This is a genomic window from Streptomyces sp. NBC_00872 (genome assembly GCF_045161915.1).
In the GTDB taxonomy this organism is placed as follows: Bacteria; Actinomycetota; Actinomycetes; order Streptomycetales; family Streptomycetaceae; genus Streptomyces.
The window spans coordinates 5805904-6267276 of the sequence record NZ_CP108806.1 but is presented as its reverse complement, the minus strand read 5'-3'; the positions used below and the strand labels follow the sequence as shown (position 1 = coordinate 6267276).

The window sequence follows — 461373 nt, the reverse complement described above, 5'->3', positions numbered from 1 at the left end:
AACGGACGTGGCACGAGTTCGCCCGTTCGTGCATCGCGCGTACGCACACCGCGGGACCGGGGCGAGGCGGGCCTGCTCCGTACCGGCGGGGCGGACCGACTCCGTACCGGCAGGGCAGGCCGGTTCCGTACCCGCGGACGGCTCGGCTCCCACGCCCTACGGCTCGGCTCCGCCTCACCACCCGTTCAACCACCGGCCATGCGCGGCCCCTAGGCTGCTGCGACGTGCGACCCCGTGGCACCGTCCGGCGCCCCGGGACGGTCACCACACCCCCATGGAGCGACCAGTGGAACGTCGCAGTTTCCTGCGCGGAGCGGTCATCGGCACCTCCGCCGCCGCACTCGGCGGCACGTTGTGGCGCGGAGCGGCCATCGCCGCCCCCGCCCAGCCGGGCGCGGGCCCCTATGGAGCACTCGGCGCGGCGGACGCCAACAACATCCGCCTCCCCGCCGGCTTCACCAGCCGGGTGATCGCCCGTTCCGGGCAGCCGGTCTCCGGCACCTCGTACACCTGGCACAGCGCGCCCGACGGCGGCGCCTGCTACGCCGACGGCACCGGCTGGATCTATGTCTCCAACTCGGAGATCGACCCGTCGGGCGGCGCGAGCGCGGTCCGCTTCTCGGCCGCCGGCGCGATCACCGGCGCGTACCGGATCCTCTCCGGCACCCGGCAGAACTGCGCGGGCGGCAAGACGCCGTGGAACACCTGGCTCTCCTGCGAGGAGGTGGACCGCGGCTATGTCTACGAGACCGACCCGTGGGGCACGAAGGCGGCGGTACGGCGGGACGCGATGGGCCGCTTCAAGCACGAGGCCGCCGCGGCCGACCCGGTCCGCAAGGTGATCTATCTCACCGAGGACACCACCGACGGCTGCTTCTACCGCTTCACCCCGACCATCTGGGGCGATCTGTCGTCGGGCCGGCTTGAGGTGCTCGTCGCGGGCACGGCCACCAGCGGTCCTGTGACCTGGAAGACCGTGCCCGACCCCACCGGCGCCACGGCCACCCGTAACCAGGTCTCGGGCGCCAAGCGCTTCAACGGCGGCGAGGGCTGCTACTACGCGGACGACACCTGCTGGTTCACCACCAAGGGCGACAACCGCGTCTGGCAGTACAACGTGGTCGCGGGGACCATCGAACTGGCCTACGACGACTCCCTGGTGTCCGGTACGGCGCCACTGACCGGGGTCGACAATGTGACCGGTTCCTCGTCCGGCGATCTCTATGTCTCCGAGGACGGCGGGAACATGGAGATCTGCGTCATCACGCCGAACGATGTCGTGGCGCCGTTCCTGCGCATCGGCGGCCAGTCCGGCTCCGAGATCACCGGACCGGCCTTCTCCCCCGACGGCAAGCGGCTCTACTTCTCCAGCCAGCGGGGGACCAGCGGCAGTTCGTCGGCCGGCATCACCTACGAGGTGACGGGGCCGTTCCGCGCGTAGAACCGTCGCTGTTCCGCGCGTAGAACCCGCCGTCAGTTCCGCGCGTAGAGACCGTCCGCGGTGGCGCCGCCCCTCAGCAGGGCGGCGCCCAGTGGGGTGAGGGTGTGCAGTACGGCATTGCCGTGGCGCAGGGTGACCACGAGCCCCGCCTCCCGCAGTACGCACGCGTGCTGGCTCGCGGAGGCGAGTGACACCCCTGTCCTGCGGGCCAGTTCACTGGTCGTGGAGCCGTGTTCGATGGCCCGCAGGACCGCCGAGCGGGTGTGCCCGACGAGCCGCCCGAGCGAGGGCCCCGGGCGCTCCGTGACGGCGGGCGCGTCGGAGTGCGTCACGGGGTAGACGAGGACGGGCGGCAGCGTCGGGTCCCGGTGGACGACGGGTGTGCCACGGCAGAAGAAGGACGGCTGGAGGAGCAGCCCCCGTCCGTCCAGGCGCAGTTCGCGCTCGACCGGATAGTCGGCCTCCAGCACCGGGGAGCGCCAGCGCAGCATCGGGGGCAGGGTGCCGAGCAGTTCGTCGGCGCCGCCGTCGAGCAGGGCCCGGCCGCGCAGCGCGCGGTCCGCCTCGGTCCTGGCCCGGATATGGGGCCAGTACGGCTCTATCGCGGCCCGGTGGTACGTACGCAGCGCCTCGACGAGCGCGCCGAGCCGGTCGGCCACGGCCCCATCGCCCCGGGCCACGGCCCCGCCTCCCTCGGCCCCGACCCCGCCGCCCCCGCCGCCTGTCCCGTCGCCTCCGACCCCGACCCCGACCCCGGCCCCGGCCCCGGTCCCGTCCCGGTCTCCGTCGTCGCCGAGTGCGGCCGGCAGTTCCACGGCGCGCTTTCTCGACGGGCTCCTCGACGGGCTCCTTCTCGACGCACGGCGCTCGGCCCTGGCACGCTCGACGGCGAGCAGGGCGAGCTCGGCGCGGACCCGCTCGGGCGGGGTGGCGCGCAGCGCCGCGAGGCCCGCCTCGAACCCGGCCCGCCCCTCGGCGGGCGTCAGGAAATCCGGGAAATAGCCGCGCCGTGGAACCAGCGCGGAGAGCAGTACCGTTTCACCTTTCAACCTGGCCCGCGTTTCCTTGCGCCATTCCCCGAAGACAAGAGGGCCCCGCCGATCCCTTATTCGATGAAAACTGAGAATGGTTTCCCAGAGCGGATCGGGACCGGCGGCCATCCGGACCCCGCCGAGGTCCTTCCCGGTGAAATGAATACGCAGCATCGAGTCCCCACCTGTTTGCATCCACAATCTCCCCCGGCACTGAGTATGCATGCCATCACAGCCGGTTACCACGGTGTTTCAGCCACAGTTGAAACGCATCGCGGACACCCCGTCCCAGCCGAAAAGCTGTACCGCGTCGGGCATGAAACCCGGACGGCCGAATAGGCGCGGCGAAGGCCGTGGGGGGCTTTGCGCGCCCGGCGGCGGTCGGTCGGGGTTGCGGCTCCATGTCCGGCTCTCGGAAAGGGAGCGCGGCCGGTGGGTGGGGATCCACCGGCCGCGCTCCGGCGCGCCGGAGGAGCCGCCCTCGGCACGTTATTCAATGTGCTTGGAGAAAGACGCGCCCGGGGCTGGGGAAAGAGGCGGAGAATCGACGAAGGGGCGGGCGCCTCCGCACGGGCACCCGCCCCTTCCTCGTGTTCCGGAGCCGCCCGCCGGGTCGGCGAGGGTCGGGATGAACCGGCGGACCGGCTCCGGGGTCTTCGGGGCCGTCGTACGGCAGCGGCGGCGGACGGACACGGCGGCTGCGGAACCACCGGGCGCCCCGCCCGGCACCGGGCACCCCGCCCTGCACCGAGCGCCCCGCCCGCCACCGAGCGCCCCCGCCAACGGCTGGCGCGGGCCGGCTGCTACCGCGCGCCGACGGCTACCGCGGGCCGGCGCCTACCGCGAGTCGCTGCCCGCCGACGCCGCCGCCGCGCGGCCCGCCTCCAGCCGCGCGACCGGGATACGGAACGGCGAGCAGGAGACATAGTCCAGGCCCACCTCGTGGAAGAAGTGCACCGACTCGGGGTCGCCGCCGTGCTCACCGCAGACGCCCAGCTTCAGCCCCGGCCGCGTGGCACGGCCCGCCTCCACCGCGCTCCGTACGAGCGCGCCCACCCCGTCCCGGTCGATCGTCTCGAACGGCGAGACCCCGAAGATGCCCTTCTCCAGATACGCCGTGAAGAAGCTCGCCTCCACGTCGTCGCGGGAGAAGCCCCAGACGGTCTGGGTGAGATCGTTCGTACCGAAGGAGAAGAACTCCGCGGCCTCCGCGATCTGACCAGCCGTCAGGGCCGCGCGCGGCAGCTCGATCATCGTGCCGAGCGCCAGCCTGAGTTCGACCCCGGTGGCGGCCTCCACCTCGGTGATGACCAGCTGGGCCTCGTCCCTGACGATCTCCAGCTCCTGGACCGTGCCGACGAGCGGGATCATGATCTCGGCCCGTGGGTCGCCCTTGGCGTTCTTGCGCTCGGCCGCGGCCTCCGCGATGGCCCGGACCTGCATGGCGAAGAGCCCCGGGATGACCAGACCGAGCCGTACCCCGCGCAGACCGAGCATCGGGTTCTGCTCATGGAGCTTGTGCACGGCCTGGAGGAGCCGCAGATCGTTCTCGTTGTGGTCCTTGCGGGCCTCGGCGAGCGCGACCCGTACCGACAGTTCGGTGATGTCGGGGAGGAACTCGTGCAGCGGCGGGTCGAGCAGCCGTACGGTCACGGGCAGTCCGTCCATCGCCTCGAAGAGCTCGATGAAGTCCTTCTTCTGGAGCGGCAGCAGGGCGCCCAGCGCCGTCTCACGCTCGTCGTCCGTGTCGGCGAGGATCAGCTTCTCGACCATCTCGCGGCGCTCGCCGAGGAACATGTGCTCCGTACGGCACAGTCCGATGCCCTGGGCGCCGAAGCGCCGGGCGCGCAGGGCGTCCTCGACGTTGTCGGCGTTGGCGCGCACCCGCAGTCTGCGGCGGCGGTCCGCGTACGCCATCATCCGGTGGACGGCCTCGACCAGTTCGTCGGCGTCGTCGGCGCCGGCGTGCATCCGGCCCTCGAAGTACTCGACGACGGGCGACGGGACGACGGGGACCTCGCCCCGGTAGACCTTGCCGGTGGAGCCGTCGATGGAGACGACGTCGCCCTCCTCGACGATGGTCCCGTTCACCGTCATCCGGCGGGCCTTGGTGTCGACCTCCAGCTCCTCGGCGCCGCAGACACAGGTCTTGCCCATGCCACGGGCGACGACGGCGGCGTGCGAGGTCTTGCCGCCGCGCGAGGTCAGGATGCCCTCGGCGGCGATCATGCCGTCCAGGTCGTCGGGGTTGGTCTCGCGGCGGATCAGGATGACCTTCTCACCGGACCTGGACCACTTGATGGCGGTGTACGAGTCGAAGACCGCCTTGCCGACGGCCGCGCCCGGCGAGGCGGCGATCCCGCGTCCGAGCAGCTCACGCTTGGCGTCCTCGTCGAAGCGCGGGAACATGAGCTGGGCGAGCTGGGCGCCGTTGACGCGCTGGAGCGCCTCGGCCTCACCGATCAGCCCCTGGTCGACGAGCTGGGTGGCAATGCGGAAGGCGGCGCCGGCGGTGCGCTTGCCGACCCGGGTCTGGAGCATCCACAACTGGCCGCGCTCGATGGTGAACTCGATGTCGCACAGATCGCGGTAGTGCGTCTCCAGCGTCTCCATGATGCTCATGAGCTGGTCGTACGACTTCTTGTCGATGGCCTCCAGTTCGGCGAGCGCCACGGTGTTGCGGATGCCCGCGACGACATCCTCGCCCTGGGCGTTCTGGAGGTAGTCGCCGTACACGCCCTGCTGGCCGCTGGCGGGGTCACGGGTGAAGGCGACGCCCGTACCGGAATCCGGGCCGAGGTTGCCGAAGACCATGGAGCAGATGGTGACGGCCGTGCCGAGGTCGCCGGGAATGCGTTCCTGGCGGCGGTAGAGCTTGGCACGGTCGGTGTTCCAGGACTCGAAGACCGAGCGGACCGCGAGATCCATCTGCTCGCGCGGGTCCTGCGGGAAGTCACGGCCCGCCTCCCGGGAGACGATCTTCTTGAACCGCTTGACCAGCTTCTTGAGGTCCTCGGCCGCCAGATCCACGTCCGTCGCCGCGCCCTTGGCGTGCTTGGCCTCCTCCAGCGCCTCCTCGAAGAGCGCGCCGTCGACACCGAGCACGGTCCTGCCGAACATCTGGATGAGCCTGCGGTACGAGTCCCAGGCGAAGCGTTCGTCACCGGCCTGCGCGGCGAGCCCGGCCACGGAGGCGTCGGAGAGACCGACGTTGAGGACGGTCTCCATCATGCCGGGCATGGAGAACTTGGCCCCGGAGCGTACGGAGACGAGCAGCGGATCGTCGTGCTGTCCGAGCTTCTTGGCCATCTTCCGTTCGAGGGCGTCGAGATGGGCACTCACCTCGTCACGCAGGGAAGCCGGTTCCGTACCGCTGTCGAGATAGATGTTGCACGCCTCGGTGGTGATGGTGAAGCCGGGAGGGACCGGCAGCCCGAGATTGGTCATCTCGGCGAGATTGGCACCCTTGCCACCGAGCAGGTCCTTCAGATCCTTGTTGCCCTCGGTGAAGTCATAGACGAATTTCTCGGCTGAGGCTGAGTGGGGATCATTGTTTTCCGACACGGGTCTCGACTCCTCGAGGACGCGGTGGCTGCCCTGACGGCGAGGAACATACCCAGATCGAAGGTGCCTGGGTACGTCCACTTGCCTGTCATACGGCCTTAACCACCCGTCCGCCACCAGATCGAAAGTGACCCGGCGCCAACCAGCCTCTCCCCGCGCCTTCACCCCTCGAAGCGGACATGACCTGCTCATGACGTGAACTGCTCATATGAGCATGGACATCGACGTCTGAGTTCAGAAGGTGAACGCGAAAGGGGTGGCACCCCGTGCCACCCCTTCCAGAGATGCAGCCACCCACATCGGGCTCATATGAGCCAGGCGCCGATCAAACGTGGCGAGAATCACCCTTGGAACAGTTCCGCGATTCCAGGATCCGGACGGTCTCCCGACCTGTTGACGGAGCCGTCACGGCAACCGCGCAGCACCCCGAGGTCGACCTCCTCCAGACTGCCGGCGAAGTACCGTCCGGCCGCCGGTTCCACCGGCAGCAGCGAGGGCACCACCAGCACCGCGCAGCCGGCCGCCTGGGCGGACGCGCTGCCGTCCGGCGAGTCCTCCACCGCGACACACTCCCCGGGCCCGAGGCCGAGCCGTTCGGCCGCCTCCCGGTAGGGATCGGGGTGCGGTTTGGTCCGTACGGTGTCGTCGGCCGAGAGCGTGAAGGCGAAGCCGAAACCGGCCAGCGAACCCGCGACCACCGAGTCCACCACGGCCCTCGGGGACGCGCTCACCAGGGCGAACGGCACCTCGGCGCGCTCCAGTTCGGCCAGCAGCCGGCGGGCGCCCGGCCGCAGCGGCACCCCCGCCTCCACCCGGCGGAAGAAGGAACCGGCCAGTTCGGCGGCGACCGTGTCCGCGCAGCCGCCGCCGCTGACCCGGACGAGATGGGCGGCGGTGTCGGCGACCGCCCTGCCGACGACCTCCGGCGCGTCCGCGTCGGTGAGCCGGTGGCCGAGACCGGCCGCGATCTCGTCGGCCGTCTCCCACCACAGCACCTCGGTGTCCACGAGCGTGCCGTCCATGTCGAAGAGCACCGCCTCGGGCTTACCCACCTCGGGCGTACCCACCTCGGGTGCGCTCACCTCAGGCGTACTCACCTCAGGCGTACTCACCTCGGGCGCGCTCACCTCAGGCGTACTCACGCGCCCTTGCCCGCGGCCGGTACCACGAGCACCGGGCGCCGCGCCGGCGCGACCGTCGCGCGTACGCCCGGCGTCAGCGCGCCGGCGTCCCGCGACGGTATGTCGGACTTGACCGAGCCGCCGCCGGGCAGATCGAGCAGCACCCGGGTGACCGAGCCGAAGAAGGACGCGGAGACGACCGTGGCCGTACCTGCGGGATCGGCGGTGGCGAGGATGTTCTCGGGCCGTATCAGCACCTCCACCTCGCGCTCCGCCGGGATCTCGCCGTCCACGGGCAGTTCGGCGCCCGCGACCTCGACCAGTCCGCCGTCGGTGAGCCGGCCGGGCAGCCGGTTCATCGCGCCGACGAACTCGGCGACGAACGGCGTGGCGGGCCGCTCGTACAGCTCGGCGGGCGGCGCGCACTGCTCCAGCCGGCCCGCGTTGAGCACCGCCACCCGGTCGGCCATGGAGAGCGCCTCCTCCTGGTCGTGGGTGACGAAGATGGTGGTGATGCCCAACGAGAGCTGGAGCCGCCGGATCTCCTCGCGCAGAGTGAGCCGTACCTTCGCGTCGAGCGCCGAGAGCGGCTCGTCGAGCAGCAGGACGCGCGGGCGCAGCGCCAGCGCGCGGGCCAGCGCGACACGCTGCTGCTGACCGCCGGACATCTGGTGCGGGAAGCGGTCGCCGTGCTGGGGCAGACCGACCAGATCGAGGAGTTCGGCGGCGCGCTCGCGCCGTTCGGCGGTGGACACCTTCCGTACCCGCAGCCCGAAGGCCACGTTGTCGCGGGCGTTGAGGTGCGGGAAGAGGCTGTACGACTGGAAGACCATGCCGGCGTCGCGCCGGTTGGCCGGCACCCGGGTGATGTCCTCGCCGTCCACCAGCACCTCGCCCGCGTCCGGCTGCTCGAAGCCGGCGAGAACCCGCAGCGCCGTGGTCTTGCCGCAGCCCGAGGGGCCGAGCAGGGCGAGCAGTTCTCCCGGTCTGGCCGTCAGGTCCAGTCCGTCGAGGGCGACGGTGGCGCCGAAGGCCCGGCGCAGACCGCGGAATTCGACCAGGGCGCCGGCGGCGGTGGCCTTCTCCGGCCGCTCCGCGGTCGCTGTGGAGGTGGATGACATGGGGGTCTACTCCTTGCCGGAGACGGAAGAGGCGGCGGTGGGTGCCGGGGCCGTGGCCCCGGAGGAGGCCGTGGAGGGGGCGGTGGCGGTGGGCGGAGCGGGAGTGGCGGCCGAGGAGGCACGCGTCCCCGCCCGCGAGAGGACCAGCAGCAGCGCCCAGGTGATCAGCAGGCTGAGCAGGGACACGGCCACCGACATCCGGGCCTCCGCGCCCGAGACGGTGACGATCCACACCGCGAAGGGCCGGAAGCCGAGCAGCGACGCGATGGTGAACTCGCCCAGGACCAGCGCCAGGGTGAGGAAGGAGGCACCGGCCAGGGACGAGCGCAGATTGGGCAGGATGACCCGCAGGATCACATACGGCCTGCTCGCCCCGCAGTTGCGCGCGGCCTCCACCAGGGTGGGTACGTCGATGGCGCGCAGCCCGGCGTCCAGCGAGCGGTAGACGAACGGCAGGGCGAGCACCGTGTAGGCGAGCACCAGCACCACGGGGAACGACTCGTTCTGCACCGCGAGGAACGTCTGGTAGAGCGGGGTACGGGAGAGATGGTCGGGTCCCCAGCGCAGCACCGTGGTCACCCCGGTGACCAGCGCGATCGGCGGTACCACCAGTGGCAGCATGCAGACGATCTCGACGAGCGGGGCGAGCTTCGGCGCACCGAGCCGTACGGCCACCAGGGCCGGCACGGTGAGCAGCAGCGCGAGGACGATGGTGGCCGCCGCGAGCCCGAGCGAGAGCAGCAGGCTCTGGGTGAAGCCCTCGGCGGAGAGGATCCCGGTGTACGCGTCGAAGGTGAGGCCCTGTCCGGGGATACGCACCGTGAAGACGAACGAGGACAGCAGCGGTACGAGGAAGTAGAGCCCGGCCAGGAAGAGCACGGCACCGCGCCAGACCCGGGGACGGCGCCGGGTGCGCGCGGCCCCGGCGTCCCGTGCCTTGCGGGGAGCGGCGGGCGCGGGGGCGGCCGGGGTGGCGGTGGGGGTCAGTGCAGCCATCGGGTGCTCCGTCGCTGGAGGGGCAGATAGACCGCCATGACCAGGCCGGCGATCACGATCATGTCGAGGCTCAGCGCGAGCGCCACATTCTCCTGACCGACCAGTACGTTGCCGGAGAGCGCGTCCGCGATCTTCAGGGTGACCAGCGGGACCGAGCCGCCGACCAGCGCGGCGGCGGTGGCGTGCGCGGCGAAGGCGCTGCCGAAGAGCAGCACGAACCCGCCGAGCAGCGAGGGCGCGAGGACCGGCAGTCCGACATGGCGCCAGAACTGCCAGGAGGTGGCCCCGGCGTTCTGCGCGGCCTCCCGCCACTGCGGGCGCAGACCGTCCAGCGCGGGAACGCTGACCAGCACCATCAGCGGCACCAGGAAGTAGAGATAGATGATGGTCAGTCCGGTGAAGGAGTACAGATTCCAGCCGAGGCCGTCGAGATGGCCGAGCTGGGTGACCACACCGGAGATACCGAGCGTGGCGACGAACGCGAACGCGAGCGGGATACCGCCGAAGTTGGCGAGCACTCCGGAGGCGGTGAGCACACCGTTGCGCAGCGCGGTACCGCGTGAGGTGACGACGGCCTGGGCGATCAGCATTCCGAGCACGGTGCCGATCACGGCGGTCAGCGCGGAGAGTTCGACGCTGCCGATCAGCGAGGTCAGATAGGGGCCCTGGAGCGAGCGCTGGAGGTGCTCGCCGGTCAGGGCGGTGGCGCCGGTGGCCGGATCGTCCCGGGTGACGGCCCCGTAGAGCAGGGCGCCGACCGGCAGACCGAAGCAGACTCCGGCGAAGACGAGCAGCGGGAGGGCGCCGAGCCAGACGCGTGGCGCCCGCCGCCGCCGACGGCTGCTGCCGTCGGCGGCGCCCGCCACGGGCGGGGTGGAGACGGTCGGGGTGGGGGCGGTCATCAGGAGACGGCCTTGTCCCAGTTCTCGGCGAGGGTGGCGTTGGCCTTGTCCAGTTCGGCGGACTCGGGGAAGGTCGGGGTGCCCTCGACCTCGGGCAGCTTGGCGACGAAGCTCTTGTCGGCCGTGCCGTCCGTGGTCATGGCGGGCAGCAGCACGGGACGCGCGTACCCCTTCAGCCAGAGGTTCTGGCCCTCGGCGCTGTAGAGGAACTCCATCCACAGGCGGGCGGCGGCCGGGTGCGGCGCGTCCTTGTTGATGGCCTGCGAGTAGTACTGCGCGTAGACGCCGTCGCTCGGGATGGCGACCTTCCAGTCCACGCCCTTGCCCTTGAACTGGTCGGCGTAACTGGCGTTGAGGTAGTCCCAGTCGATGGAGATGGGCGTCTCGCCCTTCTCGACCGTGGCCGGGGTGGACTCGACGGGGATGAAGTTGCCGTTCTTCTTCAGCTCACCGAAGAAGTCGATACCGGGCTGGATGTCGCCGAAGGAGCCCTTGTTGGCGAGGGACGCCGCGTAGACGCCGCCGAAGGCCGAACCGGACTTGGTGGGGTTGCCGTTGAGCGCCACCTTGCCCTTGTACTCGGGCTTGAGGAGATCGGCGAAGGTCTCGGGGCAGGTCTTGATACGGGAGGCGTCGCAGCCGATGGAGATATAGCCGCCGTAGTCGTTGAACCAGCGGCCGTCCTTCTCCTTCTGGGCGTCGGGGATCTTGTCCCAGGCCTCGACCTTGTACGGCGCGAAGAGGTTCTCGGCCGCGCCGCTGCGGGCGAAGGCGATACCGAGGTCGAGGACGTCGGGGGCGCGGTCCTGGCCCTTGCGGGACTTGACGGCGGCGATCTCGTCGGAGCTGGAACCGTCCGGGTTCTCGCTGTTGACCTTGATCTTGTACTTGGCCTCGAACGCCTTGATGACCTCGCCGTAGTTCGCCCAGTCCGGCGGAAGGGCGATCGCGTTGAGCTCGCCCTCCTTCTCGGCGGCGGCGACCAGGTCCTTCAGTCCGCCGAAGTCGGCGGCGGAGGTGGCGGCGGCGGAGTCGGCCGCCTTGGCGGATTCCTCGGGTGCCGCACCACAGGCGGTGAGCGCGGTGAGCGCGGCGGTGCTGAGCGCCAGGGCGGCTGCCAGCCGGCCGTTGGCGCGGACGCGGATTCGGGTCACGCGATGTCTCCCGGAGCGAAGAGAGGGTGTCACTTGTTCATACAAGCTGGCATCAGTTCGCCCGGTCCAGATGACCTCGAAGTGAACGGCCCATGGCCATGACAGCACGACCCGAGGAAGACCACCCCGAGCAACTAGCTGGTCAGCACAGCTTTTCAGGGAGGATTGATGATCAACGGGGCATCCTGGGGGCCGCACCCCCGGCGGGACATACGGTTAGAGTGAAGGCCAGGTCCGCGGTGGGTAGGCGCACCTGTGCACAGTTCCGTAATTCGATGGGGGGCAGGCGTGGGCAGTTCGCGGTATCTGGAGATCGCGGAGGCGCTGCGGCAGTCGATCCTGGGCGGTGAGTATCCGGTCGGCGCCCGGCTGCCCTCGGAGAGCGATCTCGCGGCCCGCTGGTCGGTCTCGCGCGGCACGGTGCGGCAGGCGGTGGGGCTGCTGGCGTCGGACGGTCTGATCGGCTCCCGGCAGGGGGCGCGGCGCGTCGTACTGCGCCAGGAGCGCCGTCACAGCTTCCAGCAGCTCAACAGCTTCGCGCAGTGGGCGCAGGCGATGGGGTGCGAGGTCTCCAGCCGCATCCTCAGCCGCAGGACACGGGCCGCCACGGCCGAGGAGGCCTCACGGCTCGGGGTCGCCCCGGGCAGCGAGGTGCTCTACGTCATACGGCTGCGACGGCTCGACGGGGAGCCGGTGATGGTCGAGCGGACCGCGTACACGGACTGGGTGGCACCGGTCGTGCGCGCGCTGCCCGAGGATGTCGTGTCGATCATGAACAGCATCGCGGAGAACGCGGACATCGTCGCCCACTACGGCGAGCATCTGATCGACGCCGTCGCGGCGGGCAGCGAGGACGCCCGGCTGCTCCATGTCCGCCGGGGCAGCCCGCTGCTGCGTCAGCGCCATCTCACGTACACGGCCGCGGGCCGTCCGATCGAGTGGACGGACGACCGCTACCGCGCGGGGAGCGTGGCCTTCAGCGTGAGCAACTCCGCGGCGGCGGCCCCTCTGGAACGCCACGCGGGCCCGGACGTCACACCGCAGTCACCCCGCCCGGCGGCATAGACGCGCCCCGCGCGAGCGCGCGCGCATGGGCACGCGCACGGTCCGGGGCGGCGGGGTCTCAGCCGCGGCGTGGGCGGCGGGGTCGGCGGCGGGCGTACCCAGCCGCGGCAGGGCGGCGTACTCGGACGCGACGCGGGCTGCGGCGTGCTCAGCCGCACTCGCTCAGCCGCGCTCAGCCGCGCTCAGCCGCCCGAGGTGTCCAGTTCGGCTTCGGCGTCGATGCCCGCGCAGTCGTACGGGTCCTTCAGCCAGCCGTCCGGCAGGACGACCCGGTTGTTGCCGGACGTACGCCCGCGCGGCCCGTCCGCGCCGTCGGGCCACGGCTGGTCGAGATCGAGCCCGGACAGCAGCGCGTCCAGCTCGGCCAGCGACGAGGTGACCGCCAGTTGCCTGCGGAGCTGCGAGCCGACCGAGAAGCCCTTCAGATACCAGGCCACATGCTTACGGAAGTCGATCACCCCACGGGCCTCGTCCCCGAGCCACTCCCCCAGCAGCTCCGCATGGCGCCGCATGACCGCGGCGACCTCCCGCAGCGCCGGGCGCGCGAAGGTGACATCACCGCCCGCCGACTCGGGGCCCGTACCCTCGAAGGCCGCGACCAGGTCACCGAAGAGCCAGGGCCGCCCCAGACAGCCACGCCCCACGACGACTCCGTCACAGCCGGTCTCGCGCATCATCCGCAGCGCGTCCTCCGCCGACCAGATGTCGCCGTTGCCGAGCACCGGGATCTCCGGGACATGCTCCTTGAGCCGGGCGATGGCGTCCCAGTCCGCCGTACCGCCGTAGTGCTGCGCGGCCGTCCTGCCGTGCAGCGCGATCGCCGTGACACCCTCCTCGACCGCGATCCGCCCGGCGTCGAGAAAGGTGAGGTGATCGTCGTCGATGCCCTTGCGCATCTTCATCGTGACGGGCAGCTCACCCGCGTTGGACACCGCCTCGTGCAGGATCGCGCGCAGCAGCGGGCGCTTGTACGGAAGGGCCGAACCCCCGCCCTTACGCGTCACCTTGGGCACCGGGCAGCCGAAGTTGAGATCGATGTGATCGGCCAGATCCTCGTCCACGATCATCCGGACCGCTTTGCCGACGGTCACCGGGTCCACCCCATAGAGCTGGATCGAGCGGGGGGTCTCGGTCGCGTCGAAACGGATGAGCTGCATGGTCTTCTCATTGCGCTCGACCAGCGCCCGCGTGGTGATCATCTCGCTCACGAACAGCCCCTTGCCCCCGCTGAATTCACGGCACAGCGTCCGGAACGGCGCGTTCGTGATCCCGGCCATGGGCGCGAGCACCACCGGCGGTCGCACGGTGTGCGGCCCGATGGCAAGGGGAGAGGCGGCGAGCGTGGCGAGTGAAGCGGTCATCCGGCCATTGTCGCGCATGACCTGTCACGCATGACCGAGTCATTAGTTAGTCGTACTATCGACGTATGTCCGAGCTGAGCCACCGGCGGCGCCTCCTTGTCCTCGCCATCTGCTGTATGAGTCTGCTGATCGTCAGCCTGGACAACACCGTCCTCAATGTCGCCCTCCCCTCCATCCAGCGGGAACTGCACGCCTCCGTCTCCGGGCTCCAGTGGACGATCGACGCCTACACCCTCGTCCTCGCCTCGCTCCTCATGCTCTCCGGCTCCACCGCCGACCGGGTGGGCCGCCGCCGTATCTTCAAGACCGGACTCGTCCTCTTCACGCTCGGCTCGCTGCTCTGCTCCGTCGCGCCGAACCTCGAATCGCTCGTCGCCTTCCGTATGGTGCAGGCCGTCGGCGGCTCGATGCTCAACCCCGTCGCGATGTCGATCATCACCAACACCTTCACCGAACCGCGTGAACGCGCCCGTGCCATCGGTGCCTGGGGCGCCGTCGTCGGTATCTCCATGGCGGCGGGACCGCTGGTCGGCGGGCTGCTGGTGGACTCGGTCGGCTGGCGGTCGATCTTCTGGATCAATCTCCCGATCGGGCTCGCCGCGCTCCTGCTGACCTGGCGCTATGTCCCCGAGTCCCGCGCCCCGAAGCCCCGCCGCCCCGATCCCGTCGGTCAGCTCCTGGTCATCGGCGTACTCGGCGCCCTGACCTACGCGATCATCGAGGCGCCGAAGGCCGGGGTGACCTCACCGCTCATCCTGTCGTTCGCCGCCGTGTCGGCCCTCTCCCTGATCGGTCTGGTGCTGTACGAGCCGAGGCGCGCGGAGCCGCTGATCGATCTGCGGTTCTTCCGCAGCGCGCCCTTCAGCGGGGCGACCGTGATCGCCGTCTGCTCCTTCGCCGCGCTCAGCGGATTCCTCTTCCTCAACACGCTCTACCTCCAGAACGTACGGGGACTGTCCGCGCTGCACGCCGGGCTCTACATGCTGCCGATGGCGACCCTGACCTTCCTCTGCGCGCCTCTGTCGGGCCGGCTCGTCGGCAGCCGGGGCCCCCGGATCTCGCTGCTGGTCGCCGGGACCGCGATGACGGCGAGCGGCCTTCTGTTCGGCACCACCGACGCGGAGGCGACGAACGCGCTGCTGTTCACCGGCTATGTCCTGTTCGGCCTGGGCTTCGGCATGGTCAACGCGCCGATCACCAATACCGCCGTCTCCGGGATGCCCCGCTCCCAGGCGGGTGTCGCGGCGGCGGTCGCCTCCACCAGCCGCCAGATCGGCGGGACGCTCGGTGTCGCGGTGATCGGCGCGGTGCTGGCGGGCGGGGTGGTCGGCGCCGCCTCCTCCGCCGGCTACGCGGCGAGCTTCGCGGACGCGAGCCGGACGGCCTGGTGGATCATCACCGCCTGCGGGCTGTGCGTACTGGTCATAGGGGCGCTGACCAGCGGGACATGGGCCCGGAGAACCGCGCGGCACACGGCGGAGCGGCTGGAGCCGAGCGGCGCTCAGACCACCGCGGGCACCAGGTCGTGAAGCCGTTCGAGCCGGGCGCTGGACTCGTCGTCCACCGGGACATAGCTGACCAGCCGGGGGCCTGAGGACGGTCCGAGCCAGAGGTTGGTGTGCTCCAGATTGAGCTGTCCCACCCGGGCGTTGACGAACCGTCTGGTCTTGTCGCCCACGGCGACCACCTCGTGCTGCTCCCAGATCTCCCGGAACTCGGACGAGGCGGACCGCAGCCGTCCGAGCAGCGTCTTCCACGCGGGCTCCGCGAGATGCTCGGCCATGGCCGCACGGAACTTGGCCGCCATCGTCCGGATCGTCTCGTCGCGGTTGCCCAGCGCAGAGCGCCATTCCTCATTGGTGAAGGCCAGCCACATGCAGTTGCGGTCCTCGGGCTCCAGCGCGTCCAGATCGCACATCAGATGCCCATAGGTGCGGTTGTACGCGAGGATGTCGTACCGCCCGTTCTGCACACACGCCGGATAGGGCTCAAGACGCTCCAGCATCCGCCGCAGCGCGGGCGTGACGGTCAGGCAGGGCGTCCCGGGAGCGGGGTCGACGGCGCCCGCGAGCGCGAAGAGATGCGCGCGCTCACTGCGGTCGAGCAGCAGCGCGCGGGCGAGCGCGTCGAGCACCTGCGCGGAGACCTGGATGGAACGGGCCTGCTCCAGCCAGGTGTACCAGGTGACACCGACAGCGGAGAGCTGGGCGACCTCCTCCCGCCGCAGTCCGGGCGTACGGCGCCGGCTCCCGCGGGCGAGACCCACCTGCTCGGGCATGATGCGCTCGCGCCGGCTGCGCAGAAAGGCGGCCAGCTCATGGCGGCGGATGTCCGTTTCCTGTACAGCCGTGGTCATCCCCCCAGCGTGCCGTATGTCCCAGACAGTTGCCAGGTGGTGCGGGTACCAGGATGAGCCGCCCGAGTACCCGGCTAAGCGGATGAGAATGAGATATGAGTACCAGGCTGAGCGGCGACGGAACCGCGAGCGGTGCGCGCGAGAGGCGCGCACCGCGTGTGTCACTCGCTCACTTGCCTACTCACTCGTCCCGAACGCTTCGCCTTTCCCTCGTCGAGCGCTTCACTTGCGCTTCGGACGCGACTCCACCGCCGAGTCGGGGCCCGGCGAGACGATCGACTCATGGCCGTCCTCACCGCGCACCTTGAAGGGCGGTGTTCCGTTCGGCCCCATCACTTCCACGATCTCCACGACACGGTCGTGCTTGCCGACCACCCTGCCGTGCATCACCAGGCGGTCACCCTTGCTTGCTTTCATGCCGCACTCCCAAGCCGCTCATCGACGCCGATCCATGTCACTGGCCGTGATCATGAGTGTACGGAATGTCCGGTTCCGTGTCGCCCTGGGCATCTCAGCGGGCCCTTCGGCCCTTTGCCGGGTAGTTCATGTACCAGGATAAAGACACTCTGGTACCAGGGTGTATCACGCGTGATCGTGGTATTCGTGAGTACAGCTTCCGCGAAAAACACCCCGAACGCGGCAACCGGCCCGACCGCGCCCCCATCCACCGGCGTGGCCGCTCCCGGCGGGTCCCCCGGCGGCTCCCCCGTCGTCCATGACCACGGGTCGGTGCTGGGCACGCTCGGTCTCTTCACCGTGCTGCTCGGTGCGTCACTTCCCCTGGTCGACTTCTTCATCGTCAATGTCGCCCTGCCGACCATCGACCACGATCTGGCCGCGGGTCCCGCTCTCCTCGAACTGGTGGTGGCGGGGTACGGACTCGCGTACGCCGTGCTGCTCGTGCTCGGCGGCCGGCTGGGCGACATGTTCGGCCGGCGCAGGCTCTTCCTCATGGGCATGGCGGCCTTCGGCCTCACCTCGCTCGTCTGCGGTATCGCGCCCAACGCCTGGACCCTGGTCGGGGCCCGGGTCGCCCAGGGCGCGGCCGCCGCGCTGATGCTGCCCCAGGTACTGGCCACGATCCATGCCGCGACCAGCGGCCCGCGCCGCGCCAAGGCGGTCAGTCTGTACGGCGCCACCGCCGGTCTCGCGATGGTGGCGGGCCAGATTCTCGGCGGCGTACTGGTCTCGGCGGACATCGCCGGCAGCGGCTGGCGCGCGATCTTCCTGGTGAATGTGCCGATCGCGCTGCTCGGACTGGTCCTGGCGTTCCGTTCGGTACCGGAGACCCGCTCACAGCGGCCCGCGCCCATCGACACCCCTGGGACGGTTCTGCTGGCCGTCTCGCTGATCACCCTGCTGGCACCGCTCACCGAGGGCCGGGCCGCCGGCTGGCCGGTCTGGACCTGGATCTCGCTCGCCGCCTTCCCGGTCGCCGCGTACGCCTTCGTCCGGGTGGAGCGACGGGCCGACCGGCAGGGCAGGACCCCGCTCGTACCGCCGAGTCTGCTCGCGCTGGTCACGCTCCGACGCGGACTGGCACTGCTCCTGCCGTTCTCGATCGGCTTCGGCGGCTTCATGTTCGTGATCGCGATCGCGCTTCAGCAGGGCCTCGGTATGGGGGCGGTCACGGCGGGAATCGCGCTGGTGCCGATGGCGGTGACGTTCTTCGCCGCCTCGCTGGCAGGCCCCCGGCTGGTACGGCGGTACGGCAGTCTGGTGGTGACGGCGGGCTCGGTGTCCCAGCTGGTCGGTGTCGCCCTGCTGGTGCTCGCCCTCTGGAACGGCTGGCCCGCGATCGGCGTGCCGGAACTGCTGCCCGGCGTCGCGCTGGCCGGTCTCGGCCAGGGGCTCCAACTGCCGGTCATCATCCGGATCGTGCTCTCCGACATCCCCTCGGAGCGGGCCGGGGTGGGCAGTGGAGTCATGGTCACCGGCCAGCAGTCCGCGCTGGCGCTCGGGGTGGCGACCCTGGGTTCGCTCTTCCTCTCCCTGGCCGCCGCGATGGGGATGCGGGACGCTTTGGTGATCACCCTGCTGGCACAGCTCGCCCTGGTGGTCCTGACGGGACTGCTCAGTCTGCGGCTGCCGCGCTCGGTGGCCTGACGACGTCTCAGCGCGTGCGCCGTGGGGGACGGCGGACGAGGGCGTGCGCCGTAAGGCACGACGGACGCCGACGGGCCCGGACCACCGAGGTGGTCCGGGCCCGTCACCCTGCTCCGCTGTATGTCCGTGTCCCGTATGCGTCAGTCCTGTACGCGTCAGTCCTGCGCGGCGGATCCTTCGGCCGTCTCCGGGGCCGGGGCGGCGTCCGGCCCGTCCTCGTCCTGCTCCTGACCGGCGGCGCGCTCACGCATCTTGCGCAGCAGCTCCGCCTTCTGGTCGGCGGCGGCCTTGCGGTCGGCGTTACGTGCGGGGCCGTTGCCCTGCTGATCGGCGCGGGACAGCTTCTTGCGCTGTCCGCCCACGCCAAGAAGGTTGTTGCGGCTCTTTGCCACGGGGTTCTCCCGAAGTGATGAGAAGTGATCTGCGGATTCGTCGGTGGGGGGCGGGCCGTGACCGCCGCGCTCTCACTCGTAGATCTGGAAGAACATGCCCGTGACGCTACCACCGGCCGGGACCGGGACGTAACGCAATTATGGCGAGCATCGGCCATAGTCGCTGACAGAAATTGAAATCTGTCATCCGTCATGCCATTGTTGTCGGTGTCACTCGCGATCCGCCGCGATCCGCATGGAGGAAACGCATGTCCACCACCCCCGCCCTCCCCACCCGTCGCCTCGGCACCACCGGCCCCCTGACCTCCGCCATCGGACTCGGCTGCATGGGCATGTCCGGGATGTACGACGGAGGCGACCGCGCCGAGTCCATCGCCACCATCCACGCCGCCCTGGACGCGGGCATCACACTGCTCGACACGGGCGACTTCTACGGGATGGGCCACAACGAGCTGTTGATCGACGAAGCGCTGCGCACCGCCCCGGCCGCCGCGCGCGAACAGGCCCTGATCAGCGTCAAGTTCGGCGCTCTGCGCGATCCGGACGGCGGCTGGAGCGGCTATGACGGCCGTCCGGCGGCCGTGAAGAACTTCGCCGCGTACTCCCTGCGGCGCCTCGGCACCGACCACATCGACATCTACCGGATCGCCAGGGTCGATCCGGGGGTCCCGATCGAGGAGACCGTCGGCGCCATCTCCGAGCTGGTGCGGGCGGGCCATGTCCGCCATATCGGTCTCTCGGAGGCCGGTGGGGAGACCATCCGCCGCGCGGCCGCCACCGCCCCGATCACCGATCTCCAGATCGAGTATTCGCTGATCTCGCGCGGTATCGAGGCCGAGATCCTGCCCACCGTCCGCGAGCTGGGCATCGGTGTCACGGCGTACGGAGTGCTCTCCCGCGGACTGATCAGCGGCCACTTCACCCGTGACCGGGCGCTGGGCCCGACCGACTTCCGTGCGGTGAGCCCCCGCTTCCAGGGCGACAATCTCGAACACAATCTCGGACTGGTGGAGTCCCTGCGGAAGATCGCCGAGCAGAGGGGCGTCACGGTCGCCCAGATCGCCATCGCCTGGGTGCTCTCCAGGGGCGAGGACATCGTGCCGCTCATCGGCGCGCGCCGGCAGGACCGGCTGACCGAGGCCCTGGGCGCCCTCGGGGTCACACTGGACGCGGAGGATCTCGCCGCCATCGAACGCGCGGTGCCGGCCGACGCCGCCGCGGGTGACCGCTATCCGAGCTCCCAGATGGCACATCTCGACAGCGAGCGCTGAGCGCTCACCGGCGATGCAGGCCGCGACCGCTCAGCCGTCGGGTTGTCGGACCTGACAGGTAATGTCATCTGTCGCGTCCCGCCGTATGCGCGTCCCGCCGTACGGGCCACGAAAGGTCGGACATCCATGGCCACCGAGTCCCTGACCGCCGAGCGGATCCTCGAAGCCACCGAGGAGGTGCTGCGCCGTTACGGTCCGGCGAAGGCCACGGTCCTCGATGTGGCCCGGGTGCTCGGCGTCAGCCATGGCAGTGTCTACCGGCACTTCCGTACGAAGGCGGCACTGCGCGAGGCGGTCACCGCGCGCTGGCTGAGCCGGACGGAAGTGGCTCTGGCGCGGATCACGGACGGAGCGCGGAGGGCTGGAGCCGAGCCGGGCGCGGAGCCGCAGGCGGGGCCGGGCGCGGACATGGAGGCCGGACCGGGCGCGGAGGCCGGGCCAGGAGCCGGGGCGGACGCGGAGCGGGCGCCCGAGCCAGGTCCGGAGAAGCTGCGTGACTGGCTGCTGACGCTGTTCGACACCAAGCGCCACAAGGCGGGGGACGATCCCGAGCTGTTCGCGACCTTCTCCGTGCTCATCGGCGAGAGCAGTGGTGTGGTCGACGCTCATCTCACCGAGCTGACGCGTCAGCTCACCCGGATCGTCGAAGAGGGCGTGCGGGCGGGCGAGTTCGTCGCGGCCGACCCGGCGACGACGGCGGGCGCGGTCTTCGCCGCCACGGCCCGCTTTCATGACCCTTCGTATGCCCCGGAGTGGCGGAAGCCCACGATCGACGACGAGTTCAGCGCCGTTTGCGATCTGGTGCTGCGTGGCCTGCGGCCCTGAGCGAGGGCGGTGCGCGCCGCCCGCGCCCACTGCCGCCGCCTGGCCGACCCCGCTCGTCAGCCGCCGGCCGGGTCCACCGTCGCCTGATGGGCCTCGGTGAGATGTTCCTGCGCTTTCAGCCAGGGCAGGAACTGCGCGTTCTTCTGCCAGCCGCAGGTGTCACAGGTCAACGACCGCTGTACACCCGCCTTCTGGACGCGTACGACATGTTCACGCCCGTGCTGATCCCATCTGCTGACCTTGCTGGTGGTCGTGGACGGCATCCGTGCCTCCTGTTGACGCGTGGGCCCAGTGTGCAACGAAGCCCCCGGTTCCGTGGTGGAACCGGGGGCTTCGAGCCACGACCGTGACCGTCGGGCGGTCACCGGCCGCGATCAGCGATCGGGTCAGCAGCCCATCAGCCGGCCGCCGAGGTAGCTCTGGATCTGGTCCAGCGAGACACGCTCCTGCTTCATCGTGTCGCGCTCGCGCACGGTCACCGCGTTGTCGTCGAGGGTGTCGAAGTCGACGGTCACACAGAACGGCGTGCCGATCTCGTCCTGGCGGCGGTAGCGGCGGCCGATGGCGCCCGCGTCGTCGAACTCGATGTTCCAGTTGCGCCGCAGGTCCTCGGCGAGGCCCTTGGCCTTCGGCGAGAGCTGCGGGTTGCGGGAGAGCGGCAGCACGGCCACCTTGACCGGCGCGAGCCGCGGGTCGAGCCGCATCACGGTGCGCTTCTCCAGCACGCCCTTGGCGTTGGGCGCCTCGTCCTCGTTGTACGCGTCGAGGAGGAAGGCGAGCATCGTGCGGCCGACACCGGCGGCCGGCTCGATCACATAGGGGATCCAGCGCTCGCCGGCCTCCTGGTCGAAGTACGACAGATCATGGCCGGATGCCTTGGAGTGCGCGTTGAGGTCGTAATCGGTGCGGTTGGCGACACCCTCCAGCTCGCCCCACTCGCTGCCGCCGAAGGAGAAGCGGTACTCGATGTCGGCGGTGCGCTTGGAGTAGTGGGAGAGCTTCTCCTTGGGGTGCTCGAACCAGCGCATGTTCTCCTCACGGAGACCCAGGTCGCGGTACCAGTTCCAGCGCTGCTCCATCCAGTACTCCTGCCACTGCTCGTCCTCGCCCGGCTTGACGAAGAACTCCATCTCCATCTGCTCGAACTCGCGCGTGCGGAAGATGAAGTTGCCCGGAGTGATCTCGTTCCGGAAGGACTTGCCCATCTGCGCGATGCCGAACGGCGGCTTCTTACGCGAAGTCTGGTGCACCTGGGCGAAGTTGGTGAAAATGCCCTGCGCGGTCTCGGGCCGGAGGTAGGCGATCGAGCCGGTGTCCTGGGTCGGGCCGAGATGGGTCGAGAGCAGGCCGGAGAACTGCTTGGGCTCGGTGAAGGTGCCCTTGTTGCCGCAGTTGGGGCAGTTGAGGTCGGCGAGGCCATTCGCGGGGGCCTTGCCGTGCTTCTCCTCGTACGCCTCTTCCAGGTGGTCCGCGCGGAACCGCTTGTGGCAGGACGTGCACTCGGTGAGCGGGTCGGTGAAGGTCGCGACGTGACCCGACGCCTCCCAGACCTCCGTGGCCAGGATCACCGACGAGTCGATACCGACAACGTCCTCGCGCGAGGTGACCATGTAGCGCCACCACTGGCGCTTGATGTTCTCCTTCAGCTCGACTCCGAGCGGCCCGTAGTCCCAGGCGGCTTTCTGCCCGCCGTAGATCTCACTGGACGGGTAGACGAAGCCACGGCGCTTGCTCAGGTTGACGATGGTGTCGATCTTGTCGGCGGCCACGGTGCTCTCTTCATTACGACGACGACGAACGCGAATGCTTCAGATTAGCGGCGGGCGCACCCCTTCGATCAAATCGGTGCGCGGGAAGAGACATACCCGCCGCTTGTTGACAATCGTTTCCAGTTTTGTTGAAAATGACTGTCATGAACGCACGACGCCTGATACCCACCGCCACCCTCGCCGGAGCCGTCACGCTCGGCCTGGTGGCGCTGTCCGCCTGCTCCTCCTCCGACGCCGCCGACAAGAAGAGCGGTGACAAGCTCGCGGTCACGGCGTCGTTCTACCCGATGGAATTCCTGGCCCAGCAGATCGGCGGTGATCATGTCTCCGTCACCACGCTCACCAAGCCGGGCGTCGAGCCGCACGATCTTGAGCTGAAGCCCCGGCAGACCGCCGAGCTCGGCGAATCGGACGTCATTGTCTACCTCAAGGGTATCCAGCCCGCCGTGGACAAGGCGATCGACCAGTCCGGGGTGGAGCGGATCGTCGACGCGGCGTCCCTGACCACGCTGGAGAAGCACGGCACCGAGGTCGGTCATGTACACGGAGGCGATGAGCACGCCGCCGACGAGCACGCGGCCGAGGAGGAGTCCACCGCGGACGGCAACGACCCGCACATCTGGCTCGACCCGGTGAGATACGCCGAGGTCGCCAAGGGTGTCGGCGCCACCTTGGAGAAGGCCGACCCGGACAACGCGGACACCTACCGGAAGAACACGGACGCGCTGGTCACCAAGCTCGGCGGGCTGGACACCGCGTTCAAGCAGGGCCTCGCGGACACCGCCACCAAGACCTTCATCACCACCCACGCCGCCTTCGGCTATCTCGCCGAGCGCTACGGCCTGGAGCAGGAGGCGATCGCCGGTATCGACCCCGAGGCCGAGCCCAGCCCCGCCCGGATCAAGGAACTGGAGACCATCGCGGAGCAGGACAAGGTCAGCACCGTATTCTTCGAGACGCTCGCCAGCGACAGGACCGCCAAGACCATCGCGGCGGACTCAGGACTGAAGACGGACGTCCTGGATCCGCTGGAGGGAATTACGGACCGGTCGAAGGGCGATGACTACATCGAGGTCATGCAGGCCAACCTCGCCGCGCTGCAGAAAGCACTCGGCGCGAAATGAACCGGCCGACGGCAGCAACGGAGGCGCGGCACATGGCGACCATGGAGAGCGGCGAACAGGCCCGCGAGGCGCGTGCGCCGGAGGCCGCGACGGCGCCCACCGCCATGGATGCCGGCGCCGCCGGGACCGGGAGCCCCGAAGACGGCATAGCACCGGCCGACAGCGCACCGATCGGCACCGGGCCGAGCGGGGCCGGGCCGAGCGGAACCGCCCAGGGCCGGCCGGCTGCCGACCGGACACCGGCGAACCCGGCCGCACCCGGACAGGGCGTGCCGAGAGGCCTCCTGCCGGTTCAGCGGACACACCGCCCCTCGGCGCCCGGCTCCCCGTCGCCCGGCCCCCGGCGTGCTCCGGAGACGGCCGGGAACACAGCCACCGCGGACGGAGGACCCGCTGCTCAGCACGGCGCTCCGGTCGTCTCCGTCCGCGGTGCCACCGCCACGCTCGGCTCACGCACCGTGCTGCGCGGCATCGACCTCACCGTGCACCCCGGTGAGGTCGTGGCCCTGCTCGGCGCCAACGGCTCCGGCAAGTCCACCGCCGTACGCTCCGTGATCGGCCAGGTCCCGCTGACCGGCGGCGAGATATCGCTCTTCTCGACCCCGCTGCGCCGCTTCCGTGACTGGGCGCGCGTCGGTTACGTACCGCAGCGCACCACCGCGGCGAGCGGGGTGCCCGCCACCGTCCGCGAGGTCGTCTCCTCCGGCCGGCTCTCCCGTACGAAGCTGCGCCGGCCCTCCAAGGCCGACCGCGCGGCCGTCGAGGAGGCCATCGAGCTGGTCGGGCTGGCCGACCGCGCCAAGGACTCCGTGGACGCGCTCTCCGGCGGCCAGCACCAGCGCGTACTGATAGCCAGGGCGCTCGCCGCCGGTCCCGAGCTGCTGATCATGGACGAGCCGATGGCGGGCGTCGATCTGACCAGCCAGGACATCCTCGCGGCGACACTGCGCAAGCAGGTGGCCGCCGGTACGACCGTGCTGCTCGTCCTCCATGAACTGGGCCCGCTGGAGCCGCTGATCGACCGCGCGGTGGTGCTGCGCGACGGCTGTGTGACCCACGACGGACCGCCGCCACAGGCCCTCGGCCAGCACGCCCTGCCCGGCCACGATCACGTCCATCCCCACGCGGCCGGCGAGCCGCTCCGTACAGGACTGCTGACCTGACCATGGAAATCCTCCAGACCGCGTTCATGCAGCGCGCGCTGATCGCGGCCGTGCTGGTCGGTATCACCGCCCCCGCCATCGGTATCTATCTCGTGCAGCGCCGCCAGGCGCTGATGGGCGACGGCATCGGCCATGTCGCCATGACCGGGGTCGGCCTCGGCTTCCTGCTCTCCGTCAGTCCCATATGGATCGCGACGCTGGTCTCGGTGGCCGGTGCCATCACGATGGAGCTGATCAGGGCGTACGGCCGCACTCGGGGCGATATCGCGCTGGCGATGCTCTTCTACGGCGGGATGGCCGGCGGCGTCCTGCTGATCAATCTGTCGCCGAACGGCTCGAACGCCAATCTCAGTTCGTATCTCTTCGGTTCGCTGTCGACGGTCTCACCGTCGGACGTGACCGCGATCTCGCTGCTCGCCGCCTTCGTGGTGCTGGTGACGGTGGGACTGCGGCGGCAACTCTTCGCGGTCAGCCAGGACGAGGAGTTCGCCCGGGTCACCGGGCTGCCGGTGCGTACGCTGAATCTGCTGATCGCGGTCACGGCCGCGGTGACGGTCACCGTCGCCATGCGGGTGGTGGGACTGCTGCTGGTCAGCGCGCTGATGGTGGTGCCGGTGGCGGCGGCCCAGCAGATCACCCGGTCGTTCGCGGTCACCTTCGTGCTCGCGGTCGTGATCGGCACGGCGGCGACGCTCGCCGGTACGGTCACCTCGTACTACCAGGACGTACCGCCGGGCGCGACGATCGTGCTGCTGGCGATCGGGGTCTTCGTGGTGCTGACGGTCCTCGCCACCCCCCTCGCGAGACGGCGGGCCGGGGCGCTGCGGAGCGCCGAGGCGGCGGGGCGGGCCACGGGCGTACCAGACGTAACCCCCGCTCAGGACGGGCCCCCCGGCCGCAGGCCCGCGGACGACCTCACAGTCTGACCGCGAGCCGGTCACGAACTGGCAGAATGGCCCGAGGGAAGCGGGCAACGCCCGGTGGATTCGGGCAGAGGCAAGGAGGCACCTGTGACGACTGCGCCCAGCGGTGGATCGAGCGCGGCCCCCGTGCGCGGCCGATCGACCCGCCAGCGTGCCGCGGTGGCCGCGGCACTCGACGAGGTCGACGAGTTCCGCAGCGCGCAGGAGCTCCACGACATGCTCAAGCACCGCGGTGACTCGGTCGGACTGACCACGGTGTACCGCACGCTCCAGTCCCTCGCCGACGCGGGCGAGGTCGACGTACTGCGGACGAACGACGGCGAGTCCGTCTACCGCCGCTGCTCGACCGGCGACCACCACCACCATCTTGTCTGCCGGGTCTGCGGGAAGGCCGTCGAGGTCGAGGGGCCCGCGGTGGAGCAGTGGGCCGAGACGATCGCCGCGCAGCACGGCTATGTGAGCGTGGCGCACACGGTGGAGATCTTCGGCACCTGCGCGGAATGCGCGGAGTGCGCGGGCCAGGCCGCGAAGAACTAGGTCCTGCAACTAGGTCCTGTCCGGGAAGGACCGGAGTCCGACCGGCCGGGACCAGGGTGCCGGTCGACCGGCCGGGCGTTCGTCCCCGGGTGCCGGGCGGGCGGACAGCCGGCCCGTCCGGCACCGGACGAGACGGTCAGCCCCGCGGAATCTCCTCCGCCTCCTGCTCGTCCGGGTTGGGCAGTGCCCCGCCGAAGCGCCGGTCCCTGGAGGCGTATTCGAGACAGGCCCGCCACAGATCCCTGCGGTCGAAGTCCGGCCACAGCACGTCCTGGAAGATCATCTCCGCGTAACTGCTCTGCCAGATCAGATAGTTGGACGTGCGCTGCTCACCGCTGGGGCGCAGGAAGAGATCCACGTCCGGCATGTCCGGATAGTAGAGGTACTTCGCGAATGTCTTCTCGTTGACCTTGGCCGGGTCGAGCTTCCCCGACGCCACATCCGCCGCGAGCGCCTGCGCCGCGTCCGCGATCTCCGCGCGCCCGCCGTAGTTGACGCAGAAGTAGAGCGTCATGGCGTCGTTGTCCTTGGTCTGCTCCTGCGCGACCTGGAGCTCCTGGACGACCGACTTCCACATCTTGGGCATCCGGCCGACCCAGCGGATACGGATACCCAGCTCGTCCATCTCGTCCCGGCGGCGCCGGATGACATCGCGGTTGAAGTTCATGAGGAAGCGCACCTCGTCGGGCGTGCGCTTCCAGTTCTCGGTGGAGAAGGCGTACAGGGAGAGGTTCTTGACGCCCATCTCCAGACAGCCCTTGAGCACATCGAGAACAACGCCCTCACCGACCTTGTGGCCCTCGGTGCGCGGCAGACCGCGCTCCTTGGCCCAGCGGCCGTTCCCGTCCATCACACACGCCACATGCCGGGGCACCAGCTCGGCGGGGATCTTCGGCGGCCGCGCGCCCGAGGGGTGCGGCTCGGGCGTCTTGTACTCGCGGCGGGAACGTCCCAGGATTCCGCGTCGTGCCATGCGCTCTCGTCTCCCAAATCTTCTCTACGTATCAGTTCTTCTCTACGTATCTGAGCGAGCGCAGACCGCGCTCCAGGTGCCAGTGCAGATAGGCGGACACCAGCCCGCTGCCCTCCCTGACATGTCGCGCCTCGCACGCGTCGGCCGTCTCCCAGTCGCCGGTCAGCAGCGCGCTCAGCAGTCCGACGGCCTCAGCAGAGGGTACGACGCTGCCGGGCACCCGGCAGTCGCCGCATATGACCCCGCCCGCCGCCACTGAGAAGAATCGGTTCGGCCCGTGGAGTCCGCATTTGGCGCAGTCGTCGAAGCTCGGCGCGTATCCGTTGACCGCGAGGGAGCGCAACAGGAAGGCGTCCAGGATGAGATGAGGGGCGTGTTCACCGCGGGCGAGCGTGCGCAGCCCGCCGACCAGGAGCAGATACTGCTGGACGGCCGGCTCGCCCTCGTGGTCGGTGAAGCGCTCGGCGGTCTCCAGCATCGCCGTCCCCGCGGTGTAGCGCGCGTAGTCGGTGACGATGCCGCCACCGTACGGAGCGATGGTCTCGCTCTGGGTGCACAGGGGCAGTCCGCGGCCGATGAGCTCGCTGCCGCGCGCGAAGAACTGCACATCGACATGGGAGAACGGTTCCAGCCGCGCCCCGAACTTGGACTTCGTGCGGCGTACCCCCCGGGCGACGGCGCGGACGCGTCCGTGGCCGCGGGTCAGAAGCGTGATGATGCGGTCGGCCTCACCGAGCTTCTGGGTGCGCAGCACGACGCCGTCGTCCCGGAACAGACTCATGGCGTCATTCTCCCGCATGGGCGCGGACCGCCGAGCCGCACCGGGACGCGCGGGGGCGGGGGGCCGGGGGGCAGCCCGCCCGTCCTCTGCCGGGGATGCCGCAGGACGCCGCTCCGGCGCGCGTGGGACAGCGCTCAGGGCCCATGGCTCCAGCGGCGCCCGTACCGCGTCCAGGCGGCGCTCAGACCGACCTCAGGCCGCGCTCAGGAGGGCGTTCCCGATGCCGCCAGCAGCAGTCTCTCCGTGTCGTCCGAGCACAGCAGCAGCGCGCCGCCGACAACGCTGAGCACCTCGCGCTCCGCCGGGCTGTACGGTCCGTCGGCCACGGCGATCCTGGCGCCCTGGAGCACGATCGACTCACGGCCCGCCGGGGCGAGATGCGGGGCCAGCGGCTCCAGCGCCTCGTGCAGCTCGATGGCGAGCGCCGCGCCGCACGGGCCCGGGTCCAGATCCGGGCCCACCACGAACCGGCCGGTGTCGGCGGCGAGCGCCTCCACCAGATCGGTGAGCCGCTCCTCCGTGCAGTCCTCGAACCCGGCCGCGCGGACGGCGTGGACCGCGGTCTCCCTGACCGTACGGGAGGACATCCCGCCGGCCGCGAGGACGGCGAGCGCGACGGTGTGCACGGCGTCGCGCAGCATCGCGGAGAAGCGGATGGTCGTGGGGTGGTCGAGGATGTCCGTGCCGAAGTGGGCGTGACAGGCCGCGCATTCGATCACGGGTCCCGCGACTCCGCGCGCGAGCAGGGGAACACCGAGGACGGTGAACCGGCGACGGCCGGTGCGGCGGCGGTAGTTGCGGTCGCCCCCGCAGTCGGGACAGAAGAACTCGCCGTCACCGACGGTGTTCCAGGACGTACGAATGCCGCAGATGCGCACTTTTCGGCCGCTTGATCCCTGAACTGGCAGCACGTCGCGCACCTCCGTAACGCTCCGGCAACATTGCCGCGTTGACGTGATGTTAGCCACATCGACAGGGCCCCGTCAGTACCGCGGCGTGAGATCGCCACGACATGGCTGAACCCCGCCCACCACGAAGGGTGGACGGGGCTCGTAAACGCCCAGGTGAGCGCCGGATCAGTGGCTCAGGGCCACCGTGACGGCTCCGTCAGCGGGCCGCGCGGTTGACGGCGGAGATGACCGCCTTGAGTGACGCCCGTGTGGTGTTCGCGTCGATCCCGATGCCCCAGAGCACCTTCCCGTCGATCGCGCACTCGATGTACGAGGCGGCCTGCGCGCTCGCGCCCTCGCTCATCGTGTGCTCCTGGTAGTCCAGGAGCCGGGCGTCCACCCCGACGGCGGCCAGGGCCTCGAAGAACGCCGAGATGGGGCCGTTGCCGGTGCCGGTGAGCACCGTCTCCGCACCGTCCACCACGGCCTGCACGGTCAGCGTGTCACGGCCGTCGGTGTCGGTGGTGCTCTGTCCCGAGCGGAGCTGGATCCGGCCCCAGGCGTTGTCGGGGTTGGGCAGGTATTCGTCCTGGAAGACGGACCAGATCTGGCCGGGTGTGACCTCGCCGCCCTCGGCGTCGGTCTTGGCCTGGATGATGCGGGAGAACTCGATCTGCATCCGGCGCGGCAGGTCCAGCTTGTGCTCGTTCTTCAGGACATACGCGATACCGCCCTTGCCGGACTGCGAGTTGACCCGGATGACCGCCTCGTAGGAACGCCCCACGTCCTTCGGGTCGATCGGCAGATACGGCACCGCCCACTCGACCCCGTCGACCGCGACCCCCCGCGCGGCCGCCTCCGCCTCCCGCGCGTCGAAACCCTTCTTGATGGCATCCTGATGAGAACCCGAGAACGCCGTATAGACCAGATCACCCGCATACGGGTGGCGCGGATGGATCTCCATCTGATTGCAGTACTCACTGGTCCGGCGGACCTCGTCGATCTGCGAGAAATCGATCTGCGGATCCACACCCTGCGAGAACAGATTCATCCCCAGCGTCACCAGATCGACATTCCCCGTCCGCTCCCCCTGCCCGAACAGACACCCCTCCACCCGGTCCGCCCCGGCCATCAGCGCCAGCTCCGCCGCCGCCACCGCCGTACCCCGGTCATTGTGCGGATGCACCGACAGACACACGAACTCACGCCGCGACAGATGACGCGACATCCACTCGAAACGGTCCGCATGCGTCGACGGCGTCGAACGCTCCACAGTCGCCGGCAGATTCAGAATGATCTCCCGCCCCGCCTCCGGCTGCCACACATCCATCACGCCCTCACACACCTCCAGAGCGAAATCCAGCTCGGTGTCCGTGAAAATCTCCGGACTGTACTGATAACCGAACACGGTCTCCGGACCCAGGATCTTCTCCGCGTACTCCATCACCAGCCGCGTACCGTCCACAGCGATCTGCCGGACCTGCCCCCGCGTCCCCCGGAACACCACACGCCGGAACGTCGGAGCCGTCGCATTGTAGAGATGCACCGTCGCACGATGAGCACCACGCAACGACTCGACCGTACGCTCGATCAACTCCTCCCGCGCCTGCGTCAGCACGGAAATCGTCACATCCTCGGGAACCGCACCCTCTTCGATGACCGACCGCACGAAGGCGAAATCGGTCTCTCCCGAGGAGGGGAAACCGACCTCGATCTCCTTGTAGCCCATACGCACCAGCAGATCGAACATCTCCCGCTTACGCACCGGCGACATCGGATCGATCAACGCCTGATTACCATCACGCAGATCCGTCGAAAGCCAGCGCGGGGCGACGGTGATCCGCTTGTCGGGCCAGGTGCGGTCGGGGATGTCCACGGCCTCATACCGGCCGTACTTATGGATGGGCATCCCGGACGGGCGCTGGGTGTGCGTCGCGTTCGTCACGGGCGTGGCGCCGCCGACAGAGGCGAAGGAAGGTTGAGACATTGCGCAGGGCTCCTCGTGTGTCCACTGGGACGGCCGACGGGGCGTGATCACCGCAACGCCAGACTCCGCGGGGAGGGGGTCGGCCTACGACTTACAGGCCCTCGCCGCGGCAGCTAAGGAGAAGCAGCCCGAAACGCATGATGCGAGGGAGCCTAGCCCAGCCGCACGGTCCTCGCCGGTCCGTATCAGCATGCGGAACCGGAACCGCCCTCTCCTCGATCCACGAAGGTATTCCCCGGACCCCGACAGATCACTCCATTTCAGCAACCTCGCTCGCGATGGGTGCAATCGCCGTCACGGAGTGCCACATTGCCTCTATGGACGCCAACACTCCCGTTTTCTGCACCATCGTGCCGCCGCATGTCCTCGACAAGCTCGCGGGTGCGGACGATCCGGCCGTCTCCGGGCCCGCCCGCCGCACCCTGGAGGCCGACTCCTCCCAGCGCACGCGACGCCGGCTGACGGCGATCCGCGCCGTCGTGCCGTCGCGGGCCGCCGAGCCGACGGGAAAGCCGGACCGCGCCATCCACGACTGCCGGCACGGCACCGTCCTGCCGGGCACGAAGGTCCGCGGGGAGGGCGCCGAGCCCGGCAGGGACGCCACCGTCAATCGCGCGTACAGCGGGCTCGGCGCCACCTTCGAGCTGCTGCTGAAGGCATATGGCCGCGATTCCCTGGACGGCGCGGGACTGCCGCTGACCGCCAGCGTCCACTACGACCGGGAGTACGCGAACGCCTTCTGGGACGGCGAGCAGATGGTCTTCGGCGACGGCGACGGCGAGATCTTCCTGGACTTCACGATCCCGGTCGATGTGATCGGCCATGAGCTGGCCCACGGGGTCACGCAGTACACGGCCAATCTCAGCTACTACGGGCAGTCCGGCGCCCTGAACGAGTCCATGTCGGACGTTCTCGGCTCGCTGGTCAAGCAGTTCACCCTGGACCAGACGGCCGACCAGGCCGACTGGCTGATCGGCCAGGGCCTGCTCGCGCCGCGCGTCACCGGCGTCGCGCTGCGCTCCATGAAGGCGCCGGGCACGGCGTACGACGACGATGTGCTCGGCAAGGACCCGCAGCCTGCCGTCATGGACGACTACGTACGGACGAACCAGGACAACGGCGGGGTGCATATCAACTCCGGCATCCCCAACCACGCGTTCTATCTGCTCGCCGAGCGGCTCGGCGGAAAGGCGTGGGAGCGGGCGGGGCGGATCTGGTTCGACGTGCTGACCGGGGGCGAACTGGCCGTCGACGCGGACTTCGCGGACTTCGCCCGGCTGACGGTCGCGGCGGCGCGGTCCCGCTTCGGGGACGGGGCGGAGCACGAGGCGGTGGTCAAGGCATGGTCCCAGGTCGGCGTCCCCACGGCGTGAAGGGCATGACGGGAAGGGCATGGGGCGCGGGAGCGTCGGCTACCGCGCCCGCCCTCCAGGCACTAGACAGGAGCCATGCGTATCGAAGTGCGTCGTACGGGCGGTTTCGCGGGCATCGAGCGCAGGGCCGAGGTCGACACCTCGTCCCTGCCCGACACCCCCGTCTGGCGGGAACTCGCGGAACAGGCCCTGACGGACGCCACCGGGACCCCCCGCTCCCCCGTGGTGCCCGACGGCTTCAGCTACCGGATCACCGTCGACGACCACGAGTTCCACTGCGCCGACCCCCACCTCTCCGAGGCCCAGCGCACCCTGATCTCCCGCGTCCTGAAGGAAGGCGCCTGAACCCTGTCCGGCCAGGGCGGGGCAGGGCCGCGCGGTTCAGAAGCCGAGTTTGCGGAGCTGCTTCGGGTCGCGCTGCCAGTCCTTGGCGACCTTGACATGGAGGTCGAGGAAGACCGGGGTGCCGAGCAGGGCCTCGATGTGTTTGCGGGACTTGGTCCCGACCTCCTTGAGGCGCTTGCCCTTCGGGCCGATGATGATGCCCTTCTGGCTGGGGCGCTCGATATAGACGTTCGCGTGGATGTCCAGGAGCGGCTTGTCGGCCGGGCGGTCCTCGCGCGGGAGCATCTCCTCGACCACGACCGCGATCGAGTGCGGGAGTTCGTCCCGTACGCCTTCCAGCGCGGCCTCGCGGATCAGCTCGGCCACCATGACCTGCTCGGGCTCGTCGGTGAGATCGCCCTCCGGGTAGAGCGGGGGGCTCTCCGGGAGCAGGGGGACCAGCAGGTCCGCCAGCAGGCCGACCTGCTTGTCGCCGACGGCCGAGACCGGGACGATCTCCGCCCACTCCAGACCGATCTCCTTGCCGAGCAGATCGATCGCGATGAGCTGCTCGGCGAGCGTCTTGGAGTCGACGAGGTCCGTCTTGGTGACGACGGCGACCTTCGGCGTCTTCTTGATGGCCGCCAGTTCCTTGGCGATGAACCGGTCGCCGGGGCCGAGCTTCTGGTCGGCGGGCAGACAGAAACCGATCACGTCGACCTCGGCCCAGGTCGTCCGTACGACATCGTTCAGGCGCTCGCCGAGCAGGGTGCGCGGCTTGTGGAGCCCAGGGGTGTCGACCAGGATGAGCTGGGCCTCGGGGCGGTGCACGATGCCACGGACGGTGTGCCGGGTGGTCTGCGGCCGGTTCGAGGTGATGGCCACCTTCTGACCGACCAGAGCGTTCGTGAGGGTGGACTTGCCCGCGTTGGGGCGGCCGACGAAGCAGGCGAAGCCCGCCCGGTGGGGGACTTCGGCTGTCTCGGGAGAGGAGGTACGAGCGCTCATGGCGCCCATTCTCCCCGATCGTTCACGCCGCGCCGACCAGATCGTCCACGGCGGTCACCACCGGGCGTCCCCGACGGCCGTGGGCGGACCGCCACCGGCCGGTGCGCCGCGCGCGGGTCAGCCGGCCTCGACGGTCACCCGCAGCGCGCCGTCGGGGCCCGCCACCAGGACCGGGGTCCCCACGCCGCCCAGATCACGCACGGCCGCGAGGTCCTCGTCGGACGGCGTCTGCGCGTCGGTGACCACGGCCGCCGCCTCCAGTGAGTTCGCACCGCTGGCCACGGCCATCGCGACGGCGGTGCGCAGCGCGCTGAGCCTGAGGGAGTCCAGTTCCACGGTGCCGGCGACATACGTACGCCCGGTCTCGTCCCGTACGGCCGCGCCCTCCGGTACGCCGTTACGGGCACGGGCGCTCCGGGCCAGGGTGATGATCTTGCGGTCCTCGGGGCCGAGGCCGGTGCCGGGATCGGTGCTCTCAGTCATGTGCCGAGCATAGGCAGCGGGTCCGGTGCGCCGGACAGGGCCTGGTCAGCCCGCGACCGGGTACAGCGAGCCGTGCCGGCCCTCCGGCGACGCCAGCCACTCCAGCTTCGCCGCCGTGTCCGCCTCCGGCAGCGGGGTGTGCAGCATGATCACCAGATCGGGCCTGGCCGGCACCCGGAGCTGGGTGGACTCCAGCAGCAGGGTGCCGACCAGCGGGTTCTCCAGTTCCTCGCGCACCTGTCCGGCGGGCGCGATGTCCCGCCGGTCCCACAGGCAGGCGAATTCGTCGCTGCGCTCCTTCGCCTCCCGCACCAGCGCCTGGAACCCCTCGTCGTCGGGACGCTCCGAGTACGCGGCGCGGAACTGGGCGACGATCCGCGGCGCGATCTCCTCCCAGTGCGTGATCCGTGCGCGGTAGATCGGATCGGTAAAGAAATTGATCAGGCAGTTCCGGGAGAACCCGGGCCGCAGACCGTGGACCGCCGAGGCCGCGTCGTTGTACATGATCACGTTCCAGTAGCCGTCCATGATGTGCGCGGGGTACGGCATCCAGGCGTCGATCAGCCGCCGCAGCCCGGTGCACATACCGAGCGCCGCCGGATCCACCTCCGGCGGGGGCGGGTTGAGCCCCGCCAGCACATACAGATGGCGCCGTTCGGTGCCGCTGAGTCTGAGGACCCGCGCCACCGAGTCCAGGACCTGCGGCGAGACGGTGATGTCCCGGCCCTGTTCCAGCCACTGGTACCAGGAGACGCCGACGCCCGCGAGGACGGCCACCTCCTCGCGCCGCAGCCCCGGGGTACGGCGCCGGGCGCCGCCGTCCGGCAGGCCCGCCTCGGCCGGGCTGACCCGGGCGCGTCTGCTCATCAGGAACTCCCGCAGTTCGCTGAGGCGGTGCGCCTTTCCGGTCTGCCCGGTCCCCCCGGTCCGCCCGGTCCGCGTGGCCATCTGGAACCCCCCTGCCGAACCGCCCAGCCCAACTGCCCTCGCCGGCCCGCCTGGTGGTGCCGCCAACAGGATAAGTTCCCGCTCCCCACGCCTATTCCTGCCGCCCCAGGCTGTCGGGCATGGCATTCGAGACCTCCACCACCGGTTCCTCCGACACCGGTCCGCCCGGCACGGTTCATGACCCCGGCACGCTTGAACCCGCCTCGGCCCCCGTACCCGCCCCCGGGTCCGGCCCCGCGCCCACCCCCGGGTCCGGCCCCGCGTCCGCTCCCGCGCGGCTCACCGGCCGGGCCAGGCTGATCCTCATGGTGCTGTGCGCCGCCCAGTTCATGGTGGCGCTCGACTTCTCCGTACTGAATGTGGCCCTGCCCGTCCTCGGCGCGGATCTCGGGATGAGCCGGTCCGCGCTGCAATGGGCGGTCACGGCCTTCGCGTTGCCGTCCGGCGGCTTTCTGCTGCTCTTCGGCCGGATCGCCGATCTCTACGGCCGGCGCCGGCTGTTCCTCACCGGTCTCGCGCTCTTCGGCGCGGCCTCGCTGGTGGCCACCCTGGCCTGGAACCCGGCGGTCTTCCTGGCCGGGCGCGCGCTCCAGGGGCTGGGCGCCGCCATGATCGTCCCGACCGGGATGTCACTGCTGACCACCACCTTCCCGGAGGGGCCGCGACGCGACCGGGCACTGGGCATCAGCGGCACCCTGCTCTCGCTCGGTTTCACCATCGGCATGGTGCTGGGCGGTGTGCTGACCGACACACTGGGCTGGCGCTCCACGATGGGACTGCTCGCCGTCGCCGCGCTCATCGTGCTCGCGCTGGCGCCCGGCCTGCTGCCCGAGTCCCGTACCCCCGACCGTCCACGGCTCGACATCCCGGGCGCGGTGACCGTCACGGGCGGGCTGCTGGCCGTGATCTACGCGCTGTCCACCGCCGCCGACCACGGTTTCGGCGGCGCCGATGTGCTGGTGACCCTGATCGCGGGCGTCGCGCTGCTGGTGGCCTTCGCCCTGGTCGAGTCGCGCAGTGCCGCTCCGCTGGTCTCCCTGCCCATGCTGCGCAGGCGCACCGTGGCATTCGGCAATCTGGGCGGTCTGGTCACCTTCTCGATGATGAGCACGGTGGTCTTCGTCCTCACCCTCTATCTCCAGGACTCGCTCGGGCTGTCCGCCTTCGAGACCGGTCTGGTCTTCGGGCTCCAGGGTGTGCTGTCCGTGGTGGCGGGCTCGCTGGCCGTCCGGCTGATCGGCCGCTTCGGTGCCCGTCGCGCCCTGGCCGTGTCGCTGCTCGGTCAGGGGCTGTTCACCGCGACACTGCTGGGTCTGGGCAGCGGCTCGGGAGTCGTGCTGGCGACCGTGGGTGTCTCGCTGGCGAGCATGTGCCATCTCGTCGCGGTCATCTCGTACGGACTGACGGTGACCTCGGGTGTCCCGGACAAGGAGCAGGGGCTCGCGACGGGTCTGGTGACCACGACCCAGCAGATCGGCATCACGGTCGGTATCCCGCTGCTGGGCGCGGTCGCGGCGGCTCAGAGCGTGCTCTACGACGGGGTACGGCTCGTCCTGGCCGTGGACGCGGCGATCGTGGTCGTGGCGGCGCTGCTGGTGGCGGCCGGGCTCCGTACCACCCGGCGGACGCCGCGGTCCTGACCGCCGCCTGAGCTGCCGGGCTCCCTCAGGGCCGGTCGAGCCGCAGGCGCTCCGCCCTCGGCAGACCGGCCACCACCAGGTCGTACGAGTCCTCGATCAGCTCCCGCACCATCCGCGCGGGCAGTTCCCCGACCGTCACCGTGTTCCAGTGGCGCTTGTTGAGATGCCAGCCGGGGACGATCGCGGTATGCGTCTCGCGCAGCCGGATCGCCTCCTCCGGATCGCACTTGAGGGCGATCGTCAGCGGCCGTTCCTCCAGCGCGCAGAACGCGAAGATCCTGCCGCCCACCCGGAAGACCGTGAGACCGGGGCTGCGTGGGAACGGGACGTCCTCGGACGTCCCGTTCAGCCCCAGGCACAAGGCCTTCAGCTCCTCCGGTGTCACGCGCCCTCCGAGGTCATGCGTCCTCCGGTGTCACGCGGCGGGCTCCTCCTTGCGCACCGGCTCCACCAGGACGGTGACGATCTTGTTGCGGCGGCCGGCCGGGGACTCCGCCGTCAGCCGCAGGCCGCGCCCGTCGGGCAGCTCGACCTCGGCGCTCGCCCCGGCGATCGGGACCCGGCCCAGCGCCTTGGCCAGCAGTCCGCCGACCGTCTCCACATCCTCGTCGTCGTACTCGTCGAACCCGAACAGCTCACCGAGATCACCGATGTCGAGCCGGGCCGTGACCCGGTAGGAGCCGTCACCGATCTCCTCGACCGGCGGCAGCTCACGGTCGTACTCGTCGGTGATCTCGCCGACGATCTCCTCCAGGATGTCCTCGATCGTGACGATGCCGGCCGTGCCGCCGTACTCGTCGATGACGACCGCGACATGGCTGCGCTCCTGCTGCATCTCGCGGAGCAGATCGCCGGCGTTCTTGGTGTCGGGGACGAAGGCGGCGGGACGCATCGCCGTGGAGACCAGATCGCTCTCGGAGTCCCGGTTGATATGGGTCTTTCTGACCAGGTCCTTGAGATACACGATGCCGACTATGTCGTCCTCGTTCTCACCGGTCACCGGGATCCGGGAGAAGCCGGAGCGCAGGGCCAGGGTCAGCGCCTGCCGGATCGTCTTGTACCGCTCGATACAGACCAGGTCTGTGCGCGGGACCATGACTTCCCGTACGAGGGTGTCGCCCAGCTCGAAGACGGAGTGGACCATCCGGCGCTCGTCGTCCTCGATGAGGGACTCCTGCTCGGCGAGGTCGACCAGGGCCCGCAGCTCCGCCTCACTGGCGAACGGTCCCTTGCGGAAACCCTTGCCCGGGGTGAGGGCGTTGCCGAGGAGGATCAGCAGCTGCGGGATCGGGCCCATGATCCTGGCGAGCGGCAGCAGCACATACGCCGAGGCCGTCGCCGTGTTCAGCGGATGCTGGCGCCCGATGGTGCGCGGGGAGACACCCACCGCGACATACGAGACGAGGACCATCACCCCGATCGCGACGACCAGCGCCGACCAGGTCTCCTCGAACTCGTTGAGACAGACATAGGTGACCAGCACCCCGGCCGCCATCTCACAGGCGACCCGGACGAGCAGGGCCACATTCAGATAGCGCGTCGGATCGGCGGCGACCTGCTCCAGCTTGGCCGCGCCGCGCCGCCCCGAGCGGACGGCCTCGGCCGCCCGGAAGCTGGAGACCCGGGCGAGGCCCGCCTCGGCCGACGCCGCCAGCCAGGCGACGACGACCAGGGCGACCGCTCCGACGATCAGTTGCGCGGTCACGAGACGGTGGGCGCGGGGGACGGACCCGTGAGCCCCTGTTCGGATCGCCAGCCGTCGACGATCGCCGCCTGGAGGCCGAACATCTCGGCCTTCTCGTCCGGCACCTCATGGTCGTAACCGAGGAGATGCAGCACACCGTGGACGGTGAGGAGCTGGAGCTCCTCGTCCATGGTGTGCCGCGTCGGGGCTTCCTCGCCCTGCTTCTTCGCGACCTCCGGGCAGAGGACGATGTCACCGAGGAGCCCCTGCGGGGGCTCCTCGTCGTCCTTGACCGGCGGACGCAGCTCGTCCATCGGGAAGGACATGACATCCGTCGGACCCGGCAGATCCATCCACTGGATGTGGAGCTGCTCCATGGCCGCCTCGTCCACGACGATCACCGACAACTCGGAGAGCGGGTGGATGCGCATCCGGGTGAGCGCGTAGCGGGCGACATCGAGGATCGCCTGCTCGTCGACCTCGGTGCCTGACTCGTTGTTGACGTCGATCGACATGGTGCGCTCTTGTTCTACTTCCCGTTTCGGCCGTCGTTGCGGCTGTCGTACTGCTCGTACGCGTCGACGATACGGCCGACGAGCTTGTGCCGTACGACATCCTGCGAGGTGAGACGGGAGAAGTGCACATCGTCCACGCCTTCCAGGATGTCCTGGACCTGGCGCAGACCGCTCTTCGTGCCGCCGGGAAGGTCGACCTGGGTGATGTCACCTGTGATGACTATCTTCGATTCGAACCCGAGCCGGGTCAGGAACATCTTCATCTGCTCGGGGCTGGTGTTCTGGGCCTCGTCGAGGATGATGAACGCGTCGTTGAGCGTGCGGCCGCGCATGTACGCCAGCGGCGCGACCTCGATCGTGCCCGCCGCCATCAGCCGCGGGATCGAGTCGGGGTCGAGCATGTCGTGCAGTGCGTCGTAGAGCGGGCGCAGATACGGGTCGATCTTCTCGTAGAGCGTCCCGGGCAGGAAGCCGAGCCGCTCACCCGCCTCGACGGCGGGCCTGGTCAGGATGATCCGGTTGACCTGCTTGGCCAGGAGGGCCTGGACCGCCTTGGCCATGGCGAGATAAGTCTTGCCCGTACCGGCGGGACCGATGCCGAAGACGATCGTGTGATGGTCGATCGCGTCGACATACCGCTTCTGGTTCAGGGTCTTGGGGCGGATGGTCCGGCCCCGGCTGGACAGGATGTTCTGGGTGAGCACCTCGGCGGGGGTCTCGGGGCCGTCCGCACCGCCGTTCTCGCTCGCCCTGAGCATGGCGATGGAACGTTCCACTGCGTCCTCCGTCATCGGCTGACCGGTGCGGAGCACCAGCATCATCTCGTCGAACAGGCGCTGGACGAGCGCGACATCCGCCGCGCTGCCGCTCGTACTGATCTCGTTGCCCCGGACATGGATGTCCGCGGCCGGGAACGCCTTCTCGATCACGCGGAGCAGGGAGTCGCCCGAGCCCAGGACCGTCACCATGGGGTGATTGGCGGGGACGGTGAAGTGGGTACGTGCCTGCCCCTCCGCGGGGGTCCGGGCTGTAGGTGTCTGAGTCATGGGCCGGCTCTGTGGCCTGCGCATACCTCCCGTTGCAGGGTTCTCGCCGCTCGACAACCTCTGAGGTACCAGCGTACGGCTCCGCACTGACAAGCCCCAGGGCTTTTACCTGTGCCGTTTCCGAACCTTGCGGTACGCGCCGGGCGGAGCGGCGGTGCGGGCCGGGCCGGGCGGGCGGTACGCGTCGGCGCGGCGTGCCTTCGCGTCGCCTCCGCGTCGCCTCCGGGACGGCGGCCCCGGCTCAGCCCGAGCGGCCGAAGCCGATGGTCGGTACGGCCCTGCGCAGCGGCCACGGCCTGCTCGGCGCGGGCAGCAGCTCCTCCAGGAAGGCATAGCGCCGCAGCCCCGCCGGGTCCTGGTCCGGGCAGGCCTGTACGTACTGCCACCAGGTCGCGACCTCCGACCAGCCGGGCGCGGAGAGCGAGCCGCCGAACTCCTGGACCGAGAGCGCGGCGGTCAGCCCGGCGAAGGCCAGCCGGTCCGCGAGCGGCCAGCCGGCGAGCGTGCCGGTGACATAGCCCGCCACGAAGACGTCGCCCGCGCCCGTCGGATCCAGGGCCTCCACCGCGATGGCCGGGACCTCGGCGGTCTCGCCGGTGGCGCCGTCCACGGCGTACGCCCCGTCCGCGCCCAGCGTGACGACAGCGACCGGCACCCGCTCGGCGAGTATCCGCGCGGCTGCCTTGGGGCAGTCGGTACGGGTGTAGCGCATGGCCTCCTCGGCGTTGGGCAGGAAGGCCTCGCAGTGCTCCAGATCGGCCAGTCCGGCCAGATCCCAGCGGCCGGACTCGTCCCAGCCGACATCGGCGAAGATCCGCGCCCCGTGGCGGACGGCGCGGGCGATCCACTCGTCGCGGCGGCCCGGGGTGAGCGCGGCGACTGCGGCCCGCGCGCGGGGCGGGCATTCCGGGAGGGCGCCTTCGGGCGGCGGGGCCTCGTGGCCGTGCGAGACCATCGTCCGCTCGCCCTCGTACGCCATGGAGACCGTGACGGGCGAGTGCCAGCCGGGGACGGTGCGGGAGCGGGACAGATCGATGCCCTCGCCCTGCGCCAGCGCGTCCCAGCAGTACTCGCCGTAGTGGTCGTCGCCGAAGGCCGCCGCGAGCGAGGTGTGCAGTCCGAGCCGGGCGAGCGCGGTGGCCATGTTGGCGATCCCGCCTGGGCTCGATCCCATACCGCGTGCCCAGGACTCCGTACCGCGTACGGGCGCGCTGTCCAGGCCGGTGAAGATGATGTCGAGGAAGACCGTGCCCGTCAGATAGACATCGCAGGCCGGGTCGTCCGGGGCGCGCAGCGCGCCCAGCGGATCGACATGCGCGGCGGCATGCGCGGCGTGTTCCGCGGTGTGTTCCAGCGGGTCTCCATTGGGTGTGATCACGGCGTGCTCCCGATCGCGTGCGGATCCGGACAGTCTGCCCGATCCTCGCCGCCGGGGCGGACGCTCGGGATCCCCATCAGGGCCATGTTCGCTTCAGTTCGACATCGCGTCGCATTCAGTCAGAACTTGATCAGTGATCAATCAAAAATCGATCGATTCATGACCGGTCTTGCCGTCAGCCGGATCGCTTGGGCAGCGGCACCCGTACCAGATCGGCGGCGACGGTCAGTTCACCGTCGAACCCGGCCGCGCGTGCCTGCCGCTCGAACTCGTCGGGATCGGTGTAGCGCTGCGAGAAGTGCGTCAGTACGAGATGCCGTACGCCGGCCTCGTGCGCCGCCCGTCCCGCCTGGCCCGCCGTGAGATGACCGTGCTCGGTCGCCAGCCGCTCGTCCTCGTCCAGGAACGTCGACTCGATGACCAGCAGATCGCACCCCTCGGCCAGCGTGCGCACCCCCGCGCAGAGCCGGGTGTCCATGACGAAGGCGAACCGCTGGCCCCTGCGCGTCTCGCTGACGTCGTCGAGGGTGACACCGTTCAGGGAGCCCTCGCGCTGGAGACGGCCCACATCGGCGCCCGCGATACCGTGCTCGGCCAGCAGCGCCGGGAGCATCCGCCGCCCGTCCGGCTCGACGAGCCGGTAGCCGTACGACTCGACGGGGTGGGAGAGCCGGTGCGCCTCCAGCGTGTACGCGCGGGTCCGCGCGAGCACCCCGTCACCGGTGACCGGCGCCTCGGTCAGCGCGACGGTCTCACGGTAGGCAGTCGCGTACCGCAGCCGCTCGAAGAAGTGCTGTCCGCTCGCCGGGTAGTGCGCGGTGACCGGATGCGGCACCCGGTCGAGATTGATCCGCTGGATGACCCCGGCCAGTCCGAGCGAGTGATCACCGTGGAAGTGCGTGACACAGATCCGGTCGATGTCGTGCGCGGCGACCCCGGCGCGCAGCATCTGGCGCTGGGTGCCCTCGCCCGGGTCGAAGAGCACTCCCGCGCCGTCCCACCGCAGCAGATAGCCGTTGTGGTTGCGGTGGCGGGTGGGCACCTGGCTGGCGGTGCCGAGCACGACCAGTTCTCGTACGGACAAGACGCCTACCCGGGAGGCCAGTTGAAGCCGCGGCCGCCCAGCACATGGGCATGGGCGTGGAAGACGGTCTGACCGGCCCCGGCGCCCGTGTTGAAGACGATCCGGTAGCCGCTGCCGTCGGTCCTGTCCTCGACGGCGACCGCCGCCGCCTCGCGCAGCACGTCGGCGGCGACGCCCGGCTCGGCCGTGGCGAGGGCGCCCGCGTCCGGGTAGTGCGACCGGGGGATGACCAGGACATGGGTCGGGGCCTGCGGATTGATGTCACGGAAGGCGACGGTGGTCTCCGTCTCCCGTACGACGGTGGCCGGCACCTCCCCCGAGACGATCTTGCAGAACAGGCAGTCGGCCTGTGGTTCTCCGGCCATGATCCGGTCCTCCTCGACGCCGCCGGTGATCCGTTCGGTATGGACGCATGCTATCCGTCCGCGGGCCGCCGTCTGTTGAGAGCCGCCCTGCTGAGCCAGTACGTGAGGAGCATCCCCCAGAACAGGGGCACGCCCAGTCCGCCGACGAGGCCCGCGCCCGCCCCGGGCAGGGCGACCACGGCCGCCGAGTGGAGTCCCAGCAGTCCGACGGCCACGCCCATCGCCACCACGGGCGGGCAGCGGCGGGCCAGCAGCAGCATCGGCCGGCGCAGCCGCGCGGGCAGCCGGTGCCGTATCCACAGCCCCCACCCCGCCCAGAGCGCCGCGAGCGCGGTGGCCGCCATGCCCTGGGCGACGAGGGCGCCGGTGCCGCTGTCACCGGTGCGCGGACCGACCGTACCGAGGACGGAGACGACGAGTCCGGCCAGCGCGACCCAGCGGGCGCCCGCCGCCACGCCCCAGGCCATGGACTCCAGATTGAACCGGGCGTCCCGGTCCGCCGTGTCGAGGGCCGCCGCCGTGGCGAAGCCCTCCGCCGCGGCGGCCCACGCGCCGCGCCGCCGCCATCGGTGGCCCATGCTCAGCATCGCCAGGTTGTTGTGCGCCTCGCTGCTCTGCGGGTTGAGACGCAGCGCGGTGCGGTAGGCGAGTTCGGCGGTCTGGAAATCACGCAGCCGGTGGGCGGTGACCCCGACGAGGAAGTGCGCGGAGTCGTGCTCCGGGGCGAGTTCGGCGGCCTGCCGGGCGACGGCGTACGCCTCCTGGCGGCGGGAGCGGTCGCCGGAGCGGTCGAGAACCCAGGCGAGCGCCTGGTACGCGCCCCAGAAGTGCGGTGCGAGCCGGATCGACTCGCGGGCCGCCGCCTCGGCCTCGGTGTACCGGCGCGCGCCGGTGAGCAGTTCGGCGCGCACGATCCAGGCGGAGAGCCGGTGCGGGTCGGCGCGCAGCGCCTCGTCCACCGCGCGCAGCGCCTCGGCGCGGTCGCCGAGCGCGTGGGTGCAGCGGGCGAGCAGGACCCAGGCGCGCGCGTCGTCGGGGCGACCGGCGAGATGGGCGGACACGGTGGCGGCGGCCTGCTCGTAACGGCCCATCTCATGGAGCGCGTCGGCCCGCTTCAGCGCCTCGCTCACCGGAGACGGCCGAAGCCGGGGCGGCCGAAGCCGGGGCGGCCGAAGCCGGGGCGGCCGAAGCCGGGGCGGCCGGCGGTCACAGCTTCCGCTTCTTCTTCAGATAGGCGAGGAGATCGTCGTACATACCGCCGTCGTTGGCGAACATGGCGACATTGCGGGCCGCCGCGAACCAGGGCTCCGTGGACGGCCGTAGCTCCTTGGCCGCCGCGAGCAGGTCCTTCATATTGATCATGCGGACCGTGCCCGTACGGGCCGAGTCGAGCAGCGCGCTCTCCGCGGCGGAGTCGCAGAGATGGGCGAGATCGGCGCCGGAGAAGTCCTCGGTGACCTTCACCAGTCTGCCCAGGTCGACGGATTCGATGGGCCGGTCGCGCAGGTGGTACCGGAGGATCGCCTCGCGGGCGGGCGCGTCGGGCGGCAGGACGAGCAGCGTACGGTCGAGCCGGCCGGGCCTGCGCAGCGCGATGTCCACGTCCCAGGGGACATTGGTGGCGGCGAGCACGAACACGCCCTCGTTGGCGGCGTCCACACCGTCGAGTTCGGTGAGGAGCTGGTTCACGGTGTTGCGCATCCCGCTGTGGTGCGTACGGCTCCGCTTGGCGCCCAGCGCGTCCAGTTCGTCCAGGAAGACCACGCAGGGCGCCTGACGGCGGGCGGTCTCGAACACCTCGTGCATATTGCGCTCGGAGTTGCCGATCCACATGTCCAGTACGTCGTTGACCGACACGGACAGGAATCCGGCGCCCAGTTCGCCCGCGACGGCCCGCGCGATGAACGTCTTCCCGCAGCCGGGAGGACCGTACAGAAGCAGTCCGCCGCGCAGGCTCTTGCCGAACAGCCTGCGCAGTTCGGGGTTGCGCATGGGGGCGAGGAAGGCGGCTTCGAGGCGGTCCTTGACCTCCCGCATCCCGCCGACATCGGCGAGGCTGACGGACCCGGGCGCGTCGATGTCCCAGGCGGGGACGGAGCCGGCGTCGCCGCCGCCGTCGGCCGCGAGCGGAGCCTCGGGGGCCGGGGAGTCCGCGGCGCTGTCGGAGGTGACGAAGCGGGGCGGGACGGCGTCCTCGATCTGCCGCTCGGCCGCGGTCCAGTCGAATCCGCCCGGTTCGGAGGGGGGTTGACGCGGAACGTCCGTCTCCGCGGGGACCGCAGGGGCCACGGGGACCGCCGGGGCCACGGGGGCCGGAGTCTCCACGGGAGCCGCCGGAGCCAGGGGAGCAGCGGGGGCACCGGGAGCAGCGGGGGCTTCTGGAGTGGCCGGCGCTCCCATCGCGCGCATCATCAGCGCCCGCGCGTCGGCGTCCCCCGGCGCCCGCTGAAGCACGACGGCCGCCTCGGTGACCGCCTCCTCCGTGTGTCCCGCGCCGAGCAGCAGCTCGGCGAGATGGAGCCGTAGCGGCACATCGTCGGGAGCCGCGGCCACGGCGGCGCGCAGGCTCCGGATCAGCGGAGACTCGTCGGACATGCCGCCAGCCTACGAAGCGGCGGTGGGCCGCTGTCCAGCGGGTGGCGAGTACGGGCCGCGATGGTTGAACGGCGCCGCACGGCGTTGAGCAGCATGTTCCTTCGTACGGACCCGGATCCGGCCCCGTACGCCTCAGACGTCTCGGACGCCTCGGAGACCCCGCGCGTCTGCCTCGGATGCCCCGGAGGTCTCAGGACCAGCGACCGGTGCGGCCGAGCAGCAGGGCTGTGGCCGCCGTCCCGGCGGTTGAGGTGCGCAGTACGGTACGGCCCAGGCGGTACGGCTTCGCACCCGCCGCCGCGAACGCCGCCAACTCCTCCGGGGACACGCCCCCTTCGGGCCCGACGACCAGCACGATCCGGCCATCGGCGGGCAGCGGCGCGGTGGCCAGCGGTTCGCTGCCCTCCTCGTGCAGGACGGCGGCGAAGTCCGCGTCCGCGAGCAGCGCCGCGACCTGCTTGTCGGTCATGGGGCCGGTGACCTCGGGAAAGCGGAGCCTGCGCGACTGCTTGCCCGCCTCACGCGCCGTGGCCCGCCATCTGGCCAGTGATCTGGCGCCCCGCTCGCCCTTCCACTGGGTGACGCAGCGCGCGGCCTGCCACGGCACGATCGTGTCGACGCCGGTCTCGGTCATCGTCTCGACGGCCAGTTCCCCGCGGTCGCCCTTGGGCAGCGCCTGGACGACCGTGATCCCGGGCGAGGGCTCCGCCTCGGTCCGTACCTCCGTGACCGCCACGTCCAGCCGGTCCTTGCCCTCGACGGCGGCGACCGTCCCGTACGCGCCGGTGCCCGCGCCGTCGGTCAGTACGATCTCCTCGCCGACGCGCAGCCTCCTTACGGAGACGGCGTGACGCCCCTCGGCACCGTCGAGCGTGACCGTGCCCACGCGCAGTACGCCGTCCTCGACGACGAAGACCGGAGCGGTCACGAGGCGGTGCCCACACCGCTGCCCTGGCCGTTGCCGAGGCCATTGCCCAGGCCGGTGGCCAACGAGGCGCGGGTCGCTTCGAGTTCGGCCTCCAGCACCTCGACGAGCTGGCCGGCGGGCAGTTCACGGGCCATCCGGTGGCCCTGTCCCGCCCAGAGCGCCATCCCCTGCGGATCGCCCACCCGGGCCGCGGCCTTGCGCAGTCCGGAGGTGAGATGGTGCACCTCGGGGTAGGCGGCCGGGGCGTACGGGCCGTGCTCGCGCATGAAGCGGTTGACCAGACCACGGGCGGGCCGGCCGGAGAACGCCCGGGTCAGCTCGGTCCGTACGAACAGCGGGTTGGTCATGGCTTGTTTGTGCAGTACGTTCGCGCCGGACTCGGGGCACACCAGAAACGCCGTACCGAGCTGCGCCGCGTCCGCGCCGGCCGCGAGCGCCGCCGCGATCTGGCCGCCGCGCATCAGCCCGCCCGCGGCGACGATCGGAAGCTGTACGGCCTCCTTGACCTGGGCGATCAGCGAGAGCAGTCCTATGCCCGCGCCGTCGACGGCGGGGTCGTCGCGGTGGGTGCCCTGGTGTCCGCCGGCCTCGACGCCCTGGACACAGACGGCGTCGGCGCCCGACCACTGCGCGGTCTGCGCCTCCTCGGGTGTGGTCACCGTGACCACGGTGTACGTTCCGGCGCGGGCCAGGGCGTCCAGGGTGGACCTGGTCGGGCACCCGAAGGTGAAGGAGACGACCGGCACCGGGTCGTCGAGCAGGATCGCGAGCTTGGCCTCATAGCCGTCGTCCCGTCCGGCCTCGGGATCGCCGAGCGGTGTCTCGTACCAGGTCGCCTCACCGGCGAGCTGATTGCGGTAGACCTCGATGGTCGCGCGGTCGGCGCTGTGCTGCTGCGGCATGAAGAGATTGATCCCGAAGGGCTGACCGGTCAGCCCGCGCAGCTGTTTGACCTCTTCGTACATACCGTCCGCCGTCTTGTACCCGGCGGCGAGGAACCCGAGACCGCCGGCCTCGCAGACAGCCGCGGCGAGCTGGGGGCAGGAGGCGCCGCCCGCCATGGGGGCCTGCACGATCGGATACCGGCAGAGATCGGTCAGTGCGGAGGACATGGAGGCATGGTGCCATGCCCTCCGTGACAGCTCCGAATCGGTGCCGCACCTGGCGGGGCCGCTGAAAAGGCCGCGCAAAAAGGCCGACGTCCAGAGAAATCCCTGAACGCCGGCCCACAACAACCCGTCGGCGCTGGACGTGTCCTTCAGCCGCGAGAACAGATCCCGCCGGCCGTTGGCCTACCGCCCGTTGAACGTGTCCTTCAGTCGCGAGAACAGACCCCGCCGACCCGGCTGACAGCACCACCCGGGGGACCACCCCCGGACCCCCGGCCCGGCAAACCGCCCACCAGCCACCGGCCTACCGGCCGTTGAACGCGTCCTTCAACCGCGAGAACAGACCCTGCTGACCCGGCTGGAACTGGCCCGTGGGGCGCTCCTCGCCGCGCAGCTTCGCCAGTTCGCGCAGCAGCCGCTCCTGCTCCGGGTCCAGCTTCGACGGGGTCATCACCTCGACATGCACGATCAGATCGCCCCGGCCGCCACCGCGCAGATGCGTGATACCCCGGCCGTGCAGCGGGATCGACTGGCCCGACTGCGTGCCCGGCCGCACGTCGATCTCCTCCATCCCGTCCAGCGTCTCCAGCGGGCACTTCGTGCCCAGCGACGCCGCCGTCATCGGGATGGTGACCGTGCAGTGCAGATCGTCGCCGCGCCGCTGGAACACCGAGTGCGCCAGCTCATGGATCTCGACGTACAGATCACCGGCGGGACCGCCGCCGGGGCCGACCTCGCCCTCACCCGCGAGCTGGATGCGGGTGCCGTTGTCGACACCGGCCGGGATCTTGACCGTGAGCGTACGGCGGGAGCGGATACGCCCGTCGCCCGCGCACTCGGGGCACGGTGTCGGCACGACCGTACCGAAGCCCTGGCACTGCGGGCACGGCCGCGAGGTCATGACCTGGCCCAGGAAGGACCGGGTGACCTGCGAGACCTCGCCACGGCCACGGCACATGTCACAGGTCTGCGCCGAGGTGCCGGGCGCCGCGCCCTCGCCGGAACAGGTCGTACAGACGACGGCCGTGTCGACCTGGATGTCCTTCGTCGTACCGAAGGCCGCCTCGTTGAGGTCGATCTCCAGCCGGATCATCGCGTCCTGGCCGCGCCGCGTCCGCGATCTGGGGCCGCGCTGCGACGCCGTGCCGAAGAACGCGTCCATGATGTCCGAGAAGTTGCCGAAGCCACCGGCCCCGAAGCCGCCGGCGCCCCCGCCCCCGTTCGCCGAGAGGGGGTCCCCGCCGAGGTCGTAGACCTGTTTCTTCTGCGGGTCCGACAGCACCTCGTACGCGGCGTTGATCTCCTTGAAGCGCTCCTGCGTCTTGGGATCGGGATTGACATCCGGATGCAGCTCGCGCGCGAGCCGCCGGAATGCCTTCTTGATCTCGTCCTGAGATGCGTCGCGGCGTACGCCGAGTACGGCGTAATAGTCCGTGGCCACTTACGACTCCGCCAGGATCTGTCCGACGTAACGTGCCACTGCGCGTACCGCTCCCATCGTTCCGGGGTAGTCCATGCGGGTCGGTCCGACCACGCCGAGTTTGGCGACTGCCTCGTCGCCCGAACCGTAGCCGACCGCGACGACGGACGTGGAGTTGAGGCCCTCATGGGCGTTCTCGTGCCCGATACGTACGGTCATGCCGGGATCCTTGGCCTCGCCGAGCAGCTTGAGGAGCACCACATGCTCCTCCAGCGCCTCCAGCACCGGCCGGATGGTCAGGGGGAAGTCGTGTCCGAAACGGGTGATGTTGGCCGTACCGCCGATCATCAGCCGCTCCTCGGTCTCCTCGACCAGGGTTTCGAGCAGGGTCGCGAGCACGGTGGACACCACACCGCGGTCCTCCTGCTCGAAGGAGTCGGGCAGGTCCTGCACGAGCTGCGGGACATCCGCGAAGCGGCGTCCTACGATCCGGCTGTTGAGCCGCGCCCGGAGATCCGCGAGCGAGGTCTCACCGAAGGGCGCGGGAGCGTCGACCATGCGCTGCTCGACCCGTCCCGTGTCCGTGATCAGGACGAGCATCAGCCGGGCGGGCGCGAGCGCCAGCAGCTCCACGTGCCGCACCGTCGAGCGGGTCAGCGAGGGGTACTGGACGACGGCGACCTGCCGGGTGAGCTGCGCCAGCAGCCGGACCGTACGGCCCACGACGTCGTCGAGGTCGACGGCGCCGTCCAGGAAGTTCTGGATGGCACGGCGCTCCGGCGAGGACAGCGGCTTGACACCGGCCAGCTTGTCGACGAAGAGCCGGTAGCCCTTGTCGGTCGGGATGCGTCCCGCGCTGGTGTGCGGCTGGGCGATGAAGCCCTCGTCCTCCAGCACCGCCATGTCATTGCGGACGGTCGCCGGTGAGACACCGAGCTTGTGGCGCTCGGTGAGCGCCTTGGAGCCGACGGGCTCCTCGGTGCCGACATAGTCCTGGACGATGGCGCGCAGCACCTCGAGTCTGCGTTCGCTGAGCATGGCGCACACCTCCAGCTCTGGTCGTCGTGCCGGGCCGTTCCGCGGTCGTTCCGGTCCTGCTACTCACTTCTTGGCAACTTCTTGACACTCTTCTTGGCACTCGCTCACGGGGAGTGCCAATACTCCCCCCGTAAGTGTACGGCCGTGGGGTACACCCGGAGCAAGAGCGGCCGAACACGGTACCGCCCGATCCGGCGTATCGGTGGCGGCGCCGTTTCCGTACCGTCCCGTAGCGTCCTGGTATGGACGTCTGTTGGGAAGAACACGGGTGGGAGCGGCTGGCCCCGGGAGTGGGGCGGCGACGGCTGCCGGGGTGGGACGCGACGGCCGGACTGGTCGTGGGCACGGACGCCGTCCTGCTGTACGACACGGGCTCGACGGTCCGTGAGGGCGCCGAACTCGCCGCCGGGGTACGGGCCCTGCTGGGCGGCGGCCGGCACGTGACGCATATCGCACTCAGCCACCCGCACTTCGACCATGTGCTGGGGACGGCCGCGTTCCCGGGGGCGGAGGTGTACGGGGCGGTGGGCATGGCGCGGCTGCTGACGGCGGGCGGCTCGGGCCCGTCCGGCCCGTCCGGCCTGTCCGGCCTGTCCGATCCAGCCGTCATGTCGGGTATGTCGGGCCTGTTCGAGGAGGCCGTACGGCTCGGGGCGGACGCGGAGGAGACGGCGAGGGCGGTGGACGGGCTGGTGGCACCCCGGCACGAGGTGTCGGGGCTGCTCACCCTGGAACTGGGCGGCGGGCGCCGGGCGGTGCTGGTGAACGCGGGGCCCGGCCATACGGCGCACGACTTGGCGGTACTGGTGGCGGGGGCTTCGGGGGCGGCCGAGGTGGCAGGGGCGTCGGGGGCGACCAGGGTCGCGGGGGCTTCGGGCGCGACCTCGGTGGTCTTCTGCGGCGATCTGGTGGAGGAGTCCGGTGAGCCGCAGGCGGGCCCCGACGCCGTCCCGGGGCGCTGGCCGGCCGCCCTGGACCGGCTGCTGACGCTGGGGGGCGAGGACGCGGTGTATGTGCCGGGACACGGCGCGGTGGTGGACGCGGCGTTCGTACGGGCACAACGCGACGCGCTGGCGGCGCGGTTCGGGGTGTCGTAGCCGTACCGGCCGGTGCGGCCTATCGTCTTGCGAATGCGTAGCTACAGCCCCGATCTGACGCCTCCGTGGAAGAAGTCCACGCCCGCGCCCGAGGTCCCGGCGGAGCCGGATCCGGATCTGGTGGTCGAGGAGGTGTCGACGGGATTCTGCGGTGCGGTGGTCCGCTGCGAGAAGACCGCGGAGGGTCCGACGGTCACGCTGGAGGACCGGTTCGGCAAGCACCGGGTCTTCCCGCTCGTCCCCGGCGGGTTCCTGCTGGACGGGCGGGTGGTCACCCTGGTGCGCCCGACGGCGGGGGGCCCGGCCCGCCCGACCCGTACGGCCTCCGGCTCCGTGGCCGTGCCCGGGGCCCGTGCGCGGGTGGCGCGGGCCGGCCGTATCTATGTCGAGGGCCGGCACGACGCCGAACTGGTGGAGAAGGTGTGGGGCGACGATCTGCGCGTCGAGGGCGTGGTCGTCGAGTATCTGGGCGGTATCGACGATCTTCCGGCTGTCGTGGCCGAGTTCGGCCCGGCGCCGGACGCCCGGCTCGGTGTGCTGGTCGACCATCTCGTGCCGGGCTCGAAGGAGTCCCGTATCGCCGCGGCGGTGACCGGCCCGGACGTCCTGGTGGCGGGCCACCCGTACATCGACGTCTGGGAGGCGGTGAAGCCGTCGTCGGTGGGCATCCCCGAGTGGCCCTCGGTCCCGAGGGGCGAGGACTGGAAGACGGGCGTCTGCCGCGCGCTGGGCTGGCCGGAGAACACGGGGGCGGCGTGGCAGTACGTACTGTCCCGGGTACGGACCTTCAGAGACCTGGAGCCCGCGCTGCTGGGCCGGGTGGAGGAACTGATCGACTTCGTCACGGCCGGCGGTGACGCCTGACCGGGTGAAGCGTCCCGGACTCCGAGGTGTCCGGCTCGGCGCCGAGCGGATCCGCCGGCACCGAGCAGATCCGGGGGACGGGGTCGCCGGACCAGGCCCTGTCCGGTCCGCCTCGCCCGGTGATCGGCGGCCTCCCCGCCGCCGGCCGGTTCGGTGAGCAGTACGTTTCGGTGAGCAGTACGTACTGCCGATCGCGGGCGCTCGGTCCGCGCCGGTCAGTCCAGCCGGTCAGTCCACCAGGTCCCTGACCACCGCGTCCGCCAGGAGGCGGCCCCGTAGCGTCAGGACCGCCCGGCCCCGCTCGTACGGGAGCGGCTCCAGCAGGCCGTCGGCCAGGGCCCGGCGCGAGGCGGTCAGACCGTCCGGGCGCAGGAGGGACAGCTCGCAGCCGGCGGACAGACGCAGCTCCAGCAGGACGCGTTCCACCCGGCGGTCCTCCTCGGAGAGGATCTCCCGGCCCGCGCCGGGCGAGCGGCCCTCCGCCAGCGCCGCCGCGTACGCCCCCGGATGCTTCACGTTCCACCAGCGCACCCCGCCCATATGACTGTGGGCGCCGGGACCCGCGCCCCACCAGTCCGCGCCGCGCCAGTACAGCTCGTTGTGCAGACAGCGGGCCGCCTCCGAGGTGGCCCAGTTGGACACCTCGTACCAGGAGAAGCCCGCCTCCGCCAGGACCTCGTCCGCGATCAGATACCGGTCCGCGTGCTCGTCGTCGTCCGTCATCGGGACCTCGCCGCGCCGGATCCGCCGCGCCAGTCCCGTGCCCTCCTCCACGATCAGCGCGTACGCCGAGACATGGTCGGGCCCCGCTCCCACCGCCGCCGCCAGCGACTCGCGCCAGTCGTCGTCGCTCTCCCCCGGCGTGCCGTAGATCAGATCGAGGTTCACATGCTCGAACCCGGCCGCGCGGGCCTCCGCGACACACTCCTCGGGCCGCCCGGGGGTGTGCGTACGGTCCAGGACCTTCAGAACATGCTGCTTCGCGCTCTGCATCCCGAACGAGATCCGGTTGAAGCCGCCCTCCCGCAGCGCCGCCAGATACGCCGGATCAACCGATTCCGGATTCGCCTCCGTGGTGATCTCCGCGCCGTCCGCGAGCCCGAACTCGTCCCGGATCGCGCCCAGCATCCGTACGAGGTCCCCGGCCGCGAGCAGTGTCGGCGTACCGCCGCCGACGAACACCGTACGGACCTGCCTCGGATCGTCGCCCAGCACCTTCCTGGCCAGCCGTATCTCGTCGACGAGCGTCTCGGCGTAGTTGTCGCGGGACGCCAGCACGCCGCCCGAGCCGCGCAGCTCGGTCGCCGTGTACGTGTTGAAGTCGCAGTAGCCGCAGCGGGTCGCGCAGTACGGAACGTGCAGATAGAAGCCGAGGGGCCGGTCCGCCGCGCCCGTCAGCGCGTGCGGAGGCAGCGCTCCGGTCTCGGGCATGGGGTCACCGTCGGGCAGTGCGGAAGGCATACCCCCCAGTGTCCCGTACCCGGCGGGTTGTCCGGCCCGCCGGTGTCTCCCGCCTCCGGCCCCTCTCATCCGGCGCGTCCGGTGACTCCGGCCGGTCCTGCGCATCCGGCCCGTGCGACGCATCCGGCCGTGCGGCGCATCCCGCCCGTTCGGCCCGTCCGGCGACTCCGGTCCGTCCCGCGACTCCGGTCCAGTCGTCCGGCGGCTTCTGGTGTCCGCCTCCCCCGTGTCACTCCGCCTGGAGCACCAGCAGCGCCAGATCGTCCCCCGGCGGTGTGTCGCCGAACTCGTGCACCGCCCGTCGTATCCGGTCCGCGACGCCCTGCGCCGACAGCCCCACGCACTCCGCCAGCGCCCGCGCGAGCCCGTCACCGTCGTCGAACATCAGCGGCCCGGAGCGCCGCTCCGTCACACCGTCGGTGACACAGAGCAGCGTGTCGCCGGGCTCCAGATGGAACGTACGGCTCTCGTACGCGACCTTCTCGACGACCCCGAGCAGCAGCTGCGGCTCCGCGGCCGGCCGTACCGTCCCGTCGGGCCGCAGAAGCAGCGGCAGCGGATGACCGGCGCTCGCGAGCGTGCACCGTACGCCGCCGCCCTCCCCCGGCAGCGGCATCAGCTCCCCGTACAGCAGCGACAGGAAGCGTGGCTGGCCACCGCCCTCGGCCGCCCCCGGTACGGCGCCGGGCCTGGCGAGAGAGGGACCGGCCGCGGCTGCCGCCGCGACCATCAGGGACGCCGATTCCGCCGCCTCCGTGGCGTCGTCGAGAAGCAGCCGGTTGAGCCGGTCGAGGACCGCCCCGACGCGGTAGCCCTCGCGGGCCAGCAGCCGCAGCCAGGGGCGGGCGAGCCCGGTGACGACGGCCGCCTCCGGGCCGCTGCCCTGGACATCGCCGAGCATGAAGCACCAGCGGTCGCCCGGCGGGCACGGGAAGACGTCGTAGAAGTCGCCGCCCGCGAGACCGTCGTCGCTGGGCTCGTACACCAGGGAACTGGCGACGCCGGGTATCCGCGCGACCTGGCTGGGCAGCAGGCCGCGCTGAAGTACACGGCTGATGGTGACCTGGCGGGTGTAGCGGCGGGCCGCGCCGATGGCGAGGGCGACGCGTCGCGCGAAGTCCTCCACGAGGGCGGTGACATCGTCGGGGACACCGGTCCCGCCCGGCCGGCCGAGCATCAGGGTGCCGAGTGCGCGGCCGTTCGCGACGAGCCGGCAGGCGAGCGCTGAGCCCTCCCCCGGCCCACCGTCCGCCCCGGCTTCGGTCCCGGCCTTCGACTCCGCTTCCGCGCCCACACCGGCGCCCACGTCCGCTTCCGCTTCGGCTTCGGCTTCGGCTTCGGCACCCGCTTCCGCGTCCCGGCCGCTCGCGTCCGGTCCGCCGACGACGCCCGGACCGGTCCCGGACGTCTCCGTACCGCCCGTACCGGCGCCCGCAGCCGTACCGTCCGTACCTGTGGCGCCCGTACCCGTGGCACCCGTACCCGTCCCGTCCGCGCCGGACGCACCGCCGTCCCCGGCGCCCCAGCCGCCCGGCCATGGCACCCGTACCGGGCCGCCCCTCGGCAGATCGGGCAGCCGTGGCGGTTCCTTCTCCAGGACCGCCCGCAGTTCCCCGGTCCTGGACTCGTCGGCGTGCCAGACGCGGGCGAGCCGGGGTGCCGTGCCCGCCTGCGCGCTCTCGCTGTCCAGCCAGACCGCGCACCAGTCCGCGAGCCGCGGCACCAGCAACTGCCCCGCGAGCGCCGCGATCAGGTCCTCGTCGAGCTGGCCCGCGAGCAGTTCGGAGGCCTCGGCGAGAAAGGAGAGCGCGCCGCGGCCGACCCAGTCGGGGTCGTCCCGTACGGAGCGCCGCGACGAGGGCGCGAGGATCTCCGCGGCGCGCAGCCCCCGGCGCAGCGCGGGTTCGGCGGGCTGGCCGGGTCCCGCCTCCCTTCCTTCGAGCGGCAGCCGGGCCCAGACGGTCTTGAGTCCGGGCCGGTAGGTGATGCCCCACCGTTCGGCGAGGGAGGCGACGAGTTGCAGCCCCCGGCCGTACTCCGGGGTGCCGGACGGCGCCTGGCCCCGCGCGTCGCTCTGGATGGCGCGCGCCGGGTGGTGGTCCGAGATTTCGAGGACCAGCGCGGCCGGCTCCTCCCCCGTCCCCGAGGGGTCCTCGGCGGCCGTCTCGTGACGGCAGAGCAGTTCGACGGTGGTCCCCGCGTGCACCACCGCGTTGGTGACGAGTTCGCTGACGATGACCACCGCGTCGTCCGCGAGCAGATCGGTGCTGTGCCGCCCCGGCGGGCATCCCCCGTCGCCCCGGCAGAAGGTACAGGTGGCCAGCTTCCCCTGACTGGTCCAGTCGGCCAGCGTCGCGCGGACGAACCGGCGCGCGGCGGACGGCGCGAGCGGGTTCCCGGGCAGGCTGGTACGTGACGTCGACCGCGCGTCCTGTCGTAACGACACCTCCGGTGCCGACCGGTGCAGCGACTCGCGCGGAATCGGAATGGGCCCCACTGCGGCTCCTGATCCCGTTCTGGTGTTGTGCCACTTACGATCCCGACAGAGTGACAGACGGAGGGCGTCCATATGCGCCGAGTCATCGAAGTGGGCGGATATTTGCCTGGAGTTGGTGAACGGCCGAGGTCCGGCGCCGTCCTGGGACAGGGACGGTATGGCTGAGGACACGGGTTGACAACACGGCGGGCAAACCCCGGGGAACGACGTGCGAAAACGCGCCGGACAGAGCAGTCTTGCCCCGCTGGCCGACAGGCGAGGGCCGAGGGCCGACAAGGAGAGCCGGATGAGCAGGTCAACAGCCGCCGTGGAACGCGCGACCATCCTTCTCGTCGATGACATGGAGGACAACCTCGTCGCGCTGGAAGCGGTGCTCGGTTCCCTGGACGTGACACTCGTACGGGCCCGTTCGGGCGAGGAGGCGATGGGGGAACTGCTGCGGCAGCCGTTCGCGTTGGTCCTGCTGGACGTCCGTATGCCGGGCATGGACGGTTTCGAGACGGCTTCGCGGATCAAGCGGCTCGACCACGCCAAGGACGTCCCGATCATCTTTCTGAACGGGCCGGAGTCCGACAGCGGTTACGCGTTCCGCGGGTATGCCACGGGCGCGGCGGACTTTCTGACCAAGCCCTTCGACCCGTGGGTGTTACGGGCCAAGGTCGGTGTCTTCCTCGATCTGCACCGGAAGAACCGGCAGTTGGAGCGGATGCTGGCACGGGAGCAGGAGCATCTCGGGGAGATCGCGGGCCGGCTGTCCTCGATCGAGGAGGAGTTACGGCGTGGCGCGCCGAACGATCTCGCGGCGCTCGGGCAGCAGCTCGACCGAATAGGAGACACCCTGGGCGAACTGCGCCGCGAGCGGGGCGAGTAGCACGCGGGGCGCGCACCGCGCGCGCCGCTCGGGCCCGCGCGGCCTCGCGCGCCACTCACACGCCGTTCAGGCCCCCTCCGCGCCGCTCAGGCGCCGCGCCGCGCCGCCCCGGCTCGGGTCGGCTCGGGTCGGCTCGGGTCCAAGCGGCCTCGGGCGCCGCTCGGGCCCGTGCCTCGCGGTTCCGCCGTGTGCTGGGCCCCTCGCGCGCTCTCAGGCCTCCCGGGACCCCTCGTACATCTCCTCGATCAGATGCTTGTACTCCCGCTCCACCACCGGCCTCTTGAGCTTGAGGCTCGGTGTCAGCTCACCGTGCTCGATATCCAGATCGCGCGGCAGCAGCCGGAACTTCTTGATCGTCTGCCAGCGCTGGAGACCCGCGTTGAGCCGCTTCACATAGCCGTCGATGAGCTGCTGGACCTGCGCGGAGGCGACCACATCGGCGTACGGTCTGCCGCCCAGACCGTGCTCGGCGGCCCAGCCGAGGATCGTGGGCTCGTCGAGCGCGATCAGCGCCGTACAGAAGTTGCGGTCCGCCCCGTGCACCAGGATGTTCGAGACGAACGGGCACACCGCCTTGAACTGGCCCTCGACCTCGGCCGGTGCGATGTACTTGCCGCCCGACGTCTTGATCAGGTCCTTCTTGCGGTCGGTGATCCGCAGATAGCCGTCGGGGGACAGCTCGCCGATGTCGCCGGTGTGGAACCAGCCGTCCGGCTCCAGCACCTCCGCGGTCTTCTCGGGCAGCCCGTGGTATCCGGCCATGATCCCCGGGCCGCGCAGCAGGATCTCGCCGTCGTCGGCGATCCGGACCTCCGTACCGGGCAGCGGCTTGCCGACCGTGCCCGTACGGTACGCCTCCCCCGGGTTGACGAAGCTGGCGGCGCTGGACTCCGTCAGTCCGTACCCCTCCAGGATGTGGATCCCGGCGCCGGAGAAGAAGTAACCGATGTCGGGCGCGAGTGCCGCGGAGCCGGAGACCGCGGCCCGCAGCCGCCCGCCGAACGCCTCGCGCAGCTTGGCGTAGACGAGCGCGTCGGCGACCTTGTGCTTGGCCCCGAGGGCGAACGGCACGGACGCCGTGCCCGTACGCCGGAAGTTGTCCTGGGAGACCTTGGCGTACTCACGGGCGATCCCGGCCGCCCACTGGAAGATCTTGTACTTGGCGGGACCGCCGCCCCGCGCCTTGGCCGCGACCCCGTTGTAGACCTTCTCGAAGATCCGCGGCACGGCCGCCATGTAGGTGGGCTGGACCACCGGCAGATTCTCGATGATCTTGTCGACGCGCCCGTCCACGGCGGTGACATGCCCGACCTCGATCTGCCCCGACGTCAGCACCTTGCCGAAGACATGGGCGAGCGGCAGCCACAGATACTGCACATCGTCCCTGGAGATCAGACCGGTGCTCGCGGTGGCCTTGGCCATGTACGACCAGCTGTCGTGCGCCAGCCGTACCCCCTTGGGGCGGCCGGTGGTGCCGGAGGTGTAGATCAGGGTGGCGAGCTGGGTGGAGGTGATGGCGCCGACCCGCTCCTTGACCGCCTCCGGGTGCGTGACCAGATACTCCGCGCCGCGCGCCTCCAGATCGGCCAGGGAGAGCACCCAGCCGTCCGGGTCACCTTCGGCGGGAAGCGCGTCGGCCGCGTCGATCACGACCACATGGGCGAGGTGCGGCAGCTCGCCCCGCCGCTCGCGGGCCTTGGCGAGCTGCGCGGCGTCCTCCGCGATCAGGACCCGGCTGCCGGAGTCGGCGAGGATGTAGGCGGACTCCTCGGCATTGGTCGAGGGGTAGATCGTGGTGGTCGCGGCGCCCGCGCACATCACCCCGAGGTCGGCGAGGATCCACTCGACCCGGGTGGCGGAGGCGAGCGCGACCCGCTCCTCGGGCTGGACCCCCAGCCCGATCAGACCGGCGGCCACCGCGTACACCCGTTCCGCCGCCTGGCCCCAGCTCAGCGAGCGCCACTCGTCGGGGCCCTGGCCCGTGGTGCGGGGGACGGGATGGCGATAGGCCTCCGCGTCCGGCGTGGCCGTCACGCGCTCAATGAAGAGGGTCGCCACGGAGGGCGGCCGGTTCTCGATCAAGTTCTGTGTGTCGCTCACGACATCCTCCGGGCCCGCGCGCTGCGCTGCGTGACTGATCCGACCGACTGGTGTGACAGTGACTGACGAGTAACTAACTGGCGAGTAACTACGGGATCAGTGATCAGACTAGAGGGCACCCAGCCGGTACGTAAGGGGCGGCGGGGCGCCGCTTCAAAACGAACCCGCCTGTACCGGGCGTACACCCGCGCGGGCGTACGCCGTATCCCGGACCGCCCGCCCGGTCGTACGCCCGTATCCCCTGCCACCCGCGCGGTCCGTACACACCACCCACGCCCGCGGTCCGACGGGAACGGGCCCTCACGCCGTGGCGTGAGGGCCCGTGACGCACCGCGCGGAGGGCCCACCGCGCGGAGGGCCTACTTCTTGCCCTTGCCCCCGCCGGACTCGTCGCTGGACAGCACCGCGATGAAGGCCTCCTGCGGAACCTCCACGCTGCCGACCATCTTCATCCGCTTCTTGCCCTCCTTCTGCTTCTCCAGCAGCTTCCGCTTACGCGAGATGTCACCGCCGTAGCACTTGGCGAGGACGTCCTTGCGGATGGCGCGGATGGTCTCGCGGGCGATCACCCGGGAGCCGATGGCGGCCTGGATGGGCACCTCGAAGGCCTGGCGCGGGATCAGCTCGCGCAGTTTGGCGACGAGCCGCACCCCGTACGCGTAGGCCTGGTCCCGGTGGGTGATGGCCGAGAAGGCGTCGACCTTGTCGCCGTGCAGCAGGATGTCGACCTTGACCAGCTGGGCCGTCTGCTCCCCGGTGGGCTCGTAGTCGAGCGAGGCGTAGCCCCGGGTCTTCGACTTGAGCTGGTCGAAGAAGTCGAAGACGATCTCGGCGAGCGGCAGGGTGTAGCGGATCTCGACCCGGTCCTCGGAGAGATAGTCCATACCGAGCAGCGTGCCGCGCCGGGTCTGGCACAGCTCCATGATCGAACCGATGAACTCGCTGGGGGCGAGGATCGTGGCCCGTACGACCGGCTCGTGCACCGAGTCGATCTTCCCCTCGGGGAATTCGCTCGGATTGGTGACGATGTGCTCCTTACCGTCCTCCATCAGCACGCGGTAGACGACGTTGGGAGCGGTGGCGATCAGATCGAGGCCGAACTCACGCTCCAGCCGCTCACGGATCACATCGAGGTGCAGCAGCCCGAGGAAGCCGACACGGAAGCCGAATCCGAGAGCCGCGGAGGTCTCCGGCTCGTAGACCAGCGCCGCGTCGTTGAGCTGGAGCTTGTCGAGGGCGTCGCGCAGCTCGGGGTAGTCCGAGCCGTCCAGCGGATAGAGGCCGGAGAACACCATCGGCTTGGGGTCCTTGTAGCCGCCCAGCGCCTCGGTCGCGCCCTTGTTCAGGGTGGTGATCGTGTCACCGACCTTGGACTGCCGTACGTCCTTCACGCCCGTGATCAGATAGCCGACCTCGCCGACGCCCAGACCGTCCGCCGGGAGCATCTCCGGCGAGTTCGTGCCGATCTCCAGCAGCTCGTGCGTGGCGCCGGTGGACATCATCCGGATCCGCTCGCGCTTGTTGAGCTGGCCGTCGATGACTCGTACGTAGGTCACGACTCCGCGGTAGGAGTCATAGACGGAGTCGAAGATCATCGCGCGGGCGGGCGCGTCCGCGACACCGACCGGGGCCGGGACGTCCGCCACCACCCGGTCGAGCAGGGCGTCGACGCCGACGCCCGTCTTCGCCGACACCTTGAGGACGTCCTCCGGCTGACAGCCGATGAGATTGGCCAGTTCCTCGGAGAACTTCTCCGGCTGGGCCGCCGGCAGGTCGATCTTGTTCAGCACCGGGACGATGGTGAGGTCGTTCTCCATCGCCAGATAGAGGTTGGCGAGGGTCTGCGCCTCGATGCCCTGGGCGGCGTCCACCAGGAGGACCGTGCCCTCGCAGGCCGCGAGCGAACGGGACACCTCGTAGGTGAAGTCCACGTGGCCCGGCGTGTCGATCATGTTGAGGATATGGGTCTTCCCCTGGTCCTCACCCGTGTTGGGGGCCCAGGGCAGCCGGACCGCCTGGGACTTGATCGTGATTCCGCGTTCGCGCTCGATGTCCATACGGTCGAGGTACTGGGCGCGCATCTGCCGCGAATCGACGACTCCGGTCAACTGGAGCATCCGGTCGGCGAGCGTCGACTTGCCGTGGTCGATGTGCGCGATGATGCAGAAGTTACGGAGCAGCGCCGGGTCCGTACGGCTCGGCTCTGGCACGTGGGTAGGGGTCGCGGGCACGCAGGGTCCTGATTCTTGAGACGCGCGGCGTCTCGTCTCGGGTCGACTCGGAGCGATACGTAGCCTCCATCGTCCCATGGGTGCGGGACTGCGCCCGGTTTGGGCGGGTCGGAGGGTGGCTGGTAGCGTGGTGAGCTGTGTCTCGTGCCGTCTCGGCGCGGGACGGGTTCAGTTAGTGATTCATCAAAGCTGAAAAGGCTGTATTAAACGTGGCGAACATCAAGTCCCAGATCAAGCGGAACAAGACCAACGAGAAGGCACGCCTGCGCAACAAGGCTGTCAAGTCGTCGCTCAAGACCGCGATCCGCAAGGCCCGTGAGGCCGCTGCCGCGGGCGACGTCGAGAAGGCCACTGTGGCCGCTCGTGAGGCCTCCCGCAAGCTCGACAAGGCTGTCTCGAAGGGCGTCATCCACAAGAACGCCGCCGCCAACAAGAAGTCGGCGCTGGCCTCGAAGGTCTCTTCCCTTCAGGGCTGAGCCACTCGCTTGGTCCGACCGTCTTGACCGTTTGACCGTCTGACCGCCGGAAGGGACTCAGCGGGCCCTCTCTACCGCTCCGGACCGGCACTCCCGAACTCGCACGCGACTGCGTTCGCCACGCGGGTGCGAGTTCATCGATTGACGTCGAGGCCCCGGTGCCGTCCTTCCCCAGGACGGGCCGGGGCCTTCGTCATGTCTCCGGGTGTCTGGCCTTCGCGCGGCCGGCCGGACCGGTCAAGCCCACGCGGTCAGCCCGGCCGGCCGGAGCGTGCGGCACGGGCGATGGCGACGACCGCCTTCTCCAGCGCGTACTCGGGGTCGTCACCGCCGCCCTTGACGCCCGCGTCGGCCTCGGCGACGGCCCGCAGCGCCGTCGCCACCCCGTCCGGAGTCCAGCCGCGCATCTGCTGACGCACCCGGTCGATCTTCCAGGGCGGCATCCCCAGTTCACGGGCGAGATCCGCGGGCCTGCCGCCACGCGCGGACGACAGCTTGCCGATCGCCCGTACCCCCTGGGACAGGGCGCTGGTGATCAGCACGGGAGCCACCCCCGTCGACAGCGACCAGCGCAGCGCTTCGAGGGCGTCCGCCGCCCTGCCCTCCACCGCGCGGTCCGCGACGGTGAAGCTGGAGGCCTCGGCGCGGCCCGTGTAGTAGCGGCCGACGACCGCCTCGTCGATCGTGCCCTCGACATCGGCGGTGAGCTGGGAGACGGCGCTCGCCAGCTCGCGCAGATCGCTGCCGATCGAGTCGACCAGCGCCTGGCAGGCCTCCGGGGTGGCCGAGCGGCCCAGCGCGCGGAACTCGGACCGTACGAAGGTGAGCCGCTCGGCCGGCTTGGTCGTCTTGGGACAGGCGACCTCACGGGCGCCCGCCTTGCGTGCGGCGTCCAGCAGCGCCTTGCCCTTGGCCCCTCCCGCGTGCAGCAGGACGAGCGTGATCTCCTCGGCGGGGGCGTCGAGATAGGACTTGACGTCCTTGATCGTGTCGGCGGAGAGGTCGTGCGCGTTCCGCACGACGACGACCTTGCGCTCGGCGAAGAGCGAAGGGCTGGTCAGCTCGGCGAGGGTGCCGGGCTGGAGCTGGTCGGAGGTGAGGTCGCGTACATCCGTGTCGGCGTCGGCGGCGCGGGCCGCCGCCACCACCTGCTGCACGGCGCGGTCGAGCAGCAGGTCCTCCTGGCCCACAGCCAGGGTGAGCGGGGCGAGGAGGTCGTCGGGGGAAGACTTTCTGGTGGCCATCGCGGTCCAGCATCGCACGCACCACCGACAGCCGGCGCCGCGGACAGGCGGCGCCGCACGGCGTCAGCGCGCCTGCTGTACGTCAGCGCCTGTCGTACGCCAGCGCCTGCCGGTACGCGCTGTCAGTACGCCTCTTCCCGCCAGCCGTCCCAGTCCGCCACGAACGCGTCCAGCGCCGCGCCGTCCATCCGTGCCTCCGGGTCCTCCACGACCACCAGCCACTGGGCGTCCTCGGCGTCGTCCTCGCCGGCCAGGGCGTCCCGTACCAACTGCGGTTCCTCGGTCACCCCGAACCGCTCGCCCAGCGCCTCCGCCACCTCCTCGGCGGCATCACGGTCGGGCAGTACCAGCACATGTCTCACATCACTCACGGCCGTATTCTTCCAGCCGGTCCCTGCCGCCCTGGACGGGTTCCCGGCCTCCGCGGCGGGGTGCTTCCGGCGCGGGCTGCTTCAGGGGCGGGCTGCTTCCGGGCCGGGGGCCCGGTCGTCCGGGGTGGGCGTGCTCAGCTCTTGGGGACGATCTGGATATCCATCTCGATCTTGATGCTGGAGCCGACGACCGCGATGCCCCGCGCCAGCATGGACTGCCAGTTGACGGTGTAGTCCTCGCGGTGCAGTTCGGTGGTGGCGCGGATGGCGGCACGGGTCTCGCCCTCCATGCCGTTGCCGATACCGAGGTACTGGGCTTCGAGGGTGATCGTACGGGTGACGCCATGGAGCGTGAGCGCCCCGGTGATCGCCCAGTTGTTGCCGCCCCGGTGCGCGATGCGGTCGCTGTAGAACTCCAGCGTCGGATAGTTGGCCACATCGAGGAAGTCGGCGGAGCGCAGATGGTCGTCGCGCATCTGCACGCTGGTGTCGATCGACGCGGCGCCGATGACGACATGCATCGCGGACTGGTCCATCGTGTCGCCGATCCTGATCGCCCCGGCGAAGTTGTCGAACCGGCCGTGCACCCGGGCGAGTCCGATGTGCCGGGCGATGAAACCGATCCGGGAGTGGGCCGGTTCGATCTCCCACTCCCCGGGGGCGGGCAGCGGAAGCGAGGGGGCTATCTGGAGCGTGATGTCCCCGAGGCCGCCGGAGTCCCCTCCGTCGGTGACATACACATTGCCCCGGTACGGGGTGAAGCTGTCGGCCGAGATGGCCAGCCGGTACTCCCCGAAGGGGACCATCGCCACGATCGTGCCGAAGGGGTCGGTCTCACCGCTCACGATCTTACGGCCGCCGCTGTCGCTCACCGTGAACTCGCCCCGCACGACCGGTTCGTTGACAGGGTCGAGAACACGGCAGCTCAGCAGACCGGCACCGGGTGGCACGGACAGCCCGGCGAGTGTGTTGTTTCTCTGCTGAGCGGCCGTCCGTCGGCCGATAAGGCGCGTGATCATGGTGTGTACGTACCCCTGTGCGATCGGGCTCTGCGGGGCCGCGCACGGCCGGACGTCCTTGTCGGGGCGGCGACCCTTGACGAGTAGGCATTCGACCACTCATGCGCTGTTCGAGGCAAACGTACGGACAGGTAGCGAACTCGGCTACTACACACCGCCGACGGAGGGTTGCCGGAGCTCCGGGATCCGGTCGCGTCGCAGCCCGAAACGATCACGGTAGGGCCGGAAGAGACCGCGCGCGCCGCCCGGGGACCGCTCGGGCCCTCCCGGGGCACCGCCCTCAGCCCGGCCCCCGCGCCCACCACCGCGATCGACCCGTCCGTGTCGGTACGCAGCACGGCCGCTCCCCCGGCGCGGAGCGCCTCCACGGTCCGGGGCGCCGGATGGCCGTACGGGTTGTCCCGCCCGGCGGAGATCAGCGCGAGCCGGGGCCGGACCGTACGGAGCAGGGCCGGGTCCTGGAACGGCGAGCCATGATGGGCCACCTTGAGCACATCCACCGGGGGCAGCTCCGGATGGTCACCCAACAGCCCCTGCTGGGCGGGTGGTTCGAGATCACCGAGAAGCAGCAGCGCGGGCCCATGGGCGATCCGTACGTAGAGGGTGACGCTGGAGTCGTTCGGCTCCCCGACGGTGAGAGGAGAGCCGGCCCTCGGCCACAGCATGCGCCAGGTGAGCGGCCCGATCCGCCGCTGCTCCCCGGGCCGGGCGCGGACGACGGGCACCCCCGCCGCCGCGGCGGTTCTCCGTACGAACGCGGCCTGTTCCGGCGGCTCTTCGGAGGTCGTCGTCTGGATCGCGCCGACCGCCCTGCCCCGCAGCACCCCGGGGAGACCACGGACATGGTCGGCGTGGAAATGGGTGAGCAGCAGCAGCGGAACGCGTGTGACGCCGAGTTCCCGCAGACAGCGGTCGGGCGGCCCGGGTTCGGGGCCGGCGTCCACGACCACGGCCGTCCCCTCGCCCGCCGCGAGCACGACGGTGTCGCCCTGGCCTACGTCGCACATCGCGAACGTCCAGCCCGGCGGCGGCCAGCCGGTGACGAGCCGGGTGACCGAAGGCGGTCGCACGACGGCGAGGAGCAGGAACACGGCGCACGCGGCGGCCGTCCACGGGTGGCGCGGGATCCGTCGTACGGCGAGCAGGACCAGGACCGTCAGCGCGACGAGCAGCAGTCCGCCCCACCAGCCGCCCGGCCAGGTGATCCCCGCGCCGGGCAGCGCCGCGCCGCCGCGGGCGACGGAGGCGATCCAGCCCGCGGGCCAGCCCGCGCACCGGGCCAGCCCCTCAGCCACGGGCATCGCGAGCGGCGCCATGGCCAGGGCGGCGAAGCCGAGCACCGTCGCCGGGGCCACCGCCACCTCGGCGAGGAGATTGCACGGGATCGCCACCAGGCTGAACGTGGCCGCGAACACGGCCACCACGGGCGCGCACACGGCCTGGGCGGCACCTGCCGCGGCGAGCGCCTCGGCCACCCGGGCCGGCACCCCGCGCCGCCGCAGCGCGTCGCTCCACCGAGGCCCGATCGTGAGCAGCGCGCCGGTGGCCAGCACGGAGAGAAGGAAGCCGTAACTGCGCGCCAGCCAGGGGTCGTACAGCACCAGCAGCAGAACGGCGGCGGCCAGCGCCGGGATGAGCGTCCTGCGGCGGCCCGTCCCGATGGCGAGCAGGGTGATCAGTCCGCAGGCGGCGGCCCGCAGCACACTGGGCTCCGGCCGGCACACGACCACGAAGCCGAGCGTGAGCGCCCCGCCGAACAGCGCGGTCCATCGCAGCGAGATCCTCAACCGTGGCGCGAGCCCGCGCCGTTCGGCTCTCATGGCCAGCCCCGGTGGCCCGATCAGCAGAGCGAGTACCACCGTCAGATTGCTTCCGGAGACGGAGAGCAGATGCGTGAGATCGGTCGCCTTGAACGCGTCGTGCAGTTCGGGCGGTACGCGTGAGGTGTCGCCGACGACCAGCCCCGGGAGCAGCGCGCGGGCGTCCGGTTCAAGCCCTTGGGTCGCCTCGCGCAGCCCGGCGCGCAGCTCCCCGGCCATCCGCTGGACACGGGTCGGCTCCCCGATCGGACGCGGCGGTCCCTTCCCTTCCACCCGCAGAGTCGCCGCGTAGGGGTCGTCCGTGTGCAGCGGGGGTGAGAGCCGCCCGGTCAGCCGCAGCCGGGTGGAGGGCAGCAGCCGCTGCCATCGGCCCGCGTGCTCACCGGGTCCGGAGAGCACCAGAACGGGTGTCCGTCCCCTGGTGGTCCGGCCGTCGGGCCCCGTCAGCAGGGTGAGATCCGCGTCCAGGACGAACCCTCCTCCGGACATCCGGTCCCCGAGGACTCTCGGGCGCGTGGGCCGGGGGTCCGAGGTGACCGTCAGCTCCGCGGTGACCCGGGCATACCGCTCCGCGAGGCCCGGCACCGGCCCCCGGTGCGGATCCGCGGTGTGCAGCCCGGCGGACGCCGCACCCGCCGCGGCGCACAGCAGCGCTCCCGCGACGGCGACACCGTTGAGCCGCCGGCCCTGACCCGCACCGGACCGGGAGGACCCGGACCACACCAGCAGCGGCCCCGCCACCGCCAGACACACCAGCACGCCGACAGCGGTCCACCGCCCTGGAGCGCCCACCGCCAGGGCCGCCGCGGCCCAGGCCGCCGCAGCGAGCGGAACCAGCCGCAGATCGGCCGGGCCCTCCTGGCGTGGGTCCGCCGGGCCCGCGCGGTCGTCGGGACGGGGATCGGCGGGGTGACCGGACGCCGGGCCGACCGGGCGGCGCGTCATGGCCGTACGAGCGGCTGAAGGTCCGCGAACCTGCGCGCCCCGATCCCGTTGACCTCGCGGAGTTCCCCGACGGACCGGAATCCGCCGTGCTCGGTGCGGTAGTCGATGATGTGCCGCGCGAGCACGGGCCCCACTCCGGGAAGCGTGTCGAGCTGCTCCACCGTGGCGGAGTTGAGACTCACCGGCACCGGAACTCCCGTACCACCACCGGCACCGGCACCACCCTGGCCGGCACCCATGCCACCGCCCGTGCCAACTCCGCCGCCCTCAGCGCCCGGTGGGGCCGGACTGCCCACCACCACCTGTTCACCGTCCATCAGCACCCGTGCCCGGTTGAGTCCGGTGATGTCCGCGTCCGGCTTGACACCCCCGGCCGCGCGCAGCGCGTCGGCGACCCGCGATCCGGTCGGCAGACGCAGCACCCCCGGCTTCCTCACCTCGCCACCCACGTCCACGACGACACGGCTCGTCTCCACCGGTGCCGGCGCCCCCGGCGCTCCTGACGCCATCGGAGGCATCACCGCCCCGGCCGCGCCGACCGTCTCCGGCGCCCGGACGGACCGTGGGCGTCCGGCCCAGAAGTGCTGAGCGGCGAGCAGCGCGGCCACGACCAGAACGACGGCGAGCGCCGCGAGCGTCCTTGGCTCAAGCCCGCACCGGAGCTGGAGCCACATCGGCAGCCGCTCGCGCAGCGCGAGCCCCACCCGCTCCCGCCTGCCTTCCCGCGCCCGCCTGCCGTCCCTCGCACGCCCGCCGTCCCTCGCACGCCTGCCCTCGTCGTCACCTCCCGCGAGAAGCACGGGTGGTGGATCCGCCGCCCCGACCGCCGCCCCGACCGCCGCCCCGACTGGTGGACCGGCGAAGAGGGCGTCCGCGCGGCGGCGCGGATGACGGGCACGGACATCGGAGCCCGGAGCTCGACCGGGTCCACTGGTCACGGAGCGTGTTCGGAGAGTCATGCCACAGAACGGTAGGCACTTCCGCCCGGCCTCGCTGAGCGGCCCGAATTCCCGTGGACGACAGGCGCATTGTGGATAACCCGATCACCCGTGCGAGTGGTCGGCGGCTACGAGTGAACTACGAACAAGCCTCTGGGACGCCCTCAGGACGCCCGGCACGGCACCCCGCTCAGCGCGGCGAGATCACCGCTCCCAGCAGCCCCGGCCCCGTGTGCGCCCCGATCACCGCGCCCACCTCGCTCACATGCAGATCCACCAGTCCCGGCACCCGTTCACGCAGCCGCTCGGCCAGCGTCACGGCCCGCTCCGGCGCCGCGAGATGGTGTACGGCGATGTCCACGCGGCTGGTGCCCGCCCGCTCGGCGACGATCTCCTCCAGCCGCGCGATCGCCTTCGAGGCCGTACGCACCTTCTCCAGCAACTCGATACGTCCGCCGTCCAGCTGCAACAGCGGCTTCACCGCCAGCGCCGAGCCCAACAACGCCTGGGCCGCGCCGATACGGCCGCCTCGGCGCAGATAGTCCAGCGTGTCGACATAGAAATACGCGGAGGTGCCCGCGGCCCGCTTCTCGGCGGCGGCCACCGCCTCGTCCAGCGTCCCGTTCCCCTCCGCGGCCTCGGCGGCCGCCAGCGCGCAGAACCCGAGCGCCATCGCCACCATGCCCGTGTCCACCACCCGCACCGGCACGGGCGCGTCCTTCGCCGCGAGCACGGCGGCGTCGTACGTCCCGGAGAACTCGGCCGAAAGATGCAGGGAGACGATCCCGGTCGCGCCGGCCTCCGCCGCGGTACGGTACGCGGCGGCGAAGACATCGGGGCTGGGTCGCGAGGTGGTCACCGAGCGCCGCTTCTGGAGAGCCAGGGCCAGCGAACGGGCCGAGATCTCGGTGCCCTCCTCCAGCGCGCGGTCACCGAGTACGACGGTCAGCGGCACCGCGGTGATGCCGTGCCGCTCCATCGTCTGCGGCGGCAAGTAGGCCGTGGAATCGGTGACGATCGCGACATGGCGGGACATGAGCGGGAGGTTACCCGTCGTCGCCCCCCGTCGGCAGCCCGGCCCCGTCCCAATGATCGATTCCGCCCCGGCCGCGGGCGTGTCCGGTCGATTCCGGTCAGTTCGTGCTCTCGGGCCTCGCCTGGCCTGTCCGCTTCTGCCACGGGTAGGCGATCCGCGGCCGGACACCGGGTGGCTCGATGGCCTGCGTCCGGTCCTGCCCGCGCCCCTGCGCGGATCCCTGTCCCTGTCCCGACCCCGGCCCGTCGGCCTCATCGGCCGCCACCCGTGGCTCGGCCCCGGGCCAGGTGCCCTCGGGCTCCGGCCACACCACATGCTGCTCGCGCCCCTCGGGGCTCTCGCGCCTCTCGTGCGTCCTGGACCGCTCGCCCTGCCGCTGGTCCGCCGCCGGCTCCGGCGTCGACCAGTGCCGCAGCGCCCCCGACTCCACGTCGATCTGGGCGCTCAGCGACGACAGATCGTCCTCCGCGAACTTCCGCGCCCGGTCCCGCGCCGCCCAGCGCAGCGACTCCGCCGAGTGCGTGATCCGCTCCGTGCGCTCACGCAGCTCCTGGAGGTGCTCGGCCACCCTCGCCCGGTCCGGATCGCGCTCCAGCCTGCGCAGCTCCTCGTCCAGCTCCTGCCCGTGCGTGCTGAGCCGCTGGAAGAGCGCGACCGACTCCGACAGCGAGGCGTCCTCCGCCACGCCCGCCTGGAGCGCTTCCTGTGTCGCCCGCATCGAGGTACGCAGCCGCACCCGGAGCTGGGCGAGCTCCCCGGCCACACCCATCTGCCCGAGGCTTCTCGCCCGCAGCGTGGTGTCCTCCACCGTCCGGCGCGCGTTCGAGATCGTACGGTCGACGCCGCGCTTGGCCGCGCCGACGGCCTTCACGCCCATGTACACCCCGAGTGACACGAACGTGACGAAGAGCAGCGCCAGGATCACGATGACGACCTCCATGGGCGCCCCCTTCGTTGTCGTTTACGCTCTCTCCACCGTAAACGGAACAAGCAGGTTGAGGGTTCCTGAGAAACCCCCAACCTGCCCGTAGGGGAAAGCCCTGCTACGCGGGAACGATGTTCACCAGCTTCGGCGCCCGTACGATCACCTTGCGGATACCTCCGCCGCCCAGCGCCGCGACCACCGCTTCGTCGGCCAGCGCCAGTGCTTCCAGTTCCTCGTCCGAGATCGACGGCGAGACCTCCAGCCGCGCCTTGACCTTGCCCTTGATCTGCACCACGCAGGTCACGGCCTCGTCCACGACATACGCCGGGTCCGCGACCGGGAAGTCCTGGTGGACGACCGAGTCGGAGTGGCCCAGCCGGTGCCACAGCTCCTCGGCGACATGCGGCGCCAGCGGCGCGATCAGCAGCACCAGCCGCTCGGCGACCGAACGCGGCACCGGACGGGCCGCCTTGGTGAGCTGGTTGTTCAGCTCGGTGATCTTGGCGATGGCGGTGTTGAACCGCAGCGCCGTCATGTCCTGGGTGACCCCGTCGATCGCCTTGTGCAGCGCGCGCAGCGTCTCCTCGTCGGGCTCGGCGTCCACGACGGTGACCTCGCCCGTCGTCTCGTCGACCACATTGCGCCACAGCCGTTGCAGCAGCCGGTACTGGCCGACCACCGCGCGCGTGTCCCACGGCCGCGAGACATCCAGCGGGCCCATCGCCATCTCGTACAGCCGCAGCGTGTCCGCGCCGAACTCGGCGAAGATCTCGTCCGGAGTGACCGCGTTCTTCAGGGACTTGCCCATCTTGCCCAGGACACGGCTGACCTTCTCGCCCTGGTACCAGTATCCGCCGTCCCGCTCCTCGACCTCGGCGGCGGGCACCGCGATCCCCCGGCTGTCCCGGTGGACGAAGGCCTGGATCATGCCCTGGTTGTACAGCTTGTGGAAGGGCTCGACCGAGGAGATGTGCCCCAGGTCGTACAGCACCTTGGACCAGAAACGCGCGTACAGCAGGTGCAGTACGGCGTGCTCCGCGCCGCCCACGTACAGATCGACACCGCCGTGCGGCTGTCCCTCGCGGGGGCCCATCCAGTACCGCTCGATGGCCGGGTCGACCAGCTTCTCACTGTTGTGCGGGTCCAGATAGCGCAGCTCGTACCAGCACGAACCGGCCCAGTTCGGCATCGTGTTGGTCTCGCGGCGGTAGCGCTTGACGCCCTCGCCCCGGCCCAGGTCCAGCTCGACGTCGACCCACTCCGCGTTCCGCGAGAGCGGTGTCTCGGGCCGGGTGTCCGCGTCGTCCGGATCGAACGTACGGGGCGAGTAGTCGTCGACCTCGGGCAGTTCCAGCGGCAGCATCGACTCGGGCAGCGAGTGCGCCGTGCCCTGCTCGTCGTAGACGATGGGAAAGGGCTCGCCCCAGTAGCGCTGGCGGCTGAACAGCCAGTCGCGCAGGCGGAAGTTGACCGTGCCCTCGCCGATGCCCCGCCCGGCCAGCCACTCGGTGATCCGGGCCTTGGCCTCGGACACCGTCAGGCCGTCCAGGGAGATGTCCGCACCCGTCGAGTCGATGACGCGCGCGTCGTACGAGTCGAACGCGTCGTCCCACTCCGCCGGATCGGTGGAACGGCCGTCGGACGGCTCCACCACACAGCGCATCGGCAGCTCGAAGGCGCGCGCGAACGCGAAGTCACGGCTGTCGTGCGCCGGTACGGCCATGATCGCGCCCGTGCCGTACCCCATCAGCACATAGTCGGCGATGAAGACGGGTACGCGCTCACCGCTGACCGGGTTGGTGGCGTACGCGCCGGTGAAGACACCGGTCTTGTCCTTCGCCTCGGCCTGCCGCTCGACATCGGACTTCGAGGCGGCCTGCTTGCGGTACGCGCCGACGGCGTCGGCGGGGGTCGCGTGTCCGCCCGTCCATACGTCGTGCGTACCCTCGGGCCAGACAGCCGGGACGATCTTCTCGACCAGGTCGTGCTCCGGCGCCAGCACCATGTAGGTGGCGCCGAACAGGGTGTCCTGACGGGTCGTGAAGACCGTGATCGCTCCCGCGTCACCGACCGGGAAGTCGACGCGCGCGCCCTCGCTCCTGCCGATCCAGTTGCGCTGCTGGAGCTTGATGGCCTCCGGCCAGTCCAGCGCGTCCAGATCGGTCAGCAGCCGGTCGGCGTACGCGGTGATCCGCATGTTCCACTGGCGCAGCTTCGCCTTGAACACCGGGAAGTTGCCGCGCTCGGAGCGGCCGTCCGCGGTGACCTCCTCGTTGGCCAGCACGGTGCCCAGCCCCGGACACCAGTTGACGGGCGCGTCGGAGGCGTAGGCCAGCCGGTACTCACCCAGGACGTCGGCGCGTTCGACGGCGCTCAGCGCGTTCCAGGGGCGCCCGTCCGGAGTGGCACGCTCCCCGCTCTCGAACTGCGCCACCAGCGTGTCGATCGGGCGGGCCTTGTCGGCGTCCTTGTCGTACCAGGAGTTGAAGATCTGTACGAAGATCCACTGGGTCCACTTGTAGTAGTCCGGGTCGATCGTGGCCACGGACCGGCGCTTGTCGTGTCCCAGACCCAGCCGGCGCAGCTGCGTCCTCATATTGGCCATGGCGGCCTCGGTGGACACCCGGGGGTGGGTGCCGGTGGCGACCGCGTGCTGCTCGGCGGGCAGGCCGAACGCGTCGAAGCCCAGCGTGTGCAGCACGTTGTGCCCGGTCATGCGCTGATGACGGGCGAACACATCGGTGGCGATATAACCCAGCGGATGCCCGACATGCAGACCTGCGCCGGACGGGTAGGGGAACATGTCCATGATGAACTTCTTGGGCTCGGCCACCACCGCCGGGTCCCCGGCCAGGTCACCCGTGGGGTTCGGCGCCTCGTACGTGCCCTCGGCGTCCCAGAAGTCCTGCCAGCGCGCCTCGATGTCGGCGGCCATGGCGGCCGTGTAGCGGTGCGGCGCTGTCTGCTCGGCGGCAGCGGAATTCGTCTCGCTCATGATCCTCTGAAGCTCCATCGATCGTCTCTGCCGGCGGGGGTTCGGCCGTGCCGTGCCACTCGGCGAGTGGCTGCGCCGGCCGGTGAACGAAAAAGACCCCTCACACAGGAGGGGACGCCGCGCCGATTCCGACCGGATCTCTCATCCGTCGGGACTGATCAGCGCGGCCCGCTAAGCAGAAGGCGTACGGCTCGCATGGCGTCAGGGTACCGCAGGGCCCCGACAGTCCGCACAGAGTGGCACCGGACAAGCACATGAGGGCCACGGGAGAGCCACGAGAGGGGCACGAAACGATCGTGGAACGACCGGCGGCGGAACCTGTTACCCCGCGTATCGACCCGTTCCGGGGCATCTCCCGGCCCGCCGGGAGTCGGGTAACTCACCTTCCCGCGGTTAAACCTGCAAATTGGGTACTGCCTGGTATGGCTCCACTTAGCATGCGGCAACGGGACCGCTTTCCCGAGCCCTTCGGAGTTGCCCCCTCATGAACCCTCAACGCAAGTTCAGCTCGTCGCTCTCCCTGGACCACGGCATGAGCCGGCAGGTGCAGGGCGGACTCACGGTCGCCGCGCTGGTACTGGTACCCCTGCTCGCCGTCGCGGGAGGCGACGCCTTCCGTGCCGCACTCGACTTCACCACAGGAGTGCTGTCCCTGCTGTCCCTCACCGGCGCCGTGGCCTGGGGTCTGATAGCCACCGACAGGGTGCTGCTCTCCCCGCGCCACCGGCTGCTGGCCCAGGGCGTCCACCGGGCGACGGCGATCGCCTCGCTCGGTTTTCTGCTGCTGCATGTCACCGTCAAGGTCACCCTCGGGCATGTGGCGCTGCTCGGCGCGCTGGTGCCGTTCGGCCTCGGTGTCAGCGGTACGAACGGTCTCATCGGCTTCGGCTCGCTCGCCGGGCTGCTGATGGTCGTGGCCGCCACGACCGGCGCGATGCGCAGTGCCTTCGCCGTGCCCGGCCGGTTCGCGGGACGCTGGCGCGCGATGCACATGGTGGCCTATCCGGCCTGGTGCTTCGCACTCGTGCACGGCCTCTACACCGGCCGCCCGGCCGCGACCTGGGTCGTCACGATGTACTGTCTGGCCCTCCTCGGAGTCGCCGCCGCCGTGTCCACACGGCTGCTGCCCCGCCCGGTCAAGCGCCGCCTCGCCGACCGGATCCTCGTGCTGACCGGCGGCGTCCGTGAGACGCCGGAGCCCGAGCAGAACCGTCGCGATCTCGCGTCGGACCCGCTCCCCGGCGCGACGGGAATCCCCTCGCAGCCCGACTACCAGCAGCGGATCGTGCGCGAGCCCGCCGTCTCCGCGCAGCCGGTGGGACCGGCGCTGGGCCGGCCGCGCACCCCACCGCGGCTCGCCGCCCCGGCCCCGCCGCTGTACGAGGCGACGCGATCGACGGCGGAGCCCTACCCCTCGTCGGATCCGTTCAACACAGGCACGAGCGGCATCGGCGCCGGCATCGGCGCCACGGATTCGTTCTCCGCCGCGGAGCCCTTCTCCGCCACGGAGTCGTTCGCGGCCCCCGGTCCGCGGACGGAGTCCGGTACGGGTCTCTCGGCCGGGTATCGCGCGGTCTCGCGGGGAGGTGAACCCACCACACGCATACCGACCGGCGAGATACCCCTCGCCGAGCGCGTTCCCCTGACCGAGGAACTCCCCGTCATCTCCGACGATCCGGCGGGCAGGCCCGGTTCCTGGCCGGCGCCGTCCCCGCCGCCCCCCGCGGAGGCCTTCGCACCGCCCGCGTCGACCCCGTACGACACCGGCGCGGTCCCCACCTACGGCCCGAACGGGGCCTCTCCGTACGACACCGGCGCGAACCCCTCGTACCCAGCGAGCGGCACGACGTCGTCCCCGTACGACACGAGTGGCGGGGGCGTCCCGGTCTACGGGCCCGACGCCCCGTCCCCGTACGACACCGGGTCGATCCCGGCGTACGACACGGGCTCCCTCCCGGCCTACGGCACCGGCGCGGTACCCACGTACGACACCGGCTCCGTGCCCCCGTACGACACCGGCTCCGCCCCGGCCTACGACACGGGCTCCCTGCCCGCCTACGGCGCCGGCTCCCCCCCGGCGTACGACACCGGTTCGGTTCCCTCCTACGAAACCGGTTCCCTTCCCCCTTACGACACGGGCGCGGTCCCCACCTATGAGGGCACGGTCTCCCCGCCGCCGTCCTCCGCCGCCCCGTCCCCCATCCCCTCCGTGCCCCCGCCCGCGCCGTCGGACGGGACCGGGGCCTCCCCCGGCCCCCTCTATCCGCCCCCGGCCGGGGAACCCTGGCACGCACCCGCAGGAGACCGACCGTGAACACCCCGCTCCCCGATGTCCCCGAAGTCCGTGTCGTCGGGCTCCCCCAGCTCACCCAGGGATTCGACCTGGTCGAGCGGCTCGATCTCCCCATGCATCTCAAGGTCCACGGCCCGCTGGAGCCCGTGACCGGGGAACGGCTGGCGCAGCTCGCCGAGAACATGTCCCTGACCGGCCGGGGAGGCGCCGGATTCCCCTTCGCCAAGAAACTGCGCGCGGTGGCCACGGCCGCGATCCGCCGTGGTGTGCGGCCCGTCGTCGTGATCAACGGCAGTGAGGGCGAGCCCGCCTGCCGCAAGGACACGGTGCTGATCAACCGCGCCCCGCATCTCATCCTCGACGGCGCGCTGCTGGCCGCCGAGGCGCTCGGCGCCCGCACGCTGGTCATCGCCGTCACCCGTAATTCCACCGAGGTCTCGATCCGCGCGGCGCTCGCCGAGCGCGGACTCTCCGACCGGCGCGGCCAGCAATTGCGCGCGCGGGTGGTCCGTACCCCGGAGCGCATGGTCTCGGGTGAGGCCTCCTCCGTGATCCGCGCCATCGGCGGCGGTCCCGCCCTGCCGCCGGGCCGCCGTGAGCGCGCAGCCGAGTCCGGTGTCGGCGGTCTGCCGACGCTGCTGTCCAACGCGGAGACCTTCGCCCAGCTCGCCGTCGGCGCCCGGATCGGCGCCCGGCGCTACGGCCACACCGGGCTCGACACCGAGCCGGGCACCGTCATGCTCACCATCTCGGGCGCGGTCGCCCGCCCCATGGTCGTCGAGGTGCCGACGGGTGTGCCCCTGCGGTACGTCCTCCAGATGGCCGGTGCGCCGCCGCTCCCGCAGGGCGTGCTGACCGGCGGCTACCACGGCAACTGGATCGACTCGGTGGCCGCCCATGAGGCCGTCGTCTCCAAGGAGTCCCTCGCGTCCTTCGGCGGCGCGCTGGGCGCGGGCGCGATCCTGCCGATCGGCCCCGAGACCTGTCCGCTGGGCGAGGCGCTCCGGGTCGCCAACTGGCTCGCGGCCGAGACGGCCGGCCAGTGCGGCCCCTGCAAGCTCGGTCTGCCCGCCGCCGCGGGCGGTCTGTCCGATGTCATCAACGGGGGCGGTCCCGCCGCGCTGGAGGCGCTGCGCGCGGTGACCCAGGCGGTCAAGGGCCGGGGCGCCTGCAAGCACCCCGACGGCTCTGCGCGCTTCTTCGCCTCCACGCTGTCGGCGTTCACCGACGACCTCGCCGCGCATGTGCTGGACGGGGGCTGCGGGCGTGAGACGACCGGTGTGCTGCCGCTGCCCGGTCCCGGCTACCAGGACGCCGAGGAGTCGATTCCGAGCGGCGAGAAGCTCGCCGTGGACTGGACGCTCTGCCAGGGTCACGGGCTCTGCGCCGATATCGTCCCCGAGCTGATCAGGCTGGGGCCCGACGGCTATCCGGCGCTCGCGGACGCGTCCGTTCCCATGCATCTGCGGGGACGCGCGCAGCGCGCGGTACGCAGATGCCCGGCGCTCGCACTCCGTATCGAGCAGCCGGCGCCCGCGCGGCCCGCGCGCGCCGCGCTGCCGCCCGGCGGTGGCCGCAAGGCCCTGGGTCCCGGGCGTGGTTGAGCGTTGAGCACCGGGACGGACGGGGCCCTCGGGCTCCGTCCGTCCCCTGTCGCGCACCTGTACACGGCGCGAGGGAGCACGCAGGGGAGCGCGGATAAGCAGGAGCACACAGAGAAGCGGGCCATCCGATCCGGATGACCCGCTTCTCTGACTACCTGACTATCTGCTGTGGAGCTAAGGAGAATTGAACTCCTGACCTCCTGCATGCCATGCAGGCGCTCTACCAACTGAGCTATAGCCCCTTGCCGTGCACCGCACCCGGGCTCCCCCGGCGGCGGCAGCGCCAACATTACACGGTCCTTCCGGCCGATCACCAAATCGTTTCCAGCCCGCACCGATTCGACCGGTACTGTCACTTTTCGTGACCATTCCCGTACTTGTGCAGCTTGTCCGGAACAGCGACCGGAGCCCGTCCCCCCGGCGCGCGCTCCTGATCGCCGCCTGCGTCTGTCTGGTCTCCTTCGCCGCGTTCTGGACCGCGCAGCGTGCGGCCGGGGTCTCGATGATCGATCTGATGGTCTACCGCGCCGAGGGCCGTACGGTGCTCGACGGTCTGGACCTCTACGCGATGCGCGCGACCCACGCCCGACTCCCCATGACCTACCCGCCGTTCGCCGCGCTGCTGTTCACCCCGCTCACGCTGCCGGGTGTGCCGGTGCTGCGCACGCTCGCGACCGCCGGGAATCTGCTGCTGCTCGTGGTGTTCGTACGGCTCTCCCTCCGGCTCGCCCTCCAGGGAAGAACGCGTCCTCCTAAGGAGGCGTCACTGCGGGCGGCCCGGCTGTGGGTCGCGACGCTGTGGGCGGCCGCGTTCGCCGTCTGGTGCGAGCCTGTCTGGACGACGCTGCGCTACGGGCAGATCAATCTGCTGCTCGCGGTGGCCGTGCTGTGGGATCTCACCCGCGATCCCGTCTTCCCGAACGGACGGCTTCAGCACCGGTGGGCGGGCGCGGGCATCGGATTCGCCGCCGCCGTCAAGCTCACCCCGGCCCTCTTCGCCGTCCTGCTGCTGCTCATCGGTCTGGTACGAGCGCGCGGGACGGGCTGGAACCCCTGGCTGCGCCAGGCCGCGACGGCCACCGCCGTCTTCCTCGGCGCGACCCTCCTGGCCGCCGCCGTGCTCCCCGGGGACTCATTCCGCTTCTGGACCGGAACCCTCTTCGAGGCCGGCCGCGCGGGTCTCGCGGAGGACACCGCCAACCAATCGCTGCGCGGGGTGCTGGCCCGGCTGTCGCAGACCGGCGATCCGGCGCTCTGGTGGCCCGTGGCCGCCGCCGTGGTGGGCGTGGCGGGACTCGCGGCGGCGGTCGCGGCGGGACTGCGCGGGGAGCGCGCCGGGGCGGTGACCTGCTGTGCGGCCACCGCGCTGCTGATCAGCCCGGTCTCCTGGTCGCACCACTGGGTGTGGTGTGTGCCGATGGCGCTGTATGTCGCGGTGCGCGGAGGGGCCGGGTGGGCGGCGGTGGCCTGGCTGATCTTCTGTTCGTACGCCCTGTGGTGGGCACCGCACCAGCCAGGCAGCTCCGTACTGGCCCGGGGAGTCGCCGGGACGGCGCTCTGCGCGCTCTATCCGCTGACGGCCCTGGCCTTCATCGGACATCTGCTCGGCGACACACTGAAGGCCCGGGACCATCGGGGCCCCGGGGACACGGTCAGGCCGTGGCGAACGAGTAGAACCGCTTGAGCGTGCAGTGCTCGTCCAGGAGACGGCCGTAGATCGGCTCGCCCTCCAGTTCCCGGTAGGTCTCGATGGGGTCGCCTTTTATGATCAGCGCCCGCGCGCACTCCTCGCACCAGTACTGGAACTCGGGGTTGAGCGGATCCATGTCCCGGACGATCGGCGTACCACTGCCGCACCAGTCGCATTTACGCCTGTGGGCACCCATCAATCAGCTCCAACAGTGGCCGCAGGCCGTACACACGTAGGAAATCCCGCCGTTGTCACCGAGCACTTGAGCCACCTGGGACGAACCGCACGAGGGGCAGTTGAGGCCGGCGAGCGCCTCCGCCGGGGCAAGCAGATCATCGGGCTCCTCGATGCTGCTGGCGGACAATACGGCTCTCCCTTCCGGTCCGGCCCTTCGTCCCCTTCGGTTGTCAGATTCTGCCACGCCGGAGCCTGACGGGCAGCCGGAAAAAGCCTCCCTGTAAGGGCTTATAACGGACGTCGTCGGATCGCGGGACGCCTTATCGCGCTGACGGGACCCGTCTCATCGCGTGCACGGAACCCGCCGCCGCGCCCAGGATCGCGGCGCAGGCGAGCGCGAGCGTACACACCAGGAACGCGTCGGCCGGCGCGTCGCGGCCCGGCACCGCCAGCCGGTTCAGGAAGAGCGTCCCGAATGTCGCGACCCCGATGAGCTGGCCGAGCTGGGTGACGGTCGCGAGCAGTCCGCTGGCGTCCGCCGCGTCCTCCTTCCGTACGGTCGCCAGCGCGCCCGTCAGGGTGGGGCTGAACCCGAGCGCCAGACCGACACCAAGTCCTGTGCAAGCGGCATACATGGCGAACCCGCCGTCACCGATGTCCCGGAGCACCCAGCCCACGGCGGCACAGGAGACGGCCGTCAGCACGAATCCGGCGGGAACCAGCGCCCGTTGCATCCCCCGGGGCCAGTTCCGCCAGGTCAGTCCGACCAGACCGAAGACCACGGCCATCGGCGCGAAGGTCAGTCCCGCGCGCAGCGCGCTGTAGCCCAGGCCGCCCTGGACATAGAGGGTGAAGCTGAACAGGAAGCCCGCGTTGACCGCCATCACCAGCAGGATCCGCAGGGCCGCGAGGCCCATCCCGGGGATACGGAGCACTCTCGGCGCGATCAACGGGGCGCCCCCGCGCCGGGCGAGCCGGGACTCGTGGACGAGGAAGCAGCCGAAGACCACAGCGGCGGCGGCCAGGGAGACCCATGACCAGAGCGGCCAGTCCTCCTCCTGGCCGAGGACCAGCGGCACGGTGAGGAGCGAGACCGCCGCGGCCAGCAGCACCAGCCCCGGCAGATCCAGACCGCGGGCGCGCTCCGGCTCGCCGCGTCCGTCCCGCGGCAGTACGCGGGCGCCCAGGGCCAGCAGCGCCAGCCCGATCGGTACGTTCACGAGGAAGACCGGCCGCCAGCTCGCGCCGAACAGATCGGCGCTGACCAGCACCCCGCCCGCCACCTGTCCGGCCGCGGCTCCGGTGGCGAGTACGGCGGCGTAGGCGCCGAGCGCCCGTATCCGCCGCTCACCGGCGAAGTTGCGCTGGATGAGGCTGAGCACCTGCGGGATCATCAATGCCGCGCCCGCGCCCTGGACCAGCCGGAACGCGATCAACTGGCCGGTGCCCGCGGCCAGTCCGCAGGCGAGCGAGGCGGCGGTGAAGACCGCGAGCCCGCCCAGATACAGCCGTCGGTGGCCCAGCAGATCACCGAGCCTGGCACCGGTGATCAGCAGGACGGCGTACGCGATGGTGTAACCGGCGATGATGAGCTGGACTCCGGCGCCCGAGGCGTCGAGTTCGGTACGGATCGTCGGCGCCGCCACATTGACGATGAACACGTCGAGCAGCGCCATGAACTGGGCCGCGAGCACCACGGCCAGCAGCAGACCGGGCCGGGTGCGAGCGCCGGTGCCGGTGCCGGCACCGACTGCTCCCCCGCCCTTGTCAGTGCCGTCGTCTTTACTGGATCCGCGGGTGTGCTGAGGGTTCTCGGGTGAGGTGGTCGTCATGGCACCGAGCCTGAGGCCGGTCGGGTACGGGTAACGAGAGCCCATCGATGCTGGTACCGACAGCACCTGGCAAGGGACGGCTCGGGAACGGACGATGGGGGTGTGACCACGATGACAGTGCGGGACGCCACGGGCCGGCGGCGCAGATCCGAGCTGGCCGCCTTTCTGCGCGGGCGCCGGGCGCGGGTGACCCCCGCCGATGTCGGCATGCCGCCAGGACTCCGCCGCCGTACGCCGGGGCTGCGCCGCGAGGAGGTCGCGCAGCTCTCCGGTGTGGGCGTGACCTGGTACACATGGCTGGAGCAAGGACGTCCGATCAACGCCTCCGCGCAGGTGCTGGACGCGGTGGCGCGCACCCTGCGGCTCGACCGGGCGGCGCGCGAGCATCTCTACCATCTCGCGGAGGTGCCGCACGAGCCGGATCCGCAGGCCGACGCGGACGGTGTCGGCCCGGAGATCCAGGGCATCATCGACACCCTCGATCCGCTGCCGGCGGTGGTGTACAACGCGCGCTACGACATCCTCGCGACCAACAGCGCCTATAACGATCTCTTCGACATCCGGACGATACGTGCGTACGGATATCCGAACGTGCTGTGGATCCTGTTCTGCGTGCCCGAGAACACCTGTCCGCTGGTCTATCCGGAGACGGAGCTGCCGGTGATGGTGGCGACACTGCGCGGGGCGTACGGACGGCATGTGGGCGAGCCGGAGTGGGAGTCGTTCGTCCGCCGTCTCTCGGCGGCCAGCCCGTACTTCGCCGAGCTGTGGGAGAGCGGGGACGTGATACCGCCGGGGCCCCGGGTGAAGACGTTCCGGCACGAGGCGGTCGCCGGCGAGATACGGATGACCTCGGTCTCGCTGTCGGTCAACGGGATGCCGGAGTGCCGGATCGTCGTCTACACCCCGGCGGACGAGGAGAGCCGACAGCGGACGGCCACGATACGGGCGCTGCGCCCCGACGCGTAGCAGAAATCCCGCCCCCTGCTGGGGACGGGATCCGGTTTGTGGAGCTAAGGAGAATTGAACTCCTGACCTCCTGCATGCCATGCAGGCGCTCTACCAACTGAGCTATAGCCCCGCGTGTTCTTCGCGCTCCGCGCTGCGAACAAGAAGAACTTTAGCCTGCGACCAGCCGGAAAGTGAAATCCCGGCCCCACCGCCGCCAGGAGCCGTTCAGTCGTCATCGCCGAGGACCGGTTCGGGGAGGGTTCCCGCGTTGTGCTCCAGCAGCCGCCAGCCGCGCGCGCCCTCGCCGAGGACCGACCAGCAGCAGTTGGAGAGCCCGCCGAGGCCCTCCCAGTGGTGCGCCTCCAGGCCCAGCAGTCGGCCGATCGTGGTACGGATCGTGCCGCCGTGGCTGACCACCACGAGAGTGCCGTCGTCGGGCAGTTTGTCGGCGTGCCGGAGCACCACGGGCGCGGCCCGGTCGGCGACCTCGGTCTCCAGCTCACCGCCGCCGCGCCGGACGGGCTCGCCGCGCTTCCACGCCGCGTACTGCTCCCCGAACCCGTCGACGATCTCCTCGTGGGTCAGCCCCTGCCAGGCGCCCGCGAAGGTCTCGCGGAGGCTCGCGTCGTACGAGACGTCCAGCCGGGTGATCGCGACCAGCTCGGCGGCCGTGGCGGCGGCCCGCTGAAGATCGGACGAGATGATCGCGTCCGGCTTCAGGGAGGCCAGCAGCCGGGCCGACCGCTGGGCCTGGGCGACACCGGCGGAGGTCAGCTCGATGTCCGTGGAGCCCTGGAAGCGGCGCTCCACATTCCACGCGGTCTGACCATGCCGCCACAGGACGATACGGCGGCCCCTGCCGCGCTTGCTGCCGTTCAGCGCAGCTCACCGTCCGTCTCGCCGGCCGATCCGGCGGACCCGGTGACTCCGGCGTGCTCCGCGGACTTGCCCCGGGTCTTGACGGCGTCCTCGGGCAGCTCCAGCTCGGGGCAGTCCTTCCACAGCCGCTCCAGGGCGTAGAAGACCCGCTCCTCGCTGTGCTGGACGTGCACGACGATGTCGACGTAGTCGAGCAGGATCCAGCGGGCGTCGCGGTCGCCCTCGCGACGCACCGGCTTGGCGCCCAACTCCTTCTGGAGCCGCTCCTCGATCTCGTCGACGATCGACTTGACCTGGCGGTCGTTGGGCGCGGAGGCGAGCACGAAGGCATCGGTGATCGACAGCACATCGCTGACGTCGTACGCGATGATGTCGTGTGCGAGCCGGTCCGCCGCCGCCTGGGCGGCTGCGTTGACAAGCTGGATGGAACGATCAGTAGCGGTCACAAGCAAGCTTCCGTCGACGGTCATGGAGACATCCAGGATCTCACGCCCCACCGTCCCCCGGCACAGCCATTCTCCGCGGCCCGGCCGGGGACCGGTCCGGGCCGTGCGCGAGGACGTCTCGCACACGGCCCGGACCCGTCGGTCTCCGGTCGGCCGGTCCCCTGGTTGACTAGTTGACCTTGTAGTCCTCGCCCAGGACCACCGAGACATCGGCGTTCGGGGCGGGGGTGCCCTTCTGTACCGCGGTCGTCGGGAGCCCCAGCGTCTTGGCCACCTCGACCGCCTGCGGCTTGTCCGCGTCGTCGCCGTAGCCGACCCGCGAGGCCGTCTGCGCGAGTCCGGTGCCGGCGTCCACGAAGCCGTAGCCGCCGTTGACCAGGGAGATCCGGGCGGACTCCGCCGCGTCCTGGTTCCCGCTCGCGTTCTTCACCCCGACCCGTACGGCCGCGCCCTGCTCCGGAGCGCTGACCGAGCCGCCCAGGACGTCCTTGACCACGGTGTCGGCGGTCTGCTCGCTGAGCGTGCCGTTCGCCTCGACGGGCAGCACCGTCGTGGTGTAGTCGCCCACCTTCGCGTGTTCGGCGAGCTTGGCGAGCGAGGCGCCCAGGTCCTTCTCGGGCAGCGACGGGTCGAGGATCTGCGCCAGTGTCTCCACGGTGATGGTGGCGGCCTGCGGATCGTCCGAGATCTTCCGCAGCACTCCCTGGAGCACCTGGCCGAACCGCTGGAGCTGCTTCGACTCCGGCTCGCCCGGCCCGCGGTAGGTCGCGTAGGCGACGGCCATCCGCCCGCTGAGCGTCTGGTTCTCGCCCTTCCTCACCACCGGCGCCTCGCCCTTCTTCGCGGCGGGCACCTCGGTGTCGGTGGTCAGATCGATGGTGCCGACCAGTTCGACGAGATTGTCCAGATAGGGGGTGTCCAGTCGCCAGGTGCCGGTGATCTCGGTGCCGAGCAGGATCCCGACGGCCTCACGGGTGCCGTCCGAGCCGTCCTCGTCGACCGACTTGCCGAGCGTGGTGGCCTCGCCGTCCTCGTTGGCGACGGAGAGGGAGTTGGGCAGCAGCAGGGTCGTGCCCCGGCCGGTCGTGGAGTTGTTGATCAGCAGGGCCGTGGACGTGCCCTTCTGCTTGGTGTTGTGCAGATGCACCACGATCACATCGCGCTTCTGCGGTCCCGTGGCCGTGCCCTGCTTCTCCTCCGTCGTGGACAGTCCGGGCAGCTTGCCCGCGTACCAGAGGTAGCCGACACCGCCGACGACCGCCAGGGCCAGTACGACGATCAGGGCCACCACACGGTTACGGCCCCGGCGCCGGGCCTCCTCACGGCGCTCGGAGCGGCTCTCGGTGAACTTGAGCCAGTCGATGACGTCTTCGGAGTCCTCGTCCGGCTCCTCGATGAAGGAGAACTGCTCGGTCCGGTAGTCACGGTCCTGAGTCCCCTGGGCCCCCTCGCCCCCCTGAGTCCCCTGGGCCCCCTGTGTCTCGGCGCGCCGCTGCTCGGGCACGGCGGGCTGGGCAGCCTGCTCGGACGCCCGCTCCTCCACCGTGGCGTCCATGGACTGCTGTTGCCGCGCGCCGTACTCCTGCTGCGGGGCGGTCGCGTGCTCCTGCTGCGAAACGTAATGCTGCTGCGCCGTCTGCTGCTGCGGGATGTTCCACTGCTGGGTGGCGTCGACCGCGACAGGGGGCTGCCGTCCCGTCTCGTACGCCTGCTGCTGCCCGGTGTCGTAGCCGTACCCGTCGTAGCCGTATCCCTGCTGCTGGGCGTAGGGGTCGTACTGCCCCTGGGCCGGCGGCTGCTGGGACTGCGGGGACGGCTGGGCGTACGGGTCGTATCCGTACGCCTGCTGCTGCTCCTGCTGCTGCGGTTGTTGCTGGTGCTGCTGCGCCTGCTGGTGCTGCTGCGCCTGTTGCTGCTCGTGCTGTTGCGGCTGCTGGTACACCGGCTGCCCGTATTCGTCGTACCCGACGAGCTGGGGCTGCGTGTAATACGGGTCGTACGGATCGTACGGCTGCTGCTGGTCGTTCACCGGTGTGCCCCTCTCCGTGGCTCAGTCGCTCATGCGCCGCGGTACAACTGCCGTTTGTCGATGTAGCGCACCACACCGTCGGGCACCAGGTACCAGACCGGATCGCCCTTCGCGACTCTCTCCCGGCAGTCGGTCGACGAGATCGCCAGCGCCGGAACCTCCACCAGGGACACCCCGCCCTTGGGCAGTCCGTCGGCCGACAGATCATGGCCCGGCCGTGTGACACCGATGAAATGGGCGAGCGAGAACAGCTCTTCGTGATCCCGCCAGCTCAGAATCTGGGAGAGCGCGTCGGCTCCGGTGATGAAGAAGAGATCCGCGTCGCCGTGGAGGGACCGAAGATCCCGCAGCGTGTCGATCGTATACGTCGGGCCACCGCGGTCGATGTCGCTGCGGCTGACCGAGAACTGCGGATTCGACGCCGTGGCGATGACCGTCATCAGATAACGGTCCTCCGCCGGGGAGACCGCGCGCTGGGTCTTCTGCCACGGCTGCCCGGTCGGCACGAACACCACCTCGTCGAGATGGAACAGGGCGGCCACTTCACTGGCCGCCACCAGGTGTCCGTGGTGGATCGGATCGAAGGTCCCGCCCATCACGCCGAGTCGGCGCCTGCCGCGGCTCACCGCGGGGCCGGATCCGGGACCGGTCACAAGGCCGGTTCCGGCGCCGGTGGACGCTTGCTGCTCTCCCATGCGTGCAGAGCCTACTGGCACCGGGTTACGAGCCGGGGTCAGCGGTCGCGGTTGAAGCGGGTGGTGATCCAGAGCAGCAGCAGCAGTCCGAACAGCGCGCCGCCGCCGATGAGGTACGGGTTGAGGCTTTCGTGGTTGCCGCCGTGTTCGGCGCCCTCGGCGAGCATGACCAGGTTGGCGGCGGTGCCGGTGAGGCTCATCTTCAACAGGCCCTATCGATCGTGTCGGAGCGGAGACTTCGCGCGCACATCGTATGCGGGGGCCCCGGGCACCCTCACGCCGACTCAGTCGTTGTGGTCGTTGTCGCGGTATCCGCGCAACAGGAACCAGGCGAGCAGGACGGCTCCGACCATGGAGGCGCCCAGCACGATCCGGAGCGTATCCCCCGGTCCCTGCTGATCGGCAGCCGCGGCGAGCAGTATGACGGTATCCGGCATGTCGGGTGTGCTCCTCGGTCTCTCCGGCCGGCGCCCGGGGCCCTTCCCCGGGAAACACACGGCCGCTGCCCCCCGTCACACGGTAGCCCCGGGCGCCTAGGCTGAGGCTGTCAGGGGGACGAGCTTGGACTCGGAGAGAACGGGGACATCCATGACCGAAGCCGAAGACAACCACGGGGACGCGCTCCACAAGAACGTGCCGAGCAGGCAGCGCAAGCGCTTCCCGGGCATCTCGTCGCGGGCGTACGAACACCCCGCGGACCGCTCGGCGCTGGTCGCCCTGCGCAAGCTCAGCGGATTCGACACGGTGTTCAAGGCGATGAGCGCGCTGCTGCCGGAGCGGAGCCTGCGGCTCCTCTTCCTCTCGGACTCCGTACGGGTCAGCGACGCGCAGTTCGCGCATCTGCACGCCATGCTGCGGGACGCCTGTTACATCCTGGACCTGGAGAAGGTCCCCGTGATGTATGTGGCGCAGGACCCCAAGCCGAACGCGATGTGCATCGGCCTGGACGAGCCGATCATCGTGGTCACCACCGGTCTGGTGGAGCTGCTCGACGAGGAGGAGATGCGGGCGGTCGTCGGCCATGAGGTGGGCCACGCCCTCTCCGGTCACTCCGTCTACCGCACGATCCTGCTGTTCCTGACCAATCTGGCGCTCAAGGTCGCCTGGATCCCGCTGGGCAATGTCGCGATCATGGCGATCGTGACGGCGCTGCGGGAGTGGTTCCGCAAGTCGGAGCTGTCCGCGGACCGGGCCGGTCTGCTGGTCGGGCAGGATGTACGGGCCTCGATGCGCGGTCTGATGAAGATCGCCGGTGGCAACCATCTGCACGAGATGAATGTGGACGCGTTCCTGGAGCAGGCCGCGGAGTACGAGGCGGGCGGCGATCTGCGTGACTCCGTGCTCAAGATCCTGAACGTGCTGCCGCGTACGCATCCCTTCACCACCGTGCGCGCCGCCGAGCTGAAGAAGTGGGCGGAGAGCCGTGACTTCCAGCGGATCATGGACGGTCACTATCCGCGCCGCGAGGAGGACAAGGACACGTCCGTCACGGACTCCTTCCGCGACTCCGCGGCGCATTACGCGGACACGGTCCGTGGGAGCAAGGACCCGCTGATGAAGCTGGTGGGCGATATCGCGGGCGGCGCGGGCGACCTCGGCGGCAAGCTGCGGGGCGTCTTCACGGGCGGGAACGGCGGCGGTACGGCCGGCGGAAACGGCTCCCGCGCCACGGACGGCACGGACGGCACCGACCCCGGCACCGGCCCGGGGGAGAAAAGCTAGGGCCTCTCGTTCGGATCTCGCCGGACTCGCGTGCCCTGGCGCCACGGACGGCCCCGGGGCACGCCGGTCCGTCCGCGACCGGCCGGTCGCCGGTCCGTCCGCGACCGCCGGACGGGCTGAAGGTCGGCCCGTCCGCGTATGAGGGCACAGCCGTCAGGCGCGCGGGCCCGGCCGCCCCGGACTGGGCCGCCCCGGACTGGGCCGCCCCGGACTGGGCCGCCCCGGACTGGGCCGCCCGGGACTGGGCTGCGCCGTCGGGCTCGGCTGGGCCGTACGGGCCAGGGTGCCGCACAGCGCCGTATCGGCCGGGCCCGTCGAGTACGGGTCCGTACCGGCCGGGTCGTCGGGTTTCGCCCGCTCACCGGCCAGCAGGGGCCGCAGAGTCGTCGGCGGCTGGGCCGAGCAGGCCTGCGGGCCCGCCAGGACCTCGCTGCTCAGCACCTGCGTACGGCGTTTGATCAGATCCTCCACGTCGAACCGGAAGCGCATCTCGCGCCGGACGGTGAACAGCGACGCGTCCTGTACGGGCCGATCGCTCGGCTGCTCGGCGGACGCGGCCGGTCGCAGCGCGTACACGAAGACATGGTCCGAGGTGATCTCCAGCATCCCGGTCGAGCTCTGCTCGTACCGCAGGGTGCCGCGCGCCCGCACAGCGCCGACCGAGGCCACCTTCGCCGGGTCGAACCGTACGAGCCAGCCCGCCGGGGCGTGCCGCCCGTCGTCGGCCGGGGCGGAGAAACTGCGGTCGAACTGGTCGAACTGGTCGGGTTCCAGCAGCACCCGCACCGGCCGCACGGTATGGCCCGTGAGGACGTCCGGATCCATCGAGGACGCCACGAGATAGTCCTTGACGGTGGTCAGCGCGGCCATCACCTGGCCCTGCGAGAAGTCGCCGGTCTCCCGGGCCGGGGGCAGCGCGATCCCGGCCGGGCCCTCCTGGAACTGCGCCGCCGGGCTGTGCTCGAAGAGATCCTCCGGGCTGCCGCCCGGCACCGGCTCCCTCGGGGCCAGCGGAACGACCGCCATCCGCAACTGCGCCGCGGTACCGCCGATCGGGGGATGGTACGGATTGCGCAGACCCAGATACACCGCCGTACCGAAGGCGAGCACGATCACCAGGAAGAGCAGCAGCACACGTCTGGGGCCGTTCCTGAACGGGTGTCTCGACCGTCTCTTCGGCGGGGGCGGCGGGACCCGCCGTACGGCGTGGGCGTGGTCCTTCATCCGCTCCTTGGCCGAAGCCTCACGGAGGCGGGCAGCGCGGATGAACGATTCGTCGAAGTCGACGGACCCGTACTCGTCGTCACCTCCGCCCGGGAGCCCCTCAGGTCCCCCTTCGGGTGGGTCTCCGCGCCCTGCCATACCTTCAGGGTAGGTCGGCGGGGGCGATCGTAAACGCTCGGACAACCGCCGAGTACCGTTACGGCGCCGTTCCGCCATTCGGGCGAAAACCCGGGATTCCAAGGGACTTTCGACGCGATTCCCGCGAGGTGCAGCGCGAAGGCCTGCGCGGGATTCACGCCTGGCCCGCCCGTGGTTCAGGGGGAGCGCGGAACCGCGGAGAGCAGCGGCCCCGTGGGGACCGCGGAGGCCGCGGGACGGACCGGCCCCGGCTTGTCGATCCCGGTCGTGGCGGGCTGCGGCACCTGGCTGTCACGGCTGCTGGAGGCGCCGCGGTAGACGGCGGTGAACGCGAGCGCGACCATCCCGATGCCCATCAGCAGCGCGAGCAGCCAGGCGACCGGGCGGTGCCAGCGGGCGCTGCCGCGGTACGGGCGCAGAGCGCCGCCATGGCGTCCGTACGGGCCCAGGACCGCGTCCGGGTCGTCGGGGTCGTAGTCGCCGTCGTAGGGGTACTCGGGGCCGTATGCGCCGTCCCGGCCGTACAGCTCCTCGTAGAGCTCGTCCTCGGGTGGTCCGCCGCCGGCCCGTGCCCGTGCCGCCTCCGCCTCAGCGCGCGCCTGCGCGGCGGCCAGCAGCCGCTCCACGGCGGAGGGTTCATGGACGGTGGCCGACCGGACGAAGTCCTCGTCGAACACCACGGAGGCGAACTCCTCGTCCGCTCCTCCGCGGTCGTCGTCGGGCTCCCAGCCGTCCGGGAACGGCCTGCCCCCCACGTCGTCCGGCACCTCTTCAGAGTAGACCTGAGCGGTCGTTTTGGGCAGGCGGAGTCCGAACTCTCCCGACTTCGTTCACGGCGCCGCCCCCCGGAGCGCAAGTGGGCGCGGGGCCGGGCGCGCGCGGGGCACCCGCCGGTGGCCGCCCCGTGCCCGGCCACCGGAACCCGGTGTCCGGCTACCGGATATGACCGTCGCCGATGACGATGTACTTCGTCGACGTCAGCTCCGGCAGCCCCATCGGGCCGCGCGCGTGCAGCTTCTGCGTGGAGATCCCGATCTCGGCGCCGAAGCCGAACTGTCCGCCGTCCGTGAACCGCGTGGACGCGTTCACCGCGACCGTCGTGGAATCGACCAACTGGGTGAATCGCCGGGCCGCCGCCTGCGAGGTGGTGACGATCGCCTCCGTATGGCCGGACGACCAGAGCCGGATGTGGGCGACGGCCGCGTCCAGCGAGTCCACCACGGCGGCGGCGATGTCGTACGAGAGGTACTCGGTCTCCCAGTCCTCCGCGGTGGCCGCCACGACCTCCGCCTTCGACCCCTCCGCGTACGCGAGCACCCGCTCGTCGGCGTGGACCGTGACCCCGGCGTCGGCGAGCGCGTCCAGCGCGCGCGGCAGGAACACCGCCGCGATGTCCTGGTGGACCAGCAGCGTCTCGGCGGCGTTGCAGACACTGGGCCGCTGCGCCTTGGAGTTGATCAGGATCTCGACGGCCATGTCGAGATCGGTCTGCGCGTCCACATACACATGGCAGTTGCCGGTGCCGGTCTCGATGACGGGCACGCTGGACCCCTCGACGACCGTACGGATCAGGGAGGCGCCACCGCGCGGGATCAGTACGTCGACCAGGCCGCGCGCCCGCATCAGCTCCTGTACGGACTCCCGGCCCTCGCCCGGTACGAGCTGGACGGCGTCCGCGGGCAGTCCCGCCCCGCCGACGGCGTCGCGCAGCACCCGGACGAGCGCGGTGTTGGAGGAGAGCGCCGAGGACGAGCCCCGCAGCAGCACGGCGTTGCCGGACTTCAGACAGAGGGCGGCGGCGTCCACGGTGACATTGGGGCGTGCCTCGTAGATGATCCCGACCACGCCGAGCGGCACCCGCACCTGGCGCAGATCGATGCCGTTCGGCAGCGTCGAACCGCGGACGATCTCACCGACCGGATCGGGCAGCGCCGCCACGTCCCGTACGTCCGCGGCGATGGCCCGTACCCGCTCGGGGGTCAGGGTGAGCCGGTCGATGACCGCCTCGCTGGTCCCCGCCTCCCGGGCGCGGGCCACGTCCTCGGCGTTGGCCGTGACGATCTCGTGCGTACGGACCTCCAGCGCGTCCGCGATCGCCAGCAGTGCGTCGTCCTTCACCGCGCGCGGCAGCGGCGCGAGGTCGCCGGCCGCGGCACGGGACCGGTAGGCGGCCCTGGCGACCGGGGAGAGGTTGTCGTACGGCGAGAGCGAGGTCATGCCCGCAGGGTAGTGCGCCTCCTGCGGGCATTCCGCACGTATTCCGTACTCCGAGACGCTTCCGAACGGATGCCGGAACGCGTGGCCGTGCCCGGCACATATTCGAGCCTGAAGGAACATGACCGGATGTGATCAAACGTGATCGGACACACATCGGAGCATCAACGCGTCCCGTCAACGCGTCCCATCAGCGCATCCCGCCGACGCGTCCCGTCAACGCGTCCCGTCACCATGCCGGAAGCCGGAAGCGCGTCAGAAGGGATGGACGCCCACCGGGGCCGCCGGGGGCGGACCGTACCCCTCGGCGATCCGCTGGTGGTACGTCTCCCGGTCGATGACCTCAAGGCCCACGATCTCCCACGGCGGCAGCTTCGCGCTCGACCGGTGCTCTCCCCAGAGCCGCAGGGCCACCGCGGCGGCGTCGTGCAGGTCTCTGGCCTCTTCCCAGTAGCGGATCTCCGCGTGGTCGTTCGCGTACCGGCTCGTGAGCAGAAATGGATGGTCGTGGGCCAGCTGTTCCAAGCCACGCCGGACCTCCGTCAGCGGGGTTTCGGCGCCCGAGACGCTCAGCGTGATGTGCCACAGCTTCGACACCGCCCGGCCCTCCCGGCGCGCGTCCGTTCTCGATACGGCCTCCCGCTGTCGCTCCTCGTCGAAGTCTTCCCCCGCTTCGACGCTGGTCAGGGCCCGTTCTTCCGCCTTGGTCCTGCGGGCATGGGCGCTGCCCCCGGTCCCTCGGGGCGCCGCCCCCGGGCGCGCTCGTCTCACCAGCGGCCTCCTGTTGCTGCGTCGTCGTGCTGTTCCCCGCCTGATACCCCTGAGACAAAGTTGACCAGTCCCGGGCGGGGCATGGGGTGGTTTTGGTAAAGGTCCCTGTTCAAAGGCAGGAGTTTCAGCCGTTTCAGGGGCGCGGTCAGGGACGCAGAATGACCAGATCGTCTCTGTGTACGACCTCGCGCTCGTAGGCGGGGCCCAGTTCGCGGGCCAGCTCCCTGGTGGAGCGGCCGAGCAGCTGGGGGATCTCCTTGGCGTCGAAGTTGACCAGCCCGCGAGCGACGGCGCGGCCCTCGGTGTCGCGGAGCTCGACCGGGTCCCCGGCGCTGAACTCGCCCTCCACGGCGGCGATCCCGGCGGGCAGCAGCGAGGTGCGCCGCTGGACGACGGCCCGTACGGCGCCGTCGTCGAGGGTGAGCGCGCCCTGCGGGGTGGACGCGTGCGCGAGCCAGAGCAGCCGGCCCGTGGAGCGGCGTCCGGTGCGGTGGAAGTACGTACCGGTGTCGCGGCCCGCGAGCCCGTCGGCGGCGTGGCTGGCGGAGGTCAGCACCACCGGGACTCCGGCCGCGGTGGCGATCGCGGCGGCCTCGACCTTGGTGACCATGCCGCCGGTGCCCAGACCCGCCTTGCCCGCGCTGCCGAGGGAGACTCCCGCCAGATCCGCGGGACCGCGCACCTCGGCGATCCTGGAGGTGCCCGGTCTGCTGGGGTCGCCGTCGTACAGCCCGTCGACGTCCGAGAGCAGCACGAGCAGATCGGCGCGGACGAGATGGGCGACAAGGGCGGCCAGCCGGTCGTTGTCGCCGAACCGGATCTCGTCCGTGGCGACCGTGTCGTTCTCGTTGACGACGGGCACGGCGCCCATGCCGAGCAACTGGTCGAGTGTGCGGTAGGCGTTGCGGTAGTGGGCCCGGCGGCTGGTGTCGTCCGTGGTGAGGAGCACCTGTCCGACCCGTACGCCGTAGCGGGCGAAGGACGCGGTGTAACGGGCGACCAGCAGCCCCTGTCCGACACTGGCCGCGGCCTGCTGGCGGGCCAGGTCCCGGGGGCGGCGGATCAGTCCGAGCGGTGCGAGCCCGGCGGCGATGGCACCGCTGGAGACCAGCACGATCTCCTTCTCGCCGCCGCTTCTGACCTGGGCGAGCACATCGACGAGGGCGTCCACCCGGTCGGCGTCGAGCCCTCCCGAGGCGGTGGTGAGCGAGGAGGAGCCGACCTTGACGACGATTCTGCGGGCCTGCGCCACCACCTCGGCCCGCCCGGCCGGCTCGGGCGGCTCGGGCCCGTCGCCGCGGACAAGGCTGTCGCCCCGGTCAAGGCTGTCGCCACGGACAAGGCTGTCGCCCCGGACAGGACCGTCGGCCGGCTCCGGCCGATCCACCGGATCCGGCCCCTGCGCCCGCGCCCGGCGCTCCACCGGCTCCGGCCGCCCCGCCGCGTCCCGTTCTCCCGCCGCGTCCTGCCGTGCCGTTGCCACGTGCTCTGCCTCTGCTCTCACTGCGCTTCTCATCGCACCGCACCGCGCTTCTTCGCCGCGCTCGGCGCGCTTGCCGTCGGAGGCTCACGGTCGGGGAGCCCCCCGACCGGTCAGCGTACGCGGGCGGCGCCCGGCGACGGCTTGCCTTTTCAGTGGGTGGGACGGCATCTGCGCACCCGCCCCACCCACATAATCCGGGCTCTCGCACAACCGGACGAGGGTGACAGCAGTCTGTCAAGTGAGACAACGACGGGGAAACATCGCGCTCCGGTCAAGGTTAGGCTAGCGGTCGGCAGCGCCCCCTCGCTTCACCGGCGGCGGCGCCCCTTCCCCCCGTGTAGCACGCCGGGCAATCACACACGAGATGGGCCACCAGTAAATGGCAGTAAAAGTGAGCGTCGTCATTCCGGTTTACAACCCGGGTAAGTACATCGATCCGTGCATCGATTCGCTGCTGGCCCAGACGCTGCCGGCGGCCGATTTCGAGGTGCTGTTCGTCAACGACGGTTCAACGGACGACACTCCCGGCCGGCTCGACAAGCTGGCGGAGGAGCACCCGCACTTCCGGGTGATCCACATCCCCAATTCCGGCTGGCCCGGGAAGCCCAGGAACATCGGCGTGTCCGAGGCGAAGGGCGAGTACGTCCAGTTCGTCGACCAGGACGACCACATGGCCTCCGACGCCCTGCGACGGATGTACGAGATGGGCCGGCGCAACGGCTCCGACATCGTGATCGGCAAAGTCGCGTCCAACTTCCGCGGTGTTCCGCACGGCGTGTTCCGGACAAACCGCGAGAAGTGCGATCTGACCGACGCCCCGCTCTACGACAGCCTCACCCCGCACAAGATGTTCCGTACGGAGTTCCTCCGCGAGAACGGCATCGCCTACCCCGAGGGCAAGCGCCGCCTTGAGGACCAGCTCTACATGATGCAGTCGTATTTCCCCGCGAAGGTCGTGTCGATCCTGGGGAATTACACCTGCTACTACTACTCGAAGCGGGACGACGGCCAGAACGCCGGATCGGCCAAGCTCGTACCGTCCGGCTACTACGGCAACCTCCGCGAGATCCTCCAGGTCGTCGTCGACAACACCGAACCGGGTGAATTCCGGGACCGGTTGCTGCGCCGCTTCTACCGGGTCGAGATGCTCGGCCGGCTGAGCGAGCCGGGTGTGCTCAAGTTCACTCCCGAGTATCTCGACGAGATGGTCGATGTCATCCGCCCGCTCGCCGAGGACTTCATGACCGACGGCGTGCACGAGGGGCTCGGCTCGGTGACCCGGCTGCGCTCCACCCTGCTGCGCGCCGACGACCGCGAGGGGCTGATGAAGATCGCCCGTTTCGCCTCCTCGGTCAAGGGCGCCGCCCGTCTTGAGGACTTCGAGTGGGAGTCCGACGACAGGATCGCGCTCTCGCTGACGGGCCGGCTGGTCCATGGCGAGGACAAGGAACCGCTGCGTCTGATCCGCCGTGACAACCGGTACTTCCTGCACCCGGAGATCACCGAGGGACTGCTGCCCGCCGGTGAACTCCTCGATGTCACCTCCGACATGAACGACTTCAAGGGCGAACTGTCCCTGCGCAACCGCGAGACCGCCGTGGAGTGGCCGTGCCCCGTCGACTTCTCGGCCGAGGTCGAGAAGCTGGACGGCGACAGCTACGAGGTCGTGCTGCGCGGCCGGGGCCATGTCACCAGCGAGGCGGTCAAGGGACGCGGCCGGGTCTCCCGCGGCTTCTGGGACGTCTGGGTGCCGCTGCGCGGCCTCGGGCTCGTACGGAAGGCACGGCTCGGCGCCGACCGCGCCCCGCGGGTGGACGCCAAGTGCCTGCCCGCGGTGCTCGGTTCACCCGCCCGCCCGGTCATTCCGTACTTCACCGACCCGCACGGCAATCTCACCCTTGATGTCGCGGGCCGCGCCAAGAAGCTGGCCGTGTATCTCGCGGACCGGCCGGTACGGCGGATGCCCGGCGCCGGACGGCCCGAGCTGCGCCTCGATGTGTTCACCGGCACCAAGTCCGGCTCCCGGGCCGCCGAGTTGATCGTGACCGCCGCGGACGGCACCAGCCGTACCGTCCCCACCACCCTGCGCCCCGACCACGGCCGGGCGCATCTCGCGGTGCCCGCGCGCGTGGCGGATCTGCCCGAGGGCACGGCGCGGCTCTCTGCCCGGCTGGACGGTCCGAAGGGACCCGAACTGCCGCTCTGCGAGGTGCCCGTGGCCGCCGGCGGCCGGATCAGGCTCGACCGCAGCGATGTGGCCGTCGTCGACCCCGCACTCGTACGGGTGGTCACGGTACGGCGCCGCAGGGCGGCCCTGCGGCGGATGCTCCGCTCGGCGGGCGGGCCGATCGTACGGCGGCTGCCCTCCTCGACGCGCAAGAAGGTGCGCCGCCTCGCGGCCCGCTTCTGACCTGACGGCGGGGCGCCTTCCGCCGTCTCCCCCGAACACCACGCACCGTGCGAACAGCACGCACCACGCGACAAGAACAAGGACGTGATCACATGCGGCAGCTCTCCGTCAAAGGCGCCTGGGTACAGGAACCGAAGGTCTTCCCGGACAGCCGTGGCAGCTTCCACGAGTGGTTCAAGGCCTCCGACTTCACCGGTTCGACCGGCCATTCGCTGCGACTCGCGCAGGCCAACTGCTCGGTGTCCAGCCGCGGCACGCTGCGCGGTGTCCACTTCGCCGATGTGCCCCCCGGCCAGGCCAAGTATGTGAAGTGCGTGCGCGGCGCGGTGCTCGACGTCATCGTGGACATCCGGGTGGGCTCTCCCACGTACCGGCAGTGGGAAGCCGTACGGCTGGACGATGTGGACCATGACGCGGTCTATCTCTCGGAGGGGCTCGGCCACGCGTTCATGGCGCTGACGGACGACGCGACCGTCGTCTACCTCTGCTCCGAGGGATACGCCCCCGGGCGCGAGCACGGCATCAGTCCGCTGGATCCGGAACTCGGTATCGAGTGGCCCCAGGACATCACCCCGCTGCTCTCCGACAAGGACGCGTCGGCCCCGACCCTCGCGGAGGCCGAGGCCCAGGGTCTGCTGCCGTCGTACGAGGAGTGCCAGGCGTACTACGCCGAAATGGCCGCCCGCGGCTGACCCCATGCCCGGCTGAATGCCCGGCAGACCCCATGCCCGGCTGGCTCCATTCCCATATACAGAAGGGGCCCGAGCGATCCAGGATCGCTCGGGCCCCTTCCTATGCCCTATGGCCTATGCCCTATGGCCGCTGTTCCGGCCGCGGACGCTCCGCGTCAGCCGGTGATCGTCTCGATCTGCTTGCGCAGCGGCGCGAACGCCGACCGGGGACGCCGCAGATTGCGGGCACGCGACAGGCCCTGCCAGAAACCGGCCCCGAGCAGCGCCTCGGGCCGTACCGCGTTCTTGCGGACCAGCACCTCGTCGGGCACGTTCTGCGGATCCGGTACGACGTACTCCTCGATGATCTTGTCGTACTTGTCCTTGAGCACCGTGCTCTCGGGGTTGGCACCGAAGATGGCCACCACCCCGGTCGGCTCGGTGTCGACATCGACGACCAGCAGATCGGGGCGGAACCGCCGCAGCACCTGGGCGACCTTGTAGACGTCGCCCGCCCAGAACTTGGTGTGCCGGTCGCGCGCCGCCTCGTCGACATCGCGCGGCAGCATGTCGTCCAGGACGATCACGCTGGACCAGCGGGAGTGCTTCTCCACGTTCATGAAGTCGCGCAGCGCGTACTCGAAGAGGTGCATGCCGTCGATGAACGACAGCTCCAGCTTCGGGTCGCCGCCGAAGAGATTGACCGGGTCCCGGCGGGCCAGCGCCCGGAACGGGTTGCGGCCGTTGCGCAGATGGATCAGAGGATCCTTGCGGGCGAAGAAGTCATCACTGGTGGCCTTGACCAGATGGACATCGCAGCTGATGTCCGTGACAACCCGGAACGCCGGGTCGACAGCCACCGACGGTACCCGGGACAGTGCCAGGCTGCGCCCGTCATTGACCCCGATTTCCAGATAGGTGCGGGGTTTGTACACACGGTGCAGCTGGCGCAGGAAGCCGTGGCGATCCACGTAAGGGGCCCTTCACTGAGAATCAAAAACTGGGGATTGATTCTCAGTGAACTTAGTGGGCACGGACGTTGTACGTAAACATCTACTGGTCAGTAACACCCGATTGGCGCTCTGCTGTGACCAAGGCGGGAAACGCCTCGGCGAGTGCCTCGCGCCACTCCCTGATGGGTTCGATCCCGGCCCGCTTCCACCGCTCATGTCCCAGCACGCTGTACGCGGGCCGGGGCGCGGGCCGTACGAAGGCCTCGCTGGTCGTCGGACGGACCCGCTCCGGGTCCGCGCCGAGCAGCCGGAAGATCTCCCGGGTGAAGCCGAACCAGCTCGTCTCACCGCCGCTGGTGCCGTGGTAGACCCCCGGTTCGGCCGCCCCTTCGAGCGCCGCCCCGCCGAGCCGCACCAGCAGGTCCGCGAGATCGCCGGTCCAGGTCGGCTGGCCGCGCTGGTCGTCCACCACGTCCAGGGTGTCCTTGACGGACTCCAGCTTGATCATCGTGCGGACGAAGTTCCCGCCGCCCGCCCCGTACAGCCATGCCGTACGGACCACGTAGCCGGTCTCCGGCAGGGTGTCGAGCACCGCGCGCTCACCGGCCAGCTTGGTACGCCCGTAGGCACTGCGCGGGCCGGTGGGGTCGTACTCCCCGTACGGAGTGCCGCCGTCCCCGGCGAAGACATAGTCCGTGGAGACCTGGATCAGTACGGCGCCCGACGCGGCGCAGGCCTCGGCGAGGACCCGGGGCCCGGTGCCGTTGACCGCCAGCGCCTCGGCCTCCCTGGCCTCGGCGTCGTCCACGGCCGTCCAGGCCGCGCAGTTGACCACCACGGCCGGTGCGTGTGTCTCCAGCGCCGCGCGCACCGCGGCGGGGTCGGTGATGTCCAGCGCGGTACGGTCCAGACCCACCGCGCGCTCCCCCGCCCCGACGAGCCGGGCAAGCAGATCCTGACCCAGCATTCCGCCGCCGCCGGTGACGAGCCAGCTGCCGCTCACAGCGCCGCACGTCCCTTCAGCGGCTCCCACCAGGCGCGGTTGTCGCGGTACCACGCCACGGTCTCCGCGAGGCCCGCGGCGAAGTCCTTGCGGGGCGCGTACCCCAGCTCCGTACGGATCTTGGCGCAGTCGACGCTGTAACGGCGGTCGTGGCCCTTGCGGTCGGTGACGTACTCGACGCTGGTGTCCCAGTCGGCCCCGCAGGCTTCCAGCAGCAGCCCGGTCAGCTCCTTGTTGGAGAGCTCCGTGCCGCCGCCGATGTTGTAGACCTCGCCGGCCCGGCCCTTCGTACGGACCAGCTCGATGCCCTGGACATGGTCGTCGATGTGCAGCCAGTCACGGACGTTGCCGCCGTCGCCGTACAGCGGGACCTTCTTGCCGTCCAGCAGATTGGTGATGAAGAGCGGGATGACCTTCTCGGGGAAGTGGTGGTGCCCGTAGTTGTTGGAGCAGCGGGTCACCCGCACATCGAGGCCATGGGTGCGGTGGTACGACAGGGCGATCAGATCACTGGACGCCTTGGCCGAGGAGTAGGGCGAGTTGGGCTCCAGCGGATGGGTCTCCGGCCAGGAGCCCTCGTCGATCGAGCCGTAGACCTCGTCGGTGGAGATGTGCACGAAGGTCTTCACACCCGCGCGGTGCGCCGCGTCGATCAGGGTGTGGGTGCCGACCACATTCGTACGGACGAACTCGGCGCCGCCGTCGATGGAGCGGTCCACATGCGACTCGGCGGCGAAGTGCACCACCTGGTCGTGCTCGGCCATCAGCTTGGCGACCAGCTCGGCGTCGCAGATGTCGCCCTGGACGAAGGCGAATCCGGGATGGTCGCGGACCTCGTCGAGGTTGGCCGGGTTGCCCGCGTAGGTGAGCTTGTCGAGCACCGTCAGCTCGACATCGCCGGGGCCCTGGGGCCCGAGCACCGTACGGACGTAGTGCGAGCCGATGAAACCGGCACCGCCGGTCACGAGAATCCTGTCGGTCATGAAGAGATCTGCACCTTGCTGTGGTCACCGAGGACGAGTCGGTGGGCGGACGGGTTGCGGGGAGCGGGGGTGATCTCGACATCGCGGCCGATCAGCGACGCCTCCACCCGGCGCACACCGGTGAGGGAGGAGCCCCGCAGGACGATGGAGTACTCGATCTCGCTGTCCTCGATCCGGCAGCCCTCGGAGACCGAGGTGAAGGGACCGATATAGGCGTCGCTGATCACCGTGCCCGCGCCGATGATCGCGGGACCCACGATCCGGCTGCGGGTGACGCGCGCGCCCTCCTCGATCCTGACCCGCCCTATGATCTCCGTCGCCTCGTCGACCGATCCGTCGCGGCACGGCTCGACGGTCTCCAGCACCGAGCGGTTGACCTCCAGCATGTCGGAGACATTGCCGGTGTCCTTCCAGTACCCGGAGATGGTCGTGGAGCGGACGTCACGGTCCTGGTCGATCAGCCACTGGATGGCGTGGGTGATCTCCAGCTCACCGCGCCAGGAGGGCTCGATGGAGCGCACGGCCTCATGGACGGCCGGGGTGAACAGATAGACACCGACGAGCGCGAGATCGCTCTTGGGCTTCTCCGGCTTCTCCTCCAGGGCCACCACCCGGCCCTCGGAGTCGAGTTCGGCCACACCGAAGGAGGTCGGGTTGGGGACCTTGGTCAGCAGGATCTGCGCGTCGGGCCGCTCCTCGCGGAAGCCGTCGACCAGTCCGGTGATGCCGCCGACGATGAAGTTGTCACCGAGGTACATCACGAAGTCGTCGTCACCGAGGAAGTCACGGGCGATGAGGACGGCGTGCGCCAGTCCGAGCGGCGCGTCCTGCTGGAGGTAGGTGACCTTTATCCCGAACCTGGAGCCGTCGCCGACCGCTTCGCGGATCTCCTCGGCGGTGTCGCCGACGATGACACCGACCTCGGTGATGCCCGCCTCCGCGATCGCCTCCAGGCCGTAGAAGAGCACCGGCTTGTTGGCCACGGGCACGAGCTGTTTCGCGGAGGTGTGGGTGATGGGGCGCAGACGGGTGCCCGCCCCGCCGGACAGTACGAGAGCCTTCACGATCCCTATCCCATGCTGAGATTTCCGATGCTGTCCGGGCGTCGCCCGACAGCATGATTTTACCTACGATTTCCGGCACGGCCCGCCGCCGGACACCTTGACCGGATACTTCGGGCCACAGGGGCGCGTAGATATGCGCCCCTTCGCCATATGCGCGCGTCTGTATGTGCGGGCGCCCTCAGGACGACGACAGCGCGTACCGGATCCGCAAGCGCGTACGGACCTGCCGCGCCACGCGGATCAGCAGTGACTTGCGCCGGCGCGTGACCCTGGGCGCCTCGATGCGCTCCAGCCCCGGTCTGCCCACCCAGTCGGGCACGGTGACCTCGTACGAGGTGTCCTTGAGGCCGGTGGAACGGTCCCCGAAGTGCGGGAAGGCGAGATACGGCGTACGGGAGCGGCCCCTGCGGACCACCTCGGGCCTGGTCTCGGCCCTGATGAAGTCGAGCATGTCCCGGAGCAGATCGAGCCGCCCCAGGGCGACACACTCCAGCCGCAGCCGCTCGGCGACCTTGATGCGTGCGGCCACCTCGGGGGTCCAGTAGCGGGCCATCAGCGGTGCGGCCAGTTCCAGCTTGTGCCGCTGGATCTCCTCCGGCTGCTTCAGGAGTCCGTGCGCGAACTGCTGGATCAGCCCGACCGTGAAAGGCCTGACCATCATCCGGTCGCGCTTGGGGCCGGCCGGCACCAGCTCGGCGATGAGCGCCATGAGGGCGCCCGTGGCCTCGAACCGCAGCGTGTAGCTCCCGCTCTTGGTCACATGCTTGCCGTCGTCGCGGCCGACGAGGTAGTAGCAGGTGTAGTCGGAGATCACCGAGACGCCCTTGCCCCGGATGTACGCCTCCATCGTGAAGAGGGCGTCCTCCCCGGTCCTTAACTTCTCGTCGAACCGCAGCCCGAGCCGTTCGAGCAGCTCGCGCCGGAAGAGCTTCTGCGCGCTCAGCGTGAAGATCACCTGTGAGCTGTAGATGTCCACGCGATCGGCCGTGCGGGTCCACATCGAGCCGGGAGCGCCCCGGTTCACGCCCACGATCCTGCCGAGCACCACATCGGTGCCGGCCCGGTCCGCCATGGTCACCATGCGCTCCAGCGCTTCCTCGCCGAAGTAGTCGTCGGCGTCGAGGAAGAAGACATAACGCCCTCTGGCCAGCTCCAGACCGACATTGCGCGGCCCGCTGGGACCGCCCGAATTTGCCTGTCGGACCACCCTGGTCGAGATGGCGGTCCGTGCTGCGAATTCCTCCAGATACTCCCCCGTGCCGTCGGTCGAACCGTCGTCGACCGCGACGATCTCGATTCGATCGGCACCCAATGTCTGGGCCTCCACCGATTCCAGACAGCGAACCAGATAAGGCATCGCCTCATATGCCCCGACGATCACACTTACGTCGGGAACTGATTTGTCGTTCATCAAAAATCAAGACAATCGGCATCGGATGTTGGTTGTCTTGTCACGATCTCCAGTATCCGTGATACGCATCACAGTTGGCGTTCGCCGCGCCGGGGCAGCGCTCAACTCCCTTACGGAAAAGGCCCGGCAGCGCGTCCGAAGACACCCTGCCGGGCCCGGAGAACCCGTACCGCCGCCGAAGACCCGGGGGCTCAGCCCCGTACCGGCGAGTCCAGATCGTTGCTCTCGGGGGCCGAGTCGTCCGGCGCCGCGGCCTCCTCCGGCCCGGCCAGACGCTGCTCCACCCCCACGTTGCGCGCCTGCGCCTTCGCCGCCAGCGTCCGCGCCGCCGCGTTGAACTGCTCGATCGACGACGGCTCGTCGGGACCCAGCAGATACCGCTTGAGCTCACGGCGGTCGGCCGCCAGCCGGTCCGCGGCCGGATCGGTCACCGCGTCGAGCAACTGGTCCAGTTCCCTGGCGCTGTTGGAGAGGATCACGGCGGCCCGTACGGCGGTGTTCTGCCGCTTGAACTCCTCCGCGCCCAGGCCCGCCGAATCGGTGACCGCGTACGGCTTGCCGCTGGCGATGAAGTCCGAGACCACGCTGGAGATGTCCGAGACCATCGCGTCCGACTCGTTGAAGCAGTCGTACAGCCGCGGCTCGGCGCCGGCGATGACCCGGTGCTCCCACCAGCCGAAGGAGCGCCAGTACGCGGTGTTCCACTCGTCCCGCAGCAGGGTCAGCTCCGCCTGCCGCGCCGGATCGGCCTTGGCGTCGCGTGACTCCTCCGCCTCGTCCCGGCTCGAGTCCGCCACTCCGGACAGCTCGGTCAGCCGTGCCTCGATACGGGCCAGCTCGGCCCGCGCCGCGTCCCGCCCGGTACGGAGCGCCGCGCTCTGCTCGGCCCAGCGGGGATCGGTGGCACGCTCGGCGGCGGCCTTCTCCACCAGCGCGACGATCCGCTCGTGCACGGCCTTCGCCTTGGCGCTGCGCGTACCGGTGAAGGGGTGCGGCTTGTAGAGCACCCTGACCGGCCGCTCGGCCCCCAGCAGCCGCTTGACGATGTTCTCGCCGGCCAGCAGCAGCGAGGTGTTGCCGGGGCTGTCGTCCCAGCCCTCCCAGGTGGGGGCGTAGAGCACGGTCGGGACGGGGTTGCGCGTGGAGCCGCTCGCCGGCTCGATCGGGGCGAGCTGCGGACGGCCCACCTCGACGATGTCCTCGTCGCGCACCCCGACATCGGCCAGCGCGTAGCGGTCGCGCCCGGCCCGGCCCGCGGTCCACACCTCGTCGTACGCCTTGCTGAACGGATTGACGCTGGCGAGCTTGTCGCTGTCGCCGTGCCCGATGAAGACATGCCGCATGGTCGGGACGCGCAGCATATGGATGTTCTTGCCGACGTTGGCCGCGTACAGCGCGACCCGTACGGTCGACAGATCCAGATTCATCAGATGCACGCCGCCGGGCACACAGAGCACCGGCACGGCCGTCGGGCCGAGCTGCTGCGCTATCACCCGCTCGCGCAGGACGATCAGCGGCCGTCCTTCGAGCTGGTCCATCGTCTCCAGCCACATGTTGACCTGGTACGCGGACTCCTTGGAGCCGGAGAAGTAGAGCATCACGGTCGGCCGGTAGTCGGCCAGCCAGCCGTCCACCGCCTTCAGCACCTTCTCGGCGGACGGTACGAGCCGGCTCGGGCGCAGATACGGCAGCAGGGCCGCGACATAGCCGACGGCGAGGAGCAGCGAGAGGCCGAGGCCGGCGTAGCCGTAGACGTTCTCCCGGGTCTCCAGGGTGAGCAGCACGCCCACCATGGCGAAGACATCGAGGTGGAGCATCTTCTCGGCGGAGCGGTTGAGCAGCCACGGCGGCGGGGCGTCCGGGATCCGGATGGCGCCGAGGTCGATGTTGCGGGTGACCACGGGCAGCCTGCGGCGCAGTCTGAGCAGGGTGACGATCGCGCCGTGCGGTGCCTGGAGCCCGTAGAACACCAGCACCGCGACCACGGTCACATAGAAGATCCGGTCCTCACCGAGTCCGGAGCGCGCGACCAGCAGCACCAGCAGCATCTGCCGGATCAGAAAGCGGATCGACAGACCGGCGCGGACCTTGGCCAGCCGGTTCACCAGATAGCTGCCGCGCTGGTGCAGGAAGGTGTCCGCGAGATAGGTCACAGCGGCCGCCGCCGCGAAGAACCAGAAGTGCGGAATTATCGCGGCGAGCATGACGCACGGGAAAGAGATTCCCAGAAGTAGTGCGGCTGCCAGCTCTGATCCGCTGCCCACCCGGGCCACGCGAATGGCTGTCGAAATCACGGAAAACCTGCTCCAGACCGTGCCTGCTGTTGACCTTGCAAGGGAATTGTGAAGACGGGGCTTGACGAACTCGGGCCTCCGTGATTCGCGCGTCGGCGACCACAGAGGCCCAAATCAGAGATTGTCAGGAATTATTACACATCTTCCTGACGATCCAGTACGGCGGCGAGCGCCTGCTCGAAGTCGGAGGCCTCGGAGGCACCACGGGTCGGGTCCTGCTGGCGTACGTCGATGACATGGCCGGTCAGCTCGGAGAGCAGCACATCGAGCGAGGTCCTGGCGACCGCCTCGGAGGAGAGCAGCGAACCCTCGGGCTCCTGGCCGAACGCCTTGGTGCGCATCGGGGTGGCCGTGCGCTCGGGATTCACGCAATTGACCCGGATTCCGTCGCCCGCCCATTCGTCGGAGAGGGCCTGGGTGAGATTCACCATGGCCGCCTTCGTGGATGAGTACAGGCTGTACTCGGCACGGCCCCGCGTGTAACTGCTGGAGGTGTAGAGCAGAAGCTGGCCCTTGGTCTCGGCCAGGTATTTGTACGAGGCGCGGGCGATCTGCACCGGCGCGAGATAGTTGACGTTCAGCGCTTCCTGGATGGTGGTGTTGTCCGTCTCGGCCAGCTTGCCGATGCGCAGCACACCCGCGGTGTTGATCACGTAGTCGATACGGCCGGTCTCGCCGTAGGCGCGCGAGAGCGCGTCGTCGACATGCTCCGGGTTCTCGACATGCGTACCGGTCGTGGAGCGCCCCAGCGCGTACACCGTGGCTCCGAAGCTCTCGGCGAGCTGGGCGATGTCCGCGCCGATCCCGTACGACCCGCCGAAGACGACCAGGGTCTTGCCGGCCAGCAGCTCGCGGTAGGAGTCGTCGGAGGACTGCTGGGGGGCGGCGGAGGAGGCCAGCTGGAAGAGCTTGTCGGCGATGAACACATCGACCGGCTGGGTCACCTTCATATTGAACTCGTCGCCCGCCACGACATGGATCGGCACATCCGGCAGATACCTCAGCACCACCGAACAGTCGTCGGTCGCCTGGAAGTTGGGGTCGCCCGCGGCGATCTCGTACGCCCTGCGGATGGTGGAGAGCTTGAACGCCTGCGGGGTCTGGCCGCGCCGCAGCCGGGACCGGTCGGGCACGTCCGTGATGAACTCGCCGTCCTCGCCGTGCGTACGGGTCACGATGATCGTGTCCGCCGACGGGATCGCCACATCCACCGCCTGGTAGCGCTCCAGCGCGTCCACACAGTCCTTGATCACATGCTGGGACAGCAGCGGGCGCACGGCGTCGTGGAAGAGGACATTGCGGTCCTCGCCCTCCGCGAGGCCCTCACCGAGGACCTCGATGGCACGCTCGGTGGTCTCGTTCCGGGTCGCGCCGCCCTCGATGATCCTGCTGACCTTGGCCAGTCCGGCCTTCGCGACGATCTTCTCCACATCGGGCACATAGCCCGGGGCCATCAACACGATCACATCGTCGATCGAGTCGCTCCGCTCGAAGACCGACAGTGTGTGCTCGATGACCGCCTTCCCCGCGATCTTCAGCAGCTGCTTCGGGATCGACAGTCCCACGCGCTGACCGGTGCCGCCCGCCAGGACGACGGCGGTGGTACGGGGCTTCGCGAGCGGGGCGGGAGTTGCAGACACAGAACTGACCTACCTTGCGGGCTCAGAGGATGAGGCGATGGTCCCACCCGCGGCAATCCTCTTGCAAGGTGGACCACAGCCCTGCGACATCGGTACGCAACCCCTGATTCACCTGGGAACACTAGTACACCCGTGGGTCGGGGCCAGAAGCCGGACGTGAAGGACACCACACAAGTTTCACGTCGGAGCGGGGGACGTCCCAGATGAGCGTACAGACCGCGACACGGCGGTCACCGACCGCGACGCCGCGCCGGTGGACGGTGCCACGGCAGGTGACGGACGGGGAGGACAGGACAGACGGACGGACGGCAAGGACGACGGAGGGGCGGCGAGGACGACGGAGGGGCGGCCACGGCGGAACGCCATGACCGCCCCCGGCAGGGCCTGGGCCTCTCGTTACGACTGACCCTGGAAGGGCTCGAACGTGTCGTACTCCCGCTGCGCCTCGTCCCGCTCCACGTCCCGGTCCCTGCGCCGCTGCGCGGCCGGGCGCGGCGCCTCCAGACGGTGGTCCTCGCCACGGCGGCCGAGCATCTCCGCACCCGCCATCATCGTCGGCTCCCAGTCGAAGACGACCGCGTCGTCCTCGGCCCCGATGGCCACCCCGTCGCCCGCGCGCGCGCCGGCCTTCATCAGCGCGTCCTCGACACCGAGGCGGCTGAGCCGGTCCGCGAGATAGCCGACGGCCTCGTCGTTGCTGAAGTCGGTCTGGCGCACCCAGCGTTCGGGCTTCTCGCCGCGCACCCGGTAGATCCCGTCGTCCTCCAGGGTGACGGTGAACCCGGCGTCGTCGACGGCCTTCGGACGGATGACGATCCGGGTCGCCTCCTCCTTCGGCCGGTCGGCACGGGCCTTGGCGACGATCTCGGCGAGCGCGAACGACAGTTCCCTGAGCCCCGTACGGGCCACGGCCGACGCCTCGAAGACGCGGTAGCCGCGCCGTTCGAGATCGGGCCGGATCATCTCGGCGAGGTCCTGGCCGTCCGGGATGTCGATCTTGTTGAGGACGACGACCCGGGGCCGGTCGCCCAGACCGCCGTACTGCTTCAGCTCCTCCTCGATGACATCGAGGTCGGTGACCGGGTCGCGGTCGGACTCCAGCGTGGCCGTGTCCAGCACATGCACGAGCACCGAGCAGCGCTCGACATGGCGCAGGAACTCCAGCCCCAGACCGCGGCCCTGGCTGGCGCCGGGGATCAGTCCGGGCACGTCCGCGATGGTGTAGACGGTCGAACCCGCCGTGACCACGCCCAGGTTGGGCACCAGGGTGGTGAACGGGTAGTCCGCGATCTTCGGCTTGGCGGCCGAGAGTACGGAGATCAGCGAGGACTTGCCGGCGCTCGGATAGCCCACGAGCGCCACATCGGCGACGGTCTTGAGCTCCAGCACGACATCACCGGCGTCGCCCGGCTCGCCGAGCAGCGCGAAGCCGGGGGCCTTGCGGCGGGCCGAGGCCAGCGCGGCGTTGCCGAGACCGCCACGGCCGCCCTCGGCGGCCACATAGGTGGTGCCCTGTCCGACCAGATCGGCGAGTACGGTGCCGTGCTTGTCGAGGACGACCGTGCCGTCGGGCACCGGCAGGACCAGGTCCTGGCCGTCCTTGCCCGAACGGTTGCCGCCCTCGCCGGGCTTGCCGTTGGTGGCCTTGCGGTGCGGCGAGTGGTGATAGTCGAGCAGAGTCGTCACGGACTGTTCGACGACGAGGATGACATCGCCCCCGCGTCCGCCGTTGCCGCCGTCGGGTCCGCCCAGCGGCTTGAACTTCTCACGGTGTACGGAGGCGCAGCCGTGGCCCCCGCTACCCGCGGCGACATGCAGCTCGACGCGGTCCACGAAGGTGGTCATGGGGTTGCCTCCAGTACATACGGAAATGTCTTCTCTTGAACACGCGAAGGGCGGACCCGCTTCCCGGCCGGGAAGTAAGTCCGCCCTCGCGAGGAAACCGCTCTACGGGTGCCGGATCACTCGGCGACCGGAACGATGTTCACGACGTTGCGGCCACGGCTGGTGCCGAACTGCACCGCGCCGGCGTTCAGCGCGAACAGCGTGTCGTCACCGCCACGGCCGACGCCGGAGCCCGGGTGGAAGTGGGTGCCGCGCTGGCGGACGAGGATCTCACCGGCGTTGACGACCTGACCGCCGAAGCGCTTCACGCCGAGCCGCTGAGCATTCGAGTCGCGCCCGTTCCGAGTGGACGATGCGCCCTTCTTGTGTGCCATCTCTCCTCAGTCCCTTAGTTCGCAGCCGCGGGGATACCGGTGACCTTGATCGCCGTGTACTGCTGACGGTGACCCTGGCGACGGCGGTAGCCGGTCTTGTTCTTGTAGCGAAGGATGTCGATCTTCGCGCCCTTGTGGTGGTCCACGACCTCGGCCGTGACCTTGATGCCGTCCAGCACCCACGGGTCGCTGGTCACGGCATCGCCGTCGACCACGAGCAGGGTCCTGAGCTCCACTGTGTCGCCGACCTTGGCGGTGGAAATCTTGTCAACCTCAACGATGTCACCGACAGCAACCTTGTGCTGACGGCCACCGCTGCGCACGATGGCGTACACGCGGATCTCACTCTCGCTCGGAACGGAACTCCTGATGCCAGCCGCCCGCACGGGCCGGGGCCCGTGCCGATCCTGACAGGACGAGCGGCCTCCCCCGGAAGCCGGGAGGTAGGTGCTCAGGAGTGGGCGCGCATTGGAACACGCCGAAGGTTTAGAGTACGGGCCCCTTGTCCAGGGGGTCAAACCAGGTCCCCATCGCCGGACGGGCCGGTTGTTCCGGCCCGTCCGGCGATGAAGGAGTCCTGGGCGACGGAGGAGTCCTACTCCTCCGTGGTGGCGCTGACCCCGGACGGCGTCTGCTGCTCCGCCGCCGCGGTCTTCTTCGCTGCCGACTTCGTGGCCGTCTTCTTGGCTGTCGCCTTCTTGGCCGTCGTCGTCTTCTTCGCCACGGTCTTCTTGGCGGCCGTCGTCTTCTTGACGGCCGTCTTCTTCGCGGGGGACTTCTTGGCGGCGGTCTTGCGTGCCGTCTTCTTGGCCGCGGGCGGCTCCTCCGAGGGCTCCGGGAGCGCCGAGGCGTCCTGAGCGTCCTCGGCGGGGGTCTCCGCGGGCTCGTCGGACTTCGCTGACGTCACCACGACGACCGACGTGTCCTCGGCGCCCGTGGGCGAACCGGCCGGGGCGGTAACCTTGCGGGTCGCCCGGCGGCGCGCACGCGGCGGGGCCGCCACGGGCTGCTCCTCCGGCGTCTCCTCGGCCGGCTCGGCGGCACGGGGCTCGGACACGGCCTCCGGCTCGGCCGGTACGGACACGGGGGACACGGTCTCGGACACGGGCACGACCACCTCGGCCGCCGCCACGTCGTCCCCGGCCTTCGGCGAACCGGCAGGGGCCGTCGCCTTGCGCGTGGCCCGACGGCGCGTACGGCCCTTGGGGGCCGCCTCTTCGACGGGCGCCTCGGGCTCGGGCTCGGTCACCGCCACGGGCGCCTCGACGGCCGGGGCCTCCGGCTCCACTGCGGTCGGCTCCACCGCCTTGGGCGAACCCGCCGGGGCCGTGGCCTTGCGCGACGCACGGCGGCGCGAACGTCCCCGTACGGCGGCCTCGGCCTCCGCCACGCTGCTGAACAGCTCCTCGTCCGGCGCGAACGCGGGCTCCGCCAGCGCGGCGGGAGCGGCCACCTCGGCGGCGATCTCGGCCTCCGTCTCGACGTCGGCCTCCGTCTCCGCCGTGATCTCGACAAGCTCGTGCTCGTGGTCGTGGTCCGTACCGGACACACCACCACGACCGCGCTTCTTGGAGCGCTTGCCGTTGCCGCCGCCACCAGCCGTCGTGGGCTGTTCCATATGGACGATCACACCGCGGCCGTTGCAGTGCACACAGGTCTCGGAGAACGACTCCAGCAGCCCCTGGCCGACCCGCTTACGGGTCATCTGCACCAGACCCAGCGAGGTGACCTCGGCGACCTGGTGCTTCGTACGGTCCCGGCCCAGGCACTCCAGCAGCCGCCGCAGCACCAGATCCCGGTTGGACTCCAGCACCATGTCGATGAAGTCGATCACGACGATGCCGCCCAGGTCGCGCAGGCGCAGCTGGCGCACGATCTCCTCGGCCGCCTCCAGGTTGTTCCTGGTGACGGTCTCCTCAAGGTTGCCGCCCTGCCCGGTGAACTTCCCGGTGTTGACGTCGACCACGACCATGGCCTCGGTCTTGTCGATCACCAGCGAACCACCGCTCGGCAGCCAGACCTTCCGGTCCAGCGCCTTCATGAGCTGCTCGTCGATCCGGTACGTCGCGAAGACATCGGCCTCGCCCGTCCAGCGCGAAAGCCGGTCCGACAGATCGGGCGCGACATGCGTGACATAGCCGTGGATGGTCTCCCACGCCTGGTCACCGCTGACGATGACCTTCGTGAAGTCCTCGTTGAAGATGTCGCGGACGACCCGGACGGTCATGTCGGGTTCACCGTAGAGAAGGGTCGGCGCGTTACCGCTCTTCGCCTTCTTCTTGATGTCCTCCCACTGCCCCTGGAGCCGTTCGACATCGCGGCGCAGCTCGTCCTCGCTGGCGCCCTCCGCGGCCGTACGGACGATGACGCCCGCGTCCTCGGGGACGATCTTCTTGAGGATGGTCTTCAGCCGGGCCCGCTCGGTGTCGGGCAGCTTGCGGCTGATGCCGGTCATCGAGCCCTCGGGCACATAGACCAGATAGCGGCCGGGCAGCGAGACCTGGCTGGTGAGCCGGGCGCCCTTGTGGCCGATCGGGTCCTTCGTCACCTGGACGAGTACCGACTGGCCGGACTTGAGGGCGCTCTCGATCCGGCGCGGGCCGTTGGCCATGCCCAGCGCCTCGAAGTTGACCTCACCCGCGTACAGAACGGCGTTGCGGCCCTTGCCGATGTCGACGAAGGCGGCCTCCATGGACGGCAGTACGTTCTGCACCTTGCCCAGATAGACGTTGCCGACGTAGCTGGTGGCCTGTTCCTTGTTGACGTAGTGCTCGACGAGGACGTTGTCCTCCAGCACACCGATCTGCGTGCGCTCGCCGTTCTGGCGGACGACCATCACCCGCTCGACGGCCTCGCGCCGGGCGAGGAACTCCGCCTCGGTGATGATCGGCACCCTGCGGCGGCCCTGCTCACGCCCCTCGCGGCGGCGCTGCTTCTTGGCCTCCAGACGTGTGGAGCCCTTGATGGACTGCACCTCGTCGGCGCCGGTGCCGGGCTCGGTGTCCTTGCTCCGCCGCTCGCGCGGCTCGCGGACCTTGACGACCGTACGCTCCGGGTCGTCCCCGCCCGAGTCGGCCTCGGCGGCTCCGTCACCGCTGCGACGGCGACGGCGGCGACGGCGGCGGCTGCTGGAGGAGCCGCCACCACCGGACGACTCCGCCGACTCGGCCTCGTCGTGCTCCTCGTCGTCGTCGCTCTCGCGGTCGCCGTCCTCGGCGGACTCGTCGTGCTGCTCGTCGGTGGTCTCGTCGGCATCGGCGGACTCACCGCGGCGGCGGCGCCTGCCACCCCTGCGGCGGCGGCGCGAGGGACGGTCCTCGTACTCGTCGGAGTCGTCGCCCTCGGCGGACCCCTCCGCCTCGGTCCCGGTCTCGTCCACGGAGTCGTGCGGCGCTTCCTCGGCGGCCGGCGCGCTCTCCACCGGCTCGGCGGACTCGCCGCGGCGGCGGCGCCTGCGACGGCCGGAGGTCTCCGGCGCGGCGACGGGCTCGGCCGCCGCCACGGTGCCGGTGCCGGTCTCGCTCTCGTGATCCAGGTCCTGGTCGAGATCGGCGTCGTCGGTGTAGCCGACGGGGTACTCGGCGTCGTAGGTGTCGTCGTACGCGGGCCTGACCGCGGCCGCGGCTGCCGCCGCGGTCTCCGGGGTCTGGAACATCGGCTCGGTGAAGACGGGCGCCTGGAAGACGGCCACGGCGGGCCGGACGGCACGGCGGCGCGAACGCTCCGGCGCCTCGACGGGCTCCGCCACGGACGCGGGCGCGGTCACGGATCCGCTCACGGGCTCGGCGGCGGTGGTCTCCGGCGCGGTGGCCCTACGGCGCGTACGGCCACGGCTCGCGGCCTTCTCGGCGGCCCGGACATGCTCCTCGTCGGCGCTGATCTGCGCGACGACGTCCTGCGGCAGGCCCTCGCCCTCCTGGCTCTCGCTCTCGTCGGCGCCCGGCGCACCGGCGGGCGCGGTGGCCCTGCGGGTGGCACGGCGGCGCGTACGGGTGGCGGGCTTGGGCTCGGCCTGTACGGGCTCGGCCTCCACGGCGGAGGGCTCCTCGGCCGGGCTCTCCTCGGCGGCGGCCACGACGGGCTCCGGCTCGGCGGCGGGCTCGGGCACGGTGACCTCGGGCGCCGCGATCTTACGGGTGGCACGGCGGCGCGTACGCGGCGGCGCGGCCTCCTCGGCCACAGCCGTCCCGGCGCTCTCAGCCGTCACCGCCTCGGACACGGCAGTCTCGGACGGCGCCGCCTCGGAAACAGTCATCTCGGGCGCCGCGACCTTGCGGGTGGCACGACGGCGCGTACGCGGCGGCGCGGCCTCCTCGGCCACAGCCGTCTCAGCACTTCCGGCGCCCTCGCTCGGCGCGGCCGTCCCCGCTGCCGCATCCGGCGCGGTCGCCTCGGACGCGGTCACCTCGGGCGCCGCTGCCTTGCGGGTCGCACGACGGCGCGTACGCGGCGGCGCGGGCTCGTCGGCCGCTGCCGCTCCGGCGTCCTGCGCGGTCCCCGCGGCGACGGCCGCCTCGGCGGCCGGTATGGCCGGCAGGACCGTCTCGGCCGAGCTCACGGCGTCGGCGCTCTCGGCCCCCCCGGCCGGCGGCCCCGCGGGCCGGGACGCGGCGCGGCGCCTGCGGCGCGGCGGCAGCGTGTCGCTGGGGGTGTTGTTCTCTTCGTTGTTGTTGTCGGTGGTCGTATCCCGGAGTGATCCGGGCTCGATGGGCTCAAGCATGCGGGGGTTTCTCCCGTCACGCTCCCGGGCGCCACGCCTGAATCCGGTCCGGCCGCGGCTCGCGCTGTGTGCGCGATGGCCGCCGTCCGGGGCGCGGGCGCCGCACGGGAGCTGTTATGTCTGGCTCGCCGGTTCCCTGCGCGATGTACGCACGGCCTGGCGAAAGTCTTCTGGTCAGTGCGCGGCCCGACCCAGGTGGCTCCCGAGTCCCAGAGCTGCGCTACAACGACCGCCCTACGCGGAACCTGCACCTTCCGGCGCCTTCGCGGCGGCGAGTACGGCGGCCGTGGATGGCGCGGGCCGGACTGCCTCGCGGTCGGGCGCGAGCGGGTCGGTCACCGTGCCGGTCTCCTCGTCGAAGAGCCCCTGCGCCAGCCTGGTCACCGCTGCGGGGACCGGCGGCGCCAGGTCGGCCACAGCTCGGAGACCGGACAGGACGTCGTCGGGTCGAACGGCGGGTGTTGCGTGCCGAACAACCAGCCGCAGTATCGCACAGGGCCCGTCCCCCGGCCTATCAGCCGGTGGGGGAGCGGACTCCAGCGTGACCACGGCACTCCGTGCGTCGAAGGTCCGCAGACCGTTCTTCGTACGGCGTTCCACCTCGACCGACCCGGCGGTGAGGAAGGCCTTCACGGCCTCTTCCGCCCGCTGCGGCTCAACGCCGTCCAGCCGCAGCTCCCAGACGGAAGCGGTCAGCCGGTCGGCGAGCCCCGACGTACGGGCCTCGACGGCGTCGACGATGTCGAGTCCGGCCGGCAGCGACTCGTCCAGCAGCTCGCGCAGCGTGTCCGGGTCGCGCGCCTCCGCCAGGGCGATCTCCAGGAATTCGGCCTCACTGCCCGTGCCGGTGGGTGCGGCATTGGCGTACGAGACCTTCGGGTGCGGGGTGAACCCCGCCGAGTACGCCATGGGTACATCGGCGCGGCGCAGCGCCCGCTCGAAGGCGCGCTGGAAGTCACGGTGGCTGGTGAACCGGAGGCGGCCGCGCTTGGTGTAGCGCAGTCGGATGCGCTGCACCGCCGGTGCGGGTGGCGGGCCTTCGGGCTGTCGCTTGCCCAGTGCTTCTTCTCCTCGGTGCGGGCGGTACGCGGTGACGCGCCGCCCTCGGACGTGGGGTGGCCCCCGGGTCCCGGCTCAGCCCCGCTTCCGCAAGGAGATCTCGGGTGCGGGCTCCGCGCCGGGGACGATCGTTGTACTACCCAGAGTACGCGTAAGGCCCTCCGGCAGTTCCCCAGCCTTCCGAGGACGGGGCGCCCCGACCAGTGTCCGCCACACGTCGCGGCGTGCCTGGCGGATCGTCGCGCGCGCCGTGCGGAGCGTGTCACGGGCCACCCTGCCCACCGCGGCGGCCGTCCGCGCGGCCGGCGCCCACAGGTTGTCCCGCAGCCAGTGGCCGAGCGGGGTACACACGGTGATGTACGCCCAACGCGCCGGACGCCCCAGAACATTCCAGGCCAGCCAGGCGAGCACCCGCCCGAGGGCACGTGAGACATGCCCGGCGACCCGCCAGGCGACCCCGAACGCGGCAACGGTCTCCCGGCCGAGCGGGACCAGTACCCGCCGGCAGAACCAGCTCACCGGTACGACGAGTACGACCCGGAGCAGCCACACGCCGCCCCGCCCCAGCGGCGCGAGCACGTTCCGGCAGGTCCACACCACCGGCACCACCACCCCGTACCGCACCAGCGGCACCAGCACAAAGCGCCACAACGCCGCCCACGGCCGGACGAGGACCGCCTTCGCCAGCCATGCGAGGCCATGTCCCAGCGGAGTGAGCAACGTCTCGTAGAGCCGGACCAGCAGGCTTCCCGTGGCGTCTGCGAGCCAGGCCACACCCCGGCCCACCGGCGCGAACACACTCCGGAACACCCACACCACCGGTACCACCAGCCCGTACCGTCCCAGCCACACCAGAGCGTGGCCGAGCGGAGTGAGCACGGTCCCGTACAGCCACACCGACGGGATGACGAGCAGTACGCGGCCGAGCCATCCGAGCGCCCGGCCCAGCGGGCGCAGTGTCACCCGGTGCAGCGCCCTCGCGCCGATGACGAGCACGTCCCATCCGATGCGTACGGGCAGGACGATCAGCAGCACGACGATCCGTACGGGAATCCGCACGGCCGTCGTCAGACATCCCTCACCGGGCTCGTACTCCGCGGGTGCCTGGTGATTCCCGTACACCGTCGGTGACTTGTCACGCTCCATACCGAACAGGACGCATCAGACGCCCGTTCGGATCCAGAAACGCAGCTTTCCTCCGCGCTCGTCCTCCAGCACCCCGCCCGCCGCCTCGATCACCTTGCGCGACGCGGTGTTGGTGGTGTCGCACGTGACAAGGACGGACTCGATACCGAGCCCCCGGGCGACCGGGATGGCCTCGACCAGCATCGCGGTCGCGTGGCCGCGCCGACGGGCGCTGGGGCGTACGGCATAGCCGATATGGCCGCCCAGTTCACGCAGGAAGGGGTTGAGCCGGTGGCGGATGGCGAGGCGGCCGAGAAAGGTGTCGCCGTCGACGTACCAGAGCGTGGTGTTGGGCACCCAGCCGTCGACCCGCGGAGTCTCCTCCAGCGGCTCGGCGTTGAGCCGGTCCACATAGGTCGCGAAGACCTCGGGCCGGTGCCAGCTCGCCGCGAACTCCTGCATCTCGTGGAGCAGCAGGGCCCGTTCGCCCGCGCCCTCCTCGACGAACTCCGCCATCGCGTCGAGGAACGAGGCCTGGATCCGTACGTCGGGAGCGATGAACCGCGGCATTCGCCCATTGTGCCGCCGCACACACGCGCCCGGCCACGGATTACCCCGTGGCCGGGCGTGGTCACCCGTGACCGGGCATGGGCAGGTCTCAGTCCAGGTTGATCTCGTTGTGGATGTTCCCGGCGGAGAAGTTGATCAGGCCGCCACAGGCGAGCAGGCAGTAGCCGATCGGAGGCGTCGGGGGTACCGGCGCCGCCGACACCACGACCGTCGTCTCGGCGTTCGAAGCGCCGCAGTCGGTGTTGCCGTTGTACGCGGCGGTGATCGTGTGGGTGCCCGTCGTGCTGAAGCTGGTCGGGTACGACGCCTGACCGCCGGCGCTGACCGGCACGGTGGCCAGAAGGTCGCTGCCGTCGAAGAACGTCACGCCGAGACCGCCGCTGGGGTCCGCCGTACAGGTGACCGTCGCGCTCAGCACCACGGATTCCCCGACGGCCGCCGCCGAAGGTGCCGCCTGGACGGTGGTCGACGACGGCACCGCCGCGGCCGCCGGTGACGCGAGGGCGACGACCGCGGCCAATGCCGCGACAGTCGCCGTCTTCCAGATTTCCCGCTCTCGCAAACGCCTCACTGATTCGACTCCTCGATCGGCCCTTGGGGACGATTTCGCTTCCCTGATTCGGAAAAGCGACCGTAGAACGCGAATCAAGGCCCGGCGGGGAGTTGTCGGCGCGATCGGCCCGCATGGGTCAGAGGGATCACCCGTCCGAGCGGATACGTTTCCTCTTGCGGTTGTGACATTTTCCTTACGATTTTCGACGCTTTTTGTCATCCGAATGACGCACCGAATCAGATCATCGTCAGATCATCGGAGGCGGTACACGCAGATACGGCAGAGAATTGCTCGTTCCGCCGAGAGTGACGACGCTGACGGCGACGGATCCCAGGGGACCCGCCGGGGCGAGCGCGGCGATGGTGGTGTTCGACAGCACGGTGAATTCGGCGGGCGTGACACCGAATCGGACGGCGGTCGTGGTGGCCAGAGAACTGCCGGTGAGGGTGACACCGGTCCCGGCGCCCGTCGGTCCCTGGGCGGGAGCGAGGGAGGTGAGTACCGGGGCGGGCACATAGGTGTAGTTGAGGGAGTTGCTGACGCCGCCCGGGGCGGTGACGGTGAGCGCGACGGTACCGCTGCCCGCGGGGGCGACGGCGGTGATGTGGGTCGCGGAGTCGACGACGAAACTGGTGGCGGGCGTACCACCGAAGGTGACCGCCGTGGCCCCGGTGAGACCGGCGCCGTTGATGCCGACCGAGGTGCCGCCCGAGGAAGCGCCCTCGCTGGGCGAGACGGAGATGAGGGCGGGCGCGCCCAGATAGAAGTAGTAGACCGGCCCGGTGATACCGCCGGCCGTGGTGACCGTGACGGGCACCGCACCCGTGCCCGCGGGGGCGACGGCGGTGATGTGGGTCGCGGAGTCGACGACAAAGCTGGTGGCGGGCGTACCACCGAAGGTGACGGCTGTGACCCCGGTGAAGCCGGTGCCGGTGAGACCGACCGAGGTGCCGCCGGACGAAGGCCCCTGAGTGGGCGCGAGGGCGGTCAGGGTCGGTGTCGGCGCGTAGGTGTAGTTGACCGCGTTGCTGGTGAAGCCGGGAACCCTGACGGTGACGGGCACGGTGCCCGTACCGGCCGGGGTGGTCGCGGTGATCTGGATCGCCGAGGTGACCGAGTAGGTGACGGCGGGGGTGGCGCCGAAATTGACCGCGGTCACTCCGACGAAACCGCTGCCGTTCAAGGTGACGGTGCTGCCGCCTGCCGAGGGCCCCGCGTTGGGTACGACCGAGTTGAGAACGGGCGCGGCGGCGACGGCGGTTGGCCGTGCCGCTCCCGCCGCGTGATCGCTGCTTTCCACGGTGTCTCCCATAGATGGTCGGTGGCCCGGGAAGGCCGGAGATGGCTGATCGGATGAGCTCGGGGGGGTGCGCGGCCACTCCGCGGGGTGGCCGCGCACCCCCTTCTGAGTACCGGAACCCTGCTGAGTACCGGCTGTTCCGCGCAGACGCGGTCAGATACCGGGACCCGCGACGTACGTGAACCCGTCCACCGCGGTCGCGCTGCCGGCGTCGTTGCTCACGACGACGTCGACCGAGCCGGCCGCTCCTGGCGGGGTGACGGCCGACACCGCGGTGTCGGAGATCACCGTGAAGGGTGCCGGGGTGCCGTCGAAGGTGACCCCGCTGGTGGTGGTGAGACCGGTACCGGCCACCGTCACCGGGGTGCCGCCCGCCGTCGGTCCCTCGTCCGGGGTGACGGTGGTGACGGTCGGAGCCGCCACATAGGTGTACGAGAGCCCGTTGTTGGTGCCCCCGGCCGTGGTGACGCTGACTCCGACCGAACCCGCCACCCCGGCGGGCGCGAGAACGGTGATCTGACCGTCCGACACCACCGTCGGTACCGCGGTGTTGGCGCCGAAGGCGACGCTGGTGGCGCTGGAGAGACCGGTGCCGTTGATGGTGACGGTCTCGCCGCCGGCCGTCGAACCGGAGGTCGGGCTCAGGCTCTGCTTGAACGGCGCCCCGACGTAGAAGAAGGAGATCGGGTTGCTCGTCCCCCCAGGCGTCGTCACGGTGACGCCGACCGCCCCGTTGCCCGCGGGCGACACGGCGGTGACCTGGGTGGGCGAGACATTGGTGACGGAGGTGGCGGACCGGGTGCCGAACCGCACCGCGGTGGTGCCGGCGAGGTTGGTACCGGTGATGGTGACGAGCGTGCCGCCGCCACTGGATCCTTGGTTCGGACTGATTGGCATGAGAGATTCCTCCTCGCTCGGAACGCGCTATATTTCCGAGCAGTGGTCGGGCATTCGGACTCGCATATGTCCCGGGTCGGGGCGAGTCGGCTCTCGTGTCCACTGTGGTGACTCGATGGCTTTGCGTCGGCGTCAGGGTGCGGTACGAGCCTCTCGCGCCACACGCAAAGCCATTGAGGAACACATCCTGGGCGCGCACTTCCGCGCGAGTTCAGGGGTCGGTTCGCCTCTGATCGAGGATTCTGCGTCCGCCGATGCGGAGACTTCAGTCACCCACCGGAGTGAAGTCCCCGGCAAGGGATTTAACAAGCAGTCACCCGTTTGGCGGAGCGCACCAGAAATGAAGTGCGGGCGCGCTCACCGCGCATTCATGAAGAGCGGACAGTAGGACTATTCCGCTGGGGCCTTTCGTCCACTGATCCCGAATTACTTCGGACGAGACAGCGGGACAGCACGGCAGCACCGCGGCCCGGAGACGGCGGAGGCGGAGCGGGTCCGGGAGCCGTAGCCCCACACCCACTCCGCCTCTGCCGGAGCGTCAGCGATACGCCGTACCGCCTCGCTCAACGCGGCTCGCCCAACTCAACCCAGCTCACCTGGGCGCGACTCGGTCCCGCTCAGCCCGCGTTCACGCGCCGGGCCCGGCGTTGACCACCGTCAGCGGCAGCAGCTTCTTGCCCGTCGGGCCGATCTGGATGTCGAGGTCCAGCTGGGGGCAGACACCGCAGTCGAAGCACGGTGTCCACCGGCAGTCCTCGACCTCGGTCTCGTCGAGCGCGTCCTGCCAGTCCTCCCAGAGCCAGTCCTTGTCGAGACCGGAGTCCAGATGGTCCCAGGGCAGGACCTCCTCGTAGGTGCGCTCACGGGTCGTATACCAGGCGACGTCCACGCCGTACTCGGGCAGCGTCTTCTCCGCGCACGCCATCCAGCGGTCGTACGAGAAGTGCTCGCGCCAGCCGTCGAACCGGCCGCCGTCCTCGTACACCGCGCGGATGACCGCGCCGACACGCCGGTCGCCGCGCGAGAGCAGGCCCTCGACGATGCCGGGCTTGCCGTCGTGGTAGCGGAAGCCGATCGAGCGGCCGTACTTCTTGTCGCCGCGGATCTTGTCGCGCAGCTTCCCCAGCCGCGCGTCGGTCTCCTCGGCGCTGAGCTGCGGCGCCCACTGGAACGGGGTGTGCGGCTTGGGTACGAACCCGCCGATCGAGACCGTGCAGCGGATGTCGTTCTGTCCCGAGACCTTCCGGCCCTCGGCGATGACCTTGACGGCCATGTCACCGATCTGGAGGACGTCCTCGTCGGTCTCGGTCGGCAGACCGCACATGAAGTACAGCTTCACCTGACGCCAGCCGTTGCCGTAGGCCGTGGAGACCGTACGGATCAGGTCCTCCTCCGAGACCATCTTGTTGATGACCTTGCGCATACGCTCGGAGCCGCCCTCGGGGGCGAAGGTCAGCCCGGACCTGCGGCCGTTGCGGGTCAGCTCGTTGGCCAGATCCACATTGAACGCGTCGACCCGGGTGGACGGCAGGGACAGCCCGATCTTGTCCGCCTCGTACCGGTCCGCGAGCCCCTTGGCGATGTCGCCGATCTCGCTGTGGTCGGCCGAGGAGAGCGAGAGCAGACCGACCTCCTCGAAGCCGGTCGCCTTCAGCCCCTTCTCGACCATCTCGCCGATCCCGGTGATGCTGCGCTCGCGCACCGGGCGGGTGATCATGCCGGCCTGGCAGAAGCGGCAGCCGCGGGTACAGCCGCGGAAGATCTCCACGGACATCCGCTCATGGACGGTCTCCGCGAGCGGTACGAGCGGCTGCTTCGGGTACGGCCACTCGTCGAGGTCCATGACGGTGTGCTTGGACACCCGCCACGGCACCCCGCTCCTGTTCGGTACGACACGGCCGATACGCCCGTCCGGCAGATACTCGACGTCGTAGAAGCCCGGCACATACACCCCGCCGGTCCTGGCGAGCCGGAGGAGGACCTCCTCGCGCCCGCCGGGACGGCCCTCCGCCTTCCAGGCGCGGATGATCTCGGTGATCTCCAGGACGGCCTGCTCGCCGTCGCCGATGACCGCGCAGTCGATGAACTCCGCGATCGGCTCGGGGTTGAAGGCCGCGTGGCCGCCCGCGAGCACGATGGGGTGGTCGACGGTACGGTCCCGGGCCGCCAGCGGGATGCCCGCGAGATCCAGGGCGGTGAGCATATTGGTGTAGCCCAGCTCGGTGGAGAAGCTCATCCCGAGAACGTCGAAGGCGGAGACCGGGCGGTGCGAGTCCACCGTGAACTGCGGCACCTTGTGCTCGCGCATCAGCTCTTCGAGGTCCGGCCAGACGCTGTACGTACGCTCGGCGAGCACGCCCTCGCGCTCGTTCAGCACCTCGTACAGGATCATGACGCCCTGGTTGGGCAGGCCGACCTCATAGGCGTCCGGGTACATCAGCGCCCAGCGGACATCGCACGCGTCCCAGTCCTTGACGGTGGAGTTCAGCTCGCCGCCCACGTATTGGATCGGCTTCTGCACATGCGGGAGCAGGGCTTCGAGCTGCGGGAATACCGATTCAGGCATCACGGATCTTTCGTGGACCGACAGGTGTACCGACAGGGCTGGCCATCCAGCCTACCCCGGCGCTCAGCCGGTCAGATCCGCCCTCAGCCCGGGTGCGGACCCCCGCTCCCACACCAGGGGCAGCTCCCGCTCCCGGCGCGCGGCCTGGGCCTCCTCGTGGCCGTGCAGCAGACCCCAGGTGAACGCGGACTCGCCCGCCGCGTGGGCGTGGATACCGAGGTCACGGAGGGCCTCACGGGCCACCACACTGTCCTGGTGGTCGCCGAGGACGTTCTGTACGGCCTTCATCCGCCCGGCGAACCGCTTGGCGGGCTTACCCAGGGCGGGCCGGCCCGCCTCGGCCGCGTAACGGACGCGCTTGGCCGCCTTGCGTGCGTTGTGGAGGGCCACGTCCCGCTCCCCGCCCGGTGGCAGCTCCAGCGCCTGCTCGACACGGCCCGCCAGCCGCCGGTAGTCCTTGAGGATCGCCGCGGGCAGCACCTTCCCGGGCCGTTTCGCCGCGGCCGGCCGCAGCGGCGGGTCCGCGAGCAGCGCGTCGAGGCTGTCCAGCAGGGCCAGATACCGCTCGCTGTCGAGCACCGCGACGGTCGTGCTCCGCGAGCCCGCCCGGCGGCCCGCGTTCCAGATCGTGAGCCGGGCGCGCACCGGGCCGAGCACCAGCGTCCCGGGCAGCTCGTCGATCCGTGAGCACAGCCGTTCGTCGAGGACCTCCTGGTCACGGTCGACTCCCAGCTCCGCGGCGAGCCACTTCAACTCCTCGCCGATCGGGTCGGTCACGGACCGGTCGACGACCTTGCCGTACGTACGGAACGCGGAGCGCATCCGGCGGGTGGCGACCCGTAGCTGATGGACGGAGTCCGGCAGATCGCGGCGGACGGCGGGATCCTGGGCGACGATCGCGTCGGCCTGGGCCCGCAGATAGGCGAGGACATGGTCCGCGGCGGTGACGCGGCCCTTCCCCGCACCCTTGTCCTTCAGACCTTTCCCCTTCGGGCCCTTGCCCTTCGCGCCCTTCCCCTTCGGTCCGTTTCCCTTCGCGCCCTTCCCGGCCGGCTTCCCGGCGGTCTTTCCGGCGCCCTCATCGGCCGTCCCCGCCCCCGTCTCCGCCAGCGCCCTGCTCAGCTTCGACGCGGCGGACGCGGGACGCAGCCCCGCCTCGCGCAGCTTCTTGTCCACCGCGTCCAGCACCGCCGGGTCGGCGTCGTCGGTCAGCTCCACCTCGACCTCGGTCCACGAGGTGGCGACCATGGTGTCGCCGAGGCGCTGCGCCCGTACGGTGTCGACGCAGATCTCCGCGAGCGGTGCGCCGTCGCCGCCGAGCAGCCGGCTGATGTCACGCGAGGTGCGCAGCCGTACGACGGGGACCAGCCGCGCGTCGCGGACCCGGGAGCGGAGCAGGGCGGCCAGTTCGTCGGGGACGGTGTCGGCCAGCGGTGCCCGGATCTCGTCACGGACACCCGGCGCGACGGGCAGTTTGAGATGCCAGCCCGCGTCCTCGCCTCCCGTCCTGCGCCGGAGGGTGAGGGAGCCGGCGGCCAGGCGCAGATCCGGGGTGTCGTAGTAGACCGCGTCGAGCTCCACGACCCCGTCGGCGCGGACGGCGTCGACCCCCTTGGCCCGGGTCAGATCCGGCAGTCCGGGGACTCCCCCGGCCGCCGCCCGTCCTGCGGACCCCGCCGCTCCACCGTCTTCGGAACGGCTCGGGAGTTCGTACTTACGTTCGATCTCTCGCTTCGTTTCCGCCATACTCTGGAACATACCCGCGATTTACCGTCATAGGGCCGCCAGTGACTCCCACTGGCTCACGGCCTCGCTCAGAGGGCCGCCAGCGGTCGCTGCACCCGGATCGACTGGAGCAGCCCCACCGCGATCCAGACCGCGAACATCGACGTACCGCCGTACGACACGAACGGCAGCGGCAGACCCGCCACCGGCATGATGCCCAGCGTCATCCCGATGTTCTCGAAGGACTGGAACGCGAACCAGGTGATGATCCCGCCCGCGATGATCGTGCCGTACAGATCCGTCGCCTCCCGGGCGATCCGGCAGGCCCGCCACAGCACCACACCGAGCAGCACCAGGATCAGCCCCGCGCCGACGAATCCCAGCTCCTCGCCGGCGACCGTGAAGACGAAGTCCGTCTGCTGCTCGGGCACGAACTGGCCGGTGGTCTGCGAGCCCTTGAAGAGCCCGGTACCGGTCAGTCCGCCCGAACCGATCGCGATCCGCGCCTGGTTGGTGTTGTAGCCGACGCCCGCCGGGTCCAGCTCCGGATTGGCGAAGGCCGCGAAGCGGTTGATCTGGTACTCGTCGAGCACCCCCAGCGCCGCGACCGCGATCGCACCGATCGCACCGGCGCTCACCAGCCCGATGATCCACCGGTTGGAGGCGCCCGAGGCGAGCAGCACACCGAGCACGATCACCACCATGACCATCACCGAACCGAGGTCCGGCATCATCATCACGACGATCATCGGGACCACCGCGAGACCGAGCGACTTCGCGACGATCCAGTGGTCCGGATGGTCCTGGTCGCCCGCGTCCACCCGGGCCGCCAGCATCATCGCCATGCCCAGGATGATCGTGACCTTCACGAACTCGGACGGCTGGAGCGAGAAGCCCCCGGGGAGCAGGATCCAGGCGTGCGCGCCGTTGATGGTGGCGCCCAGCGGGGTGAGGACCAGCACGACCAGTACGAGGGAGAGCCCGTAGAGCGCCGGCACCGCGCCCCGCAGCGTGCGGTGCCCCAGCCAGATCGTGCCGACCATCAGGGCGAATCCGATACCGGTGTTGAGCAGATGACGCAGCAGGAAGAAGTACGGATCGCCCTGGTTGAGCTGCGTGCGGTTACGGGTCGCCGACCAGACCAGCAGGGAGCCCAGCAGCGACAGCGCCAGTGACGAGAAGAGCAGCGGCCAGTCGAGCCTGCGCGCCATCGAGTCACGGGCCGCGAGCCGGGTCCACGCACCGCGCTGCGGACCGTATCCGGAGACCGAGAAGCCACCTGTGCCGGCCATCGCTCAGTCCCTCCGTGCGGGGGTCACCGCGGGCGGACCCGCGAGAAGCTGCTCGTCCAGAGGTTCCTTCGGCGGCTCGTACGGCTCGATCTTCGGCGCCTCGATCGAGCCGTCCGGCTGGATCTTGGGCAGTTCCGTGCGCGGCTCGGGCATCAGGGCCTTGCCGAGGTCCTGCTCGCCCTTCGGGTTCAGCCCGTACATCGCCTCGTAGATCTTCCTCACGGCGGGCCCCGAGGCACCGGAGCCGGTACCACCCTGGGAGATCGTCATGATGATCGTGTAGTCGCTGGTGTACGACGAGAACCACGAGGTCGTCTGCTTGCCGTAGACCTCGGCCGTACCCGTCTTGGCGTGCATCGGGATCTGCTTCTGCGGCCAGCCGCCGAAACGCCAGGCGGCGGAACCGCGGGTGGTCACGGCCGCGAGAGCCTCGTCTATCAAGTCGCGCGTCTTCTGCTCCATCGGCAGCCTGCCGTGGGACTTGGGCTCGATGTTCTTGACCTGCTTGCCGTCGGCGCTGATGACCGCCTTGCCGACGAGGGGGTCGTAGAGGATGCCGCCGTTGGAGATCGCCGAGTAGATGGTCGCCATCTGGATCGGTGTGACGAGGATGTCGCCCTGGCCGATCGAGTAGTTGACGGAGTCACCGGCGCGCATCAGATTGCCTTCGAGGCAGCCCTCGTAGGCGAGCTGCTGGACATAGGTGCCGCCCTTCTTGCCCTGCTTGCACCAGCTGTCCTTGTTGGCCTTCCAGAACCTCTGCTTCCACTCGCGGTCGGGGACCCGGCCGGTGACCTCGTTGGGCAGGTCGATACCGGTCTCCTTGCCGAGGCCGAACTGATGGGCCGTCCGGTAGAACCAGTTCTTGGCGTCCTTCTTGGGCTTCAGCCCGCCGTCCTTGATCCACTCCTTGTGCGCGAGCCCGTAGAACACGGTGTCGCAGGAGACTTCGAGCGCCTTGCCGAGGGAGATGCTGCCGTAGCCCCTGGACTCGAAGTTCTGGAAGACCTGGCCGCCGACGCTGTACGAACTGGGGCAGGGGTAAGCGCCGTTGAAGTCGTAGCCGGCGTTGACCGCGGCGGTCGACGAGACGACCTTGAAGATCGAGCCGGGGGCCGCCTGGCCCTGGATGGCCCGGTTCAGCAGCGGGAAGTTGGAGTTCTTGCCGGTGAGCCGCGCGTAGTCCTTGGCGGAGATACCGCCCACCCAGGCGTTGGGGTCGTACGTCGGCTGGGAGGCCATCGCCACGATCCTGCCGGTCTTCGCCTCCATGACGACGACGGCTCCGGAGTCGGCCTTGTAGTGCGTGTTGGTGTTGCGGTCCATCTCCTTGCGGGCGGCCTTCATCGCCTCGTTCAGCTCGTACTCGGCGACGGCCTGCACGCGCGCGTCGATGGAGGTGACGACATGGGCGCCGGGCTCGGCCTGGTCGCTGCGGGCCAGTCCGATGACCCGGCCCAGGTTGTCGACCTCGTAGCGGGTGACGCCGGCCTTGCCGCGCAGTTCCTTGTCGTACGTACGCTCAAGGCCCGAGCGGCCCACCTGGTCGGAGCGGAGATACGGCGAGTCGGTGTCCTGCGCCTTGGTGATCTCGCCGTCGGTGACGGGCGAGAGATAACCGAGCACCTGGGCGGTGTTGGCGAGACCGGGCGCGGTGTAGCGGCGTACGGCGGTGGGCTCGGCGGTGATACCGGGGAAGTCCTCGGCGCGCTCACGGATCTGGAGCGCCTGCTGGGTGGTGGCCTCGTCGGTGATCGGGATCGGCTGGTAGGGCGAACCGTTCCAGCAGGGCTGCGGGGTCTTCGAGTCGCAGAGCCTGACCTTGTCCATGACCTCCTTGGGTTTCATCCCGAGGACATCGGCGAGCCGGGTCAGTACGTCCTTGCCGCCGTCGTCCATCTTCATCAGGTCGGTACGGCTGGTGGAGACGACGAGCCGGGTCTCGTTGTCGGCGAGCGGCACGCCCCGGGTGTCGAGGATCGAACCGCGCACGGCCGGCTGGACGACCTGCTGCACATGATTGCTCTTGGCCTCGTCCGTGTACTCCTCGCCGTTGCGGACCTGGAGATACCAGAGCCGGCCGCCGAGAGTGAGAAGCAGGGAGAAGACCAGCACCTGGATGACGATGAGCCGGATCTGGACCCGCTGTGTCCGCCCGGTCTCCGGGATATTACTCAAAGCCGCTTGACCCCCTTGATACGTCCCGCCCTTGCCGCGCGGTTACGGGCGGCCCTGACCCACAGTCCGCCGCGCTGGCCGCCGATCCGCAGTCCCGTGCCGGTGGCGAGCCAGCCGGAGGAGACATCGGAGCCGCCGCCGTTCTCTGTCCCGGCGAGCGGATCGTTCTCGGCGCGTCTGGCCAGCCACATGACCAGCGGTACGACGAACGGCGCGAGCAGCAGATCGTAGACGGCGGCGGAGAACAGCAGTCCGGCCAGGCCCACATGGCGGGCGGCGGTGTCACCGACAAGGGCGCCCACCGCCGCGTACAGCAGTGTCGAACCGAGCGCCGCGGCCACGACCGCGGTCATCGGGGCGAGCGCCGATCTCATCTGGCCCTTCTCGGGCCGGGCGAGGCCCGCCAGATAGCCGATCACACAGAGCACCAGGGCGTAGCGCCCGGCGGCGTGGTCGGCGGGCGGGGCCAGATCGGCCAGCAGTCCGGCGCCGAAGCCGATGAACGCGCCGCCGACATGTCCGTACACAAAGGCCAGCGCGAGGACGACGAGCAGCGTCAGATCGGGTACGGCGCCGGGGAGCTGAAGTCTGGCGAGGATGGACACCTGGACGACCATGGCCACCACTACCAGGGTGGTGGAGAGCAGAATCCGGTTGAAGCGCATGGGAATCAGCCCTACTCCTGGTCGTCCGCTTGACCGTCGGGATTGTCTTGTGCGTCGCCGTCGCCCGGCGGATTCGCGGGTGGGACGGCAGGCGGATTCGCCGGCGGATTGCCCGTGCCGTCGCCCGGGTCCGTGCCGCCCGCGATATCGGCGGCCTCGCCGTTGACTTCGAGATTGGCGTCGGGCGACGGGGTGACGGTGACCGTCACGGTGGGCGTCGGCTCGGCCTTGGGCTTGGGCGGCAGCACCGTGTCCCTCGGATCGGTCCGGGGTGCCTCGACCACCACACCGACGATGTCCAGCTTGGTGAACCCGACGAAGGGCCGTACGTAGATGGTCCGGGTGAGATTGCCGCCGGACGGATCGACCCGTACGACCTGGCCGACCGGGACGCCGGGCACGAAGGGCTTGTCCCTGCTGGAGCCGAAGGTCACCAGCCGGTCGCCGTTCTTCACCTTCGACTTGCCGTTGAGGAGCTGGACGGAGAGCGGACGGTCGCCCTGCCCGGTGGCGAAACCGAGTTCGTCGCTCGCCTCCATACGGGTGCCGACGGTGAAGTCCGGGTCGTTGGCGAGCAGTACGGTCGCGGTGCTCGGACCGACGGTGGTGACCCGGCCGACCAGTCCGTCCCCGTTGATGACCGTCATGTCGCGCTGGATGCCGTCGTCGGATCCCGCGTCGATGGTGACCGTCCAGGAGAAGCCCTGGGCCGCTCCTATGGCGATGACTTCGGCGCCCTTGATCCCGTACTGCCCCGCGCCCGCCTTCTTGAGCATCTTGTCGAGCTCGCGCACCCGGCTGCGGTTGCGTACATCGCTGCCGAGCTTGGTCTTGAGCGCGGTGTTCTCCTTCTGGAGCGCGGCGATACGGTCGTGCCGCGCGCCGGAGTCCCGTACCGCTCCTATGGCGTTGCCCACCGGATTCACCGCGGACGCGACGCCGTTCTCCACCGGGCCGAAGACCGACGCGGCGACTCGCCGCGCGCCCTCGACCGGGGACCCCTCACCACCGCGGATGTCCACCGTGATCAGTGCGAACGCGATGGCGATCAGCAGCACCAGGAGCAGCCGGCTCTCTCGTGTGTCCCTCACGTGCGGCGGCCGTGCCTTCCTCGTAGGAATGTCTCTGTGTCTGTGCCGGCGGTGTGTACGCCGGCGATCCCGGTGTGTACGCCGACGGTCCGCCGTACGGGAGGTCCGAGGCCCGTACCGGTGGTGCCACCGGGCCGCCCGGCCACCGGGCCGGGCGGATACGGAGGCTCATGCCATCGGCGGGGTCACCGGCGGGGCTGGGCGTCCAGCACCTGCTGGAGCGCCTCGAACTCCTCGACGCACTTGCCGGCTCCGAGCGCGACGGAGTCGAGCGGGTCCTCGGCGATATGGATGGGCATTCCGGTCTCCCGGCGCAGCCGCTCGTCGAGACCACGCAGCAGGGCGCCGCCACCGGTGAGCACGATCCCACGGTCCATCACATCGCCGGACAGTTCGGGCGGGCACTTGTCGAGCGTCGTCTTCACGGCGTCGACGATCGAGTTGACCGGCTCCTCGATGGCCTTGCGGACCTCGGCGGCGGAGATGACCACGGTCTTCGGGAGTCCGGAGACCAGGTCACGGCCGCGGATCTCGGTGTGTTCGTCCTTGTCGAGGTCGTACGCAGAACCGATGGTGATCTTGATGCTCTCGGCGGTCCGCTCACCCAGGAGGAGGGAGTACTCCTTCTTGATGTGCTGGATGATCGCGTTGTCCAACTCGTCGCCGGCGACCCGGATCGACTGCGCCGTGACGATTCCGCCGAGGGAGATCACCGCGACCTCGGTGGTACCGCCGCCGATGTCGACCACCATGTTGCCCGTGGCCTCATGGACCGGCAGTCCCGAGCCGATGGCCGCGGCCATGGGCTCCTCGATGATGTGCACCTGGCGCGCGCCGGCCTGGGTGGAAGCCTCGATAACGGCGCGGCGCTCGACGCCGGTGATACCCGAGGGCACACAGACGACCACGCGCGGCCTGGCCAGATAACGACGCTTGTGGATCTTGAGAATGAAGTAGCGCAGCATGCGCTCGGTGATTTCGAAGTCGGCGATCACACCGTCCTTCAGTGGCCGGACGGCAACGATGTTGCCCGGTGTCCGGCCGATCATCTTCTTCGCTTCGGCGCCGACTGCGAGAATGCCGCCAGTGTTGGTGTTGATGGCTACGACGGACGGCTCGTTGAGTACGATCCCCCGGCCTCTGACGTACACCAGCGTGTTGGCGGTCCCGAGGTCGACAGCCATGTCACGGCCGATGAACGACATGTTGTTCCCCATGAGGATGCGTCTGGCCTTCCCAGATAGAGCTTTGATGGCTTCTCAGGATGGCGAGGTGGCTGCTGTGGCTTGGAGGCTTCCATCGTAGTCACGCCTGCGCGACGTCCGCTCGCTGGCCCACCTCAATGAGGGTGACGAAGAAGCGGCCCGCCACGTTCCCGGAATTGCCCCGCATATGCCCAAAGGCGACCGAATTCCTTCGGTCGCCTCAGGCTGTAGGCCTCGTTCGGCTGACTGGCGGTCAGGAAAGGCCGGGAAAGAAAATTTTCAGTTCCCGAATGGCGGACTCCTCGGAGTCCGAGGCGTGGATCAGGTTCTCCCGGACAATGGTGCCGAAGTCCCCCCGGATGGACCCGGGCGCTGCGGCGATCGGGTCAGTGGGACCGGCCAGGGCGCGCACGCCCTCGATGACCCGCTCGCCCTCGACGACCAGGGCGACGACCGGCCCCGAGGCCATGAAGCCGAGCAGCGGCTCGTAGAACGGACGGCCCTTGTGCTCGCCGTAGTGCTGCTCCAGCGTCTCCTGGTCGAGCGTGCGCAGTTCGAGAGCGGTGATGGTCCAGCCCGCCTTGCGCTCGATACGGCCGATGATCTCGCCGATCAGCCCGCGCCTGACCGCGTCGGGCTTGAGGAGGACGAGAGTGCGCTCGGTCACGGTACAGGCTCCTTCATGTGCGGGTGCAGGATCTAGTGCTGTGACCGGAGAGGTTCACCGGCTCGCGACGCCGGCACGGCACCTCACCGCGTTGTCGGCCACAGCACTAGAGGCTACAGGGCCCGACCCGCCTCGATTACACAGCGTCAGCCTCTGCCGAGGCCTGTCCGGAGGCCTGTCCGGAGGCCTGTCCTGGGGCCTCCCCGGACCTTTCCCGGGCCTCGGCCTGTTCCGCCCAGCGCGCCTTGGCCTGGTCGATCACCCGTCCGTAGTGCACCGAGGCCCACCACAGGGCCGCGAAGACCGCTCCCAGCGCGAACATCGCGGGCACCACCACACCACTGGCGATCAGCGCGATCTGGAGCGCCCAGCCGAGCTGTACGCCGCCGGGGCGGGTGATCATGCCGCAGAGCAGCAGACACAGCGCCATCGCGACACCGCAGACCGTCCAGACCGTGCCCACCGACAGATCGTCCGACTTCATCGCGACCAGACCGGCGAAACCGATCACGAAGATCTCGGCGATCAGCGTCGACGCACAGAGCGTACGCAAAGAATTCAGCCCCTCTTCAACAGCAGCCGGGCCTCGCCGACCGTGATCACCGAGCCGGTCACCAGCACCCCCGCGCCCGCGAACTCGGACTCGTCCTCGGCCAGCGTGATCGCCGCCTCCAGCGCGTCGTCGAGACGCGGCTCGACCTGCACCCGGTCGTCACCGAAGACCTCGACCGCGACGGCGGCCAGTTCGTCCGCGTCCATCGCGCGGTAGCTCGAATTCTGGGTGACCACCAGCTCCGCGCAGATCGGCTCCAGCGCCTCCAGCACGCCTCGCGCGTCCTTGCCCTCGCTGGCGCCCACCACCCCGATCAGCCGGCTGAAACCGAAGGACTCGCTGATGCCGTCGGCGGCGGCGCGCGCGCCCGCCGGATTGTGCGCGGCGTCCAGCACCACCGTGGGCGAACGCCGTACGACTTCGAGCCGGCCCGGCGAGGACACCGACGCGAACGCCTTGCGGACGGTGTCCATCTCCAGCGGACGCGCGTGTTCGGCGCCGATACCGAAGAACGCCTCGACCGCCGCGAGCGCCACCGCCGCGTTGTGCGCCTGATGGGCGCCGTACAGCGGCAGGAAGACCTGTTCGTACTCACCGCCGAGACCGCGCAGGGTCAGCAACTGCCCGCCGACCGCGACCTCCCGGGCCACCACACCGAACTCCATGCCCTCGCGCGCGACCGTCGCGTCCACATCGACGGATCTCTTGAGCATCACCTGCGCCGCGTCCACCGGCTGCTGAGCCAGGATCACCGTCGCGCCCCGCTTGATGATCCCGGACTTCTCCACGGCGATCTCACCGGGCGTCTCCCCCAGCCGGTCCGTGTGGTCCAGATCGACCGGGGTGACGACGGCGACGCCGGCGTCGATGACATTCGTCGCGTCCCAGCTGCCGCCCATACCGACCTCGACGACGGCGACATCCACCGGCGCGTCCGCGAACGCCGCGTACGCCATGCCCGTCAGCACCTCGAAGAAGGAGAGCCGGTACGGCTGCGAACCGTCGACCATCTCGATGTACGGCTTGATGTCCTCGTACGTCTCGATGAACCGCTCGGCGGAGACCGGAGCGCCGTCCAGACTGATCCGCTCGGTGATCGACTGGACGTGCGGGCTGGTGTACCGGCCGGTACGGAGATCGAACGCGCCGAGCAGCGCCTCGATCATCCGGGCCGTGGACGTCTTGCCGTTGGTCCCGGTGATATGGATCGAGGGATACGAGCGCTGAGGGTCCCCCAGCACATCCATCAGCGCGGCGATCCTGCTCACCGACGGTTCGAGCTTGGTCTCGCCCCACCGCCCCGCGAGTTCCTGCTCGACAGCGCGGAGCGCCTTGTCCACCTCGGGGTCGGCGGGCCGCCCGGGGACGCCGTCCCCCTGTGCGGGCCCGGCCTGGGCGCGCAGCGTACGGCTGCCGGCCTCGATCACCGCCAGGTCGGGATCACGCTCGGTCTCGGCGGCGACGATCTCGTCGAAATCGTCGGGCTCGCCGGGCTGGTCGAATGGACGCTGCTCGCTCACACCCCCAGTCTACGGAGCCCCGCCGCACCCCCCGGTGCCGCCTCCCCGGGGGGCCGGGCCCGTACGCCGGAACCCCCCGGCCGTCGTGGGCCGGGGGGTTCCGGGGTGGAATCGGGGTGGAATCGGAGAGGCCGTCCCGGGGTCAGTCCTGCGGCAGGGCCGCCACCTGGGCCGTGATCCGCTCGATGTCCGCCTCCGCCTTGGCCAGTCGGCCCCGGATCTTCTCGACCACCTGGTCCGGCGCCTTCGCGAGGAACGCCTCGTTGCCGAGCTTCGCCTCCGCCTGCGCCTTCTCGCTCTCCGCCGCGCCCAGATCCTTCGTCAGCCGCTTGCGCTCCGCCTCGACGTCGATCACGCCCGACAGGTCCAGCACCACCCGCGCCCCCGCGACCGGCAGCGTCGCCGTCGCCTGGAAGGACTCGCCCTCCGGCTGGAGCCGCAGGAGCCGGCGGATGGCCGCCTCGTGCGCCGCCAGCGCCGTACCGGACAGATCCAGCCGCGCCGGCACCTTCTGCCCCTTCTTGAGCCCCTGCTCGGCCCCGAACCGGCGGACCTCGGTGACCACCTGCTGGAGATCCCCGATCTCCCGCTCGGCCTCCGGGTCGCGGAACCCGCTGTCGACCGGCCAGTCCGCGATGACGACCGACTCCTTGCCGGTGAGCGTGGTCCACAGCGTCTCCGTGACGAACGGGACCACGGGGTGCAGCAGCCGCAGCATCACATCAAGGACCTCGCCCAGCACCCGCCCGGAGACCCGCGCCTGCGCGCCGCCCTCGAAGAAGGTGGTCTTGGACAGCTCGACGTACCAGTCGAAGACCTCGTCCCAGGCGAAGTGGAAGAGCGAGTCCGAGAGCTTCGCGAACTGGTAGTCCTCGTAGAACGCGTCGACCTCGGCGACCACGGCGTTGAGCCGCGACAGGATCCACCGGTCGGCGGCGGACATGTCGGCCGCGTCGGGCAGCGGGCCCTCGACCGTCGCGCCGTTCATCAGCGCGAAGCGCGTGGCGTTCCAGATCTTGTTGGCGAAGTTGCGGGACGCCTGGACCCAGTCCTCACCGATCGGCACATCGATACCCGGATTGGCACCACGGGCCAGGGTGAAGCGGACCGCGTCCGAACCGTACTCGTCCATCCAGTCCAGCGGATTGACCGCGTTGCCGAAGGACTTCGACATCTTCTTGCCGAACTGGTCGCGGACCATGCCGTGCAGGACGATCGTGTGGAACGGCGGCGTGCCGTCCATCGCGTACAGGCCGAACATCATCATCCGGGCGACCCAGAAGAAGAGGATGTCGTAGCCGGTGATCAGAATCGAGTTCGGATAGAACTTCTCCAGACTCGGCGTCTGTTCGGGCCAGCCCAGGGTGGAGAACGGCCACAGGCCGGAGGAGAACCAGGTGTCCAGGACGTCGGAGTCCTGCCTCCAGCCCTCGCCCGTCGGTGCCTCGTCGTCCGGGCCGACACACACGGTCTCGCCGTTCGGGCCGTACCAGACCGGGATGCGGTGGCCCCACCAGAGCTGGCGCGAGATGCACCAGTCGTGGAGGTTGTCGACCCAGGCGAAGTAGCGGGACTCCATCTCCTTCGGGTGGATCGCGACCCGTCCGTCCCGGACCGCGTCACCCGCGGCCTTCGCCAGCGGCCCGACCTTGACCCACCACTGGAGCGACAGCCGCGGCTCGATCGTCGTCTTGCAGCGCGAGCAGTGTCCGACGGAGTGCGGGTACGGACGCTTCTCGGCGACGATCCGGCCGTCGGCCCGCAGCGCGGCGACGATGGCGCTGCGCGCCTCCATCCGGTCGAGCCCCTCGAAGGGCCCCGGCACGGTGATCACGGCACGCTCGTCCATGACCGTGATGTTCGGCAGGTTGTGCCGCTGACCGATCTCGAAGTCGTTCGGGTCGTGTGCCGGGGTCACCTTGACCGCGCCCGTGCCGAACTCGGGGTCGACATGTGAGTCCGCGACGACCGGGATCGTACGGTCGGTGAGCGGCAGCCTGATCCGCCTGCCGACCAGATGCGCGTACCGCTCGTCGTCGGGGTGGACGGCGACGGCGGTGTCGCCGAGCATCGTCTCGGCGCGGGTGGTCGCGACGACGACGGAGTCCTCGCCGTCCCCGTACTTGAGCGAGACCAGCTCGCCGTCGTCCTCCTGGTACTCGACCTCGATGTCGGAGATCGCGGTGAGACAGCGCGGACACCAGTTGATGATGCGCTCGGCGCGGTAGATCAGCTCGTCGTCGTAGAGCTTCTTGAAGATGGTCTGAACGGCCTTGGACAGGCCCTCGTCCATGGTGAAGCGCTCGCGCGACCAGGCGACGCCGTCCCCGAGCCGCTTCATCTGCCCGGAGATCTGTCCACCGGACTCGTTCTTCCACTGCCAGACGCGCTCGACGAACGCCTCACGTCCCAGATCGTGCCGGGACTTCCCCTCCTTGCCGAGCTCACGCTCGACCACGTTCTGCGTCGCGATGCCCGCGTGGTCCATCCCGGGCTGCCACAGCGTCTCGTACCCCTGCATACGCTTGCGGCGGGTGACGGCGTCGATGAGCGTGTGCTCGAAGGCGTGCCCGAGGTGCAGGCTGCCGGTGACGTTCGGCGGCGGGATGACGATGGTGTAGGGCGGCTTCTCGCTCTTCTCGTCCGCTTCGAAGTAACCGCGGTCTACCCAGCGCTCATACAGCTTCCCCTCCACCTCGGCCGGCGCGTACTGGGTCGGCAGTTCGGGGTTGCTGGCTGGCTGCTGCTGAGTGTTCTCGGTCACGGGGTCAGTTTAGAGGTGTCACGGGCGCGTACTGAAACGGGATAGTTCGGTAACGGAGCCGCCCCGGGTGGCCCAGGTCACTGTCTCTTCCGTCAGGATGTTCGAAACGCATAAGTTTCTGGAGGGGACAGAACCGATGAGTTACAACCAGCCGGGCCCGTACGGTGGCCAGCCGCCTCAGCAGCCTGGGCCGTACGGTCAGCCGCAGCCCGGTCCCTACGGCCAGCAGCCTCCGCAGGGACCGCCGCAGCCCGGCTACGGTTATCCGCAGGCGCCGCAGGGTGTGCCGCCGCAGGGGCCGCCGCCGCCCGGTACGCCGCCGGGGTACGGCTATCCGCAGCAGCCCGGTCCGTACGGGCAGCCGCCGCAGCAGTCTCCCTACGGTGGCGGCGGCCAGTACCCGCCCCCTCCTCCGGGCCCGGCGCCCAAGAAGAAGACCGGTCTGATCATCGGTGTCGCCGTGGTGGCGCTCGCGGTGATAGCCGGCGGCGCGTACTTCCTGACCTCGGGCGGCGGTGGCGGCGGCTCGGTCGCGGACGACGGCCCGCACAAGCTGACGACGCCCGCGGATGTCATCGGCGGCACGTACAAGAAGGTCGACGCGGGCGTCGGCGGCGACGAGGGCATGTCCGAGAAGGACCTCAAGGACATGGAGAGCTGGGGCGTGAAGAACCCCAAGGACGCCGGCGCGGGCTACACGTCCGGCGGCGACTCGCTGACGAGCAAGCAGCTCACCTTCAGTGGTGTCTACGGCGAGATCGAGGACCCGGAGGCGGTCGTCGACGCGCTGTTCGCCAAGATGAAGACGGAGGCGTCCACGGACAAGGCCGGCGACGGCGAACTGGTCGGCAGCCCGGAGGAGTTCAGCCCCGCCGGGTTCGAGAACGGCGTCATGAAGTGCCAGGAGGCCAAGATCACGGACAGCGGCCAGACGTCGTCCTTCCCGACCTGCATCTGGGCCGACCACAGCACCGTCGCCTATGTCCTCTCGATCGACCTGGCCCAACTGGCCTCCGGCAAGGGCACGCCCCTGGAAGACGCGGCGTCCCTCGCCGCCAAACTCCGCACCGACGTCCGCGTCGCCCTCTGACCCACACCCCACGCACAGCGACAGAGGCGCCCGGCGGTCGACGTGACCGGCCGGGCGCCCGCTTTTCACGCTCCAGCGCCTCTCGGTTACGCTGAGTACCGGACTGGCCTGCTGCGCGAGGGAGACGCATCATGACGGTGATGCTTGAGCGCCCGACGATAGACGGCAACGACCCCCGACGCTTCGAGGAGCTGTGCGAGGCCCTCGACCAGCTCAACGTGCCGGACGGCTTCAAAGCCGAGATCATCAGGGGGAACATCGTCGTGTCGCCGTGGTCGAAGGCGTACTACCTCGACGTCATGGATCTGATCTGCGATCAGCTCCGTCCCCATCTCCCGGAGGGCCATCGAGTTAGCTCCGCCCCGGCGCTCTACGTGTTCCCCGGCGTTGAGCGGGCGTACGGGCCGGATGTGCATGCGGCCGACCGCCGGACCCGGAGGACGACGAGTCGCCATCTGGACGGGGAAGGCCTGTCCTTCATCGCGGAGCTGACCTCGGCGTCGACGCGGGACGCGGATCTGGTCGACAAGGTCGAGCGCTACGGCAAGGCCGGTGTTCCCGTCTATCTGCTGCTCGACATGCAGGAGGACAGCGCCACCGTCTTCTGGTCGCCGGCCGCCAAGGGATACGCGTCCCGTCTCACCGTGCCGTTCGGCAAGGAGATCCTCATTCCCGCGCCCTTCAACTGCACCCTCAGCACCACCGGATTCCAGGCACCGTTCGAGTCCGACGAAGACTGATCCGGGGCACGGGGACACGACACGCGGGAGCGCCCGGCCGGTTGAACCGGCCGGGCGCTCCCGCGTGTCGTGTCCGTCCGCCGTGCCGGGCGGCTACGCCGACTTCTCGTGGCGGCCGTCGTTCTTCACGATCCTCGGCTCCCGCGGAACCAGCGTCGGGTTCACATTGTCCCGGACGACCTCCGCCGTGATGACGACCCGGGCCACGTCCTTGCGGGACGGGACCTCGTACATCACCGACTGGAGCACCTCTTCGAGGATCGCGCGCAGACCGCGCGCGCCCGTGCCGCGCAGGATCGCCTGGTCGGCGATCGCCTCCAGGGCCGGGCGGTCGAAGTCCAGTTCCACACCGTCGAGTTCGAAGAGCCGCTGATACTGCTTCACCAGCGCGTTGCGCGGCTCGACCAGGATCTGGAGCAGCGCCTCGCGGTCCAGGTTGTGGACGGAGGTCAGCACGGGCAGCCGGCCGATGAACTCCGGGATCATCCCGAACTTCACCAGGTCCTCCGGCATGACCTCCTGGAACTGGTCGCTCGCCTCGATCTCCCGCTTCGAGCGGATCGTCGCCCCGAAGCCGATCCCCTTCGCGCCCGCCCGCGACTCGATGATCTTCTCCAGACCGGCGAACGCGCCGCCCACGATGAAGAGCACGTTCGTCGTGTCGATCTGGATGAACTCCTGATGCGGGTGCTTGCGTCCGCCCTGCGGCGGTACGGAGGCCGTCGTGCCCTCCAGGATCTTCAGCAGCGCCTGCTGGACACCCTCACCCGATACATCACGGGTGATCGACGGGTTCTCGCTCTTGCGGGCGACCTTGTCGATCTCGTCGATGTAGATGATCCCGGTCTCGGCCTTCTTGACGTCGTAGTCGGCCGCCTGGATCAGCTTCAGCAGAATGTTCTCGACGTCCTCGCCGACATAGCCGGCCTCCGTGAGCGCCGTCGCGTCCGCGATGGCGAACGGTACGTTCAGCATGCGGGCGAGCGTCTGGGCGAGGAGCGTCTTGCCGGAGCCGGTCGGGCCCAGCAGCAGGATGTTCGACTTCGCCAGCTCGATCGCGTCCTCACGTCCGGACGCGCCACCGGTCTCCCCGGCCTGCACACGCTTGTAGTGGTTGTACACCGCCACCGAGAGGGCCTTCTTCGCCGGCTCCTGGCCGACGACGTAGCCCTCCAGGAACTCGTAGATCTCACGAGGCTTGGGCAGTTCCTCCCACCGCACCTCGGAGGTCTCCGCCAGCTCCTCCTCGATGATCTCGTTGCAGAGATCGATGCACTCGTCGCAGATGTACACACCGGGACCCGCGATGAGCTTCTTCACCTGCTTCTGGCTCTTCCCGCAGAACGAGCACTTGAGCAGATCGCCGCCATCACCGATGCGTGCCACGAGGTGCTTCCCCTTCGCCTGGGAGCAGCTTGGTTCAGCGGCTCCTGTGCCTCATATCCGACGGTACCTTGCTCGGGCCCCCGTTCGGGCCCCCCTTGGCGCGGTTCACATGGTCGAGCGGTCTCGTCCCGGTCTCGTACGGACTCGACGGGACGATCCGACAGAACTCATGCGCGCACCGCGCCAAGGGCGCCGGGTGTGTCAGGCGGCCGCAGCGGCCGTGGTCTTGCGGGTCGACACGATCTGGTCGACCAGGCCGTACGCGAGCGCGTCCTCGGCGGTGAGGATCTTGTCGCGCTCGATGTCGTCGCGGACCTTCTCGATCGGCGTGGTGGAGTGCTTGGCCAGCATGTCTTCGAGCTGGGCACGCATCCGCAGGATCTCGTTGGCCGCGATCTCCAGGTCGGAGAGCTGCTCACGGCCGGTCTGGCTGGACGGCTGGTGGATCAGCACGCGCGCGTTGGGCAGGGCGAGCCGCTTGCCGGCGGTACCGGCGGCGAGCAGGACGGCGGCGGCCGAGGCGGCCTGGCCCATGCACACGGTCTGGATGTCGGGCTTCACGAACTGCATGGTGTCGTAGATGGCCGTGAGGGCCGTCATCGAGCCACCGGGGCTGTTGATGTAGATCGAGATGTCCCGGTCGGGGTCCATCGACTCCAGGCAGAGGAGCTGCGCCATGACGTCGTTGGCGGAGGCGTCGTCGATCTGCACACCGAGGAAGATCACTCGCTCCTCGAAGAGCTTCGCGTACGGGTCGTACTCCCGCACGCCCTGCGAGGTGCGCTCCACGAAGCGCGGGACGACGTAACGGTTGTCCACCTGAGGGCCGGTGTAGAGGCCGCTCGCGGAGTAGTTGTTCATGTGCATGTGGGTGTTCACCATCCTGTGGCGTTCGGTGGTCTTGGCCGGCTGGTACGGGGCGCGGTGCCGCTCAGGCCCCGGTGCCGCCGCCGCCCGGAACGCCCGAAGCAGCGGAGATGATCTCGTCGATGATGCCGTAGTCCTTGGCCTCCTCGGCGGTGAACCAGCGGTCGCGGTCACCGTCGCGGATGATCGTCTCCTCCGACTGCCCGGTGTGGCGGGCGGTGATCTCGGCCATGCGCTTCTTGGTACGCAGAAGCTGCTCGGCCTGGATCTTGATGTCGGAGGCGGTGCCACCGAGGCCCGCGGAGCCCTGGTGCATGAGGATGTCGGTGTGCGGCAGCGCGAAGCGCTTGCCCGCCGTGCCACCGGTCAGCAGGAACTGGCCCATCGAGGCGGCGAGACCCATACCGATGGTCACCACGTCGTTCGGGATGTACTGCATGGTGTCGTAGACGGCCATACCGGCCGTCACGGACCCGCCGGGGCTGTTGATGTAAAGGAAGATGTCCTTCTCGGGCTCGGCCGCGAGGAGGAGGAGCTGCGCCGTGATCTTGTTCGCGATGTCGTCGTCGACCTGCTGGCCGAGGAAGATGATCCGCTCTCCGAGCAGCCGGCTGTAGACCTGGTCGCCGAGGCCACCACCGAGGGACGGCTCACCGGCGGCGTAAGGCATCAGATTCGTCACGTATACACCTGCTCGTCTCTGACGGCTTTGGCCGTCTCAGCGTCTTCGTACCGGGGACGGGAGACTCCCCAGCCCTCGTATTCATGGACCCTAACGCGCTGGTCGGCGGGCGCCATCCCGGTTCCGTGGCTGTTCGCTGGGAGCGCAAGGTAGTTGAAGGCCGCGAGGCTCTGTACGGCTCTGTACGGGCCTGGGCACGGACGGGAAGGGCCCCGGGGTCGCGTGGCGCGTCCGGGGCCCTTCCTGACGTTCAGAGCGGTGCGCGGGGCGATGTCCGGAGGGACACCAGGACCGCCGGACCGCGGGAGCGCCGGGACCGTCCGGCCGTCCCTCCCGCCCCTTCCGCCCGGCCGTCGTGTCGGCCGCCCGGCGTCGGTCAGGACGCCGGAGCGGCACGGCCCGGTCGGCCGGCCAACAGCCGATCGGCCGGGCCGTACGGCTCGGAGCGGTAAGGATCAGGCCTCGGTCTTGTCGCCCTTGTCGTCGCCCTTGTCGTCGGCGGCGGCCTCCACCGTCTCGGTCCCGGCGGCGGCCTCGTCGTCCTCGTCCTCGTCGCTCAGGTCGACCAGCACACCGTTGGTGTCGGTCACCTTGGCGGCCTCGACCACCACGGCGAGCGCCTTGCCGCGCGCGACCTCACCCACGAGCATCGGCACCTGGCCGCCCTCGACGACCGCCTTGGCGAACTCGTCGGGGGACATCCCGGAGGACTGCGCGCGCCGCATGAGGTGCTCGGTGAGCTCCTCCTGGTTGACGTTCAGCTTCTCCTTGTTGACCAGCTCATCGAGGATGAACTGCGTCCGGATGCCCTTCTCGGCCTGCTCCTTGGTCTCGGTCTCGAACTCCTCCTCGGTCTTGCCCTGGATCTCCAGGTACTTCGCGAGGTCGAGTCCCATCTGGCCGAGCTGGTGGTGCTCCAGGTTGTGCTTACGGGTGTTGATCTCGTCCGCGAGCAGCTTCTCCGGGATCGGCACCTCGGCCAGCTTCAGCAGCTCCTCCAGGACCCGCTCCTGGGCCTGGGTGGCCTGGTCGTACTGGCGGTTGCTCTCCAGCCGCTTGCGGCTGTCCGCGCGCAGCTCCTCCAGCGTGTCGAACTCGCTCGCCATCTGCGCGAAGTCGTCGTCCAGCTCGGGCAGCTCGCGCGAGGCGACCTGGCTGACCTTGACGGTGACCTCGGCCTCCTTGCCCTCGGCGGTGCCGCCCTTGAGCTCGGAGGTGAAGGTGGCCTCGCCGCCGGCCTCCAGGCCGATGACGGCCTCGTCGATGCCGTCGAGCAGCTCGCCGGAGCCGATGGTGTACTGCACACCGCTCGCGACACCGTCGGGCAGCACCTCGCCGTCGACCTTGGCCTCCAGGTCGACCGTCACGACATCGCCGTCGGCGGCGGCGCGCTCGACCGGGTTGGTGGAGGCGAAGCGGTCGCGGAGCGCCTCGACGGCCTTGTCCACGTCCTCTTCGGTGACCTCGACGGAGTCGACGGTGACCTCGATGCCGGAGTAGTCCGGGATCTCGATGACCGGGCGGACGTCCACCTCGGCGGTAAAGGCCAGCAGCTCGCCGTCCTTCAGCTCGGTGATGTCGACGTCGGGCTGGCCGAGGACATTCAGCTCACCCTCGTTGACCGCGTCGGTGTAGAACTTCGGGAGGGCGTCGTTGACGGCCTCCTCCAGCACAGCACCACGCCCGAACCGCTGGTCGATGATCCGGGCCGGGATCTTGCCCTTGCGGAAGCCCTTCACCGTGACCTGCTGGTTGATCTTCTTGTACGCCGCGTCGAGGCTGTCCTTGAGCTCCTCGAAGGGCACCTCGACAGTGAGCCGAACCCGAGTCGGGTTCAGGGTCTCCACGGCGCTCTTCACGGTTCGGTCTCCTTGGTGGCTGATTCTGGGGTTCTGCTGTGTCCGCCGCTCTCCGGCGGCCCAGCGGATCGGCCCGGCTCATCAGAGACTCTTCAGACACACGGGCACGCAGCTTGCATAGTAACCGCAAGCGGGAAGGCCCCCACAATGCGCTTCGGCGCTGCGATCTTGCCTGAATGGTCGGGGTGGCCGGATTCGAACCGACGACCTTCCGCTCCCAAAGCGGACGCGCTACCAAGCTGCGCCACACCCCGTCGGTGCGACACGTAGGGTACATGCCCGCGGGCACCGCGTCGGCCCCTTTGCCCGGCGTAAGCCCGAGGTGAGCCTGACGCGCGCCCCGGTGCGCGGTCGGCGCCGCGGCCGGTGCGCGACTGCCGTACGCCCGCGGTACGGCTGGTGTGCGGCGAACAGCCCGGACCCGCTACGATGTTGTCCGTGCCGGGGTCCCGTGGGCTTGTGGCACACGCTGTGCGGGCGTAGCTCAATGGTAGAGCCCTAGTCTTCCAAACTAGCTACGCGGGTTCGATTCCCGTCGCCCGCTCCACAGGCCTCCGGCCCGACCGTGTGCGTACGCCACCGGTCGGGCCGGAGGCGTTTCCGGGCACGGCGGGACTTCCGATACGGGTACGCGGGATCACGTGCGCGCCAGGCGCGAGGCGTTCGGGACGCTAGAAGCTGATCTGGTTGATCGTGTCGGCTATCGAGTTGAGGAACCGGTTCACCGACGGCGCCATATTGGTGGACGCGAGGAAGAAGCCGAAGAGGATCGCCACGACCGCCGGGCCGGCCTTGAGCGAGCCGCCGCGGATCAGTACGACCATGATGATCGCCAAGAGAAGCACCACTGACAGCGAAATGGCCACAACTGATCACACCCTCGGTCGGTCCGCCTAGCCCTGCCGCGCGGGAGCGCGCGACACCTCACACCCCGCCTCACACCCGCCCGACCATGGTGCCATCAACCTCCGTATGGATGGCGTCGGGTGACGGTTCATCGCCATCGGAATCGCGCCATTCGCACACCTGGCGCGTCGCACTCGTTCCGCCCCTCGCGCCAACCGGATTCCCAGCTCATGGCGGATCACCGGGACAAAACACCCCGCTCCCCGCAGTGGCCGACACGCCGAGACCCGATCGGCGATCACCAGCCAAACCACCGCCCCCGGACGTCCACCGGCGCCAAAAGTTGCTCAGTAAATCGTTTGGTAAACTAATTACTGACGATTTCTTGACGCTTACTTGACCGATCGAAGACGGATCCCAAGACGGACCTGAAGACGGAGGAGCGATCCCATCGGACACGCGGAGACCCTCATAGCCATGGGCGGCGCCTTCCTTGCCGCCGCAGTGCTCGCCCGCCTCGGCAGCCGGATCGAGCTGCCCACGATCCCCCTGTTCATCCTGGCCGGGATACTCCTCGGCCCTCACACCCCCGGCATCGTGCTGGTCTCCGACCCGCACGACCTGGAGATGCTCAGCGCCCTGGGTCTGGTCCTGCTGCTCTTCTACCTGGGCCTCGAATTCCATCTGGACGACCTCAAGGCGGGTGGCCGGAAGATGGCCCTCGCCGGCGGCACCTATCTGGCCCTGAACGTCGGCGCCGGCCTCGGCTTCGGCTTCGCGCTCGGCTGGGGCACGAGCGAGGCGCTGGTCCTCGCCGGAGTGCTCGGTATCTCCTCGTCCGCCATCGTCACCAAGGTCCTGGTCGACCTCGGCCGGATCGGCAACCCCGAGACCAGGCCCATCCTCGGCATCATCGTCGTCGAGGACATCTTCCTGGCGCTCTATCTCGCGGCCCTGCAACCGATCCTGTCGGGCGCCGACAGCCTCTCGGCCGCGGTGATGGACGGCGCGAAGGCCTTCGGCTTCCTGCTCGCTCTCGCGGTCGCCGCGCGGTACGGCACAAAGCTGGTGGGCCGGTTCATCGCCACCAAGGACGACGAACTGCTCGTCATCTCCTTCCTCGGCATCGCGGTCTTCGTGGCGGGCGTGTCGGAGTGGTTCGGGGTCGCGGACGCCATCGGCGCGTTCATGGTCGGCCTGATGCTCGGCGGTACGACCTCGGGCGACCGGATACGCAGGCTCGTCCACCCCCTGCGCGACGCCTTCGGCGCGATCTTCTTCTTCGCGTTCGGTCTGTCGATCAACCCGGGCGATCTGCCGACCGTCCTGTGGCCGGTGCTGGCCGCCGTCGCGGTGACGCTGGTCATGAACGTCGTGGCGGGCGTCTCCGCCGCCAGGATCAACGGATTCGGCGCCGGACCTGCGGCCAATATCTCCACCACCCTGCTGGCGCGCGGCGAGTTCGCCCTGATCCTCGCCACCATGGCCGCCGGGGCGAGCCTCGACGCGCGGCTCGCCCCCTTCATCGCGGGTTACGTGCTGATCCTGGCGGTACTGGGCCCCCTGGCGGCCGGCCGTTCGCACTGGCTGGCCCGCGTACTGCCGGGCGGGCGGGGTGGCGGTGGCCGTGGCGCTGACGGTGGGCGGCCGGGCGGATCCGGCCGCGCGGAAGAGGCCCCGGAGGCATCAGCCGTGCGCTGAATCCGGTCACCGCCGCCGTCGCCGTACGCGACTCGAAGACCCCCAGGGCCCGGCCTCCGCGTCAGGCGATCGTGCGGACGGTCTCCCTGACCCTGGCGGCGAGTTCGGCGGGCAGTGGGGCGTATCCCATGTCGCGGACGGCCCGCTGGCCCTCCTCGCCCGCGGTGTAGGTCAGGAAGGACTTCAGGGCGCCGAGCGTGCCGGGCAGGTTGCCCTTGTCGCAGACGATCTCGTACGTGACGAGCAGGAGGGGGTACGCGCCCTCGGCGCTGGTCGTGTAATCGAGGTCCAGCGCCAGGTCCTTGCCCGTACCGACCACTCGGGAAGCCGCGATGCCCTGGGAGGCGCTGTCCATGGCGGGTTCGACGGGCTGGGCGGCGCCGGTGCGGAGGCTGACGGTGTCCAGGCCGCCGCTGATCGCGTAGGTCAGTTCGACGTAACCGATCGAACCGTCCACCTGCTTCAGCTGCTCGACCACGGCGGAGGACGTCTGCACCCCCACGCCGCCGGGGGCGAGCCAGTCGGCGCCGGGGGTGTAGGGCCAGTCGTCAGGCCCGGCGGTGGCGGACAGGTATCTGCTGAGCGTCTGGTTGACGCCGGAGGCGGAGGACCGGTGGAGCGCCTGGATGGAGGTGGCGGGCAGGTCGACGTCCGGGTTCAACTCCCTGATGGCGGCGTCGTTCCACCGCGTGATCTTCCCCGCGTAGATCTTGGCGGCGGCCGGGGCGTCGAGGACGAGGTCGTCCACGCCGGGGAGGTTGTGGACGAGGGCGACGGGGCTGCCGAGCATGGGCAGATTGATGCCTCTGCCACCGCCCTGGCAGACGCTCCTGGACTGCTCGACCTCGGCCGGCTTGAGCGCGGTGTCGGAGCCCGAGAAGGCGGTGAGGCCCCGGACGAAGTCGGAGACACCGCCGCCGGAGCCGGAAGGGGTGTAGGTGATCTGGGTGTCGGGACAGTCCGCGGTGTAGTTCTTGATCCAGATGTCCATGGCGCTCTGCTGGACGGACGAGCCGGAGGCCACGAGACTCTGGCCGCTGTCGTCGCACACGGGGGCGAATGACAGGGCCCCGGAGTCGTCGGGGGTGCCGGAGCCGGAGGCCTGGGCGCCCGGGTTCTTGAAGTTGGGCTCGTCGGTGTTGTTCCGGCCGGAGATCGCGTCGTTGGCGAGCGGGGTGAGGGAAGCGACGGCGGCGGCGACGAGGCCGCCGATCAGCATCTTGGTGCGGTGCTTGCGGGCCCAGGACGGGGGGCGGGCCGGGACGGCAGCGGGCGCGGGCCGGGCGGGCCGGGGAGCCGCTGGAACGGGCTCGGGACCGGCCGGGGCTGGCTCGGGCTCCGGCGTCGGCTTCGGCTCGGGCGTCGGCTCGGGCTCAGACCTCGGCTCGGAGTTGGGCTTCGGCTCGGGCGGGACGACCCTGGGGTCTACCGGGGCCGCAGGCCTGGGGTCGGCCGGGGCCGTCACCGAGTGGTCGACGCGGCCGACGGCGGCGGCGAGGGGGGACGGGAGCCAGGGGGACTGTCCGAGGGCGAGGGCGAGCGTCCGGGCGCGGTCGTCCGCGGTCACCACCGTCGTCGCCGCCGCGTCCGGGCCGGGCTGGGGGCCCGCCGCGACAAGCACGGCCAGTTCATGGAGGAGTTGGGGAACGGTCGGCCGGACGTCGGGGTCCTTGGCCAGGCAGCGCGCCACGATGTCCCGTACGCGTACGGGGAGGCCGGCCAGGTCCGGTTCCTCGTGGACGACGCGGTAGCCCATGGCGTGGGCCGAGCCGGTCCCGAAGGGGCCGTGCCCGCCGGCCGCGAAGGCCAGTACCGCGCCCAGGCAGAACACGTCGGCGGCGGGTCCGACGGTCCGGCGGGTGAACTGTTCGGGCGCCATGAAGCCCGGGGTGCCGATGATCAGCCCGGTGCTGGTGAGGGCGTCGGCGCCGGCCTCCATGGCGATGCCGAAGTCGATGACGCGGGGTCCGTCGGGGGCCAGCAGGACATTCGAGGGCTTGAGGTCACGGTGGATCAGCCCGGCGGCGTGGATGGCCTGCAAGGCTTCGGCGAGCCCGGCGCCGAGGGCGTACACCGACCGTTCGGGCAGGGTGCCGTGCTGCCCGACCGCCTCGGCGAGCGAGAGGCCGGGTACGTACAGCGTGGCCAGCCAGGGCGCCTCGCCGTCCGCGTCGACGCCGACGACGGCGGCGGTGAAGGCCCCGCTGACGGCCTGCGCGGCGGACGCCTCGCGGGCGAACCGTTCCCGGAAGCCCGGCTCGTCGGCCAGCTCCGGCCGGATGACCTTCACGGCCACCTGCCGCCCGCCGGGGGAGGCCGCGAGATAGACCCGCCCCATCCCGCCGACGCCCAGCCGGCCCGTGATCCGGTACGGCCCCACCTGTTCCGGATCGTCGGCAGTCAGAGCCTTCGCCACAGCCCGCACTCCCCCAACTCGCCGCTCCCTTGCGCCCGAGAGCGTACCGGGCGAGGCGTCCGCGTACCGGCCGGGGCGTCCGCTCCGCCTCGGTCGGGGGCGTGGGCGCGGCCGGCCGTCACACCGGCACGCCGCGAGGGCCGGTGAGTCGGTTTTCGGTGAGTCGGCGGAGTCCGACCGCCACACGCGTGCCCATTTAAGGATGAATAACGCTGATGTGATGGAGTGGGCGACTATGTCAGATATTGAGCGGAAGCCCTGGAAAACCGATGTGGACCGGTCGGAAGGGTTCGGTGAGCGGCTGCTCGGGGTGCTGCTGGACCGGGCCCATCAGATGCCGCCGCAGCTGATCGCCCCGCTGATCGCGGAAGAGGTGGCCAGTGTCGGTGGCCGCGACATCTCGATCCTCCTCCAGGACTACGAGCAACTGGTGCTGGTGCCGCTGCCGGGGCGGGGGCTGACCGTCGGGGAGCCGGAGCAGGTCAACGACTCCCCCGCCGGGGCGGCCTTCCTGCGCGGGGTCGCGGTCGAGGTGCAGCAGACCGACGGGGTACGGATGTATCTGCCGCTGCTGGACGGCAGCGACCAGGTCGGGGTGATGGTCCTGACCGTGGACGCCGTCGATGACGACGACCGACGGCTCCTGCGGCGGCTCGCGGGTCTGGTGGCGGACATGATCGTCACCAAGGACACCTACACCGACCGGTTCTTCCAGGCCCGGCGCCGCGCGCCGATGGGCGTGGCCGCGGAGATCCAGTGGTCCCTGCTGCCTCCGCTGACGATGTCCTGCCCACAGGTCGAAGTGGCCGGGATCCTGGAGCCCGCCTACGAGGTAGCGGGCGACAGTTTCGACTACGCGCTCAACGACGACGCGCTGCACGTGGCGATGCTCGACGCGATGGGGCACGGCCTGGACGCCGCCACGATGGCGACGGTCGCCATCGGCGCCTACCGGCATGCCAGACGCTCCGACATCGGCCTCGCCGGGATGTACGCGTTCATGGACAAGGCCATCGCGGAGCAGTTCGGCCCCGACCATTTCGTCACCGCGCAGATGATGTGCCTGGACATCTCGACGGGCCAACTGCAATGGGTCAACGCGGGCCACCCGGCGCCCCTGCTGATCCGCGACCACGAGGTCATCCAGCAGCTGGAGAGCCCGACGACCCTGCCGGTCGGCTTCGGCGGCGACGATCCCCTGGTCAGCAACCAGCAACTGCGCCGCGGTGACAGGGTGCTGTGCTTCACCGACGGTCTCATCGAGGAGCACGAGACGGGCGCGGCGCCGTTCGGCGAGCAGCAGCTCATCGACTGCGTCAACCGCATGGAGCGCACCGGGGAAGGCGTACGGGCGGTCGTCCGCGCCATCTCCCACGCGCTGAAGAAGGAACGGGGCGGTCGCACCAGCGACGACGCGACGCTCTTCCTCATCGAGTGGCGCGGCGGCACCGCGGACCACCTCGCCACCATCGACTGAGCGGGCGGCCACCCATGGCACCCACTCCATGTCCCGTCGGCCGCAGGTCAGGACCGAGGGGTAGTCGGGGTGGGCCGGGTGGTCCCGTGCCACGCGGGGGCCGCCCCTCAGGTTTGAGTTTCGCGACTCCGGGCCGGGCGTCAAGGGCGCTCCTTCGTCGCGTCGGCTACGCCGATTCCGCTGCGCTCCACCCTTGACTCCCGCCCCTCCATCGCAAGTGCGGATTGGCGGGAGGGGCGGCCCGGGGGAAGGGGTCCCCGGGGAGATCCGTTGAGGGTGCCTGTCTCCTCCCCGGCCTGCGGCCCGGTGGGTGGTCTGCGCGGCAGTGGAATGGGGCGGTGACGCGTCGGTTTAGCGTCGAACCACGGCCTGTTGGTCGGGGCTCAGTCCCGTGTCTGGGCTGAGTGGTTGGTGGGGTTGGTGTGTCTGTGGCGGGCGCGGATGGGCCAGTTGAAGGCCTGTTTGCGCTCTGGGACGCGCCTATCGCAACTGAGGACACATGACCGCCTCACGGCACTCTCCAACCCCCTTCCAAATAGGGGCATATAGGTCGTCATGGAGGCTCGTCGCGTCTGCTTCCCCGGGAATGGCGCGGTGATGGGTCCGGCAACGCCCTTCGGACGTCTCTTGTGTCGTTGTGACGCGGGAAGCGTCCTCACCGGTCCCCGACCGGCGAAAAGGGCAGACACACCGGCCCTTGAGGGCGCGCGGGCCCGTCCGCCTCGCGCTTGAGGTGTCACGTGATCACGTATCCCAGACACGGGACTGAACCCCAGCAGACAATGGACGGTCAGTCGCTGAGCCGGTGCCGGGCCGCCCCATTCCACTGCCGCGCAGCCCCGCAGGGCCCACCAACCCGAAAGCCGGGAAGGAAACCGGCACCCTCAACGGATCTCCCCGGGGACCCCTTCCCCCGGGCCGCCCCTCCCATCATCTGCACTTGCGGGGGCGGGGCGGGGGTCAAGGGTGGAGCGCAGCGGAATCGGCGCAGCCGACGCGACGAAGGAGCGCCCTTGACGCCCGGCACGGCCCCGCGAAACTCAAACCAGAGGGGCGGCCCCCACGTGGCACGAAACCACCCGGCCCACCCCGACTACCCCTCGGTCCTCACCCGCAGACAGCCACCCCACCGGCCCGCACCTCCATACGCGAACCGGCACCGGGACTCCCCTGGCGCATAGGACTCCCCCGGCAGTGAAGACTTCCGAAGGTAGACCGGAACGATCGGGACCGAACGGAAGGACCCACGGATCCATGGGGAACAAGCCGGATGCACCGGATACACCGGATGCAGCGGACGCACCGGATGCAGCAGACGGCCGGGCCTCGGACCTGACTGGCTCGGGGACGGTACGACCTGGTACGCGAGCGGCGGCATCCGGGACACGGACCGAGCGCCCCGGTCCTCCACCCCCCGCCTCCTCCCCCGCCTCCTGGACCCCCGCGCGGCTTCGCTCCATGCGCGTGGCCGTGTGCACGATGTTCTTCATCACCGGAGCTGCCTTCGCCGCCTGGGCCGCGCGGGTCCCCGCGATCCAGGACCGGCTCGGACTGTCCGAGGGGCAGCTCGCCGTGGCGCTGGTAGGTCTGAGCAGCGGAGCGTTTCTCGGCCTTCCTCTGGTGGGCGGTCTGGTGGCCAGATACGGCAGCCGGCCGGTGCTGTTCACCGGTATGACCGTCTATCTGGCGGCCCTGCCCGGCCTGGCGTTCGCCCCCAGCCTCCCGATGCTGACCGTGACCCTGGCGCTGTTCGCCTGCGGCAACACCGCCATCGATGTCGCCATGAACACCCAGGGCGTGCTGGTCGAACGCGCCTACGGGCGCAACATATTGGGCGGATTCCACGCCGTGTTCAGCCTCGGCGGGATCGTGGGCGCCGTGGCCAGCGGTCTGGCGGCCTCCGCGGGCGTGGGTACGGGCCCGCACTTCGTGATCACCGCACTGGTCCTGTACGCAGCGGCCGCTGTGGCGACGACCGCCCTGATCCCCGACCCGCCGGGCCGAGCCCAAGGATCGGACCGCCGGACCCAGAACTCGGACCGCCGGACCCAGGAATCGGACCGCCGGACCCAGGAATCGGAACTCCTGACCCAGGACGCGGACCGTCAGGCCGAAGACGCCAAAGACCCGGCCCCCCTCTTCGCCCTCCCCAGCGCCGGGCTGTGGATCCCCGGGCTCGTCGCCTTCTGCGCCCTGATGGGAGAAGGCGTCATGAACGACTGGGGCGCGGTCTATCTCCACGACGTGACCGGTGCCTCGCCCGGCGCGGCAGGTGCCGGATTCGCTCTCTTCTCCGCCGGGATGGTCGTCGGACGGCTCTCGGCCGACCGGATCCGTGCCCGTACCGGCACCGTACGCTTCACCCTCGGCTGCGCCCTCGTCGCCGCCCTCGGGGCGGTGGTCTCGATCTCCGTCCCCACCACCGGGGGCGGGTTGGCCGGCTACACGCTGCTCGGGCTGGGCATGGCGGCCGTCATCCCCGTGATCTTCAGCCACGCCGCCCAGCTCCGGCCGGAACGTCCCGGTCCGGCGATCGCCGCTGTCTCCTCGGTCGGGTACGCCGGGTTCCTGGCCGGGCCTCCCATCATCGGGGGCATCGCCGAGGCGGTGGATCTACGGGCCGCCATGCTCGTTCTGCCGGCCCTGATGGCCGCGATGGCACTGCTCTCCCTGAGACTCCGCCGCGGCTGACAGCTCCGCCTCTGACGATTCCGCCTCTGACAGCCCGGCCGCTGACGACCCCGGAGCCGGATGCCCCGCCCCTCGACGAGCGGGCGTGCCTGCGGCGCGGCTGGACCGTTTCATCCACGATGCCCATTGCACAAGGAACATTGTGCAACATGTCTTGTGGATATAGTCTCGCCGGCATGTCTGACGACGACCGTTCCATCACCGACTCTCGCGTACTCGCCGCCATGGCCCATCCCGTGCGCCGGCGCCTGCTCGATCTGCTCAAGCTCGACGGGCCCGCCACCGCGAGTGTGCTGGCGCAGCAGACGGAGGAGGCTGTCGGGAATGTCAGTCACCATCTGCGGGCGCTCGCCGAGGCCGGACTGATCGAGGAGGCGCCCGAGCTGGCTCGGGACCGGCGGGAAAGGTGGTGGCGGCGTACGACGCCCAAGCTGTGCTGGTCCTCGGCCGACTTCGCCGAGGACGCCGCCGGTGAGGCCGTCGCCCACGCCGTCGACTCGCTCAATCTGGAGCGGCAGACCGGGCATGTACGGCGCTGGGCGGACCGGCCGCAGTCCGAGCAGGCACGGTGGCCGCTCGGACCGTTCTCGAACGAGGCGTGGCTGCGGGTCACCGACGCCGAACTCGCCCAGTTCGCCGCCGAGATCGGCGCGGTGGTCGACCGATGGGCCGAGCGCGAGCTGCCGGACGACGGCCAGGAGCGCGGCACTGTCTTCACCTTCACTCGCGCCGTGCCCGGCCGACCGTAACCCCGGCCGTCAGCAAAGAGGCCGGTCGCCAACCGACAGAGATCGTCAACAGACAGAAAACAGAAAGAAGAAACGAACATGAGCGTGTGGTTCATCACCGGTGCCTCGCGGGGCCTCGGCGCCGAGACCGCGCGGGCGGCGCTGGCGCGCGGTCACCAGGTCGTCGCCACCGGACGCGACCTCGACGCCCTCCACCGGGCCTTCCCCGGCACTGTCGGCGCGCTGCTCCCCCTCGCCGCCGATGTCACCGACGAGGCGAGCGTCCGCGCCGCCGTCGACGCCGCCCTCGCCCGGTTCGGACGGATCGACGTTCTCGTCAACAACGCGGGACGTGGGCTGATCGGAGCCGTCGAGGAGGCGTCGGACGAGGCCGCCCGCGCGGTGTTCGACACCAACTTCTTCGGTGTGCTCACCACCCAGCGGGCCGTACTGCCCGTCCTGCGCGCCCAGCGCTCGGGGCATGTGATCAACATCAGCTCGGTGGGCGGTTTCACCGGCTCCCCGGGGTGGGGCCTGTACGCGGCGACGAAGTTCGCCCTGGAGGGCATGTCCGAGTCGCTGCGGGCCGAACTGGCGCCTCTCGGCGTTCACGTCACCATCGTCCAGCCGGGCGGGTTCCGTACGGACTTCCTCGATGCTTCGAGCCTGCACACCGAGCCGCACACGATCGAGGACTACGCGACGACCTCGGGCGCGACCCGCGGGGTTCCCGCCGCGTACAACCACGCCCAGCCGGGCGATCCGGCCAAGGCCGCGGCGGCGATCGTGGATCTGCCGGAGGCGGCCGAACCGCCGATGCGGCTCCAGCTCGGGGCGGACTCCGTGACCCGGGTATCGGCCAAGCTCGACCAGGTACGGGAGGAACTCGACAAGTGGCGCGCCGTCGCACTCGCGACCGACCACACGGACTCCGGGGCCGGGACCGGGGCCTCGTAACGCCCCAGGGCCCCGAGCCCCAGACTTCCAGCCCCCGCGCCCCCGCCCTACCCCTCCCGGCAGATCAGCAGCAGCGCCCTGTCGTCGTTCACGTCCTTCGCCACCGCCTCGATGAGGTGCCACGCCGCGCCCTGGAAGCCCGGTGCCACATACCGGTCCGCCTCGCCCGTCAGGCGGTCGATGCCCTCGCCGAGATCGCGGCCCGGGGCCTCGACCAGGCCGTCCGTGAAGAGCATCAGCACATCGCCCGGCCGCAGCGATCCCTTGGCCGAATCGAACTGCGCTCCGTCGTACACCCCGAGCAGCGGGCCCTCGCCCGACTTCTCCTCCCAGCGGCCGCTACCCGCGTGGAGTTGGAGCGCGGGGAGATGGCCCGCGGAGAGAAGTTCGTAGTCGCCCGAGTCCAGGTCGAGGACGAGATGGATGGAGGTGGCGAAGCCCTCGTCCCAGTCCTGGCGGAGCAGATAGCCGTTGGCGGCCGGGAGGAAGCCGTGCGGCGGGAGGGAGCCGAGCAGTCCGCCGAAGGCGCCGGAGAGCAGCAGGGCGCGGGAGCCCGCGTCCATGCCCTTGCCCGAGACATCGGTGAGGACGACTTCGAGGGTGCGCCCGCCGTTCGTACGGGCCGCCACGACGAAGTCCCCGGAGAACGACTGGCCGCCCGCCGGGCGCAGCGCCATCTCGCGGTGCCAGCCCTTGGGCAGACGCGGCAGGGCGCTCTGCACCCGGATGCGTTCGCGCAGGTCGAAGAGCATCGTTCCGCCGCGTCGCCAGGGCACCCCGACACGCGCCCTGAACTGGGCGATCAGGAGCCCGAAGAGGCCACAGGCGGCTACCACCAGGACCGTGCCCGGGGTGACGCGTGCCGGGCCGTCCGGATACGGGCCGAGGACCATCGACTCGACGATCAGCGCCGCGGCGGCCGCGGCGTACAGGCTGAGCAGGCTGGAGGGCCGCAGGATCAGCCCGCCCGCCACGATCGGCAGGACCAGCGCGGAGGGCGAGCACCAGACCGGCACGGCGATCGTGGTGAGCGCGATGGCCGGGATCGTGAGCAGCAGACCGGCGAGGGCGATCCAGTCGGAACCGTCCCCGCGGAAGTAGTCGACGCCGGATTTGCGCACGCCGTTGCGGACCCGGTGCAGCTTCCTGCGCAACCGGGCCGAATACGACTCCGCTCGCGCGATACCGGCCATCGTGTGGACCCTACCGATCCGGTCGACAACCGTGCAGGGGGACCCCGTGACATTGCGTTCGAAATCGGGTCGCTTCGTCGACATCGCCCTGGTACTGATGGCATATGGCTACTGATCTCCGGGTGCTGGACCCGGCCGAATGGGACCACTGGTACGGGACGCTGGAGGTCGCCTTCGGTGGTGTCCTGGAGACGCCGGAGAAGCGCGCGCTGATGGAGTCGCTGACCGAGCACGAGCGGTCGCTCGGGGTCTGGGACGGGGATCAATGCGTAGGTACGGCAGGGGCGTTCAGCTTCCGGCTGGCGGTCCCCGGCGGCGCGCTGGTGCCCGCGGCGGGGGTCACGATGGTGAGCGTCGCGGCGACCCACCGCAGGCGCGGGACGCTCACGTCGATGATGCGGCGCCAGCTCGACGATGTGAGGACGTGGGGAGAATCACTCGCCGTGTTGACGGCGTCCGAGCCGGCGATCTACGGACGGTACGGATACGGCGCCGCCACACAGGAGCTGCGGGCCGAGATCGACACGTCACGGGTGCGGGTCTCGGTGCCCGAGGGCGCGGACGGGATACGCCTTCGCCGGGCGGAGCCGCACGATCCGGCCGTACAGGAGGCGTGCGAGGCCGTGTACGCGGCGGAGGTCGCCACGCGCCCGGGGATGCTGGCCCGCCGGCCCGGCTGGGAACGGGTGCCGGTGATCGACGGCGAGAAGGTGATGGACGGAATGTCGGCGCTCCAGTGCGTACTGGCCGAACGGGACGGCGAGGTGCTGGGATTCACACTGTTTCGAAACCGTCCCGAATGGGATAAGTCGGGACCCAAGGGGACGATTGAACTCCAGGACCTGTACGCGTCGGACCCGTTGGCGTACGCCTCGCTCTGGCGCTTCGTCTCCGAGATCGATCTGACGTCGACGCTCCGCGTCCGCAACCGCCCGGTGGACGATCCGTTCCAGCATCTCGTCTCCGACGTACGCCGCTGCGGTCTGACGGTGCGGGACGCGCTGTACGTACGGCTGGTGGAGGTGGGGGCGGCGCTGGAGGCCCGTACGTACCGGACGCCCGTCGATGTCGTGCTGGAGGTGGAGGATGCCTTCTGCCCCTGGAACGAGGGCCGTTGGCGACTGACGGGCGACACCAAGGGCGCGTCCTGCGAACGCACCGCCGACGAAGCCGATCTGATCCTGACGGCCACCGAACTGGGCGCGGCCTATCTGGGCGGGGTCTCCCTGGCGTCCCTGGCCCGCGCGGCCCGGGTCCGCGAAGCCCGCCCCGGCGCCCTCGCGGAAGCCTCCACGGCCTTCACCTCGGACCTGGCCCCCTGGCTCCCCCACGGCTTCTGAGCGCCTCCGGCGGCTTCTGAGTGCCTCCCGGGCCCGTCTGTTCAGCTCCCGGCCCGCCTGTTGAGCTCCCGGCCCGTCTGTTCAGCGTCGCTGGCAGGTGGGGCACCAGAAGAGATTGCGGGCGGCGAGGGGGGCCGTGCGGATCTCGGTGGCGCAGAGGTGGCAGGTGAGCCGGGCGCGGCGGTAGACGTAGACCTCGCCGCCGTGGTCGTCCACGCGCGGGGGGCGGTTCATCGCCTCGGGGGTGTGTTCGGGCCGGACGGTGTCGATGCGGTTGTTCCGTACACCCTCGCGCATCAGGGCCACCAGATCCGCCCAGATCGCGTCCCACTCGCGGCGGGTGACGTCCTTGCCCGCGCGGTACGGGTCGATGCCGTGCCGGAAGAGGACCTCCGCGCGATAGACGTTGCCGACGCCGGCGATCACCTTCTGGTCCATGAGCAGGGCGGCGACGGTCGTACGGGAGCGGGAGATCCGGGCCCACGCCTTCTCGCCGTCGTCGGCGGGGCGCAGCGGGTCCGGGCCGAGGCGGTCGTGTATCGCCCGCTTCTCCGGGGCGGTGATCAGAGCGCAGGTGGTGGGGCCGCGCAGATCCATGTACGCCGTGGCGGAGGCGATCCGGAGCCGGACGGTGTCGGTGGGCGGCGGGGCGGGCGCGTCACCGAAGCCGACCTTGCCGAAGAGCCCGAGATGGATATGGACCCAGCCGACGTCCTCGCCGAAGCCGAGGAAGAGGTGCTTGCCGTGGGCGTCCACGTCCGCGAAGACCCCGCCGTCGAGCAGGGCCGCGCTGTCGGAGAACTTGCCCTGCGGGCTGGTGACCCGTACCGCGGTGCCCCCGAAACGGTCGAGATGGTCCTCGGCGAGGCGGTGGATCGTATGCCCCTCGGGCACAGTTGCTCCTGATCGGTACGGGGTCGGGCGGGCACGGGGTCCGGCGGGCGCCGGGCCCAGTGCGCGGGGTCATGGCATGGCTGTGTGTGTGGGGGGGGCCACGGCATGGCTGTGCCGCCGGAATCCGCCCGGCGGCACGCGGTCCGGTCAGTCCTGCTGCGGGTGGTGGGCCGGAATGGGCGGCAGTTCGTGGGTCGCCTCGTACTCCGTGAGCATGTCGATCCTGCGCGCGTGCCGCTCCGCGCCCGAGTACGGGGTCTTGAGGAACACCTCGATGAACGAGACCGCCTCGTCGCGGCTGTGCATACGGCCGCCGACGGAGATCACGTTCGCGTTGTTGTGCTCGCGGCCGAGCGCCGCCGTCTGCTCGCTCCAGGCGAGCACGGCCCGTACTCCCCTGACCTTGTTCGCGGCGATCTGCTCGCCGTTGCCGGAACCGCCGATGACGATGCCGAGGCTGTCCGGGTCCGCGGCCGTGCGCTCCGCGGCGCGCAGGCAGAACGGCGGGTAGTCGTCCTCGGCGTCATAGATGTGCGGACCGCAGTCGACGGGCTCATGGCCATGTGCGGTGAGCCACTCGACGAGATGGTTCTTGAGTTCGAAGCCGGCATGGTCGGAACCGAGATACACGCGCATGGTCCGAGTGTGGCACGCGCGACGCCGGGTAGCGGTCAGCGGGGTCGTGGCCCGGCACCGGTGCCGCGCCCCCGGACAGAAGATCCGGAGAAAGATCCGGATCTGCGGCTTTCCTTAAGGATTGATGAATGACCTCGCTGCCATCCCCCATAAAGGCAGGCGGAGACCCCGGTGAACCTGGGAATTCGCACTCCCCCACGTCCGGCCATGCCAACAGCGGAGAACCCGGAGAAGGCGGGGACGGCGGGGACGGCCTTCAGGCCGGACTCAAGAACCGCCATCTCTCCATGATCGCGATCGGCGGGGTGATCGGCGCCGGGCTCTTCGTGGGCTCCGGCGCCGGCATCGCCGCCGCCGGGCCCGCCATCCTGCTGTCGTACGCGCTGGTCGGCCTGATGGTCGTCCTCGTGATGCGGATGCTCGGCGAGATGGCCGCGGCGCGGCCGACGTCCGGCTCCTTCTCGGCGTACGCGGACCGCGCGCTCGGCCGCTGGGCGGGTTTCTCGATCGGCTGGCTGTACTGGTTCTTCTGGGTCGTGGTGCTGGCGGTCGAGGCGACCGCGGGCGCGCGGATCCTGGAGGGCTGGGTACCGGCCGTACCGCAGTGGGCCTGGGCGCTGATCGTGATGGTCGTGCTGACGGCCACGAACCTCGTCTCCGTCGCGTCGTACGGGGAGTTCGAGTTCTGGTTCGCCGGAATCAAGGTGGTGGCGATCGCGGCGTTCGTCGTCGTCGGTCTGCTGGCCGTGTTCGGGCTGCTGCCCGGCTCCGACAACCCGGGCGCCGGTTTCGCCCATCTCGGTGACACCGGCGGCTTCCTGCCCGAGGGGCCCGGCGCGATCCTGACCGGTGTGCTGATGGTGGTCTTCTCGTTCATGGGCAGCGAGATCGTCACGCTCGCCGCCGGTGAGTCCGCCGATCCGCAGCGGGCCGTCTCCAAGGCCACCAACAGTGTGATCTGGCGGATCGCCGTCTTCTATCTCGGCTCGGTCTTCGTCGTCCTGACGCTGCTCCCCTGGAACGATCCCTCGATCGTCAAGGACGGCTCGTACGTCGCGGCCCTGAACTCGATCGGCATCCCGCACGCCGGACAGGTGATGAACGTCATCGTGCTGACGGCCGTGCTGTCCTGTCTCAACTCCGGTCTCTACACGGCATCCCGGATGGCGTTCTCGCTCGGTCGGCGCGGCGACGCGCCCAGGTCCTTCGCGCGGACGAACGCGCGGGGCGTGCCGCGCGCCGCGATCCTGTCGTCCGTCCTCTTCGGCTTCGTGGCCGTCTTCTTCAACTACCGGTGGCCGGACACGGTCTTCGCGTTCCTGCTCAACTCGTCCGGAGCGGTGGCGCTCTTCGTCTGGCTGGTCATCTGCTGCACCCAGCTCAGGATGCGCGGGATCATCCTGCGCGAGTCGCCCGGAAAACTGGTCGTACGGATGTGGCTCTTCCCGTATCTGACCTGGGCGACGATCGCGATGATCGTGTTCGTGCTCGTCTATATGCTCACCGACGACACCGCGCGGGAGCAGGTGCTGCTCTCGCTGCTGGTGGCGGCGGTCGTGGTGGGCATCGCGCTGGTACGGAACGCACGCGGGCGGCGGACGCCGGCGGGTGTCCCGAAGGGCGAGGCAGCCGATGCCGCCGACTGAGCCGACAGGAGCGGGCGCGACCGGCGCCGGCCGCGCCGGCCCCGACGGCCGGGGCGGTGGCATCGGCCCCGGCGGCCGGGTCGGTCCCGGCGATCAGGTCAGCCGCGACGGCCGATGAGCTTCCAGGCCGCCGGCAGCGCGCCCATCGCCAGCGCGGCCTTGAGCGCGTCACCGAGCAGGAAGGGCACCAGGCCCGCCGAGATCGCGGCACCCGGTGACATGCCGGCGTAGACGGCCAGGTAGGGGACGCCGACCGCGTAGATGATCACGGAGCCCGCCACCATCGTCCCCGCCGTACGGAGTACGGAACGGTCGCCGCCACGGCGGGCCAGCGCACCCACCGCCGTGGCGGCGAGCAGCATGCCCAGGACATAGCCGAAGGAGGCGCCGCCCGGACCCGAGGAGCCCGCCGAGAACCACGGCATCCCGGCCGACCCGAGCAGCGCGTAGACGGCGAGGGAGAGGAAGCCCCGCCGGGCGCCGAGGGAGGTGCCCACGAGCAGCGCGGCGAAGGTCTGGCCGGTGACGGGGACCGGGGAGCCGGGGACCGGTACGGAGATCTGCGCCGCGAGACCGGTGAGTACGGCGCCGCCGATGACCAGGGCGATGTCCCGGACGCGGGTGGCGGGGAGCAGATCGGCGAGGACCGCTCCGGTACGGGGGGCTGCGGCGGCAGTGGTCATGGGGACTCCGCGGTCGAGGGGGGCGCAGAAAACACAGGAAGCGCAGGGACAGCCCGACGGTAACCCGCCGGTTCGTGCCGTTTCACCGTCGGCTGTCCACAAAGTGAAGGTCGGAGGCTTGTCGGAGGTGGCACATGGTGCCATGTCGCACAGGGAGCCGGAGGGGACGACGGGGGAGGACGGCGGCGGCGCCGCGGAAACGACGGACGTGCCGTATTGCTGCTAGCATGCACTTGCATAAGACTTGCAATAAGAGGTCGGAGGGCTCGGACACATGGCCACGTACACGCTTCCTGAACTCCCGTACGACTACGCGGCGCTCGAACCGGTCATCAATCCGCAGATCGTCGAGCTGCACCACGACAAGCACCACGCCGCCTACGTCAAGGGCGCCAACGACACCCTGGAGCAGCTCGCGGAGGCGCGTGACAAGGAGTCCTGGGGTGCGATCAACGGACTGGAGAAGAGCCTCGCGTTCCATCTCTCCGGCCACATCCTGCACTCGATCTACTGGCACAACATGACCGGTGACGGCGGCGGTGAGCCGCTCGCCGAGGACGGGGTCGGTGAGCTGGCGGACGCGCTGGCCGCGTCCTTCGGCTCGTTCGCCGGCTTCAAGTCCCAGCTCACCAAGGCCGCGGCGACGACCCAGGGCTCCGGGTGGGGGGTGCTCGCGTACGAGCCGGTCAGCGGACGGCTGATCGTCGAGCAGATCTACGACCACCAGGGCAATGTGGGCCAGGGGTCGGTGCCGATCCTGGTCTTCGACGCCTGGGAGCACGCCTTCTACCTCCAGTACAAGAACCAGAAGGTGGACTTCGTCGAGGCGATGTGGCGGGTCGTCAACTGGCAGGACGTGGCGAAGCGTTACACCGCGGCCAGGGAGCGCGCGAACAACCTGCTGCTCGCGCCCTGACGCCCTGAGCCGCGCCGAGCCGTCCAGGGCTGTCCCGGGCTGTACCAGGCCGTCCCGGGCCGTCCCGGGCCGTCCCGGGCGCGCCCCGGACCTCCCCCGGCCGGGGCCGTACGCGTCCTGCTCGTGATCGTCTTCTCACCCTTCACGCGCGGGCGGAAAGAGGAAGGACCCCCGCGAGGACATGACTCGCGGGGGTCCTTCCGTGTCACGCGGAGACGCGCTTCCGCGCGGACTCGGTCGAACGCGGACTCAGTCGAAGATGGGGCCCTGGGTCCTCGTCCTCTTGATCTCGTAGAACCCCGGGATCGACGCCACCATCAGCGTGCCGTCCCAGAGCTTCGCGGCCTCCTCGCCCTTGGGGGCCGGGGTGACGACGGGGCCGAAGAAGGCGACCTGCTCGCCGTTCTCGCCGGGGACGGCGATGACGGGGGTGCCCACCTCCTGGCCGACCTTGTCGATGCCCTCCTTGTGGGAGGCGCGCAGCTCCGTGTCGTACGTGTCGGTGTCGGCGTAGTCGATCAGGTCCGCGGGCAGTCCGACCTCGTCCAGCGCACCGGCGATCGCCTCGCGGGTGGCGCCCTCGCCGCGGTTGTGGAAGCGGGTGCCGAGCGCCGTGTAGAGCTTGCCGATGACCTCGTCGCCGTGCTTCTGCTGGGCGGCGATCACCACACGGACGGGCGCCCAGGCCTTGGCGAGGCCCTCGCGGTACTCCTCGGGAATGTCCTTGTCCTCGTTGAGGACGGCCAGGCTCATCACATGCCAGCGCACCTCGATGTCGCGGACCTTCTCGACTTCGAGGACCCAGCGCGAGGTCATCCAGGCCCAGGGGCACAGCGGGTCGAACCAGAAGTCAACAGGGGTCTTGTCGGACATGACTCTCCTCGTAACGGCGGTGAACACACCTCGGATACACCTCACTGGACCAACGTCCCGGGCGGTCGGGAGCATTCCCCGATGCCGTCTGTCGTGGGCACATGGGAGGATCGCTGCGATTCCGACAAGCCAGACCAGCCATGAGGCGAGCCACGAAGGAGTGACCGTGCCCGGTGAGAACCTGTCCCGCGACGAGGCCCGTGAGCGGGCCGGCCTGCTGTCCGTAGACGGGTACGAGGTCCGCCTCGACCTGCGCTCGGCGGTGGACGGGACGCCGGACGCGCTCTCCGCGCCGGAGGCCGCCCAGGACACGCCCGCCGCGCCCGCCGCGCCCGCCTCCCCGCGGACCTTCCGCTCCGTGACGACGATCCGGTTCCGCTGCTCACGGCCGGGCGCCTCGACCTTCGCGGATCTGATCGCACCGGGCGTGAACGCGGTGACGCTCAACGGGGAGGAGCTGGACCCCGCCACCGTCTTCGACGGCTCGCGGATCGCCCTGCACGGCCTCCGGGCCGAGAACGTACTGACCGTGGACGCGCGGTGCGCGTACAGCCGCACCGGCGAGGGCCTGCACCGCTTCGTCGATCCGGAGGACGGCGAGGTCTATCTCTACACGCAGTACGAGCCGGCCGATGCCCGCCGTGTCTTCGTCAACTTCGAGCAGCCCGACCTCAAGGCCCCGTACCGCTTCGAGGTGACCGCGCCCGAGGGCTGGACGGTCTGGAGCAACGGCGAGGGCACACTGACCGACGGGGTGTGGCACTTCGCGGAGACGAAGCCGATCTCCACGTACATCACGGCCGTCGTCGCCGGTCCGTACCACTATGTGACCGACTCCTACCGCCGTACGTTCGAGGACGGCACCGTGCTGGAGATCCCGCTCGGCGCGATGTGCCGCAAGGGGCTCGCCCGGCACTTCGACGCGGACGACGTCTTCCTGATCACCAAGCAGGGCCTGGACTTCTTCCACGACCACTTCGACTACCCGTATCCGTTCGGGAAGTACGACCAGGCGTTCGTGCCCGAGTACAACCTCGGCGCGATGGAGAACCCGGGCCTGGTGACCTTCCGCGAGGAGTACATCTTCCGGGGCTATGTGACCCGGGCGTCGTACGAGCGCAGGGCGAACACGATCCTGCACGAGATGGCGCACATGTGGTTCGGCGATCTGGTCACCATGCGGTGGTGGGACGACCTCTGGCTGAAGGAGTCCTTCGCCGACTTCATGGGCTCGTTCTCGCTGGTCGGGGCGACCCGTTTCAGCAACGGCTGGATCACCTTCGCCAACAACCGCAAGGCGTGGGCGTACCGCGCGGACCAGCTGCCCTCCACCCATCCCGTCACGGCCGACATCCGGGACCTGGAGGACGCCAAGCTGAACTTCGACGGCATCACGTACGCCAAGGGCGCGTCGGTGCTCAAGCAGCTCGTGGCGTACGTCGGCCAGGACGCGTTCCTGGAGGGCGCCAGGCGTTACTTCAAGCGGAACGAGTACGGGAACACGGAGCTGGGCGATCTGCTCTCCGCGCTGGAGGAGACGTCCGGGCGCGACATGGCGGGCTGGGCCCGCTCCTGGCTCCAGACGGCCGGGGTCAACTCCCTCACCCCGCAGGCGACATATCTCGGCGACGGGCGGATCGTCGAGCTGGCCGTGGTGCAGGACGCCCCGGAGTCGCACCCCGAGCTGCGTCCGCACCGGGTGGCCGTGGGACTGTACCGGCGCACGCCGGAGGGCGAACTCGTACGGTACGCGCGCGCCGAGACGGATGTCGCCGGGCCGCGTACGGTCGTCACCGAGCTGGCGGGGGCCGAGCACCCCGATCTGATCCTCGTCAACGACGACGATCTGACGTACTGCAAGATCCGCTTCGACGCGGAGTCGCTGGACACCCTGCGCGCCCGCCTCAGCGATCTCACCGACCCGCTCGCCCGCGCCCTGTGCTGGTCGGCGGCGTGGAATCTCACCCGGGACGCGCTGATGCCCGCGCGGGACTTCATCGTGCTGGTGCTCACCCACGCGGGCCGGGAGACGGACATCGGTGTGCTCCAGATGGTGCACGCCTGGGCACGGTCCGCGCTCAGCCACTACGCGGCGCCGGAGTGGCGTGAGCACGGCCGGTGGCTGCTGGCCGGGAACGCGCTGCGGGAGCTGCGCGCGGCCGGGCCGGGCAGTGAGCACCAGCTCACCTGGGCGCGGTTCTTCGCCACGGTCGCGGCGGCGGACGAGGATCTCCAGCTGCTGCGCGGGCTGCTGGACGGTACGGCGAAGATCGACGGTCTCCATGTCGACCAGGAGCTGCGCTGGGCGTTCCTGGAGCCGCTGGCCGCGCACGGGGCGGCGGACGAGTCGGTCATCGACGCGGAACTGGCCCTGGACGACACGGCGTCGGGCAAGCGCCACCAGGTGCGGTGTCTGGCGGCGCGGCCCTCGGCGGCGGTCAAGGCGCAGGACTGGGCGCGGGTCGTCGAGTCGGACGCGCTCTCGAACGCGCTCGTCGAAGCGGTGATCGCCGGTTTCGCACAGCCGGGGCAGCGGGAGCTGATCGCTCCGTACGCGGCGAAGTACTTCGAGGTCATCGAGCGGGTGTGGGCGGAGCGTTCGATCCAGATCGCCATGCATGTGGTGCGGGGGCTGTATCCGGGGCTCCAGGGCGACCGTACGACCCTGGACGCCACGGAGGCCTGGCTCGACGCGCACCCGGACGCGGCGCCGGCGCTGCGCAGGCTGGTGCTGGAGGCGGGGGACGATCTGGCGCGGGCGCTGCGCGGCCAGGCGTGCGACACGGAGGCGGGGCGCGGAGGGTGGACGGGGCCCGACTCGGTCCCGGTGTGGCCGGGGCGGGGCTGATCATACGAAGAGTCTCATGGCGTCACCTGTGTGATTCGTACGAAGAGTCTCGCGTTATCGGCAGTCGAACGCCCGTACTTTAGGCCGAGCTTGTCCAATTTTGTCGACGAACTCGTAACAGGGGTTAGAGGGGTGGCGCGGCGCGGGCAGGACCGGGGCATGAACAACAACACCACCCCCCTCTTCCCCTGCCCCCTCAGCGACCTCGCCGGCTCCGGTGACGTACGGCACCGTGTGCTCTCGCTCGCGCAGTTGCGCGAGCACGGGGTGGCGGCGGGCCGGGCCGCCGCGCAGTCCCGCCCCGACGGCCCCTGGCAGCAACTGCTGCCGGGGGTCTATCTGCTGCACTCGGGGACGCCGACGAGCGAGGAGCGGCTGCACGCGGTACTGCTGTACGCGGGCCGGCCGAGCGCGAAGGCGGTACCGGTGCAGCCGGGCCCGTCGTCGCCGCCGTCCCCGGCTCCGTCCTGCCCGCCGTACGACTCCGTGATGATCACAGGACTCGCGGCGCTGGCGCTGTACGGCTTCTCCGCCACGCCGGGGCTGCTCTCGCTGGAACAGATCGACGTCCTGGTCCCGCGCACCCGGCGGCTGCGGTCGACGGGGTGCGCCCGGCTGATCCGTACGCACTCCCTGCCCCCGCCCGAGCAGGTCACCGGGCTGCCGGTGGCGCCCGTGGCCCGTGCGGTGGCCGACGCGGTCGCGGAACTGACCGACGCGCGCACGGTGGTCGAGCTGCTGACCGAAGCGGTACGCGGCGGCCGGTGCGAACCGGCCGCGGTGGTGCGGGAACTGAATCTGTCCGGCCTGCTGGCACGGCCCCATGTGGTGGAGGCGGTCGACTCACTGCTCACGGAGGGGCGGGCGCTGGCGGAGAGGCGGCTGTACGAGATGGTGCGGACGTACGAACTGTCCGAGCCGGTATGGAACGTCGACCTGCGCCTTCCCGGCGGGCCGGCGCTCGGCAGTGTGGACGCGTACTGGCCGGAGTTCGCGGTCGCGGTGGAACTGGACACGAGGGCCCCGCACCGGGGAAACGCCGGCGCCGGCGCGGGCGCGGCGGACGAGGAGGCGGAGTGGTCGGAGGCCGTCCGCAAGCGCGAGCACCTGGAGCGGCTGGGCATCACGGTCGTCCACCTGACCCCGAGGAAGCTCAGGGAGTCGCTGGAACAGCAGGCGACGGTGGTCCGCACGGCCCTGATGGCGGCGGACGACCGGGACCCGGCGGCGCGGGTCCTGGTGCTCCCGAGATAACGCCTCCCGCCGGTGGTCCGGCTTCCCGCCCGGACGCGGGGCGGGAAACAAGCCCGTCCGGCGATTGAGGACGAACCGGCCACCCGGGCGGAACCGGGCCAAGAAAATCAGCCGCAGAACTCCGCTTCCATCACGGCGTCCGAGGTGCCCGTCCAGTCGCCGTTGTAGTTCAGGGCGACCGAGTGCGTGCCGTCCACGGCGGTCGCGGCGGCTGAGGAGGAGCCGTGGATGCCGCCGTCGTGGCCCCAGACCACCGTGCCGCAGGGGAGTTCGTGGGACTGGAGGCCGAGGCCGTAGGCGTAGCCGTCGCTCAGGGGGACGGTGGTCTTCATCTCGTCGAGTTGCCGCTCCGGCAGCAGCTCGCCCTTGAGCAGCGCGCTGTAGAAGCGGTTCAGATCGCCGGTGGTGGAGATCATGGCGCCCGACGCGCCCGCGACCGTCGGGTTGAGTTCGGTGACGTCGTGGACCGGCGCCGCCGGGTCCTGGGAGAACTTCGAGTAGGCGCGGCCCGCCGGGTGGGGCATCCGGGCGTCGGTGCCGGGCAGGCTGGTGGCGCGCAGGCCCAGCGGGCGCAGAATGCGGCGGTCGATCTCGGTGGCGTACGGACGGCCCGTCACCTTCTCGATGACCAGCCCGGCGAGGACGTAGTTGGTGTTGGAGTAGCCCCAGTCCGTGCCGGGCTCGAACTCGGGCTGGTGGGCGAGGGCGAGTCCGACCAGGTCACGGGGGCTCCAGGTGTCGTAGCGGTGCTGGAAGAAGCCATCGCCGAAGATCTTGCCGATGAACCCCGCGTCGGAGGTGTAGTTGTAGATCCCGCTGGTGTGGTTGAGCAACTGGCGCAGGGTGATCACGCGTCCGTCGTGGCCGTTGCCGCGCACCAGTCCGGGCAGCACGCTGTGGACGGTGTCGTCCAGGTCGACCCGGCCCTCCGCCTCCAGTTGGAGCAGCACCGTGGCGACGAAGGTCTTGGTGACGGACCCGACGCGGAAACGGTCCTGCGGAAGGCGTTCACGGCCGGTGGCGCGATTCGCCACGCCCGCGTTCCCGTTCCAGACGCCCTTGCGGTCGGTCACCTGGGCCAGCGCTCCCGGCACGCCCTCCTGGACGGCGGCGTCGAGGGCTCGCTGTGCGGCGCGGTGGGCGGGAACGTATCGGTCCGGGGCCGGGGCGGCCGCCGCCGGGCCGATGAGCGCCGTGCCGGCGACGACCACGGCCGCCAGGGCTCCCGTCCACGCGATCCTGACCGTAGGTACTGCCATGCGAACTCCCCTGTTGTGCGAACGCGGTCGGCAGGCAGGACGCCCGTGGCGCCGGTCGGGTTTTCCGCTCTCGGCGGGTTGACCCGCTTTCAGCCGTTCCCGGGGAAACGGCCGAGCGCCGGTCGCTCACGCCACAGTCCCAGGCCGGTGTCGACGAGTTCGACGCGGTCCAGCTCCTGGACCGCGTCCAGGGGAAACCAGGCGGCCAGATCGGTGGAGCCGTCGGCCTCGGGGCGCAGTGAACCCCCGTTGATCCGGGCCTCGTAGATGATGCGCAGGCCCTGGAAGTCCGCGAAGCTGCCGAGTTTGCGCGGGTAGCGGCGGCGGATCGAGTCCACACCGAGCAGTGCCGTCATCTCGGCGGTGTAGCCGGTCTCCTCCTCGACCTCGCGGACGGCCGCGTCGACGGGGTCCTCACCGTGGTCCATACCGCCGCCCGGGAGCGTCCAGCGTTTGGTGCCGTCACGGGCCACCCACCGCGCGAGAAGGATCTGTTCACCCTGAACGCACACGGCGTAGGCGGCGACTCGTAGCTCCTGGTTCATCCCGCGAGGGTAGAACCATGACGGCGACGAGATCCGGGGCTCCGGAGGATGTGTCCGATTGATCCTTCATGGCGCAACCGCCGCGCTGGCGGATGTGCGCCATGACCGAAACGCGTCCCTGACAGCTCTCCACAAACCCCTGTCACTTAGGAAAAGCTGAGCGGTCATCCGGTACCGAAATCCGGACTGTCTCTTTCACAAGCAGGGATGCTGATGACCTCCGAATCCGAGCGCTCCATATCCGGACCGAGACGCGTGGCCAGGGTCGCGGCGGCGGCCGGCCTGGTGGCCGCGCTGATCGCCTCCGGTGCGGTGCCCGCGTTCTCCGCGACAGGCGCCGACGACCCGGCCGCCCCCGTTCCCGTCAAGTCGTCCTCAGACAAGCTGGGGTCGGCCGACGCCGATCTGCTCGCCAAGGCCGAGGCCTCGGGCGAGAAGAACATATCCCTGATGGTCGCCACCGCTCCCGGGGCGACCGAGCAGGTCGCCGGCCAGCTCGACGCCGTCCCCGGCGCCGTGGTCGGCAAGACGTACGACAAGCTCGGTTACGTACGGGCGACGCTCCCCACAGCCAAGGCGGACGCGGCGATCAGGGCGGCCCAGAAGCTCTCATCCGTGCACGGCATCGATCTCAACCAGGAGATCAAGCTCGACGACCCGAGGCCCGCGGGTGACGCGGTGCAGGGCGCGAAGGGCTCCGCCGAGGCCTCGGACGTGGAGAAGTACCCGGCGCCGGACAGCAGGACCGCCGCGGAGAACCCGTACAACCCGTCCTTCGAGACCGGTGCGGTGGACTTCGTCCGGAAGAACCCGACGGCCGACGGCCGTGGTGTGACCATCGGCATCCTGGACTCGGGCGTCGACCTCGCCCACCCGGCGCTCCAGAAGACCACCACCGGTGAGCGCAAGATCGTCGACTGGGTGACGGCCACCGACCCGGTCGCCGACGCCGACGGCACCTGGCGCATCATGAACGCCGCGGTGGCGGGCCCGTCGTTCACGGCGGGCGGACGTACGTGGACGGCGCCGGCCGGCTCGTACAAGTTCAACCTGTTCCGCGAGAACGCCACGCTCGGCGGCGAGATGGCGGGCGACCTCAACCGCGACGGTGACACCACCGATGTGTGGGGTGTGCTCTACGACCCGGCCGCCGGAACCGTCCGCGTCGATCTGAACAACGACGGCGACTTCACGAACGACGTGGCGATGAAGCCGTACAAGGACGGCTTCCAGATCGGCTACTTCGGTACGGACGACCCGGCCACCCCGGTGGCCGAGCGCATCCCCTTCGTGGTCGAGATCCGCAAGGACGTCGTCTACAACGCGGCGGGCGCGACCTCCGACTTCGTCAGCATCGGTGTCATCGAGGGCGCGCACGGTTCGCACGTCGCCGGTATCACCGCCGCCAACGGGCTCTTCGGCGGCAAGATGAACGGCGCCGCCCCCGGCGCCAAGCTGGTGTCCTCGCGCGCCTGCTCCTGGAGCGGCGGCTGCACCAGCATCGCGCTCACCGAGGGCATGATCGACCTCGTCGCCAACCGCGGTGTCGACATCGTCAACATGTCGATCGGCGGTCTGCCCCCGCTGAACGACGGCAACAACGCCCGTTCCGAGCTGTACACACGGCTCATCGACACCTACGGCGTCCAGCTGGTGATCTCGGCCGGCAACGACGGCCCCGGTACCAACACCATCAGTGACCCGGCCCTGGCCGACAAGGTCATCTCCGTCGCCGCGTCGATCTCCAAGGAGACCTGGGCCGCCAACTACGGCTCCGGTGTGACGAAGAAGTACGGGCTGCTCCCGTTCTCCTCCCGCGGCCCGCGCGAGGACGGCGGCTTCACGCCGACCATCACCGCCCCGGGCGCCGCCATCAACAGCACCCAGACCTGGGCGCCGGGCAGCCCGGTCGCCGAGGCGGGCTACTCGCTGCCGCCCGGCTACTCGATGCTCCAGGGCACCTCGATGGCCTCCCCGCAGGCCGCGGGCGCGAGCGCGCTGCTGATCTCGGCCGCCAAGCAGAACGGCATCGACCTCACCCCCGCCAAGCTGCGGACGGCGCTCACCAGCACCGCCGAGAAGATCGACGGTCTCCAGGCGCATGAGCAGGGCGCGGGTCTGATCGATGTCCTGGCGGCCTGGAAGGCCATCCAGCGCGACCCCAGCTCGTACGAGTACACGGTGAAGGCCCCGGTCGACACCACGATCGACGAGTTCCTGAAGACGCCCGGCTTCGGCACGGGTCTGTACGACCGTGACGGCGGCCTCCAGGCCGGCCAGAGCAGGAAGTACGACATCACCATCACCCGGACCACCGGCCCCGCGGGCCGCGTGGAGCACCGGCTGAAGTGGAAGTACAACGACGGCACCTTCGCGCTGGTCGGCAGCCACAACGTCGAGCTGCCGCTCAACCAGCCGGTCACGGTCGCCGTGGAGGCGAAGCCCGGTTCCGCCGGGGTGCACAGCGCCATCCTGGAGCTGGACGACCGTGACTCGGAGGGTGTGGACAAGCAGATCCTCACCACCGTGGTCGTCTCCAAGCCGCTGGGGGCGCCCTCGTACGCCTTCTCGGCGAACGAGTCCGTGCAGCGCAACAGCTCGACGTCGTACTTCCTGACGGTCCCGCAGGGCGCGAAGACCCTGGAGGTGGCGCTGGGCGGGCTGGCCACGGGCAGCCAGACCCGGTTCATCTCCATCCACCCGTACGGTGTGGCCGTGGAGGACAGCTCCACGATCTTCTGCTACCCGAACTACAACAACCCGAGCAACACCTGCCGTCCGGATCTGCGGTCGTACCAGAACCCGCAGCCCGGCGTCTGGGAGATCGAGGTCGAGGCCCGCCGTACGTCGCCTCTGCTCGACAACCCGTACCAGCTGGACGTGTCGATCCTCGGCGCGGTCTTCGACCCGGCGGTCACCACGCTGCCCGAGGCGAAGATCGGTACGCCGGCGCCGGTGACCTGGACGGTCACCAACAGCGCCGCCGCCATCGACGGCAAGCTCGGCGGCGGTTCGCTGGGCTCGGCGAAGGTCACCCGCCCGACCATCTCGGACGGCGACCAGATCGAGTCCACGGTCGCCATCGGCGCGGGGGTCGAGAAGCTCGACTTCACCATCGGCGGTGCCTCGGACAACAGCGCGGACCTGGACCTCCTGGTCTACCGGAACGGCGTGCTGATCGGCTCCTCCACGAGCGCCAGCGCGGACGAGACGGTCAGCCTGACCAACCCGGCCGCCGGTACGTACACGGCCGTCGTGGACGCCTACTCGGTCCCGGCCGGGACCACGGCGTACGACTACCGCGACGTGTACTACTCCGACTCGCTCGGCACGATCAGCGCCAGTGGCGCGGTCGAGCTCGACAGCGGGGCCTCGGCGCAGGCCGCGGCCGAGGTGCTGGTGAACAGCGCCGCGCCGGAGGGCCGGCAGTTCTTCGGTGAGGTGCGGCTGCTGAACGCGCGCGGCACGGCCGCGGGCACCGGCAGTGTGATCATCGCGAGCGTCACCCCGTAACGCGTGCGGTAATGGAGGGGCGGGTGTCCACACGGACGCCCGCCCCTTCGGCGTTCCTCCGCCGGGCCGTCCCCCGGACACTCCGTCCCCCGGACCATTCCGTCCTTTGGACAATGGATTGGACAACCCGGCCCGGGACAGACGCATGATGGGGGAACGCGTTCCCCGGGACGGTCACGAGTGAGGAGCCCCAGTGAAGGTCGGAATCGTCGGAGCCACCGGTCAGGTCGGCACGGTCATGCGCAGCGTCCTGGCCGAGCGGGACTTCCCCGCCACCGAACTGCGGCTCTTCGCCTCCGCCCGGTCCGCGGGCTCCGTCATCGAGTGGCAGGGGCGGGCGATCACGGTCGAGGACGCCTCCACGGCCGACTACACCGGGCTCGACATCGTGCTCTTCTCGGCCGGTGGCGCCACCTCGAAGGCGCTCGCCGAGAAGGTCGCGGGCCAGGGCGCCGTCGTGATCGACAACTCCTCCGCCTGGCGCCGTGACCCCGAGGTCCCGCTGGTCGTCTCCGAGGTCAACGCGCACGCGATCAGGAACCGCCCCAAGGGCATCATCGCCAACCCGAACTGCACCACGATGGCCGCCATGCCCGTGCTGCGCCCGCTGCACGCGGAGGCCGGGCTGACCGCGCTGGTCGCCGCCACCTATCAGGCCGTCTCCGGCTCCGGTCTCGCCGGTGTCGCCGAGCTGCACGGCCAAGCGCAGAAGGTCGTCGCCGAGGCGGACCGGCTCACCCATGACGGCGGAGCCGTCGACTTCCCCGAGCCCGCCGTCTACCAGCGGCCGATCGCCTTCAACGTGGTGCCGCTCGCGGGCAGTCTCGTGGACGACGGCTCCTTCGAGACCGACGAGGAGCAGAAGCTCCGCAACGAGTCGCGCAAGATCCTGGAGATCCCGGAGCTGAAGGTCTCCGGTACCTGTGTCCGGGTGCCGGTCTTCACGGGCCACTCGCTCCAGATCAACGCCCGCTTCGCGCGTCCGCTCAGCGTGGCGCGCGCGTACGAGCTGCTCAAGGACGCGCCGGGGGTGGAGCTGTCCGAGATCCCCACCCCGCTCCAGGCGGCCGGCCAGGACGCCTCCTACGTCGGCCGGATCCGCGACGACGAGACCGTGGAGAACGGTCTGTCGCTCTTCGTCTCCAACGACAACCTCCGCAAGGGCGCGGCGCTCAACGCCGTCCAGATCGCGGAGCTGGTGGCGGCCGAGCTGACGGGCTGACCTGCCGGGCCACACGTGGTCAGTCGGCGGGGCGGGAGGTTCCCCCGGTCGTACGGGACTCCCGCCCCGCCCTCATGACCGTCATCAGCGCGCCGGTCGCCGACGCCAGCACGGCCAGCGCCCCGCCCAGCCAGAGAGCGCCGGCGACCTGGAACCGGTCCGCCGCCCGGCCGCCGAGCAGCGCGCCCAGCGCGATCGCCGCGTTGAACAGCCCGGCGAAGAGTGCCGAGGCCGCCTCCCGCCGCCCCGGCGCGGCGGCCATCAGCCAGTTCTGCGCGCTGACCGAGACCCCGCCGTACGCCAGTCCCCAGACGACGAGCAGGGCCACCGCGGCCGGTGGTGAGCCGCCCGCGGGAACGCTCAGCAGTACCGACCCCGCCAGTACCGCCGAGACGACCAGCAGCGCCCGGCGGGGACCTCGGGGGGCGGCGGCGCCGCCCAGGAAGTTGCCCGCGACACCCGCGGCCCCGTACACCAGCAGGAGCGCGCCGACCGCCCCCGCGCCGAGCCCCGGCGTCCGCTCCAGGGCCGGGCGTACATACGTGTACGCGGCGAAGTGACCGGTGACGAGAAGGGCCACGACGAGCAGGACGGCCCGTACCGCCGGGATACGGATCACTCCCGCGACCTCCCCGAGACGCACGGCCTCCTCGGCGGGCAGCGGCGGCAGCAGGGCGGCGAGCAGCGCCGCGACCGCCAGCGCGAGCAGTGCCATCGCGGCGAACGCCCAGCGCCAGCCGGCGAGAGCGCCCATCAGCGTCCCGGCCGGCACCCCGAGCACGGACGCCACCGCTGTCCCGCTGAAGATCACGGCGGTGGCACGGCCCTCGGACTCCTCCGGTACCAGCCGTACGGCCAGGCCCGCGGCGACCGCCCACACGCCTCCGGTGCAGACCCCGACCAGGGCCCGGCCCAGGAGCAGCACCCCGAAGCCGGGCGCGAGCGCGGAGAGCGCGTTCGCGGCGGCCAGGACGGCCAGCAGCACACACAGGACCGTCCGCCGGTCCGCGCGGCGCGCGGCGACGGGCAGCAGGGGCGCGGCGAGCGCCGCGACCAGGCCGGGAAGGGTGACGCTGAGCCCCGTCGTGCCCGCGGAGGTCCGCAGTCCCCGGCCGAGGGAGGTGAGCAGCCCCACCGGCAGCATCTCCGTCGTGACGACACAGAAGGTGGCGGTCGCGAGGGCGAGGACGGACGGCGGTATCGCGCGCCGGTCCCCGGCCTGTCGGATGGTCCGGTCCATGGGGCCAGACTTCGCCGCGCGCCGGGGCGGGACAACGGCGCGGATTCGGCCGCGCCGCCGTACGGACCCGGCCCGGCGGACCTCGCGCTCGGCCGCTCCGCCCGGCGGAATACTGGCAGGCAGGCGGCCCGGTCCGCATGGAAGGATGGCGGGAAACGTCACATACCGAGGAGATGACCCGGGTGCCAGGCACAAATCTGACCCGCGAAGAGGCGCAGCGGCGCGCGCACCTGCTCACCGTTGACTCGTACGGGATCGATCTCGATCTGAGCGGCGCGCAGGAGGGCGGCACCTACCGGTCCGTGACCACGGTGCGCTTCGAGAGCGCGGAGGCCGGGGCGGAGACCTTCATCGATCTGGTGGCACCCTCCGTGCACGAGGTCGTGCTGAACGGCACCGCGCTGGACGTCGCCGCGGTCTTCCGGGACTCGCGTATCGCGCTGCCGCGTCTGCAGGAGGGCCCGAACGAGCTGACGGTCGTCGCGGACTGCGCGTACACCAACACGGGCGAGGGGCTGCACCGCTTCGTCGACCCGGTCGACCAGCAGGCCTATCTCTACACGCAGTTCGAGGTACCGGACGCGCGGCGCGTCTTCGCCTCGTTCGAGCAGCCGGACCTCAAGGCGACCTTCCAGTTCACCGTGCGGGCCCCCGAGGGCTGGACCGTCGTCTCCAACTCGCCGACGCCGGAGCCCAAGGAGAACGTCTGGAGCTTCGAGCCGACCCCGCGTATCTCGTCGTACATCACGGCGCTGATCGTCGGTCCGTACCACTCGGTGCACAGCTCGTACGAGAAGGACGGGCAGTCCGTGCCGCTGGGCATCTACTGCCGTCCCTCGCTCGCCGGGTATCTGGACTCGGACGCGATCTTCGAGGTCACCCGGCAGGGCTTCGACTGGTTCCAGGAGAAGTTCGACTACGCCTATCCCTTCGCCAAGTACGACCAGCTCTTCGTGCCGGAGTTCAACGCGGGCGCGATGGAGAACGCGGGCGCGGTGACCATCCGCGACCAGTACGTCTTCCGCTCGAAGGTGACGGACGCGGCGTACGAGACGCGGGCCGAGACGATCCTGCACGAACTGGCGCACATGTGGTTCGGCGATCTGGTCACCATGGAGTGGTGGAACGACCTGTGGCTGAACGAGTCGTTCGCCACCTACACCTCGATCGCCTGCCTGGCCGACGCGCCGGGCTCGCGGTGGCCGCAGTCCTGGACGACGTTCGCCAACTCCATGAAGACCTGGGCGTACCGTCAGGACCAGCTCCCCTCCACCCACCCGATCATGGCGGACATCCGCGATCTGGACGACGTGCTGGTCAACTTCGACGGCATCACCTACGCCAAGGGCGCGTCCGTACTGAAGCAGCTCGTCGCGTATGTCGGGCAGGACGAGTTCTTCCGGGGCGTCCAGGCGTACTTCAAGGCGCACGCGTACGGGAACACCCGGCTCTCCGATCTGCTGGGCGCGCTGGAGGAGACCTCCGGGCGTGATCTGAAGACCTGGTCGAAGGCGTGGCTGGAGACGGCCGGCATCAATGTCCTGCGCCCGGAAATCGAGCTGGACGCGTCGGGCCATGTGACGTCGTTCTCCGTACGGCAGGAGGCGCCGGCGCTGCCCGCGGGCGCCAAGGGCGAGCCGGTGCTGCGCCCGCACCGGATCGCGATCGGCTGCTACGACCTGGACGGGACCGGCAAGCTGGTCCGTACGAGCCGGATCGAGCTGGACGTGGACGGGGAGAGCACGGACGTGCCGTTCCCCGCGAACACCCCGCGTCCCGCGGTGATCCTGCTCAACGAGGACGATCTGACCTATGCGAAGGTCCGGCTGGACGAGGAGTCGCTGCGGGTCGTCACCGAGCATCTCGGGGACTTCACGGAGTCGCTGCCGCGCGCGCTGAGCTGGGCGTCGGCATGGGACATGACCCGGGACGGCGAGCTGGCGACCCGCGACTACCTGGAGCTGGTGCTCTCCGGCATCACGAAGGAGTCGGACATCGGTGTGGTGCAGTCGCTGCACCGCCAGGTGAAGCTGGCGCTCGATCTGTACGCGGCGCCCGCGTGGCGCGAGGCGGGACTGACGCGCTGGACGGACGCGACGCTGGCGCATCTGCGCGCGGCCGAGCCCGGCGGCGACCACCAGCTGGCGTGGGCACGGGCGTTCGCGGCGACCGCGCGCACCCCTCAACAGCTCGATCTGTTGCAGAACCTGCTCGACGGTACGGAGACGATCGAGGGCCTGGCCGTCGACACCGAGCTGCGCTGGGCGTTCGTCCAGCGGCTGGCCGCGGTGGGTCTGCACGACGACGAGGAGATCGCGGCCGAGTACGAGCGCGACAGGACGGCCGCGGGCGAGCGGCACGCGGCGGCGGCGCGCTCGGCGCGTCCGCTGCCCGAGGCCAAGGCGGAGGCCTGGGCGTCGGTGGTGGAGAGTGACAAGCTCCCGAACGCCCTCCAGGAGGCGGTGATCAGCGGCTTCGTCCAGACCGACCAGCGTGAGCTGCTGGCGCCGTACACGGAGAAGTTCTTCGCGGCGGTCGCGGACGTCTGGGAGTCCCGCTCCCATGAGATGGCCCAGCAGATCGCGGTCGGGCTCTACCCGTCCCTCCAGGTCTCCCGGGAGACGCTGGACGCGACGGACGCCTGGCTCGCCTCGGCGGGTCCGAACGCGGCGCTGCGCCGGCTGATCTCGGAGTCGAGGTCGGGTGTCGAGCGCGCGCTGAGGGCGCAGGCGGCCGACGAGGCGGCGGCCACCGCGTAACAACGGCGAGCGGGGACGGTTCGGGCCCGGAGCACAGCGACAGGGCCCGGACCGTCCCCCACGTGCTCCACGTCCCCCCGCCGCACGTACCGCACGCACGGCGGACGGCACTCATGGCACGCACTGCGCGCATGCAGGCGCCGCCCGGCGCACTCTGCGGTGCGGGGCGGCGCCTTGTCGGCCCATGGGGTCAGACGTGCTGCTTGTGGGACTTGTCGAGGACCATGACCAGGCCCGCGATGATCCCGAAGATCACCAGCGGGGCCGCCACATACAGACCGAGCGTCTCGGCGATGCTCAGCCCGGGGCCGGGGTCGTCGCCGTCGTCCCGGGAGAGCGCGAGCGCCGGGGACGACATGAGCAGCATCATCAGCGTCGTACCGGCCGCCAGGGCGCCGGCGCGCAGAGCGTTCTTCTTGTCCACGGTGCAAACGTAGCGAACGCCTACACCGGCCGCGCGGGCGGGGGTGCCGTACCGGGTGCCGAACCGGGTGCCGTACCGCTCCGGAACACCTCCATCAGCGCGTGCAGCCGGGGCGAGGCGGCCAGCTCCTCCAGGGTCACCGGACGGCCTTCGGCGTCCGCGACGGGCAGGCGCCAGTTGGGGTACTGGTCCCAGGTGCCCGGGAGATTCTGCGGCCGGCGGTCGCCCACCGTGTCCGGCAGCCAGACCCCGACCAGCCGCGCCGGGGTGCGCAGCAGGAACCGGTACACCGCGCGGATCTGCTCCTCCTCGCTGTCCCCGGGCAGCAGCCCGAGGCGGGTCAGGAAGCCGAGCCACTCCGCGACCTCGGCCTGCTCCCGCGACTGCTCACGCTCCAGCGGGCGGGTGAGCAGCCCGAGCCGGTGGCGCAGCTCCACATGCTCCCCGGTGAGCCGGGCCGCCGTGGACGGCAGATCGTGGGTGGTGGCGGTGGCCACACAGCCCTCGCGCCAGCTCTCGGGGGGCAGGGGCCGTCCCGTACCGTCCCAGTCGCGCTCGAACCAGAGCACCGAGGTGCCGAGCACCCCGCGCCGCTCCAGTGCTTCCCGTACGCCGGGCTCGACGGTGCCCAGGTCCTCCCCTATGACGGCGGCGCCCGCGCGGTGGGCCTCCAGGGCGAGGACGGCGAGCATCGCCTCGGCGTCGTATCGGACATACGTTCCCCGGGTGGGTTCCTGGCCCTCCGGCACCCACCAGAGCCGGAACAGCCCCATCACATGATCGATCCGCAGCGCCCCGGCGTGCCGCAGCAGCCCCTTGAGCAGTCCTCGGTACGGGGCGTAGCCCGACGCGGCCAGGACATCGGGGCGCCACGGGGGCAGCCCCCAGTCCTGGCCGAGCGCGTTGAAGGCGTCCGGCGGTGCGCCGACCGACATACCGGCCGCGAAGGCGTCCTGCTGGGCCCAGGCGTCGGCGCCGTCCGGGTGGACGCCTACGGCGAGGTCGTGGACGATCCCGACGGCCATGCCCGCGTCCCCGGCCGCGCGGCCGGCGGCGGCGAGCTGCTCGTCCGTCAGCCAGGCGAGCCGGCAGTGGAAGTCGACCCGGTCGAGAAGCCGCCGCCGGGCCGCGGTCGTCTCGGCGGAGCGCGGATCGCGGAGCCCGGCCGGCCAGTCGCGCCACCGCGGGCCGTGCACCTCGGCGAGGGCGTTCCAGGTGGCGTGGTCCTCCAGGGCCCGGCCCTGCGCGGCCAGGAAGTCGCAGTACCCGGCGCGGCGGCCGGGGCCCAGCTCGACGGTGTCCAGAATCTCCAGGGCCGCGCGCTTGAGTGCCCAGACGGCGTCACGGTCGATCAGCGCGGCCTTGCCCGGGGTCTTGTCGAGGACGGCCTCCCGCAGGGCTGCGGCCCGCTCCACCAGCCCGTCGAGCCGCTCGCGGTCGGGGCCGTGGACATACGCGTACTCCGGGACGGCCTCGATCCGCAGATGGACCGGGTCGGGGAAGCGGCGCGAGGAGGGGCGGTACGGCGAGGGGTCGGTGGGCGTGCCGGGTACGGCGGCGTGCAGCGGGTTGATCTGGACGAACCCTGCGCCGAGCGAGCGCCCCGACCAGGCGGCCAGTTCGGCGAGGTCCCCGAGGTCACCCATGCCCCAGGAGCGGCGGGAGAGCAGGGAGTAGAGCTGCACCAGGAAGCCGTGGGTGCGGCCGGCGGGACCCGGCACCCGGTCGGGCGCGACGACGAGCACGGTCCGTTCCGTCCGCTCCTGACGGTCGTCGGACGCGGACGCGGACGCGGAGGCCGAGGCGGAGTCGGAGGCCGAGGCCGAGGCCGAGGCCGAGGCGGGCGTGCGGACGGTCAGCCGGTGCACCCCGAGCGGAAGCTCCGCCCAGGCGGCGGACGCCCCGGGCCCCGACGGCGGCAGCTCCACCGACTCCCCGCCCTCGGTCTCCACTCCGAGCGCCGAGCCGGCCGGGAGCGCGGCCAGGGCGGGCGGCAGCACGAGCTCCGTACCGGCCGCGCCCTCCGCCGCGCCCCGTGCGGACCACAGCACCAGGGTCGGCGGCAGCAGCCTGCTCGCGGCGGCGGACTCGGCGCGGCTCAGCGCCTCGTCCACCGCCTCCGGGGTGGACGCGTCGACACCCAGCGCGGCCAGCACCGAGACGACGGTCGTACCGGGGACGGTGACACTGACGCCCGGCGACGGCGCGTACGAGGTGGCGACACCGTGCAGCTCGGCGAGCCTGGCCAGGCCCATACGCACTCCTGTGGATCAGATGCCGGGGGACTCCGGGCCGCCCGCCGTGCCGGGCGCGGTCGGCTCGCTGGTCAGCGGGGCGGCATCGGCGAGCGGGGGCTCACTGGTGAGAGGGGCCGCGTCGGCGAGCGGGGGCTCGCTGGTCAACGGGGTCGGGTCTGTCTGTTTGGAGCGGGCGGACGGCAGGATCTGTACGGATGCGTCCATGGCGGCGCCTCCCGTGGACAGGGAACAGAACAGGTCACAGCAGCCCTACCCAGCGGGCGCGGCCGCAGACGCGTACTGCCGGTAAACGTGTGTCGAGTCACGATCCGTTCCCTGTGCGGCAGTTGAACGTCCTGCCTATCACAGACCGGCAAATGCGACACAACGGCCACGCGCATTGACACCTTCACCGCGCGGGTGGTGGGGTCGTTGCCGCGTGGGTCGGGACCAGAAGGCACGAGGGGAGCAGAGATGCGGCTCGGGCGGAGAAGGGGCACCGCGACCGCCGTCGCGGTCGCCGTGATCGGCGGTCTCCTCGGCACCGCGCCCGGCGCGCTGGCCGCCCCCCGCGAGCCCGGCTCCCCCTCGGCCACCACGCCCGACCGCGAGGGCGGGGCCGCGGTCCCCGCCGTGTGGCCCCGGCCGCAGACGATCAGGGCGGCCGGGCAGCCGGTGCCCCTCGGCGCGGAGGTGACCGTCGTCGCGGACCCCGGCGCCGACACGTACGCCGTCGAGGCGGTGACAGAGGTACTGCGCGCGGCGGGGGTCCGTACCGTACGCACCGCGTCCGCCACCGGCGGCGGACCGCTCGTCCTCGTGGGCGGCAGCCGTGCGCGTGAGGCGCTGCGTGCCCTGCGCGCGCCGGACACCGCCGACCTTCCCTCCGGGGGCTACCGGATCGCCGTGGGCACCGTGGCCGGGCGGGGCACCGTCGCGCTGGACGGCGTCGGCGCGGACGGTCTCTTCCATGCCGCGCAGACGCTGCGCCAGCTCGTCGTGGAGCGGAACGGCCGTGCTTCCGTCCCGGGAGTGCTCGTACGCGACTGGCCCGGTACGGCCGTACGGGGGACGGCGGAGGGGTTCTACGGCCAGCCCTGGGACCACGCGCGGCGGCTGGCCCAGCTCGACTTCATGGGCCGTACCAAACAGAACCGCTATCTGTACGCGCCCGGCGACGACCCGTACCGCCAGGCGCGCTGGCGCGAGCCGTACCCGGCCGAGCGGCGGACGGAGTTCCGCGAGCTGGCCGAGCGTGCCCGCCGCAACCATGTGACGCTGGCCTGGGCCGTCGCCCCCGCCCAGGCCATGTGCATGACCTCACGGCGGGATCTCAGGGATCTGACCCGCAAGGTCGACGCGATGTGGGCGCTGGGCGTACGCGCGGTCCAGCTCCAGTTCCAGGACGTCAGCTACAGCGAATGGCACTGCGGCCGGGACGCGGACACCTTCGGTTCGGGTCCGGCGGCGGCCGCGGCGGCCCAGGCGCGGGTGGCGAACGCGGTGGCGCAGCATCTCGCGGAGCGGTACCCCGGCGCGGAGCCGCTGACGGTGATGCCGACGGAGTACTACCAGGACGGCGCGACGGAGTACCGCGAGGCGCTCGCCGGGAGACTCGACGCGGGGGTGCAGGTGGCGTGGACGGGCGTCGGGGTCGTACCGCGCACCATCACGGGCCTGGAACTGGCCGGCGCGCGCGCCGCGTTCGGGCGTCCGCTGGTCACCATGGACAACTACCCGGTCAACGACTACGAGCAGGGCCGTATCTTCCTCGGCCCGTACACCGGCCGCGAGCCGGCCGTGGCCACCGGCTCCGTCGCCCTGCTCGCCAATGCCATGGAGCAGGCGTCGGCGTCCCGTATCCCGCTCTTCACCGCGGCGGACTACGCCTGGAATCCGCGTGGCTACCAGCCGCGGGAGTCCTGGCGGGCCGCGATAGACGATCTCGCGGGCGGGGACGCCGAGGCGCGCGAGGCGCTCGCCGCGCTCGCGGGCAATGACGCGTCGTCGATCCTCAGCTCGTCGGAGTCCGCGTATCTCCAGCCGTTGCTGGCCGGCTTCTGGCGGTCCCGTACGACCGCGGACAGCGGGACCAGGACCGTCGCGGCGGACAGGCTCAGAGCCGCCTTCACGGTGATGCGCGAGGCCCCGCGGCGGCTGGCGGGGATCGCGGACGGCCGTCTCGACGACGAGGTACGGCCCTGGCTCGACCAGCTCGCGCGCTACGGCAGGGCGGGTGAGGTGGCCGTCGACATGCTCCAGGCGCAGGACCGCGGTGACGGCGCGGCGGCCTGGCAGGGGCTGCTGGATCTGGAGCCGCTGCGCGAGGAGGCCCGCGCGAGCCGGGCCACGGTCGGCAAGGGCGTGCTGGGGCCCTTCCTGGACCGGGCCGTGGACGAGTCGTCGGCGTGGACGGGCGCGGACCGGGCCCCGGCCGCCGAGAAGGTCGCCAAGGACGGGCGCTCGTACACCGTCGATCTCGGCGCGGCCAGGCCCGTCGAGGCGGTGAACACGATGTCCGAGCCCGGTACGGGCGCCGGCGCGACCGTCGAGGCGCATGTCCCCGGCCAGGGCTGGCGGGCGCTGGGACCGCTGTCGACGAGCGGCTGGACCCAGTCGGACGCGAAGGGGCTGCGGATCGACGCGGTACGGATCGTCTCGCCCGGCGCGGGCTCCGGCTCGGGTGTCGCGGGCCCCGGCGCGCCGACCCCGGCCGTACGCCATGTGGTGCCCTGGTACGCGGACGAGCCGCGGGCCCGGCTGGATCTCGTACGCGGCGAGGCGGACGCGCAGATCGGCGGGAAGCCGCAGCGGGTCCAGGCCCGGCTGGCGGCGCAGCGGCCGGGGACGGTACGGGGCGAGCTGACGGCGAAGGCGCCTTCGGGCATTCGGGTGAGGGTGCCCAAGGAGACGACGCTGCCGCGGGGCTCTCGTACGCACGTTCCCGTCGAGGTCAGTGTCCCCGAGGGGACGCCCGCCGGTACGTACGAGGTGCCGCTCGCCTTCGCGGGCGAGGAGCGCACACTGACGGTCCGGGCCTCGCCGCGCACGGGCGGGCCGGACCTCGCCCGTACGGGGACGGCCTCGTCCTCCGGCGACGAGACCCCGGACTTCCCGGCCTCCGCCGCGCTCGACGGCGACCCGGTCACCCGCTGGTCCTCCCCCGTGGAGGACGGTGCCTGGTGGCAGCTCGAACTGGCACGGCCCGCGCGGCTGGGCCAGGTGGTGCTGCACTGGCAGGACGCGTACGCGAGCCGCTACCGCATCCAGGTCTCGCCGGACGGCCGGAGCTGGCGGACGGCGGCGACGGTGGCGGACGGCAAGGGGGGCCGCGAGGCGATCGGCATGGACGCGAGGGAAACGCGCTTCGTCCGCGTCCAGGGAGACGCGAGGGGAACGCGGTTCGGCTACTCGCTGTTCACGGTGGAGGCGTACGGGGTGGCCGAGTAGGGGGCGCGGCGCGCGCGGGCCACACTCAAGCCCGTCCGGCGATTGAGGACAACCCGCACGCCGAACCGGCCCGCGCCGCGACCGGCACGGAACCACGGCCCCCCGCCGGGAGGCGCCCCGCGCCCCGGAGGCGAACCGAGCCTCAAAAAACAGAGGAGACCCGGATCGTCAGGCTGAAATGCCGTCGATCCGAGCCATCGCGTCCTCCGCGCCATACGGTTGCAAGTACGGCAACCAGCGCGGATCCCGGTGTCCGGTCCCGATGATCCGCCAGGCCAGGCCCGACGGCGGGGCAGGTTGTTGGTGGAGTCTCCAGCCCAGCTCCCGCAGATGGCGGTCGGCCTTGACGTGGTTGCACCGGCGGCACGCCGCCACCACGTTGTCCCACACGTGCTGTCCGCCACGGCTGCGCGGAATGACGTGGTCGACGCTGGTTGCGACACCACCGCAGTACATACAGCGACCGCCGTCACGGGCGAAGAGCGCACGGCGTGTCAGTGGAACGGGCCCCCGGTAAGGGACCCGTACGAAGCGCTTCAGCCGTACGACGCTGGGAGCTGGGATGACTCGGGTCTCACTGTGCATGAAGGCGCCGGATTCCTCGAGGCAGAGGGCCTTGTTCTCCAGGACGAGGACGAGCGCGCGGCGGAGCGGTACGACGCCGAGCGGCTCGTACGACGCGTTGAGGACCAGGACATGCGGCACGGATGCCTCCTATTACGCCGGCGGCGCGTGGCTCGCGCCGGGACGATCTGCTCCAGTCTCTCCTCATGCCTGGTGGAAACGCCACCACGTCCCGGTAACGGGCTGGGAGTGTTTTCGACCACACCGGACACTTCCCCCGTATTCCCGGGCCCATGACGACCGCCCGGGACCCGCGTGAGCCGTGTCTCTCCCTCGATCACATCATCGGACGCGCCGCACTGCCCCGTTAGTGTGGTGGGACCGCCCGCGCACACCTGGAGGTTCCCGTCGTGTCCTGGTCCGCCCTGCCGGCCGCCGGCCCCTCGTCGTCCGACCCCGTCACCCTCGACGAAGCGGCCGCACGGGCGACGGACGCGGCGGGCTGGGTGGAGCAGAACTGGGCGACCTGGCTGGGCATCGGTCTGCGGATCGTGCTGATCCTGATCATCGCGCTGGTGCTGCGGCATGTGATCCGGCGGGCCCTGACCAAGCTGATAGAGCGGATGAACCGCAGTGTCCAGTCGGTCGAGGGCACCGCGCTGGGCGGGCTGCTGGTAAACGCCGAGCGGCGCCGTCAGCGCTCCGAGGCGATCGGTTCGGTGCTGCGGTCGGTCACCTCGTTCCTGATCCTGGGTACGGCGGCGCTGATGATGCTCGGCGCGCTCAACATCAATCTCGCCCCGCTGCTGGCCTCCGCCGGTGTCGCGGGTGTGGCGCTGGGCTTCGGCGCGCGCAATCTCGTCACCGACTTCCTCTCCGGGGTCTTCATGATCCTGGAGGACCAGTACGGCGTCGGGGACACCATCGACGCGGGGGTGGCCTCCGGTGAGGTGATCGAGGTCGGTCTGCGGGTGACGAAGCTGCGCGGGGACAACGGCGAGATCTGGTATGTGCGCAACGGCGAGGTCAAGCGGATCGGCAATCTGAGCCAGGGCTGGGCCACCGCCGGGGTCGATGTGATGGTCCGGCCGTCGGAGGACCTGGAGCGGGTCCGTACGGTCATCGCCGGGGTCACCGAGCGGATGGCCAAGGACGACCCGTGGAACGAGCGGCTGTGGGGCCCGGTGGAGATTCTCGGTCTGGACTCGGTGCTGCTGGACTCGATGACCGTACGGCTCTCGGCGAAGACGATGCCGGGCAAGTCGCTGGGCGTGGAGCGCGAGCTGCGCTGGCGGATCAAGCGGGCGTTCGACGAGGCCGGCATCCGGATCGTGGGCGGTCTGCCGCCGGCCGTGGAGGAGGCGCCCGCGCCGGACCCGGCGGCGGGTGTGTCCGCGCCCTCGGCCCTGGCCAGCCCCACGTCCCCGCAGTCCCTGGCGGCGGCCCCGCTCAACCCGCCGTCGAATCTCACGAAGTAGCGCGATCCGGTACCCGCGCCCCCGCAGGTAACGCTTTGGTTGCCTCGGGGGTGTGTCACGCCGGAGAGTATTGACGCCTTCCTGACGTCCGGCTTACTTTCCTCGCACCCCAATAGGAAACTTTCCTAACAGTGTGGGAGAACGAGCAGCGAAAGGCAGGTGCCGCGTCCATGAGCGATGTGCCGCCCCCTCCGTCACCGGGAACGCCGCGTGTGCTGCGGGCCATGAACGACCGGGCCGCACTCGATCTGCTGCTGGCCCATGGGCCGCTCTCCCGTACGAGGATAGGCAAACTGACCGGTCTGTCGAAGCCGACCGCGTCACAGTTGCTGGCCCGGCTCGAAGCCGCCGGCCTGGTCGTCGCCACCGGGACCACCGAGGGACGGCCGGGACCCAACGCACAGCTCTACGCCGTCAACGCGCGCGCCGCGTTCGCCGCGGGACTCGATGTGAACCCGCAGCGGATACGCGCGGCCGTCGCCGACATCACCGGGACCACCGTCGGGGAGTTCGAACTGCCGACCCCAGGCCGCCGGGCCGTGAGTGTCGTACGGCAGGTGACGGACGCCCTGGAGGGGGCCGTCAAGGCCGCGGGGCTGACGCGCGGTGACATCCACCGGACGGTGATCGGCACCCCGGGCGCCTTCGATCCGTCGACCGGCCGGCTGCGGTACGCGTCCCATCTGCCCGGCTGGCACTCCGCCACGCTCCTGGACGAGCTGGCCGCGGTGCTGCCGATGCCCGTCGAGTACGAGAACGACGTGAACCTCGCGGCGGTCGCCGAGCAGCGTCTCGGCGCGGCGCGCGGCCATGAGGACTTCGTCCTGCTGTGGAACGAGGACGGCCTCGGCGCCGCCCTCGTCATCGGCGGACGGCTGCACCGCGGCTTCACCGGCGGCGCGGGCGAGGTCGGCTTCCTGCCGGTCCCCGGCACCCCGCTGGTACGCCAGGTGGTCCGGGCCAACAGCGGTGGCTTCCAGGAGCTGGCGGGCGCGCAGTCCGTACCCCGGCTCGCCAAGTCCCTGGGCATCGACACCCCGGAGCAGCCGTACGCCGAGGTCGCGGCCGGGCTGCTGGCCCGCGCCGCGGCCGGGCATGAGCAGGACGAGCGGCTGGCGGGACTGCTGCGGCTGTTCGCCCAGCGGCTCGCCACCGGTCTCGCCTCGGTGACCGCCGTACTCGACCCCGAACTGATCGTCCTCGCGGGCGGACTGACCGCCGCCGGCGGTGAGCCGCTGCGCGCCCTGGTCCAGGCGGAGCTGGCCGAGCTGGCCGCCTCCCGCCCCCGGCTCCTCATCGGCGAGGTGCACCGCCATCCCGTACTGCGGGGCGCTCTGGAGAGCGCCCTGTCCGCCACGCGCGACGAGGTCTTCGACACCTCCCGCTAGGGCCTGTCCCAGCAGTCCCGCCCGAAGTCCCGGGCCGAGTCCCGGGCCAAGTCCCGCACGAAGACCCGCCCGAAGACCCGCCGCACGTCCCGTCGAGCCCCACCCCAGGTCCCGCCCGCACGAACGGACAACAGCACACTCCCCACACATCCCGATCCCCAGAACCCCGACCATCCCCCGGGAGTACCGCCATGCTCAGAAACCGCCGTCTCGCCGCCTCCGCCGTGGCGGTGGCCGCGATATCCGTCGTCGCCACCGCCTGTACGGGCCAGTCGGGCTCCGCCGCGTCCGACGATCCGAACGCCAGGACGACCATCACGTTCTGGCACGGCTGGAGCGCGCCGGCCGAGGTCAAGGCGATCCAGGACAACATCGACCGGTTCGAGACCGCACACCCGAACATCAAGGTGAACGTCGTCGGCAACATCAACGACGACAAGCTGAACCAGGCGCTGCGCGCGGGCGGTTCCAAGGGTCCCGACGTGGTGTCCTCCTTCACCACCTCGAACGTCGGCAAGTTCTGCTCGTCGGGCGCCTTCGCCGATCTGGCGCCGTTCATCGAGAAGTCCAAGCTCGATCTGGCGAAGACCTTCCCGAAGGTGCTGCTGGAGTACACCCAGTTCGAGGGGAAGCGCTGCGCGCTGCCGCTGCTCAGCGACGCGTACGGGCTGTACTACAACAAGGACGCCTTCAAGGAGGCCGGTATCGCCGCGCCGCCGAAGACGATGTCGGAGCTGGCCGAGGACGCCAAGAAGCTCACCAAGGCCAAGGGCGACGGCTATGAGCGGGTCGGTCTGATGCCGACCTACCACGGCTACGAGACGGTCGTCGACCACTACATGTCGAGCTGGAACCACGCCTACTTCGACGAGAACGGCAAGTCCAACGTCGCCAAGGACCCGGCTTTCGCCAAGATGTTCACCTTCCAGAAGAAGCTGGTGGACGATCTCGGCGGCTACGGGAAGCTGGAGAGGTTCCGCAGCACCTTCGGTGACGAGTGGGGCGCCAAGCACCCCTTCCAGACCGGCCAGGTCGCGATGCAGCTCGACGGCGAGTGGCGGCTCGGTATGGCCGAGGACGCCAAGGTCCCGTTCGAGATCGGAGTCGCGCCGATGCCGGTGGCGGACGACGAGGCGGACAGCTACGGCAAGGGCTTCCTCTCCGGCACGATCATGGGCATCGCCCCGCAGAGCAAGAAGCAGAACGCGGCGTGGGAGCTGGTGAAGTACATGACCACCGACACCAAGGCGGTCGTGCAGTTCGCCAACGGCATCCGCAATGTGCCGTCGACGCTGGAGGCCCTCAAGTCCCCGGACCTCACGTTCGACCCGCGCTTCAAGACCTTCCTCGACATCGCGCAGCACCCGGAGTCCAGCACACCGCCGGCCGCGGTCAACGGCGCGACGTACCAGCAGACGCTCCAGGACTTCGGGTACCAGTACGAGCAGGGCAAGGTGAAGGATCTCCAGGCGGGTCTGGAGAAGACCGCCCGGCAGATCGACCGTGACATCGAGCAGGCAAGCTAGCGGGCCGGGACGTCACCCCATGTCCACGCACACCCTCCGTTCGAAGCGCCGCAGGTCGACGCTTCGTACGGCGGCGTTCATGTCGCCCTGGTTGATCGGCTTCACCGTCTTCTTCGCGTATCCGCTGATCTCGACCGTGTACTTCTCCTTCATGAAGTACGACGGTTTCAACACACCCGTCTGGAACGGTCTCGGGAACTGGTCGTATGTCTTCGGCGACTACCCGATGTTCTGGCCGTCCCTGCGCAACACCCTCTGGCTCGTGGTGATCATGGTGGCCTGCCGGGTGGTCTTCGGACTGGGCATCGGCCTGCTGATCACCAAGATCAAGACGGGTACGGGGATCTTCCGCACCCTCTTCTATCTGCCGTATCTCGCGCCGCCGGTCGCCGCGACCCTCGCCTTCGTCTTTCTGCTCAACCCGGGGACAGGGCCGGTCAACACGATCCTCGGGGATCTGGGTCTGCCGACCCCCGGCTGGTTCAACGACCCGGCCTGGTCCAAGCCGGCCCTCACCCTGCTGGCCGTCTGGGGCATCGGCGATCTGATGGTGATCTTCATGGCCGCGCTGCTCGACGTACCCAAGGAGCAGTACGAGGCGGCGGAGCTGGACGGCGCGTCGGCCTGGCAGCGGTTCCGGTTCGTGACCCTGCCGAACATCTCGCCCATCGTGATGTTCGCGGTGGTCACCGGGGTGATCTCGGCGATGCAGTACTACGCGCAGCCGCTGGTCGCGGGCAAGGTCGCCTCCGGCATCATCGGCGGCTCCGGCCAGCAGTTCGAGCCCGGTTACCCGGACAAGTCCACGCTGACCCTGCCCCAGCTCGTCTACAACCTGGGGTTCCAGCGCTTCGACTACGGCGCCGCCTGTGTGGTCGCGCTGGTCCTGTTCGTCCTGGCCATGGCCTTCACGGCGCTGCTGATGCGGCGGCGCGGCGGTCTGATCGGAGCGGGTGACTGAGATGACCTCCGTACTCGGCACCACCGACCGTTCCGGCTCCGGCCGCTCCGGCACCGGCGGCTCCGGCCGCTCCGGCGGCACCGGCCGGAAGTCCGCCCGGGACAGCACACCCGCCGCCCGTACCGCGCGCCGCAGGGCGCTGCTGCACTGGATCGGCGTCCACTCCCTGGGGGTCGCGGCGGCGCTGTTCTTCGTGCTGCCGTTCGTCTTCCTCTTTCTGACCTCGGTGATGAGCGACCATCAGGCACTCACCCGGGATCTCACCCCCGACACCTGGGAGTGGGGCAACTACGCCAAGGTGTTCGACACCCCCGGCTTTCTGACCTGGTGGAAGAACACCCTGCTGTACGCGGGGCTCGGCACGGTGCTCTCCGTGCTCTCCTCGATCCCGGTGGCGTACGCGCTCGCCAAGTTCCGGTTCCGCGGCAGACAGCTCTCGCTCATGCTCGTCATCTCGATGATGATGCTGCCGCCCCAGGTGATCATCATTCCGATGTATCTGTTCTGGGCGAAGCAGCTCGATCTGTCGGGCTCGCTCTGGCCGCTGATCATCCCGATGGCGTTCGGAGACGCGTTCTCCATCTTCCTGCTGCGCCAGTTCCTGCTGACGATCCCCAACGAGTACCTGGACGCCGCGAAGGTCGACGGATGCGGTGAATTCCGTACCCTGATCAGGGTGGTACTCCCGATGGCCAAGCCGGGGATCGCGGCCGTCGCGCTCTTCCAGTTCTTCTACGCCTGGAACGATTACTTCGGACCGCAGATCTACGCCTCGGAGAACCCGGCCGCCTGGACGCTCAGTTACGGCCTCGAATCCTTCAAGGGCGCGCACCACACCGACTGGAATCTGACCATGGCCGCGACCGTACTGGTCATGGCCCCTGTGATCCTCGTGTTCTTCTTCGCCCAGAAGGCGTTCGTCGAGGGAGTCACACTGACCGGAGTGAAGGGCTGAGAAAAGTGAAGCTCGCAGTGGTGGGCGGAGGATCCACCTACACACCCGAACTCATCGACGGATTCGCCCGGTTGAGGGACACCCTGCCGATCGGGGAACTGGTGCTGGTCGACCCCGCGCCCGACCGGCTCGATCTGGTGGGAGGACTCGCGCGGCGGATCTTCGCCAAGCAGGGCCACCCGGGCCGTATCACCACCACCTCGGACGTGGACGCGGGCGTCGCCGACGCCGACGCGGTGCTGCTCCAGCTGCGCGTCGGCGGACAGGCCGCGCGGAACCAGGACGAGACCTGGCCGCTGGAGTGCGGCTGTGTGGGGCAGGAGACGACGGGCGCCGGCGGTCTGGCCAAGGCGCTGCGCACCGTCCCCGTGGTCCTGGACATCGCGGAGCGGGTCCGCCGTGCCAACCCCGACGCGTGGATCATCGACTTCACCAACCCGGTGGGGATCGTGACGCGCGCACTGCTCCAGGCCGGCCACCGGGCCGTGGGGCTGTGCAATGTGGCGATCGGCTTCCAGCGCAGATTCGCGAAGCTGCTGGATGTCGCCCCCGCCGAGGTGTATCTGGAGCATGTCGGGCTCAACCATCTGTCATGGGAGCGCGGGGTGCGCCTCGGCGGGCCCGACGGCGCCGACATGCTGCCCAAGCTGCTGGCCGAGCACGGCGGCGAGCTCGCCGACTCGCTGCGGCTGCCGCGTGAGGTGCTCGACCGCCTCGGGGTGGTGCCCTCGTACTATCTGCGCTACTTCTACGCGCACGACGAGGTCGTACGGGAGCTGGGGACGAAGCCGTCCCGGGCCGCCGAGGTGGCCGAGATGGAGAAGCGGCTCCTGGAGATGTACGGCGACCCGGCCCTGGACGAGAAGCCGGAGCTGCTGTCCAAGCGCGGCGGTGCCTTCTACTCGGAGGCCGCGGTGGATCTGGCGGCCTCGCTGCTGCGCGGCGGCGGCAGCCCGGTCCAGGTGGTGAACACGTACAACAACGGCACGCTGCCGTTCCTGGCGGACGACGCGGTGATCGAGGTCCAGGCCCGGGTGGGTACGTCCGGCGCGGTGCCGCTCGCGGTGCCCGCGCTGGATCCGCTGTACGCCGGTCTGATCGCCAATGTCACGGCGTACGAGGATCTGGCGCTGGAGGCCGCGCTGCACGGCGGCCGGGACCGGGTCTTCAAGGCGCTGCTGTCCCACCCCCTGATCGGTCAGATCGAGTACGCCGAGGCGCTCACCGACAAGCTGATCGCGCACAACCGGGAGCATCTCGCGTGGGTGTGAGCGGGGCGGGGAGAACGGCCGGCACGGCGGCGCAGAGCCCGGCGGGCAGACCGGCCGGTACGACGGCGCAGAGCCCGGCGGGCAGACCGGCCGGTGCGGCGGCGGGGCGCGCGAGCGTCCTGGCCGTCGACGCCGGCAACAGCAAGACCGATGTGGCCGTGATCGGCGCCGACGGTTCGGTGCTGGGCACGGCCCGCGGCGGCGGCTTCCAGCCGCCGGTCGTCGGGATCGAGGCGGCGATCGACACCCTGGCGGTGGCGGTCGCCGAGGCCGCCTCGGCCGCCGGACTGCCGGAGCACGGCGTCGCCGAGCATGTGTCCGCCTGTCTGGCCAACGCGGATCTCCCGGTCGAGGAGCGGGAGTTGGCCGAGGCGGTGCAGGCGCGCGGCTGGGGCCGTACCACCGACGTACGCAACGACACCTTCGCGATCCTGCGGGCCGGTCTGCCGAGCGGCGAGGCGCCCCGGGGCGTGGCCGTCGTCTGCGGCGCGGGCATCAACTGCGTGGGGATGCTGCCGGACGGCCGGACGGCCAGATTCCCCGCGATCGGGCGGATCTCCGGTGACTGGGGCGGCGGTTCGGGACTCTCCGAGGAGGCGCTCTGGTTCGCGGCGCGCGCGGAGGACGGCCGCGGCGAGCCCACGGAGCTGGTACGGACCCTGCCCGGCCACTTCGGTCTGCGCTCGATGTACGAGCTGATCGAGGCGCTGCACCTGGGGCGGCTGGCGTTCGAGCGCCGGCATGAACTGACCCCGGTGCTCTTCGCCACGGCCGCGGCGGGCGACCCCGTGGCCCGGTCGATCGTGGACCGGCTCGCGGAGGAGGTCGTCGCGCTGTCGACGGTCGCGCTCGGCAGGCTCGATCTGCTGGACGAGGAGGTGCCGGTGCTGCTGGGCGGCAGCGTGCTGGCGGCCCGTCATCCGCAGCTCGACCTGCGGATGGCGGAGCTGCTGGCGGCGAAGGCGCCTAAGGCCGTCATCGAGGTCGTGACGGCGCCGCCGGTGCTGGGCGCGGCGCTGCTGGGTCTCGACCATGTACGGGCGGACGCGGAGGCGCACGCCCGGCTGGGCGCGCACTACGCGCGCCGGGGGGAGCCCCGCCCCCGGTAGCCCCTCGGCCCGGCCGGCCTCGGCCTGCCTCGGCCCCGGCCTGCCGTCGGCCCCGATCGGCCCTCGGCTCCGGTCGGTCTCGCTCGATCGAGTGGGCACGCTCCCCCGCTCGATCGGGTGGCAACACTCCCCGAACGGGAACCGATCACGGGTCTGCGGCGTATTCAAGGTGGGGAGATCGGACAGGGCCCGCAAAGGCTCTGGAACAGGGACATGGTGACGGGGCCGGACGGCCGCAGCGGGATCGACGGATTCGGTATGTGCGCGAGCGGTGCGGGCGATACGTACAAGATCCAGTCAAGCCTGGTGTGGTTGCCGGTCCCCGCGTCCATACTGGCGGCCGGGAGTTGTCCCCCGACCCGCCGGGGGCGGGCCGTCGTCGTCAGATGACCGAGGGGGAGGTCACGTGACATATCCGCCGAATGTGCGCACCGCGCCACCATCGGCTCCGACGCGTGCGCCGGCGGCGCCGCCGGCCGGACCGCCGCCGTCGGCACCGCCCGTACGGCACGGCGCGTGGGCCGAGACCACGGAGCGGCTGCGCACCGCGGCGACGACGGAGCCGGGCCGGCTGAGGATCATCGGCGCCGCCCTGGCGCTGCTGGTCGTGGCGTTCGGAGCGGTCACCGCGTGGGAGGCGGCCGACCGGTTCTCCGCCGCGGACGACGTGGTGAGCCGCAGTCAGCCGCTCAGCGCGGACGCGGCGAGCATCTACCGCTCGCTGGCCGACGCGGACACGGCCGCGGCCAGCGGCTTCCTGGCGGGTGCCGAGGAGCCGCGCGCGGTGCAGCAGCGGTATCGGGACGACATCGAGACGGCGTCCAGGCTGCTGGTCAAGGCCGCCACCCATACGGACGGCGCCGGCGAGTCGGGCCTCCAGATAGCCACGCTCAACGAGGGCCTGCCGCGCTACACCGGTCTGATCGAGCGGGCCCGCGCCAACAACCGCCAGGGACTCCCGCTCGGCGGCGCCTATCTGCGGTACGCGAACCAGCAGATGACCAATGAGCTGCTGCCCGCGGCCGAGAGGCTGTACGCGGCGGAGACGGACCGGCTCGCCCGGGACAACGACGACGCGCGGCTGTGGCCCTTCGTCTCGCTGGTGATGGGGGTGCTGGCGTTCGGCGGTCTGCTCTGGGCCCAGCGGCGCAACTATCTGCGGACGAACCGGGTGTTCAACCAGGGGCTGCTCGCCGCCACCGCCGCGTCCACCGTGCTGCTGCTCTGGCTCGCCGTCGGCCAGACCGTCGCGCGGACCGAGCTGAACAACGCCCAGAAGCACGGCCAGGCGTCGCTGAAGGTCCTCAACGAGGCCCGGATCAACTCCCTCAAGGCCCGTGCGAACGAGAATCTCACCCTGGTGGCCCGGGGCGCCGTCCTCACCCCGGACGGCAAGAACGACAAGTACGAGACGGACTACAACACGGGCATGGACAGGCTCAGCGCCGCGCTCGGCGAGGCGAGGAAGCTCGCCGACGACAGCGCGGGCGGCAGACCGGTGGACGAGGCGATCTCGTCGGTCACCCAGTGGCGCGAGCGCCACGCGACGGCCAGCGGTACGGACAAGGCCGGTGACTACGAGGGCGCGCTCGCCAAGGTCATCGGCGACAAGGAATCCACCGGTCAGTCGTTCGACCAGGTGGACACCGCGCTGGAACGGGCACTCGCCCAGGAGCAGGTGGAGTTCACCAGTTCCGCTTCGGACGGACGGGACGCGCTGACCGGACTGGCGATCGGCGCGGGCGTGCTGGCCCTGGTGGCCGCGGTGGGCGCGATCCTGGGCATAGGCCGCAGGCTTTCGGAGTACCGGTGAGAGGGGGAGAGATGGATCCGGTGGATTCCATGGACGGGCTCCGCCCGCCCCGCGGGCCCCGGCGGTCCGGCAGGCTCCGGCCGTCCGGCAGGCTCCGCGGCTGGGGCGGTGTCTCGGCCATGGCCGGTGCCTGTGTGCTGACGGCCTCGCTCACCCTGCTCCCGCTGTCCCACACGGTCGACGAGGGCGCGCGGAAGTCCGCGCAGCGGACCGCCACGGCCGTGCCCGCCCAGGCCGACGAGTGCGAGACCCCGGAAGCCAGCCTCCCGCCCTCGGGCGCCGACGGACCCACCATCCAGAAGATCAAGGCCCGGGAGAACAGAAAGCTGATCGTCGGCGTCGACCAGAACAGCTACCGCTGGGGTTACCGCGATCCGGAGACCGGCGATCTCGAAGGCTTCGACATCGATCTCGCCCGCGCCATCGCCAAGGACATACTCGGCGATCCGAACGACATCATCTTCCGTGCGATACCGACCAATCAGCGGGTCGGGGCGCTGGAGAACGGCACGGTGGACCTGGTCGTCAGGACGATGACGATCAACTGCGACCGGATACAGCAGGTCGCGTTCTCCACCGCCTACTTCCAGGCCGGGCAGCAGGTGCTCGCGCCCAGGAACTCGTCGGTGACGGGGTACAACGACTCCCTCGCCGGAAAGCGGGTCTGCACGGCGGAGGGCTCGACGGCGTACGAGGAGCTGAAGGAGAAGTCGTTCGGCGCGGAGTTCAAGGACAAGCACGACGAGCGGCCGGAGGACGAGGACCAGTTGACCGTGCCCAACCAGCTCGACTGCCTGGTCAGGCTCCAGTTGGGCGAGGTCGACGCGGTGGTGACGGACAACGCGCTCGCGGCCGGCCAGGCCGCCCAGGACCCGGCGGTCGAGCTGCGGGGCAAGCCGTTCACCACGGAGTACTACGGCGTCGCGGCGAAACTGGGCAATGACGATCTGGTACGCCGGGTGAACCAGGTGCTGGTGGGGTATCGCGCCGGTGGGGCCAACAGCCCCTGGATGACCTCGTACAGGAAGTGGCTGGAGGCCGGTCTGCCGGGAATCACCGCGCCGCCGACCCCCAGATACAAGAACAGCTAGCCCGAGTACGGGATCGGCCGGCGCGGGCCGGTCAGGACGGCACAGCTCGGCGAGGCCGAGGCGAGAGCGGAGAGGTGATCGATGGGCGGCACGGGCTCCTTTCCCGACTCGACGGGGAGGCCACCGGGACCGGCGATGGACCGGGACGAGGTGGACCGTGCGCTGGCGCGCCTCGAAGCGGAGCACGAGGCGATCGAGACCTCACTGCTCGCCCTTCAGGACCATGCGGGCCGCAGACTGCTCGAAGGGGCCGAGCTGACCGGGGTCACCAAGGACCGCTGGGCCACCGCGGAACAGTCGATCACCCTGCTGTGGACCTACTTCGACAGCTACACCGCGGCGCTGGCCGGCGCCCGTGAGACCCGTGCCAGAAGGCGCTGGCTCAACCGCGACGATCTGGTGGAGCTGACGGAGACGCTGCGCGGGCGCGGGGTCACCGTGGCGGGCACCCCCGGGCACCGGCTCGCGTCCCTCACCGGGCCCGCCAAGCTCTCCGAGCACTTCACGCTCGCGGAGCTGGTCACCCGGATGAACGAGCTGTACGCGAGCTCGCTCGACATGGTCGTGGCCGCGGACGCGGTGTGGTCGGCGCTGCCGGCCCGGATCGATCTGCTCTCGGCGGAGTTGCAGCGCACCCGCTCGCTGGCGCACTCCGTCGGCGTACGGCCCGGCGAGCATCCGGCAGGGGACGATCTGGAGTCGATCACCCATGAGCTGAGCACCTTGCGCGCCCAGGTGGTCTCCGATCCGCTGGCCTTCTGGCGGCCCGCGCCGGGCAGTTCGGCCCCGGGCGGCGGCCGTCCCGACACCGAGCGGTACGACAGGGCCGCCCGCGCGCTGGAGGACGTACGGCGCGAGATCGAGGCGGTCCTCGCGGTGCGCCAGGACTCGGAGGAGCGGCTGATGCGGCTGCGTGACGTGCTGTCCCGCGCGGACCGTACGCTCACGGAGGCCAGATCGGCCCGGGGCGAGGTGCTGGCGAAGATCGCGGCGTCCGAGGTGCCCGCGGTCAGCGGTCCGCCGACCGCGCTCCAGGAGCGGCTGTCGACCGCCGCCGAGTACCGCAGACACGCCCAGTGGCACCGGCTCTCCCCGCTCCTCGAATCGCTGGAGCGCGAAGCCGAGGACGAACTGCTGCGGGCCCGCGAGTCCTTGACGGCGGTCACGGCGCCGCTCGCGGTCCGGGCGGAACTGCGCGGGCGTCTCGACGCGTACAAGGCGAAGGTCGCCCGGCACGGCATGGCCGAGGACCCGCTGCTGATGGAGCGGTACGACGCGGCGCGCCGGATGCTGTGGAGCGCGCCCTGCGATCTGCGCGTCGCCGAACAGGCGGTGCTGCGCTATCAGCGGGCGGCGGCGGACGTCCTGGTCCCGCGCGGACCGGCTCCCGTCGACAGCGCCGGCGACGGCGGGGGCACCGCGTGAGGACGGGACGCGCGGCGGCCGGGCCCGTGAGCAGGGGAACAGCATCCGGGAGCAAGGGAACAGAAGGGGAACGGGGGGACCGATGAGCGGGACGAACGCGTGCCAGCGCCCAGGCTGCGAGGGCTCGTACGAGGACATGGGCGGCGGCGAGCTGTACTGCGACACCTGCGGTCTGGCTCCCGTCGTCTCGCCCAACGGATCGCTCTCCTCACCGCCCACGGGCATCGCGCGCGGCGGCAGCGGCGGGAGCGGCGGCGGGGAGAGCGGCAGCCGGTCGGGGAGCGGTTCCTCGCGTTCCGGTTCACGCTCCTCCTCCGGGGCCTCGTCCCGCTCCTCGGCGCGCTCCTCACGGTCCTCGACCTCACGCTCCTCGACGTCCCGGCGCTCGGTCTCGGGCCGGCTGTCGCGCGCGCTCTCGGGGCGGATCTCGTCCCGTTCTGTGTCGGTGCGCAGTTCGGGTTCGTCCACGGCCGCGTCCGGGCGCAACCGGCTGGGCGCGGGGCTGGTCTCCGTACCGGACGTGCCGCGTCCCGACCCGCGGTCCGCGGTGATGGAGCGCCCGGAGGTGCCCGAGCGCAAGCGGTACTGCTCGCGTTCCGACTGCGGGGCGCCGGTGGGCCGCGCGCGCGGCGACCGCCCCGGAAGGACGGAGGGGTTCTGCACCAAGTGCGGCCACCCGTACTCGTTCGTACCGAAGCTGCACCCCGGCAATGTCGTGCACGGGCAGTACGAGGTCGTGGGCTGTCTGGCGCATGGCGGTCTGGGGTGGGTCTATCTCGCGATCGACCGCGCCGTCTCGGACCGCTGGGTGGTGCTCAAGGGCCTGCTCGACACGGGCGACCAGGACGCGATGGAGGCGGCGATCTCCGAGCGCCGCTTCCTCGCCGAGATCGAGCACTCCAACATCGTCCGTATCTACAACTTCGTGGAACACCTCGACCAGCGGACCGGCTCCATGGACGGCTATATCGTCATGGAGTACGTCGGCGGCAAGTCGCTCAAGGAGATCGCCAACGAGCGGCGGACCGAGGGGGGCAGACGCGACCCGCTGCCGGTGGAGCAGGCGTGCGCGTACGGCATCGAGGCGCTGGAGGCTCTCGGCCATCTCCACAGCAGAAACCTGCTGTACTGCGACTTCAAGGTCGACAACGCGATACAGACCGAGGACCAGCTCAAGCTCATCGACATGGGCGCGGTCCGCAGGATGGACGACGAGGAGTCGGCCATCTACGGCACCGTCGGCTACCAGGCCCCGGAGGTCGCCGAGGCCGGCCCGTCGGTGGCGTCGGACCTGTACACGGTCGCCCGCACCCTGGCGGTACTGACCTTCGACTTCCAGGGCTACACGAATGTGTTCGTGGACTCGCTGCCCGACCCGGACAACATCGATGTGTTCCGGACGTACGAGTCCTTCTACCGGCTGCTGGTACGGGCGACGGACCCCGATCCGGGGCGGCGGTTCTCCTCGGCACAGGAGATGGCCGAACAGCTCACGGGTGTGCTGCGGGAGGTGGTCGCGCTCCAGACGGGCCGGCCGCGTCCCGCGCTCTCGACACTGTTCGGTCCCGAGCTGCGGGTCACGGACACGGAGCTGTTCGCGGAGCTGACGGAGGATGTCTCACGCCTGGGTGTACGGGCGGCGCCGACGGGCCGCGGCGGCCGGTCCGGCCGGCGCACCAGGGCGATCGGGGCGAGCGCGCGCGGTACCGACGGCGTGACGGCGCCCGTTCCGCCGCCGGGCTCGCCCCTGGCGGCGCTTCCGGCCGCCTCGACGCTTCCTGGCCGGCCGGGCCCCGGCCAGGGCACCTTCGGCGCCCCCCTGGGTCCGAACGCGCGGACCTTCCCCGGCCAGGGCCCCGCCGGCCTCGGCCCGGGGGCGGCCCCCGGGGGCGCGCTGCCGGCGCCGGGCGCACGGCCCGGGGTCCCGGGCGCGCCGGGGCTCGACCCCGCGCTCCCCGCGCCGGGCGGCGCGTACGCGTCCGTGCCCGCGCCGCGCGCCGAGGGCGTCTTCGGTACGGCCACGCTCACGGCGACGACAACGACGGCCATGGCGACGGCGACGGCAACGGCCGGGAACGGTACCGGCGGGCTCCGGCTCGCGCCGCTCGACACGGCGGCGACCGCGCTGGCCCTGCCCGTACCGAGAGTCGATCCGAACGATCCGAACGCCGGATTCCTCGCCGGTCTGCTGGCCTCGGCGCCCGCCGAGGTGATCTCCGCGCTGGCCGCCGCCCCCGCCGAGTCCGTCGAGCGCGGACTGCGCGAGCTGCGCGCCCGGCTGGAGATGGGCGATCTGGCCACCGCCGCCGAGGCGCTGAGCACCCTGGAGGCACGCCGGCCCGACGACTGGCGGGTCGTCTGGTACCGCGGCATCGCCTCGCTCGCGACCGGCGACCACGAGATCGCGGCGCTCTCCTTCGACGCGATCTACGACGCGTTCCCCGGGGAACCCGCCCCGAAGCTGGCGCTGGGCGTCTGCGCCGAGGTGCTCGGTCAACTCGACAACGCCGCCGAGTACTACCGTCTCGTCTGGACGACCGACCCGAGCTATGTCAGCTCCGCGTTCGGCCTGGCCCGGGTCCAGCTCGCCGCCGGTGACCGGACCGGCGCCGTACGGACCCTGGAGTCCGTCCCCGAGGCGTCGATCCACTACACGGCGGCGCGGGTCGCGGCCGTACGGGCCAGACTGCGGCAGCGCGCCCTGGCCGTGCCCGCTCCCGGGTACGGCACGGAGCCGCCGCTGATCGACGATCTGATGGCGGCGGCCCAGCAGGTGTCCGCGCTCCAGCGGTTCGGTCTGGACGCGGTACGGCGGGAACAGCTTTCGACGGAGGTACTGGGCACGGCGCTGGACTGGGTACTCTCCGGTAGTCCCGGGTCCCGTCCCGTGCGCGCCGAGCTGCTGGGCAGCGAACTGGACGAGCGCGGCCTGCGTTTCGGACTGGAACGCTCGTACCGGGTGCTCGCCCGGCTCGCTCAGCGCGGCGAGGAGAGGATCGAACTGGTGGAGCGGGCCAACCGTTTCCGCCCCCGGACGTGGGTGTGAGTGATGTCCAAGATGCCCGAGTCGGCCGATCTGCCGACCTGCCCAGGCTGCGAGGAGCCGCTGGAGCCCGGCGACCGGTTCTGCGGTGCCTGCGGGTACGACCTGTCCGTCGTACCGCCACGCCCGGACGACCAGCCCACCCTTGTGATGAACGGCCTGGGGATCGCGCGGCCCGCCGCCCCCGCGCCCGACGTGGACTGGCCGGCCGCCGCCGGGGCGGACACCTCGGCGGCCCCCGCGCCCGCCCTGCTGCCGGACGAGCTGCCGGGTCTGGACTCGGCGGGCGGCCGACTGCCCGCGCATCCCGGCGACTTCGAGCTTCCCGCGCCCCGGCCCGCCGCTCCGCTCCCCGCTCCGGTCCCGGCTCCGTTCTCGGCCGATCCGCGCACCTCCGCTCCCGCCCCGGCGGCCCCGGCGCCCCCGGCCGGTGCCAAGCTCTGTGTCGCCTGCCGCGCCGGGCGTGTCGACACGGACGGCTACTGCGAGAACTGCGGGCACGCCCAGCCACGCGAACGGGACCATGTGGAGCAGGAGCTGGGCGCGGTGGCCGCCGTCAGCGACCGCGGCCTGCGCCATCACCGTAACGAGGACGCGTTCGCCGTCTCGTCCGCCGCCCTGCCCGACGGCACGCCCGCCGTGGTCGCGGTCGTCTGCGACGGCGTCTCCTCGGCGACCCGTCCCGACGAGGCCTCGGCCGCCGCCGCCGCCTCGGCGAACGAATCCCTGCTGGAGTCGCTGGCACGCGGTACGCATCCGCAGCAGGCGATGCACGACGCGATCGTCGTCGCCGCCGAGGCGGTCGACTCCCTCGCCCCGGTGGCGGCAAGCGCGCTGGACGGCGATCCGCACCGCCATCGCAACGCCCCGGCGTGCACGATCGTCGGCGCCGTGGTCGCGAGCGGACTGCTGGTCATCGGCTGGATCGGCGACAGCAGGGCGTACTGGGTACCGGACGACCGCCAGGCCCCGCCCGCCCGGCTCACCGAGGACGACTCCTGGGCCGCCCAGATGGTCGCGGCGGGGCTGATGAACGAGGCGGAGGCGTACGCGGACGAGCGCGCGCACGCCATCACGGGCTGGCTCGGCGCCGACGCGTACGAACTGGAGCCGCACACCGCGTCCTTCAAACCGGACCGCCCCGGTGTGGTAGTGGTCTGCACGGACGGGCTGTGGAACTACGCGGAGGGCGCCGACGAGATGGCCAGGGCCCTGCCGGCCGACGCGGCGCGACGGCCGCTGCACGCCGCTCAGGTGCTGGTCGGACACGCGCTCGACGGTGGGGGCCACGACAACGTAACAGTGGCGGTGCTGCCGTTCGCCGTCCCACCGCAAGGGGCAGGATCCGCCTACGACCCGGCGTGACCCCCGCCCTGCCCACACGCGCACCGCCCAGGGCCGCCCCACCGGCTCCGTCCGACCGCCCCGCCCCGATCCGGGCCTGAACCGTTTCTCACGTTTTCACTTGTCTCTTTATCTCTTGTCTCTGCTGTGTGGAGCGTCAAGGAGCCGATACAGATGGCGAACTTCTCCAAGTCGACCGTGCCGCAGTTCTCCGTCGACGTGTACCAGAACGAATACCTGCCCGAGGGCGGGCGCGAGGTCAACGCGATCGTCACGGTCACGTCCACGGGAGGCGGCACCACCGGCGGAGTGCCGCTGGCCGGGACCTCGCTCACCCCCGCGGCCCGTCCGGGTCAGGGCCCGAACGCCGCCGTGGTGATCATGGTCGACTCCTCGGGATCCATGGACTACCCGGCGACGAAGATGCGCAACGCGCGCGATGCCACGGCCGCCGCGGTCGACACCCTGCGCGACGGGGTCGCGTTCGCGATCATCGGCGGTACGCATGTCGCGAAGGAGATCTTCCCCGGCGACGGCGGACTGGCGACGGCCGACGCGCGGACCAGAGCGCAGGCCAAGGAGGCGCTGCGCCGGATCAGCGCGGGCGGCGGTACGGCGATCGGCACCTGGCTGCGGCTCGCCGACCGGCTGCTGGCCACGGCCGATGTGCCGATCCGGCACGGCATCCTGCTCACCGACGGCCGCAACGAACATGAGTCCACGGCCGATCTGAAGGCCACGCTGGACGCCTGTGCGGGCCGCTTCACCTGTGACGCCCGGGGTGTCGGTACGGACTGGGAGGTGAAGGAGGTCACCGGTATCGCCTCCGCGCTGCTCGGGACCGCCGATATCGTCGCCGATCCGGCGGGCCTGGCCGCGGACTTCACCCGGATGATGGAGAACGCCATGGGCAAGGAGGTCGCGGATGTGGCGCTGCGGATGTGGACGCCCGTCGGGGTGGAGATCGGCTTCGTCAAGCAGGTGGCGCCCACCGTCGAGGATCTGACCGGGCGGCGCACGCAGGCGGGACCGAGAGCGGGTGACTATCCGACCGGTTCATGGGGTGACGAATCGCGCGATTACCACGTGTGTGTACGGGTTCCCGAGGCCGGTATCGGCCAGGAGATGCTGGCCGCGCGGATCTCGCTGATCCTTCCCGGCACCGGCGGCGGCGCACCCGAGGTGCTGTCGCAGGGGCTGGTACGGGCGGTGTGGACGGATGACATGGCCGCCTCCACCTCCATCAATCCGCAGGTCGCGCACTACACGGGCCAGGCGGAACTGGCGCAGGTCATCCAACAGGGCCTCGACGCCCGCAAGTCGGGCGATTTCGACGGCGCGACCGCGAAGCTGGGACGCGCGGTACAGCTCGCCGCGTCGTCCGGAAACGCCGATACGGCGAAACTGCTTTCGAAGGTGGTGGACGTGGTAGACGCGGCGACAGGTACTGTGCGACTGAAGGCGAGGGTCGCGGACGCCGACGAGATGACACTCGAAACGCGCTCCACCAAGACCGTTCGCGTGAAGAAGTAGGCCGAGCGGCCGGCCGGGGAACAGTCCGGCAGGCCGACGGACAGCAAGAGCAGAAGCACCGCACACGACATACAGCACACGCCATAAGAGCCGTCAGCGGAGTCAACAGCAGAACGGCACAAGAGCCGTCACGGTGAGCACGCGGCCTCCGGGCCGGAAGAGGAGAGGGGGAAGCGCCGACATGCCGACCTGCCCGAACGGACACCAGTCGGGTTCCGAGGACTGGTGCGAGGTCTGCGGCCACCGCATGGCCGGGCCGGGCGCTGCGGCCGGCGCCGTACCGCCGCCTCCTCCCCCGCCGCCGCCCGCGCCCGGTTACGGCTTTCCGCCGCCCGGCGCCGGGGCGACCGCCCAGGCCGAGCTGTGCCCGCAGTGCCGCACCCCGCGCGAGCCGATGGCTCCGTACTGCGAGGAGTGCCGCTGGAACTTCCTGACGAACACGGCGACGTCGTACACCCCGCTGGCGCCGCAGCACTCGGCTCCCGGTGGTCCTGGCGGCGCCGGCGGACGTGGCGCTCCCGGCGGACCGGGCGGTCCCGGCGGCCCGGTGCCCGGTCTGAATCTGCCGCCCGGCTTCCAGGCCCAGCAGGGGCCGCCCAGGCCGACCGACCCGTACGAGTACCAGAGTTCGCGCCCCTCGCAGCTCAACCGGCCCGCGGAGCCGCTGGTGCCCGAGCCGCCCTCGCATCTCTCGCCGCCGCCGCACCTCTCGTCGCTCCCGCATCTCTCGCCGCCGTCGGCGCCCTCCCCGTCCGCCCAGCCGTCACCGCAGGGCCCGCCGCCGCCCCCGTCGTACCAGCAGGGGCCGCCGCCTCCGCCGGTCTTCCAGCAGCAGTCCTCCGCGCCGCCCGCACCGCCCAGGCCCCAGCGGACCGGCGACGACGACTGGATGCTGCCGCCGCCCTCGCACGCGCAGGGTCCCCAGGGCCAGGGCGCCCCGGGCCAGGGGCCGCACAGCCAGAGCCCGCTCGGCCAGGCGCAGCAGCCGGGGAGCCAGCGCTCCGAGCCGGCCGGGCAGTACCAGCCCCCGGCGGGCTGGACGGCGGTCATCGGCCCCGACCGTGAGTACTTCATGGCGATGATGCAGCGCAGCGGCCCCGAGGCCACCGGGCTGAATCTGCCCGCGTACTCCCCGGAGCAGCGGCTCCAGCTCGACGGGAACCAGATCACCATCGGCCGCCGCCGGCACTCCACCGGTGAGTCCCCCGACATCGATCTGTCGGTCCCGCCGGAGGATCCGGGGGTCTCGCACCAGCACGCCGTCCTGGTCCACCAGCAGGACGGAAGCTGGTCCGTGGTCGACCAGAACTCCACCAACGGCACCACGCTCAACGGCGCCGAGGACCCGATACAGCCCTACGTCCCCGTCCCCCTCAAGGACGGCGACCGGGTCCATGTCGGTGCCTGGACGACGATCACTATCCGCCGCGGCTGATCCCGCCGACGCTGAGGGGCCAGACGTACGGCCCCGCCGGGTCGTCCAGCCATGCCCACTGGCGGCCTTCGGCGATGGTGACGCCGAACCGCTCACGTCCGGGGCGGTGCTCGCGCTCCCACAGGGAGAGCGCCTCGTGCGGATCGAGGCTGCCCGCGGTGAGCGCGAGCAGGAAGCGGAAGAGATCGTTCTCGATCGCGCGCCGGGGCAGTCCGCCGAGGGGGCGGTGCATAAGGGCGGTGCCCGGCATGCCGCGCAGCGGAACGAAGAACGCGGCGGTGTGCAGAAAGTGCCCCTCGGCATAGATCCCGCGCGCGCCGTCACCGCCGCCCCGGCCACCACCGCCTCCGTCGCCGCCACTTTCGTTACCGCCGCCCCCGTCGCCGCCGCTCCCGCCGACGGCCTCGCCGTAGGGGCCGCCGTACCCGCCGCCACCGACCCGTAGCGCGATCACCCCCGTGGCGAGCGGGGCCAGGATCCGCGCGCCGGGACGGCACTGCTCCAGCCAGGCCGCCGGCACCGACGGCAGGGTGCAGGTCGCGATGATCCGGTCGAACGGAGCGCGCTCGGGGCAGCCTCGCGCCCCGTCGCCGGTGACGACGGCGGGCCGGTAGCCGGCCGTCGCCAGATGGGTACGGGCGGACTCGGTGATCTCCGGGTCCAGATCCATGGTCGTGACCAGTTTGTCGCCGAGCCGGTGGCAGAGCAGCGCCGCGTTGTAACCGGTGCCCGCGCCGATCTCCAGGACGCGGTCCCCGTCCCTTACGTCCAGCTCCGCCAGCATGCGGGCCATCAGGGACGGCTGGCTGCTGGACGAGAGCTGCTCGCCGTCGCGCACCCGTGTCGCCAGCGGCCCGTCCAGGTACGCGCCGTGCAGCCAGCGCCGCCGCCGCTCCGGATCGCGGTCCCCGCTCCACAGCCGGTCGTAGCCCCCGGGCCGCCCCACGAAGTAGTACGGAACGAAGACATGACGCGGCACCTCCTCGAACGCGGTCCGCCAGACGGGGTCGTCCAGCGCCCCGGTCCGCGCGATCTCCGCGACCAGACCGGCGCGCGCCTCGGCCGCCTCGGGATCGTCGGGACCGTACGCGTCGTCACGGTGTGCGCCCATCCCTCCACTGTCCTGGGTGAGCGCCCAGGAAGCGAGTGGGCCCGCCAGGCGGACGCAAGTACCGCCCGGACGAAGGCACCCCGGCAACACGCCCCCAGGCACCCGGACAACGTGCCCCCGGGGGCGGGGACCTAGGACCGAGGTCCTCGGCCGGTGCGTCTGAGACGATGGACGGGTGAACGAGATTCCGCACGGCACGCTTCAGGAGCAGACCTTCTACGAGCAGGTCGGCGGCGAGGAGACCTTCCGGCGCCTGGTCCGCCGTTTCTACCAGGGGGTGGCGGAGGACCCGCTGCTGCGGCCGATGTACCCGGAGGAGGACCTCGGCCCCGCCGAGGAGCGCTTCACGCTCTTCCTGATGCAGTACTGGGGCGGCCCCCGCACCTACAGCGACAACCGCGGCCATCCCCGGCTGCGGATGCGCCACGCCCCGTTCACGGTCGACAGGGCCGCGCACGACGCCTGGCTGAAGCACATGCGGGTGGCGGTCGACGAGCTGGGCCTGTCCGAGAAGCACGAGCAGGAGCTCTGGAAGTACCTCACCTACGCCGCCGCCTCGATGATCAACTCCGCGGGCTGACCGCCGGGCAGCCCCGGTGGTCAGGCCGGGGTGACGGACAGCGCGCCGAGTCCCGCGCGCCGTAGCGCTATCGAGCCGTAGGGCGTACGGAGCCGGAGCCAGCTTCCCGACTCCAGCAGCGCCACCGGTTCCGGTGACACCGAAGCAGACGCGGAAGCCGAAGCAGACGCCGTCCCGGACCCGGCGTGCGCGGGGGCGTGCGCGGGGCCGGGCACCATCGTGCGGACCGGCCGCAGAAAGCCCAGCGACTGCGCGGCGTGCACGGCCCGCAGCGGAAGCTGGGTGTCGCCGAGGGTCCGGGACCAGATCTCCCGGCCGATCCGGTCACGCTCGGCCCTGGTCCTGCTGCCGGACGGCAACTGCTCGTCGCGGGAACGGAATTCGGCGACCGCGGCCGACAGCGCGCCCCGCATCGCCCCCTCGCCCGGCAGACCGGCCACCTGCCGCCAGCCACCACGCGGTGGCAGCACTCCGGCCCAGGGCGGCCCGGTGACCGCCGCGGGCACGACCGCGTGGCCGGTCTGTTCGTCGATCGCTTCGAGCAGTTCCCCGGCGGAGACGGTGACATCCAGCTCGTACGGGACGGCGAGTCTGGCCGTACGGATCGCCAGCACCTCGAAGGACGCCGGACGGCCGAACACCGCGAGCGCGCCGCCCCCGGCCTGGAGCCGGACGGCGGCGGCGCGGTCGTAGTGGATCAGCCGGCTGAGGAAGGCGCCGAGATCGGCCGCCTCCCGCGCGTCGGCGAACTCCAGTCTCCGCACGGACCGGGGCTGATCGGACTTGGGCTCAGGCATAGGCACGGACGCGGTCATGCCGCGACGGGATCCTTGTCGTCATCCAGATATTTCAGGAGGAAGGACTTCTCCTCCTGGGTGATCCGCCGAGGGCGCCCGGCGGCCAGGTCGTACGGCACGACGACCGTCGAGGCCCGTACATAGACCTCCTCGGCGTCCTCGTCGTCCTTGATCTCGTACGCGATCGTCAGCGACGCGGCGCTTATCTTCGTCACCCACGACTCGACGGTCACCGGCGCGTGCCGGTGGACCAGCGGCCGTTTGTAGTCGATCTCGTGCCGGGCCACGACGGAACCGCCGGAGAAGGACGGGGAGCCGTCCCCCGGCGCCAGCCGGAACATGAAGTCGATACGGGCCTCCTCCAGATAGCGGAGGAAGACCACATTGTTGACATGCCCGAAGGCGTCCATGTCCGACCAGCGCAGAGGACAGGTGTAGAAGTGCCGGGCCATCTCAGCCCCGGGTGAGCTTCTTGTAGGTGGCACGGTGCGGGCGGGCGGCGTCGGCGCCGAGCCGCTCGACCTTGTTCTTCTCGTACGACTCGAAGTTGCCCTCGAACCAGAACCACTTGGATTCGCCCTCGTACGCCAGGATGTGCGTGGCCACGCGGTCGAGGAACCACCGGTCGTGGGAGACGACCACGGCCGCGCCGGGGAACTCCAGCAGCGCGTTCTCCAGCGAGGACAGGGTCTCGACGTCGAGGTCGTTGGTCGGCTCGTCGAGGAGCAGCAGATTGCCGCCCTGCTTGAGGGTCAGCGCCAGATTGAGCCGGTTGCGCTCACCGCCGGAGAGCACCCCGGCCGGCTTCTGCTGGTCCGGGCCCTTGAAACCGAAGGCGGAGACATAGGCGCGCGAGGGCATCTCGACCTGGCCGACGTTGATGTAGTCCAGTTCGTCGGAGACGACCGCCCACAGCGACTTCTTCGGGTCGATGTTCGAGCGGCCCTGGTCGACATAGCTGATCTTGACGGTGTCGCCGACCTTGATGACACCGGAGTCCGGCTCCTCGATGCCCTGGATCATCTTGAACAGCGTGGTCTTGCCCGCGCCGTTCGGTCCGATCACACCGACGATGCCGTTGCGCGGGAGCGAGAACGACAGATCGTCGATCAGGACCTTCTCGCCGAACGACTTGGAGAGATGCTCCACCTCGACGACGACGCCGCCGAGCCGCGGGCCCGGCGGGATCTGGATCTCCTCGAAGTCCAGCTTCCGCATCTTGTCGGCCTCGGCGGCCATCTCCTCGTAACGGGCGAGCCTGGCCTTGGACTTGGCCTGGCGCCCCTTCGCGTTGGACCGGACCCACTCCAGCTCTTCCTTGAGCCGCTTGGCGCGCTTGGCGTCCTTCTGGCCCTCGACCTTCAGACGCGTCTGCTTGGTCTCCAGATAGGTGGAGTAGTTGCCCTCGTAGCCGATGGCACGGCCGCGGTCCAGCTCCAGGATCCAGCCGGCGACATTGTCGAGGAAGTACCGGTCGTGGGTGACGGCTACGACGGTGCCGGGGTACTTGGCGAGGTGCTGCTCCAGCCACTGGACCGACTCGGCGTCCAGATGGTTGGTGGGCTCGTCGAGCAGCAGCAGATCGGGGGCTTCCAGCAGCAGCTTGCAGAGCGCGACACGGCGGCGCTCACCACCGGAGAGATTGGTGACGGGCCAGTCGCCGGGCGGGCAGCCGAGCGCGTCCATGGCCTGTTCGAGCTGGGTGTCCAGGTCCCACGCGTTGGCGTGGTCGAGGTCCTCCTGGAGCTTGCCCATCTCCTCCATGAGCGCGTCGGAGTAGTCCGTCGCCATCGCCTCGGCCACTTCGTTGAAGCGGTTGAGCTTGCCCATGATCTCGGCGGCGCCGTCCTGGACGTTCTGGAGGACGGTCTTGGACTCGTCCAGCGGCGGCTCCTGGAGGAGCATGCCGACGGTGTAGCCCGGGGAGAGGAACGCGTCGCCGTTGGACGGCTGCTCAAGACCGGCCATGATCTTCAGCACGGTGGACTTACCGGCGCCGTTCGGACCCACCACACCGATCTTCGCGCCGGGCAGGAAGCTCAGCGTCACGTCATCGAGGATGACCTTGTCGCCGTGCGCCTTACGCGTCTTGCGCATCGTGTAGATGTACTCAGCCAAGAGAAACCGTCCGGCAATCGAGAAGGGCCAATGTGCGGCTCCGCCGCGTGAGGGCAGATACACCCCATCTTGCCTGACGTCCACCCCCCGATGGAAACCAGTACCGCTCCCCGGACCCTCCGCGCGCCATACCGGCACGGGTACGGGCGTGGCCCCCGGCACGCTGTCGCGTACCGGGGGCCACTGCGTGCGCCGTATCACTCAGCGCCAGGGTGTACTCACGCTCGGGTCACTCCGTGGAGAAGCGGGTCACTCCCCGGGGGTCGAGGCATTCTTCTTGCGGAGGAGGAACACGGCCGCGCCACCGAGGACGACCAGCGCGATCGCGATGCCCGCGATGATCGGGGTGGCGCTGGAGGAGCCGGTCTCCGCCAGATCGCCCGTACCGCTCATGGCGCCCAGGCCGCTGGTGGCGACCCCGCCGGCCGAGGCCGCGCTCGGCTGCGAGGAGGGCTGGTCGGTCACCGGGACGGGGGTGCCGGTGGTCTCGCAGTCCAGGACGCCCGTGAAGTTCTGGGTGAATCCGGCGGGCCCGGTGATGGTGAAGTCGTACGCCTGGTCCTCACCGACCGGCACGGTGACCGTCTCGGTGGCACCCGGCGCGACGGTGTGCTCGGAGCCGTTCAGCTCGAAGGTGAAGGGCGCGTCACCTGTGTTGGCCGCGGTGACATCGACACCGTCCTCCGCGCAGTTCTTCTCCGCCGTCACGGCCGGGATCGCGCCACGCTCGGCCCAGGTCGCCGTCGCCGTCGCGGAGACGGTGGACTCGCTGGACCCGGCCAGGATCTGCGTCTGACTCTTGGTCACACCCGCGAACGCGCGGCCGACCGGCACCGAGGTGGTGGCCTGCACCCCGAGCGAGGCCGCGCCGTCGACGGCGCCGGAGGGCACGTCGAAATACAGCTCCGTGCCGTTGGCGGCGGTGGTGACCGGTGTGCCCTCCTTGTCGGTGATCTTGACGCCGGTGGCGGCGGCATCGGCGGGCGGCGCCACCGTGACACTGTCGGCGTCGGTCCGGACGGTGACAGGCCCGATCTTCTCGCCGGCCTTGCCGGAGACCGCGCCGGGCTCCAGGGTGAGCGAGGCCTTGGGCTCCGCGCTGTCCTGGGCGCTCTTCTCCAGCCAGTCGGCGAGCTTCTCGGCCTCGGTGTCACTGGCGTCGACATCGGCGCCGTCCGAGTAGCGCCAGATCGCGACCTGAGTGCCGGCCGCGGCGGTCTTCTCGGTGAGCGGTCCGGTGCCCGCGGCCTCGGCCAGCGCCGAGAGGTCGTCGATCTGCGGGTAGGAGTGGTCCAGTATCCAGCGGATCTTGCCGGCGTTCTTGTTGGCGCCGAGCGAGGTCTGGTCCCAGGGGGTCTCCAGATACTTCGCCTGCTCCTGAGTCGGGTTGTGGATGTCGATGCAGTAGGTCTTGAGCTTGCCGCCGCCGTCGACGGTCATTTCGAACAGTCCGGCGGGAAGCTGCTGGTCCTTGCCGTTCACATGAAGGACGGCGCCGTCATAGGTCTTCAGACCGTCGAGAGTGGCGGCGGCGCCACCCGGGTGCTGGGAGGTGTCATCGGCGACGGCCGCGCCGGCACCGGCCAGCGAGCCCGCCGCGACCAGACCCGATACGAGAACCGCGGCGGCGAGACGCGCGGCGCCTCGCCTCCGTACGGATGACGCAGATATCGCAGAAAACACAGAATTCCCCTTCGGGCGAGGTCCTGTCGCGTGTGAACGCGTGGGGGGACGCCTCGCCGGCAGACTCAAGTGCCGCGTGAGTACTCGCGAATCCTATGGACGGAGAGAACCGCGAATGCCCACCCATGCACCCAGACAACCGTTCCGAATCGGAATCGTTATCGACACTCCGAAGCAACCACGGAATACGACTGGGTATATCGACAAATCTCCACAACTGCCTCTCAGGCAACAGGGATCGCGACGGCAATGGCATCACGCTCCGAAACCGGCGCCACCACGAGAGCCTCAGGACCCGGCGGAGCGGCCGGATCACGCACCGCCGCCCCCGGCCCGGGAAGCCGCTCCCGTCCCTTCCGCTCCTGCCCGTCCCGCTCCCGCTCATGCCCTTCCCGGACCTGCCGTTCCCATATGGGCGGCCCCTGATCCCGTCCCTGATCCCGTCCCCGGCCCCCGTCCGGATCCCGATCCGGAATCCGGTCCGGAATCCGGTCCGCAATCCGGTCCGGGTCCCGAACCCGCCCCTGGCCTCGGTCTTCACCCTGGCTCTGCGCCATCCCGTCATGACGCTCCGTCAGGGAAGGAGCCGCCCGCCCCGCACGTCTGAACGCGGAGGTCCCGCGCGTCAGATCGTGTCCGACCGCCACCGCGTCGATATCCGCGGAGACTCTGCGCTGTCCGTCCCGGTCGTCCTCCCGCACCCGCAGCCGGCCGTGCACCACGAGGGGCTCACCGACAGACACCGATGCCGCGAGATTCGCTCCCAGAGCCCGCCACGCCCACACCGTGTAGAAGCTCGTCGGCCCGTCCGCCCAGCCGTTCTTCTGCCGGTCCCAGCGGCGCGCGCTCACCGCGAATCGGAAGCGCGCCACCCCGCCCGTGGACGACTCCCGGAATTCCACGCCTGTAGCGACATTCCCCACCACCGTCACCACGGTGTCGTTCATAACGGTCCTCCCGTCCGGCTGCATTGACTGATTCCATGCTGGACCGGACGGAAAGAATGTGCCGACGCCGGTGGATTACCGATCAGTTGTGGAAAACCCCGTCACCCGCCCCCGCTCAGCGGCCCGCCCGGGAGACCGCCACATACTGGTCCCGCACCTCCTGGTAGCGCATCAGCTCCGCCGCGATCGGGTCGAGCACCCGCGCCCGGCCGCACCCCGCCGCCGCCTCGCGCAGTTTCCGCTCGGCGTCCTGCCCGTACCGCCGCGCCGGACCCCGTGCCGCCGCGCCGCAGGCCCACTCCACGAGCGGTCCGCCGATGATCCCGGCCATCATCACCAGCACGGGCGGGATCAGCCCCGGTTCCAGTACGCCGATGATCTGCCCCACCAGCCAGAGCGCGCCAAAGATCTGAAGCAGCGTCATGGTCGCCTGTACCAGTACGGCGGCGGGCCACCAGGCCGGCCGAGGCGGCCGGCCGCTCGGTGTCCCGGCCTTCACCGCCATGTCGTCCAGCGCCTCCGAGAGTCCCCGGGCGCCCCGTGCCGCAGCCTCGCGCACGGAGTGCGCCCATGGCGCGGGCAGCCCCGCGGACGCCTCCTCCGCGACCGTACGCACGGCCTGTTCGACCCGCTGCCGTGCCGTCAGCTCCTCCTCCACGACGGCCGGGGGCCTGGGCCGCGCGTACCCGGGCATCCGCCGGCTCTCGTACCAACGCCACAGTCTCAGCCAGGGCGTCCCGCACGCGCGCCCGGCGTTTCTGAGCCACTCGCGCTCCGCCGCCTCACCCGCCGCCACCGCGCCGACCGCCCAGGCCAGCCGGTCCGCGAACTGCTCGCGCGAGCGTTCACCGAGTCCGGGTCGCCCGTCCGCGACATACGCGGGGCGCAGCCGCCGTGCCGCCGCGTCCACATCGGCCGAGAGCCGCCGCGCCGGCGCGCTCCGCTCCTGTACGAACCGTCCGAGCATGTCCCGCAACTCCCCCACCCCCTGCCCGCCGAGGGCGGAGAGCGCGAGCACGGTGGCGCCGGGTTCCCCGTGTTCGCCGAGGGCCATGCCGTCCTCGTCCAGCAGCCGGCGCAGATCGTCGAGCACCAGGTCGGCGGCCTCGCCGGGGAGCCGGTCGATCTGGTTGAGCACGACGAAGGTGATCTCGGCGTGCCCGGCCAGCGGACGCAGATAGCGCTCGTGCAGGGCCGCGTCCGCGTACTTCTCCGGATCGACGACCCAGATGACCGCGTCCACGAGCGCGAGCACCCGGTCCACCTGTTCACGGTGTTGCACAAGGGCCGAGTCGTGGTCGGGGAGGTCTACGAGGACGAGCCCGCTCAGTTCCTCGTCGCCGTCACCGCCCGCCAGCGGTCTGCGCCGCAGCCGTCCGGGGATGGCGAGCCGGTCGAGCAGTCCGGCCGCGCCGTCCGACCACATGCAGGCGATGGGGGCGGAGGTGGTGGGCCTGCGCAGGCCGGTCTCCGAGATCGGCACTCCGGCCAGGGCGTTGAACAGAGTGGACTTGCCGCTGCCCGTCGCTCCCGCGATGGCGACGACCGTGTGGTACGCGGAGAGCCGCTGGCGGGCGGAGGCCTCCTCCAGGACGTGTCCGGCCTCGGCGAGGAGGGCGCCGTCCAGCCGGGCCCTGGAGAGGCCCACCAGCTCGCCGAGCGCGTCCAGACGTCTGCGCAGGGGGCCGCCGTAGGCACCGCCGATGGGCGTGTGCTCCTCGGCCTCGCCGGGGGCGCCTCCGCCGCCGTCCTGGCCGCCGGTCAGGCCCTGTACGCCGTGGACGCCGCTGTGCGCGCTCTGTACGCCGTGGGCGCCACTGAGGTCGCCCACCCCTTCCAGGCCTTCCAGTTCGGCGTCGAGGTCGCCCTTCTCGGCGGCGCGGCGGGCGATGAATCCATCGTCCCAGCCACCGGACGGCCCCTTGGCGGCGCTCGCCTCGGTGGCGGCGCCGGACACGTCCGCCGCCCCCGCGTTCCCGGCACCCTCGTTGCGTCCGGCGTTCTCGGTGCGTCCGGCGCTCTCGGTGCTTACGGCGCCCCCGGCGTTTCTGCCCTCGGGGCCACCCCGGGATTCGCCCCTGGATTCGCCGGCGTCGTCGGCCTTGTCAGCCCCGTTCGCCCCCTTCACATTGTCCGCACCATTCACAGTATTTGCATTATTTGCGCTATTCACGTTATCCGCGTTATCCGTCTTATCCGTAACAGCGGTCACTTCGGCCACTTCCGTCGTCTCTCCTTCTGGAGTCCACTTCGGTCATCTCTCCTTCTGGAGCAGTGACAGCGCGGCGATCAGCTCGGCCTGCGGCTCCGGGGTCACCTCTAGGGCGTCGAGGGGCGCCAGCCGCCGGTCGCGCTCCGCGTGCAGCACACGGTCGATGTACGTCGTCACCAGCGCACCGCCCCGGTCGCGCAGCCGCAGCGCCCCCCGCGCCCCGATCCGCTCGGCGAGCCGCTCCCCCGCCGCGCGCGCCCGACGGCCGCCCAGCAGGGCCGCCGCGAGCAGCGCCGCCACGGTCTCGGGGTCGGGAGCGGAGGCGCGGTCGAGGTGCCGTACCTCCTCCTCGGCCAGTTCCTCCAGCACACGGCGCCAGCGGCGTACGGCGATCCCGACCCGTTCCGCCCCCTCCCTGTCGGCGGTCGGTACGGGCAGGACCCCGGCGGCGGGTTCGCGCTCCCACGCCTCCGTGACCCGCTCCTCGGCGGAGGCGACGGCGCACTGCAAGAGCGCGCCCAGGCTCTCCGCCAGCGAGTCGAGCAGTTCACGGGCCGAGCTGTCCCGGGGGTAGCCGCGCCAGCGCGTGCGCGCGTCTCCGGCCAGCACGGCGCCGCGCTGGAGCTGCCGGCGCACCCGCTCGCCCTCGGCCGCGTACGCCTCCTCCACGGCGCTCGTGAGCCGTACGGAGGCGGCGTACTGGGCGGCCACCGCCCCGGCCAGCTCCGGCATCCGTACGTTCAGCGAATTGATCACCCCGGCCGCCGTACGCTCCAGCGCCTGCTGCCGGGCCGCCGGATCCTGCACCCGGTGCGCGAGCCAGCCGAGCAGCGGCGCGACGGCGGTGGTGGGCAGCAGCCCCCGCCCGGCGCCGGCCGACTCGGGCAGTTCGGGGATGGTGAACCGGGGTACGTCGCCGAGTCCCGCGCGCTTCATCAGCGCCCCGTACTGCCGTGCCACTTCGTTGATCATCTGATGCGGCACCCGATCGAGGACGGTGACCAGCGACGCGTCGTACTCCTTGGCGGTACGGAGGAGATGCCAGGGCACGGCGTCCGCGTACCGGGAGGCGGTGGTGACCATGACCCAGACGTCGGCGGCGCAGATCAACTCGGCGGCCAGCAGCCGGTTGTCCACCACCAGCGAGTCGATGTCGGGGGCGTCGAGCAGCGCGAGCCCGCGGGGCAGGGAGGAGGCGGTCTCGACGCGCAGCGTGTTCTTCCCCAGGGCGGCCTCCGCGCCCGCTCCCCCGTCCTCCTCCTGCTGCGGCAGCCAGACCCGGGTGAGATGGGGCAGCACCCGCATACCGGCGAACCAGTGGTGGTCCTCGGGGTGACAGACGAGTACGGGGGTACGTGTGGTGGGCCGCAACACCCCTGCTTCGCTGACCCGCCGTCCCACAAGGGAGTTGACGAGTGTGGACTTTCCGGCGCCGGTGGATCCGCCGACGACCGCGAGCAGGGGTGCTTCGGGGTCCCGGAGCCTCGGCAGCAGATAGTCGTCGAGCTGGGCGAGCAGCTCGGCCCGGGTCTGCCGGGCACGCGGCGCACCGGGGAGAGGGAGTGGAAGACGCACGGCAGCGACACAGTCGCGCAGTGCGGAAAGTGCGTCGATCAGCTCGGGCCGTACATCCAAGGTCACCACATGCGAAGAATGCCCAACTTTGGAGCCTTTTTGAAGCGTATAGACATCTCTGCGCGCCGATCACGCATTGGGGACAGACGGGACGAGTGGGGCGCAGGCATAACGAGTGCACAACACCCGGGGCGCGGGAGGCCAAAAGCGATGCGGGAATCGCACCTGCCTGCGATTATCGGTTCGCTTCACTGAACCTCCACAACGTGCCACGCACGTGAAGCAACCGGGTCAAGGTGATCGGAGCCCTATCCTTGTCCCGGCAAGGTCACGGAACCACCCACCCCGGGCTCCAGGTCACCGAGGCCACCACCCGGCCCCCGTAGCTCAGTGGATAGAGCAGGTGCCTTCTAAGCACTTGGCCGCAGGTTCGAGTCCTGCCGGGGGCGCTTCTACGCGCGGTGCGCGACCCTCTTCAAGGGAGGGTCTTTGCGCAGGTCAGACGCATCCTAGCGGGCTCGGCGTAGGGTCGGCGTCAACACCGGAACGGCACCGGTGGACACCGCTGGCGGGGCCGGCGGTCCGGATCGAGCCCCCTTCCCCGGGGGCCCGTGGCGGCTGTTTTCCCGAGGACTTCCCGAAGCCGAGTAACGGCACGATCCCCTTCCGGTCCACTACGGGATCGAGTACGGGCCCGTAGGACTCGTACGGGACATATCGGCATTCAGGCCGAAGAGGGGCGATTCCCGGATCATCTTTGCCGTCATGACTTTCGTCACCTCCGCTCCGGACATCCAGAACCTCGGCGACGCCCCGGGCGGAGCCGGTCCCGGTTGAGGGTGTAGGCACCGACGGTGGCCGGGGTGCGGGCGCCGGCCGCACGTGAAGCGCACACGCCCGGAGGCTCCGTGCCGCTCCCGCTCAGCGGAATTCCACGAGGGGAGCGGTGACGGCCTCCCGCCGGCGCTCCCGGTGGCCGGCTCGTGTGAAGCCGGTAGTACGCCGTCTCGCGCTGGTTGGCGAGCTCCTCGATTCCCGTCTCCCGATGGAAGTCGAGCAGCGGATGGCCCGCCGGATGAAAGCCGGGTCACAGGAAATACGGGCCGGTATGACCGTCGGGATAAGACTGCTGCTCCAGCAGCGCGGCGATCGTGCGGCGGCCTGCCGCGATCTGCTCTCCGCCGAGCACACCGGGAATCACCACGAACCCTTCTCGGCGGAACGCGGCTCTCGTCTTGTCGGACACAGCCGCCATGCAATTCAGTGCACGAAGCGGCACCGGCCCAGGCAAGCAAATTAGCTTCGCCCTATCCCGGCGATCCGGGCCGCGGGACTACGTCGTTGGTCCCCGCCCTTCCAGCTCTTCGGTCCAATCCGCCGCGGCGGGGGCGCGGTTGGCGTCGGCGCCATACGAATAGGACTGCCTGGCAACGGGAATGTCGCGCGGACCCCGGCAACAGGGTGGGCCGCGGCGGGACATGACGTCGCCATGGGATCACGTCGGCCGAAGGACGGAGAAGATCCGGGGCCTGCCGTCGTGGGGCCGAGCGAGGCGACGCGCATGCTCACGGGCTGCGCCCCCACCCGAAGTGACGGTGAGGGCGCGCCCGTCGTCACTTCTTGTTGACAATACCCGCGCAGACGGCGGCGATCTCGGCCGCGACGATCGCCCACTGCGGGCCGACACCGGCGCCGGTGAGTACAACGACGGTGATCACTATGACGACGACAATCGCGCGCCATTCCCGCGTGCTGTGTGGCCAGGTCGAGTCCGGGGAATGAAACTCAGGAACAGGCATCGATATCTCCTTGAGGTATGCCTGGGGTGGCCCCGCCGCACGCGGCTTCCCGACCTTGATGTGGCGGGGCCCTTTACTTGCTGTTTCTTACCCAGGCTGCGAGGCTCCCGCGCTCTCAGCGCATATGCACGCAAGGGGCATGGAGGCACGGACGGGGCGCATACGCGGCCACAACCGGAATCCTTTTTCGTCATTTCTGCCACTGATCTGCGGAAACTCGAAAAGATCCTTAAACATCGCTCAGGAGACGCGGATGGCGGCTCCATGATCAACAGACTTCTCGCAGCGGCCGGCCGCAAGAGGGGGCGCAGGGCCTGAGGTCGTGCCCCCACGGTGCGCCGGCCCTGCCCGAGGCCGAGCTGCCGGTGACCTCCGGCGCTGCGCGCGGCGCCCAGCGGTGGTGTGCTGGAAGGGGCTGGAAGTCGGGCGGGGCCGATGATCCGGTGGGCAACTGGTCCGGTGGGCAGCGGCCTCTCCCCCTCCCCCCACCACACAGATCTCCATCGCACGGATCGACACCGTCTCGGAAGGTGTGCTCACCATGTCCACTCAAAACCCCGCCAAGCCCCTGCACGGCCGCGTGGCGGTCATCTCCGGCGCTTCCAGCGGCATCGGCGAAGCCTCGGCCGAGCATCTGGCGGCGCTGGGCGCGAAGATCGCGGTGCTGGCGCGGCGCGCGGAGCGGCTGGACGATCTGGTCGCCCGCATCGAGAAGAACGGCGGCACCGCGCTGGCGCTCGCCGCCGACGTGACCGAAGCCGAGGAGGTGCAGAGCGCCGCCGACCAGGTGGAAGCCGAGCTGGGCAGCGCGGACCTGCTGTTCAACAACGCGGGGGTCATGCTGCCTGCCCCGGTCGAGGAACTGCGTACGGACCAGTGGCGGCAAGAGATCGACGTCAATATCACCGGGCTGATGAACGTCATCGGCGCGTTCACCCCGCAACTGGTCAAAGCCGCCGGTCAGCGTGGCGTGGCGGATCTGATCAACACCTCGTCGGTCGCGGCGCAGAACATCTTCCCGAATTTCGCCGTCTACTCCGGTACCAAGGCCTATGTCACGCACCTCTCCCGGCATCTGCGGGTCGAGCTGGGCCCGAAGAACGTCCGGGTGGCCGCGATCGAGCCGGGCATAGTCGGCACCGAGTTGCAGGACCATGTCACCGACCAGGGCGCACAGGACTGGCTGGCCGGTTCCAAGGAGACGATGGAGTGGCTCACCCCGGAGGACATCGCGGAGACCATCGGCTTCATCGCCACACTGCCGCCTCGGGTCAACCTCCAGCAGGTCACGATCATGCCGACCGGGCAGCCGAGCTGACGCGAAAAAAGTATGCACGGTGAACGCCAGGGGGCCCTGGTCTCGCGGCCGGGCGCGGCACAGGTGGCATGGGTACGGCACCGTACGCGGAGCGCGGGTGCCCTGCCCGTCAGCCCAGTCCGTCACGCGTCAGATCGCTCCTCAGCCGGTGCCAGACCGGGCTGCGGAGACGGCCTCCCGCTGTCCAGCCGGCCATGGTGATCTCGGCGACCAGCCGGGGCTCGACCCAGTGCGCGGGAAGCTCCACCGGGTTCATGAAGGGTGACGTTTCACGCGGGATGACCGCCAGGAGCCGGGCGAGATCGTGCCGTTCGAGCGCGGAGAAGCCCGAGCCGACGGACCCGACGTAACGGAGCCCCTCCGGCGCCTCCACACCGGCCAGGACGGCGCCGGGAAGACCGGTGATCCCGCCTCGGCCCTCCGTCCAGCCGCCGATGAGGACGTCCTGCGCGGGCGTGTGCTTGATCTTGCGCCACTGGTCGGAGCGTATGCCCGGGGTGTAAGGGGACAACAGCCGCTTCGCGACCAGGCCCTCGAACCCCGCTCGCAGGGTGATGTCCCAGGCCCGCTGTCCTTGGCCCACCGCATAGCCGGGCACCGAGGAGTGAGGGCCCGCGAGTCCCAGTCCGGACAGGACGGACCTGCGGTCCCGGTACGGGAGCGCCAGCAGCGGCCGGCCGTCGAGGTGCATGACATCGAACAGCACCAGATGGACGGGGTACTTCACGGCCAGTTGAGCCGCCCGGCGCGGGTTGACCACGCCCATCCGCCGTTGCAGAAGGCCGAAATCGGGACGGCCGTCGGACAGGGCCACGACCTCGCCGTCGAGTACGGCCGGCCGCCCGCCGAGCAGTCGGCCGAGCTCGGCGAGTTCCGGGTACCGCGCGGTCACGTCGTCCCCCGCCCGGGTACTCAGCCGCGGTGACCCGTCGTGTGCCACCGCGACAACGCACCGTGCGCCGTCCCACTTGGTCTCGAACGCCCACTCCGCTTCCTCCCCGACACCGGGCAGCGGGCCGGGCGTGGCCAGCATCGGTCTGATGACGGGAAGCGGTTCGAGCGGCTCCATACCTTCGATGGTCACGCCGTTCGCGGACGCCCGCATCGGAGACGCCCACACGGGACGCCCTCTCGGCCGGGCCCTCGCAGCCGGGGCCCCTCGTGCGGGCGCACTCGTAGCCGACCGTCCTCGTGTCGAAGGCCCCGTAGCCGACGCCCCCGTATCGAAAGGTCCGTAACGGAGCAGGTCAGGAGGCCGCGGGCCTGATGCCGAGCCTGGCCGATATACGTGCCAGCTCGGCGTCGTCGGAGATGCCCTGGAAATCGGTGCGCGGTGTGTACGGGGCCTCCAGCGCGGCCACCTCGTCCTCGGTCAGCTCGATCTCCAGCGAGGCCACGGCGTCCTCCAGGTGGGACGGCTTGCTGGCGCCCACGAGCGGGGCGACGACGACGGGGTTGTGGCGCAGCCACGCCAGCGCGATCTGCGCCCGGCCGACCCCCCGGTCCTTGGCGACAGCCGCGACCGCGTCGATGATGGCGCGGTCGCTCGACTCCTGGCTGTAGAGCATGTCGGCGAACGGATCGCTCGCCGACCTGCCCGTCGCGGCTTCGCTCGCGCGGGCCAGACGTCCACGGGCGAGCGGGCTCCACACGATCGTGCCGACCCCCTCGTCCGCGCAGAGCGGCAGCATCTCCCGCTCCTCCTCACGGGCGAGGAGGTTGTAGTGGTCCTGCATCGACACGAACCGCGCCCAGCCGTGCTGCCGCTGGAGGTGCAGCAGCTTGCTGAATTCCCACGCGTGCATCGAGGAGGCCCCGATGTAACGGGCCTTGCCGGCCTTCACCACATCGTGCAGGGCCTCCAGCGTCTCCTCGATCGGGGTCGCGTTGTCCAGACGGTGGATCTGGTAGAGGTCGACGTAGTCGGTGCCGAGCCGGCGGAGACTGTGGTCGATCTCGGCGAAGATCGCCTTGCGCGACAGACCGGCGCCGTTGGGCCCCGGTCGCATCGGGTGCCGGACCTTGGTGGCGATGACGACCGCGTCACGGTCCGCGAAGTCCTTCAGGGCGCGGCCGACGATCTCCTCGCTGGAACCCTGCGAATACATGTTCGCGGTGTCGAAGAAGTTGATGCCCGCCTCGATCGCCTGCTTGATGAGCGGACGGCTCCGCTCCTCGGTCAGCGACCAGGTGGGGTGGCCCCGCTCGGGCTCGCCGTAGGTCATGCACCCGAGGGCGATGGGTGATACGTCGAGTCCGGTGGAGCCGAGTTTGATGTAGCGCATGGTGCTCTCCTGGTGCGGTGGTCGAGGCGCGTCGAGGACGCGGGAGGTCCGTGGCGAGCAGGCATCCTTCGTGAGCCCAGCCAGCTCAGCCAGCTCAGCTCAGCTCAGCCAGCCGGGCAGCCCGGCCCCGGCCCGCGCCCGCTCCGCGTTCCGGGTTCCGTGTTCGCCGAAACGGAGACCTCTCCGAACGCCGCCGACGCTACCGGAGAGGTCTCCGGTAGGCAATACCCCGCCGTCCACCTGGCCCCGGCATCACATACGCGCCGCCCCTTGCCCGTACGGCCGGCCTCGGCGGGTCATTTCTTCGACGGACCCGGGGGAGTCAACGCACCGGACGGACCCGACGCACCGGATGGAACGGACAGCTTCCAGACGTGCGCGGGCGGGACATTGGCCCACACCGTGCGGTAACCGGTGGCGTGGGTCCGCTGGAACGAGTCGAGTACATGCGCCACCCCGCCGTGCCGCGCCAGGCTTCGCGAGGACCCCGTCAGCGCGCGCAGCCGCGCGGTGCCGCGGTAGCCGAAATACGTCAGATGCCCGCCGGGTCTGAGTGCCGAGAGGTACTGGGTCAGCAGGTCGGCGACCTCCTCCGGGCGGAAATTGGCGAACGGCAGCCCGGAGACGATCACGTCGTACCGCGCCTCGGGATCGAGCTCCGCCACCGGCTTGGCGATCAGACCGATGCGCTCCCCGTGGACCGCCAGCCGGGGGTCCGTACGCAGATCCGCCTCCAGCACCCGCGCGAAACGGGGGTTGGACTCGACCAGATCCAGCGTGTCGTCGGGGCCCAGCAGATCGGCCAGCACCCGCGAGACCGCGCCGGTCCCCGCCCCGACTTCGAGCACGGCGCGTGGCCGCCCGGCGGGGTGCGCCAGCGGCGCGGCGAGTGCCTCGGCGAGACGCCGGCCGCTCGGGGTCACGGCCCCGGTGGTACGGAAGGTCCGGAACGTCTCGGCGAAGAACACCCGCCGGTCGGCGAACCGGCGGGCCGGGCTCCGCACGAAAGCGGGCGTACGCGCGCGGCGCGCGGGGACCGCCGGGGTGCGAGGCCCCGGCGTGCGGCCTTCCGGCGTGCGGGGTTCTGGAACACGGGGCCCTGTGGTGCGGGGCGGAGAAGGAGCCATGCCAAGAACGCTAGGGAGCTCCGGACAGCGGGAAATCGGCTGTTGTGCGACGGCGGTGTACGACGAAAGTCGGGGGTGACGGTACCCATTCGTCGGGGTACGGCACTTTCGCGCGTCCCTAGGATGACAAGGTGAGATCCGAGCCCGGACGCAGTGTTCCGATGTGGGTGGAGGCACCTTCCGCGGTGGCGCTCGCCCTGATGTCCCTGCTGGAAGGCTTCCGGTCGGCCGGTGGCACACTGGCCGACCCCGCGCCCTGGGTGGGCGTGATCGCCTCGTTCTACGCGCTCGGCCGCTATCGGCTTCCCCGCACCGTGGCGGCCCTCGCGCTGGTGTCGGTCGCCCTGGGCTGTGTGCTGCCCCTCCTGGTGACGCTGTACCACTTCGCCTCGCGCAACCGGTTGCGCGAGGTGTGGGTGTGTCTGGGAATCGCCGTCGCCGCCGGGCTGCCGTGGCTCGCCCTCGCGCTGGTCCGGGAGCAGTCGCTCCTCGAAGGGCGCGTCGGCACCTGGACCGGCTTCGGCAATCCCGTACTGGCGGGCCTGGCGCTGGCCCTCGGAATGTGGGCGGGCAGCCGGCGCAGGCTGATGGAGGCGCTGAAGGACCAGGTCGAACAGTTGCGGGTGGAGCGCGAACTCCGCGCGGAACAGGCGCGATCCGCGGAGCGGGCCCGGATCGCCCGTGAGATGCACGACGTACTCGCCCACCGGCTGAGCCTGCTGATGCTTCACACCGGGGTGCTCCAGGTACAGGCGGAGACGCTGCCACCGGCCGTCGTGGCACGGATCGCCCTGCTGCGAGGGACGGCGGGACAGGCGCTGGCCGATCTGCGCGAGGTGCTGGGGGCGCTGCGCTCGGACGAACCCGGGGAGAGCGGTGCCGGGGAGGGCGGTGCAGGGGTAAGCAGTGCCGTGAAGACCGGTGAGCTGGGAGAGACCAGCGAGACGCGGATGCCCGGGAAGATCGGGGAGACCAGGGAGACCACCGGGCGGACACCCGGGGTCATGGACACGGCCAGGAACGCGGCCAGGGAAGCGTCCACAAACGCGGCTTCCGACGGGGTCACGGCTGACGGTACGTCTGGGGGCACGCTCCAGGGCCGGCCTGGGGTCGCGCCGGAGTTCGCGCCTGGATTCGCGCCTGGAGTCACCTCCGGAGACACACTTCGGGGCGCGTCCAGGAAAACGCCCCGGCCGACAGGGCGTACGGCCGCCATACCCGCCCCCGCGCTCCAGGATCTCGCCGAACTGCTCGCCGAGGCACGCGCCGCGGGTCAGCGGATCGAGTCGGAGATCTCCGGTGACGCCGGGAAGACCTCCACCAGTCACCGGCTGGCGGTGCACCGGCTCGTACGGGAGGCACTGACCAACGCCCGTAAACACGCGCACGCAACAACGGTCGGAGTACGTGTGCACTATGGGTGGCCGGCGACAACGGTCGAAGTGGTCAACGGACCGGCCGTAAAAGCGGAGGACGACACCGTGGGCACCGTCAACAGCGCGCCCGGTTCGACCAGTGGCTACGGCCTGATCGGTCTGGCCGAGCGGGTCTCGGCGCTCGGTGGTCATCTGCACGCCGGTGCCACCGGCGGCGGCTGGCGGCTCTCCGCACGGCTGCCGGTCCCCTCGGCCGATCCCTCCCGGACCGCCCTCTCGCGGACCGCCCTCTCCCGGGCCGCCCTCCCGTGGCCGACGTCCTGCTCCCGACTGGTACCCCGCTCATGACCAACGCGCCGCTCGCGGCCGACATTCTGCTCGCGGTCGGTGTCCCGCTCGCGGCCGACACCCTGGTGGCCGATTCGTGATCAACGTACTGGTGGCCGACGACGACGCCCTGGTGCGGCTCGGCCTGGTCGATCTGCTGGCCACCGACCCGGAACTCACCGTCGTCGCCGAGGCGGCGGACGGACTGGCCGCCATCGAAGAGGCGGGCCGGCACCGGGTCGATGTCGCCCTCGTGGACGTACGGATGCCACGCATGGACGGCATCACCGCGACCCGCCACCTCCGCGCGCTCCCGGCTCCGCCCCGGGTGATCACCCTCACCACCTTCGATCTGGACGAGTACGTGTACGACGCGCTCACCGCCGGCGCGGACGGCTTCCTGCTCAAGGACACGGATCCGCGCGAGATCATCCGGGCGGTCCATGTGGTGGCGGCCGGCCAGGGCATGCTGCACCCGGCCGCCGCCCGCCGTCTGATCGACCGCTACCACCACGCCGCGCGCCCGGCCGCGATGGAGGCGCGCGGCAGGATCTCCCGGCTCACGCCCCGTGAGGCCGACGTACTGGCCCGGCTGGCCCTCGGTGACTCCAACGCGGAGATCGCGACAGCGCTCGGGATGCGTGAGAGCACCGTAAAGGCGCATGTCAGCCGAATCCTGACCGCGCTCGGCACGGGCAACCGCGTCCAGGCGGCGCTGCTGGCCCGCGACGCGGGGCTCGGCGACCACGGCTGACGGACCCGGCCAGCGGCGAGGGCACGTCGACGCGTCAACGACACGACGCAGTCAAAAGCGCCAACAAAAGCGCACGTTCCCGATCGGTTGTGATTCCGAAGGGCCGTACGGACAGGATGATTGGCAGGGACAGACAGTCGGACAGGTAGTCACAGGTGCGGAGGGGGACAGGTGCGGGGGCCTGAAGAGGGGCAGGAGAGACGCGACCACAACGAGCTGAGCGGCACGGTGTACGGCTCCGCCATCCAGGCCGGCACGGTGTACGGCGGGATCCACATCCGTACCGAAGCCGCGGCCGGAGCCGGGGCAGGGGCCGGGGCAGGGGCCGGGTCCATGGCCGGGGCGGGCACACCACATGTGCCGTGGCAGCTCCCGCCGTCGGTGGCCATCACCGACCGCACGGCCGAACTGGACGCGCTGGAGCGCCACCGCGCCCGCGCCGCGCAGGAGGGCCATCCCACACTCGCGGCGATCAGCGGTCTGGGCGGGGTCGGCAAGACGGCGGTCGCGCTCGCCTGGCTGCACACACTGCGCTCGCACTTCCCCGGCGGCCAGCTCTACGCGGATCTGGGCGCCCAGTCGCCGGCCGGCCCCGCGACACCGGCCGAGGTGGTCAGCGGATTTCTGCGCGCGCTGGGCGTACCGACCCAGCAGGTGCCCGTGGCGTTCCCCGAACAGGCCGCGCTGTACCGGTCGTTGACGGCGGGCAGACGGCTTGTCGTCCTGCTCGACGACGCCGCCACCGCGGCGCAGGTCAGACCGCTGCTGCTGGGCGGCCAGAATGTGACGGCCGTGACCAGTCGCTGGCGGATGCCGGGACTGACCGTCGACGGCTGCTACCCCGTCCATCTGGGCCCTCTCGCCCCGGAAGCGGCGGTCGAGCTGCTGGAGGTCACCCTCGCGGACGGCCGGGTGGCGGCGCAGCCCGACGAGGCGCGTGCCCTGGTCGAGCTGTGTGCCGGACTGCCGCTCGCGGTCCGTGTCGCCGGGGCCCGGCTCGCGGCGCGTCCACGGCGCGGAATCGCCACGATGGTGCGCGCGCTGACCGAGGAGCACGACCGGCTGGAAGCGCTGGCCATCGAGGGCGACCACAATGTGCGGGCGGCGCTGGACCTGTCGTACCAGGGGCTGCCGCCCGCGGCGGCCCGGCTCTACCGGCTGCTGGGACTGCACCCGGGACCCGAGTTCGGCGGCGCCGCGGCGAACGCGGTACTGGCCGGGGACGCGACAGAACTGCTCGACGTACTGCACGACGCGAATCTGCTCGTGGACACGAGCGGCGGGGGCGAATCCCCTGCCGGAGGCGAATCCCCTGCCGGAGGCCGCGCCGCCACCAGCACCAGCACCGCCACCGGCGCCGACGCCAGCACCAGGGGCGGGATCCGCGTCGAGGAGGATCGTTACCGCTTCCACGCGCTCGTACGGCTGCACGCCGCCGCGAAAGCACGCGAGGACGAGCCCTCGTCGGAGCGCGAGGCCGCCCTGCGGCGTATCGCGGATCACTACCTCGCGAGCGCCACACGCGCGGAGGGGATCATCGACCCCCAGCACCTCACGATGGACCGCGACTACGACAACGAGCCGGTCGTCGTCGCGGACTTCGGCGACGACCCCGAATCCGCGCTGGACTGGCTGGAGCGCGAACTGCCCAATCTGATGGCGGTGATCCGACTCGCGCGCCCGGCCGGTTTCCCCTCGGTCGGCTGGCAGCTCACCGACGCGCTGTGGCCGCTCTTCCTGCGCCGCAAGTTCTACGAGCAGTGGCGCGCCGCCCACGAGGAAGGGCTGCTCGCGGCACGGCAGTTGGAGAACCGGGCGGCGGAGTGCCGGATGCTCACCTCCGGCGGGGTGGGCGAGTTGGGGATGGGCGGCCATGAACGGGCCTTGGAGATGTTCGAGCAGGCGGCGGAGGTGTTCCGCGCCGACGGGGACGCGCTGGGCCACGCCCGTACGCTCAATTACCGGGGGCTCGCGCACCAGCGACTCGGGCGCCTGGACCGGGCCGCCGAGTTCTTCGGGCTCGCCGCCCGGGAGTTACCCAGGTGCGGTGACCCACGGGCCGGTGGTCTGGCCCGGCTGAACCTCGCCGATGTCGCCCTCGCGCGAGGGCTCCACGAGGAGGCGGCCACCGACGCCGACGCCGCGTACAGCACGCTGCGGGACGAGGGCGATCCGTACAACGCGGCACGCGCGGCCACCCTGCTCGGCCGCGCGTATCTGGGCCTGGACCGGCTCGACCGCGCGGAGGACCGGCTCACCACGGCGCTGGGCGCGCTGCGCGCCGTGGGAGCCGACTACGAGACCGCCCGCGCGCTGGAGAGCCTCGGTGGGCTCGCCGAACGACGCGGGCAGCCGGACCTCGCGAAAGACCGCTACCGGGAATCGCTGGATCTCTACTCCGCGGCGGGACGGTCGGAATCGGGCAGTGCGCAGACGGTACGGGCGGCGCTCGGGCGGCTGGAGGAACAGCCGCCGCCCGGGGCACGGTCGGAGGAGCAACCGTAGGCACACCCGGAGGTGCGGTCGGAGGTGCGATCAGACGAGCAATCGGAGGCGCGGTCGGACAAGCAGTCGGACGAGCAGTCGGATAAACGGTCGGACGAACGGACGGACGAATCTCCGGGTGACTGACAGGAGCGTGGCGGCAGGAGTCGTACGGTCGCCGACGCCAGCTCCGCCCAGGGCAGCCCCGCCACCAGCCAGGTGTGGGCCAGCGAGGCCCAGACCCCCCAGGGCGGTGCCGACACCGCCCGTGGTGCTCTCAGCGTCAGTTCGGTGCCGCCGGGCCCGACCCGCAGCCGGCACACGGAACCGAGGCGCACCCCCACCACCAGCGCGCCCGGATGGCATTCGGCCGACTCCGCCAGGCGGGACCGCACCGTACGCGGCTCCGTGACACCCCGGGCCCCTTCGCCGTCACTCAGCAGTACGTCGGCGAGCAGGGGCCACGGTCCGGGCGCCGGAAGCCCGACGCGCAGATGTTCGTCCACGACCGGTGCACCCGTGTCGGGGTGCACCAGCGCCACACGGATATGACGCACGGCCTCGAACACCACCGTCCCGGACACCACCGTCCCGGACACCGTCGCCGGGACGACCACGGTCTCCGAGACAACCACCGTCAGCCCCGTCAGCCTCGTCAGCCTCATCGCCCCTGTCCACCCCGTCAGCCCCATCGGCCCTGGCCACCCTGTCAGCCCCATCGGCCCCATCGGCCCCGTCATGACGCCACGCTGCCCGGCTCGTCGTACCGCAACGTGACCGGCAGTCGCGCGGGTTCGGTGGTCGGCCGTACGGCGGGCGCGCGCAGCCGCAGTTTCCGGTAGATCAGCGCGCGCATCTTCCGGGCGAACCGGCCGGGTTCCGAAGTGATCCGCGCCGCGACCTGTTCGTACTGCCGCGCGCGGTACGTGGCCGAGCTGCGGTCGAGCTGTCTGCGCAGCGGACGGTCGCGGAGCCGGGGCGCGAAGGACCGCAGCTCGGCCATCGGTGATCCGGGATCCAGATCCGGATCGGAGAAGCCGGCCATCAGTACGGGAGCGCCGGTCATCGTGCCGTACAGGCAGATGGAACCGTGGTCGCCCACGATGTAGTCGGCGGCGGCGACCGCCCCCACCCAGTCGCCGTACTGGCTCATCACGATGAGCCCCGCGCGGGCGAGTCCGGCCAGCCAGCTGCGGATCTGCCACTCGCCGTGGGCGTTCCACACATTCGGATGCAGCAGGGCGGCGACCCGGAACTCATCCCTGGGCAGCTCCGTGACCAGCCGCTCCAGCAGTTCCGTCCCCTGTCCCAGCAGCGAATGCGGGCCCCAGGTGGAGCAGGCGAGCACCAGCCGCTGATGGCCCCTGACGCCCAGGGACTCACGGTAGAGCGCCCGCGAGGGCAGGCTCGCGATCATACGGTCGAAGCACGGATCACCGACCACTTCCGCGGCGGGCAGCGCCTCGGGGCACTCACGGCCGAGGCGGGCCAACTCCTCCTCGTGCGCCAGGACGATCGACTCGGCCACCACCGTGCCGTCCCTGATCAGCCGCTGCCTGCTCAGTCCGTACACCCCGCGCTCCGCCACCTGGCGCCCGCGCCGTCCACCGGGAGTGATCTTGTTGTGTCCGGCGCCGTGCGGCAGCACGATCACCGGGGCGTGCAGTTCGTGCAGGCTGCCATGGGCGGCGGCCAGCGCGAGATCGAACGAGAGCTGTACGGCCTGGCTCCACGGCAGTACCAGCCCCTTCAGCTCCTCCAGGAAGGAGGCCACACCGTTGCTGAAGACATCGGGCGCGGAGGTGAAGAACACCTGCACCCGCGCGTCACCCTCCAGCAGCCGGATCACGTCGAGCAGCCGCTGCCCGGCGGTCACCGTGTGGACCACGGCCAGAACCCTCCTGCGGATCCGGCGCGTGGCCCAGCGTTCGACGTCCAGACGCACCGGCACAGGAGGCCAGTGCGCTTCCAGACTTGTCACACTCATCGTTTCCGTCCCCCGTAACTCCGCTCCGGCCGATGCGTCGGCCGGCTGGGCCGCGAGGATTCACGGCCCAGAGACAGAGGTCCCCCGGCGGGTGGACGGCGGGCTTGCGGGAATCCTGCACTCCACGTGCGGCGGGAGCGGGGCGGGGCGCAGGGCGGTGCTCGGAGCCGGAGCGGGGCCGCGCGGAACGGGGCTCAAGGCCGGAGCGGGGCGGGGCTCGGGGCCGGGCGCGGGGCGGAGCTCGGGACCGGAGCGGCACTCCGCGCCCTCGGTCGACGCCGTGCGACCACTGTCCCGGGGGCCGTGCGCCCGCCGCCGGAGCCGTGCGCCCGCCGCGCTTCCATGCGCGGCTGTCCGCTCCCCCTGGCGCTACGGCGAAAGTGGGTGGAGTTACGCGCAGATGTGCGGGCTCTGCCGGATACGGCAGGAAGAAGCGCACCCATCGGGGGCGATGGTGGACCTTCTTGCTCTGGGACCTCTTGAACTGTGGCACGGAGGAAGGCAGTTCAAGATCGGTACGGTGAAAGAGCGCTGTGTGCTGGCCGTGCTGGTCCACGCCCGGGGCGAACCGGTCCCGGTCGACACGCTGATCGAGCGTGTCTGGGACGGCGATCCGCCTCTCAGCGTCCTGGACACACTGCAGACCTATCTGTCGCGAATACGGGGACGGCTGCGCGAGACCGTCGGTGATCTGGCCCGGGTGGACACGCCCTCGCCACGGCGGTACCAGCTCCTCGCCGATCCCGAGGACATCGATCTGCTGCGCTTCCAGCGACTGCGCAAGGAGGCGGGGGCGGCGGCCGAGCGGGGCGAGCGGGATCTGGCCCTCGGTCTGCTGCACACCGCCGAAGCCACCTGGCGGGGCGAGCCACTGGCCGAGTTCACCAGCGCCTGGGCGACCTCGGCGCGCGCCCGGCTGATCGAGGACCACCGCCGGGTACGGGAGGAACGGATCCGGCTGGAGCTGGAGCTGGGGCGGCACGCGGATCTCATCGGCGAACTGCACGAGCTGGTCGCGGAGAATCCGCTCGCCCAGCGGGTGATCGCCTCGCTGATGCTGGCGCTGTACCGCTCGGGCCGGCCGGCCGAGGCGCTCTCCCTCTACCGCTCCACGCGCCGACAACTGCACGAGGACCAGGGGATCGAGCCTGGAGCGGAGCTTCAGGAGCTTCATCTGCGGATTCTCGACCAGGACCGTACGTTGGAGACCGGATCCGAGGCCGAAGGAGCGCGGGGCGGACCGGGCGGATCCGTGGTGGTGACAGCCGCGCCGGAGGAACCGGAACCACGGGACAACCTTCCGCGCGACACACGGGACTTCACCGGCCGCGCGAGCGAACTGCGGAGCCTGCTCAAGGGCTCCGGAGCGGACCCCCGCTCCGCAGCGGACCCCCTGGCAGACTCCCTGTCCGGCGCGCCCGACACCGCCCCCGACACAGCCCCCGGCCCGACGGCGGGGGTGGGCCCCGCGTCCGGGGACGAGGACCGCGCGGTGACCGCTCTGCCCTTGACCGTCGTGCACGGAATGCCGGGAATCGGCAAGACGGCACTGGCCATCCACGCCGCGCACCGGCTGCGTTCGTCGTACCCCGACGGACTGTTCTACGTCGACCTGCGCGCCTACAGCGGCCAGCAGCCCTACGACCCGGCCGAGGCACTCGGTGTGCTGCTCCACGCTTCCGGTTCGCACGAGGAACTGCCCGACTCGCTCGACGAGCGCGCGGCACGATGGCGGGAGTGGACCGCGCGTCGCCGTGCGCTCGTGGTCCTCGACAACGCCCGGGACGTCGCCCAGGTCAGCCCGCTGCTGCCCGGGGCTCCCACCTGCCGAGCGATCGTGACCAGCAGGAACCGGCTGACGGGCCTCGCGGGAGCCACCCCCGTCTTCGTGGACGTGCTGTCCGAGGCCGAGGCCACCGCGCTCTTCACCCGGATCGCGGGCCCCGCCCGGGTGTCGGCCGACCCGGCGGCCCTGCGACAGGTCGTCGCGGCATGCGACCGGCACCCGCTGGCGCTGCAACTGCTGGCGAGCCGCTTCCGGCACCGGGACTCCTGGGACCTACGGCATCTGCTCGACCGCCTCGCTCGGGCGACCGACCGGCTGGACGAGTTCGACGACGCCGTGGCCTCGGTGTTCCGGTTCACCTACGAGGAACTGAGCGCTCCGGCCCAGGAGTTGTTCCACCGGCTGGCACTGCACCCGGGCCCCGATCTGACGGTGGACGCGGCGGCGGCGCTCGTGGACTCGGACGTCACGCGAATCCGCAAGGCGGTCGACGAACTCCACGACGTCCATCTGCTCGAAGAGCCGATCCACGACCGCTACCGGCTCCATGATCTGGCCCGCGCCTTCGGTCTTCAGGCCGGCGCCCGGACGGAGGCTGAGTCCACGCGCCACGAGGCGGCCGGCCGGCTCTTCGCGTACTACCTCACCTCCGCCCACCGCGCGGACGGTCTCGTCCATCCCCACCGGCGCAGGCTCGCGCTGCGGCCGGACCAGGAATCCCCGTACGCGCGTCGGTTCACCGACACGGACGAGGCGTCGGTATGGCTCACCGTGGAACGCGCCAACCTCCTGGCGACCGCCCGCCACGCCGCCGCCGAGGCCCCGGCGTACGCGGCCCTGTTCCCGCATGTCCTGGCGACCTCACTCAAACGCTGGGGTACGTGGGACATCGCGGCGGAACTGTACGGCGCGGCCGTATCGGCCCTCCGCGCGAGCACCGACGCAAGCGCCGACCGGGCCGCCCTGGCCAGAGCACTGACCGAGCACGCGGACGTACTCGCCCGACTGGACCACGACGAGGCCCTGCGCTGCGCGACGGAGGCTCTGGCCCTGTTCCAGACTCTCAACGACTCGCACGGCCGGGCCGATGCCCTCCTCCAGTCGGGCCGCGCCCATCTCGCGGCGGGCCAGGGCGAGACGGCCCTGGGCCTGCTGGACGTCGCATTGGACCTGTACCGGGAGTTTCTCGACCCGCACGGCGAAGCCGAGTGCCTCAACATCCAGGGCGTAGCGCTGCATTACGCCGGACGGTACGACGAGGCCCGGCACAAGGTCCGGATGATGTTCGACATCCACCGGGAACTCGGCGATCTGTTGGGCCAGGTCAAAGCCATGAACAATTTGGGCGAATTATCATATCTGCAAGGACGTTATGAGGACGCCGGCAATTACTACGAACGGTCCCGGGCCCTCGCGGAGCGAAGCGGCGGCCGTCAGGAGTTCGCCATCCTCGACGCCAATCTCGGATCCATCCACCAGGCCAGGGGGCAGACCGACACCGCACTCGCGTACTTCCGGAGAGCTCTGCGCACCAGACGGGCCAGTGGTGACAGTTCGGGCGAGGTCCACGTACTGATCAGCCTGGGCACGACATACGCGGAGGCGGGCCGAAGAGGCGAGGCCCTGCTGCACTTCACCAGGGCGGAAGAAGTCGCCCGCAGGATCGACAGTCCGTTCGACCGTCAGCGCGCGCTCGTCGGCGTGGCCGATGTCCAGCGCGAGTCGGGACGGCTCGGCGCCGCACGTGCGGCTTATGAACAGGCCCTGGACATGGCCCGGAGTATCGGCTTCCCTCTTGGCTCCGCACGCGCGCTCGCGGGCCTCGCGCGGATGGCGCTGTCCTCGCACAGCATCGGTCTCGCACGCCGGTATGGTGATGAGGCAGTGACCATCTACCAGAGCCTCGGCTCCATGGCAGAGGTGGAGAGTCTGAGGCGCCTGCTCGGCGAGCACGGCGTGACCGGCTCCTGATGGTCTGACAGGAGCCGGAACGCCGAGCCTGGGGACGGGTTGGTTGCTTACGCAACTACCCTACCCGGCGCCACCACATCCACTCGAGGGGCAGCGAGTTCGCGGTGGTGGCAGTGGCCTGTACGTACGTGGACACGGTACTCCAACAGGTCGATTCGTTTACCTCGGGGACTGAAGGTACTAGCTGAGACGATCTCTGTCGAAACGTGTGCGCCGGGTAGGGCAGATGGTGTTGAGTGCCCCAGTACGCAGGAGCAACGCCCCCGCACGCCGTATCGTGGGCACCGTGGAGGCCCACCAGCGGGGGCGGGATCAGCAGGGGGAGAACGAGGGGCCGGAGCCTGCGGCGCCCCCGGGAGTGCGGCCCATCTGGTGGGTGGTGGCCGCCGTTCTCGTCGCCGCGGCCGTGGTCGTCGCAGTCACCCGGCGTCACGAACTGGTCACGGCTGTCGGCCTCATCAGACATGTGCGTCCGTCACGGCTCGTCCTGGCCGCCGCGTTCGAGGCGACCTCCCTGCTCTGTGTGGCGATGCTTCAGCAGTGGCTGTTGCGCGCGGGCGGGGCGCGGCTGCGGTTGTGGGGGGTCTCCGCCATCGTGCTGACGGCCAACGCCATCGCCGGGGCGCTGCCGGGCGGAGCGGCGTTCGCTGTGGCGTGGGTGTTCAGGAAGCTGCGCCGCTGGGGAGTGGGGCAGGTACTCGCGGGGACCGTACTGGCGCTCTCGGGGCTGCTGTCCGCGCTGAGTCTGCTCGTACTGCTGTTGGCCGGCGTGCTGGCGAGCGGTTCGGCGGGACCTGTCGCAGGGGCACTGCCGCTGGTCGTCGGTCTGCTCGTCCTCGCGGTCGTGGTGGTGGGCGCGGCGATCGGCCTGTCCCGGTTTCCCCGGGTGCGACGGCGCGTGTGGCGTATCTGGCGACGCGTCGGTCTGCGGTCCCGGCGGCTCTTCGACATCGAGGAGTCACTGACCCGCTTGGGCCGCCAGATCCACAGTACGCGGCCGGGGGTACGTCCCTGGGTCTGGCCGTTCCTTTTGGCACTCCTCAACTGGGGCTTCGATCTGGGCTGTCTGATCGCCGCCACATGGAGTCTCGGAATCCAGGTTCCATGGCCGGGAATCATCGTGGCGTACGGGCTGACACAGTTCGCGGGCAGCCTGCGCCTTACACCGGGAGGTCTCGGCGTGGTCGAGACGAGCCTTACGGCGCTGCTCGTTCTCTACGGGATGCGCGCCGAACAGGCGATCGCGGTGACGCTTCTTTACCGGGTGGTGAGTTTCTGGGCCCTTCAGCCGATCGGCTGGGCGAGCGGGCTCGTACTGACCCTGAAACGCGACGGCGCGGCACGGAAGCCGAAGCAACAGCCACAACAACACCCAAAGCAGGAGCAGGAGCAGGGGGAGAGGGAGGACCAGTCGCAGGAGCCCCGCGACCAGTAGATCCGTCCCGAGACATCCACCGATCGCCGGACACCCACAGCTCCCCTCCGCACACCGCCTCCGCCCCGGGCCGCCCCGCCCCGGGCCGGTCAGCGCACTCCGGCCAGATCCCGGTTCAGCTCCACCACATTCACGGCGTCCCCGTGCCCGAGAAAGCCGCCGCCGCGGCCCTCGGTATGAGCGGCGACCAGCTTCCGTACCATCGCCGGGTTCAGTCCGCGCACCCCGGCCACCCGGTCGATCTGCTGGTTCGCGTACGCGCGCGAGATATGCGGATCGAGTCCCGAGCCCGAGGCGGTGAGCGCGTCGACGGGCACGCTGCTCGGCCGTACACCGTCGAAGGCGGCCACCGCGGCCCTGCGCTCCTTGATCATCCTGATCAGGACCGGATTGTCGGGCCCCAGATTGGAGGCGCCCGAGCTGGTCGGGTCGTATCCCGAGGGGCCCGCCGCCGAGGGGCGGGGCTGGAACCACTTGGGGTCCGGCCCGCCCGGCCCCCCGTCCCGCTTCGGCAGATCGAAGTTCTGACCGATCAGACGGGACCCCGTCGCCCCGCCGTTCCCGCCGAGCAGCGAGCCGTTGGCCTGGGAGGGGAAGGCCGCCTGGGCGATACCCGTGATCACCAGCGGATAGCAGAGCCCGGTGATCACGCTGAGGACGAGCAGTATCCGCAGCGCCGACAGATGGTGGCGCAGGAGAGTACGGGTACGGAGAGACAGAGGCATGGCAGTCACCTTCTCGTCGGTCGGCCTCTCGCCGATGGCCGGTGGTTCCTCACCGCTCCCGATGGCCGGTGGTTCCTCACCGTTCGCTTCTCGCCGGTCAGCCCAGGCCGGGAATGAACTGGATGATCAGATCGATCACCTTGATCCCCACGAACGGCAGAATCAGCCCGCCCAGTCCGTACAGCCAGATATTGCGCCTCAGCAGCGCGGACGCCGACGACGGGCGGTAACGGACCCCCCGCAGGGCCAGCGGGATCAGCGCCACGATGATCAGCGCGTTGAAGATGATCGCGGAGGAGATCGCGGACTCCGGGCTGTGCAGCCGCATGATGTTGAGGTCGTCGAGCCCCGGATAGACTACGGCGAACATCGCGGGGATGATCGCGAAGTACTTCGCCACGTCATTGGCGATCGAGAACGTCGTCAGCGCACCGCGCGTGATCAGCAACTGCTTGCCGATCGCGACGATCTCGATCAGCTTCGTCGGGTTGGAGTCCAGGTCCACCATGTTCCCGGCCTCCTTGGCCGCCGACGTACCGGTGTTCATGGCCACACCCACATCCGCCTGGGCCAGCGCCGGGGCGTCGTTCGTACCGTCCCCCGTCATCGCGACCAGCTTTCCGCCGCCCTGCTCCCTTCTGATGAGCGCCATCTTGTCCTCGGGAGTGGCCTCGGCGAGAAAGTCGTCCACCCCCGCCTCCTCCGCGATCGCCCGCGCGGTCAGCGGATTGTCGCCGGTGATCATGACGGTCTTGATCCCCATACGGCGCAGTTCGTCGAAGCGCTCCCGCATCCCCGCCTTGACCACGTCCTTGAGATGGACGACCCCCAGCACCCGCGCGCCGCGGACACCACCCCGCACCGTCGTCTCGGCGACGACCAGCGGGGTACCGCCGCTCGCCGAGATGGCGTCCACGATCCCGCCCGCCGCGCTGATGGCGGTACCGGTCGTCCCGCCGCCTCCGGAGACGGCCTGCCCGCCGTTCTCACGCACCCACCGCATCACCGCCGCGGCCGCCCCCTTGCGCAGTGAGCGGCTGCCGTCCGGGAGGGTCAGATCGACCCCGCTCATCCGGCTCTGCGCGGTGAACGGTACGAACTCGGCGCCAGCCAGCTCGCCTTCCTCCCGGCCGCGCAGTGCGTACCGCTCCTTGGCGAGCACGACGATGGAACGGCCCTCCGGTGTCTCGTCCACGATCGACGACAGCTGGGCGGCGTCGGCCAGTTCCTCGACGCCGACGCCCTCCACCGGCAGAAACTCGGCGGCCTGGCGGTTGCCCAGGGTGATCGTGCCCGTCTTGTCGAGCAGAAGGGTGTTGACATCACCGGCCGCCTCGACCGCACGGCCCGACATGGCCAGTACATTGCGCTGCACGAGCCGGTCCATCCCCGCGATCCCGATCGCCGAGAGCAGAGCTCCGATGGTGGTGGGGATCAGCGCCACCACCAGGGCGATCAGGATGACGATCGACTGTTCTGCGTGCGCGAACAACGCGAACGGTTGAAGGGTCACCACCGCGATCAGGAAGACGATCGTCAGCGAGGCGAGCAGGATGTTCAGCGCGATCTCGTTGGGGGTCTTCTGCCGGGCCGCGCCCTCGACCAGTGCGATCATCCGGTCGATAAAGGTCTCACCGGGCTTGGAGGTGATCCGTACGACGATACGGTCGGACAGCACCTTCGTACCGCCGGTCACGGCCGAGCGGTCCCCGCCCGATTCACGGATGACCGGTGCCGACTCCCCCGTGATCGCCGACTCGTCCACACTCGCGACGCCCTCGACCACATCGCCGTCGCCCGGGATGATCTGGCCGGCCTCCACGACCACATGATCGCCGAGCCGCAGTTGTGTGGCCGACACCCGCTCCTCCTCCGGCTCCTGTGTGCCGGGCCGCCAGCCGCCGGGGAGCCGGCGCGCCACGGTGTCCGTCTTCGTCCGGCGCAGAGTCTCGGCCTGTGCCTTGCCCCGGCCTTCGGCGACGGCCTCGGAGAGATTGGCGAAGACCGTCGTCAGCCACAGCCAGACGGTGATCACCCAGGCGAAGACGCTGGGATTCCTGATCGCCGAGAGAGTGGTCAGTACCGCGCCCACCTCCACGACGAACATCACGGGGTTGTGGAACATGACCCGGGGATCGAGCTTGCGCAGCGCGTCGGGGAACGAGGTGACCAGTTGTCCGGGGTCGAGCAGCCCGCCGGAGATACGGCGCTTGTTCGGCGCGAGCGGGTCCGGGTTCCTGGGCATCAGCGCAGCCCTTCCGCGAGCGGGCCCAGCGCGAGCGCGGGGAAGTAGGTGAGGCCGACGACGATGAGGATCACCCCGGTGAGCAGGCCGACGAAGAGCGGCCGATGCGTGGGCAGCGTCCCCGCGTTGACGGGCACCGGCTGCTCGGCGGCCAGGGATCCGGCGAGCGCCAGGATGAACACCATGGGCAGGAAGCGGCCGATGAGCATCGCCAGACCGAGGGCGGTGTTGTACCAGACGGTGTCGGCGGAGAGTCCCGCGAAGGCCGAGCCGTTGTTGTTGGCGGCCGAGGTGAACGCGTAGAGCACTTCGGAGAAGCCGTGCGGCCCCGGATTGAGCATCGCCGCCCGCTCCCCCGGCAGCGCCATGGCGATCCCCGCCCCGGTCAGCACCACGGCGGGGGTGGTGAGGATATAGAGCGAGGCGAACTTCATCTGCCGGCCGCGCAGCTTCTTGCCCAGATACTCGGGCGTACGGCCGACCATCAGCCCCGCCACGAAGACGGCCACGACCGCCAGGACGAGGATGCCGTAGAGCCCGGATCCCGCACCGCCCGGCGCGATTTCGCCGAGCATCATATTGAAGATCGTCATCCCGCCGCCGCCCGGTGTGTACGAGTCGTGGAAGGAGTTGACGGCCCCGCAGGACGTCAGCGTGGTGGACACCGCGAAGAGCGCCGAGGACCAGATACCGAAGCGCTGCTCCTTGCCCTCCATCATTCCGCCGGCCGTGTGGCCCGCCGTACTGCTCACGCTGTGCAGCTCGTTGGCCGTGACGATGGCGACGGAGGCTGCCCAGATCAGGGCCATCACGCCGACGATCGCGTATCCCTGGCGCCGGTCGCCGGCCATCGTGCCGAAGGTGCGCGGCAGCGAGACGGCGATCACCAGCAGCAGATAGATCTCCAGCCAGTTGGTGAAACCGGTCGGGTTCTCGAAGGGATGGGCGGAGTTGGCGTTGTAGAAACCGCCGCCGTTGGTGCCCAGCTCCTTGATGACTTCCTGCGAGGCGACCGGACCACCGGGGATGCTCTGGGTGGAGCCCGCGAGCGTATGGACCGCATGGGGCCCGTGGAAGTTCTGCACCACCCCCGACGCCACCAGCACGATCGCGAAGACCACGCAGACGGGCAGCAGTACGCGCAGCACGATCCTGGTGAGGTCCACCCAGAAATTGCCGACCCGGTCGGTCTTCTGACGGGTGAATCCCCGGATCAGGGCGGCCACCACGGCGATTCCGACGGCGGCGGAGACGAAGTTCTGCACCGCGAGCCCCGCCATCTGGACAAAATGCCCCAGTGCGGACTCACCCGAGTACGACTGCCAGTTCGTATTCGTCACGAAGGAGACGGCCGTGTTGAACGACTGGTCGGCGTCCATGGCCGGCGTACCGAGAGCGAGCACGAAGTGGTTCTGGAGGCGAAGAAATCCGTACAGGAACAGTACGGAGACAAGCGAGAAGGCGAGCACACTGCGAAGGAAAGCGGTCCAGGTCTGGTCGGCGTCCCCGGAGACTCCGCCGAGACGGTAGATCAGCCGCTCCAGCCGCCAGTGCCGGGGCGAGGTCAGGACGTACGCCATGTAGTCGCCCAGCGGCCGGAAGGAGAGGGCGAGCGCCGCCACGAGGGCGAGAATCTGAAGCCACCCCGCGAGCGTGTCGTTCATGGAGGACCTTTCCTGGGCCTTCCTCTGGTGGGAGAGGCTAGAAACGCTCGGGAAAGAGCAGACAGAACACGAGGTGGACGACGAGAAGCACGGCGACGGTCAGTCCGACGATGTTCTCGACGGTCACAGCCGGCCCACCCCCTTCCCCACCAGACCGATCAGCGCGAAGACCGCGAGGGTGACCACGACATAGATGAGGTCGGACATCTTTTGACGCTATCGGCCACCCGACTGGCGGGCTCCTGACACGCCGGAGCCGATCGAGTGGCGGGCGCGGCGGCTGTCGGCGGCGGCCGGACCGCCGCGGACCTGCGGCGCAACGGCGGTGACCGAGCGTCCCATAGCAGTGAACAGCGCGTTCCGCCCGAGATGCTGAGCTCCTGGAGGTATGACTACGCTTTACGGGCGGCTCGATCGATCACCAGGACCGAACGGAGGAACGGACCGGCCGGTCAGGGCCGGGCCAAGACCGAACGAGAGCGGTCCAGGACCGAAGCGATCCAGGACCGACCAGGGTCGAACGAACCGAGCGTCGAACGAACCGAGCAGGGTCGACCGACAGGAATCGTCGAACGGCAGGAACGCAGGCCGGCCGGGTGAGAGCGCCCCGCCCGGCACTCCCCGGGCCATCTCGTCTCAGGACCCGCCGATCCAGCCGCGTCGACGCCTCCGGGCCCGAGCCGGGGCCCCTCCTCCCACAGGAAGAGGAATCGAACCATGAACCGCACCCGTCTCCGCACCACAGCCATGTCCACCGCCGCCGCGATCACCCTCCCGCTCTCGCTGGGAGTCATGGCTCCTCAGGCCTTCGCCGCCCCGACGCCGAGCACACCCACATCGACCGGTACGTCGGCGTCACCCAGCACATCCACCTCGCCGAGCCCGTCCACCTCACCGAGCACCTCTCCCTCGGCCTCGCCCAGCACGTCCACGTCCGCCGGGGCGGCCGTCCCCTTCGGTCCGGGGTGCTCGTCACTGCTGCGCAAGGGCATCGGTGGCAGCTTCTCCAGAATGGCGGCCCAGCCTGTCGCCACCGCGCTGGCGGAGAACACACATCTCTCCACCTTCGTCGCCCTGGTGAAGAAGGCCGGACTGGTCGACAAGCTGAACACCACGAAGGACATCACCGTCTTCGCCCCGACCAACGACGCCTTCGCCAAGCTCTCCAAGGCGCAGCTCGACGGGATCCGCGACAACGAGGCCCAGCTCAGAAAGGTCCTGAACTACCACGTGACGGAGAAGAAGGTCGCCCCCGACCAGCTCCCGAACGGTGTCTTCAAGACCCTGGAGGGCGGCACGCTCACCACATCGGGCTCGGGTGACTCGTTCAAGGTCAACGGGACGACGAACATCGTCTGTGGTGACGTCCGGACCAAGAACGCCAACGTGTACGTGATCGACACCGTGCTGATGCCCCCGAGCTAGGTGTATTGATCACGAGCGTTGTTGACACTGGCCGGGCTTGATCATGGCGAAGACCTCCGGTGTGGTGGAGCTGTCTAGGACTGCACCACACGGAGGTCTTCGTGTCCCACCGTAATGCCCGGCTGACCGTTCATGGCAGGCGGCTGCTGGTCGAACGCGTCTGCGCAGGCCGCCCGGTCGCCCATGTGGCGGCCGAGATGGGTATCTCGCGCGCCACGGCCCACAAGTGGATCCGCCGTTGGCGGGCCGAGGGCGACCAGGGCCTGCACGACCGGTCCAGCCGGCCCAGGACGACACCGCACCGCACCCCGCCAGAGACGGAAGCCCGGGTGTGCATGCTCCGCCGGGAACGCAAACTCGGTCCCGCCCGCCTCGGCCCGGCCCTGGGCCTGCCCGCCTCGACCGTCCACCGCATCCTGACCCGACACGGCCTGAACCGCCTGGCATTCCTGGACCGGCCCACCGGCCAGGTCATCCGCCGCTACGAACGTGACAGGCCCGGCGAACTGGTCCACGTCGACGTCAAGAAACTCGGCCGGATTCCCGACGGGGGCGGCCACAGGGTCCTGGGCCGCCAGGCCGGCCGCGCCACCCGCGCCGGCATGGGCTACGACTACGTCCACTCCGCCGTCGACGACCACAGCCGGCTCGCCTACAGCGAAATCCACGACGACGAGAAGGCCGCCACCTGCGCCGCCTTTCTCCGCCGGGCGGCAGCCTTCTTCCACACCGCGGGCATCGACCGGATCGAACGCGTCCTGACCGACAACGCCTGGCCCTACCGCAAGAGCTTTGCCTGGCAGCAGGCGCTCGCCGACCTCGGTGCGGCCGGCAAGCTCACCCGCGCCTACCGGCCCCAGACCAACGGCAAGGTCGAACGCTTCAACCGCACCCTGCTCGACGAATGGGCCTACATCCGGCCCTACACCAGCAACCACGAGCGAACCCAGGCCCTGACAGACTTCCTCCACACCTACAACCACCACCGCTGCCACACCGCACTCGGAGGCCACCCACCCATCACCCGAGTCAACAACCCTGCGGGTCAATACACCTAGGGCCTCTCGTTTGGATCTTGCCGTCCACGGATCCGGCCGGAAGCGACAGGCACCCGACGGCTCGGCCGGCGCCCGGTCTCCAGCGGAAGGAGACCGGGCGCCGGTCGTTCCCGCGCCCCGCCGCGCCGTCGGTGTGTCGTCGGCGTGTCGTCGAGCAGGATCGAACGTGTGTTCTATGATTCCCCCGGCATGCCCCGTGACAGGCCCTTGATCAGGTCCGTTCTCCGGGCGCCAGCCCCTGCCGTCCGTGTGTCCGGAGGAATTATGCGCCCTGCCAAACCCCTGCCGCCGTCGCTGCGGACCTGGGCGGAGCATGCCGTCGGCCCCCTCTCCGCCGTGCGGGACGCCTCGCATCCCAGGGAGAACTCCCGGGTGTGGGATCTCACCGACGGCAGCGGCCGGCGCTTCTTCGTCAAGCAGTCGCCGACTCCGGAGTTCTACGAGCGCGAGACCTTCGGATACCAGTCCGCGGTACCCGCGCTGGGGTACGGCCACGCCCCGCGCCTCGTGGACACCGACGCCCGCCGGCTGGCGCTGCTGCTGACCGCCGTACCCGGCGCGCCGGTCTCCCGGCTCACCCTCACCGTCCCGGAACACCGGGCCGCGCACCGGCAGTTCGGCACGCTGCTGCGGCGGCTGCACGGTACGGAGAAGATGCCCGCGCAGGGGCGCCGGGCGGCAGCGGCGGCGGCCGAGCGCACGGCCGCCGCCGCCGAGAAGCACCTCGCGCGCGCGGGCGGCCTGCTCTCGGGAGACCGGCGCGCGCTCGTCCGCCATGCGGCCGGGCATCTGCTGAAACTGACCGACCTGCTCGCCCCGGGCCATATCCACGGCGACGCGCAGGAGCGCAATGTTCTCTGGTCCGGGGCCGGGTCCGGGGCCGGGTCCCGGACCGGGCGGCTGGCCATGATCGACTTCGAGCGGTCCCGGTACGCCCCGGCCGTCCAGGACTTCGTACGGCTGGCCTGCGGCCCCTGGCAGGACCGTGACGATCTGCGCACCGCCTTCTTCCAGGGCTACGGCCGCCCGCTGACCGAGACCGAACGCCATGCCCTGCCGTGTCTGGCGGCGCTGGACGCCGCGAGCTGTCTGGCGTACGGACCGGCCCATGGCGAACACGATGTGACCGAGCGCGGGCTGCGCACACTGGACCGGCTGGAGAAAGGCACCTTCCGCCGGTAGGACCGATTCCCGCGCCCCCGAGAATTTTCGGCATTTTCCGTATTACGGCGTCAAGGCATTACGGCGGCTTGATTACGGCGCCCCGCGAATCCCCGGGAGAATCCGGATCGAGAAGCGCTGGATCTCCGCTCGACCCCCGCTGGATCCCGGCTGGACCGGCGCTGGACCTGTCCTGGAACCGTACTGGACCGGCGCTGGGTCCCTATCCGGCGATAGACGGCACAAACACCATGAGAACCGCCCGCGCGGAACCGATCCCGACCGGCGAGCACTTTGGGCTAGGTAGCATCCCCGCGATCGGAACGGGGACCGACTCCTTTTCCCCGGAATCCCGGAAGGATTTCCCAGTGTTCTCTCGTCGTCATGCGATACGGATCGGACTCACCGCGGGAGCCCTCGGCGTCACCGGCGCCACAGGCTGGACGGCACAGGCGCTCAGCGGCCGCGGCACGCGCGGTACGGCAGCGGCGGCAGCCGTACCCGCCGCTCCTGTTACCCCGTTCAGCGTGCCCCTCACCCGGCCACCGGTGCTCGCGCCGGTCCGCAGATCGGCGACCACGGACTACTACTCGGTGGTGATGGCCAAGGCGCGGCGCGAGATCCTGCCGGGCACCACCACGGAACTGCTCACCTACAACGGCTCCTTCCCCGGGCCGACGATACGGGCCCGCTCCGGGCGGACCGTGGTGGTCAAGCAGGTCAACTCGCTGTCCATGCCGACCTCGGTGCATCTCCACGGCGGCAACAACCCGACCGCCGACGACGGCGGCGCGATGGACACGATCGCCCCGGGCGCCACCAGGACGTACACGTACGCCAACTCCCAGCCGGGCGCCACTCTGTGGATGCACGACCACGCCCACCACATGGAGTCCGAGCATGTCTATCGCGGACTCTCCAACGTCTATCTGCTGGGCGACGACACGGAGGACGCGCTCGGGCTGCCGTCCGGTGAGTTCGAGGTGCCGCTGGTCCTGCGCGACGCGCGGTTCGACGCGGACGCCCAACTCGTCTACGAGATGGACGACGCCTTCAACCGGACCACGATCCTGGTCAACGGCAGGCCCTGGCCCGTACTGAAGGTCAAGGGACGCAAGTACCGCTTCCGGCTCGTCAACTCCTGCAATCTGCGTATCTTCGCGCTTCAGCTCTCCGACGGCAGCGCGATGACCCAGATCGGCTCCGACGGCGGGCTGCTGGCGAGGCCGGCCACGGCCACACAGCTTCTGCTCTCCCCCGGTGAACGCGCCGACCTCGTCATCGACTTCGCCCAGTACCGGCCGGGCACCCAGCTCGTGCTGAAGAACCTGCTGGGGCCGGGTCCGGTCGAGGAGGTCGGACAGGTGATGCGGTTCGACGTCGGCGCCCGGGTCCATGACTCAAGCAGGGTTCCCGCCACGCTCGCCTCGCTGCCGACGCCACGGAGGGCCACCGTGGAACGGAGCTTCGAGCTGAAGATGGACGAGACGAGCGCCTCTCCGCAGGGATACATCAACGGGAAGGGTTACGACCCGGACCGCATCGACACGACCGTGCGCTGGGGCACCACCGAGGTGTGGACCGTCACCAACGCCAGCACCCTGATACCGCACAACTTCCATATGCATCTGGTGCAGTTCCGCGTCCTCGAACGCGACGGGGCGCCGGTCACCGGCGCGGAGGCGGGACGCAAGGACACCGTTCTGCTGCTGCCGGGACAGACCGTGAAGCTCCAGGTCACCTTCGACAGCCACCGCGGGGTGTTCCCGTACCACTGTCATCTGATCGACCACAGCGCGATGGGGATGATGGCCAACCTCAAGGTCGTCTGACCGGTCGTCCGACCGGTCATCCGACTGATTCAAGCTGGTCGGGGCGCCACCTCGCTAGGAGAGGGTGGCGCTGACCATCAGCACGAAGGCGGCGACGGAGAAAAAGGTTCGGGCCCGGTGGCAGGCGTTCCAGCGGGACTCGAAGGACTTGCGCGCCACGCTGTCGGGGGAGGAGGTCGACGCGGCCAGCGCGTTGTTGAGCGGGACATTGCCGCCGATGGTGATGAAATGATTCAGAACGGCGCAGACCAGTCCCGCCACCAGAAGCCACTTCTGGTTGTCCGAGCGCCCGTCGACGGGAACGGCGAGGGCCGCGATCGGGAAGCCGACGATGGCGAAGAAGGTCAGCAGGAAGAGCGGACGCGGTACCAGTTCATTGATCCTGCGCATGGCCGGGACGAACTGCTCGTCCGTCAGCCGGGCGAGGGCGGGCATGACACCGGTCTGGAATATGAGGAAGTTCCCCGCGAACAGACCAGTGGAGATCACGGAAAGAGCAAGCAGCATAGTGGCCATGGGCACATCATCCCGCACCAAGAGGCAGACACGGCACGGTTCTTGAGCGCTCCTCGATCACGGTAAAGGGTCGCCCGAGCACGTCATCCTCATCGGTGAAGGTTCGGCCCGTCCCTGGCCGGCCCTTGGCGGTTCATCGTCATCTTCCCTCCGTCTCATGTGTCTCACTTGTCGCGGGTTGTCCCGGACGGCTTGTGTCGTTTCATACCGAGTGATCACCAGCGTGCGGCAGAAGGGGCGGATCGCGGAGGCTCTGGCATGGAGTCGCCACTCCCTGAACTGCACTTGTCACGGTGAGCGATGATGTGCGTACATGGAGTGGCGTACGGCTCCGAGGGGATGGCGGGGGTGGTCAGCCGTGGCGGATGTTTCAGGGTCCGTGCTCAACAGGTCGGCGCTGTCGTTGGGCGTGATGCGGGAGGACGTGGTGGACACGCTCCATCCTCCCGGCCGGCAGATCCGAGGGGTGCGTCAGGTGACGGCCACACTGACGGCCCTGGTCCGCTCCGCCCGTCGTGAGCTGCTGATCTTCGATGATCCGGGAAGCTGTCTGGGCCAGTGCATTCCCGAGCAGTTCCTTGAGTTCGCCGGTGCCTGTGTGCGGGCGGCGGGCGATCTGGACTGGCAGGACGGCGGCCCCGGCACGGGCCCCGGTGCCGGCGGAAAGGGGCGTGGCCGCTCGCCCTCGATCGGTGTCCGCCGGATCGTGCCCCGGCACGGGCTGGCCGGGCTCGCGTATCCGCTGCCGCGTCAGCTTCCCGGCCGGGCCAGACAGACGGACTCCATCCCGTTCAAGATGATCCTGGTGGACCGCGCGGTCGCGGCGGTGCCGCTCGATCTCCAACTCCACTACCACGGACTGCTGCTGATCCGCGATCCGGTGGTCGTCCAGGCGCTGGTCCGTACGCACCAGACATGGTGGGAGACGGGCGAGGAGCTGCCCACCGCCGCGCTCCCCACCCCCGGGGTGCTGCCGGGACAGCTCCGGCCCGTGCTGGAGGCCCTGCTGGCCGGGCTCACGGACGAGACGGCGGCCACCCGCCTCGGAATGTCGAGCCGTACATACAGCCGTCGCGTCGGCGATCTGCTGACCGCCCTCGGCACGACGAGCCGCTTCCGGGCGGGCGCGGAAGCGGCTCGAAGGGGATGGATCTAAGGGCTGTCCTGTAATTGGACCGCTGTCTTCAATTCCACCGCTGTCTGTAATTCGGCCGGGGTCCTGTAATTGTCCTGTAATTCCGTCTGGGATTACAGGCCAGTCCAGGGATTACAGGCCGGTCCTCAGGAAACGATGTCCTTACGGGAGAAGCCGCGGAAGGCCAGGGCGAAGAGAATCAGCGCATAGGTCACGGAGATCGCCGATCCTTTCAGCATTCCGCCCCATTCGAGCTGCGGCTGAAGCGCGTCCGCCCAGGCGAACTGCCAGTGCGCGGGCAGGAAGTCCCGCCAGGATCCCAGCGCCGTCACGGCGTCCAGCACATTGCCGACGATCGTCAGACCGACCGCGCCGCCGACCGCCCCCAGCGGGGCATCGGTCTTCGTCGACAGCCAGAAAGCGAGCCCGGCGGTGACCAGTTGGGAGACAAAGATGAACGCGACGACCAGAGCCAGCCGCGGCAGGGCGTCGGCGGAGGCCAGGGAGCCGCCCGTGGGCAGTTCGAGTGGCCGCCAGCCGTATGCCGCCGTGCCCACCGCCAGCCCGACCAGCGGCAGCAGCACCATCGCCGCCGCGCTCATACCGAGCGCCACCACCAGTTTGCTCCAGAGCAGCCGGGCCCGGGGCACAGGTGCGGCAAGGAGATAGCGCAGCGAGGACCAGCTCGCCTCGGAGGCCACGGTGTCCCCGCAGAACAGCGCGACGGGCACCACCAGCAGAAAGCCCGCGGAGACAAAGAGACAGGTGGCGGCGAAGTTGGCACCGGAGGCGGTCGCGGTCTCGATCAGGGTCACCCGGTTGTTCTCACCGTTGCCCGGAGTGCCCCCGATCGCGAAGGCCGCGACGAGGACGAAAGGCAGAGCGACCAGCACCCCGCCCATCGCCAGCGTCCGCCTGCGCTTGAGCTGACGCAGCGCCTCGACCCGTAGCGGCAGGGTGCGCCGTGTCCGGTAGCCGGGGGCCGATTCGATCAGCGCGGTCATGCGGAGCCTCCTGAGATCAGGGTGAGGAAGGCGTCCTCCAGGCGGCGGTGCGGCCCGACGCCGGTGAGAGGTACGTCCAGCCGCACCAGCTCGGTGATCAGGGAACTGGTGCTCGCGCCGTCGAGCTGTACGAGCAGTCCGTCGTCCGTGCGTACGGCGGAGCCGATCCCCGCCAGCGAGGCGACCTTCTCCACGACGGGCTCGGACACCTGCTCGGCGGTGGTGATGAGCAGGGTGTCGCCGGATCCGGTGATCTCCGCGACCGGGCCTGCCTGGATGAGCTGCCCGCGGTGCATGACCACGAGATGAGTACAGGACTGTTCGACCTCGGAGAGGAGATGGCTGGAGACGATGACCGTTCTGCCACCGGCCGCGTATCTGATCATCACATCCCGCATCTCGCGGATCTGCGGCGGATCGAGACCGTTGGTCGGTTCGTCGAGGATCAGCAGATCCGGCATACCGAGCATGGCCTGCGCGATGGCGAGCCGCTGGCGCATGCCCTGGGAGTAGGTGCGTACGGCCCGTGCCAGCGCGTCCCCGAGCCCGGCGATCTCCAGGGCCTCCTCGATATGGGAGTCCTCGGCGGGGCGGCCGGTGGCCTGCCAGTACAGCTCCAGATTGTCGCGTCCCGAAAGATGCGGCAGGAAGCCCGCGCCCTCGACGAACGAGCCGACACGGGAGAGCACGGGAGCACCCGGCCGTACGGCATGCCCGAAGACCCGGATCTCACCGGCGTCGGGGCTGATCAGCCCCATCAGCATGCGCAGGGTGGTGGTCTTGCCCGCGCCGTTCGGGCCGAGCAGACCGAGCACCTGTCCCTTCTCGACCCGGAAGGAGAGATCCCGTACCGCGTACCGGTCGGCGGACTTGGCGTACCGCTTGCTCAGATCGGTGATCTGCAAGGGCACCTCGGCGAGCGCGGGATCGGGTGCCGGGGCGTTGGTGCGGCGGCGTGCGGTGAGCAGCAGGGCGCCCGCGATCAGGGCGCCCGCGGCCGGCAGTCCCCAGACCCACCAGGGCAGCCCGCTGGAGCCGGTGGTGAGGGCGGGCACGGTGGGCACGGTCAGCGGACCGTCCAAGGAGACCCGGTAGGTGGCCGGGGCGGCCGGCGAGGCATAGGCGAGGTCCGTGGCGGCGAGGACGACCCGGAGCCGGTGGCCGGGCACGACCTGATGGTCGATGGCGGGCAGCGTCAGCTCGACGGTCCTGCCCTGGCGCGCGTCCTCCACCCGTACGGGCGCGACAAGCTGCGAGGGGAGCACCTGCGACCGGCCGTCGGGACCCACGTCGTACACCTTGGCGAAGAGCACCGCGTCGCCGCTGGTGGAGGCGACCGTGGCCCGGACCGTCGGAGAGCCGGTGATCCGCAGCGAGTGGTCCAGCGGCCGGGAGTCGAAGGCCGCGAACTGTCCGGGGAAGTCACGGGCGAGTCCGACACCGAGCGAGGAGAGCTGGGAGACTCCGCCGGTCAGTCCCGGCACGGCCGAGACCGCGGGCGGACTGGCGCCCGCCGGGTTGGCGAAGACCTGGGTGCCGCCGCCGAGCGGCACGGTGGTGGAGCCGCTCTCCAGTCCCGGATAGCGGTCGCTGCTCGCGCCCCGGAGCAGGGTCTCGCCATCGGTGGAGTCGATGCCTCCGGTGCGGCTGACCCGGAACGCGGGTCCGGTGTCCGTGCCCTTCTCGTCCTTGAGATAGCGGTCGAACCAGGAGGAGATCCGGCCCTGGAGCCGGTCGCTCTCCTGGTCGCCGCCGTCGTGTCCGCCCGCCATCCAGTCCACGTCGACGGGGGCGCCGTTGGCGCTGATCGCCTTGGCCATGGCATCGGCCTGGCCGAGCGGGAAGAGGGAGTCGGTCTGGCCCTGCACGATCAGCGCGGGCACATCGATACGGTCACCGACGGCGGACGGGCTGCGCTCCTCCAGCAGCTCACGGGCGGCGGTGTCGGGTGTGCCGGAGACGGCGACCCGCTGGTACATGGCGCAGAGCCGCTCCTCGAAGGTGGTGCAGCCGCCCCCGGTGGAGAAGAAGATCCCGGCCCAGAGCTTCTTGAAGACACCGTCGGGGAAGAGCGCGTCGGCGAGGTTCCAGTAGGTGATCAGCGGGGCGATGGCGTCGACGCGCTGGTCGTATCCGGCGGCGAGCAGGGAGACGGCGCCGCCGTAGGAGGCACCGGTCACCCCCACCCGGGGGTCGCCGGCGCGGTCGAGCCGGACCTCGGGCCGCTTCGCCAGCCAGTCGATCAGCCGGGAGACGTCCTTGACCTCATGGTCGGGGTCGTTGAGCCCGATCTCCCCGGTGGACTTCCCGAAACCGCGCGCCGACCAGGTCAGCACCGCGTATCCGTCGCGCGCGAGCTTCTGGGCCTGGGCCCGTACGTCGTCCTTGCTGCCGCCGAAGCCGTGCCCGATCAGCACGGCGGGTCTGCGTCCGCCGTCGGTTCCGCCGTCGGCGGTGAAGTACGAGGTGTCGATCCGGGCGCCCGGCATGTTCAGCACCTGGTCCTGCTGGTGGACGGCGGGCGGACCGTCCGAGGCGACGGCGGTCCAGGTACCGGCTCCGACGAGCACGGCGAAGGCGGCCACGCCCACGAGCCAGCGCGGGCGTGACCGGGACCGGCGGGGGGTTCGGGTCTCCATGCTTGAACCCTAAACGGGCCCCGGCACCGACGGCGCTGACACCGGTCGGAACTCGGAGGCCTCCTCGGGTAGTACGGAGTGGCGCCCGCGTACACCAGACGCGGTACGCGGGTCGCTTCAGGCGCCCGTCAGATGAGCGAGGAGTTCCGCCCCGGCCGGGTAGCCGGTCTCGGCGGGCAGGAGTTTTCCGGCCGTGACCAGGTCGTCCTCGCGCACCAGGGCATGGATCCGGTGCGCGAGCGGGGTCACATCGGTGACGGAGACGGTCCACTCGTCCGCGTACCGCCGCGCGGCCTCGCCGGACAGACCGAGCTGAAGCGAACGGTACGGCAGCGGTCCGAGACGCAGATCACGCTCCGGATCCCACTGCACCCGAGTGGGAGCCGCCTTCAGCTCCCGCTTCCAGGCCGCCCGGTCGGGGTGCACGGCGCGGTCGTAGTGCGACAGACAGGCGTTCCGCAGCGCCCACTCGAAGCCGTCCCGGGAGATCTCCACGGCCAGCACGGTCTCCTGGCCCTCCTTGGTGCCCCAGCCGCAGCGGTACATCATCCACAGGAACGAGGGCTTGATCCAGGTCATACGGTCCCGCTTCCAGGCGGCGGGGAACCGGCCGTCGCGGGCTGCGGGCAGGCCGATGGCCGGCCGGTACGCCTGGTAGACGGTGATCGTGGTCGCCGTGTGCAGCGCGCGGATCCGGTGCTTCGGTTCTGACATGGGATCAGCGTGCTGCGCCGCTCGGGGCCCGGCCACCGATTTACGGCGCGGGACACGGGCGGCGCCGAGGCCGGCCGACCGGCGGGGGCGGTACCGGGGCGGTGCCGGACCGGGCGCGGTCCGGTGAGGCCGAGCGCGGTCGGGCGCGGTCAGGCGCGGTCAGGTGAGGATGATCTCCGGGCGGTAGATGTCCAGCCAGAGCGCCATGTCCAGCGTGCGTTCCAGACCTCGGCGCGAGGCCATGGTGATCTGCGGGGTCTCCCGCTCCGCCGCCTGGCGGACCAGGTCGGGGTCGAGCACCTCGAAGACCGGGTGGGACGGGTCGGCGAGCAGGTCCTTGGCCTGCTGCTGCAGGGCGATCGCGTACTTGGGGTCCTGCGTGCTGGGGTAGGGGCTCTTCACCCGGTCGTAGACCGGCTTGGGCAGCAGATCGGCGGTCGCCTCCCGCAGCAGGCTCTTCTCCCGGCCGTCGAAGGACTTCATCGACCAGGGGGCGTTGTACACGTACTCGACCAGCCGGTGGTCGCAGTACGGCACCCTGACCTCCAGTCCGACCGCCATGCTCGTACGGTCCTTGCGGTCGAGCAGCAGCCGGACGAAGCGCGTCAGATGGAGCGCGCAGATCTTCCGCATCCGGTACTCGAAGTCGCTCTCGCCGTCGAGGCGTTCGACACCGGCGACGGCCGTGGCGTAGCTGTCGCGGAGGAATCCCGGCATGTCCAGGGCCTTGTTCACCTCGGGCCGCAGCACATCGGCGTCGTCCCCGATGTAGTCCTCGAAGCGCACCAGCCAGGGGAACATATCGGCCCGCCTGGCCTCCTCGTCGAAGAACTGGAGATAGCCGCCGAAGACCTCGTCGGCGGATTCGCCGGAGAGTGCGACCGTCGAGCGCTCCCGGATCGCCCTGAAGAGCAGATAGAGCGAGGTGTCCATGTCACCGAGTCCCATGGGGATGTCACGGGCCCTGATCACTCTGGCGCGCACCTCGGGGTCGGCCAGGTCGTTGGAGTCGAGCACGATGTCCTGGTGATCCGTGCCCGAGGCACGCGCGACATCGTGGACGAAGGGCGCGTCGGGGGTGGGACGGAGTTCATCCGCGACGAAGTGCTCGGTCCTGCCGACGAAATCGACGGCGAAGCTGCGGACCTTCTCACCGGTCTCGGCGAGCTGCCGGGCGGCCAGCGCCGTCATCGCGGACGAGTCCAGGCCACCGGACAGCAGGGTGCAGCGCGGTACGTCGGAGACGAGCTGGCGGCGCACGATGTCGTCGAGGAGCGTACGGACCCGTCCCACCGTGGCGTTGCGGTCGTCGGTGTGCGGCCGGGTCTCCAGGGACCAGTAGACATGGCGCCGCAGTCCGTTGCTGTCCACGGTCACGACGGTGCCGGGCTCGACTTCGCGCATACCGTCCCAGATCGCGTGGCCGGGCGTTTTCACAAAGCCGAACAGCTCACGCAGCCCGTCGAGGTCGACCCGGGCGCGGGCGAGCGGGTTGGCGAGGATCGCCTTGGGCTCGGACCCGAACAGCACGCCTCCGGGGATCGGATAGTAGGAGAAGGGCTTGATGCCCATCCGGTCGCGGATCATCACCAGCTTCTGGTACCGGCCGTCCCAGATGGCGAAGGCGTACATCCCGTTGAGGCGTTCGGCCATCGCCTCGCCCCACTCCAGATAGGCGTGCAGAACGACCTCGGTGTCGGAGTCGGTGGTGAACCGATGACCGCGTCCGGCCAGCTCCCCGCGCAGTTCGGTGAAGTTGTAGGTCTCGCCCGAGTAGACGAGCGCCAGCGTGCCCCGCGGTGTCTCCAGGGTCATCGGCTGCCGCCCTCCGGGCAGGTCGATGATCGCCAGTCGCCGGTGTCCCAGGGCGGCGGGGCCGCTGATCCAGGTACCGCCGGCGTCGGGGCCCCGGCAGGACATCGTCTCCGTCATCGCGTCCAGTGTTCCGGACGCGTCGAGCAGTACGCGGTCGAAGGAGACCCAACCGGTGATGCCACACATGTGCGTCCTCCTGCTTCCGGTCGCCAGATCAGTTGTATCCAGCATCTAATTATCGCGCGTCCGTCATGCGAACGCGCCCGGTCAACGCGGCCGTCGCACCGCCGGTCACGGGACACGGCGATTTCGGCAAGGCCCGGCGGGAGGAGGAGCGGGGTCGTGGGTGGCGTCCTCGGGGCATGACAAGGCCTCTGAGGTGGCCAGGAGACGCCCGGCAGAGGCACGGAGGCGCGATCGGACCTCAGGCAAAATCTTTGTCAATTGCCCCGAACGGCCCCCTCACGCACTGCGGCCCGTACGGACGTCGCTGTCCGTACGGGCCACGGCTCGGGCGCCCCGGGTCTCCGCGTGGCGGGCCCGGTATCGGCTCAGTGGTTGCGCGGGAATCCCAGGTCCACACCGGTCGGCGCCTCGGACGGGTCGGGCCAGCGGGTGGTGACCACCTTGCCGCGCGTGTAGAAGTGCACGCCGTCGTTGCCGTAGATGTGGTGGTCGCCGAAGAGCGAGTCCTTCCAGCCACCGAAGGAGTGGTAGCCGACAGGCACCGGGATCGGCACATTCACCCCGACCATGCCCGCCTCGATCTCCAGCTGGAAGCGCCGGGCCGCGCCCCCGTCACGGGTGAAGATCGCCGTTCCGTTGCCGTACGGCGAGGCGTTGATCAGCTTGACGCCCTCCTCGTACGTCTCCGTGCGCAGCACGCACAGCACCGGGCCGAAGATCTCGTCGCGGTAGGCGTCGGAGTCGGTGGAGACCCGGTCGAGCAGGGACAGACCGATCCAGTGGCCGTCCTCGAAGCCGTCGACGGTGTATCCCGTGCCGTCCAGGACGACATCGGCGCCCTGGGCCGCCGCCCCCGTGACATAGGAGGCGACCTTGTCGCGGTGCGCCTTGGTGATGAGCGGGCCCATCTCGGACGCCGGGTCGTCGCCGGGGCCGATCTTGATCTTCTCGGCGCGCTCACGGATCTTGGCGACCAGTTCATCACCGATCGCACCCACCGCGACGACCGCCGAGATCGCCATACAGCGCTCACCGGCCGAGCCGTACGCCGCGGAGACGGCCGCGTCCGCGGCGGCGTCCAGATCGGCGTCCGGCAGGACGAGCATATGGTTCTTGGCGCCGCCGAGCGCCTGCACCCGCTTGCCGTTGGCGGAGGCCGTCGTGTGGATGTAGCGGGCGATCGGCGTGGAGCCGACGAAGGAGACCGCCGCCACGTCCGGGTGCGCGAGCAGGGAGTCCACCGCGATCTTGTCGCCGTGCACGACATTCAGCACCCCGTCGGGCAGCCCCGCCTCGGCGGCCAGCTCCGCCAGCAGAAGCGCGGCCGACGGGTCCTTCTCGCTGGGCTTCAGTACGAAGGTGTTCCCGCAGGCGATCGCCAGCGGGAACATCCACATCGGCACCATCGCGGGAAAGTTGAAGGGCGTGATGCCCGCGACCACACCCACCGGCTGGCGGATCGACGCGACATCGACCCGGTTGGAGACCTGGGTGGACAGCTCTCCCTTGAGCTGGGTGGTGATCCCGCAGGCCAGCTCGACGATCTCCAGACCGCGTGCGACCTCGCCGAGCGCGTCCGAGTGCACCTTGCCGTGCTCGGCGGTGATCAGCGCGGCGATGTCGTCACGGTGCGCGTCGAGCAGCGCGCGGTAGCGGAAGAGGATGCCGGTGCGCTGGGCCAGGGAGGAGGTGCCCCAGGTGGCGTACGCGGCCTTCGCCGCGGCGACGGCGCTGTCCACCTCCTCGGCGGAGGCCAGTGCGACCTGAGTGGTGACGGCGCCGGTCGCCGGGTCGGTCACCGGGCCCCAGTTGCCCGACGCGCCCTCGACGGTCTTGCCACCGATCCAGTGGTTGACGGTCTTCATTGCGTGCTCCTTCACAGATGACGGCGCCGGGCGGCAACGTGCCGGTCGTACTCCTCGCGGGCCTTGACCGCGGACGTACGGGTCGCTGTCTCGGCCACGGGAACATCCCACCACGCCTGGGCCGGGGGCACGCCGGACATAGTGTCTGCCGTTTCGGTCTCCACGTAGACACATGTGGGGACGTCGGCCGCGCGTGTCTCGGCCAGGGCTTCGCGCAGGTCACGGATGGTCTTGGCGCGGATCACCCGCATCCCGAGCGAGGCCGCGTTGGCCGCGAGATCGACGGGCAGCGGGGCCCCGGTGTACGTACCGTCGGGTGCCCGGAAGCGGTAGGCCGTACCGAACCCCTCCCCGCCGACCGACGCGGAGAGACCTCCGATGGAGGCATACCCGTGGTTCTGGAGGATCACCACCTTGAGGGGCAGCCTCTCCTGGACACCGGTGACGATCTCGGTGGGGTTCATCAGATACGTACCGTCCCCGACCAGGGCCCAGACCGGCCTGCCGGGGTCCGCGAGCAGCACACCGAGGGCCGCCGGGATCTCGTAGCCCATACAGGAGTAGCCGTACTCGACGTGGTACTGGTCGCGGGAGCGGGCCCGCCAGAGCTTGTGGAGATCGCCGGGGAGCGAGCCGGCCGCGTTGATGAGGATGTCCTCGCCGGTGACGAGTTCATCGAGCACCCCCAGGACCTGGGCCTGGGTGGGACGGGCCAGTTCCTCGTCGGCGGCGAACGCGGCGTCGACGCGGTGTTCCCAGCGCTCCTTGTCCTCGCCGTACTCGGCCGCGTACGAGGGCGCGACACGGTGGCCGCCGGCCTCGGCGGTGAGTGCGGCGGTCAGTCCGCGCAGGGCGGTACGGGCGTCCGCCACCAGCGGGTGGGCCGCGAGCTTATGGGCGTCGAAGCCGGTGACATTCACATTGAGGAAGCGGACGGCCGGGTTCGAGAAGAGCGTGGAGGACGCGGTGGAGAAGTCCGACCAGCGGGTGCCCACGCCGATGACCAGATCCGCCGTCCTGGCCAGTTCATCGGCGGTGGCGGTGCCGGTGTGGCCGATCCCGCCGACATCGCAGGGGTGGTCATGGGGCAGCGAGCCCTTGCCCGCCTGGGTGGAGGCGACCGGAATGCCGGTGGCGTCGGCGAACGCGGCGAGCGCCTCCTCCGCCGCGCTGTGGTGGACTCCGCCGCCCGCGACCAGCAGGGGGCGGGCGGCGGCCCGTACCAGCCGGACCGCGTCGGCGAGTTCGTCCGGGTCGGGGGCCTGACGGCGGACCCGCCAGACGCGCTCGGCGAAGAACTCCTCGGGCCAGTCGAACGCCTCCGCCTGCACATCCTGCGGCAGCGCGAGGGTGACGGCCCCGGTCTGCGCGGGATCGCTGAGCACACGCATCGCGGCGAGCGCGGCCGGGATCAGCGCCTCGGGGCGGGAGACGCGGTCGAAGTACGCCGAGACGGGGCGCAGGGCGTCATTGACGGAGACATCCCCCGCGGAGGGGACTTCGAGCTGCTGGAGTACGGGGTCGGCGGGACGGGTGGCGAAGGTGTCACCGGGGAGCAGCAGCACGGGGAGGCGGTTGATGGTGGCGAGTGCCGCGCCGGTGACGAGATTGGTGGCGCCGGGGCCGATGGAGGTGGTCACGGCGTGGGCGGAGAGGCGGTTGCTCTGACGGGCGTAGCCCACGGCGGCGTGGACCATGGCCTGTTCGTTCCGTCCCTGCAAGTACCTCATGTGGTCCGTGGACTCGACAAGCGCCTGGCCGATACCCGCCACATTGCCATGCCCGAAGATGCCCCAGACGGCGTTGACCAGCCTTTTTCTGTGGCCGTCCCGTTCGGTGTGCTGCTGGGACAGAAAGGTGATCAGCGCCTGGGCGACGGTGAGACGGCGTGTGCTCATCGGGGGCCCTCCTCGGCTCCGTGAAGTGGCGTTTCAGCTCCATGACGCGGCGGTCCGGCCGGTTCGGCGCCATGACGTGGCGGTCCGGCTCCGTACAGCGGCAGTCGGGCGTCGACGGCCTGCTCCGGCCAGGTGTCCCTGATCCAGCCGTGGTCGGGGTGGTCGCTGATCAGCCACTCCCTGGACTCACCCGGTCCCGCCATCACATTGAGGTAGTACATGTCGCGTCCCGGCGCGGCGATGGACGGCCCGTGCCAGCCGTCCGGGATGAGGACGGTGTCGCCCGTGCGGACCTCGGCGAGCACATCCGTACCGCCGGGGCGCGAGGGCGAGACCCGGTGGTAGCCGAGGCCGCCGCCGTCGATCTCGAAATAGTAGATCTCCTCCAGCTCCGACTCGACGCCCGGGAGATGCTCGTCGTGTTTGTGCGGCGGGTACGACGACCAGTTGCCGCCGGGGGTGAGCACCTCGACCGCGATCAGACGGTCGCATTCGAAGACGCCGGCGGCGGCGAAGTTGTTGACCTGGCGCGAGCAGGTGCCCGCGCCGCGCAGCTCGACCGGAACCTCCGGCGCGGGACCGTAGCGAGCGGGGAGTCGTCGCTCGCACCTCGCTCCTGCCAGGGCGAAGCGGCCTCCCGCACCGGAGGCGATCTGTGCGTGGGCGTCGCGCGGAACGTACGCGAAGTCCGTGACTCCGCTGAACACGCTTTCCCTGCCCAGCAGTTCAAAGAACTCGCCCTGCGTGTGCACCGTACAACCGCCGGTGAGCGGAAGCACGATCCACTCACTGTCCCCGGTGGCCAGGGAGTGGGTGCCACCGGGCGGGAGTTCCAGGACGCGGAGAGCGCTGTGGGACCAGCCGGCCCGCTCGGGGCCGATGTCGAGGGCATACGGTCCCGCGGCGGTGCTGCCCGCGGGGACATGGCGCTCCGGCTCCGCCGGCTCGTACCGCCCCCGCTGTCCGCCTCCGTCCTGTGCCCCCGGTGCGTTCCCTTCCCCCCGTCGTCCGTTCCGATTCCGCTCGTGGTGCCGTTCCCTCCGGTCGTCCGGGTCACGCGGCTCTTGGTGGTCGGTCGTCATGGTGTCTCCGTACCCCCTAGAGCAGACCCACCGCGGTGTCGACGGCCCCCGCTACATCACCGTCGACCGGATAGAGCAGTGAGCGGCCCACGACAAGGCCCTGGACGGTGGGCAGCCGCAGCGCCTTGCGCCATTTCTCGTACGCGCCCTCCTGGTCGCCCCCGATGTCACCGCCCAGCAGGACGGCGGGGAGTGTCGAGGTCTCCATCACCCGGGCCATATCGTCGGGGTCCTGGGTAACGGGAACCTTCAACCAGGTGTACGCGGAGGTACCTGCCAGCCCCGATGCGATGGCGATCGAGCGTGTCACGGCCTCCGCGCCCAGATCGGTGCGGAGCCGTCCCTCGACGCGGCGGCAGATGAACGGCTCGACGAAGACCGGCAGCCGGCGCTCGGCCATGGCGTCTATGGCGCGGGCGGCGGAGTACAGGGTGTCCAGGGAGCCCGGGTCCTCGTAGTCGATACGCAGGAGCAGTTTGCCCGCGTCGAAGCCGAGTCTGGCGAGGTCCTCGGGGCGGTGTCCGGTGAAGCGGTCGTCGAGCTCGAAGGCGGCGCCGGCGAGACCGCCGCGGTTCATCGAACCGACGACCACCCGGTCCTCCAGCGCGCCGAGGAGCAGCAGGTCGTCCAGGATGTCGGCGCTGGCGAGCACCCCGTCGACACCGGGGCGTGACAGGGCCAGACAGAGCCGCTCCAGCAGATCGAGCCGGCCGGCCATGGCGAGACGGCGGTCCCCGATGGCGAGGGCGCCACGGGCCGGGTGGTCCGCGGCGATGATCATCAGCCGGCCGGTGGCGTCGCCGCCGGTGCGCAGCAGCGGGCGGCGGACCCGGCGGGCCGCGGCCTCGGCGACCGCTTCGGGATGGTGCGTACGCAGCCGGACCAGCTCCGACACATCGACGCCGGTCATGACGGGCCCCCCGGGGCTGGAGTGGTGGAAGGGACGGCGCACGGCGTGGCATCCGCCGCGGCGCCCGGCTGCGGACCGGGAACCGGGTCCTGCGCCGGGACCGGGCCGCCCGCGAGCACCTGGGCGACCTCGTGTTCGTACGGCATCGCGGAGGAACAGGCGAGGCGGCTCGCGACGATGGCGCCCGCCGCGTTGGCGTACCGCATGACGCGCTCCAACTCCCAGCCGGCGAGCAGTCCATGGCAGAGGGCGCCGCCGAACGCGTCCCCGGCGCCGAGGCCGTTGACGACCTCCACCGCGACGGGCGGCACCTCGGCACGGGTACCGTCGCGATGGACGGCGAGCACGCCCTTGGGGCCCTGTTTGACGACGGCCAGTTCGACCCCGGCCGCGAGCAGCGCCCGCGCGGCGGCCTCCGGGTCGCGCTCCCCCACGGCCACCTCGCACTCGTCGAGATTGCCGACGGCGACCGTGGCGTACCGCAGGGCCCGGGTGTACAGCTCTCGCGGATCGGCCGGCTCGGCGCCGCCGGACCGGTCCTCGGCGTCCGTGGGCCAGAACATCGGCCGCCAGTCGAGATCGAAGACGGTGATACCCGATCCGGCGCGGGACTCCAGCGCGGTGAGCGTCGCCGTGCGGCTGGGCTCCGCGCACAGTCCGGTGCCGGTCATCCAGAAGATCCTGGCCGACCCGATGGCGTCCAGATCCAGTTCGTGCGGGTGGATCTCCAGATCGGGTGCCTTGGGCAGCCGGTAGAAGTAGAGGGGGAAGTCGTCCGGCGGAAAGACCTCGCAGAAGGTGACCGGGGTCGGATAGCGGTCGACCGCCGTCACCCAGCGGTCGTCGACCTCGAACTCCCTGAGCGCCTGGTGGAGATAGTCCCCGAAGGCGTCCTGTCCGGTGCGGGTGATGACGGCGACGCGCCGGCCGAGACGGGCCGAGGCGACCGCGACATTCGTCGCGGAACCGCCGAGGAACTTCCCGAAGGTCTCCACCTGGGCCAGGGGGACCCCGGTCCGCAGCGGATAGAGGTCGACCCCGATCCGGCCCATCGTGATCACGTCGTACGGCGCGGTCATACGCGGTCCCTTCGGTTCGGCGGCCATGACCGGGTCTGCGGGCGTCTGTGGCCCACCCCAGGTCTAATGCTCTCCTCGTGGCCTGTCAATGTTTTGTCCTTACATTCGGACGAAGCCTTGACACTCTTTCGACGCGACGGGAAAGCTGACCGGTATGACCTCCTCCGTGCCCACGTTGAACCGCATCCGGGTCGGGTCGGCCCCCGACTCCTGGGGGGTGTGGTTTCCCGACGATCCGCAGCAGGTGCCCTGGCGGCGCTTCCTCGACGAGGTCGCCGAGGCCGGTTACGAATGGATCGAACTCGGCCCCTACGGCTATCTCCCGACCGATCCCGGCCGACTGGCCGAGGAGACCGCCCGCCGCGGACTGAAGGTCTCGGCCGGGACCGTCTTCACCGGGCTGCACCACGGGCCCGCCGTCTGGGAGAAGACCTGGGCGCATGTCGCGGACATCGCCGCGCTCACCCGGGCGATGGGCGCGGACCATCTTGTCGTCATCCCTTCCTTCTGGCGCGACGACAAGACCGGGGAGGTGCTGGAGGACCGCACCCTCACCCCCGCGCAGTGGCGTGATCTGACCACCCAGACCGAGCGCCTGGGCCGGGAGGTACGGGAGCGGTACGGACTGCGCATCGTCGTCCATCCGCACGCCGACACCCACATCGACAGCGAGGAGAACGTCGGCCGCTTCCTGGACGCCACCGATCCCGAACTGGTCTCCCTCTGCCTGGACACCGGGCACTACGCCTACTGCGGCGGCGACAGCGTCAAGCTGATCGAGACCTATGGCGAGCGGATCGGCTATCTCCATCTCAAGCAGGTCGATCCGGAGATCCTCGCCGATGTCGTGGCGAACGAGGTGCCGTTCGGACCGGCCGTCGGGCGCGGGGTGATGTGCGAGCCGCCGCACGGCGTGCCCGCGCTGGAGCCGGTCCTGGCGGCGGCACAGCGGCTGGACGTCGATCTCTTCGCCATCGTCGAACAGGACATGTATCCGTGTCCGCCCGACAAGCCGCTCCCGATCGCCACCCGCACACGTCGCTTCCTGCGAAGCTGCGGCGCCTGACCCCCACCGTCCCGGACCCGCGCGCGACACACACATGTCGCATGTGCCATTTCTGTCACAGAGATCCCATTAACGTCACGCATATCTCCATTACGCGGGTCTTCCGTCACAGGGAAGCGACAATTCCATTTTATCCATCACTCTGTGTCGCTCGTTGGGCACAGGCTGGGTGATCGCCAGCGCCTCAGCCGCAGCTCCCCCGACGGTCGACAGACCTTCCTGCGGCGGGCGCAGGGAGGTGCCACAGATGACGGACAGAAGGCTCTGGTCCTACAAGGAGATCGCGGCGCATATCCGGGTTCAACCGGACACGGTCCGCTCCTACCGCAAGCACGGACTGCTTCCGCCGCCCGACCATGTGGAGAACGGCAAGCCCTACTGGTACGCGGACACCGTCCGCGCCTGGGTGGCCAACCGCCCCGGGAACAGAGGCAGCAGAAGCTGACCGCGCCGGCGCACGCCGTGAGCTGACGAAGGGGCCGGGCGGGAGGTCCCGTACCGATTCGGTACGGGACCTCCCCCTGCGCTTTCCCCCGCCCTCCCGTTGCCCCGCCCCCCGCCGCGTCCCCGTGGGCTCCCCCGCCGTGTCCGGTGCCTGTCAGACGCCCGCCGTGTCCCGGTCCCGGTCCCCGTCGCGGTCCTCACCCTTGGCAGAGAGCTCCGGGCGCTCCCCGGCGACCGGTCCCGACTCGCCCTCGCTCAGGCCGAACCGGGTATGGAAGCGGCGCAGCGGTCCCGGCGCCCACCAGGTCGCCTTCCCCGTCAGCTTCATCACGGCGGGCACCAGCAGACTGCGCACCACCATCGCGTCCATGATCACCGCGAGCGCGATCCCGAGCCCCAGCATCTTCGTATTGGTGACCCGTGAGGTACCGATGGCCACCATGACCAGCGCCAGAATCACGGCGGCCGCGGTGATCAGCCCTCCTGTGCGCCGGAGTCCGAAGGCCACCGCCTGGTCATGGTCCCCGCTGCTGTCGTACTCCTCCTTGATCCGGGAGAGCAGAAAGACTCCGTAGTCCATGGAGAGTCCGAAGGCGACACAGAACATCAGCACCGGCAGGGTCGTCTCTATGTCTCCGGTGGAGGTGAAGGCGAGCAGTCCGGACAGATTGCCGTCCTGGAAGACCCAGACCACCGCACCGAACATCGCCGTCAGGCTCAGCGCGTTGAGCACGACCGCCTGGATCGGTATCAGCACACTGCCGGTGAGCAGGAAGACCAGGAGCAGGGTCACCACGACGATGATGCCCGCCGCCCAGGGCAGCCGGTCCGCTATCGCGCCCTTGGAGTCGACCAGCACGGCGGCGGCACCGGTCACCGAGGTGTCGAACGGAGCCTGTTCGGCGCGGATCTCCCGGACGAGCCGCTGCGATCCCTCACCCACCGCCTCGCCCTTCGGCAGGACCGTGAAGTATCCGTGCTCGCCGGCGGTGACGGGCCCGTCGATCCTCGCCACCTCCGGCAGGGCGGAGATCCGGCTGCGGTAGTCGGCGAACTCGGCGGCCGTGGCGGTGCCCTCGGTGAGGATCTCCAGGCCGCCGCTGGGGCTGCCGGGGAAACCGTCCCGTATCTGCTCCTGGACCACCCGGGACTCGGCGCCCGACGGGAGCTGGCGGTGGTCGGCGGTGCCGAACTTGGCCCCCAGGAAGGGCAGTCCGAGCAGCACGAGCCCGGCCGTCGTGGCGACCGCGAAGACCGGGGCCCGGCGCATCACCAGCGCGGCTGTCCACGCCCATCCGCCCCCTTCCTTCCGCGCGGACGTACGCCCGCCCCGGCGCAGCAGCCGCCGCAGATCCAGGGCGTTGACCCGGTGGCCCAGCAGCAGCAGCGCGGCGGGCAGCAGTATCAGCGCCGCCGCGGCGGCCAGCACCACCACCGCGATCCCGGCATAGGCGAAGGAACGCAGGAAGTACTGCGGGAAGACCAGCATCGCGGCCAGCGACACCGCCACGGTCAGCGCCGAGAACAGCACCGTGCGCCCGGCGGTGCGCAGTGTGGTGCCCACGGCATCACGGACCTCGGCCCCTTCGGCCAGTTCCTCACGGAATCGGCGCACGACGAACAGCGCGTAGTCGATGGCCAGTCCGAGGCCGAGAGCCGTGGTGAGATTCTGCGCGAAGACCGAGACATCGGTGAACTCGGTGATGCCGCGCAGCACCGCGTTCGTCCCCAGGATGGCGACAATGCCGAGCCCCAGCGGCAGCAGGGCGGCGACCGCGCTGCCGAACACCATCACCAGCAGCACCAGCGTCACCGGCAGGGCGATCAGCTCGGCCCGCAGCAGATCTTCCTGGATGATGCTCTGCATCTCGTGCCGCACGGCGACGGGTCCGCCGACCGAGACCTCCAACGGTCCCCGCGCGCCGCGGAATTCGGGGGCTATCCGGTCCAGGACCGCGGCGGCCGTCTTCTCGTCACCCTCGATCCGGGCCGCGATCAGTGCTTCCCGCCCGTCCTCGGCGCGCAGCGCGGGCGCCTTCGTCCGCCAGTAGGAACCGACCCCGGTGATGCCCTTCTCCGCCGCCAGCCGGTCGGTGAGGCGCCCGGCCTCGGCGGCCACGGCGGGATCGTCCACACTCCGGCTCCCGGTGTCGACAAGCAGCAGGAGATTGGGCTCGGAGGCGGGGAACTCCCGCTCCAGCGCCTTGGTCGCATAGGTCGACTCGGCGTCCGGGTCCTCCCAGCCCCCGCTGCCCATCCGGTCGGCGACCCCGCTCCCCGCGAATACCGCGAGGGCCGTGATCACCAGCGCGACCAGCAGAGAGAGCCTGGGTCGCGCGGTGACGAACCGGGTCCAGCCCCCGGGCCGCGGGCCGGTATTGACTTCGGACATGGTGCGGTGTCCCCTTCACCGTGACCCATGGCATGGGTCAGCCATCGCCATAGAATGGCAAACACGAGCCATCACTCGCATTCGTCAATATTGCGAGTCATCGCTCGCGTTTGTCAACGGATCCAGGAAAGCCGGGGAATCACATGCCGGAGCCGAAGAGCGACGCGACAGAAACGGGGAAGCCACGCCGGCGCCAGGCCCGCGGCGAGCGCCGTATCGCCCAGCTCCTGGAAGCGGCGGCCCATGTCTTCTGCACCACCGGCTACGCCGCGGCGAGCACCAACTCCATCGCCCGGGAGGCCGGGGTCTCCCCCGGCACGCTGTACCAGTTCTTCCCCAACAAGGAGGCCATCGCCGTCGAGCTGGGCGACCAGCTCCTGACCCGCTGGCGGGCGACCTACGGACAGGCGTTCCTCCCCGCCCATCTCGAACTCCCCCTGGACCAGCTCCTGGACGCGGTCCTCGACCCGCTGATCCAGTTCAACTACGAGAATCCGGCCTTCGCCGTCCTGATGCACGGCTCCGACATCCCCGGCCATGTCGCCCGGGAGCACGAGGCCCTCCACTCCACGATGCTCGCCCGCGTCGAGGGGATCCTCGGCGGCTATCTGCCCGAGGCGCCGGAGGCCGAGGTCACCCGTGTCGCGGAGACGACCTTCACCATCTTCAAGGGCGGGCTGGATCTGATCCTCGCCGCGGAGCCGGACCAGCGGGAGGCGTACATCGCCGAGATCAAGACGGTCCTCTTCCGCTATCTGCATCCGTTCGTCGGAGATCTGTGACGGGACAGCGGACACGACACCGGCCAGGAGTTCAGCTTCATACCCCCTAGGGGTATCATCGGCAGGACAACCGTCCACACCCCCGACGAGGAGAACGCCATGACCACCGAGACGAAGGCCGAGTCCACCGAAACCTCGGGCTCCTGCTGCTCACCCGCCGGCTCCTGCCACAGCGACGCGGCCGAAGGGCAGACGGGCCGGATCACGACCGTCTACCAGGTCACGGGCATGACCTGCGGCCACTGCGAGGGCGCCGTCTCCAGCGAGATCTCCGGGATCGAAGGTGTCGTCTCCGTGCAGGCCGCGGCGGCCACCGGACAGGTGACCGTCACATCCCGGACTCCGCTGGACGAGGACGCCGTACGCGCCGCCGTCGACGAGGCGGGGTACGAACTGGCCGGACAGGCCTGACTTCAGGCACCCTGAAGGCACAACGCCCCGGGGCCCGGGTGGTTACGAAATCTTTGCGCTGGCGGCCCTTCACATGAACCACAACTCCTTCACAAAGAGATCTAGATCACATAGATTGAGGGGTAACCATCCGGGGGGCTCGCGAGTCTAAGAGGACAATGCCAGAGAACGTCTTGGGGGACGTTCGAAGGGATGTCATGAGATGTCTTGGGGGACATCTCGGACAAGCGAATTGACCGGGGCACGTGCACTGGGGAGCTTTGAGCGGCCCTCCCGTACGTACCCCGGTCAGACCGCGCGAGTAAGCCGCTGCTGGTTACGGCAGACGCCCGGCCCGGATCCCGTGGGGGGAATCCGCTCCGGGGATATGGAAAGCGCCCCGCTCGCCGACCCGTGGGGGGATCGGCAGCGGGGCGCTTTTCGCTACGGGGGTGCCGTACGGCGCGGGAAGACCGTGTCAGCGGCCCTCGACCGGGACGAAGTCGCGCAGGACCTCGCCGGTGTAGATCTGGCGCGGACGGCCGATACGGGAGCCCGGCTCCTTGATCATCTCGTGCCACTGGGCGATCCAGCCGGGCAGCCGGCCGAGCGCGAACAGCACGGTGAACATCTCGGTCGGGAAGCCCATGGCCCGGTAGATCAGACCGGTGTAGAAGTCCACGTTCGGGTAGAGCTTGCGCGAGACGAAGTAGTCGTCGGCGAGGGCGTGCTCTTCGAGCTTGAGCGCGATGTCGAGCAGCTCGTCGGACTTGCCGAGCGCCGAGAGGACATCGTGCGCCGCCGCCTTGATGATCTTCGCCCGGGGGTCGAAGTTCTTGTAGACGCGGTGCCCGAAGCCCATGAGCTTCACGCCGTCTTCCTTGTTCTTCACCTTGCGGATGAAGCTGTCGACATCGCCGCCGGCGGCCTGGATGCCTTCGAGCATCTCCAGCACCGACTGGTTGGCGCCACCGTGCAGCGGGCCCCACAGGGCGCTGATGCCGGCGGAGATCGAGGCGAACATGTTCGCCTGCGAGGAGCCGACGAGACGCACCGTGGACGTCGAACAGTTCTGCTCGTGGTCCGCGTGCAGGATCAGCAGCTTGTCGAGCGCGGAGACCACGACCGGGTCCGGCACGTACTCCTGCGCCGGGACCGAGAAGGTCATCCGCAGGAAGTTCTCGACGTACCCGAGGTCGTTGCGCGGGTAGACGAAGGGGTGGCCGATCGACTTCTTGTACGCGTACGCGGCGATGGTCGGCAGCTTGGCGAGCAGCCGGATCGTGGAGAGATGGCGCTGCTTGTCGTCGAACGGGTTGTGGCTGTCCTGGTAGAACGTGGACAGCGCGCTGACCACGGAGGACAGCATCGCCATCGGATGGGCGTCGCGCGGGAATCCGTCGTAGAAGCGCTTGACGTCCTCGTGCAGCAGCGTGTGCTGGGTGATCTCGTTCTTGAACGAGGCCAGTTCGTCGACCGTCGGCAGCTCGCCGTTGATCAGCAGATACGCCACCTCGACAAAGCTGGACCGCTCGGCGAGCTGCTCGATGGGATAGCCGCGGTAGCGCAGAATGCCCTGTTCGCCGTCGAGGTAGGTAATGGCGGACTTGTAGGCCGCGGTGTTGCCGTAGCCGCTGTCCAGAGTCACCAGACCGGTCTGGGACCTCAGCTTCCCGATGTCGAAGCCCTCGTCGCCGACCGTGCTGTTGATCACCGGGTAGGTGTACTCGCCGTCGCCGTACCGCAGTACTACCGCGTTGTCGCGTTTCTCGCTCACGTCATCCCTCACCGACGTAGTGCCTCTTCTTCGAGGTGCCCTGACTGTCTCTACCATCCCCCATTTGGCTCAGGAGAGTGCACTCGGGGTCGGCCATTCGGCCTTTTGGCGGCACTCAGTGCCGCCAGCCTCCTCATCCTGCCCCCTTCGCCCCGGTTGCGAAAGTCCCCGAGGGCCGCGGGCCGCCCTCCAGTCGGTGGTCCAGCGCCGTGAAGCGTCTGCCCGCCGAAACCGTCCGCACCGCCTGCCCTATGGCCTTGCGGGAGCCGACCAGCACCACCAGCTTCTTGGCGCGGGTGACCGCCGTGTAGAGCAGATTGCGCTGGAGCATCATCCAGGCACTCGTGGTGACCGGGATGACCACGGCCGGATACTCGCTGCCCTGGGAGCGGTGGATCGTCACGGCGTACGCGTGTACCAGCTCGTCCAGCTCGTCGAAGTCGTACGGCACCTCCTCGTCCTCGTCCGTCAGCACCGTCAGGCGCTGATCGTCCAGGCTGAGCGAGGTGACCACGCCCACGGTGCCGTTGAAGACCCCGTTCTCCCCTTTCTCGTAATTGTTGCGAATCTGGGTGACTTTGTCGCCGACGCGGAAGACCCGGCCGCCGAGCCGCTTCTCGGGCAGATCGGGCCGGGCGGGGGTGATGGCCTGCTGGAGCAGTCCGTTGAGCGCGCCCGCGCCGGCCGGGCCGCGGTGCATCGGCGCGAGGACCTGCACATCGCGCCGGGGATCCAGCCCGAACTTGGCGGGGATCCGCCGGGCGGCCACATCGACCGCGACCCGGCCCGCGTCCTCCGTCTCCTCCTCGACGAAGAGAAAGAAGTCGGTGAGGCCCTGGGTGAGGGGCTGGACTCCCGAGTTGATGCGGTGCGCGTTGGTGACCACACCGGACTGCTGGGCCTGCCGGAAGATCCGCGTCAGCCGGACGCGGGGCACCGGACCGTCCTCGGCCAGCAGATCGCGCAGCACCTCGCCCGCCCCGACCGAGGGAAGCTGGTCCACATCCCCCACCAGCAGCAGATGCGCGCCCGGCGCCACCGCCTTGACCAGCTTGTTGGCCAGCAGCAGATCGAGCATCGAGGCCTCGTCGACCACCACCAGATCCGCGTCCAGCGGGCGGTCCCTGTCGTACGCGGCGTCCCCGCCCGGCTTCAGCTCCAGCAGCCGGTGCACCGTGGACGCCTCGGCGCCGGTCAGCTCGGCGAGCCGCTTGGCCGCCCGTCCGGTGGGCGCCGCCAGCACCACCTTCGCCTTCTTGGCCCGCGCCAGCTCGACGATCGAACGGACCGTGAACGACTTGCCGCAGCCCGGACCACCGGTCAGAACGGCGACCTTCTCGGTGAGGGCGAGCCGGACCGCCTGCTGCTGCTCCGGGGCCAGCTCCGCGCCCGTACGGCCCGCGAGCCAGGTCAGAGCCTTCTCCCAGGCCACGTCCCGGAAGGCCGGCATCCGGTCCTCCCCCGTGCGCAGCAGCCGCAGCAACTGGGCGGAGAGGGACAGCTCGGCGCGGTGGAAGGGGACCAGATAGACCGCCGTGACCGGCTCGCCGCCGTCCGGGCCCGGCACCGTCTCCCGTACGACTCCCTCGTCCTCCCCGGCCAGCTCGGCGAGACACTCGATGACCAGGCCGGTGTCGACGGCGAGCAGCTTCACGGCATCCGAGATGAGCTGCTCCTCGGGCAGGAAGCAGTGCCCCTGGTCGGTCGACTGGGAGAGGGCGTACTGAAGGCCCGCCTTGACCCGATCGGGGCTGTCGTGCGGAATGCCGACGGCCTGGGCGATGCGGTCCGCGGTGAGGAAGCCGATCCCCCAGACGTCCGCCGCCAGGCGGTACGGCTCGTTCCTGACGACCGAGATGGAGGCGTCCGCGTACTTCTTGTAGATCCGCACGGCGATGGAGGTGGAGACGCCGACGCCCTGGAGGAAGACCATGACCTCCTTGATGGCCTTCTGCTCCTCCCAGGCGGCGGCGATGCGCTTCGTCCGCTTGGGGCCGAGGCCGGGCACCTCGACGAGTCTCTTGGGCTCGTCCTCGATGATGTCGAGCGTGTCGAGGCCGAAGTGCTCGACTATCCGGTCGGCGAACACCGGGCCGATGCCCTTGATCAGACCGGAGCCCAGATAGCGGCGGATGCCCTGGATGGTGGCCGGGAGGATCGTCGTGTAGTTGTCCACCGTGAACTGCTTGCCGTACTGCGGGTGCGAGGCCCAGCGGCCCTCCATACGCAGTGACTCGCCCGGCTGCGCGCCGAGCAGCGCACCGACCACGGTCAGCAGATCGCCACCGCGGCCCGTGTCGACCCTGGCGACCGTATAGCCGTTCTCCTCATTGGCGTAGGTGATCCGCTCGAGGACGGCTTCGAGCACTGCTGGATTGGACATGCCCCGACGCTACCGCCCAGCTCCGACAGCACGGCGGGCCTGTGGACAACTCCGGTCCCTTGACGCGCGGAAGGCGCCGTCCGCTCGTCGACCCGCTGCCGCACCGCTCGTCAACTCCGTGCGGCCATCGGCACACTCCGGCGCTACAAGGGGCCCGGTCCTTCGACCGGGCCCCACGCGCTCCCCCCTCCGACAGAGCCTTCCGATCCCCCCGGATCCCTCCCCGAAGGCCCTGTTGACGAATACGACTCATGTCACCCGGGAAGGGTTGCACGGTTTCTCTGAGTTATTTTCAGCGCGCGTGCCGGACGTACCGTTCGACCACCTCGACCAGCACTTCCACGCCGTCCCGCGCCCACAGTCCGTCGTTGAAGAGCTCCACCTCGACCGGGCCCGAGTAGCCCGCCGCGTCGACCCGTTCGCGCCAGCCGCGCAGATCGACCGCTCCGTCACCGAGCTGGCCCCGGCCGTTCAGCACCCCCGCCGGGAGCGGTGTCGTCCAGTCGGCGAGCTGGAAGGAGAAGATCCGTCCGCCCGCGCGTGCGACGGCGGCGGGTGCCCGGTCGTCCCACCAGACGTGGTACGTGTCCACGACCACCCCGACCTGCTCGGCCGGGAAACGCTCGGCCAGTTCGAGGGCCTGATCGAGGGTGGAGACCACACAGCGGTCGGCGGCGAACATCGGGTGCAGCGGCTCGATCGCGAGCCGGACGCCCCGCTCCGCCGCGTACGGCGCCAGCTCCGCCAGCGCGTCCGCGATCCGCTCTCGCGCCGCGCACAGATCCCTGCTGCCCGCCGGAAGCCCTCCGGAGACCAGGACGAGGGTGTCCGTGCCCAGTACGGCCGCCTCGTCGATCGCCGCGCGGTTGTCGGCCAGCGCCTCCGCGCGCCGGGCCGGTTCGGTCGCGGTGAGAAAGCCGCCGCGGCAGAGCGTGGTGACGGCGAGTCCGGCCTCCCGTACGAGCTTGGCGGCGGCCTCCACCCCGTACGCCAGGACCGGTTCGCGCCACAGGCCGACGGCCGGTACTCCCAGACGAACACAGGCCTCCGTCAGCTCGGGGAGGGAGAGCTGTCTGACCGTCATCTGGTTGATGCTGAAGCGGCTCAGATTGCCGTACGACGCGCCGGTCACCGGAGTACTCCGTACACGCTCAGCAGCGACCTCATCCGGTCCTCGGCCCGCGCGGGATCGGGGAACAGTCCGAGCCCGTCGGCCAGTTCGTAGGCCCGCGCGAGATGCGGCAGCGAGCGGGCCGACTGGAGGCCGCCGACCATGGTGAAGTGGTCCTGGTGGCCGGCCAGCCAGGCCAGGAACACCACGCCTGTCTTGTAGAAACGCGTGGGTGGCCGGAAGAGATGACGGGCCAGTTCGACGGTGGGGTCGAGCAGTTCCCTGAAGCCCTTCGTGTCACCCGTGTCCAGGAGACGGACGGCTTCCGCCGCCGGCGGGCCCAGCGGGTCGAAGACACCGAGCAGTGCGTGGCTGAAGCCCAGATCGTCACCCTCGATCAGCTCCGGGTAGTGGAAGTCGTCGCCCGTGTAGCAGCGCACGCCCGCCGGCAGCCGGCGGCGCAGCTCGGTCTCGCGCCCCGCGTCCAGCAGGGAGATCTTGATCCCGTCGACCTTGTCCGGATACTCGGCGATGACCTGGAGGAACGTCTCGGTGGCCGCGTCGAGGTCGGTACTGCCCCAGTAGCCCTTCAGTGCGGGGTCGAACATCGGGCCGAGCCAGTGCAGTACGACCGGTCCCGTCGCCTGCCTCAGGAGAGGGGCGTAGACGGCGAGATAGTCGTCGGGGGCCGTGGCGGCGGAGGCGAGGGCGCGGGAGGCCATCAGGATGGCCTGGGCGCCGGTCTCCTCGACGAGCGCGAGCTGCTCCTCGTACGCCGCGCGCACCTCGTCCAGGGAGGCGCCTGGGGCCAGTTGGTCGGTGCCCGCGCCGCAGGCGATCCGGCCGCCGACCGTCTTCGCCTCGGCGGCGGACCGGCGGATCAGCTCGGCGGCGCCCGTCCAGTCCAGGCCCATACCGCGCTGCGCGGTGTCCATGGCCTCGGCGACCGCCAGACCGTGCGACCACAGATGGCGGCGGAAGGCGAGCGTGGCGTCCCAGTCGACGGCGGCCGGCGCGTCGGGGCTGGTGTCGGCGTACGGATCGGCGACGACATGGGCCGCGGCGAAGACCGTACGGGAGACGGGGGGCGCCCCTCCCGCGGTGAAACGGGCGGGTTCGGAGCGTGGGGTGTACGTATGCGTCCCACCCCCGGCGGAAGGCAGCCGAAGGGTCACAGGGTCAGCTCCGGCACCTCGAAACGGCGGCCCTCCGCGGCGGACCGCAGCCCCAGCTCGGCGAGTTGCACGCCACGCGCGCCCGCGAGCAGATCCCACTGGTAGGGCTCGTCGAGCGCCACATGGCGCAGGAACAGCTCCCACTGCGCCCTGAAGCCGTTCTCGAACTCGTCGTTGTCCGGGACTTCCTGCCACTGGTCGCGGAAGGACTCGGTGGTGGGGAGGTCGGGGTTCCAGACAGGCTTGGGCGTGGCCGCGCGATGCTGGATCCGGCAGCGGCGCAGTCCCGCGACGGCCGAGCCGTGTGTGCCGTCCACCTGGAACTCGACCAGCTCGTCACGGTTGACCCGGACCGTCCAGGAGGAGTTGATCTGGGCGACCGCGCCGCCGTCCAGTTCGAAGATTCCGTACGCCGCGTCGTCCGCGGTCGCCGCGTACGGCTTGCCCTGCTCGTCCCAGCGCTGCGGGACATGTGTGGTGATCAGCGCCTGGACGCCGGTGACCCGCCCGAACAGCTCGTGCAGGACGTACTCCCAGTGCGGGAACATGTCGACGGTGATGCCGCCGCCGTCCTCGGCCCGGTAGTTCCAGGAGGGGCGCTGGGGCCGCTGCCAGTCGCCCTCGAAGACCCAGTAGCCGAACTCTCCCCGTACGGAGAGGATCTGGCCGAAGAAGCCCCCTTCGACGAGTCGCTTCAGCTTGAGCAGGCCGGGCAGGAAGATCTTGTCCTGGACGACACCGTGCTTGATGCCGGCGCTCCTGGCGAGCCGGGCCAGTTCGAGGGCGTCGGCGAGGCCCGTCGCGGTCGGCTTCTCCGTATAGACGTGCTTGCCCGCCGCGATCGCCTTCTTGAGGGCTTCGACGCGGGCGGAGGTCACCTGGGCGTCGAAGTAGATGTCGACCGTGCCGTCCGCCAGAACGGTGTCGAGATCGGTGGACCACTCGGTGAGACCGTGCCGCTCGGCGATCTCCCTGACGGCGTGTTCGCGACGGCCGACGAGGACGGGCTCGGGCCACAGTACGTCGCCGTCCCCGAGGTCCAGCCCGCCCTCCTCACGGATCGCGAGGAGGGAGCGCAGCAGATGCTGCCGGTATCCCATCCGCCCCGTGACGCCGTTCATGGCGATCCGCACTGTCCTGCGTGTCACGAAGTTCCCTCCATACGGCCGCAGCAAGCGCTTTCTATGAGGTAGAAAGCTAGCCTGCGACAGCGGCCGGTACAAGAGCCCGCCCCGATCTCTCCCCGATCTCCCGCGCGCTCTTCCGGAGATCTCTCCCATTCCCTTCGGAGGAAGCGATGACAGTCACCCTGGCGGATGTGGCGGCCCGCGCCCGGGTGTCGCCCGCCACCGTCTCCCGCGTGCTGAACGGCAACTATCCGGTCGCCGCCGCCACCCGGGAGCGCGTCCTGCGCGCGGTGGACGAGCTGGACTACGTACTGAACGGTCCCGCCAGCTCGCTCGCCGCCGCGACCTCCGACCTGGTCGGCATCCTGGTGAACGACATCGCCGACCCGTTCTTCGGGATCATGGCCGGTGCGGCCCAGACCGAGATCGGCGGTCAGGAGGGCACCGGCAGGGCGGGCGGTGAGAAACTCGCCATCGTCTGCAACACGGGCGGCTCGCCCGAACGCGAGCTGACCTATCTGACCCTGCTCCAGCGCCAGCGGGCCGCGGCCGTCATTCTGACCGGCGGGGCACTCGAGGATCCGCGGCACACCGCCGCGATGACCGCGAAGCTGGCGAAACTCGCGGACGCGGGTACCCGGGTGGTGCTGTGCGGGCGTCCGCCGCTGCCGGACAGCGACGCGATGGTGGCGGCGCTGGCCTTCGACAACCGAGGCGGCGGGCGGCGGCTGACGGAACATCTGCTGGCGCTGGGGCACCGGCGCATCGGCTATGTCGCGGGGCCCGTGGAGCGTACGACGACCCGGCACCGGCTGGAGGGGCACCTGGCCGCGATGGCGGCGGCGGGGCCGCGGGAGGGGGGGCGGGCCGGAGGGACGGCCGAGGAGCGGGAGTCGCTGACGGTGCACGGCCCGTACACCCGCCGCTCCGGGTACGAGGCGACGCTGGAGCTGCTGCGCCGCGCGCCGGATCTGACGGCCGTGGTCGCGGCCAATGACACGGTGGCGCTGGGGGCGTGCGCGGCGGTGCGCGAGCAGGGGCTGCGCATTCCGCAGGATGTCTCGGTGGCGGGCTTCGACGATCTGCCGTTCGCGGTGGACGCGGTGCCCGCGCTGACGACCGTGCGGCTGCCGCTGTACGAGGCGGGGGCGCGGGCGGGGCGGCTGGCGATGGGCACGGAGGCGCCGCCGCCGGGCGGGATCGCCACGATCGCGGCGGAGCTGATGGCACGGGCGTCGACGGCACCGCCGCGGAGCGCCTGAGGCCGGGGCGTTCGGGCGCAGGTCGGGACGCGGGCCGGGTGCTGCGGGGCCGGGGCGCGGGGACGGGTGCTGCGGGGCCGGGGGCTAGGACATGGCGCGGGTCGGGGCGCGGGGTCTGTTGGCGGGTTGTCGCCAAGGGGCGGATTGATCCTTGTCGGCCGTCGATCGCCGGACTTAATGTTGACTCAGTCAAGGAAAAAGGCCGGGAAGCACGGGGGTGGATCATGGCCGTCCAGGAAGTCCGCGCGTTCAACCGCTTCTACACGAATCTCATCGGGGCGCTCGACTACAGCAGGCACCTCTACACGCCGTACACACTCACCGAGTCACGGGTGCTGTACGAGCTGGCCCACGCGCCGCGCACCGACGCCGCCGATCTGCGGGCCGAGCTGTCCCTCGACGCCGGATATCTGAGCAGGCTGCTGACCAAGTTCGAGCGTGACGGGCTGGTCGGACGCGCGCCGTCCGAGCAGGACTCACGGCGTCGGCGGATAACGCTGACACCGAGAGGGCGCGAGACCGCGGCGCTGCTCGACGAGCGGTCGCGGGAGGCCGTGGGCTCACTGCTCTCGCGGGTCGAGCCCGAGCTGCGGCCCCGGCTCACGGACGCGCTGCGGACGGTGCGGGACATCCTCGGCGACGGGCGTCCCAATCCGGCCGACACGGCCGACAGGGACGGACCGATACTGCGCGATCCGGCCCCCGGCGAGCTGGGCTGGATGGTGCAGCGCCATGGCGCGCTGTACGCGGCGGAGTACGGCTGGAACACCGAGTTCGAGGGTCTGGTCGCCGGCATCGTGGCGGACTTCGCGCAGGACCGCGACCCCCGGCTGGAGCGGGCCTGGATCGCCGAGCTGGACGGCGGTCCGGTGGGGTCGGTGATGTGTGTACGGGACGACGCGCCGGAGGCACGGAACGACGGGCCGCACACCGCGCGGCTGCGCCTGCTGCTGGTCGAGCCGGGCGCGCGGGGGCACGGCCTCGGGGAGCGGCTGGTCGGGACGGTGGTGGAGTTCGCCCGTGAGGCGGGATACAGGGAGTTGACGCTGTGGACCAATGACGTCCTGGCCGCCGCGCGCACCCTCTACCAGCGCGCGGGTTTCACTCTCGTCGCCGAGAAACCGCACCACTCCTACGGAGCGGATCTGGTCGGCCAGGACTGGCGGCTGCCGCTACGGGAAGAAGCGGTCATACCTCCGGACGGACAGCGGAAAGGAACAGGCCCATGAAGCTCGCCTTCTCGACCCTCGGGGTACCCGGGCTGCCCATACCCGAGGTCGTCGCACTCGCCTCCTCGACCGGATACCAGGGAGTGGAGCTGCGCGCCCATCCGGAAGAGCCGGTGCACCCGGGGATCGGGGCACGTGAACGGGCCGCGGTGGTCGACGAGTTCAAGCGCGCGGGCATCGAGATCCTGACGGTCGCGGGATACACACGGGTGGCGAGCGCGACGGCCGACGAGGACCGGCTGCGCCAGGATCTGGACGGACTGCTCTGGCTGGCACGGGATCTGGGCGCCTCGTTCATCCGTGTCTTCCCGGGCGGCGGCGACCAGGACCCGGCCGACGCCGACGCCACGGCCGCGCGCCGACTGGCGACGGCGGCGGAGCTCGCGGCGGACTTCGGCGTACGGATCCTGCTGGAGACACATGACTCGCACCGCACGGGAGCGGACGCCGCCCGGGTGCTGGGACCGGTGGGGCATCCGCAGGTGGGGGCGGTATGGGATGTGATGCACACCTGGCTGGGCGGTGAGGACCCCATCACCACGCATGCGTCGCTCGGCCCCTATCTGGGCTATGTGCAGGTGAAGGACATCGCCTCGGCGGAGGACCTGACACCGCTGGCGCTGGGCGCTGGGGTGCTGCCGCTGGGTGAGTGTCTGGCGCTGCTCGATGACGACTGCTGGGTGTGCTGGGAGTACGAGAAGCGCTGGTATCCGCAGGCGGCCGAGCTGCCGGGGCTGCTGGTGGCGGGCCGGGAGTATCTCGCGGGTCTCTGAGGGTTGTCCGGAATGCGGGTTGTCCGGGAGGCGGCGTGGAACGCGCAGGGGGAGCGAGGGGCCCGCCACCGGCGCAGACAAAGGGGGGCGCACCGGTGGCGGTGTGCTGCCGGCCGCGGGCGGCTGGAGAGGGGAGTCAGCGATCGCAGCCAGCGGCGAGGGCCGACACCGCCGCGGAGACTTACCGGCGCACACCAATAAGACGAGCGGTATGGGCTGGAGGTTCCAAAGGTCCGGAAACTCCCATGGAAGCGCCGCCCGCTGGAGAGAGCCCTTGACTGGCAGTTACTTTCCGGATAAGCGTGGTTCTTTGGAAGTTTCCTTCACCCCCCTCGCAGCGCACAGCCGGAAGGAGCACCAGTGCACGACCGGACCATCTCCAGACGCGCTCTCCTCACCGCGACCGCCGTAGCGGCGGCAGCCGTTGCCGCCTCGGCCGCCCCCGTGGTGGCCGCTCCCCCGCACCTCGCCCCCCTCGCCCCGCACCGGCGCGACCGGCTTCGCCGGCTCATCTCACGGATGAGTCCGGAGGAGAAGGTCGGCCAGCTCTTCGTCATGCGGGTGTACGGCCACTCCGCCACCGCCCCCAACCAGGCCGACATCGACGCCAACCTCGCCGAGATCGGGGTCCGTACCGCCGCGGAGCTGATCTCGACGTACCACGTGGGCGGCATCATCTACTTCGCCTGGGCGCACAACACCCGTGATCCCCGGCAGATCGCCGAGCTCTCCAACGGCATCCAGAAGGCGGGACTGGCCCAGGACACCCCCGTCCCCCTGCTGATCGCCACCGACCAGGAGCACGGCATCGTCGCCCGGGTGGGCAAGCCGGCCACGCTGCTGCCGGGTGCGATGGCGCTCGGCGCGTCCCGCTCGCGCGCCGACGCCCGTGACGCCGCCAGGATCGCGGGCGCGGAGCTGGCCGCCATGGGTATCAACCAGAACTACGCGCCGGACGCGGATGTCAATGTCAACCCGGCCAACCCCGTCATCGGCGTACGGTCCTTCGGCGCCGATCCGCAAGCGGTGGCCGGTATGGTCGCGGCGCAGGTGACGGGCTATCAGAGCGCGGGGATCGCCACGGCGGCCAAGCACTTCCCCGGGCATGGCGACACGAAGGACGACAGTCACTACGCGCTGCCCACCATCCACCACACCCGTGAGCAGTGGAGCGAGCTGGACGCACCGCCGTTCCGCACCGCGATCGCCGCCGGTGTCACGTCGATCATGACCGCGCACATCGTGGTCCCCGCCCTGGACCCGAGCGAGGACCCGGCGACGCTCTCGCGTCCCATCGTCACCGGCGTACTGCGGGAGCAGCTCGGCTACGACGGTGTCGTGGTCACCGACGCGCTCGGTATGGAGGGCGTACGGCAGAAGTACGGCGACGACCGGGTGCCTGTTCTCGCGCTCAAGGCGGGCGTCGACCAGTTGCTCAATCCGCCGAATCTGCGGATCGCGTGGAACGCGGTCCTGGCAGCGGTGAGGAGCGGCGAGATCAGTGAGGCGCGCGTCGAGGAATCCGTCCTCCGCATTCTCGAACTCAAGGAACGGCTGGGCCTGTTCAGCGGGGATGCCGCCGTCTCGCTGCGGAATCTGGACCGTACGGTCGGCACCCGGGCCCATCTCGCCGCCGCCGACCGGATCGCCGAGCGGACCACCACGCTGCTCGTCAACGAGAACGGCCTGCTGCCGCTGAACCGGCGCCGGCAGCGCGATGTGCTGGTCGTCGGCGCCGATCCCGCCTCGCCGTCCGGGACGACGGGCCCGCCGACCACGGTGCTCGCCACGGCCCTGACCGAGCTGGGTTTCAGCGCCACGGCCCTGTCCACCGGTACGGCCCCGAGCGCGGCGCAGATCGAGGCGGCGGTGGCGGGTGCGCGGGGCAAGCACGTGGTGGTCGTGGCCACGTACAACGTCTCGGCGACCAGTTCGCAGCGCACCCTGGTCAGCGCGCTCGCCGCGACCGGTGTGCCGGTGGTCACGGTCGCCATCCGCAATCCGTACGACATCGCGGGCCTGTCCGGAGTCAAGGCGTCCCTCGCCTCGTACTCCTGGACCGATGTCGAAGTACGGGCGGCCGCACGGGTGATCGCGGGCCGGGTCCGGCCCCGGGGCGTGCTGCCCGTGCCGGTACAGCGCGCGGACGATCCGACGCGGGTGCTGTATCCGATCGGTCATGGTCTGTCCTACTGAGCCGGACGGATCACCGCACGGCCGTGCCCGCCGTTCTCGGGTCCGAGGACCGAGAACGGCGGGCACGGTTCGACCGGGCCGCGTGGTTCCGCGGCCGAGGCGCTACGGCCTCAGGGTGTGCTCCCGCTCGACCTTCTGGCGGTCGAGCTTGGCGTCGAACGGCGCCAGCGGCTTCGCCTTCGCCACGTCCTGCTGGACGGCGGCCGGGGCGACGCCCGCCCATGCCAGGATCCGGGCCGTGGCCTTCGCCTGCTGGTCCGGGACGAGACCGGCGACATTGGCGCCGTGGTTGGCACCCGGCGCGACAAACACATAGCTGTCACGCGCGCCGTGGCCGAGGCGGAAGGGCTCCGCACCCCACGGGTCGTTCTGCCCGTACACGAACAGCATCTGGTTCGCGTTGTGACGGACCCAGGAGTCGACGTCCGGCATCGTGGAGGGGTCGAACTTCATCGGGATGGAGCGCGGTACGAAGTTCCGCGGCGGCTGGTAGCCGTAACGGCTCAGCTTGCCCAGGTGCGGCTGCTTGATGTCGGGCGAGCCGAGCTGGGTACCCGCCTGGTAGTAGTACGGCGTGTACGTCTCCAGGCCCTGGTCCGTATAGGCGGAGAAGCCGGAGATCGAGTCGATGGTGTCGTAGATCTCCTGGTCGGAGGCGGTGGCCGCGACCGGGATGAACTCGCAGTCGGAGAGCAGGCTGTACTGCCAGAACGCCCAGACGAAGTCGAGCACGACGGCCTCGTACGCCTTGTCCAGCGTGCCGACGGTGGTGAAGGTGGAGCCGGTGGCGTCCGCCCACTCCTTGTACGTCTTCTCCAGCGGCTCGCGCCGGACCAGCGCCTCGCGCTGCACCGCGTTGAGCTTGTCGCGGCACTCCTTGGTGCCGACCCGCTCGAAGAACCGGTCGTAGGCCGAGTCCTCCTTGTTCACCACGTCGTTGGGCGCGACGTACGCGACGACGCCGTCCATGTCACGCGGGTAGAAGCGCTCGAAGTACGTGGCGGTCATACCGCCCTTGGAACCGCCCGTGGAGAGCCACTTCTCGGGATAGATCTTCTTGAACGCCGAGAAGATCCGGTGCTGGTCGCTGGCGGCCTGCCAGATGTCCAGCTTCGACCAGTCGGCCGGCTGCGGACGGGACGGCGTGAAGAAGCGGTACTCCATCGAGACCTGGTTGCCGTCGATGATCCGTGTCGGCTCACTGCGGCTCGGGTTGGTGGAGACGTTGTAGCCGCCGGTGAAGAAGACCGTCGGCCGGCTGGTGTCCTTGTGCAGCAGGGTGACGCGCTGCTGGAAGGTGCCCTTGGACGGATGACGGTGGTCTACCGGCTGGGTGTAGTTGAGAACGAAGTAGCGGTACCCCTCGTACGGCTTCTCCTGGATCAGACTCATCCCCGGGATAGCGAGGACCCGGTCCTTGATGTCGGTGGTGTCGGTGGCGGTCTGGTGGTCCGCACCCCGATCGGCGGCGGTGGCCGCACCGGCCGTGGCCACCGTGCCTATGATCAGCACGAGCGACAACAGCCATCTCAGCGCCTTGCGCATTCACACTCCCTGTGTTCATGACAGACGCCGTGAACCTAGCGGGCTGAATGCCCGACCCGCCAGTGCCATCCAGGCAGAGGATCCGGCAGAGGAATCCGGAGAGGGATCCGGCAGAGGGATCCGGTCGGTCGAGCCGGAGAGGCCCGGGACGGCGCCGAAGGCGCGTATACGGCGGCTCAGCCCCCCGCGCCCGCCCGTACCCTCCCCGACGTCCCTCCCCGGCCTTCCCCCTCACACCACCGCGGCCGGCTCCTCCTCGCCGAGGAAACTCCGCCAGAGCTTGGCGTACCGGCCCTCCAGCGCGAGGAGTTCCTCGTGCGTGCCGTCCTCCACGACCCGGCCGTGGTCCATCACGACCACCCGGTCCGCGCGGGCCGCGGTGGTCAGCCGGTGGGCGACGACCAGGGTGGTACGGCGGCCCGCCAGCCGGTCGGTGGCCTGGTTGACCAGGGCCTCGCTGGCCAGGTCGAGGGCCGCGGTCGCCTCGTCGAGCAGCAGTATGTCCGGGTCGACCAGTTCGGCGCGGGCCAGTGCGATCAACTGGCGCTGTCCGGCGGAGAGATTGCGGCCCCGCTCGGCGACCTCGTGCAGATAGCCGCCCTCCAGCGTGGCGATCATCTCGTGCGCGCCGACCGCGCGGGCCGCGGCCTCCACATCCGCGTCGCGCGCCTCGGGACGCCCGTAGGCGATGGCGTCACGGACCGTACCGGCGAAGAGATACGCCTCCTGCGGTACGACCCCGAGCCGGTGCCGATACGCCGTCAGATCCAGCTCCCGCAGATCGGTGCCGTCCACGGTGACCCGGCCGCCGGTCGGATCGTAGAACCGCGCGACCAGTTTGACGAGGGTCGACTTGCCCGCGCCGGTCTCGCCGACGAAGGCGACCGTCTGGCCCGCCGGTATCCGCAGATCGACACCGCTGAGGGCGGCATCCGCGGCGCCCCCCGGCCGCCCGCCGGTCTCCTCGGTCTCCTTCTCGTGAGCGGCCCCGGACGCGACGTCGGACGCAACGCCGGACGCGACGCTGGACACCGCCCCGGACGCGGGTCCCTCGGACTCCAGCCCGTTGTAGGTGAACTCCACACCCTCGAAAGCGATCTCGCCGCGCAGCGACAGCACGTCCAGCGGCTCCTTCGAGGAGGCCGTCGAGGTCGGTTCCCGCAGCAGCTCCTGGATACGGCCCAGCGAGACCGTCGCCTGCTGATAGCCGTCGAAGACCTGCGAGAGCTGCTGCACGGGCGCGAAGAACAGATCGATGTAGAGCAGATACGCCACCAGCGCGCCGGTCGTCAGGGTCCCGGCCTCCACCCGCCCCGCGCCGACGATCAGCACGGCGGCGGCGGCCACGGAGGACAGGAGCTGCACGAAGGGGAAGTACACCGATATCAGCCACTGGCCGCGCACCCGGGCCGCACGGTAGTGGTCGCTGCGTCCCGCGAAGCGCTCGGCGCCGTCCTTCTGGCGCCGGAACGCCTGGACGATCCGCAGCCCGGACACCGACTCCTGGAGATCGGCGTTGACCGCGCTGATGCGCTCACGCGCCAGTTCGTACGCCTGCACGCTCTTGCGGCGGAAGTAGACCGTGCCCACGATCAGTACGGGCAGGGTCGCGAAGACCACCAGCGCGAGCTGTATGTCGATCACCAGCAGCACGACCAGAATGCCGAAGAAGGTGACGACGGAGACGAACGCCGTGACCAGACCGGTCTGGAGGAAGGTCGACAGCGCGTCCACATCGGTCGTCATCCGCGTCATGATGCGACCGGTCAGCTCACGCTCGTAGTAGTCGAGTCCGAGCCGCTGGAGCTGCGCGAAGATCTTCAGCCGCAGCGCGTAGAGGATACGTTCGCCGGTCCGCCCGGTCTTGCGGGTCTCACCGATCTGCGCCATCCACTGGACGAGCACGGCCACCAGTCCAAGCGCCGCGGCGGCCCACACCGCGCCGAGCGCGAGCTGTTCGACGCCCTGGTCGATGCCGTGCCGGATGAGGACCGGCAGCAGCAGACTCATTCCGGCGTCGACGGCGACGAGCGCGAGACTGATCAGCAGCGGCAGTCCGAAGCCGCGCAGCAGCCGGCGCAGTCCGTACGACTCCTCGGCGGCGACGGCGCGCGCCTCGTCCACCTCGGGGGTGTCGGTGGCCGGGGGCAGCGCCTCCACCTGGGCGAGCAGTTCGGGGGTGGCGCCGGGCGCCTTAGCGCCGGAGGCGGTGTACGACCTCTCCTCCCGTATCCACAGCGCGGGGGTCACTCCGCGTTCGGCGTCGAACTCGGCGTCGATCTCCCGCTGGAGGGCGCGGGCCTCCTCCGGCGACGCGATGTCCTCGGGCCCCCCGGCGGCGGGGAGGGCCGGGGTGTGGCCGGGCGAGACCTCGCCCAGTTCGTCCGGGTCGGTCAGCAGCCGCCGGTAGAGGGCGGACCGCTCCTGAAGCTCCTCGTGGGTGCCGATGTCGGCGAGACGTCCGCCGTCGAGCACGGCGATACGGTCCGCCAGCCCGAGGGTGGAGCGGCGGTGGGCGATGAGCAGGGTCGTACGCCCGGCCATCACCGCGCGCAGCGCCTCATGGATCTCGTGCTCCACCCGGGCGTCGACGGCGGAGGTGGCGTCGTCCAGAAGGAGCAGCCGGGGGTCGGTGAGGATGGCACGGGCCAGGGCGATGCGCTGGCGCTGGCCGCCGGAGAGGGTCAGGCCCTGCTCGCCCACCTTGGTGTCGTAACCGGCGGGCAGTTCGCTGATGAAGCCGTGGGCCTGGGCGGCGCGGGTGGCCTTGAGGATCTCCTCCTCGGTGGCGTGCGGCTTTCCGTAGGCGACATTGGCGCGGACGGTGTCGGAGAACAGGAAGCTGTCCTCCGGTACGAGACCGATCGCGGCCCGCAGCGAGTCGAGGGTCAGTTCGCGTACGTCATGGCCGCCGACGAGGACCGCGCCGTGCGTCACGTCGTAGAAGCGGGGCAGCAGCAGCGAGACCGTGGACTTGCCGCTGCCGGAGGAGCCGACGACGGCGACGGTCTCACCGGGCCGGATCTCCATCGAGAAGCCGTCCAGTACGGGCCTGCCGTCGTCGTACGCGAACGACACGTCGTCGAACTCGACGGAGGTCACGGCGTCCGCCGGCAGTTCCTTGGTGCCGTCGTGGAGCGTCGGCTCGGTGTCGATCAGCTCCAGTACGCGTTCCACACCGGCCCGTGCCTGCTGGCCGACGGTCAGCACCATGGCGAGCATCCTGACCGGGCCGACGAGCTGGGCGAGATAGGTGGAGAAGGCGACGAACGTACCGAGGGTGATCTGACCGCGGGTGGCCAGCCAGCCGCCGAGCGCCAGCATCGCGACCTGGCCGAGCGCGGGAACGGCCTGGAGCGCCGGGGTGTAGCGGGCGTTGAGCCTGATGGTGCGCAGCCGTCCGGCGAAGAGCCTGCGGCCGGCCTCCCTGAGCTTCCCGGTCTCCTGGTCCTCCTGCCCGAAGCCCTTGACGACCCGGACCCCGGAGACGGCTCCGTCGACGACCCCCGCGACGGCTGCGGCCTGTGACTGGGCGTACCAGGTGGCGGGGTGCAGCCGGGTGCGGCTGCGGCGGGCGATGTACCAGACGGCGGGAGCGACGGCCAGCGCGACCAGGGTCAGCGGCGGTGACAGCCACGCCATGATCACCAGGGACACGAGGAAGAGCAGGACGTTGCCGATGGTCATCGGCAGCATGAAGAGAAGGCCCTGGATGAGCTGGAGGTCACTGGTGGCGCGGCCGATGACCTGTCCGGTGGAGAGACTGTCCTGGCGCCGCCCGTCGAGGCGGGCGATCGTGTCGTACATGTCCGTACGCAGATCGTGCTGGACGTCGAGCGCGAGCCGTCCGCCGTAGTAGCGCCTGATGAAGGCGGCCGCATAGACGGCGAGCGCGGCGAGGATCAGCAGCCCCGTCCAGACGAGGAGGGAGCGGCGGCCGTCCCCGATGACATCGTCGATGACGACCTTGGTGATCAGGGGGACGAACGCCATCACCCCCATACCGGCGAGCGACGAACCGAGCGCCAGGACCACATTGCGCCGGTACCGCCACGCGTACCCGGCCAGTCGCCGTGCCCAGCCCTGCTCCGCCGCCACTGATGCCTCCCGATCGTCCTGATCTGCCGGAAGGCCCAACGCGGGCGGCGACGGATTTCATCCCTCCGCAACAAAGCGCGGCAAAGACCGGTCCGTGGTCCTAGGACCGCGGACCGGCCCGCGCCCCCGGCCACCCCCGCACCTCTGCGGTCACTTCGCCGCGGCGAGGTCCTTGTGGACGGCGCGGGCGACGGCCTGGATGGTGTTGATGCCGTCGTTCATGGTCTTGTTGTCGTGGGTGAGCACGGTGATCAGATAGTTGTTGCCCTTGCCGGTGAACGCGCCGATGCTGTGCACGCGCCAGCCGTGGGTGGACCGCTGGAGCCAGCCGTTCTTGAGCTGGACGGTGGCGGAGGCGGGGGCACCCGCCGGAACGCCCCAGCGCTGGGACGAGACGACCCGGCGCATCCGGTCCAGGATGTAGCTGCGGGCGTTGTCGCTGAGCACGGTGTTCTTCGCGGTCACCAGGGTCAGCAGCTGCTGCTCGTCACGGGCGGTGATCTGGGTGAGGCCCCAGGAACCGTTCGCGCCCGGGGTGGTCTGGGTCATCCCGGCGGCCTTGAGGAACCCCTTGATCTTCGTCAGACCGAGCTGCTTCCACAGGGTGCTGGTGGCCGCGTTGTCCGACTTGGTGATCATGGCCGTGGTGAGATCGGTCTCGCGCTGGGTCAGATAGCGGTTCGTCTTCTTCGCGTCCCAGAGCAGGGTCGCGAGGACGGTGACCTTGACCACGCTGGCGGAGTCGAACTTCTGCGTCGAGCGCAGGGTGCAGCGCGTATTGGTCGTGCGGTCGTAGACCGCGACGGCGGTGGTGGACTTCCTGGACTTGAGCGCCGCGGTGATGTCCTTGGACAGCTTGGCGGCGAGGCCCGCCTTGCCCGAGGTACAGGCGACGGCCGGGGTCGCGGCCACGGCGGGCGCCGCTCCGGCGACGACCGGTACGAGCCCCGCGGCGAGGGCGACGGAGAGCGCGCCACGAGCGCGCCAGGATATTCGCTGGTGAGTCATGAAGAGAGTTCCCGCCCCTGCCCCTGTCGCGTCACGAGCGCGCCGTACGGCGCGCTCGCAGACATGATGCACAGGGACGGGTCAATGGTTGTATGGGCTCGAACACAATTGCCGGCCGAGACCAAATCGTGTTCGTCGCGCTCCCCCGTCGGCGCTCAGAGGTGCGTCGGCGCGAACATCCTGAGCACGGCGGGCAGCACGACCACCGAGGGGCCCGGCGCGGCGAGCGACGCGGCGAGGTCCTCGCGCAGCGACTCCGGAGCCGTACGGACCGCCGGTACGCCGAAGGACTCCGCCAGCGCCACGAAGTCCGGGCGGGACAGGTCCGTGCCGCTCGTCTCGCCGAAGGCGCCCGTCATGTACTCGCGCAGGATGCCGTAACCGCCGTCGTCGACGATCAGCCAGGTGACCGGGAGCCCGTACTGCCGGGCGGTGGCCAGCTCCGCTATCGAGTACATCGCGCCGCCGTCGCCCGAGACGGCCAGGACCGGTCTCGTACGGTCGGCCGCGGCGGCGCCGAGGGCGGCGGGGAAGCCGTAACCGAGACCGCCCGCGCCCTGGGCCGAGTGCATCGGGCCCGGCCAGGCGGCCCAGGCCCAGTAGGCGAGGATCGTCATGTCCCAGAAGCTCGGGGAGGTCTCGGGCAGGGCGGCGCGGACGGCGGCGAGCACCTGCCGCTCCGGAGTGAGGTCCTGGGCCTCGATCCTGGCCCGTACCTTCGCCAGGACCGTACGGACCGACTCCGCGGCGGCCGACTCCGCGCCCGCCGGGTCCGGGACGGCCGGGTCCACGCCCGCCGGGTCCGGGACGGCCGGACCCCGGCGCGCGGACACCGACTCCAGCAGCGCGGACAGCGCGATCCGGGCGTCGGCGTGGATACCGAGCGCGGGGTGGTTGGACTCCAGCTTGCCGAGGTCCGCCTCGATCTGGATCACCCGGCCACGGGGCCGGAAGGTGTGGTAGTTCGAGGAGAGCTCACCGAGACCGGAGCCCACGACCAGCAGGACGTCCGCGTCCTCCAGGAAGTCGGTGAGATGGCGGTCCTCCAGCCAGGACTGGAGCGACAGCGGGTGGTCCCAGGGGAAGGCGCCCTTGCCCCCGTAGGTGGTGACGACCGGTGCGGCCAGCTTCTCGGCGAGGGCGAGCAGCTTGCCGGAGGCGTCGGCCCGTACGACTCCACCGCCCGCGATGACCACCGGGCGCTCGGCGTGCGACAGGGCGTGCGCCGCCACGGCGGTCAGCTCGGGGCGCGGCGGCAGCTCGCGCGGGGTGGCGTCCAGCACCGTGACGACCGGCAGCGTGGTCTCCGCGAGCAGCACGTCCTGCGGGATCTCCACCCAGACCGGGCCGTGCGGGGCGGTCAGCGCGGACTCCCAGGCGGCGGCGATCGCGGACGGGATCTGTGAGGCGCCGCGGACGAGGTGCACGGACTTCACGATGTCGCGGAAGGACGCCTGCTGATCGCGGAGTTCATGCAGATAGCCATGGCGACCGCCACCGAGACCGGCGACCGGCACCTGGCTGGAGATGGCCAGCACGGGGGCCGAGGCCGAGGCCGCCTCCTGGAGCGCGGGCAGCGCGGTGAGCGCGCCGGGGCCGGTGGAGAGCAGCAGTGGGGCCGCCTCGCCGGTGACCCTGCCGTACGCGTCGGCGGCGAACCCCGCGTTGTTCTCGACGCGCAGCCCGACATAGGCCAGATCGGAGCGGCGCAGGGCGTCGAAGATACCGAGCGCGTGCTGCCCCGGCAGCCCGAAGACGGTGGTGGCGCCGAGTCCCCGCAGGGTCTCCACGACGAGATCGCCGCCGTTGCGCCCGGCCGGCGGATTCAGCGCGGCCCTGGTCTGCGCCTCGGTGGGGCGCGGCACCGGATCGTGGTCGTGGGTCACTTCGACGTCCCGGCGGTGGCCGGACCGGCGGGCCCGGACGGGGTGGCGTCCCGGGCGGTGTGCCCGGCGCCGGCGGCGGTCGCGGTCGTGTGCCCGGCGTCGGTGCGGGCGGCGGCGATCCGGCGGGCCATGAGCGTGGTCAGTTCATACGCCGTGTGGGAGGCGGCGACGGAGGTGATCTCGGCGTGGTCGTACGCGGGCGCGACCTCGACGACATCCGCCGAGACCAGATCGCAGGAGGCCAGCCCCCGGACGATCTCCAGCAACTCGCGGGAGGTGAGCCCGCCGGCCTCGGGCGTGCCGGTCCCGGGCGCGTGCGCCGGGTCGAGCACATCGATGTCGACGGAGATGTACAGCGGGCGGTCCCCTATGCGCTGCCGTAGCTGGTCGACGATCTCGTCCACTCCCCGGCGCATCACATCGGCCGAGGTGACGATGCCGAAGCCCATCCTGGCGTCGTCGTCCAGGTCCCGCTTCCCGTACAGCGGGCCGCGCGTGCCGACGTGGGAGAGCGCCTCCGTGTCGAGGATGCCCTCCTCGAAGGCCCTGCGGAACGGCGTGCCGTGGGTGTACGCGGCGCCGAAGTAGGTGTCCCACGTGTCGAGATGCGCGTCGAAGTGGAGCAGCGCGACCGGTCCGTGCTTCTTCGCCACCGAGCGCAGCAGGGGCAGCGCGATGGTGTGGTCCCCGCCGAGGGTCATCAGACGCGCGCCGGTGCCGAGCAGCTCGTCGGCGGCGGCCTCGATGGTCTCGACGGCCTCGTCGATACGGAACGGATTGGCGGCGATGTCCCCGGCGTCCGCGACCTGCGCGAGCGCGAAGGGCGAGGCGTCCTGGGCCGGGTTGTACGGGCGCAGCAGCCGGGACGCCTCACGGATCGCGTTACCGCCGAACCGCGCCCCCGGCCGGTAGGACACCCCGGTGTCGAAGGGGACGCCGACGACGGCGACATCGGCGGTGCCGACCTCGTCCAGCCGGGGCAGCCGGGCGAACGTGGCCGGTCCCGCGTACCGCGGGACGCGGGACGAGTCGACGGGGCCGCGCGGGCCGTCCCCACGGTCGGCCGTGGCCGGGTGTACCTGTCCGTTGCTGCTCATCGTCGGGCCTTTCCTGGAGATGCGTACGGCTGCGGCACCGCTCTGCGCCGTGCTGCCTTGCTCTGGTCCTGCTCCGGTCCTGCTCCGGTCTCGCTCCGGTCGGTCCGGATCCGCTGCGGTCGGTCCGGGTCACCGCCTCAAGAATGGACCGGCGCCCCGACAAGCGGTCTGGCCTGTGGACAACTTGTCCCCAGCCCTGTGGACAACTGCTCTCGGGCCGGGGGCGCCACCGTTCCGCCCTGTCCGTGCCTCATGACCGCGCGCGGCCGGAAAGCGACGCTGAAGTGTACGTTTCCTCGGCTCCTCGACTCCGCGGCGGTGACGCTGTGACGCGTACGACCGGTCCGCGGCTTCCCCACCCCTGGACACCTCTACTGACCGCCGGGTAACTTTTACTGAGCAAGCGCTTACCCGAATGCTCCCGCAGGAGGTTTTCCCGTGCGTCGTACCGTCTACAACGAGGACCACGAGGCGTTCCGGGAGACCATCCGCGCCTTCATCGAGGCCGAGGTCGTCCCGGTCTACGACGAGTGGTACGCGGCGGGCCAGGCGCCCCGCGAGTTCTACCACCAGCTCGGCGAGCTGGGCGTCTTCGGGATAGAGGTGCCGGAGGAGTACGGCGGCGCGGGCGAGGAGTCGTTCAAGTTCCAGGCGGTCATGACCGAGGAGGCCGCGCGCGCCGGTGTCTCCTTCGGCGGCTCCGGCGTCCATGTCGCGCTCTGTCTGCCCTACTTGAAGGCGTACGCGACCGACGAGCAGAAGAAGCGCTGGCTGCCGGACTTCGTCAGCGGCCGGACCATGTACGCCATCGCCATGACCGAGCCGGGCACCGGCTCCGACCTGGCCGGTATGAAGACCACCGCCCGGCTCTCCGACGACGGTACGCACTATGTGCTCAACGGCGCCAAGACCTTCATCACCGGCGGTGTCCACGCGGACCGTGTCATCGTCTGCGCCCGTACCGCCGCCCCGACCGCCGAGGACCGGCGCCACGGGATCTCCCTGCTGGTCGTGGACACGAGATCCGAGGGGTACGCGGTCGGCCGCAAGCTCGACAAGCTGGGCCTGAAGACCTCGGACACCGCCGAACTGTCCTTCACCGATGTCAGGGTCCCGGTCGGGGATCTGCTCGGCGAGGAGAACAAGGGCTTCTCCTACCTCGGCCAGAATCTGCCCCAGGAGCGTCTCGGCATCGCCGTCGGCGCCTACGCGCAGGCCGCCGCCGCGGTGCGGTTCGCGCAGCAGTACGTGCAGGACCGGACGGTCTTCGGCAAGTCCGTGGCGTCCTTCCAGAACACCAAGTTCGAACTGGCCGCCTGCAAGGCCGAGGTGGACGCGGCGGAGGCCGTCGTCGACCGCGCGCTCGAAGCCCATGACCTGGGTGAGCTCTCCGCCGCCGAGGCCGCGTCCGCGAAGCTCTTCACCACCGAGGTCGCGCACCGCGTCATCGACAGGTGTCTCCAGCTCCACGGCGGCTACGGCTATATGAACGAGTACCCGATCGCCCGGCTGTACGCGGACAACCGCGTCAACCGGATCTACGGCGGCACCAGCGAGGTCATGAAGATGATCATCGCCAAGTCGATGGGCCTCTGAGCCCTCCTCCACGATCGGACGTCACCACCGTCCCGGACACCGCCGTCCGGGACACCACCGTCCCAAACACTGCCGTCCGAAACACCGCCGTCCCGGTTGTCACCGTCCCGGATGCCATGATCCGGGGCGTCACGGTCCGGGGCGCCATGATCCGGGGCGTCACCGTCGGAGCAGACCGGCCTCGTTCAGCAGATACGCGGTCATCGGGTCGTAGAAGCGCGGGTCCGTGACATGGTCGTCCAGCGGGACCGTCACCTCCATCGTGCCCTCCGCCTCGCCGAGGAAGAGCGCGGGGTCGTTGCAGTCCGCGTAGCCGACCGAGTCCAGCCCGCGCTGCGCCGCGTACCCCGCCCAGCCGTGGTCCGCGACCACCAGATCCGGCAGCGGTCGGCCCTCGCCCTCCAGCGCGTCCAGGATCGCCCGCATGGGCTCCGGCGAGTGGGTGTGCCAGAGGGTCGCGCCGCGCTCCAGCATCGCGACATCGGCGAACTGGAAGACCATGCCCTCGTCGGCGGTGAGTCCGCCGGGGATCTGTACGATCTCGCAGCCCGCGGCCCGCAGCGCGTCCGCGGTCTGCCGGTGCACGTCGAGCAGCCCGCCCGGGTGGCCGGTCGCGAACAGCACGCGCTCCCGGGCCAGGACGGCCTTGCGCAACCGCGTGGCCATCCGCTCCAGTGCCCCTACGGTCAGCTCGGGGTCGATGGTGTCCTGGCCGGTCCGGTGCTCGGGATCGTCGTTGACGCCGCACCGCTCGGCCATCACGGCGAGGACGTCCTGCTCGTCTGTCCAGCGGTCCGCCAGCTCCAGGCCCAGCCAGTAGTGGCGGTCACCGTTGGCGAGCTTGCGGTAGTGGGAGAGATTGTTGTCGCGGGGGGTGGCCACGTCTCCGGCGATACGGGTGCGGACGAGGTGGTCGACAAGGGCGGCGCGGCTGGGTATCGGCATGAGCCCATTGTGCCGTCAGGCATACGCACCGCGCCGGGTGTCCGGGTCTCCGGACCGCGCCCGGCCCCTCCCCGCCCCTCCTGGGCGCCCACCGCGACGGTTCTCCGAACTCCCATGGCCACTCCTCAGCCGGCCCCCCTCAGCAGCGGCTCCTCAGCGGCTTCCCGGCCACTCTCGGGCCGCTCTCCGGCCGCTCTCGGGCCCTCTCCGGCCGGATCCACGCGCCGTCGGCCGCCGGACCGGAGCAGATCGGCCCCGGACCGCCCCGGACCGCCCCGGACCACCCCGGACCACCCCGAACGGGCGCCCCGGGCAGGCACCCCGGACCATCCGGGTTCGGTCCACTACGCCACCCCGGGCACCCCGTCCTCGTCGCCCAGCGCCGCGAAGGCGCCGTGCGCGAGCCGGCGCAGCAGGGACTCCGTCGCCGCGCGCCCCGGCAGGCCGCCGCCGTGCGCCCCGAGGTGCGGCGTCGAGTTCAGCAGTCCGAAGACGGCGTGGACCGCCCCGCGCGCCTGGGTCTCCGGCACGTCCGGGTACAGCTTCCGTACGACCTCGACCCACAGCTCCACATACTGCCGCTGAAGCTGTCGCACGAGCTTGCGGTCGCTGTCCCTCAGACGGTCCAGCTCCCGGTCGTGGAGGGTGATCAGCGGGCGGTCGTCGAGGGCGAAGTCGATATGGCCGTCGATCAGCGAGGCCAGTACGGCGGCCGGGTCCCCGTCCGCCCCCGCCCCGCGCACCCGCAGCCTGCCGCCGTCCAGCAGCCGTCCGCTGATACCGACGAGCAGTTCGGCGAGCATCGCGTCCTTGCCCGCGAAATGGCGGTACAGACCGGGGCCGCTGATACCGACGGCCGCCCCTATCTCATCGACGCCGACCCCGTGGAATCCACGCTCGGCGAAGAGGCGCGCGGCGTGCTTGAGGATCTGCTCGCGGCGGGTCGGGGCGGCGGTCCTGATGCTCATGGGAAATCATTCTAGACAGGGCTGTTAGCGGTCGTTAACCTTATGGCGACAACGTTAACGCTCACTAACCCGGTGCGTGTCCGACGAGCCCGCCGACGACCCTGGCGACACCCGGCGACGAGCCCGCCGACACCCGCCGACCAGCCCAGCGAGGAGCTACGAGCGATGCAGCAGGCACCCGTGCTGGCGAGCGCCGCGGATCCGGCCTCCGAGGCCTGGCGGATCAACGAGGCGGCGCACGAGGAGCTGGCCGTCGGTCTGCGCACCCGGCTCGCCGCGGCGCGGCTGGGCGGCGGCGAGAAGGCCCGCGCCCGGCACACGGCGCGCGGGAAGCTGCTGCCGCGCGACCGGGTGGACACCCTGCTCGACCCCGGCTCGCCCTTTCTGGAGCTGGCGCCGCTCGCGGCCGAGGGGATGTACGGCGGCGCGGCCCCGGCCGCCGGGGTGATCGCCGGGATCGGCCGGGTCAGCGGCCGTGAGGTGGTGATCGTCGCCAATGACGCCACGGTCAAGGGCGGCACGTATTACCCGATGACGGTGAAGAAACACCTCCGCGCCCAGGAAGTGGCCCTGGAGAACAGACTGCCGTGTCTGTATCTCGTGGACTCCGGCGGCGCCTTCCTTCCGATGCAGGACGAGGTCTTCCCCGACCGGGACCACTTCGGACGGATCTTCTACAACCAGGCGAGGATGTCCGGCGCCGGTGTTCCGCAGATCGCGGCGGTGCTCGGGTCCTGCACGGCGGGCGGCGCCTATGTCCCGGCGATGAGCGACGAAGCGGTGATCGTGCGCGGTCAGGGCACGATCTTCCTGGGCGGGCCGCCGCTGGTGAAGGCAGCGACGGGCGAGGTCGTCACGGCCGAGGAGCTGGGCGGCGGCGAGGTGCACTCCCGGGTCTCCGGTGTCACCGACCATCTCGCGGAGGACGACGCGCACGCGCTGCGGATCGTGCGCACCATCGTCTCCACCCTCCCCGCGCGGGGCGCGCTCCCCTGGTCCGTCGAGCCGGTCGAGGAGCCCAAGTCCGATCCCGCCGGGCTGTACGGAGCGGTGCCGGTGGACTCCCGTACGCCCTACGACGTCCGTGAGGTGATCGCGCGGCTGGTCGACGGCTCGCGGTTCGCCGAGTTCAAGGCCGAGTTCGGTACGACGCTGGTGACGGGGTTCGCGCGGATCCACGGCCATCCGGTCGGGATCGTCGCCAACAACGGCATCCTGTTCTCCGAGTCCGCCCAGAAGGGCGCGCACTTCATCGAGCTGTGCGACCAGCGCGGTATCCCGCTGCTCTTCCTCCAGAACATCTCCGGCTTCATGGTCGGCAGGGACTACGAGGCGGGCGGGATCGCCAAGCACGGCGCGAAGATGGTCACGGCCGTGGCGTGCACACGGGTGCCGAAGCTGACGGTCGTGATCGGCGGTTCGTACGGGGCGGGCAACTACTCGATGTGCGGGCGGGCCTACTCCCCTCGCTTCCTGTGGATGTGGCCGAACGCCAAGATCTCGGTCATGGGCGGCGAGCAGGCCGCGTCCGTGCTGGCGACCGTCAAGCGCGACCAGATCGAGGGGCGCGGCGAGGAGTGGCCGGCCGAGGACGAGGAGTCGTTCAAGTCGCCCATCCGCGCGCAGTACGAGACCCAGGGCAATGCCTATTACGCGACCGCGCGCCTCTGGGACGACGGCGTGATCGACCCGCTGGAGACCCGGCAGGTGGTGGGTCTGGCCCTGACCGCGTGTGCCAACGCCCCACTGCCCCAGAGGGACAGCGCGGCGTCCGGCTTCGGCGTCTTCCGGATGTGAGGGTGGGAATGTTCGACACGGTTCTGATCGCCAACCGCGGCGAGATCGCGGTGCGTGTCATCCGTACCCTGCGGACTCTGGGGGTGCGCTCGGTCGCGGTCTTCAGCGACGCGGACGCGGACGCCCGGCATGTGCGGGAGGCCGACACGGCGGTGCGTATCGGCCCCGCCGCCGCGTCCGAGAGCTATCTCTCCGTCGACAGGCTGCTGGCCGCCGCGGCCCTCACGGGGGCGCAGGCGGTCCACCCGGGCTATGGCTTCCTCGCGGAGAACGAGGCCTTCGCGCGGGCCTGCGCGGACGCGGGGCTGGTCTTCATCGGACCGCCCGCCTCCGCCATCGAGCTGATGGGCGACAAGATCCGTGCCAAGGAGACGGTACGGGCGGCGGGGGTCCCGGTGGTGCCCGGCTCCTCGGGCAGCGGGCTGACCGACGCCGAACTGGCCGCCGCGGCCGCGGAGATCGGTATGCCGGTGCTGCTCAAGCCCTCGGCGGGCGGCGGCGGCAAGGGCATGCGGCTGGTGCGCGCGGAGTCCCTGCTCGCCGAGGAGATCGCGGCGGCCCGGCGGGAGGCACGGTCCTCCTTCGGGGACGACACGCTGCTGGTGGAGCGGTGGGTGGACCGGCCGCGCCATATCGAGATCCAGGTGCTGGCGGACACCCACGGGAACGTGGTGCATCTCGGCGAGCGCGAGTGCTCGCTCCAGCGCCGCCATCAGAAGGTCATCGAGGAGGCGCCGTCCGTTCTGCTGGACGAGGCGACCCGCTCGGCGATGGGCGAGGCGGCGGTCCAGGCGGCCCGCTCGTGCGGATACGCGGGCGCGGGGACGGTCGAGTTCATCGTGCCCGGCCGCGATCCGTCCTCGTACTTCTTCATGGAGATGAACACCCGTCTCCAGGTGGAGCATCCGGTCACGGAGCTGGTCACGGGCCTCGACCTGGTCGAGTGGCAGCTACGGGTCGCCTCCGGCGAGGAACTGCCCTTCGCGCAGGCCGACATCACCCTCACCGGCCACGCGGTGGAGGCCCGGATCTGCGCGGAGGACCCCGCGCGGGGGTTCCTGCCGACAGGCGGTACGGTCCTGGCGCTGCGCGAGCCGCAGGGCGACGGGGTACGGACGGATTCGGGCCTCTCCGAGGGTTCGGACGTCGGCAGCGCCTACGACCCGATGCTCTCCAAGGTCATCGCCCATGGCCCCGACCGCGCCACCGCCCTGCGCAGACTGCGCGCGGCCCTCGCCGGGACCGTCACCCTGGGCGTCACCACGAACGCCGGTTTCCTCCGCCGGCTTCTCGCCCACCCCTCGGTGATCGCGGGCGATCTCGACACGGGCCTGGTCGAGCGGGACGTGGAGTCCCTGCTCCCGGACGGGGTCCCGCCGGAGGTCTACGCGGCGGCGGCGGCGGTCCGCCAGGCGGAGCTTCGACCGCCCGCGACCGCGGGATGGGTGGACCCCTTCTCCGTACCGGACGGCTGGCGTCTGGGCGGCGAACCCGTCCCCGTGACGCACCAATTGCGGGTGCCGGGACTCGAACCCGTCGCTCACCGGGTGCTCCCCGGGGACCGGTCCCGGGTGGAGCCCGCGCGGGTCACGGTCACCGGCTCGGCGGATGGTGTGACCCACACCTTCCACCGGGCGGGCGACTGGCTCGGCAGGGACGGGGAGAGCTGGCATGTGGTGGACTTCGACCCCGTCGAGGCCGCCCTGCGCGGGAGCGGCGCGGCCGGCGGGGCGGACTCACTGGTCGCGCCCATGCCGGGCACCGTCACCGTGGTCAAGGTGGCGGTCGGGGACGAGGTGACCGCCGGGCAGAGTCTGCTCGTCGTCGAGGCGATGAAGATGGAGCACGTCATCTCCGCCCCGCACGCGGGCACCGTCACCGAGCTGGATGTCACCCCCGGCTCCACCGTCGCCATGGACCAGATCCTGGCGGTCGTCACCCCCGCGCCCGAGCCGGACACCGCGCCCGCACCCGTACCCGGTCGCGGTCCCGCCACAGCGCCGGACACCGCCGTCCCCCAGGAGGAGTCATGACCGACGGACTGCCCATGGCCGTCCCCGCGGAGGGACTGCCGCCCCAGATCCGTATCCACGAGGTGGGCGCGCGCGACGGGCTCCAGAACGAGAAGTCGGTCGTACCGACCGAGGTCAAGGCCGAGTTCATCCACCGGCTCGCCCATGCCGGGCTCACCACCATCGAGGCCACCAGCTTCGTACGCCCCGACCGGGTGCCCCAGCTCGCGGACGCCGAGGAGCTGTTCCCCCTCCTCGGCGATCTGGGGCCGGAGGTCGCGCTCCCCGTCCTCGTGCCGAACGCGCGGGGCCTCGACCGCGCCATCGCCCTCGGTGTCCGCCGTATCGCCGTGTTCGGCAGCGTCACCGAGTCCTTCGCCAAGGCCAATCTCAACCGTACGGTCGACGAATCACTCGCCATGTTCGCGCCGGTGATCGAGCGGGCCCGCGCGGACAAGATCCATGTCCGCGGCTATCTCTCCATGTGCTTCGGCGACCCCTGGGAGGGGCCTGTCCCCGTCCACCAGGTCGTCAGGGTCGCCAAGGCCCTGATGGACCTGGGGTGTGACGAGCTGAGCCTCGGCGACACCATCGGCGTCGCCACCCCCGGGCATGTGCAGACCCTCCTCGCCGGGCTGAACGAGGAGGGCGTGCCGACCAATGCCCTCGGTGTGCACTTCCACGACACCTACGGCCAGGCACTCGCCAACACCTTCGCCGCGCTCCAGCACGGTGTGACCACGGTGGACGCCTCGGCGGGCGGCCTCGGCGGCTGCCCGTTCGCGAAGAGCGCCACCGGAAACCTCGCCACCGAAGATCTCGTGTGGATGCTCGACGGCCTCGGTGTCGAGACCGGCGTCGATCTCGGCCGGCTCACCGCCACCAGTGTGTGGCTGGCCGAACGGCTGGGCCGCCCCAGCCCCTCCCGTACCGTCCGAGCCCTCTCCCACAAGGAGTGACGCACCCATGTCCCTGGACCACCGGCTCTCGGCCGACCACGAAGAACTGCGCCGCACCGTCGAGGAGTTCGCCCATGACGTCGTGGCGCCCAAGATCGGCGACTTCTACGAGCGCCACGAGTTCCCGTACGAGATCGTCCGTGAGATGGGGCGGATGGGCCTGTTCGGACTGCCGTTCCCCGAGGAGTACGGCGGTATGGGCGGCGACTATCTCGCGCTCGGTATCGCCCTCGAAGAGCTGGCCCGCGTCGACTCCTCCGTGGCGATCACCCTGGAGGCGGGGGTCTCGCTCGGCGCCATGCCCATCCATCTCTTCGGTACGGAGGAGCAGAAGCGCGAGTGGCTGCCCGGTCTCTGCGCGGGTGAGGTGCTCGGCGCGTTCGGACTGACCGAACCCGAGGCCGGTTCGGACGCGGGCGGCACCCGCACCACCGCCGTGCGCGACGGCGACGCGTGGGTGATCAACGGCAGCAAGTGCTTCATCACCAACTCCGGGACGGACATCACCGGTCTGGTCACGGTCACGGCCGTCACCGGCCGCAAGGAGGACGGCCGTCCGGAGATCTCCTCGATCATCGTCCCGTCCGGCACCCCCGGCTTCACCGTCGCCGCCCCGTACTCCAAGGTCGGCTGGAACGCCTCGGACACACGTGAGCTGTCCTTCTCGGACGTACGGGTCCCGCTGGCGAATCTGCTCGGCCAGGAGGGCCGGGGATACGCCCAGTTCCTCCGTATTCTCGATGAGGGCCGGATCGCGATCTCCGCGCTGGCGACCGGTCTCGCCCAGGGATGTGTGGACGAGTCGGTGGCGTACGCGAAGCAGCGGCACGCGTTCGGGCGGCCGATCGGCGCCAACCAGGCCATCCAGTTCAAGCTCGCCGACATGGAGATGCGCGCGCACATGGCGCGGATCGGCTGGCGGGACGCGGCCTCGCGGCTGGTGCGCGGTGAGCCGTTCAAGAAAGAGGCGGCGCTGGCGAAGCTGTACTCGTCGACGGTCGCCGTCGACAACGCCCGCGAGGCCACCCAGATCCATGGCGGCTACGGCTTCATGAACGAGTATCCGGTGGCCAGGATGTGGCGCGACTCCAAGATCCTGGAGATCGGCGAGGGCACCAGCGAGGTCCAGCGGATGCTGATCGCGAGGGAGTTGGGCCTGCCGAGCTGAGCGGCACCCCGCCGCGGGTGCCGGGACGGCGGTGCGGCGGCGGGGAGGAGCCGGTGCCCCGGCCCCTCCCCGCGCGTGTGTCCGCACCTCCCCGCGCGTGTGTCCGCGTGCCTGTCCGTCAGCCGGCCGGCCAGGGCACCAGCGGTGAGCGGTAGTAGTCGATACCGAGCGCCGTCATACGCGGCCCCTGGGCCGCCAGCCGCACCTTGTACGTGTCCCAGTCGTGCGTGGCCGCCGGGGACCAGCCCAGTTCCGCGACACCCAGCAGCCGGGGGAACGCCATGAACTCCAGTTGGTCACTGGTGGCGAGGGTCTCCGTCCAGAGCGGGGCCTCGATGCCGAGCACCGCGCTCTCGGGTACGCCCGCGCCGGCGAGATAGGTCGCCGGATCCCAGCCGTACGAGCGGTCCACCTCGGTGTAGCCGGCCCAGGACTGGCCCAGCGCGGTGCTTCTGTCGTACTTCATGTCCAGATACACCCGGTCCGCCGGGGAGAGGATCAGCCCCGTGCCCTTCTTGGCCGCCGCCGCGACCTGCGCGCGCTCGGCGGCGCCCGTGGCGTCGTAACCCCAGTACTGGGCGACGGCCCCCGCGACCGGGGTGGCACCGGTGAGCTGATGCCAGCCGACGACCGTCTTGCCGTATTTCTGTACGGCGGCCTGCGCCCGGTCCATGAAGGCCACATAGTCGGCGTGGCTGGTGGCGTGCGCCTCGTCACCGCCGATGTGGAGGTACTTGCCCGGGGTGAGCGCGGCCAGCTCGCGCACCACGTCGTCCACGAAGTCGTACGTGACCTCCTTCGCCACGCACAGCGAGCTGAAGCCGACGCTCGTGCCCGTGTAGAGCGGAGGCGCGACACCGTCGCAGTTCAGCTCGGCGTACGAGGCGAGCGCCGCGTTGGTGTGGCCCGGCATGTCGATCTCCGGGATGACCTCCAGCTCCCGCGAGGCCGCGTAGCGCACCAGATCGCGGTACTGGTCCTTGGTGTAGTAGCCGCCGGGGCCGCCGCCCACCTGGGTGGAACCGCCGTATGTGGCCAGCCTCGGCCAGGAGTCGACGGCGATCCGCCAGCCCTGGTCGTCGGAGAGGTGCAGATGCAGCTTGTTGATCTTGTAGAGGGCCAACTGGTCGATATAGAGCTTGACCTGGTCAGCCGTCAGGAAATGCCGTGAGACATCGAGCATCGCGCCCCGGTAGGCGTAGCGCGGGGTGTCCGTGATGGTGCCGCCCGCGACCGTCCAGGGGCCCCGCTGCCCTGTCCGCTTCTCCACCGGGGCGGGCAGCAGCTGGCGCAGGGTCTGGACCCCGTGGAAGAGTCCGGCGGGCTCACGGGCGGTGATCGTGACACCGTGCCGCCCGGACTCCAGCCGGTAACCCTCCGCGCCCAGACTCCGCTCGCCCGCGCCGAGCCGCAGCCGGATGCCGCCCGGCGCCTGCCGGTCGGTGACCGGCAGGGCGTATCCGGTGGAGGGGCGCAGCACCCCGGCCAGATAGGAGCCGATCCGCCGGGCCTCACGCGTGTCGTCGCGCGAGCGGCCGTCGACCAGGATGCGGGTCGCCGCGGTGATGGCATACGGCGAGCCGCCCGCCCGCACCCGCTGCGGCGCGGGCACGACCTGGTCCAGCGGACGCGCGGCTCCGGAACCGCCCTGGGATCCGGAACCGGCGTGGGATCCGGAACCGCCCTGCGAACCGGAACCGGCGTACGGGCGGTCTCCATGGAGGGCCGCAGTGCCCGCGGGCACCGGGCCCGTGGCTCCGATGCCGGCGATACCGGCCGCCGCGACGAGCAGCAGCGAGCCGAACAGCCGGGGTAGCGCTCTGCGGTGTGCCACAACGTTTCTCACGAGGTCGTCCCTTCGACGGGGTACTCACCTGTGGTGCCGGGCGTTGAACTCCCCCCATGGGACCCGCGAGCCCCACCGGCGGTCAAGGTGTAGACCAATTTCCGCCCTTCTGGCGGAAGAATCCCCGCCTGGGGGAGTTCACCACCGCCGGTTCACCGCCACCGACAAGACCGCCCTGAAGCGGCTCACCGTCCGTTCCCCCTTTCGGCCCTGGATGAGACCGACTCCTGCCCGATTCCGGGCAGATTTCTTGCAAACGTCCTCCTCTACCCGCAATATCAACGAGTGCTGGAACGCCACACGTCGTACGACGACCTCATCGACCATCTCGTCCGCAGCACCGCGCTCCGGCGCGGCGAGGCGGCCCGGGTGGTGCTCGACGTGCTGGCCTACTTCGACGAGACGACCGAGGAGTTCGTCCGCCGCCGCCACCGGGAGATGCAGGCCGCCGGCGGCACCAACGCGGAGATCTTCGAGCGGATCGCGGCCGAGCTGCCGCACCGGGCGGTGGCACCGCCGGAGCTCTCGCTCCGGCAGCTGCGCCGCATCGTCTACGGCTGAGGCGATCATGAACCGATCAGCATCATGAACCGATCAGGAGGGGCAGAGACTGTATGTGCGGAATCGTCGGATACATCGGCAGGCGTGATGTGGCACCACTGCTGCTGGAGGGCCTTCAGCGGCTGGAGTACCGCGGATACGACTCGGCGGGAGTGGTCATCACCGGCAAACCGGCCGCGGGCAAGGCCGCCACGCTGAAGATGGTCAAGGCCAAGGGCCGGGTCCGTGATCTGGAGGCCCGCGTGCCCAAGCGCTTCGCGGGCACCACCGGTATCGCGCACACCCGCTGGGCCACCCACGGCTCGCCGAGCGACGAGAACGCGCATCCGCACATGGACGCCGAGGGCAAGGTCGCGCTCGTCCACAACGGCATCATCGACAACGCCTCCGAGCTGCGGGTGAAGCTGGAGGCGGACGGGGTGGTGTTCCTCTCCGAGACCGACACCGAGGTGATGACCCATCTCATCGCCCGCTCCCAGGCCGCCACCCTGGAGGAGAAGGTCCGCCAGGCGCTCCAGCTCATCGAGGGCACCTACGGGATCGCCGTGCTGCACGCCGACTTCCCGGACCGTATCGTCGTCGCGCGCAACGGCTCCCCGGTCGTCCTCGGCATCGGCGAGAAGGAGATGTTCGTCGCCTCCGACGTGGCCGCCCTCGTCTCGCACACCCGCCAGGTCGTCACTCTCGACGACGGCGAGATGGCCACCCTCAAGGCCGACGACTTCCGTACGTACACGACCGAGGGCTCCCGCACCTCGGCCACGCCGACCACCGTGGAGTGGGAGGCCGAGTCGTACGACATGGGCGGCCACGACACGTATATGCACAAGGAGATCTCGGAGCAGCCGGACGCCGTGGACCGGGTGCTGCGCGGCCGGATCGACGACCGCTTCGCCACCGTGCATCTCGGCGGCCTCAATCTGGACGCCCGCGAGGCGCGCGGGGTGCGCCGGATCAAGATCCTGGGCTGTGGCACCTCGTACCACGCGGGGCTCATCGGCGCGCAGCTCATCGAGGAGCTGGCCCGGATCCCCGCGGACGCCGAGCCCGCCTCCGAGTTCCGCTACCGCAATCCGGTCGTGGACCCCGACACGCTCTATGTCGCGGTGTCCCAGTCCGGTGAGACGTACGACGTGCTGGCCGCGGTGCAGGAGCTGAAGCGCAAGGGCGCGCGGGTGCTGGGTGTGGTCAATGTCGTGGGCTCGGCGATCGCCCGGGAGACCGACGGCGGGGTGTATGTGCACGCGGGCCCGGAGGTCTGTGTCGTCTCCACCAAGTGCTTCACCAACACCGTGGTCGCCTTCGCGCTGCTGGCGCTGCATCTCGGCCGTATCCGGGATCTGTCGGTCGCCGACGGCAAGCGGATCATCGAGGGGCTGCGCCGACTGCCCGCCCAGATCTCCGAGATCCTGGCGACGGAGGACGCCATCGCGAAGCTGGCGGCCCAGTACGCGGACTCCGCCTCGATGATGTTCATCGGGCGCGTGCGCGGTTATCCCGTGGCGCTGGAGGCCTCCCTGAAGCTCAAGGAGATCTCCTACATCCACGCCGAGGCCTATCCCGCCTCGGAGCTGAAGCACGGCCCGCTCGCGCTGATCGAGCCGGCGCTGCCGACGGTCGCGATCGTCCCCGACGACGATCTGCTGGAGAAGAACCGCGCGGCGCTGGAGGAGATCAAGGCGCGCAGCGGTCCGATCCTGGCGGTGGCGCACCAGCCGCAGGAGAAGGCCGATCACACGATCGTGGTACCGAAGAACGAGACCGAGCTGGACCCGATTCTGCTGGGCATCCCGCTCCAGCTCCTGGCGTACCACACGGCGCTGGCGCTGGGCCGGGACATCGACAAGCCCAGGAATCTCGCGAAGTCCGTCACGGTCGAGTAGCCGAGCAGCGGAACGCCGGCCGTCCGAGCGCCGGTCCCTGGAGGACCGGCCCTGGAGCGCCGGAGCCAGGAGCGCGCGGTCCTGGAGCGCATGGGCCGGGGCCTGAACCGGAGGGGCCCGAACCGGAGGGTGCGGTCCCGTCGGGACCGGGCTGTAGGAGGGGTCGGACTCCACCTCGGCGGGGCGGCCCTCGTAGCTGTCCGGTACCGGGAAGCGCCCGACGGGGCGGACCGGAGCGGACACACGGCCCCGGCAGAGGCTGTGAGAGCGCCCCCAGCGCATGCCGCCCGGCGCGCTGGGGGCGCTCTCCGGTAGGGGCCGGCGCTGCCCGGACACCGGCCCGCGGCTGCCTCAGCCGGTGGCCGTCACCCCCCGGCCGGCAGCACGACGACGCGGCAGTGCGGTCGGCCACTTGGCGAGCGCGGCCGTCGCTCCGTACCAGGCGGCGAGGCCCGCCACGGCGGCGATCCAGCCGCCTGTCCTGGCGAGCCCCGTGCTGTCGGCGAACTGTCCGACGGCGAGCAGCAGCAGTGCGACGGTGAGCAGTCCGTACGCCCCCTGGAACAGCGGCCCCGCGCCCGCCGCGCCAAGGGTGAGGCTGAGCGCGAGCAGCGCCCACAGGAGGAGGAAGAGGCCGGCCGCGTCGGCGGAGATCTGATCACCGACGCCCGTCCCCCAGGTGAACCAGAAGGCTCCGAGGCCCGCGAAGGCCGTACCGGTGAATGAGTCGCCCGACCGGAATCCGAGCAGCCCGGCGACGAAGAGCGCGACACCGCCGACGTACAGCGCGAGCGGGACGGCGTCGGCCGCCGTCGCTCCGTCGATGACGGCGGTGTGGCCGATGCCGAAGGCGAGCAGGGTGAGTCCGAGCGCGAGATGGCCGAGAACCGAAGTCGAAGTGGTGCTTCCCGCAGAGACGTCGTTGTCCACGGCGGGCTCCCTTCATGATGTGCGGGTGTGCTGTGTCCCAGCGGCCGTTATGTACCCTTCACAAGCGCACGATTCACCTCTACGCGTGAGTAAATTCACGTTGTGCGCAAGGGAGTTGACACAAAGTCAGCTGGTGTGAAGCGCGGGCGGACAAAACCGGACCGCGCCACGCCGGGCCTGAGGTCCGAGAGCGGGTCGGCTCCGGCCGGACGGGAACGGCCGGGGACGGAAGAGAACGGCCGGGCCGGAACGGGCCCGACCGTCAGGGAATCACCACGACGGGCCGCTGCGCACGGCGCGCGAGCCGTCCCGCCACCGAGCCGAAGATCCGCCCGACGATGCCGTGCGTGGAGCCCACGACGATCGCGTCGGCCGAATACTCCTCGCCGACCTCTTCGAGTTCATGGCAGATGTCACCGCCGCGCTCGACCAGGATCCACGGCACCTCGGCGAGGTAGTCCGCGCAGGCCAGTTCGAGACCGAGCACCTCGGTGCGGTGGTCCGGTACGTCCACGAAGACCGGGGGTTCGCAGCCCGCCCAGACCGTGGTCGGGAGCCGGTTGGCGACATGGACGATGATCAGGCCGGAGCTCAGTCGCTTGGCCATACCGATGGCGTACGCGAGCGCCCGCTCACTGGATGTCGAGCCGTCGAAGCCGACCACCACTCCGTGGCGGAAGGCGGGATCGCAGGATGCATGGGTCTGTTCCGCCGCTCGCAGGTCCGACAGAGGGTCGGCCACCCGCTTGCGGTCTGCGGGTTCGGGGATTTCGTGACCAGCCATGGCGTCTCGGCTAAAGAGGTCCTCTTGGGAAGGGACAACAATGGGCGTGGCGGGTGTCGTGGTGGGCGGTGCCGTGTCCGGGAATCATCTTCCCAATCCGTACCCATAAGGGTACGGCGACACTCTTCTCATGCCCAGAGCCCGCCGCCCCACACGCGGCGTTCCAGGGAGCATGCACGAGGCCGCCCGGGATCGCAATGCCGGATGGCCCCTACAGTTGTCCGAGGAGTGACCGGAGGGCTCCGCTCCTCGTTGGCCATCGGTCATATCGTCACTTCGAGGGAGCAGCCGTGCCCGCATCACCGACCGCTCAGGCCACTTCGGACGCTCCGTGTCGCGACGCGCGGAAGGCGCGGAAGGCGCTCCGCGCGATCCCGGCGACGGGCGGGGCGGTCCCGGCGGGCGGCGGATCCGCCGCACCCGGCGCCCGGCCGCTCGCGCGGCGGGCCGTCGAACCGGCCGCGGGGCCGCCGTCGCACCGGGCGGCGCGGAAGTCCGCGGAGCGGTCCGGCGCCCCGCACGGGGAGCCGCGCCGGGAGCCGTGCCGGGAGCCCGCCGGGGACACCGCGCGGGCGCCGTCGGAAGATCCGGCGGGAGAGGTCGTCCGCTGGGCGTCGTTGAGTTGTCTGCTGGTCCCGCTGGTCGTCACCGTGTACGGAACGTCCTTCGGTGGCACGATCGTCACAACGCTCGGACTCGCCGCGGTGACGGCGGTCTGCCGGCTGCTGCTGCGCCGCTCCGCGTCCCCCGCCGCCCAACCGCGGGCGGCGGAGGCGAAGATGGGGGAACAGCCGCGGCCGGGCGCGGGAGCCGGGCCGGCAGCGGCCGCGGAAGACCGGGCGGGCGCGGGAGGAAAGACGAGCGGGACGACGAGGAACGGGGCAAGGATGTACGGAACGTACGGAACGTCCGGAAGCCGACGGTCCTCGGGCGGTCGGGGGGCGCATCGAGGCTCGCGCGCGCGTGAAGGTAGTGCGCCGGGAGATTGAAAGCTTCGCACAGACGCACCCATCACTTTTCAGCCAACTTCACACTGGGAGAGAACCCCTGGGGAAATGGCCTGCCAACCCCCTTGCCACCAGGGAAGAAAGGACCGACCCAGTCGTCCGCACCCTACGGGGACGGGCCATGCACGTGAGGCCCACTTCCACTCTCGGCTCCCGAGTGGAACGCTTCGTGATCGAATGCTTCGCGCCAAGTTGCCTTGTCGACATAGCGCCGGATGGAGAACTTGTCACGCCGGCACCACGGGACACAGTAGATTCGATCATGAGTATCGAAGGCTGGGGACCCGTGCAAAACCGAGGGGAATCGTGCAGGAGCGAGAGGCCCGACAAGAACGGGGAGACGCGAACACCGAGGGGGGCTTAGCGCCATGAGCCAGGACTCCATTGCCGCACCGGAGTCAGCACGGAAGCTTTCCGGGCGTCGCCGACGAGAAGTCGTCGCCGTGCTGCTCTTCAGCGGTGGCCCCATCTTCGAGAGCTCAATTCCGCTCTCGGTGTTCGGAATCGACCGCCAGGACGCCGGGGTTCCCCGCTACCGCCTGCTCGTGTGTGCCGGGGAGGACGGACCGCTGCGCACCACCGGCGGGCTCGAACTCAGCGCGCCGTACGGTCTGGAGGCGATCAGCAGGGCGGGCACCGTGGTCGTGCCGGCATGGCGGTCGATCACATCGCCGCCACCACCGGAAGCGCTGGACGCGCTGCGCCGGGCGCACGAGGAGGGCGCGAGAATCGTCGGTCTGTGCACCGGCGCGTTCGTGCTCGCCGCGGCCGGTCTGCTGGACGGCCGCCCGGCCACCACACACTGGATGTACGCGCCGACGCTCGCCAAGCGCTATCCGTCCGTGCATGTGGATCCGCGTGAGCTGTTCGTCGACGACGGCGATGTGCTGACGTCGGCGGGCACGGCGGCCGGAATCGATCTGTGTCTGCATATAGTCCGGACGGATCACGGCGCGGAGGCCGCGGGCGCGCTCGCCCGCAGACTCGTCGTACCGCCACGGCGCAGCGGCGGTCAGGAGCGCTATCTGGACAGGTCTTTACCTGAAGAGATCGGCTCCGACCCGCTCGCCGAGGTCGTGGCCTGGGCGCTGGAGCATCTCCACGAGCAGTTCGACGTGGAGACGCTCGCGGCCCGCGCGTACATGAGCCGCCGTACGTTCGACCGGCGGTTCCGTTCGCTGACCGGAAGCGCGCCGCTCCAGTGGCTGATCACCCAGCGGGTGCTGCAGGCACAGCGGCTTCTGGAGACCTCCGACTACTCCGTCGACGAGGTCGCCGGCCGCTGCGGCTTCCGCTCACCGGTGGCGCTGCGCGGCCACTTCCGGCGCCAGCTCGGCTCCTCCCCCGCGGCCTACAGGTCCGCCTACCGGGCCAGGCGCCCGCAGGGCGAGCCGATGGCGCCGGGGGTCCTGGAGTCGGTCGTACCGGCCCAGGTCTCGGCACACGCCAGACGGGCGGCCGCGGCCGCCGGCGTACCGGGCCAGGCGACCGCGTCGTCGGCGGTGCAGGATCACGGGAAGCCGGGTTCCGACGTATACGCGACAGGTCCGGGCCGTCCGAGTCTGCCCGGCCAGCGGAGCGCCCCGTAGGGTAAGGCGTATGAACGACCGCATGGTGTGGATCGACTGCGAGATGACCGGGCTCTCGCTGACGGACGACGCACTCATCGAGGTGGCCGCCCTGGTCACCGACTCGGAGCTGAACGTGCTCGGTGAAGGGGTGGACATCGTGATCCGCCCGCCGGACGGAGCGCTGGAGACCATGCCCGAGGTGGTGCGGCAGATGCACACCACCTCGGGACTCCTCGACGAGTTGGCGGGCGGTACGACGCTCGCCGCCGCCGAGGAGCAGGTCCTCGCGTATGTACGCAAGCATGTCAAGGAGCCCGGCAAGGCTCCGCTGTGCGGGAACACGGTCGGCACCGACCGCGGCTTCCTGCTGCGCGACATGCCGACGCTGGAGGGCTACCTCCACTACCGCATCGTGGATGTCTCCTCGGTCAAGGAGCTGGCCCGCCGCTGGTACCCGCGGGCGTACTTCAACAGCCCGGAGAAGGCCGGCAACCACCGCGCGCTCGCCGACATCCGCGAGTCCATCGCCGAGCTGCGCTACTACCGCGAGGCGGTCTTCGTACCGGCGCCGGGCCCTGACTCCGACACGGCCAAGCAGATCGCGGCCAAGCACGTACTCCACGCGCGATAGCCCCACCCCGGGCCACATAGCCCCACCCCGGGCCGCATAGCCCCACCCCGGGCTACCACGCCCCCGCCCGGGGCCACCGCCCCCGCACGCCGGGCCGCCCCCGCCACCCATGGAGGCGTCCCCGCCACCCCGCACGAATAGCAGGCGCGAGCACCCTCGCGGACCCTGTACACTTTTTCTCGGCCGGTCGGAAACGACCGGTCGTGGTGGGTATAGCTCAGCTGGTAGAGCACCTGGTTGTGGTCCAGGATGTCGCGGGTTCGAGTCCCGTTACTCACCCTGAGTGGTCAAGGCCCGGTCCGTGGAAGCGGACCGGGCCTTCTTCATGTTCTCGCGGGGCCTCGTCAGGACGAGGCGCGGATGATCAGCTGGGTGGGGAGCAGGATCTGGTGCGGGGGCGCCGGAGCCACGGCCGGGGCCGGGCGGGTGGCGATCTCCATGAGCACCAGACGGGCCATCGCGCGGCCCATCTCCTCGATCGGCTGGCGGACGCTGGTCAGGGGCGGATCCATATGGCGGGCGATGGCCGAGTCGTCGAAGCCGATCAGGGCCACGTCGTCCGGGATACGGCGGCCGGCCGCGCGGAGGGTCTGGCGGGCGCCGGCCGCCATGACGTCCGAGGCGGCGAAGACCGCGTCCAGGTCGGGGCGGCGGGCGAGGAGCTCCCGCATGGCGCGGCGACCGCCGTCCTCGGTGAAGTCGGCCACGGCCGTCAGCCCCCCGTCCAGGGTCTGTCCGGCGTCCGTGAGGGCCCGGCGGTAGCCGTCGAGACGGCAGGCCGCGCCGTACACCTCCAGCCGGCCGGTGATGGTCGCGATGGTGCGGCGGCCCCGGGCGAGGAGATGGGCGACGGCCGTACGGGCGCCCTCGGCGTTGTCGGAGTCGACCGCGGGCAGCGGTTCGGCCGCCGAGCGCCGGCCGCTGATGACCGTCGGGATACCGAGCTGGGTGAGCAACTCCGGCAGCGGGTCGTCCGCGTGGACCGAGACCAGCAGCGCCCCGTCGGCGCGGTGCGCGGCCAGATACTGGGCGAGGCGCCGTCGCTCGCGGGCGCCGCCCGCGAAGGTGAGCAGCAGTTGCATCCCCGTCTCGGCGAGGGCCTCGCCGACGCCGCTGACGATGTCGGAGAAGTACGGTTCCGCGAAGAACCGCGCCTCGGGCTCCGGCACCACCAGGGCGATCGCGTCGGCGCGATTGGCGGCGAGGGCGCGGGCCGCGCGGTTCGGTACGTACCCCAGCTCGGCGACGGCCGCCTCGACCGCGGCCCTGGTCCGCTCGCTCACCCTCGGGGAGCCGTTGATCACCCGGGAGACCGTGCCGCGGCCGACCCCGGCCCGTGCGGCCACCTCTTCGAGCGTGGGCAGCTTGCCGCCGCGCCCCCGCGCCTGGAGGGCCTTGGGCGCGGGGAGCGCCGGGAGCGCCGAGGAGTCCGGGGGCGCTGAGGAGTCTGCGGACGCCGGGAGCACGGGGGACGCCTGGGACGCTGAGGACGCCGGGAGCACAGGGGACGCCGGGGACGCCCGCGGGGCGTCGAGCGCTCCGGGGGCGAGGGTTCCCGGCGCGGTCTCCGGTGTCCTGCGTGCCCGCTCCTCGTCCCGCGTCCCTCCCGTCTCCCGTACCCGTGTCTCCCGTACCCGCCGGGCCCCCTGGGCTCCGTCCGTCCCCCGGACTCCCGGGGCTTCCTGAGACGCCATCCCTGCCTCCCCCAACGAATCCGCCACCCGCCCCCCATGGCGCGACCCAACAAACGGATAAACGAGCCACCTCTCGCCGCCCGGTCCCTTGACACCCCTACGGGGACCCGCGACGCTTCAACACATCACACATGGGAGCGCTCCCACCGTACCCGACCCATATCTGCCCCGCACGTATCCCGACCGCACCGGATCCACCCAACTGCCGAGCCGTACAGAGCAGTTGGCCGGAGCCCGGCATGTCGGTGCGGTGCATTAGGAGGACGTAATGCGCACACGTACTCGCTCGTCCCGCCGGGTGGTGGTCCTCGCGGCCGTCGCCGCGCTCGGCGCCGGAATCCTGGCCGGCTGCGCGGAGGACACCGACGACCCCTCCGGCAGCGCCCCGGGCGGAGGCGTCGGCGGCAAGGGCAAGACCACGATCACGGTGGGGGTCTTCGGGGCCTTCGGCCTCAAGGAGGCCGGGCTCTACGACCAGTACATGAAGCTCAACAAGGACGTGGTCATCAAGCAGACCTCGATCGAGCGCAACGAGAACTACTACCCGCAGCTCCTCACCCACCTCGGCAGCGGCAGCGGGCTCGCCGATGTCCAGGCCGTCGAGGTCAACAACATCGCGGAGATCACCGCCACCCAGGGCGACAAGCTCGTGGACCTCGGGAAGACCGAGGGCGTGCAGAAGGACAGCTTCCTGCCGTGGAAGTGGTCGCAGGCGACCACCACGGCCGGCAAGACCATCGCGCTCGGCACCGACATCGGGCCGCAGGGCATCTGCTACCGCAAGGACCTCTTCGCCGCGGCGGGCCTGCCCACCGACCGCGAGGCGGTCGGCAAGCTGTGGGCGGGCGACTGGGGCAAGTACCTCGACACCGGGAAGCAGTTCAAGACGAAGGCGCCCAAGGGCACGGCCTTCGTGGACTCGGCGAGCGGTGTGATGGCCGCCATCACCGGCGGCAACGCCAACCGTTTCTACGACCAGGAGGGCAAGGTCATCTACAAGACCAACCCGGCCGTGCGCCAGGCCTGGGACACCGCGGCCGAGTTCGCGAGCGCCGGACTGACCGCCAAACTCCAGCAGTTCACCCCCGGCTGGGACCAGGGATTCGCGAACGGCACCTTCGCCACCGTCTCCTGCCCGGCCTGGATGCTCGGCTATATCCAGGACAAGGGCGGGGAGGCGGGCAAGGGCAAGTGGGACGTGGCCGCCGCGCCCAAGCCCAGCAACTGGGGCGGCTCCTTCCTCACGGTGCCCGAGGCGAGCAAGAACAAGGAAGCCGCGGCCAAACTCGTGGCCTGGCTGACCGCACCCGAACAGCAGGCCACGCTCTTCGCCGAGCGTGGCAGCTTCCCCAGCTCCCAGGCCGCGTACTCCCTGCCGGCCGTGTCGGGCGCCAAGCACGAGTACTTCGACAACGCCCCCATCGGTGAGATCTTCTCCGCGGCGGCCAAGGGCGTACCGGTCCAGATCGTCGGACCGAAGGATCTGATCATCGCGCAGAACCTGGCCGACATCGGCATGCTCCAGGTCGACCAGAAGGGCACGTCCTCCAAGGACGGCTGGAACGCCGCCGTGAAGGCGATCGACAACGCGCTGGACCAGTGACCGATGCCCAGTGACGCACGTGCCGCCGCGCCCTCCGAGGAGGAGGGCGCGGCCCCGGCGCCGGACGCGCCCGCCGCGGGCGGCGGGACGACCGGCCCACACCACGACCCGTACCGCGACCCGCACCACGACGCCCCGCGCGACGGACGCCGCGGCGAGCAGCACGACGTACGCAAGGACGCGCGCGAGGACCCGCGGGAGGAGCGGCGCCGTGAGCGGCGCAGCCGCTGGTACCGCCGCGATGTGCGCTGGAGTCCCTACGCCTTCGTCGCCCCGTTCTTCGTCTTCTTCATGGCCTTCGGGCTCTTCCCGCTGCTCTACACCGGCTGGGCCTCCCTGCACCGGGTGGAGCTGACCGCGCCCACCGACATGGAGTGGGTGGGGCTGCGGAACTTCTCCCGGCTGCTCAGTGACGAGTTCTTCTGGAACGCGCTCCAGAACACCGTCACCATCGGGGTGATCTCCACCGTCCCCCAGCTTCTGATCGCGCTGGGCATCGCGCATCTCCTCAACTACCGGCTGCGCGGCTCGATGTTCTTCCGGGTCGCCGTACTCACCCCGTACGCCACCTCGGTGGCCGCCGCGACGCTGGTCTTCGTCCTGCTCTTCGGCCGTGACTACGGAATGATCAACTGGCTGCTCGGACAGATCGGCATCGATGCCGTCGACTGGCAGAACGGCACCTGGACCTCGCAGTTCGCGGTCTCCACCATCGTCATCTGGCGCTGGACCGGCTACAACGCGCTGATCTATCTGGCGGCGATGCAGGCCATCCCCAACGATCTGTACGAGTCGGCGGCCCTGGACGGGGCCTCGCGCTGGCAGCAGTTCATCCATGTGACCGTGCCGTCGCTGCGGCCGACGATCCTGTTCACCTGTGTGGTCTCGACGATCGGCGCGACCCAGCTCTTCGGCGAGCCGCTGCTCTTCAACGGCGGCGCGGGCGCGACGGGCGGGGCCAGTCACCAGTTCCAGACACTCGGGCTCTATCTGTACGAACAGGGCTGGGTGAATCTCCATCTCGGCCGGGCCTCGGCGATCGCCTGGACGATGTTCCTGATCCTGCTGATCATCGGCGCGGTGAACTGGGTCATCGGCCGCCGTCTCCGCAAGAGCGCGTAGGGGGACCCATGTCGACGACTTCGCAGACACTCACGGATCCGCGGGCATCCTCCGGTCCGCCGGCCGGCACAGGGAGCGGCGGTGCGGGATGGCGCCGCTCACGGTCCGGGAAGCGCGGCGCGGGCCGGCAGCTCCACGGCGGGCGGATCACCTACGCCGTACTGATCCTCTTCACGGTCGGCTCGCTCTTCCCGCTGGTGTGGACGGCGATCGCGGCCTCCCGCAACAACACCCGGCTCGCCCAGACTCCTCCGCCGTTCTGGTTCGGCGGAAACCTCTTCAAGAATCTGGAGATCGCCTGGACCGACGCCAATATGGGCACGGCCCTGCTCAACACGACCGTGGTCGCGGGCGCGATCGCGGCGGGCACGGTGCTCTTCTCCACCCTCGCCGGATTCGCCTTCGCCAAACTGCGCTTCCGGTTCCAGAATCTGCTTCTGCTGCTGGTGATCGGCACGATGATGGTGCCGCCGCAGCTCAGCGTCGTACCGCTGTACATGCTGATCGCCGAGCTGTCCTGGACCGACCAGCTCCAGTCCGTCATCCTGCCCACCCTGGTCAGCGCCTTCGGGGTGTTCTTCATGCGGCAGTATCTGATCGGGGCGCTGCCCACCGAGCTGATCGAGGCCGCCCGGGTGGACGGCGCGAGCAGCTGGCGGGTGGTGTGGCATGTGGTCTTCCCGGCCGCGCGGCCCGCGATGGCCGTGCTGGGGATGCTGACCTTCGTGATGGCCTGGAACGACTTCTTCTGGCCGATCATCGCACTGACGCAGAACGGCAATCCCACCGTGCAGGTGGCGCTGACCGGGCTCGGCCGTGGCTATATCCCCGACCAGTCGGTGATCATGGCGGGCGCGCTGCTGGGCACGCTGCCGCTGCTGCTCGCCTTCGTGATCTTCGGCAGGCATATCGTCGGCGGGATCATGCAGGGCGCGGTCAAGGGCTGAGTCCCGGGCCCTGCGGCAGCCGGCCGCCGCGTCGGGGCCCCGGCGGCCCAGGAACGGCGCCCGCGTCGGGGCCCGCGTGGGCGCCCGCGTCGGGGCCCGGCCGAGGACGGGCCGGGCACGAGCACCCGCGCGGCGCCCAGGGTTTTTTGTTCGAGCCCAGCAAGACCCAAACGAGAGGCCCTGGGCCTCGGTCGCGACGGCCGGGCGGTCAGGTGCCGGGGCCGGCCGCCGTCCCGTCGTACGGGGCCGGCGCCCAGTGCCCAGTGCCCGGCGCCCGCCTCCGGGCCTCGGGCTCCGGCCCGGGTGTCCGTCCGCCGGCGGCCGATGGGCCGCCCTCGGCCGCCCGCGCCTGTCCCGCCCCCGGCCCCGTCGAGGGCCCTCGTACCACCCGTACCGTCCGTACCGCCCCGATACCACTCGTCCCTCTCACACCTACGGCAACGGGAGCTGTTCATGTCCGACACCTTTCCGCCCGGCTTCCTGTGGGGCACCGCCACCGCCGCGTACCAGATCGAGGGCGCGGCCCGGGAGGACGGCCGTACGCCGTCCATCTGGGACACCTTCAGCCATACGCCCGGCAAGGTCGCGCAGGGCCACACCGGCGACATCGCCGTCGATCACTTCCACCGCAGGGCCGAGGACGTCCGGCTGATGGCGGATCTGGGCGTGAACGCGTACCGCTTCTCGGTCTCCTGGCCGCGTGTCCAGCCCACCGGGCGCGGTCCCGCCATACAGCGCGGTCTCGACTTCTACCGCGCGCTGGTCGACGATCTGCTCGGCCACGGCATCGAGCCCGTCCTCACCCTCTACCACTGGGATCTGCCGCAGGAACTGGAGGCGGCGGGCGGCTGGCCCGAGCGCGAGACCGCCTACCGCTTCGCGGAGTACGCACGTCATGTCGGCGAGGCGCTCGGCGACCGGGTGCGGCGCTGGAGCACCCTCAACGAGCCCTGGTGCAGCGCCTTTCTGGGGTACGCGTCCGGGGTGCACGCCCCGGGCCGTACGGACCCGGCGGCGGCGCTGCGCGCGGCGCACCATCTCAACCTCGGCCACGGTCTGGCCGCGCAGGCCCTGCGCTCCGTGCTCCCGGCGCACGGGCTGCTGTCGGTGAGCCTCAACCCGTCGGCCGTACGGGCCCGTACGCAGTCGCCCGCGGACCTGGACGCGCGGCGCCGTATCGACGCGCTCGCGAACCGTATCTTCACCGGTCCGATGCTGGGCGGCGCGTACCCCGAGGATCTCTTCGCGGACACCGCGCGGATCACCGACTGGTCCTTCGTCCGCGACACGGACCCGGCCACGATCCGGCAGCCGCTGGACTCGCTGGGCATCAACTACTACGCGCCCGCGGTGGTCTCGGCCGCCACGGACGAGTTCGCCGGCCGTCACGACGGCCATGGCGAGAGCGAGCACTCGCCCTGGCCGGGCGCCGACTCCGTCGCCTTCCACCAGCCGCCCGGTGAACTCACCGAGATGGGCTGGTCGGTGGATCCGAGCGGGCTGTACGACCTGCTGATGCGGTACACGCGCGAGGCGCCGGGGCTGCCGCTGATGGTCACCGAGAACGGCGCCGCGTACGCGGACAGGCCCGGCGCGGACGGCACGGTCCACGACCCGGACCGGATCCGCTATCTGCACGGCCATCTCGCGGCGGTCCGGCGGGCGATCGGCGACGGCGCCGATGTCCGCGGCTACTTCCTCTGGTCCCTGCTGGACAACTTCGAGTGGGCGTACGGCTACGGCAAGCGCTTCGGCGCGGTGCACGTGGACTACGAGACCCAGCGCCGTACGCCGAAGTCGAGCGCGCTCTGGTACGCCCGGCTGGCCGGTACGGGCGTGCTGCCGGAGGTCCCGGTCGGCTGACGCGGCCCGCGGGACCGTCGCCCGCCGGGTCTTGCCCGTACGCGTCTTCTCCGTACGCGCGTGTCCGGGGCCTTCTCCGTGCGCGCGAGCCCCGGCCGGAGTGGTGTGGGGGGTCGGTCCGGCCGGGGCGGCGGGGGGGCGGCTGGTGGGGCAGCCAGAACAGAACGCTAGCCGTCCCGGGACGGATAAATGGGCTGTACCGGACAGGGGTCGCGGTTCTTAGGGCGCGCTTAAGGAACGCATCGGGGCCGATTAAAGGTTCGGCCCCGGCCCGCGTCCGGAGACCGGCCGCGTCCCCGGAGCCGGTCGCGTCCCCGGAGCCGGTCGCGTCCCCGGAGCCGGCCCGCGTCCTCGGAGCCGGCCCGCGCCCCGGAGACCGGCCGTGTCTCGGAGCCGCCCCGTGTCCCGAAGAACGGCCGGGCCGAGACCGTGCGCGTCTCGGAGACCGGCCGGGGCTCAGACGTCCGCGGTCCTGCGGCCCTGCGGCGCACGCTTGCGGCGGCCGAGGCGGTGGCCGCGAGGGGCGTCCGGGGACCGCCAGCCGTCCAGCCCGATCCAGATCCGTACCTCGGTACCGCCGAGCACCGAGCGGCCGATCCGTACGTCCCCGCCCGTCGACTCGGCGACCCTGCGCACGATGTCCAGGCCCAGACCGGTCGAACCGTCCCGGCCGCCGCTGTTGCCCCGCGCCAGCGCCGCCCGGGGATCGGCGATACCGGGTCCCGCGTCCGAGACCAGCACGATCACGGCGTCCTCGCCGTTGTGCACATCGACGGCGAAGGCCGTGCCCTCCGGTGTGTGACGGAAGACATTGCCGAGCAACGCGTCGAGCGCGGCGGCCAGTTCGGCCCTGACCACCGGGATGCGTACCGGTCCGCCGATCCCCGCGACCCGTGCCGTACGGCCCTCGTCCTCGGCCAGCGCGGACCAGAAGTCCATCCGCTCCCGGACGACCTCGGAGACGTCACAGCCCCCGGCGGGGCCCGCCGCCACCGTCTGCGGCTTGGCCTCGCGGGCGGTACGGATGATCGTGTCGACCTCGCGTTCCAGCTGGGCCACCGCGGCCCTGGTCTGGTCGGCGGCCGGGCCCTCGCCCAGCGAGGCGGCGTTGAGACGCAGCACGGTGAGCGGGGTGCGCAGCCGGTGCGAGAGATCGGCGGCGAGTTCCCGCTCGTTGGCGAGGAGCTGGACGACCTGGTCGGCCATCGAGTTGAACGCGACGGCGGCGGAGCGCAGTTCGGGCGGCCCCTCCTCCGGGACGCGCGCGCCGAGCTTTCCCTCGCCCAGCGCGTGCGCCGCGTACGCGAGGCGCTGCGCCGGTTCGACCATCCGCAGCCCGAGCCGGTCGGCGACCGCGACCGAGCCGACCACCAGGGCGAGCCCCACCCCCGCGAGCACCAGCCAGGCGGTGGTGACCCCGTTGGAGACCTCGTCGTCGGGCACGAAGATCTCGACGATCGCGATCCTCGCCAGGCTGAGCGCGGTCGGCTGGAGCAGCGCGAATCCGCCCGGGACCTCGGCGATGGAGGCGCGGCCCAGCCGCCGGACGGTCCGCAGATCCTCGTCGGCCGCCCGGCGCGTACCGATCTCCAGCGGCGGACCGTCCGGCTCGTCGGCGCCCGGGGCCGGGACATGCACGGCCATCCGTCCGTACGCACCGGCCAGGGTGGAGGCGACGGCCCGCTCCAGTTCCGCGCGGTCGGTGGTGATGGAGAGGGTCGGGCCGATGGCGGCGGCCTGCCGCTCGGCGTTGCTGAAGGCCCGGTCCCTGGCCATCTCCTTGATGACCAGCCCCAGCGGTACGGCGAAGGCCACGACGACCATCACGGTGACGGCCAGCGCCACCTTGACCAGGGCCCATCTCATTTCGGCGGCTCCAGCTTCACCCCGACGCCCCGCAGGGTGTGCAGATAGCGCGGCCTGGCCGCCGTCTCGCCGAGCTTGCGCCGCAGCCAGGAGAGATGGACGTCTATGGTCTGGTCGTCGCCGTACGACTGCTGCCAGACCTCGGCGAGCAGTTCCTTGCGCGGTACGACCACTCCCGGGCGCCCGGCGAGAAAGGTCAGCAGGTCGAACTCCCGCCGGGTCAGATCCAGCCGGTTCCCGTCCAGCTCGGCCTGGCGGCGCAGCGGGTCGATGGAGAGCCCGCCGACCCGGATGACGCGCGAAGGCGTGGCCTCGTCGGCGCCGGCGCGCGAGCGGCGCAGTACGGCCGCCATCCTGGCCGAGAGATGCTCCACCGAGAACGGCTTGGTGAGATAGTCGTCGGCGCCGTCGTTGAGCAGCCGTACGATCTCCGTCTCGTCGTCCCGCGCGGTGGCGATGATCACCGGTACGTCGGTGATGCCGCGCAGCATCTTCAGCGCCTCGGCGCCGTCGAGATCGGGCAGCCCGAGATCGAGTATGACCACGTCGAACCGGAAATGGGCCACTTCGCGCAGCGCCTCCAGGGCCGTTCCGACGCTCCGTACGGTGTGGGAGGCCTCGGTCAGATGCCTGATGAGGGCGGAGCGTACGAACTGGTCGTCCTCGACCACGAGCACACTGGGCATGGGCGGCACCGTACGCCATCCGGGGAACGCGGGGAGGCGGGTCCCGGCGGTCCGTTCCCCGCCGGTGACCCAGGGGGCCTGTGTGACAGGGGAGTTGTCTGGCGCGGTTGTCGCCGGGTGCGGCACTATGGCCCGGATGCGCAGAGGACTCGTACACGCGATGGCCTGGTCGCTCGCCACCGGGGCGGCGGTCACGCTCACGTGGTGGGGCGTCCGTACGGTCATGGCCGGCACGGCCTACGATCCGCCGCGCGCGCTCGCGCTCCCCGCGGACAACTGGGCGGCGCCGCTGCCCAGTCCGGTCGCCTCCTCCACCCAGCGGCCCCCGAGTCCGTCCGCGAAGCCGAGCCGCCCGGTGAGATCCGCGGGCACGGAAGCCGGTACGGGCGCGGACACGGGTACGGGCACGAGCGCGGGTGGCGGCGCCGGAGCCGGCGCGGGCGCGGCGACACCGGGCGGAGAGCACCGGCCGTCCCCGTACGCGTCGTCGGGAGAGCCGGCGCGGGGCGGCGCGGACGGCGAAGCGGAACCGCCCGCTTCCGGGCGGGTGAAGAGCTATACGGTCGACGGCGGCCGGGTCGCCTTCGACATCGGCGACGTCTCGGCGGAACTGGTCTCGGCGACCCCGGACGCGGGCTGGCAGATGCAGGTGTGGACGCAACCGAGCTGGATCCGGGTGACGTTCACCCAGAACGGCCGGGAGGTCTCGGTGTTCTGCACCTGGAACGGCCATCCGCCGATGGTCCAGTTCGACGACCGCTGAGCCCGTCGCGGCGGGCGCCCGTCAGGTGGTGAAGGCGTCGGCCGGAGGCGGCGGCGACGGCTTGGCGCTCGCGTCGGTGACGGCGGGCGCCCCGCCCGTGAAGTCGGCGAGCGCGCGCCCGTGTTCGACCCGCCCCGGGTGCGGATCGCTCGCGACCCTGCGGGTCAGCTCGGCGACGGGCAGCTCACGGTCGGAGGCGAGCAGTACGGCATTGCCGAAGCGGCGTCCGCGCAGCACGGTCGGATCGGCGGCGAGCGCGAGCCGCGCGAAGGCCGTCGCGGCGGTGGCGATCTGCCCGCGCAGATGGGCGAGCGGCGGTCCGTCGGCGAGATTGGCGGCGTACCAGCCGTCCGGCCGCAGGGCCCGCCGTACCTCCAGAAGGAATTCCGCGCTGGTGAGATGCGCGGGGGTGCGGGCGCCGCTGAACACATCGGCGATCACCAGATCCGCCCAGCCGTCCGGCACCTTGGCGAGCCCGGCGCGGGCGTCGGCGGAGCGGACACGTATCCGGGCGCCGGGGTCCAGCGGAAGCCGCGTACGGACGAACCGGACCAGCGCCGCGTCCACTTCGACGATCTGCTGGGTGGAGCGGGGGCGGGTGGCGGCGACATAGCGGGCGAGGGTGAAGGCACCGCCGCCGAGATGCACGACCTGGAGGGGCCGGCCCGCGGGAGCCACGAGATCGGCGACATGGCCGAGTCTGCGCTGGTACTCGAAGGAGAGACGGGTGGGGTCGTCGAGATCGACATGGGACTGCGGGGCGCCGTCGATCAGCAGCGACCAGGCGCGTGGCCGCTCCCGGTCGGGTATCAGCTCGGCGCTTCCCCCGTCGACGGCCTCCACCACGGCCGTCTCCGCCGACCCCGCCGCACCACGCCTGTTTCTCGCCACCCGCCCATTATCAGGGGCGGCCCGTCAGCGGCATCGGTCCACCGCCTCGATCAGCCGCGCCGCCTGGCCCAGCGCCTCCCTGAGCACCTCGGGATCCGTGACCGTGCCGGCGGCGTCGGGGGGCAGCAGCCAGTTCGAGCCCGTGACCGGCGGTTCCGCCGGGAGGAACAGACCGCGGTCATGTGTCTGCGTACACGCGCTGCCCGGCATGTCCCAGCCCGCCGCGGTACCCGGCGGCACCAGAAAGCCGAGGGTGTCGCAGGGAGCGTCATGGAGCACGGGCCCCACCGAGGGAGCACCTCCCCGCCGCAGGATGTCCACCGCTTCGAGCCCCTGCCGGGCCGGAACGGTCACCAGGTCGCAGGGCTCCCCCGCGTCCCCGGGACGCGCGCCGAACTCCTGGCCGGTCGTGTGCTGAGACTCCAACAAGGGAACCCCTCCTCGTCGAGCGCAGACGCCTTGAGCGCCTCCGGGGGGTTCAACGCCGGACGGCGTCAACGGCTACGGCGGCACGCCGCCGCAAAGGATGGCAGTTCATAGCAGATCACGGGTGAGATATCCGCTTTGCGTGCAAACCCTGTGTGTACGACCCATCACAACCGGTACGTTCTTGCTCCGCCGGAGGTGCCGGAGCAGACCGGCGGCTCCATCGCTGTACCAGGAGAGGGCTCGGTCATGGCGTCGTCCCGGGCAGTTCCCAACCGTGCCTTCCGCGGGCTGCGCGCACAGCGCTCGCCCGCGGAGTTCGCCGCCGCCGTACGCAGGGCCGCCCGGGAGATCGGTGAACATGTCGCCTGCGACGCGCGCTATGTGGGACGGGTGGAGGCGGGTGAGATCCGCTGCCCGAACTACGCGTACGAACGGGTCTTCCTGCATATGTTCCCCGGGCTGACCCTGAAGGACCTGGGCTTCTCGGCGCGGGAAGAGGTACGCGGCAGAGCGGCCCGGACGCCGGCGGAACCGCCGCTGCCCCCGCCACCGCCGCCCCCGCCGCCACCTCAGCCGCCGTCCGCGCCACTGCCTCCGCCCCCGGCGCCGGTCAGCGACACCAGTGCGACCAGTGCCAGTACTGCCACTGCCAGTACTGCCACTGCCAGTACTGCCGGCGATACCGGTGACACCAGCGAGGAGAGCGACGTGCTGCGTCGCGCATTCATGACGAGCGCCCCCGTCACGGTGATGGCCGCGTCCCTCGGTCTCGGCGGTGCGCCCGCCGCGGCCGTGCCCGCCCCGCGCCGGGTCGGCGAGGCCGAGGTGACCGCCGTCGAGGAGGCCGTACGGCGGATCCGGCTGCTCGACGACCGTCATGGCGCCGAAGGGCTCTACCGGCAGGCCACCCGGCCGCTGCGCGCCGCGTACGCGCTGCTCGACTCGGGCGCGGCCACCCGCAGGACCACCGCCGACCGGCTGCACTCGGGGGCGGGCGAGCTGTCGATCTCGGTGGGCTGGCTCGCCCATGACTCAGGCCGGTTCGACGACGCGCGCTCGCACTACGCGGAGGCGCTGGCGACCTCACGGGTCGCGGCCGATCCCGCGCTGGAGGCGCACGCCTTCTGCAACATGTCCTTCCTGGCCAGGGATTCGGGCCGGTGCCGCGAGGCCGTGCGCGCCGCGCAGGCGGGCACCCGCGCCGCGGCCCGGCTCGCCTCGCCCCGGCTGCTGTCGCTGCTCGCCCTGCGCGAGGCGGGCGGCTGGGCCGGGCTCGGCGACCGTACGAGCTGTGAGCGGGCGCTGGCGCTGGCGCACGGCCTCTTCGAGCGCGGCCCCTCGGACGCGGATCCCGAGTGGATGTCCTTCTTCGGCGAACCCGAGCTGGCGTCGCAGGAGGCGCTCTGCCACGAGGCGCTCGGCGACTGGGCGCGGGCGGCACGTCACGCGTACCGCGCCACGGTCCTCCAGGATCCGCACTTCGCCCGCAATCTCGCCCTCTACCGCGCGGAGTTGTCCACCGATCTGGCCCGCGCGGGCTCACCCGACGCGGCGGCGGTGGCGGGCCACCAGGTGCTGGACCTGCTGGACGGGGTCCAGTCGTCCCGTATCCACACGAGACTCGCGACCACGGCCCGGGTACTGCTGCCCCAGCGTCGGCTGCCGGAGGTCGGCGCCTTCCTGGAGCGCCACAGCGCGACGAACGCCCGCGCGTAGGACGACGCGCGGGACGAGGAAGACGGCGCGCGGGACGACGAGGACGGCGCGCGGAACCAAGATGACCGCGCGCGGGACGAGGAAAAGGGGCGGAAACGGGGTGGAGGGCGACGGGTGACGGGCACGCGCCCGTACCTCCCGCGTCTCAGCCCACCAGGTGCGTCTCAGCCCACCAGGTGTCCCGTGTCGTTCCAGACCTCGACCGCCGGGAGTCCGTAGGCCCAGCCGAGCACCGACACCGACGTCGGGTCGAGCCGGATACGCGCCGCGAACGAGATGTCCTCGCCCAGCCAGCGCGCGCCTATCGCGCGCAGGATGTGGCCGTGGGCGAAGACCAGCACATCGCGGTCGGCCGAGCGCGCCCAGGCCACGGCCTTGTCCGCGCGGGCCGAGACCTCCGCCAGGCTCTCGCCGTCGGGGACGCCGTCCCGCCAGATGAACCAGTCGGGCCGGGCCGACTTGATCTCGGCCGGTGTCATGCCCTCGTACGCGCCGTAGTCGAACTCCATCAGCGTGTCCCACTCCTCGGCCCGGTCACCGAAGCCCGCCAGCGCGCAGGTCTCGCTCGCGCGCACCAGCGGACTGGTCCGTATCTCCACCTCCGCGAGGCCCGACCAGGGCGCCCGGTGCAGCCGCTCACCCAGCAGTTTCGCGCCCCGGCGGCCCTCGTCGAGCAGGGGTATGTCCGTCCTGCCGGTGTGGCGGCCGGACAGCGACCAGGCCGTCTGGCCGTGCCGGGCGAGAAGGATGCGCGGTGCCATGGAGGCTCTCCCTGAAGTTCACAACCGGTGCCGCTCCATCATCCCGTACCTGAACGAAGGGCAACCTCCAGGGGGACAGGGGCGTCCCTCTCTCCGTTGGCCGGGATTCCCCCGAACGGAAGTTCGGTGGTGCACCCGGTCGAGGAAAAGGGTGACGTACACCGTACGGTTGAACACCGGCCGAAAACCGCATGAAAAGACGATGGAGACCGCCCGCATGCCGCACAGTGCCGCCGCCCGCGCCAGAGCCAGCGCCCGCGTCGGCGCCACGCCTCAGCCGGGTGTCCGGCCCCGCTGGTGGGCGGAGCTTACGCTCGTCATCCTGATCTACGCCGCGTATTCGGCGGGACGGCTGCTGGCCCGCGACGACGGGTCGGCGGCCGTCGACCACGGGCTGGCGATCCTCCGGGTCGAGAAGGCCCTCTTCCTGAACGCCGAGCACCCGCTCAACCGGCTCTTCACCGCCACTCCCGCGCTCGCCGTCCCCGCCGACTTCGTCTACGCCTCGCTCCACTATCTGGTCACGCCGGCCGTTCTCGTCTGGATCTTCCGCCGCCGCTCCACGCACTACCGGACCGCGCGGAGCTGGCTCACGATCTCCACACTGCTCGGTCTGGTCGGCTTCACCCTGCTGCCCACCAGTCCGCCCCGGCTGCTGGACGCGCGTCACGGCTTCGTCGACACCATGGCGCAGTACAGCGAGTACGGCTGGTGGGGCGGCGAGGCGAGCGCGCCACGCGGTCTGGGGGAGATGACCAACCAGTTCGCCGCGATGCCGAGCCTGCATGTCGGCTGGGCCCTGTGGTGCGGGGTGCTGCTGTGGCGGCACGCCCGTACGCCGCTGGTGCGGTGGCTGGGCGCCCTCTATCCGGCCGTCATCACCGTGGTGGTGATGGGAACGGCGAACCACTACTTCCTGGACGCGGTCGCGGGCGCGCTGGTGATGGCGGTGGGGGCGCTGCTGACAGGGCCCGCGATACGGGCGGCGGACCGGCTACGGGCGGCGGTGGCGGCCCGCTTCGGAAAGCCACCGGCTCCCTCGCACGCTCCCGCGCCCATTCCCTCCCCGGCTGCCGAGCCGACTCCCGAGCCCGTCCCCTCGCACGCGCTCCCGTCGACCGCCTCGCCTGAGCCCTCGTCCCCCTCGCCCTCCCCCGCGTCCTCTTCGTCCCCCGCGCCCGCGTCGCCTGCCTCGCCCGCGTCGGCCGGCTCTCCGGATCGCGCGCCGAAGGGCACCCGTATCCCCGGGCGGCCCGCTCCGCGGCCCCGCGCATCCCCGATTGTCAGCGGTGGATGCGAGACTTCCGCGGGTGACCGATTCCCTGGGCGGCGGACCCGTGGCAGCACCTCCGGCACCTCCTCCGCAGACGACACTCCGGCGACGGCTCGCTGAGCTGCGCGGCCCCGCCGTCGCGCCGCATCCGCTCGATGCCCGCGCGCTGGCCGCCCTCGCGGCGAACCCCGGCTGCCGACGGCGGGCCCTGCTGGACGGCGCCGGTGTCGACAAGGCGGCGCTCGCCACGGCGCTGGGTTCCCCCGCGCCGTTCGGACAGTCCCAGTTCGCGTTCATGCGCGGGAACGCGTTCGAGGCGAAGGTCAAGGCCGACGGCGGTACGGAGCTGCTGCGGCTGCTGACGGACCGGCTCGGCGGGCAGGAGCCGCCGCCCGTGCCCGGTGAGGTCTCCGTCCCCGATCTGTCGGCGGCCGGCCCCGAGGGGCGTACGGCGCGTACGGCACTGGCCCTGCGCGAGGCCACGGCGGCCGGGACCTGGGCGCTGCTCGACCATCCGCTGCTGGCCCTCGAAGTGGCGGGCTCGCCCGCGTATCTGGAGCCGGACGCGGTGGTGGTGCGCCCCGACGGCCGGTGGACGGTCGTGGAGATCAAGTCCTTCCCGATGATCGACGGTTCGGCGGACGCCTCCAAGGTGGGCGCGGCGGCGCGGCAGGCCGCGGTGTACGTACTGGCCCTGGAGCGGGTCGCGGCCCGTACGGCGGGCGCGGAGGTGGGCCATCAGGTGCTGCTGGTCTGCCCGAAGGACTTCTCCAATCTGCCGACCGCGTCCGTCGTCGACGTACGCAAGCAGTTGTCGGTGACGCACCGTCAGCTCACCCGGCTGACACGTATCGAGGACATCGCGGACACCCTCCCCGAGGGCATGACCTTCGACCTCGGCCGCTGTTCCGGCGCCGAGCTGACGAGCGCGGTCGACGCGGTCACCGCCGCCTACGCCCCCGAGTGTCTCTCCGCTTGCGAGCTGGCCTTCCACTGCCGCTCCCGCGCCCGGGAGCGCGGCGCGGTGGAGGCTCTGGGGCGGAGCGTACGGGGCGAACTGGGCGCGCTGACGACGGTCACGGCGGTGCTGTCGGCCGCCCACGGTGATTCGGGCGACCCGGACGATCCGACGGTCGCGGCGCTCCGCCGGGCGGCGACGCTGCGGGCGGAGGCGCTGGCGGGCGCCGGGACGACCAGGGGCCGGCCGGGCCCGGAAAGGGATCCGGCGGGGGATCCGGCGGGGCCGGGAGGTCCGGCGGGATCCGTCGCCGCCCGGACCGGCGCGGACCGGGCCGGCGCGGACCAGACCGGCGCGGACCAGACCGGCGCGGACCAGACCGGCGCGGACCAGACCGGCGCGGACGGAAGCGGCGCGGACCGGGCCGACGCCGGCCGTACGGGGACGGAGGGCTGATGTCGCTGATCAGTACACTCGCCCGGCTGGAGGCCGTGGCGAGCGGGCGGGCCCAGCCGCTGACCACCGTCCGGCATCGGCGGATCGGTGAACGGCCGCTCGTCCTCGTGCCGTTGACCACCGCGGGCGAGGCGGGCGCACCGCTCGGCGCACTCGTCGGCACGGACCGGGACGCGCCGCGCCTGCTGACCGTCGCACAGCCGCGCGACCGCGATCTGCGGTTCGCGTTCCTCGGCGAGCTGGCCGAGGCCGTGCTGCCGTATCTCGACGCGTACGCGGATGTGATCGAGCCCGCCGAGCGCGGCGAGACCGACCCGGAGACCGGGAAGCGGGTCAAGGTCGAGGTCGAGCTGTGCGTGGACGCACCGCAGTTGATCGTGCCCAGCCGGCCCGGTATCGATTTCGTACGGCTGCTGGGGCGGTCGATGCGGTTCCGGCGCACCGCCGAGGACGACCCGGACACCCCGTATCCCGCGCCGCCGCGCGTACCGCTGCTCGGCCGCTGGCTGACGCACTACGGCGAGCGCGCCCGCGTGCCGGGCTCCTCGCTGCTGCTCGCGACGACCGATCTGCTCAACCGCCACTGGGCGACCGGGCAGTCCAGTCTGGAGGATCAGCATCTCGGCGCGCTGCTCGCCTGGATCGATCCGCCCGGGACGCTGTCGGGTGCCGAGGCGGCGCTCCGGGCGGAGCTGGAGCGGGACAGGGACGGGCAGTTGACCTGTCCGCCCGCCGGGCCCGCGACGGACCCGGCGTTCGACAACAGACTGCTGGCACCCGCCGTCGAGCGGTACGACCGGGCCCGCCAGGAGCTGGGGGCGGCCGAGGACGGGCCGGACGCGGAGAAGCGGCTGGCCCGGCTGACGGCCGCGGAGCGGACCATCCGCGAGCTGCTCCTCGGCGTCATGCGGCCGAGCTGGGACGCGGTGTGGCACGGCCTCGATCTGCTGCGTGAACTGCCGGAAGGGGCGCGGGTGGAGGAGCGCTGGACGCGCGACCGCTGGTCGTTCACCGGCCATCGCGACCGGGTGCGCGCCGGTGAGCCGCCGCAGCCCCGGCGCGACGACGCCGTGACCGCCGCGCAGAAGCTGGCCTCGCGCGAGACGGCGCAGGCGCAGTTGGAGGCGGCGGAGGCGCTGGACGATCCGCTGGTGCTCGCCGGGCGGAGGCTGTCGGGCGAGGCGTTCGTCGGGGAGGTGACGGAGGTGGTGATGGAGTACAGCGAGAGCAGACGCCCGAGCCCCCGCCCGCTGATCACGGTCCGCACGGACGACCGGCCGCATCTCGGCGAGCGTACGAAGGTGTTCCGCTCGCTGGACGGCAAGCCGCAGTCGGCGGAGTTCGTACGGTACGAGGACGGGACCGCGGCCGAGGACGGGACCGCGGCCGGGGACGGGGACGGGGACGGGGACGGCGGCACGCTCGTGCTGCGGCTGACCGACCGGATGGGCCGGAGCAAGGAGCCCGCGCCCGGGTCCGTGCCGGACAAGGGCGACCGGATCGCCTGGACGCTCTTCGAGCACGGCCAGCGCGGTGGTCCGAAGCTGCCGGACCCGGAGGAGACGCCCTGGACCCATGGCGGCCCTCCGGTGCCGGAAGGGACGGCGGGCGAGGCCGGCGCGCCTTCGGGCCCGGCCTCACCGCGGCAGGCTCCGGACCCGGTGACCGAGGAGGACTTCCTATGACCCGTTCCGCGCCCCGCGCGCACCGCGCCCGCTACGCACCGTCCTTCCCAGGAGCCGCCCGATGACCGCGCCGCCCGCGTCACACCCCGCGCCCCGCCCCGCGCCGGACTCCTCCTTCGCCCCGTCCGCCTTCGACCCCGGCGCCGCCGCCACCCGGGCCACCGACGCGATCCTGCGGGACACTCTGGGCGCCACCCACCGCGGTGTCGTCGTCGACTCACCGCCCGGGGCGGGCAAGTCGACGCTCGTCGTACGGGCCGCGCGGGAACTGGCCGCGGCCGGACGCCCGTTGATGGTGGTGGCGCAGACGAACGCCCAGGTGGACGATCTTGTCGTGCGGCTCGCCGAGAAGGATCCCGGGCTGCCGGTCGGCCGGCTGCACAGCAATGACCCCGATCCGTACGACAGGGCGCTGGACGAGCTGCCGAACGTCCGGAAGTCCGCGAAGGCGGCCGATCTGGCGGGCCTCGACATCGTCATCTCCACCGCCGCGAAATGGGCCCATGTGCAGGGCGTCGAGCCCTGGCGGCACGCCATCGTCGACGAGGCGTACCAGATGCGCTCGGACGCGCTGCTCGCCGTCGCCGGGCTCTTCGAGCACGCGCTGTTCGTCGGTGATCCGGGCCAGCTCGACCCGTTCAGCGTGGTGGGCGCCGACCAGTGGGCGGGGCTGTCGTACGACCCGTCGGCGAGCGCCGTCACCACCCTTCTGGCGCACAACCCCGAACTGCCCCAGCACCGGCTGCCCGTCTCCTGGCGGCTGCCCGCGTCGGCCGCGCCACTGGTGTCGGACGCGTTCTATCCGTACACCCGGTTCCGCAGCGGTACGGGCCACGGCGACCGGCGGCTCGCGTTCGGGGTGGTGTCCGACGGCTCGGGTCCCGACCGGGTGCTGGACGAGGCGGCGGAGTCGGGCTGGGGGCTGCTGGAGCTGCCCGCCCGGCGCACGCCCCGTACGGACCCCGAGGCGGTACGGGCCGTGGCCCTGGTCGTCCGCAGGCTGCTGGACCGCGGGGGCGTGGCGACCAGCGAGCGCTCCGCCGCACCGGTGCCGGTGACCGCCGACCGGATCGCGGTCGGCACGGCCCACCGCGACCAGGCGGCGGCGGTGCGGGCGGCCCTCGCGGCACTGGGGGTGACGGGGGTGGCCGTGGACACCGCGAACCGTCTCCAGGGCCGCGAGTTCGATGTCACCGTCGTCCTCCACCCGCTCTCCGGCCGCCCCGACGCCACGGCCTTCCATCTGGAGACCGGGCGCCTCTGCGTCCTCGCCTCCCGCCACCGCCACGCCTGTGTGGTGGTCTGCCGCGCGGGCGTGGCCGAACTCCTCGACGAACACCCGTCCACCGAGCCGGTCCAGCTCGGAGTGACGGTGAAATTCCCGGACGGCTGGGAAGCGAACCACGCGGTCCTGGCCCATCTCTCGGAGCACAAGGTGAGCTGGCGGCCATAGGCGGCCACGGGGGCGGCCACCGGCCCCGCCCGGACCGCCGCCCCCGGCACGCCCGGACCGCCGCCCCCGGTCCGCCCGGGGCGCCGATCCGGTCCGCCCGGGACGCCGATCCGGAGGGCGCTCCCGGTCCGCGTACGCCTGATGGCGCCCGCCGTCGGACGCCCCCTTGCGTCGGGCGGGAGAATGGACGGTGGTCGCAGGGCCTGTACACGTACGAGCAGGAGGAACGAGATGCCGGATCCCGAGCGGAGCGAGCGGCGGCTACGGCCCGCACCGCTGCTCTTCGAGCCCTCGGAGGCGGTCGCCGACCCCGAGCACTTCTTCGATCTGGAGTCCCTCGACGACCCCGGGGAGCTGCTGGCACGGGCCACCGAGCTGGCGCTCGCCTTCCGTGCCGCCACCGACCGCGCGGTCGAGTTCCAGGCGGTGGCCGCCGCCCAGCTCGCCGATCCGCGCCGCTTCGACCGGCTCACGGCCGAGGACATCGCACACCGCGCGGAATGGACGGAGGACTATGCCAAGAAGATGGTCGAGTTCGGCCGCGACCTGCTGCGCGGCGAGGGCCGGGGTCAGGTCTGACGGGCCGGTGGCGCGACCGGTCCGCGGATGACCGAGGGTGCGTCGCAGGTCCGTCGAGGGCGCGGGTCCGCGTCCGTGGCCCGAGTGGCGGGAGCTTCAGCGGTGGCGGCGGGGGCTCATGCATCCGCTTGGCATATGCCGGGGGGCAGGCTACCCCTCCCCCGGCGTCGCTGTCCCGGTTTCCCCGAACTCTCCGGAGCGGCGGCGTTACTGCCGGTAGACCTGACTGTCATGAGCGCATGGTTACGAGATGAACGCCCGCCGGGCCCCGGCACCTACGACGACGAGCGGCGGACCGACGTCTTCGCCCTCCTCCGTGACGACGAGGGCCGCCGGCACACCGCGCGGATCACCCCGGCCGGCGCGGACTGGCTCGCCTCCTCCGGACCGTATCCCCGCTCCACGCTCTCGCACTGGGCCGCCCGGCCGACCGCCCCGGGGGTACTGTCCTGCGGCTCGGTCTTCGACGTGGTCAACGTCCCCTGGGTCTTCGGCCGGCGGATGCTGGAACGGCTCTGGTCCGAGGGACCCGGTTCCGGGCCCGTCGCCGTGCACCGCGGCCGTACGCTCCTCTTCGCCGCGCCCGGCACCGCCCAGCGGCTGCCCGCCCTGCTCGCCTGGGAGGAGTGGGGCGGTACGGGAGCCGACGGCCCGGCTCCGGCCCCGGCCCCGCCGCCGCTGTTCTGTCACGGCGTGGGCGACGCCGTGACCGTACCGCCGCTCGCACCCGGCGCCCCCTCGGGGCCGCGCTGGGTGGTCGCCCCCGACACCCGACACCCCTGGCTCCCCGGGCCCGAGGTGCTGCTCTGGGCCTGTGTGCGGGCGGCCCGCGCGACGGCGACGACGGCCCGCGCCGGAGCGGGGCCCATCCCCCTCCCCAGGACGGCGGCCCCGGCGGAGCGCCTGCCGCAGTCGTGCTCCTGACCACCGGAAACGGCCCGGGAGCAGCCCTGGGACCGACTCGGAGCGGCCCCGCGTATATCGATTTTTCCTCCCGCCGATCCTGGTGCTAAGGTCTACGACGTCAGCAGGCGCCGCTAGCTCAGTTGGTTAGAGCAGCTGACTCTTAATCAGCGGGTCCGGGGTTCGAGTCCCTGGCGGCGCACCGACGGAAGAGGCCCTTCGCGAGAGCGAGGGGCCTCTTCGTTTTCCGGTCGGTCCTCGCAGTCAGGTTTCCGGTCCTCGCAGTCGGGTTTCCGGCTCCCCGTCCGGTCAGGTCTCCGGCTCCCCGTACTCCGGTCAGGAGTGCGGGGTGATCTTGACCGTCCAGGCGCCCCCGGCCGTACGGTCCGCCACCTCCACCTTGGTCCGCTCCCCCGGCACCGTGAACGTCTCGCCGACCCCCAGCGGCGCGTCCGCGAGCGGCGGGTACACCGACTGGTCCCAGCAGGCCTGGCTGTGCGGATGGGTGTCCACCACCTCGACCGGGCCGCCGCCCGACGCCGTACCGCCGCGCACCCGGTAGATCAGCACCCCCTCGGAGCAGGTGTGGAGATCGTTGCCGGTCGCCGCGCGCGCCTCGATGACCAGGGCGGAGTTGTCACCGGTCCTGACGACCGCCAGCCTCGTCCCGGTACTCCCGGCGACGGACGGCGCGGCGGCGATCGGCTCCAGGCTGAGCAGACTCGTGCCCGTCGACCCCACACACCGCACCTGGCTCCGGTCGAGCCAGCCCAGCTTCCACTTGTGCCACCCGAAGAGATCCGGTGACATCCCGAACTGACTGCCCATCACGTCCCAGTCCCCGACATAGGTGTCCCAGTCGCCCTTGCCGTCCATGGGCCGGTGGTAGAGATCCGGCAGATCGAAGACATGCCCGGTCTCGTGGGCCAGCACATTGCGGTCCGGGGGATGGCGCTCGAAGACGGTGACGATGCGCTTGATGTCCGTACCGTCCGCCTTCATCGGCTGTTCGAAGTTGACCACCTTCGTGGCGTCGGAGTCGACGCCGGGGGCCTCCGGGTCCGCGACCAGATAGACGACGTCGTAGCGCGAGAAGTCGACCAGCGGATCGGCGGCGGCCAGCGCGTCCCGCAGATAGGCCGTGCGCCGGGACGGGTCCCAGTCGCGCCGCATCCCGTACGCGGTGGAGGCGTGCGGCATCCGCGCCCACTCGAGCTTCGGGTGCGCCCGCAGCGCGAACTTCCCGTACGAGGCCTGTTCGTAGAAGCGGCTGGTGGCCGGGAAGTGATCGGCCGCCAGCTCCGCCGGGGCCGGCAGCTTCCTGGAGTCCGGGAAGGAGAGAAAGACCATGACCGCGTCGAGCGGACGGTCCGGGCGCGGATAGGAGCCGTTCCAGGTGTCGAGACCGAGGGAGTGATGGGCGGAGGTCCGGGTCAGTGCGCAGGGTCCCCCGGAGACCGCGTCCGCGGCGGGTCCGGTGACCAGGGTCATGGCGGCGAGCGCCATCAGGGAGGTGAAGGCGGCCGCGGTCCTGCGCAGGCGGGGTCGGTCCACTCCCGCCGATGGCTGCGGACGCTCCACATCGACCTCCGGCTCCGGATAGGGGATACCTCACCCACCCTGTGCCGTTTTACGGTGATACGCCCTGTTCCGCTGCCCCACACGGGTGAGGAGTGTCACGCGTTCTGTCCGACACCCCGACGGGTCACGGAAAGTCACAGGGCATCACGGCGGGGACCCGCCGGGCCACAGGCAGGCAGAAACGATCGCCCGAGGGCCGGCCGCCGCCCCGTGCCGCTGCCGTTCCGTCCACCGGAGCTGGAACGGCCGCCCGGCCTCCCTCTATGATCGGCACACTTTCCCTGGCCGGCCGTCCCGACCACTCGGTACGACTCTGTACGACACGACTGCACCGCGGGAGCGCGCCGTGAGCGGAACCTCCGAAGGGCCGCAAGGACCGCACGGGCAGCGCCGTGCGGCGGTCGCCGCGCACGGCGGCGACAGGCCCCCCACCGGCGAGGCGGCCCGTGAACCGGCCAAGGATTCGATCACGGAGCGTCATCCCATCAGCAGAGCTTTCGACACCGCCGTCGGCGAACGCGACTACCGCGCCGCGTTCCACACCGCCCAGCTCGCCATGGCCGTCCTCGATGACGAGGGCACCGTCATCAGCGCCAACGACGCGCTCGCCGCCCTCCTCGGCACCCGGCCCGCCGCGCTCTTCGACCAGTCCGCCGCCGATCTCGTCGATCTCGCCTCGGACGGCCGTACCTGGCGCGCCTATCGCGCGGTGCTGGACAGCCGCCGTGCCCACTTCCGCTGCACCCGCCGTCTCAAGCACGCCGACGGACGGACGCTCTGGGCCGAGGTCACCGTCGCTCCCGTACCCGAGAGCAGCACCGCGCTGCTGTCGATCGCGGACATCAGCGACCGGCGCGAGCTCCAGGCACGGCTGCGCCATCTCCAGATGCACGACCCGGTGACCCGGCTGCCCAACCGCACCCTGTTCTTCGAACGGCTCACCTCCGCGCTGGAGACCTCGGCGCCGGCCACCTACGGCGGCGGGACGTATGACGCCGGGGCCTATGCCCGGGGCCCGTACGGCGACGCGCGAGGCGATGGCAGAACAGGGCGGATCGGTCTGTGCTACCTCGATCTCGACGGCTTCAAGGCCGTCAACGACACCCTGGGCCACCGCACCGGCGACCGGCTGCTCGCCGCCGTCGCCACCCGTCTCACCGAATGCGCCGACCAGGACGGATACACCCGCAGCGGCGGCCATCTGGTCGCCCGGCTCGGCGGCGACGAGTTCGCGATCCTCGTCGAGGACTCCATCGGCACGGAACAGCTCGCCGATCTCGCCCGCTCCGTACTCACCGCGCTCCAGCGCCCCTTCGACCTGGCCGGACAGCGGCTCTCGGTCTCGGCCTCGATCGGGGTCGTGGAACGCACCGCGGAGGGCACCACCCCGACCGGTCTGATGCAGGCCGCCGACACCACGCTGTACTGGGCGAAGGCCGACGGAAAGGCCCGCTGGACCCTCTTCGACCCGGAGCGCAACGCCCACCGGATGACCCGGCAGGCGCTCACCTCACGGCTGCGTCCGGCGGTCGAGCGCGAGGAGTTCGTGCTCCAGTACCAGCCGCTGGTCGGGATGGCCGACGGCGTGGTGCGGGGGGTGGAGGCGCTGGTGCGCTGGAATCACCCGCAATTCGGGACACTCACGCCGAATCGGTTCATCGGAATCGCCGAGGAGGACGGCTCGATCGTGCAGCTCGGCCGGTGGGTGCTGCGTACGTCCTGCCGTCAGGCCAGACAGTGGCAGATCGACCATCCGTACGCCCGGCCGCTCTTCGTCAGCGTCAATGTCGCCGTACGCCAGGTCTGGGACTCCGATCTGGTCGCGGACGTGGCCGAGATCCTCGCGGAGACCGGACTCGCGCCGCATCTGCTGCAACTGGAGCTGACGGAGTCCGCGGTGATGGGCTCGGCCGGCCGGCCCCTCCAGGCGCTCCAGGCGCTGAGCGACATGGGCGTACGGATCGCCATCGACGACTTCGGGACCGGCTACTCGAATCTCGCGTATCTGAGCAGACTGCCGGTCTCGGTGCTCAAACTGGACGGCTCGTTCGTCCGCGGTTTCCGGTACGACGAGGGCGTCCATCCCAACCCGGCCGACGAGACGATCGTCGAGGCGCTGGTCCAGCTCGCCCACCGGCTGGGGCTGACCGTGACGGCGGAGTGCGTGGAGACCTCGGGCCAGGCGGCCCGCCTCCAGCGCATCGGCTGTGACACGGGCCAGGGCTGGCTCTTCTCCCGCCCGGTGGCACCGGAACGGATCGCGGAGATGATCGCGGCCGGGGCGCCGAAGACCTGACGGCCCGGAGTTCGGGTCCTCCGGTCCCGCCGGACGGGTCGGGCCCCCGGCCGCCGGTCAGACGGGCAGGCCGTACGCGTCCGCGATCAGTTCGTAGCTGCGCAGCCGCGCCTCGCCGCCATGGGCGTTGGCGGTGATCATCAACTCGTCGGCGCCGGTGCGCTTCTGGAGGTCGTCGAGACCGTCCCGTACCGCGTCCGGCGTGCCGTGGACGATATTGGTGAGCCAGGTGTTCACGAACTCCTGCTCCAGAGAGCTGAACTGATAAGCCTCGGCCTCCTCTGGCGTCGGCACGAGCCCCGGACGGCCGGTGCGCAGCCGGACCATCGAGAGGGCGCCGGTGAGGACCTGGCGGCGGGCCTCGCGTTCGTCGTCACTGGCCAGGGCCGCGACACCGATCAGGGCGTACGGGGCGTCCAGCACCGCGGAGGGGCGGAAGCTCTCACGGTAGAGATCGAGCGCCGGGATCGTGTTCTGCGCCGAGAAGTGATGGGCGAAGGCGAAGGGCAGCCCCAGCACACCGGCCAGCCGCGCGCTGAAGCCGGACGAGCCGAGCAGCCAGATCGGCGGACGGGCGGCGGGGCCCTGGACCGGGCCGGGGACGGCGTGGATACGGGAGTACGGGTGGCCGTCGGGGAAGTCGTCGTCCAGGAACCGGGTCAGCTCGGAGAGCTGCTGCGGAAAGTCGTCGGCGCCCTCGTGCAGCCCGTCGGAGCGGCGCAGCGCCGCCGCCGTCGCCCCGTCGGTGCCCGGCGCGCGCCCGAGGCCCATGTCGACCCGCCCGGGGGCGAGCGCCTCCAGCGTGCCGAACTGCTCGGCGATCACCAGCGGCGCGTGGTTGGGCAGCATCACACCGCCGGAGCCGAGCCGGATGCGCTCGGTGTGGGCGGCGAGATGGGCGAGGATCACCGCGGGCGACGAGGACGCGACGCCGGGCATGGAGTGGTGCTCGGCGACCCAGTGCCGGTGGTAGCCCCTGCTCTCGGCGAGCCGTGCCAGCGCGACGCTCGTACGGAGCGACGCGGCGGCGGTGGAGCCCTTGCCCACCGTGACCAGGTCCAGTACGGAGAGGGGCACAGGGGCCGTGCCCTGTGCCGTACCCCGAATCGCGTCCGTCGTGCCTCGGCTCGTGTCGTGGTCGTCCACCGGTCTGACCCTTCTGCGCGGAAGTGCGGCTCACATACAGCTCACATACAGAAGGAGTGCAACGGGAGGGGCTCTCCGGTTATTCCTGCCCGCTGGTCCCGGCCCGGTTCCCGCTGGTCCCGGCCCGGTTTCCGCCAGGTCCTGTCCGGGACCTAGTCCCGGCTCGCGAACAGCGTGCCGAGCTTCGGTGCCCACACCCTGCGCTGCGCCAGCCGCAGCCCTTCCCAGACCGACACCTGGTTCGCGGTCAGGACCGGCTTGCCGAGCGCCTCCTCCAGTTCGGGCAGATACGCCGCCGTGTGCAGCGCCGTGTCCGGGAGCAGGACGGCCTGTGCGTCCGGATGGTCGCCCGCGCGGGCCAGCTCCAGCACCTGGTCCCGTCCCCAGGTGCCGACCTCGGCCGCCGTGATGATCCCGCTGGCCCGGTCCGCGACCACTTCGGTCCCGGCGGACTTGAGGAAGGCGGTGAAGTAGGCGGTGACGTCCTCGGGGTAGGTGGCCGCGACGGCGACCCGCTCCACGCCCAGCTCCCGTACGGCGTGGGCGAAGGCGAACGAGGTGCTCGACGCGGGCAGCCCGGCGGCCCTGGCGAGGGTACGGGTCTGTTCGTGGGCGCCCTCCCACCCGTACACGAAGCTCCCGCTCGTACAGGCCCAGATCACGGACTGGGCGCCCGCCAGCCGAAGCTCCGCCACTCCCTCGGCGAGCCGGTCCGCCGAGCCCATCTCGATCAGCGCGTCGACCCGGTGGGCGTCCTCACCGATGTCGGTGTGGACGACGGCCAGCCGGATGTCGATGCCGAACAGCGCCTCCATGCGTGGATAGTCGTCCTCGGCGGAGTGTCCGGGGTAGAGGAATCCGACGGTGGTCATGTCCAGCCTTCCTTACTCATCACTCATCAGGCAGCGGCTCCGGAAGGGGCTCGGGGGACGATTCGGGCAGCGGCTCCATCGATGATGCGGGTGATACGGATGACACGGGTGGTACGGGTGACGCGGACGGTACCGGCCCCATCGGCCCGACCGGGCCCATCGGTCCGATCGGTGCGACCGGCCCCATCGGCACCACCGGCGGCAGGGCCTGTACCGAGGGTATGGGCGCGATCGGAGCCGCGGGCGGACCCGCGGAGACCGAGGGCACCGGTGGCGCGGAGGGCAGCGCCGAGGGCGCCTGGGGGGACGGCAGCGGCGGTGCCGGCAGGACCGCGGCGACGTCCCGCGCCTCCTGGGCCTCCCGCGCTCCCCGCATCTCCGACACCTCCCGTGCCTCACTCGTACCCGGCTCGTACGTCTCGCGCGCGTCCCTTACGTCCACATCGCGTACGCCGTGCGCCTCGCCCGTCCCGTGGCGGTCGAGCAGCAGCCCCTGGTACGGACCGACCGCGTGCGCCCCAAGCCTGCGCAGCGCCGCCCACATCGTCACCTGGTTGGCGGACAGCACCGGCATCCGCAGCTCCGCCTCCAGCTGCGGAATCGCGTCGTACGTCGGCAGATTCGTGCAGCTGATGAAGAGCGCGTCCGCCGACCCGACGACGGCCTCACGCGCCATGTCCACGACCGAGCGGTACGGCACCTTCCAAATGTGCCGTGTCAGCCCCAGAAAGGCGCGCCCAGTCACCGTTACCCCCACTTCCGCCAGATAGTCCTCCAGCGCCTGGGTGACCGACTCCGTATAGGGCGTGACCAGCGCGATCCTGCTGGCACCCAGTTCCTCCAGCGCCTCGACCAGGGCCCCCGTCGTGGTGAGCGAGGGCACCTCTCCCGCCCGGGTCATCGCCTCGACCATGGCGCGCTCGCCCACCGGTCCGCCGACGAAACTGCCCGACGTGCAGGCGTACGCGATGACCTCGGGCTCGGACGCGCCGAGTGCCCGTACGGCCTCGCCGAGCGTCTCGTGCTCGCTGACCAGCCTGGCCAGATCGAGGGAGACCTCGACGGGGACATACGGCGTCCTGGTCACACGCAGCGAGATGTCGTCGGGCACCCAGCGCCACAATTCGCGATCAAGAGCGAAATCGAAAGGGGCGACCACACCCACTCCACGCTGCGGTTGTGGTCCACCCAGAAAGGAGACTTGCAAGACGGGCCCCCTTAGCCTGTTATTGACGACGGTAAGAGCCAGGTGCAAGCGTGGTCAATCCGCCCATCTCAGACGTTGCACGGATTTTCCCCGGTGGAAATCATTCGCACCATCAGACCCGCCCGCGGACCGCCCACAGATCCGTCCGCGGATTCGCCCGACCGGTTCCGGCAGAAGGGCTTCTTACCATGCCAGCACCCACCCTCCTCGTTCTGGAGACGGATCCTCCGCCGCGTCTCGGCCGGCTCACCGGCAAGGCGCGTATCCGCCACGCGGACGAAAGCGGCCTCGCGGCCCAACTCCCGCTCGCCGATGTTCTGCTGGTGTGGGACTTCACGTCCGACGCGGTGCGGAACGCATGGCCGGGAAAAGGCCCGCGGCCCCGCTGGGTGCATACCGCGAGCGCCGGTGTCGACCGGCTGCTCTGCCCCGAGCTGATCGATTCCGACACGGTCGTGACCAATGCCCGGGGCATTTTCGAGGAACCCATCGCCGAATATGTCGCGGGACTGGTGCTCGCCATGGCGAAGGACCTTCCCGGAACGCTGGAGCTCCAGCGTCAGCGCCGCTGGCGCCATCGCGAGGCGCTCCGGGTCGCCGACAGCAGGGCCGTCGTGATCGGCGCGGGCCCGATCGGCCGGGCCGTGGCCCATACGCTGCGGACACTGGGGGTGACGGTGGCGGTCACGGGCCGTACGGCACGCCCCGGGGTGCACGGCCCCGAGCAGCTCGAACGGCTGGTGACCCGGGCCGACTGGGTGATCAGCGCGGCGCCGCTGACGGACGCGACCCGCGGGATGTTCGACGCGCGTCTCTTCGGGCTGATGCAGCCCTCCGCGCACTTCATCAATGTGGGGCGGGGACAGCTCGTCATCGAGAGCGATCTGATCGCCGCGGTGTCCAAGCGCTGGATCGCGGGCGCTGCGCTCGATGTCTTCGAGCACGAGCCGCTGGACCCCGGGAGCCCGCTGTGGGACGTACCGGGCCTGATCGTCTCCCCGCACATGAGCGGTGACACGGTCGGCTGGCGTGACCGGTTGGGTGCACAGTTCGTGGAATTGTATGAACTTTGGGCCGCCGGAAAGCCGCTCCCGAACGTGGTGGACAAGAAACGTGGGTACGTCCCCATGCATGACTGATCACACGCACCGGACCCAGTCGCACGCCCCGCACGTCCCCTCCGACCCATCGCTCACGGGCGGCCCGTCGGGCCTCTCCGGCCTCGCCGGTCTCACCGCGCGGCAGCTCCTGGCCGGCTACGAGCAGGGCGACTTCTCGCCCGTCGAGGCGACCCGCGCGGTGCTGGAGCGGATCGAGGCGGTCCAGCCGCTGGTCAACGCCTTCGTCCGGGTGGACGCCGAGTCGGCGCTCGCCCAGGCGGAGGAGTCGGCGGGGCGATGGCGTGAGAAGGAGCCACGGGGGCTGCTCGACGGTGTGCCGGTCTCGGTGAAGGACATCTTCCTCCAGCGCGGCGGCCCGACCCTGCGGGGTTCGAGGACCGTACGGCCGGAGGGCCACTGGGACGAGGACGCACCCGCCGTGGCGCGGATGCGGGAACACGGCGCGGTGCTCGTCGGCAAGACGACCACGCCGGAGTTCGGCTGGAAGGGCGTCACGGACTCGCCGCTGTCCGGCGTGACCCGCAATCCGTACGACCACTCCCGTACGGCGGGCGGATCCAGCGGAGGCAGCGCGGCGGCGGTGGCGCTGGGCGCGGCCCCGCTGTCGATCGGTACGGACGGCGGGGGCTCGATCCGTATCCCGGCCTCCTTCTGCGGGATCTTCGGGCTCAAGCCGACGTACGGGCGCGTGCCGCTCTATCCGTCCAGCCCGTTCGGCACGCTCGCGCACGCCGGGCCGATGACCCGGGACGCCGCGGACGCCGCGCTGCTGCTCGATGTGATCAGCGGCGCGGACCCCCGGGACTGGTCGCAGCTCGCCCCCGCCCCGCCCCTGGGCGACTCGCTGGCCGACGGTGTGCACGGGCTGCGGATCGCGTACTCCCCCTCGTTCGGCGGCCAGGTCGCCGTACAGCCCGCGGTGGCCGCCGCCGTACGGCGCGCGGTGGGCCGGCTCGCCGAGCTGGGCGCGTACATCGAGGAGGCCGACCCGGACATCACCGACCCGGTTGAGGCCTTCCACACCTTGTGGTTCAGCGGCGCGGCCCGGCTGGCGCAGCCGCTCAACGAGGAGCAGCGCCGGCTTCTCGATCCGGGTCTGCGCGAGATCTGCGCGGCCGGCGAGCGCTACAGCGCGCTGGACTATCTGGCGGCGGTGGACGCGCGGATGGAGCTGGGACGGCGGCTGGGACGGTTCCACGAGTCGTACGACCTGCTGGTCACACCGACGCTGCCGATCACCGCGTTCGAGGCGGGGGCGGAGACCCCGGCGCGCTCGGGGCTGCGCCGCTGGACGGGGTGGACACCCTTCACCTACCCGTTCAATCTGACCCAGCAGCCCGCCGCGAGCGTGCCGTGCGGGGTGGACGGGGACGGGCTGCCGATCGGGGTGCAGATCGTCGCCGCCCGGCACCACGACGCGCTGGTCATGCGCGCGGCACACGCGCTGTACGAGTCGGGCGCGGCGCGCGTCGCGGCACCGGGCGCAGACCGGTCCGGTCCGGCCGGGACGGCTCTCAGGCCCGGCGGAAGCTGAGCGTCTCGCCGATGGCGCCCGCGCGCCAGAGGTCCTGGCAGGCCTCGGCCATCCGGTCGAGGCCGTCGACCACCGAACCCCAGACGATGCCGGGGATCCATCCCATGTCCCCGTTGATCAGCAGATTGTTGCGCTCGTAGAAGAGGGCCAGATCGACGACCGTACGGCGTCCGCGCACGGCCTTCTCCTCATAGCCGTAGGACGAAGTGCCCAGCTCCGTCTCGGAGAACGTGAAATAGCAGAGATCACCCGGGATGGGGGTGACCGTCGGATTCTCCAGTGGCGGCTCCTCGGCGGCGAAGGCCGGAAACAGCGCGTAGATCTCATTGCGGGCGTATTTGGCGTGATAGACGTCCGAGCCCAGCGGCAGTGCCTCCCATACCGCGGCGCAGGTGACCGGAGCCCGGTCATCCAGGAGTTTCGCGGTGCATTCGACCCCGCGCTTGTCCAGCGACACAGTCACAAATCGGTCGGTCATGTCCCCATGGTCCTCGTCTGATCCACCGAGTCAAGGACGCATGATCCGAGTGGACCCGGGTAGCCGCGCCGCCATGGCACCACCACCGGAGTACACAGCGGAACACACCAAGGAAAGAGCGACGGAACGGTCACCCATAGGACGCCGTTCCCTGTTGCTGGGTACGGCGGTACTCGGCGCGGCCGGGGCGCTCGGCGCCACCGGATGTGGCCGGATTCCCTCCGGCGACACCCTCGCCCGGCTGAAGTCGCAGCGCACGGTACGGCTCGGAATCGCCGGTGAGGCACCGTACGGATTCATCGACGAACAGGGCGACTTCACGGGTGAGGCGGTGGAACTCGCCAAGGTGATCTTCAAGCGTCTCGGGGTCGCGGACGTACAGCCGGTGGCCACCGATTTCTCCTCGCTGATTCCCGGACTGAACTCACAGCAGTTCGATGTGGTCTCGGCCGGGATGTACATCAACAAGGAGCGGTGCGCCCAGGTCATCTTCGCCGACCCCGAATACCAGATGCTCGACTCGTTCATCGTCCGCAAGGGCAACCCCAAGGGGCTGCGTTCGTACCAGGATGTGGTGAGGACCAAGGCGACGATCGCCACGGGCACCGGCTACGCGGAGATCGATTACGCGATATCCGCCGGGGTGCCGGAGAAGGAGATCATCATTCTCCAGGATCCCGTGGCCGGGCTGAACGCGGTCGAGTCCGGCCGGGTCGATGTCTTCGCGGGGACCGCGCTCACCGGCCGGAGCGTGGTGCGAAAGAGCCGCAAGGCCGAGACGACCGAACCGTTCGCCCCGGTCGTGGACGGGAAGAAGAAGATCGACGGCGGCGGTTTCGCCTTCCGGCCCACCGACACCGGTCTCCGTGACGCCGTCAACTCCCAGATCCACCGCATGCGGAAGAGCGGCGAACTGTTCCGTATTCTCCGGCCGTTCGGCTTCACCGAGGCGGAGATGACCACGCTGACGGCAGAGGAGCTGTGCGCATGACAGCCGGCCTCTGGACACAGTGGGTGCTTCCCGGCATCTGGGTCACCGTTCAACTCACCCTGTACAGCGCCGCGCTGGCCACCGTCGTCGCCTTCACCGTGGGGACGGCCCGCACCCACCGCGCGCGCCCGGTCCGCTTTCTCGCGGGCTGCTACACCGAGATCTTCCGCGGCACCTCGGCGCTGGTGCTGATGTTCTGGCTCTTCTTCGTGATGCCGGGCCTGTTCGGCTGGGCGCTCGTCCCGATGTGGGCGGCGGTGCTGGCGCTGGGGCTCTCGTACGGGGCGTACGGCGCCGAGGTCGTGCGCGGCGCGCTCAACTCGGTGGCTCCGGCGCAGCGTGAGGCGGGTATCGCGCTGAACTTCACGCCCTGGCAGCGGATGCGGCTGATCATGCTGCCGCAGGCGGTGCCGGAGATGATCCCGCCGTTCTCCAATCTGCTCGTCGAGCTGCTGAAGGGCACCGCGCTGGTCTCCCTGCTCGGTGTGGCCGATGTGTCGTTCGCCGCCTATCTGGTGCGGCTGGCCACCCAGGAGAGCGCCCAGATCTACTCGGTGACGCTGGTGATCTATTTCGTGCTCGCCTTTGTCCTCACCCGTGGAATGCGGGCACTGGAACGGAAGACCAAGGCCGGAATAGGCATCATCACCACACCGGGAGGTGCCCGGTGAACGGCTGGGACTGGTCCGCGGTCGCGGACTTCATGCCTCGTTTCTTGGACGGCCTGCTGCTCACCCTTCAGGTGCTGGTCCTCGGTTCGCTCCTCTCGTTCACCCTCGGACTGGTCTGGGCGATCGGATTCCGGGCGGAGACACGTCTCGTACGGTGGCCGGTTCATGTCGTCACCGAATTCATCCGGAACACTCCACTGCTGGTGCAGCTCTTTTTCTTCTTCTTCGTCCTGCCCGAGTGGGGCGTGCGGTTCTCCGGTCTGACCACCGGGACCATAGCGATCGGACTGCACTACTCGACGTACACGGCGCAGGTCTACCGGGCCGGTATCGACGCGGTGCCGGCCGGCCAGTGGGAGGCGGCCACGGCGCTCAGTCTGCCCGTCGGCCGGACCTGGACGACGGTGATCCTGCCGCAGGCCATCCGCAGGATCGTGCCGGCGCTGGGGAATTACGTCATCTCGATGCTGAAGGACACACCGCTGCTCGCCGGGATCAGTGTGCTGGAGATGCTCCAGCAGTCCCGGCTGGAGAGCGCGTCCACCTTCCAGTACACCGAGCCGCTGACCGTGGTCGGTGTCGCCTTCATTCTCATCGCCTATCCGGCTTCCCTGCTGATGCGAGCCCTGGAGCGTCGTCTTGTCCGCTGACAGTCCCGATATCCTCGAAACCCCTGACACCTCCCCCGGCACCGCCGCCGAACTGATCCGTTTCGACAAGGTCACCAAGAGATTCGGCGGGAACACCGTCCTCGACGATCTCTGTTTCTCCGTACGGCCCGGAAAGCATGTCACCCTGATCGGCCCGTCCGGCTCGGGGAAGACCACGATTCTGCGGCTGCTGATGACCCTGGTGCGGCCGGACGAGGGCACCATCACCGTCAATGGCGACAAGCTCTTTCCCGCCGACCGCGACCATGTCCGCGAAGTGCGGAAGAGCATCGGCATGGTCTTCCAGCAGTTCAATCTCTTCCCCCATATGAATGTGCTGCGCAATGTGACCGAGGCACCGGTCAGGGTGCTGGGTCTGAGCCGGGACGAGGCACGGGAGCGCGGCCGTGAGCTGCTCGATCTGGTGGGTCTCGGCGACCGCTGCGAGGCGAAGCCGGCCCAGCTCTCGGGCGGCCAGCAGCAGCGTGTGGCGATCGCCCGCGCGCTCGCGATGCGACCGCGGATACTGCTGCTGGACGAGGTGACCTCGGCGCTCGACCCGGAACTGGTCGCCGGCGTGCTGGATGTGCTGCGGGACATCGCCCACACCACGGACATCACGATGCTCTGTGTGACCCACGAGATGAACTTCGCCCGGGACATCTCCGACGAGGTCCTTATGTTCGATTCCGGCGCGGTCATCGAGTCCGGACCTCCGGAGCGAATCTTCTCGGCGCCGGAGCACGAACGGACGCGCGAGTTCCTCGGCGCCGTCCTATGACCTCCGCCGTGCTGACTTCCGCTGTGTTTCTTGTGGTCAACAGGCGGCCCGTACAAGGCTCTTCGCGGCTATCGTGGTGCGGTGGAAAACGCGTGAGCTTACGGTCGTGGCCTGACAGGACTTGAGAGGGGCGGAACCGTGGCGTTGATGCCGGAGCCGACCGTGCCGTTTCACTCGGTGCGGTATGTCCTGCGCGTTCTGGAGGCGGTGTCCAAGTACGGCGACGCCGGGGTGACCGAGGTCCAGATCGCCCGGGAGAGCGGCCTGCCGAACGGACATCTCGCGCCCCTGCTCTCGATGCTGCGGCGCGAGGGATATGTGGAGCGGGTCGCGGACGGCGCCTATGTGATCGGTGACTCGCTGGTCCAGCTCGGTTCCGGCCCCACCCGGCGGCAGGCCCTGGAGGCCAGGCTCCAGGAGTCCCTCGACGAACTGCGCGACTCCGTCGGCGCGGCCGTCTATCTCAGCCGGTACATCGACGGCGAGATCAAGGTGACCCAGGTCGCCGACGGGCCGCTGACGCCCGCGGTCAACGAGTGGGTCGACTTCCGCTCCACGGCCCATGCCAGCGCGATCGGCAAGTGCCTGCTGACCCAGCTCGACCGGAACGGGCGCCGGGAACATCTGGCCCGCCACAAGATCGCCCGTTTCACCTCCCGGACGATCACCAGCGAGCGTCTGCTGTTCTCCCGCCTGGACAGCCAGCCGCCGACGGTTCCCGTCCTCGACCTCCAGGAGTACGCGGTCGGGACGGTCTGCGCCGCGGTCCCCCTGACGGCCGGCTCCACGGTGGGCTGTCTGGCGCTCTCGCTCCCGGTCGAGTACGCGCACCGGCTGCGCTCGGCGGCGGAGACGCTGAACCGAAGAGCGGCGCCGATGGCACTGTCACTGACGATCTAGGACCTGTCACCTCCCCCGGCACGGACCCCGTCACTGACGGCGGCCTCCGCCCTGTGCCGTGGTCCTGAGCACTCCGGAGCACCGGGTATTATTTTCGAGTCAGCAGGCGCCGCTAGCTCAGTTGGTTAGAGCAGCTGACTCTTAATCAGCGGGTCCGGGGTTCGAGTCCCTGGCGGCGCACTCGCGATCATGTCGCTGACCTGGGCGTTCTCGGTTTCCGAGAACGCCCTTTCGCGTTTCTGGGCTCCCGCCGCCCGAATCGGCCCGCCCCCCCTCCCGGACCGCTCGCACCCGGCCGTCGCGTCCGGCTGTCGCGTCCGGAATATGCCGTACACCCACCAGGTTGTTCGTTGCGCAACTAACGATACGACCGTGGAGTGATCCCCATCATGGCTTTTGAACTGGGCATTTACCATTTCGGTGAGCTGACACCCGACCCGTTCACCGGGCAGCCGCCCGCCCCTGGGGTGCGGCTGCGGGAGCTGGTGGAGCAGGCGAAGGCGGCCGACGAGGCAGGACTCGACGTCTTCGCGGTCGGCGAGCACCACCGTACGGACTTCGTGGTGTCCTCCCCCTCGGTCGTACTGGCCGCGATGGCGGAGAACACCCGCTCGATCGCCTTGTCCAGCGCGGTCACCGTGCTCAGCTCGGACGACCCGGTGCGGGTGTTCCAGCAGTTCGCCACCCTTGATCTGCTCTCCGGAGGGCGTGCGGAGATCATCGCGGGCCGCGGCTCGTACATCGAGTCCTTCCCGGTCTTCGGCTATGACCTGAACGACTACGCGGAGCTGTTCGCGCAGAAGCTGGAGCTTCTGCTCAGGCTGCGCGAGGAGAACCCGGTCACCTGGCGGGGGTCGCTGCGGCCGGCGCTGGTGAACGGTGACATCACCCCGAGGCCCGATCGTGAGCTGCCGGTGTGGGTGGCGGTGGGCGGTACACCCGCTTCGGCCGTCCGTGCCGGGCGGCTGGGCCTGCCACTGTCGCTGGCGATCATCGGCGGCGGCTACCGGCAGTTCGCGCCCTTCGTCGAGCTGTACCGCTCGGCCGCCGCCGAGGCCGGGCACGACCCCGCGTCGCTCAAGGTGTCGGTCAACTCGCCGGGATTCGTCGCCCCCACCCATCGCGAGGCCATCGAGGTCTCGCACCCCTACTTCCAGGCGGGGTGGATGGCCAACCACCACCAGCGCGGCCGGGGCGTCCCCATGCCGAAGCTCGCCTACGAGGCCCAGGCGACGACGGCGGGCGCCTTCTTCCTCGGCAGCCCCCAGGAGGTCATCGACAAGATCATGGCGCAGTACGAACTCTTCCGCCACGACCGGATGATGATCCAGCTCGGCTTCGGCAATGTGCCCCAGAAGGAGGCGCTGAAGGCCATCGAACTGCTCGGGGCCGAGGTCGCGCCCGTCGTCCGCAAGGAGATCGCCTCGTCGCGTCCGTCCCGGACGGAGATGGCCTCATGACCTCCGCACCCCGTACCGAGCCGCTGCGCGTCGTCGCCGTGGTGGGCAGTGTCCGCACCCCGTCCAGAACGACGGCGCTGGTGGAGCTGGTGCTCCGGACGCTGGCCGCGCACACCCCGGCCGAGACCCGGCTGATCGAACTGCACACGCTGGGCCCGGCGTTCACCGGCGCGGCCGAACGCGAGCAGGTCGGCGCCGACGTCGAGGAGGCGCTGCGCGCCGTCGAGGGCGCCGACCTCGTCATCGCCGCGACTCCGGTCTTCCGGGGCTCCTACACCGGGCTGTTCAAGCACTTCTTCGACCTGGTCGACCAGTACGGGCTCGCCGCGAAGCCCGTACTGCTGGCCGCGACCGGCGGCAGCGACCGCCACGCCCTGGTGATCGAGCACGCCATGCGCCCGCTGTTCGGCTTCCTCCAGGCGTGGACCGCGCCCGCCGGGATCTATCTCAGCTCCGGCGACTTCGACGGCACGACCGTCCTCAACCCCGAGGTGTACGAACGGATCGAGATGGCCGTGGCGGATGTGGTGCCCATCGCCAGAGCCCTGGCGGCCGTCAGATCGCACACTCTCCCCGTCTGACCCCACCCCCGTTTGACTCGACGGCACACCCTTCATACAGTTCGTTGCACAACGAACTATATGAAGGGTGTGTTCCATGGCCCGAACAGTGGAGGAACGCAGATCATGTCCGAGATACCGCCCGGCTCCCCTCGTACTGAGGAGGGTCACTCCGCCGCTGTGGCGCTCCGCCATGAGGACGGTCTCGCGCGCCGGGTGAGAGCTGCCGCGTGGCCGGTACTGCTGCCGGTGGGCGTCGCCGTGGCGATCGGCGCCGTCTTCATCGGTGTCTATCTCTCCGCCTTCCACGCCCCGGTGGCGCACGGTCTGCCCGTGGCCGTCGTGGGCGGGGCCGCGGACGCGGCGGCGGTTCAGGAGCGGCTGCCCGAGCGGCCGTCCGACACCTTCCGGGTGCGGGCCGTGCGGGACGCGCCGGCGGCGCGGTCGGCCGTCCAGCACGGTGAGGTCTTCGCCGCGTACATTCCCGCAGGCGCCGGGGGCGGGGGCGCGACGCTGCTGTACGCGGGGGCGCACGGCCCCTCGGTCACCACGCTGCTGACGCGCTCCTTCGGCCCGCTCGCCGAGGCGGACGGACAGGCGCTGGAGACCGTCGACGTCGTTCCGCCGTCGCCGCGGGACACCCGGGGGCTGGTGGTCTTCTACACCACCTTCGGGCTGGTGCTCGCGGGCTATCTGTTCGGGATCATGACGTACCAGCTCGGGCGGGGTGTGGGGATGGCGCGGCGGATGGCCGGGCTCCTGGCGTTCAGCGGTGTCGGCGGGCTGACGGTGGCCGGGATGGTCACCGCGTTCGATGCCCTGCCCGCGCCCTTCGCCGCGGTCGCCGGTCTGGTGGCGCTGGTGGCGCTGGCGGTGGCCTCGTCCACGATGCTGCTGGTCAGGGGGCTCGGTGTGCTGGGATCCAGCACCGCCGCGGTGGTGTTCATGACGGTGGGCAACGCGACCAGTGGTGGCAGTCTGCCCGCCGAGTTCCTTCCGGGATGGCTGGAGCCGTTCTCCGCCGTGCTGCCGGTCGGCGTGGGCGTACGGGCCGTCAACGGCCTCGCGTACTTCCACGGCGACGGGGTGATCAGCGGTGTGGCGATCCTGACCGGGTGGGCGGTGGCCGCCGTCGGCGGACTGCTGCTCCTCGAACAGAGCGGCGGCCGGGTCCGCCGGCCGGTGCCCGCACAGAGGTCCGGCCGTGGCCGGGGGCCTTCTCACGGGGTGGCCGGCGGAGTGCTCAGACGTTGAGTGCTCAGACGTTGATGCGCAGCCGGTCCAGCGGTTCCACCAGTTCCTCTTCCTCATAGGTGAGGTGGGAGATGAGGATTCGTTCCAGCAACTGGGTGAGGTCCTGGACCTCACCCATGTGGCTGTCGTCCTGGACGAGGGTGACCAGGGCGGCGTCGAGGCGGGCCAGGGCCTCGGCGATGACCTCGTGCTCATGCTCCAGCCGCTCCACCACGGGGCCCAGCGACTCCTGCTTCTCGCGCAGCTCGGGGAACATGAACTGGTCCTCGATGGTGTGGTGCGTGGTGAGGGTGCGGCTGTAGGCGGTGCAGAAGGAGCCGAGGGTCCAGTAGTTCTGACGCAGGGTCAGGCTGTTGATCATCGAGCGGGCCGTGGCGGCGTCCTGCCGCCCGGCCGCGACCTGGGAGACGGCGTCGATGATCTGCCGCATCTCCTGGCGCAGATGGGCGTGGATGCCTATGAGACGGCTGCCCGTGCCGCCGGGACGGGCCACGGCCGACGGCGGCTTGGGGGTGTGCGGCCGGGTCGCCTCGCCCAGGGGGTCGGCGGACCAGAGGTCGATATGCCCGGAGGTCTCCGGCACGGCGGGGACGTTCCCGTCCGCCGTGGCCCCGCCCTCCGTACGTACGGGGGACTTGCCGCCGCGGGCGGCGCTCACGGCGTCGCGGACCAGTGGGGCCACTTCTTCGGCGAAGGTCCGCAGCTCGCGCTCGGCGTCCGGGCCGGACACGGCGAGGACGAAGCCGCTCATCCCGTGGGTGAGGGCGAGTTCGGTGAGCTGGCGGGCCCAGAGCCCGGGAGGTCCGCTGAGGAAGCCGTCCGAGGCGAGGCGTGAGAAGCGTCCGGTGACGGTGTAGATCCGCCGCACGGCGGCGGGGTCCCGACCGGCGGCGCGGGCGGCGTCATCGATGGTGCGGCTCATGTCCGCGAGCTCGTCCGGGGGCGCGTACATCGACGAGGGCAGCCAGCCGTCGCCCGCCCGGCCGGTCAGTTCCAGCATGCGTTTCTTGTACGAGCCGATCCAGATGCCCATGGGGTGGGCGGGAGAGGGACCGGGGCGGGCGCCGTCGAGGGAGTAGTAGGTGCCCGGGACATCGGCGGCCGGACCGGGGGTCCACAGCGACCGGATGACGGTGATGGCTTCCGCCAGTGCGTCGACGGCCCCACCCGGTGTGCGGCGGGGGCCGCCGAGGGCGGCGATCGCGTCCCAGAAGGCGCCCGCCCCGATGCCGAGTTCGGCACGGCCGCCGCTGAGGATGTCCAGGGTGGCCGCCGAGCGGGCAAGGACCGCCGGGGGCCGCAGGGGCAGGTTCGCGACATGAGGGAAGAGCGTGACGCGTTCGGTCCGGGCGGCCAGGTGCGACAGCAGGGTCCAGGTGTCGAGGAACGCGGGCTGATAGGGATGGTCCTGGATCCCGATCAGGTCCAACCCGATCCGGTCCGCGAGGGTGGCCAGCCGTATCAGGTCGTCGTGGCCCTCGGCCGTCGGCGTCAGGAAGGCGCCGAACCGCAGGTCGTGTCCGTAGTCGGTCATGAGGATGATGTAGGGCTTTCCGTGAGCGGACGGCCGTGTGGGACGGCCGGGAGGGTGGGCCCGTCAGGGTCCGTCAGGGCCCGTCAGCAGGCGTTGGCGGAGCCGTCGAAACCGACGGTGCGCCAGATGTCGTTGAGCGCCGTGAGCTGTTCCTCGGTGAGTTTGTCGAGGAACTCACGCCTGAGGTTGGTGAGATGGACCTTGCGGGCACGGCGGTACGCCTTGGTGCCGGCGGCGGTGAGGACGGCGTCGAAGCCGCGGGCGTCGGTGGGGCACTTGCGCCGTTCGACGAAGCCCTGGCGTTCGAGGTCGTCGACGATACGGGTGAGTCCGCTGCGGCTGATCAGCAGGGAGGCGGCGATGTCCTTCATCCGCAGACGGCCCTCGGGGGCCTCGGCGAGGGTGAGCAGGACCTCGAAGGAGGACATCGGGATGCGTTCGGCCGCCACAAGTTCGCCGTCGAGGGTGCGCAGCAGCTTCAGATGGGTGGAGAGGAGGCCCAGCCAGGCCGCCCGCTCGTTACGGCTGAGCGCGCGGGACGGTGAGGCCCCCTTGCGCGTGTCCGCGCGGACGCCGGGCGCCGTGGCCTCGGCGTCCTGCGTCCCGTTTCCGTTCCTCAGGCTCATAACCCCTCCGAAAAGTTAGTTTCACAACGAATTATATCCGGGACTTCCTGAGCGCGGTCGGGCCCGGCAGAAGACACTCTGCCGGGCCCGACTCCGTACGCACCGCCGCGGATCGTCAGGCGCGGGGCTTGGGAAGGATCAGTTCCTCGAAGCCGGAGACCATGCCGTACTCCAGGCGCAGGGCCTCCAGGACCGAGTACGCGTGGTACTTGGTCATGACGTCGGCCCCGGCGAGGCGCTGGGCCCATGTCTGGCCGTTGTCGGTGACCTTCTCCAGCGTCTTCTTGGTGACGTAGTTCGTCATCTCGTTGAAGTAGTTCTCCCACAGCACCCAGGCGTTGCTGAAGCCGATGCGCTCGATGTACTCCAGCTCATGGCCGTTGCCGAGGGCCTCCTTGGAGAATTCGACGATGTCGTTGGTGTAGTCGCGGGACGCCTTGGCGTCCTCGGGGGTGCCGTAGCGGTTGACATGGCCGGAGACGACGCCCTTGAAGTCGTACCGGAGGATCCAGTCGTGGGCCTCGGCCCAGCCGCGGATGTTCTCGGAGGCGTCGCAGTGCTTGAAGGCGCTCCATCCGGGGCTGATGATGTCGATCGCCGCGAGCGCCTTCTGCCGCGGGGCGTAGATGAAGATATTGCCCGGGGTGTGGTTGACGCCGTGGTAGTCGAGGTCGAACCGGACGCCGTTGACGTCGAGGGTCTCGCTCTCGGTGATCGTGTCGGTGGGCACGGGCAGACCCCGCTCGCCGCCGAGGTCGGGCCAGCGCTGGATCATCTCGCGGGTGTAGTCGTGCGCGATGACCTTGGGCTTGGCGGCGGCGAAGATCCCCGCGGCGCCGATGTGGTCGGAGTGCCAGTGGCTGTAGATGAGATGGGTGACGGGCTCGTCGGTGACCTCGGCGATGGCCCGGTTCAGGTTCTCGCCCAGCAGCGGGGGCGCGTCCACCACGACGACACCGTTGCCGGTGCGCACGAACATGGTGTCGTACGCGCCGGAGGTGACGTAGTAGGCGCCGTCGTTGATCTCCTCGACGTGGTAGCCCTTGGCGATCCGGTCGGGCAGGAAGAGGGCGCCGTAACCGTCGGCCGGTATGGGGCGGTAGTCGGTGAGGGTGTTGAGGGGCATGCCGGCCGCGCCGAGCTGGTGTCGGTCGGTGGGGGTGCCGGGCTTCTGCTGGTCGTTCATGACGCGATGTCCTCTGTGGGTGGGTAAGGGTGAGGAGGTACGGCACTGGTGAGGCCGCCCTCCCGGGAGCCGGGGATGGCGCGGGAGTGTGCCGCTACTCCCCGATGCGGAGCACGGGCTTGATCACAGCCCCGGTCCGCGTGTCGGTGACGGCTTCGTTGATCTCGTCGAAGCCGCGGAGGGTGACGAGGCGGTCGAAGGGGAACCGCCCGGCCTTGTACAGCTCAATGAGCCGGGGGATGAACAGTTGGGGGATGGAGTCGCCCTGCGCGATGCCGCGCACGGTCCGCCCTCCCAGGAGCGCGTTCATGTTCACCGACGCGTGGGCTCCGGCCGGGGCTCCGCCGATCAGGGCGGCGGTGCCCAGCGGGGCGAGCGCGTCGACGGCGAGGGTGAGCATCTCGGGCCGCGCGGTGATCTCCAGGACGTAGTCCGCGCCGCCGCCGGTGATCTCCGCGATCCGTCCGGCTACGTCCTCCTCCCTGCCGTCGACCGTGTGGGTCGCGCCCAGTTCCCGGGCGAGCGTGAGGCGTTCGGGGACGATGTCGACCGCGATGACCGGGCTCGCGCCGGCGACCGCGGCCGCCATGACGGCGGCGAGACCCACGGTTCCGGTGCCGATGACCACGACGGACGCCCCGGCCGGGACCTTGAGCGAGTTGAGTACCGCGCCCGCGCCGGTCTGCAGGCCGCAGCCCAGCGGCGCGAGCAGTTCCAGCGGCACGTCGTCCGCCACCTTGACCACATTGCGTTCGGTGGCAAGGGAGTGGGTGGCGAAGGAGGACTGGCCGAAGAAGTGGCCGTGGATCTCCTCGCCCCCGGTGCCGCTGAGCGCGTTGGAGCCGTCCGGGCGGGAGCCGCCGAAGTTCAGCGGGAAGGAGCGGGCGCAGTAGGCGGGGTCGCCGTTCAGACAGGGTGTGCAGTGGCCGCACGCCTGGTACGACATGACCACCCGGTCACCGGGGGCCACGGTGGTGACCCCGTCGCCGACCCGCTCGACGATCCCCGCGCCCTCATGGCCCAGGACCGCGGGCAGCGGAGTGGGAAGGTGCTGGTCGCGGACGTGGATATCGGTCTGGCAGACGCCCGCCGCGACCACCTTGACGAGCACCTCGTCGGGTCGCAGCCGGGTGTCGAGGACGAGGTCCTCGAAGACGAACGGGCCGCCCTTCTCCCGGACCACCGCGGCCCTGACGGCGATGGACGCCGGACCGGGGCCGCTCTGTGTGCTCGGGGACGCGGTGCCCTCTGCTGCCACCATGATCAATTCTCCAAACCGGACTCACCTCCCGCTGCTGGGCTTCGTGGCCCGCCGGCGGCGGTGATCTCATCAGCCGCCCGTGGCGGCGTGGAACGGAACGGAACGAACAGCGGGCGGCCGGCGCGTGTCGGCGAGAGACCCCCGTATGCGGCCGGTGCGCGGTGGCAAGGGACCCCATATAGTTCGTTCTGCAACGAAGATAAGCACGCCTTGGGTCGCGGGTCAAGCGATGCGGTCGAAGACCTTGCGCCACGGTCGCCGCGCCAAGAATGCCCAGCCCCGCGGCGACGCCAGTCACATTAAAGTTCGTTGCAGAACGAACTGTATTTATGTTTCACTGACCCCGGCAATGAGCGATGCCGACGACGGCCCGCAGGGCCCGCCGGCTCCAGATGTTCCGGATTCCCAGGAGATAACCCTCATGTCCTCCACCACCACCGGCACGGTCCATGTCCGCAACCTCATCGACGGCGTCTGGACCGACTCCGGCACCATCGGCGAATCGCTCGATCCCGCCACCGGCGAGGTGCTGGGCACCTTCGCCGACGGCGGCGCGGACGAGGCGCGGGCCGCCATCGACGCCGCCCGCCGGGCCTTCGGAACCGGCGACTGGTCCCGCGACCGCGATCTGCGCGCCCGGACCCTCTTCGAGATGGCCGACCGCATGGCCGCACGGCAGGACGAGCTGATCGCCCTGCTCTCCCGGGAGAACGGCAAGATCCCCTCCGAGGCCGCCCTGGAGGTCGGTCTGACGATCTCCAAGATCCGCTACTACGGTGCGCTGGCCCTGACCGAGTCCGGCCGGGCGTCCGAGGTCAAACCCGGTCTGTACTCGATGACCCTGCGCCAGCCCGTCGGCGTCGCCGGAGTGATCGCGCCGTGGAACTCACCGGTCATTCTCTCCGTGCGGTCCTTCGCCCCGGCCCTGGCCGCGGGGGCGACGGTCGCGCTGAAACTGCCGGGCCAGACCGCGCTCACCAACAGCCTGCTGTTCGACATCATCGGCGGCGCCCCGTCGCTGCCCCGGGGCGTCTTCAACGCCTTCACCGAGTCCGGCAGCGCGGGAGCCCGGCTGATCGTCGCCGACCCCGGTGTGGACGTCATCAGCTACACCGGCAGTACGCGTGTCGGGCGCGCCATCATGGCCGATGCCTCCGCCTCGCTGAAAGGGATGTCCCTGGAGCTGGGCGGAAAGACCCCGATGATCGTCTTCGACGACGCCGATCTCGACGCCGCCGTTCCGGTACTCACCAAGGCGATCACCACCTTCACCGGCCAGTTCTGCATGACCGGCAGCCGGATCCTGGTCCAGCGGGGAGTCGCCGACGAGCTGCGCACCCGGCTCTCCGCCGCGCTGGAAGCGGTGCGGGTCGGTCCCGGCAGCGATCCCGACAGCGAGATGGGGCCGCTGATCGACCAGGCCAACGCGGACCGGGTGGAGAGAGCGGTCGCGGACGCGGCCGAGTACGCCGAGGTCCTCGTCAGGGGCGGCCGGATCACCGACGGCCCGCTGGCCGCCGGCGCCTTCGTCCGGCCGAGTCTGGTGGAGGTCGAGGAGGTGGACCGGCCCATCGTCCAGCGGGAGGTCTTCGGCCCGGTCGCCACCTTCGAGGTCTTCGACGACGAAGCCGACGCGATCGGCCGGGCCAACGCCACCGAGTTCGGCCTCGCGGCCGGTATCTGGACCCGCGACGTGGACCGGCCGCTGCGGGTCGGCCGCGAACTCGACGCGGGGACGGTGTGGACCAACACCTGGGCCGTCATCGTCGACCAGATGGAGGAGGGCGGCTTCAAGCAGAGCGGCGTCGGACGGCTCAACGGCGAACGCGCCCTGGAGGAGTTCCAGGAGATCAAGCACTTCGTCCACCCCGCCCCCCGCTCAGAGTCCCGGCGGCGCACCGGCGAAGAGGTCACGGCATAGGGCGTTCCCGGATTCCGGGAACGCCCCTTCGCCGCGTTTTCGCCGCCCTTTCGCCGGCCTTTCGCGACAGGTCTCGCCGGCCGCGTCAGCGTGCGACGATCTGCTGGAGTGCCGCGCCCTGGTAGCGGGCACCGGCGTTCCAGAGGATGAAGGAGTTCATCTTGTTGGCCGCCGCGGCCTTGATCTGTTCGGCCACCTGGGCCGGCCCGTAGGTGCTGCCCATCGAGAAGTCCTGGAGCCACGGGACGATCTCGGTCTGGGTGCCCTTCGCCTGGCGGGCGAAGTCGGCGAGCGAGCGCTGCACGATCGCGTACGGGGCGGTGTCGGGGTTGGCGACGCCGTACTCCCCGGGCCCCCAGTGGGACGGGTAGACCATCGGCGCGATGTAGTCGCTGACCTTGACCAGGGCCGCTATGTCCTGGGCGATCTCGGTGGGCCGGGTGGCGGCTATGCCGAAGACCGAGACGCCGAGGTAGGCGGGGTGCGAGCCCATCGCCGTCCGGGTGTCCGCGACGAACGAGGTGATGGACTGCTCGGGAGTGGCGGATCCGATGCCCGGGAACCGCATCTTCGACAGCGCGCCGTCGGGGCGGCGCACATAGTCGTAGAGGATGTCGTCGAAGCCGAGCGAGGCCGCCTCGACCGCGAGGTCCTGGTTGTACTTGCGGACCGTGCGGTCGGCGAAGTTGGTGAAGGCCAGCTTTCCGTAGTGGCCGCCGCCCGCGTAGGGCTCTCCGGCGGGAGTCAGCACGACCTGGTCCTTCTTGCCGGCCTTCCAGGCCGCCGTGGCGAGCTTGGGGTCGCGGAAGGCGACGATACGGCCGATGACCTGGGCCCCGGCTGCGTGGATCTCGGCCACCGCCTTACGGGCGTCGTAGTAGCCCTTGGACGCGCCTATCTGACGGGCCAGCGGCACCTGGGAGGCGTACCCGACCTCGCCGTCCTCGTCCTTGACGTCCAGTTGCACGGCGTTGAGCTTGCCGCTGCGGACCAGGGCCAGGATGTTGCCGCGCAGGGTGTCGTTGCCCCAGCCGATCGCGGTGATGTGCGCGGCCCGGATCATGGGGCGGCGCCCCCGGGTGGACACGGCCTTGGTGGTGGTGTTCCCGGCGCGGTCCACGGCGGTGACCTTCACCACGGATGTGCCCCTGGGCACCGTGATCGTGAAGGCCCCGGACTTGTCGACGCTCACCACCTTGCCGTCGACGCTCACCTTGGCGTCGGTGCCGGCCTTGCCGGCGATGGTCACGGGGCCGGCGTTCTTGACCTCGGGGTCGACCACCTTGAGCGCGGGAGCGGTGGTGTCCACCGTGAAGCCCACGACTTCCCGGTACGAGGCGAAGGGGATACTGCTGTCGCCCTCCACCACCAGGGTGTGCCGGCCCTCGGTCAGACGGGGGAGTGCGAGTTTCAGACGGGGGCCCGCGGCGGTGACGGGGATCGCCGCGCCGTCGAGGGTGGCACGCACATTGTCGCGACCGCCCGCCGCCTCGGTGTCGAGGTAGGCGGTGACCTGTGCGGCCTTGCGCCCGTCGAGGACGGAGCCGTCGGAGAGTCCGTGCACGCCCGGTCCCGACGTGAGGAAGGTCCAGCCCACTCCGGCCAGGGCGAGCGCCCCGGCCGTCGCTATGAGGGCGCGCCGGCGTGCGGGGCTGCGGCGGGGACCGTAGGAGTAGGGGGAGTGCGATATGTGTCTCGGGGCCATCATGACGTCCTTCGTGCCGTGGCCGGGTGGTTCCTCCATTGATTGCCATACAGCGTGCCGTTCCTCCTGTTCTGATCGGATTTCACACGAACGGCCGCATTGGGCCCCGGCGTGGTGACTGCGCCATCCAGGCGACAGTGCGGTACGGGGGCACTCGCCGCCGGTAGGGATGGCGCGACACATTCGCCTTGGAGGTCCCTCATGCGCCACCCGCTCGTCCCGCTCTGCGCCCTGGCGGGCGCCGCCCTGCTCGCCTCGGGCTGTTCCTCGGGGTCGTCATCGGCCGGGGAAGAGGCCGCGCCGGCGGCGGCCAGCCCCGCCGCCGTGAACCCGGCGGAGGTCGGCGCCGACGAGCTCGGCCAGGTGCCGGTGCTGATGTATCACCAGCTCACCGAGAAACCGGCCAGCGTCTACGACCGCACCCCGGCCGATTTCCGGGCCGAGCTGGAGCGCCTCGCCCGGGAGGAGTATGTCCCGGTCACCGCGCGGGACTTCCAGACGGGCCGTATCGACATCCCGGCCGGAATGCACCCGGTGGTCCTCACGTTCGACGACTCGACCAACAGCCAGGTGCGCCTCGACCAGAACGGCACCCCGGCGCGGGACACGGCCATCGCGATCATGGCCGAGACGGCGAAGAAGTACCCCGGGTTCAAGCCGGCGGCGACCTTCTTCGTCAACGCGGACGCCTTCTCGGCGACCGGTTCGGCCAGGGCGCTGACCTGGCTGAAGGAGCACGGGCACGAGGTCGGCAATCACACCGACCGCCACCAGAACCTGCGCTCCCTGGACCAGGCGGGTGCCACGAAGGCCATCTCCGCCGGACAGCAGGCGATCGTGACGGCCGCGCCCGGGACCCGGGTCACCTCACTCGCCCTGCCCTTCGGCGCCATGCCCCAGGAGGCCGGGGTCGCCGCGAAGGGAACGGGCTACCGCTACGACGGGGTGTATCTCGTGGGGGCCAACCCCTCGGTCTCGCCGTACGACAAGGCCTTCACACCGGCCGGGATCCCGCGGATCCGCTCGGCGGGACCCAAGGACGCGGACGCCGAGTTCGGTTCGTCGCGCTGGCTGGACAAGATCGCCGCCGGAAAGAGCTGGTACGTCTCGGACGGGAACCCGAACACGATCGCCTTCCCGACCGCCTCGCAGGACAAGCTGGCACCGGCCTTCGCGAAGCGGGCCCTGCCGTACTAGAAACCGGAGACGGGCACTGACGTACCGACCGCCGCAGGTCCCGGGTGGGGCGGGTCACCGGCGGCGCGCGGACAGGGCAGGGCCCCTCGTGGAAGCGAGGGGCCCTGCCGTCGTACGTGCTCCGGTCCCGCGCCCAGGTCTCAGACCACCGACCGCGAGCCGTCCACCATGGGGCTCACACCGAAGATGTCGACCGCGTGGTAGTACGTCCACGCCAGGGCGTCGCAGGACGCCTTCGTCGCGCCCGAGTACTTCGCGCACACGCGCTTGAGGTCCGCGTAGAAGGCGGAGTCGATCCGCGCCTTGTTCGCGCTGAAGGTGCCGGCCGCCTTGTAGTTGCGGTAGCCGAAGTCATGGCGCACACAGGCGTTCTGGAAGGGGAAGCCGAAGGGGTTGTCCGGCGAGGACGAGCAGTAGTCCGTGGACCAGTCGAAGCCGTAGGAGGACCAGGCGCCCTGGTTGCCCCGGGCCGCGGTGAAGGAGTTGTAGCTGTTCGCGGACTCCTGGGTCCAGCTGCTGAGGACCTGGGGCTTGTCCGCCGGCGCGGCACTGGCCGAGGTGGCCGTGAACAGGGAAGCGGTGAGGGCGAGTACGGCCGAGGCGAGCGGAAGAGCCAGACGTCTGCGCATGACGGAACAACCTCCGGACGGATATGGGGGGAACGCTCCCTGCGCCGGTTGGCATGGAGCGCCGTAAGCGTGAAGGGCACGGCTGTCGCACGGGTCTACGCGCGATGACCGCCGCAGGAATGGTCCCCCAAATCCCGGCGAAGGCAAACCCTTTTCACGTCGAACTGGCCTCTGAACGCTTCCAGTTGACGGTTCCGCCCCCAGTTGCCCGATTCCCGGCCGCCTCTCGCGCCGCCCCTCGCGCCGGGGCGCGTGCCAGGGCGCGATGCGCGTGCCGGGGCGCAATGCCGGGGGGGGCATGCCGGGGGGGGCATGCCGGGGGCGCGTCGGGAGGCAGGCGGGCGCGCGCCGGAGTGACGGAGCGCCGGCACGCGTGCCTCGGGAAGCGCGGACCGCGCGGCGGCGGACCGGACGGTGCCGCGCCCCCCGAGGTACTTACTGTCTCTTACGGCTGATCCCGCCGCTGACTACTGACCACTGACCACCGGCCGCTGACCGGGCGTCAGGAGACGGACGTCAGAACTGGACGTCGGAGCAGGAGTAGAACGCGTTCGACGTGTCGGCGATGGTCCACACCGCCAGGATCACATGACGGCCCGACCTCGACGGCAGGTTGCCCGAGTGCGAGAGCGTCGCGGGCGGCTGCTGGTTGTTGTACGGCACCGTCAGGAACGGCTGGGTGTCCAGGGCCGCGCGCGTGAGCGGCTGGGACGAGTTCCATCCGTTCTTGGTGATGTAGTACTTGAAGTCGGTCGTGGCGTGCCGGGCGGTGAACTGCCAGCGGAAGTTATAGCTCTGGCCACCCGAGACCTTGGTGGTCGGCCAGGCGCCGCCACGCGGGTCGTCGAGCTGCGCGAACTGGCCGAGGCCGCCCGAGCAGAGCTTGCCGTCGGCGGGACCGCCGGCCGGGAAGCCCTTGGGCCCCTCGACACTCTGCGGCTCCCACTGGATGTTGCCGCAGTTGGAAACCGTGCCGTTGGCACACAGCTTCTGACGGCTGATGGGTGAGTCGGTGTAGCCGTGGCTACTTGCGCTGCTGGTGGCGAGCAGGGACACGCCCGCCACGGCGAGGCCAACGACGGCCGCGCCTATCTTCTTTCGCATGCTTCGCTCCAGAGAACGTGGGGAGTTCGGTGAGCCGTACTGCACGCGTGCAGGTGAGAACAGACTGCGGTCTAGACCAAGCACTAGAGTATTAACGGAACTTGACCGTGTCCATAACAAGTACCGGTCAGGTCCAGACCAATTACAGCCTCTCCCCGGCACTCTGACGCCCGGTGTAGAACGCCACGGTGAGGTCCTTCACCAGCACCTTGCGCTCGTAGTCGTCCAGTTCGACCAGTCCGCGCGAGGTCAGACGGCGCACGGTGTCGTCCACCGCGTCCACCACCGAGGTGAGAACGCTGTCCCGGTGCTTGGCGTCGATCGCCGCGATCCTGCTTCGCTGCATCGCGGCCGCGATCTCCGGCGCGTACTCGATCCGCGTCGGCTGCGCGGAGAAGACGTCGACGCCGACGGGCCGGCACTCCGCCGAGAGCATGCGGGTCAGCGCGTCGCCGACGGCCTCCGCGTTACGCAGGGTCGGTGCCTCGTCGTGGAACGCGTCGGCGGGCAGCTGGGAGAGCACCCGCGCCATCGCCGCCTCCACCTGCTCACGCAGATACTCCTCGTGGTCCCCGACACCGAGGGCCGCGCGCACGGTGTCCCTGACCCGCCAGACGACGAGGACGACGACCCGCAGCGCGGTGCCGTTCGAGTCGACCGAGGGCATCGGCTCGCTGCGCCAGTGCCGCAGCCGTACGTCCACCTTGCGGCGCACCAGCAGCGGGCTCACCCAGAGCAGTCCCGTACGGCGCACGCTGCCCCGGTAGTCGCCGAAGAGCGTCAGCACCCAGGCCTGGCCGACCTGGCCACGGCCGAGCCCGCCGAAGGCGAAGACCATGACGGTCCCGCCGAACGCGAGCAGGGCCCACTGTCCGAGCCCGATGCCACGGTCCGGTTTGGGCCGCAGCCCCAGCACCTTCGCCACCGCGTCCGGTACGGCGCCGACCCACCACAGGAGCGCGGCGCACGCGATCAGTGTCAGGAAACCGACGAGCGAGGCGGCCCAGCCGGGGAGTACGGGCCCCGGACGCTCGGCGAGCCGGGGATCGACGGGCGGCGCGGGCCGCAGCGGCGCGGCGGGCACGGCCACGGACGCGGGTGCGGGTACGCGTACGGGCGCGGACGGGGACGGGGACGGGGACGCGGGTTTGGGCGCCGGTGGCGCGGCGGGCACGGGCGGGGGCACCCGCCGTACCCGAGGCTGCTCGCTGGTGCCCCACCGCCGTCTGACCACGGTGGGCGGTCTGGCGCCGGCCGGCTCGTCGCGGAAGAGCAGATGGACGGGGATCTCCTGGGTGGACTCCCCGACGATGAGCGGGCTCCAGCGGGGACCGTCCCCGCCACCGGGGCGCCCCGCCGGCCCCAACCGTCTCCGGGGGACGGGCTCGACGGACGATCCGCCCGCCTCCGCACCGGCAGCACCGGCCGCCTCTGCCGCACCCTTGGCCGTCCCCGACTTCGACGCCGGCCCGGAACCCGGTCCTGAGCCCGGTTCGGTGTCCGGTCCGGTGTCCGGTCCCGTGTCCGTGGACGGCTTCGTTTCGCCGTGTCCGTCGCCCATGCCCACGCCTGTGCCCGTGCTCACGCCCGTGCCCGTGCCCGTGCCCGCACCCGCGTCCCAGGCGCTTCCCATCCGTACGGAACTCCGCGCGGTCTGCGCGATGAGAGGCGCGGTCACCGGACCACCCGCCGGTTCCGGTCCGTCCACGGCGGGGTGCCCGGCCGTCTCCGTCTCCGTCTCCCACGCGGATGACGCGGCGACCGGCTCCGGGGACTTCACCGTCGCGCTCGGCACCCACATCTCGGCGCCGAACACCGAGCGCGCCGAGCGGACCGGGGCTGTCCCGCCGCTCCGGGGCGTCCCGGCCGGAGCCGGGAACGGACCGTCACCCGGCGGCGCCGGTGGCGCGCCCGGCACGGATGTGCCGCTCCCTTCCTGCGCCGGGACATCCGGAACCTCCGGAAAGTCCGGAGCGTCCGGGGAGCGCCCGCCGTCCGCCGGGGGCACGGCGGGCGCCGGGTCCTCGTCGTTCGGGTGCGAGGTCGTCGTCGTCATCCTTGCCTCCGTCATGCGAAGAGTCGCTGCTCATGCGAAGAGTCGCTGCCAGGTCCCCGGGCCGGGGTATCCGTCGGCTTGGGCACCGCGCCAGCCCTGGGCGCGCTGGAACGCCTCGACATTGCGCCGGTCCGCCTCGGTCCAGACCCGTCCCGGGCCCGAGGTGTAGTACCTGCCGAAGCCCTTTCTCACGAGCTGCCTGCCGAGCAGCTCGACATACGTACCGCTGCCGCCGGGCCGGAAGTGCTGGGCACCGGGGTACGCCGGTGCCCGCCCCGGCGTACCGCCACCCCCGCCGGCACCGCCCGGACGGCCACCGCCGCCCGCACCACCGCCGGGACGGCCGCCGCTCTCCCCCGCGCCCGCCGCCGGGATGTCCTTGCCCAGGCCCCTCACCAGATACCGCCAGGTTCCGGCGCCCGGCCGCCCGTCCGCCTCGGCGCCGCGCCAGCCCTGCGCGCGCTGGAACGCCTGGGTGGCCCGACGGTCGGCATCGCCCCACCGGGGACCCGGGCCCCGGGCGTAGAAGCGTCCGCCGCCGCGCTGGACCAGCATCCGGCCGAGCTGTCCGACGTACGCGTTGTTCGCGCCGGGCCCGAACGCCCCCGTGCCCGGATACAGCGCCGACGCCCCCGTCCCCGTCCCCGCGCCCGGACCCTTGGCGTCGGCGCTCCCGGCCAGCCCCCGGTAGCGGTACGGGACATAGCGGCCCGAGTGGCTCCAGTACGCCATCGGGGTGGGCTGGGCACGGGCGTGCGGCTGGGCCTGCTCGTACGCCAGATAGGAGGAGTGCGTGTAGTCGGTCCAGCCGCCGAAGATCGTGACGTGCGAGCCCTTGATCGGGCTGGCGGGATTGTGGAAGAGGAGCATGTCGCCCGGCTGGAGGTCCTCCCGGTCGATCCGCACGCCGTACCGCGCCAGCGTGCCCGTCCACTCGTTCCCCGCGAGGTTCCAGGCCATCGAGACGAAGCCGGAGCAGTCCTGGCGGTAACCGTCCGACCAGAACTTCTCCAGGCTGTACGGGACCCTCGCGGACGACCAGCGCTTGGCGCGGTTGATGATGTCGGCCCGCGTGGAGCCGCGCAGCGCCATCGGGTGCCGGTGCGCCCCGGGGCCCGGCAGCGGTCGCCCGTGGAGCGGGGCACTGCCGCCCTGCGGAGTCGACGGAATCGACCCGGCGGCCACCCGCGCGTCCGCCGCCGCCGAGCGCGCCGCCGCCCTATCCACCACCGCCGTCGCGTCCACCGCATCCACCACCGCCGCCGCGTCCACCGCCGTGTGCCGCGCCGTGCCGGCCGGCTGTCCGGCCGCCCACGCCGTCGCCGTGCCCATCCCCACGCCCGTCCCCGTCGTACCGAGGGCGACTCCCGTCGCCGTCGCCAGGAGCAGTGCCCGCCGGGCGCCGTGCGCGGCCGGATGGCCGCCCGCACGCACCGGCAGACCTCTGGCCAGATCGCGCCGCCGCTCCGCGCATCCGGCACAGGGGCAGTCACGAGCCGGCTCGTACTCCTCGAAGACCGGGACGGTCATGCGTTCCCCTCCACACTCATCAAGATCTTTCCGACGCGATTGACGGGCCAGTGTCTCAACTGTCTGGACAAATCGCATTTTGACGGATCAAGGGGAAGAAAAGACAATCCGACAGGCCGCAACAGTCATCAAATGGTCGGGGCACCTCTCCCGGTCCGGTAGAGTTCTCCAGGTCAGCAGGCGCCGCTAGCTCAGTTGGTTAGAGCAGCTGACTCTTAATCAGCGGGTCCGGGGTTCGAGTCCCTGGCGGCGCACGCACAGCGGAAGCCCTCTCATCGCGCATGAGAGGGCTTCGCTCGTTCCGGCGGCCTCCGATGTTCGGAATCGGTCCGGACCCACTCCGATTCGCTCGGACTCACCCGGACTCACACGGACTCACACGCAGTCGTACGGACTCGTACGGAGTGGTACGAAGTCGCGCCGCGCATGGCGCATGCTCGCCAACACACCGACCGCACCGGCCTATCAAATCGCCCAAACGACCGGCAATCGGCCTTTCTCTCCCTTGCGATCACGACCTCGGTCGGACAACCTATCCTGAACACATTGACTCCAATGGGGCATGCGGTCCGAACAGTTGAATGGACGCGGCGCAGGGGAATGCCCCCATGGACGGGTGCAACCGGATGGCCACCGTTCTCTGTCCTTGATGACGGGGCAGCAGTTGACGCGTCCGGTCCGGTGGTCGAGGGGGACCATTCCGGGCGGAACGTTCGATACCAATCACGCGGCAACCGCGCGTGCGGGGGGAATGACTCATGACGTCGACGCCGGACGGCGCACGCCGGGACAACGACGTTTCCCGGACCACTCAGCTTCGGATTCCCTCACACCTCGGAAGCGGTGGCCGGCGCCCCAGGCCCAGGAAGACCGCGCTCCCCAAGTACGACTACGAGCACTACAGCCGGCTGGCCGGGCCTCTCACCCAGCCCGACCCCGCCAAGCCGTACACCGTCCAGTACCGCTCCCTGCTCTCGCAGGAGCCGCACCGTATCCGGGCCGCCCTGCTGCTCGGCGCGGCGCCGCTGCTCTCGCTCGGGCTCTTCGCCTGGCTGATGCAGCCTCAGCACTGGACCGAACGCGATCCGAACCTCAAGAACGACACGCTTCTCATCCTCGACATCGTGATGCTCGTCTCGATCGGACTGATCGAGCTGTTCCGTACGATGAATGTCCTCTCGAACGCGCACGCGACGCTGGTCGCGCGCGATCCGGTACCCGTCGTACCCGAGAGCGGCACCCGCGTGGCCTTCCTCACCTCCTTCGTCCCGGGCAAGGAGCCCCTGGAGATGGTGACGAGGACACTGGAGGCGGCGGTCAGGATCCGGCACCGCGGGCTGATGCATGTCTGGCTCCTCGACGAGGGCGACGACCCGGCCGTCAAGGAGGTCTGCGCCCGCCTCGGGGTGCACCACTTCTCCCGCAAGGGCATCGCGAAGTGGAACCAGCCCAAGGGCGCCCATCGCGCGAAGACGAAGCACGGCAACTACAACGCGTGGCTCGACGCGCACGGCGACGCCTACGACTTCTTCGCCTCCGTCGACACCGACCATGTCCCGATGCCCAACTATCTGGAGCGGATGCTCGGTTACTTCCGCGACCCGGACGTCGGCTTTGTGATCGGCCCGCAGGTCTACGGCAATTACGACACGTTCGTCACCAAGGCCGCCGAATCGCAGCAGTTCCTCTTCCACGCCCTGATCCAGCGCGCGGGCAACCGCTACGGCGCGCCCATGTTCGTCGGTACGAGCAACGCCGTGCGGATCAGCGCGCTCAAGCAGATCGGCGGGCTGTACGACTCGATCACCGAGGACATGGCGACGGGCTTCGAGATGCACCGCGCCAGGAATCCCCGGTCCGGCAACAAGTGGCGCTCGGTCTACACCCCGGACGTGCTGGCCGTCGGCGAGGGCCCGACCGCGTGGACCGACTTCTTCACCCAGCAGCTCCGCTGGTCGCGCGGTACGTACGAGACGATCCTCAAGCAGTACTGGCGCGGCTACGGCACGCTGCCGCCCGGCAAGCTCTTCAACTACACCATGATGATCATCTTCTATCCGATGTCGGCCCTCAACTGGATCCTGGCGGCGCTGAGCTGTGCGCTGTTCCTGGGCATGGGGGCCTCGGGTGTGCAGATAGACCCGGCCATCTGGATGATGCTGTACGGCAATGCCTCGGCCCTCCAGATCGGGCTCTACATCTGGAACCGCCGCCACAACGTCTCGCCGCACGAGCCCGAGGGCTCCGGCGGACTGGCCGGCATGGTGATGTCCGCCCTCTCCGCGCCGATCTACGCGCGCTCACTGATGGACGCCGTGCTGCGCCGCAAGAGCACCTTCGTCGTGACGCCCAAGGGCGACTCGTCCAGCCCGGACACGCTCTTCGGCACCTTCCGTATCCATCTCTTCTTCATCCTGGTCTTCGGCGGATCGCTGGGCTCCTCCTTCTACTTCGGGCACGATCATCCGGCGATGATCACCTGGGCGTCACTGGCCCTGCTGATCACGGCGGCGCCGATCCTCGCGTGGCGCTGGGGGATGCGCCAGGAGCGGAAGAGGAAGCGGCGGGGCGCGCACCGCGGCGAGGACACGTCCGGTGGCACGGCGCCGGACGGACCCGGTGGCGCGGCGCCGTTCGTACCGCGGCAGCAGACCGCCCCGGCCGCTCCGGCCGACCACGCCGCCCCGGCCGCCCACGCCGTGCCGGCCGTACCGCCCGCGGCCACCGATCAGACCGTACAGATTTCCCTTGGGGGACATAAGAAATGAGCGCCGTTCCCGTCCGGCAGAATCACCGCAGAAACCGCGCCCGTCGTATAGCGATAGGCGCCGCGGTGGTCGTCGTGGTGGCCGGGATGAATGGACCGGCGCTCTACCGGTTCGGCTCGGAGAAGTACCACGAGTACAAGATCAACCGGCCCGAGTACAAGGCCGAGAACGGGCACTGGGACTTTCTCGACATCCCGGCCGAGTTCAAGATAAATTCCATTCACGCCTCCCTGCTGCACACCGGAAAGGTGCTGCTGATAGCGGGCTCGGGCAACAACCAGAAGAACTTCGACGCGGGCAAGTTCGAGTCGATCCTCTGGGACCCGAAGTCCGGCGGGTACAAGATGATCCCGACCCCCAAGGACATGTTCTGTTCCGGGCACACCCAACTGCCGGACGGGAACCTGCTGGTGGCGGGCGGCACCAAGCGGTACGAGAAGCTCAAGGGCGATGTCACCAAGGCCGGCGGCCTGATGATCGTCCACAACGAGGACCCGGACAAGCCGATCACCCTGCCCGCGGGCACGATGTTCACCGGCAAGGAGAACGGCAAGACCTTCGTCTCCAAGGATCCCGTCCTGGTCGAGAAGGCGAAGAAGGTCTTCGATCCGCAGACGGGCGCTTTCCTGCGGACGGAGGCGGGCCTCGGCCGTATCTATGTCGAGGCGCGCCAGTCCGGCAAGAAATTCGAGACCGGCACCGAGGACAACTACCGGGTGCAGGGCATGAAGGGCTCCGACGCCCGCAATGTCTACGGTATCGCGCAGAAGCTCGCGCTCGACAAGAAGGACTTCCAGGGCATCAAGGAAGCCTATGAGTTCGATCCGCTCGCCGAGAAGTACATCACCGTCGACCCGATGAACGAGGCCCGCTGGTATCCGACGCTGACCACGCTCAGGGACGGCAAGGTGCTGGCACTCTCCGGTCTGGACGAGATCGGCCAGATCGTCCCCGGCAAGGACGAGATCTACGACCCGAAGACCAGGTCGTGGGAGTACACCGGGATCATCAGGAAGTTCCCCACCTATCCGGCGATCTTCCTGATGGACAACGGCAAGCTCTTCTACAGCGGTTCGAACGCCGGTTACGGACCGGCCGATGTCGGCCGTGATCCCGGTGTCTGGGATCTGGCGACGAACAAGTTCGTGAAGATCCCGGGGCTGAGCGATCCCGACCGGATGGAGACCTCGGCGACGGTCATGCTGCCGCCCGCCCAGGACCAGAAGTTCATGGTGATCGGCGGAGGCGGGGTCGGCGAGTCCGAGAAGTCCAGCGAGAAGTCCCGGCTGGTCGACCTCAAGGACCCGGAGCCCCGGTTCAAGGACGGGCCGGCGCTGGAGAAGGGCACGCGCTATCCGAGCGCCTCGCTGATGCCCGACGACTCCGTACTGATCACCGGCGGCTCCGAGGACTACCGGGGTCGCGGCGGCTCCGACATCCTCCAGGCGCGGATGTACGACCCGGAGTCGGCCACGTACAAGCGGGTCGCGGATCCGGCGGTGGGGCGCAACTACCACTCGGGCTCGGTCCTGCTGCCCGACGGCCGGGTCCTGATCTTCGGCTCGGACCCGCTCTACGCCGACCAGGCCAACACCAAGCCGGGCGTCTTCGAGCAGCGGATCGAGATCTACACGCCGCCGTATCTCTTCCGCGACGCGCGGCCCGCGCTCTCGGGCGGGCCGAAGAGCGTCGAGCGCGGGGCGACGGCGGAGTTCAGGACGGCGGACCCGGGGTCGATCAGGACCGCGAAGCTGATGCGGCCCAGCGCGGTCACCCATGTCACCGATGTCGAACAGCGCTCGGTGGCGCTGGATCTGAAGAAGACCGCGGACGGTATCGAGGTCACGGTCCCGAAGAACGACGCGCTGGTCCCGTCGGGCTGGTACATGCTCTTCGTCACGGACGAGAAGGGCACACCGTCCGAGGGCGTGTGGGTGGAGATCCCCTAGGTCCTGTCCGGGGGCTGCCGACCGGCGGCGGTCGGGGGGCAGCGGCCGGGGGGCAGCGGCCGGGGGTCCCAACGGCGGCGGTTCTCCGTCCCCGCCGCCGTCGAACCGCCGTGCGGGCCGCGCTACTTCGTATTGCGCGCCAGATCCAGGGCGTACCCCGGATACCAGTCGCCCGCCTTGGGCCCGCCCTTGCAGTCGCCGTCCGACTCCCCGGGGCGCTTCACCCAGAGATACGCCTTGACCAGCGGATCGCCGGTATCGGTCGTCGGTGCCTCGCCGAGGGCGCGGCCAGGGGGGTTGCACCAGTTCTCGCCGGGGTCGCCCCCGGTGTACGGGCCGTTGCCGTTGCGGCTGGTGTCGATCACGAACGGCTTGCCGCCGACCTTCTCCGAGAGCCGCTTGCCGAAGTCCGCGCTCGTCGCGGTCGGATAGAAGTTGGAGACGTTCACCGAGAAACCGTCCGCGTCGCCGATGCCCGCCCACTGGAGCGGTTCGAAGAGCGCGTCGGGCGACTGCCAGCCCGCGTTGCCCGCGTCGAGATAGACCGAGGTGGCCGGCTGCTCCTTGAGCCGCTTGATCGCGCCCTTGAGCAGGTCGTACCGCTCCTCGTGGAACTGGTCGGGAGTACAGCCGTCTACCAGGTGCAGTACGGCGTCGGGCTCCAGGATCACCGTGGCGCGGCGGTCGCCGATGCCCTTGGCGACCTGATCGACCCACGCGCGGTACGCGTCGCCGTCCGAGGCCCCGCCCTTGGAGAACTGGCCGCAGTCGCGGTGCGGAATGTTGTAGAGGACCAGCAGCGCGTCCCGGTCGGCCTTCGCGGCCGCTTCGGTGAAGCCCCTGGCCTGGGCCTCCGGGGTGTCGGGGCCGATCCACTCGGCGACCGGCTGCTCGGCGATCTTCCTTATCAGGGCGGCGCTCCGGGTGTCGCCCTCGCCGGTGTACGCGGCGACCTGACGGGCCGCCGTGCCGTCGGGGTTGACCCAGTACGGGGCCTGCGCCTTGGGCCGCTGGCCTATCGGCGACACCTTCGTACCGCCGTCACCGTCACCGTCCCCGCCCCCGTTCCCGCCGCCGTCGGAGGAACAGCTCGCGAGCAGCAGTACCGCACCCGCCGACACACCCACCGCTCCGGCCCTCAGCACCGCACGGACGCGCGCACCGCGACCGGAATAACTGCCGTACATCCACTCCCCCTTGATGCACTGTGCTGACGCACCGCGTCCGGGACCGCCCTCCCCGGCGCGCCCGGACCCTGCCTGCCCGCCCGCCCGCCCGGCCGGTTGAGACGGGCCGTCACCAATCCTGGCATACGGCCACCGGCCGTCAGGCGGATCGTTCCGCTTCGTGGGCGAGCTGTGACGGGTCCGGGTCCCGGGGGGCGTTGCGCTGCCGCCGCGCGCTTCTCAAGGCGACGGCGACCGCCGCCACACCCGCCAGGACCAGTCCGACCACCGCGTGCGGGGTGCCGGGCCCGGCGGAGTCGGCCGGCTCGGGCGGTTCGGCGGGTCTCGGAGGTCCCAGGGGTCCCAGGGTCCCCAGAGGTCCGGCGGATCCCGCGGATCCCGCGGGCCCGTTGGAGCCGGTCCATCCGGCGGATCCGGCGGATCGCGCCTCCTCCCGCCCGGACCCCGCCGTACCGCCGGGGGCGACGGCCGACGGGGTGAGGGTGCCCCGTACGGAGTCATCGGCCTGGACCAGGGACTCATGAGCCCGCGTGACGGAGTCATGGGCCCGGATCACGGTGAGACCGAGGACCGGCGCGGCCACCAGCACGGCGGCGGCCACCCACATGGCACGGAGACGGGGCAACCCTGAACGCATCGTGAACCTCCTGATACTCAGAGACTCACCGGTGCGACGGCCTTCCGCATCCGCAGCGCGCGACCGGACGGGATCCAGATCCTGTCCGCCGCGCCCCTCGCTGATGTGCTCAAAACGCTGATGTGCTCAGATGCGGATGTGCTCAGATGCGGTCCACAAGATCGGCGATCGAGTCGACGACCGTGGAGGGGCGGAAGGGATAGCGGTCGATATCGGCGTGAGTCGTCACCCCGGTCAGCACCAGGAACGTCTCCACCCCCGCCTCCAGACCGGCCAGCACATCGGTGTCCATCCGGTCGCCGATCATCGCGCTGGTCTCGGAGTGCGCGCCGATCGCGTTGAGCCCGGTGCGCATCATCAGCGGGTTCGGCTTGCCCGCGAAGTACGGGTCCTTGCCGGTGGCCTTGGTGATCAGCGCGGCGACCGCGCCCGTCGCGGGCAGCGGGCCCTCGGTCGAGGGGCCTGTCTCGTCGGGGTTGGTGCAGATGAACCGCGCTCCGCCGTTGATCAGCCGGATCGCCCTGGTCAGCGCCTCGAAGCTGTAGGTACGGGTCTCACCGAGCACCACGTAGTCCGGCTCGTGGTCGGTGAGGATATAGCCGATGTCGTGCAGCGCGGTGGTCAGTCCCGCCTCGCCGATGACATAGGCCGTGCCGTCGGGGCGCTGCGCCTCCAGGAACTTGGCGGTGGCGAGGGCCGAGGTCCATATGTTGTCGACGGGTACGTCGAGTCCCATCCGGGCCAGCCGTGCCTGGAGATCGCGCGGTGTGTAGATGGAGTTGTTGGTGAGGACGAGGAAGGGCTTGCCCGACTCTCTCAGTCGCTTGATGAACTCGGCGGCGCCAGGGATCGGAACCCCTTCGTGAATGAGCACACCGTCCATGTCCGTGAGCCACGACTCGATCGGCTTGCGCTCTGCCACTGGACTGTTCTCCGCTCTGCGGTGGGCAATACTCCATATGATCCGACCCGCCCAGCCTAACGAGGGCTTCGCACGGACGGTACAAGCGTCCAGTGCCTGATCGGAGGGCCACCGGGCGGAGCCCCGGAGAGATCCTGCGGGATCCTGCGGGATCCCGTTGGGGGGACATGGGCGCGGGTGGCACGGAGTATCGGGGCGTCCGTCAACTCCCCATGCGGCGGGGGCGGTTCGGTGAGCGCTCGGGAGCGCGACTGAATGTCGTGACGCGGGCCCCCAGGCCCCGTGGGGCTTCAGGGCTGATCGTTGCCGTTCGTACGGTCCGTACCGTCCGTGCGATCCGTGCGATCCATGCGGTCCGTACCGTCCGTGCTGACGCCGCGATCGGTACGGAGTCGCCCGATGCCCAGGGCGAGGACGGCTCCGGCCGTGAGCAGGGCGGCGAAGGCGGCGGTACGGCCGAGGAGATCGCTGTCGGAGCCGGTACGGGCGAACTGCCGCGATCCGGGCAGCCGGTCGCCGGGGTCGGGATGCCCGGCGGTGGGCGCGGGCGTACGCGGGACGGTACGGCCGTGATCGCCCGCCCCGGGGCCGCCACCGTCTCCGCCGCCCAGGCCGTCTCCGTGTCCGGCACCCTGTCCGGCACGGTCGCCACCCGCGCCGCCCCGGCGACCGCCGCTGTCGCCGTCACCGCCGCCCGCCCGGAGGGAGAGCCGATAGGCGTTGGACTCCCCGACCCAGTCGCCGTCGCTGCCCCGCCGCTGGACGGTCGCGGCCGTGACGATGATCTTGTTCGGTTCCGTGCCCGCGGCGAACGCGAGCCGCGCGCGGACGCTGACCGTACGGCCGGCCGCTACGACGAGGCCCGGCGAGCCGTCGTCGAGGACGCCGATGATCTCGTCCCGCTCGGTCTTCTCCAGCGGCAGCGTCCGCCAGCGCCCCTCGCCGTCGGTGATCTCCAGGGTGAGCTGGGAGACGTCGAGCGCCCGGTGCCGGTCGACGAGGACGAGGACGGGATGGATGTCCCGGCATGTCTGGCCGGTGGTGTTGGTGAGATCGAGTGACCATGTGCCCGCGTCACCGCCGGGCCGGTAGTCGTCGGGTCCGCCGTGGATATGGGTCCTGATCGGGAACTCGGGGTCGGAGACCTTGCCGCATCTCGGCTCGCGCCTGTTCGTGGGGAGCTTCGTGGGGAGCGAGGAGGTCTCGGCGGGCGTCGGCGTCATGGCCCGTGTGGTGGTGGGCGTGCCCCTGGGCGGGGTGCAGGCCACCGCCGTCGGCGCGATGGTCATGGCGGCGACGGCCAGAACGGTCGCGGCGGCTCCGGCGGCTGCGGTGACTCCGGTGGCGGGGGCGTGACGCAGTCGCATGGGTGACGTGGCCTTTGCTGATCGCGAGGCGGTCGGGCGGGTCGGGCGGGCCGGGCAGGCCGGCGGACGGTCGAGGTGGAGGTCGGCGGTTCGGGGTTCGGGGTTCGGGGTTCGCGGCCCACGCGATCGGCTGTCGGCTGTCGGCTGTCGGCTGTCGGCTGTCGGCTGTCGGGCGCGCTTATCCGGTCGGCCCGGCCGCCGCCATCAGAACCTCCGACGCTGCCACGCGCCCTCCGCCCGTCCGGGGTGCCACGGCCCCGGACGGCCGGAAAATCACACAAACCACTCCATCAGCCCAGTTCCGACGCCCGCCGGTGTCCGAAGACCGGTGCGAGGACGAGCTGCGCCGCCCCCTCGGCGACCGGATACGGGCCGCCGTCGGCCGCCAGGACCGGAACGACCGCGCCCCGGGCGCGTTCGGCCACGACGGCCCCCACGCCCCGGACGAAACACTCCTCGTGCGCGGTGATCGTCCGGCCGCCGAGCAGGACGCGGTCGATGTCCAGCAGTCCGACGAGGTTCGCCGCCCCGGCACCGAGCACCCGCGCCGCCTCGGCCGGTTCGCCACGGGCGACGGCGGCGAGACAGAGCGCCTCCACGCAGCCGCGGTTGCCGCAGTCGCACGGAGGGCCGTCGAGCTGGATGACCTGATGGCCGAACTCCCCCGCGCCGGTACGGGCACCCCGGTGCAGCGCGCCGCCGAGCACGAGCCCGGCGCCCAGGCCCGTACCGAGATGGAGATACGCGAAGGAGTCCCCCGAGCCACGCAGCGCGAGGCCGAGCGCGGCGGCGTTGGTGTCCTTGTCGAGCACGACGGGGAGCTGGAGCCGGGCGGCGAGCGCGTCGCGCAGCGGAAACCCCTCCCACTGCGGAAAGCCGGTGACGCGTCCCGGCACCCCGGTGCGGTGGTCGAGCGGTCCCGGCATGGCGACCCCGACCCCGAGCACATCCCGGGCTCCCGGCGGACCGTCGGCCCGGCCACCCGAAACGCCGACCGCCGGCGCGTCGGACTCCCGTACACGCGGTCCCCTGTCCGGCCACGCGCCACTCCAGGCACGGCCGGCCCCGTCATCCGGCCGCGCGTCACGTCGCACGTCGTAGCGCGCGCCCGCCCGCGCGGATTCGCTTCGCGCGGATTCGCCACGTACGGAATCGGACCGTACAGATTCACCCCGTACGGAATCGGACCGCACGGAATCGGACCGTACGGACTCCGGCCGCACGGGCCGGGCGGCTCGTGCGGGATCCGGCCGTACCGACTCGGCTCGTACGGACCCGGCCCGCAGCGCTTCCGCGCGCACCGCGTCCACCTGTACCGCCGCCGCCTCGACCACCCGCTCCGCCCCCGCGCCGAGGTCGAAGGGGACCGTCCGTACGGCGACCAGCGCCCCGGACAGATCCATCAGGACCGCCGTCAGCTCGTCGCGGTCGAGATGCAGCCCGACCGCGTACGCGGCGGTCGGCACCAGCCGCAGCACGGTCCTCGGTTTACCGCCCGTGGAGGCGCGACGGCCCGCCTCCGTCGCCATGCCCTCCGTGCGCAGCCTGGCCGTGATCTTGCTGACCGCCTGCGGGGTGAGTCCGGTGCGCTCGGCGAGTTCCAGTCTGCTGATTCCGCCGTCACCCGCCGCGCGCAGCAGGTCGAGCACCAGCGCGGCGTTGTAGCTGCGCAGCGTCGGCAGATTGGCCCCCGCACCCGCACCCGCACCCGCACCCGCACCCGTTCCGGCGCCCTTTCCGGCGCCCTTTCCGGTGGCCTTTCCGGCACCGTTTCCCGCACCCGTTCCGGCGCCTGTCCCCGCGCTCCTTCCGGCGCCCGTTCCGGCGCCCGCGCCCGCCCCGCTCCCGGCCACTCCCCCGACATCCCCGTTTCTTCTCTCCACGTCCGCCATTGTCCCCCGTGGTTGCACTTTGGCAACGCCGTTGCTTAAGTGGTGCCATGACCTTGACTGGCGCCCGCACCGGCCCCCCTCTGCGTGTCGGACTCGTGGGCTACGGCCTCGCGGGCTCCGTCTTCCACGCCCCGCTGATCACCGCCACGGACGGGCTCGTCCTCGACACCGTCGTCACCGCGAACCCGGAGCGCCGGGAGCAGGCGCGCACCGAATTCCCGGGGATACGGTTCGCGGCGTCGCCGGACGAGCTGTGGGAGCGCGCCGACGCGCTCGACCTGATCGTCATCGCCTCCCCCAACAAGACACACGTCCCGCTCGCGACAGCCGCGCTCAAGGCCGGACTGCCCGTCGTCGTGGACAAGCCCGTCGCGGGCACCGCCGCCGAGGCACGCGAACTGGCCGCGCTCGCCGAGAAGCGCGGGCTGCTGCTCTCCGTCTTCCAGAACCGCCGCTGGGACAACGACTTCCTCACCCTCGCCCGGCTCATCGACACCGGCCGGCTCGGTGACGTACAGCGCTTCGAATCCCGTTTCGAGCGGTGGCGTCCCCAGCTCAAGGGCGGCTGGCGCGAGTCGGGCGCCGCCGAGGAGATCGGCGGGCTGCTCTACGACCTCGGCAGCCATGTCGTGGACCAGGCGCTGGTCCTGTTCGGTCCGGCGGAACGGGTGTACGCGGAGGCGGACGTACGCCGTGCCGGCGCCGCGGCCGACGACGACACCTTCATCGCGATCACCCACACCACCGGTGTCCGCTCCCATCTGTACGTCAGCGCCACCGCCGCCCAGCTCGGCCCCCGCTTCCGGGTGCTCGGCTCGACGGCCGGCTATGTGAAGTACGGACTCGACCCGCAGGAGGCCGACCTGCGTGACGGCAGACGGCCGGGCGCCGACACGAGCTGGGGTGTGGAGCCCGAGTCGCTGTGGGGGCGGATCGGGGCGGGCGAGTCACCGCTGACAGGTGGCGGCTACCCGGTGGAGACCGAGCCCGGCGACTATCCGGCCTACTACGCGGGCATCGCCACCGCACTGCGCAAGGGCATCGCGCCCCCGGTGACGGCGTACGAGGCCGCGTCGACGCTCGACGTACTGGAGGCGGCACGCCGCTCGGCCCGCGAGGGCACCACCATCACCCTGGAGACCGAGTCATGAGCACCCCCGTACCCGACCCCGCACCCGGGCCGGACCCCGTGCCCGAGCCGGCCCCCTCGCCCACGGTCGCCGAACTCGAAGCGCAGGAAGCCCGGCTGATCCTGCGTCACTTCACCCACGACGACGCCTGGGCCCTGGGCACCCTGCTGGTCGAGCTGGCGCGCGAGCGGAACGCGCCGGTGGCGATCGACATCCGCCGGGGCGCACAGCAGCTCTTCCACTTCGCGCTCCCCGGCTCGTCGGCGGACAACGACGCCTGGATCGACCGCAAGCGCCGGGTCGTGGAACGGTACGGCGCCAGCTCGTTCCTCGTCGGCACCCGCTTCCGCGCCAAGGGCAGCACGTTCGAGGAGGCCTCGCGTCTCGACCCGGATCTCTACGCGGCCCACGGCGGCTCGTTCCCCCTCGCGGTCGAGGGCGCGGGCATCGTCGGTACGGTCACGGTCTCGGGCCTGCCGCAGGCCGAGGACCACGCGATGGTGGTGGAGGCCCTGGAGCGGCTGCGCGGCTGATCCCGTATCCGGGGCGGTCGCGGTGGCACACCGCCCCGCCCCGCCCCGCCCCGCCCCGCCCCGCCCCGGACTCCTCCGCCCCGGACTCCTCCCGCTCGTCGGACAGGGCCTCCCGACGAAGGCGCTACGCGTCCTTCAGCTCCTGGCGCTGAGCGCCCAGTCCCTCGATCTCCAGCTCCACCACATCGCCCGCCCGCAGATACGGCTTCGGCTCCGGCTTGCCCAGCGCCACCCCCGCCGGCGTCCCCGTGTTGATGACATCGCCCGGATACAGCGTCATGAACTGGCTGACGTACCGGACGAGTTCGCCCACTCCGAAGATCTGGTCGGCGGTCGTCCCGTTCTGCTGGAGTTTCCCGTTCACCTTGAGCCTGAGCGGCAGCGCCTGCGGGTCCGGCACCTCGTCCGCCGTCACCAGCCAGGGTCCCAGCGGGTTGAACGTCTCGCAGTTCTTGCCCTTGTCCCACGTGCCGCCGCGCTCCATCTGGAACTCGCGCTCGGAGACATCGTGCGAGACCGCGTACCCGCCCACATGCGCGAGGCCCTCCTCCGCCGAGTCCAGATAGCGGGCGGTCCGTCCGACGACGACCGCGAGCTCGACCTCCCAGTCGGTCTTGCTGCTGCCCCGGGGCACCAGGACGGTGTCATCAGGTCCGACCACTGTGTCCGGCGCCTTGAAGAAGATGATCGGCTCGCTCGGCAGCTCCACACCCGTCTCGGCCGCGTGATCGTGGTAGTTCAGCCCTATACACACGATTTTTCCGATCCGGCCGAGCGGGGGCCCTATCCGTACGCCGTCACCGTCGAGCACGGGCAGCTCGCCCGAGGCGGCGGCCGACCTGATCCGGTCGAGCGCGGCCTCGTCGGCGAGCAGAGCCCCGTCGATGTCCGTGACCAGCGCGGACAGATCCCTGAGGGTCGTCCCGTCCTCATCGAGCAGCGCCGGGCGCTCCGCCCCCGCCGTACCGACACGCAGCAGCTTCATCCTCTTGTCTCCCTCTGGTCGAGCATTGCCAAGCCGATGGGCATGGCCATCGCGGGATTGGCTGATCCTCCAAGACATCGGATCACTCCGCAAGGCCCAGTTCACACCCTGGACCTCCCGAGCCGCCCCCCGCCGCTCCCGTCACCACCCCCACCAGGACCATCCCCACCCTCACGCGTCCTACGCGGCGGTGGCGGGCACTCGCCTCGAAGCGGCCGAACGCTTACGGTCCGCCGCGCTGCGGTAGGGCGGCCGCAGCGCGGCGGTTACGGCGCGGCGGTTACGGCTGGCACCTCGGCCCGGCGGTTACACCGCGCCACCGCGGCCCGGCGGCTACGGCACGGCGGCTACCGCGCGGTGGCCGGCACCACCCCCGCCACCGGCATGCCCCGGTAGTAGAGGAAGTACCGCTCGACCGCCGTCCAGGTCGTACTGGTCACCACGTACAGCGCCGCCGCCAGCGGCACCACACCGACGGTGAAGAGTGTCGCGAAGGAGAGCAGCGGCATCATCTTCGTCATCGCGCCCATGCCGGGGACCTGCTGTCCGTCGGGCCCGGCCGGCATCGCGGGCGCGTTCGCGAGCTGGATCCGCATCTGCCGGAAGTTGAAGGTGGCGACCCCGGCGATGATCGCGAAGAGCGCCAGATACACGAGCCCCGCTCCCCCGAACAGCCCGCCGTGCGCGAGGGCGTCGGTCCAGCGGTCACCGAGGGGCGCGGCGAAGAGGGAGTGGCCGAGCAGTTCGTTGCGCTCGCCGCCGATCGTCCGGTTGGAGAAGAGGTGGTACATCAGGAAGAACGCCGGCATCTGCGCCAGGCTCGGCAGACAGCCGGAGAGCGGCGAGACCTTCTCCTTGGCGTGCAGTTCCATGAGCGCCTTCTGCATGCGCTCGGGGTTCTTGCCGTGCTTCTTGCGCAGTGCGGCGATCTGCGGGGCGAGTTTGGTACGGGCCTTCTGACCACGGGCGGACGCGCGGGAGAGGGGGTGGACCGCGAGCCGTACGCAGGCGGTGAACAGGACGATCGCCGCGGCGGCGGCCCCCGTGTGGAAGAGCGGCTGGAGCAGATCGGCCAGACCTGTGACCAGGCCGGCGAAAACGGACATGAAAGCGGACATGGTGAGCCCTCCGTGGGGTCTCGTCGTGCCGGTGCCGGTGGGAAGCGGACGGCCGCGATACGCGCGCGCTGATACGTGCCGACACGCGTGCGATGCGACTGGTCCGCCGGTCCGCCATGAGGCGGCGATTCGGCGTGACGACCCGCGTGGAGGTGTGTGTGGGGGAGCGGGGGCGAGCGGGGGCTTCGTTCCGCAGGGAGCTGCAAGCCCCCGTTGTCCCTGCTGCCCCTCATGACTCCTGTATTACCCCTGCGCCTGTTACCCCTGCGCCCACGCGGCCGTCGCCGGGCGGCGGCCGGGTGCTCGGGGACGGGTACGGCCCGAGGCGTCGGGATCCCGTTGGGGCAGGAAGGCGGTGCGTTGCTCGCGGTCGCGGATGGCCGTTCGTACCCGGTGGTGCGGGTGGGCCGGCACGGAGCGCGCGCTGATGACGGCGCAGACGGCGAGGGCGGAGCCCACGGCGGCGGTGGCGGCGAGCGCGACGGCGGCGGAGAGGCTGCCGGCGTCGATGAGCAGGACCTCGGTGAGCAGGAAGAGCAGAAGCCCGGCGGGGCGCAGCAGCCGAAGCGCGCTGCGGACCATGGCCTGCCCCTCTCGTCCCGTCGTCCTCGTCCGATCGCTCGTGCGGCCGGTGCGACGTGCCCGTACCGCTCGTACCGCTGACGCGGCTCGTACCGCTGACGCGGCTCGTCCGGCTCGTACGACAAATGCCGCTTCAGCCGTTATACACGATCGACCTCAAGGGGCTGAAGGAGTCGGCGGGGCCGGAGCAGGGCCCGGCTCACCGGATCGTCGGGCTCCGGATCCAGTCCCTCGCCCGGCAGCAGCTCCACGTCCTGGGGCGGCACGCCCATACCGCAGGCCGGGCATTCGCCGTACGAGCCCAGCTCCGTACCGCAGTCGGAGTGCGTGAACACGCGCAGCTGCTTCGTACCCGCCACATGTGCGGTGCCCCACATGCCGAGCGACCGCACGATCGGCCAGAGGTCGATCCCGCTGTCGGTGAGGAGGTACTCGTCACGCGGCGGGGAGTCCTGATAGCGCCGCTTCTCCAGGACACCGGCGCGCTCAAGGGTCTGGAGGCGGGTGGCGAGTACGGCGCGGGGCAGGCCGAGATGGACGAGGAAGTCGTTGTAGCGGCGGATGCCGTAGAAGGCGTCGCGCACGACGAGGAGCGTCCAGCGCTCGCCGAGGACTTCCAGCGCGCGGGCGATCGAGCACTGCTGCGTCACGTAGTCCTTGCCCAGAGCCATGGAAGCAGCTTAACAAGATTTGGGTTCAATGAATGAACCTTCAGCTGCTAAGGTCGGCGCCAGCGGTGAGTTCATTCACCGAACCTAGAGATCCGCCGCCGATCCGCCGATCCGCCGATCCGCCGCCAAGGGGATCCGCCACCGAAGGGACGAGACGTCATGGCCCAGGCTCAGCCCGAGCCCCCGCACCAGCCCGTGAACCGGCCCGCGTCCACAACGGCGACGGGAGCTGGGACGGCGAGCGCGACCACGAGCGCGACCGCAACCGCAACCGCGAGTGCGAGTGCAACCGCGACCGCGACCGCACCCGCTGCCCCGCGGACCGCACCTCCGGCGCCGCGGACCACGTCCGCTGCCCCGCGCCCCGGCGCCACTCTCGCCGTGACCAGCGCGGCCACCACCATCGCCCTGATGAACTACACGACCCCGCTGCTCACCCTCCCGAGCATGAGCGCGGCCTTCGGCACCCCGCTCTCCGGCCAGGCCTGGCTGCTGAACGGCGCTCCGCTCGGCCTCGCCGCCGTTCTGCTGATCGCGGGCAGCCTCGCCGACGACTACGGCAGGCGCAGGATCTTCCTTCTGGGCGCCCTCGCCCTCGGTGTCACCACCGCGCTCGGCGGTCTCACCGACAGCACGCTGCTCTTCACACTCGCCCGGGTCGCGCAGGGCGCGGCGAGCGCGGCGATCATCGCGAGCAGTCTCGGGCTGCTGGTCCACGCGTTCCCGGCCGGTCCGGCCAGGATCAGGGCGACGGGGGTGTGGGGCGCGTTCGTCAGCGCGGGAATAGCCCTGGGCCCGCTACTCGCCGGGGGCCTGAACGGAGTGAGCGGACCGAGCGGTTCCGGCGCGGACGGCTCCAGCGGTTCCGGCTGGCGGCTGACCTACGCCGTGCTCGGCGTGGCCGCACTCGTCACCGCCGGTCTCGGCGTCCGCGTACTCGCGGAATCACGTGCCGCCCGCCGGAATCGACCCGATGTTTCGGGTGCTCTCACCCTCGCTCTGGCCTTCACCGCGCTGCTGAGCGCGCTCACCCTGGGGCGGGACGGCTGGCTGCGGGCGCCCGTCCTGCTCCTGCTGCTGGCCTCGGCCGTCCTCACCGCTGTCTTCACCGTCATCGAACTGCGCACCGCCGCTCCCCTGATCGATCTGGGGCTGCTGCGCCGGCCGCTGTTCGGGGCGGCGTCGACGGGCGCGCTGTTCACCGGTCTCGCGGTGATCGGTCTGATGAGCTATCTGCCGTCGCTGCTCCAGCAGACCATCCATATGTCGGCGCTCGGCGCGGCCTGGCTCTTCCTCCTCTGGTCGGGTACGGCCTTTCTCGTCGCTCTCCAGGCCCGGCGCCTCGCGGGCCGGGTGGCGGCCCGCCATCAGCTGGCGCTGGGCTTCGTACTGCACACGGCGGGGGCGCTGGGGATGCTGGGCGCGCTGGACGCCGGGTCCTGGGTACGTCTGGTGCCCGGTCTGTTCGTCGCGGGCGTGGGCAGCGGTCTGCTGAACGCCGCGCTGCCCCGGCTGTCCGTCGAGTCCGTGCCGACGGAGCGCGCCGCGATGGGCTCGGGCGCCAACAACACCGCGCGCTATCTCGGTTCGTCGGCCGGTGTCGCGCTGATCATCGCGGTGGCGACCTCGGTCGCCGATCCGGCACACGGCACGGACCTGGCGATCCTGGTCTCGGCGGGCCTCACGCTGGTGGGCGCGGCGGCGGTACTGGCGCTACGGGAACGCCGTCACCCGCGCGCAACGGCGTGACCCTGCCTCGTCGGCGGACAGACCGACGAGACAGCGCAGCCGGACCGCCGCTCACCGGGGCAGGAGCGGCGCGAACGGCGACAGCGGCCGGACCAGACGGACGGGACGGTGCGGCCGGAGGCGGAGGAGCAGCCGGACCGGACGGAGCGGCCGGAGGGGCCGGAGCGGCCCGAGGCGGACGGAGCGGCCCGGAGCGGGCGGAGCGCGACGTCCGAGCACGTCAGGACCGCGGGGCCGCACCGGGCGCGGCCTCCCCTCCGCCCGTATCCCGTACAGCAGTACGGTGTGCACCATGCGCCCCGACATGCCTGCCGACCACCCCACGGAAGCCGAGCGCCTGCTGCGTACGGCGGCCCAGTACCCCGAGGATCACGAGCCCCTGCTCCTCCAGGCCGCGGCCCATCTGGAACTGGCCGGCGACCGCGACCGCGCCACCGGCCTCTACGACACCCTCCTCGCGGGCTCCCCCGGCCACCCCCACCTGGTGAAGGCGCTCAAGGCCGCCAACCTCTGGGAGTACGGACACGAGGCCGAGGCCCGCGCGATCATCGACGGCCTGCGCTCCGCCGCCCCGCTGGACCCGGCGCCCTGGGAGATCGTGGCCGAGACGCTGGAGTCCCACGACGAACTGCCCGCGGCCCACGACGCCTTCACCACGGCCCTCAATCTGCTGCTCACCCCGGGCGAAGAGGTCCCCTACCCGACCCACAACCTGCTGATCGGCCGCCACCGCGTCCGCCGTCTGCTGGGCCTGGACCATGACGACTGGGACGCCCTCGCCGACCGCGTGCATCCCTCGACGGTCTCCCTGGACGAGCTGCACGACCCCAAACGCCTCTGGTCCCTGGGCTCCGACAACCCCGCCGAACTCCAGGCCGAGATCACCCGCCTCCGCGCCGAACTCGGCTCCTACCGCACGGCCCTGTCCCGCCCCTTCCCCGTGGCGGTCCTCCACTGGCCGCAGCCGGAACTGACCGAACTCCTCACCGCGTACCCCACCCTGGCCACCGAGTACCCCTCCCACGAGGCCCATCTGTCCCAACTGGAGGCCTCCCTCCGCGACCTGGCCGCCACCGGCACCCCCAACCTGGGCATCGTCACGGCCACGGTCCCCTCCTACGAGGCCTTCGCGGCCTCGGAACAGTCCTCCCCCTCCAACACCGCCCTGCTCCCCCAATACGCCACCACCCTCGCCGCCCGAGGCCGAGCCACCCCCTGGCCCCCACCCCGCAACGCCCCCTGCTGGTGCACCTCAGACAAGCCCTACCGCGACTGCCACGGTGTTCCGGGCTAGGCGTAGCGTCTCCGGATCACTGCGGAAACCCAACTGACTCAGATGATCGAAGTCCAGTCGTCGATCCCTCGATGAAGATCACCCTTCGGGCCGCACAAAGGGCTCTTGGCCGTCATCAGCCATGGCCCAGGCCCCTCCGCCGGCTCATCCTGCCGCGTGTAAGGCGAGCAGCACGGGCAGGGCACCCTGCCCGTGCTGGGGTTCGGCTCACCCAGGGAGCCGCCCAGAGGTTGAAGATATTCTGAGCGTATGCCAGACAGTGTTGAGTGGGATGCCCCAGCAGGCTCCTGGGCTTCTTCAGCAGCTCGCCGCCGCAACATGCAGGCGATCCGCAGCCGTGATACGAAGCCGGAGCAGACCCTTCGACGCCTCATTCACGCTCAAGGTCTCCGTTACCGGGTATGCGCCCGGCCACTGCCCGAGCTACGCCGGACAGCTGATCTCGTATTCCGTCCCGCCCTGGTCGCAGTATTCGTGGACGGCTGCTACTGGCATGGATGCCCAGAACACTACGTGTCACCCAAGACCAATTCTGCCTACTGGTCCGAAAAGGTGCTCCGCAATGTCAACCGTGATCGTGACACCGATCAAAAACTTGCTGCCGCCGGATGGCTAGCTCTCCGCTTCTGGGAGCATGAGTCGCCAACTGACTGCGCAGAGAAGGTAGCAGCCACGGTCCTTTCCCGCAGAACCAACCTAGAGAAGAACAAGCATCTAAAAGATCACAGGCTGATCTTCTGAATCTGACGCTCCAGCGGGAGCCGTCCCGTCGTCCATTACATAGCTTTCCAGTAGCTTAGAACGGAGCTCCGGCCTCAATACGGCAGCGATCGCCCGGCCGACCGCTTCGGCTACAGGCGGCGGAAAGGCATTACCCACCTGCCGGTATCGCGCGGTCTTGCCGCCCTGAAATTCCCACTCAGTCGGAAACCCCTGAATGATCGCGGCTTGTTCCACGGTAAGCATGGGACCCTTCGGCCGAAACAGGTCACGCGCCGGATCACATTGCTCTATGTCGTTGGCAACTCCGTTGCCGTCAACGCCGAGCGCCGCCCAAGCCTGCTTCGCCCGGCTAGGGCCCAGGTCAGCGCCACCATGTTTCCGAGAACCACCAACGAGAGTCGGCGCTACGTCAATACCAGCCGAAAGAGCCTTCAGCGCACGATCCTGCCATTGGTCAAAATGATATTCCCCAGTCTCGTCGCGCTTCTTCGAGGGCTGACCATGCTTATTCAGTGACCAGTACTTGTTGAACCGTTCACGCATCGAAGGCTTAAGCTTTTCATACACAGAGAGACTATCCGCACGCGCCCGAATCGGCCAGACGAAATCAACCCCATGGGAGAAGTCTCGATGAATGGCAACAAGGACTGCGCGAGGCCGCAACTGAGGCACACCAAAATCTTTTGCCTCTAGCTTCCGCCAGACTTGAGACATCTCCGCATTCTGCTTGACATCGGACCAATAAGTCTTGATCAACGGCACATCATAGCCCAGTCCGTACAGCTCATTTATAACTTTCCTCCTATACTCAAGAAATACATGAGGAGGTTCAAGAATCCCACGGACGTTTTCAATCATAATTGCCTTGGGCTTCATGTCGGCAACAATTTTAAGCATGTCCGGAAAAAGATCCCGCTCATCATCGGCACCAAGGCGCTTACCGGCAAGCGAGAATGGTGGGCAAGGAACACCACCAGCCAGCAGGTCAATTCTCAAGCCGCGATCTTTAATTTCCTGGTACTGCGGGGAAATGAGGAAGTCCTTGACATCGCCTGGCTCCAGGGCATCAACCTTCGACTCGTCCCATCCAGGCCAGGCGCCGACATTGGCCTTGAGAGTGTTCACCGCGTGACGGTCCCACTCAACGAGGGACAGATGGTGGAAACCTGCTTGGTGCAAACCGACGGCTTGCCCACCTGCGCCCGCGCAGATCTCAACTGACGTGAGTGGCTTATCGTTCTGCGGGCGTGGGTGATCGCCTGCCATCGGCTGCTCCTCGTGTATGGCGCGAAAAAGTCTGCTCAAGTCTCGCAGACTGCGCAGCAATGAGCAGCCGCCTCACCCGAGATCTTGCAGCATAACCTCATAGGCGACCACCGCTGGATGCGGCGGCCGCCAACGCCACCAGCCCTAGCCTGCCCGCACGTGCGCCAGAAGCGCCTCCACATCGCTGGGGGCTAGTCCAGCCGCCACAGCCGGCTCTTCCTCCAAGTCCGAGAGCTGCTGAACAGAGGGGTCATCCAAGATCTTCCCCATGAACTCAAGCTTCTGGTCAAGGCGGGCGGCGACGACCTCGTCAACGGTGTTGCGGACCGCAAGCACTGTGACACTGGTCTCGGTCCCAGGTTGAAGCCCAAGCCTATGGATACGGTCCAAGCTCTGCAGGAAGCGTCCCGCGACGAAGTCGCGATCGACATAGACCGCATCGTGACATACCTGATGGAGGCTGATCCCCTCACCCAGGGTCGCCGGGTTGGAGATAAGCACCATGCAGGCCGGATCCTCCCGGAAGCGACGGAGCTGCTCCTCACGATCTGCCGTTCCACCGAAGACAGTTGCCGGACTGTACTTCGCCAGAAGTCGTTCCAGAGTGGTGAGACTCCGCACAAAAGTGGTCCAGATCAGTGTTTTCCGTCCCTGACTGGCATTCTCGGCAACAATCGCCGCCGTTTCCTGGTACTTGGGTGAGAGCTCATAATCAGGAAGATTCTGCATGTGAGCGTAGAGTGAGTGGCCTCTCGGGATCTCCAGGGGGGGAAGCTGATACGCCAGCGGCTCATAGCGACTTGCACCTTCGAGCAGGAGGGCTGGACTTGTCGCAGCCATAAGCAAGCGCAAGGCCGTTCGCCCAAGAGCGGTCAGGTCATCGGCCCCGCCTCTGGAGTCCGCGCCCCCGACCAGCGCAGCATAGATCTCCTCATGCAGAGGCGGCATATCTACATAGCGCATCTTCAAGTCCATGGGAGGAAGTCCGAGTTCCTGCTTGGTCGTCCGGGCGAAGAGAGGCTGCAGGGCCGCACTGGCGTAGGCCAGGTCTCCTCCGGCAACGGCGCGCTCAACCGACCGCTGGCCATGCCCCGGCCACACGAAACCGAACAGACTCTCCAAGTCCTTCGACCCGTTCGGCGCCGGCGTACCGGTGAGAATCAGCCGCCTTGTCGCCAGCGGACCAAGTGCCATACAAGCAGACCCGTATGTGCCCCGCACTCCCAGTTTCATCCGATGTGCCTCGTCAAGGACGATCATGCTCGGCTCGGCTCTCAGCCAGGACGCCAGCGTCCCGAGTGAACGGTCGAGTCGTTCATAGTTGACGATCAGCACCTCCGCCCAGCGATCCGTCGCCCCGTCGAGCACGTGAGTACGAAGCCTGTGCTGAAAGCAGACCGCCGTCTCGTACTGCCATGACTCGTACGCGGACTTCGGGCAGACAACGAGAAGCCGTTTGACGTTGCCCTTCTCCCGCTGTGCGGCGTAGACGCCAAGAGCAGCCCTTGTCTTGCCCGCACCAGGGACGCTGAAGTTTGCCCCATGCTGAAGCGAGAGCAGCTTGGCAATGTCTCGGCGCTGAAATTCCCCAAGCTCCGCGATCCACTGGTCACCGAGCAGCGCGGGGACATCATCAGGATGGACCTCCCTTTCGCTTCCTGGATCGCTAAGCCTGGATTTGACCTTCTCAGCGTCCTGAATATTCCCCAGTACCAGGTTTCTGAGATCCTGCGCCCATGCCACTCCCGACGGATCCGGCCAGGTCGCTATCTCGCCAACCTTATTCAGCAGATCGTCGAGATCGACGATCGCGGTCAGCCGGCCAAGCTGGCCGCCCGTTCGGAAACGGGCGGCCAGCTGAACAAGATCTCCGCTGTAGTCTTCGGTGGTTCTGAGAATGACCCTGGTCCGTGTGTCGTCAAACGCGAGGTTCAACGACACCTGCCCGGCGGTGTCGGTCACTGCGTCTCCTTCGGGGCAACGGCTTCTACCAGCCAGGCAACGCCGTCACCCGGTTCCCCCTGGACTCGTCCAGCTTGCTGAGCAAGCTTCCGCAGACTCTCCCGCAGCCTCAGCACGGCTTCGTCGAGTGCCGCTTCGTCGAGGCTCCGGGCCGCGCGCGCCTGGACCACCTCGACCACGCACTGATCGATGTCCGCGCAGGCGTCCGCCAGCCGGGCGGGTGCAAGCTGCTTCCTCTTCCGCACCCGGGCGTCACGGCCGGCGGCGTCGATGGCCTTGTCGAATGCCTCCTTCGCCTCGTCAAAGACCTTCTGAGCGGCCTGCTTCTCCTCCGTGGCCGGCTCAGCACTTCCCGCCAGGGCCTTGGCTCGCAGAATCTGATCGTTGAGTGCACGCGCGGCAGCCACGCGGGCGGATGCTCCAGTCACGGACACACCCAGACCGGGTACGGCTACTGCCTCTTGTTCCACTCCGGAGCTGAGATCGCTGAGACCGGGCGGCAGTTCCGCAACGAGATAGTCTTTCTCCACGAAATACTCGTCGATATGACGTACATCCGTCTTAGAAAAGTCCAGGAGGATAGCGGCCAGCCGCAGTTCCTTGACGATCTCGCCATCGTCCGGCTCTGCCGCCGAAACTTTCTTGTAGAGCCTTTCCAGCTCCTTCAGCTTCTCCTGGTCGTACTCAAAATCGACCAGCCTCAGGGAAACCCCGCCCCCACTCCTGCTCCGCTCAATCAGTTCGCGAATGGTACCGAGAATCCAGCGCTCCTGATGGTAGGTCTTGACCTGAACCCTGAACTCCTTGGCAATGACATCCGGCGTTCGCCCCAGTGCGGCCTGTTCCTCCATGGCAAGCAGCCGGTTGATATACGAATAGTCACGCCGGTGATCTTTGCGCAACTGTAGTGACAGCTCAACAGCGTTGACGTCCGCCCAGGTGAAGGAAGCCGGCAGCACTCCCACCCGCATCGACTGCGCACCGGCCTCCCGCAGCGCGGCAGCGCGGGTGTTTCCATTGACAAGCACACCGTGGTGCGTGACCAGGCCGGGATCGTTCTGACCGAACTGCTCCAGGCTATCCTTCAGCGCCTCGAACGCGGAGTCCCTTCGATTCGGATTCGAAGGCTCCGCTTGCAGCAGGAATTTCAGGTAGTCCTGGCTCTCCACACTCCATGGATCGTCCTCCAGCGCACCGTCCTTCGCAGGGTCATGGCTGCGCTGCGCCCGGATACGGTGTGTCCCCGGATTGAAGTAGAGGCTACTGAGCGGAAGATCAATCACCTCAACGTGCGTGGCCTTGTCGTTCCAGTCGATCGTGACCGTTTCCCGGGTGCCCCCCGATGCTTTTACCTCCTCCAGCCGCTTCTTGATCAGCTCGCTGAACTCATCCGCCCTTGGCGGATCATTAAATTCCCGGAACACGCTCTCCCCGATCCTGTTCACTGGTTGTCTTCGTCGGCCACTGCTTTACGGACAGTCTCACGTGAGGCTGACGGCAAGGTCCGATACGCCCCCCACAGCTTCTCCAGGGACCCCTGAGTGCGTCGGTCTGCGGCGATCCAAGCCGTCAACGCCTGCTTCTCCAAAGGCGAGAGAGAATCGATCCTGCCGAGCACATCCGCGAGATCGACCGGCGCCTCGCCCGCGGTCCCCGACGTACAGCGCTTACACTCGGTCACCATCTGCACTTCCGTGGATCCGTCCTGCAGTACAACTTTTCGCCTTGCCACATTCAACTGTGACCGAACATCACTCCCCTCTTCGTATTCCTCACCTGCACCGATTCCACAGGTGCGGCACATGAAGTTGTCACTCTGCCAGACCTTAATGCGCTGAGGGCTGGTCAGACTACCTTTGTGTCGCGCGACCTTGGCCTGACCCGGAATCCACACCTCCGCACCCTTGGTGACATAGCGCTGCTCCTCCTGCTTCAGCGCCGGGTCATCGCGACTGGTGTCGATCCGCCAGCCGTGATCCCTCAAATCACGCAAACGCCGGTCGATCTGGGCGACTTCAGGGAAAGCCTGGCGAAGCTGCGCTTTGGTGAAGATGTTGCCCTCCCCTACCTCGGTCTCCAGCCAGAGACCGGCGCGCACCTTACCGCCAAGTTTGCCGTTCTGCCACGATGGCAGCATTGCCATGCCTTCTCTCCGATCAACAGCACAGTTCGAGGCCAACGACGCACAGGGCAGCACAAATCGGCATATACACCGCACCCCTTCGGCCGCTGACTCGGGTTGCCCCGGGAAACCATTCATTGCCTATAGCAACTCGGATGTCCAGGTCTTTTGGATGTTGCGCCCGAACGCGACAACATCCAACGACACACCACGCCGCCTCGTCATGCACAATCGGTCTTCACGGCGGCATCACACCAAAGGGGGAGGCAAATCGTGCGAGCGGGACAAGTGGGCACCAGGATCAGAGAAGACCTGCCCCCAGGCAGGCTGGAACTGGTCCGTGCGTTGAAGAAGCTGTACAGCTGCCTGGGCAGGTGCACTCAGGCCGGAACCGCGCTTCGCCTGACAGAGAAGGGGCACACCGTCACGAAGGGGCAGATTTCGCGCTACCTCAATGGCAATATGCTCCCGAACGCGAAGTTCGTAGAGGCTCTTTACGACTTGGCCGTGGCGACGGCAGGCAACAATCCTGGCGGCATGACACGGCAGCAAGTACTCAGTCTCCATGGCTCCGCTGAGCCGACTCGCTGCGGAACCTGTCGTCAGACGCGGCAGCGAAATCGCGCTTTGGCCAAAGAGAACGAGGAGCTGAAGGCGGCCGAAGCCGGCCTTCGAGCGCAGCTCACGACTGCACAGCGGCGTGAAACGCCGCTGCCGGTCCCCCGACGAGAGAGGGACCGGCAGCGGCGCTCAAGCGACGTCCGCGCCGCCCGCCAGATCGCCAAGCAAGCAGCGAGTCTTCAAGATGCAGGCGATCCGGGCGCCGCTCTGGCGATGTTGCTCGACACTGTGGGCACTCTGACTCCCGTGGAAGGCGCCATGTCCGCCAAGATTCTCCGCGCCGAGAAGCGCGATCAACTCGCGGATACCCTGCTGCACGTCTACGGCCGGGAGCGCCGGGAGGGTGACGTCCTCTGGATGGCGTTGAAACTGCACGAGCAGGGACTGATGAACGACGTGGCCGTGGTCCTGCGTGCAGCTACCAGCCAGGCCGGGACCGACACCGGCGTTTGACTCGACAACAGCGAGCTAAGGGTCCGTCATCACCCTGCGCGGCCGGCTCCGTTGACGGTCGGCTGGCAGTAGACGGTTTTGCGTCACGATCCGTGTTCCGCAGAGCGGACTGCGCCGACGCCCCGACATCCGTCACCGGACGTGGTGACTGCGATCAAGCCTCTGCCTTACGTGGCTTCGGCCTCGTAGTGCATCTGGGCACGGTCGAGTACTGCGTCCGGGTCTCCGCCCCGAGCGGCTACCCAGTGGAGGAGGTCCCCGATCAGATCGGTCGGGGACTCGTCCGCAGCTGGCAGGCCGACGCCACCTGATGTCGCCAGGACACCCGGAAGGGTTCGGTACGCGGCCAGCATCGCTGACGCGCGATCAGACTTGAGGCACTGCCCGTGCCGGCCCAGTGGGAATTCACACCAGACTGCCTTGCCTGTGGCGATGACGACCGTACCCCAGTCCATCGCCAGCACCGCCAGCAGATGCAGTCCCCTGCCGCACTCTTCTCCGCAGGCCGCTTGTTTCAGCACCGGCAGCACAGGGCTCGTGTCATGCATCTCAATGCGCAGCCTGCCCGCCCCCGGCTGCAGGACCAGCGTTGACGAAACACCCGCACCGACGTGCTTCACGACGTTCGTCGCGAGTTCGGTCACCCCGAGCTGCGTCTCGTCCACAAGTGCCGACGCTCCCTCCGTGCCGTCACTGAACTGTTGGCTGAAGCAGCGGATGACCGGCTCCGATTGGAAGGTTTCTCCCATGTCAGCGAGGACCACGACCCGGCGGCGTCAGCTCAGCCACCTGCTGGAGGCCAACGAGTCACCGGACATCACGCTCCAGATCCTGCCGTTCGCGAAAGGCGCTCTTCGATGGTTCAAGTCCTCCTACAGCGGCGGCAATACGACCGAGTGCGTGGAGGCCGCGCTGCTGGTTGGCGGGGTTGCGGTGCGGGATTCCAAGGACTCCGGTGGGGGCGGCTGGTGTTTGGGGGGGGATGCGTGGGGGCGGTTTTTGGGTGGGGTGGTCAGAGGTATGGGCGGATGATTACGTTCGGGAGGGTGGGGCGGGATTTGGCGTGGTGGAGTTTGGTGCGGACCGCGGCTACCAGTTCTTCGGGGTGGTCGCGGATGAGGGCCGGGACCGCGCTCACCACGTCCACTCCGTGAGCTTCCAGGAGGAGGCGGCGGCGGAGGGTGGCGCGGTAGGCGGTGACGCCCAGGTGGAATTCCTCCGAGTCGACTTCCAGGGCCACTCCGGCGTGGGCCCAGTAGGCGTCCGGGCGGGCGAGGAAGGTGCCGGTGGGGGTGAGGAGGAGCGGGTTCCAGAGGGGGTGGGGGAGGCCGGCGGCGAGGAGGGTGTCGCGGGCCTGGCCCTCGGCGATGGAGCGGGTGCCCGCGCGGAGTTCGTCCAGGACCGCGCGGACCGCCGGGTTGCGCAGGGCGTGCGAGGCGCGGAGTTCGGCGTGCAGGTCCTCCGGGTGGCAGCTGCATGTCTGGACCGTCGTCGCGAGGATCGCGCGTACCCGTTCCGTGGACGGTTCGTGGGCGGCGAAGTCGGACGCCGCGCGGACCGGCCGTACGCAGGGGATGCCGTTGACCAGCAGGGTCGGCGGCCAGCGGCTCGTGCGGCGCAGGCGTACATACGATCTGTCCCGCAGACCGCGGCGCGCGCCGATCAGGACGTCGGCCCGTCCAGCCGTCGCACCCCGCACTCCGTACAGCGACAGTGCCGCCTCGCCCGTCAGGACCGCCCTCTTACCGGAGAGGGCGGTCGTCCCGGCGTCCGCGTAGAGCACCGCGGCGAGCAGCCGCTGGCGTGGATCAGGTTCGCCGGTCTGTATCAGGACGACGCCGGGCAGCAGCCGCTGCCAGGGTCCGCCCGGCGCGCAGCGGCGGGCGGCGGTACTGGCGGCGAGGCCGGTGGCCCGTAGCTGGCCGGACGTCGCCAGGCGCATTTGCGTACGGGACAGATGAGCGATGGCCGCGTCGGCGGCGGTGGTCCTGGGCATGGGGGTTCACTGCCCGCGCCCGGTGGGAAGTGGACACGCGCCGATGAGCTGTGACGGTCTCTTGTGTCCTCGGTTGCGTTCCGGGCATACCGTCCGGCTCATGCCCCTCCGGCTCATGCCGTCCTGGTTAGGCTCGGTCATGTCAGGAGACCTGAAGAGCGGCGAAGGCGGCAGACAATGGCAACGGCAGCAGCGACACCCGTGAGGATCCCACCGGCGGCCGTGGCCGCGGGTGCGGCGGCGGGCGGGCTCGTCGGGGGGTACGGGATCGCCCGGTGGACCAAGAAGCGTCCCCTCGGCGGTGTCGCCCTCGCCGCCGCGGGCGCCGTGGCCGCCCGCCAGTGGCAGCGGACCGGCGGGACGAAGACCGCGGTGGGGCTGAGCGCCGCGTACGTCGCCGCCTTCGCCGGTTCGCATCCGCTGGCCAAGAAGATCGGAGCCTGGCCCGCCGTCCTCACCGTGGCGGGCGCCGTCGCCGCCGCGTCCTGGACGGTGACCCGCCGCGCGGCCGGCTGAGAGAAGACGAGGGAAGGAAGAAAGAAGTCTCTTCCGGGCGCCGCTGAACGGGTCCGCCCCGCCCTCCGTATTCAAGGGCAACTCCCCCATGGTGGCTGGGCGCGTGAGCGGACGACAGGGTCCGGATCACGCGCCCAGCGCGTGCGCCACCGTATAGATCAGCAGGCCCGCGAGCGCGCCGACCACCGTGCCGTTGATCCGGATGAACTGGAGGTCACGGCCGATATTCGCCTCGATCTTCTTCGATGTGTCGGCCGCGTCCCAGCTCCGCACGGTGTCCGAGATCAGGGATGTGATCTCACCGCGGTACGTGGAGACGACATACCCCGCCGCGTCCTCGATCCAGCCGTCCACCTTGCCCTGGAGCCGGCCGTCCGTCGCCAGCCGCGCGCCCAGGGAGAGCAGCGAGGCACGCGCGCGCAGACGCAGTTCGCTCCGGTCGTCCTCCGCCGCGGACATGATCATCGCGCGTATGGACGCCCAGGCGGAGGCGATGATGTCCTGCACCTCGGGGCGTGCCAGCAGATCCGACTTCAGCCGCTCGACCCTGGCCCGGGTCTCCGTGTCCGACTGGAGGTCCACGGCGAAGTCCCGCAGGAAGCGGTCGATGGCACCGCGCGCCGGATGGTCGGGCATGTCGCGCATCTCGGTGACGAAGCGCAGCAGTTCCTTGTAGACGCGGTCACCGACCTTGCGGTCGACGAAACGCGGCGTCCAGCCCGGCGCACCGCCCTGCACCGCGTCCATCACCGAGTCCGCGTGCTCCACCAGCCAGTCGTGCGCGCGGACGCAGATCAGATCGACCGCGCGATGGTGCGAACCGTCGGTGACGATTCTCGCCAGGGTCTTGCCGAGACCCGGCGCGACCTCGGCCGCGTCCGCGCGGCGGGTGATCGCCTCGCCGACGATCGCCTGTACGTCGGAGTCCCGCAGCACTCTCAGCGCGCCGCGCAGCGCCGTGGACAGCTCGGCGGTGACACGGTCGGCATGGGCTGGTTCGGCCAGCCACGTGCCGAGCCGGCCGCCGATACCGAGGGCGCGCAGCCGGGTCCGTACCACCTCGGCCGAGAGGAAGTTCTCCCCCACGAACGAGCCCAGCGAGGCCCCGAGCTGGTCCTTCTTGTTCGGGATGATCGCGGTGTGCGGGATGGGCAGACCGAGCGGGTGACGGAACAGCGCCGTCACCGCGAACCAGTCGGCCAGCGCGCCCACCATGCCCGCCTCCGCCGCTGCGGCGACATAGCCCGTCCAGCCGCCCGCGCCGGAGTTCTTCGCCCAGGTGGCGAGGACATAGATCAGGGCCACCAGCAGCAGCAGACCGGTTGCGGTGGTCTTCATACGGCGGACGCCGCGCCGTTTCTCCTCGTCGGCGGCCGTGTACGAGAAGGAGCCGAGGGTGGCGCCCAAAGGGGAGCGCCTGCCGCGTCCGGCGGATCCGTCGGACGCGCCGGGGGCGGTGGGGGCGGTGGGGGCGGTGGACGCGCCGGGGGTGGACGCGCCAGGGGCGGTGGGAGTGGTGGAGGTGGTGGGAGCAGTGGACGTACCAGGTCCGTCGGACGTAGACGTACCGGTTCCGGCGCGCCCACCGGACGCGTCGGAGGCGCCGGACGCGGGCGAGCCGCCGGGCAGCGCGGACGGACCCGAAGGCCCCGGACCGTGACCGTTGTCACTGCCGTCACGACCGACACGGCTGTCACGGCCGACACCGCCGTCGGTGCCGCCTCCGCCGTTCCCTGCTTCCGCCGCTCTCTCCGGATCCGTACGTTCCATTCCGCTCCACCCGTCCGCGTACGTGCCGTGCCCGCAGGCCCGCCCGTACGCATTGTCTCTGTCTGAGGTACTCCCGGGACGCACGTCGAGTTCCCGCGCGCTATCAGATCGCGATACCGGATGATGTCTTCTGCGCCGACGTACACCGGAAACCGGGCGAGGTGCCAGGAGAACACGAGGGGACACCGAGGCATGGCGAGACTCCGCGCATGGGGGCCGCTCGGGGCGCTGATGGGGGTGGTGGCACTGGTATGCGGCGCCATCATCGGCGGGTTCGCCCTGCTCGACGGCGCCGGCACGGGCGGAGGCACGGGCACGGGCAAGGGCGGCGGAGGCGAGGGCGACGGCTGGTGGGCACCCGGCGCACAGGACCGTATCCGCATCGGCAACGCCGAGCCCGTCTCCAGCGACCCCTGGACCGGTACCTGGGCCGCCGCCCCCGCCGGGGCCGAACCAGGCGCATCGACCGGCCACCCCGGCCGCTCCATCCGTAACGTCGTACACACCAGCATCGGCGGCACCAGTGTCCGGGTCACCCTCTCCAACCTCTACAGCCCCACCGCGCTGCTGATCGGCCACGCCTCGATCGCCATCGGCAAGGACGGAGCCGGAAACAGCGGCAGCGGCAGCGGCAGCAGCGGCGACAGCGACAGCGGCGCGGAGGCCGTCGCCGGCACCATGCGGAAGCTGACCTTCGCCCGGCAGCCCTCCGTGACCGTGCCGCCACGCGGGCAGATCGTCAGCGACCCGGTGGAACTGCCGGTCCCGTACGACGGCGATCTGCTGATCACGCTCTACACCCCGGCGCCCGGCGGCCCGGTCACCTACCACCCGCTGGCGCTCCAGACCTCGTACCTCGCCCATGGCGACCGTACGGAGGACCTCGACGGCGCCGCCTACACCGAGCCGACCGGCTTCTGGCGCTATCTCACCGCCGTCGACGTACTCAACCGCGACTCGCCGGGCGCGGTGGTCGTCCTCGGCGACTCGATCACCGACGGCGACGGCTCCCGCCACGGCGCGAACCACCGCTGGCCCGACACGCTCGCCGCCCGGCTGCGCGACCAGCACATCGGCGTGCTCAACGAGGGCATCAGGGGAAACCGGGTCCTGGCCGACCAGTCGCGGCGCGGCTGCGGCGAGAGCGGGCTCTCCCGCTTCCGACGGGATGTCCTCGGCCGGGCCGGGGTCAAGGTCGTCGTCATCGACCTCGGCGTCAACGACATCCTGCGCGGCGGTGTCGCCGACCCCGCCGCCGTCACGGCCGGGCTCAGGGAACTGACCCGGCAGGCGCACGCCCAAGGGGTACGCGTCATCGGGGCGACGCTGGCGCCCTTCGGCGCGTACGGCGGATACGGCGACGTCGCCGAGTCCGTACGCGAGCGGGTCAACGAGGAGATCAGATACGGCGGGGTCTTCGACGCCGTCGTGGATTTCGACCGGGTACTGCGCGATCCTTACGCGCCCGACCGGCTCAGGCCGATGTACGACTCAGGGGACGGTCTGCACCCGAGCGACGCGGGCTACGAGGCGATGGGCCGCTCTCTCGATCTCGCGGCGCTGGAGGGCGGCCAGGTCCGGGCCCGGCTCTGAGGCGACGGGTCGGCCTGGGGGCGTACGGCCGGCCGCCGCCCGGCCCAGCCCGGCCCGATACGTACAGGCGGCCCTACGTGCCGTACGGGGACGAGCCCGGCTCCGGCGCGTACCGCTGCCTCGTACAGCGCCCACGTGCGCCGGTACCCACGAGAGCGCCAGTGCCCACGTGTGCCGGTACCCACGAGAGCGCCAGCGCCCACGAGCGCCGGTGCCCACGTACGCCAGTGCCCACGTGCGCCGGTCAGTCCAGTTCCTTGCGGCTCTTCTTCTCCAGCCGCTCCCGCTTCCGCTCCTCCTTGAGCCGGCGCTTCTCCGACTCCCTGATCTTGCGCTCCACCCCGACCCCGCCCATCAGCGCGAACCCGGTGACGATCACCCGCGGCGAGCCGGGACTCACCTCGGCGTCGCCCAACTCGCCGAAGCCGCCCATGAAGCCGGAGCCCCTGACCTCGACATCCATGTCCGGCGGCACGACGACACGGACACCGCCCATGATCGTGAAACAGCGGATCACCACATCACGGTCCTCGAACCGCGCCTCGCGCAGATCGATCTCGCCACCCGCCTGAAGGACGACCGCCGTGAATGTCCGGCCCACCGTCCAGGCGCCCTTGCGCCCGAATCCGCCCCAGAACGCGAAGGCGCCCTTGGACGTGGCGGACCCCTTGCCGATCCGGTCCGACCAGCCGCTCACACCGCCGCCCGACGAGGACGGGAGCGCCATGTCCGTCGTCGTACCGGGCGCGGGCAGGTCCCGTACCAGTGGCGCCAACTCGCCATGGGTGCGCGCCTTGTACGTCGCCTCCAGGCGCTCGTCGAACTCCTCCATGTCGAGCCGGCCCTCGGCCACGGCCTCGCGCAGCCGCTCCGCGATCTGCTCCCGCTCGGCATCGGAGGCACGCGTATCAGGACCGGGGCCGGAAACCGGGCCGCCGGAGCCAGGGCTGGAACCGGGGCCTGGATCAGGCCGTTCACTCGTCATGGCAGCAGAGTAGTCACCGCCGGGGCCCGCGTCACACAGCTGATCGATCGGCGTACATCTTCGCGATGACCGCCTCGATGTCCGGCTCCCGCACCGAAAGATCGACCAGCGGATACTCCGCCGCTATCCGGGCGACCAGCGGCGCCGCCGACTCCGTCGCGGGGAAGGAGAGCCACTGCCGCGGCCCCTCCACCCTGACCGTCCGCGCACCGGGGAGTTCGACCGGCGGAAGCTCACGCTCCAGATCGACGACGAGCGTCCGCTCGCTCTCCCCGACCTCGTGCAGCCCGGCCAGCGCGCCGTCGTACAGCAGCCGGCCGTGGTCGATGACCATCACCCGCTTGCAGAGCTGCTCGATATCCGTCAGATCATGGGTGGTCAGCAGAACGGTCGTGCCGCGTTCCGCGTTCAGGTCCCGCAGGAACTCCCTGACCTTGGCCTTCGACACCACATCGAGCCCGATGGTCGGCTCGTCCAGATACAGCACCTCGGGGTCGTGCAGCAGCGCCGCCGCGATATCGCCGCGCATCCGCTGGCCGAGCGAGAGCTGCCGTACGGGTACGTCCAACAGCGCGGCCAGATCGAGGAGTTCGACGCACCGCTCCAGGTTCACCCGGAACCGCGCGTCGGGGACGCGGTACATCCGGTGCATCAGCTGGTACGAGTCGATCAGCGGCAGATCCCACCAGAGCGTGGTGCGCTGCCCGAAGACCACGCCGATACGCTGCGCCAGCCGCGTACGCTCCCGGGACGGATCGATGCCCGCGACGCGCAGCCGTCCGCCGCTCGGGGTCAGAATGCCCGTGAGCATCTTGATGGTGGTCGACTTGCCCGCGCCGTTCGGGCCGATGTAGCCGACCATCTCACCGCGCGGCACCCGGAAGCTGATGCCGTCGACGGCCCGTACCTGATGCTTCTCGCGGCGCAGCAGGCCCGCTCTGCGCCGTACGTCGAAGACTTTCTCGATGCCGTCCAGCTCGATGAAGTCCGGGTCACCGCCCAGGCCTTCCGTACTCGTACTCATCAACGCTCCGTTCCACTCCACCCGGTCCCCGATCCGACCCGATCCGCCCCGATCCGACTGGTTCAAATCGGCCCGATCCAAATGACCCAGCTGACCCAGCCGATCCAGCTGCCCCAGAAGGACAGGCCCTACCTCCCCTGGCTCACCTAGCTCACCTAGCTCCCCGTACTCCTGTACGTACGCAGCCCCGCCCGCCACGCGACGCCCGCCAGCGCGCAGCTCGCCCCCGCCACCACCGGCGGCAGGAACGCGACCGCGTCCGGAAGCCCCAACGGGTCCTCGCGGCCCAGGACATACAGCGCCGGCAGCCAGTTGACGAAGGCCAGCGGCACCACGAACGTCACCCCGCGCACCAGGTCCTTCCCGAAGACCGTGGGCGGGTACTGCAACAGCGTCGTACCGCCGTACGTGAACGAGTTCTGCACCTCGGCGGCGTCCTGCGCCCAGAACTGGAACGCCGCGCCCGCCACGAACACCGCCGAGAAGATGGCCGCGCCGCTCACCACCATCATCGGCAGCATCAGCACCCGTACCGGCGTCCAGTCGATGTCCAGCGCCACCAGGGCGTAGACCAGCACCAGCAGCCCCTGGGTGACCCGGCCGAGCCGGCGCAGCGCGAACCGGTCCGCCGCCACCTGCGCCAGTACGGGTACGGGCCGCAGCAGCAGCGTGTCGAGCGTGCCGTCACGCACCCGCCTGCCCAGCCGGTCCATCGAGCCGAGCAGCAGATCGGCGAGGCCGAAGGCGGTCGCGGAGGTCCCGTACAGAAAGGCGACCTCCGGCAGCGAGTAGCCACCCAGGGCGTCCACATGGGCGAACATCAGCAGGATCGCGACGAAGTCGAAGGCGGTCGCCGCGAAGTTCCCGAACGCCGTCATCGCGAAGGACGCGCGGTACGCCATCGTGGAACGCATCCACATCGCGACGATCAGGCCGTACGCCCGGAGGCCGTCCCGCAGGGCGGCCCGCCGTGAGAGCCGCGGAATCCACCGTTCCGCAGACGTTTCCGCAGACGCCTGCTCACATGCCCGCGCGGACGTTTCCGCAGACGCCTCCGCCGACGCCTGCGTGGCCGCTTCGTCAGCCACCCTGGACCACCACCCTCCGTGTCGCGACGGACTGGAGCAGCCGCCCCACCGCCAGCAGCGCCAGCGCCCAGCCCGCCTGGAACGCGTACGCCCAGACCAGATCCCATCCGGTGTGCACGCCGAGGAAGACATCCGCCGGGACCTGGAGCAGCGAGGACCAGGGCAGCGCCCGCGCCACCTCGCCCAGCAGACCGGGGAAGACATTGAGGGGCAGCAGCAGCCCGGAGAAGAACATCCCGGCCAGCATCGCCATCTGGGCCACCCCGGCCCCGTCCATCAGCCAGAACGCCGAGAGCGCGACAAGAAAGCGGATCGCGAAGCTGACCACGACCCCGAGCAGCACGGCGAGAAGGAACGCCGGCCAGATCAGCGGATCGGTGGGGAGCGCCAGTTCGAAGGCGAACGAGCCGAGCACCATCGGTACGATCCCGCGCCCCAGCAGATGGAACGCGGCGCGGCCGAGATCCCCGGCCAACCACCACAGCTGGAGATCGGCGGGCCGGTAGAGATCGACGGCGATGTCACCCGTACGGATCCGCTCGATCAGCTCGTCCTCGAAACCGCCGCCCATCATGGCGCAGGTCATCAGCAGCGCCTGACCGAGCCACACATAGGTGACGGCCTGGGAGAGGCCGTAACCACCGAGCCCCGGGCGCTCGTCCCAGAGCGCGATATAGGTGTACGCCACGATGAAGCCGAAGACCGTATTGGTGAACACTCCCGCCAAGGTCGCCACGCGATACGTGGCATAGCGCCGGAACCCACCCACGGCCACCACGGCATACAGCCGCACCACACCTCAGCTCCCTCGTATCGTCCGCGCCGGTCCGCGCCGGTCCGTACCGGCCCGTAACGACCTGTACCGGTTTGTGCTGGTCCGCACCGGCCCTAGTGGCGGCACCCGGCACCGGCCCGGGGCGCCCCCGCGCCCGGCGCCCCGCACCCGGCACCAAAGCGCACGACCCTAGTCCACCGGGATCAGCCGTCGCGACCGGTTATCGAGTTGGTGCGGGACCCGCTGACGGGCCAACGGCGCTCAGCCGTTCTGGCCCTGTTTCAGGGGGCTTCATGGGGCCGCACAGCGTTTCTCGGGGCTGCGCCGTGAATCGCCTGATACGACACCGTTATGCCGGAGAGGGCGAATCCCCCGGCCGCGGCCGAGGAGTCTCCACACTTATGAGCGATGTGTCAGACGTGTCAAACGTGTCAGACGTGTCACAGCGGCAGGGCTGGGCCCCCCGGGACCCCTCGGCCCCCGCCCCCACGATCTCCCGCTTCCCGGCACCACGGAAGAAGAGCCGGGAAAAGGACCGTCCCCGCCGTACCGGCCTGCGCAGACTCGTCCCCACCCGGCGGACGCTGCTGGGCACTCTCCTGTTCGGCACGCTGCTCCTCGGGGGCGGCCTGATCGCCGGATACCACCTCGTCGGCATCCCGGCCGCCAACACCGCGGCCACCCTCCAGTCCAATCTGTATCTGTACGCGGACGGCACCCAGATCGCCCGCGACGGCGAGATCAACCGCGAGAACATCCGGCTCGCCCAGGTGCCCAGGGCCGTCCAGCGAGCCGTACTGGCCGCCGAGGACCGCGGCTTCTACAGCGACCCCGCCGTCAATCCCCAGGGCATGGTCCGCGCCGTCTGGAACACCGTCACCGGCAAGGGCACCCAGGGCGGCTCCACCATCACCCAGCAGTACGTCAAGAACTACTACCTCGGCCAGGAACAGACCGTCGTACGCAAGGCCAAGGAACTCTTCATCGCCATCAAGCTCAACCGCGAGGAGAGCAAGAAGACCATCCTCCAGGGGTATCTCAACACCAGCTACTTCGGCCGCAACGCGTACGGCATCCAGGCCGCCGCCCAGGCCTACTACGGCAAGGAGATCGAGGACGTCAACCTCGCCGAGGGCGCCTATCTGGCCTCGCTGCTCAACGCGCCCAGCGACTTCGACGTCGTCGTCCACCCGGAGAACCGGCCGGCGGCGGAGGCCCGCTGGAACTATGTCCTCGACGGCATGGTCAAAGAGCGCTGGCTCACCCCGGCCGTCCGGGCCACGCTCGCCTTCCCCGTACCCAACGAGGTCAGGACCTCCAACAGCGGGCTCTCCGGACAGCGCGGCTATGTCGTCCAGGCCGTCGAGGACTATCTCGTCAGCAACAAGATCATCGACGAGCGCACCCTGGCCGCCGGCGGCCATCGCATCACCACCACGCTGGAGCGGGAGAAGCAGGACGCCTTCGGCGAGGCCGTCCAGGACATCGTCCTCAGCCGTCTCGACACCGGCCGCGCCGCCGACCGCAACGTCCGCGTCGGAGGCGTCTCCATCGACCCCGCGACCGGCAAGGTCGTCGCCATGTACGGCGGGATCGACTACACCAAGCAGTACGTCAACAACGCCACCCGCCGCGACTACCAGGTCGGCTCCACCTTCAAACCCTTCGTCCTCGCCGCCGCCGTCGAGAACAACTCCCGGACCCGGTACGGGGAGCCCATCACCCCCAACACCGTCTACGACGGCAACAACGAGCGCATGGTCGAGGGCGTGGACGGGCCCACCGGCTACGCCCCGGCGAACGAGGACCACATCAACTACGGTCCCGTCTCACTCCGCGAGGCCACCGACAAGTCCGTCAACGCCGTCTACGCGCAACTCGCCCAGGACATCGGCCCCGCCACCGTCAGAAACACCGCCATCGCCCTCGGTCTGCCCAGCAACACGCCCGATCTGAGGGCCTCCCCCTCCATCGCGCTCGGCCCGGCCAGCGCCAGCGTGCTCGACATGGCGAAGGCGTACGCGACGCTCGCCAACCACGGCAGACACGGCACCTACACACTGGTCCAGAAGATCAGCAGAAACGGTACGAAGATCGATCTGCCCCACCAGGAACCCCGGCAGGTCATCAGCCGCGAGGCCGCCGACACCACCACCGCGGTGCTGCGCGGAGTCGTCGAGGGCGGCACGGGCACCGCGGCCCTCTCGGCGGGCCGTCCCGCCGCGGGCAAGACGGGCACGGCGGAGGACGACAAGGCGGCCTGGTTCGCCGGCTACACCCCGGACCTGGCCACGGTCGTCGCGATGATGGGCGCCGATCCCAAGACCGCGGCGCAGAGACCGCTGTACGGGGCGCTGGGCCAGGACCGTATCAACGGCGGCGGACCGCCGGCGGAGATCTGGGGCCGGTTCACGGCCACCGCCCTCAGGGACACCCAGAGCGAGGACTTCGACCTGCGGCTGGACAACGGCGCCGAGGAGATGTTCTCCCCGGAGGACGGGTCCGATCCGTTCGGCGAATTCGGCGGCGGAGCGCCGGGCGACATCGGGGACCGGCCGGAGGGGGACGGGTCCGGTTCCGGGGACGGCGACGGGGAGCAGGGGCAGGAGCCGGAGTCACCGGGGCAGTCGGAGGACTGGTCCGTCGCCCGGCCCGGAGTCCCGGCCCATGGCCCGACGGGCGGAAACGGTGGCGGCGCCCCTGTCACGGGAGGGCACCAGGGGTCCCAGGCGCGCCCGGACCGTACGGGCCGGACACCGGGCCAGGGACAGTTCCAGGGGCAGGCTCAGGCAGCACAGGGGCAGTCGTCGCAGCTGCACGGTGTGAGCGGCGGTTCCGTCCCGGGAGGCGTCGGCTCCAGCGACGGAACCGCCGACATCGGCACGACCCAAGGCGTCATCGGGCGCGGCGCCCGGGGCCGACGCGCCGGCGGCGGAGGAGCTGGCGGCGGAGGGACCGGCGGAGAAGGAACCGGTCGCGGAGAGGCCCGCCGCAGGGGAGCCCGCCGCGGAGGAGTCCGTCGCGAGGAAGCGAACGGCTCGGGGCGGGAGACGGGCGGCCGCCCGGACCGCGGAAGACTCGCCGCTCTGGACGGATGACCGGGTGCCGACCGGCGTCGCCCCGGCCCGGCGTCGCCCCGACCCGTCGCGGGGACGGCCTGGAGCGGGGGACGGCGACCGGCGGCCGATGGCCGGTGACCGACTACAGATAGAGCCCGGTGGAGTCCTCGGAACCCTCGAACCGGTCGGCGGCGACCGCGTGCAGATCGCGCTCCCGCATCAGTACGTACGCCACCCCGCGCACCTCGACCTCGGCCCGGTCCTCGGGGTCGTACAGCACCCGGTCCCCCGGCTCCACCGTCCGTACGTTCTGCCCCACGGCCACCACCTCGGCCCAGGCCAGCCGCCGGCCGACCGCCGCTGTCGCGGGAATGACGATGCCGCCGGACGAGCGCCGTTCGCCCTCCGGGATGTCCGTTCTGACCAGGACACGGTCATGGAGCATACGGATGGGCAGTTTGTCGTGCTGGTTGCGGGGGTTCTCGCTCACAACCCAGAACCTACCTGCTTACGTCCGTGCCGTACGCCATAGGGGTAAGCAAGCCGTACACCGGCCGCGGACCCCGTCCGGCCCTGCCGGGCCCGGACCCGTCGGTGTCCCGCGCCGTCAGCCCCCGCGCCGTCGTCCCCGCGCCATGGGCCTCGGCGCCGTCAGTCCTTGCGCCGCCGCATCGACACCGCGAGCAGACCCACGACCCCGACGGCGATCAGCGCCACCGGGACCAGCCGCTCCAGCCGTGGTCCGCCGTCCAGTCCGATGAACGGGGCCCGTGCCCCCGACACCACCCTGTTCACGGCGACGAACGCGCGTCCGGCCGTGTGATCCACACTGGAGACCACCCGGGCCTTCGCGTCACCGACGATCGTCTTCGGGTGCACCCGCACCCCGATCTCGTCCAGCGTCTCGGCGAGCTGCCCGCGCCTGCGGACGATGTCCGCCTCGATCTGCGCCGGGGTCCTGGAATCCGACACCGCGCTGCCTCCGTCGTCGTGTCCGGTAGTCCTTCGTCAGTACTTCAGCAGTACTTCCTCGACAGTCTGTCAGCTTCGCCGTCGCCGCACCCGACGGCACCCCCGATTACGCTCGGCCACGTACACCCGACCTCCATCGAGGAGAACCATGAGCGAGCGACTCAAGCCCGGCGACACCGCCCCCGCCTTCACCCTGCCCGACGCGGACGGCAACGACGTCTCGCTCGCGGACCACAAGGGCCGCAAGGTCATCGTCTACTTCTATCCCGCCGCCCTCACCCCCGGCTGCACCAAGCAGGCCTGCGACTTCACGGACAACCTCGGTCTGCTGGCCGACGCCGGGTACGACGTGATCGGGGTGTCACCCGACAAGCCGGAGAAGCTGGCGAAGTTCCGTGAGAAGGAGAACCTCAAGGTCACGCTGGTCGGGGATCCGGCCAAGGGGATTCTGGAGAGCTACGGGGCCTTCGGCGAGAAGCAGTCGTACGGCAGGACCGTGACCGGCGTGATCCGCTCCACGATCGTCGTCGACGAGGAGGGCAAGGTCGAGCACGCGTTCTACAACGTGCGGGCGACCGGCCATGTGGCGAAGATCATCAAGGATCTCGGTATCTGATCCCGGTGCCTGATCTCGATATCTGACGGTATCCGGCACCGGGACCGCGTGACATCCGACCGGGGTCCCACGTGAGTGGGACCCCGGTTTGCCATCGCTGTGGCGGCGCGGAAGGTTCCTTGGACGCGTTCGCACACGTTTGCCCGAGGAAGGGATCCGCGCCATGGCCGGCCACGAGCACGACGAGGAGGCCGACGCCGAAGCGGTCGCGGGTCACACGCCGCGCCACCGGTCCGACACCACCGTCATCGTCACCGACGAGCGCGCGGTCGGACGGGCCGTCAGGGCCGCGGCGCTGGGCAACGCCATGGAGTGGTTCGACTTCGGCATCTACAGCTATCTGGCGGCGACGCTCGGACATGTCTTCTTCCCGTCCGAGAGCTCCACGGTCCAGTTGCTCTCGTCCTTCGCGACCTTCGCCGTCGCCTTTCTCGTACGCCCGGTCGGGGGCATGGTCTTCGGCCCCATGGGTGACAGGATCGGGCGCAAGAAGGTGCTCGCGCTGACGATGATCATGATGGCGATCGGCACCTTCGCCATCGGCCTGATCCCCTCCTACGCGGCGATCGGCTTCTGGGCGCCGGTCCTGCTGATCTTCTTCCGGCTGGTCCAGGGGTTCTCCACCGGCGGCGAGTACGGCGGGGCTTCCACGTTCATCGCGGAGTACGCGCCCGACAAGCGCCGGGGGTACTACGGCAGCTTCCTGGAATTCGGCACCCTCTCGGGATACATCGGCGCGGCGGGTCTGGTCACCGCGCTCCACGCCTGGGCCGGAGCGGACGCGATGGAGGCGTGGGGATGGCGGGTGCCGTTCCTGGCCGCGGGCCCGCTGGGGCTGGTCGGTCTGTATCTGCGGCTACGGCTCGACGAGACGCCCGCGTTCCGGGAGCTGCGGTCGGGGAGCGCGGGGGCCGCCGGGGCGGCGCGGGCCGGGGGCGGGACGGGGCGCGAGGCGGGGCACGGGGCGGGACGCGGGGCGGCGGACCGAACGCCGGACCGGACGCCGGACCGGGCGTCCGCCCGTACGGGGACAACAGCCCGGGGGGATCTGGCGAAGATCTTCCGGGGGTACTGGCGGACGCTGATCCTGTGCGTGGCGCTGGTCGGCGCGTACAACGTCACGGACTACATGCTCCTGTCGTACATGCCGACGTATCTCTCCGACGAGCTGGGCTACAGCAACACCCATGGACTGCTCATCCTGCTGGGCGTGATGGCGTTCCTGCTGCTGATCATCAACCGGATCGGCGTGCTCAGTGACCGCTTCGGCCGCAAGCCGCTGCTGATGACGGGCATGCTCGGCTTCTTCTTCCTCTCGCTTCCGGCCTTCGTCCTGATCGGCCAGGGCAGCGTCCCGGCGATCACCGCGGGCGTGCTGATGCTGGGCCTGTCGCTGGTCTGCCTGCTCGGCACGATGTCGGCGGTGCTCCCGGCCCTGTTCCCGACGGAGGTCCGCTACGGCGCGCTCTCCGTGGGCTACAACGTCTCCGTATCCCTCTTCGGCGGTACGACCCCGCTGGTGATCACGGCCCTGATCGGTCTCACCGGCAGCAATCTGACGCCGGCGTACTACGCGATGGCGGCGGCGCTGGTCGGGGTGGTGGCGGTGACCCTGATGAAGGAGACGTCCCGAAGCCCGCTGCCGGGCTCGCCTCCGTCGGTGGCGACGGAGGCGGAAGCCCTGGCCCTGCCCCAAGCCCGGCCCCCGCGGCGCGAGTTCTGACCCACACCCCCTTCACCCCGCATCGCCCGCCCCGGTGCGGGCCGTTCCGTTTTCCGGACGTGACCATCCGATATCCGGTTCGTTGGTCAGTACGACGCCGCGAACGCGCGGCCGGACAGAGGGGAACGAACCACCGTGCCGGTGAGCCCGTACACACGAGAGCGCCTCATGGAGGCGGCACGTTCGTCAAAAACACTGTCGGAGGCACTGACGAAGCTCGGGGTCGATCCGAAGCATGCGTCGCGACGCAAGTACATATCCGAGCGGATGAAGAAGCTGGATGTCGACACCTCGCACTTCGAACGCGAAGCCGCCCGGTGGACCAGGGAGATCCTCGAATCCGCTGTCACGGCCTCGACGAATATGCACGAAGTGCTACGCCGTCTCGGCGTTGAACTCGTAGGCGGTCAGCACACTCACATCAGTCGCCGGGTCAAAGCCCTGGGTATCGACACCTCGCACTTCACGCCGCAGGTACGCAAAGAGAACATGCGCGGCAACCGGCGCCGTCGGTCACCCGCGGAGATCCTGGTCGAGGAAAACTCGGCACAGGCGCGCCGTACCCCCAGTTCGCAGCTGAAGCGAGCGCTGCTCGGACTCGGCGTGGAAGAGCGCTGTGCGCTCTGCGGCTGCGCGGCACGATGGCGCGGGCACCCGCTCCCCCTCGAGGTGGACCACCTCGACGGGAACTGGCGCAACAACCGCGTCGAGAATCTCCGGATCCTGTGTCCCAACTGCCATTCGACTACGGACACTTACCGTGGCCGCGGCAAGGCCCGTCGAGCAGCGGCGAGCCAACCGTCACCCATCGGGGCCGATGGCCGGTGAGCGACGTCCAGCGATACACACGCGAGCGGCTGACGGAAGCCGCGGCTCGATGCGGCGACATCAACGAGGTGATCGCTTTCTTCGGCACACGCCGTTACGGCCACCTCAAGCGGTACTTGTTGCGCCGCTTCGCCCACTTCGAGATAGATATCTCGCACTTCCGCCAATGCGGCGGCTTCACGACAGGAACGCGGCCCGAGATCGGCGCACTTCGCGAAGCCGTCGCCCATTCGCTCTCCATTGCCGAGACACTGCGGCGGCTCGGCCGACCCGACAACGGCACCCAGCGAGCCATGCTGCGCGAGTGGACGACGGCGGAAGGTATCTCGACGTCACATTTCCTGGGCCAGGCACACCAACGAGGAAAGCCGGGCACGACCCCGCCGAAAACGGCAGACCGCATACTCGTCAAACACGGCGGTGGGCGGCGCACCAGATCCGTTCAGTTACGCCGGGCACTCGATGAGATCGGCGTTCCGTACCAGTGCGGCGAATGCGGAACCGGTCCCGCTTGGCAGGGCAGGCCCATGACACTGGAGGTCGATCACATCAACGGCGACTGGAGCGATGACCGTCGGGAGAACCTCCGGCTGCTGTGCCCCAACTGCCACGCGATCACGACCACCTGGTGCCGGGGCGGTGCCCGCCGGGAGAGGGGTGAAAAGCGGACTTAGGCCACGCTCACATGCCCGCCCAGGCACCGGCCCGCTATCATGACAATGGCTGGCGGCCGTTGCTGAATTGGAATAAGCGGGGGCTTTAGGTGCCTCTGGGTTCGCCCATGTGGGTTCGAGTCCCACCGGCCGCACCTGGTAGAGGGCCGCTCACAACCTGTGAGCGGCCCTCTTGGATGTCAGCCCAGCAGTTCACGGATCGCCGGGACCAGGGCGCGGAAGGCCTGGCCTCGGTGGCTGATCGCGTTCTTTTCGGCGGGGGTCAGTTCCGCGCAGGTGCGGGTGTCGCCGTCGGGCTGGAGGATCGGGTCGTAGCCGAAGCCGCCTGTGCCGGTGGGGGAGGTACGGAGGGTGCCGGGGAGGCGGCCCTCCACGACGCGTTCCGTGCCGTCCGGGAGGGCCAGGGCTGCCGCGCAGGCGAAGTGGGCCGCGCGGTGGGGGGCATCGATGTCGGAGAGCTGGGCGAGCAGCAGGTTCAGGTTCGCCGTGTCGTCGCCGTGGGTGCCCGCCCAGCGGGCGGAGAAGATGCCGGGCGCGCCGCCGAGGACGTCGACACAGAGGCCGGAGTCGTCGGCGACGGCGGGGAGGCCGGTGGTGTCGGCGAGGGCGTGGGCCTTGAGGAGCGCGTTCTCGGCGAAGGTGACGCCGGTCTCCTTGACATCGGGGACGCCGGGGTACGCGTCCGCGCCGACGAGGTCGTGGGGCAGACCCGCGTCGGCGAGGATGGCCCGGAGTTCGGTGAGTTTCCCGGCGTTCCGGGTGGCGAGGATGAGACGGGTCATGCCCTCAGTATCCGGTCCCGTGCGGAGTGTCCGTCACGGGGTGCAGATGTTGCCGATCTCGGCCGCCGCATCGGAGACGGGCGTGAGGTCGGGGGTGTTGTCGCCGTTCTCGATGGCCGTGCGGACGCTGTCGACCCCCTTGCCGAGGTCGCCGACGGCCTTGCCGAGGTCGGCGTTGTCTGTCTTGTCCTTGAGGCTGTCGAGCTCGGCGTCGATGTCGTCGAGGGCCTCGTCGACCTTGAGCGGGTTGTCCCCGACGTTGGAGACGGCCTGTTCCAGATTGCTGACGCTGCCGGCGATGGCGTCGGCGGCAGCCACGCAGTCCATCGCCTTGTCGAGGGCTCCGCAGCCGGCGGTGAGCGGCAGGGCCAGGGCTGCGGCGGCGAGGGCCAGGGTGATACGGCGTCGGCGTATGGGCGCGGGCATGGCGCGGGTTCCTCCCCAGGGTGCGGGCGGGCGCACGGTTCGGTCCGTGGGCCCGTGCGCTGGGAGACGCGCCGCGGGTCCTCCCGGTTGCCCTTCCGCGTACCGGAGTTGGCACCGGCGCGTACCGGAGCTGGCACCGGCCGCGCCCGCCGCCCTCGCGGACGCGGCCCGCCCGCCCCCGTGGATGTGGCCCGCCGCCCCCGTGGACGCTGCTTACAGGGTCTGTTCCAGGGCCGAGAGCTGGAGTGCCGCCAGGTCGGTGCAGCCCGCGGTGGCTAGGTCGAGGAGGGCGTTGAGTTCCTTGCGGTCGAAGGGCTCGGCCTCGGCGGTGCCCTGGACCTCCACGAAGCGGCCGTCGCCGGTGCAGACGACGTTCATGTCGGTCTCGGCGCGGACGTCCTCCTCGTAGCAGAGGTCGAGGAGGGGCGCGCCGTCGACGATGCCCACGCTGACGGCGGCGACCGTGCCGGTGAGGGGGCGCCGGGCGGGCTTGATGATCTTCTTGCCCTGGGCCCAGGCGACGGCGTCGGCGAGTGCGACATACGCGCCGGTGATCGCCGCGGTGCGGGTGCCGCCGTCGGCCTGGAGGACATCGCAGTCGAGGACGATGGTGTTCTCGCCGAGCGCCTTGTAGTCGATCACGGCGCGCAGCGAGCGGCCGATGAGGCGGCTGATCTCGTGGGTACGGCCGCCGATCTTGCCGCGTACGGATTCGCGGTCGCCGCGGGTGTTGGTGGAGCGGGGGAGCATCGAGTACTCGGCGGTGACCCAGCCTTCGCCGCTGCCCTTGCGCCAGCGCGGGACGCCTTCGGTGACCGAGGCGGTGCAGAAGACCCTGGTGTCACCGAAGGAGATGAGGACGGAGCCCTCGGCGTGCTTGCTCCATCCGCGTTCGATGGTGACGGGACGGAGCTGTTCGGGGGTGCGGCCGTCGATTCGTGACATGCCGCGAGCCTATCGGCACGCGCTTTCCCCCGGGGTCCCGGTTCATCGTCGGGCCTGGTGGGCGCCCGGCGGTGGATCCGTCCCCCGGAGCGGGAAGCGCTTCACATCATGTCTTCGATGTCGGCCGCGATGGGGTCCGCGTCCGTGCCGATGACCACCTGGATCGCGGTGCCCATCTTGACGACTCCATGGGCTCCCGCGGCCTTGAGCGCGGTCTCGTCGACGAGGTCGGGGTCGACGACCTCGGTGCGGAGGCGGGTGATGCAGCCTTCGATCTCCTCGATGTTGTCGAGTCCGCCGAGTCCGGCGACGATCTTCTCCGCCTTGGTGGCCATATCTCTCTCCCTGACTGTCGTGACGGTCGAAAAGCTCCGGCTCGTCTCCGGTCGGTCCGCTCCGCCGCGCCCGTTCCGTTTCGTCACGGTAACGCACAGTTGGACCATCTTCGCGGGCGCACCTTCACCGCGTACCCAATGATGACGATCACCGGCACCCTGCCCGAGGCCGGTTCCGGAAGCCTATCGCGACTGGTCTACACCAGTTGGGGGCCGGGGCGCGCGCCGTCGCGGCACAACGGAAGGACGCCGATGAGCGCCGACAGCACGCCAGCGCCCCGGTCCGGGCGGGCGGGGCCGCGCGGGAAGTGGTGGAACGGGCTGTTCCAGGGGCTTCAGAAGATCGGCCGGAGCCTTCAGCTCCCGGTGGCCACCCTGCCGGCCGCGGGGCTGCTGGTCAGCCTCGGGAATCTGTTCTCCGCCTATCTGCACGGCCCGTTCTGGGACAGGACCGCCAAGGTGCTCAGCCTGGGCGGCGGCGCGATCCTGGACGGGGCGTTCGGTCTGCCGCTGCTCTTCTGCATCGGGGTGGCGATCGGTTTCGCCAAGAAGGCGGACGGCTCGACAGCGCTCGCGGCGGTGGTCGGCTTTCTCGTCTACCACGGCGTCCTGGCCGCCTTCCCGGTCGGCGGCTCGGTGACCAGGGACCGGCCCGACGGCATCCCGCAGAACCCCGGTGTGCTCGGAGGCATTCTGATCGGGCTGCTCACGGCGGTCGTCTGGCAGCGCTTCCACCGTACGAGGCTGGTCGACTGGCTCGGCTTCTTCAACGGCCGCCGTCTGGTGCCGATCCTGATGGCGTTCCTCTGCACGCTTCTCGGGGTGGCCTTCGGGCTGCTGTGGGAGCCGGTCGGGGACGGGCTGACCGCGTTCGCCAAGCTGCTCATCGATCTGGGCGCGTGGGGGGCGGGCATCTTCGGGTTCGCCAACCGGCTGCTCATCCCGATCGGTCTGCACCAGTTCCTGAACACCTTCTTCTGGTTCCAGGCCGGTACGTACACCAAGCCCGACGGCACCGTCGTCATGGGCGATCTGACGCGGTTCTTCGCCGGGGACCCCACGGCGGGCCAGTTCATGTCGGGGTTCTTCCCGGTCATGATGTTCGGGCTGCCGGCCGCCGCACTCGCCATCGCGCACTGCGCGCGCCCCGAGCACCGCAAGCGGATCGGCGGGCTGATGTTCTCCGTCGCGCTGACCTCGTTCGTCACGGGGGTGACCGAGCCCCTGGAGTTCTCCTTCATGTTCGCGGCGCCACTGCTGTACGGAGCGCACGCGCTGCTGACGGGGGCGTCGATGGCGATCACCTGGGGGCTGGGGGTGCACGCGGGCTTCAGCTTCTCGGCCGGTCTGATCGACTATGTCGTGAACTGGCATCTCGACACCAAGCCCTGGCTGATCATTCCGATCGGGTGCTGTTTCGCGGTGGTGTACTACGTGGTCTTCCGTGCCGCGATCACGCTCTTCGACATTCCGACGCCGGGGCGGGAGCCCGAGGAGCTGGAGGAGGAGACGGAGCAGCAGAACACCAAGGCGTGAGCGGGTGAGCACGCGCTGAACGGGTGAGCACGCGCATGAGCGGGGAGGGGTCCGCCGCCATGATGCGCCGCCGTGAGGTGCCGCCGTGAGGTGCCGCCGTGAGGTGCCGCCGTGAGGTGCCGCCGTGAGGTGCCGCCGTGATGTCGCGGAACTCCCGGGCGGCGCCCGCTATGGTCCAGGCCACAGTTTTCGCAGGTTCCTTGTACAACCCCTGCCGTGTTAGAACAGGTCTACACCACTGAGTGGTGTAGACCACGTGGCCTTGCGCGCCGCATCCGGGCACCGGTTGGAGGAGCTTGATGAGTACGGCCGACGTCGCCCCCGCGGCGAAGAAGGACCCCGCGGCGCGGCGGAGCAGCCGGGCGATGGCGGTGATGCAGCGCATCGGACGCAGTCTGATGCTGCCGGTCGCCGTGCTGCCGGCCGGTGCCCTGCTGGTGCGCCTCGGCAACGACGACATGCTCGGCCGCGAGTCGTTCCCGGCGTTCATCACCAAGATCGCGGGCTTTATGGCGGCGGGCGGCAACGCCATCCTGGACAACATGCCGCTGCTCTTCGCCGTCGGCATCGCGATCGGCTTCGCCAAGAAGTCGGACGGTTCGACCGCGCTGGCCGCCGTCACCGGCTATCTGGTCTTCAAGAACGTCCTGGGCACCTTCACCGACTCCAATCTGGAGCAGGTGGCGACGGTGGTGGACGGCAAGATCGTCATGACGGACGCGCCCGTCGACGCCAAGGTCCTCGGCGGTGTCGTCATGGGCATCGTCGTCGCCCTGCTGTACCAGAGGTTCTACCGGACGAAGCTGCCGGACTGGGCGGGCTTCTTCGGCGGGCGCCGGCTGGTGCCGATCCTCTCGGCCTTCGCCGGTCTGATCATCGGTATCGTCTTCGGCTACATCTGGCCGGTCCTCGGTACGGGTCTGCACAATCTGGGCGAGTGGCTGGTCGGCTCGGGCGCGGTCGGCGCGGGCATCTTCGGGGTCGCCAACCGCGCGCTGATCCCCGTCGGTATGCACCATCTGCTGAACTCGTTCCCCTGGTTCCAGGCCGGTACGTACGAGGGCAGGAGCGGTGACATCAACCGCTTCCTCGCGGGCGACCCGACGGCCGGGCAGTTCATGACCGGCTTCTTCCCGATCATGATGTTCGCCCTGCCCGCGGCCTGTCTCGCGATCACCCACTGTGCCCGTCCCGAGCGCCGCAAGGTCGTCGGCGGCATGATGCTCTCGCTGGCGCTCACCGCGTTCGTCACCGGTGTGACGGAGCCGATCGAGTTCACCTTCATGTTCATCGCGCCGGCGCTGTACGCGATCCACGCGGTGCTGACCGGTGTCTCCATGGCGCTGACCTGGGCGCTCGGGATGAAGGACGGATTCGGCTTCTCGGCGGGCGCGGTCGACTTCTTCCTCAACCTCGGCATCGCGACGAATCCATGGGGGCTGGCGCTGGTCGGCCTCTGCTTCGCGGTCGTCTACTACGCGGTGTTCCGCTTCGCGATCGTCAAGTTCAACATTCCGACGCCGGGCCGCGAGTCCGACGAGGAACTCGCCGAACTCCGGAAGGCCGAGGCGAAGTAGGCACGTACCGGTCCCGCACGCCCCGTACCGGGTCCCGTACGCCCGTACCGGCTCCTGTACCGCTCGTGCCGCTCGTGCCGCAAAACCCCGTGGGCCCCGCCGTTGTCAGGAACGGCGGGGCCCACGGTTCATCGGCACGGACAAGCTGTCGGACAGGTCCGACAGACCGGACGGTCGGACAGGTCGGCCATATCAGACAAGTCGGCCACGTCGGGACAGGTGGCCGGGGCCTGGCGGCCGGTCAGATGTCGTACACGGCACCGGGAACGGCGAGTTCCGCGCGGCCTCCGTACACCTCGCGGGCATCGGAGAGATTCTGCTCGCCGTCCGTCCAGGGCGGGATATGCGTGAGGACGAGCCGGCGCGCACGGGCGCGGGCGGCGTGGGCGCCGGCCTCGCGGCCGTTGAGATGGAGGCCGGGGATGTCCTCCTTGCCGTAGGTGAAGGCCGCCTCGCACAGGAAGAGATCCGTGTTCTCGGCCAACTCGACCAGTGGCTCGCAGACACCGGTGTCACCGGAGTAGGTGAGGGACCGGCCGCCGTGCTCGATACGGATGGCGAAGGTCTCTATGGGGTGCGCGACCTTCTCCGTCCGGACCGCGAAGGGGCCGATGTCGAAGGAGCCCGGCTTGAGCGTGTGGAAGTCGAAGACCTCGCTCATGGACTTGTCCGTCGGGGTGTCCGCGTAGGCCGTGGTGAGGCGCTGCTCGGTGCCCTCGGGCCCGTACACCGGGATGGCGTCGCAGCGTCCGCCGTCGAACCGGTAGTAGCGGGCCACGAAATAGCCGCACATGTCGATGCAGTGGTCCGCGTGGAGATGGCTGAGGAAGATGGCGTCGAGGTCGTAGAGACCAACATGGCGCTGCAACTCGCCAAGGGCGCCATTACCCATGTCGAGGAGCAGCCGGAAGCCGTCGGCCTCTAGGAGGTAGCTGGAGCAGGCCGATCCCGCGGAGGGGAACGAGCCCGAACAGCCGACGACGGTGAGCTTCATGGAGCGTGAACCTCCGTGGCGTGGAAGGGGGGCGACGGGGGTTGTGCGGTTTGTCGAGCGTAAAGCGCGAAACGGCTGGTCGCTCCTCCACAGCGGTCCGTTGTGGGAGAACTCACCTGCGCTGTCACCGGTTCGGATGGACGGTGACGACGGGGTGACGACGGGGCCGGCGGGCCCCGTACACGCGTCCGGCCCCCGGCCCGGATCGGGCGGGGGGCCGGGGGCGGGTCCGGAAATCGGGGGGTGCGGGGGGGCGTCGTCGGACGGCCGTGCCCGGAACCGGCCCCGGGTCACGTCCGTGTACGGCCCGGAGTCAGCACCAGGTACGGCCCGGATCACGCCCCGTAGACGCGGACCGGGATCACCGGCCCCGGATCGCCGGCCCCGGATCGCCCTGGGGCCGTGTTCGCTCTACGCCCAGAGCTGGCCGTGCAGTGTCTCGATCGCCTCTTCCGTGGTGGCCGCCGTGTAGACGCCCGTCGAGAGGTACTTCCAGCCGCCGTCCGCGACGACGAAGACGATGTCGGCGCTCTCCCCGGCCTTGACCGCCTTGCGCCCGACGCCGATCGCCGCGTGCAGCGCGGCGCCGGTCGAGACGCCCGCGAAGATGCCCTCCTGCTGGAGGAGTTCACGGGTACGGGTGACCGCGTCGGCCGAGCCGACGGAGAAACGGGTGGTGAGTACGGACGCGTCGTACAGCTCGGGCACGAACCCCTCGTCGAGGTTGCGCAGCCCGTAGACGAGATCGTCGTAGCGCGGCTCGGCGGCGACGATCTTGATGTCGGGCTTCTGTTCGCGCAGGAAGCGGCCGACGCCCATCAGCGTGCCCGTCGTACCGAGCCCCGCCACGAAGTGGGTGACGGACGGCAGGTCGGCGAGGATCTCGGGACCCGTGGTGGCGTAGTGCGCGCCCGCGTTGTCGGGGTTCCCGTACTGGTAGAGCATCACCCACGAGGGGTTCTCGGCCGCCAGCTCCTTGGCGACCCGTACCGCCGTGTTGGAGCCGCCCGCCGCCGGGGACGAGATGATTTCGGCGCCCCACATCGCCAGCAGGTCGCGGCGCTCCCGGGAGGTGTTCTCCGGCATGACGCAGACGATGCGGTAGCCCTTGAGCCTGGCCGCCATGGCGAGTGAGATACCGGTGTTGCCGCTGGTGGGCTCCAGGATGGTGCAGCCCGGGGTGAGCCGTCCGTCCTTCTCGGCCTGCTCGACCATATGGAGGGCGGGCCGGTCCTTGACGGAGCCGGTCGGGTTGCGGTCCTCCAGCTTGGCCCAGATCCGCACGTCGTCCGAGGGCGACAGCCTCGGGAGCCGTACCAGAGGGGTGTTGCCGACCGCCGCCAGCGGGGAGTCGTAGCGCATCAGGCCGGGATCGCTTCGAGCGCGCCGCCGGCCACCGCGGGCAGGATCGTCACGCTGTCGCCGTCGGCGAGCTCGGTGGAGACGCCGTCGAGGAAGCGGACGTCCTCGTCGTTGAGGTAGACGTTCACGAACCGGCGGAGCTGGTTGTTCGCGGCCGGGTCGATGAGCCGCTCCCGGATACCGGCGTGCCGGGTCTCGAGGTCGGCGAACAACTCGGAGAGCGTGTCGCCGGTGCCCTCGACGGCCTTCGCGCCGTCGGTGTAGGTACGGAGGATGGTCGGGATGCGGACCTCGATGGCCATGACATGGGCTCCTGTCGGGAGACGGCGTGACGGGCGCGCGGCTCGGGCCCCCGCGCGAGGGGGTGGTGCGAGTACGGCGGGGCAGCGCTCGGGGGCTGTCGCTCAGCCGGCGGCGCTGTCGGGACAGATGGCGCTGGCGAGGCGGCACAGGTCGACGTGCAGCCGCGCCACGAGCAGCGGGGTGCTCGGCGTCTTGTCGCTCACGTCGGTGAAAACCATGGGTTCATCGTATCGATTCCCGCCCGGCGTCCCGGTACGCGTTCTCGTACGGTGGACGAATGGTGTTCGTCAGGCGGACGGCGGGAGATAGACGACCGTGGGGGCGCCGGTGACGGGATGGGTGGTGACCTCGGCCGTCACCCCGTAGACCGTCGCGAGCAACTCGGGGGTCAGTACGGAGCGCGGCGTTCCGGAGGCGACGATCCGGCCGCCCTGGAGCACATGGATACGGTCGCAGTAGTACGCGGCGAGGTTGAGATCGTGCAGGGCGAGCAGATTGGTCGTGCCCGATCCTCTGATCAGCGTGAGGACATCGAGCTGGTGCCGGATGTCGAGATGGTTGGTCGGTTCGTCGAGTACGAGCAGGGCCGGGCGCTGGACCAGGGCGCGTGCGATGAGCGCGCGCTGCCGTTCGCCGCCGGACAGCGAGGGGAAGTCCCGGTCCGCGAGGGCGGCGATCCCGGCCCGTTCGAGGGCGGCGTCGGTGAGGGCCGTGTCGGCGGCCGTGTCGGCCTCCCAGAAGCGTTTGTGCGGCGAGCGGCCCATGGCGACGACCTCACGGACGGTCAGCTCGAAGTCGAGCCGGCTGTCCTGGGGCACGGTGGCGACCCGGCGTGCCCGTGCCTTGGCGGTCATGGTGTGCAGATCGCCGCCGTCGAGGAGGGCGTGTCCGGCCGTGGGGCGGAGCGTGCCGTACACACAGCGGAGCAGGGTGGTCTTGCCGCTGCCGTTGGGGCCGACGAGTCCGATGGTCTCGCCGGGGGCGGCGGTCAGCTCGGCGCGGTCGACGAGCAGCCGGCCGCCGGTCTCGTACGACAGTCCTTCGACGCGCAGCTCGGCGGCGGGTACGGCGGGCGGCGCCGCCGGTCCTGACGGCGGCCGCGAGGCGCTCGTGGCGGCGCTCATACGGGTGCTCCTTCCGGGCGGCGGCGCATCAGCCACAGGAAGAGCGGCCCGCCGGTGAGCGCGGTGAGCACCCCGACGGGGATGTCCTGGGGCGCGGCGACCGTACGGGCCGCGAGATCGGCGACGACGAGGACGAACGCCCCGCCCAGCGCCGCGACGGGCAGCAGCGCGCGGTGACCGGCGCCGACGGCCATCCGGGCGGCGTGCGGTGCCAGCAGCCCGATGAAGCCGACCGCCCCGCTCGCGGCCACCATCACCGCGGTGACCAGGGAGGCGAGGACGAAGACCGCGGCGCGGAAGCGTGAGGTGTCGAGACCGAGCACGGTCGCGCCCTCCTCCCCCGCCAGCAGCAGATCGAGCGGTCTGGCCAGCGCGATGAGCAGTGCGGTCCCGGCGGTGAGCGCGATGGCGGGCGGTACGAGCGTGGCCCAGCGGGCGCTGCCGAGGCCGCCCAGCGACCAGTACAGCGCCTCCTGGAAGTGCTCGGGCCTGGCGGAGACGACCAGGATGAGCGTGGTGAGCGCGGAGAGGATGTACGAGACGGCGACGCCCGCGAGCACGAGCCCGCCGCCGGTCATCGTGGAGCCGCGCCGGGCCAGGCCGTACACCAGCGCCAGCGCGAGGAGCGCCCCGGCGAAGGCGGCGGCCGGCATCGCGACGGTGGTGGTCACCCCGCCGCCGATGCCGAGGACGAGGACCAGCACGGCGCCGGTGGAGGCGCCGGAGGAGATGCCGAGCAGAAAGGGGTCGGCGAGCCGGTTGCGTACGAGCGCCTGGAGGACGGCGCCGACGACGGCGAGCCCGGCGCCGACGATCACACCGAGCAGCACCCTCGGCAGCCGTACGTCGAGCACGATGGTGCGGAAGGGGCCCGGCTCCGCGCGGCCGGTCAGGATCGTGATCACCTGACCGGGCGGGATCCGTACGGAGCCGAGGGCGAGGCCCGCGACGACGGCGACGGCGAGGGCGGCGGCGAGAGCGCCGAGCACCAGGGTGTGGCGGAGCCGCCCGTGGGCGCGGGCGGGCGCGGTGGCGCGGGTCACGGCGGCTTACTTCACGGACTCGGGGTGGAGCTGGGCGGCGAGCCGTCCGACGGCGGCGGGGGCCCGTACGCCGAGGACCACGTCCGAGAGGGGCATGACCGCGAAGCGCTGGTTCCTGACGGCCGGTACGTCCTTGAGCACCGGGTCTTCCAGCAGTCGCTTCTTCTTCCGCGCGACGGTGGTGGAGCCGTAGTCGTAGATCACGATGACATCGGGCTCGCGCGCGACGACCTCTTCCCAGGTGGCGTCGCCGAAGGGCTTGTCGAGGTCGGCGAAGACATTGCGCCCGCCGGCCAGCTCGATCAGCTCGTTGCCGATGCCCCTGCCGCCCGCGGTGAACGCGGTCTTGTCGCCGCTGTCGTAGACGAAGACGGAGAGCGGTTCGACGCCCTTCAGCCCGTCGGCGGTGGACGCGACGGTGGTGCGGGCGTCCGCGATCCACTTCTCGGCGCGGTCCTGGACGCCGAAGGTGCGGCCGGTCTCCTCGATCTCCCGGTAGACCTCGTCCATGGACGTGGAGGCGGACGGGGACGCGGACCTGCCGCCGTCGGCGCAGCTCTCCAGATTGAGCCGGGTCCCGATACCGGAGGCCTTGAGGTCGTCGCGGCTCCGGCCGTCCTTGGCGTCGAAGGCACTGGCGTATCCGCCGTAGACGAAGTCGGGGTTGGCCGCGAGCAGCTTCTCCTTGGAGGGGTACTCCGCGGAGAGGACGGGGACGCTCTTGTACGCCTTCTCGTAGGCGGGGAGGATCCGGTCGTCCAGGTAGGCGGTGCCGACGAGGGAGTTCTCCAGGCCGAGCGCGAGCATGATCTCGGTGACGTGCTGGTTCATGGTGACCACACGCTTCGGCGGCGCCTGGTAGGTGGTCGTCACACCGCAGTTGGTGACGGTGTACGGGAAGCCGGGCGCGGCCTTCGCGGCGGGCTTGCCGTCCGCCGGGTCCGTGGTCTCCGCGGTGGTGCCGCAGGCGGTGAGCGGGAGCAGTACGGCGGTCACGGCGGATATGAGGGCGGGTGTTGTGAGCGCACGGCGGCGCCGGGACAGGGCAGACACGACTGGGCCTCCTCCGGGGGATTTCCGCGTCCCCTGGCTGGTGGGAGAAGGGCGGCAGGTCAGTTCCTGGCTGCCAAGCGGAGCTTGGTCACAGTGGCGGGACCGCGCCGGTTTCGCACCGGCTTCCTGGGTCCTGCCGCCCTGGTTCAGCCGTGAGTCTCTCAGACGATCTCGACGGGCTCCTCGGTGACCTCGCCGTCGACGATCCGGTACGAGCGGAACTGGAACGGTCCGGCGTCATCCGTGTCCGCGGTGGAGACCAGCACATAGTGGGCGCCGGGCTCATTGGCGTAGGTGATGTCCGTACGGGACGGATAGGCCTCGGTCGCGGTGTGCGAGTGGTAGATGATCACCGGTTCCTCGTCGCGGTCGTCCATCTCCCGGTAGAGCTTGAGCAGATCGGCCGAGTCGAACTCGTAGAAGGTGGGCGAGCGCGCGGCGTTGAGCATGGGGATGAACCGCTCGGCCCGTCCGCTGCCCTCGGGGCCAGCGACCACACCGCAGGCCTCGTCGGGGTGGTCGGCTCGCGCGTGCGCGACGATCTGGTCGTGCAGGGCCTGGGTGATGGTGAGCATGGGGAGAATATAAACGGACGGCGCCGGACCGGGGGCGGGCCGGTGCTCCCCGGACGTGAAGACGGTCGTGAAGGCACCCGGATCAGGGATCCGGGCGCCTTCATGACGGGACGGGGCGGTACGGGGCGAGGCGGTGCGGGGCGGGATGTGACGGGGGGGCAGGGGTGGGACGGGGCGGTGGCGGTCAGTCCGCCGCGGGGGCGTACTCCCGCTCGGCGCGCTCCGTGATCGCGGGGTCGCGGCGCTTGAGGAACTGCCAGCCGCCCGCCAGGCCCACCGCCCAGACCGCCGCCACATAGAGACAGACCCGCGCGTCCTCGTCGTACGCGATCAGACAGGTGACCAGCGCCAGGAAGGCCACCGCGACCCAGCTGAAGAGCGCGCCGCCGGGGGCTGGGAAGGACGAGGCCGGCAGCCGGCCCGCCTCCACCCCGCGGCGGTAGCGGATATGGCTGGCCAGAATCATCATCCAGGTCCAGATGCCGGCCGCGGTGGCCACGGAGGTCACATAGCCGAAGGCCTTCTCCGGGACGACGTAGTTGAGGACCACGCCGATACCCATCAGAACGGCGGAGACGGTGATGCCGAGGGCCGGGGTCCTGCGGGAGTTGAGCCTGCCGAAGACCGTGGGCGCCTCGCTGTTGGCGGCGAGGTCGCGCAGCATCCGGCCGGTGGAGTACATCCCGGAGTTGCAGGAGGAGAGCGCGGCGGTCAGTACGACGAAGTTGACGATGCCGGCCGCGAGCGGGATGCCCATCTTCTCGAAGGCGTGCACGAAGGGGCTGTTGCCCGCGGAGAACTCGGTCCACTTGACGACGGCGAGGATGACGGAGAGCGCGCCGACGTAGAAGACGATGATGCGCCAGGGCAGCGTGTTGATGGCCTTGGGCAGGGTCTTCTCGGGGTTCTCGGACTCGCCCGCGGTCACCCCGACCAGCTCGACGGCGAGATAGGCGAACATCACCCCCTGAAGGGTCATCAGGCTGGAGCCGATGCCGTTCGGGAAGATCCCGTCGTGTGCCCAGAGATTGGCGGCCCCGGCGGTCTCACCGGCGTCGGAGAAGCCGAGGGTGAGAACGCCCAGACCGATGACGATCATGCCGATGATCGCGGTGACCTTGATCATCGAGAACCAGAACTCGACCTCGCCGAAGATCTTCACCGAGATCAGATTGACCCCGAAGAGGACCACCAGGAAGACCAGCGCGCTGACCCACTGGGGGATCTGGGGGAACCAGAAGTGGATGTAGATCGCGGCGGCGGTCAGTTCCGCCATCCCGGTGACGACCCACATCAGCCAGTACGTCCAGCCGGTGGCGAAGCCGAAGAACGGGCCGAGGAACTCCCGGGCGTACTCCGCGAAGGAGCCCGAGACCGGCCGGTAGAGGAGCAGCTCGCCGAGCGCCCGCATGATGAAGAAGATCACGACGCCGGCGAGGGCGTACATGAGGATGATGCTGGGTCCGGCCTTGGCGATATTGGCCCCGGCGCCCATGAAGAGCCCGACACCGATCGCGCCGCCGATGGCGATCATCTGGACCTGACGGCTGCCGAGTCCCCGTTCGTAGCCCTCTTCGGCCGGACCGTCTCCGGTGGGGCCGGTCGTGGCGCGGTCACCGCCGTATTCCTTGTCGACCTGGGCAGAGGTCATGTCGTGCGCCCTTTCTCCATACCGACCCGCGCCGGACGTCGGCCGCGGACCGGTTCGTGATCCCCCCGGATACGGATGGAGTGCCGCCGGCGGTCGGCCGGCGAAGGCACCCCCGGGGACAGGGGTGGAGTCCCCGGGGGGCCGTGAAGATCTATCACGGCGGCAGGGGTGATCGACGGACGGTTCTGTGGCACAGCCCACAGGAAGAAGCGGATGAATCGCACCGCGAACCGCAAAGGTCGCCGGAGCGGTGACGTGATCGTTATGGCGAATTGAGCCTCAGTTGAGCGTACGGAAGGGGGCCGGGCGGGGGCCGCCGTATGACATCCCGGCGCGGGGAACGCCGGTCCGGACACCGGGAATCGGACCGTCCGCGCACCCGGCCCGCGGGCCGTCCCATCACCCGTACGGAGGAACGGCCCGTCGCGTCCACGCGGGGGCGGGGTCAGGCTCAGAGGTCAAGGCTCAGGGGGCAAGGCTCAGGGGCAGGCTCGGGCTCGGGGGCAGCTCGCGGGCGGGGGCAGGCTCAGGGGGCAGGCTCAGAGGTCAGGCCCGGGTTCAGGGCATCAGCGTTTCTACGAGCGACTCCTGGAGCGACCCGAGCCAGAGATACGCCATCACCATCGGCTTGCGCGGGTCGGAGTCCGGCAGCCGGTACAGCTCGTTGCCCTCGTCCTCGTCCGTGACCTCCAGACGCGTACCGATCGTCAGCCGCAGATCGTTGAGCGCGCCGAGCCAGTGCAGACAGGCCTCGGGCGTCAGCTTGAGCACGGCGCCGCTCTCGCCCGCCGAGGTCAGCCCGTCCAGCGTGCGGACCAGCGCCATCCCGTCCTCGCGCTTGCGGCCCCGCAGATCGTTCTCCGTGAACCGTCTGAACTCGGCGGAGAACTCCTTCAGTTCGGTGTCGTCATCGCCGTACGCGTCCGGGAAGAGCCGGGCGAGCGCCGGGTCCTCCGGCGGCTCGCTGGGGCCCTCGGCGAAGAGCGAGGCGAGCGGGTCCTCGCCCTGGGCCGGCTCGTCACCGGGCCCGATCAGCTCCAGCAGCTGTACGGCCAGCGAGCGCAGGATCGAGATCTCGACCTCGTCGAGCGCGACCGCCGCGCCGCCGCCGGGGATCGCCTCGAACTGCCCGGCCATCAGGCGCGGTCCTGGGAGAGCGTGGCCCAGAGCCCGAAGCCGTGCATCGCCTGCACATCGCGCTCCATCTCCTCGCGGCTGCCGCTGGAGACGATCGCGCGGCCCTTGTGGTGGACGTCGAGCATCAGTCGGTGCGCCTTGTCCTTGGGGTAGCCGAAATAGGTCTGGAAGACGTAAGCCACATAACTCATGAGGTTGACGGGGTCGTTGTGGACGATCGTCACCCACGGCACGTCGGGTTCCGGGACGGCGAAAGTCTCCTCGGCCGATTCGGGGCGTTCGATCTCAGTGGGAGCAACACTCACGGTTCCGGACGACCTTCTTCTCTGCCGGGCTTCTCTGCCGGGTCACAGCGTCACATGACCCATGCTGCCACCCGGAACGGCCTGTCGCACAAACGGCCACGCAGAAATCGTCAGTCTGACGAGAGGGCAGGGTACGATTATTGATATGAACACTGCGGACCTTGGGCTGCCGGTGGACGTGCCGTCGACCGCGCTCTTCACCGACCAGTATGAGCTGACGATGCTCCGAGCGGCTCTCCAGGCCGGTACGGCCGACCGCCGCTCGGTCTTCGAGGTCTTCACCCGGCGGCTGCCCGAGGGGCGCCGCTACGGGGTGGTGGCGGGCACCGGACGGGTCCTCGACGCCGTGGAGAACTTCCGCTTCGACACGGATGTCCTCGGCTTCCTCCGGGCGAACCGGATCGTCGACGAGGAGACGCTCGGCTGGCTCGCCTCGTACCGCTTCGGCGGGGACATCTGGGGCTATCCGGAGGGCGAGGTCTACTTCCCTGGCTCGCCGATCCTGCGGGTGGAGGGCTCCTTCGCCGAGTGCGTGCTGCTGGAGACCGTGATCCTGTCGATCCTCAACCACGACTCGGCGATCGCCGCCGCGGCCTCGCGGATGTCGGCGGCGGCGGGCGGGCGCGGGCTGATCGAGATGGGCGCGCGCCGTACGCACGAGCTGTCCGCGGTCGCCGCGGCGCGGGCCGCGTACGTGGGCGGCTTCGACACCACCTCGGATCTGGCGGCCGGGTTCCGGTACGGCATTCCGACGGTGGGCACCAGCGCGCACGCCTTCACCCTGCTGCACGACAGCGAGCGCGACGCCTTCCAGGCCCAGGTGAACGCGCTCGGCCGCGGTACGACGCTGCTGATCGACACGTTCGACGTGGCCGAGGCCGTACGGACCGCCGTGGAGATCGCCGGTCCCGAGCTGGGCGCCGTCCGTATCGACTCCGGCGATCTGCTGCTGGTCGCGCACCGGGTACGGCAGCAGCTCGACGAGCTGGGCGCGGTGGACACCAAGATCGTGGTCACCTCCGACCTGGACGAGTACGCGATCGCCTCGCTGGCCGCGGCCCCGGTGGACGCGTACGGCGTGGGCACCCAGCTCGTCACCGGCAGTGGCCGGCCCACCTGCTCCATGGTCTACAAGATCGTCGCCCGTGCGACGTCCGCGGATCCGAAGGCCCCCCTCCAGCCGGTGGCGAAGAAGTCGCTGGGCGGGAAGACCTCGGTGGGCGGCCGTAAGTGGGCCGCGCGGCGGACGGACCTGTGGGGGTACGCCGAGGCCGAGGTGCTCGGCACCGGAGCGGTGCCGGCGGACCTGCTGGACCGGCAGCTCCTGGTGCAGCTCGTCAAGGGCGGCGGGATCGTCGCCCGGGAGCCGCTGGAGACGGCGCGGTCCCGGCACTTCGCGGCACGGGCCGCGCTGCCGGTGTCGGCGACGCAGCTCTCCCGTGGCGAGCCGGTGATCCCGACCGAGTACATATGACCGGGTAGCCATAGCGGGTACACATGAGGACGTACGGACGACGTACATGGGGCGACCGGGTACGGACGAACGAGTAGGCGTGAGGCATGTGGGGCGGTGGTAGCGGTGTCCGGCCCTTCCCGTGACGGGGGCGGAGTCCTTAGGCTCGGGTCACCTTTCGGCCGTTCTCCCGGCCGACGCACACCCGCCCGCCGCCTCCCCCGCTCCGCCCTCCGCCCCGCTCCGTCCTCCGCCCTCTCCGCCGCTCCCGCCCGCTCTCCGCTCTCCCGCTCCTGCGCCGAAGGATGACCGTCATGCACCGCGTGTTGCTCGTCGTGGACGTACAGAACGACTTCTGTGAGGGCGGAAGTCTGGCGGTGACAGGAGGGGCCGAGGTCGCCGCCGCCATCACCGATCTGATCGGCGAGGCCTCCCCCGGATACCGGCATGTGGCCGCCACCCGGGACCATCACATCGACCCGGGTGACCACTTCGCCCACCGGCCCGAGGGCCCCGATTTCGTCACCACCTGGCCGGCGCACTGTGTGGCGGGTACGGAGGGCGCGGGCTTCCACCCCAATTTCGCCCCGGCCGTGGCCTCCGGCGCGGTCGACGCGGTCTTCGACAAGGGCGCGTACGCGGGGGCGTACAGCGGTTTCGAGGGGTTCGACGAGAACGGGACCGGGCTCGCGGAGTGGCTCCGGGCGCGTGAGATCACCCATATCGACGTGGTCGGTATCGCCACGGACCACTGTGTGCGGGCGACGGCGCTGGACGCGGTCCGCGCGGGCTTCACCACCCATGTGCTGCTCGATCTGACGGCGGGCGTGGCCGTCGAGACCACGGAGCGGGCGCTGGAGGAGATGCGGGCGGCGGGGGTGGAGCTGTCCGGCAAGCCGGTGGTCACGGCACGGCTGACCCCGCCGGGCCCCCGCAGCGCCCCGGAGGCGCCCTCCGGCGGCCCGGCACGCCCCGGTGGCACCCCGGTGCCCCCGAGGTCCGGGGACGACGCGTAGGCCCTGTCCGGCCGGTCGCCGTGGACCCGGACAGGATCCAGTACCCCGGGTAACCCGCGCCCGCCGGGCTACTGGGGGCCGGGCTGGGTCGTCGGGCTAGGTCGCCGGGCTACGCCGCCCGGCTAGGTCGCGGGGCGCAGGAGCGCCCGTATCGGCTGCCAGAGCTGTTCCCGGCACTCCGGTGTGGTGCGCCACAGCAGACCGTCCGGATGGTGCAGCACCGCCGTGATCTCGTCCGGTGTCGGCGGCGCCGCGTTGCCGCGCAGATACACCGCGCGCAGCCCCAGATTCCGCAGCCTGGTCAGGGCGCGGGCACGGTTCACCGCGTGCACGAGAACGCGTACCGTGTCGCCCTCGGCGGCCGGGCTGGGCAGGGTCAGTGCCACCACCACCATGCCGTTCGGGAGCTTGCTGAAGCCTCCGGCTGCCATGTCCTTCATCTCCCCCGTGGTCCCCAGTGAGACGTCGCGTCAATAAGAGAATGGTAGGACGCACCTAAACACGATCGGCCGCCGCCCGCTAGAGGGCGACGGCCGATCATGCTTTGACCTGCGGTTACTTCCGGTTACTTGTCGGAGGGAGCAACCTTGACCCGGATCGTCTGGCCGCCCTGCGACTCACTGACGACGCTGATCTTGGTGTTGGTGTCGGAAACCTTGACGCTGGAGAGCGGGTTGTCCGCGTACCAGTAGGTGCCCTTGCGGTCGTCGAAGACGGTGGCCGCGGGCAGCGAGGGAACCTGGACCGGCACGTTCGCCTTGTGCAGCGTCAGAGCGGTCGTACGGGCCAGACCGAAGGTCGAGTCGTACGCCTGGATACGGCTGCGCATCAGCGTGCCGTCCGCCCACCGAAGCGGGGTGGCGTGCGCGTCGATGGGCAGGATCAGACCCTCACCCGGGTGGGCGCTGGTGTTGTTGTCCTTCTGCGAGGTGTCCCACAGCCAGATGAGCACGCCGTTCTCGTACGCGTAGTGCTCGACCTGGTTCTCGTACGGCGCGTTGAAGCCGAAGTTGTACGGGCCGACCTCAAGGGTGCGGTCGTACGAGACGTACTGACGGTTCTCGGCGATGTAGAACTGGTCGTACTCCTGCGTGAAGCCCTCACCGATGCGCGAGAAGCCCTTCGCGGTCCAGCCCGCGTCGTCGCCCTCGGCATTGTCGGAGAAGACCGTCGCGCCGTCCGCGGTCAGGGTGATCGCGTCCGCGGTGAAGCCCTTCGGGGCCACTCCGCCGTCCGTCTGGTAGCGGAAGCGCAGGTCGAACTTCTGGCCCGCGTAGGCGTCCAGCGGGTAGACGAGGTGCTTGTTCGTGCCCGAGACACCGGTCAGCGACGGCTTGTCGGCCGCGTCACGGGGAAGGGGCTGGCCGTCGGCCGTACCGTCGAGCACCGTCCAGTTGGCGCCGCCGTCGGTCGAGACCTCGGTGTAGAGGTAGTCGTACTCGGCCTCGATGTCCCACCAGCCCTGCAGCTCCAGCGAAGCCGAGGTCTTGCCGGTCAGGTCGACCGGACGGGTGAGGGTGTTCTTGAGGTCGTCACCCATGTCGCTCCACCACTGCTTGGAGCCCTCGGCGGGCTTCACGACAGTCGTGGTCTTGAGCTTCTTGGGCAGGTCGACGATGAGCGCCTGCGGGTTCTTGGTGTTGTACGCCGAGACGCCCAGCCGGTGGTCGGACTTGGTCGCGGCCGTGGCCTGCTCGTAGTCGAGCCAGCCGAGCTGGAGCTTGTCCCAGGCGGTCATGTCGCCCGGCAGGTCGCCGATCGCGTCCTTGCCCTCGCCGAGCCAGGAGCCCGACGACATCAGCGTCCAGAAAGCGGTGGAGTTGTCACCGCCCGCGGTGTCGTACAGGTCGGGCAGGCCCAGGTCGTGGCCGTACTCGTGGGCGAAGACCCCGAGTCCGCCGTTCTCCGGCTGCATGGTGTAGTCGCCGACCCAGATGCCGGACGTGCCGATCTGGGTGCCGCCCGACTTGTTGTTCGCCGGGCCGGTGGTGCCGGCGCTGGTGCCGTACGCGTACCAGCGGTGCGCCCACAGCGCGTTGGTGCCCTCGGCGCCGCCGCCGGCCGACTCGTCCTCGCCCGCGTGGACGACCTGGAAGTGGTCGATGTACCCGTCGGGCTCGTTGAAGTTGCCGTCGCCGTCGAAGTCGTAACGGTCCCACTCGTCGTAGGCGGACAGCTCCGCCTTGATCTGCGCGTCCGTCTTGCCGTTGGCCTTCTGGGCCGCGGTCCAGGCGGTGACACCGTCACGCACGGCGTCCCAGGCGGTGGAGCAGGTGGTGCTGCCGCAGTAGTTCGAGCCGTAACGGGCCTCGTTGTACGGGACCTTGACCCAGTCGGAGACCGTGCCGTCGACCGAGTAGCGCCCGGAGGACGTCTTCTCGTAGTAGGTCTTCAGCGAGTCCTTCGGCTGGCCGTCCGCGTCGGTGCCCGTACCGAAGTACAGGTCCTGGAAGTGGGCCTGGTTGTAGTCGGCCTGCCAGGCGGTGGAGTTGTCCACCGCGCGGTCGGGCTCGGCTATCTCGTTGTGCTGGGGACCGGGCGTGCCGCCGTACCTCACGACGGGCGGACGCGGGCCGGCCCCGTCCGGGTCGTACATCGTGGTGTTGTCGACCGTGTCGCTGAACTCCACGAGGATGGTGAAGATCTTGTCGGTCTTCTCGCGGCCCAGCTCGACGTACTTCTTGCCGCCGAGCTTGACGACGTTGGAGCCGCCGCGCTTCTCGACCTTGGCGTCGCCGGAGATGACCTGTTCGAGCGCCGCCTCACGCTGGGCCGACTGCTGCTTGCTGAACGGGCCTTCCAGGTCGTGTTCGACCTGTCCCTTCTGGGGCGCCGGGTCACGGCGCTCGATCCCCGCGGGGCCGGATGCGGGGTTGTCCTCGGCCTGGGCCGTGGTGAAGGCTGATGCCGTCGCGGCGGTCGCGGCCAGAGCCACGATCACCGCGGACATTCTTCTCGCCCGTCGGTTTCTGATCACTTGATGCTTTTCCTCCCCGGCGCACGCGATCCGCGGACCGGGAGTGAGGGATCCGCGCGCGTATGCGTCATAAGTGACGACATTCGACCGGAGTTAAGGAAGAAAAGACAGACCTTGACTTGCACTGGTCAAGTGCACTATGCGATGGACCGGGTTCCACACTTCGGGCCGACCAGACATGGAGAAATTCGGACAACAACCGCACAATTCAAGCCCTTTGGCGGGGGGTGTGACTCGATGCGCCCCCTGTGCCACGGCACCGTGCGTTAGGTCACGCTTACTACCCGTTCCTCCCGGGCATGCCCTCGTCGTAGAGTCGAGTCGATGGGCAGTGCGAGTCATTCGCAACTGCCGCCCCCCGCTTGCGACTACGCGCGAGATACGCGAGACACCCCCGAACCCGAAGCTCCGAGGACGGATTCCGCCATGCCGCGTCCGACTGCCGCACAGCTCGCTTATGGTTCCGCCACCGTCGTCTGCTCCACGGTCGTCATGCTGCTCGTCTCCGGTGTCACCGCCGGCGCCGGGGTCGTGGTGATAGGAATCGCCGCGCTCGCCCTGGGTCTGCTGGTCGCGCTCACCGTGCCCGCGCCGGGCCGGAACAGGGCGGCGCGTCCGGCCGCCGCCACGGAATCCGCGCGGGCCGAGGCCCCCGCCGCACGGGTGCGCGGGGGCGGGGAGGCACGGGTCCAGCCCTCAATGCGCCGCTGAGTTCCGGCCCGGCCGGCCGGGCCCCCGCTCGGTCGCCGTCACGACGACCGTCCTGGCCGCCTTGTCGTGCAGGCCCTGCCGGTAGGGCCTGCTGACCAGGATGCTCAGGATGATGACGGCCCACCAGACGATCAGACAGCAGAGCAGGGCGGGCAGCCAGAGCACGACCGCGCGCAGCAGCGCGCTTCCGGTGTCCGGCACCGCGCCGTTGTTGAGCATCGCGACTCGCAGTTTCAGCCAGCGCTTGCCGAGGGTCTGCCCGGATCTCCGGGTCATCAGGGTGTCGTAGCCGACGTAGGCCACGACGGAGATGACCGACCAGAGCCACTGTGTTCCCGTATTCACCTGGTTGGTGAAGTCGCCCCAATTGCTGCTGTTCGCCTGCGCGTGCCAGTTTCCGAAGAAACTGGACAGAATGGCCAGCGGAATGAAAATGATCAGGGCGTCGATGATCCGTGCCGCGAGCCGTCTGCCGAAGGGCGCGAGCGGTGGCATTCCGGCGAGCGGATCCGTACCGCCGAACGGGCCCCCGCCATAGGCGTTCCGGTCCTGGTCGTCATGGTCATAAGGGGAGCCCGGAGGCGGACCGCCGTCGCCGCCGTAGGGAGCGCCGTACGGGGAGCCGGGAGGCGGACCGTACGGAGAGCCGGAGGACGAGCCGCCGCCGGGGGGCGGACCGGGCGGGCCTTCCGACGACGGGGGTCCCTGTGGTCTCTTCAGAAACGGGTCGTCGTCGGGTGACTGGCCGGGCGGCGGCTGATCATTGCTCATGGGGGCAGTGCACCGCGCGTGACAGGGGCCCGCAACGGATCACCCGCCGTTCGGAGCAGTCGCGGAGCGGTACGGGAGTGGTCCTGGACCGCTCCCGGGGAAGTACGGGACCGGGTCCGGCCCTTCCTGATCCGCCGGGTCCCGGCGGGGGCGGGGACCCGGGCCCGGGGACCCGGGCCCGGGGGTCAGCCCGCTACGAACGTACGGGCCGCCTTGTCGTGCCAGCACTGCCGCCAGGGCCGGTCGACCAGACACCACAGCACATTGAGGACACCCACCACGAGCACCCCCAGGATCCCGTAGACGAGCCAGCGGCGCAGCGCGGCGCCGAAGCCCGGGGCCTCGTGGGACTCTATGTCCCGCACTTCGAGACCGCAGAGCTTCTTGCCCAGTGTCCGCCCCCACTTGGCGGTCGGCAGCGCCTCGTACAGCACGCCGAGGACCAGCAGCGCCACGAGTACGGCCCCGAGATAACCGGCCGTCGTGGTGTCGATGAGCCAGACCGTGACGGTCTCACCGGTCCGCTCCGCCGCCTCGATCTTGGCGTCGATATGCGTACGGGCCCTGGAGAAGAGAGGGAAGGCGGCGGCGCCGACGAGCGCGCCCAGGACGAGGGAATCGATCAGCCGGGCCACCAACCGCTTGGCGAGTCCCGCGGGCCTCGCCGCCGCCTGGGCCCGCGCGGCCTGGAGGAACGGGTCGTCGACCGGGGGCTTCCAGGGCACGACCGGCTGGTCGGTGCCTCCCGGGGTCATGGGCTGGGCGAGCTGGTGGACCTGCTGGGCCCAGGAGGCGGCGCCACCGCCCGCGCCCTGGGAGACAGGAGTGGCGGGAGTGGCGGGCGCCTGGGGCGTGCCGACCTGACCGGGCGTCGGCTGGGGCTGGGAGGGCGGCGGGGACTGCGGCTCGGGCTGGGGACGGCGGCGCGCGGGCAGTGCCGTGCCCGTACTGGACGCGCCCTGGTTCAGCGCGCGGATCGCCATCGTGCCCTCGGCCTGGCCCGTCCGGCCCGCCGCGCCGGCGGCGGCCGCGTCATCGTCCTTGGCCCGCCGGGCGGCGCGCAGGGCGCGGAGGGCGACGGTGCTGTCGACACCCTCCGCGGGGGACCGTCCCGCGTCGCGCGGGGCCGGCGGCCGGCCCGTGTCGTCACCGGTCCCGGTCCCGGTGCCCGTCCCCGCGCCGGATCCCTGGCCCGCGTCCGGCCTGACGCCGCGTCGCATGGCGCGGAGCGCGACCGCGCCCTCGGAGGGCGGCTCGCCGTCGTCCGTGCCGGGCCCGAGCGCGCGTACGCCGGGCAGCGCGCCGCCCGTCGGGTCGCCCGGGGTGGGCGGCGGGATCTCGTGGTGCGGCGCGGGGGAACCGCCCCCGGCCGACAACGCGGGCAGACGGTCGGGCGCGGGCGGTGAGGCGGGCCCGGGGATACGGGGATCCTGGCCGCCCGCTCCCCAGGAGACACGGTCGTCGCGCTCGCCGCCGAAGCCGCTCTGCCGCGAGGCGTCGGCCTGCCAGACGGACGCCGGTTCCGGCCCCGGCCGGGGCCCGTCGGGCGGCTCCTCGTCCAGGAAGACCGGGCCTGTCTCGTCCACGGCGGGCGGGGTCCCCGGCGTCGTCCCGCCGCCGGGGGGCGCGGGCCGGCTCGTACCGGGCACCCAGGCGGCGCCGTTCCAGTACCGGACATATCCAGGGATGGACGGGTCTGGGTAGAACCCTTCCCGGGGTACGTTCCCGCCGTCACCAGGAGGAGTAGCCACTGACCCAACTCCGTTCACTCACGCCGTGTTCAGCCAAGGAAGACATTAACGAAGAACTCAGATGCCTGAAGAAGGAGAACAGCAGAAAGACCGCATTCGAAAGGATGTGGGCCAAGAAGTGTTCGCCACGGTGTACGAACAGCCGGGCGCCAGTGCCAACGGTAGGGTCCGGCATGATCGGTCCTGTTCCGACGTGAACGAATCCGTCCCGTCGTGAATGCCTTCCGTCCGGGCGCGGACCGGGCGCCGGACGGGGGCGGAGAGGCTGAACGGGCTGAACAGGGCCGAACGGGTGGCGCCGTCGGACCGGATGTCGTCGGACCCGACGGGCGTCGGACCCGACGGGCGTCGGACCCGACGGGCGTCGGACCCGACGGGCGTCGCCGTTACGGAATTCGCTGGAAATCGTCGCCGGAAGTCGCGTCATAGTCGGCGGGCCGGCGCCTCTCTCCTCGTACGGGCCCGTCGCCGGGCCACCCCGTCAGGAGAGGAAGTGCCGCCGATGCACACCGTCGTGGAACGCGATCTGGAGCTGCGCCTGGTCCTGTCGCCCGAGCGCGGCATCCCCGTACCGGCCCGGCTGGCCTACCGCACGGACGATCCGTACGCCGTGCACATCACCTTTCACATCGGCTCCGACACCCCCGTCAAATGGACCTTCGCCCGTGAGCTGCTGGTGGAAGGAGTGTTCAGGCCGTGCGGGCACGGTGACGTACGGATCTGGCCGACGAAGGTCGCCGGGCACGGTGTTCTCTGTGTCGCCCTCTCCTCGCCCGACGGTGACGCGCTGCTGGAGGCGCCCTCGACGGCGGTGTCCGCGTGGCTGGAGCGGACGCTCCGGATCGTGCCTCCGGGTACGGAGAGCGGACAGCTCGGCATCGACGACGGTCTCAGCGAGCTGCTCGCCGCCACACCGGCGGACGATCTGTGGTTCCGGGACCCCTGGCCGTCCGACGGATCGGCGGACGGTGAGGGCTGACCGATGGCGGAGAGCGGGCGACGGGCTACGGGCCGGGGCCGGGGCCGGGGCCGGGGCTCAGAAGATCTTGCCGGGGTTGAGCAGGCCGAGCGGGTCGAACGTACGCTTGATGCCGCGCTGCAACTCCATGCCCACCGGGCCCAGTTCGCGCGACAGCCACTCCTTCTTCAGGACACCGACGCCGTGTTCACCGGTGATCGTGCCGCCCAGCTCCAGACCGAGCGCCATGATCTCGTCGAAGGACTCCCGGGCGCGCCGGGACTCGTCCGGGTCGGCCTGGTCGAAGCAGACGACGGGGTGGGTGTTGCCGTCGCCCGCGTGCGCGCAGACGCCGATGGTCAGGCCGTACTTCTCCGCGATGGCCGCCGTGCCGTCGAGCATCGCGGCGAGCCGCGTGCGCGGTACGCACACGTCGTCGATCATCGTCGCCGACTTGACGGTCTCCAGCGCGGTCAGCGAGAGCCGCCGGGCCTGGAGCAGCATCTCCGACTCGGCCGCGTCCTCGGCGGGGACGACCTCGGTGGCGCCGGCCGCGGCGCACAGCTCACCGACGGCGGCCAGATCGGCCGAGGGGTCGGGGGTGTCGAAGGCCGCAAGCAGCAGCGCCTCGGTGGTGTCGGGAAGGCCCATGCTGGTCATCGCGTTGACGGCCTGGACGGTCGTACGGTCCATCAGTTCGAGCAGGGACGGGGTGTGCCCGCGCTCCATGATCCGGCAGACCGCGTCGCACGCGGCGGCGGCGGAGGCGAACTCCGCGGCCAGCACCAGCTGCTGGGGCGGCCGGGGCCTGAGCGCGAGGACCGCCTTGACGACGATGCCGAGGCTGCCCTCCGAGCCGACGAAGAGCCGTGTCAGGTCGTAGCCGGCGACGCCCTTGGCGGTACGGCGGCCGGTGGTGAGCAGCCGGCCGTCGGCGAGGACGACATCGAGGCCGAGGACGTACTCCGCAGTGACGCCGTACTTGACGCAGCACAGCCCGCCGGAGGCCGTGCCGATGTTCCCGCCGATGGTGCACATCTCCCAGCTCGACGGGTCCGGCGGGTAGTAGAGGCCCTGTTCGCCGACCGCGCGGGAGAGGGTGGCGTTGATGACGCCCGGCTCGACGACGGCGATCCGGTCGACCGGACTGATCTCCAGGATCCGGTCCATCTTGGTCAGGGAGAGGACGATGCACCCGTCCGAGGCGTTGGCGGCGCCCGACAGCCCCGTACGGGCGCCCTGCGGTACGACGGGTACGCGCAGCGCGGTGGCGGTGCGCATGACGTGCTGGACCTGCTCCACCGAGCGCGGCAGCACGACCACCGCGGGCGCTCCCGCCTCGCAGAAGCTCGCCATGTCGTGGGAGTAGGAGGCCATGATGTCCGGGTCGGTGATCAGGGCTTCGGCGGGGAGCCCGGACCGGAGCCGTACGACGAGGTCGTCCTGGGAATCCAGATCATCCATGATCCCAGACTCGCATCCGGGGCCATCGGTGTGAACCCGTCTGCGATCCACAACGGCAAGCACGGGTGTGCTCTTCATATGGACGCACAGTAATCATCATGAACCCCATGAAAACGGAGCAGGTCAGACAGGTCAGAAGGGCGGCGCTGGCCGCGGGGGTGGGCGCGGCGCTGGTCGGGGGCGTCCTGCTGTTCGTACCGGACCATGACCGGCCGGCGGTGCTGAGCCCCGAGGCGCGGGCGATGGCGGCGGCGGGCTCGGGGGCGCCGGCCTCGCTCGCGGACCTGACCGCGCTCATCCACGACCGGGAGGCCTGGCTGCGTACCCATCCCAAGGACGGCGAGGCCTGGGCGGTGCTCGGCTCGGCGTATGTGGAACGCGGGTCACGGCAGGGGAACTCGGCGTACTACCCCAAGGCCGACCAGGCACTTCAGCGGTCGCTCGCGACGGTGGCTGAGGCGGACGACCGGGCCGCGGCGGGAAGGCCCGCGCAGGGGGGCGCGGACGGCGGCGAGGACGGCAAGGCGGGCGAACCCGCCGAGTACGGGAATCCGGCGGCCCTGGTGGGCCTGGCCCGGCTCGCCAACGCGCGGCACGACTTCGCCACCGCCAGGAAGTGGGCCGAGACGGTACGCAAGCAGCGGCCCGACGACTGGACTCCGTATCCGGTGCTGATCGACGCGTACAGCGGTCTGGGTGAGTACAAGGCGGCGGGCGAGGCGCTGGACCGGCTGAAGGAGCTGCACTCCGGGACTCCTGTGCTGGAGCGCGCCGCGGCCGTCTACCGCGAACTCGGCCGGCACGAGGACGCGACGGCGAAGGCGACCGAGGCGGCGGCGACGGCCGACACACCGGAGGAGAAGGCCGAGGCGCTGCACACGCTGGGCCGGCTCTCGTGGGACCAGGGCAGACCGGCCAAGGCGCTGGACCACTACGACGCGGCGCTCGCGGCGGCGCACGCGCATCCCGCGTCCATGGCCGGGCGCGCGAGGGCGCTGGCCGCGCTGGGCAGGACGGACGAGGCGTACCAGGTCTACGAGGCGGCGCTCGGCAAGCTGCCGCTGCCCGAATACGCGCTGGAGCTGGGCGAGCTGTACGACTCGGAGGGCCTGACCGGGGACGCGCAGACGCAGTACGAGTGGCTGCGGGAACGGGTCGGGAAGGCGCAGGCCCACGGGGTGAACGAGCAACTGGTCCTCGCCCGCTTCGAGACGGACCACGGGGATCCGGAGGGGGCCGTGGTACGGCTGACGGCCGAGTGGACCCGGTCGCACCGGAGCATGTACGTCGCGGACGCGCTGGCCTGGGCACTGCACCGGGCGGGCCGGAGCGACGAGGCGCTGGCCTACGCGCGGAAGGCGACACGGCAGGGGCTCAGGAACGCGCTGTTCTCGTACCACCTGGGCGAGATCGAGCGCACGCTGGGGATGCGCGGTCCGGCCCGCCGCCATATCGAGGAGGCGCTGCGGATCAATCCGTACTTCTCACCGCTGCTCGCGCCGAAGGCCCGGGAGTCGCTGAACGTGCTGGAGAACGTGTCCGGCGGCGGACCGATGAGCGGGCCGATGAGCGGGCCGAAGAACACGCGGGGGCAGGACGTACGGGAACAGGACCTGCGGGGGCCGGACGTGTCGGGGCCGGACACCCGGGGGCAGGACACACAGCGGCAGTACGTTCCGAAGCCGGACACGCGGGGGCAGGACACGCGAGGGCAGGCGCCGGACGCGCAGATGCCGGACACACAGCTGCCGGAGACGCAGGGGCAGTCGGCGTCCTCGCCGTTGCCGTTCCCGGTACCGGCGCAGCCACCGGCCGTCGCGGGCACGGTCTGAGCGGCCCGAAAGCGGCCGGACCATGGCCCCGGCCCCACGGAGAGCACGGGCTCCCGTGGGGCCGCGGTGCGTCGGCCGGCGGTGACCCGGCCACGGCTTCCCGGCCACGGCTGCTCGGTCGCGGCTCCCCGGTCGCGGCTCCCCGGTCGCGGCTCCCGCGCCGCGGCGCTGCGGCGTGGGTCAGAGGTTGCCGCGTTTCTCCTGCTCGCGCTCGATCGCCTCGAAGAGCGCCTTGAAGTTGCCCTTTCCGAAGCCCATCGAGCCGTGCCGCTCGATCATCTCGAAGAAGACGGTCGGCCGGTCCTGGACCGGCTTGGTGAAGATCTGGAGCAGATAGCCGTCCTCGTCCCGGTCGACCAGGATCTTCAGCTCGCGCAGGGTCTCGACCGGCACCCGGGTCTCGCCCGCCCACTCGCCGAGCGTGTCGTAGTACGAGTCGGGGGTGTCCAGGAACCGCACGCCGGCGGCCCGCATGGCCCGTACGGAGGCGACGATGTCGTTCGTGGCGAGCGCGATGTGCTGTACGCCGGCCCCGCCGTAGAACTCCAGATACTCGTCGATCTGCGACTTCTTCTTGGCGATCGCGGGCTCGTTGATCGGGAACTTCACCTTGAGGGTGCCGTCGGCGACGACCTTCGACATGAGCGCGGAGTACTCGGTGGCGATGTCGTCGCCCACGAACTCCTTCATGTTCGTGAAGCCCATGACCTTGTTGTAGAACCCGACCCACTCGTTCATCCGGCCGAGTTCGACATTGCCCACACAGTGGTCGACGGCCTGGAAGGTGCGCTTGGCGGCCGGTTCGACGATGGGGTCCGCGGCACCGAAGCCCGGCAGATAGGGACCGTCGTAGCCGGAACGCTCCACGAGGGTGTGCCGGGTCTGGCCGTAGGTGGCGATGGCGGCGAGCACGACCGTGCCGTACTCGTCCTTGATCTCGTACGGCTCCTGGACCCCGCGGGCGCCGTGCTCGGTGGCGTAGGCGTACGCGGCGCGCGCGTCCGGGACCTCGATGGCGAGGTCGACGACACCGTCGCCGTGCTCGGCCACATGCCCGGCGAGGAAGCGGCCCCACTCGGTGGACGGCTTGATGACAGAGGTGAACACAAAACGGGCCGCGCCGTTCGTCAGGACGTAACTCGCGGTCTCCCGGCTGCCGTTCTCCGGTCCGGAGTAGGCGACGAGCTTCATACCGAAGGCCGTGGAGTAGTAGTGCGCGGCCTGCTTGGCGTTGCCGACGGCGAAGACGACGGCGTCCATGCCCTTGACCGGGAAGGGGTCGGCCTCGCGCGCGGTGTCGGGGGCGGTGTCGGTGTTCATCGAGGTGTCAGCCATGGCCTCAGCGTCCCGCCGTTCCACAAGGTGCGCAACAGTTCGCGTATTCACTGGGCAATATGTGCAGCGGACCGCGAGAATGAGGGGGCCATCTGCACAGTATGACCACGGACCGTATGACCACGGGCAGGGCAGGCGGCGCACAAGGGCGAGAAGGGGGCGGGCCATGGGCATGGGCGCGGGTACGGGTACGGGGACGGGCGGGGGAACGGACACCGGCGGGGGTGCGGGCGGGGGTGCGGGGGCCGGCGGGGGTACGGGCGGGGGTGCGGGGGCGGGCGCGGGAGCCGGTATCGACGGGCTCGACGGCAGGCTCATCGTGCTGCTGGCGCGGGAGCCGCGGATCGGGGTGCTGGAGGCCTCGCGCCGGCTCGGTGTGGCGCGCGGGACCGTACAGGCACGTCTCGACCGGCTTCAGTCGAACGGCGTCATCAGGGGATTCGGCCCGACCGTCGATCCGGCGGCCCTGGGCTATCCGGTCACGGCGTTCGCCACGCTGGAGATCAAGCAGGGGCAGGGCGCGGACGTGCGCGCCCATCTCACGACCGTCCCCGAGGTGCTCGAACTGCACACCACCACCGGACAGGGCGACATGCTCTGCCGGCTCGTCGCCCGCTCCAACGCCGATCTCCAGCGGGTGATCGACCGGGTGGTCGGTTTCGACGGCATCGTGCGGGCCGCCACGGCGATCGTGATGGAGAATCCCGTACCGCTGCGGATCATCCCCCTGGTGGAGCAGGCGGCGGCGGATTCCACCGCCCGGTCGCACGGCCTCCGGTGACGGAACGGCCCCCGGTGAGGGAACGGATCCCGGTCCCGGAACGGCCCCCGGTCCCGGAACGGACTCCGGTGACGGGGAGGACTCCGGGAACGGGAAGGACTCCGGGGACGGGAAGGGCGTCGCCGGGCGATGTCAGCAGCCCGGTACGTCGCCGCCCTGCTCCAGTGAGCGCAGGGCGGACACCGCGCCCTTGAGCGTGGTGACCGGGATCAGCCGCATCCCGCCGGGCAGCTCGGCGCGGGCGTCGCGGCACTCGGCCTTCGGTACGAGGAAGACGGTCGCGCCGTCGCGGCCGGCCGCCTGGGTCTTGAGGGACACCCCGCCGACCGCGCCGACATCGCCGTTGTCGGTGATCGTGCCCGTACCGGCGATGGTCCGGCCGCCGGTGAGATCACCGCCGGAGCCGTCGCCGTCCAGCTTGTCGACGATGCCGAGGGCGAAGAGCAGCCCGGCGCTGGGGCCGCCCACATCGGCGAGCTGGAGACTGACATCGACCGAGGCCGGGTCCCTGCGCAGATAGCCGAGCGCCGCCGTGGTCGCGGAGTTCTGCGACTCGACCATGTCCTGGACGTTGTGCTTCTCGATCTCCTTGTCGGACTCCCCCGACGGATAGACCGCCTCGCGCGGCAGTACGGCCCGGTCCGCGCGGAACCAGCCGTCGACCACATCGCCGAGATCGACATCGGCGGAGGGGCCCGTCGCCTCGATCGTGGTCATCCGGAGCTGGCCCTCGGTCGTACGGGTGGGCGTTCCGTCGATGGTGATGACCTGCCTGCCCCGGTCGGTGCCGAGGACGTCCACGGTCATCCCGGGCTGCGCCACGGCGTACGGGAGCGGCGCGGCACCGACGACGGCGAAGAGCGCGACGATCGGGAGAGCGCAGAGGGTGAGGGCGCCGGGACGCGAGAGACGAGAGAGCACGGTGTCAATGTATCTGCCGGGAGGCGGGGCCGGACCGTGGCTCCGACCGTGGCTCCGACCGTGGCTCCCTTACGGGACGGTGCCGGGCGCCTCGGCGTACGGACGCCTCAGCGCAGGGCGTCCGCGACTTCCTTGGCCGCGTCGACGACACGCGGGCCCACCCGTTCCGGTACGGAGTCGGCGAGCATCACGACGCCGACGCTGCCCTCTATCCCCGTCACCCCGACCAGCGCGGCGGCGGCTCCGCTGGCGCCCGCCTCCAGTTCGCCGTGGGTGAGGGTGCAGCGCGGCTCGGTGAGCGCGGTCCGGCGGGCGGCGAGGATCGCCTTGCCCGCGGCGCCCCGGTCGAGCGGATGACGGAATCCGGCCCGGTAGGCGACGTGATAGTCCGTCCAGGTCGGCTCGACGACCGCGACGGCCAGGGCCTCGGCACCGTCGACGAGGGTGAGATGCGCGGTGGCGCCGATGTCCTCGGCGAGCGAGCGCAGCGCGGGCAGGGCGGCTTCCCGTACCAGCGGATGCACCTGCCGGCCCAGACGCAGCACACCGAGGCCCACCCTGGCCCGGCCGCCCAGGTCACGGCGGACCAGCGCGTGCTGTTCGAGGGTGGCGAGGAGCCGGTAGACGACGGTCCTGTTGACACCGAGCTTGTTGGACAACTCGGTGACGGTCAGGCCGTGGTCGGTGTCGGCGAGCAGCTTGAGGACGCGCAGTCCCCGGTCGAGCGTCTGGGAGGTCTCCGCGGTCACGACGCCCTCTCCCTTCGCTGCGCTCCGAGGCCGAACTGCCACGAAGCGTTCACATTGCGGGGACAGTAGCGAGAGGCACCGCTGAGCGGAAGACCTCGTCCAGAATCCGGGCAGGGAAGGGGAGTTGATCCACGTTCGGGCCTGAAGTCGGCAGAGTGATGACTTGGGGTGATCGCTCCCGCTATGCCGGGTGAGCATCGTGGCTGACAACGGTGTCAGCAGGCGTTCCGGGCGAGCGGCCCGTACCGCTGGGAGTCGGGCGCCCGTCGGGCGCCCGTCCCGGCGGCTGCGCCAACGGCTCGCCCGGCGCGACCGGTTCGACGCGCCGGGGAAGGCGCACACGCCACCCGCGCCGGATGCGGTCCGGGTGCGGCGCCACGCCACCACCTCCCCGTACGGCCGCCGCCCGGCCTCCCGACCGGTCCCTGCGTCGAGCCCTCGTCAGGTCCCCGTACGACTCGTCCGGCCCTCGTCCGGCCCCCGTACGACTCATCGCATCCGGGTGGCCCACTCCTGTACCTTCGCGATCCGCTCCCGGATCTGTCCAGCCGTCGCCTCGGCGCTCGGCGGTCCGCCGCACACCCGGCGCAGCTCCGTATGGATCACCCCGTGCGGTTTGCCGCTCTGATGGACATAGGCGCCGACCATCGCGTTGAGCTTCTTGCGCAGTTCCAGCAGTTCCTTGTGGGAGACCACCGGCCGTCGCTCGGCGGGCAGTTCCAGCAGATCCGCCTCGGCGTCCGGCTTCTTGCGGCTGTGCGCGATCTGGCGTGCCTGCCGCTTCTGGAGCAGCATCTGCACCTGGTCGGGCTCCAGCAGTCCGGGGATGCCGAGATAGTCCTGCTCCTCCTCGCTGCCCGGGTGCGCCTGCATCCCGAACTCGGCGCCGTCGTAGAGCACCCGGTCGAAGACAGCGTCGGACTCCAGCGCCTCGAAGGGCAGCATGTCCTGCTCACCCGTGTCCTCGTCCTGGAGTTTCTCGGCCTCCGCCATCTCCTTCTCGGACTCGGCGTAGGGGTCCTCCTCGCCGCCCTTCTTCGGCTTGTCGAGCACATGGTCGCGCTCCACCTCCATCTCGCTCGCGAACCCGAGCAGATTGGGGATGGTGGGCAGAAAGACGGACGCGGTCTCGCCACGGCGTCTGGACCGTACGAAACGGCCGACGGCCTGCGCGAAGAACAGGGGGGTCGAGATGGTCGTCGCGTACACGCCCACGGCGAGACGCGGTACGTCGACGCCCTCCGACACCATGCGGACCGCGACCATCCAGCGGTCCTCACCCGCGCTGAACTCGTCGATCCGGTTCGACGCGCCGGTGTCGTCGGAGAGGACGACCGTGGCCTTCGTACCGGTGATCTCGCGGATCAGCTTCGCGTACGCGCGCGCCGAGTCCTGGTCGCTCGCGATGACCAGTCCGCCCGCGTCCGGGATGCCCTTGCGCACCTCGGTGAGGCGCTGGTCGGCGGCGCGCAGCACATTGGGCATCCAGTCGCCGCGCGGGTCGAGCGCGGTGCGCCAGGCCTGCGAGATCGCGTCCTTGGTCATGGGCTCGCCGAGCTTGGCCGCGACCTCGTCACCGGCCTTGGTGCGCCAGCGCATATTGCCGCTGTAGCTGAGGAAGATCACGGGACGGACGACTCCGTCGCCGAGGGCGCTGCCGTATCCGTAGGTGTAGTCGGCGGACGAGCGGCGGATGCCGTCGTCGCCCTCCTCGTACGCCACGAAGGGGATGGGGTTGGTGTCGGATCTGAACGGCGTACCCGTCAGCGCGAGCCGGCGGGTCGCGGGCTCGAACGCCTCCAGACAGGCCTCACCCCAGGACTTGGAGTCGCCGGCGTGGTGGATCTCGTCCAGGATGACGAGGGTCTTGCGCTGCTCGCACCGGTTGCGGTGCAACATGGGCCGTACCCCGACACCCGCGTACGTGATGGCGACGCCGTCGTACTCCTTGCTCAGCGGTCCCGCGCTGTAGTCGGGGTCGAGTTTGATCCCGATCCGCGCCGCCGCCTCCGCCCACTGCTTCTTGAGATGTTCGGTCGGCGCGACGACGGTCACCTGCTGGACGACATGGTGGTGCAGCAGCCAGGAGGCGAGCGTCAGTGCGAAGGTCGTCTTGCCGGCGCCGGGGGTCGCGACGGCGAGGAAGTCACGTGGCTGCTCCTGGAGGTATCTGCCGAGGGCACCCTCCTGCCAGGCGCGCAGCTTGTTGGCGGTGCCCCAGGGGGCGCGGCCGGGGAAGGCGGGTGAGAGGTGGTGGGAGGAGGCGGTAGTAGTCACGGTCTCCGGTTCGGGCGCTCGGGGTGACGGGGCGCGTACGCGGTGACGTACGACGACCGGGCCACCCTACCGGTGGGGCGGAGGGATCCTCGTACGAATGAGGCCGGGTGCGACGGGCGCCACATCCGTACCTCATGGGCCGCCAGGGGCGCTACGAGCGAGGGCAGTTGCCCTGGTTCGCCCGCATTTGCCGGTTGTACTGGCTGACGATCGAACGCTCGGTCGTGGGGTGCCGTGCGGGCGGGCCCGTGCGAGCGGGGCCCAAGTGACCGGGTCCCGTGCGAGCGGGGCTCCTGCGACCGGGGCTCCTGCCATCCCGTTCGCCTGCCATCGAGTCCGTACGCGACTGGTCATCGGCTCCGTACGCGAGTGGGCGCGGGTGCCCCGGCGGTCACCCGGGTGGTCACACGCGTGGCCACCCATACCCCCACCAGCGCCACCGCCGCCATGGGCAGGAACACCGCGGCGAAGGCCGCCGGGTGCGAGCCCGCCGCGCCGGCGCCGCTGACGGCCGAAGCGGTGTGGCCGCCCACCCCGCCACCGCCCAGGGCCGCGAAGGCCGCGCCGCCCATCGCCAGCAGCAGGACGTTCGAGAGTCCGTCGGAGATCTGGAGCGCGGCGGAGTTCGCGCCCGCCTCCTCCGGAGCGGAGAGCTTGAGCAGCAGCACGCTCGTCGAGGCGATCACCGCGCCCATGCCGAGACAGCCGACACCCCAGGCGACCCCGACGATCCAGACCGGGACGGACTCGATCAGCACGCTCGGCACCGCCGCGATGGCCGCGACGACCAGCACCATGCCGCCCGCCATCAGCCGTTCGCGGTAGGGCTCCATGCGCGGCCGGGACTGTATGTACGAACCGAGCGCCCAGGTCGCCCCGCCGAGCGCGAGCGAGAGCCCGGCCATCGTCGGCGACAGCCCGCGCTGGGTGACGAGCATCAGCGGTACGAAGCTCTCGGCGGCGATGAAGGAGCCCGCGGCCACACCGCGCAGCAGCACGACGGACGGCAGTCCGCGGGCCGCCCGCCAGGTGCCGCCGGGCAGCAGCCCGAGGACGGCGGGGACGAGCAGCGCCGCGCCGGCCGCGGCCGGGAGCAGGGAGAGCGGGCGCAGATCCTGACCCGCGTACTGGAGCAGCCCGGCGCCCGCCGAGATCCCGAACGCCAGCCGGATCCTGCGCCGGTCGAGGGCGACGGGCGGTGCGGAGGGGTCGGCGGGTCCGGAGGCCATCCGCCGTATCGCGGGCAGGGCGAGCGCCAGCGGCAGCACGACCAGGGCGGGTATCGCGATGAAGACCCAGCGCCAGCCGAGATGTTCGGTGACGGTGCCGGAGGCGAGCGGCCCGACGACGGAGGGGATCACCCAGCTCGCGGCGAACGCGGCCATGATCGCGGGCCGCAGCCGCTCCGGATAGGCACGGCTGACGACGACGTACAGCGCGACGATGACCAGCCCGCCGCCGAGCCCCTGGACGGCACGGCCGACGATGAACAGCCACATCGTGCCCGCCGTGCCCGAGAGCAGCAGCCCGGCACCGAAGGCGCTGATCCCGGTGGCGAGCGGCGCGAGCGGCCCGCTGCGGTCGGCCCACTGCCCGGAGAGCACCATGGCGAAGAGGCTGGTGGTGAAGTACGCGGAGAAGGCGAAGGCGTACAGCGCGATCCCGTCCAGCTCCCGCGCGGCCACCGGCATCGCCGTACCGACGGCGGTCGCCTCGAAGGCGATCAGCAGGACGACGGAGACGATGCCGATACTGAGGGCCCGGTGCGCGGGACCCAGGACACCACCCTGGTCGAGGGCCTCGCCGGAGGTCGGGAGCACGGCAGTCGGGAGTGCGGCGGCGAGGCCGGCGGGAGCGACATCGGCGTCGCCTGGTTCCAGGGTGGTCATGGACACAGCGTAAGGGCCGAACCCCTGTTTGATCCCTGTCATGGGGACTGATCCGGACTGGGTCCTTGGTCGTACGACCGTGAACGGAGTGTGGCAGTCGCGTTGCACCACCCCCACCCGCCTTGAGCCCGGCCCACCGCCGCTCTACGGTCGAGTAGAGCTACACAGAGACACGCATGACGGACACGGCCGTGTGCCCGAGTGGTTCAGGGACTCGCCTGCAAAGCGAGTTACGCGGGTTCGATTCCCGCCACGGCCTCCGAGTAGAACCCTGACCAGGACTTTCCTTGGTCAGTCAGACTCCATCAGTCCTGTGACACCTAGTCGATACGTGGCTAGGCAAGTCGCCTGGACTACACAGAGGCTTGCCTAGCTCCCAGGACAGGCCCCCGCCTATGCGGGGCCAGGGAGTCACCATGGCAGCCAGGAAGACACCCCTCAGGAGCGCAGTACGTAGCGCGGAGGGAAGGACGGACACCCCGGGGACAGCAGCACCTCTACGGGTGGTCTCAGGCGACTCAGGGGCAGACGCACGGACAGCGATGCTCGGGGAACTGGACCTTCACCTGAGTACGAGCACCAACAGGTACGGCAGGCCCTACCAGCGCAAGACCATCAATGCGTACAGGAATGCCGGGGTAGCTCTCAATCACTGGCTTTGAGGGGCCACGAAGTTTCCGAACAGCCACCCAATAGGGTTGTCCTGAACAAGGAAACGAGGAAGAAGTGGCGCCACCCAGTAAGTACTCGCCGGAGTTCCGCGAGGAAGCCGTCCAGATCGCGTTGAGGTCAAGCAAGACGATCTCCGAAGTCGCCCGGGAGCTTGAGCTGAACCCGGAGACGCTACGCGGCTGGGTGAAGAAGTACCAGAAGCAGCAGGAACCGGCTCCCGATGCGGAACTGACGGTGAACGAGCGGGCGCGCCTGAAGGAACTCGAACGACGCAACCGCGAGCTGGAGATGGAAGTTACCTTCCTGAAAAAAGCCGCAGCGTACTTCGCGAAGGATCCCCGGTAGCAAGCAAGTACGAGTTCATCGACGAGATGCGGCTCGACACCGAGGAGTACGCATACAGCGTCGAGTTCATGTGCGGCCGACTCGGCGTCTCCAGATCCGGCTACTACGACTGGAGATCCCGCCCGGAATCCGCGACAGCTCAGCGGCGCGAAGAACTGAAATTGCTCATCGAGAAAGCCTTCGACATGTCCGACAGCACCTACGGGCACCGGCGCATCCAGGCCCAGCTGCACCGCTGGGGCGTCGCCGCGGGCGTGGAGCTGGTCCGTCGCCTCATGCGCGAACTGGGCCTGGTGCCCTGCCTGCCACGGCCGAAGAGGTTCAACCTCACTCAGGCCGCGGCCTAGCCAGGTGCCGGACCTCGTCGGCCGCGACTTCACTGCGGATGCGCCCGGCAAAAAGCTCGTCGGCGACATTACCTATATCGCGACCGGGGAAGGCTGGCTGTACCTTGCAACGGTCATCGACTGCTGCACGAAGGAAGTCATCGGTTACGCGATGGACGACCACTACCAAACCCCACTGATATCCAGGGCAATTCGCAACGCGGCACGCAACAGGAACCTTTCGGTCGACGCGATATTTCACTCCGACCGGCGGAAGCAACTACATGTCAGCTGAGTTCGGGAAGACGCTCGACCGGTTCGGGCTCCGCAGATCTTCCGGCCGCACCGGGATCTGTTTCGATAACGCCATGGCCGAATCATTCTTCGGCGCCCTGAAGAACGAGCTCGTATCAAGGGTGACTTACCTGACCCGCGAGGCCGCTCGGCAGGACATCACTCGCTACATCGAATTCTGGTACAATCGCAAACGCCTCCACTCGGCGGTGGGTTACCGCCCTCCGTGCGAAGTCCACGCCGAGTACGAGAAGTTGCGAATCGCCGCGTGAAATAAACGGTCAGAATCCTGTCCGGAAAACGCGAGGCCCCTCACTTACCGAGTCAGGCGTTGAAGGGGACTTCACTGTCTGCGATGTCCCTACCCTCAACCGCTTCTTCCGCTGGTACTACCAGAAGCACGATGTACCCAAGAGCCAGGACGGCAAGGGCGGATATACGGGAGGGACCAACACCCTTCAAAGGAACCTGCGTCCCCTCTTCAGTTACCTGGAAGAGGAGTACGACCACCCGAGCCCGTACGGGAGTCCCAAGCTTCACCGGTACGCCACTCCTCCATTGGGCAAGCCCAAGACCCTGTCCTCTGAGTTCATCAGTGACGTTCTACAGGTGACAGGGAATGGCTCTGCCAAGGTGAAGGACTTCGAGACAGTCCGGGATCACGCAATCATCCGTGTACTCACAGAGGGACTCAGGGCAGAGGAGTTGCTTTCCCTCCGCGTACAGGACTTGGACCTGAGTGGTCACACTCTTGTCGTGGTCCCTCTCAAGGGGAACAGGGACAGTATCGACGGAAGGATTATCCCTCTTCAGCCCAAGACAGTGAAAGCTCTCACCAGGTATCTGCGGGTGCGTTCAGCACACGCCCTGGCTGACTCCTCACAAGCACTGTGGCTTGGAACCAGGTCACGTAAGGCAGTGCAATACATGGGCCTGTACCGGATGGTGAAGAAGAGGGCAGAGCAAGCCGGATACGACCCTTCCTGCGTGTCCCCTCACTCGTTCTGCCACACCTGGTGTGATGACCTACAGACGGCCGGAGTCTCGGGAGAGAACATCATGGCTATCCGTGGATGGAAGTCCCCTGCCATGCTCCGGAGGTACGGAGCCGATATGGCCTCCACTCGTGCCGTGAATGCGGTACAAGGATTGGGGGACAGGCACTAGCCTCTCCTTTTCCTCCGCCCAATCACTCACGGAACAGTTGACGGAGAACAAGGTGACACGAGTGGTTGCCAAGAAGAGAGTCACCAGGACACAGGTTGACATTCCACAGGTTGACAGGACACAGGACACAATCCCTCGCAGTCCCCATGTGAGTGTTGACTCCGAGGAGACAGGACTCACCGGGAACCAGATTGCCATTAGGAACGGGTTCCTCAGCAACAAGAGTGCGGCAGAGGTAGCCAGGGATATTGGAGTCAGCCGTAACTATGTGTCCAAGGAGTATCGGAAGATCAAGGAGGAACTAGCGCTCACCGCATAAGCGGTGACGCACTGACCACATGAGAAAGGGCGGACAGTAGCGTCCGCCCCCTCATTGTGCTCTAACTCAGGCTAGCGCTAGCCACCTCTGCCGCTGACTTTCTACCGGTTCAATGGTGATGGCAAACGGAAAGGCAGGTGACAACATAATCCAGAGAGTGCCAGCGGGAACCTGTTCATCATCTGCACTCACTTGCTCAACTGACTTGATGTGCTCCTTGCCTATCCGATGAGATCGCCCTGAGTCGAGAGTAAAGAACAGGGTTCCATCTTGTTCCACTCTCGCCTCCCCTAGCCCCACCATCTCAGGAATAGTCGTGGTCATCGGGTGTACTTGCCCCCGAGCTACCAGAGGTCCACGAACAGCCTCTATAGCGTCCACCATGGCCTGCATCTGCATCAAGGCCAAGGCATTGCCTCTCATTGCCCGTTGCTGCTTTCGCTCATAGATCGTTGGAGAGATCCCCATCAAAGCCCAACCGCCTACTGCCTGTACGGCAAACCCAATGTCTAGCATTGGGTAGCCCTTTAGGGGGGCGATGATCAGGGCGAGAACCGAGCCAGCAGCGAATCCCATAGCCCACATCCCTGCGAACCGTGGAGCGAACAGCATCACAACCAGAATGATGGCTAGCAGACTGACCGCTCCGGCTAGTCCATCTGTCCAAGTCTCAGGTCTGATGCCATCGTCCATAGCCATGCCGACCGGTACAGCGGCACCCCATAAAAAGATCAACCACACCTGAACACCACTCCACCCCATAGCCGTTGCTGGATCGATCGGAGTATGGCAGGAAGCAGGGCCCCCGTCCGGGGCCCTGAGCTTAGGATCCGTCTGACAGAAGCCAGCGTCTTAGTGGGCGGTTCGTGAGTCTTTGAGTGGTTCTGCTGTCGCCTGATGGTGTGGCAGCGGGGCGGAATCTGCCGGTCCGCGGTTGTTGATCTGGTGATGTGTTCGGGTGAGTGAACGCAAGCCGTATCCGAGTGACTTATCGGACGAGCAGTGGTCGTTGATCGAGCCGGTGATCACCGCGTGGAAGGGCCGGCACCGCTCGGTCAGCGGCCACCAGGGCGCGTACGACATGCGGGAGATCGTGAACGCGATCCTCTACCAGGGGCGGACCGGCTGCCAGTGGGCCTATCTCCCGCACGACCTGCCGCAGAAGAGCGCGACGTACTACTACTTCGCCGCCTGGCGGGACGACGGGACCGACCAGGTCATCCATGAACTCCTGCGCTGCCAGGTCCGCGAACGCGCCCGACGATTAGAGGACCCGACCTTGGTGGTGCTGGACACCCAGAGTGTCCATGTGGCCGCCGGGGTCCCCGTCTCCACGAGTGGCCATGATCCGGCCAAGCGGGTGCCCGGCCGCAAGCGGGGCCTTGCCGTGGACGTCCTCGGCCTGGTCATCGCGGTCGTCGTCCTCGCTGCGAACACCCACGACAACGCCGCGGGAAATCTCCTGCTGGACCAGGTCGCCGAGCACGCCGGCGGAAGTGTCCGCAAAGCCCTGGTCGACCAGGGCTTCAAGAACCAGGTCGTCGCGCACGGCGCCGGCCTGGGGATCGACGTCGAGATCGTCCAACGCAACCCGCAGGTCAAGGGGTTCGTGCCGCAGCCGAAGCGGTGGAGGGTCGAGCAGACCTACGGGATCCTGATACTGCACCGGCGCCTGGTCCGCGACTACGAGCACCGCCCGTCCTCCTCCGTCTCCCGCGTCTACTGGGCGATGACCCACGTCATGACCCGGCGCCTCACCGGCGCGAACGCCCCCACCTGGCGCGAGACGGCGGCGGTGGCGGCGTGAACCTCCGGCCCCTGCTCGATGCCCTGGACCTGCAGGAAGACGCCGCCCGGGCCCTGGCCGACGACCTTCGTGCGCAGATCGACGGCCTGCAGACCCGGTTGCGGGAGGCCGAGATGCACCTGGAGCACCTCGCGATCACCCGCAAGACCGTCACCAGCCTTGCCGACCGGCTCCCGGCCGTCGCGCCGGACCTGCCCGAGCATCCGGACTACCCCCGCATCCTTGCCGCCTTCAACCACACGACCGGGCCGCTACGGGCCAAGGACGTCTGCGAAGCCCTCGGCCACGAACTGCTGCCGAAGAACGTCGAAGGCACCCGCGCCAAACTGAAACGCCTGGTCAAACTCGGCATCCTCACCGAGGCCGACACCGGCAACTTCGCTCGAAAGCAATAGCCGACCGAACCTCCACCAGCGTCCTTGCTCCCACCTCAGCCAGAAAAGGACATCACCTTACGAACCGCCCACTTACACATGGTGGGTGCTGCTGGGCAAGTCGCCTCATGGGGTACCTGTCGCCTTGACCTTCCCTCCGCCCCTGGTCAGACTGAGGACTGTTACAGCTCTGAGCGTGTCATCTGCAAAGCGAGTTACGCGGGTTCGATTCCCGCCACGGCCTCCAGGAATGACGGAGCGGCCGTTCCCCCGCGGAATGCGAGGGGGACGGCCGCTTCGGCGTTCCGTTCCGCCGGGCGCGGCGCCACGGCCGCACCGTCCGGGTCAGAGCGTCGGCGAGGTGTCCGGGAGCCGGGACGGGAGGTCGCAGGTGGCCCGCTCGTGCGCGTGCCGGGCCGTCATCAGGACAAGGTCCACGAGGCTCTGGCGGGCCGCCTTTTCGGACGAGTCCGGGGCGTCGACGGCGTGCGCCACCACACTGAGATGGCGTGGGCCGCCGGGAAGCCGGCCCTCGGTGACACAGGGCACATACACCGCGGCCAGCCGACCGGTGGCCAGGGCCTTGTCCCCGGCGGTGAAGTCCAGCGTCGGGCCGCCGTTCTCTCCCGGAACCGACTCGTCCTTGATCACGCGCTCGCTCCATGAGTCGGGCGAGGGCGAGGTGACCATCTCAGCGGTGACGCTGAGAAGCGTCTTGCCGTCGGCCGAGACAAAACAGTGGGATGCGAACTGGTCGCGCGACTCGTCGCTCCGGCGGCCGTCCTGACCCGAGAACCGGTACTCGGACTTCTCGGGAAGGGCATCGGGCAGAGCCGCCGCTGCCGCCTCACCGTCACCCAGCGAGCCGCAGACCCGGTCGGCGCTGATCTCCCCGCGCTTCTCGAAGGGCGACAGGCCGACGGCATAGGCGACCGCGCCGAGCACGACGAGCAGTACGAGAGAGGCCCCCGCGACCAGGGGGGTCTTCTTGGGTGCAGCCATGACAGATCCTCAACCACCTTCCGACGGAACACCTTGACCGTCCATATAACGCCCCACATTCGTCGCGGCGTTGTCGAATCCGATCTCGGTTTCGCTGCCCGCGAAGGACTCGATATGCGGTGAGGGGTTGCCCACTGCTTCCCCGGCCCTCCGCGTGCCTTCCTGAACCAGCAGGGAGGTCGATTCCTGCATGCTGTCCCAGTGCTCACCGTTTCGGTAGATCACCTCGTCCGAGCTGTCCTTCTTCTGGCCGTCGAAGATGAGCCCGAGAACCTCGTCGACGGCCGTACCGGCGACTCCCCCGGCGACCACGCCACCGGGTCCGGTGAACGGCGCGGTGGCCAGTCCGACCCCCACTCCCGCGATACCGCTGGCCCAGGCCGACGCGTTGTCCAGCGCGCTGTTGAACTCGGCGTCCTTCGCCACACCCTCCGACTCGATCTCGAAGGTCCGGCCGGCCCCGATGGTTCCCTCGATTTCACCGGCGGTCCTGGAGATGCCCCCGATCGCGGCCTTCAGATTCTCCGCGTCCGAGAAGTTCTCATCGACGAAGTAGGCACCGGGATTCCTGAAGTGATGCTCCAACAGGGCGGTGGTGTAGTTGTGCTGCCCGAGATTGACCGCCGCGTACCCCTCCGGGTTGCGGCCCACCGTGTGGAGGAAACGGGTCACATCCCGCTGTCCGAGGTCGGCCACGGCGTCGGAGACCGGGAAAAGCCTGTCTCCGTTGGCGCCGTCGGCGTTCAGCGCCCTGTTGATGTCCGGCATGTACTCGGCGGTGATCTTGCCGAAGCTGTCGGACAGATAGCCGCGGTCCGTCAGTCTCCCCGGATCCTCGGAGACGGACCGGACGATGCTCTCGTAGAGATTTGCTTGTTCCGTGCTGTGCGGGACGGTGTCGATGGTCGGTGCCGTACCGGCCGGATGCCCCGTCGTCGCCGCCTCCAGGGCGAGACCCATGGCGTTCTGACCCGTCACGCTCTCCTCCCCGTCGCTGGTGCGCTCCGGCAGCCAGTCCCGCTCCTCGAAGAGGTAGTCGAAATTGGTCAGTGCCCTCCGGTCCCCCTTGTGCTCGCCGTCCTCGTACCGGAAGTCGTGCTCCTCGTCGGCGGTGACGAAAGTACCGCTGAAGAAGTCGGTCGCGGCCTGCGGACTGTTGGAGAGAGCCTTCATGAAACCGGTCATCGGATCATGGCCGGCATCCGTACCGGTCCGGTTCAGCATGGCGCCCATGGGAGTGTTCCAGGCGACGTCGGCGGCCCGGCCGTTGCCGCTCCGCGCCTTCTCGTTCCTGATGAGTTCGTTGCCGTAGTCGTTGAGGAACCTGTCGTCGAAGTCACCCCAGCGCATAAGGCTGCTCATCACCTGGAACCCGTAGCTCGTCGAAGCACGCCGCTGGAACCGCTCGTCCCCCAGGCCCACCATGTCCGACTCCCAGCGCGTCATGGCTCCGCTGTCGGACTGCGTGGCATGGGCCAGGGTGAGGCCGAGATTCTCCTGGAGAGCGCCGAACTGCCTGAGCCGGGACTGGCTCAGCTCCGGATTCTCGGTGAGGTCGTTGAGGCCCGCCCAGAAGTCCAGCGTGCCCCTGGCCCCGAGCTGGGTGGCGAACCTCTCGGAGAAGAGGTCGTCGTTCGCGTACCTCTGGAGATTGCGGTTCAGCTCGTCGAACTCCTCGGGGCTGAGGTCCTCGGGGTTCCTGGCCAGGCGCGCCATGTCGTCGGCCCGCTTGAGCGCCGCCGCCGCGCTGTCCCGGTCCGTGTACGAGGCGTCGGCGAATCCGTACGGGGCCTGCTCGACGATGGCGAGCAGTACCTGCGCGGCGGTGCTGTCGCTCTCGGTGGCCCGGTCGAGTATCCCCTTGACCTCGTCCCTGAGCGCCGTGACATCCGACTCCGTGTGCTCGGGGACCTCATGGCCCGCGGCGGCGCGGTCGGGGTGGATGTTCATGGTGACGGTGAATCCGCCGTCACCCGTACCGACCACGGTGAGATTCTTCCGCAGCCCGCGCTCGATCGCCCCGTTGAGCTGGTTCTGGTAGCCGACCAGTTCGCCATGGGTGTCGCGGAGGATATTGCGGATGCTGGTGGCCTCGGTCACCGCGTCGCCGAATTCCCCGGTGGTCTTGGTGATGAACTCACGGGTCACTGTGGCGTTGACGCCCGCCCAGTTGGCGTTCCTCGACCGCTGGTCGAGCTGGGACCTCGCGTCCTCCTTCAGCTCCTCCAGCTTGGTGATCATCGTCGACCAGTCGTCGACCGCCGTGCCGAGCTTGGCGAAATTTCCGAACCTGAGCGCTTCGAGATCCATCAGCCCTGGGTCCTCTCGTCGAAGCCGCTGTCAAGGTCGGCGTACCGGAACTGGGTGGCGATGTAGTACTCGTCCTCCGCGTGGGCGTTCGCCGAGTAGTCCAGATGATTGGAAATATGGGCGCAGGCTCCGAGCAGGGTGTCGACCTGGGAGTTCCATTTGTCCGTCACGGTGGAGAGCGCGTTCCCGAGGGCGAAGTCGTCCTTCAGCGAGGTGGCCGCCTCGTAGCTGCTCCGCTTGGCGTGATCGCCGTCCGTGTCGAGCCTTCTGTAGAGCTTGAACGCCTCGTCGCCGATGGCCGCCAGATCGGATTGGGTGACCTCCAGGTCGCCCTCCGGTATGGGACCGCCACCGCCACCGTCCAGTTGATTGAGCCGCATCTGGGCGGACGAGCGGTCGGCGGCGGCGCTCTTCAGTTGTGACCATTCCTCGTCGAATGACATGACTTCCCCGTGAGTGAAAAATTGATCGGCGCCGAGAGCTGGTTTCGGTTCATCTCGACTGGTCAGGCCCCGCCTGCCCGGTAGGCGGGTACTGCTGTGGTGGCTGGCTCTGATTCGGCTGGTATTGCGGATACTGCTGCGCCGCCCCGGACTGCTGGGGTGGCGGTCCGTACTGCTGGGGCTGGTTGTACTGCTGCGGCTGCTGGGGCGGGTACGAGGGCTGCTGGTACGGGGCGAAGCCCTGGGCCGGGGGGTGCTGCGGAGAGGTGGCGGCGCGGCGGCGGGAGCGGATGAGGGGTACGGCGACGGCGGCGCCGATGAGCAGGGCCGCGCCGATGCCCAGACCGATCCAGAGCCGGGTGTCGCCACCGCCGTCGGACGCGGCGGCCGGGGCGGGCGGCTCGGTCCGGTCGCCGTTGCCCGCGTCCTTGGACTCCGGGGCCGAAGCTTCGGGCGAAGGCGCCGTGGACACGGCCGCCGCGAGGTCGGGGAGCGGGTACTCGTCGGCCGGGCCGGGGTCGCCGGGGTCGGTGAGGGCGATCCGGGGACGGACCATTCCGTAACCGACGTAGTCGTTCCGCTCGGCGCCGCTGGTCGGACCGCCGGCGGTGTTGAGCATGACGCGCAGCACCTGGTTGTTCGTCCAGTCCGGGTACTTGGACCAGATGAGGGCGGCGGAGGCGGAGGCGAGAGCGGTGGCGTCGCTGGTGCCGCTGCTGTCGCAGAGGCCTGTCTTGCCCGCGCAGGCAGTGATGATTCCTTCGCCCGGTGCGACCAGGTCCACCTCGGGGCCACGTTGGGACTCCGAAGTGGCGTTCAGATCCTTGCCGACCGCTCCGACGCCCACGGCGCCCGGGGTTGCCGCGGGGTACTTCACGCTGCCGTACTCGCCGTCGTTCCCCACACCGGCGAAGATGAGTTTCCCTTTGTCGAGCGCGTACTTCACGGCTTCGCGGGTCGCGACGCCGTCGTAAGGACCGGCCCGCGAGATGTTGATGATCTTCGCTTCGGAGTCGGCCGCATAGCGGATCGCTCCGGCTTCCATCTCGTCGCCCGACCTGCCCGCGCCGAGGTCCACCCGGACGGGGAGGATCTTCGCCCCGGGCGCGAGACCGAAGGCTCCGTCTCCGCCATGGCTCTTGCCCGTGGCCGCGATCAGCGCCGCCATGCCCGTGCCGTGGTTGCCGAAGTCATCACGCTCGTCCCCCGGCTTCACGGAGAAGTCCTTGCCCGGCAGTACCTGCCCTTCGAGGTCGGGTGCGGGATCCACACCCGAGTCGATGACCGCGACCGTGACACCCTCGCCCGTGCTGGTCTCCCACATCTGCTCGGCCTTCATGATGTCGAGGTGCCACTGTCTCGACCGGACCGTGTCGGCGTGGGCGGGAGTGGCCGCCACACCCGCCAGCAGCAGCCCCAGAGAGCCGGATATGAGCACGTTCCACCGAGTGGTTCGGGTGCTGCTGGCGCGCATGTACGGTCCTTCTCACCGGATTCGGACAGGGGCGGGGCTCAGTCGATGACCGGCGGCACGATACGGCGACCGCCCTGCTGCCAGGTCTCTTCGTCTTCTGTCAGATAGTCGGGGCGCTGTCCGTCCTCGCTCTCGGGACGGCGACCGCCCCGCTGCGTGGGATGCGGCACCATGCCCCCGCGCCCGGCCTGCGAGGAACGGGCTCCGCCGTCCGCCCCGGCGCCACGGACCAGGCCGGAACCACCGGGGGTGAAGGGTCGGGCGCCGGTCGTCCCGGGCTGCTGCGTACGCCCGGCCACCGTCCCGCCGGTCTCGCCCGCGAACCGCCGGCCACCGGCCGTACCGCCCTGAGCGCCCATGGGGCCGCCCATCGCACCGCCGCCGGTCCCGCCGGCCATCGGAGGACGTCCGTGCATGGCCTCACCGCCCACGACCGTGCCACGCGGGATCCCGCCGGTGGGGCGGCCCGAGCTCGAAGGAGGCAGGGGGCGACCGCCGACGATGCCGCTGTCACGTGGCATGCGCGCGCCCGGGGAACCGCTGGTGAGAGACCCCTGTCCGGGCATCGGCGACACACGCCCACCGCCGCCCGAGCGGCCTCCCCCCGAAACGGGCGTGGCGGTGCCGCCGCCGAACGCGGGCGGGATCACCCCGACCGGAGGCATGACCGTAGCGTCGGGACGACCCGTCGGAGGAACCACACTCGGCGTGCCGGTCGGCGGGAGCTGCGTCGGAGGCAGCGTGGCCACCCCGTCGATCTCCATGGCCACGGGAACGTCCCGCGTCGGCGACGGCTGATATGTGCGAACCTCCGGGTTCACATCCGGCGTCACCGATCCCCGGGTCTCCGTGGCAGCGTGGCGAGCCGAGGCGACGGAGCCGTCAGAAGTACCACCACCACCGCTCGTGTACCCGGTGGACCAGGACGCGTCACTGGAGCTGTCGATCTGTACATCCGGCACGAACGCCCCCGGCGGCGGCGGGAACACCGGTGGCTCCTGCGCTCCGATCACGAACGACGACAGCGAGTACGACTGCGCGAGCTTGTTCATCTGCTGAACGGCTTCCGCGTGGTCCTCGTTGAGCTTGGCCCTCGCCTCCGAGGCGATCGTCCGGGAATCCGGATCGTTGCGGAACTCCAGTGCCGCTTCGAGGTTGCCCTGCGCCGACGCGTCCACCTGCGGGAGGCCGGCCTTGACCTCCCTGAGGGTCTGGGCCGCGTCGCCCATCCAGGTCGCGCCCACCGCGCTGTAGTCCGCCAGCAGCAGGGTCGCTTTCCAGGTCTGGTCGCCCCACTCCTCGAACGCCTCGCCCGCCCCGCCCCGCCAGTTCACCGAGGTGATGTACGTCTTGAGATCCTCGCCGATGTCGCTGATGGCCGTCGCCGCTTCGGACAGCAGATCGGCGTGGCTCTTGAGCGTGTCAGGGTTCGCGGCGGCGATCATGTCCCGCAGTTCCTGATGCGTGTGTGCCTCGAAGTTGGTGGTGCTCCCCGCGGGCGATCCCCCGCCCCCGCTGTTCTCAAGCATGACTCCGGTCCTTCTTTCCCCGTGTTCCCCGTTGTCCCCGCGCTTCCGGCGCGTGCCGCGTCCCGTGCGTTCCTGACGTCGTGTGACTCATGTGACTCATGTGACGTCGTGTCATGTCATCGCGGCCGACCGTCTCGCGTCAGGCCGTGACGCCCGACGAATCGCCGCCGCCGTCCGCGGGCCGGGCATCCGTGGAGCCCCCGTCCGCGGTCTGCTCCCGCTCCTCGCGCCGTTCCTGCTCGCGCCGCTCCCAGTCCCGCTGCGCGTCCTGGCTGATGCGCTGCATACGCAGCTTGATCTCGTCGTCGATGTTCTCGTATCCCCTGCGGGAGCCGTCGACCGCGATACCCAGGGCCTCGATCTGGCCGGCCAGGCCCCTGGAGAGATTCTGAAGCTCGCCGTGCACTCTGCGGTAGACCCCGTACAGCTCGTCGGCCTCACCGAAGCCCGTACCGAGGTCCGCCCTGGCGACTGTGCCGCCCGCCATCTCCGTCGGCGCCGCCGACGAGTTGTCGAGCCTGGTCAGCAGCCCGTCAACCCTGTTCTTGAACGCGATCAGCTCCGCGGCGTCGACATTCAGGTCCGCGGAACCGCCTCCGCCGCCTCCGCCGCTCCCGCTCGTCCCGCCGCCGCTCGCCGTGCTCGTCGTGGGCAGCGTCGGATACACCGGCCGCCCCGTCCCGTCGTCCTCCGCCATCGACGCCTCCCCCGTCCAACACAACTACGGAGATCACTCTAGCGAGCGCCCACGACAGTACGCATCCCGGCCTTGCAGGTGCAACGCGGATTACGTCACCACGCGTGCGACCACCAAGGCCACCAGGAGCGTTACGAGTTGGGGACCGCGACCGCCGCCTGGGGGCGGATGGGGAGACGGCTGACCGGACGGCCCGTCGCCGCGCGCACCGCCGAGGCCACCGCGGCCGGGGAGGTGACCACCGGGGCGGCGCTGGCCGGTTTGGCGCCGAAGGGGGCCACGACGTCGCGTTCTTCCACGAGTTTCACGATGCGAATGTCCGGCGCGTCCAGGGACGTCGGAAGCGCGTAGCCGGTGAGGTCGGGGCGGCGGACCAGACCTCTGTTGGTACGGAGGTTCTCCGTCAGGGCCGTTCCGATGCCCTGGGTGACACCCGCCTCGATACGGGTCGCCAGCTGCGCCGGGTTGAGGACCCGGCCGACGTCCTGGGCCACGGCCATCTCGACCACCCGGATCGAGCCCAGCTCGATGTCGACGTCCACGACCGCGCGGACCGCGCAGAAGGCCAGCCCCACGAAGGCGTCGCCCTGGCCCGACTCGTCCAGGGGCTCGGTGGGATGGGGACGGCACTGCGCGGTCGCCCAGAGTTCCTTGCCGTCCATCGCCTCGGTGACCGTGGTGGACAGCACCCCGTCGTACGAGGTGATCTTGCCGTCGGTGATCTGGAGCAGTTCGGTGGACATGCCGAACTTGTGGGCCAGCGGCTGGAGGAGCTGCGTACGGACCATCTTCGCCGCCCGCTCGACCGCGCCGCCCGAGACCCAGGTGTGCCGCCCGTGGGCGGCCGGGCCCGCCGGGGGCTGGTCCGTGTCGACCGAGGCGACATGGACCTCCTCGATACCCAGCGTCTCCTGGACGATCTGCCGGGCGAGGGTGGAGAAACCCTGCCCCGTCTCGACGGCCGCGCAGATCACCGTGGCCACCCCGTCATGGACCTTGACCGTGGCGGTGGAGACCTCGTCCGCGCCCTCGGCGCCGAGCATATGGACCATGCCCAGGGCGTAGCCCACCCCGCGCCGTACCGCGCCCGGTTCGCCCGCGCCCTCCGGGCCGCCGGGCAGCAGCCAGGCCGCCTCCGGGGTGTCCTTGGGCAGTGCGGGCAGCGGGAAGTCCCGTACGGCGGCGAGCAGTTCGGCCACCGGGGCCGGGCAGGTCACGGTCTGTCCCGTGGGCAGGATGTCGCCGGTCGCGAGGACATTGCGCATCCGCAGCTCGGCCGGGTCGATGCCCAGCTTGGCGGCCAGTTTGTCCATCTGGCCCTCGTACGCGGCACAGACCTGCATCGCGCCCTCGCCGCGGACATGGCCCGACGGCGGGTTGTTGGTGCGTACGGCCCAGCCCTCGATGAAGGCGTGCGGTACGACATACGGACCGCAGGCGAAGGCCACCGCCGCCGCGAGCGACTCGGACGAGGAGTCCGCGTACGCGCCCGCGTCCAGCAGGATCTGGGCCTCGACCTTGACCAGCCGGCCCTCGGTGTCCGCGTGGTGGCGGTAGCGCAGCAGCGTGGGATGGCGGTGGGCGTGGCCGAGGAAGGACTCCTCGCGGGTGGCGGCCAGTTTGACCGGGCAGCCGGTACGCAGCGCCAGCAGGCCGAGCGGGATCTGGAAGCCCGGGTCCTCGCGGTCGCCGGTGGCGCCGGGCACTCCCGTGACGACGACCTTCACCCGTTCCGGGTCGAGACCGAAGCAGGCGGCGGCCAGATCGCGGTCGGTGTGCGGGTCGGTGGACGCCGTGTAGATCTCGACGCCGCCGTCGGGTCTCGGCACGGCGAGGCCCGCCTCCGCGCCGATCGGCGCCGGGTCCTGGCGGCCGATGCGGTACAGCCCCTCGACGACGACCTCGCCGGTGATCTCGGGGTCGCCGTAGCGCAGCGGGATATGGCGGATCAGATTGCCGTCGGGGTGCAGCGGCTCGGCGGCGAATGCCTTCTCGGGGTCGGTGACCGGGTCGAGCACCTCGTACTCGACGGCGATCGCGGCGGCGGCGAGCCGGGCGGTGTCGGGATGGTCGGCGGCGACAGCGGCGATCGCCTCGCCGTGGTGGCGTACGACGTCCGACGCGAAGACGGGACGGTCGACGACACGGCGGCCGTACGCGGAGTCCCCGAGGACGTCCTCGTGGGTGACGACGGCCCGTACGCCCGGCATCTCGGCCGCGGCCGCGGTGTCGACCGAGACGATACGGGCGTGCGGGTGCGGAGAGCGCAGGATCGCCGCCCACAGCAGGCCCTCGGCCCACAGATCGGCGGCGTACGGGAACGTGCCCTCGGTCTTCGCGCGCGCGTCGGCCGGGGAGAGTGATGCTCCGAGGCCGTGCGCGGGGGGCTCCTGCTGAGGAGCGTCGAGCGCCTGGGCCCCGGTGGCCGCGTCGTTGCTCACGCCATGCCTCCGTCGGGCGAGTGCGGGGGCTGGGCGCTGCCGGCCCCTGGGGGTGCCTGGTGCGGGATGCGGGCTTCCTCGGAGGCCGCGGCCGCGGCCTCCGCGCTCGCGGTCCGCCCGGCGACGACTTCGTTCACCGCGTCGAGCACGCCGCGGTAACCGGAGCAGCGGCAGAGATTGCCGCAGAGCGCCTGGCGGGTCTCCAGTTCGCTGGGGGCGTGGTTGCCCTCCAGCAGATCGTGGACGGTCATGGCCATGCCGGGGATACAGAAACCGCACTGCACCGCACCGCACTTCGCGAGCGCCCGCTGGACGTCGGAGGGTTCGCCGTCGACGGCGAGTCCCTCGACCGTACGGACCTCGGACCCGGCCGCGGTGGCGGCGGGTACGAGACAGGAGGCGACGAGCCTGCCGTCGACCTGGACGTTGCAGGCGCCGCACTCGCCCTGGGAGCAGCCGTCCTTGGCGCCCGCGAGGCCGAGGCGCTCGCGCAGCACGTACAGGAGGGACTCGCCGATCCAGGCGTCGGTGACGGGGCGGTCGGCGCCGTTGACACGCAGGACGTAGGAGCCGGCGGGGTGTTCGGCGCTGTCGCTGCTGCTGGTCAGCGGCTCGGGTTCCGGCTCCGGTTCCGGCAGGGCTTCCGCTTCGGGTGCCCCCAGGTGCTCGGACGCGGGCACGGCCGCCGCCTCGGGCCGGTCCTGGGAGCTCCCCGGGTCGTGCGCCGTCATCTCGTGCGTGGACGGCTCGTGCGCCGACGGGTCATGTACGGCGGGCTGGTGGACGGACCCGTCCTGCCCCGCCGGGTCGTGTCCCACGCCGGGCGCGGGCGGCTCGTTCAGCGGAGGCGCGCCCGGCGCGCCCTCCTGGCCGGTGCCACCGATGCCGACCGTGCCACCGACGACACCGGTGCCGCCCGTGTCCTCCGGGCCCGGCGCTCCGGCCTGCTCGGTCGCCCACGGTGCCGCAGCGCCGCCCGGCAGGGTCGCCGGCGGGCTGCCGCCGCCCCACTGGGAGGCCAGCATCGAAGTGCTGAACTCGCCCGATTCATCCGGAAGATCACCGTTCGCGACCGGGATCGTCCACTGGCCGGTCAGCTCGGAGGAAGGGGCGGACCCGGCGGGGACCCCGCCGCTCTGCCCGGCGCCCGTGCCGTCCCCGGCGAAGTTCCACTGTCCGGTCGATCCCGGGTCGTAGCCGCCCTGGGCGTACGACGCCTGGAACTGCCCTCCGCCGTCCTGCCGCGGGTCCGGCCACCGTACGCCGCCCCCCGCGTCCTCCGCGGGCGTCAGAGGCGTGATCTGCGGCGGTACGTACCCGTGCCCCGGCGCGGCCAGCGGCGCGTCCTGGCCGTCCTCCGAGGGGAGCTGTACGAACGCGGTCGACTCGCCGTCGTACTCGCCGCCCTGCGGGACCGGCTGCCAGCCGCCCGGCGCGCGCGGGATCCCGCCGTCGGGACCGGCGTTGCCCGCGTTGCCGGACCGGCCGGAGTTGCCCGAGTTGCCGTAGTTGCCCGAGTTCTCGTCGGTGGTCACGACAGCGCCCTCCCCAGTGCTCGTCGGGCCAGCGTGGCGACCGTACGCCGCAGATGCTGCACGGCGGGCGACACCGGCGGGGCCTCTCCCCCGCCGACCGGCGGCGCGGGATCCGGGATGCACGCGGCGGCCACGTACTCGCCGAAGGCGGCGAGCGCCTCCTGGGTGAGCCCCCGCGCGCCGTCCCAGTCGATCAGCGAACCGATCCAGCGTTCGGCCTCCAGGGGGCGCAGCGGCATCGGCGCGATCGCGCCGACCGCGCAGCGCACCCCGCGCCGCGCCGGGTCGAGCACGACGGTGACCGACGCGGTGGCCCTGCCGGGACCGGTGCGCCCCGTCGCCTTCAGGAAGACCTGGGGGGCGTGCAGCAGGGGCACCCGTACGAAGCCGATCAGCTCGGCGGGCGCCAGCATCTCCCGGCCCGCCAGGAGATGCGAGATGGGGATCTCGCGGCGCGCGCCACCGGGACCCGCGACCACGAGGTCCGCCTCCAGGGCGGCCAGTACGGGCAGGGAGTCGCCGGTGGGGGCCGCGGTGGCGATATTGCCGCCGAGCGTGCCCGCGTTGCGGATCTGCGGCGGGCCCGCCGCGCGCGAGGACGCGGCGAGCGCGGGGATGAGGGCCGCGAAGTCGGGCCTGCCCATCCGGGCGTGTGTCAGACCGGCACCGAGCAGGGCATGACCGTCCTGGTAATGCCAGCCGCGCAGCTCGCTGATCCGGCCGAGGCCGACGAGGCCCGCGGGCCGGAGCTGGCCCTTGTTGACGGCCGCCATCAGATCGGTGCCACCCGCGACGGGCACGGCGGCTGGCATCTCCGTGAGCGCCGCCACGGCCTCGTCGAGCGAGGACGGCAGCGTCACGGACTGCGCGGTCTGCGGTGCGTGCGTGGTCAACCCGGCTACCCCTTTCCGGTGTCCCGGTGTCCCGCCTGTGTTGCCGTACCGTACGTGCTCACAGCCCGGACGTGGCAACTCTGGCACATCTTCCGGGCCCGCCGACGCGAGGGTCCGCGAAGGGCGGATCCGTCCCCCACCAGGGGGAAGGTCCGGTTTCACACCTCTTCGCCGTCACATACGGAATGCCACTCTTCGGCGTTCCTTGTACGACTTATCCCGCGCACGGTCACACGCGTGGCCACGGTCCCAGGGGCGGGGGATCGGGACGCCCGGCTTCCGCCTGGGCTCACACGTTTGGCGGCGCCCCCTCGATCGGGCGTCCGAGCACACCGGGGCGGCGCTGCCACGGCAACGGGCCGCCGGGCGGGCGGTATTCGACCCCGAGTGCGTCAAGGCGCCGGTAGTGCCCGGCCATACGCCGTTCGAAATCGGCGTAATCCCGCTCCACGGGGGCGGGGAGCGAGGACCACACGACCTCGGCGAAGGCGGCCAGCCGGGGGAAGACCTGGTAGTCGACGCGGGAGCGGTCCTGCATCACCTCGGTCCAGACATTGGCCTGAGCACCGAGCACATGGGCCGCCTCCGCCGCGGTGAGCTGGGGCGGTACGGGCTCGAACCGGTAGACGTCCTCCAGGGTGCGGACGTATCCGATGGGCATCGGCTCGTCCTCGCCCGCCGCCTGACGGTGGTCCAGATAGACCTGCTGTTCGGGGCACATGACCACGTCGTGGCCGGCCCTGGCGGCGGCGATCCCGCCCGCGTAGCCGCGCCATGACGACACGGCGGCGCCCGGGGAGAGTCCCAGGTCCGTCGTCCCGCCCCCGCCGTCCCCGTCCCCGTCCCCGCTCACGCTGCCCCCGCCGTGCCCGTCCCCGCTCACGCCGTCCCCGCCGGCCGCGCGCCCGCCCTCCAGGATCTCGTCCCAGCCGATCAGCCGCCGGCCCCGCTCGGCGAGCCAGCGGTCGAAGTGCCGGACGATCCAGGACTGGAGCTGGTCCTCGTCGGCCAGGCCCAGTTCCGCCATCCGGGCCTGGGCGGCCGGGGAGCGCTTCCACTGGTCCTTGAGGCACTCGTCGCCGCCGATGTGGACGAACGGCGAGGAGGACGCGGGGAAGAGTTCAAGGAGTTCCTCGAAGACGCCCTCGTAGAAGCGGAGGGTGTTGTCAGTGGGGGCGAGTACGTTCGCGGTAATGCCCCAGGTGTCCCAGACGGTGAGGGAGGTCGTGTCGATGACATCGGTGTTGCCGAGTTCCGGATACGCGGCGATGGCCGCCTGTGAATGGCCCGGGATATCGATCTCGGGGACGACGGTGATATGCCGCTCGGCGGCGTACGCGACGATCTCGCGGATGTCGTCCTGGGTGTAGTAACCGCCGTGCGGCTTCTCGTCCCACAACTCCGAGGCGCGGTGGCCCCATTTGGTGCGCGAGCGCCAGGCGCCGACCTCGGTCAGCCGTGGATGGCGCTTGATCTCCACACGCCATCCCTGGTCGTCGGTGAGATGGAAGTGGAAGACATTCAGCTTGTGGGCGGCGAGCAGGTCCAGATAGCGCAGGACGCCGTCCTTGGGCATGAAGTGCCGTGACACATCGAGCATCAGACCCCGCCAGGCGAAGCGGGGCGCGTCCTCGATGACGGTCACCGGTACGGTCCACGCGCGCGGCGGGCCGGCCGGCGCCGCGCGGTAGGCGTCGGGGCCGAGAAGCTGACGGAGGGTCTGCGCCCCCCAGAAGACCCCGGCGGGACCGCCGCCCTCGATACGGACCGCCTCCGCGTCGACGGCGATCCGGTAGCCCTCGGGGCCCGACTCCCGCGCGATGACGGGGCTGATGCCCAGGACGATCCGCCCGCCGGAGCCACCGGAGCCGCCGGAGTTGTCAGAGCCGCCGGAGCCGCCGGAGCCGTCCGGGCCTGGCACTCCGTCGGGGAGCGGCAGACCGGTGGCGGCGCCGACGGTCGTACGGAGCCAGCGGGCCACGCCCTCCGTGCCGGGCGCCGCCTCGATCACCGTCCCGCCGTCGAGCCGGAGAGGAGCGGCCTCCCGCGGTGCGGGAGCGGTCCGCCGGGGATTCGGGATCAGATCCATCTCGTAGGCCCTCAATCCTTGACCGCGCCGCCGAGTCCGGAGACCAGACGCCGCTGTACGAGTACGAAGAAAACGAGCACCGGAATGGTCATCACGGTGGACGCGGCCATGATGCCGCCCCAGTCGTTCTCGTCCGGTTTGAAGAAGACCAGCAGCGCCATGGGAAGCGTCGACTGGGAGGTGTCGCTGATGATGAAGGACTTGGCGAAGAGGAAGTCGTTCCAGGTCGAGATGAAGGAGAAGACGCTCGTCGCCACAAGCCCGGGGAAGACCAGCGGAAAAAGGATCTGCCACAGGAACCGGGTGCGGCTCGCCCCGTCGATGTACGCGGCCTCCTCCAGCGCTTCGGGGACCGCCTTGACGAATCCCCGCAGCATCCAGACCGCGAACGGCAGCGAGAAGGCGAGATGCGGCAGGACGAGCGAGCCGAGCGTATTGAGCAGCCCGGCGTCCCGCATCAGGAAGAACAGCGGGATGGTCAGCGCCTCGACCGGCACCATCTGCGCGACGAGGAACATGATCAGCAGGGTCGTACGGAATCGGAAGCGGAAGCGGGTCACCGCCGTGGCCGCCAGAAACGCGATCAGCGCGGAGACGATCACGACCGTGCCCGCGACCGCCAGACTGTTGAGGAAGTACCGCCCGAATTCCTGCTGTTCGAAGACCCGGCGGAAGGAGTCCAGCGACGGTGAGAGCGTCCAGGGACGGGCCTCGGTGGACTGGATCTCGCCCGCGGGTTTGACCGCCGAGAGCACCATCCAGTACAGCGGAAAGGCCACGATCACGGCGATGACGAGGGCCGATGCCTCGGCGGCCAGCCGCCAGGGACGGCGAATACGGAGCAGGTTCACAGTTCTTCTCCCCGGCGCCGGATCAGTCGCAGATAGACGAGTGTGACCGCCAGCAGAATCAGCAGCATGACCACACCGATCGCCGAGCCCAGGCTGTACTGCGAGGACGCGAAGGCCTTCTGATAGGCGTACACATTGAGCACGAGATTCTGGCCCGCGATTCCGCCTCCGTTGGTCATCACATAGATCTGGGTGAAGACCTTGAAGTCCCAGATGATCGACTGAATGGTGACGACCAGCAGGATCGGCCGGAGCATCGGCGCGGTGACGGACCGCCAGATCCGCCACTGCGACGCGCCGTCGAGGGAGGCCGCCTCCAGCACCTCGCCGGGGATCGCCTTGATGCCCGCGTACACGGTCACCATCACGAACGGGAAGGAGCACCAGACGACTTCGAGCAGCACGAGGGTGAAGGCGCTGTAACGGCCGTACGTCCAGGAGAAGTCACCGAGCCCCAGCAGCCGGTTGACGGGGCCGTAGTCCGGGTCGAAGAGAAAGACCCAGACCGTGGAGCCGGTGATCGCCGGGGTGGCCCAGGCACCGAGGGCGGCGAGCATCAGCGCGAGACGGGGCAGGGCCCGGACCCGGGTCAGCAGGACGGCGAGCGCGCAGCCCACCGCGAGGGTGGCGAGTACGCACGCGGCGGCGAAGACCACGGTCGCCAGCAGCACCTGCCAGAACTGGCTGTCCCCGAAGAGCTCGGCGTAGTTGCCGAAGCCCTTGAAGGTGGTGGGTTCACCGCCGCTGACCTGGGCCTGGGTGTACTCCAGAAAGGAGATCAGACCGAGCTGGTAGATCGGGTAGACCAGCAGCCCGCCGAGGACGACGAGGGCGGGGGCGAGATAGAGCCAGGGTGTCCAGCCCCCCTCGCCCGCCCGCCGAGGGCCCTTACGGCCGGCGGCGGCGACCGCCGCCGGGCCGTCGGTGCGGTTCGTCATCGCGGTCAGCTCGCGGACGCGAAGGCGGCGTCCATCTTCTTCGCGGCCTCGTCGGACGCCGTGGCGACGTCCTTACGGCCGCTGACGATCTCCTGGAACATGGTCGGCAGGACGAGCGAGGAGTCGATCTGGGCCCAGCCCGGCGACGCGGGTACGAACCTGGCGCCCGCGCCCAGGGTCCGTACGAAGGGCTCGACGAACGGCTCCTTCTGCGCCGACTCCGCCAGCACGTCCGTGTACGTCGGCAGGAAGCCCATCGCGTCGAACAGCTTGGCCTGGGTGTCCTTGCCGGTGAGCGACTTCAGCAGGTCCACCGCGAGCGTACGGTGCGAACTGCTCTTGAGGACGCCGATGTTGTTGCCGCCCGCGAACGCCGGCGCGACCGAACCCGCCGTGACACCGGGCAGCGGCACCACCGCGTACTTGCCCTTCACCGAGCCCGCCTCGACGGCGGAGTGACTGAAGTCACCGCCTATCGCCATCGCGGCCTTGCCCGAGGCGAAGGCCGTCACCGTCGCGTTGCCGCCCATGGAGGCGCACTTGGCGGCCGGACAGTTGTCGTCGCCGAAGAGGGAGGTGTAGGCCTCGATGCCCTTGCGGGCGGCCGGACTGTTGACCGCGGCCTTGTACGTACCGCCGCTCTCCTCGGCGAGTTCGCCGCCGTTCGCCCAGAGGAACGGCATGGCGCCGTAGGTGTACGCGCCGCCGACCGCGAGCCCGTACAGATCCGGCTTCGCCTTGTGGATCTTCTTGGCCGTGGAGATCAGCTCGGTCTGTGACGTGGGGGCCTTGATCCCCAGTTCCTCGAAGACATCGGTGCGGTAGTAGAGCGCGCGGACGCCGACGAAGAGCGGCGCCCCGTAGATCTTTCCGTCCACGGTGACGGACCGCTTCGCCGTCGGGTCGGTGTCCTTGGCCTCGTCCCAGGCGTTGAACTCCGCGGTGACATCGGCGAGTCCGCCGTCCTTCACATATCCGGCCGTGTCGGTGTTGCCGTACTCGATCAGATCGGGCGCGCTCTTCGGGTCGTTGAACGCGGCCTTGATGCGCTGGGCACGGGTCTCGACCGGGATGTACTCGATCTCCACCTTCGCGCCCTCGTGCTCCTTGCCGAAGGCGGCGACGGCGGCGTCGACGACCTGCTCCTTGGGCTTGTTGCTGACCTCCTGGAAGAGCCAGACGCGCAGGGTGCCGCTCTTCTCGTCCTTGGTGGCGCTGGTGTCGGATGTCTGCGGGGCGCACGCGGTGGCGGTGAGGCCGACGAGCGCGAGGGCCGCGAGGGGGATCGTCATACGGGCAGAAAGCTTCATCCGGGGTCCCTACGAGTTGGCGTTGCAGCATGCGCAACGCACGTTTCGTGCTGCACAACACGCAGGAGACTAGGCGTGGCCGGATCACGCCGACAAGTGGTCTCAACCATTTCGTTGCAGCGGACACGGCGGCGAAACAGCGGCGGCGACGGCCGGAAACGCGCGACGGAGGACCAGCCGTTACTTCTTGCTCTTGTCCTTACCGCCCTTGCCCTTGTCCTTGTCCCCGCCGGGACCCATGGACTCGTAGATCTCCTTGCACATCGGACAGACCGGGTACTTCTTGGGGTCGCGCCCCGGTACCCAGACCTTTCCGCACAGTGCGACCACGGGAGTGCCGTCGAGGGCGCTCGCCATGATCTTGTCCTTCTGGACGTAGTGGGCGAAGCGCTCGTGGTCGCCGTCGCCGTGCGACACCTTTGGTGTCGGCTCCACGAGGGTGCCCGTACCTGCCCCGCGCTCGGGCTCAAGAGTGCTCATGGGAGCCAGGGTACTCACGAAGGGCGGGTGTCGGAGGCTCCGGGTCCATGCACTCCGCATCCGTACGCTCACACATCGCGCCGACACGCCGACCGCACCTTGGCCCGCGCCCGCACGAAGGGTCAGTTGAGGGAGGGATCGTCCGGGTATGTCGCCACCATGGCCAGCTCACTGCGCTGGCGTCGCAGCACCGCGCGCCAGAGCCGCTCGGGGCGCGGGGACGACACGTCGCCCGGCTCCGACTCGACGACGTACCAGGCCCCTTCGCGCAGTTCGGCCTCCAACTGGCCGGGGCCCCAGCCCGCGTAGCCGGCGAAGATCCGCAGCGAACCGAGCGCCCGCGCGAGCAGCTCCGGCGGGGTCTCCAGATCGACCAGGCCGATCGCGCCGTACACCCGGCGCCAGCCCAGGGGTCCTTCCTCCCCCGGTATGACGGCGAGTCCGAGCGCCGAGTCGAGCGATACGGGACCGCCCTGGAAGACCACACCGGGCTCGCCCGCCAACTCCCCCCAGGACTCCAGGATGTCTCCGACATCCACCGGGGTCGGCCTGTTGAGGACCACGCCGAGTGAGCCCTCCTCGTCGTGATCGAGCAGGAGGACCACCGCGCGCTCGAAATTCGGGTCGGTGAGGGCGGGTGTCGCGACGAGCAGCCGCCCTGTGAGCGAGGACACCTCGGTCATGCGAGACATGATCCCGCATCTTCGTCCTCCACGGGGCGTGCCCGGCACGGTAGGTGTGAACGCAGCTCAGGGCGCACGGCGGCAGCGGGAGCGCACGGCCGGGAAAGGCGCCGCCGGTAACCCTCCGCGAGGGGACGGGAACGGTAGGTGTCGTACCGCGTTCCATTCCGGTCCAAGGCTGTCCCAGGCCTTACGGCACAGGGGTCCCGGCCCCTTACCCTTTTCCTTGGCCACCTGCCCGCCCACTCCGGAACGCGAGATTCATGACCGGCACAGACGATGTAATGCTTGTCCACGGCGGAACTCCGCTGGAGGGCGAGATCCGGGTCCGAGGCGCGAAGAACCTGGTGCCGAAGGCGATGGTCGCCGCACTGCTCGGCAGTGGCCCGAGCCGGCTGCGCAATGTGCCGGACATCCGCGATGTACGGGTGGTGCGGGGGCTGCTCCAGCTCCACGGGGTGACCGTCCGCCCCGGCGACGAACCGGGCGAGCTGATCCTCGATCCGACGCATGTCGAGAGCGCCAATGTCGCCGACATCGACGCCCACGCGGGTTCGTCGCGTATTCCGATCCTCTTCTGCGGCCCGCTGCTGCACCGGCTCGGTCATGCCTTCATCCCCGGTCTCGGCGGCTGCGACATCGGCGGCCGGCCGATCGACTTCCACTTCGACGTGCTGCGCCGGTTCGGCGCGACGATCGAGAAGCGCGCGGACGGCCAGTACCTGGAGGCCCCGCAGCGACTGCGCGGTACGAAGATCCGGCTGCCCTATCCGTCGGTCGGCTCGACCGAGCAGGTGCTGCTGACGGCCGTGCTGGCCGAGGGCGTCACCGAGCTGTCGAACGCCGCGGTGGAGCCGGAGATCGAGGATCTGATCTGTGTGCTCCAGAAGATGGGCGCGATCATCTCGATGGACACGGACCGGACGATCCGGATCACCGGTGTCGACCGGCTCGACGGCTATACGCACCGCGCCATCCCGGACCGGCTGGAGGCCGCCTCCTGGGCGTCGGCCGCGCTGGCCACCGAGGGCAACATCTATGTACGCGGCGCGCAGCAGCGCTCGATGATGACCTTCCTCAACACCTACCGCAAGGTCGGCGGCGCCTTCGAGATCGACGACGAGGGCATCCGCTTCTGGCATCCCGGCGGCTCGCTCAACGCGATCGCGCTGGAGACGGATGTGCACCCCGGCTTCCAGACCGACTGGCAGCAGCCGCTGGTGGTGGCCCTGACCCAGGCCTCGGGTCTCTCCATCGTCCACGAGACGGTGTACGAGTCGAGGCTCGGATTCACCTCCGCGCTCAACCAGATGGGCGCGCACATCCAGCTCTACCGCGAGTGCCTGGGCGGCTCCGACTGCCGCTTCGGCCAGCGCAACTTCCTGCACTCCGCGGTCGTCTCGGGTCCCACCCGGCTCCAGGGCGCGGATCTGGTCATCCCCGACCTGCGCGGCGGCTTCTCGTATCTGATCGCGGCACTGGCGGCCCAGGGCACGTCCCGGGTGCACGGCATCGATCTGATCAACCGCGGCTACGAGAACTTCATGGAGAAGCTGGTGGAGCTGGGCGCGAAGGTCGAGCTGCCGGGCGGCGCGCTCGTCTGACCCCGCCGCGTCCGACCCCGCCGCCGCGTCCGTTCTCCGCGCCGCCGGT

General features: G+C 70.4%; 367 protein-coding genes, 11 tRNA genes, 4 pseudogenes and 1 riboswitch. Of the genes and pseudogenes, 146 read left to right on the top strand and 236 right to left on the bottom strand.

The features are described 5' to 3' along the window. Window positions 1-286 precede the first annotated feature (286 nt). A complete protein-coding gene (locus OG214_RS26850) occupies window positions 287-1441 on the top strand; it encodes an alkaline phosphatase PhoX (protein ID WP_383033272.1) in 1155 nt (384 codons plus the stop codon). A 32-nt stretch (window positions 1442-1473) separates the two neighbouring features. On the opposite strand, the gene OG214_RS26845 is transcribed toward OG214_RS26850, so the two are convergent. The 7 genes from OG214_RS26845 to OG214_RS26815 all read right to left on the bottom strand — a co-directional run bounded on the left by OG214_RS26845 (window position 1474) and on the right by OG214_RS26815 (window position 11330). Further along, window positions 1474-2601 carry an ArsR/SmtB family transcription factor gene (locus tag OG214_RS26845; RefSeq protein ID WP_405987625.1) on the bottom strand — a complete coding sequence of 376 codons (1128 nt, stop codon included), beginning with the start codon at window positions 2599-2601 and terminating at the stop codon, window positions 1474-1476. A gap of 708 nt (window positions 2602-3309) precedes the next feature. Next, window positions 3310-6036, bottom strand: coding sequence for a pyruvate, phosphate dikinase (ppdK, locus tag OG214_RS26840; RefSeq protein ID WP_405986186.1), 2727 nt, complete (start codon window positions 6034-6036; stop codon window positions 3310-3312). A gap of 341 nt (window positions 6037-6377) precedes the next feature. Beyond that, window positions 6378-7118 (bottom strand): HAD family hydrolase, encoded by a 741-nt coding sequence (locus tag OG214_RS26835; protein WP_405986185.1) that lies wholly within the window; start codon window positions 7116-7118, stop codon window positions 6378-6380. 56 nt (window positions 7119-7174) lie between these two features. Further along, window positions 7175-8278 (bottom strand): ABC transporter ATP-binding protein, encoded by a 1104-nt coding sequence (locus OG214_RS26830; protein ID WP_405986184.1) that lies wholly within the window; start codon window positions 8276-8278, stop codon window positions 7175-7177. A 6-nt stretch (window positions 8279-8284) separates the two neighbouring features. Then, window positions 8285-9274: an ABC transporter permease gene (locus OG214_RS26825; RefSeq protein ID WP_405986183.1), complete on the bottom strand. Its 990-nt coding sequence runs from the start codon at window positions 9272-9274 to the stop codon at window positions 8285-8287. Further along, window positions 9262-10176 (bottom strand): ABC transporter permease, encoded by a 915-nt coding sequence (locus OG214_RS26820; RefSeq protein WP_405986182.1) that lies wholly within the window; start codon window positions 10174-10176, stop codon window positions 9262-9264. The genes OG214_RS26825 and OG214_RS26820 overlap by 13 nt, the downstream gene beginning before the upstream one ends. Continuing rightward, window positions 10176-11330, bottom strand: coding sequence for an ABC transporter substrate-binding protein (locus OG214_RS26815; RefSeq protein ID WP_405986181.1), 1155 nt, complete (start codon window positions 11328-11330; stop codon window positions 10176-10178). The genes OG214_RS26820 and OG214_RS26815 overlap by 1 nt, the downstream gene beginning before the upstream one ends. Window positions 11331-11618: 288 nt before the next feature. On the opposite strand from OG214_RS26815, the gene OG214_RS26810 reads away from it, so the two are divergent. Next, entirely contained in the window at window positions 11619-12395 is a 777-nt protein-coding gene (locus tag OG214_RS26810; RefSeq protein ID WP_363084993.1) for a GntR family transcriptional regulator, read from the top strand. Window positions 12396-12577: 182 nt separating this feature from the next. Here the strand turns inward: OG214_RS26810 and dusB are convergent, their stop codons facing one another. Next, window positions 12578-13774 (bottom strand): tRNA dihydrouridine synthase DusB, encoded by a 1197-nt coding sequence (dusB, locus tag OG214_RS26805; RefSeq protein ID WP_363084994.1) that lies wholly within the window; start codon window positions 13772-13774, stop codon window positions 12578-12580. Window positions 13775-13821: 47 nt separating this feature from the next. On the opposite strand from dusB, the gene OG214_RS26800 reads away from it, so the two are divergent. Continuing rightward, window positions 13822-15285 carry an MFS transporter gene (locus OG214_RS26800; RefSeq protein WP_405986180.1) on the top strand — a complete coding sequence of 488 codons (1464 nt, stop codon included), beginning with the start codon at window positions 13822-13824 and terminating at the stop codon, window positions 15283-15285. On the opposite strand, the gene OG214_RS26795 is transcribed toward OG214_RS26800, so the two are convergent. Then, window positions 15258-16112 carry a helix-turn-helix transcriptional regulator gene (locus tag OG214_RS26795; RefSeq protein WP_363084996.1) on the bottom strand — a complete coding sequence of 285 codons (855 nt, stop codon included), beginning with the start codon at window positions 16110-16112 and terminating at the stop codon, window positions 15258-15260. The two genes, OG214_RS26800 and OG214_RS26795, sit on opposite strands and share 28 nt — an antisense overlap. A gap of 222 nt (window positions 16113-16334) precedes the next feature. Next, window positions 16335-16529, bottom strand: a complete 195-nt coding sequence (locus OG214_RS26790) for a DUF1918 domain-containing protein (protein WP_363084997.1) — start codon at window positions 16527-16529, stop codon at window positions 16335-16337. Between the two features lie 255 nt (window positions 16530-16784). Here OG214_RS26790 and OG214_RS26785 point away from each other — a divergent pair, with 255 nt between their 5' ends. Beyond that, window positions 16785-18218, top strand: a complete 1434-nt coding sequence (locus OG214_RS26785) for an MFS transporter (RefSeq protein WP_383033422.1) — start codon at window positions 16785-16787, stop codon at window positions 18216-18218. 155 nt (window positions 18219-18373) lie between these two features. Here the strand turns inward: OG214_RS26785 and OG214_RS26780 are convergent, their stop codons facing one another. Continuing rightward, complete coding sequence (locus tag OG214_RS26780; RefSeq protein ID WP_363084975.1) at window positions 18374-18610, bottom strand: DUF6243 family protein; 237 nt, start codon at window positions 18608-18610, stop codon at window positions 18374-18376. 248 nt (window positions 18611-18858) lie between these two features. Between OG214_RS26780 and OG214_RS26775 the strand changes: the two genes are divergently transcribed. After that, a complete protein-coding gene (locus OG214_RS26775) occupies window positions 18859-19881 on the top strand; it encodes an aldo/keto reductase (RefSeq protein ID WP_405986179.1) in 1023 nt (340 codons plus the stop codon). 126 nt (window positions 19882-20007) lie between these two features. Next, window positions 20008-20706: a TetR/AcrR family transcriptional regulator gene (locus OG214_RS26770; protein ID WP_405986178.1), complete on the top strand. Its 699-nt coding sequence runs from the start codon at window positions 20008-20010 to the stop codon at window positions 20704-20706. Window positions 20707-20762: 56 nt separating this feature from the next. On the opposite strand, the gene OG214_RS26765 is transcribed toward OG214_RS26770, so the two are convergent. Together OG214_RS26765 and OG214_RS26760 are read right to left on the bottom strand one after the other, a co-directional pair. Then, complete coding sequence (locus OG214_RS26765; RefSeq protein ID WP_363084972.1) at window positions 20763-20969, bottom strand: hypothetical protein; 207 nt, start codon at window positions 20967-20969, stop codon at window positions 20763-20765. Window positions 20970-21092: 123 nt separating this feature from the next. After that, window positions 21093-22475: a glycine--tRNA ligase gene (locus OG214_RS26760; RefSeq protein ID WP_363084971.1), complete on the bottom strand. Its 1383-nt coding sequence runs from the start codon at window positions 22473-22475 to the stop codon at window positions 21093-21095. Between the two features lie 143 nt (window positions 22476-22618). Here OG214_RS26760 and OG214_RS26755 point away from each other — a divergent pair, with 143 nt between their 5' ends. The 4 genes from OG214_RS26755 (at window position 22619) to OG214_RS26740 (ending at window position 26222) form a co-directional block, all read left to right on the top strand. Next, entirely contained in the window at window positions 22619-23599 is a 981-nt protein-coding gene (locus tag OG214_RS26755; RefSeq protein WP_405986177.1) for a metal ABC transporter substrate-binding protein, read from the top strand. 284 nt (window positions 23600-23883) lie between these two features. Further along, on the top strand, window positions 23884-24762 hold the full coding sequence (locus OG214_RS26750; RefSeq protein WP_405987624.1) for a metal ABC transporter ATP-binding protein: 879 nt from the start codon (window positions 23884-23886) through the stop codon (window positions 24760-24762). A gap of 2 nt (window positions 24763-24764) precedes the next feature. After that, window positions 24765-25688 (top strand): metal ABC transporter permease, encoded by a 924-nt coding sequence (locus tag OG214_RS26745; RefSeq protein WP_405986176.1) that lies wholly within the window; start codon window positions 24765-24767, stop codon window positions 25686-25688. Window positions 25689-25772: 84 nt separating this feature from the next. Next, window positions 25773-26222 (top strand): Fur family transcriptional regulator, encoded by a 450-nt coding sequence (locus OG214_RS26740; protein ID WP_363084968.1) that lies wholly within the window; start codon window positions 25773-25775, stop codon window positions 26220-26222. Between the two features lie 136 nt (window positions 26223-26358). Here OG214_RS26740 and OG214_RS26735 read toward each other — a convergent pair whose 3' ends face one another. From OG214_RS26735 to leuA, 4 genes are all read right to left on the bottom strand, one after another. Next, window positions 26359-27195, bottom strand: a complete 837-nt coding sequence (locus OG214_RS26735) for an isoprenyl transferase (protein WP_383033284.1) — start codon at window positions 27193-27195, stop codon at window positions 26359-26361. 31 nt (window positions 27196-27226) lie between these two features. Beyond that, window positions 27227-27976: a DNA repair protein RecO gene (recO, locus tag OG214_RS26730; protein WP_093597429.1), complete on the bottom strand. Its 750-nt coding sequence runs from the start codon at window positions 27974-27976 to the stop codon at window positions 27227-27229. A gap of 203 nt (window positions 27977-28179) precedes the next feature. After that, window positions 28180-28887, bottom strand: coding sequence for a TerB family tellurite resistance protein (locus OG214_RS26725; protein ID WP_405986175.1), 708 nt, complete (start codon window positions 28885-28887; stop codon window positions 28180-28182). Window positions 28888-29083: 196 nt separating this feature from the next. After that, on the bottom strand, window positions 29084-30853 hold the full coding sequence (gene leuA / locus OG214_RS26720; RefSeq protein WP_405986174.1) for a 2-isopropylmalate synthase: 1770 nt from the start codon (window positions 30851-30853) through the stop codon (window positions 29084-29086). Between the two features lie 317 nt (window positions 30854-31170). Between leuA and OG214_RS26715 the strand changes: the two genes are divergently transcribed. Next, window positions 31171-32226 (top strand): M4 family metallopeptidase, encoded by a 1056-nt coding sequence (locus tag OG214_RS26715; protein WP_382864440.1) that lies wholly within the window; start codon window positions 31171-31173, stop codon window positions 32224-32226. Between the two features lie 75 nt (window positions 32227-32301). Next, window positions 32302-32571 (top strand): protealysin inhibitor emfourin, encoded by a 270-nt coding sequence (locus OG214_RS26710; protein ID WP_363085412.1) that lies wholly within the window; start codon window positions 32302-32304, stop codon window positions 32569-32571. A gap of 36 nt (window positions 32572-32607) precedes the next feature. On the opposite strand, the gene era is transcribed toward OG214_RS26710, so the two are convergent. From era to OG214_RS26695, 3 genes are all read right to left on the bottom strand, one after another. After that, window positions 32608-33567 (bottom strand): GTPase Era, encoded by a 960-nt coding sequence (gene era, locus OG214_RS26705; protein WP_363085413.1) that lies wholly within the window; start codon window positions 33565-33567, stop codon window positions 32608-32610. 108 nt (window positions 33568-33675) lie between these two features. Continuing rightward, a complete protein-coding gene (locus OG214_RS26700; RefSeq protein ID WP_405986173.1) occupies window positions 33676-34041 on the bottom strand; it encodes a cytidine deaminase in 366 nt (121 codons plus the stop codon). A gap of 45 nt (window positions 34042-34086) precedes the next feature. After that, window positions 34087-34989 (bottom strand): helix-turn-helix transcriptional regulator, encoded by a 903-nt coding sequence (locus tag OG214_RS26695; protein ID WP_405986172.1) that lies wholly within the window; start codon window positions 34987-34989, stop codon window positions 34087-34089. A gap of 305 nt (window positions 34990-35294) precedes the next feature. Between OG214_RS26695 and OG214_RS26690 the strand changes: the two genes are divergently transcribed. Next, window positions 35295-36629: an MFS transporter gene (locus tag OG214_RS26690; RefSeq protein ID WP_405987623.1), complete on the top strand. Its 1335-nt coding sequence runs from the start codon at window positions 35295-35297 to the stop codon at window positions 36627-36629. 25 nt (window positions 36630-36654) lie between these two features. Here OG214_RS26690 and OG214_RS26685 read toward each other — a convergent pair whose 3' ends face one another. From OG214_RS26685 to hrcA, 13 genes are all read right to left on the bottom strand, one after another. Then, window positions 36655-37014: an MmcQ/YjbR family DNA-binding protein gene (locus tag OG214_RS26685; protein WP_405986171.1), complete on the bottom strand. Its 360-nt coding sequence runs from the start codon at window positions 37012-37014 to the stop codon at window positions 36655-36657. A 30-nt stretch (window positions 37015-37044) separates the two neighbouring features. Beyond that, a complete protein-coding gene (locus tag OG214_RS26680; RefSeq protein ID WP_363085070.1) occupies window positions 37045-38334 on the bottom strand; it encodes a hemolysin family protein in 1290 nt (429 codons plus the stop codon). Continuing rightward, on the bottom strand, window positions 38331-38828 hold the full coding sequence (gene ybeY / locus OG214_RS26675) for an rRNA maturation RNase YbeY (RefSeq protein ID WP_363085071.1): 498 nt from the start codon (window positions 38826-38828) through the stop codon (window positions 38331-38333). Before ybeY ends, OG214_RS26680 begins: the two co-directional genes overlap by 4 nt. Window positions 38829-38842: 14 nt before the next feature. Next, complete coding sequence (locus tag OG214_RS26670) at window positions 38843-39874, bottom strand: PhoH family protein (protein WP_363085072.1); 1032 nt, start codon at window positions 39872-39874, stop codon at window positions 38843-38845. 241 nt (window positions 39875-40115) lie between these two features. Continuing rightward, the gene (locus OG214_RS26665; protein ID WP_405987622.1) at window positions 40116-41228 is read right to left on the bottom strand and encodes a carbohydrate kinase family protein; all 1113 of its coding nucleotides are present in this window, start codon (window positions 41226-41228) and stop codon (window positions 40116-40118) included. 199 nt (window positions 41229-41427) lie between these two features. Further along, entirely contained in the window at window positions 41428-42336 is a 909-nt protein-coding gene (locus OG214_RS26660; RefSeq protein WP_363085073.1) for a ribonuclease Z, read from the bottom strand. A gap of 5 nt (window positions 42337-42341) precedes the next feature. Next, on the bottom strand, window positions 42342-42701 hold the full coding sequence (locus tag OG214_RS26655; protein WP_363085074.1) for a histidine triad nucleotide-binding protein: 360 nt from the start codon (window positions 42699-42701) through the stop codon (window positions 42342-42344). 50 nt (window positions 42702-42751) lie between these two features. Beyond that, entirely contained in the window at window positions 42752-43831 is a 1080-nt protein-coding gene (locus OG214_RS26650; protein ID WP_405986170.1) for a tetratricopeptide repeat protein, read from the bottom strand. 76 nt (window positions 43832-43907) lie between these two features. Next, complete coding sequence (locus tag OG214_RS26645; protein WP_405986169.1) at window positions 43908-45296, bottom strand: ATP-binding protein; 1389 nt, start codon at window positions 45294-45296, stop codon at window positions 43908-43910. 190 nt (window positions 45297-45486) lie between these two features. Further along, complete coding sequence (locus tag OG214_RS26640) at window positions 45487-46224, bottom strand: 16S rRNA (uracil(1498)-N(3))-methyltransferase (protein WP_363081225.1); 738 nt, start codon at window positions 46222-46224, stop codon at window positions 45487-45489. After that, entirely contained in the window at window positions 46221-47336 is a 1116-nt protein-coding gene (locus OG214_RS26635) for a nitronate monooxygenase (protein ID WP_363081224.1), read from the bottom strand. Before OG214_RS26635 ends, OG214_RS26640 begins: the two co-directional genes overlap by 4 nt. A 301-nt stretch (window positions 47337-47637) precedes the next feature. Continuing rightward, entirely contained in the window at window positions 47638-48774 is a 1137-nt protein-coding gene (gene dnaJ, locus OG214_RS26630; RefSeq protein WP_363081223.1) for a molecular chaperone DnaJ, read from the bottom strand. Then, complete coding sequence (hrcA, locus tag OG214_RS26625; protein WP_093601192.1) at window positions 48775-49791, bottom strand: heat-inducible transcriptional repressor HrcA; 1017 nt, start codon at window positions 49789-49791, stop codon at window positions 48775-48777. 242 nt (window positions 49792-50033) lie between these two features. Here hrcA and OG214_RS26620 point away from each other — a divergent pair, with 242 nt between their 5' ends. Together OG214_RS26620 and OG214_RS26615 are read left to right on the top strand one after the other, a co-directional pair. Further along, entirely contained in the window at window positions 50034-50888 is an 855-nt protein-coding gene (locus OG214_RS26620; protein WP_405986168.1) for an MBL fold metallo-hydrolase, read from the top strand. A gap of 33 nt (window positions 50889-50921) precedes the next feature. Then, window positions 50922-51752: a DUF3097 domain-containing protein gene (locus OG214_RS26615; protein ID WP_383033295.1), complete on the top strand. Its 831-nt coding sequence runs from the start codon at window positions 50922-50924 to the stop codon at window positions 51750-51752. Between the two features lie 228 nt (window positions 51753-51980). On the opposite strand, the gene hemW is transcribed toward OG214_RS26615, so the two are convergent. Then, window positions 51981-53183, bottom strand: a complete 1203-nt coding sequence (hemW, locus tag OG214_RS26610; protein ID WP_405987621.1) for a radical SAM family heme chaperone HemW — start codon at window positions 53181-53183, stop codon at window positions 51981-51983. A 259-nt stretch (window positions 53184-53442) separates the two neighbouring features. After that, window positions 53443-55710, bottom strand: a complete 2268-nt coding sequence (locus OG214_RS26605) for a SpoIIE family protein phosphatase (RefSeq protein WP_405986167.1) — start codon at window positions 55708-55710, stop codon at window positions 53443-53445. A 286-nt stretch (window positions 55711-55996) separates the two neighbouring features. Here OG214_RS26605 and OG214_RS26600 point away from each other — a divergent pair, with 286 nt between their 5' ends. Continuing rightward, complete coding sequence (locus tag OG214_RS26600) at window positions 55997-56581, top strand: response regulator (RefSeq protein ID WP_363081220.1); 585 nt, start codon at window positions 55997-55999, stop codon at window positions 56579-56581. Between the two features lie 210 nt (window positions 56582-56791). Here OG214_RS26600 and OG214_RS26595 read toward each other — a convergent pair whose 3' ends face one another. Together OG214_RS26595 and lepA are read right to left on the bottom strand one after the other, a co-directional pair. Beyond that, window positions 56792-58681 carry an AMP-dependent synthetase/ligase gene (locus OG214_RS26595; RefSeq protein ID WP_405986166.1) on the bottom strand — a complete coding sequence of 630 codons (1890 nt, stop codon included), beginning with the start codon at window positions 58679-58681 and terminating at the stop codon, window positions 56792-56794. Between the two features lie 359 nt (window positions 58682-59040). Continuing rightward, window positions 59041-60912, bottom strand: coding sequence for a translation elongation factor 4 (lepA, locus tag OG214_RS26590; RefSeq protein ID WP_363081218.1), 1872 nt, complete (start codon window positions 60910-60912; stop codon window positions 59041-59043). 209 nt (window positions 60913-61121) lie between these two features. Between lepA and rpsT the strand changes: the two genes are divergently transcribed. Then, complete coding sequence (gene rpsT / locus OG214_RS26585) at window positions 61122-61388, top strand: 30S ribosomal protein S20 (protein ID WP_363081217.1); 267 nt, start codon at window positions 61122-61124, stop codon at window positions 61386-61388. A 251-nt stretch (window positions 61389-61639) separates the two neighbouring features. Here the strand turns inward: rpsT and holA are convergent, their stop codons facing one another. From holA to leuS, 8 genes are all read right to left on the bottom strand, one after another. Continuing rightward, on the bottom strand, window positions 61640-62632 hold the full coding sequence (gene holA, locus OG214_RS26580) for a DNA polymerase III subunit delta (protein ID WP_365900925.1): 993 nt from the start codon (window positions 62630-62632) through the stop codon (window positions 61640-61642). A gap of 122 nt (window positions 62633-62754) precedes the next feature. After that, a complete protein-coding gene (locus OG214_RS26575; RefSeq protein WP_363081215.1) occupies window positions 62755-63003 on the bottom strand; it encodes a hypothetical protein in 249 nt (82 codons plus the stop codon). Between the two features lie 134 nt (window positions 63004-63137). Further along, window positions 63138-64022, bottom strand: coding sequence for a YceI family protein (locus OG214_RS26570; protein WP_363081214.1), 885 nt, complete (start codon window positions 64020-64022; stop codon window positions 63138-63140). After that, window positions 64019-66787, bottom strand: coding sequence for a ComEC/Rec2 family competence protein (locus OG214_RS26565; protein WP_405986165.1), 2769 nt, complete (start codon window positions 66785-66787; stop codon window positions 64019-64021). The genes OG214_RS26570 and OG214_RS26565 overlap by 4 nt, the downstream gene beginning before the upstream one ends. Next, entirely contained in the window at window positions 66784-67746 is a 963-nt protein-coding gene (locus OG214_RS26560) for a helix-hairpin-helix domain-containing protein (protein WP_405986164.1), read from the bottom strand. The genes OG214_RS26565 and OG214_RS26560 overlap by 4 nt, the downstream gene beginning before the upstream one ends. A 169-nt stretch (window positions 67747-67915) precedes the next feature. Then, a complete protein-coding gene (locus tag OG214_RS26555; protein ID WP_363081211.1) occupies window positions 67916-68761 on the bottom strand; it encodes a DegV family protein in 846 nt (281 codons plus the stop codon). Between the two features lie 97 nt (window positions 68762-68858). After that, window positions 68859-69701 carry a hypothetical protein gene (locus tag OG214_RS26550; protein WP_363081210.1) on the bottom strand — a complete coding sequence of 281 codons (843 nt, stop codon included), beginning with the start codon at window positions 69699-69701 and terminating at the stop codon, window positions 68859-68861. 103 nt (window positions 69702-69804) lie between these two features. Beyond that, the gene (leuS, locus tag OG214_RS26545; RefSeq protein ID WP_405986163.1) at window positions 69805-72681 is read right to left on the bottom strand and encodes a leucine--tRNA ligase; all 2877 of its coding nucleotides are present in this window, start codon (window positions 72679-72681) and stop codon (window positions 69805-69807) included. Window positions 72682-73165: 484 nt separating this feature from the next. Between leuS and OG214_RS26540 the strand changes: the two genes are divergently transcribed. Then, window positions 73166-74995: a hypothetical protein gene (locus OG214_RS26540; protein WP_405986162.1), complete on the top strand. Its 1830-nt coding sequence runs from the start codon at window positions 73166-73168 to the stop codon at window positions 74993-74995. Next, window positions 74992-76578: a ferredoxin gene (locus tag OG214_RS26535; RefSeq protein WP_363081206.1), complete on the top strand. Its 1587-nt coding sequence runs from the start codon at window positions 74992-74994 to the stop codon at window positions 76576-76578. Before OG214_RS26540 ends, OG214_RS26535 begins: the two co-directional genes overlap by 4 nt. Before the next feature lie 169 nt (window positions 76579-76747). On the opposite strand, the gene OG214_RS26530 is transcribed toward OG214_RS26535, so the two are convergent. Beyond that, a tRNA-Ala gene (locus OG214_RS26530) sits at window positions 76748-76820 on the bottom strand. Between the two features lie 137 nt (window positions 76821-76957). On the opposite strand from OG214_RS26530, the gene OG214_RS26525 reads away from it, so the two are divergent. Next, window positions 76958-78262 (top strand): glycosyltransferase 87 family protein, encoded by a 1305-nt coding sequence (locus OG214_RS26525; RefSeq protein ID WP_405987620.1) that lies wholly within the window; start codon window positions 76958-76960, stop codon window positions 78260-78262. Here the strand turns inward: OG214_RS26525 and OG214_RS26520 are convergent. Together OG214_RS26520 and OG214_RS26515 are read right to left on the bottom strand one after the other, a co-directional pair. Further along, the gene (locus tag OG214_RS26520) at window positions 78231-78464 is read right to left on the bottom strand and encodes a hypothetical protein (RefSeq protein ID WP_046498555.1); all 234 of its coding nucleotides are present in this window, start codon (window positions 78462-78464) and stop codon (window positions 78231-78233) included. The genes OG214_RS26525 and OG214_RS26520 overlap by 32 nt on opposite strands. A 301-nt stretch (window positions 78465-78765) precedes the next feature. Continuing rightward, window positions 78766-80277: an MFS transporter gene (locus OG214_RS26515; protein WP_405986161.1), complete on the bottom strand. Its 1512-nt coding sequence runs from the start codon at window positions 80275-80277 to the stop codon at window positions 78766-78768. Between the two features lie 111 nt (window positions 80278-80388). Here OG214_RS26515 and OG214_RS26510 point away from each other — a divergent pair, with 111 nt between their 5' ends. Next, window positions 80389-81246 carry a helix-turn-helix transcriptional regulator gene (locus tag OG214_RS26510; protein WP_363085759.1) on the top strand — a complete coding sequence of 286 codons (858 nt, stop codon included), beginning with the start codon at window positions 80389-80391 and terminating at the stop codon, window positions 81244-81246. A 39-nt stretch (window positions 81247-81285) separates the two neighbouring features. On the opposite strand, the gene OG214_RS26505 is transcribed toward OG214_RS26510, so the two are convergent. The 7 genes from OG214_RS26505 to OG214_RS26475 all read right to left on the bottom strand — a co-directional run bounded on the left by OG214_RS26505 (window position 81286) and on the right by OG214_RS26475 (window position 85714). After that, window positions 81286-81358 (bottom strand) — tRNA-Ala (locus OG214_RS26505). Window positions 81359-81453: 95 nt separating this feature from the next. Continuing rightward, complete coding sequence (locus OG214_RS26500) at window positions 81454-82107, bottom strand: histidine phosphatase family protein (protein ID WP_363085547.1); 654 nt, start codon at window positions 82105-82107, stop codon at window positions 81454-81456. Beyond that, window positions 82104-82553 carry a ribosome silencing factor gene (rsfS, locus tag OG214_RS26495; protein WP_363085546.1) on the bottom strand — a complete coding sequence of 150 codons (450 nt, stop codon included), beginning with the start codon at window positions 82551-82553 and terminating at the stop codon, window positions 82104-82106. Before rsfS ends, OG214_RS26500 begins: the two co-directional genes overlap by 4 nt. A gap of 169 nt (window positions 82554-82722) precedes the next feature. Beyond that, on the bottom strand, window positions 82723-84582 hold the full coding sequence (locus tag OG214_RS26490; protein ID WP_405986160.1) for a LytR C-terminal domain-containing protein: 1860 nt from the start codon (window positions 84580-84582) through the stop codon (window positions 82723-82725). Between the two features lie 29 nt (window positions 84583-84611). Next, window positions 84612-85277: a nicotinate-nucleotide adenylyltransferase gene (gene nadD / locus OG214_RS26485; RefSeq protein WP_363085544.1), complete on the bottom strand. Its 666-nt coding sequence runs from the start codon at window positions 85275-85277 to the stop codon at window positions 84612-84614. A gap of 38 nt (window positions 85278-85315) precedes the next feature. Further along, on the bottom strand, window positions 85316-85477 hold the full coding sequence (locus OG214_RS26480) for a hypothetical protein (protein ID WP_169922600.1): 162 nt from the start codon (window positions 85475-85477) through the stop codon (window positions 85316-85318). A gap of 84 nt (window positions 85478-85561) precedes the next feature. After that, window positions 85562-85714 (bottom strand): hypothetical protein, encoded by a 153-nt coding sequence (locus OG214_RS26475; RefSeq protein WP_363085543.1) that lies wholly within the window; start codon window positions 85712-85714, stop codon window positions 85562-85564. Window positions 85715-85865: 151 nt separating this feature from the next. Here OG214_RS26475 and OG214_RS26470 point away from each other — a divergent pair, with 151 nt between their 5' ends. Further along, the gene (locus OG214_RS26470) at window positions 85866-86999 is read left to right on the top strand and encodes a M48 family metallopeptidase (protein ID WP_405986159.1); all 1134 of its coding nucleotides are present in this window, start codon (window positions 85866-85868) and stop codon (window positions 86997-86999) included. Window positions 87000-87152: 153 nt separating this feature from the next. Here the strand turns inward: OG214_RS26470 and OG214_RS26465 are convergent, their stop codons facing one another. The 5 genes from OG214_RS26465 to proB form a co-directional block, all read right to left on the bottom strand. After that, complete coding sequence (locus tag OG214_RS26465; RefSeq protein ID WP_405986158.1) at window positions 87153-88361, bottom strand: hypothetical protein; 1209 nt, start codon at window positions 88359-88361, stop codon at window positions 87153-87155. Window positions 88362-88537: 176 nt separating this feature from the next. Continuing rightward, window positions 88538-89128, bottom strand: a complete 591-nt coding sequence (locus tag OG214_RS26460; RefSeq protein WP_363082188.1) for a hypothetical protein — start codon at window positions 89126-89128, stop codon at window positions 88538-88540. A 166-nt stretch (window positions 89129-89294) separates the two neighbouring features. Further along, window positions 89295-90578 carry a glutamate-5-semialdehyde dehydrogenase gene (locus tag OG214_RS26455; RefSeq protein WP_363082189.1) on the bottom strand — a complete coding sequence of 428 codons (1284 nt, stop codon included), beginning with the start codon at window positions 90576-90578 and terminating at the stop codon, window positions 89295-89297. A gap of 252 nt (window positions 90579-90830) precedes the next feature. Continuing rightward, a complete protein-coding gene (locus OG214_RS26450) occupies window positions 90831-91346 on the bottom strand; it encodes a hypothetical protein (RefSeq protein WP_363082190.1) in 516 nt (171 codons plus the stop codon). A 145-nt stretch (window positions 91347-91491) separates the two neighbouring features. Next, on the bottom strand, window positions 91492-92598 hold the full coding sequence (gene proB, locus OG214_RS26445) for a glutamate 5-kinase (protein WP_363082202.1): 1107 nt from the start codon (window positions 92596-92598) through the stop codon (window positions 91492-91494). Window positions 92599-93208: 610 nt separating this feature from the next. On the opposite strand from proB, the gene OG214_RS26440 reads away from it, so the two are divergent. Then, window positions 93209-95239, top strand: a complete 2031-nt coding sequence (locus OG214_RS26440; protein ID WP_405986157.1) for a glycosyltransferase family 2 protein — start codon at window positions 93209-93211, stop codon at window positions 95237-95239. A 92-nt stretch (window positions 95240-95331) separates the two neighbouring features. Next, window positions 95332-95931 carry a dTDP-4-dehydrorhamnose 3,5-epimerase gene (rfbC, locus tag OG214_RS26435; protein ID WP_363082192.1) on the top strand — a complete coding sequence of 200 codons (600 nt, stop codon included), beginning with the start codon at window positions 95332-95334 and terminating at the stop codon, window positions 95929-95931. 155 nt (window positions 95932-96086) lie between these two features. Here rfbC and OG214_RS26430 read toward each other — a convergent pair whose 3' ends face one another. From OG214_RS26430 to OG214_RS26295, 28 genes are all read right to left on the bottom strand, one after another. After that, on the bottom strand, window positions 96087-96881 hold the full coding sequence (locus OG214_RS26430; RefSeq protein ID WP_363082193.1) for a class I SAM-dependent methyltransferase: 795 nt from the start codon (window positions 96879-96881) through the stop codon (window positions 96087-96089). Between the two features lie 82 nt (window positions 96882-96963). Beyond that, window positions 96964-97866 (bottom strand): dTDP-4-dehydrorhamnose reductase, encoded by a 903-nt coding sequence (rfbD, locus tag OG214_RS26425; RefSeq protein WP_405986156.1) that lies wholly within the window; start codon window positions 97864-97866, stop codon window positions 96964-96966. Then, window positions 97863-98849, bottom strand: coding sequence for a dTDP-glucose 4,6-dehydratase (rfbB, locus tag OG214_RS26420; protein ID WP_363082195.1), 987 nt, complete (start codon window positions 98847-98849; stop codon window positions 97863-97865). Before rfbB ends, rfbD begins: the two co-directional genes overlap by 4 nt. Further along, a complete protein-coding gene (locus tag OG214_RS26415; RefSeq protein ID WP_363082196.1) occupies window positions 98846-99913 on the bottom strand; it encodes a glucose-1-phosphate thymidylyltransferase in 1068 nt (355 codons plus the stop codon). Before OG214_RS26415 ends, rfbB begins: the two co-directional genes overlap by 4 nt. Window positions 99914-100091: 178 nt before the next feature. Beyond that, complete coding sequence (locus OG214_RS26410) at window positions 100092-101324, bottom strand: glycosyltransferase family 2 protein (RefSeq protein ID WP_405986155.1); 1233 nt, start codon at window positions 101322-101324, stop codon at window positions 100092-100094. A gap of 191 nt (window positions 101325-101515) precedes the next feature. Beyond that, entirely contained in the window at window positions 101516-103618 is a 2103-nt protein-coding gene (locus OG214_RS26405) for a hypothetical protein (protein ID WP_405986154.1), read from the bottom strand. 134 nt (window positions 103619-103752) lie between these two features. Continuing rightward, on the bottom strand, window positions 103753-105258 hold the full coding sequence (locus OG214_RS26400; RefSeq protein ID WP_382864558.1) for an SDR family NAD(P)-dependent oxidoreductase: 1506 nt from the start codon (window positions 105256-105258) through the stop codon (window positions 103753-103755). A 396-nt stretch (window positions 105259-105654) separates the two neighbouring features. Next, the gene (gene obgE, locus OG214_RS26395) at window positions 105655-107103 is read right to left on the bottom strand and encodes a GTPase ObgE (RefSeq protein WP_363082200.1); all 1449 of its coding nucleotides are present in this window, start codon (window positions 107101-107103) and stop codon (window positions 105655-105657) included. 116 nt (window positions 107104-107219) lie between these two features. Then, window positions 107220-107477, bottom strand: a complete 258-nt coding sequence (gene rpmA / locus OG214_RS26390) for a 50S ribosomal protein L27 (protein WP_093604510.1) — start codon at window positions 107475-107477, stop codon at window positions 107220-107222. 14 nt (window positions 107478-107491) lie between these two features. Next, window positions 107492-107812: a 50S ribosomal protein L21 gene (gene rplU / locus OG214_RS26385; protein WP_363082201.1), complete on the bottom strand. Its 321-nt coding sequence runs from the start codon at window positions 107810-107812 to the stop codon at window positions 107492-107494. Window positions 107813-108072: 260 nt separating this feature from the next. After that, window positions 108073-112197: an Rne/Rng family ribonuclease gene (locus OG214_RS26380; protein ID WP_405986153.1), complete on the bottom strand. Its 4125-nt coding sequence runs from the start codon at window positions 112195-112197 to the stop codon at window positions 108073-108075. Between the two features lie 234 nt (window positions 112198-112431). Continuing rightward, window positions 112432-113214: a TIGR03936 family radical SAM-associated protein gene (locus OG214_RS26375; RefSeq protein ID WP_405986152.1), complete on the bottom strand. Its 783-nt coding sequence runs from the start codon at window positions 113212-113214 to the stop codon at window positions 112432-112434. A 117-nt stretch (window positions 113215-113331) separates the two neighbouring features. After that, window positions 113332-114402 carry a hypothetical protein gene (locus OG214_RS26370; protein WP_405986151.1) on the bottom strand — a complete coding sequence of 357 codons (1071 nt, stop codon included), beginning with the start codon at window positions 114400-114402 and terminating at the stop codon, window positions 113332-113334. 15 nt (window positions 114403-114417) lie between these two features. Further along, a complete protein-coding gene (locus tag OG214_RS26365; RefSeq protein WP_363084294.1) occupies window positions 114418-114951 on the bottom strand; it encodes a GNAT family N-acetyltransferase in 534 nt (177 codons plus the stop codon). Window positions 114952-115039: 88 nt separating this feature from the next. Continuing rightward, window positions 115040-115522 carry an Ig-like domain-containing protein gene (locus OG214_RS26360; protein WP_363084293.1) on the bottom strand — a complete coding sequence of 161 codons (483 nt, stop codon included), beginning with the start codon at window positions 115520-115522 and terminating at the stop codon, window positions 115040-115042. Between the two features lie 229 nt (window positions 115523-115751). Continuing rightward, window positions 115752-116804, bottom strand: a complete 1053-nt coding sequence (locus OG214_RS26355) for an IPT/TIG domain-containing protein (RefSeq protein WP_405986150.1) — start codon at window positions 116802-116804, stop codon at window positions 115752-115754. 153 nt (window positions 116805-116957) lie between these two features. Further along, a complete protein-coding gene (locus tag OG214_RS26350) occupies window positions 116958-117701 on the bottom strand; it encodes an IPT/TIG domain-containing protein (RefSeq protein WP_363082623.1) in 744 nt (247 codons plus the stop codon). 628 nt (window positions 117702-118329) lie between these two features. Continuing rightward, the gene (locus OG214_RS26345; protein ID WP_363082624.1) at window positions 118330-120270 is read right to left on the bottom strand and encodes a TIGR03960 family B12-binding radical SAM protein; all 1941 of its coding nucleotides are present in this window, start codon (window positions 120268-120270) and stop codon (window positions 118330-118332) included. A gap of 60 nt (window positions 120271-120330) precedes the next feature. After that, the gene (locus OG214_RS26340; protein ID WP_405986149.1) at window positions 120331-122013 is read right to left on the bottom strand and encodes a CHAD domain-containing protein; all 1683 of its coding nucleotides are present in this window, start codon (window positions 122011-122013) and stop codon (window positions 120331-120333) included. A 68-nt stretch (window positions 122014-122081) separates the two neighbouring features. Beyond that, window positions 122082-123284, bottom strand: coding sequence for a rod shape-determining protein RodA (gene rodA, locus OG214_RS26335; RefSeq protein ID WP_363082626.1), 1203 nt, complete (start codon window positions 123282-123284; stop codon window positions 122082-122084). Between the two features lie 3 nt (window positions 123285-123287). After that, window positions 123288-125462 carry a penicillin-binding protein 2 gene (mrdA, locus tag OG214_RS26330; RefSeq protein WP_363082627.1) on the bottom strand — a complete coding sequence of 725 codons (2175 nt, stop codon included), beginning with the start codon at window positions 125460-125462 and terminating at the stop codon, window positions 123288-123290. Beyond that, window positions 125459-126127: a rod shape-determining protein MreD gene (gene mreD, locus OG214_RS26325; RefSeq protein ID WP_363082628.1), complete on the bottom strand. Its 669-nt coding sequence runs from the start codon at window positions 126125-126127 to the stop codon at window positions 125459-125461. Before mreD ends, mrdA begins: the two co-directional genes overlap by 4 nt. Before the next feature lie 11 nt (window positions 126128-126138). Next, window positions 126139-127218: a rod shape-determining protein MreC gene (gene mreC / locus OG214_RS26320; RefSeq protein ID WP_363082629.1), complete on the bottom strand. Its 1080-nt coding sequence runs from the start codon at window positions 127216-127218 to the stop codon at window positions 126139-126141. A gap of 185 nt (window positions 127219-127403) precedes the next feature. Next, entirely contained in the window at window positions 127404-128423 is a 1020-nt protein-coding gene (locus OG214_RS26315; RefSeq protein WP_046498926.1) for a rod shape-determining protein, read from the bottom strand. A gap of 253 nt (window positions 128424-128676) precedes the next feature. Next, window positions 128677-129090: a nucleoside-diphosphate kinase gene (gene ndk, locus OG214_RS26310; protein ID WP_066949757.1), complete on the bottom strand. Its 414-nt coding sequence runs from the start codon at window positions 129088-129090 to the stop codon at window positions 128677-128679. Window positions 129091-129226: 136 nt separating this feature from the next. Beyond that, the gene (locus OG214_RS26305) at window positions 129227-129643 is read right to left on the bottom strand and encodes a DUF4233 domain-containing protein (protein WP_405986148.1); all 417 of its coding nucleotides are present in this window, start codon (window positions 129641-129643) and stop codon (window positions 129227-129229) included. Between the two features lie 5 nt (window positions 129644-129648). Further along, window positions 129649-131163 carry a bifunctional tetrahydrofolate synthase/dihydrofolate synthase gene (gene folC, locus OG214_RS26300; protein ID WP_405986147.1) on the bottom strand — a complete coding sequence of 505 codons (1515 nt, stop codon included), beginning with the start codon at window positions 131161-131163 and terminating at the stop codon, window positions 129649-129651. Between the two features lie 142 nt (window positions 131164-131305). After that, window positions 131306-133927, bottom strand: coding sequence for a valine--tRNA ligase (locus tag OG214_RS26295; RefSeq protein ID WP_405986146.1), 2622 nt, complete (start codon window positions 133925-133927; stop codon window positions 131306-131308). 136 nt (window positions 133928-134063) lie between these two features. On the opposite strand from OG214_RS26295, the gene OG214_RS26290 reads away from it, so the two are divergent. Together OG214_RS26290 and OG214_RS26285 are read left to right on the top strand one after the other, a co-directional pair. Continuing rightward, window positions 134064-135017: a hypothetical protein gene (locus OG214_RS26290; protein WP_405986145.1), complete on the top strand. Its 954-nt coding sequence runs from the start codon at window positions 134064-134066 to the stop codon at window positions 135015-135017. Window positions 135018-135148: 131 nt separating this feature from the next. Beyond that, complete coding sequence (locus OG214_RS26285) at window positions 135149-135757, top strand: Uma2 family endonuclease (RefSeq protein WP_383033340.1); 609 nt, start codon at window positions 135149-135151, stop codon at window positions 135755-135757. Window positions 135758-135850: 93 nt separating this feature from the next. On the opposite strand, the gene clpX is transcribed toward OG214_RS26285, so the two are convergent. The 5 genes from clpX to OG214_RS26260 form a co-directional block, all read right to left on the bottom strand. Beyond that, window positions 135851-137143, bottom strand: coding sequence for an ATP-dependent Clp protease ATP-binding subunit ClpX (clpX, locus tag OG214_RS26280; protein WP_066949776.1), 1293 nt, complete (start codon window positions 137141-137143; stop codon window positions 135851-135853). 201 nt (window positions 137144-137344) lie between these two features. Further along, a complete protein-coding gene (locus tag OG214_RS26275) occupies window positions 137345-138025 on the bottom strand; it encodes an ATP-dependent Clp protease proteolytic subunit (protein ID WP_363086095.1) in 681 nt (226 codons plus the stop codon). Between the two features lie 49 nt (window positions 138026-138074). Continuing rightward, window positions 138075-138680, bottom strand: a complete 606-nt coding sequence (locus OG214_RS26270) for an ATP-dependent Clp protease proteolytic subunit (protein ID WP_169922671.1) — start codon at window positions 138678-138680, stop codon at window positions 138075-138077. A gap of 467 nt (window positions 138681-139147) precedes the next feature. After that, window positions 139148-140551, bottom strand: a complete 1404-nt coding sequence (tig, locus tag OG214_RS26265; RefSeq protein WP_405986144.1) for a trigger factor — start codon at window positions 140549-140551, stop codon at window positions 139148-139150. Between the two features lie 177 nt (window positions 140552-140728). Then, window positions 140729-140805: transfer RNA gene (locus tag OG214_RS26260), tRNA-Pro, on the bottom strand. A gap of 219 nt (window positions 140806-141024) precedes the next feature. Between OG214_RS26260 and OG214_RS26255 the strand changes: the two genes are divergently transcribed. Continuing rightward, a tRNA-Gly gene (locus tag OG214_RS26255) sits at window positions 141025-141098 on the top strand. A 124-nt stretch (window positions 141099-141222) separates the two neighbouring features. On the opposite strand, the gene OG214_RS26250 is transcribed toward OG214_RS26255, so the two are convergent. Beyond that, complete coding sequence (locus OG214_RS26250) at window positions 141223-141417, bottom strand: hypothetical protein (protein WP_363080975.1); 195 nt, start codon at window positions 141415-141417, stop codon at window positions 141223-141225. Window positions 141418-141874: 457 nt separating this feature from the next. Between OG214_RS26250 and OG214_RS26245 the strand changes: the two genes are divergently transcribed. Then, window positions 141875-143098 (top strand): cation:proton antiporter, encoded by a 1224-nt coding sequence (locus OG214_RS26245; protein ID WP_405986143.1) that lies wholly within the window; start codon window positions 141875-141877, stop codon window positions 143096-143098. Between the two features lie 61 nt (window positions 143099-143159). Here the strand turns inward: OG214_RS26245 and pstS are convergent, their stop codons facing one another. Next, window positions 143160-145514 carry a phosphate ABC transporter substrate-binding protein PstS gene (gene pstS, locus OG214_RS26240; RefSeq protein WP_405986142.1) on the bottom strand — a complete coding sequence of 785 codons (2355 nt, stop codon included), beginning with the start codon at window positions 145512-145514 and terminating at the stop codon, window positions 143160-143162. 235 nt (window positions 145515-145749) lie between these two features. Between pstS and OG214_RS26235 the strand changes: the two genes are divergently transcribed. The 4 genes from OG214_RS26235 to OG214_RS26220 all read left to right on the top strand — a co-directional run bounded on the left by OG214_RS26235 (window position 145750) and on the right by OG214_RS26220 (window position 151367). Continuing rightward, complete coding sequence (locus OG214_RS26235; RefSeq protein WP_363080978.1) at window positions 145750-146991, top strand: PP2C family protein-serine/threonine phosphatase; 1242 nt, start codon at window positions 145750-145752, stop codon at window positions 146989-146991. Between the two features lie 1458 nt (window positions 146992-148449). Next, window positions 148450-149682 carry an MFS transporter gene (locus OG214_RS26230; RefSeq protein WP_405986141.1) on the top strand — a complete coding sequence of 411 codons (1233 nt, stop codon included), beginning with the start codon at window positions 148450-148452 and terminating at the stop codon, window positions 149680-149682. 176 nt (window positions 149683-149858) lie between these two features. Then, window positions 149859-150431, top strand: coding sequence for a winged helix-turn-helix domain-containing protein (locus tag OG214_RS26225; RefSeq protein WP_405986140.1), 573 nt, complete (start codon window positions 149859-149861; stop codon window positions 150429-150431). A 78-nt stretch (window positions 150432-150509) separates the two neighbouring features. After that, on the top strand, window positions 150510-151367 hold the full coding sequence (locus tag OG214_RS26220; protein ID WP_405986139.1) for an oxidoreductase: 858 nt from the start codon (window positions 150510-150512) through the stop codon (window positions 151365-151367). Between the two features lie 47 nt (window positions 151368-151414). On the opposite strand, the gene OG214_RS26215 is transcribed toward OG214_RS26220, so the two are convergent. Next, window positions 151415-152560 (bottom strand): PP2C family protein-serine/threonine phosphatase, encoded by a 1146-nt coding sequence (locus OG214_RS26215; protein WP_363080982.1) that lies wholly within the window; start codon window positions 152558-152560, stop codon window positions 151415-151417. A gap of 104 nt (window positions 152561-152664) precedes the next feature. Here OG214_RS26215 and OG214_RS26210 point away from each other — a divergent pair, with 104 nt between their 5' ends. Then, a complete protein-coding gene (locus OG214_RS26210; protein WP_405986138.1) occupies window positions 152665-153900 on the top strand; it encodes a GNAT family N-acetyltransferase in 1236 nt (411 codons plus the stop codon). Window positions 153901-153981: 81 nt separating this feature from the next. On the opposite strand, the gene OG214_RS26205 is transcribed toward OG214_RS26210, so the two are convergent. Continuing rightward, window positions 153982-154794, bottom strand: coding sequence for an Fpg/Nei family DNA glycosylase (locus OG214_RS26205; RefSeq protein ID WP_405986137.1), 813 nt, complete (start codon window positions 154792-154794; stop codon window positions 153982-153984). A 147-nt stretch (window positions 154795-154941) separates the two neighbouring features. After that, entirely contained in the window at window positions 154942-155430 is a 489-nt protein-coding gene (locus tag OG214_RS26200) for a ribose-5-phosphate isomerase (RefSeq protein WP_405986136.1), read from the bottom strand. Between the two features lie 128 nt (window positions 155431-155558). On the opposite strand from OG214_RS26200, the gene OG214_RS26195 reads away from it, so the two are divergent. Then, window positions 155559-157076, top strand: coding sequence for an amino acid permease (locus OG214_RS26195; RefSeq protein WP_405986135.1), 1518 nt, complete (start codon window positions 155559-155561; stop codon window positions 157074-157076). 98 nt (window positions 157077-157174) lie between these two features. Here the strand turns inward: OG214_RS26195 and OG214_RS26190 are convergent, their stop codons facing one another. Further along, window positions 157175-157759 carry a biotin transporter BioY gene (locus tag OG214_RS26190; protein ID WP_363080987.1) on the bottom strand — a complete coding sequence of 195 codons (585 nt, stop codon included), beginning with the start codon at window positions 157757-157759 and terminating at the stop codon, window positions 157175-157177. Window positions 157760-158033: 274 nt separating this feature from the next. Between OG214_RS26190 and OG214_RS26185 the strand changes: the two genes are divergently transcribed. After that, window positions 158034-158675 carry a superoxide dismutase gene (locus tag OG214_RS26185; protein WP_363080988.1) on the top strand — a complete coding sequence of 214 codons (642 nt, stop codon included), beginning with the start codon at window positions 158034-158036 and terminating at the stop codon, window positions 158673-158675. A gap of 249 nt (window positions 158676-158924) precedes the next feature. On the opposite strand, the gene OG214_RS26180 is transcribed toward OG214_RS26185, so the two are convergent. Further along, the gene (locus OG214_RS26180; RefSeq protein WP_363080989.1) at window positions 158925-159548 is read right to left on the bottom strand and encodes a DsbA family protein; all 624 of its coding nucleotides are present in this window, start codon (window positions 159546-159548) and stop codon (window positions 158925-158927) included. A 166-nt stretch (window positions 159549-159714) separates the two neighbouring features. On the opposite strand from OG214_RS26180, the gene pepN (OG214_RS26175) reads away from it, so the two are divergent. Both pepN (OG214_RS26175) and OG214_RS26170 read left to right on the top strand, forming a co-directional pair. Beyond that, a complete protein-coding gene (pepN, locus tag OG214_RS26175; protein WP_363080990.1) occupies window positions 159715-162396 on the top strand; it encodes an aminopeptidase N in 2682 nt (893 codons plus the stop codon). Window positions 162397-162555: 159 nt separating this feature from the next. Beyond that, a complete protein-coding gene (locus OG214_RS26170) occupies window positions 162556-163650 on the top strand; it encodes a hypothetical protein (protein WP_405986134.1) in 1095 nt (364 codons plus the stop codon). Between the two features lie 107 nt (window positions 163651-163757). On the opposite strand, the gene OG214_RS26165 is transcribed toward OG214_RS26170, so the two are convergent. Both OG214_RS26165 and OG214_RS26160 read right to left on the bottom strand, forming a co-directional pair. Continuing rightward, window positions 163758-164909: a serine hydrolase domain-containing protein gene (locus OG214_RS26165; protein WP_405986133.1), complete on the bottom strand. Its 1152-nt coding sequence runs from the start codon at window positions 164907-164909 to the stop codon at window positions 163758-163760. An 89-nt stretch (window positions 164910-164998) separates the two neighbouring features. Further along, window positions 164999-165454: an NUDIX hydrolase gene (locus OG214_RS26160; protein ID WP_363080993.1), complete on the bottom strand. Its 456-nt coding sequence runs from the start codon at window positions 165452-165454 to the stop codon at window positions 164999-165001. Window positions 165455-165661: 207 nt separating this feature from the next. Here OG214_RS26160 and OG214_RS26155 point away from each other — a divergent pair, with 207 nt between their 5' ends. Next, window positions 165662-168967 (top strand): S8 family serine peptidase, encoded by a 3306-nt coding sequence (locus OG214_RS26155; protein ID WP_405986132.1) that lies wholly within the window; start codon window positions 165662-165664, stop codon window positions 168965-168967. Window positions 168968-169160: 193 nt separating this feature from the next. Next, window positions 169161-170189: an aspartate-semialdehyde dehydrogenase gene (locus OG214_RS26150; protein ID WP_365900866.1), complete on the top strand. Its 1029-nt coding sequence runs from the start codon at window positions 169161-169163 to the stop codon at window positions 170187-170189. Window positions 170190-170208: 19 nt separating this feature from the next. Here OG214_RS26150 and OG214_RS26145 read toward each other — a convergent pair whose 3' ends face one another. Further along, on the bottom strand, window positions 170209-171429 hold the full coding sequence (locus OG214_RS26145) for an MFS transporter (RefSeq protein WP_405986131.1): 1221 nt from the start codon (window positions 171427-171429) through the stop codon (window positions 170209-170211). A gap of 182 nt (window positions 171430-171611) precedes the next feature. On the opposite strand from OG214_RS26145, the gene pepN (OG214_RS26140) reads away from it, so the two are divergent. Then, the gene (pepN, locus tag OG214_RS26140) at window positions 171612-174188 is read left to right on the top strand and encodes an aminopeptidase N (protein ID WP_363080997.1); all 2577 of its coding nucleotides are present in this window, start codon (window positions 171612-171614) and stop codon (window positions 174186-174188) included. 190 nt (window positions 174189-174378) lie between these two features. Here pepN (OG214_RS26140) and OG214_RS26135 read toward each other — a convergent pair whose 3' ends face one another. From OG214_RS26135 to OG214_RS26125, 3 genes are read right to left on the bottom strand one after another with little or no spacing between them, the layout of a single operon-like run. Then, window positions 174379-174612, bottom strand: a complete 234-nt coding sequence (locus OG214_RS26135; RefSeq protein ID WP_365900863.1) for a hypothetical protein — start codon at window positions 174610-174612, stop codon at window positions 174379-174381. Window positions 174613-174632: 20 nt separating this feature from the next. After that, entirely contained in the window at window positions 174633-176867 is a 2235-nt protein-coding gene (gene malQ / locus OG214_RS26130; protein ID WP_405986130.1) for a 4-alpha-glucanotransferase, read from the bottom strand. Between the two features lie 15 nt (window positions 176868-176882). After that, entirely contained in the window at window positions 176883-177074 is a 192-nt protein-coding gene (locus OG214_RS26125) for a hypothetical protein (RefSeq protein WP_363082409.1), read from the bottom strand. Window positions 177075-177323: 249 nt separating this feature from the next. On the opposite strand from OG214_RS26125, the gene OG214_RS26120 reads away from it, so the two are divergent. Continuing rightward, a complete protein-coding gene (locus OG214_RS26120) occupies window positions 177324-180299 on the top strand; it encodes a beta-N-acetylglucosaminidase domain-containing protein (RefSeq protein ID WP_405986129.1) in 2976 nt (991 codons plus the stop codon). A gap of 168 nt (window positions 180300-180467) precedes the next feature. Here the strand turns inward: OG214_RS26120 and OG214_RS26115 are convergent, their stop codons facing one another. Then, on the bottom strand, window positions 180468-181004 hold the full coding sequence (locus OG214_RS26115) for an HNH endonuclease (RefSeq protein ID WP_046504717.1): 537 nt from the start codon (window positions 181002-181004) through the stop codon (window positions 180468-180470). A 269-nt stretch (window positions 181005-181273) separates the two neighbouring features. Between OG214_RS26115 and OG214_RS26110 the strand changes: the two genes are divergently transcribed. From OG214_RS26110 to OG214_RS26045, 14 genes are all read left to right on the top strand, one after another. Continuing rightward, window positions 181274-182341, top strand: coding sequence for a mechanosensitive ion channel family protein (locus OG214_RS26110; RefSeq protein ID WP_405986128.1), 1068 nt, complete (start codon window positions 181274-181276; stop codon window positions 182339-182341). Between the two features lie 170 nt (window positions 182342-182511). Next, a complete protein-coding gene (locus OG214_RS26105) occupies window positions 182512-183729 on the top strand; it encodes an ROK family transcriptional regulator (protein WP_363082406.1) in 1218 nt (405 codons plus the stop codon). A 191-nt stretch (window positions 183730-183920) separates the two neighbouring features. After that, on the top strand, window positions 183921-185255 hold the full coding sequence (locus tag OG214_RS26100) for an ABC transporter substrate-binding protein (RefSeq protein WP_405986127.1): 1335 nt from the start codon (window positions 183921-183923) through the stop codon (window positions 185253-185255). Window positions 185256-185274: 19 nt separating this feature from the next. After that, the gene (locus OG214_RS26095; RefSeq protein ID WP_405986126.1) at window positions 185275-186216 is read left to right on the top strand and encodes a carbohydrate ABC transporter permease; all 942 of its coding nucleotides are present in this window, start codon (window positions 185275-185277) and stop codon (window positions 186214-186216) included. Beyond that, the gene (locus OG214_RS26090) at window positions 186209-187171 is read left to right on the top strand and encodes a carbohydrate ABC transporter permease (protein ID WP_405986125.1); all 963 of its coding nucleotides are present in this window, start codon (window positions 186209-186211) and stop codon (window positions 187169-187171) included. Before OG214_RS26095 ends, OG214_RS26090 begins: the two co-directional genes overlap by 8 nt. Before the next feature lie 5 nt (window positions 187172-187176). Continuing rightward, window positions 187177-188442: a 6-phospho-beta-glucosidase gene (locus OG214_RS26085; RefSeq protein ID WP_405986124.1), complete on the top strand. Its 1266-nt coding sequence runs from the start codon at window positions 187177-187179 to the stop codon at window positions 188440-188442. Between the two features lie 119 nt (window positions 188443-188561). Continuing rightward, window positions 188562-189551, top strand: a complete 990-nt coding sequence (locus OG214_RS26080) for an N-acetylglucosamine kinase (protein WP_405987619.1) — start codon at window positions 188562-188564, stop codon at window positions 189549-189551. Window positions 189552-189957: 406 nt separating this feature from the next. Further along, window positions 189958-191364 carry a hypothetical protein gene (locus OG214_RS26075; protein ID WP_405986123.1) on the top strand — a complete coding sequence of 469 codons (1407 nt, stop codon included), beginning with the start codon at window positions 189958-189960 and terminating at the stop codon, window positions 191362-191364. A 29-nt stretch (window positions 191365-191393) separates the two neighbouring features. Further along, window positions 191394-192455: a glutamate ABC transporter substrate-binding protein gene (locus OG214_RS26070; protein ID WP_405986122.1), complete on the top strand. Its 1062-nt coding sequence runs from the start codon at window positions 191394-191396 to the stop codon at window positions 192453-192455. Between the two features lie 81 nt (window positions 192456-192536). Beyond that, a complete protein-coding gene (locus tag OG214_RS26065) occupies window positions 192537-193880 on the top strand; it encodes a hypothetical protein (protein WP_363082401.1) in 1344 nt (447 codons plus the stop codon). A gap of 82 nt (window positions 193881-193962) precedes the next feature. Further along, window positions 193963-196926 carry a tetratricopeptide repeat protein gene (locus OG214_RS26060; protein WP_405986121.1) on the top strand — a complete coding sequence of 988 codons (2964 nt, stop codon included), beginning with the start codon at window positions 193963-193965 and terminating at the stop codon, window positions 196924-196926. A 3-nt stretch (window positions 196927-196929) separates the two neighbouring features. Beyond that, complete coding sequence (locus OG214_RS26055) at window positions 196930-198288, top strand: PP2C family serine/threonine-protein phosphatase (RefSeq protein ID WP_405986120.1); 1359 nt, start codon at window positions 196930-196932, stop codon at window positions 198286-198288. A 153-nt stretch (window positions 198289-198441) separates the two neighbouring features. Next, entirely contained in the window at window positions 198442-199800 is a 1359-nt protein-coding gene (locus OG214_RS26050) for a vWA domain-containing protein (protein ID WP_405986119.1), read from the top strand. A 181-nt stretch (window positions 199801-199981) separates the two neighbouring features. Continuing rightward, on the top strand, window positions 199982-201235 hold the full coding sequence (locus OG214_RS26045; RefSeq protein ID WP_405986118.1) for an FHA domain-containing protein: 1254 nt from the start codon (window positions 199982-199984) through the stop codon (window positions 201233-201235). On the opposite strand, the gene OG214_RS26040 is transcribed toward OG214_RS26045, so the two are convergent. Next, window positions 201219-202346, bottom strand: a complete 1128-nt coding sequence (locus OG214_RS26040; RefSeq protein WP_405986117.1) for a methyltransferase domain-containing protein — start codon at window positions 202344-202346, stop codon at window positions 201219-201221. The two genes, OG214_RS26045 and OG214_RS26040, sit on opposite strands and share 17 nt — an antisense overlap. A 175-nt stretch (window positions 202347-202521) precedes the next feature. Here OG214_RS26040 and OG214_RS26035 point away from each other — a divergent pair, with 175 nt between their 5' ends. Beyond that, on the top strand, window positions 202522-202926 hold the full coding sequence (locus OG214_RS26035; protein ID WP_363084424.1) for a globin: 405 nt from the start codon (window positions 202522-202524) through the stop codon (window positions 202924-202926). 20 nt (window positions 202927-202946) lie between these two features. On the opposite strand, the gene OG214_RS26030 is transcribed toward OG214_RS26035, so the two are convergent. The 7 genes and pseudogenes from OG214_RS26030 to OG214_RS26000 form a co-directional block, all read right to left on the bottom strand. Then, on the bottom strand, window positions 202947-203723 hold the full coding sequence (locus OG214_RS26030; protein WP_405987618.1) for a hypothetical protein: 777 nt from the start codon (window positions 203721-203723) through the stop codon (window positions 202947-202949). Window positions 203724-203737: 14 nt separating this feature from the next. Then, window positions 203738-204175, bottom strand: a complete 438-nt coding sequence (locus tag OG214_RS26025) for a thioesterase family protein (protein WP_363084425.1) — start codon at window positions 204173-204175, stop codon at window positions 203738-203740. Between the two features lies 1 nt (window position 204176). Then, complete coding sequence (gene ettA, locus OG214_RS26020) at window positions 204177-205841, bottom strand: energy-dependent translational throttle protein EttA (protein WP_363084426.1); 1665 nt, start codon at window positions 205839-205841, stop codon at window positions 204177-204179. Window positions 205842-206090: 249 nt separating this feature from the next. Beyond that, window positions 206091-207524 (bottom strand): LAETG motif-containing sortase-dependent surface protein, encoded by a 1434-nt coding sequence (locus OG214_RS26015; RefSeq protein ID WP_405986116.1) that lies wholly within the window; start codon window positions 207522-207524, stop codon window positions 206091-206093. Window positions 207525-208078: 554 nt separating this feature from the next. Further along, window positions 208079-208471 (bottom strand): annotated as a pseudogene (locus OG214_RS26010) (single-stranded DNA-binding protein); the annotation flags it as partial. 115 nt (window positions 208472-208586) lie between these two features. Continuing rightward, window positions 208587-210599, bottom strand: coding sequence for a YfjP family GTPase (locus OG214_RS26005; RefSeq protein WP_405986115.1), 2013 nt, complete (start codon window positions 210597-210599; stop codon window positions 208587-208589). Window positions 210600-210725: 126 nt separating this feature from the next. Beyond that, complete coding sequence (locus OG214_RS26000; protein WP_363079830.1) at window positions 210726-212318, bottom strand: dynamin family protein; 1593 nt, start codon at window positions 212316-212318, stop codon at window positions 210726-210728. A gap of 316 nt (window positions 212319-212634) precedes the next feature. Between OG214_RS26000 and OG214_RS25995 the strand changes: the two genes are divergently transcribed. Next, window positions 212635-212707 (top strand) — tRNA-Arg (locus OG214_RS25995). A 638-nt stretch (window positions 212708-213345) separates the two neighbouring features. Here OG214_RS25995 and OG214_RS25990 read toward each other — a convergent pair. Beyond that, complete coding sequence (locus OG214_RS25990; protein ID WP_363079791.1) at window positions 213346-213504, bottom strand: hypothetical protein; 159 nt, start codon at window positions 213502-213504, stop codon at window positions 213346-213348. Window positions 213505-213871: 367 nt separating this feature from the next. Further along, window positions 213872-214057, bottom strand: a complete 186-nt coding sequence (locus OG214_RS25985) for a hypothetical protein (RefSeq protein WP_405986114.1) — start codon at window positions 214055-214057, stop codon at window positions 213872-213874. A gap of 541 nt (window positions 214058-214598) precedes the next feature. Between OG214_RS25985 and OG214_RS25980 the strand changes: the two genes are divergently transcribed. Beyond that, complete coding sequence (locus tag OG214_RS25980) at window positions 214599-215375, top strand: SDR family oxidoreductase (RefSeq protein WP_405986113.1); 777 nt, start codon at window positions 214599-214601, stop codon at window positions 215373-215375. A gap of 109 nt (window positions 215376-215484) precedes the next feature. On the opposite strand, the gene ligD is transcribed toward OG214_RS25980, so the two are convergent. The 3 genes from ligD to OG214_RS25965 form a co-directional block, all read right to left on the bottom strand. Continuing rightward, the gene (gene ligD, locus OG214_RS25975) at window positions 215485-216444 is read right to left on the bottom strand and encodes a non-homologous end-joining DNA ligase (protein ID WP_405986112.1); all 960 of its coding nucleotides are present in this window, start codon (window positions 216442-216444) and stop codon (window positions 215485-215487) included. Window positions 216445-216622: 178 nt separating this feature from the next. Next, window positions 216623-217660, bottom strand: a complete 1038-nt coding sequence (locus OG214_RS25970; protein ID WP_405986111.1) for an aldo/keto reductase — start codon at window positions 217658-217660, stop codon at window positions 216623-216625. Between the two features lie 296 nt (window positions 217661-217956). Continuing rightward, a complete protein-coding gene (locus tag OG214_RS25965; RefSeq protein WP_363079796.1) occupies window positions 217957-218664 on the bottom strand; it encodes a methyltransferase in 708 nt (235 codons plus the stop codon). A 254-nt stretch (window positions 218665-218918) separates the two neighbouring features. On the opposite strand from OG214_RS25965, the gene OG214_RS25960 reads away from it, so the two are divergent. The 3 genes from OG214_RS25960 to OG214_RS25950 all read left to right on the top strand — a co-directional run bounded on the left by OG214_RS25960 (window position 218919) and on the right by OG214_RS25950 (window position 223749). After that, window positions 218919-220511: a histidine kinase gene (locus OG214_RS25960; RefSeq protein WP_405986110.1), complete on the top strand. Its 1593-nt coding sequence runs from the start codon at window positions 218919-218921 to the stop codon at window positions 220509-220511. 76 nt (window positions 220512-220587) lie between these two features. Continuing rightward, window positions 220588-221244: a response regulator transcription factor gene (locus tag OG214_RS25955; RefSeq protein ID WP_363079798.1), complete on the top strand. Its 657-nt coding sequence runs from the start codon at window positions 220588-220590 to the stop codon at window positions 221242-221244. A gap of 171 nt (window positions 221245-221415) precedes the next feature. Further along, complete coding sequence (locus tag OG214_RS25950; RefSeq protein WP_405986109.1) at window positions 221416-223749, top strand: ATP-binding protein; 2334 nt, start codon at window positions 221416-221418, stop codon at window positions 223747-223749. Here the strand turns inward: OG214_RS25950 and OG214_RS25945 are convergent. Next, the gene (locus OG214_RS25945) at window positions 223638-224393 is read right to left on the bottom strand and encodes a hypothetical protein (protein ID WP_405986108.1); all 756 of its coding nucleotides are present in this window, start codon (window positions 224391-224393) and stop codon (window positions 223638-223640) included. The genes OG214_RS25950 and OG214_RS25945 overlap by 112 nt on opposite strands. Window positions 224394-224464: 71 nt before the next feature. After that, window positions 224465-225715 (bottom strand): hypothetical protein, encoded by a 1251-nt coding sequence (locus tag OG214_RS25940; protein WP_405986107.1) that lies wholly within the window; start codon window positions 225713-225715, stop codon window positions 224465-224467. 520 nt (window positions 225716-226235) lie between these two features. Here OG214_RS25940 and OG214_RS25935 point away from each other — a divergent pair. Continuing rightward, entirely contained in the window at window positions 226236-229472 is a 3237-nt protein-coding gene (locus tag OG214_RS25935; protein ID WP_405986106.1) for an AfsR/SARP family transcriptional regulator, read from the top strand. 286 nt (window positions 229473-229758) lie between these two features. Then, on the top strand, window positions 229759-230907 hold the full coding sequence (locus tag OG214_RS25930; protein ID WP_405986105.1) for a YbhN family protein: 1149 nt from the start codon (window positions 229759-229761) through the stop codon (window positions 230905-230907). Between the two features lie 89 nt (window positions 230908-230996). Here the strand turns inward: OG214_RS25930 and kdpC are convergent, their stop codons facing one another. From kdpC to kdpF, 4 genes are all read right to left on the bottom strand, one after another. Next, the gene (gene kdpC / locus OG214_RS25925; protein WP_365900830.1) at window positions 230997-231632 is read right to left on the bottom strand and encodes a potassium-transporting ATPase subunit KdpC; all 636 of its coding nucleotides are present in this window, start codon (window positions 231630-231632) and stop codon (window positions 230997-230999) included. A 97-nt stretch (window positions 231633-231729) separates the two neighbouring features. Continuing rightward, window positions 231730-233877: a potassium-transporting ATPase subunit KdpB gene (kdpB, locus tag OG214_RS25920; protein ID WP_405986104.1), complete on the bottom strand. Its 2148-nt coding sequence runs from the start codon at window positions 233875-233877 to the stop codon at window positions 231730-231732. Next, window positions 233877-235541: a potassium-transporting ATPase subunit KdpA gene (gene kdpA / locus OG214_RS25915; protein ID WP_405986103.1), complete on the bottom strand. Its 1665-nt coding sequence runs from the start codon at window positions 235539-235541 to the stop codon at window positions 233877-233879. The genes kdpB and kdpA overlap by 1 nt, the downstream gene beginning before the upstream one ends. Before the next feature lie 37 nt (window positions 235542-235578). Next, entirely contained in the window at window positions 235579-235668 is a 90-nt protein-coding gene (gene kdpF, locus OG214_RS25910; RefSeq protein ID WP_405986102.1) for a K(+)-transporting ATPase subunit F, read from the bottom strand. A gap of 590 nt (window positions 235669-236258) precedes the next feature. On the opposite strand from kdpF, the gene OG214_RS25905 reads away from it, so the two are divergent. The 4 genes from OG214_RS25905 to OG214_RS25890 all read left to right on the top strand — a co-directional run bounded on the left by OG214_RS25905 (window position 236259) and on the right by OG214_RS25890 (window position 241017). Then, complete coding sequence (locus OG214_RS25905; RefSeq protein ID WP_405986101.1) at window positions 236259-236966, top strand: fasciclin domain-containing protein; 708 nt, start codon at window positions 236259-236261, stop codon at window positions 236964-236966. Window positions 236967-237067: 101 nt separating this feature from the next. Further along, window positions 237068-238024 carry an IS481 family transposase gene (locus tag OG214_RS25900; protein ID WP_405986100.1) on the top strand — a complete coding sequence of 319 codons (957 nt, stop codon included), beginning with the start codon at window positions 237068-237070 and terminating at the stop codon, window positions 238022-238024. Window positions 238025-238288: 264 nt separating this feature from the next. After that, window positions 238289-239206, top strand: coding sequence for a phosphotransferase enzyme family protein (locus tag OG214_RS25895; RefSeq protein WP_405986099.1), 918 nt, complete (start codon window positions 238289-238291; stop codon window positions 239204-239206). Window positions 239207-239553: 347 nt separating this feature from the next. Beyond that, window positions 239554-241017, top strand: a complete 1464-nt coding sequence (locus OG214_RS25890) for a multicopper oxidase family protein (protein WP_405986098.1) — start codon at window positions 239554-239556, stop codon at window positions 241015-241017. A 54-nt stretch (window positions 241018-241071) separates the two neighbouring features. Here OG214_RS25890 and OG214_RS25885 read toward each other — a convergent pair whose 3' ends face one another. Then, window positions 241072-241533 (bottom strand): anthrone oxygenase family protein, encoded by a 462-nt coding sequence (locus OG214_RS25885; RefSeq protein ID WP_363079810.1) that lies wholly within the window; start codon window positions 241531-241533, stop codon window positions 241072-241074. Between the two features lie 358 nt (window positions 241534-241891). On the opposite strand from OG214_RS25885, the gene OG214_RS25880 reads away from it, so the two are divergent. Then, entirely contained in the window at window positions 241892-242689 is a 798-nt protein-coding gene (locus tag OG214_RS25880) for a DNA-binding response regulator (RefSeq protein ID WP_365900822.1), read from the top strand. Between the two features lie 125 nt (window positions 242690-242814). On the opposite strand, the gene OG214_RS25875 is transcribed toward OG214_RS25880, so the two are convergent. From OG214_RS25875 to iolC, 9 genes are all read right to left on the bottom strand, one after another. Then, complete coding sequence (locus OG214_RS25875) at window positions 242815-243672, bottom strand: ABC transporter permease (RefSeq protein ID WP_405986097.1); 858 nt, start codon at window positions 243670-243672, stop codon at window positions 242815-242817. Continuing rightward, the gene (locus OG214_RS25870) at window positions 243669-246311 is read right to left on the bottom strand and encodes an alpha/beta fold hydrolase (RefSeq protein ID WP_405986096.1); all 2643 of its coding nucleotides are present in this window, start codon (window positions 246309-246311) and stop codon (window positions 243669-243671) included. The genes OG214_RS25875 and OG214_RS25870 overlap by 4 nt, the downstream gene beginning before the upstream one ends. 117 nt (window positions 246312-246428) lie before the next feature. Next, a complete protein-coding gene (locus OG214_RS25865) occupies window positions 246429-247025 on the bottom strand; it encodes a DUF4291 domain-containing protein (protein WP_405986095.1) in 597 nt (198 codons plus the stop codon). Between the two features lie 159 nt (window positions 247026-247184). Further along, complete coding sequence (gene asnB, locus OG214_RS25860; RefSeq protein WP_405986094.1) at window positions 247185-249026, bottom strand: asparagine synthase (glutamine-hydrolyzing); 1842 nt, start codon at window positions 249024-249026, stop codon at window positions 247185-247187. Window positions 249027-249391: 365 nt separating this feature from the next. Then, a complete protein-coding gene (gene mmsA, locus OG214_RS25855) occupies window positions 249392-250891 on the bottom strand; it encodes a CoA-acylating methylmalonate-semialdehyde dehydrogenase (protein ID WP_363079817.1) in 1500 nt (499 codons plus the stop codon). 11 nt (window positions 250892-250902) lie between these two features. Next, window positions 250903-252789, bottom strand: coding sequence for a 3D-(3,5/4)-trihydroxycyclohexane-1,2-dione acylhydrolase (decyclizing) (gene iolD, locus OG214_RS25850; RefSeq protein ID WP_363079818.1), 1887 nt, complete (start codon window positions 252787-252789; stop codon window positions 250903-250905). After that, window positions 252786-253871, bottom strand: coding sequence for a 5-deoxy-glucuronate isomerase (gene iolB, locus OG214_RS25845; protein ID WP_405986093.1), 1086 nt, complete (start codon window positions 253869-253871; stop codon window positions 252786-252788). The genes iolD and iolB overlap by 4 nt, the downstream gene beginning before the upstream one ends. 16 nt (window positions 253872-253887) lie before the next feature. Further along, the gene (locus OG214_RS25840; RefSeq protein ID WP_363079821.1) at window positions 253888-254781 is read right to left on the bottom strand and encodes a deoxyribose-phosphate aldolase; all 894 of its coding nucleotides are present in this window, start codon (window positions 254779-254781) and stop codon (window positions 253888-253890) included. After that, window positions 254778-255860: a 5-dehydro-2-deoxygluconokinase gene (gene iolC, locus OG214_RS25835; protein ID WP_383036755.1), complete on the bottom strand. Its 1083-nt coding sequence runs from the start codon at window positions 255858-255860 to the stop codon at window positions 254778-254780. Before iolC ends, OG214_RS25840 begins: the two co-directional genes overlap by 4 nt. 154 nt (window positions 255861-256014) lie before the next feature. On the opposite strand from iolC, the gene OG214_RS25830 reads away from it, so the two are divergent. Together OG214_RS25830 and OG214_RS25825 are read left to right on the top strand one after the other, a co-directional pair. Next, entirely contained in the window at window positions 256015-256926 is a 912-nt protein-coding gene (locus OG214_RS25830; RefSeq protein WP_363079823.1) for a sugar phosphate isomerase/epimerase, read from the top strand. Between the two features lie 247 nt (window positions 256927-257173). Beyond that, window positions 257174-257371, top strand: coding sequence for a MerR family transcriptional regulator (locus OG214_RS25825; RefSeq protein WP_363079824.1), 198 nt, complete (start codon window positions 257174-257176; stop codon window positions 257369-257371). 153 nt (window positions 257372-257524) lie between these two features. Here OG214_RS25825 and OG214_RS25820 read toward each other — a convergent pair whose 3' ends face one another. Further along, window positions 257525-259762, bottom strand: a complete 2238-nt coding sequence (locus OG214_RS25820) for an MMPL family transporter (protein ID WP_405986092.1) — start codon at window positions 259760-259762, stop codon at window positions 257525-257527. A gap of 143 nt (window positions 259763-259905) precedes the next feature. On the opposite strand from OG214_RS25820, the gene OG214_RS25815 reads away from it, so the two are divergent. Beyond that, a complete protein-coding gene (locus tag OG214_RS25815) occupies window positions 259906-260544 on the top strand; it encodes a TetR/AcrR family transcriptional regulator (protein WP_363079826.1) in 639 nt (212 codons plus the stop codon). Window positions 260545-260643: 99 nt separating this feature from the next. After that, window positions 260644-260955, top strand: a complete 312-nt coding sequence (locus OG214_RS25810; protein WP_382852936.1) for a heavy-metal-associated domain-containing protein — start codon at window positions 260644-260646, stop codon at window positions 260953-260955. 457 nt (window positions 260956-261412) lie between these two features. On the opposite strand, the gene OG214_RS25805 is transcribed toward OG214_RS25810, so the two are convergent. From OG214_RS25805 to OG214_RS25785, 5 genes are all read right to left on the bottom strand, one after another. Further along, window positions 261413-262711 (bottom strand): citrate synthase, encoded by a 1299-nt coding sequence (locus OG214_RS25805; protein ID WP_363083802.1) that lies wholly within the window; start codon window positions 262709-262711, stop codon window positions 261413-261415. A 133-nt stretch (window positions 262712-262844) separates the two neighbouring features. Then, on the bottom strand, window positions 262845-265094 hold the full coding sequence (locus OG214_RS25800) for an ATP-dependent RecD-like DNA helicase (protein WP_405986091.1): 2250 nt from the start codon (window positions 265092-265094) through the stop codon (window positions 262845-262847). Window positions 265095-265386: 292 nt separating this feature from the next. After that, entirely contained in the window at window positions 265387-266178 is a 792-nt protein-coding gene (locus OG214_RS25795; protein ID WP_405987617.1) for a sugar phosphate isomerase/epimerase family protein, read from the bottom strand. A 44-nt stretch (window positions 266179-266222) separates the two neighbouring features. Further along, window positions 266223-267380 carry a dihydrodipicolinate synthase family protein gene (locus tag OG214_RS25790; protein ID WP_363083800.1) on the bottom strand — a complete coding sequence of 386 codons (1158 nt, stop codon included), beginning with the start codon at window positions 267378-267380 and terminating at the stop codon, window positions 266223-266225. After that, window positions 267377-268528, bottom strand: coding sequence for a Gfo/Idh/MocA family oxidoreductase (locus OG214_RS25785; protein WP_363083799.1), 1152 nt, complete (start codon window positions 268526-268528; stop codon window positions 267377-267379). Before OG214_RS25785 ends, OG214_RS25790 begins: the two co-directional genes overlap by 4 nt. Before the next feature lie 149 nt (window positions 268529-268677). Between OG214_RS25785 and OG214_RS25780 the strand changes: the two genes are divergently transcribed. From OG214_RS25780 to OG214_RS25765, 4 genes are all read left to right on the top strand, one after another. Next, a complete protein-coding gene (locus OG214_RS25780) occupies window positions 268678-269769 on the top strand; it encodes a LacI family DNA-binding transcriptional regulator (protein WP_405986090.1) in 1092 nt (363 codons plus the stop codon). A 224-nt stretch (window positions 269770-269993) separates the two neighbouring features. Continuing rightward, window positions 269994-270998, top strand: coding sequence for a GNAT family N-acetyltransferase (locus tag OG214_RS25775; RefSeq protein WP_405986089.1), 1005 nt, complete (start codon window positions 269994-269996; stop codon window positions 270996-270998). After that, window positions 270995-271771 carry a sugar phosphate isomerase/epimerase family protein gene (locus OG214_RS25770; protein WP_405986088.1) on the top strand — a complete coding sequence of 259 codons (777 nt, stop codon included), beginning with the start codon at window positions 270995-270997 and terminating at the stop codon, window positions 271769-271771. The genes OG214_RS25775 and OG214_RS25770 overlap by 4 nt, the downstream gene beginning before the upstream one ends. Before the next feature lie 360 nt (window positions 271772-272131). After that, on the top strand, window positions 272132-273967 hold the full coding sequence (locus OG214_RS25765; protein ID WP_405986087.1) for a glycoside hydrolase family 3 protein: 1836 nt from the start codon (window positions 272132-272134) through the stop codon (window positions 273965-273967). 102 nt (window positions 273968-274069) lie between these two features. Here the strand turns inward: OG214_RS25765 and OG214_RS25760 are convergent, their stop codons facing one another. The 5 genes from OG214_RS25760 to speB all read right to left on the bottom strand — a co-directional run bounded on the left by OG214_RS25760 (window position 274070) and on the right by speB (window position 283601). Beyond that, window positions 274070-275512, bottom strand: coding sequence for a S28 family serine protease (locus tag OG214_RS25760; RefSeq protein ID WP_405986086.1), 1443 nt, complete (start codon window positions 275510-275512; stop codon window positions 274070-274072). 231 nt (window positions 275513-275743) lie between these two features. Beyond that, window positions 275744-279610, bottom strand: coding sequence for an ABC transporter ATP-binding protein (locus OG214_RS25755; protein ID WP_405986085.1), 3867 nt, complete (start codon window positions 279608-279610; stop codon window positions 275744-275746). 150 nt (window positions 279611-279760) lie between these two features. After that, window positions 279761-280618, bottom strand: coding sequence for a serine hydrolase (locus OG214_RS25750; protein WP_363081884.1), 858 nt, complete (start codon window positions 280616-280618; stop codon window positions 279761-279763). A gap of 155 nt (window positions 280619-280773) precedes the next feature. Then, a complete protein-coding gene (locus OG214_RS25745; protein WP_405986084.1) occupies window positions 280774-282504 on the bottom strand; it encodes a thiamine pyrophosphate-binding protein in 1731 nt (576 codons plus the stop codon). Next, entirely contained in the window at window positions 282501-283601 is a 1101-nt protein-coding gene (gene speB / locus OG214_RS25740; protein WP_405986083.1) for an agmatinase, read from the bottom strand. The genes OG214_RS25745 and speB overlap by 4 nt, the downstream gene beginning before the upstream one ends. Window positions 283602-284039: 438 nt before the next feature. On the opposite strand from speB, the gene OG214_RS25735 reads away from it, so the two are divergent. Then, window positions 284040-285197 carry an acyl-CoA dehydrogenase family protein gene (locus OG214_RS25735; RefSeq protein WP_363081881.1) on the top strand — a complete coding sequence of 386 codons (1158 nt, stop codon included), beginning with the start codon at window positions 284040-284042 and terminating at the stop codon, window positions 285195-285197. A gap of 159 nt (window positions 285198-285356) precedes the next feature. Here the strand turns inward: OG214_RS25735 and OG214_RS25730 are convergent, their stop codons facing one another. Beyond that, the gene (locus OG214_RS25730; protein ID WP_405986082.1) at window positions 285357-286142 is read right to left on the bottom strand and encodes a phosphatase; all 786 of its coding nucleotides are present in this window, start codon (window positions 286140-286142) and stop codon (window positions 285357-285359) included. Window positions 286143-286486: 344 nt separating this feature from the next. Continuing rightward, window positions 286487-287110 (bottom strand): TetR/AcrR family transcriptional regulator, encoded by a 624-nt coding sequence (locus OG214_RS25725; protein WP_365900794.1) that lies wholly within the window; start codon window positions 287108-287110, stop codon window positions 286487-286489. Between the two features lie 165 nt (window positions 287111-287275). Between OG214_RS25725 and OG214_RS25720 the strand changes: the two genes are divergently transcribed. Genes OG214_RS25720 through OG214_RS25705 form a run of 4 tightly spaced genes read left to right on the top strand, consistent with a single transcriptional unit; the run spans window position 287276 to window position 293046 of the window. Next, on the top strand, window positions 287276-288907 hold the full coding sequence (locus OG214_RS25720) for a carboxyl transferase domain-containing protein (protein WP_405986081.1): 1632 nt from the start codon (window positions 287276-287278) through the stop codon (window positions 288905-288907). 8 nt (window positions 288908-288915) lie between these two features. Further along, window positions 288916-290940: an acetyl/propionyl/methylcrotonyl-CoA carboxylase subunit alpha gene (locus OG214_RS25715; protein ID WP_405986080.1), complete on the top strand. Its 2025-nt coding sequence runs from the start codon at window positions 288916-288918 to the stop codon at window positions 290938-290940. After that, on the top strand, window positions 290937-291878 hold the full coding sequence (locus tag OG214_RS25710) for a hydroxymethylglutaryl-CoA lyase (RefSeq protein ID WP_363081876.1): 942 nt from the start codon (window positions 290937-290939) through the stop codon (window positions 291876-291878). Before OG214_RS25715 ends, OG214_RS25710 begins: the two co-directional genes overlap by 4 nt. 7 nt (window positions 291879-291885) lie before the next feature. Next, window positions 291886-293046: an acyl-CoA dehydrogenase family protein gene (locus OG214_RS25705; protein WP_405986079.1), complete on the top strand. Its 1161-nt coding sequence runs from the start codon at window positions 291886-291888 to the stop codon at window positions 293044-293046. A gap of 118 nt (window positions 293047-293164) precedes the next feature. Here the strand turns inward: OG214_RS25705 and OG214_RS25700 are convergent, their stop codons facing one another. After that, window positions 293165-294892 (bottom strand): beta-N-acetylhexosaminidase, encoded by a 1728-nt coding sequence (locus OG214_RS25700; RefSeq protein ID WP_405986078.1) that lies wholly within the window; start codon window positions 294890-294892, stop codon window positions 293165-293167. 285 nt (window positions 294893-295177) lie between these two features. Here OG214_RS25700 and OG214_RS25695 point away from each other — a divergent pair, with 285 nt between their 5' ends. Next, complete coding sequence (locus OG214_RS25695) at window positions 295178-295453, top strand: hypothetical protein (RefSeq protein ID WP_363081873.1); 276 nt, start codon at window positions 295178-295180, stop codon at window positions 295451-295453. 53 nt (window positions 295454-295506) lie between these two features. Continuing rightward, window positions 295507-297336 (top strand): glutamine--fructose-6-phosphate transaminase (isomerizing), encoded by a 1830-nt coding sequence (gene glmS, locus OG214_RS25690; RefSeq protein ID WP_363081872.1) that lies wholly within the window; start codon window positions 295507-295509, stop codon window positions 297334-297336. A gap of 351 nt (window positions 297337-297687) precedes the next feature. Here glmS and OG214_RS25685 read toward each other — a convergent pair whose 3' ends face one another. From OG214_RS25685 to OG214_RS25675, 3 genes are all read right to left on the bottom strand, one after another. Continuing rightward, window positions 297688-298266: an acetate uptake transporter gene (locus tag OG214_RS25685; RefSeq protein ID WP_405986077.1), complete on the bottom strand. Its 579-nt coding sequence runs from the start codon at window positions 298264-298266 to the stop codon at window positions 297688-297690. A 262-nt stretch (window positions 298267-298528) separates the two neighbouring features. After that, window positions 298529-299050: a universal stress protein gene (locus OG214_RS25680; RefSeq protein ID WP_363086269.1), complete on the bottom strand. Its 522-nt coding sequence runs from the start codon at window positions 299048-299050 to the stop codon at window positions 298529-298531. Window positions 299051-299360: 310 nt separating this feature from the next. Next, the gene (locus OG214_RS25675; protein WP_405986076.1) at window positions 299361-299699 is read right to left on the bottom strand and encodes a hypothetical protein; all 339 of its coding nucleotides are present in this window, start codon (window positions 299697-299699) and stop codon (window positions 299361-299363) included. 726 nt (window positions 299700-300425) lie between these two features. On the opposite strand from OG214_RS25675, the gene OG214_RS25670 reads away from it, so the two are divergent. The 3 genes from OG214_RS25670 to OG214_RS25660 all read left to right on the top strand — a co-directional run bounded on the left by OG214_RS25670 (window position 300426) and on the right by OG214_RS25660 (window position 302538). Then, complete coding sequence (locus OG214_RS25670) at window positions 300426-301646, top strand: helix-turn-helix domain-containing protein (protein ID WP_363079221.1); 1221 nt, start codon at window positions 300426-300428, stop codon at window positions 301644-301646. A gap of 10 nt (window positions 301647-301656) precedes the next feature. Next, the gene (gene orn, locus OG214_RS25665; RefSeq protein WP_363079220.1) at window positions 301657-302259 is read left to right on the top strand and encodes an oligoribonuclease; all 603 of its coding nucleotides are present in this window, start codon (window positions 301657-301659) and stop codon (window positions 302257-302259) included. A gap of 206 nt (window positions 302260-302465) precedes the next feature. Beyond that, window positions 302466-302538 (top strand) — tRNA-His (locus OG214_RS25660). 65 nt (window positions 302539-302603) lie between these two features. On the opposite strand, the gene OG214_RS25655 is transcribed toward OG214_RS25660, so the two are convergent. Then, a complete protein-coding gene (locus tag OG214_RS25655; RefSeq protein ID WP_405987616.1) occupies window positions 302604-303623 on the bottom strand; it encodes a LacI family DNA-binding transcriptional regulator in 1020 nt (339 codons plus the stop codon). A gap of 598 nt (window positions 303624-304221) precedes the next feature. On the opposite strand from OG214_RS25655, the gene OG214_RS25650 reads away from it, so the two are divergent. From OG214_RS25650 to OG214_RS25635, 4 genes are all read left to right on the top strand, one after another. Further along, complete coding sequence (locus OG214_RS25650; RefSeq protein WP_405986075.1) at window positions 304222-305556, top strand: ABC transporter substrate-binding protein; 1335 nt, start codon at window positions 304222-304224, stop codon at window positions 305554-305556. Window positions 305557-305559: 3 nt separating this feature from the next. Then, on the top strand, window positions 305560-306678 hold the full coding sequence (locus OG214_RS25645; RefSeq protein ID WP_405986074.1) for a carbohydrate ABC transporter permease: 1119 nt from the start codon (window positions 305560-305562) through the stop codon (window positions 306676-306678). Between the two features lie 8 nt (window positions 306679-306686). Continuing rightward, on the top strand, window positions 306687-307625 hold the full coding sequence (locus OG214_RS25640; RefSeq protein WP_363079217.1) for a carbohydrate ABC transporter permease: 939 nt from the start codon (window positions 306687-306689) through the stop codon (window positions 307623-307625). A gap of 453 nt (window positions 307626-308078) precedes the next feature. Next, the gene (locus OG214_RS25635; RefSeq protein WP_405986073.1) at window positions 308079-309488 is read left to right on the top strand and encodes a GH1 family beta-glucosidase; all 1410 of its coding nucleotides are present in this window, start codon (window positions 308079-308081) and stop codon (window positions 309486-309488) included. Between the two features lie 456 nt (window positions 309489-309944). Here the strand turns inward: OG214_RS25635 and OG214_RS25630 are convergent, their stop codons facing one another. Both OG214_RS25630 and OG214_RS25625 read right to left on the bottom strand, forming a co-directional pair. Continuing rightward, on the bottom strand, window positions 309945-311354 hold the full coding sequence (locus OG214_RS25630; RefSeq protein WP_363079215.1) for a HAMP domain-containing sensor histidine kinase: 1410 nt from the start codon (window positions 311352-311354) through the stop codon (window positions 309945-309947). Next, on the bottom strand, window positions 311351-312040 hold the full coding sequence (locus tag OG214_RS25625; RefSeq protein ID WP_363079214.1) for a response regulator transcription factor: 690 nt from the start codon (window positions 312038-312040) through the stop codon (window positions 311351-311353). Before OG214_RS25625 ends, OG214_RS25630 begins: the two co-directional genes overlap by 4 nt. 127 nt (window positions 312041-312167) lie before the next feature. Between OG214_RS25625 and OG214_RS25620 the strand changes: the two genes are divergently transcribed. Continuing rightward, on the top strand, window positions 312168-312803 hold the full coding sequence (locus OG214_RS25620) for a hypothetical protein (protein ID WP_363079213.1): 636 nt from the start codon (window positions 312168-312170) through the stop codon (window positions 312801-312803). Window positions 312804-312824: 21 nt separating this feature from the next. On the opposite strand, the gene OG214_RS25615 is transcribed toward OG214_RS25620, so the two are convergent. Further along, window positions 312825-313694 carry a spermidine synthase gene (locus OG214_RS25615; protein ID WP_405986072.1) on the bottom strand — a complete coding sequence of 290 codons (870 nt, stop codon included), beginning with the start codon at window positions 313692-313694 and terminating at the stop codon, window positions 312825-312827. 24 nt (window positions 313695-313718) lie between these two features. Then, window positions 313719-314120 (bottom strand): hypothetical protein, encoded by a 402-nt coding sequence (locus tag OG214_RS25610; RefSeq protein WP_382853096.1) that lies wholly within the window; start codon window positions 314118-314120, stop codon window positions 313719-313721. A gap of 249 nt (window positions 314121-314369) precedes the next feature. Here OG214_RS25610 and OG214_RS25605 point away from each other — a divergent pair, with 249 nt between their 5' ends. Next, window positions 314370-315839: a tetratricopeptide repeat protein gene (locus OG214_RS25605; protein WP_405986071.1), complete on the top strand. Its 1470-nt coding sequence runs from the start codon at window positions 314370-314372 to the stop codon at window positions 315837-315839. Between the two features lie 164 nt (window positions 315840-316003). Here the strand turns inward: OG214_RS25605 and OG214_RS25600 are convergent, their stop codons facing one another. Then, complete coding sequence (locus OG214_RS25600; protein WP_363079210.1) at window positions 316004-316600, bottom strand: histidine phosphatase family protein; 597 nt, start codon at window positions 316598-316600, stop codon at window positions 316004-316006. Window positions 316601-316817: 217 nt separating this feature from the next. Here OG214_RS25600 and OG214_RS25595 point away from each other — a divergent pair, with 217 nt between their 5' ends. The 7 genes from OG214_RS25595 to OG214_RS25565 all read left to right on the top strand — a co-directional run bounded on the left by OG214_RS25595 (window position 316818) and on the right by OG214_RS25565 (window position 324109). Next, window positions 316818-317993, top strand: a complete 1176-nt coding sequence (locus OG214_RS25595; RefSeq protein WP_405986070.1) for a phosphatase PAP2 family protein — start codon at window positions 316818-316820, stop codon at window positions 317991-317993. Next, complete coding sequence (locus OG214_RS25590; RefSeq protein ID WP_405986069.1) at window positions 317911-319287, top strand: hypothetical protein; 1377 nt, start codon at window positions 317911-317913, stop codon at window positions 319285-319287. Before OG214_RS25595 ends, OG214_RS25590 begins: the two co-directional genes overlap by 83 nt. Then, entirely contained in the window at window positions 319287-320972 is a 1686-nt protein-coding gene (locus OG214_RS25585) for a hypothetical protein (RefSeq protein WP_405986068.1), read from the top strand. Before OG214_RS25590 ends, OG214_RS25585 begins: the two co-directional genes overlap by 1 nt. 61 nt (window positions 320973-321033) lie before the next feature. Beyond that, entirely contained in the window at window positions 321034-322425 is a 1392-nt protein-coding gene (locus OG214_RS25580; protein WP_363079206.1) for an AAA family ATPase, read from the top strand. Window positions 322426-322656: 231 nt separating this feature from the next. Beyond that, the gene (locus tag OG214_RS25575) at window positions 322657-323004 is read left to right on the top strand and encodes a hypothetical protein (protein ID WP_363079205.1); all 348 of its coding nucleotides are present in this window, start codon (window positions 322657-322659) and stop codon (window positions 323002-323004) included. A gap of 231 nt (window positions 323005-323235) precedes the next feature. Further along, a complete protein-coding gene (locus OG214_RS25570) occupies window positions 323236-323928 on the top strand; it encodes a hypothetical protein (protein WP_405986067.1) in 693 nt (230 codons plus the stop codon). Between the two features lie 107 nt (window positions 323929-324035). Further along, window positions 324036-324109, top strand: a tRNA-Lys gene (locus OG214_RS25565). A 134-nt stretch (window positions 324110-324243) separates the two neighbouring features. Here OG214_RS25565 and OG214_RS25560 read toward each other — a convergent pair. Further along, on the bottom strand, window positions 324244-325413 hold the full coding sequence (locus tag OG214_RS25560; protein ID WP_363079225.1) for a M6 family metalloprotease domain-containing protein: 1170 nt from the start codon (window positions 325411-325413) through the stop codon (window positions 324244-324246). Between the two features lie 421 nt (window positions 325414-325834). On the opposite strand from OG214_RS25560, the gene OG214_RS25555 reads away from it, so the two are divergent. Then, complete coding sequence (locus OG214_RS25555; protein ID WP_405986066.1) at window positions 325835-327784, top strand: putative bifunctional diguanylate cyclase/phosphodiesterase; 1950 nt, start codon at window positions 325835-325837, stop codon at window positions 327782-327784. A gap of 57 nt (window positions 327785-327841) precedes the next feature. On the opposite strand, the gene OG214_RS25550 is transcribed toward OG214_RS25555, so the two are convergent. From OG214_RS25550 to OG214_RS25540, 3 genes and pseudogenes are all read right to left on the bottom strand, one after another. Next, entirely contained in the window at window positions 327842-328930 is a 1089-nt protein-coding gene (locus tag OG214_RS25550; RefSeq protein WP_363079202.1) for an LLM class flavin-dependent oxidoreductase, read from the bottom strand. A 152-nt stretch (window positions 328931-329082) separates the two neighbouring features. Continuing rightward, window positions 329083-329802, bottom strand: a complete 720-nt coding sequence (locus OG214_RS25545; protein WP_363079201.1) for a decarboxylase — start codon at window positions 329800-329802, stop codon at window positions 329083-329085. Window positions 329803-330286: 484 nt separating this feature from the next. Beyond that, a pseudogene (locus OG214_RS25540) lies at window positions 330287-331009 on the bottom strand (decarboxylase); the annotation flags it as partial. Window positions 331010-331197: 188 nt separating this feature from the next. Here OG214_RS25540 and OG214_RS25535 point away from each other — a divergent pair. Together OG214_RS25535 and OG214_RS25530 are read left to right on the top strand one after the other, a co-directional pair. Continuing rightward, complete coding sequence (locus tag OG214_RS25535) at window positions 331198-332148, top strand: D-2-hydroxyacid dehydrogenase (RefSeq protein ID WP_363079200.1); 951 nt, start codon at window positions 331198-331200, stop codon at window positions 332146-332148. Continuing rightward, a complete protein-coding gene (locus OG214_RS25530) occupies window positions 332141-333664 on the top strand; it encodes an amidase (RefSeq protein ID WP_363079199.1) in 1524 nt (507 codons plus the stop codon). Before OG214_RS25535 ends, OG214_RS25530 begins: the two co-directional genes overlap by 8 nt. On the opposite strand, the gene OG214_RS25525 is transcribed toward OG214_RS25530, so the two are convergent. Continuing rightward, entirely contained in the window at window positions 333645-334142 is a 498-nt protein-coding gene (locus OG214_RS25525; protein ID WP_363079198.1) for a DUF3830 family protein, read from the bottom strand. The genes OG214_RS25530 and OG214_RS25525 overlap by 20 nt on opposite strands. Window positions 334143-334215: 73 nt before the next feature. Here OG214_RS25525 and ehuB point away from each other — a divergent pair, with 73 nt between their 5' ends. The 9 genes from ehuB (at window position 334216) to OG214_RS25480 (ending at window position 341409) form a co-directional block, all read left to right on the top strand. Next, complete coding sequence (ehuB, locus tag OG214_RS25520) at window positions 334216-335133, top strand: ectoine/hydroxyectoine ABC transporter substrate-binding protein EhuB (protein ID WP_405986065.1); 918 nt, start codon at window positions 334216-334218, stop codon at window positions 335131-335133. Then, window positions 335130-335804: an ectoine/hydroxyectoine ABC transporter permease subunit EhuC gene (gene ehuC / locus OG214_RS25515; RefSeq protein ID WP_363079197.1), complete on the top strand. Its 675-nt coding sequence runs from the start codon at window positions 335130-335132 to the stop codon at window positions 335802-335804. Before ehuB ends, ehuC begins: the two co-directional genes overlap by 4 nt. A gap of 32 nt (window positions 335805-335836) precedes the next feature. Beyond that, window positions 335837-336454, top strand: a complete 618-nt coding sequence (gene ehuD / locus OG214_RS25510; RefSeq protein WP_363079223.1) for an ectoine/hydroxyectoine ABC transporter permease subunit EhuD — start codon at window positions 335837-335839, stop codon at window positions 336452-336454. Further along, a complete protein-coding gene (gene ehuA / locus OG214_RS25505) occupies window positions 336444-337235 on the top strand; it encodes an ectoine/hydroxyectoine ABC transporter ATP-binding protein EhuA (RefSeq protein ID WP_363079196.1) in 792 nt (263 codons plus the stop codon). Before ehuD ends, ehuA begins: the two co-directional genes overlap by 11 nt. 138 nt (window positions 337236-337373) lie before the next feature. After that, window positions 337374-338135, top strand: coding sequence for an IclR family transcriptional regulator C-terminal domain-containing protein (locus OG214_RS25500; protein WP_363079195.1), 762 nt, complete (start codon window positions 337374-337376; stop codon window positions 338133-338135). Between the two features lie 106 nt (window positions 338136-338241). Further along, window positions 338242-338315 (top strand) — tRNA-Lys (locus OG214_RS25495). Window positions 338316-338524: 209 nt separating this feature from the next. Continuing rightward, window positions 338525-339595: an LLM class flavin-dependent oxidoreductase gene (locus OG214_RS25490; protein ID WP_363079194.1), complete on the top strand. Its 1071-nt coding sequence runs from the start codon at window positions 338525-338527 to the stop codon at window positions 339593-339595. Continuing rightward, window positions 339592-340176 (top strand): FMN reductase, encoded by a 585-nt coding sequence (gene msuE, locus OG214_RS25485; RefSeq protein ID WP_363079193.1) that lies wholly within the window; start codon window positions 339592-339594, stop codon window positions 340174-340176. The genes OG214_RS25490 and msuE overlap by 4 nt, the downstream gene beginning before the upstream one ends. Before the next feature lie 105 nt (window positions 340177-340281). Continuing rightward, on the top strand, window positions 340282-341409 hold the full coding sequence (locus OG214_RS25480; RefSeq protein WP_363079192.1) for an ABC transporter permease: 1128 nt from the start codon (window positions 340282-340284) through the stop codon (window positions 341407-341409). A gap of 4 nt (window positions 341410-341413) precedes the next feature. Here the strand turns inward: OG214_RS25480 and OG214_RS25475 are convergent, their stop codons facing one another. The 4 genes from OG214_RS25475 to OG214_RS25460 all read right to left on the bottom strand — a co-directional run bounded on the left by OG214_RS25475 (window position 341414) and on the right by OG214_RS25460 (window position 346016). Further along, window positions 341414-342943: an LLM class flavin-dependent oxidoreductase gene (locus OG214_RS25475; RefSeq protein ID WP_405986064.1), complete on the bottom strand. Its 1530-nt coding sequence runs from the start codon at window positions 342941-342943 to the stop codon at window positions 341414-341416. Between the two features lie 83 nt (window positions 342944-343026). Next, complete coding sequence (locus OG214_RS25470) at window positions 343027-343569, bottom strand: MarR family winged helix-turn-helix transcriptional regulator (protein WP_405986063.1); 543 nt, start codon at window positions 343567-343569, stop codon at window positions 343027-343029. A gap of 115 nt (window positions 343570-343684) precedes the next feature. After that, entirely contained in the window at window positions 343685-344755 is a 1071-nt protein-coding gene (locus OG214_RS25465) for an MBL fold metallo-hydrolase (RefSeq protein WP_405986062.1), read from the bottom strand. Between the two features lie 94 nt (window positions 344756-344849). Further along, complete coding sequence (locus OG214_RS25460) at window positions 344850-346016, bottom strand: NAD(P)-dependent alcohol dehydrogenase (protein WP_405986061.1); 1167 nt, start codon at window positions 346014-346016, stop codon at window positions 344850-344852. A gap of 421 nt (window positions 346017-346437) precedes the next feature. On the opposite strand from OG214_RS25460, the gene OG214_RS25455 reads away from it, so the two are divergent. Next, window positions 346438-347937 carry an aldehyde dehydrogenase family protein gene (locus OG214_RS25455; RefSeq protein ID WP_405986060.1) on the top strand — a complete coding sequence of 500 codons (1500 nt, stop codon included), beginning with the start codon at window positions 346438-346440 and terminating at the stop codon, window positions 347935-347937. 85 nt (window positions 347938-348022) lie between these two features. Here the strand turns inward: OG214_RS25455 and OG214_RS25450 are convergent, their stop codons facing one another. Next, window positions 348023-349645 (bottom strand): putative glycoside hydrolase, encoded by a 1623-nt coding sequence (locus tag OG214_RS25450; protein ID WP_405986059.1) that lies wholly within the window; start codon window positions 349643-349645, stop codon window positions 348023-348025. Window positions 349646-349843: 198 nt separating this feature from the next. On the opposite strand from OG214_RS25450, the gene OG214_RS25445 reads away from it, so the two are divergent. Beyond that, entirely contained in the window at window positions 349844-350839 is a 996-nt protein-coding gene (locus OG214_RS25445; RefSeq protein ID WP_363079185.1) for a polysaccharide deacetylase family protein, read from the top strand. 140 nt (window positions 350840-350979) lie between these two features. On the opposite strand, the gene OG214_RS25440 is transcribed toward OG214_RS25445, so the two are convergent. The 4 genes from OG214_RS25440 to OG214_RS25425 form a co-directional block, all read right to left on the bottom strand. Continuing rightward, window positions 350980-351468 (bottom strand): phospholipase, encoded by a 489-nt coding sequence (locus OG214_RS25440; protein ID WP_405986058.1) that lies wholly within the window; start codon window positions 351466-351468, stop codon window positions 350980-350982. Between the two features lie 516 nt (window positions 351469-351984). After that, window positions 351985-352572, bottom strand: a complete 588-nt coding sequence (locus OG214_RS25435) for a lytic polysaccharide monooxygenase (protein WP_363079183.1) — start codon at window positions 352570-352572, stop codon at window positions 351985-351987. Between the two features lie 142 nt (window positions 352573-352714). After that, entirely contained in the window at window positions 352715-354628 is a 1914-nt protein-coding gene (locus tag OG214_RS25430) for an SPFH domain-containing protein (RefSeq protein WP_405986057.1), read from the bottom strand. A gap of 30 nt (window positions 354629-354658) precedes the next feature. Further along, window positions 354659-356158 (bottom strand): peptidoglycan-binding protein, encoded by a 1500-nt coding sequence (locus OG214_RS25425; protein ID WP_405986056.1) that lies wholly within the window; start codon window positions 356156-356158, stop codon window positions 354659-354661. 180 nt (window positions 356159-356338) lie between these two features. On the opposite strand from OG214_RS25425, the gene OG214_RS25420 reads away from it, so the two are divergent. From OG214_RS25420 to OG214_RS25410, 3 genes are all read left to right on the top strand, one after another. Further along, window positions 356339-356412 (top strand) — tRNA-Lys (locus OG214_RS25420). A 504-nt stretch (window positions 356413-356916) separates the two neighbouring features. Next, the gene (locus tag OG214_RS25415; RefSeq protein ID WP_405986055.1) at window positions 356917-358926 is read left to right on the top strand and encodes a glycosyltransferase family 2 protein; all 2010 of its coding nucleotides are present in this window, start codon (window positions 356917-356919) and stop codon (window positions 358924-358926) included. Next, a complete protein-coding gene (locus OG214_RS25410; protein WP_405986054.1) occupies window positions 358923-360875 on the top strand; it encodes a galactose oxidase-like domain-containing protein in 1953 nt (650 codons plus the stop codon). The genes OG214_RS25415 and OG214_RS25410 overlap by 4 nt, the downstream gene beginning before the upstream one ends. A 122-nt stretch (window positions 360876-360997) precedes the next feature. Here the strand turns inward: OG214_RS25410 and OG214_RS25405 are convergent, their stop codons facing one another. From OG214_RS25405 to OG214_RS25385, 5 genes are all read right to left on the bottom strand, one after another. Continuing rightward, on the bottom strand, window positions 360998-362062 hold the full coding sequence (locus OG214_RS25405; RefSeq protein WP_405986053.1) for a glycoside hydrolase family 6 protein: 1065 nt from the start codon (window positions 362060-362062) through the stop codon (window positions 360998-361000). 139 nt (window positions 362063-362201) lie between these two features. Then, window positions 362202-362699 (bottom strand): hypothetical protein, encoded by a 498-nt coding sequence (locus tag OG214_RS25400; protein WP_405986052.1) that lies wholly within the window; start codon window positions 362697-362699, stop codon window positions 362202-362204. Window positions 362700-362841: 142 nt separating this feature from the next. Continuing rightward, window positions 362842-363621, bottom strand: coding sequence for an HAD-IIA family hydrolase (locus OG214_RS25395; protein ID WP_363079175.1), 780 nt, complete (start codon window positions 363619-363621; stop codon window positions 362842-362844). Between the two features lie 290 nt (window positions 363622-363911). Continuing rightward, complete coding sequence (locus OG214_RS25390; protein ID WP_405986051.1) at window positions 363912-364988, bottom strand: hypothetical protein; 1077 nt, start codon at window positions 364986-364988, stop codon at window positions 363912-363914. Between the two features lie 290 nt (window positions 364989-365278). Further along, the gene (locus OG214_RS25385) at window positions 365279-366670 is read right to left on the bottom strand and encodes an ROK family protein (RefSeq protein WP_405987615.1); all 1392 of its coding nucleotides are present in this window, start codon (window positions 366668-366670) and stop codon (window positions 365279-365281) included. 257 nt (window positions 366671-366927) lie between these two features. On the opposite strand from OG214_RS25385, the gene OG214_RS25380 reads away from it, so the two are divergent. Then, the gene (locus OG214_RS25380) at window positions 366928-368031 is read left to right on the top strand and encodes a Gfo/Idh/MocA family oxidoreductase (protein ID WP_405986050.1); all 1104 of its coding nucleotides are present in this window, start codon (window positions 366928-366930) and stop codon (window positions 368029-368031) included. Next, window positions 368028-368543, top strand: coding sequence for a heme-degrading domain-containing protein (locus OG214_RS25375; RefSeq protein ID WP_405986049.1), 516 nt, complete (start codon window positions 368028-368030; stop codon window positions 368541-368543). Before OG214_RS25380 ends, OG214_RS25375 begins: the two co-directional genes overlap by 4 nt. A 124-nt stretch (window positions 368544-368667) precedes the next feature. On the opposite strand, the gene OG214_RS25370 is transcribed toward OG214_RS25375, so the two are convergent. From OG214_RS25370 to OG214_RS25355, 4 genes are all read right to left on the bottom strand, one after another. Continuing rightward, window positions 368668-369528: a fumarylacetoacetate hydrolase family protein gene (locus OG214_RS25370; protein ID WP_363079170.1), complete on the bottom strand. Its 861-nt coding sequence runs from the start codon at window positions 369526-369528 to the stop codon at window positions 368668-368670. Window positions 369529-369875: 347 nt separating this feature from the next. Then, window positions 369876-370646, bottom strand: coding sequence for a YidC/Oxa1 family membrane protein insertase (locus OG214_RS25365; RefSeq protein WP_405986048.1), 771 nt, complete (start codon window positions 370644-370646; stop codon window positions 369876-369878). A 258-nt stretch (window positions 370647-370904) separates the two neighbouring features. Next, window positions 370905-371228 carry a DUF6412 domain-containing protein gene (locus OG214_RS25360; protein ID WP_363079168.1) on the bottom strand — a complete coding sequence of 108 codons (324 nt, stop codon included), beginning with the start codon at window positions 371226-371228 and terminating at the stop codon, window positions 370905-370907. Between the two features lie 140 nt (window positions 371229-371368). Beyond that, the gene (locus tag OG214_RS25355) at window positions 371369-371899 is read right to left on the bottom strand and encodes a winged helix-turn-helix transcriptional regulator (RefSeq protein WP_405986047.1); all 531 of its coding nucleotides are present in this window, start codon (window positions 371897-371899) and stop codon (window positions 371369-371371) included. Between the two features lie 381 nt (window positions 371900-372280). Here OG214_RS25355 and OG214_RS25350 point away from each other — a divergent pair, with 381 nt between their 5' ends. The 3 genes from OG214_RS25350 (at window position 372281) to OG214_RS25340 (ending at window position 375683) form a co-directional block, all read left to right on the top strand. Beyond that, complete coding sequence (locus OG214_RS25350) at window positions 372281-373648, top strand: MFS transporter (protein ID WP_405986046.1); 1368 nt, start codon at window positions 372281-372283, stop codon at window positions 373646-373648. 292 nt (window positions 373649-373940) lie between these two features. Further along, the gene (locus tag OG214_RS25345; protein WP_405986045.1) at window positions 373941-374942 is read left to right on the top strand and encodes an SEC-C metal-binding domain-containing protein; all 1002 of its coding nucleotides are present in this window, start codon (window positions 373941-373943) and stop codon (window positions 374940-374942) included. A 249-nt stretch (window positions 374943-375191) separates the two neighbouring features. Continuing rightward, entirely contained in the window at window positions 375192-375683 is a 492-nt protein-coding gene (locus tag OG214_RS25340) for a very short patch repair endonuclease (RefSeq protein WP_405986044.1), read from the top strand. On the opposite strand, the gene OG214_RS25335 is transcribed toward OG214_RS25340, so the two are convergent. The 4 genes from OG214_RS25335 to OG214_RS25320 all read right to left on the bottom strand — a co-directional run bounded on the left by OG214_RS25335 (window position 375657) and on the right by OG214_RS25320 (window position 381036). Continuing rightward, window positions 375657-376931 carry a DNA cytosine methyltransferase gene (locus OG214_RS25335; protein ID WP_405986043.1) on the bottom strand — a complete coding sequence of 425 codons (1275 nt, stop codon included), beginning with the start codon at window positions 376929-376931 and terminating at the stop codon, window positions 375657-375659. The two genes, OG214_RS25340 and OG214_RS25335, sit on opposite strands and share 27 nt — an antisense overlap. A 144-nt stretch (window positions 376932-377075) precedes the next feature. Beyond that, a complete protein-coding gene (locus tag OG214_RS25330) occupies window positions 377076-378893 on the bottom strand; it encodes a DEAD/DEAH box helicase (RefSeq protein ID WP_405986042.1) in 1818 nt (605 codons plus the stop codon). Beyond that, window positions 378890-380317: a ParB N-terminal domain-containing protein gene (locus tag OG214_RS25325; RefSeq protein WP_405986041.1), complete on the bottom strand. Its 1428-nt coding sequence runs from the start codon at window positions 380315-380317 to the stop codon at window positions 378890-378892. Before OG214_RS25325 ends, OG214_RS25330 begins: the two co-directional genes overlap by 4 nt. Window positions 380318-380334: 17 nt before the next feature. Further along, window positions 380335-381036, bottom strand: a complete 702-nt coding sequence (locus OG214_RS25320; protein ID WP_405986040.1) for a hypothetical protein — start codon at window positions 381034-381036, stop codon at window positions 380335-380337. 267 nt (window positions 381037-381303) lie between these two features. Here OG214_RS25320 and OG214_RS25315 point away from each other — a divergent pair, with 267 nt between their 5' ends. After that, a complete protein-coding gene (locus OG214_RS25315; protein WP_405986039.1) occupies window positions 381304-382089 on the top strand; it encodes a hypothetical protein in 786 nt (261 codons plus the stop codon). A gap of 167 nt (window positions 382090-382256) precedes the next feature. Here the strand turns inward: OG214_RS25315 and OG214_RS25310 are convergent, their stop codons facing one another. Next, complete coding sequence (locus OG214_RS25310) at window positions 382257-382754, bottom strand: ATP-binding protein (RefSeq protein ID WP_405986038.1); 498 nt, start codon at window positions 382752-382754, stop codon at window positions 382257-382259. Between the two features lie 19 nt (window positions 382755-382773). On the opposite strand from OG214_RS25310, the gene OG214_RS25305 reads away from it, so the two are divergent. Further along, window positions 382774-383121 carry a Scr1 family TA system antitoxin-like transcriptional regulator gene (locus tag OG214_RS25305; RefSeq protein WP_405986037.1) on the top strand — a complete coding sequence of 116 codons (348 nt, stop codon included), beginning with the start codon at window positions 382774-382776 and terminating at the stop codon, window positions 383119-383121. Here OG214_RS25305 and OG214_RS25300 read toward each other — a convergent pair. Beyond that, window positions 383102-384085, bottom strand: coding sequence for a hypothetical protein (locus OG214_RS25300; protein WP_405986036.1), 984 nt, complete (start codon window positions 384083-384085; stop codon window positions 383102-383104). The genes OG214_RS25305 and OG214_RS25300 overlap by 20 nt on opposite strands. 177 nt (window positions 384086-384262) lie before the next feature. On the opposite strand from OG214_RS25300, the gene OG214_RS25295 reads away from it, so the two are divergent. Beyond that, on the top strand, window positions 384263-384601 hold the full coding sequence (locus OG214_RS25295; protein ID WP_405986035.1) for a hypothetical protein: 339 nt from the start codon (window positions 384263-384265) through the stop codon (window positions 384599-384601). A 126-nt stretch (window positions 384602-384727) separates the two neighbouring features. On the opposite strand, the gene OG214_RS25290 is transcribed toward OG214_RS25295, so the two are convergent. Continuing rightward, window positions 384728-386371: a DUF445 family protein gene (locus OG214_RS25290; RefSeq protein WP_405986034.1), complete on the bottom strand. Its 1644-nt coding sequence runs from the start codon at window positions 386369-386371 to the stop codon at window positions 384728-384730. Between the two features lie 192 nt (window positions 386372-386563). Here OG214_RS25290 and OG214_RS25285 point away from each other — a divergent pair, with 192 nt between their 5' ends. Then, window positions 386564-387964 carry an SGNH/GDSL hydrolase family protein gene (locus tag OG214_RS25285; protein WP_405986033.1) on the top strand — a complete coding sequence of 467 codons (1401 nt, stop codon included), beginning with the start codon at window positions 386564-386566 and terminating at the stop codon, window positions 387962-387964. 244 nt (window positions 387965-388208) lie between these two features. On the opposite strand, the gene OG214_RS25280 is transcribed toward OG214_RS25285, so the two are convergent. From OG214_RS25280 to OG214_RS25265, 4 genes are all read right to left on the bottom strand, one after another. After that, on the bottom strand, window positions 388209-388949 hold the full coding sequence (locus tag OG214_RS25280; RefSeq protein ID WP_405986032.1) for a DUF1707 domain-containing protein: 741 nt from the start codon (window positions 388947-388949) through the stop codon (window positions 388209-388211). Window positions 388950-388980: 31 nt separating this feature from the next. Then, a complete protein-coding gene (locus tag OG214_RS25275; protein WP_405986031.1) occupies window positions 388981-389973 on the bottom strand; it encodes an ATP-binding cassette domain-containing protein in 993 nt (330 codons plus the stop codon). A 155-nt stretch (window positions 389974-390128) separates the two neighbouring features. Then, window positions 390129-390959, bottom strand: coding sequence for an ABC transporter permease (locus OG214_RS25270; protein WP_405987614.1), 831 nt, complete (start codon window positions 390957-390959; stop codon window positions 390129-390131). A gap of 94 nt (window positions 390960-391053) precedes the next feature. After that, window positions 391054-391854 (bottom strand): ABC transporter permease, encoded by an 801-nt coding sequence (locus OG214_RS25265; protein WP_405987613.1) that lies wholly within the window; start codon window positions 391852-391854, stop codon window positions 391054-391056. A gap of 410 nt (window positions 391855-392264) precedes the next feature. On the opposite strand from OG214_RS25265, the gene OG214_RS25260 reads away from it, so the two are divergent. Beyond that, entirely contained in the window at window positions 392265-394934 is a 2670-nt protein-coding gene (locus OG214_RS25260; protein WP_405986030.1) for a transglycosylase domain-containing protein, read from the top strand. A gap of 103 nt (window positions 394935-395037) precedes the next feature. Here the strand turns inward: OG214_RS25260 and OG214_RS25255 are convergent, their stop codons facing one another. Next, window positions 395038-395340 carry a co-chaperone GroES gene (locus OG214_RS25255; RefSeq protein WP_046506547.1) on the bottom strand — a complete coding sequence of 101 codons (303 nt, stop codon included), beginning with the start codon at window positions 395338-395340 and terminating at the stop codon, window positions 395038-395040. Between the two features lie 206 nt (window positions 395341-395546). Further along, on the bottom strand, window positions 395547-395867 hold the full coding sequence (locus tag OG214_RS25250) for a DUF3618 domain-containing protein (protein WP_363083886.1): 321 nt from the start codon (window positions 395865-395867) through the stop codon (window positions 395547-395549). A 148-nt stretch (window positions 395868-396015) separates the two neighbouring features. On the opposite strand from OG214_RS25250, the gene bcp reads away from it, so the two are divergent. The 5 genes from bcp to OG214_RS25225 all read left to right on the top strand — a co-directional run bounded on the left by bcp (window position 396016) and on the right by OG214_RS25225 (window position 399842). After that, window positions 396016-396483: a thioredoxin-dependent thiol peroxidase gene (gene bcp / locus OG214_RS25245; protein ID WP_363083885.1), complete on the top strand. Its 468-nt coding sequence runs from the start codon at window positions 396016-396018 to the stop codon at window positions 396481-396483. Between the two features lie 163 nt (window positions 396484-396646). Next, window positions 396647-398206: an MFS transporter gene (locus tag OG214_RS25240; RefSeq protein ID WP_405986029.1), complete on the top strand. Its 1560-nt coding sequence runs from the start codon at window positions 396647-396649 to the stop codon at window positions 398204-398206. 168 nt (window positions 398207-398374) lie between these two features. After that, window positions 398375-399034, top strand: coding sequence for an HNH endonuclease signature motif containing protein (locus tag OG214_RS25235; protein ID WP_405986028.1), 660 nt, complete (start codon window positions 398375-398377; stop codon window positions 399032-399034). Further along, the gene (locus tag OG214_RS25230) at window positions 399031-399708 is read left to right on the top strand and encodes an HNH endonuclease (RefSeq protein WP_405986027.1); all 678 of its coding nucleotides are present in this window, start codon (window positions 399031-399033) and stop codon (window positions 399706-399708) included. Before OG214_RS25235 ends, OG214_RS25230 begins: the two co-directional genes overlap by 4 nt. 52 nt (window positions 399709-399760) lie before the next feature. Next, window positions 399761-399842: transfer RNA gene (locus tag OG214_RS25225), tRNA-Leu, on the top strand. 45 nt (window positions 399843-399887) lie between these two features. On the opposite strand, the gene rdgB is transcribed toward OG214_RS25225, so the two are convergent. The 4 genes from rdgB to OG214_RS25205 all read right to left on the bottom strand — a co-directional run bounded on the left by rdgB (window position 399888) and on the right by OG214_RS25205 (window position 402304). Next, window positions 399888-400490 carry an RdgB/HAM1 family non-canonical purine NTP pyrophosphatase gene (gene rdgB, locus OG214_RS25220; protein WP_405986026.1) on the bottom strand — a complete coding sequence of 201 codons (603 nt, stop codon included), beginning with the start codon at window positions 400488-400490 and terminating at the stop codon, window positions 399888-399890. A 33-nt stretch (window positions 400491-400523) separates the two neighbouring features. Beyond that, window positions 400524-400916 (bottom strand): hypothetical protein, encoded by a 393-nt coding sequence (locus OG214_RS25215; RefSeq protein WP_363085224.1) that lies wholly within the window; start codon window positions 400914-400916, stop codon window positions 400524-400526. A 213-nt stretch (window positions 400917-401129) separates the two neighbouring features. Continuing rightward, window positions 401130-401861 carry a ribonuclease PH gene (gene rph, locus OG214_RS25210; RefSeq protein WP_363085223.1) on the bottom strand — a complete coding sequence of 244 codons (732 nt, stop codon included), beginning with the start codon at window positions 401859-401861 and terminating at the stop codon, window positions 401130-401132. A gap of 101 nt (window positions 401862-401962) precedes the next feature. Continuing rightward, window positions 401963-402304, bottom strand: a complete 342-nt coding sequence (locus OG214_RS25205; protein ID WP_363085222.1) for a PTS glucose/sucrose transporter subunit IIB — start codon at window positions 402302-402304, stop codon at window positions 401963-401965. Window positions 402305-402448: 144 nt separating this feature from the next. Here OG214_RS25205 and OG214_RS25200 point away from each other — a divergent pair, with 144 nt between their 5' ends. Beyond that, the gene (locus tag OG214_RS25200; protein WP_405986025.1) at window positions 402449-403732 is read left to right on the top strand and encodes a PTS transporter subunit EIIC; all 1284 of its coding nucleotides are present in this window, start codon (window positions 402449-402451) and stop codon (window positions 403730-403732) included. Window positions 403733-404031: 299 nt separating this feature from the next. Further along, complete coding sequence (locus tag OG214_RS25195) at window positions 404032-405309, top strand: PTS transporter subunit EIIC (protein WP_363085220.1); 1278 nt, start codon at window positions 404032-404034, stop codon at window positions 405307-405309. Window positions 405310-405550: 241 nt separating this feature from the next. On the opposite strand, the gene OG214_RS25190 is transcribed toward OG214_RS25195, so the two are convergent. The 11 genes from OG214_RS25190 to clpS all read right to left on the bottom strand — a co-directional run bounded on the left by OG214_RS25190 (window position 405551) and on the right by clpS (window position 414856). Beyond that, window positions 405551-406303, bottom strand: coding sequence for an MBL fold metallo-hydrolase (locus OG214_RS25190; protein ID WP_363085674.1), 753 nt, complete (start codon window positions 406301-406303; stop codon window positions 405551-405553). Between the two features lie 411 nt (window positions 406304-406714). Continuing rightward, entirely contained in the window at window positions 406715-407665 is a 951-nt protein-coding gene (locus tag OG214_RS25185) for a cysteine synthase (protein ID WP_363085676.1), read from the bottom strand. After that, window positions 407665-407967 (bottom strand): MoaD/ThiS family protein, encoded by a 303-nt coding sequence (locus OG214_RS25180; protein ID WP_363085677.1) that lies wholly within the window; start codon window positions 407965-407967, stop codon window positions 407665-407667. The genes OG214_RS25185 and OG214_RS25180 overlap by 1 nt, the downstream gene beginning before the upstream one ends. Window positions 407968-408069: 102 nt before the next feature. Continuing rightward, a complete protein-coding gene (locus tag OG214_RS25175; protein ID WP_363085678.1) occupies window positions 408070-408186 on the bottom strand; it encodes a putative leader peptide in 117 nt (38 codons plus the stop codon). A 69-nt stretch (window positions 408187-408255) separates the two neighbouring features. Further along, window positions 408256-409092 (bottom strand): ABC transporter ATP-binding protein, encoded by an 837-nt coding sequence (locus tag OG214_RS25170; RefSeq protein WP_405986024.1) that lies wholly within the window; start codon window positions 409090-409092, stop codon window positions 408256-408258. Continuing rightward, window positions 409089-410135: an iron ABC transporter permease gene (locus OG214_RS25165; RefSeq protein ID WP_363085680.1), complete on the bottom strand. Its 1047-nt coding sequence runs from the start codon at window positions 410133-410135 to the stop codon at window positions 409089-409091. Before OG214_RS25165 ends, OG214_RS25170 begins: the two co-directional genes overlap by 4 nt. Window positions 410136-410141: 6 nt before the next feature. After that, complete coding sequence (locus OG214_RS25160; protein WP_405987612.1) at window positions 410142-411179, bottom strand: ABC transporter substrate-binding protein; 1038 nt, start codon at window positions 411177-411179, stop codon at window positions 410142-410144. Between the two features lie 48 nt (window positions 411180-411227). After that, a riboswitch (cobalamin riboswitch) is annotated at window positions 411228-411348 on the bottom strand. A gap of 1 nt (window position 411349) precedes the next feature. Then, window positions 411350-411763: a M67 family metallopeptidase gene (locus tag OG214_RS25155; RefSeq protein WP_363085886.1), complete on the bottom strand. Its 414-nt coding sequence runs from the start codon at window positions 411761-411763 to the stop codon at window positions 411350-411352. 184 nt (window positions 411764-411947) lie between these two features. After that, complete coding sequence (locus tag OG214_RS25150) at window positions 411948-413414, bottom strand: amino acid permease (RefSeq protein WP_363085887.1); 1467 nt, start codon at window positions 413412-413414, stop codon at window positions 411948-411950. Window positions 413415-413972: 558 nt separating this feature from the next. Beyond that, the gene (locus OG214_RS25145) at window positions 413973-414551 is read right to left on the bottom strand and encodes a DUF2017 domain-containing protein (RefSeq protein WP_383036994.1); all 579 of its coding nucleotides are present in this window, start codon (window positions 414549-414551) and stop codon (window positions 413973-413975) included. Continuing rightward, window positions 414551-414856, bottom strand: a complete 306-nt coding sequence (gene clpS, locus OG214_RS25140; protein WP_046500072.1) for an ATP-dependent Clp protease adapter ClpS — start codon at window positions 414854-414856, stop codon at window positions 414551-414553. Before clpS ends, OG214_RS25145 begins: the two co-directional genes overlap by 1 nt. Before the next feature lie 145 nt (window positions 414857-415001). Here clpS and OG214_RS25135 point away from each other — a divergent pair, with 145 nt between their 5' ends. Both OG214_RS25135 and OG214_RS25130 read left to right on the top strand, forming a co-directional pair. Continuing rightward, complete coding sequence (locus tag OG214_RS25135; protein WP_405986023.1) at window positions 415002-416330, top strand: nicotinate phosphoribosyltransferase; 1329 nt, start codon at window positions 415002-415004, stop codon at window positions 416328-416330. A 293-nt stretch (window positions 416331-416623) separates the two neighbouring features. Continuing rightward, window positions 416624-417214 (top strand): annotated as a pseudogene (locus OG214_RS25130) (nicotinamidase); the annotation flags it as partial. A 233-nt stretch (window positions 417215-417447) separates the two neighbouring features. Here OG214_RS25130 and OG214_RS25125 read toward each other — a convergent pair. Further along, a complete protein-coding gene (locus OG214_RS25125) occupies window positions 417448-417756 on the bottom strand; it encodes a hypothetical protein (RefSeq protein ID WP_363084932.1) in 309 nt (102 codons plus the stop codon). Between the two features lie 134 nt (window positions 417757-417890). After that, entirely contained in the window at window positions 417891-420302 is a 2412-nt protein-coding gene (locus OG214_RS25120) for an immune inhibitor A domain-containing protein (RefSeq protein WP_405986022.1), read from the bottom strand. A 426-nt stretch (window positions 420303-420728) separates the two neighbouring features. Here OG214_RS25120 and OG214_RS25115 point away from each other — a divergent pair, with 426 nt between their 5' ends. Then, a complete protein-coding gene (locus tag OG214_RS25115; RefSeq protein WP_363084930.1) occupies window positions 420729-421013 on the top strand; it encodes a hypothetical protein in 285 nt (94 codons plus the stop codon). Here OG214_RS25115 and OG214_RS25110 read toward each other — a convergent pair. Both OG214_RS25110 and OG214_RS25105 read right to left on the bottom strand, forming a co-directional pair. Further along, window positions 420999-421784, bottom strand: a complete 786-nt coding sequence (locus OG214_RS25110) for an RDD family protein (RefSeq protein ID WP_383037010.1) — start codon at window positions 421782-421784, stop codon at window positions 420999-421001. The two genes, OG214_RS25115 and OG214_RS25110, sit on opposite strands and share 15 nt — an antisense overlap. A 185-nt stretch (window positions 421785-421969) precedes the next feature. Further along, window positions 421970-423535: an RDD family protein gene (locus tag OG214_RS25105; RefSeq protein ID WP_405986021.1), complete on the bottom strand. Its 1566-nt coding sequence runs from the start codon at window positions 423533-423535 to the stop codon at window positions 421970-421972. A 502-nt stretch (window positions 423536-424037) separates the two neighbouring features. Here OG214_RS25105 and OG214_RS25100 point away from each other — a divergent pair. Beyond that, the gene (locus OG214_RS25100) at window positions 424038-424514 is read left to right on the top strand and encodes an SsgA family sporulation/cell division regulator (protein ID WP_363081900.1); all 477 of its coding nucleotides are present in this window, start codon (window positions 424038-424040) and stop codon (window positions 424512-424514) included. 57 nt (window positions 424515-424571) lie between these two features. Here the strand turns inward: OG214_RS25100 and OG214_RS25095 are convergent, their stop codons facing one another. Further along, window positions 424572-425957 carry an FAD-binding oxidoreductase gene (locus OG214_RS25095; protein WP_383037017.1) on the bottom strand — a complete coding sequence of 462 codons (1386 nt, stop codon included), beginning with the start codon at window positions 425955-425957 and terminating at the stop codon, window positions 424572-424574. Between the two features lie 98 nt (window positions 425958-426055). Here OG214_RS25095 and OG214_RS25090 point away from each other — a divergent pair, with 98 nt between their 5' ends. Next, window positions 426056-427789 (top strand): tetratricopeptide repeat protein, encoded by a 1734-nt coding sequence (locus tag OG214_RS25090; RefSeq protein WP_405986020.1) that lies wholly within the window; start codon window positions 426056-426058, stop codon window positions 427787-427789. A gap of 180 nt (window positions 427790-427969) precedes the next feature. Here the strand turns inward: OG214_RS25090 and hppD are convergent, their stop codons facing one another. Beyond that, on the bottom strand, window positions 427970-429124 hold the full coding sequence (hppD, locus tag OG214_RS25085) for a 4-hydroxyphenylpyruvate dioxygenase (protein WP_382852636.1): 1155 nt from the start codon (window positions 429122-429124) through the stop codon (window positions 427970-427972). 292 nt (window positions 429125-429416) lie between these two features. On the opposite strand from hppD, the gene OG214_RS25080 reads away from it, so the two are divergent. After that, window positions 429417-429905, top strand: a complete 489-nt coding sequence (locus OG214_RS25080) for an Lrp/AsnC family transcriptional regulator (RefSeq protein WP_405987611.1) — start codon at window positions 429417-429419, stop codon at window positions 429903-429905. Window positions 429906-430037: 132 nt separating this feature from the next. Here the strand turns inward: OG214_RS25080 and OG214_RS25075 are convergent, their stop codons facing one another. The 4 genes from OG214_RS25075 to OG214_RS25060 all read right to left on the bottom strand — a co-directional run bounded on the left by OG214_RS25075 (window position 430038) and on the right by OG214_RS25060 (window position 435741). Then, the gene (locus OG214_RS25075; protein ID WP_382852631.1) at window positions 430038-430826 is read right to left on the bottom strand and encodes a S16 family serine protease; all 789 of its coding nucleotides are present in this window, start codon (window positions 430824-430826) and stop codon (window positions 430038-430040) included. Window positions 430827-430933: 107 nt separating this feature from the next. Continuing rightward, window positions 430934-431575 (bottom strand): helix-turn-helix domain-containing protein, encoded by a 642-nt coding sequence (locus OG214_RS25070; RefSeq protein ID WP_363081896.1) that lies wholly within the window; start codon window positions 431573-431575, stop codon window positions 430934-430936. Window positions 431576-432064: 489 nt separating this feature from the next. Beyond that, entirely contained in the window at window positions 432065-433852 is a 1788-nt protein-coding gene (locus tag OG214_RS25065) for a DEAD/DEAH box helicase (protein WP_405986019.1), read from the bottom strand. Window positions 433853-434202: 350 nt separating this feature from the next. Next, window positions 434203-435741, bottom strand: a complete 1539-nt coding sequence (locus OG214_RS25060) for an MFS transporter (RefSeq protein ID WP_405986018.1) — start codon at window positions 435739-435741, stop codon at window positions 434203-434205. A 187-nt stretch (window positions 435742-435928) separates the two neighbouring features. On the opposite strand from OG214_RS25060, the gene OG214_RS25055 reads away from it, so the two are divergent. From OG214_RS25055 to OG214_RS25040, 4 genes and pseudogenes are all read left to right on the top strand, one after another. After that, window positions 435929-436000: transfer RNA gene (locus OG214_RS25055), tRNA-Cys, on the top strand. 467 nt (window positions 436001-436467) lie between these two features. Then, window positions 436468-437650, top strand: a pseudogene (locus OG214_RS25050) (IS3 family transposase). 337 nt (window positions 437651-437987) lie between these two features. Continuing rightward, entirely contained in the window at window positions 437988-438545 is a 558-nt protein-coding gene (locus OG214_RS25045) for a tyrosine-type recombinase/integrase (protein ID WP_405987610.1), read from the top strand. Window positions 438546-438606: 61 nt separating this feature from the next. Continuing rightward, window positions 438607-438864, top strand: coding sequence for a hypothetical protein (locus OG214_RS25040; protein ID WP_405986017.1), 258 nt, complete (start codon window positions 438607-438609; stop codon window positions 438862-438864). Between the two features lie 66 nt (window positions 438865-438930). Here the strand turns inward: OG214_RS25040 and OG214_RS25035 are convergent, their stop codons facing one another. Then, on the bottom strand, window positions 438931-439563 hold the full coding sequence (locus OG214_RS25035) for a hypothetical protein (protein WP_405986016.1): 633 nt from the start codon (window positions 439561-439563) through the stop codon (window positions 438931-438933). A gap of 259 nt (window positions 439564-439822) precedes the next feature. Between OG214_RS25035 and OG214_RS25030 the strand changes: the two genes are divergently transcribed. Together OG214_RS25030 and OG214_RS25025 are read left to right on the top strand one after the other, a co-directional pair. Beyond that, complete coding sequence (locus OG214_RS25030) at window positions 439823-440671, top strand: IS5 family transposase (RefSeq protein WP_331746046.1); 849 nt, start codon at window positions 439823-439825, stop codon at window positions 440669-440671. Beyond that, window positions 440668-441066 carry a hypothetical protein gene (locus tag OG214_RS25025; RefSeq protein WP_331746043.1) on the top strand — a complete coding sequence of 133 codons (399 nt, stop codon included), beginning with the start codon at window positions 440668-440670 and terminating at the stop codon, window positions 441064-441066. Before OG214_RS25030 ends, OG214_RS25025 begins: the two co-directional genes overlap by 4 nt. A 324-nt stretch (window positions 441067-441390) precedes the next feature. Here OG214_RS25025 and OG214_RS25020 read toward each other — a convergent pair whose 3' ends face one another. The 15 genes from OG214_RS25020 to OG214_RS24950 form a co-directional block, all read right to left on the bottom strand. Then, window positions 441391-442047: a hypothetical protein gene (locus OG214_RS25020; RefSeq protein ID WP_405986015.1), complete on the bottom strand. Its 657-nt coding sequence runs from the start codon at window positions 442045-442047 to the stop codon at window positions 441391-441393. Between the two features lie 9 nt (window positions 442048-442056). Then, window positions 442057-444357, bottom strand: a complete 2301-nt coding sequence (locus OG214_RS25015; RefSeq protein ID WP_405986014.1) for a DUF6571 family protein — start codon at window positions 444355-444357, stop codon at window positions 442057-442059. Next, window positions 444357-444800 carry a hypothetical protein gene (locus OG214_RS25010; protein WP_363081891.1) on the bottom strand — a complete coding sequence of 148 codons (444 nt, stop codon included), beginning with the start codon at window positions 444798-444800 and terminating at the stop codon, window positions 444357-444359. Before OG214_RS25010 ends, OG214_RS25015 begins: the two co-directional genes overlap by 1 nt. Before the next feature lie 49 nt (window positions 444801-444849). After that, window positions 444850-446274 carry a type VII secretion-associated serine protease mycosin gene (mycP, locus tag OG214_RS25005; protein WP_405986013.1) on the bottom strand — a complete coding sequence of 475 codons (1425 nt, stop codon included), beginning with the start codon at window positions 446272-446274 and terminating at the stop codon, window positions 444850-444852. A 38-nt stretch (window positions 446275-446312) separates the two neighbouring features. Continuing rightward, complete coding sequence (locus tag OG214_RS25000; protein WP_363081889.1) at window positions 446313-447803, bottom strand: WXG100 family type VII secretion target; 1491 nt, start codon at window positions 447801-447803, stop codon at window positions 446313-446315. A 139-nt stretch (window positions 447804-447942) separates the two neighbouring features. Next, window positions 447943-448500 (bottom strand): hypothetical protein, encoded by a 558-nt coding sequence (locus OG214_RS24995; protein WP_363081888.1) that lies wholly within the window; start codon window positions 448498-448500, stop codon window positions 447943-447945. Between the two features lie 131 nt (window positions 448501-448631). Beyond that, window positions 448632-450941, bottom strand: a complete 2310-nt coding sequence (locus OG214_RS24990; RefSeq protein ID WP_363081887.1) for a xanthine dehydrogenase family protein molybdopterin-binding subunit — start codon at window positions 450939-450941, stop codon at window positions 448632-448634. Then, window positions 450938-452476, bottom strand: a complete 1539-nt coding sequence (locus OG214_RS24985; protein ID WP_405986012.1) for a 2Fe-2S iron-sulfur cluster-binding protein — start codon at window positions 452474-452476, stop codon at window positions 450938-450940. Before OG214_RS24985 ends, OG214_RS24990 begins: the two co-directional genes overlap by 4 nt. Next, a complete protein-coding gene (locus tag OG214_RS24980) occupies window positions 452473-453369 on the bottom strand; it encodes an FAD binding domain-containing protein (protein WP_405986011.1) in 897 nt (298 codons plus the stop codon). The genes OG214_RS24985 and OG214_RS24980 overlap by 4 nt, the downstream gene beginning before the upstream one ends. 289 nt (window positions 453370-453658) lie before the next feature. Beyond that, the gene (locus OG214_RS24975; protein WP_405986010.1) at window positions 453659-455458 is read right to left on the bottom strand and encodes a beta-N-acetylhexosaminidase; all 1800 of its coding nucleotides are present in this window, start codon (window positions 455456-455458) and stop codon (window positions 453659-453661) included. An 11-nt stretch (window positions 455459-455469) separates the two neighbouring features. Next, window positions 455470-456309 carry a carbohydrate ABC transporter permease gene (locus OG214_RS24970; RefSeq protein ID WP_363085133.1) on the bottom strand — a complete coding sequence of 280 codons (840 nt, stop codon included), beginning with the start codon at window positions 456307-456309 and terminating at the stop codon, window positions 455470-455472. Further along, window positions 456306-457247: a sugar ABC transporter permease gene (locus OG214_RS24965; protein ID WP_363085132.1), complete on the bottom strand. Its 942-nt coding sequence runs from the start codon at window positions 457245-457247 to the stop codon at window positions 456306-456308. Before OG214_RS24965 ends, OG214_RS24970 begins: the two co-directional genes overlap by 4 nt. Before the next feature lie 5 nt (window positions 457248-457252). After that, a complete protein-coding gene (locus OG214_RS24960) occupies window positions 457253-458557 on the bottom strand; it encodes an extracellular solute-binding protein (protein ID WP_405986009.1) in 1305 nt (434 codons plus the stop codon). Between the two features lie 180 nt (window positions 458558-458737). Further along, window positions 458738-459037, bottom strand: coding sequence for a DUF3039 domain-containing protein (locus tag OG214_RS24955; RefSeq protein WP_405986008.1), 300 nt, complete (start codon window positions 459035-459037; stop codon window positions 458738-458740). A gap of 122 nt (window positions 459038-459159) precedes the next feature. Next, window positions 459160-459720: a YqgE/AlgH family protein gene (locus tag OG214_RS24950; protein WP_363081870.1), complete on the bottom strand. Its 561-nt coding sequence runs from the start codon at window positions 459718-459720 to the stop codon at window positions 459160-459162. A 263-nt stretch (window positions 459721-459983) separates the two neighbouring features. Here OG214_RS24950 and murA point away from each other — a divergent pair, with 263 nt between their 5' ends. Then, complete coding sequence (gene murA, locus OG214_RS24945; RefSeq protein ID WP_363081869.1) at window positions 459984-461324, top strand: UDP-N-acetylglucosamine 1-carboxyvinyltransferase; 1341 nt, start codon at window positions 459984-459986, stop codon at window positions 461322-461324. The last annotated feature ends 49 nt before the right edge of the window (window positions 461325-461373 follow it).

Coding starts and splice junctions, on each gene's coding strand:
- OG214_RS26845 (WP_405987625.1), bottom strand. CDS start 2,601: ATGGCCGCCGGTCCCGATCCGCTCTGGGAAACCATTCTCAGTTTTCAT.
- OG214_RS26830 (WP_405986184.1), bottom strand. CDS start 8,278: ATGTCATCCACCTCCACAGCGACCGCGGAGCGGCCGGAGAAGGCCACC.
- OG214_RS26825 (WP_405986183.1), bottom strand. CDS start 9,274: ATGGCTGCACTGACCCCCACCGCCACCCCGGCCGCCCCCGCGCCCGCC.
- OG214_RS26820 (WP_405986182.1), bottom strand. CDS start 10,176: ATGACCGCCCCCACCCCGACCGTCTCCACCCCGCCCGTGGCGGGCGCC.
- dusB (WP_363084994.1), bottom strand. CDS start 13,774: ATGCGCGACAATGGCCGGATGACCGCTTCACTCGCCACGCTCGCCGCC.
- OG214_RS26800 (WP_405986180.1), top strand. CDS start 13,822: ATGTCCGAGCTGAGCCACCGGCGGCGCCTCCTTGTCCTCGCCATCTGC.
- OG214_RS26795 (WP_363084996.1), bottom strand. CDS start 16,112: ATGACCACGGCTGTACAGGAAACGGACATCCGCCGCCATGAGCTGGCC.
- OG214_RS26790 (WP_363084997.1), bottom strand. CDS start 16,529: ATGAAAGCAAGCAAGGGTGACCGCCTGGTGATGCACGGCAGGGTGGTC.
- OG214_RS26775 (WP_405986179.1), top strand. CDS start 18,859: ATGTCCACCACCCCCGCCCTCCCCACCCGTCGCCTCGGCACCACCGGC.
- OG214_RS26770 (WP_405986178.1), top strand. CDS start 20,008: ATGGCCACCGAGTCCCTGACCGCCGAGCGGATCCTCGAAGCCACCGAG.
- OG214_RS26765 (WP_363084972.1), bottom strand. CDS start 20,969: ATGCCGTCCACGACCACCAGCAAGGTCAGCAGATGGGATCAGCACGGG.
- OG214_RS26755 (WP_405986177.1), top strand. CDS start 22,619: ATGAACGCACGACGCCTGATACCCACCGCCACCCTCGCCGGAGCCGTC.
- OG214_RS26745 (WP_405986176.1), top strand. CDS start 24,765: ATGGAAATCCTCCAGACCGCGTTCATGCAGCGCGCGCTGATCGCGGCC.
- OG214_RS26735 (WP_383033284.1), bottom strand. CDS start 27,195: ATGGCACGACGCGGAATCCTGGGACGTTCCCGCCGCGAGTACAAGACG.
- recO (WP_093597429.1), bottom strand. CDS start 27,976: ATGAGTCTGTTCCGGGACGACGGCGTCGTGCTGCGCACCCAGAAGCTC.
- leuA (WP_405986174.1), bottom strand. CDS start 30,853: ATGTCTCAACCTTCCTTCGCCTCTGTCGGCGGCGCCACGCCCGTGACG.
- OG214_RS26715 (WP_382864440.1), top strand. CDS start 31,171: ATGGACGCCAACACTCCCGTTTTCTGCACCATCGTGCCGCCGCATGTC.
- OG214_RS26710 (WP_363085412.1), top strand. CDS start 32,302: ATGCGTATCGAAGTGCGTCGTACGGGCGGTTTCGCGGGCATCGAGCGC.
- era (WP_363085413.1), bottom strand. CDS start 33,567: ATGGGCGCCATGAGCGCTCGTACCTCCTCTCCCGAGACAGCCGAAGTC.
- OG214_RS26700 (WP_405986173.1), bottom strand. CDS start 34,041: ATGACTGAGAGCACCGATCCCGGCACCGGCCTCGGCCCCGAGGACCGC.
- OG214_RS26695 (WP_405986172.1), bottom strand. CDS start 34,989: ATGGCCACGCGGACCGGGCGGACCGGGGGGACCGGGCAGACCGGAAAG.
- OG214_RS26690 (WP_405987623.1), top strand. CDS start 35,295: ATGGTGCTGTGCGCCGCCCAGTTCATGGTGGCGCTCGACTTCTCCGTA.
- ybeY (WP_363085071.1), bottom strand. CDS start 38,828: ATGTCGATCGACGTCAACAACGAGTCAGGCACCGAGGTCGACGAGCAG.
- OG214_RS26670 (WP_363085072.1), bottom strand. CDS start 39,874: ATGACTCAGACACCTACAGCCCGGACCCCCGCGGAGGGGCAGGCACGT.
- OG214_RS26655 (WP_363085074.1), bottom strand. CDS start 42,701: ATGGCCGGAGAACCACAGGCCGACTGCCTGTTCTGCAAGATCGTCTCG.
- OG214_RS26645 (WP_405986169.1), bottom strand. CDS start 45,296: ATGTCCGACGAGTCTCCGCTGATCCGGAGCCTGCGCGCCGCCGTGGCC.
- OG214_RS26635 (WP_363081224.1), bottom strand. CDS start 47,336: ATGTCCTCCGCACTGACCGATCTCTGCCGGTATCCGATCGTGCAGGCC.
- hrcA (WP_093601192.1), bottom strand. CDS start 49,791: ATGCTCAGCGAACGCAGACTCGAGGTGCTGCGCGCCATCGTCCAGGAC.
- OG214_RS26620 (WP_405986168.1), top strand. CDS start 50,034: ATGGACGTCTGTTGGGAAGAACACGGGTGGGAGCGGCTGGCCCCGGGA.
- OG214_RS26615 (WP_383033295.1), top strand. CDS start 50,922: ATGCGTAGCTACAGCCCCGATCTGACGCCTCCGTGGAAGAAGTCCACG.
- hemW (WP_405987621.1), bottom strand. CDS start 53,183: ATGCCCGAGACCGGAGCGCTGCCTCCGCACGCGCTGACGGGCGCGGCG.
- OG214_RS26600 (WP_363081220.1), top strand. CDS start 55,997: ATGAGCAGGTCAACAGCCGCCGTGGAACGCGCGACCATCCTTCTCGTC.
- holA (WP_365900925.1), bottom strand. CDS start 62,632: ATGGCCACCAGAAAGTCTTCCCCCGACGACCTCCTCGCCCCGCTCACC.
- OG214_RS26570 (WP_363081214.1), bottom strand. CDS start 64,022: ATGATCACGCGCCTTATCGGCCGACGGACGGCCGCTCAGCAGAGAAAC.
- OG214_RS26565 (WP_405986165.1), bottom strand. CDS start 66,787: ATGACGCGCCGCCCGGTCGGCCCGGCGTCCGGTCACCCCGCCGATCCC.
- OG214_RS26560 (WP_405986164.1), bottom strand. CDS start 67,746: ATGACTCTCCGAACACGCTCCGTGACCAGTGGACCCGGTCGAGCTCCG.
- OG214_RS26555 (WP_363081211.1), bottom strand. CDS start 68,761: ATGTCCCGCCATGTCGCGATCGTCACCGATTCCACGGCCTACTTGCCG.
- OG214_RS26550 (WP_363081210.1), bottom strand. CDS start 69,701: ATGGAGGTCGTCATCGTGATCCTGGCGCTGCTCTTCGTCACGTTCGTG.
- leuS (WP_405986163.1), bottom strand. CDS start 72,681: ATGAGCGAGACGAATTCCGCTGCCGCCGAGCAGACAGCGCCGCACCGC.
- OG214_RS26540 (WP_405986162.1), top strand. CDS start 73,166: ATGAACCCTCAACGCAAGTTCAGCTCGTCGCTCTCCCTGGACCACGGC.
- OG214_RS26520 (WP_046498555.1), bottom strand. CDS start 78,464: ATGGGTGCCCACAGGCGTAAATGCGACTGGTGCGGCAGTGGTACGCCG.
- OG214_RS26515 (WP_405986161.1), bottom strand. CDS start 80,277: ATGACGACCACCTCACCCGAGAACCCTCAGCACACCCGCGGATCCAGT.
- OG214_RS26510 (WP_363085759.1), top strand. CDS start 80,389: ATGACAGTGCGGGACGCCACGGGCCGGCGGCGCAGATCCGAGCTGGCC.
- nadD (WP_363085544.1), bottom strand. CDS start 85,277: ATGGGAGAGCAGCAAGCGTCCACCGGCGCCGGAACCGGCCTTGTGACC.
- OG214_RS26480 (WP_169922600.1), bottom strand. CDS start 85,477: ATGAGCCTCACCGGCACCGCCGCCAACCTGGTCATGCTCGCCGAGGGC.
- OG214_RS26475 (WP_363085543.1), bottom strand. CDS start 85,714: ATGCCGGATACCGTCATACTGCTCGCCGCGGCTGCCGATCAGCAGGGA.
- OG214_RS26470 (WP_405986159.1), top strand. CDS start 85,866: ATGACCGAAGCCGAAGACAACCACGGGGACGCGCTCCACAAGAACGTG.
- OG214_RS26465 (WP_405986158.1), bottom strand. CDS start 88,361: ATGGCAGGGCGCGGAGACCCACCCGAAGGGGGACCTGAGGGGCTCCCG.
- OG214_RS26455 (WP_363082189.1), bottom strand. CDS start 90,578: ATGACCTCGCTCTCGCCGTACGACAACCTCTCCCCGGTCGCCAGGGCC.
- OG214_RS26440 (WP_405986157.1), top strand. CDS start 93,209: ATGGCAGTAAAAGTGAGCGTCGTCATTCCGGTTTACAACCCGGGTAAG.
- rfbC (WP_363082192.1), top strand. CDS start 95,332: ATGCGGCAGCTCTCCGTCAAAGGCGCCTGGGTACAGGAACCGAAGGTC.
- rfbB (WP_363082195.1), bottom strand. CDS start 98,849: ATGACCGACAGGATTCTCGTGACCGGCGGTGCCGGTTTCATCGGCTCG.
- OG214_RS26410 (WP_405986155.1), bottom strand. CDS start 101,324: ATGAACGACAAATCAGTTCCCGACGTAAGTGTGATCGTCGGGGCATAT.
- obgE (WP_363082200.1), bottom strand. CDS start 107,103: ATGACCACCTTCGTGGACCGCGTCGAGCTGCATGTCGCCGCGGGTAGC.
- rpmA (WP_093604510.1), bottom strand. CDS start 107,477: ATGGCACACAAGAAGGGCGCATCGTCCACTCGGAACGGGCGCGACTCG.
- OG214_RS26380 (WP_405986153.1), bottom strand. CDS start 112,197: ATGCTTGAGCCCATCGAGCCCGGATCACTCCGGGATACGACCACCGAC.
- OG214_RS26370 (WP_405986151.1), bottom strand. CDS start 114,402: ATGGAGCGTGACAAGTCACCGACGGTGTACGGGAATCACCAGGCACCC.
- OG214_RS26365 (WP_363084294.1), bottom strand. CDS start 114,951: ATGCCGCGGTTCATCGCTCCCGACGTACGGATCCAGGCCTCGTTCCTC.
- OG214_RS26350 (WP_363082623.1), bottom strand. CDS start 117,701: ATGCCAATCAGTCCGAACCAAGGATCCAGTGGCGGCGGCACGCTCGTC.
- OG214_RS26340 (WP_405986149.1), bottom strand. CDS start 122,013: ATGGCGGAAACGAAGCGAGAGATCGAACGTAAGTACGAACTCCCGAGC.
- rodA (WP_363082626.1), bottom strand. CDS start 123,284: ATGGCCGGCACAGGTGGCTTCTCGGTCTCCGGATACGGTCCGCAGCGC.
- mreD (WP_363082628.1), bottom strand. CDS start 126,127: ATGCGCTTCAACCGGATTCTGCTCTCCACCACCCTGGTAGTGGTGGCC.
- OG214_RS26315 (WP_046498926.1), bottom strand. CDS start 128,423: ATGTCGTTCATCGGCCGTGACATGGCTGTCGACCTCGGGACCGCCAAC.
- OG214_RS26290 (WP_405986145.1), top strand. CDS start 134,064: ATGAGTTACAACCAGCCGGGCCCGTACGGTGGCCAGCCGCCTCAGCAG.
- OG214_RS26285 (WP_383033340.1), top strand. CDS start 135,149: ATGACGGTGATGCTTGAGCGCCCGACGATAGACGGCAACGACCCCCGA.
- OG214_RS26275 (WP_363086095.1), bottom strand. CDS start 138,025: ATGGTGAACACCCACATGCACATGAACAACTACTCCGCGAGCGGCCTC.
- OG214_RS26270 (WP_169922671.1), bottom strand. CDS start 138,680: ATGCCTTACGCCGCCGGTGAGCCGTCCCTCGGTGGTGGCCTCGGCGAC.
- OG214_RS26245 (WP_405986143.1), top strand. CDS start 141,875: ATGGGCGGCGCCTTCCTTGCCGCCGCAGTGCTCGCCCGCCTCGGCAGC.
- OG214_RS26235 (WP_363080978.1), top strand. CDS start 145,750: ATGTCAGATATTGAGCGGAAGCCCTGGAAAACCGATGTGGACCGGTCG.
- OG214_RS26230 (WP_405986141.1), top strand. CDS start 148,450: ATGCGCGTGGCCGTGTGCACGATGTTCTTCATCACCGGAGCTGCCTTC.
- OG214_RS26225 (WP_405986140.1), top strand. CDS start 149,859: ATGTCTGACGACGACCGTTCCATCACCGACTCTCGCGTACTCGCCGCC.
- OG214_RS26220 (WP_405986139.1), top strand. CDS start 150,510: ATGAGCGTGTGGTTCATCACCGGTGCCTCGCGGGGCCTCGGCGCCGAG.
- OG214_RS26215 (WP_363080982.1), bottom strand. CDS start 152,560: ATGGCCGGTATCGCGCGAGCGGAGTCGTATTCGGCCCGGTTGCGCAGG.
- OG214_RS26210 (WP_405986138.1), top strand. CDS start 152,665: ATGGCTACTGATCTCCGGGTGCTGGACCCGGCCGAATGGGACCACTGG.
- OG214_RS26200 (WP_405986136.1), bottom strand. CDS start 155,430: ATGCGCGTGTATCTCGGTTCCGACCATGCCGGCTTCGAACTCAAGAAC.
- OG214_RS26195 (WP_405986135.1), top strand. CDS start 155,559: ATGACCTCGCTGCCATCCCCCATAAAGGCAGGCGGAGACCCCGGTGAA.
- OG214_RS26190 (WP_363080987.1), bottom strand. CDS start 157,759: ATGACCACTGCCGCCGCAGCCCCCCGTACCGGAGCGGTCCTCGCCGAT.
- OG214_RS26185 (WP_363080988.1), top strand. CDS start 158,034: ATGGCCACGTACACGCTTCCTGAACTCCCGTACGACTACGCGGCGCTC.
- OG214_RS26180 (WP_363080989.1), bottom strand. CDS start 159,548: ATGTCCGACAAGACCCCTGTTGACTTCTGGTTCGACCCGCTGTGCCCC.
- OG214_RS26170 (WP_405986134.1), top strand. CDS start 162,556: ATGAACAACAACACCACCCCCCTCTTCCCCTGCCCCCTCAGCGACCTC.
- OG214_RS26165 (WP_405986133.1), bottom strand. CDS start 164,909: ATGGCAGTACCTACGGTCAGGATCGCGTGGACGGGAGCCCTGGCGGCC.
- OG214_RS26160 (WP_363080993.1), bottom strand. CDS start 165,454: ATGAACCAGGAGCTACGAGTCGCCGCCTACGCCGTGTGCGTTCAGGGT.
- OG214_RS26155 (WP_405986132.1), top strand. CDS start 165,662: ATGCTGATGACCTCCGAATCCGAGCGCTCCATATCCGGACCGAGACGC.
- OG214_RS26145 (WP_405986131.1), bottom strand. CDS start 171,429: ATGGACCGGACCATCCGACAGGCCGGGGACCGGCGCGCGATACCGCCG.
- malQ (WP_405986130.1), bottom strand. CDS start 176,867: ATGGGCCTGGCCAGGCTCGCCGAGCTGCACGGTGTCGCCACCTCGTAC.
- OG214_RS26125 (WP_363082409.1), bottom strand. CDS start 177,074: ATGGACGCATCCGTACAGATCCTGCCGTCCGCCCGCTCCAAACAGACA.
- OG214_RS26120 (WP_405986129.1), top strand. CDS start 177,324: ATGCGGCTCGGGCGGAGAAGGGGCACCGCGACCGCCGTCGCGGTCGCC.
- OG214_RS26105 (WP_363082406.1), top strand. CDS start 182,512: ATGAGCGATGTGCCGCCCCCTCCGTCACCGGGAACGCCGCGTGTGCTG.
- OG214_RS26100 (WP_405986127.1), top strand. CDS start 183,921: ATGCTCAGAAACCGCCGTCTCGCCGCCTCCGCCGTGGCGGTGGCCGCG.
- OG214_RS26095 (WP_405986126.1), top strand. CDS start 185,275: ATGTCCACGCACACCCTCCGTTCGAAGCGCCGCAGGTCGACGCTTCGT.
- OG214_RS26070 (WP_405986122.1), top strand. CDS start 191,394: ATGGACGGGCTCCGCCCGCCCCGCGGGCCCCGGCGGTCCGGCAGGCTC.
- OG214_RS26065 (WP_363082401.1), top strand. CDS start 192,537: ATGGGCGGCACGGGCTCCTTTCCCGACTCGACGGGGAGGCCACCGGGA.
- OG214_RS26060 (WP_405986121.1), top strand. CDS start 193,963: ATGAGCGGGACGAACGCGTGCCAGCGCCCAGGCTGCGAGGGCTCGTAC.
- OG214_RS26055 (WP_405986120.1), top strand. CDS start 196,930: ATGTCCAAGATGCCCGAGTCGGCCGATCTGCCGACCTGCCCAGGCTGC.
- OG214_RS26050 (WP_405986119.1), top strand. CDS start 198,442: ATGGCGAACTTCTCCAAGTCGACCGTGCCGCAGTTCTCCGTCGACGTG.
- OG214_RS26045 (WP_405986118.1), top strand. CDS start 199,982: ATGCCGACCTGCCCGAACGGACACCAGTCGGGTTCCGAGGACTGGTGC.
- OG214_RS26040 (WP_405986117.1), bottom strand. CDS start 202,346: ATGGGCGCACACCGTGACGACGCGTACGGTCCCGACGATCCCGAGGCG.
- OG214_RS26030 (WP_405987618.1), bottom strand. CDS start 203,723: ATGCCTGAGCCCAAGTCCGATCAGCCCCGGTCCGTGCGGAGACTGGAG.
- OG214_RS26025 (WP_363084425.1), bottom strand. CDS start 204,175: ATGGCCCGGCACTTCTACACCTGTCCTCTGCGCTGGTCGGACATGGAC.
- OG214_RS25985 (WP_405986114.1), bottom strand. CDS start 214,057: ATGCCTGTTCCTGAGTTTCATTCCCCGGACTCGACCTGGCCACACAGC.
- OG214_RS25980 (WP_405986113.1), top strand. CDS start 214,599: ATGTCCACTCAAAACCCCGCCAAGCCCCTGCACGGCCGCGTGGCGGTC.
- ligD (WP_405986112.1), bottom strand. CDS start 216,444: ATGGAGCCGCTCGAACCGCTTCCCGTCATCAGACCGATGCTGGCCACG.
- OG214_RS25970 (WP_405986111.1), bottom strand. CDS start 217,660: ATGCGCTACATCAAACTCGGCTCCACCGGACTCGACGTATCACCCATC.
- OG214_RS25945 (WP_405986108.1), bottom strand. CDS start 224,393: ATGAGGCTGACGAGGCTGACGGGGCTGACGGTGGTTGTCTCGGAGACC.
- OG214_RS25940 (WP_405986107.1), bottom strand. CDS start 225,715: ATGAGTGTGACAAGTCTGGAAGCGCACTGGCCTCCTGTGCCGGTGCGT.
- kdpC (WP_365900830.1), bottom strand. CDS start 231,632: ATGCCTCTGTCTCTCCGTACCCGTACTCTCCTGCGCCACCATCTGTCG.
- kdpB (WP_405986104.1), bottom strand. CDS start 233,877: ATGCCCAGGAACCCGGACCCGCTCGCGCCGAACAAGCGCCGTATCTCC.
- kdpA (WP_405986103.1), bottom strand. CDS start 235,541: ATGAACGACACGCTCGCGGGGTGGCTTCAGATTCTCGCCCTCGTGGCG.
- OG214_RS25905 (WP_405986101.1), top strand. CDS start 236,259: ATGAACCGCACCCGTCTCCGCACCACAGCCATGTCCACCGCCGCCGCG.
- OG214_RS25895 (WP_405986099.1), top strand. CDS start 238,289: ATGCGCCCTGCCAAACCCCTGCCGCCGTCGCTGCGGACCTGGGCGGAG.
- OG214_RS25885 (WP_363079810.1), bottom strand. CDS start 241,533: ATGGCCACTATGCTGCTTGCTCTTTCCGTGATCTCCACTGGTCTGTTC.
- OG214_RS25875 (WP_405986097.1), bottom strand. CDS start 243,672: ATGACCGCGCTGATCGAATCGGCCCCCGGCTACCGGACACGGCGCACC.
- OG214_RS25870 (WP_405986096.1), bottom strand. CDS start 246,311: ATGGAGACCCGAACCCCCCGCCGGTCCCGGTCACGCCCGCGCTGGCTC.
- OG214_RS25865 (WP_405986095.1), bottom strand. CDS start 247,025: ATGTCAGAACCGAAGCACCGGATCCGCGCGCTGCACACGGCGACCACG.
- asnB (WP_405986094.1), bottom strand. CDS start 249,026: ATGTGTGGCATCACCGGTTGGGTCTCCTTCGACCGCGTACTGCTCGAC.
- mmsA (WP_363079817.1), bottom strand. CDS start 250,891: ATGAAGACCGTCAACCACTGGATCGGTGGCAAGACCGTCGAGGGCGCG.
- iolD (WP_363079818.1), bottom strand. CDS start 252,789: ATGAGCACACGCCGTCTCACCGTCGCCCAGGCGCTGATCACCTTTCTG.
- iolB (WP_405986093.1), bottom strand. CDS start 253,871: ATGACGACCGACCACCAAGAGCCGCGTGACCCGGACGACCGGAGGGAA.
- OG214_RS25840 (WP_363079821.1), bottom strand. CDS start 254,781: ATGACCGGCGTCGATGTGTCGGAGCTGGTCCGGCTGCGTACGCACCAT.
- iolC (WP_383036755.1), bottom strand. CDS start 255,860: ATGACCGCGCCGTACGACGTGATCACGATGGGCCGGATCGGGGTCGAC.
- OG214_RS25830 (WP_363079823.1), top strand. CDS start 256,015: ATGACCTCCTCCGTGCCCACGTTGAACCGCATCCGGGTCGGGTCGGCC.
- OG214_RS25825 (WP_363079824.1), top strand. CDS start 257,174: ATGACGGACAGAAGGCTCTGGTCCTACAAGGAGATCGCGGCGCATATC.
- OG214_RS25820 (WP_405986092.1), bottom strand. CDS start 259,762: ATGTCCGAAGTCAATACCGGCCCGCGGCCCGGGGGCTGGACCCGGTTC.
- OG214_RS25815 (WP_363079826.1), top strand. CDS start 259,906: ATGCCGGAGCCGAAGAGCGACGCGACAGAAACGGGGAAGCCACGCCGG.
- OG214_RS25810 (WP_382852936.1), top strand. CDS start 260,644: ATGACCACCGAGACGAAGGCCGAGTCCACCGAAACCTCGGGCTCCTGC.
- OG214_RS25800 (WP_405986091.1), bottom strand. CDS start 265,094: ATGTCCAATCCAGCAGTGCTCGAAGCCGTCCTCGAGCGGATCACCTAC.
- OG214_RS25795 (WP_405987617.1), bottom strand. CDS start 266,178: ATGACGGTCAGACAGCTCTCCCTCCCCGAGCTGACGGAGGCCTGTGTT.
- OG214_RS25780 (WP_405986090.1), top strand. CDS start 268,678: ATGACAGTCACCCTGGCGGATGTGGCGGCCCGCGCCCGGGTGTCGCCC.
- OG214_RS25775 (WP_405986089.1), top strand. CDS start 269,994: ATGGCCGTCCAGGAAGTCCGCGCGTTCAACCGCTTCTACACGAATCTC.
- OG214_RS25770 (WP_405986088.1), top strand. CDS start 270,995: ATGAAGCTCGCCTTCTCGACCCTCGGGGTACCCGGGCTGCCCATACCC.
- OG214_RS25760 (WP_405986086.1), bottom strand. CDS start 275,512: ATGCGCAAGGCGCTGAGATGGCTGTTGTCGCTCGTGCTGATCATAGGC.
- OG214_RS25750 (WP_363081884.1), bottom strand. CDS start 280,618: ATGACTCACCAGCGAATATCCTGGCGCGCTCGTGGCGCGCTCTCCGTC.
- speB (WP_405986083.1), bottom strand. CDS start 283,601: ATGAGCAGCAACGGACAGGTACACCCGGCCACGGCCGACCGTGGGGAC.
- OG214_RS25730 (WP_405986082.1), bottom strand. CDS start 286,142: ATGCCGATACCCAGCCGCGCCGCCCTTGTCGACCACCTCGTCCGCACC.
- OG214_RS25725 (WP_365900794.1), bottom strand. CDS start 287,110: ATGAGCATCAGGACCGCCGCCCCGACCCGCCGCGAGCAGATCCTCAAG.
- OG214_RS25720 (WP_405986081.1), top strand. CDS start 287,276: ATGCAGCAGGCACCCGTGCTGGCGAGCGCCGCGGATCCGGCCTCCGAG.
- OG214_RS25715 (WP_405986080.1), top strand. CDS start 288,916: ATGTTCGACACGGTTCTGATCGCCAACCGCGGCGAGATCGCGGTGCGT.
- OG214_RS25710 (WP_363081876.1), top strand. CDS start 290,937: ATGACCGACGGACTGCCCATGGCCGTCCCCGCGGAGGGACTGCCGCCC.
- OG214_RS25705 (WP_405986079.1), top strand. CDS start 291,886: ATGTCCCTGGACCACCGGCTCTCGGCCGACCACGAAGAACTGCGCCGC.
- glmS (WP_363081872.1), top strand. CDS start 295,507: ATGTGCGGAATCGTCGGATACATCGGCAGGCGTGATGTGGCACCACTG.
- OG214_RS25680 (WP_363086269.1), bottom strand. CDS start 299,050: ATGGCTGGTCACGAAATCCCCGAACCCGCAGACCGCAAGCGGGTGGCC.
- OG214_RS25670 (WP_363079221.1), top strand. CDS start 300,426: ATGAGCCAGGACTCCATTGCCGCACCGGAGTCAGCACGGAAGCTTTCC.
- orn (WP_363079220.1), top strand. CDS start 301,657: ATGAACGACCGCATGGTGTGGATCGACTGCGAGATGACCGGGCTCTCG.
- OG214_RS25650 (WP_405986075.1), top strand. CDS start 304,222: ATGCGCACACGTACTCGCTCGTCCCGCCGGGTGGTGGTCCTCGCGGCC.
- OG214_RS25645 (WP_405986074.1), top strand. CDS start 305,560: ATGCCCAGTGACGCACGTGCCGCCGCGCCCTCCGAGGAGGAGGGCGCG.
- OG214_RS25640 (WP_363079217.1), top strand. CDS start 306,687: ATGTCGACGACTTCGCAGACACTCACGGATCCGCGGGCATCCTCCGGT.
- OG214_RS25635 (WP_405986073.1), top strand. CDS start 308,079: ATGTCCGACACCTTTCCGCCCGGCTTCCTGTGGGGCACCGCCACCGCC.
- OG214_RS25630 (WP_363079215.1), bottom strand. CDS start 311,354: ATGAGATGGGCCCTGGTCAAGGTGGCGCTGGCCGTCACCGTGATGGTC.
- OG214_RS25625 (WP_363079214.1), bottom strand. CDS start 312,040: ATGCCCAGTGTGCTCGTGGTCGAGGACGACCAGTTCGTACGCTCCGCC.
- OG214_RS25620 (WP_363079213.1), top strand. CDS start 312,168: ATGGCCCGGATGCGCAGAGGACTCGTACACGCGATGGCCTGGTCGCTC.
- OG214_RS25605 (WP_405986071.1), top strand. CDS start 314,370: ATGGCGTCGTCCCGGGCAGTTCCCAACCGTGCCTTCCGCGGGCTGCGC.
- OG214_RS25600 (WP_363079210.1), bottom strand. CDS start 316,600: ATGGCACCGCGCATCCTTCTCGCCCGGCACGGCCAGACGGCCTGGTCG.
- OG214_RS25595 (WP_405986070.1), top strand. CDS start 316,818: ATGCCGCACAGTGCCGCCGCCCGCGCCAGAGCCAGCGCCCGCGTCGGC.
- OG214_RS25585 (WP_405986068.1), top strand. CDS start 319,287: ATGTCGCTGATCAGTACACTCGCCCGGCTGGAGGCCGTGGCGAGCGGG.
- OG214_RS25580 (WP_363079206.1), top strand. CDS start 321,034: ATGACCGCGCCGCCCGCGTCACACCCCGCGCCCCGCCCCGCGCCGGAC.
- OG214_RS25575 (WP_363079205.1), top strand. CDS start 322,657: ATGCCGGATCCCGAGCGGAGCGAGCGGCGGCTACGGCCCGCACCGCTG.
- OG214_RS25570 (WP_405986067.1), top strand. CDS start 323,236: ATGAGCGCATGGTTACGAGATGAACGCCCGCCGGGCCCCGGCACCTAC.
- OG214_RS25560 (WP_363079225.1), bottom strand. CDS start 325,413: ATGGCGCTCGCCGCCATGACCCTGGTCACCGGACCCGCCGCGGACGCG.
- OG214_RS25545 (WP_363079201.1), bottom strand. CDS start 329,802: ATGACCACCGTCGGATTCCTCTACCCCGGACACTCCGCCGAGGACGAC.
- OG214_RS25535 (WP_363079200.1), top strand. CDS start 331,198: ATGCCAGCACCCACCCTCCTCGTTCTGGAGACGGATCCTCCGCCGCGT.
- OG214_RS25530 (WP_363079199.1), top strand. CDS start 332,141: ATGACTGATCACACGCACCGGACCCAGTCGCACGCCCCGCACGTCCCC.
- OG214_RS25525 (WP_363079198.1), bottom strand. CDS start 334,142: ATGACCGACCGATTTGTGACTGTGTCGCTGGACAAGCGCGGGGTCGAA.
- ehuB (WP_405986065.1), top strand. CDS start 334,216: ATGGCACCACCACCGGAGTACACAGCGGAACACACCAAGGAAAGAGCG.
- ehuC (WP_363079197.1), top strand. CDS start 335,130: ATGACAGCCGGCCTCTGGACACAGTGGGTGCTTCCCGGCATCTGGGTC.
- ehuD (WP_363079223.1), top strand. CDS start 335,837: ATGCCTCGTTTCTTGGACGGCCTGCTGCTCACCCTTCAGGTGCTGGTC.
- OG214_RS25490 (WP_363079194.1), top strand. CDS start 338,525: ATGGCTTTTGAACTGGGCATTTACCATTTCGGTGAGCTGACACCCGAC.
- msuE (WP_363079193.1), top strand. CDS start 339,592: ATGACCTCCGCACCCCGTACCGAGCCGCTGCGCGTCGTCGCCGTGGTG.
- OG214_RS25480 (WP_363079192.1), top strand. CDS start 340,282: ATGTCCGAGATACCGCCCGGCTCCCCTCGTACTGAGGAGGGTCACTCC.
- OG214_RS25475 (WP_405986064.1), bottom strand. CDS start 342,943: ATGACCGACTACGGACACGACCTGCGGTTCGGCGCCTTCCTGACGCCG.
- OG214_RS25470 (WP_405986063.1), bottom strand. CDS start 343,569: ATGAGCCTGAGGAACGGAAACGGGACGCAGGACGCCGAGGCCACGGCG.
- OG214_RS25465 (WP_405986062.1), bottom strand. CDS start 344,755: ATGAACGACCAGCAGAAGCCCGGCACCCCCACCGACCGACACCAGCTC.
- OG214_RS25460 (WP_405986061.1), bottom strand. CDS start 346,016: ATGGTGGCAGCAGAGGGCACCGCGTCCCCGAGCACACAGAGCGGCCCC.
- OG214_RS25455 (WP_405986060.1), top strand. CDS start 346,438: ATGTCCTCCACCACCACCGGCACGGTCCATGTCCGCAACCTCATCGAC.
- OG214_RS25450 (WP_405986059.1), bottom strand. CDS start 349,645: ATGATGGCCCCGAGACACATATCGCACTCCCCCTACTCCTACGGTCCC.
- OG214_RS25445 (WP_363079185.1), top strand. CDS start 349,844: ATGCGCCACCCGCTCGTCCCGCTCTGCGCCCTGGCGGGCGCCGCCCTG.
- OG214_RS25440 (WP_405986058.1), bottom strand. CDS start 351,468: ATGCGCAGACGTCTGGCTCTTCCGCTCGCCTCGGCCGTACTCGCCCTC.
- OG214_RS25435 (WP_363079183.1), bottom strand. CDS start 352,572: ATGCGAAAGAAGATAGGCGCGGCCGTCGTTGGCCTCGCCGTGGCGGGC.
- OG214_RS25430 (WP_405986057.1), bottom strand. CDS start 354,628: ATGACGACGACGACCTCGCACCCGAACGACGAGGACCCGGCGCCCGCC.
- OG214_RS25425 (WP_405986056.1), bottom strand. CDS start 356,158: ATGACCGTCCCGGTCTTCGAGGAGTACGAGCCGGCTCGTGACTGCCCC.
- OG214_RS25415 (WP_405986055.1), top strand. CDS start 356,917: ATGACGTCGACGCCGGACGGCGCACGCCGGGACAACGACGTTTCCCGG.
- OG214_RS25410 (WP_405986054.1), top strand. CDS start 358,923: ATGAGCGCCGTTCCCGTCCGGCAGAATCACCGCAGAAACCGCGCCCGT.
- OG214_RS25405 (WP_405986053.1), bottom strand. CDS start 362,062: ATGTACGGCAGTTATTCCGGTCGCGGTGCGCGCGTCCGTGCGGTGCTG.
- OG214_RS25400 (WP_405986052.1), bottom strand. CDS start 362,699: ATGCGTTCAGGGTTGCCCCGTCTCCGTGCCATGTGGGTGGCCGCCGCC.
- OG214_RS25390 (WP_405986051.1), bottom strand. CDS start 364,988: ATGCGACTGCGTCACGCCCCCGCCACCGGAGTCACCGCAGCCGCCGGA.
- OG214_RS25380 (WP_405986050.1), top strand. CDS start 366,928: ATGACCTTGACTGGCGCCCGCACCGGCCCCCCTCTGCGTGTCGGACTC.
- OG214_RS25375 (WP_405986049.1), top strand. CDS start 368,028: ATGAGCACCCCCGTACCCGACCCCGCACCCGGGCCGGACCCCGTGCCC.
- OG214_RS25370 (WP_363079170.1), bottom strand. CDS start 369,528: ATGAAGCTGCTGCGTGTCGGTACGGCGGGGGCGGAGCGCCCGGCGCTG.
- OG214_RS25365 (WP_405986048.1), bottom strand. CDS start 370,646: ATGTCCGCTTTCATGTCCGTTTTCGCCGGCCTGGTCACAGGTCTGGCC.
- OG214_RS25360 (WP_363079168.1), bottom strand. CDS start 371,228: ATGGTCCGCAGCGCGCTTCGGCTGCTGCGCCCCGCCGGGCTTCTGCTC.
- OG214_RS25355 (WP_405986047.1), bottom strand. CDS start 371,899: ATGGCTCTGGGCAAGGACTACGTGACGCAGCAGTGCTCGATCGCCCGC.
- OG214_RS25345 (WP_405986045.1), top strand. CDS start 373,941: ATGCGCCCCGACATGCCTGCCGACCACCCCACGGAAGCCGAGCGCCTG.
- OG214_RS25340 (WP_405986044.1), top strand. CDS start 375,192: ATGCCAGACAGTGTTGAGTGGGATGCCCCAGCAGGCTCCTGGGCTTCT.
- OG214_RS25335 (WP_405986043.1), bottom strand. CDS start 376,931: ATGGCAGGCGATCACCCACGCCCGCAGAACGATAAGCCACTCACGTCA.
- OG214_RS25320 (WP_405986040.1), bottom strand. CDS start 381,036: ATGGCAATGCTGCCATCGTGGCAGAACGGCAAACTTGGCGGTAAGGTG.
- OG214_RS25300 (WP_405986036.1), bottom strand. CDS start 384,085: ATGCCCAGGACCACCGCCGCCGACGCGGCCATCGCTCATCTGTCCCGT.
- OG214_RS25295 (WP_405986035.1), top strand. CDS start 384,263: ATGGCAACGGCAGCAGCGACACCCGTGAGGATCCCACCGGCGGCCGTG.
- OG214_RS25290 (WP_405986034.1), bottom strand. CDS start 386,371: ATGGAACGTACGGATCCGGAGAGAGCGGCGGAAGCAGGGAACGGCGGA.
- OG214_RS25285 (WP_405986033.1), top strand. CDS start 386,564: ATGGCGAGACTCCGCGCATGGGGGCCGCTCGGGGCGCTGATGGGGGTG.
- OG214_RS25280 (WP_405986032.1), bottom strand. CDS start 388,949: ATGACGAGTGAACGGCCTGATCCAGGCCCCGGTTCCAGCCCTGGCTCC.
- OG214_RS25275 (WP_405986031.1), bottom strand. CDS start 389,973: ATGAGTACGAGTACGGAAGGCCTGGGCGGTGACCCGGACTTCATCGAG.
- OG214_RS25255 (WP_046506547.1), bottom strand. CDS start 395,340: ATGCTCCATGACCGTGTCCTGGTCAGAACGGACATCCCGGAGGGCGAA.
- bcp (WP_363083885.1), top strand. CDS start 396,016: ATGAGCGAGCGACTCAAGCCCGGCGACACCGCCCCCGCCTTCACCCTG.
- OG214_RS25240 (WP_405986029.1), top strand. CDS start 396,647: ATGGCCGGCCACGAGCACGACGAGGAGGCCGACGCCGAAGCGGTCGCG.
- OG214_RS25235 (WP_405986028.1), top strand. CDS start 398,375: ATGGAGGCGGCACGTTCGTCAAAAACACTGTCGGAGGCACTGACGAAG.
- rdgB (WP_405986026.1), bottom strand. CDS start 400,490: ATGACCCGTCTCATCCTCGCCACCCGGAACGCCGGGAAACTCACCGAA.
- OG214_RS25215 (WP_363085224.1), bottom strand. CDS start 400,916: ATGCCCGCGCCCATACGCCGACGCCGTATCACCCTGGCCCTCGCCGCC.
- rph (WP_363085223.1), bottom strand. CDS start 401,861: ATGTCACGAATCGACGGCCGCACCCCCGAACAGCTCCGTCCCGTCACC.
- OG214_RS25205 (WP_363085222.1), bottom strand. CDS start 402,304: ATGGTCCAACTGTGCGTTACCGTGACGAAACGGAACGGGCGCGGCGGA.
- OG214_RS25200 (WP_405986025.1), top strand. CDS start 402,449: ATGAGCGCCGACAGCACGCCAGCGCCCCGGTCCGGGCGGGCGGGGCCG.
- OG214_RS25195 (WP_363085220.1), top strand. CDS start 404,032: ATGAGTACGGCCGACGTCGCCCCCGCGGCGAAGAAGGACCCCGCGGCG.
- OG214_RS25190 (WP_363085674.1), bottom strand. CDS start 406,303: ATGAAGCTCACCGTCGTCGGCTGTTCGGGCTCGTTCCCCTCCGCGGGA.
- OG214_RS25185 (WP_363085676.1), bottom strand. CDS start 407,665: ATGCGCTACGACTCCCCGCTGGCGGCGGTCGGCAACACCCCTCTGGTA.
- OG214_RS25180 (WP_363085677.1), bottom strand. CDS start 407,967: ATGGCCATCGAGGTCCGCATCCCGACCATCCTCCGTACCTACACCGAC.
- OG214_RS25175 (WP_363085678.1), bottom strand. CDS start 408,186: ATGGTTTTCACCGACGTGAGCGACAAGACGCCGAGCACCCCGCTGCTC.
- OG214_RS25170 (WP_405986024.1), bottom strand. CDS start 409,092: ATGAGCGCCGCCACGAGCGCCTCGCGGCCGCCGTCAGGACCGGCGGCG.
- OG214_RS25155 (WP_363085886.1), bottom strand. CDS start 411,763: ATGCTCACCATCACCCAGGCCCTGCACGACCAGATCGTCGCGCACGCG.
- OG214_RS25150 (WP_363085887.1), bottom strand. CDS start 413,414: ATGACCTCTGCCCAGGTCGACAAGGAATACGGCGGTGACCGCGCCACG.
- OG214_RS25145 (WP_383036994.1), bottom strand. CDS start 414,551: ATGGCCGGGCAGTTCGAGGCGATCCCCGGCGGCGGCGCGGCGGTCGCG.
- OG214_RS25135 (WP_405986023.1), top strand. CDS start 415,002: ATGAACACTGCGGACCTTGGGCTGCCGGTGGACGTGCCGTCGACCGCG.
- OG214_RS25125 (WP_363084932.1), bottom strand. CDS start 417,756: ATGGCAGCCGGAGGCTTCAGCAAGCTCCCGAACGGCATGGTGGTGGTG.
- OG214_RS25115 (WP_363084930.1), top strand. CDS start 420,729: ATGCCGCGTCCGACTGCCGCACAGCTCGCTTATGGTTCCGCCACCGTC.
- OG214_RS25110 (WP_383037010.1), bottom strand. CDS start 421,784: ATGAGCAATGATCAGCCGCCGCCCGGCCAGTCACCCGACGACGACCCG.
- OG214_RS25100 (WP_363081900.1), top strand. CDS start 424,038: ATGCACACCGTCGTGGAACGCGATCTGGAGCTGCGCCTGGTCCTGTCG.
- OG214_RS25095 (WP_383037017.1), bottom strand. CDS start 425,957: ATGGATGATCTGGATTCCCAGGACGACCTCGTCGTACGGCTCCGGTCC.
- OG214_RS25090 (WP_405986020.1), top strand. CDS start 426,056: ATGAACCCCATGAAAACGGAGCAGGTCAGACAGGTCAGAAGGGCGGCG.
- hppD (WP_382852636.1), bottom strand. CDS start 429,124: ATGGCTGACACCTCGATGAACACCGACACCGCCCCCGACACCGCGCGC.
- OG214_RS25060 (WP_405986018.1), bottom strand. CDS start 435,741: ATGACCACCCTGGAACCAGGCGACGCCGATGTCGCTCCCGCCGGCCTC.
- OG214_RS25035 (WP_405986016.1), bottom strand. CDS start 439,563: ATGGCTATGGACGATGGCATCAGACCTGAGACTTGGACAGATGGACTA.
- OG214_RS25020 (WP_405986015.1), bottom strand. CDS start 442,047: ATGGCTGCACCCAAGAAGACCCCCCTGGTCGCGGGGGCCTCTCTCGTA.
- OG214_RS25015 (WP_405986014.1), bottom strand. CDS start 444,357: ATGGATCTCGAAGCGCTCAGGTTCGGAAATTTCGCCAAGCTCGGCACG.
- OG214_RS25010 (WP_363081891.1), bottom strand. CDS start 444,800: ATGTCATTCGACGAGGAATGGTCACAACTGAAGAGCGCCGCCGCCGAC.
- mycP (WP_405986013.1), bottom strand. CDS start 446,274: ATGCGCGCCAGCAGCACCCGAACCACTCGGTGGAACGTGCTCATATCC.
- OG214_RS25000 (WP_363081889.1), bottom strand. CDS start 447,803: ATGCTTGAGAACAGCGGGGGCGGGGGATCGCCCGCGGGGAGCACCACC.
- OG214_RS24995 (WP_363081888.1), bottom strand. CDS start 448,500: ATGGCGGAGGACGACGGGACGGGGCGGCCGGTGTATCCGACGCTGCCC.
- OG214_RS24975 (WP_405986010.1), bottom strand. CDS start 455,458: ATGGATCTGATCCCGAATCCCCGGCGGACCGCTCCCGCACCGCGGGAG.
- OG214_RS24965 (WP_363085132.1), bottom strand. CDS start 457,247: ATGACGAACCGCACCGACGGCCCGGCGGCGGTCGCCGCCGCCGGCCGT.
- OG214_RS24960 (WP_405986009.1), bottom strand. CDS start 458,557: ATGAAGCTTTCTGCCCGTATGACGATCCCCCTCGCGGCCCTCGCGCTC.
- OG214_RS24955 (WP_405986008.1), bottom strand. CDS start 459,037: ATGAGCACTCTTGAGCCCGAGCGCGGGGCAGGTACGGGCACCCTCGTG.
- OG214_RS24950 (WP_363081870.1), bottom strand. CDS start 459,720: ATGACCGAGGTGTCCTCGCTCACAGGGCGGCTGCTCGTCGCGACACCC.
- murA (WP_363081869.1), top strand. CDS start 459,984: ATGACCGGCACAGACGATGTAATGCTTGTCCACGGCGGAACTCCGCTG.